The organism is Nocardioides sp. Kera G14, assembly GCF_020715565.1.
GTDB lineage: Bacteria > Actinomycetota > Actinomycetes > Propionibacteriales > Nocardioidaceae > Nocardioides.
Genome location: NZ_CP085839.1, coordinates 1,128,369 through 1,580,944, shown reverse-complemented (window position 1 = coordinate 1,580,944; position 452,576 = coordinate 1,128,369). Strand labels below are relative to the sequence as shown.

At 69.5% G+C, this 452,576-nt stretch carries 421 protein-coding genes, 4 tRNA genes, 3 rRNA genes, 1 other RNA gene, 5 pseudogenes and 5 riboswitches (2 of these 439 cut by a window edge); of the genes and pseudogenes, 185 read left to right on the top strand and 249 right to left on the bottom strand.

Features of this window, described 5'->3' with window-relative positions:
- Window positions 1-209, top strand: the 3' end of a protein-coding gene (locus tag LH076_RS07805; RefSeq protein WP_227783416.1) for a PucR family transcriptional regulator. Its footprint begins 985 nt before the window's first position; 209 of the gene's 1,194 nt are visible here — the last part of the coding sequence; its start codon lies beyond the left edge, outside the window; the stop codon is at window positions 207-209.
- Here the strand turns inward: LH076_RS07805 and LH076_RS07800 are convergent.
- The 4 genes from LH076_RS07800 to metH all read right to left on the bottom strand — a co-directional run bounded on the left by LH076_RS07800 (window position 196) and on the right by metH (window position 7,803).
- Window positions 196-2,004 carry an N-acyl-D-amino-acid deacylase family protein gene (locus LH076_RS07800; protein WP_227783415.1) on the bottom strand — a complete coding sequence of 603 codons (1,809 nt, stop codon included), beginning with the start codon at window positions 2,002-2,004 and terminating at the stop codon, window positions 196-198. The genes LH076_RS07805 and LH076_RS07800 overlap by 14 nt on opposite strands.
- A gap of 15 nt (window positions 2,005-2,019) precedes the next feature.
- On the bottom strand, window positions 2,020-3,801 hold the full coding sequence (locus LH076_RS07795) for a DUF3556 domain-containing protein (protein WP_227783414.1): 1,782 nt from the start codon (window positions 3,799-3,801) through the stop codon (window positions 2,020-2,022).
- A 94-nt stretch (window positions 3,802-3,895) separates the two neighbouring features.
- On the bottom strand, window positions 3,896-4,123 hold the full coding sequence (locus LH076_RS07790; RefSeq protein WP_227783413.1) for a hypothetical protein: 228 nt from the start codon (window positions 4,121-4,123) through the stop codon (window positions 3,896-3,898).
- The gene (gene metH / locus LH076_RS07785; protein ID WP_415753331.1) at window positions 4,123-7,803 is read right to left on the bottom strand and encodes a methionine synthase; all 3,681 of its coding nucleotides are present in this window, start codon (window positions 7,801-7,803) and stop codon (window positions 4,123-4,125) included. The genes LH076_RS07790 and metH overlap by 1 nt, the downstream gene beginning before the upstream one ends.
- Window positions 7,804-7,882: 79 nt before the next feature.
- Between metH and LH076_RS07780 the strand changes: the two genes are divergently transcribed.
- Window positions 7,883-8,731 (top strand): PAC2 family protein, encoded by an 849-nt coding sequence (locus LH076_RS07780; protein WP_227783411.1) that lies wholly within the window; start codon window positions 7,883-7,885, stop codon window positions 8,729-8,731.
- On the opposite strand, the gene mshC is transcribed toward LH076_RS07780, so the two are convergent.
- The 4 genes from mshC to LH076_RS07760 are packed head-to-tail and all read right to left on the bottom strand — an operon-like array spanning window position 8,728 to window position 12,023.
- Window positions 8,728-9,966: a cysteine--1-D-myo-inosityl 2-amino-2-deoxy-alpha-D-glucopyranoside ligase gene (gene mshC / locus LH076_RS07775; protein ID WP_227783410.1), complete on the bottom strand. Its 1,239-nt coding sequence runs from the start codon at window positions 9,964-9,966 to the stop codon at window positions 8,728-8,730. The genes LH076_RS07780 and mshC overlap by 4 nt on opposite strands.
- Window positions 9,967-9,996: 30 nt before the next feature.
- The gene (locus tag LH076_RS07770; RefSeq protein ID WP_227783409.1) at window positions 9,997-10,770 is read right to left on the bottom strand and encodes an SCO1664 family protein; all 774 of its coding nucleotides are present in this window, start codon (window positions 10,768-10,770) and stop codon (window positions 9,997-9,999) included.
- A complete protein-coding gene (locus LH076_RS07765; RefSeq protein WP_227783408.1) occupies window positions 10,760-11,344 on the bottom strand; it encodes a DUF3090 domain-containing protein in 585 nt (194 codons plus the stop codon). The genes LH076_RS07770 and LH076_RS07765 overlap by 11 nt, the downstream gene beginning before the upstream one ends.
- A 1-nt stretch (window position 11,345) precedes the next feature.
- Window positions 11,346-12,023: a histidine phosphatase family protein gene (locus tag LH076_RS07760; RefSeq protein ID WP_227783407.1), complete on the bottom strand. Its 678-nt coding sequence runs from the start codon at window positions 12,021-12,023 to the stop codon at window positions 11,346-11,348.
- A gap of 45 nt (window positions 12,024-12,068) precedes the next feature.
- Between LH076_RS07760 and corA the strand changes: the two genes are divergently transcribed.
- Window positions 12,069-13,046, top strand: coding sequence for a magnesium/cobalt transporter CorA (gene corA, locus LH076_RS07755; RefSeq protein WP_227783406.1), 978 nt, complete (start codon window positions 12,069-12,071; stop codon window positions 13,044-13,046).
- Window positions 13,047-13,091: 45 nt separating this feature from the next.
- Here the strand turns inward: corA and LH076_RS07750 are convergent, their stop codons facing one another.
- A complete protein-coding gene (locus LH076_RS07750) occupies window positions 13,092-13,919 on the bottom strand; it encodes an undecaprenyl-diphosphate phosphatase (RefSeq protein WP_227783405.1) in 828 nt (275 codons plus the stop codon).
- A gap of 64 nt (window positions 13,920-13,983) precedes the next feature.
- On the opposite strand from LH076_RS07750, the gene LH076_RS07745 reads away from it, so the two are divergent.
- On the top strand, window positions 13,984-14,925 hold the full coding sequence (locus tag LH076_RS07745; RefSeq protein ID WP_227783404.1) for an aldo/keto reductase: 942 nt from the start codon (window positions 13,984-13,986) through the stop codon (window positions 14,923-14,925).
- Window positions 14,926-14,947: 22 nt separating this feature from the next.
- Window positions 14,948-15,166, top strand: a complete 219-nt coding sequence (locus tag LH076_RS07740; RefSeq protein WP_227783403.1) for a DUF5703 family protein — start codon at window positions 14,948-14,950, stop codon at window positions 15,164-15,166.
- 11 nt (window positions 15,167-15,177) lie between these two features.
- On the opposite strand, the gene LH076_RS07735 is transcribed toward LH076_RS07740, so the two are convergent.
- Entirely contained in the window at window positions 15,178-16,497 is a 1,320-nt protein-coding gene (locus LH076_RS07735) for a M20/M25/M40 family metallo-hydrolase (protein ID WP_227783402.1), read from the bottom strand.
- Between the two features lie 65 nt (window positions 16,498-16,562).
- Between LH076_RS07735 and LH076_RS07730 the strand changes: the two genes are divergently transcribed.
- Both LH076_RS07730 and LH076_RS07725 read left to right on the top strand, forming a co-directional pair.
- Window positions 16,563-16,647 (top strand) — tRNA-Leu (locus LH076_RS07730).
- 82 nt (window positions 16,648-16,729) lie between these two features.
- On the top strand, window positions 16,730-17,284 hold the full coding sequence (locus LH076_RS07725; RefSeq protein ID WP_227783401.1) for an HAD family acid phosphatase: 555 nt from the start codon (window positions 16,730-16,732) through the stop codon (window positions 17,282-17,284).
- On the opposite strand, the gene LH076_RS07720 is transcribed toward LH076_RS07725, so the two are convergent.
- Window positions 17,277-18,182, bottom strand: coding sequence for a hypothetical protein (locus tag LH076_RS07720; protein ID WP_227783400.1), 906 nt, complete (start codon window positions 18,180-18,182; stop codon window positions 17,277-17,279). The two genes, LH076_RS07725 and LH076_RS07720, sit on opposite strands and share 8 nt — an antisense overlap.
- Window positions 18,183-18,490: 308 nt before the next feature.
- Between LH076_RS07720 and LH076_RS07715 the strand changes: the two genes are divergently transcribed.
- Window positions 18,491-19,378, top strand: a complete 888-nt coding sequence (locus tag LH076_RS07715) for a glycoside hydrolase family 6 protein (RefSeq protein WP_227783399.1) — start codon at window positions 18,491-18,493, stop codon at window positions 19,376-19,378.
- An 11-nt stretch (window positions 19,379-19,389) separates the two neighbouring features.
- Window positions 19,390-20,382, top strand: a complete 993-nt coding sequence (locus LH076_RS07710; RefSeq protein WP_227783398.1) for a response regulator transcription factor — start codon at window positions 19,390-19,392, stop codon at window positions 20,380-20,382.
- A 9-nt stretch (window positions 20,383-20,391) separates the two neighbouring features.
- Here LH076_RS07710 and LH076_RS07705 read toward each other — a convergent pair whose 3' ends face one another.
- The 7 genes from LH076_RS07705 to LH076_RS07675 are packed head-to-tail and all read right to left on the bottom strand — an operon-like array spanning window position 20,392 to window position 27,476.
- The gene (locus LH076_RS07705; protein ID WP_227783397.1) at window positions 20,392-21,120 is read right to left on the bottom strand and encodes a hypothetical protein; all 729 of its coding nucleotides are present in this window, start codon (window positions 21,118-21,120) and stop codon (window positions 20,392-20,394) included.
- A complete protein-coding gene (locus LH076_RS07700) occupies window positions 21,117-22,511 on the bottom strand; it encodes a glycosyltransferase (protein ID WP_227783396.1) in 1,395 nt (464 codons plus the stop codon). The genes LH076_RS07705 and LH076_RS07700 overlap by 4 nt, the downstream gene beginning before the upstream one ends.
- Window positions 22,501-23,571, bottom strand: a complete 1,071-nt coding sequence (locus LH076_RS07695) for a diguanylate cyclase domain-containing protein (protein ID WP_227783395.1) — start codon at window positions 23,569-23,571, stop codon at window positions 22,501-22,503. The genes LH076_RS07700 and LH076_RS07695 overlap by 11 nt, the downstream gene beginning before the upstream one ends.
- A gap of 35 nt (window positions 23,572-23,606) precedes the next feature.
- Complete coding sequence (locus LH076_RS07690) at window positions 23,607-25,268, bottom strand: sensor histidine kinase (RefSeq protein WP_227783394.1); 1,662 nt, start codon at window positions 25,266-25,268, stop codon at window positions 23,607-23,609.
- An 11-nt stretch (window positions 25,269-25,279) separates the two neighbouring features.
- The gene (locus LH076_RS07685) at window positions 25,280-26,197 is read right to left on the bottom strand and encodes a transporter substrate-binding domain-containing protein (RefSeq protein ID WP_227783393.1); all 918 of its coding nucleotides are present in this window, start codon (window positions 26,195-26,197) and stop codon (window positions 25,280-25,282) included.
- 47 nt (window positions 26,198-26,244) lie between these two features.
- Window positions 26,245-27,138, bottom strand: a complete 894-nt coding sequence (locus tag LH076_RS07680) for a hypothetical protein (protein ID WP_227783392.1) — start codon at window positions 27,136-27,138, stop codon at window positions 26,245-26,247.
- A 41-nt stretch (window positions 27,139-27,179) separates the two neighbouring features.
- Window positions 27,180-27,476, bottom strand: a complete 297-nt coding sequence (locus tag LH076_RS07675; protein ID WP_227783391.1) for a hypothetical protein — start codon at window positions 27,474-27,476, stop codon at window positions 27,180-27,182.
- Between the two features lie 42 nt (window positions 27,477-27,518).
- Between LH076_RS07675 and LH076_RS07670 the strand changes: the two genes are divergently transcribed.
- Window positions 27,519-28,094 (top strand): LysR family substrate-binding domain-containing protein, encoded by a 576-nt coding sequence (locus LH076_RS07670; RefSeq protein WP_227783390.1) that lies wholly within the window; start codon window positions 27,519-27,521, stop codon window positions 28,092-28,094.
- Here LH076_RS07670 and LH076_RS07665 read toward each other — a convergent pair.
- Genes LH076_RS07665 through LH076_RS07655 form a run of 3 tightly spaced genes read right to left on the bottom strand, consistent with a single transcriptional unit; the run spans window position 28,091 to window position 31,240 of the window.
- Window positions 28,091-28,642, bottom strand: a complete 552-nt coding sequence (locus LH076_RS07665; protein WP_227783389.1) for a nucleosidase — start codon at window positions 28,640-28,642, stop codon at window positions 28,091-28,093. The two genes, LH076_RS07670 and LH076_RS07665, sit on opposite strands and share 4 nt — an antisense overlap.
- Before the next feature lie 19 nt (window positions 28,643-28,661).
- The gene (locus LH076_RS07660; protein WP_227783388.1) at window positions 28,662-29,876 is read right to left on the bottom strand and encodes an acyl-CoA dehydrogenase family protein; all 1,215 of its coding nucleotides are present in this window, start codon (window positions 29,874-29,876) and stop codon (window positions 28,662-28,664) included.
- Complete coding sequence (locus LH076_RS07655; protein WP_227783387.1) at window positions 29,876-31,240, bottom strand: acyl-CoA dehydrogenase family protein; 1,365 nt, start codon at window positions 31,238-31,240, stop codon at window positions 29,876-29,878. The genes LH076_RS07660 and LH076_RS07655 overlap by 1 nt, the downstream gene beginning before the upstream one ends.
- A gap of 78 nt (window positions 31,241-31,318) precedes the next feature.
- Between LH076_RS07655 and def the strand changes: the two genes are divergently transcribed.
- The gene (def, locus tag LH076_RS07650) at window positions 31,319-31,927 is read left to right on the top strand and encodes a peptide deformylase (protein ID WP_227783386.1); all 609 of its coding nucleotides are present in this window, start codon (window positions 31,319-31,321) and stop codon (window positions 31,925-31,927) included.
- Here the strand turns inward: def and LH076_RS07645 are convergent.
- Together LH076_RS07645 and cobA (LH076_RS07640) are read right to left on the bottom strand one after the other, a co-directional pair.
- Entirely contained in the window at window positions 31,908-32,726 is an 819-nt protein-coding gene (locus tag LH076_RS07645) for a TrmH family RNA methyltransferase (protein ID WP_227783385.1), read from the bottom strand. The genes def and LH076_RS07645 overlap by 20 nt on opposite strands.
- The gene (cobA, locus tag LH076_RS07640; protein ID WP_227783384.1) at window positions 32,726-33,940 is read right to left on the bottom strand and encodes a uroporphyrinogen-III C-methyltransferase; all 1,215 of its coding nucleotides are present in this window, start codon (window positions 33,938-33,940) and stop codon (window positions 32,726-32,728) included. The genes LH076_RS07645 and cobA (LH076_RS07640) overlap by 1 nt, the downstream gene beginning before the upstream one ends.
- A 39-nt stretch (window positions 33,941-33,979) precedes the next feature.
- On the opposite strand from cobA (LH076_RS07640), the gene LH076_RS07635 reads away from it, so the two are divergent.
- Window positions 33,980-34,507, top strand: coding sequence for a YbhB/YbcL family Raf kinase inhibitor-like protein (locus tag LH076_RS07635; protein WP_227783383.1), 528 nt, complete (start codon window positions 33,980-33,982; stop codon window positions 34,505-34,507).
- 27 nt (window positions 34,508-34,534) lie between these two features.
- Window positions 34,535-36,814, top strand: a complete 2,280-nt coding sequence (locus LH076_RS07630) for a bifunctional diguanylate cyclase/phosphodiesterase (protein ID WP_227783382.1) — start codon at window positions 34,535-34,537, stop codon at window positions 36,812-36,814.
- Here the strand turns inward: LH076_RS07630 and LH076_RS07625 are convergent.
- The 5 genes from LH076_RS07625 to LH076_RS07605 all read right to left on the bottom strand — a co-directional run bounded on the left by LH076_RS07625 (window position 36,789) and on the right by LH076_RS07605 (window position 42,487).
- Window positions 36,789-37,436 carry an FMN reductase gene (locus tag LH076_RS07625; protein ID WP_227783381.1) on the bottom strand — a complete coding sequence of 216 codons (648 nt, stop codon included), beginning with the start codon at window positions 37,434-37,436 and terminating at the stop codon, window positions 36,789-36,791. The genes LH076_RS07630 and LH076_RS07625 overlap by 26 nt on opposite strands.
- Window positions 37,433-38,581, bottom strand: a complete 1,149-nt coding sequence (locus LH076_RS07620) for an LLM class flavin-dependent oxidoreductase (protein ID WP_227783599.1) — start codon at window positions 38,579-38,581, stop codon at window positions 37,433-37,435. The genes LH076_RS07625 and LH076_RS07620 overlap by 4 nt, the downstream gene beginning before the upstream one ends.
- Before the next feature lie 93 nt (window positions 38,582-38,674).
- Complete coding sequence (locus LH076_RS07615) at window positions 38,675-40,291, bottom strand: amino acid permease (RefSeq protein ID WP_227783380.1); 1,617 nt, start codon at window positions 40,289-40,291, stop codon at window positions 38,675-38,677.
- Window positions 40,292-40,328: 37 nt separating this feature from the next.
- Window positions 40,329-41,081, bottom strand: coding sequence for an ethanolamine ammonia-lyase subunit EutC (gene eutC / locus LH076_RS07610; RefSeq protein WP_227783379.1), 753 nt, complete (start codon window positions 41,079-41,081; stop codon window positions 40,329-40,331).
- Window positions 41,078-42,487, bottom strand: coding sequence for an ethanolamine ammonia-lyase subunit EutB (locus tag LH076_RS07605; protein WP_227783378.1), 1,410 nt, complete (start codon window positions 42,485-42,487; stop codon window positions 41,078-41,080). Before LH076_RS07605 ends, eutC begins: the two co-directional genes overlap by 4 nt.
- Before the next feature lie 48 nt (window positions 42,488-42,535).
- On the opposite strand from LH076_RS07605, the gene LH076_RS07600 reads away from it, so the two are divergent.
- Complete coding sequence (locus tag LH076_RS07600; RefSeq protein ID WP_227783377.1) at window positions 42,536-43,501, top strand: alpha/beta fold hydrolase; 966 nt, start codon at window positions 42,536-42,538, stop codon at window positions 43,499-43,501.
- On the opposite strand, the pseudogene LH076_RS07595 reads toward LH076_RS07600, so the two are convergent.
- The 3 genes and pseudogenes from LH076_RS07595 to LH076_RS07585 all read right to left on the bottom strand — a co-directional run.
- Window positions 43,497-44,411 (bottom strand): annotated as a pseudogene (locus LH076_RS07595) (SPFH domain-containing protein); the annotation flags it as partial. The gene LH076_RS07600 and the pseudogene LH076_RS07595 overlap by 5 nt on opposite strands.
- 30 nt (window positions 44,412-44,441) lie before the next feature.
- Complete coding sequence (locus tag LH076_RS07590) at window positions 44,442-44,891, bottom strand: NfeD family protein (RefSeq protein ID WP_227783376.1); 450 nt, start codon at window positions 44,889-44,891, stop codon at window positions 44,442-44,444.
- Between the two features lie 21 nt (window positions 44,892-44,912).
- The gene (locus LH076_RS07585) at window positions 44,913-45,710 is read right to left on the bottom strand and encodes an ABC transporter ATP-binding protein (RefSeq protein ID WP_227783598.1); all 798 of its coding nucleotides are present in this window, start codon (window positions 45,708-45,710) and stop codon (window positions 44,913-44,915) included.
- 25 nt (window positions 45,711-45,735) lie between these two features.
- On the opposite strand from LH076_RS07585, the gene LH076_RS07580 reads away from it, so the two are divergent.
- Together LH076_RS07580 and serB are read left to right on the top strand one after the other, a co-directional pair.
- Window positions 45,736-46,449, top strand: a complete 714-nt coding sequence (locus tag LH076_RS07580) for a hypothetical protein (RefSeq protein WP_227783375.1) — start codon at window positions 45,736-45,738, stop codon at window positions 46,447-46,449.
- 38 nt (window positions 46,450-46,487) lie between these two features.
- The gene (serB, locus tag LH076_RS07575) at window positions 46,488-47,696 is read left to right on the top strand and encodes a phosphoserine phosphatase SerB (RefSeq protein WP_227783374.1); all 1,209 of its coding nucleotides are present in this window, start codon (window positions 46,488-46,490) and stop codon (window positions 47,694-47,696) included.
- Between the two features lie 141 nt (window positions 47,697-47,837).
- On the opposite strand, the gene LH076_RS07570 is transcribed toward serB, so the two are convergent.
- Genes LH076_RS07570 through LH076_RS07560 form a run of 3 tightly spaced genes read right to left on the bottom strand, consistent with a single transcriptional unit; the run spans window position 47,838 to window position 49,838 of the window.
- Entirely contained in the window at window positions 47,838-48,326 is a 489-nt protein-coding gene (locus tag LH076_RS07570) for a SixA phosphatase family protein (RefSeq protein WP_227783373.1), read from the bottom strand.
- A 32-nt stretch (window positions 48,327-48,358) separates the two neighbouring features.
- Window positions 48,359-49,138 carry an enoyl-ACP reductase FabI gene (gene fabI, locus LH076_RS07565; RefSeq protein WP_227783372.1) on the bottom strand — a complete coding sequence of 260 codons (780 nt, stop codon included), beginning with the start codon at window positions 49,136-49,138 and terminating at the stop codon, window positions 48,359-48,361.
- A 1-nt stretch (window position 49,139) separates the two neighbouring features.
- A complete protein-coding gene (locus LH076_RS07560; RefSeq protein ID WP_227783371.1) occupies window positions 49,140-49,838 on the bottom strand; it encodes a beta-ketoacyl-ACP reductase in 699 nt (232 codons plus the stop codon).
- Between the two features lie 83 nt (window positions 49,839-49,921).
- On the opposite strand from LH076_RS07560, the gene LH076_RS07555 reads away from it, so the two are divergent.
- The 3 genes from LH076_RS07555 (at window position 49,922) to LH076_RS07545 (ending at window position 51,342) form a co-directional block, all read left to right on the top strand.
- Window positions 49,922-50,251: a DUF3099 domain-containing protein gene (locus tag LH076_RS07555; RefSeq protein WP_227783370.1), complete on the top strand. Its 330-nt coding sequence runs from the start codon at window positions 49,922-49,924 to the stop codon at window positions 50,249-50,251.
- A 61-nt stretch (window positions 50,252-50,312) separates the two neighbouring features.
- Window positions 50,313-50,468 (top strand): acetone carboxylase, encoded by a 156-nt coding sequence (locus LH076_RS07550; protein WP_227783597.1) that lies wholly within the window; start codon window positions 50,313-50,315, stop codon window positions 50,466-50,468.
- Window positions 50,458-51,342: an SURF1 family protein gene (locus tag LH076_RS07545; protein WP_227783369.1), complete on the top strand. Its 885-nt coding sequence runs from the start codon at window positions 50,458-50,460 to the stop codon at window positions 51,340-51,342. Before LH076_RS07550 ends, LH076_RS07545 begins: the two co-directional genes overlap by 11 nt.
- 12 nt (window positions 51,343-51,354) lie before the next feature.
- On the opposite strand, the gene LH076_RS07540 is transcribed toward LH076_RS07545, so the two are convergent.
- On the bottom strand, window positions 51,355-52,323 hold the full coding sequence (locus LH076_RS07540; RefSeq protein ID WP_227783368.1) for a neutral zinc metallopeptidase: 969 nt from the start codon (window positions 52,321-52,323) through the stop codon (window positions 51,355-51,357).
- A gap of 61 nt (window positions 52,324-52,384) precedes the next feature.
- On the opposite strand from LH076_RS07540, the gene LH076_RS07535 reads away from it, so the two are divergent.
- Entirely contained in the window at window positions 52,385-53,983 is a 1,599-nt protein-coding gene (locus LH076_RS07535) for an ABC-F family ATP-binding cassette domain-containing protein (protein WP_227783367.1), read from the top strand.
- A 21-nt stretch (window positions 53,984-54,004) separates the two neighbouring features.
- On the opposite strand, the gene LH076_RS07530 is transcribed toward LH076_RS07535, so the two are convergent.
- The 4 genes and pseudogenes from LH076_RS07530 to LH076_RS07515 all read right to left on the bottom strand — a co-directional run.
- Entirely contained in the window at window positions 54,005-54,706 is a 702-nt protein-coding gene (locus LH076_RS07530) for an SDR family oxidoreductase (RefSeq protein WP_227783366.1), read from the bottom strand.
- A gap of 25 nt (window positions 54,707-54,731) precedes the next feature.
- Window positions 54,732-55,637, bottom strand: coding sequence for a phosphotransferase (locus LH076_RS07525; RefSeq protein ID WP_227783365.1), 906 nt, complete (start codon window positions 55,635-55,637; stop codon window positions 54,732-54,734).
- Between the two features lie 10 nt (window positions 55,638-55,647).
- The gene (locus LH076_RS07520; RefSeq protein ID WP_227783364.1) at window positions 55,648-57,231 is read right to left on the bottom strand and encodes an ABC transporter permease; all 1,584 of its coding nucleotides are present in this window, start codon (window positions 57,229-57,231) and stop codon (window positions 55,648-55,650) included.
- Window positions 57,232-57,287: 56 nt separating this feature from the next.
- A pseudogene (locus LH076_RS07515) lies at window positions 57,288-57,974 on the bottom strand (ABC transporter ATP-binding protein); the annotation flags it as partial.
- Between the two features lie 86 nt (window positions 57,975-58,060).
- Between LH076_RS07515 and LH076_RS07510 the strand changes: the two are divergent.
- The 3 genes from LH076_RS07510 to LH076_RS07500 are packed head-to-tail and all read left to right on the top strand — an operon-like array spanning window position 58,061 to window position 60,200.
- Complete coding sequence (locus LH076_RS07510; RefSeq protein WP_227783363.1) at window positions 58,061-58,546, top strand: RNA polymerase sigma factor; 486 nt, start codon at window positions 58,061-58,063, stop codon at window positions 58,544-58,546.
- Complete coding sequence (locus LH076_RS07505; protein WP_227783362.1) at window positions 58,543-59,229, top strand: hypothetical protein; 687 nt, start codon at window positions 58,543-58,545, stop codon at window positions 59,227-59,229. The genes LH076_RS07510 and LH076_RS07505 overlap by 4 nt, the downstream gene beginning before the upstream one ends.
- Window positions 59,226-60,200, top strand: coding sequence for a hypothetical protein (locus tag LH076_RS07500; RefSeq protein WP_227783361.1), 975 nt, complete (start codon window positions 59,226-59,228; stop codon window positions 60,198-60,200). Before LH076_RS07505 ends, LH076_RS07500 begins: the two co-directional genes overlap by 4 nt.
- Window positions 60,201-60,212: 12 nt before the next feature.
- Here the strand turns inward: LH076_RS07500 and LH076_RS07495 are convergent, their stop codons facing one another.
- Genes LH076_RS07495 through LH076_RS07465 form a run of 7 tightly spaced genes read right to left on the bottom strand, consistent with a single transcriptional unit; the run spans window position 60,213 to window position 66,235 of the window.
- Complete coding sequence (locus LH076_RS07495; RefSeq protein WP_321573735.1) at window positions 60,213-60,521, bottom strand: metal-sulfur cluster assembly factor; 309 nt, start codon at window positions 60,519-60,521, stop codon at window positions 60,213-60,215.
- A complete protein-coding gene (sufU, locus tag LH076_RS07490; RefSeq protein WP_227783596.1) occupies window positions 60,518-60,949 on the bottom strand; it encodes a Fe-S cluster assembly sulfur transfer protein SufU in 432 nt (143 codons plus the stop codon). Before sufU ends, LH076_RS07495 begins: the two co-directional genes overlap by 4 nt.
- 20 nt (window positions 60,950-60,969) lie before the next feature.
- Entirely contained in the window at window positions 60,970-62,232 is a 1,263-nt protein-coding gene (locus tag LH076_RS07485) for a SufS family cysteine desulfurase (protein WP_227783359.1), read from the bottom strand.
- Window positions 62,232-63,008: a Fe-S cluster assembly ATPase SufC gene (sufC, locus tag LH076_RS07480; protein ID WP_227783358.1), complete on the bottom strand. Its 777-nt coding sequence runs from the start codon at window positions 63,006-63,008 to the stop codon at window positions 62,232-62,234. The genes LH076_RS07485 and sufC overlap by 1 nt, the downstream gene beginning before the upstream one ends.
- Window positions 63,005-64,186, bottom strand: a complete 1,182-nt coding sequence (gene sufD / locus LH076_RS07475; RefSeq protein ID WP_227783357.1) for a Fe-S cluster assembly protein SufD — start codon at window positions 64,184-64,186, stop codon at window positions 63,005-63,007. The genes sufC and sufD overlap by 4 nt, the downstream gene beginning before the upstream one ends.
- A 1-nt stretch (window position 64,187) precedes the next feature.
- Complete coding sequence (gene sufB / locus LH076_RS07470; protein ID WP_227783356.1) at window positions 64,188-65,618, bottom strand: Fe-S cluster assembly protein SufB; 1,431 nt, start codon at window positions 65,616-65,618, stop codon at window positions 64,188-64,190.
- Entirely contained in the window at window positions 65,615-66,235 is a 621-nt protein-coding gene (locus LH076_RS07465; protein WP_265333841.1) for a helix-turn-helix transcriptional regulator, read from the bottom strand. Before LH076_RS07465 ends, sufB begins: the two co-directional genes overlap by 4 nt.
- A 180-nt stretch (window positions 66,236-66,415) precedes the next feature.
- Between LH076_RS07465 and LH076_RS07460 the strand changes: the two genes are divergently transcribed.
- The 3 genes from LH076_RS07460 to LH076_RS07450 are packed head-to-tail and all read left to right on the top strand — an operon-like array spanning window position 66,416 to window position 68,882.
- A complete protein-coding gene (locus LH076_RS07460) occupies window positions 66,416-67,237 on the top strand; it encodes an ABC transporter ATP-binding protein (protein WP_321573740.1) in 822 nt (273 codons plus the stop codon).
- Entirely contained in the window at window positions 67,234-68,001 is a 768-nt protein-coding gene (locus LH076_RS07455) for an ABC transporter permease (RefSeq protein WP_227783353.1), read from the top strand. Before LH076_RS07460 ends, LH076_RS07455 begins: the two co-directional genes overlap by 4 nt.
- Window positions 68,001-68,882, top strand: a complete 882-nt coding sequence (locus LH076_RS07450) for a COX15/CtaA family protein (RefSeq protein ID WP_227783352.1) — start codon at window positions 68,001-68,003, stop codon at window positions 68,880-68,882. Before LH076_RS07455 ends, LH076_RS07450 begins: the two co-directional genes overlap by 1 nt.
- A 125-nt stretch (window positions 68,883-69,007) precedes the next feature.
- Here the strand turns inward: LH076_RS07450 and LH076_RS07445 are convergent, their stop codons facing one another.
- Window positions 69,008-69,934, bottom strand: a complete 927-nt coding sequence (locus tag LH076_RS07445; protein ID WP_227783351.1) for a heme o synthase — start codon at window positions 69,932-69,934, stop codon at window positions 69,008-69,010.
- A 114-nt stretch (window positions 69,935-70,048) separates the two neighbouring features.
- Here LH076_RS07445 and tkt point away from each other — a divergent pair, with 114 nt between their 5' ends.
- The 5 genes from tkt to LH076_RS07420 all read left to right on the top strand — a co-directional run bounded on the left by tkt (window position 70,049) and on the right by LH076_RS07420 (window position 77,474).
- The gene (tkt, locus tag LH076_RS07440) at window positions 70,049-72,091 is read left to right on the top strand and encodes a transketolase (protein WP_415753329.1); all 2,043 of its coding nucleotides are present in this window, start codon (window positions 70,049-70,051) and stop codon (window positions 72,089-72,091) included.
- 47 nt (window positions 72,092-72,138) lie between these two features.
- A complete protein-coding gene (gene tal, locus LH076_RS07435; protein WP_227783349.1) occupies window positions 72,139-73,239 on the top strand; it encodes a transaldolase in 1,101 nt (366 codons plus the stop codon).
- 2 nt (window positions 73,240-73,241) lie between these two features.
- Complete coding sequence (gene pgi, locus LH076_RS07430; RefSeq protein WP_227783348.1) at window positions 73,242-74,921, top strand: glucose-6-phosphate isomerase; 1,680 nt, start codon at window positions 73,242-73,244, stop codon at window positions 74,919-74,921.
- A complete protein-coding gene (gene pgl, locus LH076_RS07425; protein WP_227783347.1) occupies window positions 74,918-75,640 on the top strand; it encodes a 6-phosphogluconolactonase in 723 nt (240 codons plus the stop codon). Before pgi ends, pgl begins: the two co-directional genes overlap by 4 nt.
- 118 nt (window positions 75,641-75,758) lie before the next feature.
- Window positions 75,759-77,474 carry a class F sortase gene (locus tag LH076_RS07420; protein WP_227783346.1) on the top strand — a complete coding sequence of 572 codons (1,716 nt, stop codon included), beginning with the start codon at window positions 75,759-75,761 and terminating at the stop codon, window positions 77,472-77,474.
- A gap of 3 nt (window positions 77,475-77,477) precedes the next feature.
- Here the strand turns inward: LH076_RS07420 and LH076_RS07415 are convergent, their stop codons facing one another.
- Genes LH076_RS07415 through uvrC form a run of 9 tightly spaced genes read right to left on the bottom strand, consistent with a single transcriptional unit; the run spans window position 77,478 to window position 85,932 of the window.
- Window positions 77,478-77,837: an RNA polymerase-binding protein RbpA gene (locus LH076_RS07415; protein ID WP_227783345.1), complete on the bottom strand. Its 360-nt coding sequence runs from the start codon at window positions 77,835-77,837 to the stop codon at window positions 77,478-77,480.
- Window positions 77,837-78,070: a preprotein translocase subunit SecG gene (gene secG, locus LH076_RS07410; protein ID WP_227783344.1), complete on the bottom strand. Its 234-nt coding sequence runs from the start codon at window positions 78,068-78,070 to the stop codon at window positions 77,837-77,839. Before secG ends, LH076_RS07415 begins: the two co-directional genes overlap by 1 nt.
- A 30-nt stretch (window positions 78,071-78,100) precedes the next feature.
- Window positions 78,101-78,895, bottom strand: a complete 795-nt coding sequence (gene tpiA / locus LH076_RS07405) for a triose-phosphate isomerase (RefSeq protein ID WP_227783343.1) — start codon at window positions 78,893-78,895, stop codon at window positions 78,101-78,103.
- Window positions 78,896-78,898: 3 nt separating this feature from the next.
- On the bottom strand, window positions 78,899-80,089 hold the full coding sequence (locus LH076_RS07400; protein ID WP_227783342.1) for a phosphoglycerate kinase: 1,191 nt from the start codon (window positions 80,087-80,089) through the stop codon (window positions 78,899-78,901).
- Between the two features lie 3 nt (window positions 80,090-80,092).
- Window positions 80,093-81,091, bottom strand: a complete 999-nt coding sequence (gap, locus tag LH076_RS07395) for a type I glyceraldehyde-3-phosphate dehydrogenase (protein ID WP_227783341.1) — start codon at window positions 81,089-81,091, stop codon at window positions 80,093-80,095.
- A gap of 29 nt (window positions 81,092-81,120) precedes the next feature.
- Window positions 81,121-82,104: a DNA-binding protein WhiA gene (gene whiA, locus LH076_RS07390; RefSeq protein WP_227783340.1), complete on the bottom strand. Its 984-nt coding sequence runs from the start codon at window positions 82,102-82,104 to the stop codon at window positions 81,121-81,123.
- Complete coding sequence (locus LH076_RS07385) at window positions 82,095-83,111, bottom strand: gluconeogenesis factor YvcK family protein (protein WP_227783339.1); 1,017 nt, start codon at window positions 83,109-83,111, stop codon at window positions 82,095-82,097. The genes whiA and LH076_RS07385 overlap by 10 nt, the downstream gene beginning before the upstream one ends.
- Window positions 83,108-83,998 (bottom strand): RNase adapter RapZ, encoded by an 891-nt coding sequence (rapZ, locus tag LH076_RS07380; RefSeq protein ID WP_227783338.1) that lies wholly within the window; start codon window positions 83,996-83,998, stop codon window positions 83,108-83,110. Before rapZ ends, LH076_RS07385 begins: the two co-directional genes overlap by 4 nt.
- Window positions 83,995-85,932 carry an excinuclease ABC subunit UvrC gene (uvrC, locus tag LH076_RS07375; protein ID WP_227783337.1) on the bottom strand — a complete coding sequence of 646 codons (1,938 nt, stop codon included), beginning with the start codon at window positions 85,930-85,932 and terminating at the stop codon, window positions 83,995-83,997. Before uvrC ends, rapZ begins: the two co-directional genes overlap by 4 nt.
- Window positions 85,933-85,991: 59 nt before the next feature.
- Here uvrC and LH076_RS07370 point away from each other — a divergent pair, with 59 nt between their 5' ends.
- Window positions 85,992-87,272 carry a pyridine nucleotide-disulfide oxidoreductase gene (locus LH076_RS07370; RefSeq protein WP_227783336.1) on the top strand — a complete coding sequence of 427 codons (1,281 nt, stop codon included), beginning with the start codon at window positions 85,992-85,994 and terminating at the stop codon, window positions 87,270-87,272.
- On the opposite strand, the gene LH076_RS07365 is transcribed toward LH076_RS07370, so the two are convergent.
- Entirely contained in the window at window positions 87,260-87,730 is a 471-nt protein-coding gene (locus LH076_RS07365) for a Rieske (2Fe-2S) protein (RefSeq protein WP_227783335.1), read from the bottom strand. The genes LH076_RS07370 and LH076_RS07365 overlap by 13 nt on opposite strands.
- A 17-nt stretch (window positions 87,731-87,747) precedes the next feature.
- Entirely contained in the window at window positions 87,748-90,600 is a 2,853-nt protein-coding gene (gene uvrA, locus LH076_RS07360) for an excinuclease ABC subunit UvrA (protein WP_227783334.1), read from the bottom strand.
- 83 nt (window positions 90,601-90,683) lie between these two features.
- Between uvrA and LH076_RS07355 the strand changes: the two genes are divergently transcribed.
- Entirely contained in the window at window positions 90,684-91,271 is a 588-nt protein-coding gene (locus LH076_RS07355) for an MBL fold metallo-hydrolase (protein WP_227783333.1), read from the top strand.
- Window positions 91,272-91,278: 7 nt separating this feature from the next.
- Here the strand turns inward: LH076_RS07355 and LH076_RS07350 are convergent, their stop codons facing one another.
- Entirely contained in the window at window positions 91,279-92,208 is a 930-nt protein-coding gene (locus LH076_RS07350) for a glycoside hydrolase family 6 protein (RefSeq protein ID WP_227783332.1), read from the bottom strand.
- A 29-nt stretch (window positions 92,209-92,237) separates the two neighbouring features.
- Between LH076_RS07350 and map the strand changes: the two genes are divergently transcribed.
- From map to LH076_RS07325, 5 genes are all read left to right on the top strand, one after another.
- The gene (map, locus tag LH076_RS07345; protein ID WP_227783331.1) at window positions 92,238-93,002 is read left to right on the top strand and encodes a type I methionyl aminopeptidase; all 765 of its coding nucleotides are present in this window, start codon (window positions 92,238-92,240) and stop codon (window positions 93,000-93,002) included.
- 112 nt (window positions 93,003-93,114) lie between these two features.
- Window positions 93,115-94,242 carry an ABC transporter substrate-binding protein gene (locus LH076_RS07340; protein ID WP_227783330.1) on the top strand — a complete coding sequence of 376 codons (1,128 nt, stop codon included), beginning with the start codon at window positions 93,115-93,117 and terminating at the stop codon, window positions 94,240-94,242.
- Window positions 94,242-95,042 carry an ABC transporter ATP-binding protein gene (locus LH076_RS07335; protein ID WP_227783329.1) on the top strand — a complete coding sequence of 267 codons (801 nt, stop codon included), beginning with the start codon at window positions 94,242-94,244 and terminating at the stop codon, window positions 95,040-95,042. The genes LH076_RS07340 and LH076_RS07335 overlap by 1 nt, the downstream gene beginning before the upstream one ends.
- Window positions 95,035-95,838 carry an ABC transporter permease gene (locus LH076_RS07330; RefSeq protein ID WP_227783328.1) on the top strand — a complete coding sequence of 268 codons (804 nt, stop codon included), beginning with the start codon at window positions 95,035-95,037 and terminating at the stop codon, window positions 95,836-95,838. Before LH076_RS07335 ends, LH076_RS07330 begins: the two co-directional genes overlap by 8 nt.
- A complete protein-coding gene (locus LH076_RS07325; RefSeq protein ID WP_227783327.1) occupies window positions 95,838-96,662 on the top strand; it encodes an ABC transporter permease in 825 nt (274 codons plus the stop codon). Before LH076_RS07330 ends, LH076_RS07325 begins: the two co-directional genes overlap by 1 nt.
- Before the next feature lie 9 nt (window positions 96,663-96,671).
- On the opposite strand, the gene LH076_RS07320 is transcribed toward LH076_RS07325, so the two are convergent.
- Window positions 96,672-98,495, bottom strand: coding sequence for an MFS transporter (locus LH076_RS07320; protein WP_227783326.1), 1,824 nt, complete (start codon window positions 98,493-98,495; stop codon window positions 96,672-96,674).
- Window positions 98,496-98,570: 75 nt separating this feature from the next.
- Between LH076_RS07320 and LH076_RS07315 the strand changes: the two genes are divergently transcribed.
- The gene (locus LH076_RS07315) at window positions 98,571-99,944 is read left to right on the top strand and encodes a pyridoxal phosphate-dependent decarboxylase family protein (RefSeq protein ID WP_227783325.1); all 1,374 of its coding nucleotides are present in this window, start codon (window positions 98,571-98,573) and stop codon (window positions 99,942-99,944) included.
- 142 nt (window positions 99,945-100,086) lie between these two features.
- Here the strand turns inward: LH076_RS07315 and LH076_RS07310 are convergent, their stop codons facing one another.
- Window positions 100,087-101,217 (bottom strand): potassium channel family protein, encoded by a 1,131-nt coding sequence (locus LH076_RS07310; RefSeq protein ID WP_415753228.1) that lies wholly within the window; start codon window positions 101,215-101,217, stop codon window positions 100,087-100,089.
- Here LH076_RS07310 and LH076_RS07305 point away from each other — a divergent pair.
- From LH076_RS07305 to LH076_RS07295, 3 genes are read left to right on the top strand one after another with little or no spacing between them, the layout of a single operon-like run.
- Complete coding sequence (locus tag LH076_RS07305) at window positions 101,196-102,866, top strand: acyl-CoA dehydrogenase family protein (protein ID WP_227783323.1); 1,671 nt, start codon at window positions 101,196-101,198, stop codon at window positions 102,864-102,866. The genes LH076_RS07310 and LH076_RS07305 overlap by 22 nt on opposite strands.
- Window positions 102,863-103,582 carry a DUF2804 domain-containing protein gene (locus LH076_RS07300; RefSeq protein WP_227783322.1) on the top strand — a complete coding sequence of 240 codons (720 nt, stop codon included), beginning with the start codon at window positions 102,863-102,865 and terminating at the stop codon, window positions 103,580-103,582. The genes LH076_RS07305 and LH076_RS07300 overlap by 4 nt, the downstream gene beginning before the upstream one ends.
- The gene (locus LH076_RS07295) at window positions 103,582-106,188 is read left to right on the top strand and encodes an aminotransferase class III-fold pyridoxal phosphate-dependent enzyme (RefSeq protein WP_227783321.1); all 2,607 of its coding nucleotides are present in this window, start codon (window positions 103,582-103,584) and stop codon (window positions 106,186-106,188) included. Before LH076_RS07300 ends, LH076_RS07295 begins: the two co-directional genes overlap by 1 nt.
- On the opposite strand, the gene LH076_RS07290 is transcribed toward LH076_RS07295, so the two are convergent.
- The 4 genes from LH076_RS07290 to LH076_RS07275 are packed head-to-tail and all read right to left on the bottom strand — an operon-like array spanning window position 106,181 to window position 109,547.
- Window positions 106,181-107,374 (bottom strand): PP2C family protein-serine/threonine phosphatase, encoded by a 1,194-nt coding sequence (locus LH076_RS07290; protein ID WP_227783320.1) that lies wholly within the window; start codon window positions 107,372-107,374, stop codon window positions 106,181-106,183. The two genes, LH076_RS07295 and LH076_RS07290, sit on opposite strands and share 8 nt — an antisense overlap.
- Window positions 107,355-107,648, bottom strand: a complete 294-nt coding sequence (locus LH076_RS07285; RefSeq protein WP_227783319.1) for an STAS domain-containing protein — start codon at window positions 107,646-107,648, stop codon at window positions 107,355-107,357. The genes LH076_RS07290 and LH076_RS07285 overlap by 20 nt, the downstream gene beginning before the upstream one ends.
- Window positions 107,639-108,070 (bottom strand): ATP-binding protein, encoded by a 432-nt coding sequence (locus LH076_RS07280; protein WP_227783318.1) that lies wholly within the window; start codon window positions 108,068-108,070, stop codon window positions 107,639-107,641. The genes LH076_RS07285 and LH076_RS07280 overlap by 10 nt, the downstream gene beginning before the upstream one ends.
- Before the next feature lie 19 nt (window positions 108,071-108,089).
- Entirely contained in the window at window positions 108,090-109,547 is a 1,458-nt protein-coding gene (locus LH076_RS07275) for a glycine hydroxymethyltransferase (protein ID WP_227783317.1), read from the bottom strand.
- Between the two features lie 68 nt (window positions 109,548-109,615).
- Between LH076_RS07275 and LH076_RS07270 the strand changes: the two genes are divergently transcribed.
- Genes LH076_RS07270 through LH076_RS07260 form a run of 3 tightly spaced genes read left to right on the top strand, consistent with a single transcriptional unit; the run spans window position 109,616 to window position 112,802 of the window.
- Entirely contained in the window at window positions 109,616-111,319 is a 1,704-nt protein-coding gene (locus tag LH076_RS07270; protein ID WP_227783316.1) for a nitrite/sulfite reductase, read from the top strand.
- Window positions 111,316-112,062, top strand: coding sequence for a phosphoadenylyl-sulfate reductase (locus tag LH076_RS07265; RefSeq protein ID WP_227783315.1), 747 nt, complete (start codon window positions 111,316-111,318; stop codon window positions 112,060-112,062). Before LH076_RS07270 ends, LH076_RS07265 begins: the two co-directional genes overlap by 4 nt.
- Window positions 112,059-112,802: a sirohydrochlorin chelatase gene (locus LH076_RS07260; RefSeq protein ID WP_227783314.1), complete on the top strand. Its 744-nt coding sequence runs from the start codon at window positions 112,059-112,061 to the stop codon at window positions 112,800-112,802. Before LH076_RS07265 ends, LH076_RS07260 begins: the two co-directional genes overlap by 4 nt.
- Here the strand turns inward: LH076_RS07260 and LH076_RS07255 are convergent.
- The 18 genes from LH076_RS07255 to LH076_RS07170 all read right to left on the bottom strand — a co-directional run bounded on the left by LH076_RS07255 (window position 112,799) and on the right by LH076_RS07170 (window position 129,472).
- Window positions 112,799-113,209, bottom strand: a complete 411-nt coding sequence (locus LH076_RS07255; protein ID WP_227783313.1) for a DUF3037 domain-containing protein — start codon at window positions 113,207-113,209, stop codon at window positions 112,799-112,801. The two genes, LH076_RS07260 and LH076_RS07255, sit on opposite strands and share 4 nt — an antisense overlap.
- The gene (locus LH076_RS07250; RefSeq protein ID WP_227783312.1) at window positions 113,206-113,979 is read right to left on the bottom strand and encodes a HipA family kinase; all 774 of its coding nucleotides are present in this window, start codon (window positions 113,977-113,979) and stop codon (window positions 113,206-113,208) included. Before LH076_RS07250 ends, LH076_RS07255 begins: the two co-directional genes overlap by 4 nt.
- Window positions 113,976-114,836 (bottom strand): PPK2 family polyphosphate kinase, encoded by an 861-nt coding sequence (locus LH076_RS07245; RefSeq protein ID WP_227783595.1) that lies wholly within the window; start codon window positions 114,834-114,836, stop codon window positions 113,976-113,978. The genes LH076_RS07250 and LH076_RS07245 overlap by 4 nt, the downstream gene beginning before the upstream one ends.
- Complete coding sequence (locus LH076_RS07240) at window positions 114,836-115,348, bottom strand: phosphoribosyltransferase (RefSeq protein ID WP_227783311.1); 513 nt, start codon at window positions 115,346-115,348, stop codon at window positions 114,836-114,838. The genes LH076_RS07245 and LH076_RS07240 overlap by 1 nt, the downstream gene beginning before the upstream one ends.
- Window positions 115,345-115,923: a regulatory protein RecX gene (locus tag LH076_RS07235; protein ID WP_227783310.1), complete on the bottom strand. Its 579-nt coding sequence runs from the start codon at window positions 115,921-115,923 to the stop codon at window positions 115,345-115,347. The genes LH076_RS07240 and LH076_RS07235 overlap by 4 nt, the downstream gene beginning before the upstream one ends.
- On the bottom strand, window positions 115,907-116,965 hold the full coding sequence (recA, locus tag LH076_RS07230) for a recombinase RecA (protein ID WP_227783594.1): 1,059 nt from the start codon (window positions 116,963-116,965) through the stop codon (window positions 115,907-115,909). Before recA ends, LH076_RS07235 begins: the two co-directional genes overlap by 17 nt.
- Before the next feature lie 124 nt (window positions 116,966-117,089).
- A complete protein-coding gene (locus LH076_RS07225) occupies window positions 117,090-117,284 on the bottom strand; it encodes a DUF3046 domain-containing protein (protein ID WP_227783309.1) in 195 nt (64 codons plus the stop codon).
- A 3-nt stretch (window positions 117,285-117,287) separates the two neighbouring features.
- Window positions 117,288-117,560, bottom strand: a complete 273-nt coding sequence (locus tag LH076_RS07220) for a helix-turn-helix domain-containing protein (RefSeq protein WP_227783308.1) — start codon at window positions 117,558-117,560, stop codon at window positions 117,288-117,290.
- Between the two features lie 87 nt (window positions 117,561-117,647).
- On the bottom strand, window positions 117,648-118,121 hold the full coding sequence (locus tag LH076_RS07215) for a CinA family protein (protein ID WP_227783307.1): 474 nt from the start codon (window positions 118,119-118,121) through the stop codon (window positions 117,648-117,650).
- 24 nt (window positions 118,122-118,145) lie between these two features.
- Window positions 118,146-118,730 (bottom strand): CDP-diacylglycerol--glycerol-3-phosphate 3-phosphatidyltransferase, encoded by a 585-nt coding sequence (gene pgsA, locus LH076_RS07210; protein ID WP_227783306.1) that lies wholly within the window; start codon window positions 118,728-118,730, stop codon window positions 118,146-118,148.
- Window positions 118,727-120,133, bottom strand: a complete 1,407-nt coding sequence (gene rimO / locus LH076_RS07205; protein ID WP_415753326.1) for a 30S ribosomal protein S12 methylthiotransferase RimO — start codon at window positions 120,131-120,133, stop codon at window positions 118,727-118,729. Before rimO ends, pgsA begins: the two co-directional genes overlap by 4 nt.
- 16 nt (window positions 120,134-120,149) lie before the next feature.
- On the bottom strand, window positions 120,150-121,688 hold the full coding sequence (locus tag LH076_RS07200) for a helix-turn-helix domain-containing protein (protein ID WP_227783304.1): 1,539 nt from the start codon (window positions 121,686-121,688) through the stop codon (window positions 120,150-120,152).
- Window positions 121,688-124,315 (bottom strand): FtsK/SpoIIIE family DNA translocase, encoded by a 2,628-nt coding sequence (locus LH076_RS07195; RefSeq protein WP_227783303.1) that lies wholly within the window; start codon window positions 124,313-124,315, stop codon window positions 121,688-121,690. The genes LH076_RS07200 and LH076_RS07195 overlap by 1 nt, the downstream gene beginning before the upstream one ends.
- A 67-nt stretch (window positions 124,316-124,382) precedes the next feature.
- Window positions 124,383-126,062, bottom strand: a complete 1,680-nt coding sequence (locus LH076_RS07190) for a ribonuclease J (protein ID WP_227783302.1) — start codon at window positions 126,060-126,062, stop codon at window positions 124,383-124,385.
- Window positions 126,062-126,955: a 4-hydroxy-tetrahydrodipicolinate synthase gene (gene dapA / locus LH076_RS07185; RefSeq protein WP_227783301.1), complete on the bottom strand. Its 894-nt coding sequence runs from the start codon at window positions 126,953-126,955 to the stop codon at window positions 126,062-126,064. Before dapA ends, LH076_RS07190 begins: the two co-directional genes overlap by 1 nt.
- Window positions 126,956-126,973: 18 nt before the next feature.
- Window positions 126,974-127,897, bottom strand: a complete 924-nt coding sequence (locus tag LH076_RS07180) for an LLM class F420-dependent oxidoreductase (RefSeq protein ID WP_227783300.1) — start codon at window positions 127,895-127,897, stop codon at window positions 126,974-126,976.
- A gap of 10 nt (window positions 127,898-127,907) precedes the next feature.
- Window positions 127,908-128,909: a DUF4349 domain-containing protein gene (locus tag LH076_RS07175; protein WP_227783299.1), complete on the bottom strand. Its 1,002-nt coding sequence runs from the start codon at window positions 128,907-128,909 to the stop codon at window positions 127,908-127,910.
- Window positions 128,909-129,472, bottom strand: a complete 564-nt coding sequence (locus tag LH076_RS07170) for an RNA polymerase sigma factor (RefSeq protein ID WP_227783298.1) — start codon at window positions 129,470-129,472, stop codon at window positions 128,909-128,911. The genes LH076_RS07175 and LH076_RS07170 overlap by 1 nt, the downstream gene beginning before the upstream one ends.
- Before the next feature lie 78 nt (window positions 129,473-129,550).
- Here LH076_RS07170 and LH076_RS07165 point away from each other — a divergent pair, with 78 nt between their 5' ends.
- A complete protein-coding gene (locus LH076_RS07165) occupies window positions 129,551-129,997 on the top strand; it encodes a hypothetical protein (RefSeq protein WP_227783297.1) in 447 nt (148 codons plus the stop codon).
- The gene (locus LH076_RS07160; RefSeq protein WP_227783296.1) at window positions 129,994-130,446 is read left to right on the top strand and encodes a hypothetical protein; all 453 of its coding nucleotides are present in this window, start codon (window positions 129,994-129,996) and stop codon (window positions 130,444-130,446) included. Before LH076_RS07165 ends, LH076_RS07160 begins: the two co-directional genes overlap by 4 nt.
- A 60-nt stretch (window positions 130,447-130,506) precedes the next feature.
- Here the strand turns inward: LH076_RS07160 and LH076_RS07155 are convergent.
- A pseudogene (locus tag LH076_RS07155) lies at window positions 130,507-131,786 on the bottom strand (integrase core domain-containing protein).
- A gap of 190 nt (window positions 131,787-131,976) precedes the next feature.
- Here LH076_RS07155 and LH076_RS07150 point away from each other — a divergent pair.
- Window positions 131,977-133,239, top strand: a complete 1,263-nt coding sequence (locus tag LH076_RS07150; protein ID WP_227783295.1) for an HNH endonuclease signature motif containing protein — start codon at window positions 131,977-131,979, stop codon at window positions 133,237-133,239.
- On the opposite strand, the gene LH076_RS07145 is transcribed toward LH076_RS07150, so the two are convergent.
- Genes LH076_RS07145 through gcvT form a run of 6 tightly spaced genes read right to left on the bottom strand, consistent with a single transcriptional unit; the run spans window position 133,226 to window position 138,050 of the window.
- Window positions 133,226-133,714 (bottom strand): dihydrofolate reductase, encoded by a 489-nt coding sequence (locus LH076_RS07145; RefSeq protein ID WP_227783294.1) that lies wholly within the window; start codon window positions 133,712-133,714, stop codon window positions 133,226-133,228. The two genes, LH076_RS07150 and LH076_RS07145, sit on opposite strands and share 14 nt — an antisense overlap.
- On the bottom strand, window positions 133,707-134,501 hold the full coding sequence (locus tag LH076_RS07140) for a thymidylate synthase (protein ID WP_227783293.1): 795 nt from the start codon (window positions 134,499-134,501) through the stop codon (window positions 133,707-133,709). Before LH076_RS07140 ends, LH076_RS07145 begins: the two co-directional genes overlap by 8 nt.
- A 15-nt stretch (window positions 134,502-134,516) precedes the next feature.
- Window positions 134,517-135,350 (bottom strand): PhzF family phenazine biosynthesis protein, encoded by an 834-nt coding sequence (locus tag LH076_RS07135; RefSeq protein WP_227783292.1) that lies wholly within the window; start codon window positions 135,348-135,350, stop codon window positions 134,517-134,519.
- A gap of 8 nt (window positions 135,351-135,358) precedes the next feature.
- A complete protein-coding gene (locus LH076_RS07130; RefSeq protein ID WP_227783291.1) occupies window positions 135,359-136,711 on the bottom strand; it encodes an NCS2 family permease in 1,353 nt (450 codons plus the stop codon).
- A gap of 2 nt (window positions 136,712-136,713) precedes the next feature.
- Window positions 136,714-136,938 carry a hypothetical protein gene (locus tag LH076_RS07125; protein WP_227783290.1) on the bottom strand — a complete coding sequence of 75 codons (225 nt, stop codon included), beginning with the start codon at window positions 136,936-136,938 and terminating at the stop codon, window positions 136,714-136,716.
- Window positions 136,938-138,050 (bottom strand): glycine cleavage system aminomethyltransferase GcvT, encoded by a 1,113-nt coding sequence (gene gcvT / locus LH076_RS07120; protein ID WP_227783289.1) that lies wholly within the window; start codon window positions 138,048-138,050, stop codon window positions 136,938-136,940. The genes LH076_RS07125 and gcvT overlap by 1 nt, the downstream gene beginning before the upstream one ends.
- Before the next feature lie 42 nt (window positions 138,051-138,092).
- Here gcvT and LH076_RS07115 point away from each other — a divergent pair, with 42 nt between their 5' ends.
- On the top strand, window positions 138,093-139,580 hold the full coding sequence (locus LH076_RS07115) for a leucyl aminopeptidase (protein WP_227783288.1): 1,488 nt from the start codon (window positions 138,093-138,095) through the stop codon (window positions 139,578-139,580).
- A gap of 86 nt (window positions 139,581-139,666) precedes the next feature.
- Entirely contained in the window at window positions 139,667-141,397 is a 1,731-nt protein-coding gene (sucB, locus tag LH076_RS07110) for a 2-oxoglutarate dehydrogenase, E2 component, dihydrolipoamide succinyltransferase (RefSeq protein ID WP_227783287.1), read from the top strand.
- A gap of 9 nt (window positions 141,398-141,406) precedes the next feature.
- Here the strand turns inward: sucB and LH076_RS07105 are convergent, their stop codons facing one another.
- Complete coding sequence (locus tag LH076_RS07105) at window positions 141,407-141,910, bottom strand: hypothetical protein (RefSeq protein ID WP_227783286.1); 504 nt, start codon at window positions 141,908-141,910, stop codon at window positions 141,407-141,409.
- A gap of 64 nt (window positions 141,911-141,974) precedes the next feature.
- On the opposite strand from LH076_RS07105, the gene lipB reads away from it, so the two are divergent.
- From lipB to LH076_RS07070, 7 genes are all read left to right on the top strand, one after another.
- Window positions 141,975-142,700, top strand: a complete 726-nt coding sequence (gene lipB / locus LH076_RS07100; protein WP_227783285.1) for a lipoyl(octanoyl) transferase LipB — start codon at window positions 141,975-141,977, stop codon at window positions 142,698-142,700.
- 32 nt (window positions 142,701-142,732) lie between these two features.
- Window positions 142,733-143,632 (top strand): lipoyl synthase, encoded by a 900-nt coding sequence (gene lipA, locus LH076_RS07095; protein WP_227783592.1) that lies wholly within the window; start codon window positions 142,733-142,735, stop codon window positions 143,630-143,632.
- Window positions 143,633-143,661: 29 nt separating this feature from the next.
- Entirely contained in the window at window positions 143,662-144,369 is a 708-nt protein-coding gene (locus tag LH076_RS07090) for a DUF4191 domain-containing protein (RefSeq protein WP_227783284.1), read from the top strand.
- Window positions 144,366-144,797, top strand: a complete 432-nt coding sequence (locus LH076_RS07085) for an RDD family protein (RefSeq protein WP_227783283.1) — start codon at window positions 144,366-144,368, stop codon at window positions 144,795-144,797. Before LH076_RS07090 ends, LH076_RS07085 begins: the two co-directional genes overlap by 4 nt.
- Before the next feature lie 72 nt (window positions 144,798-144,869).
- Entirely contained in the window at window positions 144,870-146,291 is a 1,422-nt protein-coding gene (glnA, locus tag LH076_RS07080; RefSeq protein WP_227783282.1) for a type I glutamate--ammonia ligase, read from the top strand.
- Window positions 146,292-146,458: 167 nt separating this feature from the next.
- Window positions 146,459-146,686 carry a hypothetical protein gene (locus LH076_RS07075; protein WP_227783281.1) on the top strand — a complete coding sequence of 76 codons (228 nt, stop codon included), beginning with the start codon at window positions 146,459-146,461 and terminating at the stop codon, window positions 146,684-146,686.
- Complete coding sequence (locus LH076_RS07070; RefSeq protein WP_227783280.1) at window positions 146,683-147,111, top strand: type II toxin-antitoxin system VapC family toxin; 429 nt, start codon at window positions 146,683-146,685, stop codon at window positions 147,109-147,111. The genes LH076_RS07075 and LH076_RS07070 overlap by 4 nt, the downstream gene beginning before the upstream one ends.
- Here the strand turns inward: LH076_RS07070 and LH076_RS07065 are convergent.
- The 5 genes from LH076_RS07065 to LH076_RS07045 all read right to left on the bottom strand — a co-directional run bounded on the left by LH076_RS07065 (window position 147,072) and on the right by LH076_RS07045 (window position 154,332).
- Window positions 147,072-148,160, bottom strand: coding sequence for a tyrosine-type recombinase/integrase (locus LH076_RS07065; protein ID WP_227783279.1), 1,089 nt, complete (start codon window positions 148,158-148,160; stop codon window positions 147,072-147,074). The genes LH076_RS07070 and LH076_RS07065 overlap by 40 nt on opposite strands.
- A 4-nt stretch (window positions 148,161-148,164) precedes the next feature.
- Window positions 148,165-148,533 (bottom strand): hypothetical protein, encoded by a 369-nt coding sequence (locus LH076_RS07060; RefSeq protein ID WP_227783278.1) that lies wholly within the window; start codon window positions 148,531-148,533, stop codon window positions 148,165-148,167.
- Between the two features lie 550 nt (window positions 148,534-149,083).
- Entirely contained in the window at window positions 149,084-152,728 is a 3,645-nt protein-coding gene (gene mobF, locus LH076_RS07055; protein WP_227783277.1) for a MobF family relaxase, read from the bottom strand.
- A 262-nt stretch (window positions 152,729-152,990) separates the two neighbouring features.
- Window positions 152,991-153,749, bottom strand: coding sequence for a uroporphyrinogen-III C-methyltransferase (cobA, locus tag LH076_RS07050; protein WP_227783276.1), 759 nt, complete (start codon window positions 153,747-153,749; stop codon window positions 152,991-152,993).
- A 4-nt stretch (window positions 153,750-153,753) separates the two neighbouring features.
- A complete protein-coding gene (locus tag LH076_RS07045) occupies window positions 153,754-154,332 on the bottom strand; it encodes a histidine phosphatase family protein (protein ID WP_227783275.1) in 579 nt (192 codons plus the stop codon).
- A riboswitch (cobalamin riboswitch) is annotated at window positions 154,329-154,474 on the top strand. It overlaps the preceding gene by 4 nt.
- Window positions 154,475-154,508: 34 nt before the next feature.
- Between LH076_RS07045 and cobN the strand changes: the two genes are divergently transcribed.
- From cobN to LH076_RS07015, 6 genes are read left to right on the top strand one after another with little or no spacing between them, the layout of a single operon-like run.
- Complete coding sequence (cobN, locus tag LH076_RS07040) at window positions 154,509-158,129, top strand: cobaltochelatase subunit CobN (protein WP_227783274.1); 3,621 nt, start codon at window positions 154,509-154,511, stop codon at window positions 158,127-158,129.
- A gap of 7 nt (window positions 158,130-158,136) precedes the next feature.
- On the top strand, window positions 158,137-158,853 hold the full coding sequence (cobF, locus tag LH076_RS07035) for a precorrin-6A synthase (deacetylating) (protein ID WP_227783273.1): 717 nt from the start codon (window positions 158,137-158,139) through the stop codon (window positions 158,851-158,853).
- The gene (locus tag LH076_RS07030) at window positions 158,853-160,331 is read left to right on the top strand and encodes a cobyric acid synthase (protein ID WP_227783272.1); all 1,479 of its coding nucleotides are present in this window, start codon (window positions 158,853-158,855) and stop codon (window positions 160,329-160,331) included. The genes cobF and LH076_RS07030 overlap by 1 nt, the downstream gene beginning before the upstream one ends.
- Entirely contained in the window at window positions 160,328-161,053 is a 726-nt protein-coding gene (locus LH076_RS07025; RefSeq protein ID WP_227783271.1) for a cobalt-precorrin-6A reductase, read from the top strand. The genes LH076_RS07030 and LH076_RS07025 overlap by 4 nt, the downstream gene beginning before the upstream one ends.
- Window positions 161,050-161,571: a bifunctional adenosylcobinamide kinase/adenosylcobinamide-phosphate guanylyltransferase gene (locus tag LH076_RS07020; protein WP_227783270.1), complete on the top strand. Its 522-nt coding sequence runs from the start codon at window positions 161,050-161,052 to the stop codon at window positions 161,569-161,571. Before LH076_RS07025 ends, LH076_RS07020 begins: the two co-directional genes overlap by 4 nt.
- Window positions 161,572-161,628: 57 nt before the next feature.
- Window positions 161,629-162,159: a hypothetical protein gene (locus LH076_RS07015; RefSeq protein WP_227783269.1), complete on the top strand. Its 531-nt coding sequence runs from the start codon at window positions 161,629-161,631 to the stop codon at window positions 162,157-162,159.
- A gap of 266 nt (window positions 162,160-162,425) precedes the next feature.
- On the opposite strand, the gene LH076_RS07010 is transcribed toward LH076_RS07015, so the two are convergent.
- The 9 genes from LH076_RS07010 to LH076_RS06970 all read right to left on the bottom strand — a co-directional run bounded on the left by LH076_RS07010 (window position 162,426) and on the right by LH076_RS06970 (window position 172,258).
- Entirely contained in the window at window positions 162,426-163,301 is an 876-nt protein-coding gene (locus tag LH076_RS07010) for a CbtA family protein (RefSeq protein WP_227783268.1), read from the bottom strand.
- A 28-nt stretch (window positions 163,302-163,329) separates the two neighbouring features.
- A complete protein-coding gene (locus tag LH076_RS07005; RefSeq protein ID WP_227783267.1) occupies window positions 163,330-163,548 on the bottom strand; it encodes a CbtB domain-containing protein in 219 nt (72 codons plus the stop codon).
- A 2-nt stretch (window positions 163,549-163,550) separates the two neighbouring features.
- A riboswitch (adenosylcobalamin (AdoCbl) riboswitch) is annotated at window positions 163,551-163,702 on the bottom strand.
- Entirely contained in the window at window positions 163,700-164,377 is a 678-nt protein-coding gene (locus LH076_RS07000) for a (2Fe-2S) ferredoxin domain-containing protein (RefSeq protein WP_227783266.1), read from the bottom strand. Its footprint overlaps the riboswitch before it by 3 nt.
- A complete protein-coding gene (locus LH076_RS06995) occupies window positions 164,374-165,315 on the bottom strand; it encodes a cobalamin biosynthesis protein (RefSeq protein WP_227783265.1) in 942 nt (313 codons plus the stop codon). Before LH076_RS06995 ends, LH076_RS07000 begins: the two co-directional genes overlap by 4 nt.
- Complete coding sequence (cobS, locus tag LH076_RS06990) at window positions 165,312-166,079, bottom strand: adenosylcobinamide-GDP ribazoletransferase (RefSeq protein WP_227783264.1); 768 nt, start codon at window positions 166,077-166,079, stop codon at window positions 165,312-165,314. Before cobS ends, LH076_RS06995 begins: the two co-directional genes overlap by 4 nt.
- Entirely contained in the window at window positions 166,079-167,119 is a 1,041-nt protein-coding gene (cobT, locus tag LH076_RS06985) for a nicotinate-nucleotide--dimethylbenzimidazole phosphoribosyltransferase (protein WP_227783263.1), read from the bottom strand. The genes cobS and cobT (LH076_RS06985) overlap by 1 nt, the downstream gene beginning before the upstream one ends.
- Before the next feature lie 20 nt (window positions 167,120-167,139).
- The gene (locus LH076_RS06980; protein WP_415753208.1) at window positions 167,140-169,593 is read right to left on the bottom strand and encodes a cobyrinate a,c-diamide synthase; all 2,454 of its coding nucleotides are present in this window, start codon (window positions 169,591-169,593) and stop codon (window positions 167,140-167,142) included.
- Window positions 169,587-170,201 carry a cob(I)yrinic acid a,c-diamide adenosyltransferase gene (gene cobO / locus LH076_RS06975; RefSeq protein WP_227783261.1) on the bottom strand — a complete coding sequence of 205 codons (615 nt, stop codon included), beginning with the start codon at window positions 170,199-170,201 and terminating at the stop codon, window positions 169,587-169,589. Before cobO ends, LH076_RS06980 begins: the two co-directional genes overlap by 7 nt.
- Window positions 170,201-172,258 (bottom strand): VWA domain-containing protein, encoded by a 2,058-nt coding sequence (locus LH076_RS06970; RefSeq protein WP_415753206.1) that lies wholly within the window; start codon window positions 172,256-172,258, stop codon window positions 170,201-170,203. Before LH076_RS06970 ends, cobO begins: the two co-directional genes overlap by 1 nt.
- Window positions 172,259-172,296: 38 nt before the next feature.
- Window positions 172,297-172,439: riboswitch (cobalamin riboswitch) on the bottom strand.
- A 53-nt stretch (window positions 172,440-172,492) separates the two neighbouring features.
- On the opposite strand from LH076_RS06970, the gene cbiE reads away from it, so the two are divergent.
- Window positions 172,493-173,692 (top strand): precorrin-6y C5,15-methyltransferase (decarboxylating) subunit CbiE, encoded by a 1,200-nt coding sequence (cbiE, locus tag LH076_RS06965; protein WP_227783259.1) that lies wholly within the window; start codon window positions 172,493-172,495, stop codon window positions 173,690-173,692.
- Here the strand turns inward: cbiE and bluB are convergent.
- The 5 genes from bluB to LH076_RS06940 are packed head-to-tail and all read right to left on the bottom strand — an operon-like array spanning window position 173,680 to window position 178,154.
- Window positions 173,680-174,330: a 5,6-dimethylbenzimidazole synthase gene (bluB, locus tag LH076_RS06960; RefSeq protein WP_227783258.1), complete on the bottom strand. Its 651-nt coding sequence runs from the start codon at window positions 174,328-174,330 to the stop codon at window positions 173,680-173,682. The two genes, cbiE and bluB, sit on opposite strands and share 13 nt — an antisense overlap.
- Window positions 174,327-175,079, bottom strand: coding sequence for a precorrin-4 C(11)-methyltransferase (gene cobM / locus LH076_RS06955; RefSeq protein ID WP_227783257.1), 753 nt, complete (start codon window positions 175,077-175,079; stop codon window positions 174,327-174,329). The genes bluB and cobM overlap by 4 nt, the downstream gene beginning before the upstream one ends.
- Window positions 175,076-176,647: a precorrin-3B C(17)-methyltransferase gene (gene cobJ, locus LH076_RS06950; protein WP_227783256.1), complete on the bottom strand. Its 1,572-nt coding sequence runs from the start codon at window positions 176,645-176,647 to the stop codon at window positions 175,076-175,078. Before cobJ ends, cobM begins: the two co-directional genes overlap by 4 nt.
- A complete protein-coding gene (locus LH076_RS06945; protein WP_227783255.1) occupies window positions 176,644-177,303 on the bottom strand; it encodes a precorrin-8X methylmutase in 660 nt (219 codons plus the stop codon). Before LH076_RS06945 ends, cobJ begins: the two co-directional genes overlap by 4 nt.
- The gene (locus LH076_RS06940) at window positions 177,300-178,154 is read right to left on the bottom strand and encodes a nitrite reductase (RefSeq protein WP_227783254.1); all 855 of its coding nucleotides are present in this window, start codon (window positions 178,152-178,154) and stop codon (window positions 177,300-177,302) included. Before LH076_RS06940 ends, LH076_RS06945 begins: the two co-directional genes overlap by 4 nt.
- A gap of 55 nt (window positions 178,155-178,209) precedes the next feature.
- Window positions 178,210-178,403: riboswitch (cobalamin riboswitch) on the bottom strand.
- 708 nt (window positions 178,404-179,111) lie between these two features.
- Between LH076_RS06940 and LH076_RS06935 the strand changes: the two genes are divergently transcribed.
- Genes LH076_RS06935 through LH076_RS06910 form a run of 6 tightly spaced genes read left to right on the top strand, consistent with a single transcriptional unit; the run spans window position 179,112 to window position 187,630 of the window.
- A complete protein-coding gene (locus LH076_RS06935; RefSeq protein ID WP_227783253.1) occupies window positions 179,112-180,695 on the top strand; it encodes a TIGR02677 family protein in 1,584 nt (527 codons plus the stop codon).
- Window positions 180,692-182,044, top strand: a complete 1,353-nt coding sequence (locus LH076_RS06930) for a TIGR02678 family protein (RefSeq protein ID WP_227783252.1) — start codon at window positions 180,692-180,694, stop codon at window positions 182,042-182,044. Before LH076_RS06935 ends, LH076_RS06930 begins: the two co-directional genes overlap by 4 nt.
- Window positions 182,041-184,059, top strand: coding sequence for a hypothetical protein (locus LH076_RS06925; RefSeq protein ID WP_227783251.1), 2,019 nt, complete (start codon window positions 182,041-182,043; stop codon window positions 184,057-184,059). The genes LH076_RS06930 and LH076_RS06925 overlap by 4 nt, the downstream gene beginning before the upstream one ends.
- Window positions 184,060-186,297, top strand: a complete 2,238-nt coding sequence (locus tag LH076_RS06920; protein WP_227783250.1) for an SbcC/MukB-like Walker B domain-containing protein — start codon at window positions 184,060-184,062, stop codon at window positions 186,295-186,297. It begins immediately after the preceding gene.
- Complete coding sequence (locus LH076_RS06915) at window positions 186,294-187,055, top strand: TIGR02679 domain-containing protein (protein ID WP_265333840.1); 762 nt, start codon at window positions 186,294-186,296, stop codon at window positions 187,053-187,055. The genes LH076_RS06920 and LH076_RS06915 overlap by 4 nt, the downstream gene beginning before the upstream one ends.
- Window positions 186,968-187,630, top strand: coding sequence for a DUF2399 domain-containing protein (locus tag LH076_RS06910; protein ID WP_415753201.1), 663 nt, complete (start codon window positions 186,968-186,970; stop codon window positions 187,628-187,630). Before LH076_RS06915 ends, LH076_RS06910 begins: the two co-directional genes overlap by 88 nt.
- 156 nt (window positions 187,631-187,786) lie before the next feature.
- Here LH076_RS06910 and LH076_RS06905 read toward each other — a convergent pair whose 3' ends face one another.
- From LH076_RS06905 to LH076_RS06895, 3 genes are all read right to left on the bottom strand, one after another.
- Complete coding sequence (locus tag LH076_RS06905; protein WP_227783249.1) at window positions 187,787-188,560, bottom strand: hypothetical protein; 774 nt, start codon at window positions 188,558-188,560, stop codon at window positions 187,787-187,789.
- Window positions 188,553-189,215 carry a hypothetical protein gene (locus LH076_RS06900; protein ID WP_227783248.1) on the bottom strand — a complete coding sequence of 221 codons (663 nt, stop codon included), beginning with the start codon at window positions 189,213-189,215 and terminating at the stop codon, window positions 188,553-188,555. Before LH076_RS06900 ends, LH076_RS06905 begins: the two co-directional genes overlap by 8 nt.
- 261 nt (window positions 189,216-189,476) lie before the next feature.
- The gene (locus LH076_RS06895; RefSeq protein ID WP_227783247.1) at window positions 189,477-191,390 is read right to left on the bottom strand and encodes a flavin-containing monooxygenase; all 1,914 of its coding nucleotides are present in this window, start codon (window positions 191,388-191,390) and stop codon (window positions 189,477-189,479) included.
- Window positions 191,391-191,483: 93 nt separating this feature from the next.
- Between LH076_RS06895 and LH076_RS06890 the strand changes: the two genes are divergently transcribed.
- The 7 genes from LH076_RS06890 to LH076_RS06855 all read left to right on the top strand — a co-directional run bounded on the left by LH076_RS06890 (window position 191,484) and on the right by LH076_RS06855 (window position 197,625).
- Window positions 191,484-192,530, top strand: a complete 1,047-nt coding sequence (locus LH076_RS06890) for an alcohol dehydrogenase catalytic domain-containing protein (RefSeq protein ID WP_227783246.1) — start codon at window positions 191,484-191,486, stop codon at window positions 192,528-192,530.
- Between the two features lie 5 nt (window positions 192,531-192,535).
- Window positions 192,536-193,438, top strand: coding sequence for an alpha/beta hydrolase (locus LH076_RS06885; protein ID WP_227783590.1), 903 nt, complete (start codon window positions 192,536-192,538; stop codon window positions 193,436-193,438).
- A complete protein-coding gene (locus LH076_RS06880) occupies window positions 193,435-194,010 on the top strand; it encodes a TetR/AcrR family transcriptional regulator (RefSeq protein ID WP_227783245.1) in 576 nt (191 codons plus the stop codon). The genes LH076_RS06885 and LH076_RS06880 overlap by 4 nt, the downstream gene beginning before the upstream one ends.
- Before the next feature lie 42 nt (window positions 194,011-194,052).
- Window positions 194,053-194,559, top strand: a complete 507-nt coding sequence (locus LH076_RS06875; RefSeq protein ID WP_227783244.1) for an SRPBCC family protein — start codon at window positions 194,053-194,055, stop codon at window positions 194,557-194,559.
- A 96-nt stretch (window positions 194,560-194,655) separates the two neighbouring features.
- Window positions 194,656-195,405, top strand: coding sequence for a ZIP family metal transporter (locus tag LH076_RS06870; protein ID WP_227783243.1), 750 nt, complete (start codon window positions 194,656-194,658; stop codon window positions 195,403-195,405).
- Between the two features lie 316 nt (window positions 195,406-195,721).
- Entirely contained in the window at window positions 195,722-196,789 is a 1,068-nt protein-coding gene (locus LH076_RS06860; RefSeq protein WP_227783242.1) for an NAD-dependent epimerase/dehydratase family protein, read from the top strand.
- Between the two features lie 230 nt (window positions 196,790-197,019).
- Complete coding sequence (locus LH076_RS06855; RefSeq protein WP_227783241.1) at window positions 197,020-197,625, top strand: flavodoxin family protein; 606 nt, start codon at window positions 197,020-197,022, stop codon at window positions 197,623-197,625.
- Here the strand turns inward: LH076_RS06855 and LH076_RS06850 are convergent.
- Window positions 197,610-198,179 carry a TetR/AcrR family transcriptional regulator gene (locus tag LH076_RS06850; RefSeq protein WP_227783240.1) on the bottom strand — a complete coding sequence of 190 codons (570 nt, stop codon included), beginning with the start codon at window positions 198,177-198,179 and terminating at the stop codon, window positions 197,610-197,612. The two genes, LH076_RS06855 and LH076_RS06850, sit on opposite strands and share 16 nt — an antisense overlap.
- A gap of 87 nt (window positions 198,180-198,266) precedes the next feature.
- Between LH076_RS06850 and LH076_RS06845 the strand changes: the two genes are divergently transcribed.
- From LH076_RS06845 to LH076_RS06830, 4 genes are read left to right on the top strand one after another with little or no spacing between them, the layout of a single operon-like run.
- On the top strand, window positions 198,267-198,623 hold the full coding sequence (locus LH076_RS06845) for a hypothetical protein (protein WP_227783239.1): 357 nt from the start codon (window positions 198,267-198,269) through the stop codon (window positions 198,621-198,623).
- Entirely contained in the window at window positions 198,620-200,140 is a 1,521-nt protein-coding gene (locus LH076_RS06840; protein ID WP_227783238.1) for an MDR family MFS transporter, read from the top strand. The genes LH076_RS06845 and LH076_RS06840 overlap by 4 nt, the downstream gene beginning before the upstream one ends.
- A 25-nt stretch (window positions 200,141-200,165) precedes the next feature.
- Entirely contained in the window at window positions 200,166-200,432 is a 267-nt protein-coding gene (locus LH076_RS06835) for a hypothetical protein (RefSeq protein ID WP_227783237.1), read from the top strand.
- Window positions 200,433-200,475: 43 nt separating this feature from the next.
- Entirely contained in the window at window positions 200,476-202,146 is a 1,671-nt protein-coding gene (locus tag LH076_RS06830) for an APC family permease (protein WP_227783236.1), read from the top strand.
- A gap of 13 nt (window positions 202,147-202,159) precedes the next feature.
- Here the strand turns inward: LH076_RS06830 and LH076_RS06825 are convergent, their stop codons facing one another.
- Window positions 202,160-202,927, bottom strand: a complete 768-nt coding sequence (locus tag LH076_RS06825; protein ID WP_227783235.1) for an SDR family NAD(P)-dependent oxidoreductase — start codon at window positions 202,925-202,927, stop codon at window positions 202,160-202,162.
- Window positions 202,928-202,979: 52 nt separating this feature from the next.
- On the opposite strand from LH076_RS06825, the pseudogene LH076_RS06820 reads away from it, so the two are divergent.
- Window positions 202,980-203,153, top strand: a pseudogene (locus LH076_RS06820) (trehalase-like domain-containing protein); the annotation flags it as partial.
- A gap of 53 nt (window positions 203,154-203,206) precedes the next feature.
- A complete protein-coding gene (locus LH076_RS06815; protein ID WP_227783234.1) occupies window positions 203,207-204,781 on the top strand; it encodes a glycoside hydrolase family 15 protein in 1,575 nt (524 codons plus the stop codon).
- Here the strand turns inward: LH076_RS06815 and LH076_RS06810 are convergent.
- Entirely contained in the window at window positions 204,765-205,169 is a 405-nt protein-coding gene (locus tag LH076_RS06810; RefSeq protein ID WP_227783233.1) for a four-helix bundle copper-binding protein, read from the bottom strand. The genes LH076_RS06815 and LH076_RS06810 overlap by 17 nt on opposite strands.
- 60 nt (window positions 205,170-205,229) lie before the next feature.
- On the opposite strand from LH076_RS06810, the gene LH076_RS06805 reads away from it, so the two are divergent.
- Window positions 205,230-206,093, top strand: coding sequence for a TIGR03619 family F420-dependent LLM class oxidoreductase (locus tag LH076_RS06805; protein WP_227783232.1), 864 nt, complete (start codon window positions 205,230-205,232; stop codon window positions 206,091-206,093).
- 1 nt (window position 206,094) lies between these two features.
- Here the strand turns inward: LH076_RS06805 and LH076_RS06800 are convergent, their stop codons facing one another.
- Complete coding sequence (locus LH076_RS06800; protein ID WP_227783231.1) at window positions 206,095-207,126, bottom strand: ecdysteroid 22-kinase family protein; 1,032 nt, start codon at window positions 207,124-207,126, stop codon at window positions 206,095-206,097.
- A gap of 30 nt (window positions 207,127-207,156) precedes the next feature.
- On the opposite strand from LH076_RS06800, the gene LH076_RS06795 reads away from it, so the two are divergent.
- Window positions 207,157-208,239, top strand: coding sequence for a TIGR03857 family LLM class F420-dependent oxidoreductase (locus LH076_RS06795; RefSeq protein WP_227783230.1), 1,083 nt, complete (start codon window positions 207,157-207,159; stop codon window positions 208,237-208,239).
- A 3-nt stretch (window positions 208,240-208,242) separates the two neighbouring features.
- Here the strand turns inward: LH076_RS06795 and LH076_RS06790 are convergent, their stop codons facing one another.
- Entirely contained in the window at window positions 208,243-208,776 is a 534-nt protein-coding gene (locus tag LH076_RS06790; RefSeq protein ID WP_227783229.1) for a TetR family transcriptional regulator, read from the bottom strand.
- A gap of 172 nt (window positions 208,777-208,948) precedes the next feature.
- Between LH076_RS06790 and LH076_RS06785 the strand changes: the two genes are divergently transcribed.
- Both LH076_RS06785 and LH076_RS06780 read left to right on the top strand, forming a co-directional pair.
- A complete protein-coding gene (locus tag LH076_RS06785) occupies window positions 208,949-209,872 on the top strand; it encodes an SDR family NAD(P)-dependent oxidoreductase (RefSeq protein WP_227783228.1) in 924 nt (307 codons plus the stop codon).
- 44 nt (window positions 209,873-209,916) lie between these two features.
- Window positions 209,917-211,689, top strand: a complete 1,773-nt coding sequence (locus LH076_RS06780; protein WP_227783227.1) for a thiamine pyrophosphate-requiring protein — start codon at window positions 209,917-209,919, stop codon at window positions 211,687-211,689.
- Here the strand turns inward: LH076_RS06780 and LH076_RS06775 are convergent.
- On the bottom strand, window positions 211,686-212,156 hold the full coding sequence (locus tag LH076_RS06775) for an Lrp/AsnC family transcriptional regulator (RefSeq protein ID WP_227783226.1): 471 nt from the start codon (window positions 212,154-212,156) through the stop codon (window positions 211,686-211,688). The two genes, LH076_RS06780 and LH076_RS06775, sit on opposite strands and share 4 nt — an antisense overlap.
- 100 nt (window positions 212,157-212,256) lie before the next feature.
- On the opposite strand from LH076_RS06775, the gene hisC reads away from it, so the two are divergent.
- Genes hisC through LH076_RS06740 form a run of 7 tightly spaced genes read left to right on the top strand, consistent with a single transcriptional unit; the run spans window position 212,257 to window position 218,526 of the window.
- Complete coding sequence (gene hisC, locus LH076_RS06770) at window positions 212,257-213,330, top strand: histidinol-phosphate transaminase (protein WP_227783225.1); 1,074 nt, start codon at window positions 212,257-212,259, stop codon at window positions 213,328-213,330.
- Window positions 213,327-213,962 carry a YitT family protein gene (locus LH076_RS06765; RefSeq protein ID WP_227783224.1) on the top strand — a complete coding sequence of 212 codons (636 nt, stop codon included), beginning with the start codon at window positions 213,327-213,329 and terminating at the stop codon, window positions 213,960-213,962. The genes hisC and LH076_RS06765 overlap by 4 nt, the downstream gene beginning before the upstream one ends.
- 10 nt (window positions 213,963-213,972) lie before the next feature.
- Window positions 213,973-214,302 carry a TraR/DksA family transcriptional regulator gene (locus LH076_RS06760; protein ID WP_227783223.1) on the top strand — a complete coding sequence of 110 codons (330 nt, stop codon included), beginning with the start codon at window positions 213,973-213,975 and terminating at the stop codon, window positions 214,300-214,302.
- Between the two features lie 16 nt (window positions 214,303-214,318).
- On the top strand, window positions 214,319-214,915 hold the full coding sequence (locus LH076_RS06755; protein WP_227783222.1) for a methyltransferase domain-containing protein: 597 nt from the start codon (window positions 214,319-214,321) through the stop codon (window positions 214,913-214,915).
- A gap of 28 nt (window positions 214,916-214,943) precedes the next feature.
- Window positions 214,944-217,424, top strand: coding sequence for a molybdopterin oxidoreductase family protein (locus LH076_RS06750; RefSeq protein ID WP_227783221.1), 2,481 nt, complete (start codon window positions 214,944-214,946; stop codon window positions 217,422-217,424).
- Entirely contained in the window at window positions 217,421-217,909 is a 489-nt protein-coding gene (locus LH076_RS06745) for a hypothetical protein (RefSeq protein WP_227783220.1), read from the top strand. The genes LH076_RS06750 and LH076_RS06745 overlap by 4 nt, the downstream gene beginning before the upstream one ends.
- Entirely contained in the window at window positions 217,906-218,526 is a 621-nt protein-coding gene (locus tag LH076_RS06740; RefSeq protein WP_227783219.1) for a hypothetical protein, read from the top strand. Before LH076_RS06745 ends, LH076_RS06740 begins: the two co-directional genes overlap by 4 nt.
- Here the strand turns inward: LH076_RS06740 and LH076_RS06735 are convergent.
- Window positions 218,492-220,018 carry an FAD-dependent oxidoreductase gene (locus tag LH076_RS06735; RefSeq protein WP_227783218.1) on the bottom strand — a complete coding sequence of 509 codons (1,527 nt, stop codon included), beginning with the start codon at window positions 220,016-220,018 and terminating at the stop codon, window positions 218,492-218,494. The two genes, LH076_RS06740 and LH076_RS06735, sit on opposite strands and share 35 nt — an antisense overlap.
- A complete protein-coding gene (locus tag LH076_RS06730; protein WP_227783217.1) occupies window positions 220,015-220,965 on the bottom strand; it encodes a glycosyltransferase in 951 nt (316 codons plus the stop codon). Before LH076_RS06730 ends, LH076_RS06735 begins: the two co-directional genes overlap by 4 nt.
- A 62-nt stretch (window positions 220,966-221,027) precedes the next feature.
- Between LH076_RS06730 and LH076_RS06725 the strand changes: the two genes are divergently transcribed.
- The 7 genes from LH076_RS06725 to LH076_RS06695 are packed head-to-tail and all read left to right on the top strand — an operon-like array spanning window position 221,028 to window position 229,373.
- Window positions 221,028-222,674 carry a carbamoyltransferase gene (locus LH076_RS06725; protein ID WP_227783216.1) on the top strand — a complete coding sequence of 549 codons (1,647 nt, stop codon included), beginning with the start codon at window positions 221,028-221,030 and terminating at the stop codon, window positions 222,672-222,674.
- Complete coding sequence (locus tag LH076_RS06720; RefSeq protein WP_227783215.1) at window positions 222,671-224,170, top strand: HAD-IIIA family hydrolase; 1,500 nt, start codon at window positions 222,671-222,673, stop codon at window positions 224,168-224,170. The genes LH076_RS06725 and LH076_RS06720 overlap by 4 nt, the downstream gene beginning before the upstream one ends.
- Window positions 224,167-225,207, top strand: a complete 1,041-nt coding sequence (locus LH076_RS06715) for a glycosyltransferase family 9 protein (RefSeq protein ID WP_227783214.1) — start codon at window positions 224,167-224,169, stop codon at window positions 225,205-225,207. Before LH076_RS06720 ends, LH076_RS06715 begins: the two co-directional genes overlap by 4 nt.
- Window positions 225,204-226,427, top strand: coding sequence for a glycosyltransferase (locus LH076_RS06710; protein ID WP_227783213.1), 1,224 nt, complete (start codon window positions 225,204-225,206; stop codon window positions 226,425-226,427). The genes LH076_RS06715 and LH076_RS06710 overlap by 4 nt, the downstream gene beginning before the upstream one ends.
- Window positions 226,424-227,053, top strand: coding sequence for an SIS domain-containing protein (locus LH076_RS06705; protein WP_227783212.1), 630 nt, complete (start codon window positions 226,424-226,426; stop codon window positions 227,051-227,053). The genes LH076_RS06710 and LH076_RS06705 overlap by 4 nt, the downstream gene beginning before the upstream one ends.
- Window positions 227,050-228,435: a D-glycero-beta-D-manno-heptose 1-phosphate adenylyltransferase gene (rfaE2, locus tag LH076_RS06700; RefSeq protein ID WP_227783211.1), complete on the top strand. Its 1,386-nt coding sequence runs from the start codon at window positions 227,050-227,052 to the stop codon at window positions 228,433-228,435. Before LH076_RS06705 ends, rfaE2 begins: the two co-directional genes overlap by 4 nt.
- Window positions 228,432-229,373 carry a glycosyltransferase family 9 protein gene (locus LH076_RS06695; RefSeq protein WP_227783210.1) on the top strand — a complete coding sequence of 314 codons (942 nt, stop codon included), beginning with the start codon at window positions 228,432-228,434 and terminating at the stop codon, window positions 229,371-229,373. Before rfaE2 ends, LH076_RS06695 begins: the two co-directional genes overlap by 4 nt.
- On the opposite strand, the gene LH076_RS06690 is transcribed toward LH076_RS06695, so the two are convergent.
- From LH076_RS06690 to LH076_RS06680, 3 genes are read right to left on the bottom strand one after another with little or no spacing between them, the layout of a single operon-like run.
- Window positions 229,330-230,286: a UDP-glucuronic acid decarboxylase family protein gene (locus LH076_RS06690; RefSeq protein WP_227783209.1), complete on the bottom strand. Its 957-nt coding sequence runs from the start codon at window positions 230,284-230,286 to the stop codon at window positions 229,330-229,332. The genes LH076_RS06695 and LH076_RS06690 overlap by 44 nt on opposite strands.
- Window positions 230,283-231,041 (bottom strand): SDR family oxidoreductase, encoded by a 759-nt coding sequence (locus LH076_RS06685; RefSeq protein WP_227783208.1) that lies wholly within the window; start codon window positions 231,039-231,041, stop codon window positions 230,283-230,285. Before LH076_RS06685 ends, LH076_RS06690 begins: the two co-directional genes overlap by 4 nt.
- 1 nt (window position 231,042) lies before the next feature.
- Window positions 231,043-231,408 (bottom strand): hypothetical protein, encoded by a 366-nt coding sequence (locus LH076_RS06680; RefSeq protein WP_227783207.1) that lies wholly within the window; start codon window positions 231,406-231,408, stop codon window positions 231,043-231,045.
- 30 nt (window positions 231,409-231,438) lie between these two features.
- Here LH076_RS06680 and LH076_RS06675 point away from each other — a divergent pair, with 30 nt between their 5' ends.
- From LH076_RS06675 to LH076_RS06640, 8 genes are all read left to right on the top strand, one after another.
- Window positions 231,439-231,885 carry an MOSC domain-containing protein gene (locus LH076_RS06675; RefSeq protein WP_227783206.1) on the top strand — a complete coding sequence of 149 codons (447 nt, stop codon included), beginning with the start codon at window positions 231,439-231,441 and terminating at the stop codon, window positions 231,883-231,885.
- Between the two features lie 49 nt (window positions 231,886-231,934).
- Complete coding sequence (locus LH076_RS06670) at window positions 231,935-233,299, top strand: hypothetical protein (protein ID WP_227783205.1); 1,365 nt, start codon at window positions 231,935-231,937, stop codon at window positions 233,297-233,299.
- Window positions 233,300-233,329: 30 nt separating this feature from the next.
- On the top strand, window positions 233,330-233,782 hold the full coding sequence (locus LH076_RS06665) for an SRPBCC family protein (protein ID WP_227783204.1): 453 nt from the start codon (window positions 233,330-233,332) through the stop codon (window positions 233,780-233,782).
- 33 nt (window positions 233,783-233,815) lie between these two features.
- Window positions 233,816-235,018, top strand: a complete 1,203-nt coding sequence (locus LH076_RS06660) for a DUF2786 domain-containing protein (protein WP_227783203.1) — start codon at window positions 233,816-233,818, stop codon at window positions 235,016-235,018.
- Window positions 235,019-235,105: 87 nt separating this feature from the next.
- Window positions 235,106-236,875: a DUF1800 domain-containing protein gene (locus LH076_RS06655; protein WP_227783202.1), complete on the top strand. Its 1,770-nt coding sequence runs from the start codon at window positions 235,106-235,108 to the stop codon at window positions 236,873-236,875.
- 7 nt (window positions 236,876-236,882) lie between these two features.
- Window positions 236,883-238,214 (top strand): DUF1501 domain-containing protein, encoded by a 1,332-nt coding sequence (locus LH076_RS06650; protein ID WP_227783201.1) that lies wholly within the window; start codon window positions 236,883-236,885, stop codon window positions 238,212-238,214.
- Between the two features lie 38 nt (window positions 238,215-238,252).
- Complete coding sequence (locus tag LH076_RS06645; protein WP_227783200.1) at window positions 238,253-242,761, top strand: ATP-dependent helicase; 4,509 nt, start codon at window positions 238,253-238,255, stop codon at window positions 242,759-242,761.
- A gap of 18 nt (window positions 242,762-242,779) precedes the next feature.
- Window positions 242,780-243,562: a DNA-formamidopyrimidine glycosylase family protein gene (locus LH076_RS06640; RefSeq protein ID WP_227783199.1), complete on the top strand. Its 783-nt coding sequence runs from the start codon at window positions 242,780-242,782 to the stop codon at window positions 243,560-243,562.
- On the opposite strand, the gene LH076_RS06635 is transcribed toward LH076_RS06640, so the two are convergent.
- The 5 genes from LH076_RS06635 to LH076_RS06615 are packed head-to-tail and all read right to left on the bottom strand — an operon-like array spanning window position 243,553 to window position 248,087.
- Window positions 243,553-244,209, bottom strand: coding sequence for a histidine phosphatase family protein (locus tag LH076_RS06635; RefSeq protein WP_227783198.1), 657 nt, complete (start codon window positions 244,207-244,209; stop codon window positions 243,553-243,555). The genes LH076_RS06640 and LH076_RS06635 overlap by 10 nt on opposite strands.
- The gene (locus LH076_RS06630) at window positions 244,209-245,306 is read right to left on the bottom strand and encodes a phosphotransferase family protein (RefSeq protein WP_227783197.1); all 1,098 of its coding nucleotides are present in this window, start codon (window positions 245,304-245,306) and stop codon (window positions 244,209-244,211) included. Before LH076_RS06630 ends, LH076_RS06635 begins: the two co-directional genes overlap by 1 nt.
- A complete protein-coding gene (locus tag LH076_RS06625) occupies window positions 245,306-246,061 on the bottom strand; it encodes an SDR family oxidoreductase (protein WP_227783196.1) in 756 nt (251 codons plus the stop codon). Before LH076_RS06625 ends, LH076_RS06630 begins: the two co-directional genes overlap by 1 nt.
- Entirely contained in the window at window positions 246,058-246,867 is an 810-nt protein-coding gene (locus LH076_RS06620; RefSeq protein WP_227783195.1) for an SDR family NAD(P)-dependent oxidoreductase, read from the bottom strand. Before LH076_RS06620 ends, LH076_RS06625 begins: the two co-directional genes overlap by 4 nt.
- Entirely contained in the window at window positions 246,864-248,087 is a 1,224-nt protein-coding gene (locus LH076_RS06615) for an acyl-CoA dehydrogenase family protein (RefSeq protein WP_227783194.1), read from the bottom strand. The genes LH076_RS06620 and LH076_RS06615 overlap by 4 nt, the downstream gene beginning before the upstream one ends.
- A 68-nt stretch (window positions 248,088-248,155) precedes the next feature.
- Here LH076_RS06615 and LH076_RS06610 point away from each other — a divergent pair, with 68 nt between their 5' ends.
- Window positions 248,156-249,385: a serine/threonine-protein kinase gene (locus LH076_RS06610; protein ID WP_227783193.1), complete on the top strand. Its 1,230-nt coding sequence runs from the start codon at window positions 248,156-248,158 to the stop codon at window positions 249,383-249,385.
- Window positions 249,386-249,407: 22 nt separating this feature from the next.
- On the opposite strand, the gene LH076_RS06605 is transcribed toward LH076_RS06610, so the two are convergent.
- Window positions 249,408-250,841, bottom strand: coding sequence for a glyceraldehyde-3-phosphate dehydrogenase (locus tag LH076_RS06605; RefSeq protein ID WP_227783192.1), 1,434 nt, complete (start codon window positions 250,839-250,841; stop codon window positions 249,408-249,410).
- Between the two features lie 85 nt (window positions 250,842-250,926).
- On the opposite strand from LH076_RS06605, the gene LH076_RS06600 reads away from it, so the two are divergent.
- The gene (locus tag LH076_RS06600; protein ID WP_227783191.1) at window positions 250,927-251,592 is read left to right on the top strand and encodes a potassium channel family protein; all 666 of its coding nucleotides are present in this window, start codon (window positions 250,927-250,929) and stop codon (window positions 251,590-251,592) included.
- Here LH076_RS06600 and LH076_RS06595 read toward each other — a convergent pair.
- The 3 genes from LH076_RS06595 to xylA are packed head-to-tail and all read right to left on the bottom strand — an operon-like array spanning window position 251,571 to window position 255,363.
- The gene (locus LH076_RS06595; RefSeq protein ID WP_227783190.1) at window positions 251,571-252,821 is read right to left on the bottom strand and encodes a D-arabinono-1,4-lactone oxidase; all 1,251 of its coding nucleotides are present in this window, start codon (window positions 252,819-252,821) and stop codon (window positions 251,571-251,573) included. The genes LH076_RS06600 and LH076_RS06595 overlap by 22 nt on opposite strands.
- Complete coding sequence (gene xylB, locus LH076_RS06590; protein ID WP_227783189.1) at window positions 252,818-254,206, bottom strand: xylulokinase; 1,389 nt, start codon at window positions 254,204-254,206, stop codon at window positions 252,818-252,820. Before xylB ends, LH076_RS06595 begins: the two co-directional genes overlap by 4 nt.
- Entirely contained in the window at window positions 254,203-255,363 is a 1,161-nt protein-coding gene (gene xylA, locus LH076_RS06585; protein WP_227783188.1) for a xylose isomerase, read from the bottom strand. The genes xylB and xylA overlap by 4 nt, the downstream gene beginning before the upstream one ends.
- A gap of 67 nt (window positions 255,364-255,430) precedes the next feature.
- Here xylA and LH076_RS06580 point away from each other — a divergent pair, with 67 nt between their 5' ends.
- Both LH076_RS06580 and LH076_RS06575 read left to right on the top strand, forming a co-directional pair.
- A complete protein-coding gene (locus tag LH076_RS06580) occupies window positions 255,431-256,600 on the top strand; it encodes an ROK family transcriptional regulator (protein ID WP_227783187.1) in 1,170 nt (389 codons plus the stop codon).
- The gene (locus tag LH076_RS06575) at window positions 256,597-257,562 is read left to right on the top strand and encodes an aldose epimerase family protein (protein ID WP_227783186.1); all 966 of its coding nucleotides are present in this window, start codon (window positions 256,597-256,599) and stop codon (window positions 257,560-257,562) included. Before LH076_RS06580 ends, LH076_RS06575 begins: the two co-directional genes overlap by 4 nt.
- Here LH076_RS06575 and LH076_RS06570 read toward each other — a convergent pair.
- From LH076_RS06570 to LH076_RS06555, 4 genes are read right to left on the bottom strand one after another with little or no spacing between them, the layout of a single operon-like run.
- A complete protein-coding gene (locus LH076_RS06570) occupies window positions 257,528-259,936 on the bottom strand; it encodes a glycoside hydrolase family 3 N-terminal domain-containing protein (protein WP_227783185.1) in 2,409 nt (802 codons plus the stop codon). The genes LH076_RS06575 and LH076_RS06570 overlap by 35 nt on opposite strands.
- Window positions 259,933-260,829 (bottom strand): carbohydrate ABC transporter permease, encoded by an 897-nt coding sequence (locus LH076_RS06565; protein ID WP_227783184.1) that lies wholly within the window; start codon window positions 260,827-260,829, stop codon window positions 259,933-259,935. Before LH076_RS06565 ends, LH076_RS06570 begins: the two co-directional genes overlap by 4 nt.
- Window positions 260,826-261,785 (bottom strand): carbohydrate ABC transporter permease, encoded by a 960-nt coding sequence (locus LH076_RS06560; protein ID WP_227783183.1) that lies wholly within the window; start codon window positions 261,783-261,785, stop codon window positions 260,826-260,828. Before LH076_RS06560 ends, LH076_RS06565 begins: the two co-directional genes overlap by 4 nt.
- A gap of 7 nt (window positions 261,786-261,792) precedes the next feature.
- Complete coding sequence (locus tag LH076_RS06555) at window positions 261,793-263,091, bottom strand: ABC transporter substrate-binding protein (protein WP_227783182.1); 1,299 nt, start codon at window positions 263,089-263,091, stop codon at window positions 261,793-261,795.
- A gap of 173 nt (window positions 263,092-263,264) precedes the next feature.
- Between LH076_RS06555 and LH076_RS06550 the strand changes: the two genes are divergently transcribed.
- Together LH076_RS06550 and LH076_RS06545 are read left to right on the top strand one after the other, a co-directional pair.
- Window positions 263,265-264,290, top strand: coding sequence for a LacI family DNA-binding transcriptional regulator (locus tag LH076_RS06550; protein ID WP_227783181.1), 1,026 nt, complete (start codon window positions 263,265-263,267; stop codon window positions 264,288-264,290).
- 87 nt (window positions 264,291-264,377) lie between these two features.
- Window positions 264,378-264,620 carry a DUF6458 family protein gene (locus LH076_RS06545; protein ID WP_227783180.1) on the top strand — a complete coding sequence of 81 codons (243 nt, stop codon included), beginning with the start codon at window positions 264,378-264,380 and terminating at the stop codon, window positions 264,618-264,620.
- Window positions 264,621-264,689: 69 nt separating this feature from the next.
- On the opposite strand, the gene LH076_RS06540 is transcribed toward LH076_RS06545, so the two are convergent.
- The 3 genes from LH076_RS06540 to LH076_RS06530 form a co-directional block, all read right to left on the bottom strand.
- Window positions 264,690-265,079, bottom strand: a complete 390-nt coding sequence (locus tag LH076_RS06540; RefSeq protein ID WP_227783179.1) for a hypothetical protein — start codon at window positions 265,077-265,079, stop codon at window positions 264,690-264,692.
- Window positions 265,080-265,117: 38 nt separating this feature from the next.
- Complete coding sequence (locus LH076_RS06535; RefSeq protein WP_227783178.1) at window positions 265,118-266,569, bottom strand: DEAD/DEAH box helicase; 1,452 nt, start codon at window positions 266,567-266,569, stop codon at window positions 265,118-265,120.
- 115 nt (window positions 266,570-266,684) lie between these two features.
- Complete coding sequence (locus tag LH076_RS06530) at window positions 266,685-267,152, bottom strand: peroxiredoxin (RefSeq protein ID WP_227783177.1); 468 nt, start codon at window positions 267,150-267,152, stop codon at window positions 266,685-266,687.
- 58 nt (window positions 267,153-267,210) lie between these two features.
- Here LH076_RS06530 and LH076_RS06525 point away from each other — a divergent pair, with 58 nt between their 5' ends.
- The 7 genes from LH076_RS06525 (at window position 267,211) to LH076_RS06495 (ending at window position 272,775) form a co-directional block, all read left to right on the top strand.
- A complete protein-coding gene (locus LH076_RS06525; protein WP_227783176.1) occupies window positions 267,211-268,206 on the top strand; it encodes a glycosyltransferase family 9 protein in 996 nt (331 codons plus the stop codon).
- The gene (locus tag LH076_RS06520) at window positions 268,203-269,033 is read left to right on the top strand and encodes a glycosyltransferase family 9 protein (protein WP_227783175.1); all 831 of its coding nucleotides are present in this window, start codon (window positions 268,203-268,205) and stop codon (window positions 269,031-269,033) included. The genes LH076_RS06525 and LH076_RS06520 overlap by 4 nt, the downstream gene beginning before the upstream one ends.
- A gap of 93 nt (window positions 269,034-269,126) precedes the next feature.
- The gene (locus LH076_RS06515) at window positions 269,127-269,942 is read left to right on the top strand and encodes a sigma-70 family RNA polymerase sigma factor (protein WP_227783174.1); all 816 of its coding nucleotides are present in this window, start codon (window positions 269,127-269,129) and stop codon (window positions 269,940-269,942) included.
- A 33-nt stretch (window positions 269,943-269,975) separates the two neighbouring features.
- Window positions 269,976-270,590, top strand: a complete 615-nt coding sequence (locus LH076_RS06510; RefSeq protein WP_227783173.1) for a PAS and ANTAR domain-containing protein — start codon at window positions 269,976-269,978, stop codon at window positions 270,588-270,590.
- A gap of 3 nt (window positions 270,591-270,593) precedes the next feature.
- A complete protein-coding gene (locus tag LH076_RS06505) occupies window positions 270,594-271,817 on the top strand; it encodes an NRAMP family divalent metal transporter (RefSeq protein ID WP_227783172.1) in 1,224 nt (407 codons plus the stop codon).
- Window positions 271,814-272,443 (top strand): hypothetical protein, encoded by a 630-nt coding sequence (locus LH076_RS06500; protein WP_227783171.1) that lies wholly within the window; start codon window positions 271,814-271,816, stop codon window positions 272,441-272,443. Before LH076_RS06505 ends, LH076_RS06500 begins: the two co-directional genes overlap by 4 nt.
- 2 nt (window positions 272,444-272,445) lie before the next feature.
- Window positions 272,446-272,775 (top strand): plasmid stabilization protein, encoded by a 330-nt coding sequence (locus LH076_RS06495; RefSeq protein WP_227783170.1) that lies wholly within the window; start codon window positions 272,446-272,448, stop codon window positions 272,773-272,775.
- Here LH076_RS06495 and LH076_RS06490 read toward each other — a convergent pair.
- From LH076_RS06490 to LH076_RS06460, 7 genes are all read right to left on the bottom strand, one after another.
- Window positions 272,772-273,491 (bottom strand): spermidine synthase, encoded by a 720-nt coding sequence (locus tag LH076_RS06490; RefSeq protein WP_227783169.1) that lies wholly within the window; start codon window positions 273,489-273,491, stop codon window positions 272,772-272,774. The genes LH076_RS06495 and LH076_RS06490 overlap by 4 nt on opposite strands.
- Window positions 273,491-276,406 (bottom strand): bifunctional [glutamine synthetase] adenylyltransferase/[glutamine synthetase]-adenylyl-L-tyrosine phosphorylase, encoded by a 2,916-nt coding sequence (locus tag LH076_RS06485; protein ID WP_227783168.1) that lies wholly within the window; start codon window positions 276,404-276,406, stop codon window positions 273,491-273,493. Before LH076_RS06485 ends, LH076_RS06490 begins: the two co-directional genes overlap by 1 nt.
- Before the next feature lie 15 nt (window positions 276,407-276,421).
- Entirely contained in the window at window positions 276,422-277,765 is a 1,344-nt protein-coding gene (locus LH076_RS06480; protein WP_227783167.1) for a glutamine synthetase family protein, read from the bottom strand.
- Between the two features lie 10 nt (window positions 277,766-277,775).
- Entirely contained in the window at window positions 277,776-278,519 is a 744-nt protein-coding gene (locus tag LH076_RS06475; protein ID WP_227783166.1) for a hypothetical protein, read from the bottom strand.
- Window positions 278,516-279,121, bottom strand: coding sequence for a SatD family protein (locus LH076_RS06470; RefSeq protein ID WP_227783165.1), 606 nt, complete (start codon window positions 279,119-279,121; stop codon window positions 278,516-278,518). Before LH076_RS06470 ends, LH076_RS06475 begins: the two co-directional genes overlap by 4 nt.
- Window positions 279,122-279,188: 67 nt before the next feature.
- Entirely contained in the window at window positions 279,189-281,237 is a 2,049-nt protein-coding gene (locus tag LH076_RS06465; protein ID WP_227783164.1) for an NAD(+) synthase, read from the bottom strand.
- Window positions 281,238-281,247: 10 nt separating this feature from the next.
- The gene (locus LH076_RS06460) at window positions 281,248-282,081 is read right to left on the bottom strand and encodes a hypothetical protein (RefSeq protein ID WP_227783163.1); all 834 of its coding nucleotides are present in this window, start codon (window positions 282,079-282,081) and stop codon (window positions 281,248-281,250) included.
- 33 nt (window positions 282,082-282,114) lie between these two features.
- On the opposite strand from LH076_RS06460, the gene panB reads away from it, so the two are divergent.
- Window positions 282,115-282,990, top strand: coding sequence for a 3-methyl-2-oxobutanoate hydroxymethyltransferase (gene panB / locus LH076_RS06455; protein ID WP_227783162.1), 876 nt, complete (start codon window positions 282,115-282,117; stop codon window positions 282,988-282,990).
- Window positions 282,991-283,000: 10 nt separating this feature from the next.
- Here the strand turns inward: panB and LH076_RS06450 are convergent, their stop codons facing one another.
- From LH076_RS06450 to LH076_RS06435, 4 genes are read right to left on the bottom strand one after another with little or no spacing between them, the layout of a single operon-like run.
- Complete coding sequence (locus LH076_RS06450) at window positions 283,001-284,089, bottom strand: acyltransferase family protein (RefSeq protein ID WP_227783161.1); 1,089 nt, start codon at window positions 284,087-284,089, stop codon at window positions 283,001-283,003.
- Entirely contained in the window at window positions 284,086-285,054 is a 969-nt protein-coding gene (locus tag LH076_RS06445) for a response regulator transcription factor (protein WP_227783160.1), read from the bottom strand. The genes LH076_RS06450 and LH076_RS06445 overlap by 4 nt, the downstream gene beginning before the upstream one ends.
- A gap of 10 nt (window positions 285,055-285,064) precedes the next feature.
- Window positions 285,065-286,096 carry a glycoside hydrolase family 6 protein gene (locus LH076_RS06440; RefSeq protein WP_227783159.1) on the bottom strand — a complete coding sequence of 344 codons (1,032 nt, stop codon included), beginning with the start codon at window positions 286,094-286,096 and terminating at the stop codon, window positions 285,065-285,067.
- Window positions 286,093-287,502, bottom strand: coding sequence for an O-antigen ligase family protein (locus LH076_RS06435; RefSeq protein ID WP_227783665.1), 1,410 nt, complete (start codon window positions 287,500-287,502; stop codon window positions 286,093-286,095). Before LH076_RS06435 ends, LH076_RS06440 begins: the two co-directional genes overlap by 4 nt.
- On the opposite strand from LH076_RS06435, the gene LH076_RS06430 reads away from it, so the two are divergent.
- Window positions 287,455-288,843, top strand: a complete 1,389-nt coding sequence (locus LH076_RS06430; RefSeq protein WP_265333838.1) for a lipopolysaccharide biosynthesis protein — start codon at window positions 287,455-287,457, stop codon at window positions 288,841-288,843. The genes LH076_RS06435 and LH076_RS06430 overlap by 48 nt on opposite strands.
- Here LH076_RS06430 and LH076_RS06425 read toward each other — a convergent pair.
- Both LH076_RS06425 and LH076_RS06420 read right to left on the bottom strand, forming a co-directional pair.
- Window positions 288,831-289,751: a glycosyltransferase family 2 protein gene (locus LH076_RS06425; RefSeq protein ID WP_227783157.1), complete on the bottom strand. Its 921-nt coding sequence runs from the start codon at window positions 289,749-289,751 to the stop codon at window positions 288,831-288,833. The genes LH076_RS06430 and LH076_RS06425 overlap by 13 nt on opposite strands.
- The gene (locus LH076_RS06420; protein WP_227783156.1) at window positions 289,751-290,503 is read right to left on the bottom strand and encodes a polysaccharide deacetylase family protein; all 753 of its coding nucleotides are present in this window, start codon (window positions 290,501-290,503) and stop codon (window positions 289,751-289,753) included. Before LH076_RS06420 ends, LH076_RS06425 begins: the two co-directional genes overlap by 1 nt.
- Window positions 290,504-290,593: 90 nt before the next feature.
- Here LH076_RS06420 and LH076_RS06415 point away from each other — a divergent pair, with 90 nt between their 5' ends.
- Window positions 290,594-291,679, top strand: coding sequence for a hypothetical protein (locus LH076_RS06415; RefSeq protein ID WP_227783155.1), 1,086 nt, complete (start codon window positions 290,594-290,596; stop codon window positions 291,677-291,679).
- Here the strand turns inward: LH076_RS06415 and LH076_RS06410 are convergent.
- Genes LH076_RS06410 through LH076_RS06395 form a run of 4 tightly spaced genes read right to left on the bottom strand, consistent with a single transcriptional unit; the run spans window position 291,667 to window position 297,711 of the window.
- Window positions 291,667-292,494 carry a glycosyltransferase family 2 protein gene (locus tag LH076_RS06410; protein WP_227783154.1) on the bottom strand — a complete coding sequence of 276 codons (828 nt, stop codon included), beginning with the start codon at window positions 292,492-292,494 and terminating at the stop codon, window positions 291,667-291,669. The two genes, LH076_RS06415 and LH076_RS06410, sit on opposite strands and share 13 nt — an antisense overlap.
- Window positions 292,495-292,514: 20 nt before the next feature.
- Entirely contained in the window at window positions 292,515-293,909 is a 1,395-nt protein-coding gene (locus tag LH076_RS06405; protein ID WP_227783153.1) for a polysaccharide biosynthesis tyrosine autokinase, read from the bottom strand.
- A gap of 15 nt (window positions 293,910-293,924) precedes the next feature.
- Window positions 293,925-295,433, bottom strand: a complete 1,509-nt coding sequence (locus LH076_RS06400) for a sugar transferase (protein WP_227783152.1) — start codon at window positions 295,431-295,433, stop codon at window positions 293,925-293,927.
- Window positions 295,426-297,711, bottom strand: a complete 2,286-nt coding sequence (locus LH076_RS06395) for an exopolysaccharide biosynthesis polyprenyl glycosylphosphotransferase (protein ID WP_227783151.1) — start codon at window positions 297,709-297,711, stop codon at window positions 295,426-295,428. Before LH076_RS06395 ends, LH076_RS06400 begins: the two co-directional genes overlap by 8 nt.
- A gap of 108 nt (window positions 297,712-297,819) precedes the next feature.
- On the opposite strand from LH076_RS06395, the gene LH076_RS06390 reads away from it, so the two are divergent.
- The 5 genes from LH076_RS06390 (at window position 297,820) to LH076_RS06370 (ending at window position 302,401) form a co-directional block, all read left to right on the top strand.
- The gene (locus tag LH076_RS06390; RefSeq protein ID WP_227783150.1) at window positions 297,820-298,944 is read left to right on the top strand and encodes a PQQ-dependent sugar dehydrogenase; all 1,125 of its coding nucleotides are present in this window, start codon (window positions 297,820-297,822) and stop codon (window positions 298,942-298,944) included.
- A gap of 68 nt (window positions 298,945-299,012) precedes the next feature.
- Window positions 299,013-299,918 (top strand): ABC transporter ATP-binding protein, encoded by a 906-nt coding sequence (locus tag LH076_RS06385; RefSeq protein ID WP_227783149.1) that lies wholly within the window; start codon window positions 299,013-299,015, stop codon window positions 299,916-299,918.
- On the top strand, window positions 299,918-300,694 hold the full coding sequence (locus LH076_RS06380; protein ID WP_227783148.1) for an ABC transporter permease: 777 nt from the start codon (window positions 299,918-299,920) through the stop codon (window positions 300,692-300,694). The genes LH076_RS06385 and LH076_RS06380 overlap by 1 nt, the downstream gene beginning before the upstream one ends.
- Window positions 300,687-301,790 (top strand): sensor histidine kinase, encoded by a 1,104-nt coding sequence (locus LH076_RS06375; RefSeq protein WP_227783147.1) that lies wholly within the window; start codon window positions 300,687-300,689, stop codon window positions 301,788-301,790. The genes LH076_RS06380 and LH076_RS06375 overlap by 8 nt, the downstream gene beginning before the upstream one ends.
- On the top strand, window positions 301,787-302,401 hold the full coding sequence (locus tag LH076_RS06370; protein WP_227783146.1) for a response regulator transcription factor: 615 nt from the start codon (window positions 301,787-301,789) through the stop codon (window positions 302,399-302,401). Before LH076_RS06375 ends, LH076_RS06370 begins: the two co-directional genes overlap by 4 nt.
- A gap of 3 nt (window positions 302,402-302,404) precedes the next feature.
- Here LH076_RS06370 and LH076_RS06365 read toward each other — a convergent pair whose 3' ends face one another.
- A complete protein-coding gene (locus LH076_RS06365; protein ID WP_227783145.1) occupies window positions 302,405-302,611 on the bottom strand; it encodes a hypothetical protein in 207 nt (68 codons plus the stop codon).
- A 91-nt stretch (window positions 302,612-302,702) separates the two neighbouring features.
- On the opposite strand from LH076_RS06365, the gene LH076_RS06360 reads away from it, so the two are divergent.
- From LH076_RS06360 to LH076_RS06345, 4 genes are read left to right on the top strand one after another with little or no spacing between them, the layout of a single operon-like run.
- Complete coding sequence (locus LH076_RS06360; protein ID WP_227783144.1) at window positions 302,703-304,229, top strand: circularly permuted type 2 ATP-grasp protein; 1,527 nt, start codon at window positions 302,703-302,705, stop codon at window positions 304,227-304,229.
- Window positions 304,229-305,158, top strand: a complete 930-nt coding sequence (locus tag LH076_RS06355; RefSeq protein ID WP_227783589.1) for an alpha-E domain-containing protein — start codon at window positions 304,229-304,231, stop codon at window positions 305,156-305,158. The genes LH076_RS06360 and LH076_RS06355 overlap by 1 nt, the downstream gene beginning before the upstream one ends.
- On the top strand, window positions 305,155-306,000 hold the full coding sequence (locus LH076_RS06350; protein ID WP_227783143.1) for a transglutaminase family protein: 846 nt from the start codon (window positions 305,155-305,157) through the stop codon (window positions 305,998-306,000). Before LH076_RS06355 ends, LH076_RS06350 begins: the two co-directional genes overlap by 4 nt.
- A 34-nt stretch (window positions 306,001-306,034) precedes the next feature.
- Window positions 306,035-307,312 (top strand): S1 family peptidase, encoded by a 1,278-nt coding sequence (locus LH076_RS06345; protein ID WP_227783142.1) that lies wholly within the window; start codon window positions 306,035-306,037, stop codon window positions 307,310-307,312.
- Here LH076_RS06345 and LH076_RS06340 read toward each other — a convergent pair.
- Both LH076_RS06340 and LH076_RS06335 read right to left on the bottom strand, forming a co-directional pair.
- Window positions 307,302-307,700 carry a tetratricopeptide repeat protein gene (locus tag LH076_RS06340; RefSeq protein ID WP_227783588.1) on the bottom strand — a complete coding sequence of 133 codons (399 nt, stop codon included), beginning with the start codon at window positions 307,698-307,700 and terminating at the stop codon, window positions 307,302-307,304. The two genes, LH076_RS06345 and LH076_RS06340, sit on opposite strands and share 11 nt — an antisense overlap.
- A gap of 42 nt (window positions 307,701-307,742) precedes the next feature.
- Window positions 307,743-308,708 (bottom strand): sensor domain-containing diguanylate cyclase, encoded by a 966-nt coding sequence (locus LH076_RS06335; protein WP_227783141.1) that lies wholly within the window; start codon window positions 308,706-308,708, stop codon window positions 307,743-307,745.
- 96 nt (window positions 308,709-308,804) lie between these two features.
- Here LH076_RS06335 and rnpB point away from each other — a divergent pair.
- Window positions 308,805-309,162: RNase P RNA component class A (rnpB, locus tag LH076_RS06330), an RNA gene on the top strand.
- Between the two features lie 8 nt (window positions 309,163-309,170).
- Here the strand turns inward: rnpB and LH076_RS06325 are convergent.
- Window positions 309,171-310,790: a class I adenylate-forming enzyme family protein gene (locus LH076_RS06325; protein WP_227783140.1), complete on the bottom strand. Its 1,620-nt coding sequence runs from the start codon at window positions 310,788-310,790 to the stop codon at window positions 309,171-309,173.
- Window positions 310,791-310,827: 37 nt separating this feature from the next.
- Here LH076_RS06325 and LH076_RS06320 point away from each other — a divergent pair, with 37 nt between their 5' ends.
- Both LH076_RS06320 and LH076_RS06315 read left to right on the top strand, forming a co-directional pair.
- On the top strand, window positions 310,828-311,985 hold the full coding sequence (locus tag LH076_RS06320; RefSeq protein WP_227783139.1) for a serine hydrolase domain-containing protein: 1,158 nt from the start codon (window positions 310,828-310,830) through the stop codon (window positions 311,983-311,985).
- Window positions 311,982-313,313: a flavin-containing monooxygenase gene (locus LH076_RS06315; RefSeq protein WP_227783138.1), complete on the top strand. Its 1,332-nt coding sequence runs from the start codon at window positions 311,982-311,984 to the stop codon at window positions 313,311-313,313. Before LH076_RS06320 ends, LH076_RS06315 begins: the two co-directional genes overlap by 4 nt.
- Here LH076_RS06315 and LH076_RS06310 read toward each other — a convergent pair.
- Window positions 313,299-314,627 (bottom strand): HNH endonuclease signature motif containing protein, encoded by a 1,329-nt coding sequence (locus LH076_RS06310; RefSeq protein ID WP_227783137.1) that lies wholly within the window; start codon window positions 314,625-314,627, stop codon window positions 313,299-313,301. The two genes, LH076_RS06315 and LH076_RS06310, sit on opposite strands and share 15 nt — an antisense overlap.
- 165 nt (window positions 314,628-314,792) lie before the next feature.
- On the opposite strand from LH076_RS06310, the gene LH076_RS06305 reads away from it, so the two are divergent.
- Window positions 314,793-315,632 carry a nuclease-related domain-containing protein gene (locus tag LH076_RS06305; protein ID WP_227783136.1) on the top strand — a complete coding sequence of 280 codons (840 nt, stop codon included), beginning with the start codon at window positions 314,793-314,795 and terminating at the stop codon, window positions 315,630-315,632.
- A 3-nt stretch (window positions 315,633-315,635) separates the two neighbouring features.
- On the opposite strand, the gene LH076_RS06300 is transcribed toward LH076_RS06305, so the two are convergent.
- Together LH076_RS06300 and LH076_RS06295 are read right to left on the bottom strand one after the other, a co-directional pair.
- Window positions 315,636-316,334 carry a L,D-transpeptidase family protein gene (locus LH076_RS06300; RefSeq protein WP_227783135.1) on the bottom strand — a complete coding sequence of 233 codons (699 nt, stop codon included), beginning with the start codon at window positions 316,332-316,334 and terminating at the stop codon, window positions 315,636-315,638.
- Complete coding sequence (locus LH076_RS06295) at window positions 316,331-316,474, bottom strand: hypothetical protein (protein ID WP_227783134.1); 144 nt, start codon at window positions 316,472-316,474, stop codon at window positions 316,331-316,333. Before LH076_RS06295 ends, LH076_RS06300 begins: the two co-directional genes overlap by 4 nt.
- A gap of 74 nt (window positions 316,475-316,548) precedes the next feature.
- Between LH076_RS06295 and LH076_RS06290 the strand changes: the two genes are divergently transcribed.
- Window positions 316,549-317,217, top strand: coding sequence for a DoxX family protein (locus LH076_RS06290; RefSeq protein WP_227783133.1), 669 nt, complete (start codon window positions 316,549-316,551; stop codon window positions 317,215-317,217).
- On the opposite strand, the gene LH076_RS06285 is transcribed toward LH076_RS06290, so the two are convergent.
- Genes LH076_RS06285 through LH076_RS06275 form a run of 3 tightly spaced genes read right to left on the bottom strand, consistent with a single transcriptional unit; the run spans window position 317,214 to window position 319,008 of the window.
- Entirely contained in the window at window positions 317,214-318,002 is a 789-nt protein-coding gene (locus tag LH076_RS06285) for an SDR family oxidoreductase (protein WP_227783132.1), read from the bottom strand. The two genes, LH076_RS06290 and LH076_RS06285, sit on opposite strands and share 4 nt — an antisense overlap.
- A 54-nt stretch (window positions 318,003-318,056) precedes the next feature.
- Window positions 318,057-318,206: a hypothetical protein gene (locus tag LH076_RS06280; RefSeq protein ID WP_227783131.1), complete on the bottom strand. Its 150-nt coding sequence runs from the start codon at window positions 318,204-318,206 to the stop codon at window positions 318,057-318,059.
- 1 nt (window position 318,207) lies between these two features.
- Window positions 318,208-319,008, bottom strand: a complete 801-nt coding sequence (locus tag LH076_RS06275) for an SDR family NAD(P)-dependent oxidoreductase (RefSeq protein ID WP_227783130.1) — start codon at window positions 319,006-319,008, stop codon at window positions 318,208-318,210.
- Window positions 319,009-319,063: 55 nt separating this feature from the next.
- Here LH076_RS06275 and LH076_RS06270 point away from each other — a divergent pair, with 55 nt between their 5' ends.
- The 5 genes and pseudogenes from LH076_RS06270 (at window position 319,064) to LH076_RS06250 (ending at window position 323,421) form a co-directional block, all read left to right on the top strand.
- The gene (locus tag LH076_RS06270) at window positions 319,064-319,600 is read left to right on the top strand and encodes a 2'-5' RNA ligase family protein (protein ID WP_227783129.1); all 537 of its coding nucleotides are present in this window, start codon (window positions 319,064-319,066) and stop codon (window positions 319,598-319,600) included.
- Window positions 319,597-319,755 (top strand): annotated as a pseudogene (locus LH076_RS06265) (cobyric acid synthase CobQ); the annotation flags it as partial. The gene LH076_RS06270 and the pseudogene LH076_RS06265, both read left to right, overlap by 4 nt.
- A 50-nt stretch (window positions 319,756-319,805) precedes the next feature.
- Complete coding sequence (locus LH076_RS06260) at window positions 319,806-320,342, top strand: bifunctional adenosylcobinamide kinase/adenosylcobinamide-phosphate guanylyltransferase (protein WP_227783128.1); 537 nt, start codon at window positions 319,806-319,808, stop codon at window positions 320,340-320,342.
- Window positions 320,343-320,391: 49 nt separating this feature from the next.
- Window positions 320,392-320,531: riboswitch (cobalamin riboswitch) on the top strand.
- A 53-nt stretch (window positions 320,532-320,584) separates the two neighbouring features.
- A complete protein-coding gene (locus tag LH076_RS06255; RefSeq protein WP_227783127.1) occupies window positions 320,585-322,426 on the top strand; it encodes a ribonucleoside-diphosphate reductase subunit alpha in 1,842 nt (613 codons plus the stop codon).
- Entirely contained in the window at window positions 322,423-323,421 is a 999-nt protein-coding gene (locus tag LH076_RS06250; protein ID WP_227783126.1) for a ribonucleotide-diphosphate reductase subunit beta, read from the top strand. The genes LH076_RS06255 and LH076_RS06250 overlap by 4 nt, the downstream gene beginning before the upstream one ends.
- A gap of 38 nt (window positions 323,422-323,459) precedes the next feature.
- On the opposite strand, the gene LH076_RS06245 is transcribed toward LH076_RS06250, so the two are convergent.
- Window positions 323,460-324,296, bottom strand: coding sequence for an adenosylcobinamide-GDP ribazoletransferase (locus LH076_RS06245; RefSeq protein ID WP_227783587.1), 837 nt, complete (start codon window positions 324,294-324,296; stop codon window positions 323,460-323,462).
- 73 nt (window positions 324,297-324,369) lie between these two features.
- Window positions 324,370-325,422 carry a nicotinate-nucleotide--dimethylbenzimidazole phosphoribosyltransferase gene (cobT, locus tag LH076_RS06240; protein WP_227783125.1) on the bottom strand — a complete coding sequence of 351 codons (1,053 nt, stop codon included), beginning with the start codon at window positions 325,420-325,422 and terminating at the stop codon, window positions 324,370-324,372.
- Window positions 325,423-325,445: 23 nt separating this feature from the next.
- On the opposite strand from cobT (LH076_RS06240), the gene LH076_RS06235 reads away from it, so the two are divergent.
- Window positions 325,446-326,264, top strand: a complete 819-nt coding sequence (locus tag LH076_RS06235) for a sulfurtransferase (RefSeq protein ID WP_227783124.1) — start codon at window positions 325,446-325,448, stop codon at window positions 326,262-326,264.
- A gap of 5 nt (window positions 326,265-326,269) precedes the next feature.
- On the opposite strand, the gene LH076_RS06230 is transcribed toward LH076_RS06235, so the two are convergent.
- Window positions 326,270-328,516, bottom strand: coding sequence for a copper resistance protein CopC (locus LH076_RS06230; RefSeq protein ID WP_227783123.1), 2,247 nt, complete (start codon window positions 328,514-328,516; stop codon window positions 326,270-326,272).
- A gap of 75 nt (window positions 328,517-328,591) precedes the next feature.
- Between LH076_RS06230 and LH076_RS06225 the strand changes: the two genes are divergently transcribed.
- Window positions 328,592-329,302: a YcnI family protein gene (locus LH076_RS06225; RefSeq protein ID WP_227783122.1), complete on the top strand. Its 711-nt coding sequence runs from the start codon at window positions 328,592-328,594 to the stop codon at window positions 329,300-329,302.
- Between the two features lie 11 nt (window positions 329,303-329,313).
- Here LH076_RS06225 and LH076_RS06220 read toward each other — a convergent pair whose 3' ends face one another.
- Window positions 329,314-329,784: a sigma-70 family RNA polymerase sigma factor gene (locus LH076_RS06220; protein ID WP_227783586.1), complete on the bottom strand. Its 471-nt coding sequence runs from the start codon at window positions 329,782-329,784 to the stop codon at window positions 329,314-329,316.
- Between LH076_RS06220 and LH076_RS06215 the strand changes: the two genes are divergently transcribed.
- A complete protein-coding gene (locus tag LH076_RS06215; protein ID WP_227783664.1) occupies window positions 329,671-330,510 on the top strand; it encodes a hypothetical protein in 840 nt (279 codons plus the stop codon). The two genes, LH076_RS06220 and LH076_RS06215, sit on opposite strands and share 114 nt — an antisense overlap.
- On the opposite strand, the gene LH076_RS06210 is transcribed toward LH076_RS06215, so the two are convergent.
- A complete protein-coding gene (locus tag LH076_RS06210) occupies window positions 330,497-331,951 on the bottom strand; it encodes an RNB domain-containing ribonuclease (protein WP_227783121.1) in 1,455 nt (484 codons plus the stop codon). The genes LH076_RS06215 and LH076_RS06210 overlap by 14 nt on opposite strands.
- 24 nt (window positions 331,952-331,975) lie before the next feature.
- On the opposite strand from LH076_RS06210, the gene yaaA reads away from it, so the two are divergent.
- The gene (gene yaaA / locus LH076_RS06205) at window positions 331,976-332,746 is read left to right on the top strand and encodes a peroxide stress protein YaaA (protein WP_227783585.1); all 771 of its coding nucleotides are present in this window, start codon (window positions 331,976-331,978) and stop codon (window positions 332,744-332,746) included.
- 3 nt (window positions 332,747-332,749) lie between these two features.
- Here yaaA and LH076_RS06200 read toward each other — a convergent pair whose 3' ends face one another.
- From LH076_RS06200 to LH076_RS06190, 3 genes are read right to left on the bottom strand one after another with little or no spacing between them, the layout of a single operon-like run.
- Window positions 332,750-333,484, bottom strand: coding sequence for a histidine phosphatase family protein (locus LH076_RS06200; protein WP_227783120.1), 735 nt, complete (start codon window positions 333,482-333,484; stop codon window positions 332,750-332,752).
- On the bottom strand, window positions 333,481-334,221 hold the full coding sequence (locus tag LH076_RS06195) for a zinc ribbon domain-containing protein (RefSeq protein WP_227783119.1): 741 nt from the start codon (window positions 334,219-334,221) through the stop codon (window positions 333,481-333,483). Before LH076_RS06195 ends, LH076_RS06200 begins: the two co-directional genes overlap by 4 nt.
- Before the next feature lie 22 nt (window positions 334,222-334,243).
- Window positions 334,244-335,038 carry a Nif3-like dinuclear metal center hexameric protein gene (locus LH076_RS06190; protein WP_227783118.1) on the bottom strand — a complete coding sequence of 265 codons (795 nt, stop codon included), beginning with the start codon at window positions 335,036-335,038 and terminating at the stop codon, window positions 334,244-334,246.
- 129 nt (window positions 335,039-335,167) lie between these two features.
- Between LH076_RS06190 and LH076_RS06185 the strand changes: the two genes are divergently transcribed.
- Window positions 335,168-336,310 (top strand): HNH endonuclease signature motif containing protein, encoded by a 1,143-nt coding sequence (locus LH076_RS06185; protein WP_227783117.1) that lies wholly within the window; start codon window positions 335,168-335,170, stop codon window positions 336,308-336,310.
- On the opposite strand, the gene LH076_RS06180 is transcribed toward LH076_RS06185, so the two are convergent.
- Genes LH076_RS06180 through LH076_RS06165 form a run of 4 tightly spaced genes read right to left on the bottom strand, consistent with a single transcriptional unit; the run spans window position 336,303 to window position 341,099 of the window.
- Window positions 336,303-337,841, bottom strand: coding sequence for an AMP-binding protein (locus LH076_RS06180; protein WP_227783116.1), 1,539 nt, complete (start codon window positions 337,839-337,841; stop codon window positions 336,303-336,305). The two genes, LH076_RS06185 and LH076_RS06180, sit on opposite strands and share 8 nt — an antisense overlap.
- Window positions 337,842-337,888: 47 nt before the next feature.
- A complete protein-coding gene (locus tag LH076_RS06175) occupies window positions 337,889-338,374 on the bottom strand; it encodes a GNAT family N-acetyltransferase (protein WP_227783115.1) in 486 nt (161 codons plus the stop codon).
- An 8-nt stretch (window positions 338,375-338,382) separates the two neighbouring features.
- Window positions 338,383-340,644 (bottom strand): catalase/peroxidase HPI, encoded by a 2,262-nt coding sequence (gene katG / locus LH076_RS06170; RefSeq protein ID WP_227783114.1) that lies wholly within the window; start codon window positions 340,642-340,644, stop codon window positions 338,383-338,385.
- A 23-nt stretch (window positions 340,645-340,667) separates the two neighbouring features.
- Window positions 340,668-341,099, bottom strand: a complete 432-nt coding sequence (locus LH076_RS06165) for a Fur family transcriptional regulator (RefSeq protein ID WP_227783113.1) — start codon at window positions 341,097-341,099, stop codon at window positions 340,668-340,670.
- A 70-nt stretch (window positions 341,100-341,169) separates the two neighbouring features.
- Between LH076_RS06165 and LH076_RS06160 the strand changes: the two genes are divergently transcribed.
- From LH076_RS06160 to LH076_RS06150, 3 genes are read left to right on the top strand one after another with little or no spacing between them, the layout of a single operon-like run.
- Entirely contained in the window at window positions 341,170-341,634 is a 465-nt protein-coding gene (locus LH076_RS06160) for a pyrimidine dimer DNA glycosylase/endonuclease V (protein ID WP_227783112.1), read from the top strand.
- On the top strand, window positions 341,631-342,620 hold the full coding sequence (locus LH076_RS06155; protein WP_227783111.1) for an LLM class F420-dependent oxidoreductase: 990 nt from the start codon (window positions 341,631-341,633) through the stop codon (window positions 342,618-342,620). The genes LH076_RS06160 and LH076_RS06155 overlap by 4 nt, the downstream gene beginning before the upstream one ends.
- Window positions 342,617-343,288 (top strand): HAD family hydrolase, encoded by a 672-nt coding sequence (locus LH076_RS06150; RefSeq protein WP_227783110.1) that lies wholly within the window; start codon window positions 342,617-342,619, stop codon window positions 343,286-343,288. The genes LH076_RS06155 and LH076_RS06150 overlap by 4 nt, the downstream gene beginning before the upstream one ends.
- On the opposite strand, the gene LH076_RS06145 is transcribed toward LH076_RS06150, so the two are convergent.
- From LH076_RS06145 to LH076_RS06130, 4 genes are all read right to left on the bottom strand, one after another.
- Window positions 343,280-343,353, bottom strand: a tRNA-Val gene (locus tag LH076_RS06145). The genes LH076_RS06150 and LH076_RS06145 overlap by 9 nt on opposite strands.
- 163 nt (window positions 343,354-343,516) lie before the next feature.
- Window positions 343,517-343,984 (bottom strand): peroxiredoxin, encoded by a 468-nt coding sequence (locus tag LH076_RS06140; protein WP_227783109.1) that lies wholly within the window; start codon window positions 343,982-343,984, stop codon window positions 343,517-343,519.
- Entirely contained in the window at window positions 343,981-345,564 is a 1,584-nt protein-coding gene (locus LH076_RS06135; protein WP_227783108.1) for an AMP-binding protein, read from the bottom strand. The genes LH076_RS06140 and LH076_RS06135 overlap by 4 nt, the downstream gene beginning before the upstream one ends.
- A complete protein-coding gene (locus LH076_RS06130) occupies window positions 345,561-345,971 on the bottom strand; it encodes a DUF3052 domain-containing protein (RefSeq protein ID WP_227783107.1) in 411 nt (136 codons plus the stop codon). The genes LH076_RS06135 and LH076_RS06130 overlap by 4 nt, the downstream gene beginning before the upstream one ends.
- A gap of 150 nt (window positions 345,972-346,121) precedes the next feature.
- On the opposite strand from LH076_RS06130, the gene aceE reads away from it, so the two are divergent.
- Window positions 346,122-348,917 (top strand): pyruvate dehydrogenase (acetyl-transferring), homodimeric type, encoded by a 2,796-nt coding sequence (aceE, locus tag LH076_RS06125; RefSeq protein ID WP_227783106.1) that lies wholly within the window; start codon window positions 346,122-346,124, stop codon window positions 348,915-348,917.
- A 3-nt stretch (window positions 348,918-348,920) separates the two neighbouring features.
- Here aceE and LH076_RS06120 read toward each other — a convergent pair whose 3' ends face one another.
- Window positions 348,921-349,886, bottom strand: a complete 966-nt coding sequence (locus LH076_RS06120; RefSeq protein WP_227783105.1) for an alpha/beta fold hydrolase — start codon at window positions 349,884-349,886, stop codon at window positions 348,921-348,923.
- A 47-nt stretch (window positions 349,887-349,933) separates the two neighbouring features.
- Here LH076_RS06120 and LH076_RS06115 point away from each other — a divergent pair, with 47 nt between their 5' ends.
- The 7 genes from LH076_RS06115 to LH076_RS06085 all read left to right on the top strand — a co-directional run bounded on the left by LH076_RS06115 (window position 349,934) and on the right by LH076_RS06085 (window position 356,875).
- The gene (locus LH076_RS06115; RefSeq protein ID WP_227783104.1) at window positions 349,934-351,103 is read left to right on the top strand and encodes a PucR family transcriptional regulator; all 1,170 of its coding nucleotides are present in this window, start codon (window positions 349,934-349,936) and stop codon (window positions 351,101-351,103) included.
- A 79-nt stretch (window positions 351,104-351,182) separates the two neighbouring features.
- Window positions 351,183-352,382, top strand: a complete 1,200-nt coding sequence (locus tag LH076_RS06110) for an acyltransferase domain-containing protein (RefSeq protein ID WP_227783103.1) — start codon at window positions 351,183-351,185, stop codon at window positions 352,380-352,382.
- Window positions 352,379-353,374: a beta-ketoacyl-ACP synthase III gene (locus tag LH076_RS06105; RefSeq protein WP_227783102.1), complete on the top strand. Its 996-nt coding sequence runs from the start codon at window positions 352,379-352,381 to the stop codon at window positions 353,372-353,374. Before LH076_RS06110 ends, LH076_RS06105 begins: the two co-directional genes overlap by 4 nt.
- A 43-nt stretch (window positions 353,375-353,417) precedes the next feature.
- Window positions 353,418-353,669 carry an acyl carrier protein gene (locus tag LH076_RS06100; protein WP_227783101.1) on the top strand — a complete coding sequence of 84 codons (252 nt, stop codon included), beginning with the start codon at window positions 353,418-353,420 and terminating at the stop codon, window positions 353,667-353,669.
- Window positions 353,666-354,931 (top strand): beta-ketoacyl-[acyl-carrier-protein] synthase family protein, encoded by a 1,266-nt coding sequence (locus LH076_RS06095; protein WP_227783100.1) that lies wholly within the window; start codon window positions 353,666-353,668, stop codon window positions 354,929-354,931. The genes LH076_RS06100 and LH076_RS06095 overlap by 4 nt, the downstream gene beginning before the upstream one ends.
- Complete coding sequence (locus LH076_RS06090; protein WP_227783099.1) at window positions 354,928-356,346, top strand: acyl-CoA carboxylase subunit beta; 1,419 nt, start codon at window positions 354,928-354,930, stop codon at window positions 356,344-356,346. Before LH076_RS06095 ends, LH076_RS06090 begins: the two co-directional genes overlap by 4 nt.
- Window positions 356,347-356,383: 37 nt before the next feature.
- On the top strand, window positions 356,384-356,875 hold the full coding sequence (locus LH076_RS06085; protein WP_227783098.1) for a hypothetical protein: 492 nt from the start codon (window positions 356,384-356,386) through the stop codon (window positions 356,873-356,875).
- Window position 356,876: 1 nt separating this feature from the next.
- Here LH076_RS06085 and LH076_RS06080 read toward each other — a convergent pair whose 3' ends face one another.
- The 19 genes from LH076_RS06080 to recO all read right to left on the bottom strand — a co-directional run bounded on the left by LH076_RS06080 (window position 356,877) and on the right by recO (window position 377,399).
- Window positions 356,877-357,404, bottom strand: a complete 528-nt coding sequence (locus LH076_RS06080; protein WP_227783097.1) for a DUF3145 domain-containing protein — start codon at window positions 357,402-357,404, stop codon at window positions 356,877-356,879.
- Window positions 357,405-357,529: 125 nt separating this feature from the next.
- Window positions 357,530-358,513 carry a tetratricopeptide repeat protein gene (locus LH076_RS06075; RefSeq protein WP_227783096.1) on the bottom strand — a complete coding sequence of 328 codons (984 nt, stop codon included), beginning with the start codon at window positions 358,511-358,513 and terminating at the stop codon, window positions 357,530-357,532.
- A gap of 91 nt (window positions 358,514-358,604) precedes the next feature.
- Window positions 358,605-358,721, bottom strand: a 5S ribosomal RNA gene (gene rrf / locus LH076_RS06070).
- 150 nt (window positions 358,722-358,871) lie between these two features.
- Window positions 358,872-361,979: ribosomal RNA gene (locus LH076_RS06065) — 23S ribosomal RNA — on the bottom strand.
- A gap of 454 nt (window positions 361,980-362,433) precedes the next feature.
- Window positions 362,434-363,954: ribosomal RNA gene (locus tag LH076_RS06060) — 16S ribosomal RNA — on the bottom strand.
- Together the 16S, 23S and 5S rRNA genes form the textbook arrangement of a ribosomal RNA operon.
- A 552-nt stretch (window positions 363,955-364,506) precedes the next feature.
- Window positions 364,507-365,772: a tyrosine--tRNA ligase gene (tyrS, locus tag LH076_RS06055; protein ID WP_227783095.1), complete on the bottom strand. Its 1,266-nt coding sequence runs from the start codon at window positions 365,770-365,772 to the stop codon at window positions 364,507-364,509.
- A gap of 29 nt (window positions 365,773-365,801) precedes the next feature.
- Window positions 365,802-365,875, bottom strand: a tRNA-Ile gene (locus tag LH076_RS06050).
- A gap of 25 nt (window positions 365,876-365,900) precedes the next feature.
- On the bottom strand, window positions 365,901-366,104 hold the full coding sequence (locus tag LH076_RS06045; protein WP_227783094.1) for a CDGSH iron-sulfur domain-containing protein: 204 nt from the start codon (window positions 366,102-366,104) through the stop codon (window positions 365,901-365,903).
- Window positions 366,101-367,090: an iron-containing redox enzyme family protein gene (locus LH076_RS06040; RefSeq protein ID WP_227783093.1), complete on the bottom strand. Its 990-nt coding sequence runs from the start codon at window positions 367,088-367,090 to the stop codon at window positions 366,101-366,103. Before LH076_RS06040 ends, LH076_RS06045 begins: the two co-directional genes overlap by 4 nt.
- Window positions 367,091-367,131: 41 nt before the next feature.
- Window positions 367,132-367,204 (bottom strand) — tRNA-Asn (locus tag LH076_RS06035).
- A gap of 76 nt (window positions 367,205-367,280) precedes the next feature.
- Window positions 367,281-369,137, bottom strand: coding sequence for a DNA primase (dnaG, locus tag LH076_RS06030; protein ID WP_227783092.1), 1,857 nt, complete (start codon window positions 369,135-369,137; stop codon window positions 367,281-367,283).
- Window positions 369,138-369,147: 10 nt separating this feature from the next.
- On the bottom strand, window positions 369,148-370,383 hold the full coding sequence (locus LH076_RS06025; protein WP_227783091.1) for a deoxyguanosinetriphosphate triphosphohydrolase: 1,236 nt from the start codon (window positions 370,381-370,383) through the stop codon (window positions 369,148-369,150).
- Between the two features lie 131 nt (window positions 370,384-370,514).
- Window positions 370,515-371,375, bottom strand: coding sequence for a mucin-2 protein (locus LH076_RS06020; protein ID WP_227783090.1), 861 nt, complete (start codon window positions 371,373-371,375; stop codon window positions 370,515-370,517).
- A gap of 11 nt (window positions 371,376-371,386) precedes the next feature.
- A complete protein-coding gene (gene dusB / locus LH076_RS06015; RefSeq protein ID WP_227783089.1) occupies window positions 371,387-372,517 on the bottom strand; it encodes a tRNA dihydrouridine synthase DusB in 1,131 nt (376 codons plus the stop codon).
- A complete protein-coding gene (locus tag LH076_RS06010; protein WP_227783088.1) occupies window positions 372,514-373,194 on the bottom strand; it encodes a hypothetical protein in 681 nt (226 codons plus the stop codon). Before LH076_RS06010 ends, dusB begins: the two co-directional genes overlap by 4 nt.
- A 3-nt stretch (window positions 373,195-373,197) precedes the next feature.
- Window positions 373,198-374,604 (bottom strand): glycine--tRNA ligase, encoded by a 1,407-nt coding sequence (locus LH076_RS06005; RefSeq protein WP_227783087.1) that lies wholly within the window; start codon window positions 374,602-374,604, stop codon window positions 373,198-373,200.
- Window positions 374,605-374,641: 37 nt separating this feature from the next.
- Window positions 374,642-375,406: an isoprenyl transferase gene (locus tag LH076_RS06000; protein WP_227783086.1), complete on the bottom strand. Its 765-nt coding sequence runs from the start codon at window positions 375,404-375,406 to the stop codon at window positions 374,642-374,644.
- A gap of 30 nt (window positions 375,407-375,436) precedes the next feature.
- Window positions 375,437-376,609, bottom strand: a complete 1,173-nt coding sequence (locus LH076_RS05995) for a YibE/F family protein (protein WP_227783085.1) — start codon at window positions 376,607-376,609, stop codon at window positions 375,437-375,439.
- Between the two features lie 61 nt (window positions 376,610-376,670).
- Window positions 376,671-377,399 (bottom strand): DNA repair protein RecO, encoded by a 729-nt coding sequence (gene recO, locus LH076_RS05990; protein ID WP_227783084.1) that lies wholly within the window; start codon window positions 377,397-377,399, stop codon window positions 376,671-376,673.
- Window positions 377,400-377,417: 18 nt separating this feature from the next.
- Here recO and LH076_RS05985 point away from each other — a divergent pair, with 18 nt between their 5' ends.
- Window positions 377,418-378,179: an ion transporter gene (locus tag LH076_RS05985; protein WP_227783083.1), complete on the top strand. Its 762-nt coding sequence runs from the start codon at window positions 377,418-377,420 to the stop codon at window positions 378,177-378,179.
- Window positions 378,180-378,239: 60 nt separating this feature from the next.
- On the opposite strand, the gene leuA is transcribed toward LH076_RS05985, so the two are convergent.
- Together leuA and LH076_RS05975 are read right to left on the bottom strand one after the other, a co-directional pair.
- Window positions 378,240-379,994, bottom strand: a complete 1,755-nt coding sequence (leuA, locus tag LH076_RS05980) for a 2-isopropylmalate synthase (protein ID WP_227783082.1) — start codon at window positions 379,992-379,994, stop codon at window positions 378,240-378,242.
- A gap of 90 nt (window positions 379,995-380,084) precedes the next feature.
- A complete protein-coding gene (locus LH076_RS05975) occupies window positions 380,085-381,023 on the bottom strand; it encodes a LysR family transcriptional regulator (protein WP_227783081.1) in 939 nt (312 codons plus the stop codon).
- 94 nt (window positions 381,024-381,117) lie between these two features.
- Between LH076_RS05975 and LH076_RS05970 the strand changes: the two genes are divergently transcribed.
- Together LH076_RS05970 and LH076_RS05965 are read left to right on the top strand one after the other, a co-directional pair.
- Complete coding sequence (locus LH076_RS05970) at window positions 381,118-382,176, top strand: TDT family transporter (protein ID WP_227783080.1); 1,059 nt, start codon at window positions 381,118-381,120, stop codon at window positions 382,174-382,176.
- Window positions 382,177-382,184: 8 nt separating this feature from the next.
- Window positions 382,185-382,580, top strand: coding sequence for a pyridoxamine 5'-phosphate oxidase family protein (locus LH076_RS05965; protein WP_227783079.1), 396 nt, complete (start codon window positions 382,185-382,187; stop codon window positions 382,578-382,580).
- Here the strand turns inward: LH076_RS05965 and LH076_RS05960 are convergent, their stop codons facing one another.
- From LH076_RS05960 to LH076_RS05905, 12 genes are all read right to left on the bottom strand, one after another.
- A complete protein-coding gene (locus tag LH076_RS05960; RefSeq protein ID WP_227783078.1) occupies window positions 382,581-383,381 on the bottom strand; it encodes a septum formation family protein in 801 nt (266 codons plus the stop codon). It lies immediately after the preceding gene.
- Complete coding sequence (locus LH076_RS05955; RefSeq protein WP_227783077.1) at window positions 383,378-384,175, bottom strand: septum formation family protein; 798 nt, start codon at window positions 384,173-384,175, stop codon at window positions 383,378-383,380. The genes LH076_RS05960 and LH076_RS05955 overlap by 4 nt, the downstream gene beginning before the upstream one ends.
- A gap of 24 nt (window positions 384,176-384,199) precedes the next feature.
- Window positions 384,200-384,679 (bottom strand): flavodoxin family protein, encoded by a 480-nt coding sequence (locus tag LH076_RS05950; RefSeq protein ID WP_227783076.1) that lies wholly within the window; start codon window positions 384,677-384,679, stop codon window positions 384,200-384,202.
- Window positions 384,679-385,620, bottom strand: a complete 942-nt coding sequence (gene era, locus LH076_RS05945) for a GTPase Era (RefSeq protein WP_227783075.1) — start codon at window positions 385,618-385,620, stop codon at window positions 384,679-384,681. Before era ends, LH076_RS05950 begins: the two co-directional genes overlap by 1 nt.
- Complete coding sequence (locus LH076_RS05940) at window positions 385,617-386,411, bottom strand: siderophore-interacting protein (protein WP_227783074.1); 795 nt, start codon at window positions 386,409-386,411, stop codon at window positions 385,617-385,619. Before LH076_RS05940 ends, era begins: the two co-directional genes overlap by 4 nt.
- Window positions 386,412-386,436: 25 nt before the next feature.
- A complete protein-coding gene (locus tag LH076_RS05935) occupies window positions 386,437-387,756 on the bottom strand; it encodes a class I SAM-dependent methyltransferase (RefSeq protein WP_227783073.1) in 1,320 nt (439 codons plus the stop codon).
- 8 nt (window positions 387,757-387,764) lie between these two features.
- Window positions 387,765-389,174 carry an FAD-binding oxidoreductase gene (locus tag LH076_RS05930; RefSeq protein ID WP_227783072.1) on the bottom strand — a complete coding sequence of 470 codons (1,410 nt, stop codon included), beginning with the start codon at window positions 389,172-389,174 and terminating at the stop codon, window positions 387,765-387,767.
- Window positions 389,175-389,247: 73 nt separating this feature from the next.
- Entirely contained in the window at window positions 389,248-389,556 is a 309-nt protein-coding gene (locus LH076_RS05925; protein ID WP_227783071.1) for a cytidine deaminase, read from the bottom strand.
- Window positions 389,553-390,836 (bottom strand): hemolysin family protein, encoded by a 1,284-nt coding sequence (locus LH076_RS05920; RefSeq protein ID WP_227783070.1) that lies wholly within the window; start codon window positions 390,834-390,836, stop codon window positions 389,553-389,555. The genes LH076_RS05925 and LH076_RS05920 overlap by 4 nt, the downstream gene beginning before the upstream one ends.
- A 16-nt stretch (window positions 390,837-390,852) precedes the next feature.
- Window positions 390,853-391,341, bottom strand: a complete 489-nt coding sequence (ybeY, locus tag LH076_RS05915) for an rRNA maturation RNase YbeY (RefSeq protein ID WP_227783069.1) — start codon at window positions 391,339-391,341, stop codon at window positions 390,853-390,855.
- Window positions 391,338-392,261, bottom strand: a complete 924-nt coding sequence (locus LH076_RS05910) for a PhoH family protein (RefSeq protein ID WP_415753323.1) — start codon at window positions 392,259-392,261, stop codon at window positions 391,338-391,340. The genes ybeY and LH076_RS05910 overlap by 4 nt, the downstream gene beginning before the upstream one ends.
- 196 nt (window positions 392,262-392,457) lie before the next feature.
- Window positions 392,458-392,817, bottom strand: a complete 360-nt coding sequence (locus LH076_RS05905; protein WP_227783067.1) for an HIT domain-containing protein — start codon at window positions 392,815-392,817, stop codon at window positions 392,458-392,460.
- A 26-nt stretch (window positions 392,818-392,843) separates the two neighbouring features.
- Here LH076_RS05905 and LH076_RS05900 point away from each other — a divergent pair, with 26 nt between their 5' ends.
- Both LH076_RS05900 and LH076_RS05895 read left to right on the top strand, forming a co-directional pair.
- Entirely contained in the window at window positions 392,844-393,365 is a 522-nt protein-coding gene (locus LH076_RS05900) for a Gmad2 immunoglobulin-like domain-containing protein (RefSeq protein WP_227783066.1), read from the top strand.
- A 9-nt stretch (window positions 393,366-393,374) separates the two neighbouring features.
- Complete coding sequence (locus LH076_RS05895) at window positions 393,375-394,118, top strand: 16S rRNA (uracil(1498)-N(3))-methyltransferase (RefSeq protein ID WP_227783065.1); 744 nt, start codon at window positions 393,375-393,377, stop codon at window positions 394,116-394,118.
- 7 nt (window positions 394,119-394,125) lie between these two features.
- Here the strand turns inward: LH076_RS05895 and dnaJ are convergent, their stop codons facing one another.
- Both dnaJ and hrcA read right to left on the bottom strand, forming a co-directional pair.
- Window positions 394,126-395,301 carry a molecular chaperone DnaJ gene (gene dnaJ / locus LH076_RS05890; RefSeq protein WP_227783064.1) on the bottom strand — a complete coding sequence of 392 codons (1,176 nt, stop codon included), beginning with the start codon at window positions 395,299-395,301 and terminating at the stop codon, window positions 394,126-394,128.
- 13 nt (window positions 395,302-395,314) lie between these two features.
- On the bottom strand, window positions 395,315-396,337 hold the full coding sequence (gene hrcA / locus LH076_RS05885) for a heat-inducible transcriptional repressor HrcA (protein ID WP_227783063.1): 1,023 nt from the start codon (window positions 396,335-396,337) through the stop codon (window positions 395,315-395,317).
- 106 nt (window positions 396,338-396,443) lie between these two features.
- Between hrcA and LH076_RS05880 the strand changes: the two genes are divergently transcribed.
- On the top strand, window positions 396,444-397,307 hold the full coding sequence (locus tag LH076_RS05880; protein ID WP_227783062.1) for a DUF3097 domain-containing protein: 864 nt from the start codon (window positions 396,444-396,446) through the stop codon (window positions 397,305-397,307).
- Window positions 397,308-397,326: 19 nt separating this feature from the next.
- On the opposite strand, the gene hemW is transcribed toward LH076_RS05880, so the two are convergent.
- Window positions 397,327-398,568: a radical SAM family heme chaperone HemW gene (hemW, locus tag LH076_RS05875; protein ID WP_227783061.1), complete on the bottom strand. Its 1,242-nt coding sequence runs from the start codon at window positions 398,566-398,568 to the stop codon at window positions 397,327-397,329.
- A gap of 62 nt (window positions 398,569-398,630) precedes the next feature.
- On the opposite strand from hemW, the gene LH076_RS05870 reads away from it, so the two are divergent.
- Entirely contained in the window at window positions 398,631-400,103 is a 1,473-nt protein-coding gene (locus LH076_RS05870) for a serine hydrolase domain-containing protein (RefSeq protein WP_227783060.1), read from the top strand.
- Here the strand turns inward: LH076_RS05870 and LH076_RS05865 are convergent.
- The 3 genes from LH076_RS05865 to LH076_RS05855 are packed head-to-tail and all read right to left on the bottom strand — an operon-like array spanning window position 400,056 to window position 405,678.
- A complete protein-coding gene (locus LH076_RS05865) occupies window positions 400,056-403,427 on the bottom strand; it encodes an error-prone DNA polymerase (protein WP_227783059.1) in 3,372 nt (1,123 codons plus the stop codon). The two genes, LH076_RS05870 and LH076_RS05865, sit on opposite strands and share 48 nt — an antisense overlap.
- Window positions 403,428-403,439: 12 nt before the next feature.
- Window positions 403,440-405,008, bottom strand: a complete 1,569-nt coding sequence (locus tag LH076_RS05860) for a DNA polymerase Y family protein (RefSeq protein WP_227783058.1) — start codon at window positions 405,006-405,008, stop codon at window positions 403,440-403,442.
- Window positions 404,980-405,678 (bottom strand): hypothetical protein, encoded by a 699-nt coding sequence (locus tag LH076_RS05855; protein ID WP_227783057.1) that lies wholly within the window; start codon window positions 405,676-405,678, stop codon window positions 404,980-404,982. Before LH076_RS05855 ends, LH076_RS05860 begins: the two co-directional genes overlap by 29 nt.
- 64 nt (window positions 405,679-405,742) lie before the next feature.
- Here LH076_RS05855 and LH076_RS05850 point away from each other — a divergent pair, with 64 nt between their 5' ends.
- Window positions 405,743-406,522 (top strand): endonuclease/exonuclease/phosphatase family protein, encoded by a 780-nt coding sequence (locus LH076_RS05850; protein ID WP_227783056.1) that lies wholly within the window; start codon window positions 405,743-405,745, stop codon window positions 406,520-406,522.
- Here the strand turns inward: LH076_RS05850 and LH076_RS05845 are convergent.
- From LH076_RS05845 to LH076_RS05815, 7 genes are all read right to left on the bottom strand, one after another.
- Window positions 406,519-408,390 carry an AMP-dependent synthetase/ligase gene (locus LH076_RS05845; RefSeq protein WP_227783055.1) on the bottom strand — a complete coding sequence of 624 codons (1,872 nt, stop codon included), beginning with the start codon at window positions 408,388-408,390 and terminating at the stop codon, window positions 406,519-406,521. The two genes, LH076_RS05850 and LH076_RS05845, sit on opposite strands and share 4 nt — an antisense overlap.
- Before the next feature lie 24 nt (window positions 408,391-408,414).
- Window positions 408,415-409,215: an aminoglycoside phosphotransferase family protein gene (locus LH076_RS05840; RefSeq protein WP_227783054.1), complete on the bottom strand. Its 801-nt coding sequence runs from the start codon at window positions 409,213-409,215 to the stop codon at window positions 408,415-408,417.
- A 7-nt stretch (window positions 409,216-409,222) separates the two neighbouring features.
- The gene (locus LH076_RS05835; RefSeq protein ID WP_227783053.1) at window positions 409,223-410,362 is read right to left on the bottom strand and encodes an NAD(P)/FAD-dependent oxidoreductase; all 1,140 of its coding nucleotides are present in this window, start codon (window positions 410,360-410,362) and stop codon (window positions 409,223-409,225) included.
- Window positions 410,363-410,416: 54 nt separating this feature from the next.
- A complete protein-coding gene (locus tag LH076_RS05830) occupies window positions 410,417-411,793 on the bottom strand; it encodes a hypothetical protein (RefSeq protein ID WP_227783052.1) in 1,377 nt (458 codons plus the stop codon).
- Between the two features lie 48 nt (window positions 411,794-411,841).
- Window positions 411,842-412,189, bottom strand: coding sequence for a hypothetical protein (locus LH076_RS05825; RefSeq protein WP_227783051.1), 348 nt, complete (start codon window positions 412,187-412,189; stop codon window positions 411,842-411,844).
- A gap of 335 nt (window positions 412,190-412,524) precedes the next feature.
- The gene (lepA, locus tag LH076_RS05820) at window positions 412,525-414,399 is read right to left on the bottom strand and encodes a translation elongation factor 4 (protein ID WP_227783050.1); all 1,875 of its coding nucleotides are present in this window, start codon (window positions 414,397-414,399) and stop codon (window positions 412,525-412,527) included.
- A gap of 33 nt (window positions 414,400-414,432) precedes the next feature.
- On the bottom strand, window positions 414,433-415,317 hold the full coding sequence (locus LH076_RS05815; protein ID WP_227783049.1) for a hypothetical protein: 885 nt from the start codon (window positions 415,315-415,317) through the stop codon (window positions 414,433-414,435).
- Window positions 415,318-415,412: 95 nt separating this feature from the next.
- Here LH076_RS05815 and LH076_RS05810 point away from each other — a divergent pair, with 95 nt between their 5' ends.
- From LH076_RS05810 to rpsT, 3 genes are all read left to right on the top strand, one after another.
- Window positions 415,413-416,984, top strand: coding sequence for an alkaline phosphatase D family protein (locus tag LH076_RS05810; RefSeq protein WP_227783048.1), 1,572 nt, complete (start codon window positions 415,413-415,415; stop codon window positions 416,982-416,984).
- A gap of 33 nt (window positions 416,985-417,017) precedes the next feature.
- Window positions 417,018-417,980: a phosphotransferase family protein gene (locus LH076_RS05805; protein ID WP_227783047.1), complete on the top strand. Its 963-nt coding sequence runs from the start codon at window positions 417,018-417,020 to the stop codon at window positions 417,978-417,980.
- Between the two features lie 112 nt (window positions 417,981-418,092).
- Complete coding sequence (rpsT, locus tag LH076_RS05800; protein WP_227783046.1) at window positions 418,093-418,353, top strand: 30S ribosomal protein S20; 261 nt, start codon at window positions 418,093-418,095, stop codon at window positions 418,351-418,353.
- A gap of 163 nt (window positions 418,354-418,516) precedes the next feature.
- Here rpsT and holA read toward each other — a convergent pair whose 3' ends face one another.
- The 4 genes from holA to LH076_RS05780 form a co-directional block, all read right to left on the bottom strand.
- On the bottom strand, window positions 418,517-419,494 hold the full coding sequence (gene holA, locus LH076_RS05795; protein WP_227783045.1) for a DNA polymerase III subunit delta: 978 nt from the start codon (window positions 419,492-419,494) through the stop codon (window positions 418,517-418,519).
- Window positions 419,495-419,505: 11 nt separating this feature from the next.
- A complete protein-coding gene (locus LH076_RS05790) occupies window positions 419,506-421,803 on the bottom strand; it encodes a ComEC/Rec2 family competence protein (protein WP_227783044.1) in 2,298 nt (765 codons plus the stop codon).
- Between the two features lie 15 nt (window positions 421,804-421,818).
- Window positions 421,819-422,703, bottom strand: coding sequence for a helix-hairpin-helix domain-containing protein (locus LH076_RS05785; protein WP_227783043.1), 885 nt, complete (start codon window positions 422,701-422,703; stop codon window positions 421,819-421,821).
- A 129-nt stretch (window positions 422,704-422,832) separates the two neighbouring features.
- The gene (locus LH076_RS05780; RefSeq protein WP_227783042.1) at window positions 422,833-423,693 is read right to left on the bottom strand and encodes a DegV family protein; all 861 of its coding nucleotides are present in this window, start codon (window positions 423,691-423,693) and stop codon (window positions 422,833-422,835) included.
- 82 nt (window positions 423,694-423,775) lie between these two features.
- Here LH076_RS05780 and LH076_RS16935 point away from each other — a divergent pair, with 82 nt between their 5' ends.
- On the top strand, window positions 423,776-423,898 hold the full coding sequence (locus LH076_RS16935) for a hypothetical protein (RefSeq protein ID WP_265333836.1): 123 nt from the start codon (window positions 423,776-423,778) through the stop codon (window positions 423,896-423,898).
- Between the two features lies 1 nt (window position 423,899).
- On the opposite strand, the gene leuS is transcribed toward LH076_RS16935, so the two are convergent.
- The 7 genes from leuS to LH076_RS05745 form a co-directional block, all read right to left on the bottom strand.
- Window positions 423,900-426,392 carry a leucine--tRNA ligase gene (leuS, locus tag LH076_RS05775; protein ID WP_227783041.1) on the bottom strand — a complete coding sequence of 831 codons (2,493 nt, stop codon included), beginning with the start codon at window positions 426,390-426,392 and terminating at the stop codon, window positions 423,900-423,902.
- A 34-nt stretch (window positions 426,393-426,426) separates the two neighbouring features.
- Complete coding sequence (locus LH076_RS05770) at window positions 426,427-426,969, bottom strand: DUF5134 domain-containing protein (protein ID WP_227783040.1); 543 nt, start codon at window positions 426,967-426,969, stop codon at window positions 426,427-426,429.
- Complete coding sequence (locus LH076_RS05765; RefSeq protein ID WP_227783039.1) at window positions 426,966-428,969, bottom strand: primary-amine oxidase; 2,004 nt, start codon at window positions 428,967-428,969, stop codon at window positions 426,966-426,968. The genes LH076_RS05770 and LH076_RS05765 overlap by 4 nt, the downstream gene beginning before the upstream one ends.
- 114 nt (window positions 428,970-429,083) lie before the next feature.
- The gene (locus LH076_RS05760) at window positions 429,084-430,586 is read right to left on the bottom strand and encodes an APC family permease (protein WP_227783038.1); all 1,503 of its coding nucleotides are present in this window, start codon (window positions 430,584-430,586) and stop codon (window positions 429,084-429,086) included.
- Window positions 430,583-431,311 carry an ABC transporter ATP-binding protein gene (locus LH076_RS05755; protein ID WP_227783037.1) on the bottom strand — a complete coding sequence of 243 codons (729 nt, stop codon included), beginning with the start codon at window positions 431,309-431,311 and terminating at the stop codon, window positions 430,583-430,585. The genes LH076_RS05760 and LH076_RS05755 overlap by 4 nt, the downstream gene beginning before the upstream one ends.
- Before the next feature lie 67 nt (window positions 431,312-431,378).
- Window positions 431,379-431,936 (bottom strand): FtsX-like permease family protein, encoded by a 558-nt coding sequence (locus LH076_RS05750; RefSeq protein WP_227783036.1) that lies wholly within the window; start codon window positions 431,934-431,936, stop codon window positions 431,379-431,381.
- 19 nt (window positions 431,937-431,955) lie between these two features.
- Window positions 431,956-433,140: an ABC transporter permease gene (locus LH076_RS05745; protein ID WP_227783035.1), complete on the bottom strand. Its 1,185-nt coding sequence runs from the start codon at window positions 433,138-433,140 to the stop codon at window positions 431,956-431,958.
- 166 nt (window positions 433,141-433,306) lie between these two features.
- Between LH076_RS05745 and LH076_RS05740 the strand changes: the two genes are divergently transcribed.
- Window positions 433,307-435,208, top strand: a complete 1,902-nt coding sequence (locus tag LH076_RS05740) for a hypothetical protein (protein WP_227783034.1) — start codon at window positions 433,307-433,309, stop codon at window positions 435,206-435,208.
- A 167-nt stretch (window positions 435,209-435,375) separates the two neighbouring features.
- Here LH076_RS05740 and LH076_RS05735 read toward each other — a convergent pair whose 3' ends face one another.
- The gene (locus LH076_RS05735) at window positions 435,376-436,704 is read right to left on the bottom strand and encodes an aminotransferase class V-fold PLP-dependent enzyme (protein WP_227783033.1); all 1,329 of its coding nucleotides are present in this window, start codon (window positions 436,702-436,704) and stop codon (window positions 435,376-435,378) included.
- A gap of 23 nt (window positions 436,705-436,727) precedes the next feature.
- Here LH076_RS05735 and trxA point away from each other — a divergent pair, with 23 nt between their 5' ends.
- The 5 genes from trxA to LH076_RS05710 are packed head-to-tail and all read left to right on the top strand — an operon-like array spanning window position 436,728 to window position 441,516.
- A complete protein-coding gene (gene trxA / locus LH076_RS05730; protein ID WP_227783032.1) occupies window positions 436,728-437,084 on the top strand; it encodes a thioredoxin in 357 nt (118 codons plus the stop codon).
- The gene (locus LH076_RS05725; protein ID WP_321573734.1) at window positions 437,081-438,136 is read left to right on the top strand and encodes an NAD(P)-dependent alcohol dehydrogenase; all 1,056 of its coding nucleotides are present in this window, start codon (window positions 437,081-437,083) and stop codon (window positions 438,134-438,136) included. The genes trxA and LH076_RS05725 overlap by 4 nt, the downstream gene beginning before the upstream one ends.
- Before the next feature lie 9 nt (window positions 438,137-438,145).
- Window positions 438,146-438,745 (top strand): TMEM165/GDT1 family protein, encoded by a 600-nt coding sequence (locus tag LH076_RS05720; protein WP_227783031.1) that lies wholly within the window; start codon window positions 438,146-438,148, stop codon window positions 438,743-438,745.
- Complete coding sequence (locus LH076_RS05715) at window positions 438,738-440,279, top strand: SDR family NAD(P)-dependent oxidoreductase (RefSeq protein ID WP_227783030.1); 1,542 nt, start codon at window positions 438,738-438,740, stop codon at window positions 440,277-440,279. Before LH076_RS05720 ends, LH076_RS05715 begins: the two co-directional genes overlap by 8 nt.
- A gap of 28 nt (window positions 440,280-440,307) precedes the next feature.
- Complete coding sequence (locus LH076_RS05710; protein WP_321573733.1) at window positions 440,308-441,516, top strand: HNH endonuclease signature motif containing protein; 1,209 nt, start codon at window positions 440,308-440,310, stop codon at window positions 441,514-441,516.
- A 185-nt stretch (window positions 441,517-441,701) separates the two neighbouring features.
- Here the strand turns inward: LH076_RS05710 and LH076_RS05705 are convergent, their stop codons facing one another.
- Window positions 441,702-442,526, bottom strand: coding sequence for a MerR family transcriptional regulator (locus LH076_RS05705; RefSeq protein WP_227783028.1), 825 nt, complete (start codon window positions 442,524-442,526; stop codon window positions 441,702-441,704).
- 48 nt (window positions 442,527-442,574) lie between these two features.
- On the opposite strand from LH076_RS05705, the gene LH076_RS05700 reads away from it, so the two are divergent.
- Window positions 442,575-442,910 carry a nuclear transport factor 2 family protein gene (locus tag LH076_RS05700; RefSeq protein ID WP_227783027.1) on the top strand — a complete coding sequence of 112 codons (336 nt, stop codon included), beginning with the start codon at window positions 442,575-442,577 and terminating at the stop codon, window positions 442,908-442,910.
- Window position 442,911: 1 nt separating this feature from the next.
- On the opposite strand, the gene LH076_RS05695 is transcribed toward LH076_RS05700, so the two are convergent.
- On the bottom strand, window positions 442,912-443,688 hold the full coding sequence (locus LH076_RS05695) for an SDR family NAD(P)-dependent oxidoreductase (RefSeq protein WP_227783026.1): 777 nt from the start codon (window positions 443,686-443,688) through the stop codon (window positions 442,912-442,914).
- 53 nt (window positions 443,689-443,741) lie between these two features.
- Here LH076_RS05695 and LH076_RS05690 point away from each other — a divergent pair, with 53 nt between their 5' ends.
- Window positions 443,742-444,203: a GNAT family N-acetyltransferase gene (locus tag LH076_RS05690; RefSeq protein WP_227783025.1), complete on the top strand. Its 462-nt coding sequence runs from the start codon at window positions 443,742-443,744 to the stop codon at window positions 444,201-444,203.
- A 154-nt stretch (window positions 444,204-444,357) separates the two neighbouring features.
- On the opposite strand, the gene LH076_RS05685 is transcribed toward LH076_RS05690, so the two are convergent.
- Entirely contained in the window at window positions 444,358-444,996 is a 639-nt protein-coding gene (locus LH076_RS05685) for a YczE/YyaS/YitT family protein (protein WP_227783024.1), read from the bottom strand.
- A gap of 62 nt (window positions 444,997-445,058) precedes the next feature.
- Here LH076_RS05685 and LH076_RS05680 point away from each other — a divergent pair, with 62 nt between their 5' ends.
- Window positions 445,059-446,501, top strand: coding sequence for a PLP-dependent aminotransferase family protein (locus LH076_RS05680; protein WP_227783023.1), 1,443 nt, complete (start codon window positions 445,059-445,061; stop codon window positions 446,499-446,501).
- Between the two features lie 35 nt (window positions 446,502-446,536).
- Window positions 446,537-447,298, top strand: a complete 762-nt coding sequence (locus LH076_RS05675; RefSeq protein ID WP_227783022.1) for an SDR family oxidoreductase — start codon at window positions 446,537-446,539, stop codon at window positions 447,296-447,298.
- Here the strand turns inward: LH076_RS05675 and ybaK are convergent.
- Together ybaK and LH076_RS05665 are read right to left on the bottom strand one after the other, a co-directional pair.
- On the bottom strand, window positions 447,270-447,773 hold the full coding sequence (gene ybaK / locus LH076_RS05670) for a Cys-tRNA(Pro) deacylase (protein WP_227783021.1): 504 nt from the start codon (window positions 447,771-447,773) through the stop codon (window positions 447,270-447,272). The two genes, LH076_RS05675 and ybaK, sit on opposite strands and share 29 nt — an antisense overlap.
- Before the next feature lie 11 nt (window positions 447,774-447,784).
- The gene (locus LH076_RS05665) at window positions 447,785-449,023 is read right to left on the bottom strand and encodes a low temperature requirement protein A (RefSeq protein ID WP_227783020.1); all 1,239 of its coding nucleotides are present in this window, start codon (window positions 449,021-449,023) and stop codon (window positions 447,785-447,787) included.
- 53 nt (window positions 449,024-449,076) lie between these two features.
- Between LH076_RS05665 and LH076_RS05660 the strand changes: the two genes are divergently transcribed.
- Genes LH076_RS05660 through LH076_RS05655 form a run of 3 tightly spaced genes read left to right on the top strand, consistent with a single transcriptional unit; the run spans window position 449,077 to window position 451,382 of the window.
- Entirely contained in the window at window positions 449,077-450,531 is a 1,455-nt protein-coding gene (locus LH076_RS05660; RefSeq protein ID WP_321573732.1) for an AMP-binding protein, read from the top strand.
- Entirely contained in the window at window positions 450,507-450,695 is a 189-nt protein-coding gene (locus tag LH076_RS16970; RefSeq protein ID WP_321573731.1) for an AMP-binding enzyme, read from the top strand. The genes LH076_RS05660 and LH076_RS16970 overlap by 25 nt, the downstream gene beginning before the upstream one ends.
- Before the next feature lie 36 nt (window positions 450,696-450,731).
- Window positions 450,732-451,382, top strand: a complete 651-nt coding sequence (locus LH076_RS05655; RefSeq protein ID WP_227783019.1) for a class I SAM-dependent methyltransferase — start codon at window positions 450,732-450,734, stop codon at window positions 451,380-451,382.
- A 16-nt stretch (window positions 451,383-451,398) separates the two neighbouring features.
- Here LH076_RS05655 and LH076_RS05650 read toward each other — a convergent pair whose 3' ends face one another.
- Window positions 451,399-452,277: an amidohydrolase family protein gene (locus LH076_RS05650; protein WP_227783018.1), complete on the bottom strand. Its 879-nt coding sequence runs from the start codon at window positions 452,275-452,277 to the stop codon at window positions 451,399-451,401.
- 22 nt (window positions 452,278-452,299) lie between these two features.
- On the bottom strand, window positions 452,300-452,576 hold the 3' end of the coding sequence (locus LH076_RS05645; protein WP_227783017.1) for a catalase. 1,862 nt of this gene lie beyond the right edge of the window; the window shows 277 of its 2,139 coding nt (coding positions 1,863-2,139); its start codon lies beyond the right edge, outside the window; its stop codon occupies window positions 452,300-452,302.

Genomic DNA, 452,576 nt, shown 5'->3' with positions numbered 1-452,576 from the left:
TCCGGGACACGCTGCGGGCCTTCCTCGAGGCGGGCGGAAGCTACGCCACGGCAGCTGACCGGCTGGGAGTGCACCGCAATACGGTCCTCTACCGCGTCCGGCGTGCCGAGGAGATCCTGGGTCGGAGCCTGCGGGAGGACCGGCTCGAGGTCGAGACGGCCCTCCGCGTGGCCTACTGGCTCGGTCGCTCCGTCCTCACGACACCGTAGCCGCGCGGGCCGGGACAGGCTCACGCTGGACGTCGCCCGCCCGGAGGAAGCGGCCGGTGCGCTCACTGCCGAGGACCTCCGTCGGCGCTCCGTCAGACCACACCGTCCGGCCGCCGACCATCACCACCGGGACCGTCGCGTCGTTGCGGTTGACCATGCGCGGCAGGTCGTCGAACTGGGGGATGGCCGCCTCGTGGTACGCGTCGAGCGAGTCGTCGAGGAACTCGGGGTCGAGCAGGAACAGGTCGGCCCGGTCCCCGACCCGGAGATGCCCGGCGTCGAGCTCGTACCAGTCGGCGAGCTCGCCGGTCAGTCGGTGGACCGCGTGCTCCATCGTCATGAAGGGCGTGCCGGCACGCTCCGCCTGGTGGACGTGGCGCAACAGCCGCAGGCCACTGTTGTAGAAGGCCATGTTGCGCAGGTGGGCGCCCGCGTCCGAGAAGCCGATCTGGAGGCCCGGGTCCACCGCCAACTGCTTGAGCAGCTCGGGGCGGTGGTTGGAGATCGTGGTGCGCCAGCGGAGGGCGGTGCCGTGCTCGAGCACGAGGTCGAGGAACGCGTCGACCGGGTGGATGCCACCGCGGTCGACGCCGACCTGGCCGAACGACTTACCGACCACCGAGGGGTCGGGACAGGCGACGATGTCGGCGTCGAAGAAGTCGCGGTGCCATACCCGGATGCCGAACTTCTTGTCATAGTCCTTGCGGAACCAGCGCCGGTACTCCTCGTCGCGCAGCATCTCCTCCCGCGCGACCAGCTCCTCGGCGAGGTGCATCGCTGCGGCACCGGAGCCGAACTCCTCGAAGATGACGAAGTCGATGCCGTCGGCGTAGACCTCGAACGGGACCGGCAGGTGCTGCCAGCGGAAGTCGCCGCCGAGGCTGTTGATGAATCGGGCGAGCGGAGCGAACATCCTCATCGCCTGCGGGTTCGACTTCACGTCGGCCGCCGAGAGCAGGCTGGTCTTGAGCTTGGGCCGACCGATACCCAGCGAGGTCAGCGCCTGGGAGAAGATGTTGAAGGGGTTCTGGATGTCCGGGCCGGACTGCAGGGCCCGGTGGCGCTTGCGCAGGATCGACTTGAGCCGGCGCAGCTCGCTCGCCTTGGCGTACGTCGACGGCAGGGTGCGCGAGCGACAGCGATCACCGTCGATCTTGTCGAAGAGGAGCTGCTGGGACGAGAGCCCGACGAAGCCGGCGTCCATCGCCTCGGTGAGCATCTCCTCCATCCGCGCCATCTCTGCGCGGGTCGGCTTCTGCTCCTTGCGGGTCGCCCGGTCGAGGCCCATCACCGCGGTCCGCATGTCGGAGTGCCCGATGAACGCCGCCAGGTTGGGGCCCAGCGCGAGCTCCTCGAGTGCCGCCACGTACTCATCAGCGGTCGTCCACGTCTTCGCCTTGTCGACCGCCCGGATGGCGTGCAGCCGCGGGATCGCCTCCACCCGGCCGAAGAGGTCCCCTGCGTCGATGCCGCCCACGTGGATCGTCGACAGCGAGCACGAGCCCATCAGGACCGTCGTGACCCCGTGGCGGAGCGACTCGGCGAGAGCCGGTCCCTCGAGCACCTCGATGTCGTAGTGGGTGTGGATGTCGACCAGGCCGGGCAGGACCCACTTCCCGGTGGCATCGATGACCTGAGGACAGCCCGTGGCATCGAGCGGAGCGTCGGAGACCGCGGTGACCCTGCCGTCACGGATGCCGAGGTCGCGGACGACGGCGGGTGAGCCGTCACCGTCGAAGTAGAGACCGCTGCGGATGATGACCTCGAAGGGGGCCGTGGAGTTGGTCGCTGACATGGGTGTCCCTCTTTCTCACGGGTGATGCAGGGCGGTGCGCTGCTCGGGTGCAGGCCGCGGCGATGGAACAAGGTCGGCAGGAGACTCGACCTGGATCGGGATGTCGGTGTCCCAGGGCTGGCGTTCGGCGAGATCCGCCACCCGGACGCGGCCGCGCTCACGACAGCCGGACGCTGCGTCGACGATGCGATAGCGCTGCGTCTGGCGGTGCATGGGTTGGGCCTCGAGGATGATCACCCGCAGCTCCCCGGGGGCGAGGTGGCATCGGTCCTGGACGGCCCGGATCAGCTGCTCGTCGTGCAGGTGCCCGTCGCCGAAGTTCCAGCCCAGCGTCGCCCCGCCGACGGTCTCCCCGTCGAGCAGCACGTAGTCGCTCTCGGGTCGGCCCGCGACCGCGCGCGGCACCAGGCCGAAGAGCGCGCGGCCGTGGGTGTGCATGGCCCGGAACGCCCAGCCGGTGACGAGCGTGATCTCGGCGTCCTCCTTGCCGTGGATCTTCTCCAGCTGCAGGTGCGGGAGGGCTGCGGCCTTGATGATGCCGGCCTCGAACTTCTCCACGGCGGATTCGGTGAAGCACCACAGGGAGGTGTCCCAGTTGCCCGCGTAGTAGCGCATCGCCGGCAGGAAGGAGACCTTGTCGGGTCGCAGGTTGCCGAGGATGACCGTCCCCACGACCACGAGCATCCCCAGGATGACCGGGATCGGGTGGACGAGGTCGCCGACGCCGTACGACGCCTTGTCGACGAACAGGGTGCCGATGCCGAAGATCATGTAGACGTTCCACTCCAGCGGCACACCCATCGGGAACGACACGATGATGTTGAGGTGGAAGGCGATCATCACGATCGCCGCCACCGTGGTCACGAGGCCGCCGTGCGACAGGATCAGCACCAGCGGGACGCCGAACTCCACCGCGGTGCCGCCGTGGGCCAGTGCGGCCGACAGCCGCGACGGACGGAGGTCGTCGGAGAAGCGCCGGTGGAACCGACGCCGAATCGCCGGCAGTCGCCACACCGGGCTGTTGCTCATCATCATGGCGACGACGTACGGGAAGTGGCGGTTGAGCTTCGAGGTCGCGGCGCCCCACCAGATCGCCAGCATGACCAGCTTGGCGGCCACGATCATGTCGACGCCCTGGAGGAGGGTGCAGGCCGCGAGCGTGCCGTAGACCTCCGACCGGGCGGCGAGGAAGATCGTCTTGTCCCGCAGGCCGAGGATCACGAGCACCACCAGCGGCGCAGCGACGACCGAGCGCGCGAGGACGCCGAGACTGCTGCCCGCGATCTCCGTGCCGGGCACGGCGTCGGAGAGCAGGGCGCGGACCAACAGCACCAGGAGCGCTGCGTAGAGCGCGATGTCGAGGACGCCCCGCCGGTCGCCACGGGTCAACGGCACCCGGTCCGGCCACGGTGGCAGGCGGATCGTGCCTGGGCGCAGCCAGTAGAGGAAGGAGCCCAGCGGCGGCAGGAACCTCAGGTTGAGCGGGCCGAAGCCGCAGCCGAGGCCGAGCACCTCGAAGAGCATCGAGAAGAGCACGACCTTCTCGAACACCACCGGCTCATGCCACCACTGCCCGACCGAGCTCCAGCCGTCGATGCCGCTGGTGGAGAGCGCGAAGAGCATGCCCCCGGCGACGTACAGGAGGATCTTCATCAGGTAGCCGACGATCACCACGTCCGGCGTGCCGAAGCCGGCCTCGGCGAGGTGGTGCAGTAACGGACGCATCCGCTCCGGGCGCGACCCTGCGCGCCACATGGCGTAGTCAACCTTCGGCGAGTTCGGCTGGAGAAACCCCATGGCCGCACGCTATGTGACGCGGCTCACATCTTCCACGGGCGCCGCGCACAGCGATCCGGCCACGCTCCTGTGCGCACAGCACAGGCCAGAACGGCTAGCGCCGACTCCGGATCAGGCCACGGAGGATGACGTAACCCAACGCGACGCCGAGCCCGGCGACGATCGGCCCGATGCTCTGCCCCGCGCTGTTCTTCGTCTCGGCGCCCCACTGGAAGGTCCAGAGGGCGCCGGCGACCGTCATCGCCACGGCGATCAGGAGGCCCATGATCACCAGGGCGATCGGCGGACGGGGCTGGCCGTAGCGGGACTGGTCCCGGTCCATCAGTCCTCCGGATCGTAGCCGAGGTTGGGCGAGAGCCAGCGCTCGGCCTCAGCGACGGTCCAGCCCTTGCGCTCGGCGTAGTCCGCGATCTGGTCGCGACCGAGGCGACCGACCACGAAGTACTGCGATTCCGGGTGGCCGTAGTAGACGCCGGACACGGACGCGCCGGGCCACATCGCCATCGACTCGGTGAGCTCGATGCCCGTGTTCTTCTCGACGTCGAGCAGCTCCCAGATGGTCTGCTTCTCGGTGTGGTCGGGGCAGGCCGGGTAGCCCGGAGCGGGCCGGATGCCGGCGTACTTCTCGGCGATCAGCTCGTCGTTGGAGAGGTGCTCCTCGACGCCGGCGGCGTAGCCCCAGAACTCCGTGCGGACGCGCTGGTGCAGGCGCTCGGCGAAGGCCTCCGCGAGGCGGTCGGCGAGAGACTCGAGCAGGATCGCGTTGTAGTCGTCGAGGTCGGCCTTGAACGCCGTGATCCGCTCGGGCAGCTCGAGGCCGGCCGTGACGGCGAAGGCACCGATGTGGTCGGCCGCGACACCCACCGGCGCGACGAAGTCGGCGAAGGACTTGTTGGAGACGCCCTCACGGTGCTCGCCCTGCTGGCGCAGCGCGTGCAGCACGGCGCGCTGCTCGGTGCGGGAGTCGTCGGCCCAGACAGCGATGTCCTCTCCGGTCGAGTTGGCCGGGAAGAGGCCGTAGACACCCTGCGGTCTCAGCCAGCCCTCCTTCTCGATCCGGTCGAGCATCGCTTGGGCGTCGTTGTAGAGCCTCGTGGCCGCCTCACCCGTCACGGGGCTGTGCAGGATCTCGGGAAACTTGCCCTTCATCTCCCACGCGTTGAAGAACGGCTGCCAGTCGATGTACTCCCGCAGTTCCCCGACCGGGTAGTCCGTGAGGACGTGGACGCCGGGGCGGGCGGGCTCCACCGGGACATGGCTCCAGTCCAGCTGGGCGCGGTGCGCCTTCGCGTCCTCGAAGGGCAGGAGCTTCCGCTCGGACTTCTGCGAGTGCCGCTCGCGCAGCGAGTCGTAGTCGGCCTTGAGGTCGGCGAGCAGCTCGACCCGCTTCTCCGGGTGGAGCAGTGCAGCGGCCGTCGGCACGGAGCGCGAGGCGTCCTTCACCCAGACGACGGGGCCGTCGTAGGCGCGGTCGATCTTCACCGCCGTGTGGGCGCGCGACGTCGTGGCACCACCGATGAGCAGCGGCGTGGTCGAGCCCAGTCGCTGCAGCTCGGTCGCGAAGCTGACCATCTCGTCGAGGCTCGGCGTGATCAGGCCGGAGAGACCGATGATGTCGGCGTTGTGCTCGACGGCGGCGTCGAGGATCTTCTGCGCGGGCACCATCACACCGAGGTCGATCACCTCGTAGTTGTTGCACTGCAGCACGACGCCGACGATGTTCTTGCCGATGTCGTGGACGTCGCCCTTCACGGTCGCCATGATCACCGTGCCGTTGGTCTCCTTGGCGGTGGCGAACTCGGGGTTGGTGAGCTTCTCGGCCTCGATGAACGGAATGAGGTAGGCGACGGCCTTCTTCATCACGCGGGCGCTCTTGACCACCTGCGGGAGGAACATCTTGCCGGCGCCGAAGAGATCTCCGACGACGTTCATGCCGTCCATCAGCGGGCCCTCGATGACCTCGATCGGGCGGCCGCCGCGGGCCTCGATCTCGGCGCGGAGCTCCTCGGTGTCGGCCTCGACGAACTGGTCGATGCCCTTGACCAGGGCGTGCGTGATCCGCTCGCCGACGGGCAGCTCGCGCCACTCCCCTTGAACGCCGTCGGCAGCCGCATCAGACCCGCCGGTGCCGCGGAACCTCTCGGCGAGGCCGAGCAGGCGCTCGGTCGCGGCGATCGAGTCGTCGGTGCGGTTGAGCACGACGTCCTCGATCGCATCGCGCAACTCGGGATCGATCTCGGTGTAGGGCACCAGCGCACCGGCGTTGACGATGCCCATGTCGAGGCCGGCCTCGATCGCGTGGAAGAGGAAGACGGCGTGGATCGCCTCACGCACCGGGTTGTTGCCCCGGAACGAGAAGCTGACGTTGGAGATGCCGCCGCTCACCTTGGCGCCGGGCAGGTTCTGCTTGATCCACCGTGTCGCCTCGATGAAGTCGACGCCGTACGTCGCGTGCTCCTCGATCCCCGTGGCGACCGCGAAGACGTTGGGGTCGAAGATGATGTCCTCGGCGGGGAAGCCGACCTGCTTCACGAGGATGTCGTAGGCGCGCTGGCAGATCTGCTTGCGACGCTCGAGGCTGTCGGCCTGGCCGTCCTCGTCGAAGGCCATGACGACCGCGGCGGCGCCGTACTTCTGGCAGAGTCGGGCGTGGGCGATGAACTTCTCCTCGCCCTCCTTGAGCGAGATCGAGTTCACGATCGGCTTGCCCTGCACGTTGCGCAGGCCGGCCTCGATGACCTCCCACTTGGAGGAGTCGATCATCACCGGGACCCGGCTGATGTCAGGCTCCGAGGCGACCAGCTTGAGGAAGCGGTCCATCGCCGCCACGCCGTCGATCATGCCCTCGTCCATGTTGACGTCGATGACCTGCGCACCGGCCTCGACCTGCTGCGCGGCGACCTGGAGGGCGGTGTCGTAGTCGCCGTCCTTGATCAGGTTGCGGAACTTGGCGGAGCCGGTGATGTTGGTGCGCTCGCCGACGTTGACGAAGAGCGAGTCGTCCTTGATCGTGAAGGGCTCGAGGCCGGACAGTCGCGTGGCGGGCTCGGTCTGGCCCGGCGTACGCGGGCTGAGGCCCTCGACCTGGCGGGCGATCTCGGCGATGTGGGCGGGCGTGGTGCCGCAGCAGCCACCGACCAGGTTGACGAAGCCGGACTCGGCGAAGTCGTGGATGTGTGCGGCGGTGTCGGTGGGGACCTCGTCGTACTCACCGAAGGCGTTGGGCAGACCGGCGTTCGGGTAGCAGGAGACGAAGGTGTCGGCGACGCGGGCCATCTCCGCGATGTAGGGCCTCATCTCCTTGGCACCCAGCGCGCAGTTGAGGCCTGCGGCGATCGGGCGGATGTGGCGGATCGAGTCCCAGAAGGCCTCCGTCACCTGGCCGGAGAGCGTGCGGCCCGAGGCGTCGGTGATCGTGCCGGAGATGATGACCGGCCAGCGGCGGCCGGTCTCCTCGAAGAGGGTCTCCACGGCGAAGATGGCCGCCTTGGCGTTGAGGGTGTCGAAGATGGTCTCGATCATCAGGAGGTCGGCTCCGCCCTCGACGAGGCCGCGGGCAGCGACGAGGTAGGCGTCCACGAGCTGCTCGTAGGAGACGTTGCGGGCCGCCGGGTCGTTGACGTCGGGGCTGATGCTCGCGGTCCGGGTGGTCGGGCCGAGCGCACCCGCGACGTACCGCGGCTTCTCCGGCGTGGAGAACTCGTCGGCGCACTCGCGCGCGAGCTTGGCGGACTCGAAATTGAGCTCGTAGGCGAGGTCCGCGAGGTCGTAGTCGGCGAGCGAGACCGCGTTCGCGTTGAACGTGTTGGTCTCGATGATGTCCGCACCGGCGTCGAGATACTCGCGGTGGATGCCGGCGATGATCTGCGGCTGCGTGAGCGTCAGGAGGTCGTTGTTGCCGATCAGGTCGCTCGGGTGGTCCTTGAACCGCTCACCCCGGTAGCCGGCCTCGTCAGGACGATCCCGCTGGATCGCCGTACCCATTGCGCCGTCGATCACCATGATGCGCTCGCGGAGTGTCGAGGTCAGCGCGTCCGTGGAATCAGGCCGATAGGTCACCGGGCAAGGCTACCCTTGTGGAGTGATCGAGCTGGCATCCATTCACGCGTTGAACAACCCCGTCGTGATCGCGGCCTTCGAAGGGTGGAACGACGCCGCCGATGCCTCCTCCAACGCGGTCGACCACCTGATGAGCGTCTGGAGCGCGCGGATCATCGGCGAGGTCGACCCCGAGGACTTCTACGACTTCCAGGTCAACCGGCCGCACGTCGGCACCGACGCCGAGGGCATGCGCTCGATCACCTGGCCGACCACCCGGATCGCCATCGCCTCTCCCCCGGAGCTCGACCGCGACGTGATCCTCATCCGCGGCCTGGAGCCGTCGATGCGCTGGCGCCAGTTCTGCGACGAGCTCCTCGACGTCGTCGACCACCTCGGCGGCTCGATGGTCGTCACGCTCGGTGCGCTTCTCGCCGACACGCCGCACACCCGCCCCATCCCCGTCTCAGGTACGTCGACAGAGCCGGAGCTCATCGACCGGTTGAAGCTCGAGGTCTCGACGTACGAGGGGCCGACGGGGATCGTCGGCGTCTTCCAGGACGCGTGTGTGCAGGAGGACATCGCGGCCGTCTCGTTCTGGGCCGCCGTGCCGCACTACGTCGCCCAGCCGCCGTGTCCCAAGGCCACCCTCGCGCTGATCAACCGGCTCGAGGAGCTCCTCGAGATCCCGATCGCCCTCGGCGACCTGCCCGACGACGCCAAGGCGTGGGAGCGCGGTGTCGACGAGCTCGCCGAGGAGGACGAGGACGTCGCCGACTACGTCCGGGCGCTCGAGGAGACGCGCGACACCGCCGATCTTCCCGAGGCCTCCGGCGAGGCGATCGCGCGGGAGTTCGAGAAGTACCTCAAGCGCCGCAACGACGAGAGTTAGAGCTTCAGCCCGAGCGCTGCGTCGAGCAGGTCACTGATCGTCGCGGCGGCGGTGGCCTCGCTGGCGTCGGCGAGGCCGTCGACGCCGAGGGTGGCGTCGACCCAGTCCTGGATGACCTCGAGGGCGGCGGGCGAGTCGAGATCGGCGGCCAACACGTCGAGGACGTCCTCGACGACGAGGCCGGTGGGAGCACCGGCACCCAGGGCAAGTGCCTTGCGCCACTGGTCGAGGATGTTGAACGACTCGTTGAGCTCGGCGTTGGTCCACTCCCAGTCCGAGCGGTAGTGGTGACGCAGCAGCGTGAGCCGGATCGCCATCGGGTCGATGTCGCTGTTGCGCAGCGAGGAGACGAAGACCAGATTGCCCTTCGACTTCGACATCTTCTCGCCGTCGTACGCGACCATGCCGGCGTGCGCGTAGACCTTCGCGAACGGCGTGCCGGGGACGGCGACCTGGGCGTGACCGGCGCACATCTCGTGGTGTGGGAAGACGAGGTCGGAGCCACCGCCCTGCACGTCGAAGGAGCCACCGAGGTGCTCCATCGCGATCGCCGCGCACTCGATGTGCCAGCCGGGGCGCCCCCTGCCCCACGGCGACTCCCACGAGGGCTCACCGGGGCGCTCGGCCAGCCAGAGGATCGGGTCGAGCGGGTCCTTCTTGCCCGGGCGGTCGGGGTCGCCGCCGCGCTGCGGGAAGATCCGCAGCATCTCCTCGCGGGAGAGGTGGGACTCCTCCCCGAACGCCGGGTCGGCGGTGACGGAGAAGTAGAGGTCGCCCTCGACCTCGTAGGCGGCACCGGCCGCCTCGAGCCGCTCGATGAGCGCGATGACGAGCGGGATCGACTCGACCGCGCCGGTGTAGAAGGCCGGCGGGAGGACGCGCAGGGCGGTCATGTCCTGGCGGAAGAGCTCGGTCTCGCGCTCGGCGATCTCCTGCCACGGGATGCCGACCTTCGTGGCCCGCTCGAGCAGCGGGTCGTCGACGTCGGTGACGTTCTGTGCGTAGACGACCTCATGGCCGGCGTTGCGCCAGGCCCGGTTGAGCAGGTCGAAGCCGACGTACGTGGCGGCGTGGCCCATGTGGGTGGCGTCATACGGCGTGATGCCGCAGACGTAGAGCCGGGCCGGGCCCTCAGGCGCGACGGGAACGAGGCCGCCCGTCGCGGTGTCGTGGAGGGCGACCTCGGGTGCCGTGACCGGCAGGGCGGGGACGTCGGGGGCACTCCACGGCTGCATGGCACCGGATTCTACGGGCGAGCGGCCTGCCTAGAACGGCGGCCATGGGATCGACGGCCAACCCACTCCCGGCACCGGCATCGTGCCGGTGCCGAGAAGCCGGTCGGCGCGTGCGACGAGGGCCTCGAGATCCCACGCCGAGAGCCAGAAGCACAGTTCGGCGCCGAGCTCCCCGTCGAGCGCGGCCCGCACCCGCCGTACGACGACGAGCTCGTCCTCCGTCAGCGGCTCCCCCGCCCAGCCCCACAGGACCGTGCGCAGCTTGGGCTCGGAGTGGAAGCAGATGCCGTGGTCGATCCCGAAGCGATGCCCGTCGGGCATCTCCAGGACGTGGCCGCCCTTGCGGTCGGCGTTGTTGGCGAGCACGTCGAAGATCGCCATCCGCCTGAGGGGTTGGCTGTCCTCGTGGATGAGGGACACCGGGCGGTCGTCGTACCCGACGCCGTCGAAGACGTGGCGGAAGCCGTCCCGGTGCTGGCCGGCCGGGACGATCGTGACGGCGTCCTGCGCCGGGTCGGGCTCGCACCAGAGCTGCACCATCCCCTCGCCACGGGGGCCGTCGCGCAGGACCGTCGGCGGCACGACGTTCCAACCGGTCGCTTCGGAGAGGAGTCGTGCGGCGACCTCGCGGTAGGCCAGCCGGCCGTCGGGGAAGTCCCACAGCGGCTTCTCGCCACTGATCGGTTTGTAGGCGACCTGGAGCTCGCCGAGGGTGGCGACGTAGGTGTGGTTGGAGGCCGACGTGACGCGCCCGACGAGCTCGAGCTCGCCGGAGACCAGGTCGAGGGTGGGCTCAGGGATCACGCCGCTTGAACCCGTTGGCCCGTGGACAGAGGTGACCCTCGGGGTCGATCGGACCGCCGCAGAACGGGCAGGTGGGCCGGCCGGCACCGACGACCTGCAACGCCCGCTTGGCGAAGGCCCGCGCGCGGCCGGAGTCGAGCCGGACGACGAGGAGCTCCTCGGGAGGCGTCTCCTCGGCCTCCTGCAGCAGGCCTGCCACGTCGGTGAGGTCCTCGGTCGCGGCGAGCGTCTCGTCGAAGGGGTAGACCTCGATCACGATCCGCTCGTCCGTCGAGTCCCACGAGAGCGTCATCGTGCCGGCGCGGAACTCCTCCTCGATCGGCTGGTCGAGCGGGTCGTTGTCGACCAGGCCGAGCGGCGCCATCGCGGGGATCAGCGTCGGTGTCGCCGTCGTGACCTCGTCGAGCAGCTCGTCGACGCGCTCGGCCAGCAGCGCGACCTGCTCCTTCTCGAGCGAGACGCTGACGAGACGCCGGCCCTCACGGGCCTGGAGGAAGAACGTGCGGGCGCCGGGCTCGCCGACGGTACCGGCGACGAAGCGGTCCGGCGGATCGAAGCGGTGGACGACGGACATGTCAGGCTCCCCCTCCGACCGGTGCGTCCTTCGTGACGGGCTTGGTGGCGACCCAGCCGAGGTCGCCGGCATTGGTGTTGGTGGCGAGCACGAAGGGCCGGTCCTCGCCGTAGCGGATGACGGAGACCGACGCCGGCTCGACGTGCAGGCGCTGGAAGAGGTCGAGGTGCATGCCGAGCGCGTCGGCGAGCACCGCCTTGATCAGGTCGCCGTGGCTGACGGCCACCCACACCGCCTCGTTGCCGTGCTCCGCGGTCACGGCAGCGTCATGTCGACGTACGGCGGCCACGACTCTCGCCTGCATGGCGGCCATCGACTCACCGCCAGGGAAGACGGCCGCGGAAGGCTGGGTCTGCACGACCTTCCACAGCGGCTCCTTGGCGAGCTCCTTCAGGGTGCGGCCCTGCCACTCGCCGTAGTCGCACTCCGAGAGGCCCTTCTCGCTGCGCAGCGGCGGCTTCACGGGCAGCGCCTTGCGGATGGCCTGGGCGGTCTGGCGGCAGCGCTCGAGCGGGCTGGTGACGATCTCGGCCACCGGGACGGCGGCGATCCGCTCCCCCGCGGTCGCGGCCTGCTTCAGACCGACCTCGTCGAGCTCGACGCCCGGCGTCCGGCCGGCGAGCACGCCGGAGGCGTTCGCCGTGGTGCGTCCGTGCCGGACGAGGATGACGGTCGCCATGCGCGCCAGCCTAGTGAGTGGCCGTTCGTGTCCTAGCGTGTGGTTGTGATCGTCGACATCGCCCTCTACCGGGACGGCCGCCGGGTGGAGACGGACTGCCACCCGCACGAGTACACCGCCCTGCAGGAGCGTGCGGAGCCCGGCGACTTCATCTGGCTCGGTCTCTATGCCCCGAGCCACACCGAGCTGTCCGAGGTGGCCGAAGCCTTCGACCTCCACCCACTCGCCGTCGAGGACGCCGTCACCGCCCACCAGCGGCCCAAGCTCGAGCGCTTCGGTGAGAGCCTCTTCATGGTCCTCAAGACGCTTTGGTACGTCGACGCCGACGACCAGGTCGAGACCGGAGAGATCAACCTCTTCGTCGGCGCGAACTTCGTGATCACCGTCCGTCACGGCCGGGGCGTCCGCCTCGATGACACCCGGCATTCGCTCGAGGCTGACCCGGATCGTCTGTCCGAGGGCCCTTCCGCCGTGATCTGGCGCGTCGCCGACACCGTGGTCGACGGCTATCTCTCGGTCCTGGCCGAGCTGCAGATCGATGTGGACGAGGTGGAGTCGTCGGTCTTCTCCTCATCGCGGACCAGCGACGCCGCGCGGATCTATACGCTCAAGCGCGAGCTGGCCGAGGTGCGCCGTGCGGTGCATCCGCTGCGCGAGCCGATCCGTGCCCTCGCGACCGGTGCTGTTCCCCACGTCGACCCCGACATCCAGCCGTTCTTCCGCGACGTCCTCGACCACATCGGCCAGGCCGCCGAAACCGCCGAGCAGCTGGAGGCCATGCTCTCGAGTGCCTTCGAGGCCCACCTCGCGCAGATCTCCGTCCAGCAGAACGACGACATGCGCAAGATCTCCGCCGGTGCCGCCCTCGTCGTCGTTCCCACCTTCATCGCCGGGGTCTATGGCATGAATTTCGAGCACATGCCCGAGCTCGACTGGAGTCTCGGCTATCCCATGGCGCTACTGATCATGGCCGCTTCCGTCAGTGGACTCTGGTGGTTCTTCAAGCGCTCCGGCTGGCTGTAGGACTCCCAGAGGACCGTCGGCCGCCGGCATGCACAGAAGCGTGCGTCAGGTCGCGCTGATCGCGCTGGTGGCGAGCAGGGCCACCAGAACCGCGCCGAGCACGACGCGGTAGGGCACGAAGGCGACGATCGTGTGACCCGCCACGAACCTGAGGAGCCAGGCGACGGCGGCGTACGCGACGACGAAGGCGACGAGGGTGCCGACGATGGTCTGGCCGGCGCTGATGCCGGTGCCGGAGACGTCCTTGAGCTCGTAGAGGCCGGCGGCCAGCAGGGCGGGGATGGAGAGGAAGAACGACAGGCGGGTCGCGGTGACGCGGTCGAGGCCGAGCAGCAAGCCGGTCGAGATCGTCGCTCCGGAGCGGGAGACGCCGGGGATGAGGGCGATGCACTGGGCGAGGCCGATGACGATGGCGTCGCGCATGGTGAGGCGCTTCTCGCCGCGGTCCTGGCGGCCGACGCGCTCGGCGACGACCATCACGACGCTCCAGAGGATGAGTGCGCCTGCAACCCACCACAGGGAGCGCAGCGGGCCGGAGATGACGTCCTTCGCCGCAAGACCGATGATGCCGATCGGGATGGACCCGACGATGACGTACCACCCCATCCGGTGCTCGATGGAGCCACGCTTCTCCGGCTTGACGAGCCCCGTGAACCAACCGACCACGATGTCGCGGATGTCCCGCGCGAAGTAGACGAGGACCGCGACGATCGCACCCATCTGGATGACCGCGGTGTACGCCGTCACGCCGTCGTCGTCGATCGGGAGGCCGAGGATCTTCTCGGCGATCGTCAGGTGACCGGTGCTGGAGACAGGCAGGAACTCGGTGAGTCCCTCCACGACGCCGAGGATCACGGACTCGAGGTAGTTCACGGGTGGTGAGCCTAAGGGCGTGGCGTGACAGTTTCATGAACGCCGCGCACTAGGGTCTGAGTCCATGCAGCAGCGCCCGGTCGGAGTCAGCGGGCTCCAGGTCTCCTCCCTCGGACTCGGCACGATGACCTGGGGCCGGACCACGGACGAGCACGAGGCGCGCGAGCAGCTCACCCGGTTCCTCGACGCCGGCGGCACCCTCGTCGACACGGCGCACGTCTACAACGAGGGCGCCTCCGAGACCATGCTCGGCGCCCTGATCGCCGACCTCGGCGCGCGCGACGACGTCGTGCTCGCCACCAAGGCCGGCATCACGTCGCGCACGGGCGAGCGCCGGCTGGACACCAGCCGTCGGACGCTGCTCGACGACCTCGACACGTCGCTGCGTCGTCTCCGCACCGAGCGGATCGACCTGTGGCAGGTGCACGTCTGGACCGATCAGACGCCGCTCGAGGAGACGCTCGCCGCACTCGAGCAGGCGGTGACGTCGGGCAAGGTGCACTACGTCGGCATCTCCAACTACAACGGTTGGCAGACCGCTCGCGCGGCGACGCTGCTCGAGGGCTCGGCAGCCCCGATCGTCTCCACGCAGGTGCAGTACAGCCTGCTGGCGCGCGACTCCGAGGATGAGGTCCTGCCCGCTGCTGCGGCATTGGGTGTCGGCGTACTGCCGTGGTCGCCGCTGGCCAGCGGAGTGCTCACGGGCAAGTACCGCACCGGCACGCCCTCGGACTCCCGGGCCGCCGACTCCACCTACGGCCAGCACGTGCACACCTATCTCGACGACCGCAGCCAGGGCATCGTCGGCGCCGTCGCACGTGCCGCCGAGGGCCTCGGGTGGACCCCTGCAGAGGTCGCCCTCGCCTGGGTCCGCGACCGTCCCGGGGTCACGGCGCCTATCCTCGGCGCCCGTACGTCGGCACAGCTGAAGGCCCTGCTTGGAGTGGCCGACAAGAATCTTCCTCCCGAGATCACCGCCGCCCTGGACGACGTCTCGGACATCTAGTCACCCGACCGGAAGGATCCGCATGGCCGCCATCAACCGTCGCCCACCAGCTCCCGGCGTGGAATGGGAGTTCGACTCGGTCGTGCTGGAACGCGCGCTGTCCCGCAACGCCGTCACCCGCTTCCTCGTGGAGCGCGCGGAGCAGGGTGGCTGGGTGCTCGACCGCGTCCGGATCGGCAACGACGGCAAGCGCCGGATCATCCTGCGCCGCAAGATCATCCGCGCCGTCCGCACGGCCTGACCCCTCAGCGTTCAGCAGAGGTCGAGGAACCGGTCGAAGACCCGTGCCCCGAACTCGAGTGCGTCGACCGGGACGCGCTCGTCCACGCCGTGGAAGAGGCCGGTGAAGTCCAGGTCCTCGGGCAGTCGCAGCGGCGCGAAGCCGTAGGTCCGGATGCCGAGGGTGCTGAAGTGCTTGGCATCGGTCCCGGCGCTCATGAGGTACGGCGCCACGAGGGCCTCCGGGTCCTCGGCGAGGAGCGACTGCGCGATGGCGTCGGAGATCGCCGTGCCGGCGTACGGCATCTCCCAGCTCTTCTGGTTGGAGACGAAGTCGATGTCGATGCCGTCACCGACGAGCTTCGAGATCGTCTCGAAGAATCCGTCGTCCGAGCCGGGCAGGAAACGGCCATCGACGTGTGCCGTCGCCTCGGTGGGGATGACGTTGACCTTGTAGCCGGCGCCGAACATCGTCGGGTTGCTGACGTTGCGCAGCGTCGCGCCGATCATGCGCGCGGCAGGGCCGAACTCCTCAACGAGCGACTCGGCGTTGTCCGGTGTCGCCTCCACGCCGGCGATCTCACCGACGGCGGCCAGCAGCGTCTCCATCGTCGGCGTCAGCGTCACTGGCCACTCGTGCGCACCGATCCGTGCCACCGCGCCCGCCAGGCGGCTGACGGCGTTGTCGCGGTTGATCATCGAGCCGTGGCCCGCTGTGCCGCGAGCGGTGAGGCGCATCCACGCCATCCCCTTCTCCGCGGCCTCGATCAGGTAGAGCCGCTTCCCTCGGATCGTCGTGCTGAAGCCACCGACCTCACCCACAGCCTCCGTCACACCGTCGAAGTGCTCACGCAGGTCCTTCACCAAGGGCTCGGCGCCGTGGTGGCCGCCCGCCTCCTCGTCCGCGGTGAAGGCCAGCACCACAGGACGCTTCGGACGTACGCCGGCCCGCTGGCGTGCCCGCACGATGCTGAGGACCATCGCGTCGAAGTCCTTCATGTCCACCGCGCCGCGGCCCCACACGTAGCCGTCCTTGATCTCGCCGGAGAACGGATCGACCTGCCAGTCGCTCGCCTCCGCCGGTACGACGTCGAGGTGGCCGTGGATGAGGAGCGCGTCGTCGCGAGAGCCGTCGCCGCCCCAGTGCGCGATCATGTTGGTGCGACCGGGCGTCGACTCGTGGAGAGTCGCCTCGATCCCGACCTCGTCGAGCAGGCTGGCGACGTACTCCGCCGCAGGCCTCTCCCCCGGTCCGGGCTCGTTGCCGTAGTTGCTCGTGTCGATGCGGATGAGCTCCCGGCACAGGTCGACGACCTCGCCAGCCGGGTCGTAGGTACGGTCGTCAAAGGCCATGACTCCACCGTATCGATCCCGATTAGTGCCACAGCGGCCACACTGCTAACGTTCTGTCCGCACTCGCGCGGGTGGCGGAATAGGCAGACGCGCTAGCTTGAGGTGCTAGTCCACGTATAGTGGGTGGGGGTTCAAGTCCCCCCTCGCGCACGCGATTGCAAGGCCCCGGATCAGTGATCCGGGGCCTTTCGCATTCCTGTCGGCTGGGGTGCCAACCATTAGTGTCGAAGCCATGCGTGCCTCTCGGATGCTCCTCGGACTCGCTCTCCTGCTCCTCCTGCCCTTCCTGTCGGCGTCCCCGGCCAACGCGGCCGGGTTGGCCAGCAAGAAGGTGTGGCTGCACGACGTGGCGGTCGCGATGAAGCCCGCGATCCCCTACCTGGACAGGCGCGTCGCGCGCGGCGGTGACCACCTTGCGATCGTGCTCGACATCGACAACACGTCGCTGGCGACGCACTACGCCTGGCCGCGACCGGTGCGAAAGACGCTGGCCTTCGCGCAGCGCGCGCACGAGCTCGGGGTGAAGGTCTTCTTCGTGACCGGGCGCCATCAGGCCGACGCCAAGGCGCAGCGCCCGAAGCTCCGTCGGGCCGGCTACACGGTCAACGGCATCTGCGGCCGTGGGGACGGTGAGGGCCTCGTGCACAGCAAGGTCCGCTGCCGGACTGCGATCGTCGCCAAGGGGTTCACGATCATCGCGTCCGTGGGCAATCTCCCGAGCGACTTCCGCGGTGGTCTTTACGAGCGGAAGTTCGACCTGCCCGACTACGGGCGCCGACTCAGCTGATCGGAGACCCTTCCGCAGTTGCACTCGCCGTCGCGCTCGCGCTGGCCGACGGCGATACGGAGGGCGACACAGAGGGCGACGCTGACGGCGATGCTGAGGGCGACACGGAAGGAGCGCGCGCGGGACGCGCGTCCACCCGGGCGAGCGTCGTCCGCCCGGAGCGCACGACGGGCAACGCAAGATCCTGCGCAGGCATCTGGCTGGTCCGCGGAAGCTTGAGCACATAGGCGCCCGGATAGAGCCCGCGGAAGCGGGACAGGTCGCCGTTCACGATGGGCGCCGTCCACCACTGGCCGTTGGCTCGGCTCACCACCGTTGCCCAGATCGTGCCGTTCGCCGGTGTGCCGCCCACTCGCAGGATCCCCGCGTAGGAGCCGGACGCTGTCTTGAGTCTCACGTGGAGGTTTCGCCCTTTGCCCGCCTTGAGGCGCCCGAGCCAGATGCTGCGGCCGGTCCAGCGTGCACGCTTGTCCCACGTGAAGACCGAGTAGCTCTGTCCGCCAGGAAGGCCAGCCACTGCGAAACGCCCACGCTTGTCTGCGACGGTCGTGTACGACGCGCCGTACTCACTGGCGACCGCGATCGTGGCGCGCCTGCCCGCCGTACCGTGGCCCCTGCCGACGCGCACGGTCCCGGTGACGAAGGCGCCCTTTCCCATCACGATGTCCCGTTCGACCGCCGCCCCGCTCCCCACGGCGACCGTTGCATCGGTGCGTGCCAGCTTCTTCACGTTCCATGCCGGGCGGACGTCGGTCGCCTGGAGGCGATAGGTGCCTGCGGGAAGATGGTTGAAGCGGAAGACCCCGCCCCGCGTGGACATGCGCGTTCCGAGATACGTCCAGTCGACGGTGAAGAGGGCGACGCTGACCCGCACGGGAACGTGCGTGTGTGTCGTCACGACCCCGAAGACGGTGGAGCTGGTTGCTGCCTGCGCTGCAGGCTGGGGCAAGCGAGGAAACAGCCCGAACGCCAGCGCGAGAATCGCGACCGCGCAGCAGGCAGGCCTCCTCCATCCCATGGGCGTCACTCTACGTGTGGCAGGCCCGCTCAACGGCGTCTTCCGTACTATGGCCCCGTGGGAGAACTATGCGCGCGCTGAGCCCATTGGTCGTGGCAGCATCGGCAGCACTGCTCCTCGCGGCGTGCGGGGCATCCGAGAAGGTGCCCCCCTCGGCCACCCAGACAGAATCCACCTCCTTGCCTCCGATGGTCACGGTCACGCCCTCCTCCGGCGACAATCCGTTCGCGTCGCGACCGCTCTACGTGTGGCCGGAACAGAAGGCCGGGGCGGCGGCATCAGCCCTGACCGGCGAAGAACAGGCGCTGGTGCAACGCATCGCCCTGACACCCACGGCGATCTGGTTGACACCGGAGGAGCATCCCACCGACGAGGTCGCGACGTTCGTACGGTCGGTCATCGCCGCGGCGGGCACGCAGCTACCGGTCTTCGTGATCTACGGGATTCCGGCGCGGGACTGTTCAGGCGGACATTCCTCCGGCGGGCTCGATCCGTCGGGATACTCCGCATGGGTTCAGGCGATCGGCGGCGCGCTCTCCGGCGACCCGGTTGTCATCCTGGAACCCGACGCCCTCGCCTCGGCGCTGGCGTGCAACCTCGTCGAACAGCGTGAAGAACTGCTCGATGGTGCCATCGGTGCCCTGTCGAGCGCAGCGACGATCTATGTCGACGCCGGGCATGCCGACTGGGTTCCGGCCGAGCAGATGGCCCAGATGCTTTCCACCATCGGCATCGAACGGACGCGTGGCTTCTCCGTCAACGTCTCGGGTTATGACGGCGACGCGGGCGAGCGCGCCTATGCAGAGACACTTCGGACTGCGCTGCCCGGCGCCCACTACGTGATCGACTCCAGTCGCAACGGTCACGGTGCCACGGGTGGCGACTGGTGTAACCCCGCCGATCAGGCCCTGGGCGAGTCGCCTGCGGCAGTCCAGGACGGCACCGGGCTCGACGCCCACCTATGGATCAAGCCCCCCGGCGAGAGCGACGGTACGTGCAACGGCGGACCAGCCGCCGGCACTTTCTGGCCCGCACGAGCCGTGGCGCTCGCTCGGGCAGCAGGATGGTCCGGCTAGGCTTCAGCCCTATGGAGACCGGACGGAAAATCGCCGTGATCGTCGAGGACGACCCCGACGTTCGCAACCTCCTTCGCACCGTCCTCACGCAGAGTGGCTTCGAGCCCGTCTTGACCTCGAACGGCGAGGACGGTGTCGCTGCGGTCAAGTACCACAACCCCGTTCTCACCACGCTCGATGTCTCGATGCCAGGCATGGACGGGGTCGCAGCAGCTGCAGCGATCCGCGAGTTCAGCGACACCTACATCATCATGATCACCGCGCAGGACGATGAGATCGATGTGGTCTCCGGCCTCAACGCCGGTGCGGACGAGTACATCTCGAAGCCCTTCCGGCCCCGCGAGCTGCGAGCGCGAATCAGCAGCCTGCTTCGCCGCTCCCGCGGCGTTTCACGGGAAGACGTGCCGGAGCCGGTCGATGACGGGCTCTGGCGGCGAGAGACAGCGCTTCAGCAGCCGCACCCTGAGCCCGTCCAGCCACCACCGGCGGTCCCACCCGTGGCTGAGCCCGGCTGGCAGCCGGTCGCCCACCCTGCACCCCAGCCCGCGCCTTACCCAGCGCCTCAGCCCGCACCCGAGGTGCATCAGACGGTGCCGGCCTGGACGGAGTCGCCCTCGCCGGAACCGATGCCCTACACCCCTGCGGTAGCGCCGGCAGCCGGTCATCCCTTGGCTACCGACCAGGGTCTCTACTCACACAGGGGACTGCTGCTGCACACGGCGAGCGGCCAGGTCACTGTGGACGGCGCCGGCGTCTCCCTCTCCCCCGAAGAGTTCGGCCTCCTGAAGGCCCTGATGTCCAGCGGTCGGCGGGTGCGGAGCAAGGCCGACCTCGTGCTGTCCGCGCGCGGCGAGTCCTACGTGACCTCGTACTTCGTCACCGAGCACGACAAGCGCGTCATCGACCAGCAGGTGGCCTCGTTGCGCAGGAAGCTTCGAGACGAGGGCACGCCCTCACGCTGGATCGAGACGGTCGACAACGTCGGCTATCGCATGACTCCATGAGGCCGGCGGTCAGTTGGCGTCGATGGCGATGGGGAGCACTCGCGTCGGCAGGTCACTCTTGTAGATGAAGATCGGCATCTTCTCCTCAATCGTGTCCTGAACGTACTGGCCGCTTCCGGCCGCCTTCTCGATCCAGACCTTGAACTTGAAGTCCAGGGTCACCTCGGTCGTATCGTCGGGCAGCTCCCCGATCACCTGGTTCCGCACCTCCAGCGACCCCTTGGGCGAGGTGATGAGCTGGCCGTACTTGGCGGACTTGAGGGGATCGGGGTCGAGTGTGACGTCGAGCGGGTCGGCGTCGAGCGTGTACGGCGTGGTCGCGAGCCCGCTGGCGGAGTTGGACGACGACGTGACCTCGACGTGAGAGAGGTAGACCTTGCGCTTGTTCTTGAACGGGTCGCGCATCGCGACGTCGAGGTCGTAGGCCTGGAAGGTGAAGGTGAAGTACTTGTTCCCGCCGGGGTACCACTCGTGGGTGCGGGGCGTTGCCTTGGTGGGGTAGACCGTCATCACGAGGTCGATCCCCGTCGAGGCGGTATGGGTTTCGAACGTCCCGTCACGGGTGAACGCCGACTCGGCCTCGTCGATCTTCGAGTGGGTCTGATACGGATCGGCGGCCGTGGTGACCTCGTCGGTCCCCGTTGTCTCCGGGCGTGACGAGCCGAACGCCTGGCAACCGGTCAGTGCGGGCAGCACCAGGGCAACGAGTGCAGCGGCGGCCCGTGTGGAGATTGTCATGCCTTGTAACCCTTATATGGACGCAGGAGCTGGAACGCCATCCAGAAGGTCTGGAAGACGGTGATGGCGCCGAGTACGCGCCATGACACCCAGAGGACGTCCGACTTGGCCTGGACCGAGAGCAGTTGATCGAATGCGACCACACCTGCGACGTAGGTGAGACAGGCGACCATGAACGGCACCAGGTAAGTGCTGCGGGCGCTGCCCGATTCCGCCTGAGCCTGCAGTTCCCAGTTGTTCGCGGCTCGGGCGAAGAAGAACTTCGACCAGGCGCGCACGAAGTGGCCCAGGCGCACCCATGTATAGAGCTCGGCCGGCAGGAAGAGGCCCGCGAAGAGGTAGTCGGACAGGTGTGGCCGGCCCATGGTGTGGGCGATGCGGATGTTCAGAAGCCAGCCAGCGACCGGCGGGATCGCCCACCACACAGTGAACACGAAGGCGTGGAACAGGAGTGAGCAGGTGAGCAGTGTGAAGAAACCCAACCGCGTCAGGCCGTTGAACAGCATGGAGAAGTTGTCGAGCCACCGGATGCGGAGATTCGGGTGGAAGGGCTGGCCGCGGTGCCCGTTCCGTACGCCGGGCCACATCAGATCGATGCAGCCGTAGTTCCACTTCACCTGCTGTGCGTCCAGGGACTTCATGGTGAGCATTCCGCCCACGTTGGCGCGGGAATCCTTGCTGATCATCGTCTTGTAGCCCGCGCTCTGGATCTGCAGCGACAGCAGCGAGTCCTCGACCTCGCTCACCGTGAGCCACGGCTGGATCTGATGCCCCTCGGCCACCACGGCGTGGAGCGCCTCCATGGAGAAGATGGACAGCTGGCCCCCGAGTACCGCCATCTGGCGGTCGTTGAGCAGGTTGCGCATGTTGAAGGCCGAGAACTGGGCCCGCTGGCCACAGATCAGGAACTTGGCCATCAGGCCGTCGATCGCGGTGTCATCGATGCTGTAGATCGCCGAGATGCCACCGATGCTCGGATCGGTCTCCATCTCTTGGACGAGGTACTCGACCGCGCGTGGGTCGGCCGAGGTGTCGCCGTCGATACCCAGGAGGTAGTCCATGCCGTCGACCAGGCGGAAGCCGTAGTTCAAGGCGCCGACCTTCTTGTCATCCATCGTGCCCAGGTCGTGGACGTGGATCTCGGTGAACATCCGCTCGCCGTTCACGACCATCTCGTGGACGCCGGCGTACCACGCGGCGATTCTCGCTGTGTCGTCCGTGGTGTTGTTGACGATGACATGGATGGCATCAGGCCGGCAGGTCTGCGACAGCATGGAGTCGAGGACGCCAGCGATCGACATCGCCTCGTTGTAGGCCGGCACCACGCAGCCGATCGTCGGACGACGTCGTTCGAGGAGCGCCGGGGCCTCGGGTTGAGGTTCAAGAGACATTGGCCAACCTCTCCTCCGCGGTCACGCGCATGACATCCAGGTCATAGCCTGCCTCATCACTCGACGCCCAGGAGAACACGGGCGTGAGGCGAACCGGAAGGGATGCGGGCGGAGGGACCCGCATCATGCCCGTCTGCACCGCGTTGGCGATGAGTTCGGGGTCGCGGGACGTGACGATGGCGAACCTTCCAGCGCCCAGGTGTCCCAGCACGGCCGACGGCGGCGCCTGGCGACGGAGGATCTCTGCCACCCATCGCAGCGCCGCATCACCGGCGAGATGGCCATACGCCGTGTTCAACTCCACCAGCCCCGGGAGGCTTGCGGTCATGAAATGGACCGGCTGGCCTGCCGTCTGGCACCTCTCCAGCCGGTCGGCGGCCTCCTCGACGAAGACGTTCGCCTCGTGGACGCCGAGCTCGATTCGGTCCTGTTCGTCGCCCAGCGTCCACCAGTTGCCGTAGCGCTCCACGCGTAGTGCCGTCAGTGCGAGCGCCGCGCTCAGTGAGCCGGCGGCGATCACGGTCAGGAAGGCGGCCCATGCCGCATCGTGTCCGATTCGATCGGCCCCGCTCAGGACCGCCAGCACCACACCGGCCCCCGAGTCGGCCCACATCACCGTCTCGAGAAGGATCGAGTTGAGATTGGAGGCCGAGGGACTTCGCCGGAGCTCGACCGCTGCGAACGCATGAACGAGCCCTGCGACCACCGCCGCCGGAAGAAGATCCCATCGCGGAGCCGTGAGTGAGACTACGAGCGCGACCGCGGATGCCAACGTCGCGGCCATGGCGGTGAAGCCAAGGAGAGGGGGCCGCGTGGCGAAGCACTGGCTTGCGTTCCACAGCAGCGCCGCGCCGGCAGTCACGCCCATCGTCATGAGAACCGTCGAGACGGTGCCTGCGTCGCTTCTCGACGCCAGAGAGCCGAGTGTGCCGATCGTCGGAGCCACACCAGCGCCGACAAAAGTCGCGAGGAAGGACGCGGCAGCCAGCCGGTTGGGACGGTCGTCGTGGCGCTGCGTCGTGGTGAGACCGTAGACGACCGCGACCACGCCGACGGCCACGGAGGTAGACAGCGCGATGGTGAGAGGATCGAAGCTCATGCCGCCGCCACCTCCAGTGCGGGCAGGGTGACCGTCATGGTGGTGCCCACGTTGGGGACGCTTGCCACACGGATGGTGCCACGGTGGAGATCCACGAGTTGGCGGGAGATGTTCAGACCGAGGCCGGAGCCGCGTATCGCCGTATGGCGGACCGACGGGGCGCGATAGAAGCGCTCGAAGAGGCGCCGGGTCTCTTCGGGCGTCATGCCGCGGCCGGTGTCGCTCACGGCGATCTCGACCAGGTCGCCCTTCACCTCGTCGTGGCGCTGCGTACCGAGCACCTCGACCTGCCCGCCTTCGCGGTTGTACTTGATGGCATTGGAGAGCAGGTTGTCGATGACCTGGCGCAGTCGAAGGGCATCGCCCAGGACCCGAAGCTCGTTCGGCATGTCGACCGTGATGGCGATGAGTCGGTCACGGGCCATCGGCAGCACGGCCGACACCGAATCGCGGACCACGGGGACCAGGTCCATCGGGACCTTCGAGACGGTGAGACTGCCGGAGGCCTCGCGTTCACGATGAGCAAGGAGGTCGTTCACCAGGATCAGCATGCGGTCGGCGTTCTTGGCCACGACCTCGAGATGCGCCTGGACCTGCTCGCTGAGCCCGGGCTCGTCGAGCGCCAGGTCGACATAACCGATGATCGAGCTCAGAGGAGTTCTGAGCTCGTGTGAGATCGATGCGGCGAGGTCGTCACGCGCCTGGGTGGCCTCGAACTCACCGGTGACGTCACTCGCGACGAGCACGACGCTGGTCGTCGCTCCGCCACGGTCCCTCAGGATCCGCGTCGAGACCGAAAGCGCTGCGCGCGCCTCCCCCGGGTGGCCGAGCCAGTAGTGCTCGTCGTCGACGTCGTCGCCCTGAATGGCGCGCGCCACAGGCGACTGCTCCGGCGCGACGGGCTCGAACCCGTCCGCGCGATAGAAGGGCAGTGTCATCAGGTCGGTGGTCGGTGGAAGCCCCAGTGCGCGCACCAACTGAACGCTCGCGCGGTTCGCCGTGACGAGCCGACCGGCGCCGTCGAAGGCGAGGACGGCGAACGCCACCGCATCCAGCACTTGGCGTACCGTCTCCTCACCCGCGCTGGACCTGTCGAAGGCGCCCTCCAGAATGGCTGTCTGCCGTTGCAGCAGCACGTGCTGAGCGTCGGAGCGCCGGCGCATCCACCACGTCATCGTCGCAGCGAGCGCAAGAGCGCATGAGGCGCTCAGCGCCTGGAGCAGGGAACGGACCGTGACCGGCTCCACCGACACTCCGGGAAGGCGGACCAGCCAGACCAGGACGACCGCGAGGAGGCAGCCGGCGAGGAGCACCCGGCCTGGGTAGGAGGTCGCCAGCCAGATGAGAGGAAAGACCAACAGGGTCTCCAGGCCGCCGTAAGGCGCCTCGCGCATGATGACCGCGAGGCCGACCATGTCGAGTGCGGGCACCAGAAGGAGCGTGGTCTGAGCACTCGGGGACCGGGAGACGGCGAACGCGAGGAGCCCGGCGACGGCGATCAGTGTGATGCCCTCGGCGATCGCGATCCGCTGGGAGAGGCCGGTTCCTCCGAAGACCAGCAGGGCCGTGACCGCCAAGGCCGTCGCGAGCGTGAACTGGAGCTGGAGCTGGGCGACCGGGAACGCCTCGATCCGATCACGGCTCGTCGGGGTGGCCATCGCCAGGCGCCTCAACACGGATCGAAGGCGGGCGGTTCGGGTGAGGACGCCTCCTCGGACTTCCCGAGGGTGTCGGCAAAGGCTTGGCTCCAGCTGCCGTCCTTGTAGGCCCGGAGCAAGGTCCTCTGGATGTAGTCGCACATCCCGGTCATGCCCTTCTGGTAGCCGACGCCGTACTTCTCCTCGGTGAACGGGTCGCCCACGACGGCGAGGGCCCCCCCGGCCTCATGTGCGTAGCCCGTCTCGACAGCGCCGTCGGCGACGACGGCGCTCACGCCACCCTGCTGGAGCAGGCCGACGCAGTCCGCGAAGCTGGCCTTGACCACCGGCCGTTGCCTGAACTCGTGCGCGATGACGTCCTGCGCGGTGGAGCCACTCGTCGTGCAGGTCTTGGCGTCGAGGGTCTGCGGAAGCGCGCGGACCCGGGGATTGCCGTTGGGGCCCGGGAGCATGGCGCTGAACTGGGCCCGATCGGCCGCGCGCACCAGGAGTTGGGCGCCCGTGACGTAGTACGGTCCCGCCATCCCGACCTGCGCTTCGCGACCGCTGGACATCGAGTAGGACGCGACCACGAGGTCCACGGCATTGCTGGTCAGGGCCTGCTCACGAGTGGAGTTCAACATCTGCACCCACTCGATCTTGTCCGCCGGGATGCCGAGCCCGCCGGCAAGAATCTTGGCGATCTCCACGTCGAAGCCTGCTGGGGTGGTCTTCCCCGGGGCGAGGTAACCGATGCCTGGTGCGTCGTACTTCACGCCGATCCGGAGCCGCCCGCTCTGCGCAAGCTGCTTGGCATAGCCGGTCAGACCGCTCACCGGCGCCACCTTGGCGCCCGACGTCGTCTCACCCTTGCCACCGGACGTAGAACAACCGCCCATCGCCAGCACCATCGGCACGACCAGCAACGGAATCCACCGTTGTCGTCGCACGTACCCTCCTTGAGTCGGTCCATCCCCGAGAAGGTCCCGATACTAGGCTAGAGGCTCCGCTCCGGTTTGTCAGACGCTCCGTCAGATGCCGACGTGTCGGCGCGTCGTGGGGCCGGGATGTCGACCGCGAGCATCTCGACCAAGTCCGCCAACGTCGCGAACGGTGTGACGTCATCGAGCGAGGGAGCAACACTCTCCGGGTCCGCCCGCCGGTCCCGGCGACGGACCGATCTCCGGCCAAGGCGCTCCTCGGCCATATCGGTGAGGACGGTGACTTCGGCGCCCATGCGGATCAACTCCTCGTAGGCGGGGTGTCCCTTCGCCGTGCCGCCTCGCGCCTCGTGCGCGAGGAGGAAGTCCAGGAGAAGTTCTGACCGTGGCACGAGGTCGGCGATCCGGCCGAGCGCACCCGGCAGCACTCCCAGTTCCAGGAAGACCGCCACGCCCTCGCGCACTGTCTCGTAGGCGTCGGCCAGGTCGGTGCGCACCGAGCGACCTGGCGGCCGTTGAGAGTCAAACCACGCCTGCGAGCGGCTCAAGGTACCGAAACCGGCGCCGAGCAGGCCCAAGGTGAGGAGCACGACCACCACGTCGGAGAGTCGGCCGTGGACCGGGTCGTCCGCGACTCGTGTGGCTACAAGGACGACGCCGACGGCGCAGACCGCTGTCACGGCGAAGGTGATGATGGGGATCCAGACCGCGGCCTGCTGGTCGATCGCCTTGATGGTGTTCAGCTCGCGCGCGGAGTAAGTCAGCCGACGCAGCGAGTGCGGGTAGCGCGCTGCCTTCGTCCGCTCTTCCAGGCGCCATTCGAACTCGGCGCGGATCTGATTCGTTTCGTCGGGCTCGGGGTCTGCGGCAGGCACCGTCGTCTGGCCCCGCCATGGCTCCTGTGCTTCCTGCGTCAGAGCCGCGCCCTCATCCATGAGGTGATCGGTCACGCCTCACCATCGGCCGCCAGGCCCCGGTTCTGAGCGGGACGTCAGGCGGAGCGGCGGCCGAACTGCGTGGCGCGCTCGGCGGCCAGCGCACGCTCGGCCGGTGTGGCGGCCGGATCGGCGGCGAGCCGACGGAGCGCCTCGGCGGCTCGCGCACGCCGAGCAGCCTTGAGCACGACCACGGACGCGACCGTCGAGGCCGGCGTCGACGGTGCAGGCGCGGGTGCTGCGGGCGCGGCTGGCGGGCGCCCCATCGCCCACGCCAGCCGCTGTACCGCACCGAGCGAGGCCGCGTCACGCAGGCTGACCTGCGGAACGTCGATGCCTACGGTTGCGATCATGCCCCTTCAACGTGGTGGGCCGGGCGCCGTTACGGTGGCGGCATGACCTTCCGTCTCGGCTACGTCACCGGCGCGACCCCGGACAAGTGGGCCCGCGCCTGGCGCGACCGGTCCCGGGAGTCACTGGAGCTGGTTCCGCTTGACGAGGCCGATCAGCTCAGCGCGATCCGCGAGGGGAAGGTCGACATGGCCCTGGTCCGTCTCCCCCTCGACACCGACGGCCTCCACCTCATCCGCCTGTACGACGAGGTGCCGGTCGTCGTCGCCGGCGTCGAGCACTTCGTCGCGGCCGCCGATGAGGTCTCGCTCTCGGACCTCGACGGTGAGCAACTCGTCGCCCCCCACGCCTCGGGCTGGCAGCCGTCGACCGAGCAGCTTCCCTGGCCGCCGATGGGCCCGAAGGATGCGATCGAGACCGTCGCCGCGGGAACCGGCGTCGTGCTGGTGCCGATGTCCGTGGGCCGGCTCTTCCGCCGCAAGGACACCGTCCAGCGCCCGGTGACCGACTTGGACCCCACGACGGTCGGTCTCGCGTGGTTGAAGGAGCGCGACGACGAGCGCACCCAGGCGTTCGTCGGGATCGTCCGCGGGAGGACGGCCAACTCCTCGCGCGGTTAGCTCTCGTCCACCGGACGGTGGGTGACGAGCCAGTCCGCGAGGTCGCGCGCCGACCGCTCCACCACTTCGGCCCACGCCAAGGCGCCCTCATCCGCCTGGTCGGACACGTGCTTGACCAGTGTCACGGGCACTGCGGCCTGGCGGGCGGCCCAGGCGACGGCGTACCCCTCCATGTCGGCGAGGTCGGCGAGGTCGGCCAGGCGTGCACGGACCACCGGGTCGGAGACGAACAGGTCTCCGGTCGCCAGCCGGATGGGCTCGGGCGACAGGGTCAGCCACTCCTGCGGGTCGTAGCCGAAGTTGCGTAGTGCGTCGGCGGAGAGGTCGTGGTTGTGCACCGACCCGACGACGTGCAGGCCCTCGAGGTGGTCGTGCAGCGCTCCCGCCGAGCCGATGTTGACCACCTCGGTGATCGACGGGTCGGCGGCCAGGGTCGCGGCGACCGCCGCGGCGGCCGGCACCTTCCCGACGCCGGTGATCAGGACGCGATAGGCGGAGGGGACGTGCGCCGCCTCCTCGGGCGTCGCACTCACCACAAGGAGAGTCACGACGCCCGAGGCTAGTGGACTACTTGAGCTCGGCGCTGGAGAGGCCCAGTACGCGGCGGGCCACGATCAGCTGCTGGATCTGCTGGGTGCCCTCGAAGATGTCGAGGATCTTGGAGTCGCGGGCCCACTTCTCGAGCAGCTCGTTCTCGTCGTACCCGACCGAGCCGCACAACTCGACGCACGACAGCGTGATGTCGGAGCCGACGCGACCCGCCTTCGCCTTGGCCATCGAGGCCTCGAGCGAGTTGGGCTTGCGGTTGTCGGCCATCCACGCAGCCTGCAGGGTGAGGAGGTAGGCGCCCTCCCAGTCGGCCTCCATCTGGAGGAACTTCGAGGCGGCAGCCGTCTGTACGGCGGCGGGTCGGTCGTAGTCGACCTCGACGCCGGCCTTCGCCAGCAGTTCGCGGGTGAGGTCGAGGGAGGCGCGGGCGCAGCCCACGGCCATCGCCGCGACCAGCGGGCGGGTGTTGTCGAAGGTCGCCATGGCGCCCGCGAAGCCCTCGGCCGTGTTGATCTCGGGCGAGCCGAGGAGGTTGGCCGCAGGCACGCGTGCGTCGGTGAAGGTGATGACAGCGGTGTCGGAGGCGCGTATGCCGAGCTTGTGCTCCAGCCGCTCGACCTTCACGCCGGGCGTCGACTTGGGCACGAGGAACGACTTGATCGCCGCGCGGCCGAGACTCTTGTCGAGCGTCGCCCAGACGACGATCGAGTCCGAGCGGTCACCGGAGGTGACGAAGATCTTCTCGCCGTTGATGACGTACTCGTCGCCGTCCTTGACGGCGGTCGTCGACACCTGCGCCGAGTCGGAGCCGAAGCTCGGCTCGGTGATCGCCATCGAGGCCCACGTGCCTTCGAATCGCTTGAGCTGCTCGTCGTTGGCGACTGACGCGATGGCGGAGTTGCCCAGCCCCTGGCGCGGCATACCGAGCGTCAGGCCGGTATCGCCCCAGCACATCTCGGCCACGGTCATGACCGAGGCCATGTTGGAGCCGTTCTTGACGCTCTTGTCGTCGGCGTCGGCAGAGCGGCGTACGCCCGTGGCGCCCGCGCCCTCCCCCGCGCCGGACTCGGCCAGCCCGTCGGCCATGGCCGCGAGCATGTCGAGCTCCTTGGGGTACTCGTGCTCGGCGAGGTCGTACTTGCGCGAGATCGGCCGCAGCATGTTCATCGCGACCTGGTGCACCTGGTCGCGGATGCCCCGGAGCTTCTTCGGGTCCTCCAGATTGATCGCCATCAGACGAGCACCGTCCCTTCCATGATCCCGATGGCGCGCAGGTCGCGGTACCACCGCTCGACGGGGTGTTCCTTGACGAAGCCGTGACCACCGAGCAGCTGGACGCCGTCGAGGCCGATCTGCATGCCCTTGTCGGCGCAGAGTTTGCGGGCCAGCGCGATCTCACGGGTGGCGTCGATTCCCTGGGCCACGCGGGAGGCGGCCTTCCAGGTGACAAGCCGCATCGCCTGCAGCTCGATGGCGATGTTGGCGACCATGAAGGCGACGGCCTGGCGGTGGGCGATCGGCTCACCGAACGCCTCGCGCTCCTTGACGTACGGCGTCACGTAGTCGAGTACGGCCTGGGCCGTTCCGATCGCGAGTGCACACCAGGCCAGGCGCGAGAGCCGCACGCACTCCACGTACGTCGACCCGTCGGTCTCACCGAGGATGTTCTCGGCCGGGACGATCACGTCGGTCAGCGACAGCGTGGTGAGGCCGGCGGCCCGGACACCCATGGCGGGGTCGCCCTCGACCGTGAGGCCCTCGGTGCCGGACTCGACGAGGACCAGCACGGGCTTGCCGTCGAGCGAGGCGCCGACGATGAAGAGTTCGGCGTCGGCACCGCGGGCGACGAGCGACTTGGCCCCGTTGAGCACGAGGTTGGCGCCACTGCGGCTGGCCGTGGTCGCGGGCGCCAGCACGTCGAAGAGGACAGTGGGCTCGTTGAGCGCCAGCGAGGCGGCCGGCACGTCCGTGCCCGTGAAGGCGGGCAGGTAGGTCTGCTGCTGCTCGTCGGTGCCCCACAGGCTCAGGGCGGTGGCCACGGCACCGGGCGCGAGGGTGGCGACGGCAAGGCCCATATCGCCCTTGGCGAGTGCTTCGGCGACCAGCACGCCGGCGGTCGCGGAGCGCTCCTCGTACACACCGCCGAGCTCCTCAGGGACGCCGAGGATCGGCAGGCCGATCTCGAGGGAGGACTTGAGGAGCGGGTCCGGCGCGGCGCACGCCTCGTTGGCCTCGTTGGCAGCGGGACGCAGCACCTCCTCGGCGAACTCGGCGACGACGTCGACGAGCATCTGCTCGTCCTCGGTCGGGGTGAGGTCGAAGACGCCGGGGCGGGAGGCGGTCGCGGCACGCGTGCCGGGCTTGCCCTTGCTGCCCTTCTTGGCGAAGGTGCGGCCCGCGACGGTCATGGCCTTGAAGCCGCTGCGCGTCGCGGTGAAGACCGTCTGCTCGGCCTGCTTCCGGACGCCCAGACGGTCGAGGAGCGGGCTCTGTGCCAGCTGGTTGAGCGCCGCGACGGCGTACCCGATGGGATCGCGCGACTCGGTGGACGCCAGGCCGAAGCGGCCACCGCCCTTGAGGCTGTTCAGGAGGGACATGCGAGAAACTGTAACTCGGAGTTACACATTGCGCTACAGATTGGCTCCCGGTCTCCCCGAGGACCTAGTCTCGACGCCGTGAACGCCCCGGAGACGCCCGCCGAGCATGCGCCGTACGGCGCCCTTCCCGAGGGCGGGACGGTTCGCCCGGTCGTCCGCTGGGGCACTCCCGTGATGCACCGCCGCCTCGCCGAGGTGACCGTCTTCGACGCCGATCTCCGCACCCTCGCTGCGGACATGGTCGCCACGATGTACGCCGCCGACGGCGTCGGCCTCGCCGCGTGCCAGATCGGCGAGGACCTCTCCCTGTTCGTGTTCGACTGCCCCGACGACACCGGTGAACGCTGGGTCGGCGTGGTGTGCAATCCCGTCCTGACGCTGCCCGAGGGCCGCGAGCGGACGATCGACAACGACGACGAGGGCTGTCTCTCCTTCCCCGGTGCCTTCGTCGACCGCGCCCGCCCCGACTGGGCACGGGTCGATGGCGTCGGACTCGACGGTCACCCGGTGACCTTCGAGGGCGGCGGGCTCTTGGCCCGCTGCCTGCAGCACGAGACCGACCATCTCTACGGCACCGTCTTCGCCGACGCGCTCTCGGACCGTGCCCGCAAGAAGCTCGCCAAGCAGCACGACAAGGCCGCCGCCGAGTTCCCCGAGGACTGGCCCGTCACGCCCCGGCGCGACTGACGCGGGTCGCGTAGAAAGCGACGGCCGTGGCGGCGGCGACGTTGAGCGAGTCGACGCCCGGCTCCATCGGGATCGTCACGCAGAGGTCGACCTGCTTCTCCGTGCGGGGATCGACCCCTGCCCCCTCGGTGCCGAAGACCAGTGCAAGGCGCTCATCCCGCCGGGCGGCGAGCGCATCGAGGCTGATCGAGCCGTCGGCCAGGGTAAGGGCAGCCGTCGTGAAGCCGCCGTCCCGCAGCGCGGAGAGGATGTCCTCCATCCCCCGAGCACGCGTCCAGGAGACGTTGAAGACGTTGCCCATCGACGTCTTGATCGCCCGGCGGTAGTAGGGATCGGCGCACGCCTCGGTGATGAGCACGGCGTCCACGCCGAGCCCGGCCGCGTTGCGGAAGGCCGCCCCGACGTTGGCGTGATCGATCAGGTTCTCCAGCACGGCCACGCGTCTCGCTCCGGCCACCACGTCGGCGAGGGCAGGCAGTGGCTTCCGCACCAGAGAGGCAAGCGCACCACGATGGACATGGAAGCCGGTCACGTCCTCGATGGTCCGTTCCGGCATCACGTAACAGGGCGCATCGGTCGTCGCCAGTGCGTCGGCAAGGCCGGCGAGCCACTTCGGAGCCATCAGGAACGAGCGCGGGGTGAAGCCGCCCTCGACGGCACGACGTACGACCTTCTCCCCCTCGGCGAGGAAGAGGCCGTGCTCGACCTCGAGCGTGGTGCGCAGCTGCACGTCGCGCAGATCGCGATAGTCGGACAGCCGCGCGTCGGCCGGATCCGAGATCTCGATGAAGGTCGCCATCACAGATCGGGGTGGGCGACGCGGACGACGTCCCCGATGACGATGATCGCGGGAGGCTTCACGGACTCCTCCTCGAGCCGCGAAGTGAGGGTGTCGAGCGTCGCGAGCACCGTGCGCTCGGTGGGCATCGAGCCGTCGCAGATGACCGCCACCGGAGTCGCCAGGTCCCGACCGCCCGCCAGGAGTGCGGAGGCGATGGCCGGAGCGTTCTCGACGGCCATCATCAGGACTACCGTCCCGCGGAGTCGTGCCACGGCCGACCAGTTCACGAGCGAGTCAGGGTGCCCGGGCGGGAGGTGCCCGGAGATGACCGTGAACTCGTGCGTCACACCGCGGTGCGTGACAGGGATCCCGGCCAGGCCAGGGACGGAGACCGGTGACGTCAGGCCCGGGATCACCCGCACCGGCACGCCGGCCTCGCGGCACGCCTCGATCTCCTCGAAGCCACGGCCGAAGACGAAGTTGTCCCCGCCCTTGTAGCGCGCGACGACCTTCCCCTCCAGCGCCCGGGCCACGATGACCTCGTTGATGAACTCCTGCGTCGCCGAGCGCCCCCGCGGCAGCTTGGCGACGTCGATGAGTTCGACGTCGGCCGGGAGCTGGGCGAGCAGCTCACGAGGCGCGAGCCGGTCGGCGACCACCACGTCCGCCTCCATCAGCGCCTTGCGGCCAGCGACGGTGATCAGATCGGGATCGCCCGGTCCGCCGCCGACGAGCGTCACTCCCGCGACCCGCTCACGCTCGTGCCGCGCCCCCAGAGTCCCCTCGCGCAGGCCCTCGACGATCCGGTCGCGGAGCGCGGCGGAGCGGCGCGGGTCCCTGTTGCCGAGCACCGCCACCGTGACGCCGTCGTCATGACCGACGGCAGGGGTCCACGCGCTGGCCGCGAGGGCGTCGTCCGACCGGACGCAGAAGATCCGCCGCTCCTCTGCCGCCTCGGAAACGGCGGTGTTCACCGCCGCGTCGCGGGTTGCGGCGACGACGTACCACGCGCCCTCCAGATCCGACGCCGAGAAGCCCCGCGCGACCCAGGTGACCTCTCCGGACCCGACCAGACCCTCGATCGCGGGCGTGATGTGGGGTGAGACGACCACGACGACGGCACCTGCAGCGATCAGGGCAGGGATCCGGCGCTGGGCGACGTGGCCACCGCCGACCACGACGACGCGTCGGCCGGCCAGCCGCAGGCCCGAGGGATAGACAGGAAGATCCATGATGGCCCCATCATTCCCGACCGCGTTACTGTCGAGGACATGAGTCTCGAACGCCCGGTCCACCCCGACCCTTACGAGCTTCTTCCCACCGTCCCCACCTTCTCCGTGACCAGCTCCGACGTCACCGACGGCCAGCCGCTGAATGACGCGCAGGTCAACGAGGGCGGCAACACGTCACCCCAGCTCAGCTGGGAGCCCGGCCCCGAGGGCACGAAGTCGTACGTCGTCACCTGCTACGACCCCGACGCCCCGATCGTGAGCGGCTTCTGGCACTGGGTCGTCGTCGACATCCCGGCGGACGTCACCTCGCTCGACACAGGCGCCGGCGCAAGCGACGACACCTTGCCCGGCGGTGCCTTCCACGTCCGCAACGACCTGGGGACGCGAGAGTTCACCGGCGCGGCCCCGCCCGCGGGTGACCAGGTGCACCGCTACTACTTCGTCGTGCATGCCGTGACCGACGAGAAGCTCGGCGTCGACTCGGACGCGACCCCGGCGGTCGTCGGATTCAACCTGGCGTTCAAGACCGCCGGACGCGCAGTCTTGGTCGGGACCTACCAACACTGAGGCCTCAGCAGCACTAGCCTTGCGGGCATGTCTGTCAGCCGGCGCTCGCTCTACGACGCGCTGGTCTCGGTCGGCGCGCTGGCTGCGGTGGCCGTCGGCGCTGCTGCGTGGTCCCAGGACGGCGTCCCGCACGTCTCCACCTATGCGCTGATCACCCTCGGCGGCGCCGCGGTGCTGGCGCTCATCGCTGGTGCGTTCGTCCGCGAATCGACGGCACGCGACGCGACCCCGGTGATCGCCGGCGTGTGTCTGGCCATCCTGGGGATCGACCATTCCGCCGACCTGCTGCGGGTACTCCCGCCCTGGGCGATCGCGGTCGTCGTGGGCTACCGGGTCCTGGTCGGCCCGTTCATCTCCAGCCTTCCGCGTGCCGCGGTCGTCGTCCTTGCCGGCGTGGTGCTGACGGTCATCGTGCCCCTGGCCGACTGGGGCCACGCGCCGTACGACCGCGTGGTCGCCGGCCTGGTGGCCTTCGCGCTCGCCCACGCCCTCCTCGAGTGGCTCAGGCCGGGTGACCGCGCCAGTGCATTCGGGCGCCGCGCCTTCGTCCTCGCCTGCGCCGGGGTGGTCTACGCAGCGGGCCTGGTCCTGGTCGTGGAGCAGATCAAGGACTTCTCCGACGACCCGTGGCCCGCCGTGGCCGTCTCGGCGATCATCGGCCTCGGTGGCGTGGCTGTCGCGCAGTTCGGGCGGATCGCCATGCTGGCCCGCGTCACGGAGGCGCTCACCGAAGCCTCCATTACGACGCCGTGGCCTGCGGACCTCATCGACGACACACTGATCCGCCTCGTCAGCGACCACGTCCGCGCCGCCGACATCTCCGTCGAGGCCCGGTCGGGCGGCCCCGACACGCTCAGTGAGCAGATCCACTCCGGCTCAGTGCTCGTCATCCGGCGCGAACCCGGCGACGTCAGCTTCAGCCGGTACGACGCCCGCCTGGTCGCAGGGCTCGCCGCCATGGCCCGCGCCTCCCACGCACAGGCCGCGCGCGAGAGCCAGCTCAGGGTCGCGACCGTCACGGACGAACTGACCGGGCTGTGGGAGTACGAGCACTGGCGCGACGAGCTGCGTGACGTCTCTCGCACCCGGGGTGGCCGGGAGCGCATCGGGGTCGTCTTCCTCGACCTCGACCACTTCAAGCAGGTGAACACCGAATTCGGCCACCTGCGCGCCGACCAGCTGCTCACCGCGATCGGCGGCCGGCTCCAGGACCAGTCACCGCAGTGGCGCTTCGGGCGTTTCGGCGGTGACGAGTTCGTGGGTCTCGCCCGCAACGTCCGTGACGAGGCGCACCTCGACGATCTGTGCCGAGGACTGGCGGCGATCGTCCGACAGCCGGTCGAGACCGACGGCTTGACGATCTCCGTCACCGCGTCGATCGGCCGGGTGCTCTCCGCCGTCCGCACCGAGACCGCCGATGTCATCCTGGCCCGTGCGGAGAAGGACCTCCGTGAGCGGAAGGCGGCCCGCCACTTCCCCATGGCTCCCATCGTCGAGGTCAACGAGGAGGAGATCATCCGTCGGCTCATCGACCACGGCGTCGACGTCGCCTACCAGCCCATCATCGACGTGAAGAGCCTCGAGCTCGTCGGTTGGGAGGCGCTCCTGCGCGGCAGCCTGCCGCTGCTGGGCACGCTCAACCCCGAGGAGCTCGTGGGCTCAGCGGTGCGTGCCGGCGTGATGGACATCGTGACCCGTCAGCTCGCGAAGCAGGCGATCTCCACCTCGGCCGAGGCGGCGCGGCGGGTCAATCGCCGCCTGTCACTGAGCATCAACCTGGAGCAGGAGCAGTTCCGGCCGGACAGCCCGCTGATCGCCTGGGTCATCGAGCAGGCCGGCATCGCTCCCGTGGACCTCGTGCTCGAGTTGACCGAGCGCGGCAGCATCGACCACTGGGACACGGCCGAGGACGGCCTCGCCACGCTCCTCGAGGAGCACGGCATCGGCCTCGCGCTGGATGACTTCGGCGCCGGCGGTAACCGGATCCCGCTCCTCGTCCGCCGGGACTGGCACACCGTGAAGCTCGACCGTTCCTTCCTGTTGGGCGGAGCGCGAGCGCTCACCCTCCTGGGCCACACGGTCAGGATGCTCCGCAGCCTCGATCTCACCGTGGTCATGGAGGGTGTGGAGACGGCTGAACAGCTTGCGCTCGTCGAAGGGCTGGGTGTCGACCACGTGCAGGGGCACTACTTCGCCCCGGCGGGCACGGCCGAGGAGGTGCTCGCCTTCATCGACCGCTACGGCGTCGACTTCTCGCAGGCGAGGACCCGAGAGGGAGATGTCATGACCCCTCGCTCGCCCGCCTGAGCAGGGTCTCGAAGTCGGTGATCGAGCTCGGGTCCTCGAAGGCCTGCTCGACGAGGTCGCGCTTGGGTCCCGACGTACGACGGCCGCCGGCTCCGACGAGGGCGGCGAGCTCCTCGGCCGCGCGGTCGACGCGCTTGGCCAGCTCCGGTCCGGCGAAGTCCTCCGACGCGGCGAACACCCCGGTCGGTACGACGACCGCGCGGAGATACGAGAAGAGCGGCCGCATCGCGTGGTCGAGCACGAGGCTGTGCCGCGGGGAGCCCGCCGTCGCACCGATGAGCACCGGCTTCGCGTCCATCACGCCGAGCTCGAGCACGTCGAAGAACGTCTTGAAGAGCCCGGAGTAGGACGCCGAGAAGACGGGCGTGACGGCGATGACGGCGTCTGCCCGGCGGACGCGGTCGATCGCAGCCTTGAGCTCGGCGGTCGGGAATCCGGTCAGGAGGTGGTCGGTGAGCGCGTGGGCGAGACCGCGGAGCTCGACGTGCTCGAGCACCGCCTCCGCTCCGCGGCCCTCAACCGCGGCCACCGAGGCGTCGCCGAGCATGTCGGCGAGGAGCTTGGTCGACGACGGGTTGGAGAGCCCCGCCGAGACGACGACGATCCTGACGGGTCCCGTCACAGCTCGTCCACCAGGTCTCGGTCGGAGGTGCCGGTGGCGTCATCGGCCGGCGCGTAGACGGTGGCGTCGTGCGCCCCGCCCGCCGCCTCGACGAGAGAGGCGTGTGTGGGCGCGTCCGGCACGCCGGGCTTGCGAACCTTGGCGAACTCCTCGCGCAGGGTGGGCAGGATCTCGCCGTAGAGGTCGAGCTGCTCGAGCACGGTCTTGAGCGGCAGGCCGGCGTGGTCGATGAGGAAGAGCTGGCGCTGGTAGTCGCCGACGTTCTCACGGAAGGTCAGCGTCCGCTCGATCACCTGCTGGGGCGAGCCCACCGTCAGAGGAGTGCCGGCCATGAAGTCCTCGAGCGACGGGCCGTGGCCGTAGACCGGGGCGTTGTCGAAGTAGGGCCGGAACTCGTTGATCGCGTCCTGGCTGTTCTTCCGCATGAAGAACTGACCACCGAGGCCGACGATCGCCTGGTCGGCGGTGCCGTGGCCGTAGTGCTCGAAGCGCTGGCGGTAGAGCTTGACCATCTGCGCGGCGTGGCTCTCGGGCCAGAAGATGTGGTTGTGGAAGAAGCCGTCGCCGTAGTAGGCGGCCTGCTCGGCGATCTCGGGGCTCCGGATCGAGCCGTGCCATACGAACGGCGCGACACCGTCGAGCGGGCGCGGGGTCGAGGTGTAACCCTGCAGCGGCGTGCGGAACCGGCCCTGCCAGTCCACGACGTCCTCACTCCACAGCCGGCGGAGGAGCGCGTAGTTCTCGACCGCGAGGTTGATGCCCTGGCGGATGTCCTTGCCGAACCACGGGTAGACCGGGCCGGTGTTGCCGCGGCCCATCATCAGGTCGACGCGGCCGTCGGTGAGGTGCTGCAGCTTGGCGTAGTCCTCCGCGATCAGCACCGGGTCAGTGGTGGTGATCAGCGTCGTGGCCGTCGACAGGATGATCGTGGAGGTCTGCGCGCCGATGTAGGCCAGCGTCGCCGTCGGGTTCGAGGCGATGAACGGCGGGTTGTGGTGCTCACCCGTCGCGAAGACGTCGAGCCCGACCTCCTCCGCATGCTTGGCGATCTCGACGGTCGCCTTGATCCGCTCGTACTCGGTCGGGGTCTTCCCCGTCGTGGGGTCGGTGGTCACGTCCCCGACCGAGAAGATTCCGAACTGCATGCCCATCATTGCCTCCGAGGTGCCCATAGTCATCACTTGAAGATTCAAGTAATGGGTACAAGCGTCGTTTCCGACAATCTATTCCGGAGCGGGTCAGGCGGGCTCGGGCAGCAGATCGTCCGGAGCTGAGGAGGGCGGAGTGTCGAGGTTGCTGATCGGCCCGGTGAACCAGTGCCGCACTGAGGCGAACCAGTAGACGGTCAGCAGGATCAGCGCTGCCGGCAGGACGATGATCGCGTAGTTCACGAACTTCATCGAGAAGCCGTCCATCCCCGGCATGCCGACGCTGGCGGTCGGCAGCAGGCCCACGATCGACATGACGACGATCTCGGCGACTGCGACCAGGCACATCCACCTGTACTTGCCACCGAGGTTCCAGGCGCCCGCTTCGAAGGCGTCGCCCTTCTTCCAGCGCAGGAAGATCGGGATGGCGAAGGCGAGGTAGAGGCCGATCACCCCGATCGAGACGACGGCGTAGAAGGCGATCGGGCTCGGTGCGCCGTTGATGTCGACCTTGATCAGCGCGGGCAGCGTGATGACCAGCGCGATCACGACCGAGGCGATGACGCCGTAGACCGGCACCTTGTGCGCGTTCAGCTTCGACCAGATCCTCGAACCCGGCACGGCGCCGTCACGGGAGAAGGCGAAGAACATCCGGCTCGTCGACGTCATGCAGGCGCAGGTGCAGAAGAACTGTGCGCACGCGGAGATGAAGACGATGATCGCCTCGGTGTGCGGCGTGAACGCCTGTCCGAGCAGGACGAAGATCCCGCCACCGCCGGCGGTCAGGTCGTCCTTGGACTGGACGGCGAAGAGCAGGCTGAGCAGCAGGATCCAGCCGCCGATCGCGGAGAAGAGGATCGACTGCCAGATTCCCTTGGCTGCGCTGTTCGCGGCACCCTGCGTCTCCTCGGACAGGTGCACGGAGGCGTCGTACCCGGTGATCGTGTACTGCGTGAGGATGCCCGCCATCGGTAGGACGTAGAGCAGGAAGCCGATGCCGCCCGTGTGGCCGTGGAAGAAGCCGGTGTTGTTCACGCCGCTGGCGAAGACGTCGCCGACGGAGGCGTGCGAGGTGCCGTCAGCCGTGAAGAACCACAGCATGATCACGATGATCGCCGCGCCCGCCACGTGCCACCACACGGAGACGTTGTTGATCAGGGCGAGCAGATGGCTCGAGAAGACGTTGATCAGGCCCGCGAGGACCAGGATGATTGCGAACTCGATGAAGACCCGCGTCAACGAGTAGTTCGCCGCCCAGGAGTCGCTGAAGAGGCCGACGAAGGTGTCGAAGAAGCCTGCGCAGCCGTAGGCCACGGACGCGTCGATGGCGAGCAGTCCGATCAGGTTGAGCCAGCCGGTGTAGAAACCGGCCATGGGTCCGCCGAGCTTGCTCGCCCACCAGTAGATCCCGCCCGAGGTGGGGTACGCCGACACCAGCTCGGCCATGCAGAAGCCGACGATCAGGATGAAGACCGAGACGATCGGCCACCCCCAGGCGATCGCGGCCGGGCCACCGTTGTTCCAACCGACGTAGAACGTCGTCAGACAGCCGGCGAGGATCGAGATGATCGAGAAGGAGATCGCGAAGTTCGAGAAGCCGGACCACGTCCGGGCGAGCTCCTGCTTGTAGCCGAGCTTGGCGAGGTGCAGTTCGTCGGCCGACTGCGTGTCGAGGTGGGGGTCGACGGTCTCATGTCCTTCTGGCATGGCGGCAACCTAGTGTTTTCGTTGTCCTGGCTCTCTTTCACGACGGTGTCGGTAGCGTAAAACCTTCCTTGAGCCCGATCCCGGTAGCACCGAGCTCGCGCGCGCCCACCACGAGGCTCGCGATCGTCCGTGCGGCCGTGCCGTAGTCCAGCCCGTGCGGCGGCCTGATGTTCGAGACACAGTTCCGCGCCGAGTCCTGGATACCGGGTCGGGGCTGCCAGGTGAGGTAGGCGCCGAGTGAGTCGCTGCTCGACAGGCCGGGTCGTTCGCCGATCAGGACGAGCACCAACTGCGCGCCCATCGCCTGGCCGATCGGGTCGCCGAGGGCGACGCGCGCCTGGGTCGCGACGACCGGTGCCGCCACCGAGATCGCGTTGCCCAGCAGGGGAAGGAGCTCCGCGAGCAGGTTCACCGCATGCCGGTCGACCGCCTCGGCCGAGAGCCCGTCGGCGACCACCACCGCGACATCCGGGTTCTGGCCCTCCGAGATCCGGGTTCTGACGAGCGCGTCGAGCGCACCCGCTGCGGGCGTACGGCCGAGATCCGGCCTGGTCAGGTAGGTGGCGCGATCGGGTGCCGCCGACGGCACCGTGGCCGTCTCCCCCAGCCCCAGTCCGTCCAGTCCCATGACCAGCGTCTCGACGTCGAGCGGCAAATGGATCGCGTCGCGTGCCGCCGCATGGGCCGCGCCGAAGGCCAGCACCTCGGCGGTCGGCACGCCGTTGCCTGCGCGACCGAGGCCGATCCTGGCCGGCGTCGATGCGCGGACCTCGGACCAGAAGTCGCTCACACCAGCTCCCGGAGGGGCGAGGTGGCCGGGTCGACCGCTCGGATGCTCCCGTCTACGCCGAGCAGTCCGAGCCCGTCGAGCCACGCCTCGAACTCCGGCGCAGGCCGCTTGCCCAGCACCTTCCGGACGTAGAGCGCGTCGTGGAAGGACGTCGACTGATATCCCAGCATGACGTCATCCGCCCCCGGGATCCCCATCACGTAGTTGAGGCCGGCTACGCCCAGCAGGGTGAGGAGCGTGTCCATGTCGTCCTGGTCGGCCTCGGTGTGGTTCGTGTAGCAGACGTCGGCGCCCATCGGGACGCCGAGCAGCTTGCCGCAGAAGTGGTCCTCCAGCCCGGCGCGGATGACCTGCTTGCCGTCGTAGAGGTACTCCGGACCGATGAAGCCCACCACCGTGTTGACCAGGAAGGGCTCATAGGCGCGCGCGACGCCGTACGCCCTGGCCTCGAGGGTCTGCTGGTCGACGGGGAGGCCGTCGGTGCCGCGGTGGGCGTCGGCGGAGAGGGCCGAGCCCTGGCCGGTCTCGAAGTACATGACGTTGGCCGTGGCCGGATCTCCGACGGTCGCGCGACGAAGCTCACGAGCGGCGGTGTTGGCCTCCGCCAGCATCGACAGCGAGACGCCGAAGCCCGCGTTGGCGCCCTCGGTACCGGCGATCGATTGGAACGGCAGGTCCACGGGCGCGCCGGCGGTGATCAGGTCGATCGTGGTGGTCACGTGGGTGAGCACGCACGACTGCGTCGGAACGTCATAGCGCTGGCGCAGGTCGTCGATCAGCGCCAGCAGCGCCGCCACCTGGCGCGGGTTGTCCGACGCCGGATTGATCCCGATGACGGCATCGCCGCTGCCCAGGAGCAGGCCGTCCAGGATCGAGGCGGCGATGCCGGTCGCGTCGTCGGTGGGGTGGTTGGGCTGGAGGCGGGTCGACAGCCGACCGGCCAGTCCCACGGTCGTGCGGAAGCGGGACGTCACGACGCAGGCCGCGGCGATCGCGATGAGGTCCTGGTTGCGGCAGAGCTTGGAGACGGCGGCGACCATCTCCGGCGTGAGGCCGGGCGCGACCCGCGCCAGGGCTGCCGCGTCATCACGGGCCGCGGCCTCGAGAAGCCACTCCCGGAAGCCGCCGACCGTCAGCATCGACACCTCCGCGAACGCGGTAGCCGAGTGGGAGTCGATGATCTGCCGCGTCACCTCATCGGTCTCATACGGCACGAGCTGCTCGGCGAGGAAGGTGGACAGCGGCAGGTCTGCGAGCACATAACGAGCCGCCGCGCGCTCGGCGTCGCTCTCCGCAGCGCAGCCGGCGAGGACGTCGCCCGACTTCGGCGCCGACGCCTTGGCCATGACCTCGACCAGCCCCGAGAACGTGAAGGTCCTGCCCAGGACCGTCGTTGTGTAGCGCACCCGGAGACGCTATCGGGAGCCCATCACGTGCACGTTACATTGACGGCCGTGGAGACCGATCGCCTTGGGCCGCCGTACACCGCTGAGACGCTGACGCTGACTCCGGACGACGAGGGGGACGTGATCGCGACGCTCGTGAAGCGTCCGGCGAAGACCACGAAGACCACGAAGGCGGCCGGCGCCAGCACCAAGGCGGTGCTGCACATCCACGGTTTCTCCGACTACTTCTTCCAGAAGGAGTTCGCGGAGTGGTGGACGAACAAGGGTTACGACTTCTACGCCCTCGACCTGCGCAAGTACGGCCGCTCCCTGCTGCCCCACCAGACGCCCGCCTACGTCACCGATCTGCAGACGTACTACGAGGAGATCGACCAGGCGTGGGAGCGGATCGTCGACCGCGACGGACACACCGAGGTGGTCGTCACCGCCCACTCCACCGGCGGCCTCACGATGCCGCTGTGGGCGCACGACCGCCGACCTGAGCAGCTCGTCGGCATGGTGCTCAACTCGCCGTGGTTCGACCTGCAGGGCTCGACATTGATGCGCGTCTTCGGCACGCCCGTGATCAAGCAGCTCGGTGCCCGCCGGCCGAAGTTCCACATCCGGCGCCATGTCAGCGGCGTCTACGCACGCAGCCTGCACCGCGACCATGAGGGCGAGTGGGACTTCGAGCTCGATCTCAAGCCCCTGACGTCGTTCCCGGTGTACGCCGGCTGGCTCAAGGCGATCCGGGATGGGCACGCCCGCCTGCACGCGGTCCTCGACGTCCCCGTCCCGGTGCTGGTCCTCTCCTCGGACCAGTCGCACTGGACGGTGCACATGACCGAGCGCGCACACAACGCCGACCTCGTGCTCGACGTCCAGCAGATCCGGCGCTGGGCGACCGCGGTCGGCTCCGACGTCACCTACAAGGCGATCGTCGGAGCCCGTCACGACGTCGTGCTGTCCCTCCCGGAGGTGCGGGGATGCGCGTACGACGTCATCAACCGCTGGCTCACGGCATGGGTGTCGTAGACCCCTGCTCACCGAGCCCGCCGACGACGGAGCCGAGCCCCTTGAGGGCGTCGCCGATCTCCGAGGGCACGATCCAGAGCTTGTTGGCGTCGCCCTGCGCGATCTGCGGCAGCATCTGGAGGTACTGGTAGGCCAGCAGGGCCTGGTCGGGGTTGCCGCTGTGGATGGCGTTGAAGACGGTGCCGATGGCCTGCCCCTCACCCTCGGCGCGCAGGATCTGCGCCTGCTTGTCGGCCTCGGCCGAGAGGATCTGCGCCTCCTTGGCGCCCTCGGCGTTGAGGATCGCGGACTGCTTGTTGCCCTCCGCCGTGAGGATCGCCGACTGACGCTGGCCCTCGGCGGTGAGGATGAGGGCGCGCTTGTCACGGTCGGCGCGCATCTGCTTCTCCATCGCGTCCTTGATGGACGCCGGCGGGTCGATGCTCTTCACCTCGACACGCTTGACCTTGATCCCCCAGCGACCGGTCGCCTCGTCGAGGACGAGGGAGAGCCCGGTGTTGATCCGCTCGCGGCTGGTGAGGGTCTGCTCGAGGTCCATCGAGCCGGCGATGTTGCGCAGTGTGGTCATGGTGAGCTGCTCGACGGCCTGGATGTAGTTGGCGATCTCGTAGGTCGCGGCGACGGCGTCGGTGATCTGGAAGTAGACGACGGTGTCGATGGAGACCGTGAGGTTGTCCTCGGTGATCACCGGCTGCGGCGGGAAGGTCACGACCTGCTCGCGCATGTCGAGGTAGTACCGGACCTTGTCGATGAACGGCACGATGATGTTGAGGCCGGGCGTCAGCGTGCGGTGGTACTTCCCGAAGCGCTCGACCACGCCGGCCCGGGCCTGCGGGATGATCTTGACCGTCTTGGCCAGGAACGTGATCGCCAGCAGGACGACCAGGATCAGGATGATGAGAGCGGCCATGTGCTTGTCCTTGTCTGTCCTTCGTCGGACCTACGCGACGGGCGCCACGATGGCGGTGGCGCCGTTGATGGCCGTGACCACGACGGTCTGGCCGGGCTTGATGGGAGCGGCGCCGTCCGCGGGGCGAGCGGTCCACAGCTCCCCGTCGATCTTCACCTGACCGGGCTCCTCGGCGCTGAGGGCGACGAACGTCTGGGCCTGCACCCCGATCATCCGCTCAGGACCGATCAGCAGGTCGGGCCCGGTCTGCAGGCGACGTACGATTCCCGGCCGTACGACGGCCAGCAGCCCCACCGCGATGACGACCGCGACGACGATCTGGATCTCCCAGGCGTCGGTCAACACAGCCGTGACGGCACCGCCGAAGGCACCGATCGCGAGCATGAGGAGGACGAGGTCCAGGCTGGCCAGCTCACTGATCAGCAGGACTGCGGCGATCCCGAGCCATGCGGCCCACAGATGGTCCCCCAGCCACTCCATGACTGGAACCTATCCCAGTTCTCAACGCGCCGCGCGGGTTCTCCGTCGGGCCCAGTAGCGGCCGTCGTTCTGCTCGAGAGTGAGCGGCATGCCGAAGGTCGCGGAGAGGTTCGCCTCGTTGAGCTCGTCGTCGATCAGGCCCGCGGTGACGACCCGGCCTGCGCGAAGCATGAGCACGTGGCTGAAGCCCGGCGGGATCTCCTCGACATGGTGACTGACCAGGACGGTCGCGGGCGCCTCGGGCGCGAACGCCAGCATCGAGAGCGTGGAGACGAGGTCCTCACGACCGCCCAGATCCAGACCGGCGGCTGGCTCGTCGAGGAGCAGCAGTTCCGGGTCGACCATGAGGGAGCGGGCGATCTGGACGCGCTTCTTCTCGCCCTCGGACAGCGTGCCGAAGATCCGGTCGGCGAGACCCGTGATGCCCACCTCGACGAGGAGGTCCTCGGCGCGGTCGTGGTCGACCTGGTCGTAGACCTCCTTCCACCGGCCCAGCACGCCGTACGCCGCCGAGACGACGACGTCGCGGACGGTCTCGTTCCACGGGATCCGGTCGGCGAGGGCCGCGCTGGTGAGGCCGATGCGCGGGCGCAGCTCGAAGACGTCGGACTTGCCGAGCTGCTGGCCGAGGATCCTGACCGTGCCGGACGAGGGGTGCATCTGGGTCGAGGCGAGCTGCATGAGCGTCGTCTTGCCCGCTCCGTTGGGCCCGAGGATCACCCAGCGCTCGTCCTCCTCGACCGTCCACGTGACACGGTCGAGCAGGGTCGAGGGGTGGCGTCGGACCGAGACTTCGTCGAACTCCAGCACCGCAGCCATGCCGTGGATCGTATCGTCAGTCACTGTGCACGATTCACTCAGGCTGGCGTGGTGGGGCACCTCGTGGCTGCGCGGCTCAACGTCACCGGACGAGCTGCTGGATGCCGTGCGCGGGGACGATGCGCAGCACCTCGTCGGCGGCATCGACGGCGCCCCGGACGGTCTTCTCGTCGGCCTCGGCCGCCTGCGTACGTCGGGTGCCGTCTCCTTCGGCCTGGCGCTGCCCATCGAGGGCGATCCGGTGGGTCTCGGCGGGCCGCCGCCCTTCAACCACGCCGCTCTGGCCGTCGGTGAGGCGGTGGTCGTGGCGGGTGCTGGCGTCGGGTTGGTGCCGTCGCGGACTGGCGCTGCGGTGGTGTGGGACGTGCATCAGGCGAGCCGACGGCAGTTGCCCGATGTCGGTGAGGCCGAGCGCTCCTTGCGGGCGGCGTTGCCTTCCGTGGCCGATGCGCTCGCCCGCCTCGAGGTGGCGCGCTGGCGCCCCGAGGTGGCCGACGAGCTGATGAACCTGCGCCACCTGCACGTGCCTGCTGCGCCTGCAGGCGTGCCCGGTCGAGTCGTCGAGCTCGCCGGCCGTGCATTCCAAGCGCTGGCGATCGTCGACCTCGCCCTCGTCGACGACGGCGGGGCCGTCTCCGCCACCGAGATCGCCGCCCGCCGCGACGCGTTGTTGCCGTTGGGGCGGGCGGCGCGGCGCGCCGTCGTCGCCGCCGGCTCGCCCGAGGTCTGGCCGGGCTGAGCGGCACGGGCGCGGCGACCGATAGAGTTCAGCACGCCATGGAACGCCCTGACACGCTGTTGTTCACGCTCACCGGACGGGACCGGCCGGGCGTCAGCTCGCAGGTCTTCTCGACACTCGCAGGATTCGGGGTCGACGTACTCGACCTCGAGCAGATCGTGCTTCGCGGTCGGCTGATCCTGGGCGTACTCACCTCCGTGCCCGACAACCTCCCCGCGCTGCAGGGGGCGATCGCGACGGCGGCCGCCGAGCTCGGGATGAACATCGAGATCGAGCGCGGCACCGGCGACACCAAGATCGAACGCACCGGCCGTTGTCACGTCACGGTCATCGGTGTGCCGCTGACGGCCGCTGCTCTCGCGGGCGTGACGCAGCGGATCCGTGAGGCCGGGGCGAACATCGACCGGATCGAGCGGATGGCCCGCTACCCGGTGACCGCGTTCGAGCTGGCGCTGTCGGGCGCGGATGTCGACCAGCTCCGTGCGCAGCTCGCCGTGTTGGCCGCGGAGCAGTCGGTCGACATCGCGGTCCAGCCGGCGAGCCTGCTGCGCCACGGGGCGCGGCTGATCGTCATGGACGTCGACTCGACCCTCATCCACGGCGAGGTGATCGAGATGATCGCCGCCCACGCCGGCTTCGAGGCCGAGGTCGCCGAGGTGACGGAGCGGGCGATGCGCGGCGAGATCGACTTCGAGGAGTCGCTGCGCGCACGCGTGGCCCTGCTCAAGGGTGTGCCGGCCTCCGCGCTGGATGAGGTCTACAACGCCATCGAGCTCAACCCCGGGGCGCGCACGCTCGTCCGGACACTGCGCCGGCTCGGTTACCGATTCGCGATCGTGTCCGGTGGCTTCAGCCAGATCACCGACCGGCTCGCACAGGACCTCGGCATCCACTACGCCCGGGCCAACGAGCTCGAGATCGTCGACGGCGTGCTCACCGGCGGCATCGTCGGCGAGGTCGTCGACCGCGCCGGCAAGGCCCGCGCACTGCGGGAGATCGCCGCCGAGATCGGGATCCCTGAGGAGGCGACAGTCGCGATCGGCGATGGCGCCAACGATCTCGACATGCTCTCGGCGGCCGGGCTGGGTATCGCCTACAACGCCAAGCCACTCGTACGCTCCCAGGCCGGCACGGCCATCAACGTGCCCTACCTCGACACGATCCTCTACCTCCTCGGCATCAAGCGTGAGGAGATCGAGGCCGCCGACGCTGCAGCCGGCGTCGTCACTCCCGCCCCGCCGATCTGAGCCAACGGGTCGTCCGGGATGAGATCACCCGGCCGTGCGGAATCAACCGGGCGACGTCGTCCCGGACAGTGCGTGGTCCGGGACGACCTGACCCGGTTCCCGGTCCCAGAGTGGGCGACGTCGTCCCGGACGTGGGCGGGCTCAGCTGCGCGGGACCTCGAAGGCCCGCAACCGGGCGGAGCCCACGTCAAGAGACGCCCAGTCGCCGTCGCACTCGAAGACCGCGATCGCGGAGGTGGCGAACTCCCCCAGCGGCACGCCGGACCCGTTGTGGAGAAGCTGCGCGACCATCCCCATCGCGGGGTTGTGACCGACGATGACGGCAGTCTGCGTGTCGTCCTCCAACGCGTGCACGAGCTCGAGCACCGTGTCGACGCCGGCCTCGTAGAGCGTCGCGTCGACCCACGGCTCCTCGACCCACCCGGCCGCCTCGGCGATGGCGGCGTAGGTCTCGCGGGTCCGCAGCGCGGTCGAGACCAGTGCCTGTTCGGGCACGATCCCTTCTGCATAGAGCCAGCGCCCGGCCGCTGCAGCGTCAGACTCGCCGCGAGCGGTGAGGGGCCGCTCGTGGTCGGAGGAGCCGAACTGCTCGGCCTTGGCGTGTCGGATGATCACGAGCGTCCGCGTCATGGCTTCACCCTAGGCGGCCGCCGGTGCGACTCTCAGGCACCCATGGCGTGGTAGCCGCCGTCGACATGGATGATCTCGCCCGTCGTGGCGGGGAAGAAGTCCGACAACAGCGCGCAGACGGCCTTGGCGGTCGGCTCCTGGTCGGTGTTGTCCCAGCCGAGCGGGGCGCGGTCCTTCCAGACGCCATCGATCTCGTCGAAGCCGGGGATCGCCTTCGCAGCCAACGTCTTCAGCGGACCTGCGCTGACCAGGTTGACCCGGATGCCGTCGCCGCCGAGGTCGCGCGCGAGGTAACGGGCACAGGACTCCAGGCCCGCCTTGGCGACGCCCATCCAGTCGTACGCCGGCCACGCGACCGTCGCGTCGAAGGTCAGTCCCACGATGCCGGCGCCGGGCGTGAGGATCGGCCGCACTGCGTGGGCCAGGCTCATCAGCGAGTACGCCGACACCTGCACGGCCTGCGCCACGTCCTCCCACGGAGCCCCGACGAACTTGCCGCCGAGCACCGTCTCTGGATTGCCGAAGGCGATCGAGTGCACGACACCGTCCAAGGTGGCATCGGCACCGAGGTGCTCACGCACCTGCTCGACGAGGCCCGCAAGATGCGCAGGATCGGTGACGTCGAGCTCGAGCACCGGTGCAGGCGCGGGCAGCCGGCCGGCGATGCGCCGCGTGATGCCCAGCGCCCGGCCGAAGTTGGAGATCAGCACGGTCGCGCCCTGCTCCTGCGCGACACGGGCGGTAGCGAAGCCGATGGAGGTGTCCATCGTGACGCCGGCGACGAGGATGGTCTTGCCGTCGAGGAGGCCCATCTCAGTGTCCCATCCCGAGTCCGCCGTCGACCGGGATCACCGCACCGGACACGTACCCGGCGGAGGCCAGCCACAGCGCCGCCTCGGCGATCTCTGCCGGGTCGCCGTAGCGGCCCAGCGGCACCTGCGCGCGGATCGCTTCCCTCTGCTCCTCCGACAGCTCGGCGGTCATGTCGGTGTCGATGAACCCGGGAGCGATCACGTTCGACGTGATGCCGCGCGGCCCGAGCTCACGGGCGAGCGAGCGGGAGAAGCCGATCAGGCCGGACTTGGAGGCGGCGTAGTTGGCCTGCCCCGCCGAGCCGAGCAGCCCGACGACCGACGAGATGAAGATCAGTCGGCCCGACCGCGCGCGGAGCATGCCCTTCGACGCGCGCTTGGCCAGCCGGAAGGCCGAGGTGAGGTTGGTGTCGATCACGTCCGCCCAGTCGTCGTCGCCCATCCGCAGCAGGAGCGTGTCGCGGGTGATGCCGGCGTTGGCGACCAGCACCTCGACCGGACCGTGCGCCTCCTCGACCGCCGCGAAGGCGTCCTCGACCTGGCGGGCATCGGTGACGTCGCACTTGATCTCGAGCGTGCCCTCAGGTGCGCCACCGCTGCGCGTCGTGACCGCGACCTTGTCGCCGGCCGCGACGAAGGCCTCCGCGATCGCGCGGCCGAGGCCCCTGTTTCCGCCCGTGATGAGGACTGATCTGCTCATGACCTCGACGCTAGGGACTACCGCTCAGTAGGCCGGGGACAGCCACTGACAAGGATTGCGGGAGCGGTTCGTAGGATGTCTACATGGCACGCGGCAGGAAGGGCGCCCCCGAGGCGATCCGGATCACGGACGCGCCGGCACCCCTGTCCGATGACATCAAGAAGCGTCAGCGGCGCTACCTCGCCGCGATGCTCGCCCGCACCGCCTTCTTCATCGCCGCCGGCGTCACCGGAATCATGGGGATCCTCTGGCTCGCGATGATCTGTGTCCTGCTCGCGATCCTGCTGCCGTACGTCGCCGTGGTGATGGCCAACGCCTCGACCCCGAAGGGCGCAGAGACCTCGCCCTTCGGCGCCGCGATGACCCAGCAGGACCGGCTCCGCCAGCTCCCGTCGCGGCACGATCCGCGGTGACCACCCTGTGACGCTGGACGACAAGAGCGAGCTCGACCTCTGCTCGGCCAAGGGCTGCCACATGCCCGGCTCCTGGGGGCTGCGCTGGAACAACCCGAAGATCCACACCCCCGACCGCCGCAAGATCTGGCTCGCGTGCGAGGACCACAAGGAGTCTCTGAGCTCCTTCCTCAGCGCTCGCGGCTTCCTCAAGGAGGTCGAGCCGCATGGCGGGTAGATCGCGGATCAGTTTCGTCGCAAGTCGCCGGTGGGCGCTCTTCTTCCTCGCCGTCATTGTCGTCGCGATCGGCACGTACTACCTGGGTCGATGGCAGTTCCACCGCCTCGCGGACCGCAAGGCCGATAACAACATCGTCCGTGCCAACGAGCAGCGCACCCCGGTTCCGATCGACCAGGTCCTCTCCCCCGGGCAGCACGCGCCGAAGAAGGACGAGTGGCTGCTCGTCACCGCCACCGGCACCTACGACACCGCGCACACGGTCACGTGGCGCTACCGCAACAGCGACCAGTACGACGAGGCCGGCATCGACGTCGTCGTTCCGCTGGTGACCGCTGACGGCACCGCCGTCGTCGTCGACCGCGGCTTCGTGCCGACCGACGGCAACAACGCGCTGGCGAAGGCGCCCGCGCCGCCGTCGGGCACCGTCACGGTGACGGGCTACGTCCGCCTCGACGGCACCGGTGACTCGACCGCCGTCGACGAGAGCCTCGGCACCCGCAGTCTCTCCTCATCCACCGTGGCGAAGGCGACCGGCCACACGACGTACGGCGGGTGGCTGCAGCTCAAGCACGAGGACCCGACGCCGGCGACGGCACCGGCCCTCTATGAGCTGCCGGACCTCGGCAACGGACCGCACTTCTTCTACGGCATCCAGTGGTGGTTCTTCGGCCTGTTGGCGATCTTCGGCTTCGGCTACCTGATGTGGGACGAGTACCGCACGCAGGAGGACGACGACTCCGAGGAGGCGGTACGCCGACGGGAGGCCCGCACGGATGCCGAGCGTGAGAAGGCGGCCAAGATCGAGAAGAAGCGCGCGCTCAAGGCCGCGTACCAGCAGGCCTACGAGCGCGAGAAGAGCGACCGGACCTGACGCTGAGGTTGGTCAGCCGACACCCAGGCCGGTGTCACAGGCGGAAATGTCGTTGTTCGAGGCCATGCCCTTCTTGAACTCCGACTCACGTTGGGCCGATGAACCGTGCGTCCAGGACTCGGGGTTCGTGCCGCCCTGCATCTTGTTCTGGATGTAGTCGTCGCCGACGTCATGGGCGGCACCGATCGCGTCGCTGATGTCGGTGTCGGTGAGGTCGGAGATGAGCGGCTCGTTGTCGTCACCCGAGGCGGTGGTCGCAGCCTGCGCCCACATGCCCGCGAAGCAGTCAGCCTGGAGCTCGAGCTTGACCGAGTCGGAGTTCTGGCCCTGCTGCGTCTTCACCTTGTTCATGATGCCGAGCAGGTTCTGGATGTGGTGGCCGTACTCGTGCGCGATGACGTAGGCCCGGACGAACGGCGCGTCCTGACCACCGAGCTGGCCCTCGAGCATGTCCTGGTAGAAGGCGGTGTCGAGGTAGATCGTCTGGTCCGTCGGGCAGTAGAACGGCCCGACGTCCTCGGTGGCGGTGCCGCAGCCCTGCGTGCTGACCTGGCCCTCGAAGACGTGCACACCGTTCTCGTACTGGAACTGGCTGCCGAGCTCCTTGCTCCAGTAGTCCCCGAGCGAGTTCTCGACGGCCACGAGGGCGCAGTCCTCGCTGTTGTTGGCGTCGTCACCGGTCTGGCAGCTGGAGAAGTCGTGGGTACCGCTGCCCGTGCCGGCCACGCTCGCGCCGGAGAACCTGCTGGCGTCCAGGCTGGTGGTGCTGCCGCTCAGGACACCGCCCGTGAGGTCCACACCGGTGCACTGGCTGATGATGACGAGCGCAATGATCAGGATGATCCCGCCGATGCCGCCGCCCATCTTCCCGGTGGGGATGGGAAGGCCACTCAGACCGCCGCCCCCGAGGCCACCGCCTCCGCCGCTGCCCACGTCCTGCACGCGGCTGTTGTCGAGACGTGCCTTCGGGTTGAACCGCATCCGAGCCCCCTCAGTGAGAATGCGGGGCTTCCGCCCCGCGCCCATAGACTAGTGACCCGTCATGATCACTGCCCAGAACGTCGAGATCCGCGTCGGACCCCGCAAGCTGATGGGCGATGTGACCTTCCGCGTCGGTCCCGGCGACAAGGTCGGCCTCGTCGGCCGCAACGGCGCCGGAAAGACGACGCTGACGAAGGTGCTCGCCGGTGACCTCGAGCCCGATGCGGGTTCGGTCAGCCGTGTGGGCGACCTCGGCTACCTGCCCCAGGACCCGCGCGTGGGTGACCCCGAGATCCCCGTGTCGCAGCGGATCCTCTCCGCGCGAGGGCTTGATGACGCCGTACGGCGGCTGCGGGCCTCCGAGGTCGAGCTGGCCTCCGAGGACCCGGCCGTGGCCGAGAAGGGCATGCGCCGCTTCCAGCGGGCGCTCGACGAGTTCGAGGCCGGTGGCGGGTACGCCGCCGAGTCGGAGGCCAAGACCATCGCGAACGCCCTCGGGCTGCCCGAGCGGCTCTGGGAGCAGCCGCTCAAGACCCTGTCGGGTGGTCAGCGTCGCCGCGTCGAACTGGTCCGCATCCTCTTCTCCGACGCCGAGGTGCTGATCCTCGACGAGCCGACCAACCACCTCGACGCCGACTCGATCATCTGGCTGCGTGAGTGGATGAAGACGTTCAAGGGCGGCTTCATCGTGATCTCCCACGACAACGACCTGCTCGAGCAGACGGTCAACAAGGTCTTCCACCTCGACGCCAACCGCGAGGTCATCGACGTCTACAACATGGGCTGGAAGCCGTACCTCCAGCAGCGTGAGGACGACGAGGCGCGCCGCAAGCGCGAGTCGATGAACGCGATGAACAAGGCGAAGACCCTCACCGACCAGGCCAACAAGATGAAGGCCCGCGCCTCCGGCGCCTCGGCCGCGCAGTCGATGCTGAAGCGCGCCGAGCGGCTCAAGCAGGGCATCGAGGCCGAGCGCCAGGCCGACAAGGTCGCGGCGATCAAGTTCCCGACCCCGCAGGCCACCGGCAAGACACCGCTCATGGCCGAGGGGCTGTCGCGCAACTACGGCGCGCTCGAGGTCTTCACGGCCGTCGACCTCGCGATCGACAAGGGCAGCCGCGTCGTCATCCTGGGTTTCAACGGCGCCGGCAAGACCACACTGCTGCGGATCCTCGCCGGGGTGGACCAACCCGACACCGGCGAGGTCATCCATGGCCACGGCGCCAAGCTCGGCTACTACGCCCAGGAGCACGAGACCCTCGACGTCTCCCGCACCGTCCTGCAGAACATGCAGGCCGCTGCTCCCTCGCTGGACGACACCGAGGCCCGCACCGTGCTCGGCGCGTTCCTCTTCCAGGGCGACGACGTGCACAAGCCGGCCGCCGTCCTCTCCGGTGGTGAGAAGACCCGCCTCGCGCTCGCCTCGCTGGTCGTCTCGAAGGCCAACGTGCTGTTGCTCGACGAGCCCACCAACAACCTCGACCCGGCCTCGCGCGAAGAGGTCCTCAACGCGATCCGCTCCTACGAGGGCGCGATCGTCCTGGTCACCCACGATGAGGGCGCCGTCCGGGCCCTCGACCCGGACCGGGTACTCCTGCTCCCCGACGGCGCCGAGGATCTCTGGAACGAGTCGTACGCCGAGCTCGTCTCGCTCGCCTGAGTCTCCCCATCGCAACCGTGGTCAGTCCGGAGTCTCGACCGTCGGCCTGATCGTCAGGCTCTCGACCATCGCCTCCGGTGGCGCGTCCACCGCCATCCGTACGCCGGCGGCGATCGTCTCGGGCTGGACGTAGGTGTCCTCCGGTCCCTCGGAGCCGTTCGCGATGCGGGTCTGGTGCGCCATGTCGGTCGAGGTCCAGCCCGGGTGGACAGAGACCACCCGCACGCCGTGCTCCCGCTCCTCGCTGCGGAGGCAGTCGGCGAGTGCCCGGAGGGCGAACTTTGTGCCGCAGTAGACCGAGCCGCCGGCGTACGTCATGAAGCCGGAGTCGGAGTTGAGCAGCACGACCGTCCCACGAGCTGCTCTGAGCGCCGGCAGCAGGCGCGCGACGAGGTCGGCGGCGGCGAAGACGTTGACCTCGAAGGAGCGGCGCCAGTCGGCGCGCGTCGTGGTGCCGAGCGGCTGCATCTCGCCCAGCCCCGCGGAGTGGACGAAGACGTCGAGTCGGTCGAGGCCGAGTCCGTCGACCGCTGCGGCGAGGGCCTCCTCATCCCCGAGGTCCGCGATCAGGCCGAGGGCGTCGGGGATGTCGCGCCGGGTCGCCTCGAGCGCTTCCACGCTCCTGACACCCGCGATCACCTGATGTGTGCGGGCCAGGTCGAGGGCGATCGCGCGGCCGATGCCGCGCGAGGCTCCGGTGACGAGGGCGAGAGGACGGGTCATGGGACGTCACCGTGCCAGAGCCGTGTTACAGATCGAGCAGGGCCTCGACCGCGGTATGTTGCCGCTGCAGCGCACGCAGGTGGGGCGCGACCGACGGGTGCCGGAACTTCCCGGCCAGGGCGCCCTCTCCTCCGGCGACGCGGGCCAGGGCCCACTCGGCGCGGTTGAAGGCGGTGAGGACCACGGTCACCTGGGCACCGAGCGTCACCTGCTCGCGCGTCGCGACGCCGGCGGGAAGGCCGACGAGGTAGGCGTCGAGCAGCGGCTCGAACTCCTCGCGCGCACCGAGCGCGTAGTACCCGAGGTCGGACCCGACCGGCCCGATGCCCAGCGTGCCCCAGTCGACGGCGACCAGGTCGTCGCCCTCCCGTCCCCGCATGTTCCGCAACGTCGGGTCGCCGTGCTGCGCGACCTGGGGCAGGTCATCGAGAAGTGCGAGGAGTCGCTCCCGCTTGGTCCACAGGACGTGTGCGATGTCGCTGGCCGTCGTACGGGAGAGGGTCTGCCACCCGCCGCGACGCTCGATCCGTGCCAACCGGCTGCGAAGCTGCCCGCGGGCGAGCCAGCGGATCGAACCCAGCTCGGCGGCGGCGAAGCGGCCCATCGAGAGCGCCGCGAAGAGCCCCGAGTTGGCGCCGTCCTCGACCCAGTCCTGGACGAGGGTGATGCCGTCCTCGTCGGCCTCGACCGCCGTCACCGGAGCGCGCAGACCGGGCGTGGAGTCCAGCAGGCCGTACGTCGCCACGTCGGCCTCGCGCCGCCACCAGGCGAAGTGGTGCGGGTCGGAGAGCTCCGGCGGGTCCTCCTCGGTCGGCGCGGAGAGCCGTTTGATCACCACCGCACGGCCGGCGATGTCGGTGCGCCAGACGCCGAGCGTGGACGTGGCGGTGCCACCGCTCAGGGGATGCCACCCCGGCTCGGGCTGCCACATGGATCGCACGTTAACCGATGTCGCGCTCCCGGAAGCGGAACCAGGCCCCCACGGTCGCCAGCGTGGCGAGCACCGCGAGAACGATCAGGGGCATCCATCGCCACGCCTCGGCGGGGTACTGCGGCACGGCCGAGTACGGCGAGAGGTCGATGACCCACTCCGGCAGCTCGAGCAGCTCACCGACCACGGTCAGGAGCAGGAACAGCACCAGAGCGAACCAGCCGACGATCGACCAGCTCGGCCGGAAGGACCACGCCAGAAGACCGAAGGCCGCCACCAGAGTCACGGCGGGGATCCAGGCGAGCGAGGCCCCGAGCGCCGCGTAGGGGTCGTTGCCGCCGGCCAGGCCGTAGCCGAGCCAGAGCCCGAGACCCAGGACGAACACGAGCCAGCCAGCTCCCGCGAAAGCCACGACTACTGTGCCGGCGTACCAGCCGCGCCGGGAGGCGCCGGTGGAGAGGACCATCTCGAGACGGCCGTCGGTCTCGTCCGCCGAGGAGTGGTTGATGACCGTGACGGCGAAGCAGGTGATGATCATCGCGCCGATCGACAGCACCGCCGCGATCATCACCCCTCCGAGCCGGTCGATCAGCTCCTGCCCACTGCCGACCGACTCCACCATGTCGTCGAGGCCGGGCGCCATGGCGCCGAACGCGACGCCCATGAAGGCGATGGCGACGGTCCAGAGGATCAAGGACGTGCGCTGGAGCCGCAGGATGAGCGCGATCGGACTCCGCACCCAGGCCGGTCCGACGACGCGGCCGGGCCGGGCGGCGATCAGACCGCCGCCGAGGTCGCGGTGGGCCCGAAGCTCGCGGGCGAGCACGAGCAGCACGGCCGTGATCGCCGGATAGAGCAGCACCGCCCAGCCGCGCGGGTCCGACCATGCGCGGAGTTGGGTGTTCCAACCGAGTGGCGAGAGCCAGGAGAGCCAGGTCCACCGGCCTCCGTCGCCGAGGGCGCGTAGGAGGAAGATGCCTCCGAGCATCCCGGCGATGAAGCCGCCGCAGGTGCGCGCGCTGGCTGACAGTTGGACGGCCACGGCCGCGACCGCTGTGCCCACGAGAGCCGTGCCGGCCCATGTGAGGCCGAACCACACCGAGCCGGAGACCGGTAGTCCGCCGGCGATCGCCGAGCCGCCCACGGCGAGGCCCAGCACCGCTGCAAGCCCGGCACACTCGACCAGCACCGCTGCCATGGGCGCGTCCCGCCCGACGACCGTCGCCCCGATGAGCTCTGAGCGCCCGCTCTCCTCCTCGACCCGCGTGTGGCGACGGACGAGGATGACGAAGAGGACCGCCGCGAAGAGGGCGTAGAGCTCGGTCATCTTGCTCATGGCCAACTCGCCGACCGAGCCCGGGTCGAGGATGGGACCGTAGAGCGCCCGCAGTGCCGGCTGCTCGTTGATCGAGGTCGCGAGTCTGAGCCGGTCGGCCGTGGTCTTGAAGAGGGTGGTGGTGGACGCCGCGGAGGCGTAGGTCATGACCACCATGACCGCGATCCAGACGGGCGCGATGATCCGGTCGCGGCGAAGGTTCTGTCGAAGGAGCAGCGCCGTCCCTGTGAACGGTCCGGCGTACGCCGTCGTCCTCATCGATCGCCCGGTCATGACTCGTAGGCGCTGAGGAAGAGCTCCTCGAGGCTCTTGCCCTCGGCGCTCCCGTCGGCCTTGGTGAGGCGCAGCTCGTCGAGCGTCCCGCTCTCGACGGTCCGGCCGTCGCGGATGATCGTCACGCGGTCGGCCAGCCGCTCCACCTCCGAGAGGATGTGGCTGGAGAGCAGCACGGTGGCGCCACGGGAGGTGTGCTCGGCGACCAGCTCGTTGAAGACCTTCTCCATCAGCGGATCGAGGCCGCTGGTCGGCTCGTCGCAGATCAGCAGGTCGGTGTCGGCCGCGAAGGCGGCGACCAGTGCGACCTTCTGGCGGTTGCCCTTGGAGTAGGCGCGGCCCTTCTTGGTGAGGTCGAGCTTGAACCGCTCGACCATCTCCGCCTTGCGTGTCTTCGCCGGGTCGAGGCCCCGCATCCGGAGCAGCAGGTCGACGGACTCGCCGCCCGACAGGTTGGGCCACAGGCTGACATCACCGGGGACGTAGGCGAGCCGCTTGTGCAGCTCCGGAGCCTTGCGCCACGGGTCGTCACCGAACAACGTCACAGAACCGCCCGACGCACGCATCAGCCCCAAGACGATCCGGATCGTCGTCGACTTCCCAGCCCCGTTGGGCCCGAGGAAGCCGTGCACCTCACCGGGAGCGACCGAGAGGTCTAACCCCTTGAGGGCGCGGAACTTCCCGAATGTCTTGACGAGGCCTCGCGTCTCGATCACAGCACCGCTCACCGTGGCAGCCTAGGGTCAGCTCATGCCGTGCGGCGAGCAGTCAGTCTGAGATGGAACCGGAGGGCGGGGCTCCGCGTGTACGTAGTGTGAGCACCACGGCGCCCAGCGACCTCGCGGACTTCTACGTGCTCGCCTGCCCACCACTCATCGGCTACCTGACGGTGCTCACCGGCAATGCGGCCGATGCAGAGGAGGTTGCGCAGGAGGCGTTCGTACGGCTCTGGCAACGCTGGTCCACCGTCCAGCACTACGACAACCCGTCAGCCTGGCTTCGCCAGGTCGCCACCCGGCTCGCCATCAACCGGTTCCGACGGAGCAAAGTCGCTGTCCTCGCGCTTCCTCGCCTGCGCACGGTCGACCACTATGAGATCGACGATCCTGACGTGGACCTCACCCGAGCGCTGGGCACGCTGCCGATCGAACAACGCGCGGTCGTGCTGCTCCACCACCTCCACGACCTGCCGCTCACCGAGGTGGCCAGCCTCCTCGACATCCCGTCGGGCACCGCGAAGTCACGTCTCGCCCGCGCCCGGACCGCATTGGCCCCACTGCTCGACAGGAGCGAGGCATGAACGAACTCCAGCAGCGCCTGACCGGACTCCTTGAACGGACCACTCCCGCGTTGGCGCCGCCGTACGCCGACCTCGTGCGCCGGGCACATCGGCGTTCTCGCATCCGTCGCACGATGGCGGCTGTCACAGCGGCCACCGCGGTCGCAGCAACCGGGGGTGTGATGCTCTGGAGCTACGGCCCGGGACCCGAGCGGCGCGACTCCGCAGCGTCCGATTCGAGCAGCAGCGACGGCTCCTCCGCCTCCGGTCCGTTCGCTGCCATCGGAATCCTTTCCACTGTCACCAACACAGGACTCGGCATCGACCTTGCGGTCGAGGGCGCCGACGGAAGGACAATGACGTACGCCGTCTGTGATCTGCCCGCCACCACGCCCTGCGGCGGGACCCGCTGGGTGCCCGCCGGGCCTGCCCTCACGTTCGGATCGACCCCCGTCACTTCCGTGACCGTGCCGACCGCTCTTCGAGGGGATCCGAAATCGGTCGAGGTCGAGAAGCACGGCGGTGGATACCGGTTGGTCTCGACCGACGAGAACGGGGTCTACGTCGTACGCATCGTGCTCCCGAAGAGCGCGACCTCGGACCTCGCCGCGGCGTCGAGCAGAGTGGTGACCCTCACCGTCGTGTGGGGCAACGCGCTCGGTGCCGGCATCCCTGCGGCTCCCGCCGAGGAGGAGACACAGTGACCCGCCGGCGGCGGTGGAGCATCGGCACCGCGCTCGTGTCCCTCTGCGGAGCCGTGATCCTCGTCTCGATGTTCCTGGGCCGCACGGCGGACGGCGGCATGGCAAGGGATGTGCCCGCAGCCAGTCAGACGCCCAGCCCCACGGCGGTTCCGACCGCGTGGCCGATGAAGGTGCCTAGCGGTCCTGACGACCACGTCCCGGCGCTCGTCGTGCACCTTCCCGATCACGACGTCGCCCTCAGGCCATGGACGATCTGCGGATTCGGCTTCGGTGGCTGCGCCGACGGTGCTCCGGGCCTCGCCGGCACGCTGCCTCGGCTGGACGGCGGCGCCACGGCAGACTTCCGATTCCTGCCCGAGGTTGACAGCATCACCGCGACCGCCGTCCAGGTGGACCGCGACTGCCCGCGGTGGCTCTCCGCGTCGGTGGACGACCTCGGCAGCGGTGAATACGGCGTCCATCCGGTCGGACCCGCCGGGCTCTGGAGGATCGACGTCACCGCTGCGCGCAAGGGCGAGGACGCCCACTACAGCTTCGAGTGGCGCACCGATACGACGACCGCTGTGACCACACCCGTCGACAGCACACTCGCGGTGCTCGCCGACCACGATGGGCAGCTCGACTCCTACGGTGTCGAACTGGGCGTCAACGGTCTCGCATTCGATCTCGCGGAGGTGAGTGCCCGCGTGACCGTCACAGCAGAGGACGGCCGTTCCGTGGGCATCAGGCCGACCACGAAGCAGCGCGATACGTGCTACCAGGCCGGATCGGTCTCTCTGACTGCGTCCGAGGCCGATGGCCGCCGCGCGGCAGCCCTCGGCGGCCGGAGCTTCCGCTACGACGTCGACCTGACGCTGGACGGCCGCACGTTCCACGGCGTCGGCCAGTGGCCAGAGGGCGAGCTGTCGGACGACGAGCCGAGCGTCTCCCTCAGGTGGACGCCCGCCCTGCCGGCGTACAGCGTCCCCTGACCGTCGGCGGACTCAGACGTTGAAGCCGAGCGCCCTGAGCTGCTCGCGTCCGTCGGGGGTGATCTTGTCCGGGCCCCACGGCGGCATCCAGACCCAGTTGATGGTGACGTTGGTCGCCATCTCCTCCAGGGCTTGGTTGGTCTGGTCCTGGATCAGGTCGGTGAGCGGGCAGGCGGCCGAGGTGAGGGTCATGTCGATCGTCACCTCGTTGCCGTCGAGGTGGAGGCCGTAGATCAGGCCGAGGTCGACGACGTTGATCCCGAGCTCGGGGTCGACGACGTCCTTCATCGCCTCTTCGACGTCTTCAACGGTCAGGCTCATGCGTTCTCCTTCGACAGCGACTGGGCCGTCGCGTCCTTCCATGCCATCCAGCTCAGCAGCGCGCACTTCACGCGTGCCGGGAACTTCGCCACGCCGGCGAAGGCGATGCCGTCCTCGAGCAGCTCCTCATCGGGCTCCACCTCACCCTTGCCCTGCATCAGGTGGAGGAACTCCTCCTGGATCGCGAAGGCGTCGTCGATGGGCTTCCCGACCACAAGGTCGTGCAGCACCGAGGCCGAGGCCTGCGAGATCGAGCAGCCGAGGCTGTCGTACGACACGTCGGCCACCTTGCCGTCGGCGAGGTGGACGCGCAGCGTGATCTCGTCACCGCAGGTCGGGTTGACGTGGTGCACCTCGGCTTCGAAGTCCTCACGGAGCCCCTTGCCGTGTGGGTGCTTGTAGTGGTCCAGGATGATCTCCTGGTACATCGCGTCCAGCGCTGCGTTGCTCACTGTGAGTCCAACTTGAAGTAGTCGCGGGTGTATTCCAGCGCGTCCACGAGCGCGTCGATCTCGGCCGGCGTCGTGTAGAGGTACGACGACATCCGGCATGACGCCTGCACGTTGAACCGCTGGTGGGCGGGCTTGGCGCAGTGGTGGCCGGCACGGATCGCGACGCCCCTGGAGTCGAGCACCTGCGCGACGTCGTGCGGGTGCACGCCCTCGAGCTCGAAGGAGATCGCTCCGCCGCGCTTGGCGGCGTCGAGCGGCCCCATCACCGTCAGGCCCTTGACCGACTGCAAGCGCTCGAGCGCGTACGTCGTGATCGCGAGCTCGTGCGCGTGCACGTTCTCCATGCCGAGGTGCATGAGGTACTCCAGTGCCGCCCCGAGACCCACTGCCTCGACGATCGGCGGCGTACCCGCCTCGAACTTGTGCGGGATCGGCGCGTACGTCGACCTCTCCATCGTCACGGTCGCGATCATCTCGCCGCCTCCGAGGAACGGAGGTAGCGCCTCGAGCTGCTTCCGCGCGCCCCAGAGCACGCCGATGCCGGTCGGGCCGACGGTCTTGTGCCCGGTGAACGCGAGGAAGTCCGGACGCTCCAGATGAGGCATCGCGGCCAGGTCGATCGGCAGCACCGGCGCGGCCTGCGAGGCGTCCACGACGACGAACGCGCCGATCTCGTGAGCCTTCCGTGCAATCTCCGCGATCGGGTTGATCGTGCCGAGCATGTTGGAGACCCACGTCAGCGCGACGACCTTCGTCGCCGGCGTGATGAGCTCGTCGATGTTCGTCAGGTCCAGTTGACCGTCGTCCGTGAGGCCGAACCAGCGGAGGTCGGCGCCGGAGCGCTGCGTCGCGAGCTGCCACGGGACGATGTTGGAGTGGTGCTCCATCTCGGTGGTGACGACGACGTCCCCGGCTGACAGCGGGACGGTCTGCGCGACGAGGTTGAGTGCCTCGGAGGCGTTCTTGGTGAAGATCACCTCGTCGCGCTCAGGCGCCCCGATGAAGCGCGCCACGATGTCGCGGGCGTTCTCGAACGCCTCGGTCGCCTCGGCGCCGAGGTGGTGCATCGCGCGGGCGATGTTGGCGTTGTGCCGCTCGAGATGGTCGACCATCGTGTCGATCACGATCTGCGGCTTCTGCGACGTGTTGGCGCTGTCGAGGTAGACCAGCGGCACCGCGTCGTCGCCCGCACCAAACTCCCGGTCCAGGATCGGGAAGTCCTTGCGGACCAGATCGAGGTCCGGGAGCAGGCCGTCCATCAGGCGCCCAGCGAAACAGACTTGAGGAACCTGTCATACCCGTTGGCCTCGAGCTCCTCGCCGAGCTCCTCGCCACCGGTCTCGGCGACGTGACCGTCGACGAAGACGTGGATGAAGTCCGGCTTCACGTAGCGCAGGATGCGGGTGTAGTGCGTGATCAGCAGGACGCCCTTGCCGTCGCGCCCGCGGAAGCGGTTGATGCCGGCCGAGACGACCTTGAGCGCGTCGATGTCGAGACCGGAGTCGATCTCGTCGAGGATCGCGACCTTGGGGTCGAGCAGGTCGAGCTGGGCGATCTCGGCGCGCTTCTTCTCACCGCCGGAGAAGCCCTCGTTGACCGAGCGCTGCGAGAACGCCGGGTCGAGGTTCATGTCGGAGAGCGCGGTGTTGACGTCCTTGACCCACGTGCGGAGCTTGGGCGCCTCACCGTCGAGGGCCGTCTTCGCCGTACGCAGGAAGTTCGACATCGAGACGCCGGGGACCTCGACGGGGTACTGCATGGCGAGGAAGAGGCCTGCCTTGGCCCGCTCGTCGACGGACATCTCGAGGAGGTTCTCACCGTCGAGGAGCACCTCACCGCCAGTGATCGTGTACTTCGGGTGGCCGGCGATGGAGTAGGCCGTCGTGGACTTGCCGGAGCCGTTGGGGCCCATGATCGCGTGGGTCTCGCCCTCGTTGATCGTCAGCGTGACGCCCTTGAGGATCTCCTTGATGCCGCCCTCGGCGTTCTCGTCCTCGACCGTGACGTGCAGGTCCTTGATCTCAAGCTTGCTCATGCGGTGATTCCATTCAGTTCGTTCTCGACGGTGGCGAGGAGCTGCGACTCCAGGTCAGGCACACCGATCTGGCGGATGAGGTCGTTGAAGAAGCCGTGCACGACCAGGCGGCGTGCCTCGGACTCCGAGATCCCGCGCGAGCGCAGGTAGAAGAGCTGCTCGTCGTCGAAGCGGCCCGTCGCGGACGCGTGGCCCGCGCCCTCGATCTCGCCGGTCTCGATCTCGAGGTTGGGGACCGAGTCGGCCTGGGCGCCATCGGTGAGGACGAGGTTGCGGTTCTCCTCGTAGGTCTCGATGCCTTCGGCGACCTTGCGGATCAGGACGTTGCCGATCCAGACCGTGTGGGCACCGTCGCCCTGCAGCGCGCCCTTGTAGACCACGTGGGACTTGGTCTTCGGGGCGGTGTGGTCGACGAAGAGGCGGTGCTCGATGTGCTGGCCCGCATCGGCGAAGTAGAGACCGAGGAGCTCGGCAGAGCCGCCCGAACCGCTGTACTGCACGGTCGTGTCGTTGCGGACGACGTCGCCGCCGAAGGTCACGTCGATGTGCTTGAACTCCGCGTCGCGGCCGACGGCCACGTGGCGGTGTCCGGCACGGACGGCATCGTCGGCCCAGTCGTCGATGGAGACGACGGTGAGCTGGGCACCGTCCTCGACGACGATCTCGACGTTGTCGGCCAGCGTCGCGCTGCCCTCGAAGCGGAAGACGATCGTGGCCTTGGAGAACTTCCCGGCACGCAGCACCACGTGCTCCGCAACAGCGTCCGTCGACGTACCGGTGATCGTAACGACGTACGGCGTCGCCAGCTCGGCCTCGGCGGGGACCGTGACGACGGTCGACTCACCGGCGGCCGCGAGCGCACGCGCCGCGATCCGATCGGTGGGCACGAAGCCGCTGACGCCGGCGATGCTCGACGTGGGCACCGTCTCGACGGTGACGCCCTCGCCGGTGCTGCTCAGCTTCAGCTCGCCGGTGAAGGCAGCGTCCTTGTGCAGGTTGCGGAGCCGCTTGAGCGGGGTGAAGCGCCAGATCTCCTCGCGACCCGTCGGCACCGGGTGCGTGTCGACGTCGAAGGAGCCGGCCGGGTGGAGGTGTGACTCCACGGGCTCGAGCTCGAGGGAGGAGAGGACCGAGTCGAGCGCCTGCCCGAGCTGGACCTTTTCGTGCGTGGCGGTCATATCAGCCGACCGCTCCTTCCATCTGCAGTTCGATCAGGCGGTTGAGCTCGAGGGCGTACTCCATCGGGAGCTCCTTCGCGATGGGCTCGACGAAGCCACGGACGATCATCGCCATCGCCTCGTCCTGCTCCATGCCGCGGCTCATCAGGTAGAAGAGCTGGTCGTCGGAGACCTTGGAGACGGAGGCCTCGTGGCCCATGGAGACGTCGTCCTCGCGGATGTCGACGTACGGGTAGGTGTCCGAGCGCGAGATCTGGTCGACCAGCAGGGCGTCACACAGCACATTGCTCTTCGAACCGTAGGCACCCTCGTTGACCTGGATCAGCCCCCGGTACGACGTCCGGCCGCCGCCACGCGCCACCGACTTGCTCAGGATCGAGCTCGAGGTGTGCGGCGCGGCGTGGACCATCTTGGCGCCGGCGTCCTGGTGCTGGCCCTCACCGGCGAACGCGATGGAGAGCGTCTCGCCCTTGGCGTGCTCGCCCATCAGGTAGACGGCGGGGTACTTCATCGTGACCTTGGAGCCGATGTTGCCGTCGACCCACTCCATCGTCGCGCCGGCCTCGCAGAAGGCACGCTTCGTGACGAGGTTGTAGACGTTGTTCGACCAGTTCTGGATGGTCGTGTAGCGGACGCGCGCGTTCTTCTTCACGATGATCTCGACGACGGCCGAGTGCAGCGAGTCGCTGCTGTAGATCGGGGCCGTGCAGCCCTCGACGTAGTGCACGTAGGAGCCCTCGTCGGCGATGATCAGCGTCCGCTCGAACTGGCCCATGTTCTCGGTGTTGATCCGGAAGTAGGCCTGCAGCGGGATCTCGACGTGGACGCCCTTGGGGACGTAGATGAACGAGCCACCGGACCACACGGCCGTGTTGAGCGCGGCGAACTTGTTGTCGCCGACCGGGATGACGGTGCCGAAGTACTCCTTGAAGATGTCCTCGTGCTCGCGCAGGGCGGTGTCGGTGTCGACGAAGATGACGCCCTGCTCCTCGAGGTCCTCGCGGATGGAGTGGTAGACGACCTCCGACTCGTACTGCGCGGCGACGCCGGCGACGAGGCGCTGCTTCTCCGCCTCCGGGATGCCGAGCTTGTCGTAGGTGTTCTTGATGTCCTCGGGGAGGTCGTCCCAGCTCGCCGCCTGCTTCTCGGAGGAGCGGACGAAGTACTTGATGTTGTCGAAGTCGATGCCGCTGAGGTCCGAACCCCACGTGGGCATGGGCTTGCGGTCGAAGAGCGAGAGGCCCTTGAGGCGCAGGTCGAGCATCCACTGCGGCTCAGACTTCTTCTCGGAGATGTCGCGCACCACGAGGTCGGAGAGACCGCGCTTGGCGTTGGCGCCGACGTCGTTCTTGTCCGACCAGCCGAACGCGTACTTGCCGATCCCCTGGAGCTCGGGGTTGAGCTCCTCGATGCGGTTGTCAACTGAGGTCATGAGACCTTCTCCTTCTTCTGAGGGATGCACGTGGTGCAGACGCCGTCGCCGTGGGCGATGGTCGCGAGTCGTTGGACATGGGTGCCGAGGACGGCGCTGATCGCCTCGGTCTCGGCCTCACACAGTTGCGGGAACTCGTGCGCGACGTGGGAGACAGGGCAGTGCTGTTGACACAACTGCTCACCCACGATGGGCAATTCCCGCACCGACGCGGCATAACCCTCGTCGGTGAAGACCCGGGCGAGGACCTGGGCCGGGCTGAGCATCGGGTTGTCGAGCGCCACCGCGGAGAATCGTGTGGAGATGAAGGACGCCCGCTGGGCTGCGAACGCCTTCACCGCGTCCTCGCCCGCGGTGTCGCGGAGGAAGCGCAGCGCTTGGGCGGCGAGGTCGTCGTAGGTCTGCTCGAAGCCCTCCCGACCGGCGTCGGTCAGTACGAACTCCTTGGCAGGCCTGCCGCGACCGCGGTCGCGCGCGAGACGTGGCTCACGCGCCTCCGCAGCACCGTCGGCGACCAGTTGGTCCAGGTGTCGGCGTACGGCTGCGGGGGTGAGGTCGAGGCGCTCGGCCAGCGCCGCCGCGGTGGACGGGCCGTCGACGAGCAGAGACCGCGCCACGCGTCGCCGCGTCGCCCCGCTCTCCTGACGCTCATCGATTTTCACAACACAAGTGTGCTCTTATTCATCGGGCGCGTTCAAGCAAGGGTCCCCTAACCACTTCCCGATGCGGGAGGACATGGCGAAGATCCCTATATTGTCCGGGTGCCGGGCCCCGCAGTCGTCATCGAGTCGCTCCGGATGGCGTACGGCGACAAGCAGGCGGTCGACGGGCTCTCGCTCACTGTCGAGGCTGGCACCATCACCGCTGTGCTCGGCCCGAACGGTGCCGGCAAGACGACGACGCTCGAGACCTGCGAGGGCTACCGCAAGCCGCAGGGCGGCACCGTCCGTGTCCTCGGACTCGACCCCGTCGCGCAACGCCGCGACCTGCTCCCCCGGATCGGCGTGATGCTCCAGGGACAGGGCGCGTGGAGCGGTGTCAGCGCGATGGAGATGCTGCGCCACATCGCCCGGCTGCACGCCCACCCGCTGGACGTCCAGATGCTCTCGGACCGGCTCGGGCTGCATGAGTGCGGGCGGACGCCGTACCGACGACTCTCCGGCGGCCAGCAGCAGCGCCTCGGCCTGGCGATGGCGATCGTCGGCCGGCCCGAGCTCGTCTTCGTCGACGAGCCGACCGCAGGCATGGACCCGGGCGCCCGCCGCGCGACGTGGGAGCTGCTCCGCGAGCTCCGCACGGACGGCGTGACCGTCGTGCTCACGACGCACTACCTGGAGGAGGCCGAGCAGCTCGCCGACCAGGTCCACATCATCGACCACGGCCGCCTCGTCGCCTCGGGGACGCCCGAGGAGCTCACCCGTGGCTCCTCGGCCACCGTCCGTCTCGTCGTGGACCGGGAGCTCGCCAGCGTCGCTGAGCAGGACCTCCGCGACTCGGTCACCGCCTGGGGCCAGCGCCACGGCGTCGGCGTGGAGTCGATGACGTTCGGCTCCCGCACCCTGGAGGACGTCTTCCTCGAGCTCACGGGCCACGATCTTGCACAGGAGCACACGGCATGACCACCGCGACCTTCACCCCGCGTCCGGGTGGTGCCCCGCTGCTCCGCCAGATCCCCGCGCAGGCCTCGATGGAGGCGCGGCTGATGCTGCGCAACGGCGAGCAGCTCCTCATCGCTGTCGTCATCCCCGTGATCGTCCTGATCGGCGGAGTCCGCGGGGGTCAGCACCTCAACCTGCACGAGGATCACCCCCTCGTCGACATCTTCACCCCGGGTGTGCTCGCGCTGGCGATCATGTCGACCTCCTTCACCTCACTGGCCATCGCCACCGGCTTCGAGCGCCGGTACGGCGTCATCAAGCGTCTCGGCGCCTCTCCCCTACCGCGCTTCGGGCTCCTGGCCGGCAAGGTGCTCGCCCTGCTGGCGGTCGAGGTGCTGCAGCTCATCGTGATCGGCGGCGTGGGCCAGCTGCTCGGATGGACGCCGCGGCCCGGCGTACTCGGATTCCTGCTCGCCATCGTCCTCGGCACCGCCGCGTTCGCCTCACTCGGCCTCTTCGTCGCAGGCGTGCTCCGCGCCGAGGCCACCCTGGCCGCGGCCAACCTGATCTACCTGCTCCTGATGGCCGGCGGCGCCGTCGTGCTGCCCGCCCATGCGTATGGCGGCTTCGGCGACCTCACCCGCTTCCTGCCGTCGGGTGCCCTGGGCGAGGCGGTCCGTGACGCCTTCCTCGACAACACCGTCGCCTGGCGCGACCTCGGCGTGCTGCTCGTGTGGGCCGTGCTCGGGAGCGCCCTCACGGCAAGGACCTTCAAGTGGGAGTGATGTCGACCCTGAGGCGCGCGTACGTCGACTGGTGCCGCGCCCACGTCCCGGCCCTCGCGGTCGCGAACGTCATCGCCAACGTCCTGATCGTCGTCAGTGGTGGGATCGTGCGGCTCACCGGCTCCGGCCTTGGTTGCCCGACCTGGCCGGAGTGCCAGAGCGGGTCGCTGGTCCCCCACGGCGCGGTCGACCACCACAAGCTGATCGAATTCGGGAACCGGACGCTCACCTATGTGCTGGCGGCCGTTGCGATCTCGTGTCTGGTCTCCGTGTGGCACCGCGACGGCGTCGTCCGCCGGCTCGCGCTCATCATCGCCCTCGGCATCCCAGCCCAGGCCGTGCTGGGCGGCGTCACCGTCCTCACCGACCTCAACCCGTGGATCGTCGCCTGTCACCTCCTGCTGTCGATGGTCATGGTCGGCCTGTGCGTCTGGCTCCTCGACGACCTCACCGGTCCAGCCCATCCGGCCGCGAGCCGGGTCACCCGCGCGCTGTCGTGGGCCGTGGTCGTCGTCGGCGCCGTCGTCATCTGGCTCGGCACGGTCGTCACCGGCTCCGGTCCCCACGCCGGCGACCAGGACGCCAAGCGCAACGGCCTCGACCCGGCGGAGGTGTCCCACATCCACGGCTACTCGGTATGGCTGCTGGTGCTCCTGACGGTGGCACTCCTGGTCCTTGCCGCCCAGCGCCAGGAGGGATGGCTGGCGATCTTCACGGCCGTGCTCCTCGGCATCGAGCTCCTCCAGGGCGTCCTCGGCTACGTCCAGTACGCACTCGACGTCCCGATAGCCCTCGTCATGCTGCACATGCTGGGCGCCGGCCTGATCGCCGCGGGTCTCGCGCGCGTGGCGCTCACCACGCGCGACCACAGCCCCGTCTGAGCCCGCCTCACCAAAGGGTCACCGTGACCCTCTGCGGCGTGCGTGACCTTGCGAACGGTCACTCACAGCCCGAAAGGTCACGGTGACGTTTTGCGGACAAGCGCCGCGGGCCGAGCGTGCGAGGCTCAGCGCGAGATCAGCGGGTCGAGCGCGACGGCCACGAAGAGCAACGACAGGTAGAGGTTGCTGCTGTGGAAGAGCCGCATCGGCTTGATCAGACTCAGGTCCTCGGTGTTGCGGGCGCGGCGGGCAAGCTTGTGCGCCTCCACGAGGAAGACCGCGCCCAGCACCACGGCGACGATCGAGTAGAAGGCACCCGTGCCGGCCACAGGCCACAGCAGGAGTGACGTCGCCACCATCACCCACGAGTAGGCGACGATCTGGCGGGCGACGACCGCGGCAGGCTTCACGACGGGCAGCATCGGCACGTCGACGTTCGCGTAGTCCTCGCGGTAGCGCAGCGCCAGCGCCCAGGTGTGCGGCGGCGTCCAGAAGAAGACGACCGCGAAGAGCACGATCGGCTCCCAGCCGAGCTGGTCGGTCACGGCGGTCCAGCCGATGAGCGCCGGGAAGCAGCCGGCGATCCCGCCCCACACGATGTTCTGCGTGGTGCGTCGCTTCAGCAGCATCGTGTACACGAAGACGTAGAAGGCGTTCGCCGCGACGGACAGCACCGCCGAGAGCGGGTTGACCCAGAGCCAGAGCACCACCGTCGAGAGCACGGCGAGCACCGAGCCGAAGACGAGGGCGGAGACCGGCGTCACGATGTGACGCGGCAGCGCACGCCGACGCGTGCGGCGCATCTGCTCGTCGATGTCGCGGTCGTAGACACAGTTGAACACCGAGGCCGAACCGGCCGACAACGTGCCGCCGATGACGGTGGCGACGACGAGCCAGAGGCCGGGCACGCCGCGGGCCGCGAAGAACATCACGGGCACGGTGGTGAGCAGGAGGAGCTCGATCACGCGGGGCTTCGTCAGACCGACGTACGCCGCGACGACGTCCTTCCAGGTGGCGGACTCGACCTGCTCCGTCACGAGGGTGGTAGTCACGGGGTGAGTCTAGACCCGGGCATGGGTAGGCTCGGAAACGTGACTGACTCCCTCCCCGACCTTGAGTGGACCGACCTCGACAAGAAGGCCGTCGACACGAGCCGAGTTCTCGCGATGGACGCCGTGCAGAAGGTCGGCAACGGCCACCCCGGCACCGCGATGAGCCTCGCGCCGGCGGCGTACCTCCTCTTCCAGAAGGTGATGCGTCACGACCCCGCCGACCCCGACTGGATCGCACGCGACCGGTTCGTGCTCAGCGCGGGACACAGCTCCATCACGCTCTACACGCAGCTCTACCTCGGCGGCTTCGGCCTCGAGCTCGACGACCTGAAGAGCCTCCGCACCTGGGGTTCCAAGACCCCCGGCCACCCGGAGTACGGCCACACCGCGGGCGTCGAGGTCACGACCGGTCCGCTCGGACAGGGCATCTCCAACGCCGTCGGCATGGCCATGGCCGCCCGGCGCGAGAAGGGCCTGCTCGACCCCGACGCCGGTGACGGGCCCTCGCTCTTCGACCACCACGTCTACGTGATCGCCTCCGACGGTGACCTGGAGGAGGGCGTGAGCAGCGAGGCCTCCTCGATCGCCGGCACCCAGGAGCTCGGCAACCTCACGGTCATCTACGACGCGAACCGGATCTCCATCGAGGGCGACACTCACATCGCCTTCAACGAGGACGTCGCCAAGCGCTACGAGGCCTACGGCTGGCACGTGCAGACCGTCGACTGGACGGGCACCGACCACAACGACCTCAAGAACTACAAGGAGGACGTGCCGGCTCTCTACGAGGCGATCGGCGCGGCGCGTGCCGTGACCGACAAGCCGTCGATCATCGTGCTCAAGACCGTGATCGCGTGGCCGGCCCCCAACGCGCAGAACACCGAGGCCGCCCACGGCTCCGCCCTCGGCGCCGAGGAGGTCGCCGAGACCAAGCGGGTCCTCGGCTTCGACCCCGAGCAGGACTTCGAGGTGCCCGATGACGTCCTCGCCCACACCCGCTCGCTGCTCGAGCGCGGCAAGGCGTGGGGCGCCGAGTGGGACAAGCAGTACGAGGAGTGGGCCGCCGCCCACCCGGAGGGTGCCGCCACCCTCCACCGGATCAAGGAGCGCGCGCTGCCCGAGGGGCTCGAGGCGGCACTGCCGGTCTTCGAGGCGTCGGAGAAGGGCCTCGCGACCCGTGCGGCCTCCGGCCAGGTGATCAACGCGATCGCGGAGATCATGCCGGAGCTGTGGGGCGGCTCGGCCGATCTCGCCGGCTCCAACAACACGACGATCAAGGGCGCGAAGTCCTTCCTTCCGAAGGACCGCTCGGTCGAGGAGTGGGAGGGCGACCCCTACCAAGGTCGCGTCCTGCACTTCGGCATCCGTGAGCACGGCATGGGCGCCATCATCAACGGCATCGCCGTCCACGGAGGCACCCGCGTCTTCGGCGGCACGTTCCTGCAGTTCTCCGACTACATGCGCGGCGCCGTCCGCGTCGGGGCCCTGCAGAAGGCCCCCGCGATCTGGATCTGGACCCACGACTCCATCGGCCTCGGCGAGGACGGCCCGACCCACCAGCCGGTCGAGCACCTGTGGGCGCTGCGCGCCATCCCCGGCCTCGACATCGTCCGCCCCGCCGACGCCAACGAGACCGCCGCCGCCTGGCTCCAGGTGCTGAAGAACAGCGACCGCCCCGCCGGCCTGGTCCTCAGCCGCCAGAACCTGCCCACCTTCCCGCGCGGCGAGCAGGGCTTCGCGACCACCGAGAACGTCGGCAAGGGCGGTTACGTCCTGGTCGAGGCCGACGGCGGCCAGCCCGACGTCATCCTGATCGGCACCGGTTCGGAGGTGCAGCTCGCCGTCACGGCACGCGAGCAGCTCAAGTCCGACGGCATCAACGCCCGCGTGATCTCGATGCCCTCCATCGAGTGGTTCGAGCAGCAGACCCAGGCGTACCGCGACCAGGTCCTGCCGCCGACGGTCAAGGCGCGCGTGAGCGTCGAGGCCGGCGTACGGCTCGGGTGGCGGGAGTACGTCGGCGACGCGGGCCGCATGGTCAGCCTCGAGCACTACGGCGCCTCGGCCGACGCTGCGCGCATCTTCAAGGAGTTCGGCTTCACCCCCGACGCCGTCGCCCAGGCGGCCAAGGACAGCATCGCCGCCGTCATGCACTGACGCTCCGACCACCTACCCCTCGCTTCCCCGCGATATCAGGAGGAACCATGAACGACCGTCTCAAGGCACTGGCCGACGCCGGTGTCTCCATCTGGCTCGACGACCTCTCCCGTGAGCGCATCGACTCCGGCAACCTGAAGACGCTGATCGACGAGAACTCCGTCACGGGCGTCACGACGAACCCGTCGATCTTCCAGGCGGCGATCGGCGCCGGCGGCGCCTACAACGAGCTGATCAGCAAGCTCGCGGCCGACGGCCAGGGCGTCGACGAGGTCATCTTCGCCCTCACGACCGACGACGTCCGCGACGCCTGCGACATCTTCGCCCCCGTCGCGGCCGCGACCAAGGACGACGGCCGGGTCTCCATCGAGGTCGAGCCGACGCTGGCCAACGACACCGAGGCCACCATCGCCTCGGCCAAGGCCCTGTGGGCCGCTGTCGACCGTCCAAACGCACTGATCAAGATTCCCGGCACGGTCGAGGGCCTCCCGGCCATCACCGAGGTCATCGGTGCCGGCATCAGCGTCAACGTCACCCTGATCTTCTCCACCCCGCGCTATCGCGAGGTCATGGACGCCTACCTGGCCGGCCTGGAGAAGGCGAAGGAGGCGGGCATCGACCTGTCGACGATCCGCTCGGTCGCCTCGTTCTTCGTCTCCCGCGTCGACACGGAGATCGACGCACGCCTCGAGAAGATCGGCACCGACGAGGCGCTCGGCCTGCGTGGCAAGGCGGCCATCGCCAACGCCCGCCTGGCCTACGCGGCCTTCGAGGAGGTGCACGCCAGCCCGCGCTGGAAGGCGCTCGCCGACGCCGGTGCCAACGCTCAGCGTCCGCTCTGGGCCTCCACCGGCGTGAAGAACCCGGACTACCCCGACACCCTGTACGTCGCCGACCTGGTCGTCGCCGACACGGTCAACACCATGCCGGAGAAGACCCTGCTGGCCTTCGGCGACCACGGTGAGGTCAAGGGCGACCAGGTGAGCGGCAAGGGCGAGGAGGCGCAGGCCGTCTTCGACCAGCTCGCGGCCGTCGGTGTCGACCTCGACGACGTCTTCACCGTCCTCGAGACCGAGGGCGTCGACAAGTTCAAGGCGTCCTGGACCGACCTGCAGAAGACGGTCGCCGACGCGCTCGCCCAGGCCTGAGCATGGCCGACGCCGCGAAGACACCGATCGACGCCACCTCCACCGCCGCCTGGAAGCAGCTGAGCTCGCTCGCCGAGACGTTCCAGCCGGACCTGCGCGGCTGGTTCGCCGCCGACTCCACGCGTACGGAGCGGCTGACCTTCGATGCGGCCGACCTCCACGTCGACCTCTCCAAGGGTCTCGTCACCGACGAGGTGCTCAACGCACTGCTCGATCTCGCCGACGAGACCGGTGTGGCGGCCCGGCGCGACGCGATGTTCGCCGGTGAGCACATCAACGTCACCGAGGACCGGGCCGTGCTCCACACGGCGTTGCGCCAGCCGAAGGGCGCGTCCGTGTCGGTCGACGGCAAGGACGTCGTACCGGACGTGCACGAGGTCCTGGACCGGGTCTACGCCTTCGCCGACAAGGTCCGCTCGGGTGAGTGGACCGGCGTCACGGGCAAGCGGATCCACACGGTGGTCAACATCGGGATCGGCGGCTCCGACCTCGGCCCCGTGATGGCGTACGAGGCGCTCGCGCCCTACCGTGCTCTGCCGGACGGCAGCGGCGAGCTCGAGTGCCGGTTCATCTCCAACATCGACCCCACCGACGCGGCGCTCAAGCTCCAAGGGCTCGACCCCGAGACGACGCTCTTCATCGTCTCGTCCAAGACCTTCGGCACGCTCGAGACCCTCACGAACGCCCGACTCTGCAAGGCGTGGCTCCTCGATCAGCTGGGTGAGGGTGTGGACGAGAAGGCCGCGATCGAGAAGCACTTCGTCGCCGTCTCGACCGCGCTCGACAAGGTGGCTGCGTTCGGGATCGACCCGGCCAACGCCTTCGGCTTCTGGGACTGGGTCGGCGGTCGCTACTCGGTGGACTCGGCCATCGGCACCTCGCTCGCTGTGGCCATCGGCCCCGAGGCGTTCGCGGACTTCCTCGCCGGCTTCCATGCCCTCGACGAGCACTTCCGCACCGCGGACCTCGCCGACAACGTGCCGGTCCTGATGGGCCTGCTCAACGTCTGGTACTCCAACTTCCTGGGCAGTGAGACGCATGCGGTCCTGCCGTACGCGCAGCTGTTGCACCGGTTCCCGGCGTACCTCCAGCAGCTGACCATGGAGTCCAACGGCAAGGGCGTCCGCTGGGACGGTTCCCCCGTCACGACCTCCACGGGCGAGGTGTTCTGGGGCGAGCCCGGCACCAACGGACAGCACGCGTTCTACCAGCTGATCCACCAGGGCACGCGGCTGATTCCTGCCGACTTCATCGCCTTCGCCAACCCGCCGTACGCGCTCAAGGACGGCGACGTGGACGTGCACGAGCTCTTTCTCGCGAACTTCTTCGCCCAGACGCGCGCACTGGCGTTCGGCAAGACCGCGGACGAGGTGCGGGTCGAGGGCACGGCCGAGGCGATCGTGCCGGCCCGTGTCTTCACCGGCAACCGACCGACCACGTCGATCATGGCGCCGGCACTGACGCCGTCGGTCCTCGGCCAGCTGATCGCCCTGTATGAGCACCTGACCTTCGTGCAGGGCGTCATCTGGGGCATCGACAGCTTCGACCAGTGGGGCGTCGAGCTCGGCAAGCAGTTGGCCCTCCAGGTCGCCCCCGCCGTCGGCGGTGACGAGGAGGCGGCCGCCACGCAGGACAGCTCGACGCAGGCCCTCATCCGCTACTACCGGGAGAAGCGCGCATGACGACCCAGTCCGACGCGCGGGTCGAGGTCCACGAGGACGCGGCCGAGCTCTCGGCGGCCATCGCCGGTGAGCTGCTCAGCCGGATCGCCGACCTCCAGGCCGCCGGCGACGTTCCACAGATCTGCCTGACCGGTGGCACCATCGCCGAGGCGATCCACCGTGACGTCGCGCGCCTCGCCGACGACTCCGGCGTGGACTGGGGCGCCGTCGACTTCTGGTTCGGCGACGAGCGGTACGTCGATCCCGACTCCCCCGACCGCAACGTGGGTCAGGCCAAGGCTGCGTTCCTCGACGAACTCGGTGTCCCGGCCCACCGGATCCACGAGATGGCCTCGACGTCGGCAGCCGGCTCGGTCGACGAGGGAGCCGAGGCCTACGCCGCCGAGGTTCCCGAGCGCTTCGACGTGATGATGCTCGGCGTCGGTCCCGACGGTCACATCGCCTCGCTCTTCCCGGGCTTCGCCCAGCTCGACGTCGAGGACACGCTCGCGGTTGGCGTCACCGGCTCGCCCAAGCCGCCTCCCCACCGGATCTCGCTCACCTACCCCGCGCTGCGACGCGGCGCGTCGGTGTGGTTCCTGGTCTCCGGCGAGGGCAAGGCCGGCGCGGTGGCGAGCGCCCTCGGCGGCGCGGACCTCCACGAGACACCCGCGGCCGGCGTGACCGGACGTGACGAGACGATCTGGTTCCTCGACCGGGCGGCCGCCTCACAACTCTGAACCCAGCGCTCACTCTGCGGGCCACCGTTCCTCCACAGGGCGGCGGCCCGCAGCCGTTTCCCACCGTCGTACTCCGACCCCGTCGCCTCCACACCGACGCGCGCTGAGGATCTGGCGCATGACCCGCCTGCGCCTCCTCGCCCTGCTCGCCGTCGTCGCTCTCGCCGCGATCTGTCTCGACCCTGTCCGTGCTGCCACCCTCGGCCACGGTCGCGCGCCGTCGAAGGGCTTCTCGGGCTACGTCTCCCGTGACGGCGCCGAGCTCGGCGTCGGCCGCCTGCCCAACGGCGTCCGAGGGATCTGCCTCGACACCGGCACCTCGTGGACGTGGCCCGACAAGGTGCCCGCGTCCCATCTCGTCAACGACCCCGTCGTCGGTTACCTGACCTCGACCTACCTTCCTCGCGCAGCCAAGGACCCTGTGCTGGCAGCGGCACTCTGGTGGGCCGTCGGCGAGAGGCTCAACAGCCACCCGCTCAAGGTCAGTGGTCATGTGGCGCTCATGCGGAACGAGACGCCGAAGCTCGCCCACCGCATCGTGGCGGCGCACGCCACGCTGGTGAACGCGGCACTCAGATGGGCGCCTACGGTCGCAGGGTATGCCGCCATGAAGCTGGCGCTCACGCGCGGCGATGTCTCCGGGATCGGCGTACGCTCTGCCACCGGCCACTGGGTGCCCGGCCTGCCCGTCGTCGTCACCGTGCAGGGCGCCCAGTTCGCCAACGGCGGCACGACGTGGCGTGGCACGACGGATGAGTCACCGCTGCGGCTCCCACTGAGCCCTGACGGTGCCGAACCCGTGAGCGTCGCCGTTCACGTCAGCCGGCTGCCGGCGGCCCGGTTCCGACTTTACGACCCCATGAGGGACCACCGCCAGCGCGTCGCCGCCTCGGCCGGACCGGGGACGATGGCAGCTTCTGCTGAGCTCGCCTTCGTACCGGCACAGCCTCGCCTCGCCACGACCATCAACACCCGGCAGGCCACCGAAGGCGCCACCCTCGTCGACCGCGTCGCCGTCTCCGGCCTCTCCGACGTCCCGGGCTCCGGCCCGGTGACCGGGGAATGGCAGCTCGTGGGTCCGACTCGCCCCGATCGCAACGCGACCTGTCGCGGAGCCGCCTGGGCAGGCGCTCCCTTGGCCGGTCACGGCACCTTCACCGTGACCCGGAGCGGCACCGTAGCGGTCGGCGCGACGCGCATCCAACGCGGCGGCTGCTACACCTACCGCGAACGCCTGATCCCGACGGCGTACAACCTCGGCGTGCCATGGACACCGCTCGGCATCGTCGCTGAGACCGCGGTCGTCGGCCCCGCCCAGCCGCGCGTGCCCGGGCATCCCCTCGTGAACTCCGGTGGCGAGTCCGACGGCACCCCGGAGACCTCAGACCGCCGTACGCCGGCCCGTATCCGCCTCGGCGCCGTCGGACTCAACACGACGCTCTCCGGCGTCACGTTCCACGGCAGCACGATCACTCCGCCCCACGCCATCAGCACCGGAGGCATCTGGCGTGAGGGCGCTCCGGTCGACGCCCTTGTCGGCACCACCGTCGTGGTCGGCCACGTCTCGGACAACCACGACCGCCCCGGCGCCTTCAAGCGCCTGCAGAAGGCGAAGCGCGGTCAGGTCATCGAACTCACGTCGCCCGCCGGCGTCCGCACGGCGTGGAGGATCACCAACATCAAGGCGGTGGACCGGGCCCGGCTACCGCGCTCGATCTTCGGCCAGGGCGTGCAGCGCCGGCTCGTCCTGGTCACGTGCACCGACAAAGTCACATACGCCAACGGCGGGTTCCATTACCGCAAGAACCTCATCGTCACCGCCGAGCCGGCGTGAGGATCAGAAGACGATGTCTCCGGACTTGCGGCGGCTGCGGAGGAGCTGGACGGCCTCGTCGAGGATGTCCGCGGCCTCAGCGTCCGAGCGACGCTCCTTCACGTACGCGAGGTGCGTCTTGTACGGCTCGATCTTCGGAGCCGGCGGCGCGTTCTCGATGTCGAGACCGGCCGGGAGACCGCACTTGGGGCAGTCCCACGACTCGGGCGTCGTGGCCTCGACCGCGAAGGTCACGACCGAGCGGTGCTCGTTGGTGCAGAAGTAGGTGACCGCCTTGCGAGGAGCCGCGTCGCCGCGCTCCGCCTCGCCCATCGGACCTGCGCCGACCCGGCTACCCCGGATCGCGCTACCGCCGCCGGCCATCAGTAGGCCTTCAGGAGGCCGAGGGCGATGACGCAGGCGAACCAGATCGCGCCAATGCCGATGGTGAGACGGTCGAGGTTGCGCTCGGCCACCGAGGAACCGCCCAGGCCACTGGACACGCCGCCGCCGAACATGTCGGACATGCCGCCGCCACGGCCCTTGTGGAGCAGGACCAACAGGATCATCAGCACACTGCTGAGGACGAGGACGATGGTGAAGAGGGTTTCGAGCACGATCAGGAATCCTACGTCACGATTCGCCGGTCAGATGACAGGCATGGCGTAGTAACGGCAGATCGCCGCGAACTCGTCCGCCTGCAGGCTCGCTCCGCCGACGAGCGCACCGTCGACGTCGGGCTGCGCCATGATCGAGGCCACGTTGTTGGCCTTGACCGAACCGCCGTAGAGGACCCGGACACCGTCGGCCGCCGAGTCGCCGAACGACTCGCGCACCTGGTCGCGGATCGCCTTCGCGACCTCCTGGGCGTCCTCAGGCGTGGCCACCTCGCCGGTGCCGATCGCCCACACGGGCTCGTAGGCGATGACGAGGCCGGCGACCTGCTCCGCGGTCAGGCCGGCGAGCGCGCCCTGGGTCTGGGCGGTGCAGTGTGGCACCTGCTCACCACCCTGGCGCACGTCGAGGGACTCCCCGACACAGACGATGGGCGTCATCCCGGCCGCCAGCGCGGCCTTTGCCTTGGCGTTGACGAGCTCGTCGGTCTCGGCGTGGTACTCGCGCCGCTCGGAGTGGCCGACGACGACGTACGAGCAGTTGAGCTTCGCCAGCATGCCGGCGGAGATCTCACCGGTGTAGGCGCCGGACTCGTGCACCGAGACGTCCTGGGCGCCGTACCTGATCGCGAGCCGGTCGCCGTCGACGAGTGTCTGCACCGAGCGCAGGTCCGTGAACGGCGGTACCACGACCACCTCGGCCTGGCTGTAGTCGTGCTTCTTGTCCGCGAGCGTCCAGGCGAGCTTCTGGACCAGCACCACGGCCTCGGCGTGGTTGAGGTTCATCTTCCAGTTCCCCGCCATCAGCGGGGTGCGCGTGGTTCCCATGGGTCAGCTCTCCAGCGCCGTGATGCCGGGGAGTTCCTTGCCCTCGAGGTACTCGAGGGAGGCACCACCGCCGGTGGAGATGTGACCGAACTGGTCGTCGCTGAAGCCGAGCGCGCGTACGGCGGCTGCGGAGTCGCCGCCGCCGACGACCGACAGTCCGTCGACCTTCGTCAGGGCCTCCGCGACCGCGCGTGTGCCCTCGGCGAAGGCGGGCTGCTCGAAGACACCCATCGGGCCGTTCCAGAAGACCGTCTTGGCGCCGGCGATCGCGGCGGCGAAGGCCTTGCCGGACTCCGGGCCGATGTCCAGGCCGAGCGACTCGGCCGGGATGGCGTCAGCCGCCACCACACGCGCCGACGCCTCGTCACCGAAGGAGTCGGCGACGACGATGTCGGTCGGCAGCACGATCTCGACACCCGAGGCCTTGGCCCGCTCGAGGTACTCGAGCACGGTCGGGATCTGGTCCTCCTCGAGGAGGCTCTTGCCGACCTCGTGGCCCTGCGCCTTGAGGAAGGTGAAGAGCATCCCACCGCCGATGAGCAGGGTGTCGGCCTTCTCCAGGAGGTTGTCGATCACGCCCAGCTTGTCCGACACCTTCGAACCGCCCAGCACGACGGCGTACGGCCGCTCGGGGGTGTCGGTGAGGCGACGGAGCACGTCGATCTCCGCAGCGACCAGCCCGCCCATGGCGTGCGGCAGGCGCAGCGCGATGTCATAGACCGAGGCCTGCTTGCGGTGGACGACACCGAAGCCGTCGGACACGAACGCGTCACCGAGCGAGGCAAGCTCGTCGGCGAAGGCGCCGCGCACGGCGTCGTCCTTCGACGTCTCGCCCGCGTTGAAGCGCACGTTCTCGAGCAACGCCACCTGGCCGTCGGACAGGCCGGCGACCGTCTCCTGGGCTGACGAACCGACCGTGTCGGACGCGAAGGCGACCGGCGAGCCGAGCAGCTCGCCCAGACGCGCCGCCACCGGCGCCAGGGAGTACGACGGGTCCGGCGCGCCGTCGGGACGGCCGAGGTGCGCCATGACGACGACCCGGGCTCCGGCGTCCGCGAGAGCCTTGATCGTCGGGACGGAGGCGCGGATACGCCCGTCGTCGCCGATGACTCCCTCCTTCAGAGGGACGTTGAGGTCCGACCGGACCAGGACACGCTTGCCGGCGACCTCGCCGAGGCCGCTGTAGTCACCCACGGATCAGAGAGTCTTTCCGATGTAGTCGATCAGGTCCGCGAGGCGGTTGGAGTAGCCCCACTCGTTGTCGTACCACGACGCGACCTTGACCTGGTTGCCGATCACCTTCGTCAGCGGGGCGTCGAAGATCGACGAGGCCGGGTTGGTGACGATGTCGGAGGAGACGATCGGGTCGGTCGAGTAGACGAGGTACTTGCCGTCGGCGGCCTTCTTGACGATCTCGTTGATCTCGTCGACCGACGTCTCGCGGGAGGCCTCGAAGGAGAGGTCTGTCAGCGAGCCGGTCGGCGTCGGCACGCGGAGCGCGTAGCCGTCGAGCTTGCCCTTGAGCTCAGGCAGGACGAGACCGATCGCCTTGGCCGCACCGGTGGACGTGGGGACGATGTTGAGCGCGGCGGCGCGGGCGCGGCGCAGGTCCTTGTGGATGTTGTCCTGGAGGTTCTGGTCGGCGGTGTAGGCGTGGACCGTCGTCATCAGGCCCTTGTTGATGCCGATGCCCTCGTGCAGCGCCTTCGCGAGCGGGGCGAGGCAGTTGGTCGTGCAGGACGCGTTGGAGATGACGGTGTGCGACGACGGGTCGTAGATGCCCTCGTTGACGCCCATCACGATGGTGGCGTCCTCGTTGGAGGCCGGCGCGGAGATGATGACCTTCTTCGCTCCGCCGTTGTCGACGTGCGCCCGGGCCTTCGTCGCGTCGGTGAAGAAGCCGGTGGACTCGACGACGACGTCGACGCCGGCGTCGCCCCACGGCAGCTTGGCGGGATCGCGCTCGGCGAACGCCGTGATCACCTGGTCGCCGACCTTGATCTCGTCACCCGTGGCCGTGACGTCGGCATCGAGGGCGCCGAGGATCGTGTCGTACTTGAGCAGGTGGGCCAGCACCGCGTTGTCGGAGAGGTCGTTGACGGCAACGATCTCGATGTCGAGGCCGGACTGGCGAACGGCCCGGAAGAAGTTGCGGCCGATACGGCCGAATCCGTTGATTCCTACGCGAACGGTCATGCGGCCGACCCTAGCGCAGGGGCACAGCCCTAGTCGTCGGCGAGCATGTCGGGGGTGAGGGAGGCCTCGGTGTCGGGGATGCCGAGGTCCTCGGCCCGCTTGTCGGCCATCGCGAGCAGGCGCCGGATGCGCCCGGCGATCGCGTCCTTGGTCAGCGCGGGGTCGTGCAGCTGGCCGAGCTCCTCGAGGGAGGCCTGCTTGTGCTCCAGGCGCAGCGAGCCGGCCTGGCGGAGGTGGTCGGGGATCTCCTCGCCGAGGATCTCCAGGGCCCGCTCGACGCGGGCACCGGCGGCGACCGCGGCACGGGCCGAGCGGCGCAGGTTGGCGTCGTCGAAGTTGGCCAGCCGGTTGGCGGTCGCGCGGACCTCGCGGCGCATCCGCCGCTCCTCCCAGGCCATCAGGGACTCGTGGGCCCCCAGCCGGGTGAGCAGCTCGCCGATGGCGTCACCGTCGCGGATGACGACCCGGTCGACGCCGCGGACCTCGCGCGCCTTGGCCTGGATACCGAGTCTGCGGGCGACGCCGACCAGGGCGAGCGCGGCCTCGGAGCCGGGGCAGGTCACCTCGAGCGAGGAGGATCGGCCGGGCTCGGTCAGCGACCCGTGGGCGAGGAAGGCTCCACGCCATGCGGCCTCGGAGTCGCAGACGCCTCCGGAGACGACGGCAGGGGGCAGTCCACGGACGGGACGGTTGCGCTGGTCGAGCAGGCCGGTCTGGCGGGCGAAGGCCTCGCCGTCGCGCGTCACACGCACGATGTAGCGGCTGCCCTTGCGCAGGCCGTTGGCCTGGACGACGGTCACCTCGGCCTGGTGGCCGAAGACGTCGGCGATGTTGGCCTTGAGGCGTCGCGCCGCCGCGCCGGTGTCGACCTCGGCCTCCACGACGATGCGTCCGTTGACGATGTGCAGACCGCCTGCGAAACGCAGGATCGAGGCGACTTCGGCCTTGCGGCAACAGGTCTTGGTGACCGGGGTGGCGGCAAGTTCCGCCTTCACCTGTGCCGTCATCGCCATGGCGCAGATCCTCCCATGGGAGTCAACAACCCTCGAAAAGCTGAGGCCAGTTTGACCGGGTCATGACGGGGCGTTCCGTCCCCGACCGAGACATCGGTGAGGATCAGTGTGGCGCCGGCGGCCTCGACCGCTTCGGTCAGCTCCGGCAGGGCGTCGCCGACCGACGTGGTGTCGGCCAGGACGGTGTCCACGTTGAGCTGTGGCGCGTGCTGGAGCAGCACCGCGAGGTGGTCGGCCGGCCCGAAGCCGGGCGTCTCCCCCGCCTGCTCCTCCAGGTTGAGTACGACGACGACCCGGGCCGACGTCGACACGAGGGCGTCATGGAGGGCAGGCACGAGGAGATGCGGGATGACGGAGGTGAACCACGAGCCGGGCCCGAGCACCACCCAGTCGGCGTCGTGGATCGCGGCGACCGTCTCCGCCGAGGTCGGAGGGTCGCTCGGGTCGAGCGCGATCGAGTCGATCACCCCGTCGGTGGTCGCGACCTCGACCTGCCCACGGACCGAGGTCAGTCGATCGGGATCGGACGGCTCGAGACCGCGGACCTCAGCGGTGATGTCCATCGGGGTGAGCGCCATCGGCAGCACCCGGCCCTTCGCGCCCAACAGTCGGCCGACCCAGTCCAACGCGGCGACGTGGTCTCCGAGGAGCTCCCACAGCCCGACGATCAGCAGGTTGCCGAGGTTGTGGCCGTTCATCTCGCCCTCGCCCGCGAAGCGGTGCTGCATCACGCGCGCCCAGGTCTCGCCCCACTCGTCGGAGCCGCAGAGGGCCGCCAGCGCCATCCGGAGGTCGCCCGGCGGCAGCACGTCGAACTCGCGGCGCAGCCGACCCGAGGAGCCGCCGTTGTCCGCGACGGTGACGACGGCGGTGAGCGAGTCGACCGTCACGTCGTCGACCAGGAGCCGCAGCGCCGAGAGGGTCGCGTGCAGGCCGTGGCCGCCGCCGAAGGCGACGACCGCCTGGGCGCGGTCGTCGATGTCCAGGACGTCGATCGGCCCGGTCATTCGCGCCCCAGGTCACGGTGGATGGCACGCGCGTCGAGCCCCCGGGCGCGCAGGCGGCGTGCGATCTCCTCGGACATGGCGACCGAGCGGTGCTTGCCGCCGGTGCACCCGATCGCCACGCGCATGAAGCGTTTGCCCTCACGGAGGTAGCCGTCGGCGACGCCGGCGAGCACGGGCACGTAGCCGTCGAGGAACTCCCGGGCGCCCGGAGCGGAGTAGACGTAGTCGGCGACCTCGGGGTTGTCCCGGCCGTTGCCGGCCTTGAGCTCGGGCACCCAGTGCGGGTTGGGCAGGAAGCGCATGTCGGCGACGTAGTCCGCGTCGACCGGGAGGCCGTACTTGAAGCCGAAGCTCACCACCGAGACGTTGAGCTTCGTCGTGTCCGGCGTGCCGAACATCGCGGCCATCCGGGCCGTCAACTGGTGGACGTTGAGCGCAGAGGTGTCGATCACGAGATCGGCCATCGCCCGCAGGTCACCGAGCACCTTCCGCTCCCGCACGAGGGCGTCGAGCAGGCGGTCCTGCCCCTGGAGGGGGTGCGGGCGCCGGGCGGCCTCCTGTCGACGTACGAGCACCTCGTCGGTGGCGTCGAGGAAGACGAGCGTCGTGCGGCGGCCGAGGAGGCCGCGGCCGAGCTCCTCGCGGAGCTCCTCGAAGAAGGCGCCCGAACGCACGTCGATCACGACGGCCACGCGTTGGCTCGTTCCGCGGCTCTCGTCGACCAGGGTGAGGACCTGGGGCAGCAGCGAGGGTGGCAGGTTGTCGACGACGAAGTAGCCGAGGTCCTCGAGCTCCTTCGCGGCGGTGCTCCGGCCGGCGCCCGTCATGCCGGTGACGACGACGAGCTCGCCGGCGTCCTTACCCCCGGCCGCGTCACTCTCCGTCATTCGATGATCTCCCCCGTCGTCGTGTTGACCGCCACCCCGGCCTCGTCGAGATCGACGGCCCGCTTGATCGCCGCCGCCGTCACCGGTCCGATGCCCGGCACCGCCGCGATCTCCTCCATCGTGGCCGACCGGAGCTTCTTGAGCGAGCCGAAATGCTTCATCAGTGTGCGACGTCGCACCTCGCCCATGCCGGCGACGTTGTCGAGGATCGACTCGACCATCGACTTCGAGCGCCGGTTGCGGTGGTGCGTGATCGCGAAGCGGTGGGCCTCGTCGCGCAGCCGCTGCAACAGGTAGAGCCCCTCCGACGTGCGCGGAAGGATCACGGGGTCCTCGTCACCGGGGACCCAGACCTCCTCCAGCCGCTTGGCCAGTCCACATACAGGGATGTCGTCGATGCCGAGCTCCTCGAGTGCCCGTACGGCGGCGGCCACCTGGGGCGCGCCACCGTCGACGACCACGAGGCCGGGCGAGTAGGCGAACTTGCCGGGCCGCCCTGTCTCGGGATCGATCTCCGTGGCGTTCGCCTGGTCGTCCAGGAGCCGGCGGAAGCGCCGGGTGATGACCTCGTGCATCGCCCGGACGTCGTCGGAGCCGTCCTGGCCCTTGATGATGAAGCGGCGGTACTCCGACTTCCGGGCCAGGCCGTCCTCGAAGACCACCATCGAGGCGACGATCTCGGTGCCCTGCAGGTGGGAGATGTCGAAGCACTCCATCCGCAGCGGCGCCTCGGGAAGGTCCAGCGCCTCCTCGATCTCCTCGAGCGCCTTGGAGCGGGTGGTCAGGTCGGAGGCGCGGCGGGTCTTGTGCAATGCGAGCGTCTGGCCGGCGTTGCGCGCGACCGTCTCCATCAGGACCCGCTTGTCGCCGCGCTGCGGGACCCGGATCCCGACGCGTGCTCCCCGGATCTCCGAGAGCAGCTCCTCCAGGGCCTCGAGGTCGGGCGGCAGCGTGGGCACGAGGATCTCGCGCGGGATGGACTCGCGGTCGTCGGGGTCGGTGCCGGCGTACAACTGGAGGACGAAGTCCTCGACCAGCTTGTCGGTCTCGCCCTCGTCGGCCCGGTCGGCGACCCAGCCGCGCTGGCCGCGGATGCGGCCGCCGCGGACGTGGAAGATCTGCACGGCGACCTCGAGCGGGTCCTCGGCCAGCGCAATCACGTCGGCGTCGGCACCGTCGCCGAGGACGACCGCCTGCTTCTCCAGCGCCCGGTCGATGGCGGCGAGGTCGTCGCGCAGGCGGGCGGCCCGCTCGAACTCGAGCTCGTCGCTGGCGTGCAGCATCTCCCGCTGCAGGCGCCGCTGGATGTGGGTGGTGCGACCGGCGACGAAGTCGCAGAAGTCGTCCACGATCGCACGGTGGTCCTCGGGCGAGATGTTGCCGACACAGGGTGCGGCGCACTTGTCGATGTAGCCGAGCAGGCAGGGACGCCCGACCTGCTGGCTCCGCTTGAAGACACCGTTGCTGCAGGAACGCATCGGGAAGACACGGAGCAGTGCGTCGACGGTCTCCCGGATGGCCCACGCGTGGGAGTACGGGCCGAAGTACTTCGTGCCCTTCCGCTTCGCGCCGCGGCCGACCATGACGCGCGGGAACTCGTCGGAGACCGTGACGGCGAGCCAGGGGTAGGACTTGTCGTCGCGGAACATCACGTTGAACCGCGGGTCGAACTCCTTGATCCAGGTCCACTCGAGCTGGAGCGCCTCGACCTCGGTGTTGACCACCGTCCACTCGACGCTGGCGGCCGTCGTCACCATGGTCGCGGTGCGCGGGTGCAGGTTGGCGAGGTCCTGGAAGTAGTTCGAGAGCCGGGCGCGGAGGTTCTTGGCCTTGCCGACGTAGATCACGCGGCCCTTGGGATCCCGGAACCGGTAGACCCCCGCACTCGTCGGGATCTCCCCCGCCTTGGGTCGATACGTCCGGGGGTCACTCACAGGTAAACATTAGGCCGCGGGTCCGACGCTTCCTTAGTCGCGTGAGTTAGTTTACTTACATGCGTATGCCCGACGTGTACGGCCTGTGCCTGACCACCTCCGCGTCCGCAGCCGCCGCCTACAACGCCGGACTGCGTGAGGTGCTGCGCCTGCGCACCGGAGCGACCCGTCACTTCGCCGAGGCCATCGCCTACGACCCGACCTTCGCCCTGGGCCACGCGGCCCTTGCCCTGCTGGGTCAGGAGCTCGGTGCGTCGGTCGACCTGCACGCCCGGATGGCGGCCGCGACCCTGCACGCGGCCCGCGGCACCGAGCGGGAGCAGAGCCACGTCGCGGCCGTGGCCGCGCACCTCCGCGGCGACTCGCAGCCGCTGTTGCGCCATCTCGAGGCCCACCCGCGTGATGCCCTCCTGCTCTCCGCGGCCGTCCCGACGATCGCCTTCACCGGCGCCACCGAAGTACCCCAGGAGGCGTGGTCCCTCGTGGAGCGATGTCGGCCGGCGTACGGCGACGACTGGTGGTTCCGCGGCCTGCTGGCGTTCATCCGCACCGAGCAACTGCGCTTCGACGAGGCGATGGACCTGGCCACGGCGTCCCTCGACCTCGAGCCGAGCGCCGGGCACTCCGCCCACGCCCGGGCGCACGCGCACTACGAGACCGGCGACCACGAGGCCGGACTCGCCTGGATGGACGCCTGGGTCGTCGGGGACGGCGCGACCGCGGAGTCCCTGACCCACTTCGCCTGGCACGCCGCGCTCCACGAGCTCACCCTCGGTGACCTTGATGCCGTGCGCCGCCGCTTCGAGACGCAACTGGACCCCCGGCATGCCATCGGCTGCCGGGCCCTCGTCGACTCCGGCTCGCTCCTCTTCCGCTGGGCCCTGACCCCGGGGGCGACCGACGTGCCGTCGATGGACGAGGTCATCGCGGCCACCAGCACCACGACCCTGACGCGGCCGACCACGCCGTTCCTCGCGATGCACACCCTCGTCGCCCACCTGGCCATGGGCGACGTATCCGCGCTCCAGGAGGTCGGTGCCGCTGCCCGGCGCCAGCGGCACGCCACCCAGCGTGAGGTCATCGCGCCGATGGCCGACGCCTTCGCGCTGATGGCGTCGGGCCGCGCGTCGGAGGCGGCCGATTCCCTGTGCCGGCTGCAGCCCCACGTCTGGCGGGTCGGCGGCTCCGACGCCCAGCGCGAGATCGTCGAGGAGGCCCGGATCGCTGCGCTGCTCCGCGCCGACCGGTGGGACGAGGCGCGCGAGGTGCTCGACCGGCGCCTGGACCGACGTCGCTCGCCGCGCGACTCCGCCTGGCGTCAGCAGGCTCAGGCGAGGTAGATCTCGCCGTCCGTCACCGTCAGCGCGACCGGCGAGAGCGGCGCAGGCGCGGGGCCGCCCTCGACCGAGCCGTCGGTGATCGAGTACTTGCTGAAATGGCAGGTGCAGACGATCTGGTCGTCATCGACCTTGGACACGAGGCACTGCTGGTGCGTGCAGGTCGCGTCGAAGCCCTTGAACTCCCCCGCCGTCGGCTGGGTGACGACGACACGCTCGTCCTTGAAGATCTTCCCGCTGCCGACCTCGATGTCGCTCGCGGCGGCGAGCGGCGGGACGGCGGGACGACCCGAAGTGCTGGCCGAGGGAGCCTCCGTCGAGGACGTCGCCGTCGACGGGGCGGCCGAGGTGGCCGGCGCGGTGGGGGTGTCCGAGGCGGAGTCGTCGGAGGTGCCGCACGCGGCAAGGAGAGGAACAGCGATACCCGCGCCGACGGCGCCGCGACGTGTGAGTCCGGTCATGGCGCCATGATCGCCGCTCAACCCAAGAGTGGCTTGAGAAAGCGACCCGTGTGGCTGTCGGGATGCGCGGCGATGTCCTCGGGCGTGCCCTCGGCGACGACCACGCCACCGCGGTTGCCGCCCTCCGGACCCATGTCGATGATCCAGTCGGCGGTCTTGATCACGTCGAGGTTGTGCTCGATGACGAGCACCGTGTTGCCCTTGTCGACGAGGCTCCCGAGGACACCGAGGAGCTTGCGGATGTCCTCGAAGTGCAGGCCCGTCGTGGGCTCGTCGAGCACGTAGATCGTCCGGCCGGTCGAGCGCTTCTGCAGCTCGCTGGAGAGCTTGACGCGCTGGGCCTCACCGCCACTGAGCGTGGTCGCGGGCTGGCCGAGGCGGACGTAGCCGAGGCCGACCTCGACGAGCGTCTTGAGGTGGCGGGCGATCGCGGGCACGGCGGCGAAGAAGTCGACCGCCTCCTCGATCGGCATGTCGAGCACCTCGCCGATGTTCTTGCCCTTGTAGTGCACCTCGAGCGTCTCGCGGTTGTAGCGCATGCCGTGGCAGACCTCGCACGGCACGTAGACGTCGGGCAGGAAGTTCATCTCGATCTTGATCGTGCCGTCGCCGGCGCAGGCCTCGCAGCGACCGCCCTTGACGTTGAAGGAGAAACGGCCCTGTTGGTAACCCCGCACCTTCGCCTCCGGCGTGGAGGCGAAGAGCTTGCGGACGTGGTCGAAGACGCCCGTGTACGTCGCCGGGTTGGAGCGCGGCGTACGCCCGATCGGACTCTGGTCGACGTGGATGACCTTGTCGATGTGCTCCAGGCCGGTGATGGTCCTGTGCCGGCCCGGGATGGTGCGGGCGCCGTAGAGCTGCTTGGCCAGCGAGGTGTAGAGGATGTCGTTGACCAGCGTGGACTTGCCCGAGCCGGAGACGCCCGTGACCGCGAGGAAGACTCCGAGCGGGAAGCTGACGTCGATGTTGCGGAGGTTGTTCTCCTTGGCCCCGAGGACCTTCAGCTCCTTGCCCTTGGTCAGGGGTCGGCGTACCTCGGGGAGGGCGATCTGGCGCTTTCCGGAGAGGTACTGGCCGGTCATCGACTTCTTGTTCTTGTACAGCGCCGGCACCGTCCCGGAGTGCACGACGTGGCCGCCGTGCTCTCCGGCACCGGGGCCGATGTCGACGACCCAGTCGGCGACCCGGATGGTGTCCTCGTCGTGCTCGACGACGATCAGCGTGTTGCCGAGCTCCTTGAGCCGGACGAGGGTCTCGATCAGGCGGGCGTTGTCGCGCTGGTGCAGGCCGATGCTCGGCTCGTCCAGCACGTAGAGGACGCCGACGAGACCGGCGCCGATCTGCGTTGCGAGCCGGATGCGCTGGGCCTCACCGCCACTCAGGGAGCCGGAGGGACGGTCGAGCGAGAGGTAGTCGAGGCCGACGTCGAGCAGGAACTGCAACCGCTCCTGGATCTCCTTGAGCACCCGTTCGGCGATCTGCTTCTCGCGCTCGTTGAGCTCGACCCTGTTGAGCCAGGCACTTGCCTCGTTGATCGGCAGCGCACAGATCTCGGCGATGTTCAGGCCACCGTGGCCGCCGTCCGCGTCCTTCTCACCGAGCGTGACGGCCATCGAGACCGGCTTGAGCCGGCTCCCGCCACACGCCGGACACGGGACCTCGCGCATGAAGCCCTCGAAGCGCTCGCGACTGGTGTCGGACTCGGCCTCACGGTGGCGGCGCTCGACGTAGCCGCGGACGCCCTCGAACTCGGCGTCGTACGCGCGGCGGCGGCCGTAGCGGTTGACGGTGACGACGTGGACCTTGCGCGAGTGCCCGTCGAGGATCACCTTCTGGGCGGCCTTGGGCAGCTTCTCCCACGGGGTGTCGATGTCGAAGCCGAGCTCGTCACCGAGCGCACCGAGGAGGCGCAGGAAGTAGTCGGAGATGTGCGCGTGGCTCCACGGCTGGATCGCGCCCTCGGCCAGGCTCGCCTCGGGGTTGGGAATGACCAGCTCGGGGTCGACCTCCATCCGGGTGCCGAGGCCGTGGCACTCCGGGCAGGCGCCGAACGGGCTGTTGAAGGAGAACGAGCGCGGCTCGAGGTCGTCGGTGTCGATCGGGTGGTCGTTCGGGCACGACATCTTCTCGGAGAACTTCATCTCCGAGCCGTCGTCGACGAAGTCGATGAGGACGAGGCCGCCGGTGAGGACGAGGGCGGTCTCGACGGAGTCGGTCAGCCGCTGCTTGCTGGACGCCTTCACCTGGAGGCGGTCGATGACGACCTCGACGGTGTGCTTCTGCTGCTTGTTGAGATTGGGGGGCTCCGCGAGCTGGATCGTCTCCCCGTCGACGCGGGCGCGGCTGTAGCCCTGCGCCTGCAGTTGGGCGAAGAGGTCGACGAACTCGCCCTTGCGGCCACGGACGACGGGCGCGAGCACCTGGAAGCGCTTGCCCTCCTCCAGGGTGAGGATGCGGTCGACGATCTGCTGCGGCGTCTGCCGCTCGATCGGCGCACCACACGTCGGGCAGTGCGCGCGACCCGCGCGCGCGAAGAGCAGGCGGAGGTAGTCGTAGACCTCGGTGATCGTGCCGACGGTCGACCGCGGGTTCTTCGAGGTCGACTTCTGGTCGATGGAGACCGCCGGCGAGAGGCCCTCGATGAAGTCGACGTCCGGCTTGTCCATCTGCCCGAGGAACTGCCGGGCGTACGCCGACAGCGACTCGACATAGCGGCGCTGGCCCTCGGCGAAGATCGTGTCGAACGCGAGACTGGACTTGCCCGAGCCGGAGAGGCCGGTGAAGACGATCAGCGCGTCGCGCGGCAGGTCGAGCGAGACATCCTTGAGGTTGTGCTCACGGGCACCTCGGATGACGATCTGGTCTGCCACATTTCCTCCGTTCGAACAGATGTTCGTCACCCTATCATCGGGACATGAGCCTCCGGTCATCGCGCTTGGTCGTGGATCCACGCATGGCGAACAACTGCTACCTGCTCGAGTGCACCGCCTCCGGCGAGCGCCTGCTGGTCGACGCGGCCGACGAGGCGGAGGGCCTGCTCGCGTGGCTCAAGGCGCAGCCGGGCACCGGCCTGGCGTCGGTCCTGACCACGCATCAGCACTGGGACCACCACCGTGCACTCGCCGCCGTCGTCGAGGCGACCGGGGCGTCGACGTACGCGGGGGCGGCGGATGCCGACGCGATCACCGAGGCGACGGGAGTCCCCATCGCCACGACGCTCGAGCACGGGGACACGGTCACGGTCGGCGAGGTCGTGCTCGAGGTGATCGCCCTGCGCGGCCACACCCCCGGCTCGATCGCCCTGCTCCACACTCCGCAGTCCGGTCCGCCGCAGCTCTGGACCGGGGACAGCCTCTTCCCCGGCGGCGTCGGCAACACGTTCGGTGACGCGGAGGCGTTCACCCAGCTCTATGACGACGTCGTGGCACGGGTGTTCGACCGACTGCCGGACGAGACCGGGTTCTTCCCCGGCCACGGCGACCCGTCCACGCTCGGCGCCGAGCGCCCGCATCTGGCGGAGTGGCGCGACCGGGGTTGGTAGCCCGCCCTCAGGCGCGGCCGAGGAGGCGGCCAGCGAGGAGGTCGCTCCAGCCCGAGGCCGGACCGCCGTTGCAGGGGCCGTCACTCTCGCCGGGGTGCTTCAACCACAGCAGCCCGTCGAGGCTTCCGGTGCGGAGCATGGCCGGGCGCTGGCCCACCCGTGCCCACGGCGGGTTGCACCACTGGGTGTCCAGGGGCGCGGCGCCGTTGCGTGAGGTGTCGATGACGAAGTGCTTGCCGGGTATCCCCTGAGCACCGAGGGCGGCGGCCACCGCATCGCCATACGCCTGGGCCTCCGGGGTGGGGCGGAAGTTGGCGACGTTGAGGCTGAATCCGCGGACGTAGCTGATCCCGGCCTGCCGCAGCCTCGCAGCAGCCGTCTCGGCCGTGAGCCAGTTGCTGTGCCCGGCGTCCAGGTAGACCCAGGTGCGGCTCGCGGCGAGGATCCTCGTCGCCGCGCGGAGCGTCGCCAGCCGGGCGGCCCCTCCGCACCGGTCCTCCATGGCCAGTGCATCCGGCTCGACGACGGCGATCGCATGACGGCCCCGGAGGACGGAGGCGATCGCCCGGACCCACCGGAGGTACGCCCTGGGGCTGGCCCAGCCTCCACCCGAGCAGTCCCGGTCCGGGATCGCGTAGAGGACCACCTGTGGCGTCCGGTGCCTGGCCGCCGCTCTACGGACGTAGGCGCGCAGCTGACCCCGCACCGTCCGCACCGGCGCCGCCCCCAGCCAGAGCGCCTGTGGCACCGACCCGAGCGAGGCGTAGGGGCCTCCGCGGACCGCTGCAGAGCTGTGTGTGTCGGCGTAGCCGGGCTGCGTCAGCCGGGGGTCGAGCCTCTTTCCCTGCTTCGCCACCGCGGATGTCCCGCCCAGCAGGGTCACGACAAGACAGACGACGGCCACGGCCACGAGGGTGGCCCTCCCTGATCCCCGCACCGGAGCAGCCTAGACGTAGGCTCGACTCCGTGATCGAGCTCCGCACCCCGACCCAGATCGAGCAGATGAAGCCCGCCGGGCGATTCGTCGCCGACGTACTCCTCGCCCTGCAGGAGAAGGCAGCGGTCGGAGTGAACCTGCTGGAGCTCGACGCCCTCGCGCACCGGATGATCAAGGACGCCGGTGCGGAGTCCTGCTACATCGACTACCACCCCAGCTTCGGGGCGATGCCCTTCGGCTACGTGCTCTGCACCAGCGTCAACGACGCCGTTCTGCACGGCCTCCCCCACGACTACGTCCTCCAGGACGGGGACCTGCTCAGCGTGGACTTCGCGGCGAGCCTCGGCGGCTGGGTCTCCGACAGCGCCCTCAGCGTCGTGGTCGGCAACGCCGACCCCAAGGACCTCAAGCTCATCGAGGCCACGACCCAGGCCCTCGACGCCGGGATCGCCGCAGCCCAGGCCGGCAACCGGATCGGCGACATCAGCCACGCGATCGAGGTCGTCGCCAAACGCAACGGACTCAAGGTCAACACCCAGTTCGGCGGTCACGGCGTCGGTCGCACCATGCACGGCGACCCGCACATCCCGAACGCGGGTAAGGCCGGTCGTGGCTACAAGCTCGAGCCCGGCCTCGTCATCGCGATCGAGCCGTGGTTCCTGCACACGACCGACCAGATCTACATCGACCCGGACGGCTGGACGATCAAGTCGCAGGACGGCTCCCGCGGCGCCCACATGGAGCACACCGTCGCCATCACCGCCGACGGACCGCTCGTCCTCACGGCTCGTTGAAACCTCAGTTTCGACCGGCGTTCGATCGTTTCATGACGCGCCGCGTGCTGTAACACGCGCGTAACCGCTCCTCATTAGCGTCGCCGCAACATCCCGAGATTTGAGGAGCATCATGGGCAACCCCGAGGCCTTCCAGAGCGGCATGAGCCGCCGACAGATCATCCGAGCCGGCGGTGTCGGCGTCGTCGCCATCGGCGCTGTGGGCGTCCTCGCCGCCTGCGGCAGCGACAGCGACAGCACGTCCGGCGACAGCCCGTCCAGCAGCGGCAGCACGGGAAGCAAGGACCTCGGGGCCCTCGCGATCAAGCTTTCCTGGATCAAGAACATCGAGTTCGCCGGTGAGTACTTCGCCGACCAGAACGGCTACTACAAGGACGCCGGCTTCTCGAGCGTCAACCTGATCGCCGGTGGCGACCAGACCACCGCGGAGGACGCGCTCATCTCGGGTCAGGCACTCATCGGCCTCTCGTCCCCCGCGATCACGGCGCCGACCATCGCCAAGGGCGCGCCGCTGAAGATCATCGGCTCGACCTACCAGAAGAACCCCTTCTGCCTGATGTCACTCCAGGAGAAGACGCCGATCACCACGATCGACGACCTCAAGGGCAAGAAGATCGGCGTCCAGTCGGGCGGCAACCAGGCGATCTTCGAGGGGTTCCTCAAGGCGAACAGCCTCACGACCGACGACGTCGAGGTCGTCACCACGCAGTACGACATCGCCCCGCTCGAGCAGGGCAAGTACGACGCCCACTTCTCCTACACGACCAACGAGCCGATCCTCGCCAAGGCCGACGGCTTCACCCCGGTCGTCTTCGCCCTGGCCGACAACGGCCTGCCGTTCGTGGCGGAGACCTTCACGGTCACCAACGACACGCTCTCGAGCAAGCGGGACGTGCTCAAGGCCTTCCTCATCGCCGAGATCAAGGGCTGGACCGACGCCGTCAAGGACCCGGCGAAGTCGGCCGAGCTCGCCGTCAACACCTACGGCAAGGACCAGAAGCTCGACGTCACCGAGCAGACCGGTGAGGCCACCGCACAGATCAGTCTGATCCTCACCGACGACGTCAACGCCAACGGGCTCTTCATGATCACCGACGAGCTCGTCCAGGAGAACATCAAGTCGATGGCGGCCATGGGCACCGACATCGCCGCCGACGACCTCTTCGACCTCTCCCTCATCAAGGAGATCTACGAGGAGAACCCCGACCTCAAGACGCAGTTCACGATCCCGTCTGCCTGATGTCGTTCGCAACCCTTGAGCCCCGTGGCGAGGGCACCCTCGCCACGGGGATCAACATCCATGGCCTCACCAAGACCTTCCGGACCGGCTCCAAGACGGTCCAGGCCCTGAGCGAGGTCGACCTCGGCACGACCGAGAACTCCTTCCTCTCGCTCCTCGGACCCTCGGGGTGCGGCAAGTCGACGATTCTGCGGATCCTCGCCGGGCTGGAGAGCCCGACCACAGGTGAGATCGCGATCAACGGCAAGTCGGCGATGGAGACGCAGCGCTCACATGAGGTCGGCATCGCCTTCCAGGACTCGGCGCTGCTGCCCTGGCGCTCGGTGGAGAAGAACATCCGGCTCCCCCTCGAGGTCGCCGGCCTCAAGCCCGACAAGGGCCTGATCGCCGACCTGATCGCGCTCGTGGGGCTCAAGGGTTTCGAGGACGCCAAGCCGGCACACCTCTCGGGCGGCATGCGCCAGCGCGTCTCGATCGCCCGCGCGCTCGTGGTCCAGCCGACCGTCATGCTGCTCGACGAGCCCTTCGGCGCGCTCGATGACATGACCCGGCAGCGGATGAACGACGAGCTCCAGCGGATCTGGACCGAGAAGCCCGCCACCACGCTGATGGTGACCCACGGCATCGCGGAGGCGGTCTACCTCTCCGACGTCGTCGCCGTCATGTCGCCGCGGCCCGGCCGCATCCTCGAGATCGTCGAGATCGACCTCCCGCGTCCACGCACTCCGGACATCCTGCGGGCCCCGGAGTTCCACGCCTACGCCGACCAGCTCTCCGAGATCCTCTTCGGACATGCGTAGCCTCAGTCTCCGCACCCCGTGGGTAGGCGGGCTCACCGGCATCGTCGTCATCGTCGTGGCCTGGTGGTTGGCCTCGATCCCCTATGTGACGCCCTCGGGCAACCCGGGGGCCATCCCGTCGCCGTGGCTCGTCGCCAAGGAGTTCCTCGGTGCCTTCGGCGACTCGGTCTACTGGCGCGCCGTCGGCCACTCCTCGGGTGAGGCGCTGCGCGGCTACCTGTGGGGCGACGTGATCGCCTTCGCCATGGCCCTGCTCGTCCTGGTGGTGCCGCGGTTGGACAGCTTCGTGATGCAGCTGGCCGTGGTCACCTCCTGCATCCCCATCACGGCGGTGGGCCCGATCGTGGCCCTCATGGGCCAGGCCGGCAGCCGCGCTGCGGCGGTCTTCCTCGCTGCCCTGCTCTGCATCTTCCCCACCGTTGTGGGCTGCCTGCTCGGGCTGCGCAGCGCCAGCTCGACACAGCTCGACGTCATCACGGCGTACGGCGGCGGGAGGATCACCCAACTGCGGAAGGTCCAGCTCATCGCCGCCGTACCGAACATCATCGCGGCGCTCAAGGTGGGCGCTCCCATGGCGGTCCTCGGAGCCGTCCTCGGCGAGTACTTCCTCTCCGGTGTCGACTCCGGCATCGGCGTCCTGCTCGTCTCCTCGCAGGCGACGGGCAACTCCGTGCGGGTCTGGGCGATCGCCCTGATCTGTGCCGCGATCGCCGGCGTGGCCTACGGGCTGATCGCCCTGCTCGGCAGGCTTCTCACGCCCTGGGCCGCGGGCGACGACCGAGTGGGAGCACTGTGATGAAGGGCCGTCTTGCCGTCCGGATCGGCTCCACCATCGGCCTGGTCGCGCTCTCCATGGGAGTCCTGGCCCTGGCCTGGCAGGTGGCCGTCTCCTGGCTGATCAGCAGCGGCCACACCAACTCCTACATCGCCAAGAAGCCCGCGGATGTCTGGGACTACTTCTTCGCCACCGGCATGGACAAGGTCCCGCCGAGCGAGCACCGCCACGACATGCTCCAGCTGCTCTGGGTGACGCTCGGCCACACCGCGCTCGGGTTCGCGGCGGGCGTGATCGGCTCGGTCGTGCTCGCGCTGCTCTTCGCTCTGGTCCGGCCGCTGGAGTTCATGTTCCTGCCGGTCGCGATGGTGCTGCGCACAGTGCCGCTGCTCGCGATGGCTCCGGCGATCTACCTGATCTTCGGCAACGGCCTGGTCGCTGCCGCGCTGATCAGCTCGATCGTGGTCTTCTTCCCGATCCTGCTCAACCTCGCGGTCGGCTTCCGCTCGGTCTCCCCCACGGCGGTGGACTTCGTCCGGGTCCACGGCGGCAGCCGGTGGACGATCCTGCGCAAGGTCGCGATGCCGACCGCGCTGCCGCAGCTCTTCGCCTCGATGCGGATCGCGATCCCGGGTGCCATCACCGGCGCGATGCTCTACGAGTGGCTGCTGACGTCCAAGGGCCTCGGTGGCTCGATCACGCTGGCCAAGGCGCATGCGGACTACCAGGAGATCTGGGCGATCGTGGTCGTGGTGACGGTGACGTCGATCCTGCTGTACACGATCGCCAGCCTGGTCGAGGATGCCGTTCTTGCCCGCTGGGGCTTCACGACCACCCGGCGCTGAGCGCTGGCCTCACTCGTCCTCGGGGAGCGCCAGCCCGGAGGCGGTCTCGGCCAGCACCGGCTCGGACGGCCCTTCGGGCCGTTGGTCGCTCGCTCGGCCGCCGTGCTCGAGCAAGCTCGGCACGCCGCCTCCCTCGCTCGCATCCTCGTGGACGTACTTGCCACCGGCGAAGAGCGAGGCGACACCGGCGAGGAGGCTCATCACGGCCGCGGCACCGAAGACGACGACGAGCCCGTGGTGGAACGGGTCGCTCATCAGTTGCGGGAAGAACTCCTTGCCCGTGAGCACCTTGTCGGGAGAGCCGAGGTCGATGCCCGCGCCCTTGATCTGGTCGAGGATCGTGCCGATCGGGTTGAAGCCGAGGAACGACGCGAAGAGCGAGCCCACGGGCGGGATCTCCGCGGCGGCCTGGGCGGCCTGGGTGGAGACGCCGTGGGCGGTCAGACCGGTGCGCATGGCGTCGGGGAGCGTGTTGGCCAGGCCGGCGATCATCAGCGAGAAGAAGACGCCGATGGAGAGTGACGAGCCGGAGTTGAAGAACGTGCCGCGCATCCCGGACGCCGCTCCCCGACGGTTCGCGGGCACCGCGTTCATGATCGACGACACGTTGGGCGCGGCGAAGAGGCCCGAGGCGAGGCCGTTGATCAGCAGGATCAGCGCGAAGAGCCAGTAGGGGAAGTCCACCGGGATCAGCAGGAAGCCGATGAAGGTCAGCGCGACGAGCACCATGCCGACGGCCGCGAAGAGCCGCGCGCCGTACCGATCGGAGAGCCGCCCGGAGAGCGGCCCGGCGACGAGGAAGCCGACGGTGAGGGGCAGCAGGTAGATGCCGGCCCACAGCGGGGTCGACTCGTACGAGTAGCCGTGGCGCGGGAGCCAGATGCCCTGGAGCCAGATGATCAGCATGAACTGCATGCCGCCCCGGGAGACGGAGGAGAGCAGGCCGGCGAGGTTCCCGGCCCAGAACGGCCGGATCCGGAAGAGACTCATCTCGAACATCGGTGAGGCGACCCTGGTCTCGATCACGCAGAAGATGACGAGGAGGACGACGCCTCCGACGATGCCGGCGATCACCCAGGGGTTGCCCCAGCCCATCGCCGAGTCGCCGTACGGCTGGATGCCGTAGGTGATCGCCACCAGCAGGGCGGTCAGGCCGACGGCGAAGGTGAGGTTGCCGGGAAGGTCGAGGCCGCCCTTGCGCCGCACGCCGGTCTCGTGGAGCGACATGTACGACCAGATCGTGCCGACGATGCCGATCGGCACCGACACCCAGAAGACCGCACGCCAGTCCCACTCGCTGAGCACGCCACCGAGGACGAGTCCGATGAAGGAGCCGGCCACGGCGGCGACGTTGTTGATGCCGAGAGCCATGCCGCGCTCGTGAGCCGGGAAGGCGTCGGTGAGGATCGCGGTGGAGTTGGCGAAGAGCATGGCGCCGCCGACGCCCTGGATCACGCGTCCCGCGATCAGCCAGAGCGCGCCCTGCCCGCCGGTCAGCGGGTCGAGCGAGAGGAAGATCGACGCGATCGCGAAGACGACGAACCCGAGGTTGTAGATCTTCACCCGCCCGAACATGTCGCCGAGCCGTCCGAGGACCACGACCAGGACGGCAGAGACCACCAGGAAGCCCATGATCATCCAGAGCAGGTAGCTCACGTTGCCCGCTCCGAGCGGGTCGACGTGGATGCCCTTGAAGATCGCGGGCAGCGAGATGATGACGATCGAGCTGTTGACGGTGGCGATCAGGATGCCGAGCGTCGTGTTCGACAAGGCCACCCACTTGTAGTGGGGATGATCCACGGCGACGCGCTGGCGGGCTGCAGTCTCGGTCACGAATGCACTTTAGTTTGTTGCCCTATGCAACAACATGGTGGGCCATGGAAACAGATGCGCCCTACGCTCATCCGCATGCATGAGTACGACGACGCTGCCGCGTCCCTCGCCGCGCGAATGGCCGAGCTCTCGATCGACCGGCTCCAGATGCAGGCACCGCTCGACCGGACGCTCAGCCCCGCCGAACTGGAGGAGCTCGCGGGGCAGACCGTGACGCCCGGAGGCATCGGAGGCGAGGCGGCGGCGCAGCTCTGGGAGGACGTGCTCGCCCCGGCCTGCCTCTCGATCGACCACCCTCGCTATCTCGCGTTCATCCCGGGCGCGCCCTCCAAGGCAGCGGCGGCGTTCGACATGCTCATCGGCGCCTCCTCCATCTACGGCGGCTCGTGGCTCGAGGCGAGCGGTGCGGTCTACGCCGAGAACCAGGCGCTGCGCTGGATCGCCGACCTCGCCGGCCTGCCCGAGTCAGCGGGTGGCGTCTTCGTCCAGGGCGGCACCAACGGCAACCTGTCCGCGCTGGTCGCCGCTCGGGCGGCCGCACTCCATGCCCGCGGCGGCACCCGTCCGGCACGGTGGGCGGTGATGCTCACCCACGAGACACACTCCTCGGTGAAGCACGCCCTCGAGTCGGTCATGGACGTCGACGTCGTCGAGATCCCCGGCGATGACCGCGGGCGCCTCACCGGCTCCGCCATCCGCTCCTGGCTGGAGATCGCCACCGACGAGCAGCGTCACAGCGTCTTCGCCGTCGTCGCCACCGCCGGCACGACCAACCTCGGCGTGATCGACGACTTGGCCGGCATCGGCGAGGTCGCACGCGAGCAGGGCTGGTGGTTCCACGTCGACGGCGCCTACGGCGGTGCCGGCCTCGCGGCACCCAGCGTCCGTGCCCTCTTCGACGGCATCGAGCAGGCCGACTCGTTCATCGTCGATCCGCACAAGTGGCTCTTCTCGCCGTTCGACGCCTGCGCGCTGCTCTACCGCGACCCCGTCCTGGCCCGCGCCGCCCACACCCAGAAGGCGTCGTACCTCGACGTCCTCACCGACGACCCGACCCGCTCGGTGTGGAACCCCTCGGATTACGCCATCCACCTGACGCGCCGCCCGCGCGGCCTTCCGCTGTGGTTCTCCCTCGCCGTCAACGGCACCGACGCCTACCGCGACGCCATCGAGACCACGCTCGCCGTCACACGCGCCGCGCGGGAGCTCATCGACGCAGCCGACCACGTCAACCTCCTGGTCGACCCCGACCTCTCGGTGCTGATCTTCGAGCGGGTCGGCTGGAGCGATGCCGACTACAACGCGTGGAGCGACCGACTCCTCAAGGACGAGATCGCCTTCGTGACGCCGACCAAGCACCGCGGACGGGTCTGCACCCGCTTCGCCATCGTCAACCCGCGCACGACCGTGGCGGACCTCCAGCTGGTGCTGGACTCGATGCGGGACTAAGGCCCCCTTGGCATGGCCCATCTGGGTCATTTGTGTCGAAATGCCTTGGATCCCGAACGGCTGACGAGTAGCTTTCTCTTCGAGCCGCTGGGGACCCGAGACCCCAGCGGCTCACTCCATTTCCGCAGGGGTTTCTCGAGGATCAGTCCTCCGAGGCGAAGTCCTCGTCATGAGTGCCGGGGCGTGGTGCCCACGGCAGCTCCTTCGCCGGTCGTACGACGACCAGCCGGTCACCCCGCGCAAGCTGCGTCACGACCGGGTCGAAGTAGCGGAAGACGCGCTCGTCCCGCACGACGGCGATCACCTGGTCGGGCAGCTGCTGGGGCTGCTTGCCGACCTCGGTGACGAGCAGCTCGCGCTCGGCGACCTCCAGCCCCTCGCCGTACGTCAGCAGGTCCTCCATCACGGTGCCCAGCGTCGGCGAGAGCGACGAGAGGCCCAGCAGGCGGCCGACCGCGTCCGCCGACGTGATCACGGAGTTCGCTCCGGACTGCTTCATCAGCGCCACGTTCTCCTCCTCGCGCACGGCGGCGACGATCCAGGAGTCGGGGTTGAGCTGGCGGACCGTCAGGGCAGTGAGGACGTTGGTGTCGTCACGGTTGGTGGTGATGATGACGTGGTCGGCCTCCGCGACGCCGGCACGGCGGAGCACCTCACGCCGGGTCGCGTCACCGGTGACGACGGCGAGGCCGTCGGAGTGGGCGTCCTGCAGCGCGGCGGCCGACGGGTCGACGACGACGATGTGCTCGCGGTCCTTGCCGTTGTTGAGAAGCGTCTCGACCGCACTGCGGCCCTTCGTGCCGTAGCCGATGATGACGACGTGGTGGGACATGTTCTTCCTCCAACGGGCGGTGCGGATCTGCTCGCGCCCGCGGGTGGCGAGCACCTCGAGGGTCGTGCCGATCAAGAGGACAAGGAACCCGATGCGGGCCGGCGTCACGACCAGCGCGTTGACCAGTCGCGCGAAGTCACTGGCCGGCGCGATGTCGCCGTACCCGGTCGTGCTGAGCGTGACGGTCGTGTAGTAGATGGCATCGACGAGGCTGATGCCGTCGCCGTTGCTGTCGCGATAGCCCTTGCGGTCGAGGTAGACGATCAGGACGGTGCCGACGAGGATCCCCAACGCCATCAACAGGCGTCGCGTGAGCTCCCACCAGGGCGACCGCACATGCTCCGGCAGCGACAGGCGCCCGCGACGGAACCTGATGTCATCTGCGAGCTGATCCTCCGGCACGGCACTACCGTAGTGGCATGACTGGCGCCTCCCCCGCATCGAACCGGCTCGTGCTCAACCAGGCACCGCTGCTCGCCGGGCACAACGTCGTGACCAGCGATCACGCACTCACCGAGGCCGTCCTGCGGCACGCCGACCAGGCCACGCTGGACTCCCTGGTCGGACTCGGTTTCGAGGCCGGCTCGGAGGAGGCACGCGAGCACGGTCTGCTGGCCAACAAGCACACGCCGACCCTCAAGCCGGTCGACCGCTACGGCAACCGGATCGACGAGGTCGAGTTCCACCCGTCCTGGCACTGGCTGATGGAGCGCGGCATCGGGCACGGCCTCGCCGCGACGCCGTGGGAGAGTGACGACCCGCACGCGCACCTGCGTCGTGCGGCCGGTTACATCGCCTGGTACCAGACCGAGCCGGGCCACGGCTGCCCCATCACCATGACGTACGCCGCCGTGCCGGCGTTGCGCGCCGACGACGCCCTCGCGAAGGAGTGGACGCCGCTGCTCGCGTCGACGACGTACGACTTCGGCCTGCGGCCGCATGAGCAGAAGCTCGGAGCCCTTGCGGGGATGGGGATGACGGAGCGTCAGGGTGGTTCCGACGTCCGTACCAATGTCACCGTCGCGACGCCGCTCTCGGGCGACGCCGACTCGGGCGTCTACACGCTGCGCGGCCACAAGTGGTTCACCTCGGCGCCGATGAACGACATGTTCCTCGTGCTGGCACAGACCGAGGGTGGCGTGACCTGCTTCGTGCTGCCGCGCGTCCTCCCTGACGGCACTCGCAACACCCTCGACGTCGTTCGACTCAAGGAGAAGCTCGGCAACCGCTCCAACGCCTCCTCGGAGCTGGAGTTCAACGACACGGTCGCATGGCGGCTGGGTGACGAGGGCCGCGGCGTCCGCACGATCATCGAGATGGTCGCCGCGACGCGGCTCGACTGTGTGCTCGGCTCGGCGTCGCTCATGCGCCGGGCGGTGGCCGAGGCGAGCTGGCACGTCGCGCACCGCTCGGCGTTCGGGTCGCGCCTGGCCGACAAGCCGCTGATGCAGAACGTCATCGCCGATCTCGCCGTCGAGTCCGAGGCGGCCACCGTGCTGGGCATGCGGCTCGCGGCGGCCGTGGACGACCGCAATGACGAGCACGAGAAGGCGTTCCGCCGGATCGCACTGCCGCTGGCGAAGTTCTGGGTGTGCAAGCGGACCATCGCCGTCACGGGCGAGGCGCTGGAGTGCCTCGGCGGCAACGGCTATGTCGAGGATTCCGCGATGCCGCTGCTCTACCGGGAGGCGCCGGTCAACTCGGTGTGGGAGGGCTCGGGCAACGTCAACGCGCTCGACGTGCTGCGCGCCCTGTCGCGTGAGCCGGAGGTGCTCGACGCCTACCTCACCGAGGTCGGCAGGGCCCGTGGCGCAGACGCGCGACTCGATGCGGCCATCGCCGACGTACTGCAGCTGCTCGGGTCACTCACGCCGGAGACGATGGAGGTCAACGCGCGGCGCCTCACCGGCCGGATGGCCGCGGTCCTCCAGGCCTCGCTCCTGGTCCGCTTCGCGCCGGCCGAGGTGGCCGACATCTTCTGCGCCTCCCGCCTCTCGGCCGCCGGCGGTGGACATGACGGGACCTTCGGCATGCTCGCCGGCGGCGATCTCGCGGCCGTGGTCGAGCGGACCACCCCCGTGATCGCGTGAAGCGCCTCGTCTCCGACGGCGTCCGCACCTACGGCCGCCTCGACGCTCGCCCGCTCGACGTCAACCCGCTCGACGAGTTCCACGGGCTCACGCGACGGCTCAAGTGGCTGCGGCTCAAGGAGTGGCAGGGCTGGACGCTCGTCCACCCGGAGGTCTACTCGTCGATGATCCTGCAGGACGCGCACTACCTCGCTTCCTCCGAGATCTACGTCCGTGACAAGGCTTCCGGTGTCCTGCACGAGCACGCCTCCAACGCCCGCGGCAGCTCCCTCGGCATCGCCGGCGAGATCTGGGGGTCGCGACCGGCCATGCGCGCCAAGGGCTACCGGACCTCGTGGCTCTGGGGCACCTTCGGCACGCGGGCCGCGGACGGCACACCCGTCGGCGCCAACTTCGTCGACCGTCCCGAGGTCGACGGTGAGCCCGAGGAGTCCTGCCTCTGGCTGCCCGGCGTCTACGAGGAGCTCTCCGACGTGGTCTTCGAGCACCACCCGGCGCAGAACGGTGAGTACTGGACCGTCTCGTCCTTCGACGGCCGGCTCGACGTCACCTTCACACCGGACGGCCGCAAGGACGTCAAGCACCAGCTGGTGCTGGCCTCGATCGACTACTTCCAGCTCTACGGCCGCTACGCCGGCACGATCCGCAGCCTCGACGGGACGACGTACGACGTCGACGTGACCGGCGTGCTCGAGTCCATGACGATGCGGTCCTGATGGCCGGACTCGGCGGGCTGCCGCGCCCGTTGGTGACGGAGGACGATGCCGCACGGATCGCCGTGGCGCACTGGGGCCTCACCGGCGCAATCAGGGAGCTCGGCTCCAACCAGGACCGCAACTTCCGCATCGACGACTCGTCGGGGCGCGTGGTGCTCAAGATCGCCAACCCTGCCTGGGAGCGGGCCGAACTCGAGGCGCAGCGGGCGGCGCTCTCGACGATCGAGGCAGCCGCGCTTCGCGGTCCGCTGCCGGTCGATGACCTGCAGCAGGTCGAGGTCGACGGCCAGCACCTCCTCGCCCACGTCCTCACGTACGTCGACGGCACGCCGCTCCTCGACCGTGCCCGCTTCGGTCTCGACGAGTGCCGCCTCCTCGGCGAGACGGCCGGCCGCGTGGTGGCAGCACTCGCCGACTTCAGGCATCCCGGCACCGAGCGGCGCAGCCAGTGGGACCTGCGCGCGGCTGCCGAGGTCCTCGATTCCCTCGACCCCTCGCTGGCGGAGCGCGTCTCCGACGCCGCGGCCCGGATCGCGGATGTCGCGGACGAGCTGCCGCTCCAGGTCATTCACGGCGACCTGACCGACGACAACGTGGTCCTCACCGACAGCGGCGCGGCGGGCGTGATCGACTTCGGAGACCTCGCCGTCAGCTGGCGCTGCGCCGAGCTCGCCGTCGCCGCCGCAAGTGTGCTCGGCAAGACAGCTGACGACGTACGAGCGGTGCTGGCCGTCGTCGAGGGGTTCGCCGCGCACACGCAGCTGAGCGACACCGAGCTCGGTGCGGTCTGGCCCCTCGTCGTCGTGCGCGGCGCCGTGCTGGTGGCGAGCGCCGCCGACCAGACCGTCCTCGACGGCGACAACGGCTACGCCGAGGCGCGAGCCTCTGCGGAGGTCGACGGCTTCGAGGCGAGCCTTGCGCTCGACCTCGAGGAGATGACCTGGCTCGTCCGCGGCGTCGGCCAGCCCCTCGGAGCGCCGCGGCTGGTGGGGCCCGTGCCCGGCATGCGCTTCCGCACCGCCGACCTCTCGGTGACGGCCGAGGTCTGGGACCGGGGCGCCTGGCTGACCGGCTCCCCCGCACTCCCTCCCGTCCTCGCCACCCGGTACGGCGAGTACCGGCTCGACCGAGCCCAGCCGCTCTCCCGGCGGCACTCCCAGCCCACACTCTCGCTCGCAGGCGAGATCGACGGCCAGGTCATCCAGGCCTGCACCCTGCCCGGCATGCCCCCGCGCTTCGTCAGGCCGCACGCGGTCGACGTCTGGCAGCGGATCTGTCCCGACCCCTCACCGTTCCTGTCGACGGACATCGCGGCGCCGACTGCGGATCCCCGCGGACTGCTGGAGCGACGCGACGCCCACTTCGCCGGCGTCCAGGAGCACTACTACGCCGACCCACCGCAGATCGAGCGCGGCTGGCGGGAGTTCCTGATCGACACGCAGGCCAACGTCTACGTCGATGTGGTCAACAACGTCGCCACCACAGGCCACGCCCACCCGGTGCTCACCCGCGCCGCGACCCGTCAGTGGAACCTGCTCAACACCAACAGCCGCTTCCACTACGCAGCCTCCGTCGAGCTCTCCGAGCGCCTCGCGGCCCTGGCGCCCGACGGACTCGACCAGGTCTTCCTCGTCAACAGCGGCTCGGAGGCGGTCGACCTCGCGCTGCGCCTGGCGATGACCGCCACGGGCCGTGATCGGATCCTGGCCGCCCGCGAGGCCTACCACGGCTGGACGATCGGCTCGGACGCCGTGACCTCCTCCCTCGGCGACAACCCGCGTGCCCTCGAGACGCGGCCGGCGTGGGTCGAGCTGATCGACGCGCCCAACCAGATCCGCGGCACCCACCGCGGTCCCGGCGCCGCGGCCGGCTATCTGCGCGACCTCGACGCCCAGCTCGCCGGCCTCGACCGCGATCGGATCGCTGGTGTGATCCTCGAACCGATCTTCGGCAACGGCGGCGGCGTGCTGCTCCCCGACGGCTACCTCGCCGGCGTCTTCGACCGCGTCCGCGGGCTCGGCGGCGTCTGCATCAGCGATGAGGTGCAGATGGGCTACGGCCGCCTCGGCCACCACTTCTGGGGCTTCGAACAGCAGGACGCGGTGCCGGACATCATCACGGTGGCCAAGGCGATGGGCAACGGCCAGCCGCTCGGCGCCGTCCTCACCACGCGCCCGATCGCGGAGGCCTTCGCCGCCGAGGGCTCGTTCTTCTCCTCCGCGGGCGGGTCGCCGGTGTCGGCCGCCCTCGGCCTCGCGGTGCTCGACGTGATGGAGGCGGAGCGGCTGCAGGAGAACGCCCGTGTGGTCGGCGATCACCTCAAGGCCGCGTTGGAGCAGTTGGGGACGACGTACGACGTCATCGGCGCCGTCCACGGGATGGGCCTCTATCTCGGGGTGGAGCTCGTGCTGGACCGCGCGACGTTCGAGCCGGCGACCGAGCTGACCGCGCAGATCTGCGACGCCCTCCTCGAGGAGGGCTGCATCGTGCAGCCCACCGGTGATCACAAGAACGTGCTCAAGATCAAGCCGCCCCTGGTCATCACGCGAGAGTCGGTCGACTACGTCGTCGGCGCCCTCGACAGGGTGTTGGGCCGGCTCAGTTGAGGCGTTGCGCCACGAGGACGGCCACGTCGTCCTCGGCGACCTGCTCGCCGACCACCTCGCCGAGGATGCGGATGCAACCGAGCTCCGGGTCCTCAGCCGCAGCCAAGGCCTTGGCGGCACGGGCGATGCCGTCGGCGATCAGGTCAGCGTCGCCGTCCTCGGGCGCAGGCCGGCGCTCGACGAGCCCGTCGGTGAAGAGGCAGAACTTCGCGCCGAGAGGCAGCGGGATCCGGGTGGTCGTGCGCACCGCGTCAGGACTCATGCCGAGCAGCCGGTCGATCGTCATCGTCACCGTGCCGGCCCACTCGCCCGGCACGGCCAGGATCGGGGCGAAGTGGCCCGCCGAACTGAAGTCCCAGTACTCGTAGGGCGGCTCGGAGACGCCGTAGAGGACGGTTGCGAGCGCATCGGGCTCGAAGTGGCAGATCTTGCGATCGAGCCGCGCGAGGACCTCGGAGGGGTCGTCGTGGTCGAGGGCGTAGGCACGCAGCGCACTGCGCAGGCGCCCCATCACGATCGCGCTGTCGAGGCCATGCCCGACCACGTCGCCCATGACGAGGCCGACCCGGCCGTCGGGCAGCTCGAAGACGTCGTACCAGTCGCCCCCCAGATCACCGTCCGCCGGCACGTACCGCGCCGCCATCGCCAGCCCGGCGGGCACACGGAGCGCCGTGGGCAGCAGGCTGCGCTGCAGCGTGAGTGCCGCGGTGTGCTGGGCGTCGTGGAACCGGTCGTTGAGCAGCCGACCCATCTCGCCGGCGTACTCGGTGAGCCGGAGCTTCTCGCCGTCGGTGAAGTCGTGGTGGTCGAGGAAACCGACGTGCAGGACGCCGAGCAGCGCGCTGCCGTCGATGATCGGCACACCCAACAGCGAACTCACGCCATGCTGCAGGAGGACCGGGTTCAGGACGGTGGAGTCGTTGACCTCACCGAGCACGACCGGCTGGCGCGTCTGTGCGACCCGGCCCGCGAAGCCCTGTCCGATGGGCACGACCCGCGCACCCCACAGGGTGCGATCGAGACCGACCGTCGCGGCCGGCTCCAGCAACGTGCGTGTGGAGTCGACCAGCAGGACCGACGCCGTGTCGGACCGCATCCCGGACCGAACACCCCGAAGGGCCGAGACCAGCTCCCGATACGCGGCATGGTGCGCCGCAGAGGCTGATTCAGGGCGTTCGCCACGCATCGCCGAGACCCGTCACCTCGAGCACTCGGCTCACACGCGGCGACACTGCCGAGATGGTGAACGAAGCATCCTGCTTCTCAGCGTGGCGTGCGATCTCGACCAGGGCCCCGATGCCCATCGAATCCATGAAGTCCACACCCGACATGTCCAACGCCAGGGCGTTGTCACGATCGAGCACCGCGAGACCCGCCTTGAGGAAGTCCTCCCGGCTCACCAGGTCGATCGACCCGACCAGCGCCAGCGTCCCCGTGTCCTGCGTGATCGTCAGATCCATCCTGCCTCGTCCTTTCGTGGCTCTGTCTTCTCGCCGCCGGAGCGGTCAGCGAGCCTGAACCAGACAGTCTTGCCGTCTTTTCCTGAGTGTGTCGTGACTCCCCATGCGGCGGCAACCTGGTCGACCAGGAGGAGTCCGCGGCCCGACGCCTTCGTCGCGGCCACCGCCGTGCCTGTCATCGGCATCACATTGCTTCCGTCCGTGACGCCGATCGTGACCGAACCGCCCTCCACCTCGACCGTGAGGCTGATGTCCGGGCCACCATGCCGAACGGCATTGGTGACGACCTCAGAGACGAGCAGTTCAGCGTCGGCCATCGTGTCGTCGGCGAGTTCAGCGCCGAAGGTCCTCACGATCGCGCGCGCTGCCCGCACCGACTCCGGGCGGAACGGCAGGTCGACCTGCCGGGAGAGCGTATGCACGGGTTGGAGGATATCCAGTTCAGGACAGGTCCAAACCCGGGTACAGCGGGAACTTGTCCATCAGCTCGGCGGCCGCGGCCTTGGTCTTCTCCGCGACGCCGTCGGCGAGGGCGTACGACGCCTTGGAGGCCGCCCCCGCCGCCGTGGTGCCCGGCGTCGTGTTCTTGAGGACGTTCGTGATCAGCTCGGCCACGTAGTCGAAGTCGTCCTCACCGAGGCCGCGGGTGGTCAGCGCCGGCGTGCCGAGGCGGACGCCGGAGGTGTACCAGGCGCCGTTCGGGTCGGACGGGACCGAGTTGCGGTTGGTGACGACCCCGGAGTCGAGCAGCGCCGACTCGGCCTGGCGGCCGGTGATGCCGAGGCCGGAGACGTCGAGCAGCACGATGTGGTTGTCGGTGCCGTCGGTGACGAGCTTGATGCCACGCTTCTTGAAGCCCTCGGCCAGCGCCTGGGCGTTGTCGGCGATGTTCTGGGCGTAGGTCCTGAAGGAGTCCTGCTTCGCCTCGGCGAAGGCGACGGCCTTGGCCGCCATCACGTGCGAGAGCGGGCCGCCGAGGACCATCGGGCAGCCGCGGTCGACCGACGGGGCGTACTCCTCGGTGGCGAGGATGAAGCCGCCGCGCGGGCCCCGCAGGCTCTTGTGGCTCGTCGAGGTGACGACGTGCGCATGCGGGACCGGGTCCTCGTCGCCCTGGAACACCTTGCCGGCCACGAGCCCTGCGAAGTGGGCCATGTCGACCATGAGGGTGGCGCCGACCTCGTCGGCGATCTCGCGCATCGTCGCGAAGTTCACCCGTCGCGGGTAGGCCGAGTAGCCGGCGACGAGGATGAGCGGCTTGAACTCGCGCGCCTTCGCGCGGAGTGCGTCGTAGTCGAGGAGACCGGTCTCGGGGTCGGTGCCGTACTGGTTCTGGTGGAACATCTTGCCGGAGATGTTCGGCCGGAAGCCGTGGGTCAGGTGACCGCCGGCGTCCAGGCTCATGCCGAGGAGGCGCTGGTTGCCGAGCTCGTGGCGGAGCTTCTCCCAGTCGGCCTCGGTGAGCTCGTTCATGTTCTTCACGCCGGCGTTCTCGAGCCAAGGACCCTCGACGCGGTGGGCGAGGATCGCCCAGTAGGCCGTGAGGTTGGCGTCGATGCCCGAGTGCGGCTGGACGTAGGCGTACTCGGCGCCGAAGAGCTCCTTCGCGTGCTCGGCGGCGAGCGACTCCACCGTGTCGACGTTCTGGCAACCGGCGTAGAAGCGGTGTCCGACCGTGCCCTCGGCGTACTTGTCGGAGAACCAGGTGCCCATGGTGAGCAGGACGGCCGGCGAGGCGTAGTTCTCCGACGCGATCAGCTTGAGCGAGGCACGCTGGTCGGCGAGCTCCTGGCGGGTGGCTTCGGCCACTCGGGGCTCGACCGAGGCGATGACCTCGAGAGCCTGCTGGTACGCGGAGGAAACGAGAGAAGTCACGGCGCAACCGTAGTGCATCCACATTATGGACGCACGTCCACGATGTGGGATGCGAAGTTGAAGCGTCCAGTGAGCGCGGGTGAGACTGCGGTGTGCCCGACCTGCGTTTCAAGCCCGCCGCCCCTCAGAAGACGGATGTCCCGCGCCCCAAGCGCGGCGAGGGGCAATGGGCCTTCGGATACACCGAGCCACTCAACAAGAACGAGCAGTCCAAGAAGGACGACGACCCGCTCAACGTGCGGGACCGGATCCTCTACACGTACTCCAAGCGCGGCTTCGACTCCATCGACCCTGCCGACCTCCGCGGCCGCTTCCGCTGGATGGGCCTCTACACCCAGCGCAAGCCCGGCATCGACGGCGGCAAGACGGCCACGCTGGAGGAGGAGGAGCTGGACGACCGCTACTTCATGATGCGCGTCCGGACCGACGGCCAACTCCTGAGCCACCGTGCCGTCCGCGCCCTCGGCACGATCGGCCAGGACTTCGGCCGCGACACCGCCGACGTCACCGACCGCGAGAACATCCAGTACCACTGGATCGAGATCGAGAACGTCCCGGAGATCTGGTCGCGCCTCGAGGACGCCGGCCTCTCGACCCTCGAGGCCTGCGGCGACAGCCCCCGCCCGTTCCTCGGCTCCCCCGTCGCCGGCGTCGCCGTCGACGAGATCATCGACGGCACCTGGGCGCTCGACGAGATCAAGCGGCGCTACATCGGGGACCCGAAGTTCTCGAACTTCCCCCGCAAGTTCAAGACGGCGCTCACCGGCCACCCGTCGCACGACGTCTCGCCGGAGACCAACGACGTCGCCTTCGTCGGCACGATCCACCCCGAGTTCGGCCCCGGCTTCGACGTCTGGGTCGGCGGCGGCCTCTCGACCAACCCGCACCTCACCGAGAAGCTCGGCGTCTGGATCCCGCTCGAGGCCGTCCCCGACGTCTGGGAGGGCGTCGCGGGCATCTTCCGCGACTACGGCTACCGCCGGCTGCGCTCCAAGGCGCGCCTGAAGTTTCTCGTCGCCGACTGGGGCGGCCCGAAGTTCCGCGAGGTCTTGGAGAACGAGTACCTCGGCTACCTGCTCGAGGACAACCCCTCGCCCGTCAGCCCGATCGGTCACCGCGACCACATCGGCGTCCACCCGCAGAAGGACGGCAACGTGTACGTCGGCGTCGCGCCGACCGTCGGCCGGGTCTCGGGCACGCTGCTGGTCCAGCTGGCCGACCTGATCGAGAAGTACGGCGCGTCGGGCGCCCGCCTGACGCCGTACCAGAAGATCGTGATCCTCGGTGTCGACCCGCTCCGCGCGCCCGACCTCGTCGACGAGCTCGACGTCATCGGCCTCTCGGCCCGGCCCTCGACCTGGCGACGCAACACGATGGCCTGCACGGGCATCGAGTTCTGCAAGCTCGCGATCGTCGACACCAAGCAGCGCAGCCACGACCTGATCGACGAATTGGAACGGCGCTTCCCCGACCTCGACCTGGGCGATCAGGGGATCACCGTCAACGTCAACGGTTGCCCCAATGCCTGCGCCCGCACTCAGGTCGCCGACATCGGCCTCAAGGGTCAGCTCGTCACCGACGAGAACGGCGAGCAGGTCGAGGGCTTCCAGGTGCACCTCGGCGGCGCCACCGGCCTTCAGGCCAACTTCGGCCGCAAGCTGCGCCAGCACAAGGTGACGAGTGCCGGCCTGGACGACTACATCAGCTCGCTTGTCTCGAACTACCTCGAGGACCGCGAGCAGGGCGAGAGCTTCACGACGTGGGTCGCCCGAGCAGATGAGGAGTTGGTCAGATGAGCACGGTGGCCACTGCGGCTGCCCGCGCCTTCAAGGGATCCCACACCGAGGGCCGCAGCTCCGAGGAGCTCCGCGAGATCGTCTCGCACTGGGGTGCCGAGCTGGAGCTCGCGCCCGCCGAGACGATCATCGAGTGGGCCGCGGCGACGTTCGGTGAGCGCTTCTGCCTCACGTCCTCGATGGGCGACGGGCTGCTGGCCCACCTCGCGGCCAAGGTCGTGCCGGGGATCGACGTCGTCTTCCTCGACACCGGCTACCACTTCGTCGAGACGATCGGGACGCGTGACGCGGTCGCGGCGACCTCCGACGTCAACCTGATCACCATCACGCCGGTCCAGAGCGTGGCCGAGCAGGACGCGACGTACGGCAAGGACCTCTTCCGCACGGACCCCGACCTGTGCTGCAAGCTGCGCAAGGTGGAGCCGCTGGCGAACTCGCTGGACGGGTACGACGCCTGGGCGACCGGCCTGCGTCGCGCGGAGACCCGCAACCGGGTGATCGCGCCCGTCATCGGCTGGGACGCCAAGCGGGGCAAGGTCAAGGTCTCCCCCATCGCGCGGTGGTCCGACGAGCAGGTCGAGCGTTACATGGCGGAGAACGGTGTGCTCGTGAACCCGCTCGTCTACGACGGCTACCCCTCCATCGGATGCGCCCCGTGCACCCGCCGCGTCGCTCCGGGCGATGACCCGCGCAGCGGCCGCTGGGCCGGCACCGGCAAGACAGAATGCGGGATCCACTCATGAGTGCGCCGGCACTGATCACCCTCGCCCACGGTTCGCGCGATCCGCGACACGCGGCCACCATCACCGCCCTGACCGACGAGGTGCGTCGGATGCGGCCCGACCTGCGGATCGCCGAGGCGTTCCTGGAGCTGTCGTCGCCGTCCTTCGACTCGGTCGTCGACGCGCTGGTCGCCGAGGGGCACCGCGAGATCGTGGTCGTCCCGCTGCTGCTCAGCGAGGCCTATCACGCGAAGGTCGACGTACCGTCGGTCGTCGCCGCCGCCGCGGAGCGTCATGACGACGTCGCCATCCGGGCGGCCGGGATCCTCGGCCTCGAGTCCACCCTGCTCGGGATCCTCGACGAGCGGCTCCGCGAGGCGCTGCGCGCGGCGCGGGTGCGGGAGCTCGACGCGCTCGTGCTTGCCGCGGCCGGCTCGTCAGACTTCCTCGCCAACCAGGCGGTCGCCCGCCTCGCCCGTCTCTGGGGCACGCACCACCGACTCCCGGTCGTCGCGGCCTACGCGTCCTCGACTCCCCCGGCCACCGGTGAGGCCGTCCGGGCGTTCCGCGCCGAGGGACGTCGCCACATCGCCGTGGCGTCGCTCTTCCTCGCCCCCGGCTGGCTGCCGGACCGGGCCGCGGAGCTCGCGCTCGAGGCCGGCGCCGTGGCGGTGTCCGATCCGCTCGGTGCCCACCCGGAGCTCGCCCGCACGATCCTTGCGCGCTACGCCGTGGGCTCGCTCGAGCTCGTCCCCGTCTAACCGACCAGCGCGTCCAGCAGCCGCTGCAGTTCGGCGGCGGCGGAGGAGGTCATGCCTCCGTGGACCGGGCCGGGCTGCAGGACGGTGCTGCGGGGCGCCTTGAGCAGGCCGAAGCGGGCGCTCTGGTTGTCGTTGAGTGCCCGCTCGCCGTACGCCGTCGCCCGCATGCCGGCGCCGAACTGCGCATGGGCCGTCCCGGCGCAGATCAACGCGATCGACTCCAGTGCCGCCTCGACCCGGTCGAGGTCCAGGCCGGGGGCCAGCGTCTGGATCCGACCGGCGTTCAGCCGCGAGGCGGAGGCGAGGAACTCCTCCTCGGGGCAGTAGAGGACGACCCCGACGTTGACGAACTCCTCGCGCTCGACGCGGGGAACGCAGCGGAGGACGACGTACTGATAGGGGTTCACAGCGTCGGCACCCAGGGGCGGGACCCGTCGACGCCGTCGAGCCGCGCCCGGAGGAAGGCGACGTAGCGGGCCTTCACCTCAGCCGGGCCGGTGGCCCACTCGTAGTCGTCCACCCATTCATCCGGTACGTCGCCGACGACCGCGGCCAGCACGTCGTCGGTGAGCCGCGCCGCGAGCTCCGCGTCCTGCGCCTGCGCGAGATCGGCCGAGCCCTGCAGGATGTGCTCGGAGGTGTCGTAGGCCTGACGGGCGAAGCGCTGTGGGTCTCCGGCGCCGCCCGGCCAGGAGTGGTGGAAGTAGAGGCTGGCACCGTGGTCGATCACGTGGACGGCACCGTTCCAGACGAGCATGTTCGGGTTGCGCCAACTGCGGTCGACGTTGGCCGTGAGGGCGTCGAGCCACAGGATCCGGCCGGCGAGCTCGGCCTCGACCTCGGTGCTGGCGTCGAAACCGAAGGAGCCCGGTAGGAAGTCGATGCCGAGGTTGTGGCCGGCGCTGACGTTGAGCAGATCCTGAACCTCCTCGTCGGCCTCGTAGCGCGCGATCGCGGGGTCGAGGTCGAGGACGCACTGGTCAGGCGTCGCGATGTCGAGCGCTCGGGCCAGTCCGGCCACGATCACCTCGGCGACCAGCACCCGCAGACCCTGACCGGCGCCGCGGAACTTGCAGACCCACGTGCCGAGGTCGTCACCCTCGACGATGCCGGGGAGGCTGCCGCCCTCGCGCAGCGGCGTGACGTAGCGCGTCACGCGGACGACCGGCAGCGTCACTGCACCGACTCTGAGGTGATGGTGTCGGCGGCGAGACGCGCCTTCTCCGCGGCGATGTCCAGCCCCGACGGCGTGGTCCAGTCGAGGTCGAGGGCCGCCAGGTGATCACGCAACAGCTTGGCGATGGCGAGGTTCCGGTACCACTTCTTGTCGCTCGGCACGATGAACCACGGCGCAGGCTCGGTGTTGCAGCGCTCGAGGGCGATCTCGTACGCCTTGGTGTATTCGGCCCAGAGCTGGCGCTCGTCGACGTCGCCGGGGTTGTACTTCCAGTGCTTCGTGGGGTCCTCGAGCCGCTCGAGCAGCCGCTCCTTCTGTGCCTCCGGCGAGATGTGCAACATGCACTTGAGCACGACGATCCCTTGGTCGACGAGGCGCTTCTCGAAGTCGTTGATCGCGCCGTAGCGGCGCTCGATCTCCTCAGCCGGGGCGAACGAGCGGACCTTCTGGATCAGCACGTCCTCATAGTGGGAGCGGTCGAAGAAGCCCACGAACCCCGCAGGCGGGACTGCGCTCTCGACGCGCCAGAGGAAGTCGTGGCTGCGTTCCTCCTCGGTGGGCGCCTTGAACGAGGTGACCTTGAGGCCGACGGGGTCCATCAGCCCGACGCTGTGCTTGAGCACGCCTCCCTTGCCCGAGGTGTCCATGCCCTGCAGGACCAGGAGGAGGCCCCGCGGCGAGTCACCCTCCTTGCTGGCGAGCAGCTTCGTCTGGAGCTCGAGCAGCTCGTCGGCCATGCTGAAGAGCTCACCCTCGGCCTCCTTGCGACCGCCCTTGACGGCCGGTGTCGCGGCGGGATCCCACTCCGAGAGGTCCACGGGCCCTGGCGGTACCCGGAGTGCGTCGGCGAGGCCCATCAGTGCGCCAGTCCACCGTGGCGGTTGACGAGCGGCGGCGTCGAGGACCACGGGAAGTCGATCCACGCCTCGGTCCGCTTCCAGACGTAGTCCGGGTGGATCACCGTCCACGGCTTCTCATAGACGACCGCCGTGCGCACCTCCGCGACGTGGTCCTCGAGGAACGCGTGCACGACCTCGAGCGTCTTGCCGGTGTCGGCGACGTCGTCGGTGATGAGCACCTTCATGCCGGTGAGGTCGACCGCCTGCGGCGTCGGCGGGAGCATGATCGGGACGTCGAGCGTCTCGCCCACACCGGTGTAGAACTCGACGTTGACCGCGGAGAGGTTCTTCACATCGAGCGCGTAGCCCAGGCCCATCCCGAGACCGAGCCCGCCCCGGGCGATGGCGAGGACGATTTCGGCCTCGTACCCGGAGTCGACGACCTGCTGCGCGATCTCGCGCACCGCGGTGCCGAAGAGCTCGTAGGTCAGGACTTCGCGCTCCGGGGTGCGCTCGGGTGTCTCGCTCACGCGTCGGAGTCTAGTGACCCGCCCAGTGCCTCGCGGATCACCGACATGGCGAGCCCGGAGGGGTATCCCTTGCGGGCGAGCATCCCCAGCAGACGCCGGGTCTTCACCACGTCGTCGAGCCGCGACATCGACCGCAGCTTCCGCTGCACGAGGTCGCGGGCGGCCTGTTCCTCGGCGTCGGGGTCGAGCTCGTCGAGCGCCTCCTTGGCGACCTCGTCGTCCACGCCCTTGCGTCGCAGCTCTTGGGCGATCGCCCGCCGAGCCAGCTTCTTGCCCGACTGCCGGCCCTCGGCCCACATCCGGGCGAAGGAGGCATCGTCGACCAGCCCGACCTCCTCGAACCGGTCGAGCAGCCGCACCGCGATCTCCCCCGGCACGTTCTTGGAGGCGAGCTTGTCGGCCAGCTCCTTGCGGCTGCGAGCCCGCCCGGTCAACTGGTCCAGCAGGATGGTCCGAGCGACGGACTCGGGATCCGCCTCGGCGGGAAGCTGCGGGTCTGGAGGTGTGGACCCCACCCACGCTTCCCGCCCGAGGCGGACGTCACCCGACCAGGGCGACTCAGAAGTCGTCGACACCGATCGGCTCATCGCTCAATTCGGAGAGGTCGTCGGGGACGTCGACGTCGCCGGTGACACCGAGCTTCTCGAGGATCTTCCGCTCGATCTCGGCAGCGAGGTCGGGGTTGTCCTTGAGGAAGTTGCGGGCGTTCTCCTTGCCCTGGCCGAGCTGGTCGCCCTCATAGGTGAACCAGGCACCGGCCTTGCGGATCAGGCCGGCCTCGACGCCGACGTCGATCAGCGAGCCCTCCTTGGAGATGCCCTTGCCGTACATGATGTCGAACTCGGCCTGCTTGAACGGCGGGGCCACCTTGTTCTTGACGACCTTGACCCGGGTGCGGTTGCCGACCATGTCGGTGCCGTCCTTGAGGGTCTCGATGCGGCGGACGTCGAGACGGACCGAGGAGTAGAACTTCAGCGCGCGGCCACCGGTGGTGGTCTCGGGCGAGCCGAACATGACGCCGATCTTCTCGCGGAGCTGGTTGATGAAGATCGCGGTGGTGCCGGAGTTGTTGAGCGCACCGGTCATCTTGCGCAGCGCCTGGCTCATGAGACGGGCCTGGAGGCCGACGTGGGAGTCACCCATCTCGCCCTCGATCTCGGCGCGGGGCACGAGCGCGGCGACGGAGTCGATGACGATGAGGGAGAGTGCGCCGGAGCGGATCAGCATGTCGGCGATCTCGAGGGCCTGCTCACCGGAGTCGGGCTGGCTGACGAGGAGGGCGTCGGTGTCGACACCCAGCGCCTTCGCGTACTCCGGGTCGAGCGCGTGCTCGGCGTCGATGAAGGCGACGAGACCGCCGGCCTTCTGCGCGCTGGCGACGGAGTGCAGCGCGACCGTGGTCTTACCGCTGGACTCGGGGCCGTAGATCTCGACAACGCGACCGCGCGGGAGTCCACCGATGCCGAGCGCCACGTCCAGCGCGATCGAGCCGGTGGGGATGACCTCGAGCGGCGCGCGGGTGTCGTCACCCAGCCGCATGATCGAGCCCTTGCCGAACTGCTTCTCAATGTTGGCGAGCGCGGCGTCCAGCGCCTTCTCGCGGTCTCCACCAGCCATGTTGGTGCCTCCGTTGGTCTTGGGTGTCTTGGCCATCTGCTTCTTCGTCGTCATCGGGTTGGACGCTAGCTGCGGCCACGGACAAAAGCAGATTAGTCCGAACAGATGTTCGAGCCAAGCATCCTCATCGGAGTGTCGCGGGCAGGTCGAGGGCACGCCAGACGGCGGCCCACACCTCCTTCGGCGTGTACCCCGCCTCGAGCGCCTGCCGGGCGGTGAGGCCGCCGAGCTCGGACATCACGTACTGGTCGGCCCAGACCTCGTAGTAGCCCGCACCGACAGCGGACTCGAGCCGTGCCCAGAACTCCGTATGACGCACGGGTCAGGCGGCGGAGGCGACCACGTCGGACGTGGTGGCGATCTCTTCGACGGCGACGGCCTCGGAGACCTCACGCAGCACCGCGGAGAGCGGCAGGTCGAGGGCCGTGCAGAGTGAGGCGAGCAGCTCGGAGGAGGCCTCCTTCTGGCCGCGCTCGATCTCGGAGATGTAACCGAGGGAGACCCTCGCCTCTCCGGACAGCTCGCGGAGCGTCATGCCTCGCTGCATCCTCTGGGCCCGGAGGACGTCACCCAGCATGCGGCGGAACAGCACCATGCGGGCACCTCCCCAACTTCCATCGTTCGCGACCCTTGTGCGCAAACCTACCCGAGACACCCACACAACGTCGGGCACCCCACCCGGTTATTCCCTCACCGACACCTCGTCGGCGAGCAGCTCGAGCGCGGCTGCACACGTCTGTGCCTGGATATCGGCACGCTCCCCGTCCAGGTTGAGCTGGATCGACCGGGCACCTGAGGGCCCCGCGACGCCGACGAACACGGTGCCGACCGGCTTGCCCTCCTGCTCGTCGGGCCCGGCCACGCCCGTCGTCGCCAGTCCGTACGTCGTCCCGGCCACGTCCCGGACCCCCGTGGCCATCGACTCGGCACACTCGGCGGAGACGACGCCGTACTCCTGCACCAGCGCCTCGGGCACGCCGAGCAGCGCGATCTTGAGCGAGGTCCAGTAGGTCACCGCCCCGCCGCCGTACGTCTGCGAGGAGCCGGGGACGTTGGTCAGCTGCGAGGCGAGCTGGCCGCCGGTGAGGGACTCCGCGGTGGCCACGGTGGCCTCCGCGTCCTTCAACACCTGGTGGACATGGTCTGCGGAGGTCATGTCGCCGATCCTACGAACGGCTCCTCAGGCGGCGCGGAGGTCGGCCCGTTTGCGCCAGAGATCGGCGAAGAACTGGAAGCCGGAGATGAAGGTGAGGACGACGGCCACGACGAGGAAGGCCTCGAAGAAGTAGAAGAAGAGCTCGCCCACGCCGTGCCAGAAGGAGGTGGCGTCGGGATCACGCAGCGGCAGCGTGAGGCCACCGAGGGCGAAGCCCTGCGCGGTGGTCTTCCACTTGCCGAGCTGGTCGGCGGCAAGCACGATCTTGGACACGACGGCCATGCGGACGAAGGTGATGAGCCATTCGCGCACGAGGACCACGATGGTCACCCACCACCAGATGTCGCCGAGGATCGACAGGCCGATGAAGGCCATGCCGGTGAGGAGCTTGTCGGCGATCGGGTCGGCGATCTTGCCGAAGCTGCTGATCACGTTGTACTTGCGGGCCAGGTCGCCGTCGACCTTGTCGGTCACCATGGCCACGAAGAAGATGCCCCAGGCGAGGAACCGCAGCCACCCGTTGTCGCCGCCCTCGGCGAGCAGTGCCCAGCCGTAGAACGGGACGAGGACGATCCGGAGTGCCGTCAGCAGGTTGGGCAGGTGCTTCACGCGTGCACCCTAGCGACGGCCCGAGCGACCAGGTCGACTCCCTCGGTCGCGACGACCAGGGCGCGGACCGTGTCGCCGACGGAGGCGTCGGTGTCGTGCAGGGTCGTGATGCCGTCGACCTCGGGGCCCTGGTGGGCCGCGCGACCGGTCACTTCGACCACGCCGTCCTCGAGCGACTCTGCGCTTTCGACCAGCACGTCGACGTACTCCCCGATCCGTTCCTCCGCCCGCTGGGCGTTGAGCTCCTCGACGAGGCCCTGTACGCGCTCGTAGCGCTCGCGGATGACGTCCTCGTCGAGCTTGAGCTCCTCGGCGAAGTCGGCGGCCTCGGTGCCGTCCTCGTCGGAGTAGCCGAAGACACCGGTGAAGTCGAGGCGGGCCTCGGTGAGGAAGTCGCACAGGATCTGCACGTCCTCCTCCGTCTCGCCGGGAAAGCCGACAATGAAGTTGGAGCGGACGCCCGCATCGGGGGCCAGCGCGCGGACGTCGGCGAGCAGCTTGAGGAACGACTCCGGGTCGCCGAAGCGCTTCATCCGGCGGAGCACCGCGTTCGAGGCGTGCTGGAAGGAGAGGTCGAAGTAGGGCACGACGCCGGGCGTCTGGGCGATCGCCCTGATCAGGCCGGGACGCGTCTCCGCAGGCTGGAGGTAGGAGACCCGGACGCGCTCGATGCCCTCGACGGCTGCCAGCTCGGGCAGCAGCGTCTCCAGGAGACGGAGGTCGCCGAGGTCCTTGCCGTACGACGTCGAGTTCTCGCTCACGAGGAAGAGCTCCTTCACGCCCTGGCCGGCGAGCCACTGCGCTTCGTGCAGCACGTCGCTGGGGCGGCGCGAGACGAAGGAGCCACGGAAGGTCGGGATCGCGCAGAAGGTGCAGCGGCGGTCACAGCCGCTCGCGAGCTTGAGGGGAGCCCACGGCTCGCTGCTCAGCCGTGCGCGCACCTCGTCGACGTCGAAGCCCGGCGTCGAGACGGTGCTGGCGTCGCGCTCCACCGGGGAGATCGGGAGCAGGAGCCGGCGGTCCTGGGGAGTGTGCGGATGGTGCGCCTCACCGTTGACGATCGCGCGCAGCTTCGAGGCGATGTCCGGGTAGTCGTCGAAGCCGAGCACGGCGTCGGCCTCGGGCAGGGAGTCGGCGAGCTCCTTGCCGTAGCGCTCGGCCATGCACCCGACGGCGACGACGGCCTGCGCCCTCCCCGTCTCCTTGAGGTCGGCGGCCTCGAGCAGCGTGTCGACGGAGTCCTTCTTGGCCTGCTCGACGAAGCCGCAGGTGTTGACCACGACGGTGTCGGCCTCGGCCGGGTCAGCCACGAGGCGGAAGCCGCCGGCGGAGAGACGCCCGGCGAGCTCCTCGGAGTCGACCTCGTTCCTGGTGCACCCGAGGGTCACCATCGCCACGCTCAGTTCGACAGCAGGAGCCTCAGTCATGCGTGCCAGCGTAGATGCGCTGGCCTGCAACTCCCGTTTCCCCGACGGCCTTGGCCTTCGCCCCGTCGACCGCCACGGTGAGCGAGCCGTCGGAGGACTGGATCCGCACCGGCGGCGAGACGCGGAGGGTCTTGGACTCCCCGAAGGCGAGGTCGCCGCTGAAGACGACGTTGCCACCGGCGTCGCGCACGACCACCGACGCACCTCCGCTGGCCGCGTTCAGGACGACCGGGACCGCGGGGGCGAGCTTGCCGTAGGGGTTGCTGGTGCCGGCGGATCCGGACGACAGGCCGATGGTCCCCGTCGGCTCCGGGGAGGCGCCGTCGAAGACGAGTCGGGCGATCGACCACAGCAGGACGACCGACATGACCGCAGCGACGAGCACCGACCAGTTCGGGCCCTTGCGGGTCTGGCGCAGCGCGCCGCCGGTGGTGCCGGCGAGGGTGTCGGTCTCGAAGACACGGCGCGGGTCCACCGGGGCGTCGGCGTACAGCTCGTCGTACTTCTCGAGCAGCGGGGTGACGTCGGTGCCGAGGACGCGGGCGAGCGTGCGGAGGTGGCCCCGGGCGTAGAAGTCGCCACCGCAGGCGGCGAAGTCGTCACGCTCGATGCGCTCGAGGATGCGGACCCGGATGCGGCTGCGCTCGGAGACCTGCTCCAGCGAGAGGCCGAGGCGCTCACGTGCGGTGACGAGCACCGGACCGATGACCGGGTCGATCTCGACCTCGGGCTCGTGGAAGCCGTCCTCCTCCAACCCGAACGGCGGGAAGCTGTGCTGCAGCTCCTCGGCCTCGGGGAGGTGGTGGTTCGCGTCGTCGTTGGCGTCGGTGTCGGCGGCGAGCGCGTTGGCACCCATCGTCGTGAACTCACGCGTCAGGTCGCGACTGCCGTCGGCAGTGACAGCCGCCACGGGAGCGCTGCGCAGCGGCGAGGTCGCCCGCGAGGCGAAGAGGGCGGGGCGCTCGGCGGTGGACTCCATCTCGGTGTCGTCCGCGTCCGAATCCGTCGCCGGTACGTCGGCCGACGGGTCGATCTCGACGATGCTGGTGACCCCGCTCGAGAGGTCGGCGAGCCGCGAGGAGAGCGCCGCTCCCCCGTCGCTCACCCGCGTGGTCAGCCCGAGCGGCAGCACGAAGGGGGCGCCGTACAGACGCTCACCGAGGGCGGCCTGACGGCGACCGGCCGGTGAGAGGCCGGCGAGGATGGAGTCCTCGTCGCGCGGGAGCAGCACGAGCTTGCCGTCACGGAGCCAGCTCGCGCGCGGGAGGTGCTCGATCTCGTCGAGCTCGGCCCACGGCAGTCCTGCCCAGACGCGACCCAGGCGCATCCGGACGCCCTGGGCGTCGGCGATGAGAAGCGGCAGGCGGGCGTCCCACGCCGACCACAGCTGGGCAGCCGCGATCAGGAGGAGCACCGCGCCCAGGGTGAGGTCGATGGCACCCTGGGCGCGGACGAGGAAGGCCAGGGCGAGGAGCCCGGCGACGGTACCGACGGCGGCGCTGAGGCGCCCGTTGCGGGTGATCTCGATCATCACTCCCCCTGGATCGTGAAGAGAACGGCGTCGAGCTCGTCGGGCTTGACGAGCACGTCTCGTGCCTTGGAGCCCTCGGAGGGTCCGACGACCCCGCGCGACTCCATGATGTCCATCAGGCGACCGGCCTTGGCGAAGCCGACGCGGAGCTTGCGCTGCAGCATCGAGGTCGAGCCGAACTGCGTGGAGACGACCAGCTCGATCGCCTGGACGACCAGGTCGAGGTCGTCGCCGATGTCGTCGTCGAGCTCCTTCTTGCCGCCCTGCGGGGCGGTGACGTCCTCGCGGTACTCCGGCTCGGCCTGGGTCTTGCAGGCCTTCACGACGGCCTTGATCTCGGCCTCGGAGACCCACGAGCCCTGCACACGGATCGGCTTGGACTGGCCCATCGGCAGGAAGAGCGCGTCACCCTGGCCGACGAGCTTCTCCGCGCCGGGCTGGTCGAGAATGACCCGGCTGTCCGCGAGGCTCGACGTGGCGAACGCGAGACGGGACGGCACGTTGGCCTTGATCAGGCCTGTGACGACGTCCACGGACGGGCGCTGCGTGGCCAGGACGAGATGGATGCCGGCGGCGCGGGCGAGCTGGGTGATGCGGACGACCGAGTCCTCGACGTCGCGCGGGGCGACCATCATCAGGTCGGCGAGCTCGTCGACGATGACCAGCAGGTAGGGGTAGGGCTCGAGCTTGCGCTCACTGCCCAGCGGCACCTCGACCTTGCCGGCGCGGACGGCCTTGTTGAAGTCGTCGATGTGCTTGAAGCCGAAGTTCGCGAGGTCGTCGTACCGCAGGTCCATCTCGCGGCAGACCCACTGCAGCGCCTCCGCGGCCTTCTTCGGGTTCGTGATGATGGGCGTGATCAGGTGCGGAATGCCCTCGTACGCCGTCAGCTCGACCCGCTTCGGGTCGACCATGACCATCCGGACCTCGTCAGGCGTCGAGCGCATCAGGATCGACGTGATCAGGCTGTTGACGAAGGACGACTTACCGGCGCCGGTGGCACCGGCGACGAGGAGGTGCGGCATCTTCGCCATGTTGGCGACGACGAAACCGCCCTCGACGTCCTTGCCGAGGCCCGCGACCATCGGGTGGTGGTCGTTGCGGGCCGTGGTGGACCGGAGCACGTCACCGAGGGTCACGATCTCCTTGTCGGTGTTGGGGATCTCGACACCGACCGCGCTCTTGCCCGGGATCGGGCTGAGGATGCGGACGTCCTCGGAGGCCACCGCGTAGGCGATGTTCTTCTGGACGCCGAGGATCTTCTCGACCTTCACGCCCTGACCGAGCTCGACCTCGTAGCGCGTGACCGTCGGGCCGCGGGTGTAGCCGGTGACCCGTGCGTCGATGTTGAAGTCGTCGAGGACGGTCTGGAGGCGGCCCACGACCGCGTCAGAGGCTGCGGAGCGAGCCTTGTGCGGGCTGCCCTCCTTGAGCATCGTGTCGGCGGGCAGCGTGTAGACGACGTCGCCCGACAGGGGCAGCTGCTCGGACCGGACCGGTGCACCCATCGGGGGCGGCGGCGGGGTGACGAGGTCCGCCCTGCGGCGCTCGACCGTCGGGTCGGGGTCGACGAACGCCGCCGGCTCGACCTCGGTCGGCTCGTCGTCGCCGAAGCCCTCCGGCGCCGGCTCTTCCACGAAGGGGTCGTCGGCGAAGAGATCGTCGATGGTGAGCTTCGGCTCGCGCTTGCGACGCTTCTTCACCTCGCGGTCCTCGAGGACCGGAGTCTCGTAGGCCTCGGGCCCCATGTCCGGGTCGATGAAGGAGTCGCCCATGTCGCCACGCGCGTCGTCCGAAGATCCGTCGTCGCTGTGGTCCTCGCGCGGGCCGAGGATCCGGTCGCGCAGGTGGGCCAGCTTCGCCGGCACCTCGTAGACGGGCGTCGCGGTGATCACGAGGATCCCGAAGAACGCGGCGAGGAGGAGCACCGGGATGACGACGTACGTCGACCGGAGGAGGTCCAGCAGGAGGGCCGAGACGACGTAGCCGATGGCGCCGCCTGCGTCCTGGAGTGCGGCGGCGTTGCCGTTCTGCGGCTGCGGGTTGCCGTTGGCGATGTGCACGATGCCGAGCACGCCGAGGCCGAGCGCGGACCAGCCGACGACCTGGCGCCCGGCAGGACCGGCGCCGATGGGGTCACGCATGGTGCGGGCGCCGACGTAGACGAGGGCGAGCGGGACGAGCCAGCCGACCTTGCCGACCGAGCCGGTCACGAGGGTGCGGACGAAGCCGAGGATGCCGCCCTCGATGCCGAACCAGACGCTCGCCGCGACGACGAGTGCGGCAGCGAGCACCGTCAGACCCAGGCCGTCGCGACGGTGCTCGGGCTCGAGGTCGCGAGCGGTGTGGCCGATCGAGCGTGCGACCGTGCCGATCCCGTGGGCGACCGCCAGCCAGACGGCTGCGAGGCCGCGCGCGACGGCGACGAAGAGGGAGGCGACGGGGCCGCGTCCGGTGCGGACTGCACGCGGCGCCGGCCGCTGGGCGGAGGCCGGACGTCGAGCCGGGGCCTTCTTGGCTGCCGGCTTACGGGCTGGTGTCGGAGTACTGCGGGAACGCGAGGACGCGGGCTTCTTCTTGACAGCCGTGCTTCGCGAGCCCGCCGGGGAAGACGTACGGGTCGCCATACGGCCACCCTATTTCACCAGTCACAACTTTCACATGAGTCACAGGCGCGTGTCGCACCCGACCCCGCTACGCCTCCAGGACCACCGGGACGATCATCGGACGACGGCGGTGAGTGTCGGAGACCCAGCGACCGATCGTGCGCCGGATGATCTGCTGCAGCGCGTAGGTGTCGGTGGTGCCGTCAGCGAGTGCCTCGTTGACCGCCGCGAGGATCTTCGGGCCGATCTCGTCGAACGCGTCCGGCTCCCAGGCGTTGCCCCGGGCCTGGATCTCCGGCCCTGCGGAGACCTTGGAACTGACCGAGTCGACGACCACGATCACGGAGACGAAGCCCTCCTCGCCGAGGATGCGCCGGTCCTTGAGCTCGGTCTCGGTCACGTCGCCGACGGACTGGCCGTCGACGTACACGTAGCCGACCTCGACCTTGCCGACGACCTTCGCCACGCCGTCGACCATGTCGACCACGACGCCGTCGTCGGCGATGACGACGTGCTCGATGCCGACCTGCCGGGCGAGTTCGCCGTTGGCGAGCAGGTGGCGGACCTCGCCGTGGACGGGCATGACGTTCTTCGGTTGGACGATGTTGTAGCAGTAGAGCAGCTCGCCAGCGCTGGCGTGGCCGGAGACGTGAACGAGGGCGTTGCCCTTGTGCACGACCTTGGCGCCGAGGCGGGCCAAGCCGTTGATCACGCGGTAGACGGCGTTCTCGTTGCCGGGGATCAGGCTGCTGGCGAGCAGGACCGTGTCGCCGGGCTCGATGAAGACGAAGTTGTGCGTCTTCTGCGCGATCCGGGACAGGGCGCTCATCGGCTCGCCCTGCGAGCCGGTCGAGATGAGGACCTGCTTCTCGGGCGGGTAGTCGGGCAGGGTCTTGGCTTCGACGAGGACGCCCTCGGGAACGTGGAGGTAGCCCAGCTCGCTGGCGATCTGCATGTTGCGGACCATCGAGCGGCCGACGTACCCGACCTTGCGGCCGTGCTCGGCGGCGGCGTCGAGGATCTGCTGGACGCGGTGGATGTGGGAGGCGAAGCAGGCGACGATGATGCGCTGCTTGGACTCACGGAAGACGGTCTCGATCGCGGGCGTGATCCTCCGCTCGCTGACCGTGAAGCCGGGGACCTCGGCGTTGGTCGAGTCGGTGAGGAAGAGGTCGACCCCCTCGTCGGCCAGCCGCGCGAAGTGGCGGAGGTCGGTGATCCGGCCGTCGAGCGGGAGCTGGTCCATCTTGAAGTCGCCCGTGTGCAGGGCGAGGCCCGCCGGCGTGCGGATGGCGACGGCGAGCGCATCGGGGATGGAGTGGTTGACCGCGATGAACTCGAGCTCGAAGGGGCCGAACGTGATCGTGTCGCCCTCCTTGACCTCGTGCTGGACGGTCTCGCGGAGGCGGTGCTCGCGCAGCTTGCTCGCGGTGAGGGCGAGGGTCAGCTTGGAGCCGACGATCGGGATGTCCTGGCGCTCGCGGAGGAGGTACGGCGTCGCGCCGATGTGGTCCTCGTGACCGTGGGTCAGCACGAGGGCCTCGATGTCGTCCAGGCGGCCGCGGAAGTGCGTCCAGTCCGGGAGGATCAGGTCGACGCCGGGCTGGTGGTCCTCGGGGAAGAGGACGCCGCAGTCCACGGCCAGCAGCCGGCCGTCGTACTCGAAGACGGTCATGTTGCGACCGACCTCGCCGAGACCGCCGAGCGGGATGACGCGCAGGCCACCCTTCGGGAGCGCGGGCGGGTCGCTGAGCTCGGGGTGGAACATCAGAGCAGCCCCGCCGCCGTCAGGCCGGTGCGGAGGGCGGCGTACTCGTCGTCGTCGAGTGGCACGAGCGGGCTTCGGACGTTGCGGTTCTCCAGGACGCCGAGGAGCTGGAGTGCCGCCTTGGCGGTGGTGGCGCCGTAGTTCGGCGCGCCCATGATGGCCGCGAAGGCAGGCTGCAGCTGGGCGTTGATCTTCTGCGCGGTCGCGACGTCGCCGCTGCGGAAGGCCTGGATCATCGCGCGGATCTCATTGCCGGCCGCGTGGCCCACGACGCTCACGACGCCGACGGCGCCGTAGGCGAGGAAGCCGAGCGTGAGCGGGTCGTCACCGGAGTAGACGGTGTAACCGAGCTCGGTCAGGAACACCGCCTGCGTCGGGTCGCCGGCGGCGTCCTTGACGGCCACGATCCGGCCCCAGGTCGCCATCTCGCGATAGACGTCGGGGCCGACCTTGGTCCCGGTGCGGCCGGGGATGTCGTAGAGCATGATCGGCGCCGTCGTGGCGTCGGCGACCTGCTTGAAGTGGTGCAGCAGGCCGGCCTGACCGGGCTTGGAGTAGTACGGCGTCACGAGCAGGAGCCCGTCGGCGCCGTTCGCCTCGGCCTGGGCGGCGAGCTCGAGGGTGGTCTTGGTGTCGTTGGTGCCGATACCGGCGATGAGCTTGACGTCCGGACCGACCGCCTCACGGACGGCCTGGAAGATCTGGCCGTCCTCCTCGATCGTGGTGGTCGGGCTCTCCCCCGTCGTGCCGGAGACGACCAGGCCGTCGTGGCCGTGGTCGATCAGGTGGCGGGCGATCCGCTTGGTCGCCTCGAGGTCGAGCGAGCCGTCGTCATGGAACGCGGTCGCCATCGCCGTCAGGACGGTGCCGAAGGGACCAGTGGTGCTCGTCATGACGGGCAGCCTATCGGCTCAGACCTGCGGCATGACCTCCGCCGCGACGAGTCGGAGGTGGTCGAGATCATGCAGGTCGAGGACCTGGAGATAGAGCCGCTCTGCGCCGATCTCCGCGAACTGCTTGATCTTCGCGATCGCCTCGTCGACCGTGCCGGCGACGCCGTTCTCGCGGAGCTCGTCCTTGTCCCGACCGATCGCGGCGGCGCGGCGCTCGAGCTCGGCCTCGTCGCTGCCGACGCAGAGGACCTGGGCTGCACTGAGGGTGAGCGGCTTCTCGCGGCCGGCCTCCGTGGCCGCTGCCGTGACGCGCTCGAAGAGCGCCTTGGACTGCTCGACGGAGTCGAAGGCGGCGTTGAACTCGGCGGCATACTTCACCGCGAGCGCAGGCGTCCGCTTCTTTCCGGAGCCGCCGATGATGATCGGCAGTTCGGACTGGGCCGGCTTGGTCAGGCCGGGGTTGTCCGCGAGCTGGTAGTGCTCGCCGTCGTGGCTGAAGCCCTCTCCGCTCTTGGTGTTCCACAGTCCGGTGATGATCGCGAGCTGCTCCTCGAGCCGGTCGAAGCGCTCCTTCACGCTGGGGAACGGGATGCCGAAGGCCTCGTGCTCGGCGTCGAACCAGCCGGCCCCCAGGCCGAACTCGACCCGCCCGTTGCTCATCTGGTCGACACCCGCCACCTGGAGCGCGAGGACGGCCGGGTGGCGGAAGGTCGCGCTGGTGACGAGAGTGCCCAGCCGGATCGTGCTCGTGTCGCGGGCCAGTCCGGCCAGCGCCGTCCACGCATCGCTCGGCCCGGGGTCGCCCGTGACATCCCCCATCTTGAGGTAGTGGTCGGAGCGGAAGAAGGCGCCGAAGCCCAGCTTCTCCGCCTCGAGGGCGACCGCGAGGAGGTCGTCGTACGTCGCGCCCTGCTGGGGTTCGGTGAAGATGCGCAGCTCCATGATCAGCAGGCTATCGGGCGGCTCCCCATCGCCGGCCGAGGGACCGCGCTCCGCGGAGCACAGCGTAGAGGAGCGCGAGCAGGGCGAGCCACGGCAGGAGTACGCCGGCCAGCGCGACCGTGTGGTTGACGACCGTGACGAGTGCGTTCCAGCCGTCGCGCAGGCCCCCGTGGAATCCGCCCGGCTGGACGCTCTCGGCACGCTCGCGGGGCGAGATGGTGACGTCGATGGTGGCCAGTGCGACCTGCTCGGAGATCCGGGCCCGCTGCGTCACGAGCTGCTCGAGCTGAGCCTGGCGGTCGGTCAGGGCGCTCTCCGTCCTGATCACGTCGCTCATGACCGCGGCCCGGTCGAGGATCCCCTCGAGGCGGCTGATCGAGATCCGCAGTGCCTTGATCCGCGCGTCGAGGTCGCGCGCCGAGCCGGTGACGTCCTCCTTGTCGATCTCGGTCTCGGACACCGCACCGTAGGTCTCCAACTGGTCGAGCGTCGCAGTCACCTGACTCGCAGGGACCCGCAGGGTGAGGGAGGCGTGGGCATGGGTGTTGCCGGCGTCGTACTGCCTCGAGTCGACCCGGCCGCCCTTGGCCTCGACCCAGGCGGCCAACGAGTCGGAGGTCGCGCGGACGTCGGACACCGTCACGGAGGCCGAGCCGGTCACCACCACGTCGCGGTCGGCGTCCGCGCCGGAGGCGGAGCGCGATGCTTGAGCGGAGGCTTGGGCGGGGACCTGAGCGGGAGCCAGAGCGACCGCACCGCCGGCGGAGTCTGCAGAGGACGAGTCGGCGCTGGACTGGGCGGCCGAGCTGTCCGAGCTCGTGGTCTGCCCACCGGGGAAGCCACCGTTCAGTGCGGCGCCGATCCCGCCCACCATCACGAGGGCGGCAACGCCCCCGGCGAGGACGAGTCGGCTCCGTGTCGTGCGAGCGCGGCGCCGCCTGTCCTCAGCGACGGTGGTCATCACCGCAGAGCGCATCCGGGCGATGCGCTCGTCGTCGAGCAGTTGCGTCATCAGGACTCCCTCAGTGCGTGCAGGTCGGACCGCAGACGGATCCGGACCCGGGAGAGGCGGTTGCGGACCGAGGCGTGGCTGAGGCCGAGCATCTGGGCCGCCGACTCATAGGAGTGGTCGCCTTCGAGACACAGCTCGTAGATCCGGCGATCCGTGGTGGAGAGCCCGGCGACCGCTGCATCGATCCCCTCCTGGATCTCGCGCTGGACCAGAGCGTCGTCAGCTCCCTCACGTGCCCAGCCGCCCTGCTCCACTCCGTCGAGCGTGGTCGAGCGACGCCGCTCGCGCTGCATCCGTCGACCCGCGTTGAGGGCGTGGAAGCGGGCCGTCACCATCAGCCACGGCAGCACCGAGCTGTCGACGACGTGGACGGAGCGCACCTTCTGCCAGAAGGTGAGGAACACCTCCTGGGTCACGTCCTCGGCCAGCATGGCGTCCCGCGTCACGGCGAGCGCCTGCCAGTAGACGGCGCGGACGTGGCGGTCATAGAGCGCACCGAGGGCTGCCTGGTCGCCGCCCGCGGCACGTGACAGCAGGTCGCGATCGTCGGCGGGCGTGGTCATCGCGCCTCCTCTCACCCCTCTATGTCGGGTCCGCTGGGATCGTCTCACCGACGGCCGCCCCTCCCCTAGGTTGTCGACATGACAGGCGCTCCCGAGGACCACCGCTGGCATGCCGTCGAGGCGAACAACCTCGCGTGGTCGCTGATCGAGTCATTCACTCCCGGCGAGGATGAGGAGCCGATGCTGCGGGCCGCGTACGCCGCCGCCTTCCACTGGTCGCGTGCCGCCGGGGCCTCTCCGGTGAATGAGGCGCGTGCACTGCTCCTGCTCGGCCGCGCCCACCTCACCGGCGGCCGCGCGGACGTGGGGCTCTACTACGGCAATCGCTCCTTCGACCTGCTTGCCGAGATCGGGCGGGCAGACTTCGACCTCGCCTATGTCCACGACCTCCGGGCCCGCTGCCTGATGGGGCTCGGGCGTGCGAAGGACGCGGCCGCTGAGCACGAGCTCGCGTACGCCGTCCCCGTCGCTGACGATGCCGACCGCGACATCCTGCTGGCCGACCTGGCGGTTCCGCTTCAGTGACGTACGCGAAGCTCGAGTGTGAGCGGAAGTTCCTCGTCCGTGCCGTTCCGCCGGGCGCGACGCACACGTCGAGGATCGTCGATCGCTATGTCGCCGGCACCCGTCTGCGTCTGCGCGAGATGACGTCGAGCGACGGCACAGTCGTCCGGAAGCTGGGACAGAAGATCCGCCCCGACGGCGACGCGAGCCGTATCGCGCACACGACGATCTACCTCGACGAGGATGAGTGGGCGACTCTGGCGTCGTTGCCCGGGGTGGAGCTGCGCAAGACGCGGCACCACTTCCCTGACGGCCTCGCTGTCGACGAGTTGGCCGACGGCACGTTGCTGGCCGAGGTCGATGGCGGAGATGCGCTGCCGACCAAGGTTCCACCGTCTCTTGACGTCATCCGCGAGGTGACCGGTGACGAGGCCTGGACCGGCGCGGCCATCGCCGCTCGTCTCGCTTGAGATTCACCCGTTTTGCTCCGCCGAGCTGTGATGTCTCAGGACATCGGTGACAGTTCCGCATCAGGACATCAGTAACGGTTGATGTGTCAGGACATCGGTGACTTTCAGCGGTCCCGGCGTGGGCCGCGGGGATGGCCGTTGCCGACGTAGCGGACACCGGGAGCGGGTCGGGTGTGCTCGATGAGGATCTCGCCCTCGAGGTCGGACACGATGATCTTGTCGCCGGGCTGGTCGCCCTCGACGATGATGAGGACACGCTGGCCCGCGCGCCGGAGGTCGACTTTGTAGTTGACCTGGTTGATGGCGAACGTGCCTGCGGTCGTGAGCTTCTTGACCTTTGTGTCGGCGGGAAGATCGGTCGGCACCGGGACCGGCACGCGTGGCGTGCGCGGCACTGGTGTGGGTCGCTGCAGCACGGGCCTTGGGGCTGTCGGACGGGGTGCTTCGGCCTTGGGCGTCGCGTCCCACGCCGTCTGCGGGGTGACGCGGCCGGGCAGGCCTTGGTCGGGCCGCTGGGTGTTGTAGATGTTGTCGAACGCGTCGACCAGGACTTGGAGTTCGGCCAGCGTGGCGGCGAGTGGCTGCTTGTCGAGGTAGCGGAACAGGGTCTGGTGGAAGCGCTCGTTCTTGCCCTGGGTGGTCGGCTTGTAGGGCTTGCCCGTGATCGGCTCGACGCCCAACCGTGAGGCGCGTGCCACGAGTTGGCCGAGAATTCCTCGACGTGACGGGTTGAGCGCGAGCCCGTTGTCCGACAGCAGCCGTTGGGGAACGCCGTGGGCGGCCACGGCCTTGTCGAAGACAGCCACGGCGGCTTGGGCTGTCTCGCTGCCTGCGACATGGGATGCGACCGCGTAGCGGGAGTGGTCGTCGATGAGCTGGAAGATCACACACGTTCGGCCGCCGGTCAGGACGTACTCGGTGGCGTCGAGCTGCCCGCAGGCGTTCGGTGCCGGATAGACGAACCGTCGCCACGCCGAGCGGGGCTTCTTCCGTGGCTCCAGCCGGGCCACGCCTGCCTCGCGGAAGATCCGCGCCAGCGACGCCGTCGACGGCACGACGTCCAGGCCCCTCGCCTTCATCTTGTCGTGCACGCTGATCGGACCATGGTCCAGCCCGGAGGCTTCCAACGCTGCCCGCACAGCGACTGCCTGGGCCTTGACCTCTTCGGTCAGCTTCGATGGGCTCGAGGCCGGCCGCCGCGACCGGGGTTCAAGGACAGCGGCCGGCCCATCGACGACGGCTCGCTCTCGGAGCTCGTAGAACGACTTGCGTGAGAGGCCGTGCTCGGCACAGAACGTCGAGACCGCGCCACGTGGCGCATCATCGGGCCACTGCGCGATCGCGAGACGGACACGGGGATCGATGGGTTCATTGACTGCCACCGCCGCAGCCTCACCGCAGAACTGTCACCACCAAGACCGCCCGAAGTGTCACCGATGTCCTGATGCAGTTCCGTCACCGAAGTCCTGAGACAAGACATTCCCGCACCAAACCCTTGCGTTCGATTGCTCGAACAGATAAGATCGGCGCATGTCGCTAGCTGTAGACGCCGGATCCACCGAGAACATCCTCGGCCCCAGCGTCGGCATGCCCATCGACAACCCCCTCGCCATGATCGCCCTCACCAAACACTCCGCGAACATGGCTGAGATCGCCTCGCTGTTGCACACCATCGACTGGGCCCAGCAGCACACCACCAACGACCAGGCACACGCAGCCTCCGGTGACCGTGTCCACGACATCCCCCTGGCCGGCGAGGGCACACCTTGGATCGACGAATCCGCCCTCATGGAACTCGCCGCCGAGACCGGGATGAGCGAACACCAGGCACGCTCCTGGGTCGGTGACGCCCTCGAACTCCACCACCGGTTGCCGAAGCTCTTCTTCCGGCTCTACGACGAACAACTCCCCGTCTGGAAGGCACGCCTCGTCGCGCAGGCCTCCCGCGTCCTCACGGTTGAGGGTGCCGCGTGGCTCGACAAAGAACTGCACATGCGCTTCGAGAAGATCGGCCCCACCGCACTCAAGCGGTTCATCGCCCACGCCATCGACAGGTTCGACCCCGACGAAGCAGCACGCCGAGCCGAAGCAGCAGCCGACGCACGCAAGATCGACCTCTGCCCCCAGGACGACGGCACCGACGACCTCTACGGCAAGACCGACCACGCCGACGGCCTCGACCTCGAAGCAGCAATCCAGAAGGCCGCCGCCGACCTCAAGGAGCAAGGCTCCGACGAGTCGTTAGACGTCCGCCGCTCGAAGGCACTCGGTGTGATCGCCCGCCACTACCTCGCAGGCACGACGGCCGGTGCCGTCACGCGCGTGGTGAACCTCTACGTCCACGCCGACAGCGAGGGGCAGTTCACCACCGAAGGCGGCACCGGCCTCACCACCCTCACCCAGCTCCGCGAGTGGTCCCAGACCTCGAACACCAAGTTCATCCTCCGCCCGGTCATCGACCTCAACCAGCGGCTCCACCGCACCGGCTACGTCCCCTCAGTCGAGATGCGGGAACAAGCCATCCTGACCGACAAGACCTGCGTAGCCCCCAACTGCGAACGCAACGCCCGAACCGCCGACCTCGACCACATCGAGCCCTACGACAAAGACCATCCCGACCGCGGCGGACCCACCAGCAGCGACAACCTCGCCTGCCTGTGCAGGTACCACCACCGGATGAAGACCTTCACCCACTGGACCTACACCAAACTCGAACCCGGCTACTACCTCTGGCGAAGCCCAGCCGGCAAGCACCACCTCCGCACGCCCAGCGGCACCATCAAGCTCGGGTGAGCCAGATGCGGGTCCAGCGTTCGGCGGGCTCGCGGAGCGTCTCGAGCCACTCGCTCTCGTCGTACGGCGGGTAGAGGACGTCGCCCTCGGGGGCGACGTCGACCATCGTCAGCACCTGCTCGGTGGCGTAAGGAAACGCGGAGGCGAAGACCTGCGCGCCCCCGATGACCATGGTGTCGCCGGGCAGTCCCGCAGAGGTCGAGAGCGCAGACTCGATCGAGTGCGCGACCTCGACACCGTCGAACGACCACGACGGGTCCCGCGTCACGACCACGGTGGTCCGGCCCGGCAGGGGGCGGCCGATCGACTCGAAGGTCGTGCGGCCCATGACGAGGGTGTGACCCATCGTCAGCTCCTTGAACTGAGCCTGCTCACCGGGGATCTTCCACGGGATGTCGGGGCCGTTGCCGATCACGCCGTTCTGCGCGATGGCGCAGACGAAGACGACACGCCCGTAGTCCGGAGCCTCAGACACTGATCGGCGCCTTGATCGCCGGCCACGGGTCGTAGGCCTCGACGGCGATGTCCTCGAGCTCGAAGGCGTCGATCTCGGTGATGGCGGGGTTGAGCACGAGGGTGGGCAGCTGCCGCGGCTCACGCTGGAGCTGCTCGTGCGCCTGGTCGAGGTGGTTGAGGTAGAGGTGCGCGTCGCCGAGCGTATGCACGAAGTCACCGACACCGAGCCCACAGACCTGGGCGATCATGTGCGTGAGCAGGGCGTACGACGCGATGTTGAACGGCACACCGAGGAAGACGTCCGCCGAGCGCTGGTAGAGCTGGCACGAGAGCCGGCCATTGGCGACGTAGAACTGGAAGAGCGAGTGACACGGCGGCAGCGCCATGTTGTCGACCTCGGCAGGGTTCCATGCCGTGACGATGTGGCGCCGCGAGTCGGGGTTCGTGCGGATCTGCTCGATGACCGCGGCGAGCTGGTCGATCTGCTCGCCCGAGGGCGCCGGCCACGTACGCCACTGCGCGCCGTAGACGGGACCGAGGTCGCCGTTCTCATCGGCCCACTCGTCCCAGATCGAGATGCCGCGCTCCTGCAGCCACTTCACGTTTGTCTCGCCGCGGAGGAACCACAGCAGTTCACCGAAGACCGAGCGGGTGTGCACCTTCTTCGTCGTCACGAGCGGAAAGCCCTCGTTGAGGTCGAAGCGCATCTGGTGCCCGAAGACCGACAGGGTCCCGGTCCCGGTGCGGTCGGACTTCTCGACGCCTTCATCGAGAATCCGCTGGACGAGGTCGAGGTATTGCCGCACCGGCCCAGCGTACGGCTACAGCGTCACGGTCCCGACGATCGTGGTGAACGTGTCGCCGCCGACCCAGATGACACCCTCGTCGTCGGTGTCGATCCGAACCCGGCCGAGTCGGTTGAGGAGCGTGCCCTGCGAGGCGACGTACGACGACGGCAACCGCCCCGTGCCGGTGAGCCAGGTCGCGACGCCGGCGTTGAAGGATCCGGTGACCGGATCCTCGGTCAGGCCCTTGTTGTGGAAGAAGACGCGGACCTCGACGGCGGTGTCCGATCCCTCCGGCCACGGCCCGACGATGCCGATGCCGTAGAGGTCGCCGAAGGCGATCGGGTCCGGGTCGACGGCGAGGACGGACTCGGCGGAGTCCAGCAGGACGGCGATGAAACTCGGCCCGTTGGAGACCCAGTTGCTGTCGACGATGCGCTCGGCGGGCACGCGCAGTGCGAGCGCCGCCTTGGCCCGCTCGAAGCTGCTCAGCGGCCCGGAGCGGATCAGGGGCGGCGCGGCGAACGCGAGCCCGTCACGGTGGTGCAGCTCCACCAGCCCCACGCCGCACTCCTGGATGAGCAGGTCGCCGGCCGGGCGGCCGCCGCTCTCGAGCCACGCATGCGCGCTGCCGAGCGTCGGGTGGCCCGCGAACGGCAGCTCCTCCGAGCCCGTGAAGATCCGGACCCGGTAGTCGGCACGAGGGTCGCTCGGCTGCAGCAGGAACGTCGTCTCCGAGAGGTTCGTCCAGGCGGCGAACGTCTGCATCTGCTCAGTCGTCAGCTCGTCCGCGTCATGGACCACCGCGACCGGGTTGCCGCACAACGGAGTCGAGGAGAAGACGTCGACCTGGCGGAAGGGGAGGTCCATGAGCCGGCTCAGATCGGCCCGCGGACGAAGTACCAGACGAAGACCGCAGCGACGAGGGCGAGCAGCGGGTGGATCGTGCGCCAGCGACCGCGGGCGAGGGCAATGAGAACGTAGAGGATCATGCCCGCTCCGACGCCGTTCGCGATCGAGTAGGTGAACGGCATCAGGGCGAGCGTGGCGAAGGCCGGGACGCCGACACCGACGTCCTGCCAGTCGATGGCGGCCACTTGGGCGATCATCAGTGAGCCGACGACAACGAGCGCCGGGCCGGTCGCGGCCGACGGGATCATCGTGGCCAGCGGGGCGAAGAACATCGCCAGCAGGAAGAGCACACCGGTGACGATGTTCGCCAGGCCGGTGCGACCGCCCTGGGCCGCGCCTGCCGTGCTCTCGACGAAGATCGTGTTCGAGGACGCCGAGGCGCCACCACCGGCGATCGCACCGGCCGACTCGACCAGCAGGACGCGGCGCATCTGCGGCAGCTGGCCGGCCTCGTCGGTCAGCCGAGCCTCACGGCCGATGGCCAGCGCTGTGCCCATCGCGTCGAAGAAGTTGGCCATCAGCACCGTGACGATCAGGGCCAGCGCAGCGCCCACGCCGACGACGTCGAAGACGTTGAAGTTGATGTCGCCCACGAGGGAGAAGTCCGGCGCCGCGGCCGGAGCGTCCGGCAGTACGGCGCCCGCGACCGGAGTGCCGTCAGCGGCCGCGTTCACGACCAGTCCGACGACTGTCGCGGCCACGATGCCGATGAGCAGCGCACCCGGAACCCGCCACGCCATCAGGACCGCCATCACCGCGAGGGCGACGATGAAGACGACGGTGTTCCAGGACGAGAAGCCAGAGGAGAGAGCGACGATCGTGCCGCCGTCCTTGGGGTGCTCGACGATGCCGCCGTCGACGAGACCGATCAGCGCGATGAAGAGGCCGATGCCGCCGGCGATGGCCCGCTTGAGCGCATCCGGGATCGCGTCCATGATCGCCTCGCGCAGTCCGACGAGGACCAGCACGAGCATCACGACGCCCTCGATGACGATGACGCCCATCGCCTCGGGCCAGGTCAGGCCCCGGCCGCCGACGAGCGTGTAGGCCACGAAGGCGTTGACACCGAGCCCCGCGGCCAGTGCCATCGGGACGTTCGCGATCAGGCCCATCGCGATCGTCAGCACACCGGCGACGAGCGCGGTGACCGTGACGAGCTGGGTGTGGTCGAGCGTGGTGCCGGCCGAGTCGGGCAGGGCGCCGAGGATGCTCGGGTTGACCACGAGGATGTAGGCCATCGTGGCGAACGTGACGACGCCCGCGATGACCTCCGTCCCGATGGTGCTGCCTCGGTCTGTAACGCGGAAGAAACGATCCATGCTCAGTTGGTATCCAGCCGCATGGGGCCGTAGACCTGCCGGTCGAGCTCGAAGAGCGTGACGGCGACGACGCCCTGCTCGGCGAGCTCGCGCCAGAACTCCCCGACCCAGGACTCGGCATCGCCCTGCGAGGCGAAGTGCTGGTCGGCGTACTCCTCGGAAACGGGGACGACCGTTCCGGAGGTGTCTTCGAGGCGCCATGTCCAGGCGCCGTTGGTCTCGCTCATCATGCCTCCCGCACGTGGGACTCGACGAAGGGCGGCTTCGTCACCTGGAAGATCTCGCGTCGACCGCGGACGTCCACGGTGATCTGGGCCTCGGGGTTCACCACGGTCGAGACGAGCGCCATGCCGATCCCCTTCTTGAGTGTGGGCGAGAAGGTGCCGGAGGTGACCTCGCCGACGGCGACGTGCTCGGAGAGGAAGGCCTGCTGGTGGGACCGCGGGATGCCGCGGCCGACCGCGACGATGCCTCGCAGGACGCGCTTAGGGCCGGCCTCCTTCTCCGTGACGACGACCGAGCGGCCCCAGAAGGCCGGCTTCTTCCAGCCGACCGCCCAGCCGATGCCGCCCTCGTTGGGCGTGGTGTCCAGCGAGATGTCCTGGCCGTGCAGCGGGTAGCCCATCTCGGTGCGCAGCGTGTCGCGCGAGCCGAGCCCGCAGGCCAGCAGGCCGAACTCCGCGCCCGCAGCCACGATCCTGTCCCACAGTTCAGCGGCGATCTCGTTCTTCGCGATGAGCTCGTAGCCGCGCTCGCCGGTGTAGCCGGTCCGGCATACGACGACCTCGAGCTCGCCGGCGGCTCCCTCGAAGGGCGCCTCCACGAACGACATGTAGTCGTGACCGACCGGAAAGCCGATCGCCGCGAGCGTCTCGTCGGACTTCGGTCCCTGGACCGCGATGACGGCGTAGTCCTGGTGGAGGTTCCTGACCGTGATGCCCTCATGCGCAGCCTCGGCGAGGCGGCGTACGACCTCGGTCGTGTTGGCGGCGTTGGGGACGAGGAGGATGTGCTCCTCGTCGTGGAAGTAGACGATCAGGTCGTCCACGATGCCGCCGGTCGCGTCGTCCAGGCAGAGCGTGTACTGCGCCTGGCCGGGACTGATCCGACGCAGGTCGTTGGAGAGCGTGCTGTTGACGAAGTCAGCGGCGCCGGGGCCGGTCACCATCGCCTTGCCGAGGTGGCTGACGTCGAAGATCCCGACCGCCTCGCGGACGGCCGTGTGCTCCTTGATCACGCCGGCGCCGGCGTACTCGATGGGCATCTCCCAGCCACCGAACTCGGCGAACTTCGCCCCCAGGGCGACATGGCGATCGTGGAGCGGCGACTGCAGCAGCATGGCGCGAACCTATCCGAATCCGCGGCCAGTAGCCTTGCCCGGGTGACCTACGCATTGCGCAATGCCAGTCCCGCCAAGACCCGCGCCGAGGCCGTGGTCGTCGGAGTGCTCCAGGGCAAGAAGGGTCCCGAACTCGCGCCCGGCGCCGAGGACGTCACCGCGGCCTTCGGCCGCAAACTGCGCCCGCTCCTGGCCACCCTCGGCGTCAGCGGCAAGGCCGGCGAGGTCACCCGCATCCCGGTCGGCGATGAGCTCTCGACGTCCCTGCTGGTCGTGGTCGGTCTCGGCAAGGAGGCCGACGCCGCCTCCGTACGTCGTGCTGCCGGTGCCGCGGCCCGCGCAGTCCCCAACGCCACCTCCGTCGCCCTCGCACTGCCGGCCGACTCGGCCCAGCTCGTGAGCGCGATCGTCGAGGGTCACCTTCTGGGCGGCTACTCCTTCACGACGTACAAGAAGGGCAACGAGAGCGAGGGCGGCCCCGCCACCGTGACCCTTCTGTCCAGCGCCGCACGCAGGCCCGAGGTGCAGCAGGCGTTCGACGACGCCCAGGTCATCGCGGCCGCCGTCGCCACCGTGCGCGACTGGGTCAACACGCCTCCTGCCGACCTCACACCGCCGGTCTTCGCCGAGAAGGTCGTCGCGGCCGCGCGTGGAATCAGACGAGTGAAGGTCACCGTCCACGACGAGAACGCCTTGGCCGAGATCGGCTGCGGCGGCATCCTCGGCGTCGGCAACGGCTCGGACGCGCCACCGCGCCTGGTCGAGCTCGTCTACTCCCCCGCCAAGCCGGTGGCCCACCTCGCGCTCGTCGGGAAGGGCATCACCTTCGACACCGGCGGTTACACGATCAAGCCCGGCAGTGGCATGAGCACGATGAAGTCCGACATGGCCGGTGCCGCCACCGTCGTGCAGGCCCTGCTCGTCATCGCCCAGCTCGAACTCCCGGTCAAGGTCAGCGTCTTCGCGCCGATGGCCGAGAACATGGTCTCCGGTCAGGCGATGCGCCCCGGTGACATCCTGCGGATCTACGGCGGCACCACCGTCGAGGTCTCCAACACCGACGCCGAGGGCCGGCTCATCCTCGCCGACGCACTCGTCCGGGCCACGGAGGTGCAGCCCGACGTCATCCTCGACGTGGCCACGCTGACCGGCGCGATGGTCGTCGCGCTCGGCGATCGGATCACCGGCGTGATGGGCGTCGAGGAGGTCGTCGCCGAGGTGCTTTCGGCCGCCGAGGGGGCCGGCGAGGACATGTGGCCGATGCCGATCCCAGAGGCGATCGTCGAGCGCGTGCACTCCAGCAAGGTCGCCGATCTCGCGCAGCACGACTGGATCCGCTGGGGCGGCGGGCTCTACGCCGCCGCCTTCCTGCAGGAGTTCACGGCCGGCATGCCGTGGGCCCATCTGGACATCGCCGGACCTTCCTGGCATGGCGGCGCTCCGTCGGGGCACCTCCTTCCCGGAGGCACCGGAGCAGCGCTGGCGACACTCGTCGAGTTCGCCCGAAATTCCGCTCTCCGGAACGCCTGACAACACCCAGAACCCGCATCGCTACTGATAGAGCAGTGGTGCAAAGATTGACCCGGACGCACCACCCCGCGAACTGAAGGAACTCCATGGCCACCGAAGTCACCCTCCCGGCACTCGGCGAATCTGTCACCGAAGGCACCGTCACCCGATGGCTCAAGCAGGTGGGCGACACCGTTGCAGTCGATGAGGCTCTGCTCGAGGTCTCGACCGACAAGGTCGACACCGAGATCCCCTCGCCCGTGGCCGGTGTGATCCTGGAGATCCGCGCCGCCGAGGACGACACCGTCGAGGTCGGTGCCGTCCTCGCCGTCATCGGCGCCGACGACGAGGCTTCCGCTGCTCCGGCCGAGGCGCCCGCCGCCCCCGCTCAGGAGGAGGCTGCCCCGGCCGCCGAGGCCGAGCCGACGCCGTCCGCTCCCGAGGAGCCGTCCGCTCCGGCGGCTCCCGCCACCTCCGGAGGTACGTCGGGCACCGACGTCACGCTCCCCGCGCTCGGCGAGTCCGTCACCGAGGGCACCGTCACCCGCTGGCTCAAGCAGGTCGGTGACTCCGTCGCCGTCGACGAGGCGCTCCTCGAGGTCTCGACCGACAAGGTCGACACCGAGATCCCCTCGCCGGTCGCCGGCACGCTGCTCGAGATCAAGGTCGCCGAGGACGAGACCGTCGAGGTCGGCGCCGTCCTCGCCGTCGTCGGTGACTCGTCCGCCGCCGCGGCTCCTGCCGCTCCTGCGGCCCCCGCTGCCCCTGAGGCTCCGGCCGCTCCCGCTGCCCCTGAACCGACTGCCGCGCCCGCCACTCCCGAGCCGGCTGCGCCCGAGGCTCCTGCTGCTCCGACGGCCGCTCCCACGCCGGCTCCAGCGGCTCCCGCCTCCTCGGGCGGCGACGCCCCGGGCTACGTCACCCCGCTCGTCCGCAAGCTCGCCGCCGAGCACGGCGTCGACCTCGCGTCGGTGAAGGGCACCGGCGTCGGTGGCCGGATCCGCAAGGAGGACGTCCTCGAGGCCGCCAAGCCCGCCCCGGCTCCCGAGGCTCCTGCCGCCGCGCCCGTGGCCGCTGCTCCGTCCTCGCCGTCCGACAAGGCCGCGCCGGCTGTCACGCCGTCGCCGCTGCGTGGCACGACGGAGCCGCTCTCCCGCCTGCGCAAGGTCATCGCCGAGCGCATGGTCGGCTCTCTGCAGACGTCGGCCCAGCTCACGCAGGTGATGGAGGTGGACGTCACCAACATCGCCCGTCTCCGCGACGCGAAGAAGGGTGCCTTCCAGGCCGCCGAGGGCGTCAAGCTCACCTACCTGCCGTTCTTCGCCAAGGCCGCGATCGACACCCTCAAGGCCCACCCGAAGCTCAACGCCAACATCGACACCGAGGCGGGCACGGTCACCTACTTCGACCGCGAGAACATCGCCTTCGCCGTGGACACCGAGCGCGGCCTGCTCACGCCGGTCGTCAAGGACGCCGGTGACCTCTCGATCGCCGGTCTCGCCAAGAAGATCGCCGACGTCGCCGAGCGCACCCGCACCAACAAGATCAAGCCCGACGAGCTCTCCGGCGGCACCTTCACGATCACCAACCTCGGCTCGTTCGGCGCGCTCTTCGACACGCCGATCATCAACCAGCCGCAGGTCGCCATCCTCGGTCCGGGTGCCGTCGTGAAGCGCCCGGTCGTCATCGACGACGCCGAGCTCGGCGAGACGATCGCGATCCGCTACATGGTCAACATCGCGCTCACCTACGACCACCGGCTGGTGGACGGCGCCGACGCCGGTCGCTTCCTCCAGGACGTGAAGAAGCGCCTCGAGGCCGGAGTCTTCGACGTCTGAGTCGATGGCCTAGGCCGGCCTGACCGACTGCATCCGCCAGGTGCCGTCCTGCTCGCGCAGCTCCAACACGCGAGTCCGGACGGCACCTGGCGGCATTTCGGTCTCGTCCCCCGGACCGACGACGTCGGCCCCCGAGACCCGGTCGGTGACCTTCAGTCGCCACCAACCCGCTCCGTGATCGAGCACCGCGAGCGAGAGCACCTGCATCGAGAGACCCTCGACCCTGAGCCCGCGCGCGGCCCATCGAGCGAGCATCGTGACATCGGCCCGGCCGGCCGAGACGCCGTCGGCGTACAGGTTCCGGAGGGCGGCGGCGTCGCCCATCGCCCAGGCCTCGGAACGCTCGCGGTCCCACAGCCGCAGGATCTGCGCCGCCGCCCTCTCCGGTCGTACGACGGCCGGCGGCTGCCCGACCTCGGCCGGGCGTGAGGACGGCGACGGCCAGAGCAGCACCACGCCCAGTCCGATCACCGCTCCCAGCGCCAGCATCGGCCACATCCGAACCCGAGTCATGCGCCAGTTCTACGCTGCGGAAGCTGATCGCCGCCTGCGTTATCCACAGGCGTAGATTGAGCACGTGACGAAGCTGCGGTTCGACGAGATCGGGACGATCGACTATCTCGAGGCGTGGGAACTGCAGAAGCAGGTGCATGAGCGCGTCGTCGCCCTCGAGCAGGACGACACCGTGCTGCTGCTCGAGCACCCGCCGGTCTACACCGCAGGAAAGCGCACCGACCCGCACGAGCGACCGCTCGACTCCGGCGGCGCGCCGGTCATCGACGTCGACCGCGGCGGCAAGATCACCTTCCACGGCCCGGGACAGCTCGTGGCCTACCCGATCGTGCACCTGCCCGAGCACGTGAAGGTCGTCGACTTCGTGCGTCGCCTCGAGGAGGCGATGATCCGCACCTGTGCCCGCTTCGGCGTGACCACCGCGCGGGTCCCCGGCCGCTCCGGCGTCTGGCTCCGCGAGGACGAGAAGGGCCCCGAGCGCAAGGTCGCCGCGATCGGCCTGCGCGTCAGCCAGGGCGTGACGATGCACGGCATCGCCCTCAACTGCGACGTGGATCTGGCGTGGTACGACCGCTTCGTGCCGTGCGGCATCGCCGATGCCGGCGTCACCACGCTGAGCGCCGAGGCCGGGCGCGACCTCACCGTCGCCGACGTACAGCCGGTGCTCGTCGAGGAGTTCCAGCGCTACCTGGCGTGGGAGCCGTACGAGGCGACGCCGGACTACGCCCCGAAGCCCGAGCCCAAGCACGCTCCCCGAATCCAGCTCCTCACTCCGGCGAACGTAGGCTGATCCCTGTGACGATTGCTCCTGAGGGCCGCAAGATGCTCCGACTCGAGGTCCGCAATGCCGAGACCCCGATCGAGAAGAAGCCCGAGTGGATCAAGACCCGGGCGAAGATGGGTCCGGAGTACACCGCGCTGCAGAAGCTGGTGAAGTCCGAGGGGCTCCACACGGTCTGCCAGGAGGCGGGCTGCCCCAACATCTTCGAGTGCTGGGAGGACAAGGAGGCCACCTTCCTCATCGGTGGCGACCAGTGCACCCGGCGCTGTGACTTCTGCCAGATCGACACGGGCAAGCCGTCGCCGCTGGACCGCGATGAGCCGCGCCGCGTGGCCGAGTCCGTCCAGACCATGGGCCTGAAGTACGCCACCATCACCGGCGTCGCCCGCGACGACCTCCCCGACGAGGGTGCCTGGCTGTACGCCGAGACCGTCCGTGCCATCCACGAGCTCAACCCCGGCACGGGCGTCGAGAACCTCATCCCCGACTTCCACGCCAACCCGACGCTGCTCGCCGAGGTCTTCGAGGCCCGGCCCGAGGTGCTCGCGCACAACCTCGAGACCGTCCCGCGGATCTTCAAGCGGATCCGCCCGGCGTTCCGCTACGAGCGCTCGCTCGACGTGATCACGCAGGCCCGTGCCTTCGGCCTGGTCACGAAGTCCAACCTCATCCTCGGCATGGGCGAGACCCGCGAGGAGGTCTCGTCCGCGCTGCAGGACCTGTACGACGCCGGCTGCGAGATCGTCACGATCACGCAGTACCTCCGCCCGAGCGTCCGCCACCACCCGATCGAGCGCTGGGTGAAGCCCGAGGAGTTCGTCGAGCTCCAGGCCGAGGCCGAGGAGATCGGCTTCGCCGGCGTGCTGTCGGGGCCGTTGGTCCGTTCGTCCTACCGCGCCGGCCGCCTGTATCGTCAGGCGCTCGACGCCCGCGTCTCCTGATCAATCCTGACTGTTAGAAGAGTGTGAGCATGTCCCAGCTTGACCCGACCCAGATGTCGCGGCGCCAGCAGATCGTCGAGTCCTACCGGATCACGAAGTCCGCCGACCCGAAGATCGCGCTCTGGCTGCTGCTCTCCTTCGTCGTGGGTGCCGTCATCGGCGGTGGCCTCTTCTGGCTCCTGCCCGGCCGGGGCATCATCGGCACCGTCTTCACGGTCGTCGGCGCACTGCTCGGCGGCATCCTGCTCGCGCTCATCGTCTTCGGCCGTCGTGCGCAGGCCGCCGCCTACTCGCGGATCGAGGGCCAGCCCGGTGCCGCCGCAGGTGCACTCAACATGCTGCGCCGCGGTTGGAAGACCGAGCCCGCCGTCGCGTTCAACAAGAACCAGGACCTCGTCCACCGCGTCGTGGGCCCTCCGGGCATCGTCCTGATCGGTGAGGGCACCAGCCCGGCACGGATCAAGCAGCTCCTCGCGGACCAGCGCCGCAAGCACGAGCGGGTCGTGGTCGACGTACCGGTGCACGAGCTGATCGTCGGCAACGGCGAGGGCCAGGTCCCGCTGCCCAAGCTCACCAAGACCGTGATGAAGCTCGGCCGCAACGTCCGTGGTGCCGACATCACCGACATCCTCAACCGGGTCAAGGCCCTCGACGCGGTGCAGGGCAAGGTGCCGCTTCCCAAGGGCCCGGTCCCGACGTCGATGAAGGGTCAGCGCTCCAACCTCCGCGGCCGGTGAACCCCGCCTTCGCGACGGCCGGTTGGGCGCGGCGGATCCTCGCGCTCTTCGTCGACTGGATCGCTTCGACCCTGGTGGTCGTCCTCTTCGTCGGATGGAGTGCGTACGCCGACCAGGGCGGCCCCGAGCAGTTCTACGTGCTGATCGTCTTCGTGCTGGAGACGGCGCTCTTCTCCGCGCTCGCCGGGGGCAGCTTCGGGAAGATCGCGACCCGGTTGCGGACCGTCCGGGTCAGTGGTGATCCGCGTCCGATCAACCTCGTGGGCGCACTCGCGCGGCAGATCCTGGTCGCCGTCGTCGTACCGCCGCTGATCTTCAAGCCGGACGGGCGCGGCCTGCACGACCTGGCCGTCGGCTCGGCGACCGTGACGCTGGAGACGTGGCGGCAGCTCGCGGGAACTTCTCAGGCATCACGTAGTCGTTCGTAGAGACCCTGTTACCTCCCTGAAACACGCCCCGAGTAGCGTGCGGAACGATTTCCGACCCAGCATGGAGGACGCATGTTCAGCACTGGCGATGAGCTTCTCAAGTTCATCAAGGACGAGGGCGTCGAGTTCGTCGACGTGCGCTTCGTCGACCTTCCCGGCATCCAGCAGCACCTGACGGTGCCGGTGTCGTCGTTCAACCTCGACCCGATGGCCTTCGACGGCTCCTCGATCCGTGGCTTCCAGTCGATCCACGAGTCCGACATGGCGCTCTACCCGGACGTCTCGACGGCGTACGTCGACCCGTTCCGCAAGTCGAAGACCCTCGCGCTCCTCTACTTCGTCCACGACCCGATCACGGGCGAGGCCTACTCCCGCGACCCGCGCAACATCGCGCGCAAGGCGCTGGCCTACCTCGAGAGCACCGGCATCGGCGACACCGCGTTCTTCGCCCCCGAGGCCGAGTTCTTCATCTTCGACAAGGTGAAGTTCTCCACCGGCATGAACCACTCGTTCTACGAGATCGACTCGGCCGAGGGCGTCTGGAACACCGGCGCCGACACCAACCCGGACGGCACCGCCAACCGCGGCTACCAGGTCCGCACCAAGGGCGGTTACTTCCCGGTGACGCCGACCGACGGCACGCAGGACCTGCGTGACGACATGGTCAAGGCCCTCGAGGAGTCGGGTCTGCTCGTCGAGCGCGCCCACCACGAGGTCGGCACCGCTGCCCAAGCAGAGATCAACTACAAGTTCGACACGCTGCTCAAGGCGGCGGACGACATCATGAAGTTCAAGTACATCGTCCGCAACGTCGCGTGGGAGGCCGGGAAGTCGGTCACCTTCATGCCGAAGCCGCTCTTCGGCGACAACGGCTCGGGCATGCACGTCCACCAGTCCATCTGGAACGAGGGCGAGCCGCTCTTCTACGACGAGGCCGGCTACGGCGGTCTCTCGGACATGGCGCGCTGGTACATCGGCGGCATCCTGAAGCACGCCGCCTCGGTGCTCGCGTTCACCAACCCGACGGTGAACTCCTACCACCGCCTGGTGCCGGGCTTCGAGGCCCCGATCTCGCTGGTCTACTCCTCGCGCAACCGCTCCGCGGCCGTTCGTATCCCGATCACGGGCACGAACCCGAAGGCGAAGCGCATCGAGACCCGCTTCCCGGACCCGTCGTCCAACCCGTACCTCGCGTTCTCCGCCCTGCTGCTCGCCGGCATCGACGGCATCAAGAACAAGATCGAGCCGCCCGCGCCGATCGACAAGGACATCTACGAGCTCCCGCCGGACGAGAAGGCCGAGATCGCCCAGGTCCCGACCTCGCTCAACGCCGTGCTCGACGCGCTCGAGGCCGACCACGACTTCCTCACCGTCGGTGACGTGTTCACCGAGGACCTGATCGAGATGTGGATCGACTACAAGCGCAACAACGAGATCCTCCCCGTGCAGCTGCGCCCGCACCCGCACGAGTTCGAGCTCTACTACGACATCTAGGCCATACCGCCTAGCAAACCGGCCCCTGGCCTGCGGAAACGCAGAATCAGGGGTCGGTTTGTTCGCCTCAGTCCGCAACGAGTCCGCACGACGTTCGTTGCCGACCAATGACGGCACGCGACAACCGGCTCCGTTCGACGATCGGTGCAATCGCCTAGACTGGCGCCATGTCCGAGAGCCGCGACGAGCTGCACCACCTGATCGACTCCCTCCCCGAGGACGAGGTCGAGCAGGTGGTCGCTGAGTTGCGCGGCCGGCTCGCGGTTGTCGACCCGGCGAGCCAGTGGCCGCCGGAGTTCTTCAACATCATCGACGGTTCCGACACGCCGACTGACGCCGCTCAAAACGTCGACCTCTACCTGGCGGCGTACGGCTTCGGCCGCGATTCCCTGTGATCCTTGTCGACAGCGGACCGTTGATCGCTGCAGCCATCCGGAAGCAACCAGCGAATCATCCGTGCGTCGAGATGTTCACCGGTCTCCGGCTCGCACGCCGCAGGCTCCTCGTGCCAGCAACAGTCGCCGCCGAAGTCGGCTTCATGCTGGAGAAGCTCGGCGGCACCCGAGCAGAGACGGCATTCCTACGCGCGCTTGGACAGCGGGACTTCACGGCCGTGGACCTGACGCCAACCGACTACTCTCGAATGGCGGAGTTGGTCGGGCAGTACGACGACCTCCCACTCGGCACCACAGACGCCTCCGTGATCGCGCTCGCCGAGCGACTCGGCATCACCGAGATCGCCACGCTCGACCGACGACACTTCACGGCCGTACGTCCTCGTCACGTCGAGGCGTTCTCGTTGTTCCCTGAGCGGCTCTGAGCGCGCGCCTGCATCACTGCGGCGATGGCGGTGCGGGTCGACTCGTCGGAGTCGGGCCACAGGTGGGCGTAGGTATCGAGTGTGGTCTTCGCCGATGCGTGCCGCAGGCGGGCTTGGACGACCTTCACGTCGGCGCCGCTGGCGATGAGCATGCTGGCGAGGTAGTGCCGGAGATCGTGGAAGCGGAACCCGGGCGGGAGCCCGGGCACCTTGGCTCGGGCGGTCCGCATGGCTCGCTGCAAGGTCCAGGGTGCAAGTTGGTCGCCCCACTCGTTCACGAGGATGAAGCCTCCGGCAGACCACTCCGCGACGTGTGCTGAAAGGGCGAGCGCGAGGCTCTGCGGGATCGGCAACGCCGTTCGCGCCGCCTCGGTCTTCAAGGGCGCCGCCGGGTGTTGCACGGCAGGGTTGATGATCCCGCGCATGAAGTCGATGTCGTCGACGCGCAGGCCGCAGACCTCGGCGTCACGCAGGCCGGCGAACGCGCCAAGGAGCACCGCTGCCCGCAGCCGCTCCGGCAGCGCATCGTGCAACGCCCACATCTGCTCGGTGGTGCAGACGTAGGGTCGCTGCTTGCCCGCCGCAGGCGACGTACGCCGCGAGCACGGGGACTTCGCCACCAGGCCGTCGTGGACGGCGTCGGCGAAGACCTGCGCGAGACGCGAGTGGAGGGCGTAGACGTAGGAACTCTCCAATCCCTCGGCCGCCAACTGGGCACACCAGGTCCGGACATGCGACGGTCGGACCGAGCCGAGCAACATCACGCCGAAGCCGTCCTTGATCCGCTTGATGTGTGTCTCAGCCTGCCGGACGGTGGAGTCACGGTTGCCGCGGTAGCCCTCCAGCCACGTGTCGCACCACTCCCCCACTGTCAGTCGCGCGTGACGAGGGGCGACGTGGGTGCCCGTGAGGAGCCGGGAGGTCTGCTCGTCGATCCACTGCTGGGCATCGACCTTCCGCTCAAAGTGGCGCGCATGCTCGTTGCCCGCGTCGTCGCGGTAGCGCGCCCGCCACTTCCCATTCGGTCGCTTCGCGATGTTTCCGGCCATAGCCTCATCCTCCCTCGCGGGTCCGACGATTCTGGGCCTGCGACCGGCCGGCCTGTGGACGGGCGTGCGCGTGGGCACCGTTGTCGCGTCCCCGCGGACTCGTCGACTCCGAGGTGAGCCAGAGGATGAGGTCGGTCTTCCAGTACGCGACACGGCGGCCGTGGCGGAAGCTGCGGGGACCGATCCCGAGGTGGCGGTAGTAGCGCATGGTGCCTTCGGGCTTGCGGACGAAGGCAGCGGCTTCGTCGAGGTAGAGGATCTGGTCCCCGACTGTGAGGCGGCGGACGCACTCCGCCGGGTCGAGGCTTTCGGTGTCGCGGTCGTTGCGGTCGTTGCGGTCGGCGCGGTCGGCTTGGTCGGCGTGATTGCTCATAGCGTTCTCCTGGTGGTGTGTTGAGATGGGTGGCTACTTCTGCCTGCAACCGCCTGGACGGCGGCGAGTGGACCTTGCTGGTCGTGGTGGTTTCTCACTGTCCTCAGAGAGAGCACCAAAAATTGCCCGTCCCGGGCGCGCCGCCCTGCGCCCGTCCCGATGTGCTCTGGGACAGGTGCAAGGCGTCAGTGCAGGTCAGCCGCGTGACGGCCCCGCCCGTCCTCAAGGTGAAGAATTTGATGGTCGACGACATCGGATTCGCCCTCTCTGCGGCCCTCGGACACCAACGAGGTGCGCCGGGCATCCCAGCATGTGGCGGCAGCGTTACCGGATTCGTACCCCCAGCGCCCGTACGGCAGGGGGAACGTTGGGGGTACGCCGCGACGGGCGGGATGTTTGCGCAGGTCAGCGGGCGTTCCCCCGAAAGTTCGAAGATTTCTCCGCAGACCGCGCCTGCCAACGCCCCGTAAGGTCTGTGAGGCGTGTCGGTGCTCAAGCTGGGAGTTGCAACGTGCCGGCCTGCGGATCGGACCTCGATGCGGTCAGGTTCTTAGAACCCGAGACCGGGGCCGGGCTTGCGCTCGGACGCGCGTGCGGGATCGGGGCCCACGAGTCGGCGCCGCGCCGCCTCCTCGACCGTGCGCGCCTGGGCAGCTGCCCGGCGCCGTGCGGCGGCCTCTGCTGCCTGCTCCTGCTGGGCCGTGGTGCGGTCGGCCTGCCATTGCTCGTGTACGGCATCGAGGTGGCCGATCGGGAGGCTTCGGATCTCCGGGGCGCGGGTGAGTCGCTGGACCTGCTCGGTGGCCCCGCCGAGTTGGCGGGTGGTGGTGTCGAGGTCGCGCTGGGTCTCCGCGAGCAGGCCGGCTGGATCGCGGACGTGCGCGAGGCGCCGGTGGGGCTCGAGGGCGGCCGCATAGCGGCCCGCGAGATCTGCGCGATGCTGCTCGGCGGCCTTGATGCTCGCTTCTGCTTCGTGGACCTCGCGAGCCACGGCGTCATGTTCAGGATGCGCGGCTGCGACGGCATCGGCTGCGTACCTGATGATCGCATCGCGGACGCGGCTCTCGTCGAGATGACGCAGGACGTGGGCGCCTTGGCCGGCGTCGAGGCTATGTAGGTCGAGGTCGGGAAGGAGTGGCTGCCAGCGGCTCGCCCATGTCGCCAGTTCGTCGCGTGCTTGACGGACTCGGCCGCTTCGCTTCCCCAGCGGCCCCCATGGACCGCTGCCCTCGCTGACGACCGCCGCGGCACGGTAGGCCGCCGAAAGTTCGTTACGCCAGCTTCGGGAAAGGCTGGTGGTGACGTCGCGCTGCTCGACGTCGATCGTGCTCTCCAGGTCGCGGGCACGCATATGCGCGGCCTCCCATCGCTCGTGGGCGCGGCGCTCGACGTGGCGGGACTCGTCGAGTTGCGGCCGATACCTGTCGTGGATCGCGGTGACGGCCTCGATCTGCTCCCGCATGCGGTCGAGCCGAGCGTGCTTCTCGGTCAGGTCGGCCTCCTTCGTCCACGCCGCCGACAGTCGGTTGAGCATGACCCGCAGTGGCCGTTGGGGTGCGTAACGGTCCAGTTCCTCAGCCGCGGCCCGGGCGGCGTGCGCGGGTCCCAGGTCGGCACGATCGCGATCCATCACGCTGTTCCAGATCGCCCGTGCGTCGTCAAGGTCCTCGGCCACGAGGTGCGCGATGTTCTGGTCGCGTCCACGGGTCATGCCGACGTACGCCGCCGACCCGCTGGTGGTGTCGCCGACGAGCATGTGCCCCGTGCTGGTCGTCTCTCCCTGCGCGCCATAGACGGTGGTCGCGTAGGCCAGCTCAACCTGAGCGCGGACATAGGCCCCCGGCACTACTCGCGTCTGCCCCGAGCCCCTGCCGGTGGCACGGCGGTCCGAGGCGGGAGCCAGGGTCAGGGAGCCGTCCTTGCCGATGTCGGTGACGGTCCAGGTGTCGCGGTTAGCGACACCGAGGTCGGTGTCGTTGCGGCGGGTCGCGACCCGGTCACCGACGCCGATCCGCTCTCCGCTGTCGGTGACGACGGTGCGGCTGTTGTCGATGTGTCCGAGCGCGACGAGCCGGTCGCGGATCGCGCCGTTGAGGGCCGCGACTTGGGCGAGGCTGTCGGCCATCACCACCCCGCTCTCACGCAACGCCCCGTTGCCGCCAGCGATCAGGTCGGCTGTCTCGGCCGCGATCGCCTGCACGCGCTCGACCTCGGTGGCGTGGAGCCGGATCTGCCCACGCCGCCACAAAGCGTCGAATACCTCACCACCGGCCTCACCAGACTGCTCACCAAGTCGCTCACCGGTGCGCATCGCGAGCGAGATCGCGGCGTACTCCGGATCGGCGAACCGGTGGATCACATCCAGATCGACCACGGCCTTCGGTGCTGCCCAGCGTGCAGCGAGATCGAGGACACCCCCGCGGCCGACCGCGGGGAGCTGGTGCCGGTCCCCGATGAGAGCCACACGTGCACCGGCCTGGTCTGCGACGGCGAGGAGGGCGCGGGCTGTGTCCTGGTCGAGCATCCCGGCCTCGTCGACCAACAACAGATCCCCATGCCCCAGTCCAGATGTGGCCCGCGCCGCCGGAGCGTGGGACCAGTGCCCGTCCTCGTCCCACGTCCAGCCATGTTCACGTACGAACGCCGCCGCCGAACCCGCCCGTGCGCCGGTCTCGCGCTCGGCGACCTGGGCCGCCTTCAACGTCGGCGTCACGACCACCATCCGCTGTCCTTGCCGTGCCAGCTCTCCACCGACTGCCGCGAGTGCCGTGGTCTTGCCCGCACCAGCGGCGCCTTCGATCACGACGAGCCGAGCGTTGCCGGCGAGCATGGCGACCGCCTCCCGCTGCGTCTCGTCCAGACTCGCGCGCAAGGTCGTGAGCAGGGCCGGCTCCGACGGGCCGGCGGCGCGGTCGACCAATGCGGCCACGATCTCGGCCTCGACCGCCAGCACGTGCGGCGAGGTGAGTGTCCGGATGTGCTCGGGCACACCCGACGTCCTCAGCAGCGGGACGCACAAGGAGACCGCGCGGGCGGTGACGTCCTCAGCCAGCTCGATCCGCACCGCCCCGTCAACGACTAGCCCGGTGGCGGCGATCCATTCCTCGACACCCCCGCGGATGTCGGCCGGATTCCATGCCGACCGTGCCGCACCGAGCCGGGAGATCACCAGCTCCGCCGCACCATCGCGGTCCAGCGCCGCAACCGACGGACCGGCGGGTGCCAGCGGGAGACCGATCTGAGCGGGGTCGCGGTATCCCAGGTCGTGGAGCACGTGGTTCCAGGCCGACACCATGGCCGCACCATCGACCGGAAGGTCCTGTTCGGAGGTCCGTGGCTTGTCGGGGCGGGCGTCCGCCCAGGCGTGACGGTCCCAGGTCTGACGCAGCCTCGGGCCGGGCTCCTCGCCCGGATGAGCGGCCCGCCACTCGGCCTCGTAGCGGGCGATGTTGCGGCCGATCTGCGCCGCACGCGCGGAGAATCTGCCAACGTACGGCGTCAACTCGGTCAACTCGCCATCAGCCGAGTCCATCGTGAAGCCGTGCGCCGCGAGTGCGGCCCGGAACTCGGGATCGGTGGCGACCGCGGCGTGCCCGATGCCGTTGATCGCCGCGACCATGTCGCGGAACCCGACCGAGTGCAGGCCGCGCCACTTCCCCTCGGCGAACACCCGCGCATTGATCTGAAGATGGAGGTGCCGGTGCGGATCACCCGCACGCGAGGTGTAGTGCCGGATCACCGCCGCCTCGACCTGCGTCACCGGGACCTGCACCTGCCCGCCCCGGGGGCCAACGCGGGTCGTCGCATGCTCGGCCGTCCACGCGATGATCTGCTCCGCCGCCCGGCCCTGCGCCGCATCCAGCGCCGCCGAGATCTCCGGATGCAACGCCGCGGCCAGCGACCACGTCTTCGGGCCGTTGACGGTGACCTCGACGAACCGCAACGCGTTCGCGTCCTCCCGCACCCGCCCCTTCGGCAGCCCGGACTCGACGTCGATCCCGGCGACCCACCGCTCATAGCCACCGGCGTCGAGGTCGCCGGCGTTCCGGGGCGCTGAGCCGGGCTCGGCGACGTAGCGGATCGCCAGCCCGCTGCCCTCGGCCAGGTAGTAGTCATCAGCACGGGAATGGTCGGACTCGACGTAGGCGCGCGCTGCCTTCGCTGAGCCCCGATAGAACTTGACCCCGCCATGCATCCCGACCACCCCGAGCGGTCCCCTTGGCGCCGTCGCAGAAGCTGACTACGAGAGCCAACAACAATCAACGACTGTCCCGAAAATGACTCGTGGGCCGCCCCGTCGGGCGACCCATCTACGAACCTTCGTAGCATGCGTGCCGAGCTCTGAACAAGGGTGTGAGCTGCGTGTCGCAGGATGTCTGACCTGCGGAAACAGGGATGTCGACGGCAGTGGTTGGTTGCCGTTGAACAGTCGGGAAGCGGGCGGTCGAGGTGGGTCGTCAGTGGCCGAGGCTGGCGACCACGCCGATCACGATGATCGCCGGCGGGCGGATCCCCTCCGCCTCGATCGCCTTGCCGAGGTGACCGAGGGTTGTGCGGACGACGCGCTCGGTCGGAAGCGATCCGTCCGCGACGACCGCGGCGGGCAGATCGGTCGAGCGGCCGCCGGCGACGAGGGCCTCGGCGATCGCGACGGCATTCTCCACCGCCATCAGGAGGACGACGGTGCCGCGCATCCGCGCGACGGCGGACCAGTCGACGAGGCTGTCTGGATGGCCGGGTGGGATGTGGCCGGAGATGACGGTGAACTCGTGGACGACACCACGATGGGTGACGGGGATGCCGGCGAGCGCTGGCACGGCGATCGACGAGGACAGGCCGGGGATCACGCGGACGGGAACGCCGGCCTCCTGGAGTGCGAGGACTTCTTCGAAGCCGCGGCCGAAGACGTAGTTGTCGCCGCCCTTGAGCCGCACCACACGTTTGCCCTGATGCGCACGGTCGATCAGGAGACCGTTGATGTCCTCCTGGGCGGTGAACCGGCTACGGGGCACCTTCGCAACGTCGATCAGCTCGACGGTCGGCGGCAGGTCCGCCAGCAGCTCTCGCGGCGCGAGCCGGTCGGTGATGACGACGTCCGCGGCGAGGAGCGCTTTGAGACCCGCAACCGTGATGAGGTCGGCGTCTCCGGGGCCGCCGCCGACGAGCGTCACGCCGACGAAGTCGGCAGGTTCGAGAGTGAAGGTGGCGCCGGGCATGGCTTCATTGTCCAAGCCAGGCGACCCCTCCGTCGATTCGGGCCACCGCACCGTTGGGCACCTCGACCCAGTCGGCCTCGTGTGGCTTGACTCCGTTCAGGTGAGCGATCGCAGCGCGGATCGCGTCCCCATGCGAGACCACAACCGTGACGCCGTGGGAGCCGAGGTCAGCGAGAGCAGCGGCCATCCGGTCGTAGACATCCATCAGCGATTCCCCGCCCGCGATCGGCAGCGTCGGGTCGCTCCAGTCGAACGCCTCGGCCGCAGACCAGGTCTCGTCGTACCCGCGTCCCTCCAGATCGCCGAGTCCCTGCTCGCGGAGGCGTACGTCGTGGGCGATAACGCCTCCGAGCTGTGCAGCGACGATCTCGGCCGTCTCCACGGCACGGACCAGGTCGCTAGTCACGATGAGCTTCACCGACCCGCCTTCGGCTACAAGATCGTCGGCGATCAGCCGGGCCGCCGACTCGGCCTGCTCCCTGCCGAGTTCGGTGAGCCTCGGGTGGGGCGTCTGTCCCTGCGTCAGGCGCAGGACGTTCCACTCCGACTGCCCGTGGCGGACGAGGTAGACCGGGTGCGTCATGGCGCGCATTCTCCCGTACGCTGGCCCCATTCCCGCGAGGCAGGAACCCGGTTCGACTCCGGGGCGGTTCCGCCACTGTGATGTCTCCCCTCAGTCCGAGGGAGACGAAGCCAGACACTCCGCGTGGGTCTATCCGACCGATCGACGGGGCGAGAACCCCGGAGGAGGAGCGCGCCGTGCGCATCGCCCTGTTGTCCACGTCCGACACCGACCTGCTGTCCGCACGCGCGAGCGAGGCCGACTTTGTCTGGGCCAACCCGAGCCGGGCCAGCGACGCGGACCTGGCCGCCGCCACCGCGAACGCCGACCTGGTCGTCGTACGTCTCCTCGGGTCGCCGCACGACCTCTGGTCCGGTCTTTCAGCGGTGCGTGAGGACGGGACACCACTGGTGATCCTCGGCGGCGAGCAGCAGCCGAGCGCGGAGCTGATGGAGCTGTCGACCGTGCCGATGGGCGTGGCGGCCGAGGCGCATCGCTACCTCGCCGAGGGCGGCCCCGCCAACCTGACCCAGCTCCACGCCTTCCTTTCCGACACGGTCCTGCTCACCGGTGAGGGCTTCGAGCCCCCGGCCACGATCCCGACATGGGGGTACGCCGACCGCCCGACCGCCAGCGACGCGGCCCTCCCGCGAGTCGGCGTCCTCTATTACCGCGCACATCAGGCCAGCGGGAACACCGACTTCGCCCACGCCCTCGCCGATGCGATCGACGCGACAGGTCATGCCGTCGGCGTACCGATCTTCGCTGGGTCTCTCCGGTCGGCGCCCGACGACCTCTACGAGGCACTCGGCGCTCTCGACGCACTCGTCGTCACCGTGCTGGCCGCCGGCGGCTCGGTGCCGGCCACGGCGAGCGCCGGCGGGGACGACGAGGCGTGGGACGTCGAGCGCATGGCTGCCCTCGACATCCCCGTGCTTCAGGGGCTGTGCCTGACGAACAGCCGCGCCGAGTGGGAGGCCTCCGACGACGGGGTCAGCCCGTTGGACTACGCCAGCCAGATCGCGATCCCCGAGTTCGACGGCCGGATCAGCGCAGGCCCGTTCTCGTTCAAGGAGATCGACGACCAGGGTCTGCCGCACTACGTCGCCGACCCCGAGCGGGCGGGCCGCGTCGCGCGCCTGGCGGCCAACCACGCCCGGCTCCGGCGTACCGCCAACGCCGAGAAGCGACTCGCGCTCGTCCTCTCGGCCTACCCCACCAAGCACGCCCGGATCGGCAACGCGGTCGGTCTCGACACGCCCGTCTCCGCGATCCGGCTGCTGCGCCGACTGCGCGACGCCGGCTACGACCTCGGCACCGACACTGCGTCCACTCCCAGCGTGGTGCTGCCGCTGCTCGATCTCGACGACGACACCGAGGCCGGCGATGCCCTCATCCACGCCCTGATCGCCGCCGGCGGGCAGGACGAGGAGTGGCTGACCTCGGCACAGCTCACCGACGCCCACGTCCGCATCTCGAAGGCGGAGTACGACGCGTGGAGGGCCGACCTTCCCGAAGACCTGCGCGAGACGATGGTCGAGAAGTGGGGTGCCTCGCCCGGGTCCCTCTTCGTCAACGACGACGGCGAGCTGGTGCTCGCCACGCTCCGTGCCGGCAACGTGGTCATCCTGATCCAGCCGCCACGGGGGTTCGGCGAGAACCCGGTCGCGATCTACCACGACCCCGACCTGCCGCCGTCCCATCACTACCTCGGTGCCTACCGCTGGCTGGAAGCCCCGAAGGACAAGGGTGGTTTCGAGGCTCATGCAGTCATCCACCTCGGCAAGCACGGCTCGATGGAATGGCTGCCCGGCAAGACCGCCGCGCTCTCGGCGTCGTGCGGCCCGGACGCCGCGATCGGCTCGATGCCGCTGATCTATCCCTTCCTCGTGAACGACCCTGGCGAGGGCGCACAGGCCAAGCGCCGCGCGCATGCCACGATCGTCGACCACCTCGTTCCACCGATGGCCCGGGCGGAGTCCTACGGCGACATCGCCCGACTGGAAGGTCTCCTGGAGGAGTACGACAAGATCTCGGCGATGGACCCGGCCAAGCTGCCGGCCATCCGGGGCGAGATCTGGCAGCTGATGCACGCGGCCGAGCTGCACCGCGACCTCGGACTGGACGAGCGTCCGGAGGACGAGGAGTTCGACGACTTCCTGCTCCACGTCGACGGCTGGCTGTGCGAGATCAAGGATGCGCAGATCCGCGACGGCCTTCATGTGCTCGGCGCAGCGCCGAGCGGCGAGGCGCGGGTCAACCTCGTGCTCTCGATCCTGCGCGCCGCGCAGGTCTGGGGCGGCGTGGGCAACGCCGTGCCCGGCCTCCGTGCCGCACTGGGCCTCAAGGACGGCGCCGATCTCAGCGCCGTCGACGAGGCCGAGACCCGCGCACGTGAGCTGATCGAGCGGATGGAGGCCGCCGGCTGGGACGCCTCCATCGCGCCGGATCTCCACGACGACCCCGCCGTCCAGCAGGTCCTGACCTTCGCCGCCGAGCAGGTGGTGCCGCGACTCGCTCGCACGACCGACGAGCTCGACGCCGTACTGCACGCGCTCGACGGCGGCTTCGTTCCCGCCGGACCGAGCGGATCGCCGCTGCGCGGCCTGGTCAACGTGCTGCCCACCGGCCGCAACTTCTACACCGTCGACCCGCGCGCGGTGCCGTCCCGTCTCGCATGGGAGACCGGTCAGGCGATGGCCGACTCGCTCGTCGAGAAGTACGTCGAGGAGACCGGCGACTACCCGACCTCGGTGGGCCTCTCGGTGTGGGGCACGTCGGCCATGCGCACGAGCGGCGACGACGTGGCCGAGGTGCTCGCACTGCTCGGCGTCCGTCCCGAGTGGGACGAGGCGTCCCGTCGAGTGAGCCGACTGCACGTCGTGCCGCTGGACGAGCTGGCGCGACCGCGGATCGATGTCACCGTGCGCATCTCCGGCTTCTTCCGCGACGCCTTCCCGCACGTCGTCGCGATGCTCGACGACGCCGTGAAGATGGTCGCCGGGCTGGACGAGCCCGCCGAGCAGAACTTCGTCAGGGTGAACTATCAGGCCGACCTCGCCGAGCACGGCGACGCCCGACGCGCGTCCACCCGGATCTTCGGTTCCAAGCCCGGCTCCTACGGTGCCGGCATCCTCCAGGTCATCGAGTCGGGCACGTGGCGCTCCGACGAGGATCTCGCCGAGGTCTACACGGCCTGGGGCGGATTCGCCTACGGCCGCGAGCTCGACGGCGTACCCGCCGCGGACGACATGCGCTCCAACTACCGCCGGATCAAGGTCGCGGCCAAGAACGTCGACTCCGCCGAGCACGACATCGCCGACTCCGACGACTACTTCCAGTACCACGGCGGCATGGTCGCCACGGTGCGCGCACTCACCGGGTCCGACCCGAAGGCGTACGTCGGTGACTCGACCAGCCCCGATGCGATCCGCACCCGGACCCTGTCCGAGGAGACCGCCCGCGTGTTCCGCGCCCGCGTGGTGAACCCACGTTGGATCGCGGCCATGCAGCGGCACGGCTACAAGGGCGCCTTCGAGCTGGCCGCGACCGTCGACTATCTCTTCGGCTTCGACGCCACGGCGGGCGTCGTGCACGACTGGATGTACGAGAAGCTCGCGAGTGAGTACGTCCTGGACGAGACCAACCAGGAGTTCCTGAAGAAGTCGAACCCGTGGGCGCTGCGCGGCATCGTCGAGCGGCTCCACGAGGCCGCCGACCGCGGACTGTGGGCCGAGCCGGACGCCGAGACCCTCGCCGCCATGCAGCAGGTCTACCTCGACGTCGAGGGCGACCTGGAAGACGGCATCGAGGCGTGATCGGTCGGTGAAGGTCTGGATCCTAGGCGTCGGAATGGGGCCGCAGCACGTGACGCCTGAGGTGGCGAACGCGCTGCGGTCGTGTGACTACGTGATCGCCGCCGAGAAGTCCGGCGACGACGGGCTGCTCGCGGCCCGACGGGCGATCGCCGAGGCGTACGGCGTCGAGGTGATTTCGGTGCCGGATCCCGAGCGTGACCGGGCCGATCCCACCGACTACGGCAAGGCGGTCAGGGACTGGCACGAGGCGAGGGTGTCTGCGTACGAGAGCGTCCTGCGCGAGCGGGAGGGCACGGCCGCCTTCCTGGTGTGGGGCGACCCGTCGCTCTACGACTCCACGATCCGCGTCGTCGAGCAGCTCGCCGGACGGTTGCCGATGGAGTACGACGTCCTGCCGGGCATCAGCGCGCCGCAGATCCTCGCCGCTCGGCACCGGATCGTGCTGCACCCCGTCGGGCAGCCGGTGCACGTCACCACCGCGCGACGGCTTCGAGACGACATCGCGACCGGTCAGACGAACCTTTGCGTGATGCTCACCGGCACCCTCGATCTGGACGGGCTCGACGACTGGTCGATCTGGTGGGGCGCCAACCTCGGCACCGACTCCGAAGAGCTGGTCTCAGGCCGCGTCGGCGCGGTTGCAGGCGACGTCGAGAAGGCTCGGCAGCGAGCCAAGGAGTCGGCCGGCTGGGTGATGGACGTCTACCTGTTGCGGGCGCCCTGATGGCGGGACTGTTGGTGGCAGGCACGACCTCGGACGCGGGCAAGTCGGTCGTCACGACGGGCCTGTGCCGCGCGCTCGCGCGGCGCGGCATCCGGGTGGCGCCATACAAGGCGCAGAACATGTCAAACAACTCGATGGTCTGCGCCGCGCCTGACGGCACGACAGCCGAGATCGGCCGCGCCCAGTGGGTGCAAGCACTCGCCGCCGGTGTCACGCCGGAGCCGGCGATGAACCCTGTCCTGCTCAAGCCGGGCAGCGACCGGCGCAGCCACGTCGTCCTGATGGGCCACCCTGCCGGTGAGGTCTCCTCCGCCGACTGGCAGGACGGTCGACGGCACCTCGCCAAGGCCGCCCACGCGGCGTACGACGACCTCGCCTCGCGGTTCGACGTAATCGTCGCGGAGGGCGCAGGGAGCCCGACCGAGATCAATCTCCGCGCGGGCGACTACGTCAACATGGGCCTGGCTCGCCATGCCTCATTGCCAACGGTGGTGGTGGGAGACATCGACCGTGGCGGAGTCTTCGCGGCGATGTACGGCACGGTCGCGCTACTCGCACCTGAGGACCAGCGGCTCATCGCAGGCTTCGTGGTCAACAAGTTCCGCGGTGACTCCTCGCTTCTCGCGCCGGGCCTGGACTCGTTGGAGCGCCTGACCGGACGGCGCGTCTACGGCGTACTGCCGTGGGACCCGAGCCTGTGGCTCGACTCCGAGGACGCGCTCGACCTCGACGGCCGGCGCGCGCAGTCCGACGGCGCGCGGAAGGTCGCGGTCATCCGACTCCCGCGGATCAGCAACTTCACCGATGCCGACGCCCTGGGACTCGAGCCCGACCTCGATGTCGTGTTCGCCGCCGACGCGCGCGAGCTCGCCGATGCCGACCTGATCGTCATGCCCGGCACCCGCTCGACGATCTCCGACCTGGCCTGGCTTCGCTCCCGCGGCCTCGATGCCGCGATCCTCGACCACGCCCGCCGCGAACGCCCGCTGCTGGGGATCTGCGGAGGCTTCCAGATGCTCGGCCACGTGATTGCCGACCCCGAAGGCGTCGAAGGCGCGAGCGGCGTCACGGTCGACGGGCTCGGGCTGCTCGACGTCCGCACCGACTTCGAGTCCGAGAAGAACCTGCGACTGCCGTCCGGTGACGCGTTCGGCGTCGCTGCCCACGGCTACGAGATCCACCATGGACGCATCACCGTCGGCTCCGGCGAGCCGTTCCTTGGCGGTGCACGCAACGGCAATGTCTTCGGCACCATGTGGCACGGCAGCCTGGAGGGCGACGAGCTGCGCCGCGCGTTTCTAGCCGAGGCCCTCGGCCTCACGCCGTCGACTATCTCGTTCCCCGACGCGCGGGAGCGACGTCTCGACCTGCTCGGCGACCTGGTCGAGAAGCACCTCGACGTCGACGCCCTGCTTGCCCTCGCCCGCACGGGTGCCTCAGACGACCCGCCGATCCTGCCGCCCGGAGGTGCGGGATGAGGCTTCTGCTGCTCGGTGGCACCAGCGAGGCCCGCGATCTCGCCGGCTACCTGGTTGACGAGAGCATCGACGTCACCAGCTCGCTGGCAGGACGCGTGGCCCGACCTCGACTTCCCGTCGGCCCGGTACGCATCGGCGGCTTCGGCGGTGTCGAGGGTCTGCGCGCCGCACTGAGCGAGTACGACGCGGTGGTCGACGCGACCCACCCCTTCGCGATGGGAATGAGCGCGAACGCCGTGGCCGCGTGCTCTGCCGAGGGCCGCCCGCTCCTCCGCCTGGAGAGGCCCGGCTGGGCACCTGATCCGACCTGGCACTACACCGCCACCCACGAAGAGGCCGCCGCGCTGGCGGCGGACCTTGGCGAGCGCCCCTTCCTCACCGTCGGCCGCCAGGAGCTGGCTCGCTTCATCCCGGCTCTGGGCGCCCGCGCCGCGACGGCGCGCGTCGTCGACGTCCCCGACCTCGACCTTCCACCGTCCTGGGAGCTGATCACCAGCCGTGGCCCCTACACCCTCGACGGCGAGCTGGAGCTGATGCGTCGCCACGGGAGTGACGTCGTCGTCACCAAGGACTCCGGCGGCACCTTCACGTGGCCCAAGATGCAGGCCGCCGCCGAGCTCGGCGCCGCCGTCGTCGTCGTACGTCGCCCGGCAGCGCCCGCGGGCGTCCCGACCGTGCACTCGGTCGACGAGGCACTCGCCTGGGTGAGGGGTCTGTCGTGAGGGTCCTGGTCACCGGAGGCGTGCGGTCGGGCAAGTCCCGGCACGCCGAGTCGCTCCTGCCGGGGCCGGCCACCTACCTCGCTCCCGGGCCGACGTACGACGATGCGGACTGGGCAGAGCGCGTCGCCGTCCATCAAGCCCGGCGCTCGGCGAACTGGACAACGATCGAGTCGCACGATCTCGTCGGCGTCCTGGCGAGGACCGACGGCGACCTCATCGTCGACTGCCTCGGCACCTGGCTCACGGCCGTACTCGACGAGCGCGATCTGTGGGAGGTGTCCTCGGCCGAGGCGACCCGCGTGATCGAGCGAGAGGTCCGCGACGCCGCCGACGTCCTTCGCGTACGCGATCAGGGCGAACGGACGGTCCTCGTCACCAACGAGGTCGGCCTCGGAGTCGTGCCGTCCCACCGGTCCGGCCGGCTCTTCCGCGACCTGCTCGGCATGGTCAACCAGGAGGTGGCCGCAGCCTGCGACGAGGTCCATCTGGTCGTCGCAGGCCGCGTCGTCCTCCTCTAGATGTCCCTCTGCGACGTCGTAGCGGAGCCATGTGTGGCACATGGGCTTGAATGAGGCGTGCCCTTGCTCCCGGAACGAGCCTCCCGCTCCAGTGCAGCTCACGTAGAGGTCTTCGACTACAACTCCTATGTAATCGACGATTGCCTGTACAGGGAGTGGCGGCTTTGGGCGACCGGGATCTCCGGCGACGCGCCGTTAGAGGGCTGGTATCCGAAATCGGCGAACGGAGAGCACGTAATCGGACGGATCCGGGTCAAGCGGTGCGAGGAGGGACAAGACCATCACGATGGCCTGTCCGAACTCTTCACAGACGGCAGGAATATCCCTTGGGCGACCGAGATCCTGAACCTTGAGCTTGAGCCGGCGTTCCTTGGCCAACGGCTCGGAATGCTCCTTGTTCGCGCCGCGATCGCCCATCTGCCACCACATGAGATAGTGCTGTGCGAGCCAAAGGCGAACGAGTTTGACAATGTCCCGGCGGCGCGCCGTACGGCGGCGGTCGACGCCTTCTATAGGGGAATCGGCTTGGCCCCGGATGTGCGCTTGCCAGGCTATCTTCTCGCCCAACGCGCGGATCTGATTCTGTGACGGCTCGGCCTGCCGAAACCTCAAGGGACGTCAACCCTAGACGAACCCTAGGACCGAATCCGGACACGCGGCGTCACGCTTCGCTGCACCATGAGCGCCGGCCGACGGCCGCGCTCGAACTCGAAGAGGAGTGAAGGACACACCGCATCGGTCGAGCGCCAGCGGAAGAGGCTGCGAGCCGTCCGGCGTAACTCCTCGTCTGATCAACCGCGGCCTGCGGCCGGACCGATGTCCGTCGCAGGCCGCGGGCTGATCCGGCGGTGATCTCAGACAGCGACCGGCGTGTGGTCCTCGGCGAAGCGGCTCTCCTTGCCCGCCTTGGCACCTGCCGGGTCCAGCAGCTTCTGGGCCTGCGGTGCGAAGAGCAGAGCGATGCCGCCCCACAGGATCACCTGGTTGATGATCGAGTACACCCGGAACTTGGCCAGAAGGTCAGCCGGGAAGCCCGGGAACACGAGGTTTCCATCGGCATCCTTGAGCGGAAGCGGCGTCTCGGTGTCCTGCTTCCCGTACTCAACGACGTTGGCGTGCAGGTGACCCAGCGGCGGCAGGACCAGGAAGAGGATCGCCATGACGACCACGTATCCAGCACCCACGATCAGCACGGTCTTGTAGAGGCTCATCCGCGCGTGCAGTCGTTGGCCGATGTAGACGGCCAGGAACAGAGCGATGCACGAGACCAGGACGGTGACGAGGTAGAGCGTCCCGCGCGTGCGGATCGTCTCCTCGTGACCGATGGCCGGCGGGTTGGCCGGGTACTTCAGGAACGGCACCGCGAAGACGCCGAGGAAGTAGAAGACCGGCACGAGAAGGGCAAGCTGGAACGGGCGCACCCTGCCGACACGACCGATGGCCACGACGTACCCGACCGCGACCAGCGCGCCCATGGCGGCGCCGAAGAGGATCAGGCCGGCGCCGATGCCAACGTCCATCTGGATCGTCCGGCTGAAGATGTCGGGTCCAGCGGCGGGGACGGCGATCCCGGCTGCCTTGTCGAGCGCGTCCTGAGCGGCGTCACGCGCCGACTCGTAGTCGATCGCCTTGGAGATCACCGGCTCCGCGAAGATGCGCGCGAAAATGAAGGCGACGAGGCCCGCGACGGCTCCTGAGAGCGCGCCACGACCAATGAGTTGCTTCACCATGTTCTGTTGTTCTCCTGCTCGCCGAGGCTCAGTGGCAGGGGAAGCCGAGGAAGTGTCGGCCGTCGTGGAAGAACTCGTGGACGACCATGCTCTTGCCGAACACAGACATGGCGCCCTCGTCGACGCCGATGAAGTAGTAGACCAGCAGCGCGAGAAGCGCGACGCCGGCGAGGAGCGCGATCGTCGCCGCCTTGGCGGTGACGAGCGGCTGGGTGATGGGGCTGGAGATAGCAGACGTGTTGCTCACGTGATACTCCTTCTGGAATACAACGTTCCATGGATGGGCGGAGAACACGGCGTCGGAAGATCTGACTTCGGCCTCCTCGCGGAGACACTCACAGTGGCGTGACCGTGCCGGATTCTCACCGGCTTCCTCACGTACGACGTGTGAGGGAACCCTATCGCGGCAGCCGATGGGTGTCGACCGGAACGCCGTCGCGGAAGTGCGATTCCACGATCCTGCTGGAGGTCTCGGCGTCGACGTGGCCGTACCAGACGTCGTCGGGCTGGACGCTGATGACCGGCGCTTGGTTGCACGGGAACTGGCATCCGGTGTGGACGAGGAGCACGTCCGCGTCGCCGAGCTGGTGCTCCATCATCGAGAGGATCATGGCGCGCAGGTTGTCCTCGGCTCCCTTGGCCGTGCAGCGAGGACCACGGCAGATCATCACCTGATGGCGATGCCCCGTGACGTCCTCCCAAGCCGCGGAGGTGAGGCCGGGCTCGTCGCCGCCGATCGGCTTCGTCTCCGTGAGTACGTCGTCGAGCTGGTCGAGCTGCGAGGCGAGGCGCGTGGCCACGTAGACGGTCGGCTTGAGTCCGGCCCTCTCGCGCCACCAGTGGGCTGCGATCCGGCGAAGCCACGAGTGGGCCGGACCGATCGGCCCCGTGTTGACACCGACGAGCGTGATCGTGGTGGCGCCGTCATCGGCGATCTCCGTCAGTTCGCGCGAGAGTGAGGGGTCACCCATCTGAAGGAACGCCACGCTCCCGCCGCGCCGAGCCGCCTCGGCGGTCAGGAGGTCGCGGCGGTCGACGTCACTGACCGACATGCCGACGAGGACAAGGGCGTTCATCGGCTGCTGTCTCTCAGCGTGACCAGGGCCGCCAGAGCGGCTACGCAGGCGGCGCTGGCCCCCACGCGCCGGGCTATCCGGTTGGCGCCGACGATGTCATGGGGTTGAGCGGGGCGGCCGTCACCCATGATCGCGCGGTGCTCGATCCGACGTCCGCCGTAGTAGTGGTTGGTGCCGCCTAAGCGGATGCCCAGCGCGCCGGCGAAGGCTGACTCAGCGACTCCCGCGTTGGGACTTGGGTGGCCGGACGCGTCGCGCCGCCAGGTCGTCCAGGCCGCGCGGGCGCGACGCGGGTCGGCGGCCATCGTCAGCAGTCCGACAAGTCGTGCGGCGGGCCACGTGGCCAGGTCGTCGAGTCGGGCCGAGGCCCAGCCGTAGTTCTCATAGCGGGCGTTGTGGTGCCCGACCATCGCGTCGAGGGTGTTGGCCGCCCGGTAGCCGAGCAGCCCCGGCACACCGAGCACGGCTCCCCACATCAGCGGCCCGGTGATCGCGTCGGCGGTGTTCTCGGCGACCGACTCGATAACGCCGCGGGAGATCTCCGACGCATCTAGCTCGTCGGTGTCGCGTCCGATCAGACGCTTGACCTGCATCCGGGCGGCAGGCAGGTCGCCTGCGGTAAGGACAGCGTGGACGTTGTCGGCCTCGCGCTCCAAGGAGCGGCCACCGAGCACCGTCCACGTCGCAGCGGCGATGACGAGGGTGCGCGCAATCGGGCGCTCGTGCGTAAGGCTCTCGGAGACGGCTCCAGCCGCCACAGCTCCGCCGACGAGAACCGCATTGTGGACGGCTCCGCGAGCGCGCGAGTCGGCGTAGATCCGCGACTCCAGCAGGTTGGCGAGGCGGCCGAAGCCGGCCACCGGGTGGTATCGCTGCGGGTCGCCGAGCACACGATCAGCGGCGTACCCGAGCAGGAGCCCCATGGTGCGCGCCCTCATGCGAGGGTCACCAAGATCGTGGCGAAGGCGAGCTCGATGGCCGCTCCGAAGACGTCTCCGGTCACGCCGCCGAAGCGGCGGACGGCACGGGCGATGACGATCACGACCACGAGGAGCGCCAAGGCGACGGCCACGACGCCGCGCCACCAGTCGAGCCCCACCCATGCAGCGGCACCTGCAAGAGCGGCGGCGCCAACAATCCAGCCGACGGCTGCGACGACGCGCGGCACGGTCTCGGTGTAGAGCTTGCCGAGGCCGTCAGCACGAGCCGGCCTGATCCCCCGCGCACAGCAAGCAACCAGCGCGAGGCGCGAGGCGCAGAGCGCGACCACGAGCAGAGCTGCCACGCGGCCGGCGTCGGACATCTCGACCAGCGCGGCAAGGGCCGCAACTTGGAGGCCCAGGACGAGGACGATTGCCACGACGCCGGCTGGACCCGACGTACCCGTCTTCATCACGGCAAGAGACCGCTCGCGGTCGTAGGAGGCCGACATCCCGTCCGTGATGTCGGAAAGGCCATCCAAGTGGAAGCCACGGTTCCCCAGCACGGCCACCCCGATCGCCAGGAGGGCGGTGACGAGTGGGGGCAGGTTCCACCATCCGCCGAGGAGGACGACCAGTCCGGCGGCGATCCCGAGAGGAAGTGCCGCGAGTGGAGCGATCACCATCGCGAGCGCCGCCCGGCGTCGATCGACGACCGCGGGCGGCTTCACCGGCACCGCGGTGAGCGTCCCGAGGGCGAGACGCCAGGCGTCGACGAGCATCAGGCTCCGAGCTCGCTCAGCAGGGCGACATCCCGCAACAGTGCGGCGGCCGATCGCACCACGGGAACCGCTGCGACAGCACCCGACCCCTCGCCGAGGCGCATACCGAGGTCGAGCAGCGGCTCAAGACCCATCTTGGCCAGGGCGAGCGCCTGCGCGGGCTCGGTGGAGCGGTGACCGGCTGCGTACCACGCGGCGGCGCCGGGCTCGATCCGGTCCGCGGTCAGGGCGCAGGCAACGCTCATCAGCCCGTCGAGCAGCACCGGCACGCCTTCCTGGGCGGCCGCGAGCAGGAAGCCGGTGCTCGCGGCGAGGTCGGCCGAGCCAAGGGCCGCCAGGGTCTCGATCGGGTCGTCGGCACGCGCGCCGGCTCGCGCCAGTGCGGCGTCCACCACGGAGACCTTGTGGAGCAGGGCGGCGCCGTCGATCCCGGTGCCGCGGCCCACGACCTCCGCGCCGGGCAGCCCGAGGGCCGCGGCGATCATCGCGGCGGCGGGTGTGGTGTTGCCGATGCCCATGTCGCCGCTGATGAGGAGCTGGCCGCCGGCCTTGATCTCCTCGCGCGCCACCGCGGCTCCGGCGGCGAGTGCCGCCTGGGTCTGCTCGCCCGTGAGCGCGTCTTCGATGTGGATGGCGCCACTGGCCCGTCGCACCTTGTGGGCCGTGAGCGCGGCCCTGGTGTCGGGGTCGAGGTCGTCGAAGTCCTCATCCACGCCCAGGTCGAGCACGCGTACGGCGACACCGTGAGCGTTCGCGAGAGCGCTGACGCCCGCCTTCCCGAGCAGGAACGTGCGGACCATCGCACCGGTGATCGCGGGCGGGAAGGCGGAGACGCCGTGCGCCGCGACACCGTGGTCCCCGGCGAAGATCACGAGACGGACGTTGTCGACCGCGGCGGGAGGCACTTGGCCCTGGCAGGCGGAGACCCAGACAGCGAGGTCGCCGAGCCGCCCGAGAGCCCCAGGCGGTGTCGCGAGCGCGCCAAGACGCTTGGCTGCGTGGTCGCGTGCGATGTCGGAGGGTGCGGAGACTCGGGGCATGAGGTGGTCCTGACTGATGGTTAGGCGGGCTGGCGGGCGGGCAGGCGGTCGATGCCGGCGAAGAGCTGGACGGTCGTCGATTGCGGCCGGACGGCGATGCGGACCCAACTGGAGTCGAGACCGGGGAAGGTGTCGGCCCGGCGTACGGCGATGCCGTCCTCGCGCAGGGCGGCGTGTGCGCTGTCCCCGAGACGTGCCAGGACGTACGGCGCCGAGGACGGGACGAAGTCGATGCCGCGTCCGCGGAGGCCACCTTGGAGGAAGTCGCCCCAGTGCTGAAGCTCGTGGGCGCGCCGACGGGTCTCCGCGGTGGCGTTTCTCTTGCTGCACTCGATGAGCGCGGCGAGAGCCGGAGTCGAGACCGACCACGGAGTCTGGAGGTCGGCGAGCTGGCGCACGACGAGGTTGTCGCCGACGACGTACCCGGCTCGGATGCCGGGGATGGACCAGTGCTTGGTGAGGCTGCGCAGCACGACGAGTCCTCGGAGGCGCTCGCGGACCAGCGACTCGCTCTCTCCCGGGACGGCATCCATGAATGCCTCGTCGACGACGACGAGTCGGCCCTTGCGCCGCAGCTTCTTGATGACGGCTGCCGGGTGCAGGACGCCGGTGGGGTTCGTCGGGTTTCCCACGATGACCAGATCGGCGTCCTCCGGCACGTCGTCCGGGTCGAGCGCGAAGCCGCGCTCGGGGCGGCACAGGACGCTGGTGACCTTGTGGCCAGCCTGCTCCAGGGCCGCGTGGGGCTCGGTGAACTGGGGATGGACGACGACGGGGTTGCGCCACGGGCGCAGCCGCGCGATCAGAGTGAAGGCTTCCGCGGCCCCCGCGGTGGGGAGCACCTCGTCGCCTCTGCGGCTGTGTCGCTGCGCGACCGCCGACCGGGCGGCCGAGGCGTCGGGGTAGGACACGGCTTCAGCCAAGGAAGCGCGTAGGGCGCGTTCGAGCCACTCGGGGCGAGGGCCTTCGTAGACGTTGACGGCGAAGTCGAGCAGGCCGCGGCCGGTCTCGGCGTCCCCGTGGTGACGCAGCGGACGCCGGGGTGTCGGTGTCGGGGGCGCCGTCGTGGGCTCAGTGAGGGACGCGCTCTCCTCGGCGAGCGACGGATCAAGGTGGCTTCGGTGCCGTGGTGCGTTACGCGCGGCGTCAGCGAATCGCTGGGCGAGGTGAGGATGACCTGCCCAGTGAACGTGGAGGTAGGAGGCGTGGAGGGTCGGGGTGGCGAATCCGGTCGCGTCGCCGTCGATCTCCCAGGCCGGCGCGTCACCCGTGACAGGGGTGGTCCGCGTCTTGTGGAACTCGTGGCCGGTGACCTGCTCCCCGGCGCGGGTGAGCAGTGAGTCGGTCACCGCGGTCGCCACGGGATAGCGCAGCGTGAGCCGTTCATTCATCGCCGCGGTGGCCGGGAGTACGCCGGCCATCGGCGAGCCGTCGAGCGTCTCGGCGAGATAGAGCAGCCCAGCGCACTCGGCGACGGTCGGGACGCCGGACGCAACGGCGTCACGCAGGTCGTGGAGCAGCGCACGGTTGGCCGCGAGCTCTGCGGCGTACACCTCAGGAAAGCCGCCGCCGAGGTAGATCCCCTGCGTGCCCTCGGGAAGTGCGGTGGCGGCGATGGGGTCGAAGGTGACGACCTCGCAGCCGGCCGCGCGGAGCAGCTCTTCGGTCTCGGCGTAGCGGAAAGTGAACGCGCGGCCACCCGCCACGGCGATCACCGGGCGCTCGCCCCCGGCGACCGGCTGCACCTCGTCGGCAGGAGTCCACGGCGCTGCGTCGAGGTCGGGCGCGCTTCGGGCGACGGCGAGGATCGCGTCGAGGTCGAGATGCGCGGCCACCTGCTCGCCGAGCCGGTGCAGGAGCGCCACGGAGCCGTCACGCTCGGCCGCGGGTACGAGCCCGAGATGGCGCGAGGGGGTGGCGAGTTCCTCGTCGCGCGGCAGCAGGCCGAGGACAGGCAGCCCGGTCCGTTCCATCGCCGCGACGATCTCGGCGTCGTTGCGAGGCGAGCCGGTCCGGTTGAGGACGACGCCGGCGATGTTCACTGTGTCGTCGTACGCCGCCATGCCCGCGGCGATCGCGGCGGCGGTCCGTGACATCCGGGCGACGTCGACGACGAGGATCACCGGAGAGCCGGTCAGCTTGGCGAGGTGTGCTGTCGAGGAGTAGCCGTCGGTGCCCAACCGACCGTCGTACAGGCCCATCACGCCCTCGATGACCGCCACGTCGGCACCTCGCGCACCGTGCAACAGAAGCGGCACGATGCGTTCTTCACCGACCAGATGGGGGTCGACGTTGCGGCCCGGACGACCGGTCGCGAGCGCGTGATAGCCGGGGTCGATGTAGTCGGGTCCGACCTTGTGTCCGCTGACCTTGTGACCGGCGATGCGCAGTGCGGCCATCAGGCCGGTGGCGACGGTGGTCTTGCCCTGTCCCGTCGAGGGGGCAGCGACGACGAGGCGGGGCAGGCTCACCATTCGATGCCCGCCTGGCCCTTCTGCCCACGGTCCATCTGGTGCTTGACCTTCGCCATCTCGGTGACCAGATCAGCCGCCTCGACCAGCGCCGGGTTGGCGCGGCGCCCGGTCACGACGACGAACTGGCGGCCGGGGCGGTCGCGAAGCGTCGAGACCACGTCGTCGACGTCGACCCAGCCCCACTCCATCGGATAGGTGAACTCGTCCAGGACGTAGAGGTCGTGTCGCTCCTCAGCGATCCGGCGCTTCACCTCCGCCCAGCCCTCCGCAGCATCGCGAGCGTGGTCCTCGGCATCCCCGGCCTTGCGCGACCACGACCAGCCCGAGCCCATCTTGTGCCACTCGACCGGGCCGCCCTCGCCGGTCTCCTCGTGGAGCTGACCCAGCCGCTCCAGAACCGCCTGCTCACCGATCCGCCACTTGGCCGACTTCACGAACTGGAAGACCCCGATGTCCCATCCCTGGTTCCAGGCACGGATCGCCATCCCGAAGGCGGCACTCGACTTTCCCTTGCCATCACCGGTGTTGACCATCAGTAGTGGGAGTCTGCGGCGCTGCGCGGTGGTGAGTCCGTCCTCGGGTACGACGATGGGCTGTCCCTGCGGCATCAGGCGGCTCCCTTCACGGCGACGGTGAGCGCCTGTGCGCTGACCTCGGAGACGGGCAGGTGCTCGGCTCGCAGATGCACAGCGAGCCTGCGGGCGAGGCCGAGACGCAGCGGCCCACGCTCGCCGTCGACCACGATCGTCGTGACGCCGAGCCCGGCGAGGTGGTCGGCCGCCTGAAGTGAGCGCGTGACCGCGTCCTTCCCGCCGGTGGCCCGGCCGTCGGTGACGACGACGAGCAAGGGCCGGAGCCGGGAGTCGCGGAGGCGCTCCCGCTGGAGCACGCGGGCAGCCTCCAGCAGGCCTTCCGCCAGGGGTGTCCGGCCGCCGGCGGGAAGTTCCTCGAGTCTCGTCGCCGCGACCTCGACGCTGTGGGTCGGTGGCAGCGCGAGAATGGCGTCGTGGCCTCGGAAGGTGATCAGCCCGACCTTGTCGCGCCGACGGTAGGCGTCGAGCAGCAGCGAGAGCACGGCGGTCTTGACCTGGGTCATCCGCTTGCGTGCGGCCATCGACCCGGACGCGTCGACGCAGAAGAGCACGAGGTTCGCTTCGCGGCCCTCGCGCACGGCGACGCGCAGGTCCTCCCCACGAACATCCACCCGCCCGCCGTCGCCGCGACGCCCGCGGGTGGGCTGCTTGCCTGCGGCGGCCTTGAGCGTCTCCACGAGGTCGAGCGAGCCGGAGTCGCCGGGCGTAGCACCGACGCGGCGGCCGGTCGTCGACAGCGCGCGGCTGCGCCGGCCGGCGACGCCCGCGCCGATGCCCTTCACCGCGAGCAGCTTGGGACGGTACGGCGTCGCCGCTGCGACCACAGACTCACTCCCGCCGGGTCCACTGGGTTCGCTGGAGCCGGCACTGGGACTCGGGGCCTGTGCGGGAGCATCCTGGCTGGGGCTGTCGGGGGCCGGCTCGGATTGCGACGGCCCGTCGTCTGGCTCGCCCGCACCCGTGTCATCGGCTCCGCTTGGCGGAGTCGGAAGCTCGTCGGGAGCGGGTCCCTCGGGCGGCTCGGGCGGCAGGTCCTCATCGCCGAGGATCTGGTCGAGCAGCTCCTCGTCCAGGCCGGGGGCGTCGAACGGGTTGCGGCGTCGGCGGTGCGGGAGCGCCAGCAGTGCTGCCTGACGGATGTCGGCCTTGGTCACCTCGTCGTGTCCGGCCCACGCGGCGTGTGCGACGGCGGTGCGGGCGGTGACGATGTCGGCCCGCAGTCCGTCGACCTCGAAGGCAGCGCAGACCTCGGCGATCTTGAGCAGCGCCGGCTCGGTGAGTTGGACCTTGCCGATCCGCTCCCGCGCTGACTCGATCCGCTCGGTGAGGGCGCGGTCCGCCCCGGCGTAGCGCGCGACGAAGGCCGCCGGGTCGGCGTCGTAGGCCATCCGTCGGCGTACGACCTCGGCGCGCAAGGCGGGTTCGCGCGGCGCCGCGACCTCCACCGTGAGACCGAAGCGGTCGAGGAGCTGCGGGCGGAGCTCGCCCTCCTCGGGATTCATCGTGCCGATCAGTACGAAGCGTGCGGCGTGCTCGACCGAGACCCCATCGCGCTCGACGCTCGCGCGGCCCATCGCCGCGGCGTCGAGAAGCAGGTCGACCAGGTGGTCGTGCAGAAGATTGACCTCGTCGACGTAGAGGATGCCGCGGTGGGCGCGGGCCAGCAGCCCGGGCTCGTACTCGACCTTGCCGTGCGAGAGCGCGCGCTCCAGGTGAAGAGATCCCAGGACGCGGTCCTCCGTCGCGCCGACAGGGAGTTCGACCAGGCGCACGGAACGGGTCGTGGTCTCCGCGCCTTCGCCGAACGGGCCGTCCGGCGAGGTCGCCGAGGCGTCGGCGGGGTCGATGGCGAAGCGATCCTGGGCGTAGACCTCGATCGGGGGCAACACTGCGGCGAGGGCGCGGACGGTAGTGGACTTCGCCGTGCCCTTCTCGCCCCGGACGAGCACGCCGCCGATCTCGGGCGCGATCGTGGTCAGGACCAGCGCCAGGCCCATGTCGTCGAGACCCGAGCCGTCGGGGGCGTCGGTCGCGCATCCGAGGACGGCTGAAAAGGGATAGTTCACCGGCATTGAGGCTCCCGCTCGATTCGACGGTCCGACGGGCCTGCCGGACTGTTCGGGCGCGAGGCCGGTCTTCGGACTTACCAGGTCCCCTCGCATGAAGGGCCTGGCTCACCGCAGCGGGCCTGTGCCGGAGTCTCACCGGCTTCCCAGATTCTCCCCGCCGACCGTCCCGACCGTTTCCGATCGTTGGGGCGTTGGGGCACCTCGCACCTGTTGGCGCTCACGATAGCGTCTGCTGCCATGGCCCCGGTTGTCGTGGTCGGCATCAGCGCCGACGATGCGCTCGCAGACCCGCGCATCCTGGAGGGTCCGGAGTCCGTCGTCGTCGGCGCCCCTCGACATCTTGAGCTGCTGCCGGACGTGCCCGGACAACGACGGCTGCCCCTTCCGTCGCCGCTGCGCGAGGGCCTGGTCGATCTGGTCACCGAGTACGCCGACCGCACGCTGATCGTCCTCGCCTCAGGCGACCCGCTCGTATCGGGGATTGGGTCCACCCTCATCGAGCTGCTCGGCCGCGACCGGGTGGTGGTCGTTCCGGCGGTCTCGTCTGTGGCGCTGGCGCGGGCTGCCGTGGGCTGGGCTGCGGAGTCGCACGCTGTGGTGAGCGTTGTCGGCCGGGATGTCTCCCTCGTACGCCGTGAGCTGGCGCCCGGTCGCCGGATCCTGGTCCTGTCCTCGGACGAACACACGCCCCGCGCTCTCGCTGACCTGCTCGGCGAGGCCGGCTACGACGACAGCGAGTTCGTCGTTCTCGGCGACCTTGGGAACCCCACGAAGGGCAGCAGCCACTACTTCGACAAGGCAGCGATCGTGAGCGCGAAGGACTTCGACTTCGCCCGGCTCAACATCGTCGCGATCACCTGCGCCGGACCGCCCCTCGGTGGTTGGGTGGCCGGCTTGCCCGATGACCTCTTCGAGAACGACGGACAGCTCACCAAGCGCGACCTGCGGGCCTCGGCGCTCGCGCGCCTCGCGCCGGTGCCGGGCGAGCGCCTCTGGGACGTCGGCGCCGGTGCCGGGTCGGTCGGGATCGAATGGATGCGCGCCCACCCGACCTGCCTGGCGATCGCGATCGAGGCGAACACCGAGCGGGCCGAGCGCATCGCGCGCAACGCCCGATCCCTCGGCGTCCCCGGCCTTGAGATCGTCCACGCACCTGCGCCCGAAGCACTGAAGGACCTGCCGACGCCCGATGCGATCTTCGTCGGGGGCGGTGCCACCGTCCCGGGCGTCATCGAGTACTGCCTCGACGTACTCCCTCGCGGCGGTCGGATCGTCGTCCACGGTGTCACCTTGGAGACCGAGCATCTGCTGGCCGATGTCTACCGGCAGCACGGCGGCGAACTGACCCGGCTCAGCGTCGAGACGGCCGCGCCGATCGGGTCCTTCACCGGCTGGACACCGGCGCGCACCGTGACCCAGTGGGCCTATTGGCGGTAGCGCTCCTCGTGCACGACGCCGTCCAGTGGTGAGCGGTGGCGCCAGCCGTACCGCTCCAGGTCCGGCTCGTCGGGCAACTCGGAGATCGGCCCGATGCACAGCCAGGCCACCGGCCGAATGTGCTCGGGGAAGCCGACGAGGTCACGGAGGAACTCCTCGCGGTAGAAGCTCACCCAGCCCACACCCAAGCCCTCGGCGGTGGCCGCGAGCCACAGGTTCTGGATCGCGCAGACGACCGAGTACAGCCCGGCGTCCGCGATGGCGTGGCGACCGAGGACGTTCGGTCCGCCGCGGCTGGGGTCGTAGCCGACCGCGATCCCGAGCCCTGACTCGCGAATCCCCTCGATCTTGATGCGGGCGAAGGTCTCGGCGCGCTCACCGGCCAACGACGCCGCGAAGGCGTCCCGTTCGTCGGCGACATGCTGTCCGAACGCGTCGAGCGTCTCGGGGTCCCGCACGAGGACGAAGTCCCACGGCTGGCTCATCCCGACGCTCGGGGCCGCGTGCGCCGCGGAGAGCAGCCGGTCCAGCACGTCGGGTTTGACCGGCTCGCCGGTGAACTCGCGACGGGTGTCGCGGCGACGGTTGATGACGTCGTACAAGCCGGCGTCCCAGCCGAGTGCGGTCGCCTCGGTCATCGCTTGGTGCTCCGGTCTCGGGCGGCGTCGTAGAGATAGGACTCGCCGCCGGGGCGCGGGTCGAGTGCGCGGCCGACGAGGATGACGGCTGCCTGCTTCAGCTCCGCGGACTCGACCGCGTCGGCGATGGACGCGACCGTGCCTCGCAGGACCTGCTGGTCAGGCTGGCTGGCTCGGTAGACGACGACGGCGGGACAGTCGCCGCCGTACTCGGGCTCGATCTCGGCCATCAGGTTCCGCACCCTGGTGATCGCCAGGTGCAGCACCAGCGTCGCCTTGGTCGAGGCGAACGCGGCGAGCGACTCGGTGACGGGCATCGCGGTGGAGCGTGCCTGGGTGCGGGTCAGCACGACCGACTGACTGATCAGCGGGACGGTCAGCTCGCGGCCGACGACCGCGGCGGCTGCGGCGTACGCCGGGACGCCGGGTGTGACGTCCCATGGGACTCCTGCTCCGTCCAAGCGACGGGTCTGCTCGGCGAGGGCGGAGTAGATGGAGAGGTCGCCGGAGGCGAGTCGGACGACGTCCTTGCCCTCGTGGTGGGCGGTCGCGAGGCGCTCGGTGATCTGGTCGAGGTCGAGGTCTTGGGTGTCGACCAGCTCCGCGCTCGGGCTGACGTGGGTGAGCACGTCGGGGTCGAGATAGGTGCCCGGATAGAGCACCACGTCGGCCGCGGCGAGCAGCCGGGTGGCGCGCACGGTGAGGAGGTCGGCCGCACCCGGACCGGCACCGACGAAGTGGACGGTCACTCGCCGGCTCCGTCAACGCTGTGCTCGTTCACGAAGCGTGGCGTCCAGACACCCGCGCGACTCACGCGGGTCGACAAGGCGCCGACGATGAGCAGGCACTTCATGTCGATGCTGCTCGGATCGAGTTCTCCAAGTGTGGTGACGGTCAGCGACTCCTCGGTCCGGCCGATGTCGCGTCCGACGATCACCACGGCGTCGGGCTTGCGGTGTTCCATCAGTACGTCGCGGGCGGTCGCGATCTGTTTGGTCCGCGAGCGAGACGCGGGGTTGTAGATCGCCAGCACCAGGTCCGCTTCGGCGATCGCTCGCAGGCGTCGCTCGACGACCGACCAGGGTTTGAGCCGGTCGGAGAGGGAGACGACCGCGAAGTCGGCTCCGATGGGCGCGCCCGCTTTGGCCGCCACCGCCTGGACGGCACTGACTCCGGGAAGTACGTGGATAGCCACGGCGTCGTACGTCGGGTCCTCGGCCGCCTCGAAGACCGCTGCCGCCATCCCGAAGACGCCCGCGTCGCCGCCGGAGACGACCGCGACCCGCTCGCCCGCGCGTGCGAGGTCGAGGGCGTCGCGGGCTCGGTCGACCTCGACGGTGTTGCCCGAGGCATGTCGCGTGAGCCCCGCGCGCTGGGGCACGCGCGCGACGTAGGGCGCATAGCCGACCACGTGGTCGACCTCAGCGAGCGCGGCCGTCGCCTCCGGGGTGAGCCAGGCGTCTGGGCCTGGCCCGAGGCCGACCACGATCAGCTCCGCCGCCTGGCCTTCGCGCGACGCCCGTGGGGGTGCGATCGAAGTGAGCCTCGAAACCCCTGTGTCCCGCATGCGGTCCGAGGTGCGGCCCGGGGCCGTGTCGCCGGGGACCACGATGAGAGAGAAGTAGGGCACGGAGTCGGCGTCGACCTCGGTCGCGGGCAGCCATCGCTCCTCGCTCTGGGAGGCGCGCTCGACGTACCACGCACCGTCGAGCCGTCCGGCCTGTTCCAAGGCGGACCGGACGGCCGGGAAGGTGCGGCCGAGCTTCATGATGATCGCCCCGTCGGTGTCGGCCAGCCGCCGGGCCAGCTCGGGCTCGGGCAGCGTGCCCGGCAGGACCGTGAGCACATCGGTCTGGCGGACCAGCGCCTCCCCGATGGTCGCGGTCGCGGCGGCGAATGCCGGGACGCCGGGCACGACCGACGTCTCGTAGGTCTCCTTGAAGCGATCGTGCAGATACATCGAGGATCCGTAGAAGAGCGGGTCACCCTCGGCCAGCAGGACGACGTCCCGGCCCTCGTCGAGATGCACCGAGAGTCGCTGCGCGCAGTCTTCGTAGAAGTCCGCCATCGCGCCGACGTAGCCGCCGGGGTGATCGGTCGATCCGGTCGTGACCGGATAGCGCAGCTCCTCCTCGATCGTCCCCTCGGCGACGACGGCGTCGGCGATCCTGCGGGCATGGGACTGCTTCTTCACGCCAGCGTGGTAGGCGACGACTGCGGCGTCTCCGATGATGCGGGCGGCCTTCAGGGTCAGCAGCTCCGGGTCGCCGGGACCCACCCCGACGACAGTAAAGCGTCCTGTCTGCGGCGTGCTCATTCCTTCTCCTGGGCCAGAGCGTTGAGCGCCGAGGAGGTCATTGCGGAGCCCCCGCGGCGACCGCGCACCGTGACGAAGGGGATCTCGATCCCGTGTTCGCCGTGGAAGTCGATGAGCGCCTGCTTGGACTCGGCAGCCCCGATGAAGCCCACCGGGCAGCCGACGATCGCGGCCGGGCGGGGCGCGCCGTCGAGGATCATCTCCAGCAGATGGAACAGCGCAGTGGGCGCGTTGCCGATGGCAACCACGGCACCGTCAAGGCACGGCTCCCAGAGCGAGACCGCCGCAGCAGTCCGGGTCGTGGACCACGTGCGAGCCAACTCGGGCACGCGCTCGTCGTTGAGCAGACAGAGCACGTCGTTGTCCTGCGGCAGCCGACTGCGGGTGACTCCGGTCGCGACCATCGTGGCGTCGCAGAGGATCGGCGCACCCGCCTCCAGCGCCGCACGCGCGGACGAGACCAGCCCAGAGTGAATGACGAGGTCGGCGGCGAGATCGACCTGACCGCTGCCATGGATCATGCGGACCGCCAGCTTCTCGGCATCGGTCGGCACTCCGCTCAGGTCCGCCTCGCGGCGGATGGTGGCGAAGGAGTCGACATAGATGTCGGGGCCGGCGTCGACGTACTCATAGCGGCGCGTGGGTCGCTGGGTCATGGCGTTTCCTTCGAAGGGTTCGGGATGAGTACGCCGCGCCACGGCGTAACGATGAGATGGCCGGCGCGCGTGGCGATCTCGTCGATCGCTGCTCTGTCGAGCCCGGACTCGGTGACCTCGACGTGGCGTCCGCCCGGCACGTCGCCGTACGGCAGCGGACCTGCCGCCGACGGGACTCGGAGATCGGCTGGGGCCACGTCGCTCAGTGGCTCATCGAGCTCAGCCACGTGCCACGGTGCCGCCGGACCACTGCCACGGCGGACGACGAACTCGTGGGCGAGCGCCGCGAGCCGCTCAGGCGCGTGGGCGACAGGAACGATGTCTCCCCAACCGACGCCGACGCGGAGTTGCACGGTGCTCTCATCGAGGGCGACCAGTCCGAGGTCGCATTCGCGGTCGATCAGATCACCGCGACCATCGTCGAGCACGAACAGGAAGCGACCCGGCAGCGTGGCGAGCGACGCGTCGGCGCAGAGGAGTCGATCCAGCTCGGCAGAACTCGACCGAAGGTCGACACGCCCGCCGGCGAGGCCAGTCTGGGGCGAGACCATCACGTTGCGCACCAGCTCATGGGTGCGAGCGGGCAGCAGGCCGGTCCCTTCCAGCGCCATCAGGGCCTCGTCCGTGAGGGAACCGTCGATGCCGGGGAAGGCACGCACCTGGAGGTTGGTCCGCGACGTGACATGCACGCGGCCATCGCCGTACGCCTCCGCGACTGCGACCAGTGCACGCATCTGCTCGGACGCGACTCGACCTCCGATGAGGCGCAGGCGCACGAGCATCCCGTCGGCTGCCTGCCACGGCCGCAGCGCACCGGGGCAGCGATCGCTGCGAGTGCGAGTTGTCGGCATCGGGCGGACCTGTCTGGCCAGGGATCCTGTCGCGGGATCCATCTATGACCTCGCGACGATTGCCGCCAGGGCCAGCAGGTCTTCGGACTCGGGATCAATCGGAACGGAACGCCTTCCCGGACCTCGCGGCCCAGTGGCTGCCTTGCGGCGTGCCCCGCCCGTCACCCTCACCGCTGCGCGTCAGTCCCGGACTCTCACCGGGTTCCCTGACCCCACGAGTGGAGTACAACTGGCCCGCACAGCGTACCTATCGCGGCCCTCAACGCGCTCCCCGCCTCGCACCCGGACCGCTGGTGTCGACGGCCCGGGACGGTCATCCGCTGCCGACACCACCACGCCAGCCAGTCCGCAAACAGTCCGCAAGATTCTCGGTTCTTGCCGATCTCCGCCAACGAGTGCCAACACCGAGTACGTCACGTTTCCCCAGGTCAGAGCCCTCTTTCGTCCCCAACCATCGCCAGCCAACGACTGTCGAAACGGCCGTTCTGTGTTCGAGCTCTACTACGACATCTGATCCCGCGTGGCTGATGGCCACTGACTAGGTGCCCGAAACGGCCTCTGACCTGTGAAGACACCTTCCAACGTCTTCTAGCGTCAGGGGTCGTTTTTCGTTGGTCTGCTCCAGTGCGGCCACGCGGCCCACGGAGACGATCCTGCGGAGCGACGAGCGATGGGCGCGACCGCAATGCGGCCGACGAGGCATCGCATCTGCTGTCACGGTGCCGGGGCAGTCCTGCCGCCAGCGAGACGTTCCCTGCCGGCGCTTCCTAAGGCGCCCAATGCTGGCGACTGATTTCCCGTCGTCAGAGGGCAGCGAACGGTGATTAGCTGACGCTGCCGATGGACCGGCCATCCCCCGGGCCCGTTCTCCCGCGGGGGCTGGCAAGCCTCTCGAAAGTCGCCCGAACTGTCGGATGGTCGGCGTACTGTCCAATCCGGCAGCGGGCCCCCGACCGGATGAGCTCCGCCCAGACGGGAGGCGGTGAGATGGCACCGGACGCCACCGGCACAGACGCATTCCTCGACGTGCCCACCGACCGGCAGCGACTTGACCTGTACCGGTACGTGACCGCGGACAACGCGCGGGAGTACATGGCTCTGATGCGCCTGTTCACCGAGACCCTCCTGACCGACCTGTCCGCCGCCGAAGCCCACGAGCTGCTCGACCGGGACGGCATCATCCTCGACGTCGACGAAGTCGAGACGCGCTGCCGTCAGCTGGTCGCCTGGGGCAACCTCGTCCCCTCCATGCGAGACGCCCGCGTCGCCACCGTCACCGAATGGCTCCGCTCCCGCTCGCGCTACCAGGTCACCAAGCTCGGCGGACGAGTCCAACGGGACGTAGACGCGATCCTGCGCGCCAGCGACGGCGCCCGCGAAGTAGCCCGCGAGCTCCTCGGCGGCACCGTACAGACCCTCCAGAGGATCCTCGACAACCTCACCGGAGCCGGTGACGTCGACGCGCTCGCCGCCGACGTCACCACAGTGTTCAGCAACCAGCGGCTCTTCTCCGACTCCGCGGCCGACTTCTACGCCTACGTCCAAGGACGCCTCTCCCGTTACGACCTCGGCCTTCCCGAGTATCGGGCGTTCAAGGAGATGCTGCTCGACTACGTCGACCTTCTCACCGCCGACGTCACCCGCCACGCCCCCGCCATTGCTTCGCTCCTGGAGCACGTCGAACCGCACCTGCCCGACCTCATCGCCACCCTCGACGCCCTGCCCCGGCTCATCGATCCCGAGGGGAACCCAGCCGAACGATCGCCCGGCCGCAGTCGCTCCGACTGGGACGACCTGACCGCCTGGTACACCGGCCGACGCGGACGCTCCGGCCCCGACCAGCTGCGCAACGCAGCCGAACAGGCCCTCGGGCAGCTCATCGCGAACGCGAAGCGGATGCTGTCCGCACCTGGCACCGGTGTGTCTCGCCGCGCCGACCTGCTCCGCCTAGCCGGCTGGTTCGACGGCACCGACACCGCTGGCTGCAAGCGGCTGTTCGACGCAGCGTTCGGCGCCTACCCGTCACGGCACCTCCTCCTCGGACCTGAGGAGGATGACGGCCGTGCTGGACCGACCACCTCATGGTGGGACACCGAACCGGTCGACGTGCCCCTGTCGCTGCGCGAACGAGGAGACCGGTCCGCCCGCGGCCGTTCCTCCCGTGTCCCCGACCCGGCCATGGACCGCGAGGCCCTGCTCGCCGAAGCCGCCGCCGAAGCTGCACGGAAGAAGGCCGCCGCCGCCGAGCTCGCCGCCACCGGCAACCTCCACGGCGCCCGCCTCACGCCCGTGGCCCGCGACCTGCTTCTGGAGCGGCTCGGCGACCTCCTCGCGATTCACCAGGACCTTGAGGAGACGATGACGTCGACCGACACCGACATCGACCTGGTGATCGTCGCGGCACCCGCTGACACCCCGACCGTCATCCGCTGCGACGACGGGCTCCTGATCATCCACGACCTCACTGTCCAGGCCACCACGACCGGGCTGCGCGCAAGCCGCGATCAGGAGCCGGCCGACGTCACCGAGGGCGCGTCATGACGACTGACGCCGTTCCGCTGACGAACGCCGGCACCGCGACCCGAACGCAGGCCGAGGCAGAACGCCGCGCCGCGGCCCGCGCCCTCCTGGCGCATCCGGTCCTCACCGCAGCCGAGCATCCCGAAGAGATGGCGCTGGTCCGCCGACACGCGACCGCCCTGAAGCAGACGTTTTCCACCCAGCTCGGCTACCCACTCGTCATCGAGTCCAGCTTCGCGCGGCTCGCCAAAACCCCGCTGCCCGCCGACGCACCTACCCGCGGCGCCCGACGCAGCAACGGCGTCGACTTCACCCCACGCGCTTACACCCACCTCGCCCTGGTGTGCGCCGGGCTGCTCGCACCCGGCATCGGTGAACAGGTCCTGCTGTCCACCCTCGTGGGCCAGCTGCGCGCCGACGCAGCATCCGCAGGCATCGCCGTCGACGACTCCATCACCGACCGCCGCGCCCTCGTCGCCGCCGTCGACCTCCTTGTCGGCTGGGGCGTCCTGGTCGAGACCGACGGGTCCGTCGCCGCGTGGGGAGAACGCCGCGAAGAGGCCCTCCTGACCGTCAACCGGTCATTGCTGCCGCACCTTCTGTCTCGCCCCCTGTACACACTGGGCAGCCCGGACGAGCTGTGGCAAGCGGACCCGGACGCCCGCGAGAAGCCTCGCCTCGAACTTCGGCGCCGGCTCGCCGAGAACCCGCTCACCCGTCGCGAGGACCTGACCGAAGCCGAAGCCGACGTCCTGTCCCGCGAACGTCGCGACGTCGCCCGAGCCTTGGAGGACCATTTCGGACTCATCCTCGAGGTGCGGGCCGAAGGCGCCTTGGCCTACGACCCCGACGAAGAGCTCACCGACGTCGGCTTCCCCGGGAACGGCACCATCCGTCAAGCGGCGCTCCTGCTCCTCGACGCGCTCACCGACAACCTCCGCCCCACTGCCGGCACCGCCATCAACGTTCCCTCCAGCCGAGCCCCCGTGAGCGACGACAGTGAGGACGGCGAGGACGGCGAGGCGAACGGCAGCCGCACCCGGCACGTGCCCGGTGTCCTCGCCCCGTGGGAGATGGTCGCCGAAGAACTCGAGGACCTGACCGGCCGCAACGCCAGGTCGTGGCGTGCCGACGTCTCCGGCGACCTTGACCGGCTGCGAACCGAAGTCGTCGACCTTCTCGAAGCGGTCTCTCTGGTCACCGCCACCAGCGACGGTCTCGCGCTGCACCCCGCCTGCTTCCGGTACCGGCCCCAACCGGTCCGCTCCCCCGCCCGATCGCGGCGCGCCACCGGCGGCGAACCCACAGACGCACTCGACTCGAGCAGCATCGAGCCTTCGCTCTTCGACACCGACTCGGAGGTCCCATGACCATCACCGATCTCAACCCGCCCCCACCCTCGCCCTCGCCGGCTGACACGGTCGAGGACCAGACTCCCGCTCAGCACCACCCGTACCGGTGGCGGATGCGGCGCGCGGGCATCGTCAACGTCTGGTACTACTACGACACCGAGTTCGACCTGTCCGGCGGCCGGCTCGTGCTCCGCGGCACCAACGGCTCCGGGAAGAGCCGCGCTCTGGAGATGCTGCTCCCGTTCCTCCTCGACGGCGACCGCCGCAAGATGGACGCGACCGGGGCGAACAAGGTCCGCCTTCAGGACCTCATGAAGGCCGGAGGCGACGGGCAGGGGAACCGGCCCGGGTACCTGTGGCTCGAACTCGCCCGAGACCTCGACCCGGACGATGAGGAGGACGCCGAAGCGATCGCCAGCGGCCGTGACGTGGCGTACCTGGCGATCGGCGCGTTCCTTCGGTACTCCTCGGCCACCACCGACATGAAAGCCTGGTACTTCATCACCGACCTCCGGGTCGGGCACGATCTGCACCTGCTGTCCCCGACTCGCGACGCGCTCAGCCGCGAACAGCTCACCGTGCTCATCGGCCCGGCGCAGATCACCGACTCGCCGACCGCCCACAGAGACCGGGTCCGTACCGCAGTGTTCGGACTCACCGGCGAAACCGGCAGGGAACGGTACGACGGGTTCCTCCAGCTCCTCCACACGCTCCGCTCGCCCGACGTCGGAAACCGCATCGAAGAAGGGAAGCTGCCCCAGATCCTGTCCGAAGCGCTCCCGCCACTGAGCGAAGCAGCACTGAGCGCCGCCGGGGAACAGCTAGACGGACTCTCCGAGACCCGGAACGCCCAGGAGCGGCTCGAGTCCGCCCGCAACCACGTCCGCAACTTCCTCGACACGTACCGCCGCTACGCCGCCGGCGCCCTCACCGTCACCGCCGAAGAAGCATTCGCCGCAGCCACCGCGGCATCACGGGCCGTAAAGGACGCGACTGCCAAGAAGACCCGCCACGAGACCCTCGTCGACGAGCTCGCCGAAGCGAAGGCCACCGTTGGGGAGTTGACCGACGCGGTCATCGAGCTCGAACGGACCATCGCCGGCATCAAGGCCTCGAAGGCGTACGCCGACCAGCGTGACCTCGACGAACGAGGCAAGCGAGTCGACGCGCAAGGAGCCTCCGCTGAGGTCTCCCTGCGCGCCGCCGAACGAGCCCGCCACGCCGAAACTGCCGCGGCTGACGCCACCAGGGCCCTCGCCCAAGACGTCCTCGCCCAAGCTCGCGCCGTTGTCGCCGAACTCGAGCACGTGCACGAGGCGCTGACAGCAACCGGTCTGGCCATCGCGCTGCCCGAACCTGTCGACGCGCACACCACGACCTCCCTTGCCGAAGCCGACACGGTTCGCGTGGCCCGCTACCAGGACCCGCAACCGGTGACCCGGCCGGTCGCGACACAGGTGAGCGTCGGCTCCGCTACCCCCGCCGACCTTGCCGCCCACCTGGGCCGCACCCGCACCGCAGCAGGAGAGCGGCAGCGTCACGCCGCCAGCCGGCTGGCCACCGCCCGTGCCCTCGACACCCAGCACGGCGAAGTCACGAAAGCGGAGTCCGCCGCCGCGGCCGCAGCCCAGCGGGCCGAGGTAGCAGCAGCCAGCGCCGGCAACCGCGCCGCCGCTCTCGACGCAGCGGTCTACGAGTTGCACCAGGCGTGGAACGCGTGGCTCGATGACCCCGACACCACCGAAGCGTTCGGCACCGGTATCGCCTGGGCGACCTTCGACGCCCTTCAGGACTTCCTCGCCGACCCTGGACAGCTGACCGTTGTCGAGGCGAGCCCCGAGATCACCGCGCACCTCGACTCCCTCGACCGTGTTCCGCAACTGGCAGCCAGCAACGCCCGCAGCCGCCACAACGTCCTGCTGGCCCGGCTCGACGACGCCGACGAGCGCGACCAAGAGACCCGCGCCGAGCTCGGCGCCGAGAAGGCGCGGCTCGAGTCCGCCATCGACCCGGCGCCGGACGCTCCACCGTAGGTGCAGCCCACACCCGAAGGCGAGGTGCCGCTGTGGCGGGCCGTCAACTTCGACGACGACGTCCCCACCGTCGACCGCGCCGGCATCGAAGGCGCCTTGCTCGCCTCGGGGCTCCTGCTCGCTACCGTCACCGCCGACGCGAACCTCCGTGCCCCCGACGGGCAGGTTCTCATCCGTCCCCACGGCAAGCTTGCGTCGGCTCCCGTCACAGGCGTCCTGGTGCCCGACGACGCATCCGGGCTTCCCGCCGCCACGGTCACCGCGATCCTCGAGCGGATCGGGTACGGCGCCGAGGCCGGAACGATGTGGGTCGACGCCGACGGGTCCTGGGGAACCGACGTGCTGGCCGGACGCCACCAGCCGAACGCCGCTGAGCACATCGGTGCCGCCGCCCGCGCCGCCGCCCGCGCGCGCCGGCTGGCCGAGATCGCCGAGCAGCTGACGGCTCTCGACGAGGCAGCACAGGCCCGGCAGGGCGCACGAGAGGAGGCGCAAACCGCACTGGAACGGATCGACGACCGGGCCCGGAAGGCACCCGTCACCCGCGACGTCTCCAGCGCACGAACGAGCGCCATCGAGGCCGCAGGCCGCGCCGAGTCCGCGCGAGAAGATGCCGACAAGGCCGCCCGCACCGCCGAGGACCACCGGTCGCAGTGGGCCGCAGCGAACGCCCGGCACATCGACATCTGCAGCCATTTCAACCTCCCGACCGGCAGTAACGAACTGGCCGAGGCGTTGAACGCTCTCGCCGAAGTGGACCGGGCCTGCGCAGCGGCGGTCCGGACTACCCAGGAGCTCGACCGGAGGCTGAGCCTGCACGCCGGTGCGGTCGAACGGCTCGCAGGCGAACGTCAGTCCCGGCACCAGCTCGAGAAGGCGGCGGAGGACGCCTGGACGCTGTGGCACGGGGAGGCGACCGAGCTCGAGTCGATCCGCGAAACGCTCGGCGGCGACGCGGCGGAAGCGCTCGCAAACCTCAAGGAAGCGGAAGCGGCGTTGAAAGACCGCAGCAGCGAGCTCAGCACCGCTCAGGGGTTCTTGGCGCCCCTTCAGCACGACTGCGGAGTCGCCGAGAGTCAAGCAGCCACCACCGCCGACAACGCGGAGATTGCCCGCACCGATCTCGCCGCAGCAGCAGGACGGCTGGTCCGCCGTTACGCGCTCGCGGGCCTGGTGGCAGCAGCCACCGGCAGCAGCCCGGAGCCACTCGAGCTCCCGGACGTGGGCGTCGCCACCGTGCAGGCGGCCGCGAACCGGGTCCGTGCGGCAGTCGGCGCAGGCGCTGCAGCGGTGAGCGACACCGCGGTTACCCGTGCCGAGCAGGTCTTGGACCATAATCTGACCGGCACCTTCGACGTGACAGTCGACGTCGAGGACGGCGTGCACCTGGTCGAAGTGTCCGACGCGTCCGGCACCCGGACGGTCGCCGAGGCAGCCGACGAGCTCGACCGGTTGTGCCAGCAGGGGCGGGACGCGCTGTCGGACCGTGAACGGCGCGTGTTCACCGAGTTCGTCCTCGGTGGAGTCGCCGAAGAGCTGCGCCGTCGCATCGCACAGGCCGAGCACCTCATCGACGACATGACCCGCCGGCTGGGCACCATCCGCACCAGTCACGGGATCGGCGTGAAGCTGCGGTGGCGCCTGGCCGAGTCCGCCGACGGCGACATCGCCCGCATCAAAGAGCTCGTCGCCACCGACGCCCGAGTCAGGTCACCGGAGAGCACCGCCGAGCTCACCGAGCTCCTCAAGGCACGCGTTGACGAGTCGTTCGCCCTCGACGCATCCGCCGGGTTCGCCGCCCACCTGCGCAAGGCACTGGACTACCGCGAATGGCACTACGTCGAGGTCTTCATCCTGGGCCCGACACCCGGCCTGGAACGCCGCATCGCGCGGCGGGCGAAGCTGTCCCAGGGCGAGATCCGGTTCGTCTCCTACGTGACGCTGTTCGCCGCCATCGACGCCTACCTGTCCGGCCTGCCTGACGCGACGCGGGCGCTGCGGCTGATACTTCTCGATGACGCGTTCGCGAAGGTCGACGACCGTACGATCGGTGAACTCATGGGCCTCCTGGTTCGTCTGGACCTCGACTTCGCGATGACCGGTCACGCCCTGTGGGGCACCTACCCGCAGGTCCCGAAGCTCGACTGCTACGAGATCCGTCGTGTCGAAGGCAGCGCCGCAGTCACCACGCACGTCCACTGGGACGGCCACAACAAGCACCTGCGAGCCGCCCGGTGACGAGACCGGCGACCGGCACACCGCAGGAGCGGCCGCGTCTGGGACCAGACCTGTGGGCGTTCCTGACCGACCCGTGCCTTGCCCCGCTGTGGGAGGAGGTGCGCAAGCGTCTGGAACGCAACCGGCTCCGGGCCGCCGGCGTGGTGAGCGTCGACCTGGACGATGCAGGTGCTGACCGGTTGTCGGGGCTCTTGGGCCGCAACACGCGCCCGGGACGAGTCCGAGTCCGCCTCGCTGACCTGGACCGCGCTCTGCGCGGCTCGGCCGCAGCCGCGGGCCTCGTGGCGGTGGTGAGCGACCTGGTTGGTCGGCCGCTCGTGGACCGGACGGCTGCACGGGAGGATGCCGCCCGGGTCCGCGGGGACACGATCGGGCTGCTCGATGCGACGCTCGCTGACGCGGGCCTGGCCGATGCCGCGTGGGTGCCCGGCTTCGTCGAGGCCGTCCGCCGGGCAGGACTCCTGACCCGCGCCGGCGACGGTGCAGCAGCCGCCATCATTGGTGCGGGAGCGGTGCTGGCGGAGATGCGTGCCGCCGGCGTCCTGAGCTCCGCGCCGCCAACCGGTGATGGCCCCGTGTCCGGATGGGAGCTTGCCGAGCTCGCGAGCTCGCGAGCCGCTGCACCGGCGACGCGCACGGCCTCGACGACGGTCGTGTCGCCGCGGCGCTGGTGCTGCGCGCCGCCGCGTCAGTGTTCGAGGTTGCGGTTCCAGAAACCGCGGCCAGACGCCGAGACCTGTGGGGACGGCTCGGCGTAACGACCGACCACGTGTCCGGCACCGTGCTCGTATGGGCGCTGCGACCACCCGGGAACGACGCGTGGTCGGTGATGATGCGGTCCCGCGCCGACCTGGGCGTCGTCACTCACCTGACGTTGCAGGAGCTCCGCGGGCCGGCCGCCACCGTGCCCTCCTTGTGCTCGGAGGGCACGGCCGTGTCGATGGTGGAGAACCCGCAGGTGCTGCAGGCGGCCGCGAAGACCGGCGTTCCCGGCGTGCTGTTGTGCACGTCGGGGAACCCGTCGACCGCGGGGTGGCTGTTGTTGCGCCGCCTGATCGCCGACGGGATGCCGGTCCGCTATCACGGCGACTTCGACTGGCCAGGTGTTGCGATTGCGGGCCGGGTGCTCGCGGCGGGCGCCGCGCCGTGGCGGATGGCGGCGGAGGACTACAGCGCCGCGGTTTCCGGCTTGCCGTCGGACGCGAGGCTGGCGCTGTCCGGCACGCCGGTTGGGACAGCTTGGGACACGAGACTGGCCGTCGAGATGGAGCGCCGTGGTGTCGCGGTCCACGAGGAGCTGATCCTGGCGACTCTTCTCGACGACCTCCACTGACCGTCGCTCTGGACCGACCGCGCGGTCGCTCCTATTGTTCGTCAAGCCGCTGCGGGGTCCCCCTGCACGCGATTTGAAGAACCCGCGGCGGGCGCGAGCGATCTTCGATCCGCCGCCCAGCGTCGTACAGCGAACGATGCTCTGGGTGCGCGCAGGTCAGGTCGTGAGGATTCGGAGGGCGACTTGCCCGTCGGCCCGTCTGTCTGCGGGCAGCGCCCGCCAAGCCTGGGCGCCATCATGCAATGCCCCGGCGAGCGCCGTCAGTCGTGACCTGTCTGACCCGGCGAACTGCGTACGCAACGCGTAGGGGTCCTCGATGACCGCCAGCAGCAGCACTGCGTCGTGCAGATGACGTTCCTTGTCGCGGGAGTCGGTTTGATGGGCAGCCGCCTTGAGGATCAGGGCGCCGAATACTGACGGCACGCTCACCGTCGTGGTGCGATCAAGAGTGATCTGCAGGCGTGCGTTGATGGTTCGCCGCAGCGCCTGAGTCCCACCTTCGATCGCCATCATGTTCTTCCCGCGCAGCTTCTCGACTACCCGCGGCGCCACGTGGTCTGCGACGAGCACGTCGACGACGTCGGTGGCGCTGGTGACGAGGTCGACGTGCGACTCAGCGCGAGTGAAGCGATGGGCGATGTTGTTCCGCTCGTTGATCGACGGACTGAACTCGTAGCCGATCGATTCCAGTGCGCGGGCGGCCTCCGACGCGACGCCGCGAGTCGTCTCCACGTGCAGCACGATGTCGACGTCGTTGGTCGGCCGCAGAGCGTCGATTCCGCCATGGATGCCGTGGAGTTGTGTCATGAGGCCACCGACCAGAGTCCACTTGTCATGCGGGAGCACGGCTTCGATCTCGGCGACGTTCGGCCATGGGTCGGCCCAACCTCCAGGAGGGCTAGCGACTTCGATGGTCGGGCGGTCACTCACGGAAGTCCTCCAACGCCCGATCGAGCGCAACCAGTCCAGCCCGCCGCTCGCGCACATCCAAGGACTCCGCCAGGTCCAGTGCCGCCAGAACCGCCCCACGTTCAGCTAGGTCGCGCGCCACGTCCAGGTCCATCGTTGTTGCGCGCAGCGTGACGCGACCTTCGTCGTCCCGAATCAGTCCGTGACGCGACACGACACCGTCGACATCGACATTCCGGAGGTACCCGTCGATGTCGTTCGTCTCCGCGAGTCCGAGCCGACTCGCCACATTGGCGGGTTGCACCAGCTCCGTCAGCAGGTACCGGCCAGCACTTGAATGAGCTCGATAGCGGGTAACGACGGCTCTGTCACGGGCGCGTTCGACCAGCTCCGTGCTCGAAAGTTCACGGAGCCGTGCCTTCAACCTCGTCCGCTGTCTCTGTCCGAGCCACTGCGCCTCAGCGCCGGCGAGCAGCGCGACTGCTCCCCATGCCGTGCGCTCTGACCACGCCCGCCGGCGTGAGTCGCCACGCACAGCCAGGAATCGATCGACAGAGGACTCGTCGATCACGCCGCGGGCGACCTGGCGCAGGTCTCCCTTGGCGACGAGGTGCTGCACCTGTCGCGTCGAGACGCCCAGCCGCTCGGCGACTGTCGACACACCCACGAGACTCACGACAAATAGTTTCGCATATGCGAAGTTGTCTGACCACGGCCGCCGGGCGAAGTGGTTGAACTCGTAAGTCTTTATCAGCTGGGGCGTGGGCCGCGAGCCGCCCAGATGCCGACCTGCGGCCCCAATGCGGCCCAAGCGGACGATTTCCTCGCGTTTTCGCAGGTCCGAGGCACGTTCGAGCTCTGCTACGGCGTCTGAGTTCCAGTGGTACGACGGCCCGTCCTGCTTCGGCAGGGCGGGTCGTTTCGTTTGCCGAGCAGGTTACGTCCCGACGACGTACTCCGCCGGGCTGACGTCCTTGGTCCAACCCCAGTAGTCGACGAGGCGGAAGGGGTTCAGCGAGACGACCTCACCGGCGTCGTTGCGGTAGTAGTTGTGCCGGATGTGCGGGGAGGCCCAGACCTTCCGGCCCATCTCTTCTCGCAGGCGGGCGTCGTACTCGTCGACCACCTCCGGACGGACCTCGATGCTGCGCCCGGACGCCTCGGCCAGGATCTGCAGGCAGCCCATCATCATGCGCACCTCGCACTCCGAGGCGAAGATGATGCTGCCCCCGCTCGCGAGGTTGGTGCCCGGGCCGTAGAGCAGGAAGAGGTTCGGGAAACCGGGCACGGTCACGCCCAGGTGGGCGCGCGGCCTCCTCCCCCAGAACTCGTGGAGGTCGACGCCGTCGCGGCCGGTGACCCGCATCGGCATCAGGAAGTCGTTGGGACGGAAGCCGGTCGCCCAGATGAGGACGTCGGCCCGGTGGTGGACGCCGTCGGTGTCGACGACGCCGTCCGCCTCCAGCCGCGCCACCCCGGCGCGGACCAGCTCGACGTTGTCGCGCTTCAGGGCACCCAGCCAGCTGCCGTTGTCCTGCAGCGTTCGCTTCCCGGTGGGCGGGTAGTCGGGGACCACCTTGGCGACGAGGTCGTCGCGGCCCTCGAGCTGACCGACGATCCAGTCGGTGAACATGGTGCGGACGATCTCGTTGACCTCGCTGACGGAGCGTTCCTGGGCCTCCCACGCGGGGTCGACCTCCGCCGCGGCGATCCCTGCGTCGCAGCCGCCCCAGAAGATGAGGAACCGGAACCAGCGGCCGTAAAACGGCAGGTGACGGATGGCCCAGCCGACGCCCGGACCGACCGCGTCGTGGTAGCCCGGATTCGGGAACATCCACTGCGCCGTGCGCTGGATGACGGTGAGTGAACCGACGGTGTCGGCGATCGCGGGCGCGGCCTGGAAACCGGTCGCACCTGCGCCGACCATGACGACGTCCTTCCCGGCCAGGTCGACGTCGTGGCGCCACCGCGAGGTGTGGAACGCAGGGCCGTCGAAGTGCCCGGGTACGTCGGGGACGTTCGGTCGGTTCAACTGCCCCACGGCGCTGACGAGGACGGCCCCCTCGACCTCCGAGCCGTCGTCGAGCCGGACGCGCCACCGGTTCGCCTCCTCGTCCCACGTGGCCTCGAGCGCCTCGCGGCCGAAGCGGACGTGCTCGTCGATGCCGTGCTTGTGCATCACCTGCTCGAAGTACGCCCGGAGCTCGGGCTGGCGGGCGAAGTACTCCGTCCAGTGGTCCGCCGGCTCGAAGCTGTAGCAGTAGAAGTGGTTGGCGACGTCGACGCGTGCGCCGGGATAGGTGTTCTCCCACCAGGTGCCGCCCGGCCCCTCGTTCTTCTCGATCACGACGATGGGGAAGCCGGCCTCCTTCAGCCGGATAGCAGCGAGCAGGCCGGACATGCCGCAGCCGATCACGATCGCCGGCAGCCCGGAGGCTCCGGGCAGCAGGCCGGTCGCACGCTGATCCAGGCCGTCGAGCTCGAGCTCCTCTGCCATCATCGGCACGTACTCGGGCCCGACCGCACCGCCGACCGCGAAGTTCATCATCTCCTGGAGCATCGCGGCGTCGACCGGCTCCGGCTCGGGAAAGCCGCGGCGCTGCCAGTCGAGGACCAGCTGGAGCGCGAGCGCACGCGCCGCCTCCTGGTCCTCCTCGGGCATGAAGCCCTGGAACTCGTTGAGCATCGCCCCGGCCGGCCGCAGCTTTCCGCGCAGGAGCTCGGAGCGTGCCGAGGGCTCGGCCATGTGCACGCACGAGAGCAGCAGCGCGGGGACGGACAGGTCGGCCAGGTAGGCGGCCACCTCGCGCTCGGTCTCGCCGAACGGAGCGCCGCTGTGAGGATTGCGCACGAGCGCCAGTAGACACTTTCCAACTGATGTCTACAAGGTCTAGGGTCCGAGTCGGTCCGACGTGGCGCGGACCCTCGAGACGAGGAGACAGCGATGCGCTCACTCATCGTGACCGGCCAGGGCCAGATCACCGTCGAGACCGCCCCGGACCCCGTCCTGACCGGACCCGACGGTGTGATCGTCGCCGTGTCGACGGCCGCCGTCTGTGGCTCGGACATGCACTTCTACGACGGCGACCTGCCCTACTTCCCCGTCGCCCTAGGCCACGAGGCCGTCGGAACGGTGGTCGAGGCAGGTGCGGACGTGCGCTCGGTGGCCGTCGGTGACCGGGTGCTGGTCTCCTCGGTGGCCGGCTGCGGCGCGTGCAGCGGCTGCGCCACGGGCGACCCGGTCCGGTGCGTCGCCGGACCGCAGGTCTTCGGGTCCGGGATGCTCGGCGGGGCGCAGAGCGAACTGCTGGCGGTGCCCGCCGCGGACTTCAACGTGCTCGCGGTGCCGGACGGCCTCGACGACGATGCGGCCCTCCTCCTGACCGACAACCTGAACACCGGATGGGCCGCCGCACAGCGTGCCGATTTCGACCCGGGCGCGGACGTGGTCGTCCTCGGGCTGGGCGCGGTCGGCCTCTGCGCGGTGAAGTCGGCACTCATGCTGGGCGCAGGGCGCGTGTTCGTGGCCGACCCGCAGGCCGGTCGGGTCGACCGCGCCGTCGGGTTCGGTGCCACCGCACTCACGCGCCCGACTGTCGAGGCCGTGCTCGAGGCCACTGGAGGTCGCGGGGCCGACGCGGTCATCGACGCGGTCGCGGTCGACGGCTCCGTGAATGACGCCTTCGGTTCGGTGCGGTCCGGCGGGACCGTCTCGGTGGTCGGCGTACACGGCATGGAGCCCTACCCGCTCGACCTCCTGATGGGCGTCTTCCGCAGCATCACGCTGCGGATGACCACCGCACCGGTCCAGGCGACCTGGCCGCAGCTCGTCCCCCTGCTCCAGGCCGGACGCCTCGACCCGTCGGGCATCTTCACCCACTCCTTCGACCTCGAGGACGGCGCGGCGGCGTACGCCGCGGTTGCGGACCGGAGCGCGGAGACGGTCAAGGTGCGGCTGCACCCCGGCTCCTCGGGAACCAGCACACCGTGAGCCGCATGGCGTGCCGCGGCGACATCCTTGCGACGCTGGATCCTGAGCTGCGCAGCATCGCTCGGTTCCTCCCGCTGGGCCTGGGCCTGCAGCGGGGCCTCCGGTTGCCTCGCGCGGCCAGTCGGGTGGTCGCCGTCATCGGCGCCGTGCGCGGGGTCGAGACCGCCGAGGTCATCCCCGGCGTCACGGTCCGTGTGCACCGACCGACGGCAAGCGGCCCGGCGCCGACCGTCCTGTGGCTCCACGGCGGCGGCACGATCGTCGGCTCGGCAGCCCAGGACGACAAGTGGTGCCGGCGTATCGCCGCCGAGCTCGGCGTGGTGGTCGTCGCGGTGGACTACCGACTGGCACCGGAGCACCCCTACCCGGTGCCGGTCGAGGACTGCTACGCCGCTCTCCAGTGGGTGGCCCGCCAATCCTGGGTCGACGCGACGCGCCTCGCCGTCGCGGGCGCCAGCGCAGGCGGGCTCCTGACGGCGAGCGTCGCCCGGCTCGCGCGCGACCGCGGCGGCCCCCGCCTCGCCGCGATGGCCCTCGCCTACCCCATGCTCGACGACCGGACTGGCTCCGTACGCTCGGGGCGCCGGTGGCTGATGTGGTCGGAGCAGGACAACGTCATCGCCTGGCGTTGGTACGTCGGCAGCGGCGACACCAATCCAGCCTCGCCCGCCCGCTGGACCGATCTCGCTGGGTTGCCGCCTGCCTGGGTCGGCGTCGGGACCTCGGACATGCTCCACGACGAGGCGGTCGCGTTCGCGCCGAGCCTGGTGGGTGCCGGCGTACCGACGACGCTCGAGGTCGCCGACGGCGGTTACCACGGCTTCGACCAGATTTCGCCGGGCGCCGCCGTCTCCCAGCGGTTCATCACCAGCTTGTTCGACCACCTGCGCACCCATCTCGCGCCATGAGTCAGGAGCAGCCGGCGCGGGAGCGGATCCTCGACGCGGCAGAGTCCTGCCTGCGCGAGCTCGGCATACGGCGTACGACGATGGCGACCGTTGCGGAGACGGCCGGCATCAGTCGGGCATGGCTCTACCGGCACTTCCCCGGCAAGGCGACACTGGTGGCCGCCGCCCTGATCCGTCGCGACGAGGAGTTTTGGCGCGAGGCTCAAGAGGCAGTGGATGCTGCGCCCGGCTTCGCGGCCAAGATCGCCGCCGCCCTCGTCATGACGGTGCCCGATCCCCTCGGCCCCCTCGCCGTCGAGCTGCGACAGCGCGAGCCGGAGGCCTTCGCGGCCGTGATCGGCAACTACGTCGAAGACGTCATGCCGGGGCTCTCGTGGTTCTGGCGCCGGCAGATCGAGGCCGGCATCGAGGCAGGCGAGCTGCGAGCGGACCTCGACGTGGCCGGGGCGACGGAGTGGGTCCTGCGGATCGTCGTGTCGCTCGTCCACCTGCCCGGAGCCGCCGTGGACGTCACCGACGCCGCCTCCCTGACGCGCTACCTCGACACCTACCTCATGCCGGCGCTCGTATGAGCGTCGTCCTTGCCACAGCCCACCAGTGAAAGGAGGCCCCTGATGGGTTCCACCATGCATCCCTGCAGTCGCGTCGAGCTGGACTTCCTTGAGACCGCTCCGAGCCGGTACTCCAACAGCGTCGAGCTCGCCATCACGCCGGAGCAGCTCTTCCAGGTCCTCGCCGACGCCGAGGCGTGGCCACGCTGGGCGAAGGTCATCACCAAGGTCACGTGGACGACACCGCTCCCCCGCGAGGTCGGCTCGACGCGCACGGTCCACATGTGGGGCGGGCTCGTCGGCGACGAGGAGTTCCTCGTCTGGGAGCCCTACCGGCGTATGGCCTTCCGATTCAACGAGGCGTCGGAGAAGTCGATCGTCGCCTTCGCCGAGGACTACGTCGTCACGCCGACCGCGCGCGGCTGCCGGCTCACGTGGACGCTCGCGCTCGAGGTGCGCGGCCCGGCGCGCTTCACGCTCGCGCCGACCCGTCCGCTGCTTGGCCTCACGTTCCGCTGGTTCCTGCGGAACCTGCGCTCCTACACAGACCGGCGGTTCGCCGTCCACTGAGCTGGCCGTGCATGTGGGTCGCTTGTCCGGGGTACCGCGGAACCACCATGGTCGGCCGATGGCGTCGACTGGTGATGAGCGACCGAAGGAGTTCGTGTGCCGACCTGGATCGAGGCGGGGCTGTGGGGACTTCTTGCTGGTGGGGCGTTGGTGGTCGGCGCGGCGGTCGCATGGTTCGTCCGCGTGCCGAAGCCGGTGGTTGCCGGGGTGATGGCGTTCGGCGCTGGGGTGCTGATATCCGCGCTCGCCTTCGACCTAGTCGACGAGGCCGAGAAGACCGGCGGCCTCACGGCTACGGCCGTGGGGTTCCTCATCGGTGCCGGCTCCTACGTGACCGCCAACGTGGTGCTCGCCCGCCACGGTGCCCGTCACCGGAAGCGAAGCGGGGAGCAGCAGCCTTCGGAGGATGAACAGGACGGTAGCGGCGCGGCGATCGCGATCGGCGCACTGCTCGACGGCGTGCCCGAGTCCGTGGTGCTCGGGCTGTCACTCCTCGGTGGAACCGGCGTCGGCGTACCGGTGCTTGCCGCCATCTTCATCTCGAACCTCCCCGAAGGGCTGTCAAGCTCGGCCGGGATGAAGGCCAACCGCCGCAGCGCTGCTTACGTGTTCGGTGTCTGGATCGGCATCGCGGTAGCCAGCGGCCTGGCCGGCGCGATCGGCGTCCTTGCGCTGGACGGCGCCTCCGGCGGGACCATCGCCTTCATCACCGCGCTCGCGGCCGGCGCGATCCTGGCGATGATCTCCGACACGATGATCCCCGAGGCGTTCGAGCGGGCCCACATCCTCACCGGCTTGATCGCCACCCTCGGCTTCCTCGCCGCGTTCGCGCTCGAGAGGGCCTGAGAGGCGTACCGCATCCCCGGTCTGGGACGCCCGGAGCGTCGTACGGACCGATGATCCCGACTATGAGCGGCTCTTCGCGCTGTGCAACCAGGCCAACCGCGGCACGTTCGCGCAGTACCGGAAGCGGACGACGCGGCCGCTGCCGATCGTCGTCCTGGCGTGAGCGACTAGAGGAACGCGGCCGCGGCCTTCGTCGGGTGTGTAACCACCCGAGGCTGGGTACGGCACAACTCCACTCCGGCCGCGGGTCCGATTCACCCGTGACCGGGATGGGCCTTCGACAGGCTGTGCCGAAACACTGACAAGTGAGGACCCCATGCGGATCGCAGTGACAGGTGCCAGCGGGAACGTTGGCTCAGCGCTTCTGCGCCGTCTTGTCGGTGAGGGCCATCATGCGGTGGGGGTGGTTCGGCGACCGCCCCTCGGTAGTGGTCATCCGTTCGACCGAGTTCAGTGGGTATCCGCCGACCTGTCGGACGACTCCGCCCTGACACCGCTGCGTACAGCTTTCGGGGGCGCGGACGCGGTCGTCCACCTCGCGTGGGGGTTCCAACCCTCACACGAGCAGGCATACCTGGAAGAACTCGGGCTGGGCGGCACCAGGCGCGTCGTCGAGGCGGTTCGAGCGACCGGCGTTCCACACCTCATTCACTTGTCCTCGCTCGGCGCCTACGCACCCAAGCGCGACGACGACCCGGTTGACGAGACGTGGCCGACCAACGGCATCCCGACGTCGTGGTACAGCCGAACCAAAGCCGCAGCCGAGCGCCTCCTGGACACCTACGAGAAGGAGGACGGTGCGGCGCTGGTGACCCGCATGCGACCCGGCATCATCGGCCAACGAACCGCCGGCAGTTCACTCCTGCGCTACGGGGTGCCCGGCATCGTCCCCGCACGAACCCTGAGATGGCTCCCCGTCCTGCCACTCGATTCGAGGTTACGCGTGTCGATGGTTCACAGTGACGACGTCGCCGCCGCTATCGATCTGGCCCTGCAGCGCCAGGCGGCCGGCCCATTCAACCTCGCCGCAGACGACCCTGTCACCGCAGCCACCATGGCGGAGGTGATGGACGCGAGACTTCTCAGTGTCCCCTCTGCTGCCCTTCGGGGGCTGGCGTCGGCGTCGTGGCGCGTGGGAGTGCAGCCGGTGGACCCCGGATGGTTGGACATGGCGTTCTCGATACCACTGCTGGACGCATCGCGAGCGAAGGCCGTACTCGGGTGGCGCCCGACAAAGGAGGCCCGGGAGGTGTTCGCGGAGACGATCTCCGGGATGCTCGACGGCTCGTCCGATGACACGCCTGTGCTGCGCCCTCGCAGTGTCCCTGCCTCGCTGCGCACCGCGATGCGGCGCGGCCCGGTGGCACACAGGCGTCGCCCCTGAGAGGCTGGGCACGTGAATCTGCCGTCCCAGCGTGACGTCTTCCTGAAGACCCTCGAGTTGCACGCAGGCGATCTATAAGCGAACGCATGACTGCTGGGGCGGACTCATGGTCGACGCCGCCGAACTCATTGAGATCCTCGGTGCGGTGACGACGGACGTCACCGAGCCGAGCTGACCGGCCCAAGGACCGGTGAGATCATGCGGGCGGGCACCTCGGGTACTGCCACGCCATGCCCCTCACCGCGCTCGTCCTGTCCTGCACCCTGAAGAAGTCGCCAGCCGAGTCGAGCGCGACGTTGATCGGTCACGAGTTCCTCGACGCCCTCGGCGACCACGACGTGACCGGCGAGGTCGTCCGGGTCGTCGACCATGACGTGAAGTTTGGCGTCACCACTGATGAGGGCGACGGCGACGCGTGGCCCGAGATCCGGGAGAAGATGCTCCACGCCGACATCTTCGCGATCGCGACGCCGATCTGGCTCGGCCAGCCGGCCTCAGTCGCCAAGATGGTGCTCGAGCGCCTCGACGCCGAGCTCAGCGAGACCGATGACGCAGGCCGGATGTCGACGTACAACAAGGTCGCCGCCGTCGCCGTGGTCGGCAACGAAGACGGCGCCCACCACGTGACGGCCGAGGTGCTGCAGGCGCTCAACGACGTCGGCTTCAGCATCGCCGCGAACGGGTCGACGTACTGGGTCGGCGAGGCGATGCACACCACCGACTACCAGGACCTCGACCCCAAGCCGGAGAAGACGACGTCCACGACAAAGACCGCGGCCGCGAACACCGCGCATCTGGCTCGGCTGCTGGCCAGCGACGCCTACCCGCCGGCGTAGGTCGCCTCGATCGCCGGCACCACGACCTCCAGGGCGTCCTCGAGCGAGAGGCTGGCGAGCGGCTCGACCTGGATGACGTAGCGGGCGACGGCGAACCCGAAGAGCTGGCCCATCGCCGCTTGGAGGCCGACGACGGTCGACATCGACTCCAGGGTCTGGCGAACGATCGCTGCTGCGGTGGCACTCTCTCCGGCCGCACGCGCCAGCGCACGCAGGGCCCGGCCCGTGGCGGGGTGCTCCCACGCGCCGAGGTAGGTGGTGGCCAGGAGCCGACCGCGCTCGCCGACGGGAGCGCCATGCAGGCGGCTCAGCAACTCCTCCGGCAGCGTCTCGAGCACGGTGAAGGCCGCCGCGAAGAGGCCCTCCTTCGAGCCGAAGAAGTGCGTCACGAGAGAGGGGTCGACCGCGGCGGCCAAGGCCACGGAGCGCAGGCTGGTCTGGGTGTAACCGTGCGATGCGAACTGGTCGCGCGCCGCGTCGAGGATCGCCTCGCGGGTGTGCGACTCGCCAGCCCTTCGGCCGCGTGCTCGTCCTGAGCGCAGCTCTCGCACCACGCTCCTATCCTAGACGGACAATTCATCACCGTTCTAAATTGTTCGAACGTTCTGGTCATCACGAGCACCGGAGGACATATGAGCACCATGTTCGACACGTACCGCAGAAACTGGCCGAGGGTCGGCGCCGTAGAGGCGATGGCCCTCGGCGGCGCCGGCGTTCTGGGCTTCACGCGGAAGAAGCCGGGGAACCTGCGCGCCCTGGCCGTCATGAACTCGATGACGATGTCCGCCCACCAGTACAAGGAGTACGTCGACCCCGGCTATTTCCCCGGCCCGATCAGCCGCGCAGACTGGGCGAAGTCGGCAGGCGTGCTCGCGGCCTTCTTCGCCGCCGGCGTCATCGCGCCGAACGCCGCGTTCGCGCGTCGCGACTCGCCGTACGCCGTCTCTGATGTCCAACTCGGCAAATACGGCCTCGACCGATCAAGGAGCCACTCATGAGCACCACCAAACCTGCGGCGTCGGACAAGCTCGACCGTAGCGTCATCATCACGGGCCTGGTGATCGTGTCCGGCCTGATCATGGTGGTGCTCGACACCACGATCGTGAACGTCGCACTCGACTCCCTGAGTGACGACCTCGGCGCAGGGCTCTCCACCACGCAGTGGGTCGTCACCGGCTACCTGATCGCGGTCGCGCTGGTCATCCCGATCACGGGGTGGGCGATGGACCGGTTCGGCTCGAAGCCCACGTGGATCATGGCCGTGACGTGCTTCGTGCTCGGCTCGGCGCTGTGTGCGACGGCATGGTCGATCGAGTCCCTGATCGCGTTCCGCATCCTCCAGGGTCTCGGCGGCGGCATGCTGATGCCCGCCGGGCAGGCGATGATCGCCCGCGCCGCCGGACCCAACCGGATGGGCCGCGCCATGGCAATCCTGGGCGTTCCGATGCTGCTGGGACCCGTGTTCGGCCCGGTCATCGGTGGCCTCCTCGTCGAGTACACGACCTGGCACTGGATCTTCCTGGTCAACGTTCCCGTCGGCCTCCTCGCCATCGCGCTCGCCGTCTGGAAGCTGCCGTCGGGCGACCACGTCGATGATGTTGGCCGACTGGACTGGCTGGGCCTCGTCCTTCTCTCGGGCAGCCTTGTCTGCCTGCTCTACGGGCTCTCCGAAGCCTCCACCAAGGGCGGGTTCGGCGACAGCGGAGTCCTCGCATGGCTGATCGGCGGAGCCGTCGGCCTCGGCCTCTACACCTGGCACAGTCTGCGCAAGGGCGCTGACTCGATCATCGACGTCCGACTGCTCACCAACCGCGTCTTCGCCGGCGGCACGGTGGCGATCTTCCTCGTCGCGATCGGCCTCTTCGGCGGCATGCTCCTGCTCCCGCTCTACTACCAGACCGTCCGCCAGCAGGGCGCCCTCGACGCCGGCCTGCTCCTCGCTCCCCAGGGACTCGGCGCGATCGTGGCGATGGTCCTCGCTGGACGGCTCACCGACCGCATCGGCGCCGGCTGGGTCGTGCCCGTGGGGGTCGTGGTCGCGCTCATCGGCACGTATCCCTTCACCCAAGTCGGTGTCGACACGTCGTACACGTGGCTGAGCCTCATCCTGTTCGTCCGCGGCATCGGGCTCGGCTCCGTGATGATGCCGGTGATCTCGTCGGCCTATCAGGACCTGAACCACGACCAGGTGTCCCGCGCCGCGCCCACGCTCTCCGCGATCCAGCAGGTCGGCGCGTCCCTGGGCAGCGCTCTGCTCGTCACCGCGCTGACCCAGCGGCTCACCAACCAGCTCGCCGACCACGGCGTCCAACTGTCCGGAGGAGGCGGGTCCGACCAGCTGAGCTCGATCCCGGAGAAGGTCATGCCCGTGGTCGGTCCGATCATGGCCGGTGCCTTCGGTTTCGCCTTCTCGGTCGCGTTCGGCCTGACGGCGTTGATCTTCCTCCCCGCCCTGTTCCTCCCACGCCACGGTTCGAGCGGCGACGACGAGCCGGCGGCGCCCTTCGCGGCCTGAGCGCTCCTGGGGCTAGCCTCCTCGTGTGAGGTCGCTTCTCCTCAAGGCCCTCGCCCGCCAGCTCGGCGGGCCGACGGGTCGTGTCGGGAGTGTCGTGATGAGCGGGCTCAACAAGGGCAACGCCTTTGCGATCCGCGGGGCGGTCGAGGCGCTCGGGCTCACCGGCGACGAGACGGTCGCCGAGCTGGTCACCGCGTGCGCGGCCGCAGGGTTCACGGTGGAGCGCCGGCAGCTGGGCGGCGGAGACGTGACGAAGCCGGCGTACAACCTCCTGGTCGCCACGAGGTACTAGTACCGACGTGGTGGGTACATGAGCCTCGACCAAGGAGGCACATGTGAACACACGCACCGAGCTGGATCGCCAAGGGGCGGCCGAGCACGAGGACCACAAGCTCCGGCGGGAGCTGGGATTCTGGTCCCTCACTGCAGCCGGCGTCGGCAGCGTGATCGGCTCGGGATGGCTCTTCTCCGCGATGTACGCCTCCCAGGTCGCTGGGCCCGCGGCCCTGATCGCGTGGGTGATCGCCGGCGCGCTGATGCTGATGATCGCGTTGGTCTTCGCGGAGCTCGGCATGGTGCGCCCGGAGTCGGGCGGGCTCGTCCGCTACCCGCTCTACTCCAACGGACGGCTGGCCGCGAGCATCATCGGCTGGGCGATGTGGCTGGCCTACGTCACCAACCCGCCCAGTGAGGCCTCCGCCGTCGTGCAGTACGCCTCGACCTGGTGGGACGGCGTCTACGACTCCTCGAGCGGGGACCTCACCACACTCGGCACCGTGGTCGCGGTGCTCCTGATGGCGGCCTTCGTCGTGATCAACTACTTCGGTGTGAAGTGGTTCGCGAGGGCGAACGACGCCGTGACGACGGTGAAGCTCGCGATCCCCGTCATCACCGTCCTGCTGCTGCTCGCCAGCGGCTTCGGGGCCAACGAGAAGGCCGGCGGGATCTCGCACAACATCAGTGCGCAAGGCTTCGCGCCGTACGGCATCTCCGCCGCCTTCTCGGCGATCGCCTCCGGCGGACTGATCTTCGCCTACACGGGCTTCCGCAACGTGATCGAACTCTCCGGCGAGGCCCGCAACCCGCACCGCGACATCCCCCGCGCGATGATCGTGACGATCGGGTTCAGCATCGTGCTCTACCTCGGCCTGCAGGTCGGCTACCTCGCGGGCCTGCCGGCCGCCGAGCTCGCCAAGACCGGCTGGCACGGGATCAACCTCGACTCGCCCTTCGCCGACCTCGCCAAGCTGCTCGGCTTCACCTGGCTCTCCTGGTTGCTGATCGCCGACTCGTCGATCTCCCCGTCGGGCGCGGGCATCGTCTACACCGCGGCCAATGCCCGCAACGTCTTCGGCCTGGCCAAGAACGGCTTCTTCCCCGGGATCGTGATGCGCGTGAGCGACCGCACCGGCGTGCCCGTGGCCGCGCTGTTCGTGAACTTCGTCCTCGGCGCCGGCACGATCGTCCTGCTGCCCAGCTGGCACAGCATCGTCGAGGTGCTCAGCGCACTCACGGCGCTCACCTTCTCGATCGGCTCCGTCTCACTGCTGGTCTTCCGCCGCGTCGGGCTCGGGGATGCGGCGAGCAGGCTGCGCGGCATGGAGCTCGTCGCGCCCGCAGCCTTCGTCGTGTCCTCGCTGGTGATCCTCTGGCAGGACTGGGACACCCTCTGGAAGACGATCATCCCCCTGCTGGTCGGCCTGGTCTGGTTCTCGATCAGCTTCGTCCGCGGCGAGCGGAACCCCGGCGACCTGGCAGGCGGCATCTGGCTCGTCGTCTACATCGCTTTCATCTACGTCGTCGCCGCGGTCGGCAACTTCGGTGGAACAGGCTGGCTCCCCCAGCCCTGGGACTCGGTCGTGGTCGCGGTCGGCTCCCTGGGCAGCTACCTCTGGGGCGTGCGCGCCGGGACGCAGTACCTCACCGGTCACCCTCGCCTCCTCGAGCGCTTGCGCACGAACTCGGGCGAGATGATCGACGACGGCCCGACCCCGGTGGGCCTCTAACCCGAGGGCACGCCTAGAGGCCGACGCTCCCTTGCATGATCCCGCCGTCGACGACGACCGTCGTCGAGGTCATGTACGCCGCCTTGCCCGAGGCGAGGAAGACGACCACGTCGGCGATCTCGTCGGCCTCGGCCATCCGGCCCAGCGGGATGGAGGCGTTGAGCGCCTTCATCTTCTCGGGGTCGGCCTCGGTCGACGCGTTGATCGGGGTGCTGACCGCGCCGGGCGCGATGTTGACCATCCGGATGCCGTGCCCGCCCAGCTCGACACCGGCGGTGCGGGTGAGCATGCGCATGCCGCCCTTGGAGACGCAGTAGGCGATGTTGCCCGGCATCGGCCAGTCCTCGTGGACCGAGGAGATGTTGAGGATCAGCCCGCCGTCACCTTGGGCGATGAACTGCTTGGCCGCCGCCTGGCTGCCGAAGAAGGCGCTCTTCATGTTCACCGCCATGACCTTCTCGAACTCCTCCTCCCCGGTCTCGAGCAGGCTGTGCCTGGTCTCGATGCCGGCGTTGTTGACGAGCACGTCGAGCCGGCCGAAGGTGTCGACCGCCTTCTGCACCATCGCGTGCAGGTCATCCGACTTCGACACGTCGGCCTGGATGCCGACGGCGTGGCCACCGGCACTCTCGATCCGCTCGATGAGCGAGGCGGTCTCCTCCGGATGCGCGACGTAGTCGATCACCACGTTCGCGCCCTCGGCGGCTGCGGCGAGCACGATCGCCTCGCCGATGCCGCTGTTGCCCCCGGTGACCACGATCGTCTTCTCCTTCAACAACATGCAGCCCACGCTACGACGCCCCCGGTAGGCCCCCGGTGGCACGATCGAGGACATGGCGCGGATCGAGGACTACGCACTGCTCGGCGACCTCCACACGGCAGCACTGGTCAGCACCGAGGGCTCGGTCGACTGGCTGTGCCTCCCGCGCTTCGACTCCCCGGCCTGCTTCGCGGCTCTCCTCGGCGGCCCGGAGGCAGGTCACTGGACGCTCGCCCCGGCAGGTGCCGGCAGCTGCACCCGCCGGCAGTACGTCGACGACACGCTCGTCCTCGAGACCGAATGGGAGACCGAGACGGCTCCGTACGCGTCTCCGACTTCATGCCACCGCGCGGCGAAGCCCCCGACATCGTGCGGATCGTGGAGGGCCTCAGCGGCAGCGTGGAGATGCACGGGGAGCTCGCCCTCCGTCTGGACTACGGCCGGATCCGTCCGTGGGTGCACCACGACGGTGAGCAGATGGTCGCCGTCGCCGGTCCCGACTCCCTGCGCCTGCGCACACCGGCCCCCACACGCGGTCACGAATGGACCACCGTCTCCGACTTCACCGTCCGGCGCGGTGACCGGGTCCCGTTCGTCCTCACGTGGTCACCGAGCTTCGAGGCCGCACCGACACCGGTCGATCCCGAGCAGGCACTGGCGGACACCCTCGACTACTGGCGGACATGGGCCGGCCAGGGCCACGCGATCGAGGGCCCGTACCGCGACGCGATCAGGCGCTCGCTGATCACCCTCAAGGCACTCACCTATGCACCCACGGGCGGCATCGTGGCTGCGGCGACCACCTCGCTGCCTGAGCAGATCGGCGGCCCCCGCAACTGGGACTACCGCTACTGCTGGCTGCGTGATTCGACCTATGCGCTCCAGGCCCTGCAGGCGGCCGGTTACACCGATGAGGCGAAGGCGTGGCGCGACTGGCTGCTGCGTGCCGTCGCGGGCGACCCGTCGGAGCTGCAGATCATGTACTCCCTCGACGGCAGCCGGCGGCTCCCTGAGTTCGAGCTGCCGTGGCTGCGCGGCTACGAGGGGTCGGCACCTGTACGGATCGGCAACGCCGCCTCCGACCAGCTGCAGCTCGACGTCTGGGGCGAGACGCTCGACGGCCTCGCCCTCGCCCGTGAGGCCGGCATCGGCAGCGACGCCGATGCCTGGGATCTGCAGGTCGCCCTGATGGAGCACCTCGAGGGCGCGTGGGACAAGCCGGACAACGGCCTGTGGGAGATGCGCGGGGACCGCCGCCACTTCACCCATTCCAAGGTGATGGCCTGGGTCGCCGCCGATCGGATGGCCACCGCAGTACGGAACCATGATGAGCTGCATGGGCCGGCCGATCGGTGGGAGCAGCTGCGCGACACGATCCATGCCGACGTACTCGCGCACGGTTTCGATGCCGAGCGCAACACCTTCGTCCAGTCCTATGGCGCCACGGGGCTGGATGCGAGCCTGCTGCTCATCCCCCGCGTCGGCTTCCTGCCCGGCGACGACCCGCGGGTCCTCGGCACCATCGACGCCATCCGCGCTGACCTCAGCGAGGACGGGATGCTCAAGCGCTACCAGACCAGCTCCTCCGACGACGGTCTGCCTGGCAGCGAGGGGCTCTTCATCGCGTGCTCGTTCTGGCTCGTCGACGCCCTCCATCTCGCGGGGCGGGAGCGCGAGGCTGTGGAGGTCTATGAGCGGCTACTCGGCCTGCGCAACGACGTCGGCCTGCTCAGCGAGGAGTGGGACCCCGTCGCGCGTCGCCAGTTGGGCAACACGCCCCAGGCGTTCAGTCACTTCCCCTTGGTCACGTGCGGGCTCCAGCTCCACTCCGGTGGGCCGCGCCGCAGCCACGAGCCGATCAATCCAAGCTGCTGAGCAGGTCGCGACACGCCTTCTCACAGCGACGGCATGCCTCGGCGCAGATCCTGCAGTGCTCGTGCATGTCGGCATGGCTCTCGCACTCGTCACCGCAGGCCTTGCAGGCGGCGGCGCACGCTTCGAGGAACGCCCGGGTGAGGTTGGCGTCGTAACCGGTGTGCCGGGACAGCGCATTGCCCGTCGTCGCACAGATGTCCGCGCAATCGAGGTTCGTGCGAATGCACTTCGTCAACTGGGCGACCATGTCCTCCGAAAGACAGGCGTCCGCGCAGGCCGTACAGGTCTGCGAACACTCGAAGCAGGCCTCGATGCACTCGGCCAGCTTCTCGCGATCGATTCCGCCGAGGTCCTTGGGGTAGGCCTCGAGCATCTTGGTGTGAGTCATGTGAGTCGCGTACCCGCGTTCCTCGCGCACATAGGGGTCGTGGCGCCATAGTCTCCGACCGTGGAGTTCGCCTTCGTCGCCGCCTTCCAGCCGTGGGAACAGATCGTGCCGCTTGCGCAGGCCTGCGAGGAGGCAGGGTTCCGCGCACTGTCGCTCGCGGACCATGTCGTGGACCACGAGAACCTCTCGGCGGCGTACCCCTACACGGAGGATCAGCGGCGTCGCTGGCAGCCGGGAACGGACTGGCCTGACCCGTGGGTCCTCATCGGTGCTCTCGGGCAGGCGACGACACGACTGGAGTTCTTCACGTCGGTCTACGTCGCCGCCCTGCGGAGTCCGTTCGTCGTCGCCAAGGCGGTCGGGACGGCCGCAGCCCTGACCGGCGGGCGCGTCCGACTCGGTGTCGGAGTCGGGTGGAACGCCGAGGAGTTCGACCTGCTCGAGGCCGACTTCCGCACACGCGGTCGACGGACGGACGAGGCGCTCGCGCTGATGGCCGAGCTCTGGTCCCCGGGGTGGACGACGTTCGAGGGCGAGTTCTACTCCTGCGAATCCCTCGTGATGAAGCCCCAGCCGCCGGGCCCCGTGCCGATCTGGGTCGGCGGACTCTCGGACGTCGCCCTGCGTCGCGCCGCGCGGCACGACGGTTGGGTCGGGGACATGGCGACGGTCGACGAGGGGATCGCTCTCGCCGGACAACTGCGCTCGCTGCGGGAGGAGGCTGGTCGCGGTGACAAGCCGTTCGAGGTGGTGCCTGCCCTGATCGACGCGATCACCCCGGGTGACTTCGAGCGTGCGGCCGCGGGCGGCGTCACCATGACCATGACGGTGCCGTGGATGTACTACCACCCCGCCGACGCGAGCCTGGAGCAGAAGCTCGACGGCATCGGCCGCTTCGGCGAGGACGTCATCGCCAAGCTGTAGCTCAGAACGGACGCTCGAGGGTGCCGAGGTCGCGTACGGCGGCGCAGGAGCCGGAGATGATCCGCGCCATCACCTGGTCCCCGCGGTCGGTGCGCGTGCTGTAGGCGAAGGCGAACTGGGCGATGATCGCACCTTGGAGCGCTCCGTAGACGTAGTCGTCCCAGGCCCGCTCGAGCGGGTAGTCGGACACCCAGTCGGTCAGGGCCTCGTGCCAGGCACCGACAAGCTCGCGCTCGTGCGCGCGCCGGTCGTCGACGGACAGGCTGCTCGAGAGGAAGTACGCCAAGTCCCGCGCCGGATGGCCGAGGGAGAGTGTCTGCCAGTCGATGGCGACCGACTCCGGTGTGTCCAGGTCGAAGAGCAGGTTGTCGACGCGGTAGTCACCGTGGACGAGGCTGAACCGATCACCACGCGCGAGCGTCCAGTCGGCCAGCACCGACGGGATGCGGTCCAACACGGCGTGGTCATCCGGTGACAGCAGGTCGCCGATCCCCGCGAGGAAGAGCTCGTGCGTGGGCGGGTAGAACTCGCCCATCATCGTCGCGTCGTCGGGACCGAAGAGTGCCAGGCCCTCGACCTCCAGGAGGGCCCGGTCGCACCAGCGCGGGCCGTGCAGCCCGGCGAGATTGACCACCGCCGCCCGGGCACGGTCGACGGAGCAGCCGGCGAGCTGATCCCCCGGCTCGGCCGAGGACAGGTCCTCGAGCAGGAGGACGAACGCACCGCCCTCGCCCAGAGCGGCGTGGTAGCAGCGCGGCGTCCGGACCGCGACGGTGTCGACCAGCTCTCGGTAGAACCGCACCTCGGCGGCGTACGGGCCGGCGAGCATCGCGCGCGAAGCCTCATCCAGCGTGGGCAGCTTGGCCACCATCTGCGCCGGGAGCTCGGCCGAGCCCTCGAGCTTGAGCCGGTAGACCGCGCCGATCTGGCCGGTGCCGATCGGCTCGGCGACGAAGGAGGCGACGGGGGCACCCAACACCCCGGTCAGCCAGGGCGCGGTGAGGTCGTCGATCCAAACTGGAACCTGTTCCATTCTGGCAACCTAGTCCGTTACGGTCCGGATGTGGAGCAACTCAATGAGCTCGGCTACTACTGCGTGACCCGTCACCCCGCCGATGCGAGAGTGCTCTTTCCCGAGGCGAGGAAGGCCGAGGAGCTCGGCCTCGGCGCCGTGCACATCGGTGAGCGGTTCACGGTGAAGGAGGCGGCGGTCCTCTCCGGGGCGCTGGCCGGCCACACCACGAACCTCGGCATCGCCACTGCGGCCACGAACCAGAACACGCGGCACCCGATGATCACCGCGGCGATCGGCTCGACCATGCATGCCCTCACCGAGGGACGGTTCGCGCTCGGCTTTGCACGCGGCGTCGCGGCGCACTGGGAGATCATCGGCCTGCCCACCCTCACGGAGGCACGGATGCGTGACTTCACCGACCTGCTGCGACGGCTCTGGGCCGGCGAGCGGATCTGGAACCACGACGGTCCTGCCGGGAAGTGGCCGTTGCTGTACCACGACAACAACCTCGAGGACGCGCCGCCGATCGGGTTCGTCGGCGTCGGGCCGAAGACCCTCCAGATGGCCGGGGAGATCGGCGACTTCGTCGTCCTTCACACGTTCTTCTCCGACGAGGCGACCACCGCGTCCGTGGAGGCCGTGCGCCGCGGCGCCGCGAAGGCGGGCAGGGATCCTGACAGCGTCCGGATCTGGGCCGTGGTCGCGACCATCCCCGATGACCTGCCCGACGAGGACCGGCTCCGCCGCCGCGTCGGCCGGCTCTCCTCCTACCTCCAGGGGTACGGCGACATCCTGGTGAAGACCAACGGCTGGGATCCCGGCGTCTGGGAGCGCATCCGTACGAGTGAGGCCTACAACCGCACGGAGGGCGCCATCGATGCCAACGCGACGATCGAGACGTTGGAGGAGCTCGACGCGATGTTCCCCGAGGACTGGCTCGCCTCAGCCGCCACCGGCACTGCCGCCGAGTGCGCCGACTTCGTCTCCCACCAGTTCGACCTCGGCGTGCACTCGGTGATCATGCACGGCGCGACGCCGGACGAGATCGCCCCGGTCGTCGAGGCCTACCGAGACAACCGTCCCGTCCTGAAGCGTGCGGTGGCAGCGAACCCGGGACGCTTCGCCGACTGATCCTCAGCCCAGTAACCCGGCCAGTGCCTCACCGACCGCCTCCATCGAAGCGGTCATCCGGTCAAGCAGCTGCTCGGGATCGCCGGGTCGTCCCTCCCAAGTGCGCAAGGTCGCGATGTACACCCCCTGATGCGCTGAGGCGATCGCCATCGGATAAGGGTGCAGGGAGTCGACGCCCATTCGTCCCGCGACGAACGCGGCCACGATCGTGACCCATCGTTCCCACCGGTCCGCTGCCTCGGCACGGAGCGCCGGAACGCTGTCGAAGAGGACGAACCGCTCCCACCACACGCCGCGGTCATCCGTCCCGGCGTACACCGCCTGCCCCACCGCGGCCCGAATGGCAGCCATCGTGTCCTCGGCCGCGGTCGCCGCCAGCGACGAGCTCAGCTGCTCCAGGGCACGGTCGAATCCGGCCCACACGATCGCAGCCTTGGTGCGGAAGTAGCGGAACACGGTCGAGCGGCTGATCCCCATCTCGGCGGCGATCTGGTCCACAGAGACCGCCTCGTAGCCGTCGCGGAGCCACAGCCGCATCGCCACCTCCTCAACGGCGTCCGGGGTCGAGACCGGAGGGCGACCGGCATTACCTCTGGAGCGTGGTGCCGTCATGGCGTCCTCCTGGAGAACGAGGTTGTGAGACGGAGTATCATAATAGCAGGGAGCGGGCGCCAGTGCCCGTCCAAGGACAGCAGAGGAGCTGGGGCAAATGTTGGACTTCGAAGGCCGCGTAGCGATCGTCACTGGTGCGGGCCAAGGCATGGGCGAGGCCCACGCGAAGACGCTCGCCGCCCGCGGCGCGCGCGTGATCGTCAACGATGTCGTGCAGGCGAACGCCGAAGCGGTGGTCAAGGCCATCACCGACGCCGGGGGTACGGCAGTGGTTGACACCCACGACGTCTCCACCGGTGGTTCCGAGATCGTCGGTACCGCACTGGACAACTTCGGGCGACTCGACATCGTCGTCGCGAACGCAGGCATCCTGCGCGTCGGCCTCTTCGGCGAGCAGCCGCTCGAGGAGTTCTGGAAGGTGTTCGACGTCTCCTTCAAGGGAACCGTCGAGATGCTGCACGCGGCCTGGCCGCATCTGGTGGACTCCGGGAGCGGTCGGGTCATCCTCGTCTCGTCCTCCGGCCTCTTGGCCAACCCCGGCGCCAGCGCCTACGGCGCCGCCAAGGCGGCACTCTTCGGCTTGGGCAACACCCTGGCGATGGAGGGCGACCGGGTCGGCGTCCAGGTGACGACCATCATGCCGACGGCCTGGACCCCGATGACCGAGAACGCCTACACCGATCCGACCATCCTCTCGACACTGCGCGACACCATGGGTCCTGAGTACGTCTCGGGCTTCATCACCTGGCTGGCCCATCAGGAGACCACGGTGCACGGAGACTTCTTCGAGATCGGCGGCAACCACGCCGGGCGCCTCGTCCTCGCCGGACTGCCGAGGGTGTTCAGCGACGACGCATCGGCCGAGAGTTGGACCGAGCACGCCGCCGCCCTGACGTCCGACTCCGACGACCTCGAGCAGTTCCGGATCACCGGTGACCAGTTCGCCTCGGAGATGATCGCCTCGAATCCGGCCGTCAAGGACGCGCTCGCCGGCATGAACGCCGCGGACCTGGGCGCCTGAAGGCCGAATCGGTTGCGATCACCACGGCGGGGTACAGGCCGTGTATGACTGAGCGACTCGTGGCGGACCTGGTCGTCGAACGACTGCGGGCGTGGGGCGTGCACCGCGTCTTCGGCTATTCGGGCGACGGCATCAACGGCCTGATGGGCGCGCTGCGACGCGCGGAGGGCGACCCGGCGTTCGTCCAGGCGCGGCACGAGGAGAACGCCGCGCTGATGGCGGTCGGCCATGCGAAGTACACCGGCGGCGTCGGCGTGGTCACCAGCACGCAGGGCCCCGGCGCAGTCCACCTGCTCAACGGCCTCTACGACGCCAAGCTCGACCACCAGCCGGTCGTCGCGATCGTCGGCCAGCAGGCGACCACCGCGTTGGGCTCGGAGTACCAGCAGGAGATCGACCTGCCCGCGCTGTTCAAGGACGTCGCGGCCCAGTACTGCCAGACCGTGCTGGCTCCCGAGCAGGCCGGGATGGTCGTCGACAGAGCGTTCCGGACCGCCCTCGCGACGCGGTCGCCCTGCGTCGTCGTGCTCCCCCACGACGTACAGGTCGAGCCGGCACCGGAGGTGCCGCCGCACGAGCACGGCGTCGTCCCGACCGCACCCCAGTGGCGCGCACCGCGCGTCCTCCCTGCCGACGACGACCTCGCCGAGGCTGCCGCAGTCCTGAACGCCGGCGACCGGGTCGCGATCATGCTCGGCCAAGGTGCGCGAGACGTCGGGCCGCTCGTGCAGGAGGTGGCCGATCGGCTCGGAGCGGGGGTGGTGACGAGCCTGCTCGGCAAGCCGTGGTGGGACGAGACGCTGCCCTACAGTTGCGGTGTCATGGGCCACCTCGGCACCACCGCCTCCGGGTGGTTGATGGAGCACTGCGACACCCTCCTCATGATCGGCACCAACGACCCGTGGACCGAGTTCTACCCCGAGCCGGGGCAGGCCCGGGCCGTCCAGATCGACCTCGACGGCCGACACCTCGGCAACCGCTATCCGGTCGAGGTCGGCCTCGTGGGTGACGCCTCCGAGACCCTGACTGCGCTCCTCCCCCTACTCGAGGAGAAGACCGACCCGACGTGGCGGGCGAACGTCGTCGACCAGGTCGAACGGTGGCACCGCATCGCCTCGGAGCGGGCGGTCGCAGCCACGCCGCTCAGTCCGGAGCACGTCGTCCGGACGCTGACTCCACGTCTGCCGGCCGACGCGCAGCTGAGCATCGATGTCGGCTCGGTCGTCTACTGGTACGCCCGGCACCTGACCCTCCCGCAAGGAGTGCAGGCGCATCTCTCCTCCACGCTCGCCTCGATGGGCTCCGGGCTCCCCTACGGCTTGGCCGCCAAGCTGGCGTCGCCGGACCGCCCGGTCGTCGCCCTCGTCGGCGACGGCGGCATGCAGATGAACGGCGTCGCCGAGCTGATCACCGTCTCCTCGCGCTGGAAGGACTGGGCCGACCCGCGGTTCGTCGTGCTCGTGCTCAACAACCGTGACCTCGCCGAGGTGACGTGGGAGCAGCGGGAGACCGAGGGCGACCCGCGGTACGACGTCAGCCAGTCGCTCCCCGACTTCCCCTATGCGGGGTACGCCGAGCTCCTGGGCATGACCGGCATCCGTGTGGAGGCCGGCGACGATGTCGAGGCGGCGTGGGACCGGGCGCTCAGCGCTGTTCGTCCGGTCGTCCTCGAGGCCGTCGTCGATCCCGACGTGCCCCTGTTGCCGCCGTTTCCGGCGGGCGAGCAGAAGCTCGACAGCTTCCACCGCGCGCTGGATCAGGAGGGCAACGAGCACGCGCGCTCGTTGCTCGAGGACCAGGCTGGACAGGAGAGCTAAGGGGTGGCCAGGCGCGCGATGAGCGACCTCGTCCGCCGTGGCAGCGGCTGTGACAGTGAGACGGCGGTGCTCGAGCGGGCGACGCCCGGCGTGCGGACGATCGCGTTGGTGATCCGGTAGAGGTCGTCGGCGTCCTGTGCCGCCACGGTCACGAGCAGGTCGGCATCGCCGGTCGTCGCGTGGATCTCGACGACCTCGGGGATCTCCACCAGCGCCGCCTCCGCGCTCTCGCTGAGCGCCTGGTCGATCTGCAGGGAGATGAACGCGATCAGCGGATGGCCCAGCGTCGTCAGCGACACCCGCTGACTGAAGCCGAGGAAGAGACCCTCGGCCTCCATGCGGCGCAGGCGCGCATGGACGGTGTTGCGCGAGACCCCGAGGCGTTTGGCGACGGCGAGGAGTGCGGCGTCCGGCTCGTCATCGAGCGCCAGCAGGATCTGGGCGTCGAGCGGGTCAAGGCGGATCATGCTTGGCATTCTGCCCCTGTCCCCGCGCATGTGGCGACGATCTGCCAAGCGAAAGGTGTCTTGGTTGTGCAGACCGGTCCCGGGTCCTCAGCATGGAGGCATGACCCCGACTCTCCCCGGCCCGGTCCCCCGCTCCCTCCTCAGCCAGCTTCCCGCGTACGTCGCCGGGCGCCGTGCCGCGGGCGCCGAGGTGGCCGCGCTGGCCTCCAACGAGAGCCACTTCGCGCCGCTCCCCGCCGTGGTCGACGCGATCTCCCAGGGCGCGGCGCGGGTCAACCGCTACCCCGACCCGCAGGGCCTCGAGCTGCGTGCCGCGATCGCGAAGCACGTCGGAGCGGGCACGGACGAGGTCGCGATCGGGCCGGGCAGCAGCGGCGTGCTGCAACAGCTCCTCACCGCACTGTGCGAGCCGGGCGACGAGGTGATCCACGCGTGGCGCTCCTTCGAGGCCTACCCGATCCTGGTGCGCCTCGCCGGAGCAGTCGCCGTCGGCGTACCGCTGGCGGGTGAGCGGCACGACCTGGCTGCGATGGCCGCGGCGGTCACGGACCGCACCCGACTCATCCTGCTCTGCACCCCGAACAACCCGACCGGCGTGGCACTGACGACGGCTGAGGTCGACGACCTCCTCGCCCGGGTCCCACAGCACGTGCTCGTCGCGATCGACGAGGCGTATGTCGAATACGACGACTCCGGCTTCGACGGGCTCGAACTCCTCCGCCGGCATCCCAACGTCTGCCTCGTCCGCACCTTCTCCAAGGCACACGGTCTCGCCGGACTCCGGGTGGGCTATGCGGTGGCACGCCCTGAGATCGCCGAGGCGGTCCGACGCACGATGCTGACCTTCGCCGTGACGGACCTCGCCCAGAGCGCGGCGCTCGCCTCACTCGCCGCGGTCGACGAGATGGAGCGGCGCGTGCGCGAGGTGAGGGCGGAGCGCGAGCGCATGATCGCGCGCCTCCGGGAGTTGGGATGGGAGACGCCCGACTCGCAGGCCAACTTCGTCTGGCTCCGCTGCTCCGACGAGCGACGGGAGCACCTGATGGAGTCGTTCGACCACGCCGACGTCCTGGTACGCGGCTATGCCGGCGATGGGATCCGGATCACCATCGCCGACCGGGTCGCCAACGATCGCGCGCTCGCCGTCCTCGCACCGGTCGGGGCGCTGGCATGACCACCGTCGTGACTCCGCTGCGCCCGGTGACGCCGGCGCCGCTGCGGCACACGCCCGCCGAGGACGCCCTCGGCCTGCTGACCGGCCCGTTCGTCAGCGCGCTGGGCCTCGCGCTGCTCCATGGCAGCGGCATCGTCACCGGCGGGACCGCCGGCCTCTCACTGTTGCTGAGCTACCTGCTGCCGGTGCCGTTCGCGGTCATCTTCAGTGCCGTCAACCTGCCCTTCATCGCGCTCGCGATCCACACCTTGGGCTGGAACTTCGCGCTGCGGACCGTCGGATGCGTCGCGCTCGTGTCGGTCTTCTCGCTCGTGCACACCGCGCTGCTGCCCGACATGCACCTCGCCACCTGGTACTCCGCGCTCGTCGGCAACCTGCTCTGCGGCATCGCCATCCTGATCCTCTTCCGGCACCGCTCGAGCCTCGGTGGCTTCAACATCGTCTGCCTGCTGCTGCAGGAGCGCCTCGGGCTGCGGGCCGGTTATGTGCAGATGGGTCTCGATGTCGCCGTGGTGCTCTGCTCGCTGGCGACGGCCTCGCCGGTCGACGTACTCATCTCGGCGGGCGGCGCCGTCGTGCTCAACCTGGTGCTCGCCTTCAACCACCGGCCGGGGCGCTACACCGCCGCGTAAGACTGGTCGGATGGACCCGACCCGCGACCGTCTCCTCGCCGAGCGCGCTCGGACCGTACGTCGGCTCGCGGAGCTGACCGGCGACTTCCGCGAGATCGTCGACGCCTCGCGCGACACCAACGCCGACGACGAGCATGATCCGGAGGGCGCGACGATCGCCTTCGAGCGCTCGCACGTGGCGACGCTGGTGGCCCAGGCGCGCACCCAGATCGAGGAGCTCGACGCGGCCCTCTCACGGGTCGATGCCGGGACCTATGGGGTCTGCGAGCGGTGCGGCCGGCCGATCGACCCGGCGAGGCTGGAGGTTCGTCCGACGGCGCGGACATGTGTGGCGTGCTGACGGGTATCACTCGGCCATGCCCACGACGTCGTACGGCCCGTTGACCATCGCGTACGACGGATCCGTCCTCGCGCCGCGCGCGTGGACGATCGAGCAGTCGGAGTGGGGCGCCTCGCTCTGGGACCGCACTCCGCGCGGACCGGTGCTCGAGCTGTGCAGCGGCGTCGGGCACATCGGCCTGGCGCTGGCCCTGCGGACCTCGGCGGAGCTCGTGATGGTCGACTCCTCGGCCGACGCGTGCGACTACGCGCGGAAGAACGCAGCGGACGCCGGGCTCTCGGAGCGCGTCGAGGTCAGGTGCGGGGACCTGGAGACGTCCCTTGCGCCGGACGAGCGCTTCGACGTGATCCTCGCCGATCCGCCGTGGGTGCCCAGCGACTCCGTCGCCGGGTTCGCGGAAGACCCCGAGCACGCGATCGACGGCGGGCCCGACGGGCTCGCCCTCGTGCGCACGTGTCTCGACCTGATCGCCGCGCATCTCTCGCCCGAGGGGCACGCGGTCCTGCAGGTGGGTCCCGGCCAGTCCGATGACCTCGCCCATCCGGGCCTGGTCGTCCTCGAGACCCGCTGGTTCGGGGACCGGGGCGAGCTGGTCCACATTCAGCGAGAATGAATCCTCCCGTGTGAGGTACCCCACCTCCATGGCCACGACCGACCGCATCGCCGCGCCCTGGGGAACCCGCACTCCGTACGCCGCCGGCGAGGCGTGGCCGATCCGGGTGGACTCCCATCTCGCCGACGGGGTCGACCCGGACGACGTCGACCGGTGGGTGCAGTCCGCCTCGCTGCTGCACTCCAACGGCGACGCGCTCGACATCGCGGTGAAGGACGAGCGCATCGTCGGCGTACGCGGCCGTGGGGTCGACCGGGTCAACCACGGGCGACTGGGCCCCAAGGACCTCTACGGCTGGCAGGCCAACAACTCCCCCGACCGGCTCACCACGCCACTGATCCGCCGCGACGGCCAGCTGGTCGAGACCGACTGGGAGACCGCGATGGCGGCCGTCGCAGGCCGGACCAAGGAGCTGCTCGCCGAGCGCGGTCCGAGCTCGGTCGGCTTCTACACGACTGGCCAGCTCTTCCTCGAGGAGTACTACACGCTCGGCCTGATCGCCCACGGCGGCATCGGCACCAACCACGTCGACGGCAACACCCGGCTCTGCACCGCGACGGCCGCCGCCGCGCTCAAGGAGTCCTTCGCCAGCGACGGCCAGCCGGGCAGCTACACCGACATCGACCATGCCGACACGATCTGCCTCTACGGCCACAACGTGGCCGAGACCCAGACGGTCCTGTGGACCCGCATCCTCGACCGGCTCGCCGGTCCCAACCCTCCGCGCATCGTGTGCGTGGACCCACGCGAGACGATGGTCGCCCGGCACGCCGACGTCCACCTCGCACCCCGACCGGGCACCAACGTCATGCTGATGAATGCGCTCCTGCGGGAGCTCCTCGACCACGGCCGGGTTGATCACGACTACGTCGAGGCGCACGCGGTGGGCTTCGCCGAGCTGCAGAAGATGCTCGACGGCCACACGGTCGAGCGGGCCGCCGACGTCTGCGACGTCCCGGCCGACGACATCCGGCGCGCTGCCGAGGTCATCGGCTCCGCCGAGCGACTCATGTCGACCGTGCTGCAGGGCTTCTACCAGTCCCACCAGGCCACCGCGGCCGCCGTCCAGGTCAACAACATCCACATCCTGCGCGGCATGCTCGGCCGTCCCGGGTGCGGCATCCTGCAGATGAACGGCCAGCCCACGGCGCAGAACACCCGCGAGTGCGGCGCCGACGGCGACCTGCCGGCCTTCCGCAACTGGGCCAACGAGGAGCACGTCAAGGAGCTCGCGAAGGTCTGGAACATCGACCCGATGCAGATCCCCCACTACAGCTCGCCAACCCACCTCATGCAGATCCTGCGGTACGTCGAGGACGGCTCGATCCGCTTCCTCTACGTGACGGGGACCAATCCGGCGGTGTCCCTCCCGGAGCTGCGACGGATCCGCTCGATCCTCGGGCAGGAGCGACTCTTCCTGGTCGTGCAGGACCTCTTCCTCACCGAGACCGCACAGCTCGCCGACGTCGTCCTGCCGGCGGCCACGTGGGGCGAGAAGACCGGCACCTTCACCAACGCCGACCGGACCGTGCACCTGTCGGAGAAGGCGGTCGAGCCGCCCGGGCAGGCGCGGGCCGACCTCGACATCCTGATCGACTACGCCCACCGACTCGACCTCCGCGACAAGGACGGCGCCCCGCTGGTGAAGTGGAGCGACGCCGAGGGCGCCTTCGAGGGCTGGAAGGAGTGCAGTCGCGGCAGACCGTGCGACTACAGCGGCCTGAGCTACGACAAGCTGCGCGGTGGCAGCGGCATCCAGTGGCCGTGCAACGACGAGCATCCCGACGGCACCGAGCACATCTATGTCGACGGCGCCTTCTGGTCGCACCCTGACCAGTGCGAGAGCTACGGTCGCGACCTCGTCACCGGCGCGCCGGTCGAGCCGACCGAGTACAAGGCGCTCAACCCGCAGGGCAAAGCCGTCATCAAGGCCGCGGAGTACCTGCCGCCGCACGAGCCGCCGTCCGAGGAGTTCCCGTTCCGGCTGATCACCGGCCGCACGCTCTACCACTTCCACACCCGCACGAAGACGGGCCGCGCACCCCAGCTCCAGGCCGCCGCGCCGGAGGTGTGGGTCGAGGCATCGACCGCCGACGCCGCCGCCCACGGCTGGGCGGAGGGCGACCTGCTGGAGGTCACCACCCCGCGGGGCGCGGTCCGCGCCAGGCTGCGAGTCAGCGGCATCCGCGACGGCGTGCTCTTCCTGCCGTTCCACTACGGCTACTGGGATCTCGACATTCCCGCTGACGACCCCGAGCGGCACGACCGTGCCGCCAACGAGCTCACGCTGACCGACTGGGATCCGGCGTCGAAGCAGCCGATCTTCAAGACCGCCGCGGCCGCCGCCGTCCGCGTGGAGGCCGGCGAGGGCACCCCGTCCGCCGCCCCGACCACGACCGCCTCGAAGCCGGTCGACACCTCCGTCCCGGCGACACACGGCGCCGCGAGCGCCCTGGCCGATGAGCAGATCGCCGATGCGGAGCTCACCGCGGCAGGAGGCACACGATGACCAAGGTCGCCGCAGCCATCGAGGAGCTGCACCGCGCCGAGAACGACCTGGCCGGCGCTCTGCTGAGCCTGAGCGCCCAGCAGAAGGCCGACCACGAGATCTTCCACGTCGCTCGGGACATCGCGCGCTGGTCGCAGAAGCACGTACAGGAGCTGGCGCGGGTCGGTCGGGACCACGGCCTCGAGCTCGACGGCGAGTCGGAGGACGAGTCCACCGTCCTCGCCCGGATCAAGCAGAAGGGCGCCGAGATGCTGGGGCGGTTCCACGAGCCGGCCGTGCTGCTCCTCGTCGACCTGCGCCACATCCACAAGACCGCCGCCGGTGTCTCCCTCGACTGGGAGGTGCTGGCCCAGACCGCACAGGCCCTGCAGGACCGCGAACTGCTCGCGGTCTGCAAGGGCTGCCATCCCGAGACGCTGCGCCAGATGCGCTGGGCCAACGCCAAGGTCAAGGAGACCGCGGCCCAGGCGATGGTGACGCCATGAGCGCCACCACACACGTGGTCCTGCGCCCGCTCGCCACCTCGCTGCCCCTGGGCTTCCTCGCTCTCACCGTCGCGACCACCGCCTTCGCCGCGCTGCAGCTGACGTGGATCCCCGCCACCGACGGCCGCACCATCGCGCTCGGCGTGCTGGTGCTGACCGTCCCTCTCCAGCTGGTCGCCTGCCTCATGGGATTCCTCTCCCGCGATCCGGTCGCCGCGACCGGGATGGGCCTCCTCTCCGGCACGTGGGGCGGAGTCTGCCTGGCGACGCTCACGTCGGCGCCCGGTGCCCTCAGCGACGGGCTCGGGGTGCTCGTCATCTGTGCCGGCATCGCCCTGCTGGTGCCCGCTGCGGCCGCCACCGCCAAGCTGGTGCCCGCTGCCGTGATCACGCTCAGCGCCGTCCGGTTCATCCTCACCGGCATCGCCGAGATCGACGGTGGCCGCGGCTGGATGCAGACCGCAGCCTGGGTCGGTCTCGTGCTCGCCATCGTCAGTCTGTACGCCGCCCTGGCACTCGAACTGGAAGGCAGCCGGTCGCGCACCGTCCTGCCGCTCGGCCGCTCCGGGGCCGCACTGGACGTCAGTGAGGAGCCGGGGGTGCGCTCACAGCTCTGAGCGGCTTCGTCGCCGGACCGTGCAGCACGGAACCGTCGGTGGCGAAGCGCGAGCCGTGGCACGGACAGACCCAGCTGCGCTCGGCGTCGTCGAAGTTGACCAGGCACCCGAGGTGGGTGCATGTCGCTGAGACGGCGTGGCACTGGCCCGCGTCGTCGCGGTAGACGGCACAGCGCTCGCCGTCGACCCGCACGACGGCACCCTGGCCGGGCGCGATGTCGTCCACGGAGCCGACGTACGAACGGAGGCGGTCGCCGACCATGTGGCCCGCGACCTTGGCCTGCGCCTTGAGCATCGGCACGGCCTCCTTGAGCGGGTGGATCCGTCGCGGGTCGTAGAGGCCCGCGTGCGACGGGCTCTCGCCGTTGATCAGCGCGGTGAGGAGCTGGCCGGCGAGGACACCGTTGGTCATCCCCCACCCACCGAAGCCGGTTGCGACCCAGGTATGGCGGGCGCCGAGATGGAAGGGGCCGATGTAGGAGATGCCGTCCGGCGTGCTCGTGTCCTGCGCCGACCAGCGGTAGGTCAGCCGGGCGCCCGGGAAGCGCTCACTCGTCCAGTCGGCCAGTGCCTGGTAGCGCGGCTCGACCTCGCCCTCGCCGGGCGTGAAGCCCTCACCGGTCACGATGAGGAGCCGCTCGCCCTCGCCGTACGGCGCAGTGCGGACGGAGCGGATGCCCTGCTCCGGAGTGATGTACATGCCCTTCGGGTCCTGGACCTCGGGGATCACCGCGGCGATGACGAGGTCGCGATGTGGCACGAGCCGCGCGAAGAGCATCGCCCGATCGAAGACGGGATAGTGCGTGGCGACGACGACGTCGGCCGCGGTCACGGTGTGGCCCGACTCGCTGACAACCCGGCACGGCTCGCCCTCCTCCAGCCCATGGATCCGGGTGTGCTCGAAGACCTGCCCACCGTGCTTCCGGAGGTCGTCGAGGAGCGCCAGAAGGTAGGCGCGCGGATGGAACTGTGCCTGGTCCTCGACCCGGATCGCACCGGCGATGGGGAACGGCAGGTCGGACTCGGTGACGAAGCTCGCCGGCAGGCCCGCCTCCGTGGCCGCCTCCACCTCGCTGTGGATCTTCGCGAGCTGGCCCTCGGACTCGACCCACGTGTACGCCGGCACCCGCTCGAACTGGCAGTCGATCCCCAGCTCCGCCACCACCTCGGCGACACGCTCGATCGCTCCCTGCTGCGTTGTCGCATAGGTCGCTGCTCCCTCGGCACCGAAGGCCCTGCGGATCTCCGCATACCGGAGCGTGTGCAGGGCGCTCACCTTGGCGGTCGTGTAACCGGTGGTGCCCGTCAGCACCTCGTCCGCCTCGAGGAGCGCGACCCGCTTACCGGTGCGCGCGAGCTCCCACGCCGTGCAGACGCCCGCGATGCCGGCGCCGATTACCGCCACGTCGACCGTGAGGTCCTCCGCCAGCGGTGGGTGCGACGGCGAAGGTGCCGAATCCACCCAGTAGGACTCCTTGATCAACTCGCTCATCGTGCTGCCTCCTCCAGGACCGCGTCCCAGTCGTCGAGGAAGCGCTTGAGTCCGTAGCGCTCGAGCACGTGCTGTCGCGCGGCCCGCCCGGTCTCGGTGGCCCTCTCCGGATCATCGACAAGTCGACGTACGGCCTCGACCAGGGCGGCTGGGCTGGTGACCAGCTCACCCGTGCCTGGCACGACGGCCCGCGGCGCCTCGGTCGCCGCCATCGCCACGACGGGCATGCCGAGGTGCATCGCCTCCAGCAGGGAGAGGCCGAGTGAGGTCCAGCGGCTGAGGTGGGCGTAGACCCGTCGTCGGGCCAGCTCGGAGTGCATCTGCTCCTGCGGCAGATCCTCGTACGTCGTCAGGCCGGCCTGCTGCGGCATCTGGTCGACCCGCATCCCGAAGAGGTCCACCGGCACAGCGTCGGCGAGGACCGGCACGAGGTCCGCACCGACGGAGCGTCCGCGCCGGACCGGGTCGTTGACGACGACCGCGGCATGGTCCAACTCGCCGGTGTAGCGGAGGCCGGGATCGACGATGCCGTGGTCGATCACGACCGTCCGTGCCTCCCCGGCGTCCCACATCAGGTCGTTGAAGCCGGTCACGTGGGCGATCGGGATCGCACGCTGGTCGGCCAGGGGGTGCCGGGTGTCGGGCACGTCACCCATGGGCGTGTTGTGCTCGACGTACACCGCCGGCACGTCCTCACCGGGACGCCGCCCCAGCCACCGGGCGGCGAGCTCGAGCTCGTGCGGCCGCTGCAGGACGACGAGGTCGACCGGCTCGCTCGCGAGCTCCTCCGAAGGCACCTCGCGCACGCTCGTCGGCCAGTCCCACGTCCGCGCGCGGCCCAGGCCGTCGGGGCCCCGATCGGGGGTCACAGGAAGGAGATAGTCATGGCGTCCCTGGACGAACGACGTGGTCCAGGAACCGTGCACGTGCCACAGCAGGATCCGCATGATCGCCCTGTGCCCATTCGGGCGATGTTTAGAAGCGCTTCTCACCGGGCACGGCTCTACCCATGAAGATCCTCGGCGTCAACGCGCTCTTCCACGACCCCAGCGCCGCCCTCGTGGTGGACGGGAGGACCGTCGCTGCCGCCGAGGAGGAGCGCTTCTCGCGCCGCAAGCACGGGCACCGGCCCGTGCCGTTCGCCGCCTGGGAGCTTCCCGAGCTCTCTGCGCGCTGGTGCCTGGCGGAGGCGGGTCTCGACGTCGGACAGCTCGACGCCGTCACCTACTCCTTCGACGTGGGCCTCGCGCGGCCGGCCGAGGAGCTCGGCCTCTTCGACCCGTGGGACCACCTGCGCCAGACCTATGCCCGCGAGGCGCCCGGCTTCCTCGCGACCGCACTGCCCGGGCTCGACCCCGAGCAGGTCCGCTTCGTGCCGCACCACGTCGCGCACGCCGCCTCGAGCGCGCTCGCGGCGCCGTGGGTGGGCTCTGGCGAGGCCACGGATGTGCTCGTCCTGGACGGCCGCGGTGAGTGCGCCAGCCACCTGTCGGGCACCTATTCCGGGGACGGTCGGCTGACCACCCACTACACCCAGGAGCTGCCGCACTCCCTCGGCCTGCTCTACGAGGACCTCACCGAGCACCTCGGGTTCCTGCGGTCGAGCGACGAGTACAAGGTCATGGCGATGGCGTCGTACGGCGAGCCACGCTTCCTCGACCAGCTTCGTGAGCGGATCCGAGCCACCGACGAGGGCGGTTTCGTGACCGAGCGCATCGACTGGCAGTCCTTCGCGAAGCGTCTGGACTCCGGCGAGGAGTGGACCGAGGACCACGCCGCCCTCGCGGCGAGCGTGCAGAAGCGGCTCGAGGAGGTGCTGGTCGACCTCGCCCGTGGACTCCGCGCCCGCACCGGGAGCCGGCACCTGACCCTCGCGGGCGGCGTCGCCCTCAACTGCGTGGCCAACTCCGTGATTCTGGAACAGAGCGGGTACGACGACGTGTGGGTGCAGCCCGCCGCCGGCGACTCCGGCACCTCACTCGGCAGCGCTCTCCACGTGGCCGCCGAGGCCGGTGACGCCCTCACGCCGATGACCGGCGCCGACCTCGGACGCGGCTGGAGCGACGACGAGATCGAGAGCTGGCTCCGGACCGCCCAGGTGGCCTACGAGCGACCGGACGACGTCGCGGTCGAGGTCGCCGAGTGCCTGGCTGCCGACGGTGTCGTCGCGTGGTTCCAGGGGCGCAGCGAGTTCGGTCCGCGGGCCCTGGGCCACCGCTCCCTGCTCGCACACCCGGGCCGCCGGGAGAACCTCGAACGACTCAACGACGTCAAGGGACGCGAGCAGTTCCGGCCGGTGGCGCCGATGGTGTTGCTCGACCGAGCCCGCGACATCTTCTCCCGCGGACCGATCCCGTCGCCGTACATGCTCTTCGTCCACGACGTGCACCCCGACTGGCGCGACCGCATCCCGGCCGTCGTGCACGTCGACGGGACCGCGCGCGTGCAGACCGTGGACCCGGAGCAGGAGCCGCTGGTCGCGCGGATGCTCACCGAGTTCGAGGCGCGCAGCGGGATCCCGGTCGTCGTCAACACCAGCCTGAACACCGCCGGCCGCCCCATGGTGGACGACCCGCGCGACGCGCTCGAGTGCTTCGGCTCCGCGCCCGTCTCACTGCTCGCCATCGGCCCCTTCGTCGTGCGGAGGAGTCGATGAGCACGCCGCACACGACCATCGTCGTGCCCACGATGGGCCGCGCGAGCCTGCACGTCCTCCTCGACTCCCTCGCCCGCCAGACGCGGCCCGTCGACGCTCCGGTCATCCTCGTCGACGACCGACCGGATCCGGGCGCGACGCCGATCGAGGTGACGCCGTACGACCTCGACGTCACCGTCGTGCGCAGCGGTGGTGGCGGCCCCGCGCGTGCGCGCAACATCGGCTGGCGTCACAGCCGCACGCCGTGGGTCTCGTTCCTCGACGACGACGTGCTGCCCGACGACGACTGGTACGAGCGGCTGGCGGAGGACCTCGCAGCCGTCGAGGGCCATGACGTCTCCGGGTCCGAGGGTCTCCTCACGGTTCCGCTCCCGACCGACCGACGGCCGACCGACTGGGAGCGCGGCACCGCCGGGCTCGAGACGTCGCAGTGGATCACGGCGGACATGAGCTTCCGGCGTGAGGAGCTGTCCCGCGTCGGCGGTTTCGACGAGCGCTTCCCGCGTGCCTTCCGCGAGGACGCCGACTTGGCGATGCGGCTGGGCGCCGAGCAGGGTCGCGTGGTCACCGGACGCCGTCACGTCACCCATCCCGTGCGCCCGGCCGATGACCTCGCCAGCCTCCGGCAGCAGAAGGGCAACGCCGACGACTACCTCATGCGGGCCGTGCACGGACCGGGCTGGCAGCGGCGGGCGGCCGCACCGGTCGGGCGCCGGTGGACGCACGTCGCCCTCACCGGTGCCGCGGCCGTGGCCGTGGCCGGTCTCGTCACCCGCCGTCCGGCGGTCGCGGCAGTCGGAGCACTCGGCTGGCTGGGCGGCACCGGCGAGTTCGCCTGGCGCCGGATCGCACCCGGTCCTCGCGATCGCGCCGAGGTACGCCGGATGCTGCTGACCAGCGCCGCGATCCCCTTCGCCGCCACGTGGCATTCGGCGCTCGGCGCGCTGCGTCACCGCGGCGCCGGGCCGTGGCACGGACTTCCCGAGCTCGTCCTCCTCGACCGCGACGGGACACTCGTCGAGGACGTCCCCTACAACGGCGACCCGGCCGAGGTGCGGCCCATGCCGGGCGCCCGCGAGGCGCTCGACCGGCTCCGCCGCGAGGGCATCCGGCTGGCCGTCGTGAGCAACCAGTCCGGCGTCGCCCGGGGCCTCATCACGCCGGATCAGGTGGACGCGGTCAACGCCCGCGTCGCCGAACTCCTTGGGCCGTTCGAGGCGGTCTACACGTGTCCGCACGGGCCGGACGACGGCTGCGAGTGCCGCAAGCCGGCGCCCGGCATGATCAAGCAGGCGCTCGCCGACGCCGGGGTCGCGCCCGACCGGGCCCTCATGATCGGTGACATCGGTGCCGACCTCGAGGCTGCTGAAGCCGCCGGGGTCGACGCCGTCCTCGTGCCGACCCCGGTCACGCGCCCCGAGGAGATCGCCGGCGCGCCCCGTGCCGCCGCCTCACTCGCCGACGTCGTGGAGGACGTCCTGAGAGGCGCGCGGTGAGGACGCTCGCCGTACGCCTCGACAGCATGGGTGACGTCCTCCTCGCGGGGCCGGCCCTCCGTGCGCTGGCCGCGACCAGCGACCACGTCACCCTGCTCTGCGGTCCGCTAGGCCGGACCGCGGCCGCGCTGCTGCCCGGCGTCGACGACGTCCTCTGCTGGTCGGCGCCATGGGTGCTGGCCGATCCCCCGCCCGTCGACCCCTCCTCCGTGGAGGGGCTTCGGGCCACGATCGCCGACGGCGGCTACGACCGCGCGGTGATCTTCACCAGCTTCCACCAGTCGCCCCTGCCGACCGCGCTCGTGCTGCGCCTCGCCGGCGTGTCGTGGATCGGTGCGATCAGCGTCGACTACCCGGGCTCCCTCCTCGACCTCCGGCACCGCATCGACGATGACCTCCCGGAACCCGAGCGGGCGCTCTCGCTCGCGACCGCCTGCGGCGGAGCGCTGCCCGCGGGCGACGACGGCCGACTCGCGGTGCGGCCCGAGCGGATCCGACCGCCCGAATCCCTCCCCCGCCCCTATGTAGTCCTCCACCCCGGTACGTCGGCACCGGCCCGCGCCTGGCCGGCCGGGCACTTCCGCGCGGCCTGCTCAGGCCTGGTCGAGGCCGGCTTCGGTGTGGTCGTGACCGGTGGTCGCTCGGAGCAGGAGCTGACGGCGTACGTCGCCGGCGAGGAGGGCCGTGACCTCGGTGGGCTGCTCGACCTCGAGGAGCTCGCCGGGGTGCTCGACCGCGCAGAAGCGGTGGTCGTCGGCAACACCGGCCCGGCCCACCTCACTGCCGCGGTCGGCACTCCCGTGGTCTCCCTCTACTCACCGACGGTGCCGGCCGTCCGGTGGGCGCCGTACGGCGTCGACCGGGTGCTCCTCGGCGACCAGGCCGCGCCCTGCCGGGACACGCGCGCGCTCACCTGCCCCGTGCCCGGCCACCCCTGTCTCAGCTCGGTCCAACCGCGCGACGTCATCGATGCCGTCGTCCATCTCTGCGGGCTCCCGGACCGACTGATCACCCTGAGCACCAGGAGCGCCTCATGAGAATCTCGCTCGTCTCCGAGCACGCCAACCCTCTCGCCGCACTGGGCGGGGCGGACGCCGGCGGGCAGAACGTGCATGTCGCGGCCCTCGCCGGTGGCCTGGCCGCGCGCGGCCACGAGGTCGTGGTGCACACCCGGCGCGACTCGGTGACCCTTCCCGACCGGGTGCGCGCACCGGAGGGGTACGTCGTCCACCACGTCCCCGCCGGCCCACCGACCGACGTGCCGAAGGACGAGCTCCTGCCGCACATGACGGAGTTCGGGATGCGGCTGCGGGAGGAGTGGACGAGGGAGCGCCCCGACATCGTGCACGCCCACTTCTGGATGAGCGGCCTCGCCTCCCGCCTCGGCGTGCGCGGGACGGACATCCCACTCCTCCAGACCTTCCATGCACTCGGCTCGGTCAAGCGACGCCACCAGGGCCGCCTCGACACCAGCCCGCCCTCGCGGATCAGGCTGGAGGAGCGGCTGTGCCGGGAGGTCGACCGGGTGATCGCGACCTGCAGCGACGAGGTCGCGGAACTGCGGGCGCTCGGCCTGCCGCCCTGCCGAGCCGACATCGTCCCCTGTGGCGTGGACACCGAGCTCTTCCGACCGGGCCCCCGGCTCGACCCGGAGGGGCGCCAGCGGCTCGTCTCCGTCGGCCGGCTCGTGACCCGGAAGGGCGTCGGCAACGTCATCGAGGCACTGGCCCGGCTGGTGCGGCGCGGCTGCGACGTCGAGCTCGTCGTGGCCGGCGGCTCCTCGGGTGTCACCGCGGTCGCCGACCCCGAGGCCAAGCGCCTGCAGTCCCTCGCGGAGCGGCTCGGCGTCGGCGACCGCGTGCGCTTCGTGGGCAGCGTGGCGCGGGACGACGTGCCTGCCCTGATGCGCAGTGGGGACGTCGTCGTCACCGTGCCCTGGTACGAGCCGTTCGGGATCGTGCCGCTCGAGGCGATGGCCTGCGGCCGGCCGGTCGTCGGCTCCGCCGTCGGCGGCCTCCTCGACACCGTCGTCCCCGGAACCACCGGTGAACTGGTGCCGCCGCGCGAGCCGGAGGAGCTCGCCGAGGTCTTGGGCAGCCTCCTGGCCGACCCGGAGCGGTGCCGCCGCTACGGCGAGGCGGGTCGTGAGCGTGCCATCGCGCTCTACGACTGGAGGAACGTCGTGGCCCGCACCGAAGAGATCTACGAGGACGTGGTCGCAAGCCGCGTCGCCCCGACGAAGGAGGCAGTCCGATGACCCGCCCGCTGCACACACCGTGCGACCACGAGCACCTCGCCGAGCTCTCCCGAGCCTTGGACAGGTTCGGCCGGTGTGTCGACGTACTCGACGACTGGGGGGTACGGCTGACCTCCGTCCTCGAGGGCGGGGGCCGCCTGCTCGCGGCCGGCAACGGCGGGAGTGCCGCGCAGGCCCAGCACCTGACCGCCGAGCTGGTGGGCCGCTATCGCGAGGACCGGGCGCCCTACTCGGCCATCTGCCTGACCTCGGAGACGTCGAGTCTCACGGCGATCATCAACGACTACCCGCCAACAGAGCTCTTCGCCCGGCAGGTCGAGGCGCACGGGCGTCCGGGTGATGTCCTGGTTCTGATGTCCACGAGCGGCCGGTCGGAGAACATGGTCGCGGCCGCGGCCCGGGGCAGGAAGGCCGGCCTCGAGGTGTGGGCGATGACCGGCCCGCTGCCCAACCCGCTCGCCGAGCACGCGACCGAGTACTGCGCGGTCGATGCCCCCTACACCGCCACGGTGCAGGAGCTGCACCTCGTCGGTCTCCACATCCTCTGTGCCGCCGTGGACCGCACGCTGGGTGTCGGCGTGTCGCGGACCCGCCGCTCGGCCGAGGACATCGAGGCGGCGTCGTGACCCCTCAGCGCCTCGTGGTGGTCGGGGACTCGCTGCTCGACATCGACCTCATCGGTCGCGCCGGACGCCTGATGCCGGACGCCCCCGCACCCGTCCTGGATGAGCTCGAGGAGCGGCCGCGCCCCGGCGGGGCGGGCCTCGCCGCCGCACTCCTCGCCGCCGACGGGCACGACGTCACCCTGGTGACCGCGGTCGCCGGGGACGAGGGCAGCGGCCGGTTGACCGCGCTGCTCGAGCAGGCCGGCGTCCGCGTCGTGGCGTTGCACCACAGCGGAAGTACCCCGATCAAACGTCGCGTCCGCGCTGCCGCCCAGTCGCTGCTGCGCCTCGACGAGGGCAGGCCGGGCGTCATCGGCCCGGTGACCCACGCCGCCCTGGAGGCGATCGCCGAGGCGGACGGTGTGCTCGTGGCCGACTACGGCAACGGTGTGACGTCGGTGCCTGAGCTGCGCGACGCGCTCGGCGCTGTGCGCGCGCCGGTCGTATGGGACCCGCATCCGCGCGGCGCCGAACCCGTCGAGGGAGTCCGACTGGTGACGCCCAACCGGGACGAGGCGACCGGCTTCGCGGCCGGTGTCGCTCGCGCTCCTGAGCCCACCGGCCCGTCACGGCGGCCACGGACGGAGCTCGCCGTCGCGAGCGAGCAGGCCGCCACCCTCGTCGAGCACTGGCAGGCCCACGCGGTCTGCGTGACACTCGGCGCGAAGGGCGCGCTACTCAGCCGCGGTGAGCCCTCGCCGTCGATCATCCCGGCACCCGTCGTGGATGCGGTAGACACGTGCGGGGCCGGTGACCGGTTCGCGACCGCCGTGCTCGCCGCCATGGCCGGTGGCGCCGTCACGCTCGAGGCCGTGCACCAGGCGGTGACGGCCGCCGCGGCCTTCGTCGCAGCAGGCGGCGCGGCGGCGTACGGCTTGGCGAGACCGGACGCCGGGGGGCCGGGCGTGGTCGAGCGGGTGCGCGCCGCCGGCGGGACCGTGGTCGCGACCGGCGGTTGCTTCGACCTTGTCCATGCCGGCCACATCGCCACCCTGGAGGCGGCCCGGGCACTCGGCGACTGCCTCGTCGTCTGCCTCAACTCCGACGACTCCGTGCGCCGGCTCAAGGGATCGGCCCGGCCGCTGGTGACCCAGGACGATCGTGCCCGCGTGCTGGCCGCGCTCGAGTGTGTCGACGAGGTCGTGGTCTTCGATGAGGACACTCCCGTCGAGGCGATCCGCGAGCTGCGGCCCGACGTGTGGGCGAAGGGCGGTGACTATGCCGGCGCCGAGCTGCCGGAGGCCGCGCTGCTGCGCGAATGGGGCGGGCAGGCCGTCGTGCTGCCGTACCTCAGTGGCCGCTCGACGACACGGCTCGTCGAGTCGGCGCGCACCCAGGCATGACCCGACCGAGAGCGCTGGTCTACCGCGCGATCGGGCTCGGTGACCTCCTCACCGGCGTCCCCGCCCTGCGGGCGCTCCGTCGTGCCCTGCCCGACCACGAGATCGTGCTTGCTGCGCCGGCGGCTCAGCGACCGTTGGTCGAGCTGATCGATGCGGTCGACCGCCTGATCCCCACGGCTGAGCTTGAGCCGGTCGCCTGGGACGGGCCGCCGCCGGACGTCGGGATCGACCTGCACGGCAACGGCCCCGCGAGCCGCACGCTGGTCGAGGCGCTGTTGCCGCGTCTGTTGCTGCGCTATGACCTGTCCACGTGGGACCCGGAGGAGCACGAACGCGTCCGCTGGTGCCGCCTGATCGGCTCCGCCTTCGAGGTCGAGGCCGATGCCGACGACGTCGCGCTCGACCCACCGGCGGTCGGCTCCCCTGCGCCCGACACCGTCGTCGTGCACCCGGGGGCCGCCTCCGGCAGCCGTCGCTGGCCGGCGGAGCGCTTCGCCACCGTCGCCACTGCGCTCGCGTCTCGCGGCGAACAGGTGGTGATCACCGGCTCCCCCGACGAGGCTCCCCTCGCCGAGGAGGTACGCCGACAGGCCGGCCTTCCGGCCGAGGCGGTGCTGGCCGGACGGACCGACCTGGCCGAGCTCGCGGCGCTGACCGCCGAGGCCCGACTCGTGGTCGCAGGCGACACCGGCATGGCGCATCTGGCGTCGGCGTACGGCATCCCGTCGGTCCTGCTCTTCGGTCCGACGCCGCCCTCACGCTGGGGACCGCCGCCGGGGCCGCACACGGTGCTGTGGCACGGGACCGGCGTCGGAGACCCGCACGCGACGGACCCCGATCCGGCCCTGCTGGAGATCACGGTCGACGAGGTACTGGCCGCCGCGACCCGGCAGCTCAGCCGGCGAGCAGCTCCTCCATCCATCGCACCGTCCGCTTGAGGCCCTCCTCGGCGGTCATGGTCGGCACCCAGCCGAGCGTGCGGCGGGCGTGCGAGATGTCGGGCCGCCGCACCTTGGGGTCGTCCTGGGGTAGCGCGACGTGCTCGATCGACGACCGCGAACCGGTGAGGTGCACGACCGTCTCGGCCAGCTCGAGCATGGTGGTCTCGGCGTCGTTGCCGAGGTTGACCGGTCCGACCTCGTTCGAGCAGGCCAGCCGGACGAGCCCGTCGACGGTGTCCTCGACCCAGCACAGCGACCTGGTCTGCGAGCCGTCGCCGGCCACCGTGAGTGGCTTGCCCTGCAGTGCCTGGTGGAGGAAGGTCGGCACGACCCGGCCGTCATCGACGCTCATCCTGGGTCCGTAGGTGTTGAAGATCCGCGCGATGCCGACGTCGACGCCACGCTCGCGGTGGAAGGCCATGGTCGTGGCCTCGGCGAACCGCTTCCCCTCGTCGTAGACGCTGCGCGGCCCGATCGGATTGACGTTGCCCCAGTAGCTCTCCCGCTGCGGGTGCTCCAGCGGGTCGCCGTACACCTCCGAGGTGGAGGCGAGCACGAGCCGGGCGCCGTGCCGCTCAGCGAGCTCGAGTGCATTCACGGTGCCGTTGCTCGCGACGCGCAGCGTCTCGAGAGGGAGCCGGAGGTAGTGCACCGGCGAGGCCGGACACGCGAGGTGCATGACATGGGTGACGCCCCCGGGGTCCGGGATCGTCTCGCTCACATCGGCCTCCACCAGCGTGAAGCCGGGGCGTCGGACGAGATGGGCGACCTTGTCCGGCGATCCGGTCATGAAGGAGTCGACCGCCCAGACGGTGGCGCCCTCGTCGAGCAGCCGCTCGCAGAGCCACGACCCGACGAATCCGGCGCCACCGGTGACGAGCACCCGCGCGCCGGCGAGGTCGACGCTCATCGGGGATAGCTCTCGTTGCGCAGCGTGATGACTGCGCTCTGGAGCACGCCCTCCGGGGGCAGCGTGATCGCGAACCGGATCAGGCTGGCGACGACGGTCGGGTCCATCATCCGCTCCTCGGGCAGGCCCCATTGGTCCATCATCGGAGTGGCCATGGCGGCCGGGTTGATCGCACTGACCCGTACCGGCCACTCCCGCTCGCGCGCCTCGGTCTGCATGACCTCGACCAGCTTGAGCAGCGCGGCCTTGGAGGCGTTGTAGGCACCCGCGCCTGCGCCGACGGTGAGGGCGCTGATCGAGACGACACAGGCGATGTCCGCCAGGCCGTCCGGCGCGGCCTCCTTGCGGTGGCGCACGAACGCGCGGCTGAGGTACATCGGGCCGTCGACGTTGACGCCGAAGACGCCGTGCCACTGGTCGTCGTCGATGTCGACCAGGTCGGCACCACGGTCCGTGCCCGCGTTGTTGATGAGCAGGTCGAAGGCGGCTCCGTGCCGGTCCGCCGCCTCGCCGATCACACGGTCGACCGCCGCACGGTCGGTGATGTCCAGCTCCACCGCCTCTGCGGTGCCGCTTTTGTCGGGGAGGTCGCCGATGAGCTTCACCGTCTGCTCCGCTCCCGAGGCGTCGATGTCGGCGACGATCACGTGCGCGCCGGACTCGGCGAAGAGCTGGCTGATCGCACGGCCCAGGCCGCTGCCTCCGCCGGTGACGAGGGCTACGCGACCCTGGAGCTCTGCTGTGGTGCTGCTCATCTCATTCCTTCCACGGTGCCTGGCGGTCGAACTTCTCGTAGTACTTGGCGAGGTGGGACTTCACCCGCTCGATGTCCTCCTTGGGCAGGTCGACACCGCCCCGGGCGCCGTCCATGACGTTGCCTGCGGCCATGACGCCGCGTGGGACGACGCGGAGCTCGCCGTCGATGACGTCGGCGATGAGGAGCTTGTACGCCGTGAAGCGGTCCTTCCGGTCGCCGTCGTACCAGACGTGCGCCTTGCGGTAGTCGGCGTTCGGGCCGTCCTCCGCCTTAGCCCATTTCCGGACGCGCTTCTCCGCGGCGTCGCCGTCCCATTGACGGTCGAGGCCGGCGACGGGGAGGTCGGCGAATCTCGAGACGGTCATGTCGTCGGCTTACCCGACTAGGGTCAGAACATGAGGGTGACCGCCATCCACATCGCTCCTGGGCGTCGCCTTCCCGTGAAGTACGTCGACGCCGTGACCGCCGAAGCGGGCAAAGGACTGGTCGGCGATCGCTATCACGGCGCCCGTCATCGGCACGTCACGTTACAGGCGCAGGACGACCTCGACCTCGCCGCGGCCGACCTCGGCCTGGACTTCCAGCCCGGCCAGACGCGCCGCAACATCACCGTCGACGTCGGGCCGGTGCCGACCAAGCCCGGCGAGCGGCTTCGGATCGGCGACGTCGAGCTGGAGGTGGTCCGGATCGCCGCGCCCTGCCGGATCCTCGACGACACCATCGCCCCCGGCGCCGCCGCGGCCCTGCGCCGCCGGGCCGGCACGTGCTTCCGACTGCTCACCGGCGGCGAGATCCGGGTCGGCGACGAGGTCGTTCCAACCTCCGTGGAAAAGGCGGTTTGACCTGCGGCAACACCTTGTGATTCGAATGTTTGTTCGATAGAATGGCGACATGTCGCTCGCCCTCTCGGAACTCACCGCAGCCGACGTGCTGTCGCGCGCCGAATGGGCCGTCCAGGACCGACGCTCAGTGGCCGTGGAGGAGTTCGACCTCGCCCTGCGATGGGCCGACCTCCACTCCATCGAGCCCGAGATCTCGGTACCGGGCGGGGACCGCATGATCACCCTCGGTGGCGATGGGACGCCCCCGGTGCGGGACCTGTGCCTGGAGGAGCTCGCCGTCGCGCGGGGTGAACACGTCTACGCCACCCGGTCGCTGATGGCTGATGTGTTGGACCTGCGGCACCGGCTCCCCGGACTCTGGTTGGCGACGAAACTCCTCCAGGTTGAACCTTGGGTGGCCCGGAAGATCGCGTCGATGTCCCGCAAGCTCGGGGTCATCTCGGTCGCCTACCTCGACGTCGTCCTCGCCCAGGCCGTCGACCTCCCGAACGGGAAGCTGCTGCAGCTCGCCGAAGCCGAGATCATCAAGGCCGACCAAGCACTCCGCGTGGCAGAGCTCGAGGCCGTGAAGCAGCAGAAGGGTGTGTGGCTCGCACGTCGTGACGAGGAGGCCGGTGCCGGGTTGCGGGAGATCTTCGCCCGCACTGAGGCCGCCGACGCGATCTGGTTCGACGCCACCTGCCAACGCGTCGCCGACATCCTCAAAGCCGACCCCGACCTCCGGAAGCAGCATCACCCCGAACTCGGTGACGACCCGTCGATGGACGAACTCCGCGCTGCCGCGTTCGGATGGCTCGCACGCCCCTACGACCTCGCCGCGCTCCTCGGACTCCTCGACGAAGACGCCGCGGCAGAAGAGCCCGACACCAAGAAGGCCGCCCGCCGACACAAGGCTGTCCTCTTCCTCCACCTCCACCAGGCCGCGTTGGAAGGGGCAGGCGGTGTCGCCCGCAGCAGCGACCTCGGACCACTGCTCCTCCAGCAGGTCACCCAGCTCCTCGGACACTCCGACGTGACCGTGAAACCGGTCATCGACCTCAACACCGGCACCCACATCAGCGCCTACGAACACCCCGCCACGGTGAAGGAGCGGACCATGCTCCGCACCACCGGCCCCGTCTTCCCCCACAACAGCGGGAGCGAGGCCAGCCGGGTCGACCACGACCACGCCACCCCCTACGTCCCACCTGATGCGGGTGGACCGCCCGGGCAGACCGGCGACCACAACGACGCACCCTTGAGTCGACATTCACACCGAGCCAAAACCCACCTCAACTATCAAGTGGAACAGCTCGGCCCTGATGCCTACCTCTGGACCACACCCCACGGCCTGATCCGCCTGGTCAACAACCGAGGCACCCACAAGATCACCGAAGAACACCTCGACCTCATCCGCCGCATCTACGGCGCCTGAGCACGCCGTCGCGCCACTAATCTCAGGCCCATGCCTGCCTTCGCCACGAGCCGCTCGACGACGATCGATGCGGACATCGCCGCCGTACACGCGCTGATCAACGACTTCCGCCAGTGGCCGCAGTGGTCGCCGTGGGAGAAGATCGACCCCGCCCTGACCCGCAGCTACGACGGCCCAGACGCCGGCACCGGCGCCCACTACGCCTGGGAGGGCAAGAAGGCCGGCTCCGGCACGATGACCATCACGCTGTCGACCGCGGACGCGATCGCCATCGACCTGGAGTTCGTCAAGCCCTTCAAGGCCAGCAACAAGGTGATCTTCACGCTCCGGCCGACAGGTCCCGCGACCGAGGTGACCTGGACGATGTCGGGCGAGCGCAACCTCGCCTTCACGGTCTTGGGCAAGCTCTTCTTCGACCGGGCGATCGGGAAGGACTTCGACAAGGGACTCGCCGACCTCAAGGCCGCCGCGGAGCGCGGCTGAGGTTCTGTCCGTGGTGACTGGCATGCTCGCCGCGTGAGTTCGCAGACCGAGTTGGTGTACGCCGCCGAGGATGCCTGGATCGCGGCGTGGGCCGCTGACCCGTCGGCCGAGTCGGCCAACCTGCGCTTCGGTGAGTGGCGCGATGCGGTGCCCTTCGTCGAGGCGGCGATGGCCCGTGTGAACGCCGCCCGTCGGGCCCGGGGCGAGGAGCCGCTGAGCACGCCGCGGGTGCGGGCGCGCAAGGGTGCGCTCAAGGCGGAGTACGACGCCGCCACCCGCACTATCGCGCTTCCGACATTCGAGTCCGGCGGGGTATGGGCGCTCAACCAGGCCACCGTGCTTCACGAGCTCGCTCACCACCTTGCGCCGGAGGCGGGGCACGGTCCGCTCTTCCGGAGCACCTTCGTCGAGCTGCTGGAGACCCTCGGCTGGGAGCGTGTGGCCGACCACCTCCAGGCCGCATTCGCCCAGCGCGTGGACAGCGGGCGGTGCGAGGAGTCCCTGCTCGACAAGATCAGCAAGCTGCTCGCACATGCGGAGAAGGCCGGCACGACGGCGGAGCGCGACACCTATCTCGCCAAGGCCGAGACCCTCGCGACCGAGCACAGCATCGACCTGGCACGCGCTCGGGCGAAGCAGGCTGACCGCTCCCAGGCCGTCACGCCGACGACGCGGGAGGTCGACCTCCGGCTCGCCGGCGGTTCACGGCTGCGCAACCTGCTCGTCGTCCTCGCCTTCCAGATCGCCCACGGCCAAGGAGTCGAGGCGACGGTGCGCGGCAACTACCTCGTGACCTTCTACGGCTTCGCCGAGGACCTCGACGTCGCCGACGCGCTCTTCGCCCATCTCGCACCCATGATGATGCGCGACTCCGACGCGTACCTCGCGAGCCCGCAGCACAAGCGTTCCGGCTTCCATGGTGCCAGCGCCCGGATCTCCTACTGCCGGTCCTGGGCGCAGGAGGTGGGACGCCGGCTGGTCGAGGCGCGCGAGGCCGCACAGGACGCGGCCTTCGTCGCCGAGCTCGAAGGCGCCTCGGGCGCGGGCACGGCCCTCGCACTTCGGGAGAAGCAGCTCCAGCTCGACGACTACGTCGCCTATGAGTTCAAGCAGCGCGGCGTCCGGGGCAGCTGGACCGGGCCGCAGACCTCGGACTGGTCCGCCCCCGCAGCCAACGCCGGCAAGCGTGACGGCGCCCGTGCCTCGCTCTCGGACCGGAAGGCCCTGCCTGCCTGAGACCGGTCGGCCAGAACGCGTGGGACTTTGGTCCCAAAGCGCCGGTGACGATTCAGAATCGCTCCCGAGCTCGCCGACAGTAGACACATGGTGGACACACCGATCTCGGGAGGCCTCGCACGCGTGCTGTCGCGCGCGGGCGTACCGACGCTTGCCGGCGCAGCCGCATGGCTGGGACTTGCCGAGCCGGCCTCCGCCACGAAGGCGAAGAAGAAGCGCAAGAAGGCACGCAAGAAGGCCCGCGCCGCAGCGAAGCGAGCAAAGGCGAGGGCGAAGGCCAAGGCGAAGGCCCAGGCGAAGGCCGCAGCCACGAAGGCCGCCCAGGCAACGCCCCCGGCGCCGGCAACTCCGACGCCGGTCCCGGCCACCCCCACTCCCGCCCCCACGACGACCGACATGGCGACCGACACCGCGACCACAAGCGTCGACGTCGCGCACATGTGCGCTCGTTTCACCGGCGGCTGGACGGCCGCGCAGGCCGCCGAGATGACCGCCGCCGGAGGGTCACTGGCGTGGTTCGACCAGCAGCTCACACCGGCCGCGATCGCCGAGTCGAGCGCCGCAACCGCCGCCGCGTCGTGGTACACCCTCCTCTCCGACACGCCGGCCGAGCGGAAGGCCAGCGAGCAGGCCCAGTCGGCCGGCAGCTGGGAGTACGGCCTCGCCCTGGGCAACCTGGCCCTGATGCGCCGCCTGACCAGCAAGCGCCAGGTCTTCGAGGCGATGGTGGAGTTCCTCTCCGACCACCTGCATGTCCCGGTCACCGCCGACGGCTGGTACTGGCGGCAGGACTACGACGCGATCATCCGCGCAGGCGCCCTCGGCTCGTTCAGCGACCTCCTCACCAAGGCCAGCCTGAGCGGGGCGATGCTCACCTATCTCGGCACCGCCACCTCGACCGCCACTGCGGTCAACGAGAACCAGGCCCGTGAGCTGCTCGAGCTCCACACCGTCGGCGTGGGCTTCTACAGCGAGGCCGACGTCAAGGCCACGGCCAAGCTGCTCTCGGGCTGGACCTGCAACGCCTGGTCCAACCCGCCGGTCTGGGACCCGACGTACGTCGACAGCAGGCACAACAAGACCGCGGTCTCCGTCCAGGGCTTCACCTCCGACGGTTCGGGGCAGGGTGGTCAGACCGCGAAGGACTTCCTCGCCCACCTCGCGCGCCACCCCAACACCGCCCGTCGGTTGATGACCAAGCTCGCCACACGGTTCGTCTCCGACTCCCCCAGCGCCGCCCTCATCGCGGACCTGACCGCCGTCTACCAGGCCAACGACACCGACCTGTCGGCGGTGCTTCGGGCTCTGGTGCGCCACCCCGAGTTCAGCGCCTCGATGCACGCCAAGGTCCGCACCCCGATGGGTGACTTCGTCGCCACCATGCGCGCGCTCGGCATCACCGTGCAGGCACCGGCCGCATCCGACGACGCCGCCCACACCCTCGCCTACGGATACGCCGGCGGCATCCCGTACAGCTGGCCCCGGCCGGACGGGCGCCCCGACACGGCCGACGCCTACACCTCCGGCGGCCGGATGATCGCCACCTTCCGCACCCACGCCTGCCTGCTCGGCGGCTGGTGGCCCACCGGGAGGATCACCTACCGCGATCCCGGCGACTTCGTGCCCGACCTCAGCAACGGCACGACCACCGTGGCCGGCTACGCCCACTTCGCCGCCCAGAAGCTGCTCGGCCGCGACGTCGACGCCACCACGGTGTCCGCCTTCGCCGAGGCCCTCGGCATGACCCCCACCACCGTCCTCAAGCCCGGCAGCTGGCAGGTCACCGCACTCAGCGACTGGCTCGGCATCCGTGCGCTGTCCATCCTGTTGGACCACCCCCTCCACCTGACCTACTGAGGCCCCGATGACGAACCCCGACTCCTGCTGCGACGAGGCGACCCTCGTACTGAGCCGTCGCCGTCTCCTCGCGGCGGCCGGCCTCACCGCCGGTGCCGCCGCGGTCACGTCCGTCTTCGGCGACACCCTGCGCAACGTCGCCTACGCCGGCGCGCCCTCAGCCACCGGCAACGTGCTCGTCGTCCTCTCGCTGCGCGGCGCGATCGACGGCATGGGCGTCGTCGTGCCGCACGGCGACCCGGCGTACTACGCCAAACGCCCGGTCATCGCGATCCCCAAGGCCAACCTGATCTGCGCCGACTCGATGTTCGGCCTGCACCCCGCGCTCGCGCCCTTGGCCAAGTACTGGACCAGCGGCGAGTTCGCGGCCGTGACCGCCACCGGCATGATCCGACCCAACCGCAGCCACTTCTCCGCGATGGAGGCGATCGAGGACGCCGACCCGACCTCGACCCTGCGCCAGGGCTGGGTCAACCGTCTCGTCGAGCTCGGCAGCAGCGCCGACGACCCGCTCTCGGCCACCTTCCTCGGCTCGACCACGGCACCCACCCTGACGAGCGGATCGGTCGACACGCTCGCGGCTGACAGGCTCGCCGACCTCACCCTCACCGGTGCCGTGCCAGGGTCCGACGACGCCACCTGGCAGGCCCATCGCCGCAGCTCCCTCGGGAGCGTCTGGAACACGATCCCCAGCAGCGTGCCGGCCCGCACGGCCACCATGCTCCGCGCCGGTGCGACGAGCGCCCTCTCGATCACCAGCCGCCTCACCTCGACCGCGACGGCGACGTACGCCCCGGCCAACGGCGCCGTCTATCCGACCGCCTGGCCCGCGACCGACCTGGGTGCGGCACTCAAGGACACCGCCCAGCTGATCAAGTCCGGCGTCGGAGTCGAGACCGTCGCACTCGACTACGGTTCCTGGGACTTCCACACCGACTACGGCACCCTCACCTCAGGTGGGATGGCCCGCAACCTCACCGCCCTCGCGAGCGCGCTCGACGCGTTCCTCACCGACCTCGGCACCGAGCGCAAGCGCGTCACGGTGGTGACGATCAGCGAGTTCGGCCGCCGCCTCACCGAGAACTCCGCGCACGGCCTCGACCACGGCTGGGGAAACATGATGCTCCTCTTCGGCGCCGGCGTCCGCGGCGGCCGGTACTACGGCACGTGGCCCACGCTCAGCACCCCGAGCTCCAGCCTGGTGGACGACGACCTCCAGGTCACCACCGACTACCGCGACGTCCTCGCCGACGTCATCTCCTCGCGATTCCCCGGGCGCTCCCCCTCGGCCCTCTTCGGCTCCGACTACACCCGCACCACCCTCGGCCTCATGTCCTGATCCCTCCACCTGTCGGTGGCGTGAGCAAGGATGGGCCTGTGCCACTCAGCAGGTTCAGCGAGCCCACGCGGGCGTGGTTCGAGGCTGCCTTCGAAGCCCCGACACCGGCGCAGGCCGGAGCCTGGGAGGCCATCGGCCACGGGAGGCATGCGCTGGTCGTCGCGCCGACCGGATCCGGCAAGACGCTGTCGGCGTTCCTCTGGGCGCTTGACCGGCTGCTGACGACGCCCACCCCCGAGAAGACCGAGCGCACCCGCGTCCTCTACCTCAGCCCGCTCAAGGCGCTCGGCACCGACGTGGAGCGCAACCTCCGCGCGCCACTCGCCGGGATCCGACATACGGCCGACCGGCTCGGCACCACCGTCAGTGACGTGCGCGTCGGGATCCGCTCCGGAGACACGCCGGCCAACGACCGACGCAAGCTCATCGCGACGCCGCCCGACATCCTCATCACGACGCCGGAGTCGCTCTTCCTGATGCTCACCAGCCAGGCCCGGGAGACGCTGCGGCACGTCGAGACCGTCATCGTCGATGAGATCCACGCGGTCGCCGGCACGAAGCGCGGCGCCCATCTCGCCCTCACCCTCGAGCGGCTCGACGTGCTCCTCCCCCAGCCGGCACAGCGGATCGGCCTCTCCGCCACGGTCCGGCCGCTCGACGAGGTGGCACGCTTCCTCGGCGGCGCCGCGCCCGTCGAGATCGTCGCGCCGCCCGCCACCAAGAGCTGGGACCTCAAGGTCGTGGTGCCGATCGAGGACATGACGGCCCCCGAGGAGTACGACGGCGAGGGCGACGATCCGAGCCGGTCGAGCTCGATCTGGCCGCACGTCGAGGAGCAGGTCGCGGCGCTCATCGCGGAGCACCGCTCCACGATCGTCTTCGCGAACTCCCGCCGACTGGCCGAGCGCCTGACGGCACGGCTCAACGAGATCGCGTCCAACGGTGAGATCCCAGGGCCGCCTGCTGCTGTGATGGCACAGTCCGGGGTTTCGAGGCTCGCTTCGCTCGCACCTCAACCAGCGGCGGCGGAGCTCCCCCCGCTGATCGCGCGCGCCCACCACGGCTCGGTGTCGAAGGAGGAGCGCGCCCAGATCGAGGACGACCTCAAGTCCGGTCGGCTCCCGGCCGTCGTGGCGACGAGCAGCCTCGAGCTCGGCATCGACATGGGTGCGGTGGATCTGGTCATCCAGATCGAGGCACCGCCGAGCATCGCGTCTGCCCTGCAGCGGATCGGCCGCGCAGGTCACCAGGTCGGAGAGACCAGCCACGGCGTGCTCTTCCCCAAGCACCGTGGCGATCTCGTGCCGACGGCCGTCACCGTGCAGCGCATGCGTGAGGGCGCGATCGAGTCGCTCAGTGTGCCGGCCAACCCGCTCGACGTCCTCGCCCAGCAGATCGTCGCCATGACAGCGCTCGACCCGTGGCCGGTCGACGAGCTCTTCGACGCGGTGCGGCGGGCGGCGCCGTACACCCAACTGCCGCGCAGCGCGTTCGAGGCGACCCTCGACCTGCTGGCCGGGCGCTACCCGAGTGAGGAGTTCGCCGAGCTGCGGCCGCGCGTCGTCTGGGACCGAGCAAGCAACACACTCACCGGCAGGCCGGGCTCACAGCGGCTCGCCGTCACCAGCGGGGGCACCATCCCCGACCGCGGCCTCTTCGCGGTCTACCTCGTCGGTGAGGGCACCGGCCGACGCGTCGGGGAGCTCGACGAGGAGATGGTCTACGAGTCGCGGGTCGGCGACGTCTTCGCACTCGGCGCCACCAGCTGGCGGATCCAGGAGATCACGCACGACCGGGTGATCGTCACGCCCGCACCGGGAGTGCCCGGGCGGCTGCCGTTCTGGAAGGGCGACAGCCTCGGCCGCCCCGTCGAGCTCGGCGAGGCGATCGGTTCCTTCACCCGCACCCTCGCCGCGCTGCCGAGGGAGAAGGCCGTCGCGCAGGCACGCGAGGGTGGACTCGACGAGTACGCCGCCACCAACTTGGTCAACTACCTCGCCGAGCAGTCCGAGGCGACGCGGGTCGTGCCCAGCGACACCACGATCCTGATCGAACGCTTCCGCGACGAGCTCGGCGACTGGCGCCTCGTACTGCACTCCCCCTACGGCACGCCCGTCCACGAGCCGTGGGCCCTGGCGATCGAGGCCCGGCTGCGCGAGCGCTACGGCCTGGGTGCCGGCGGCGGACTCGCGGTCGCCTCCGACGACGGCATCGTGATCCGCATCCCCGACACCGAGACCGACCAGCCGCCCGGTGCCGAGCTGGTCCTCTTCGAGCCCGACGAGATCGAGGCGCTCGTCACCGAGGAGGTGACGGGGTCGGCCCTCTTCGCGTCGCGCTTCCGCGAGTGTGCCGCGCGGGCCCTGCTGCTCCCCCGCCGCGACCCCGGCCGGCGCAGTCCGCTGTGGCAGCAGCGCCAGCGCTCGGCCGCGCTCCTCGCCGTCGCCGGCCGTTACCCGACCTTCCCGATCGTGCTCGAGGCGGTGCGCGAGTGCCTGCGCGCCGTCTACGACCTGCCCGCGCTCATCCAGCTCCTGAAGCGCGTGCAGCGCCGCGAGATCACCGTCGCCGAGGTCGCCACCTCCGCGCCGTCGCCGTACGCGCGTGCCCTCCTCTTCCGGTACGTCGGCCAGTTCATGTACGAGGGTGACGCCCCTGTGGCCGAGCGCCGGGCCGCGGCCCTCACGCTCGACCAGGGCCTGCTCGCCGAGCTGCTCGGGCGGGCCGAGCTGCGCGAGCTCCTCGACCCGACGGTGCTCGACGAGCTGGAGCTCGAACTGCAGCGGCTGGCGCCGGAACGGCGGGCCCGCAACGCCGAGCAGCTCATCGACATGATCCGCCTGATCGGCCCGCTGTCCGGCCACGAGATCGAGGCCCGGAGTGACGGCGACGCGAGCGCCTGGCTCACGGAGCTGGAGGCGACCCGGCGGATCGTCGAGGTCCGGGTCGCCGGCGAAGCACGGTGGGCGGTCGTCGAGGACACCGGCCGGCTTCGCGATGCACTCGGAACCCCAGTCCCTGCTGGCGTTCCTGCGGTCTTCGCCGAGCCGGTGGAGGAGCCGCTCGGCGACCTGGTCGCCCGCTACGCCCGCTGCCACGGCCCCTTCACCGCCGACGACGTGGCGACCCGCTTCAGGCTGGGTGTCGCTGTGGTCCGACACACCCTGACGCGGCTCAGCGCCACCGGGCGCCTGCTCGAGGGCGAGTTCCGCCCTGCTGGGACCGCAACCGAATGGTGCGACCCCGAGGTCCTACGGATCCTTCGCCGACGCAGCCTTGCCCGCCTGCGACATGAGGTCGAGCCGGTCGAGCCCGCCGCACTCGGCCGCTTCCTGCCGAGCTGGCAGCACGTCGGGAGCAGTCGACTCCGTGGCGTCGACGGAGTCCTCCAGGCCGTCGAGCAGCTCGCCGGCTGCCCCCTGCCCGCCAGCGCACTGGAGACCCTCGTGCTTCCCGGCCGGGTCAGCGACTACGAGCCCAGCATGCTCGACGAGCTCACCACGGCCGGTGAGGTCCTCTGGGCCGGGCATGGCCCGCTCGGCTCGGGTGACGGCTGGGTCTCACTCCATCTCGCCGACACCGCGGCCCTGACCCTGCCGCAGCCCACCGAGCCCGAGAGCGAGCTGGCCACAGCGCTCCTGGAGGCGCTCACGCCCGGCGGCGCCTGGTTCTTCCGTGACCTCGCCTCCTCGCTCGGCCGCTCCGACGACCATGCCCTGGCCGAGGCGCTGTGGGAGCTCGTCTGGGCCGGTCGGATCGGCAACGACAGCCTCGCGCCGCTCCGTGCCCTCACGAAGACGGGCAAGGCGACGCACCGGCCACGCCGGACTCCGCCCCGCGCACGAGCCATGGGGAGGATGGCCAGGCCGAGCCCACGCTTCAGCGTTCCGCAGGCCGCCGGTCGCTGGGCCCTCCTGCCCGCCACCGACACCGACCCGACGAGGCGGGCGCACTACCTGACCGATCAGCTCCTCGAGCGCCACGGCATCCTGACCCGCGGCGCGGTCGCGGCGGAGAACGCACCCGGCGGTTTCGCCGGGCTCTACACGGTCCTCACCGCCTTCGAGGACTCCGGCCGCTGCCGTCGGGGTTACTTCGTCGAGGGTCTCGGGGCCGCGCAGTTCGCCCTGCCCGGCGCGGTCGACAGGCTCCGTGCGACCAGCCCCACCGGCACGGCCCAAGCGCTCGCCGCGACCGATCCGGCCAACCCCTACGGCGCCGCGCTCGCCTGGCCGCCGCCTCGGGACGGCACCGGCCACCGCCCCGGCCGCAAGGCCGGCGCCGTCGTCGTGCTGGTCGACGGCGAGCTCGTCCTCTACGTCGAGAAGGGCGGTCGCACCCTGCTCTCCTGGACCGAGGACCCCGAGCAGCTCAAGGCCGCCACCACCGAGCTCGCGGCCGTCGCCCACCGCGGCGCGCTCGGACGGGTCACCCTCGAGAAGGCCGACGGCGAGCAGCTCCTGGGCGCGAAGACCCCACTGAGAGAGGCGCTCGGAGAGGCCGGTTTCTCCAGCACGCCCAGGGGCCTGAGGCTGCGCGATGGGTGACGGCGATGGGTGACAGCGATGCCTGAGGGGGACATGGTCTGGAAGACGGCCCGGACACTCGACCGCGCCCTCGCCGGGCATGCCCTCACCCGCACCGACTTCCGTGTCCCCCGATTCGCGACGGTCGACCTCAGCGGCGAGATCGTGACCGGCACGACGACGTACGGCAAGAACCTGCTCACCCACATCGGCGACGACTGGACGCTCCACACCCACCTCAAGATGGACGGCGTCTGGCGCGCGATCCCAGTGGGGCAACGCTGGCCGAGCCCCGCACACACGGTGCGAGTCGTCCTCGAAACCGCCGCCACGCAGGCGCTCGGCATCCTGCTCGGCGTCGTCGAGCTGCTGCCCCGGGCCCAAGAGCCCAGCGTCTACAGGGATCTGGGCCCTGACCTGCTCTCGCCGGAGTGGACCGCCGACAACGAGGCCGAGGCCGTACGTCGGCTGCGACTCCTCGACGACATGGCCATCTTCGACGCGCTCCGCGACCAGCGTGCCGTCGCTGGGCTCGGCACGATCTGGGCGGCCGAGACGCTCTACGCCATGGGCGTCCATCCGCAGACGACGGTCCGCGCAGTCGACGAGCGGCTCCCCCGGATGATGCAGATCGGCCGGCTCAAGCTGAAGGAGTCGATCCGCACGCGCCGGCCACCGGAGAACGCTGTCTACGGTCGCGACCGTCGGCCCTGCCACCGCTGCGGCACGATGGTCGTGCGGATCAGCATGGGCGAGCCCGAAGGAAGGCCGCGGCCGGCGTACTTCTGCCCGCACTGCCAGCCCGACCCGGCTCAGCGGTAGGTGACCAGCGCCCGCTCGTGCTCCAGGTGCGGATAGGCGTTGTACGTCGACAGCGTCAGTCCTGCACGGCCGCTGATCACCTTGGTCACCGCGGTGTTGACCGCGACGCGGTTGAGCCGCATCCAGAGCGACGGATCGCCCGTGAGCAGCGACGAGGCCGCCAGTGCGATCGGGCCGCCCGACGTCACGACCAGCACGTTCTCGCCCGCTGCGGCGCTGCGCTCGGCCGCTGCTCCGACCCGCGCGACGAAGGCGGAGAAGCTCTCGTCGTACTCGTGGTCTGCGGCCCCGCCTGACCAGCGGCTCGTCGCCTGCTCGAAGAAGGCCTGCACATCACCACCGGTGTCGAGGGCCTCACCGCTGGCGTGGTGGACGTCGATGACGTGGCCGAAGTCGAACTCGTCCCAGCCGGCGTCCACCTCGACCGGCACCCCGTCTGCCGCACCACCGAGACCCTCGAGGATCCCCTCGAGGGTCTCCCGGTGGCGCCGCATCTCGCCGCGGACGATCCGCTCGGGGACGAGCCCGCGAGCGGCGAGGCTGCGCCCGAGGAGCCGGGACTGCTCGTGTCCCAGCGTCGAGAGCACGTCGTAGTCATCGGCGCCGAACGAGGCCTGCCCGTGCCGGACGAGGTGCAGCACACCCATCAGAAGTGCCCGGCCGGCTCGGCGCCGATCAGGGCGCGTGACCGCTCCTCGAGCAGGTTGACCATCATCCAGAACGGCTCGAACCGCTTGTTGGTCGTCTGCCCGTGGTGGAAGCGGTAGTAGATCTGCTGGGCGATGCCCGCGAGCCGGAAGAGCCCGAAGACCTCGTAGAAGGTCCACTGCTCGGGCGTCACGCTGAGGCCTGCCCGCTCGCAGTAGTAGGCGACGACCTCAGCACGGGTGAGCATGCCCGGCGTGGTGGTCGGCTGCATCCGCAGCAGCTGCATCGCGTCGTCGTCACCGGCCTCGATCCAGTAGGCCAGCGAGCTGCCGAGGTCCATCAGCGGGTCGCCGACGGTCGCGAGCTCCCAGTCCAGCAGGGCGATCGGGCGCGTCGGATCGGCGTCGTCGTACACGACGTTGTCGAAGCGGAAGTCGTTGTGGATGAGGCACTCCGCGACGTCGGCAGGCTGGTTGGCCTCGAGCCAGGCGATGACGGGCGCCCAGTCCCCGACGTTCGGCGTGATCGCCTTCCGATAGCGCTCGGTCCACCCGGAGACCTGACGGGCGACATAGCCGTCGCCCTTGCCGAGGCTGCCGAGGCCGGCCGCCGCCGGGTCGACGGCGTGCAGCGCGACGAGGAGGTCGAGGGTGTTCGTGCAGACATCGCGCACCTGGGACTCGGTCAGGGGCCGGGTGAAGTCCATCCGCGGGATCGAGCCCACGACCCGCTCCATCACGTAGAACTCCGAACCGATGACGCTCTCGTCCGAGCAGTGGCCGACCATCGGAGCGACGTACGGGAAGACGGGCGCGAGCGCGGACTGGATCCGGAACTCGCGACCCATGTCGTGGGCGCCCTTGGCCTTCGTGCCCGCCGGCGGGCGGCGGAGGATCAGGTCGCGGGCGGGATAGCGGAGCAGGTAGGTCAGGTTGGAGGCGCCACCGGAGAACTGGCGCACGTCGGGCACGCCCGTGCCCCATGCCTCACCGTCGGCATGGGCACGAAGCCACGCGTCGACCGCCACGACGTCGAAGGCGTCCTCGTCCCTCACCGGCCGTGCGCCGGCGACCTCACCGGGCTTGTCGTCAGCCATCAGAAGAGCTTGCGGACGACGGACATGGGCGCGTTCTTCAACGCGAAGCCGATCGGCACCCACGGCCACGACGGCACGTAGGCCTTCTGCTTGCGCTTCTCGATCGCCTCCACCATGGCCGCGACTCCCGTCTTGGTGTCGACCATGAACTTGGTCTGCTGCGCGACCTTCTCGTTCATCTCCGAGCGGATGTAGCCCGGGTAGATGATCGAGACGTCGATGCCCTTGGCCTTCACGTTCTCGTTGATCAGGCCCTCGGCGAGTGCGGCGACACCGGCCTTGGTGGCGGCGTACGTCGTGATCGTCTTGCGCATGCCACGCAGGGCCGAGATCGAGCTGATCATCACCAGGTGACCGGCGCCCTGGGCGCGGAAGATCTCCATCGCGGCCTCGGTCTGGGCCAGCGCAGCGACGAAGTTCGTCATCGCGGTCTGCTTGTTGGCGTCGTACCGCCCGGTGCCGAGCGGCGCACCCTTGCCCAGCCCGGCATTGATCACGACGCGGTCGAGGGTCCCGAAGTCGGCCGCGAACTCGCGGAAGACGCGGAAGACGGCCTCGTCGTCGTTGACGTCGAGCGCCTTCACCTCGACGCGCAGGCCCGGGTGAGCACCGGTGAGCTCCGCGGCGAGCGCCTCGAGCCGCTCGGTGCGCCGCGCGCACAGGCCGAGGTCGTAGCCGAGGTCGGCGAACTGGCGCGCCATCTCCTCACCCAGCCCCGAGCTCGCGCCGGTGATGAGGATCGTTCCCTTGCTCATGACGTCTCCTTCTGGTTGCGCGTCGTGATGGCCTGCAGGCGTGCGCCGAACTTCCGCTGCGCCCGGTCGTAGAGGGGGCGCGCGAAGCGCTTGGTCATCACGGCCCTGCGCGCCGCCTTGTCGGGAAGGATGACCATCCGCTTCGCATCGATCCCCTTCATCACCTCGGCGGCGACCTGCGTCGCGTCGAGCGGCGCCCGCTCGATCAGGCGGGCGGCCACCTTGTCGAGGGCCGTGTCCGAGCCGTGCAGCGAGGAGGCGAGGTTGGTGCGGAAGAAACCGGGGCACACCGCCGAGACCGCAATGCCGAACGGCGCCAGCTCGTACGAGAGCGACTCGCTCAGCGCCACGACACCGGCCTTGACCGCCGTGTAGGAGGCCATCGCCGGCGGGTGGACGAGCCCGGCGAGGCTTGCGGTGTTGACGATCTGGCCACTCCCCGCGGCCTTCATCATCGGCGTGAAGGTGCGACATCCACGCACCACGCCCAGCAGATTGATGTCGATGACGCCCTGCCACTCCTCGAGCGTCACGACGTCGATCCTGCCGCCGGTCGCGATGCCCGCGTTGTTCACCAGGACGTCGAGCCCGCCCCACTGCTGCTCGACCCAGGCGCGCGCAGACTCCCAGTCCTCGTCCGACGTCACGTCGAGCTTGAGGTAGGAAGCACCGGTGCCGTCGTACGTCGACACCCGGTCGGTCACGAGGACTCGGTCACCCCGGGCGAGGAACTCGGCGGCGAGGGCTGCGCCGAGCCCGGAGGCGCCGCCGGTGATCAGGACCGTCCGGCCTGCGCGGGCGCTCATCGCGAGGCCCCGTGCTTCATCAGCTCGAGCCTCGCGACCATGCCGAGATGCACCTCATCGGGGCCGTCCGCGAAACGCAGCGACCGCGCACCCGTCCATGCGGCGGCGAGCGGGAAGTCGTCGGTGAGCCCGGCGCCGCCGTGGATCTGCATCGCGAAGTCGATCACGTCGAGTGCCATCCGAGGCGCGGCGACCTTGATCTGCGAGACCTCGCTGATCGCGTTCATCGGACCACCGACGTCGAGCTTCCAGGCGGCGTTGAGCACCAGGAGTCGGGTCGACTCGATCGCGATCCGCGCCTCGGCGAGGCGCTCGCGGTTGCCGCCGAGGTTCATCAACGGCTTGCCGAAGGCCTGCCGCGACGTGCCGCGCACGACCGCAAGCTCGAGCGCCTTCTCGGCCAGCCCGATCAGGCGCATGCAGTGGTGGACGCGGCCGGGGCCGAGCCGTCCCTGCGCGATCGCGAAGGCCTCGCCGAGCCCCGAGATCACGTTGCCCTGCGGCACGCGCACGTCGGTGAGCGAGACCTCTCCGTGCCCGTGCGGCTCGTCGAAGTACCCCATCGTCGTGAGCATCCGCTCGACCGTCACGCCGGGGGTTGAGCGGGGCACGAGGATCATCGAGTGCCGGTGGTGGCGATCGGCCTCGGGGGCCGAGAGCGCCATCACGATGAGGATCTCGCAGTCGGGATGGCCGACGCCGGTGGAGAACCACTTGGTGCCGTTGAGCACGACCTCGTCACCGTCCAGGACCGCGGTGAGCTCCATGTTGGTCGCGTCGGAGGAGGCGACCGCAGGCTCGGTCATGAGGAAGGCGCTGCGGATCCGGCCGTCGAGCAGCGGCTCGAGCCACTCCTCCTTCTGCAAGTCCGATCCGTAGCGCAGCAGCACCTCCATGTTGCCGGTGTCGGGCGCGTTGCAGTTGAAGACGTACGGCGCGATGAACGAACGTCCGGTCTGCTCGGCGATGGGCGTATAGTCCACGTTCGAGAGCCCGCCATGGTCCTCAGGGAGGAAGAGGTTCCACAGGCCCTGGGCCCGTGCCTTGGCCTGGAGCTCGCGCATCACGGGGAGCTCCAGCCAGTTCTCGCCCTGCCCCGCCGCCCGGCGCTGCGCGATCTCCCGGTGATAGTCGGCCTCGACCGGCTCGATCTCGGTGGCGATGAACTCCGTGACCTGGCCGAGCAGCTCTTGGGCGCGGGCGGAGAGGGTGACGTCCATGCCCTGACGATCCCACAACTGATTCGGTGGGGATCGTCATGGGTCGGCGGGGTATCTCCCGTTGCGATATGGACGACGGACGCGTGGTCGGGCGGCGCTACCTGCTCGGTGAGGCCCTCGGTCGTGGCGGGACGGCAGATGTCTACCGCGCCACGGACCGGTTGCTGGAGCGCCCGGTGGCCGTCAAGGTGCTCCGCGAGAGCCCCGACGACCGCCGCGACCGCGCCCGCTTCGAGCTCGAGGCCCGCACGCTGGCCGGGCTCTCGCACCCACACCTCGTCCCCGTCCTCGACGCCGGCATGGTCAACCTCGGGGCGGACGAGCGCCCGTACCTCGTGATGGAGCTGGTCGAGGGACCGACGCTGCGCGAGCTCATCCAGCGTGGTCCGATGGCGCCTGACCGCGTGCGTCTGATCGGCAGTCAGGTCGCCGACGCCCTGGCCTACGCCCACGCGCGCGGCATCGTGCACCGCGACGTGAAGCCCGGCAACGTGCTCATCGGCCGCGACGACCAGTCCAAGCTCGTCGACTTCGGCATCGCGAGGCTCATGGGCGACACCGCCCGCCACACCCAGACCGGCATCGCGATCGGCACCGCGGCCTACGTCTCACCCGAGCAGGTCCGCGCCCAGGCGATCACCGAGGCCACCGACATCTACTCCCTCGGCCTGGTGCTGCTCGAGGCGCTCACCGGTGTCCGGGCCTTCCCCGGTCCCGCGGCCGAGGCCGCGATCGCCCGCCTTACCCGGCACCCGCATATCCCGTCCGAGCTGCCGGTGGAGTGGCGCACGCTGTTGACCTACATGACGGCGTACCGACCCGTCGAGCGGCCCTCGGCCGAGGAGGTGGCGGCGCGCCTGCGCGGCGCTCCCGGCCAGACCGGTCGGTACGCCGTCGTGCCGGCCGCCCCCGCGGCCCCACCGCCCCAGCTCGAGCCTGTCCGAGGTCGGCGGCGGCTGCGTTCGTTCTTCGTGACCGGGACCGCGATCGCCGGGCTGGCCGCCGCAGCGGCGGTCGCCTTCGGCGCGGTCCAGCCCTCAGGCGATGCCGACGACGTCAGCCCGACGACCCCGGACCAGGTGATCGCGCCGGCGCCGACCGCACCCGCGGTCAGCCCGGCAGCCGAGGTCGTCCCCGCCACCACCTCCACGCAGTCCCACCGCGCGTCGCGCCCGGCGCCGCAGGCCAAGGCGAAGGCCAAGGCCAAGGGCCACGGCCACGCGAAGGCGAAGACCAAGGTGGTGGAGGCCAAGCACGGCAAGGCCAAGGGCAAGGGGAAGGGTCACAAGAAGCACTGACCCCGGCGCCGGCCGCCCGGCCTCAGGACTTCGGCAGCTCCGGGTACTCAACACCCGAGATCTGCTGGATGACCCGCAGCACCTGGGTCGAGTAGCCGAACTCGTTGTCGTACCAGAGGTAGAGGATCGCGTTGTCGTCGTTGACGATCAGCGCGTTGCCGTCCACGACCGTCGCCGCCCGGGAGCCGATGAAGTCCGTCGACACGGCGTCGGCGGCCGAGGTGAAGTCGATCGCGCGCTTGAGCGGCCCCTCGAGCGAGGCCTGGCGCAGGGTCGCGAAGACCTCGTCGCGGGTCGTCGCCTGCTTCAGGTTGAGGTTGAGCACCGCCATCGACACGTCCGGCGTGGGCACGCGGATCGCGTTGCCGGAGATGGTGGCCTCGAGGTTGGGCAGCGCCTTCTTGATCGCGGAGGCGGCACCGGTCTCGACGATGACGAGGTTGAGCGGCGCGGACCGGCCGCGACGGTCGGCCTTGTGGTAGTTGTCCAGCAGGTTCTGGTCGTTGGTGAAGGAGTGCACAGTCTCGACGTGACCGGACCGGATGCCGAACGCGTCCTCCATCGCCTTGATCGCCGGCACGACGGCGTTCGTCGTGCATGAGGCGCAGGAGAGGATCCGCTCGGCGGGGTCGATGCCCTCGTGGTTGACGCCGTGGACGATGTTGGGGATGTCGCCCTTGCCCGGCGCGGTCAGGACGACCTTGTCGACCCCGGGGCGGAGGTGCTGGCTGAGCCCTTCACGGTCACGCCAGCGGCCGGTGTTGTCGATCAGGATCGCGTCGTTGATGCCGTACGCCGTGTAGTCGACGTCGGACGGGTCGGAGGCGTAGATGAACCGGATCGCGTTGCCGTTGGCGATGATCGTCGAGTTCTCCTCGTCGATCGTGATCGAGCCGTTGAAGTGGCCGTGGATCGAGTCGCGGCGGAAGAGCGAGGCGCGCTTCACGAGGTCGTTCTCGCCGCCCTTGCGCACCACGACGGCGCGCAGGCGCAGGCCGTTGCCGGAGCCGGCCTTCTCGACGAGGAGCCGCGCGACCAGGCGGCCGATGCGGCCGAAGCCGTAGAGCACGACGTCCTTGCCGCCGACGTCGGCGAGCTTGTTCTCCCCGGTGGCGTCGGCGAGCTCGCGGGCGACGTACTCCTCGACGGAGAGGCCCTCGTCGCTTGCGGCGTAGGCGACGGCGAGACGGCCGATGTCGATCGTCGCGGCGCCGAGGTCGAGGGCGGCGACCGCCTGCAGGATAGCAGACGTGTCGTCGATCGAGAGCTCATAGCCCTCGATGTGGCGGACGAAGCGGTGCGTGCGCAGGACGTCGATGGCCGACTTGTTGACCAGCGAGCGGCTGTGGATGCGGATGGTCACGTCGCGCTCGCGGTAGAGCCGTCCCACGATCGGGATCATCGCCTCAGCGAGCTCCTGCGCGTGCTGCCAGTCAGAGAAGTGGTCCTGAGTCACGTGCGCAAACGGTAGGGCTTGGCACCGAGATCACGAATTGGCGCGGTCCAATTTTCCGATGGGTGGGTTTGGGATGATGCGTGGCATGAGACCTGTCGAGGCCGTCCGCCAGCACCCCTCGGCCGTCCTTCTCATCGGCCAGCTCGCGGCGATCCTGCTGTGGCCGTTCCTCCAGGGCTCGACGGCCGGGCGCGTCGGGCTCGGCGTGCTGCAGTTGCTCCTCGTCTTCACGGCCGTGGCCGCTGTACGCCGGACGCCGGCGCTCAACTGGATCGCAGTCCTCTTCGGTGTGCCCGCGATGGTCTTCGCGGTCTGGGAGGCCGTCTCCCCGGGGGCCGACTGGGTGGTGCTGGTCTCGGCCACGCTGCACGTGCCGTTCTACCTCTTCGTCTCCTACGCACTGCTTCGCTACCTCTTCCACGACGACGAGGTCACGCGCGACGAACTCTTCGCCACCGCGGCCGCGTTCACCGTCGTGGCATGGGCGTTCGCGTACCTCTACGCGGCGGTCCAGGTCGTCTGGCCGGGGTCGTACGGCGACGACCAGAGTTGGTTCAACCTGCTCTTCCTCTCCTTCACCACGATGACCTCGGTGGGGCTCTCCGACATCGTGCCGGTGCTTCCCCATGCCCGGTCGGTGACGATGATCGAGCAGACCGCCGGGGTGTTCTACGTGGCCCTCGTCGTCGCACGGCTCGTCGCGCTGGCCCGGCCCAGGCGCGATGAACGTCAGGCGCCGCCGTCTGACTGACCGCCGAACACGCGCGCGGTCCACGCGTTGACGAAGCGGCCGGACGGGTCGAACCGCGCGGCCAGCTGGAGGAAGTCGGTCATGCGCGGGTAGAGCGGCCCAAGCTGTGGTGCCGTGGCGTCGAAGACCTTGCCCCAGTGGGGGCGTGCGCCGAGCGGGAGCAACCGCACCTCGAGGCGCGGCAACAGCGCGGCCACCTGGGCCGGACGCTTGAGCCACGTGAAGTGGATCGCCAGCGCGTCGGTGTCGTAGGCGCCACTCAGCCAGAGCTGGTCGGCTGCGATCGTGCGGAGCTCCGTCACGTGCAGAAGCGGCTCGATCTCGTCGGCGAGTTGGCGCACGCCCGCCAGCGCCCGGGCGGCCTGGGCCCTGGGCACGAGGTACTCGGTCTGGAGCTCGTCGCCGCTGCTCGGCAGGAACCCATGGCGGAAGTGCGGGATCCGCTCGTGCCACGGCCCGGGCTCGCCGAGCTGGGGCGTGGTCAGGGAGGCGTCCATGCCGGGAATCATGTGGCGCTGCTCGGCCGCCGGGGTCAGTCCGTCGATGATCGCGGGCACCGAGCCGCGCTCCTTCGTCCAGACCTGGCCGACCTCCTCGCCCGTCCAGCGCGTGAAGACGGAGACCGAGTAGGCCGAGGCGAGGAGGCGCCACGGGTCCTCGAGCAGCCGCTGCCACGTCAGCCCCTCGTGGACGGCCTGGGAGACGTCGTATGCCTCGACGGTGTCGAGCTCGACGACCGTCACGATCCCGAGCGCTCCGACGGCGACCACGGCACCGTCGAAGTCGGCATCTCCCCTGGCGATCCGGACGACCTGGCCCCGGCCGTCGACGAGCTCCACCGCGCTGACCGCAGCGGCCAGCGAGCCGTTCCTGACGCCGGAGCCGTGGGTGCCGGTGGCGACCGCGCCGGCCACGGAGATGTGCGGAAGGGACGCCATCGAGGCGAGCGCACGACCGCGCTCGTGCAGCCAGAGCGCGAGGTCGCCGTAGAGCATGCCGCCGGGGACACGGACGGTGTCTCCGACCAGCTCCGGCGCTGTGTCGAGTGCGGCGAGGGAGACCAGCACCCCCGCCGAGTCGGCCACGTCGGTGAACGAGTGCCGCGATCCGAGCGCGCGCACCTGCGGCTCGCGGGCGACGATCTCGGCGACCTCGTCGACGGTCGTGGGGCTCAGCACTTCACGCGCGAGGTAGTCGTGGCTGCCCGCCCAGGTCGATCCGGCACTCATCGGATCGTCATATCACGCACGGCGGCGTACTGCGCGCGGACCGACGGGTCGGCAGGAGCGGTGATGGTCTCCGTGCCGGATGCTTCCCAGACTGGGGCCTCGTCGGCTCCGGAGAGGACCCAGGCCGCCTGGCGGGCGGCTCCGTCGGCGACGTACTCCCCCGGTTCTGGCACGACGACGGGGTGTCCGAGGACGACGGGCGCGAGCCGGCGCACCGCCTCGGACTTCGCGCCTCCCCCGATCAGGATCACGCGCTCGACCGCGACGCCTTGGCCGACCATCGCCTCGATGCCGTCGGCGAGCCCGCAGAGGAGCCCCTCGACCGCAGCGCGCGCGAGGTGCGCCGGTGAGGAGGTCGTGAGGGTGAGGCCGTGGACCGCGCCCTTGGCGTGCGGCAGGTTCGGCGTCCGCTCCCCCTCGAGGTAGGGCACCATGACGAGACCGCCGGCGCCGGACGGCGCGCTGAGTGCGAGCTCGGAGAACGACTCGAGGTCCACGCCGAGCAGCTGCGCGGTCGAGGCCAGGACACGCGCGGCGTTGAGCGTCGCGATGAGGGGCAGGTGGTGACCGGTCGCATCCGCGAAGCCGGCCACGGTGCCGCTGGGGTCGTGGGCAGGCGTGGTGGAGACTGCCGAGACGACGCCTGAGGTGCCGATCGAGACGATCACGTCACCGGGGACGGCGCTCAAGCCCAGGGCGGCACCCGCGTTGTCGCCCGCACCGGGACCGAGCAGAGCCCCACCCGGGGTCCGGAGCGCCGACTCGGCCGGGCCGAGAACGCGCGGCAGGATCACGCCGGCACGGCCGAAGGCCCGCTCGACGAGGTCGCGCCGGTAACCGTCCGTGGCCGACCAGTAGCCGGTGCCACTGGCATCGGAGCGATCCGTCACCAGGTCCTCGAGCGAGGTGGAGCCGGAGAGCTTCCACGTCAGCCAGTCGTGGGGCAGGCAGACCGCAGCGACGCGCGCCGCAGCCTCGGGCTCGTGGTCACGAAGCCAACGGAGCTTGGTGATCGTGAAGCTGGCGACCAGCACGGAGCCGACCGCCTCTGCCCACACCTCCGGCCCAAGCTCGGCGTTGAGGTCGGCGGCGGCCTCGGCCGAGCGGGTGTCGTTCCACAGCAGCGCCGGGCGTACGACGTCACCGGCCGCGTCGAGGCAGACCATGCCGTGCTGCTGGCCGCCGACGGCGATGGCCTCGACGTCGTCCAGGCCTCCGGCGGCGGCGATGGCGTTCTGCAGGGCCTCCCACCAGTGGTCGGGGTGGACCTCGGTGCCGTCAGGGTGCGGCGCCGAGCCGGACCGCACGAGGCGGCCCGACTCGGCGTCGCGGATGACGACCTTGCAGGACTGGGTCGAGGAGTCGACCCCGGCGACCAGCGTCACCGGACGCCGAGGAGGTGGTCCATGGCGAGCTGGTCGAGCTGCTCGAACGCGAAGCCGTGCTTGGCCATCGCGTCGATGTCGAAGCTCTCCTCGCGCACGGACGCGAGCGACTCACCCTCGGCGAGCGTCGGGGTCGCGAGCTCATCCAGGCCGGAGCGCTCCATGGCCGCCTTGACCTCGGGGTCGGCGCGGAAGGCCGCAGCACGCTCCTTGAAGATCAGGTAGTTCCGGATGCAACCGGCGGCCGAGGCGAAGACGCCCTCCTCGTCCTCGGTCCGCGGCGGCTTGAAGTCGAAGTGACGAGGGCCGGTGTAGCCGCTGGACTCGAGCAGGTCGACGAGGTTGAACGCACCGCGCAGGTTGCCCGCGCCGAAGCGGAGGTCCTGGTCGAAACGCGGGCCGTGCTGGCCGTTGAGGTCGATGTGGAAGAGCTTGCCGTGCCACAGCGCCTGCGCGACGCCGGCCGCGAAGTTGAGACCGGCCATCTCCTCATGGCCCACCTCCGGGTTGAGACCGACCATCTCGGAGTCCTCGAGGGACTCGATGAAGGCGAGGGCGTGACCGATCGTCGGGAGCAGGATGTCCCCGCGGGGCTCGTTGGGCTTCGGCTCGATCGCGAAGCGAAGGTCGTAGCCCTGCTCCTTGACGTACGCCGTCAGGGTGTTGAAGCCCTCGCGGAACCGGTCCAGCGCGTCGCCGATGTTCTTCGCAAAGTTGCTCTCGGCGCCCTCACGGCCGCCCCAGAAGACGTAGGTCTCGGCGCCCAGCTCGGCCGCGAGGTCGATGTTCTTGGCGATCTTGCCGAGGGCGAAACGACGCACGCGACGGTCGTTGCTGGTGAAGCCACCGTCCTTGAAGATCGGGTGGCTGAAGGTGTTGGTCGTGACCATCGGGACCTTGAGGCCGTGGGCGTCCACCGCATCGCGGAAGCTCTTGATCGCAGCCTCGCGGGCGCCCTGGTCGGCGTCGAACGCGAAGACGTCGTTGTCGTGGAAGGTGACACCGTAGGCGCCGATCTCGGCCAGCCTGCCGACCGCGTGGGCCGGGTCCATCGCGGGGCGGGTGGCGCCGCCGAAGACGTCGACCCCCTCCCAGCCGACGGTCCAGAGACCGAAGGTGAACTTGTCCTCGGGGGTGGCCTTGTACTCCGTCGCCATGACGATTCCTTTCGGTCGACGGCGTCACTGCCGTCCTTTAGGTCAGGTTTTGGACTAATATACCCACATGGTGACCCGGAGCACACCCCTGTTGCCCGTCCAGCATGCCGGGATGCGCGCGAGCAACCTCGCCCTCGTGCTCGGCGCGATCGCCGACCACACCCCGGCCACACGGGCCCAGGTCGCCGTGCTGACCGGCCTCACGAAGTCGTCCGTGTCCGGACTCGTGGCAGACCTCCTCGCTGCGCGTCTCGTCGCTGAGACGTCGACGGTGTCCGCGGGTGACCGCGGGCGCCCCGGCACGGCGCTCGCACTCAGCCCGCAGGGCCTTGCTGGCCTGGGCCTCGAGATCAACGTGGACTACCTGGCTGCGATGCTGATCGACCTCACCGGCACGGTCCGCTACCGCCACGTCGTCACCGTCGACAACCGCAGGCGCAGCGCGGAGGAGGTCCAGGCGGCGGTGGCGGAGCTCGCGACCGCGGCGGCCGAATCGGCCCGCGAGCAGGGCCTCCCGTTGGCCGGCGCGTCGCTCGCGGTCCCCGGCGTGGTGGAGCCCGCGGGCGTCGTACGGGCACCGAACCTGGGGTGGTCGGACGTGACCCTTGTGCCCGCCGTCCCGGACACTCCGCTGGGCACCACGGTGCACAACGAGGCAGACCTCGCAGCGCTCGGTGAGCTCTGGACCGGCGAGGCCGGACGCGATTTCGTCCACGTCTCGGCCGAAATCGGCATCGGTTCCGGCATCGTGCTCGGTGGTGAGCTCTTCCGCGGCTCCCACGGGCGCGCCGGCGAGCTCGGCCACCTCGTCCTCGACGCGCAGGGCCCGGAGTGCTCGTGCGGCGGCCGTGGCTGCCTCGAACGCCTCGCCGGGCAGGAGGCGATCCTGGCCGCGGCCGGCGTCGACACCCCCGAGGAGCTGTACGCCCGCTGCGTCTCCGGCGACACCGTCGCCCTCGAGGCCGTCGCGGCGGCGGGTGAGCACCTCGGTGTCGCGATCGCGTCGGTGACCAACCTGCTCGACCCCGGCGCCATCGTCCTCGGCGGCCTCTTCGCCGAGCTCTCGACGTGGCTGCTCCCCTCGGTCGGCACCACCCTGCGCCGCCACGGCACCGCGCCTCGTATCGTCGTCTCCCGCCTCGGCACGGAGGCCGCCGTCCGCGGTGCCGCCGGCAGCGTCGTACGCCGGGTGGTCGCTGACCCTGCCTCCTACCTCGCCCTCAGGAGCCCCGCATGACCCGCCTCCAGCTGTCCACCGATGAGCTGCGCCTCGGCCTGCTGAGCCACGGAGCCACGGTGCAGAGCCTCGAGTGCCCGGACCGCGACGGCACCTGGGCCGACGTGATGCTCGGCTTCGACGACCCGTCCGACTACGAGGATGACCACCCGTTCCTGGGTGCGACGGTCGGCCGATACGCCAACAGGATCGCCGCCGGTCGCTTCACCCTCGACGGCGTGCGCCACCAGGTGCCTGTCAACGACGGGCCGAACGCGCTGCACGGCGGCCCCGAGCACTTCGGCCGCCGCGAGTGGGAGGTTCTCGAGCACACCGCGACGAGTGCCACCCTGCGACTGGTCTCGGATGACGGTGACATGGGCTTTCCCGGCCGGCTGGAGGTCACGACGACGTGGAGCGTCGAGGGTGCCGTCGTACGAGAGCACCTGGCCGCGGTGACGGACGCGCCCACCGTGGTCAACCTGACCAACCATGCGTACGTCAACCTGCACGGCGACGCCCGGCGCACTATCGCCGACCACGTGATCACGATCCCGGCCGACGAGTGGATCCCCGTCGACGACACCGCGATCCCCCTCGCCGACTCCCCGGTACCGGTCGCAGGCTCCTATGACCTCCGGGACGGCGTCGTGATCGGCGACGACATCGAGTTCGACCACACCTGGGTGCTCGGCATCCCGGGCGAGCTGAAGACCGCTGCGATCGTCGACGACCCCTGCAGCGGCCGTCGCCTGACGGTGCGCACCACCGAGCCCGGCGTGCAGTTCTACTCCGGCAACGTCCTCGACGGCTCGTTCCTCGGCAAGGCCGGCGCACCGTTGGTGAAGCGCGCCGGCCTGTGCCTGGAGACCCAGCACTTCCCCGACTCACCGAACCGCCCGGACTTCCCGTCCACGGTCCTGCGACCCGGCGAGCGGTTCGAGTCGGTCACCGAGTGGGAGCTGACTCCACCACGGCAGTGACGACGCGCGGGTCGGACTGGGTGACCCGGTGGACGTCGCCGGTCAGTCGCACCCGCACCCGGTCGACGCGGGCCGTCGGGGGGTCGATGTCGTCGGTCGTCGTCGACGTGTCGGCGATGCCCTCGGCGACGACGCGGTCGACCTTCTCACCGGCGGAGGCGGCGACCCAGATCTCCACGTCGCCCGGCTCCACCACACGCTCCAGAGCCCTGTCGGTGAAGGAGAAACGCCGCGTCGGCACGGTGAACCGCACGACCTTGGACTCCCCCGCCTCGAGCGTCACCCGGGTGTAGCCGAGCAGCTCGACCACGGGCCGGACGACTGAGGCGAGCAGGTCACGTCCGTAGAGCTGTACGACGTCGGTGCCGGCGACCGAGCCGTGGTTGGTGACCCGCACCGAGATCTCGACGCTGCCGTCGGTCGGAGCCTCGGGCGCCGCCGTGAGCTCGCTGTACCCGAAGGACGTGTAGGACAGGCCGAAGCCGAAGGAGCGCACCGGCGTGGGATCCGTGCTCGTCACCTCCGACGGTCCACCGAGGAGCGGCTGGGCGTAGGAGTAGGGCTGGGCGCCCGACGCCCGCGGCAGGCTGACGGGGAGCCTGCCCGACGGGTTGACCGCACCCGAGAGCACGCGGGCGATCGCCGGACCACCCTCCTCGCCGGGGAAGAACGACTGGACGACCGCGGCCGGAACGTCGGCTCCGTCGAGCGCCCACCCGACGACGTACGGGCGGCCGGTGACGAGCACGAGGACGACCGGGGTGCCGGTGGCGACCACGGCCTCGACCAGCTCACGCTGCACGCCCGGGAGGTCGAGCGACTCCGCGTCGTTGCCCTCGCCCACGGTGCCGCGGCCGAAGAGACCGGCCTGGTCGCCCATCACGAGGATCGCCACGTCGGACGAGCTCGCCGCAGCCACCGCGGCCGAGAAGCCGGAGCGGTCCTCGCTCTCCACGTCACACCCGCGTTCCACGACGATCTCGGCGTCGAGCTGGGCGCCGAGCTCTGTGCGCAGCGCCTCGGCGATCGTCGGCACCTCGATGCCGAGCGGGACGTCGGGCGTGTGCACGAGCACGTGGTTGGCGAAGGAGTAGCAGCCCATCAGGGCCTCGGCCCGGTCGGCGTTCGGGCCGATCACGGCGACGCGTGAGGGCGCGTCGCCGTGGCCGGTCCGTAGCGGCAGGACGCCGTTGTTGGAGAGCAGCACCACGGACTCCTCGGCGAGGCGCCGGGCGAGCTCGCGGTGCGTCGGGCTGTCGAGGTCGATCGACTCCGGCGCCTCGAAGTCGACGCCGTCGAGCAGCCCGAGCTCCTCCTTCTGGCTGAGCGCCCGCGACACCGCCCGGTCGATGAGCGACTCGTCGACCGTGCCGGCCCGGACCAGAGCGGCGAGCGGCGCGAGGTACGCGTCACCCGTGGGCAGCTCGATATCGATGCCGGCCTCCAGCGCGAGGGCCGCCGCCTCGCCGCGGTCGGCGGCGATGGCGTGCATGACGGCGAGGAACGCCACGGCGAAGTAGTCCGCGACGACGACGCCGTCGAAGCCCCACTTCTCCCTCAGCAGGCCGGTGAGGAGCTCGGTGTGCGAGGCGACGGGGATGCCGTCGATGTCGGTGTAGGAGTTCATCACCGAGCGCGCGCCACCGTCGAGGAGTGCCATCTCGAACGGCGGCAGGAAGACGTCGGCGAGCTCCCGCGGGCCGGCGGAGACCGGGGCGTGGTTGCGCCCGGCGCGCGAGCCGGAGTAGCCGACGAAGTGCTTCAGCGTGGCGTGCACCCCGCCCGCCTGCAGCCCGCGGACGTACGCCGTCCCGATCGTGCCGACGACGTACGGGTCCTCCGCGATGGCCTCCTCGGTTCGACCCCACCGCGGGTCCCGGATCACGTCGAGCACCGGGGCGAGCCCCTGGTGGATGCCGAGCGCGCGCATGTCGGAGCCGATGAGGTGGGCCATCTCCTCGACCGCGTCGGGGTCGAAGGTCGCACCCCAGGCCAGTGGCGTCGGGAAGGCGGCCGCCTTCCACGCGGCAAGGCCGGTCAGGCACTCCTCGTGCACCAGCGCGGGGATGCCGAGCCGGGTCGACGTACGGAGGCGGCGCTGCTCCGCGGCGAGCCAGGCAGCACGCTCGGCCGGGTCGACCGGGCGGGTGCCATAGACACGGGTGTAGTGGCCGAGTCCGTTCACGGTGGCGTCGGTGAGCTTCGTCGGCAGGCCCGATGTCATCTCGTCTGCCATCGGTGCGACGACCTCGCCACCGTGGTCGACCCAGAAGCCGACGATCTGTGCGAGCTTCTCCTCGAGCGTCATCCGCGCGAGCAGGTCGGCGACTCGGTCCGAGACCTGCGGCATCGCCCGGAGTGGTGTCGACGTCATCCCTTCACCGCTCCCTGGAGACCACCGACGATGCGACGCTCGAAGAGGGTGAAGAAGAGCAGCGCCGGCAGCATCGAGAGCGACGTGAAGGCGAGCACCTTGGCGGTGTCCTGCGAGTACTGGGAGCTGAACTGCTGGACGCCGAGCGGCAGGGTGAAGTTGCCCGGGTCGGCCAGCACGAAGAGCGGCAGCATGTAGCTGTTCCAGCTGGCGACGAAGGTCAGGATGCCCGTCGTCAACAGGCCGGGCAGCGACAGTGGCAGCACCATCCGGGCGAAGAAGGAGAGCCGGCTGCAGCCGTCCACGGCCGCCGCCTCCTCGATCTCCTGCGGGATGGCCTTGAGGAACGGCACCAGGATGATGATGGTCGTCGGCAGCGCGAAGCCGACCTGCGGAAGGATCACGCCGAGCCGGGAGTCGAGCAGGCCCAGGTCCTTGAGCAGCAGGAACAGCGGCGTGATGGCGACGGTGATCGGGAACATCAGGCCCGAGGCGAAGAGCGCGAACATCGCACCTCGACCGCGGAACCGATAGCGGGCGAGCACGTAGCTCGCCGAGATTCCGAAGCCCGCGACCAGGACCGTCGTCGCCGCCGCCACGATCGTCGAGTTCACGAACTCGGTCCAGAACGTCGAGCTGCTCAGGACGTCGCCGTAGTTGGAGAGCCGCCACGGACTCGGTAGGCCGGCCGGACGGACCGTGATCTGCGAGTTGTCCCGGAAGCCGCCGAGGACGATGTAGACCACGGGCGCCAATGTGAGCGCCACGACGACGAGGGCGACGAAGTACGTCGTGGGGCTTCCCCACGCGAGCCTCTCCCCCTTCCTGCGGCGTCGGTTCGGACCGCCGTGGGCGGGGACGTCGGCAGGCGTGTCGAGGACGAGCGTGCTCATCGCGCCTTCCTTCCTTCTGTGGTGCCGTCGGACATGTCGCGACGGAGGATGAGGCGCTGGTAGGCGACCGCGACGATGAGGGAGATGACGAAGAGCGTCACCGCGACCGCGTTGCCGTAGCCGTAGTTACCGGCGAGCTTGCCGTTCTGGTACATGTACGTCGCCATGGTCGAGACGCCCGCGACGCTGGTGTTGTACTGGCCCCAGATGATGTAGACGAGGTCGAAGAGCTGCAGGGCGCCGATGATCGAGAGGAACATCCAGATCCGGATGGTCGGTCCGAGCAGCGGCAGGGTGATCCGCCGCTGCTGCTGCCAGTAGGTGGCACCGTCGATCGAGGCGGCCTCGTAGAGCTCCTCGGGGATGTTCTGCAGGCCCGCCATCAACAGGATGACCGCGAAGCCGATGTACTTCCACGTCAGGATGCCCATCAGCGTCCAGATCGCGAGGTGCGTGTTGCCCATCCAGTCGATGTGCACATGGCCGAAGACATGCAGGCCCGTGAGCAGGTGGTTGATCGCGCCCTGCACGGGGAGCATCAGGCTCCACCCGGTGCCGGCGATCACCTCGGAGACGACCCACGGGACGAAGACCAGGACGCGGATGAGTGAGCGGCCGCGGATCTTCCGGTTGAGCAGCAGCGCGAGCAGGATCGCGATCGGCCCCTGGATGAGCAGTGACAGGATCACGATCTCGGCGTTGTGCCATACGGCGCTGCGGAAGTCGGGGTCGGTCAGGATGACCTTGTAGTTCTGGAACCAGACGAAGTCTGTCGGCGGGCCGTAGCCCTGCCACCGGTAGAAGCCGTAATAGACGGCCATGATCACCGGAAGGATCACGAACGTCAGGAACACGAGGATGGCGGGCCCGGAGAGCAGCGCGATCTCTGCGCGCTGGCCCCACCCGAGCCCACGGCGGCGCGGGAGGGTTCTCGCGCCGCCCTGGGTGGCACTCATGGATCGATTACCCCTTGGCCGCGGCCTGGTCCACGGTCTTGATGATGTCCTCCGGGGAGCCCTTGCCGGCGAGGAGGTCGACGACTGCGCCGTTGAGCGCGTTGCCGACGTTCTGCCCGTAGAGGGTGTCAAGCCACAGGGAGACGTACGGGGCGTTGTTCGCGGCGTCCATCGCCGCCTTGAGGGACGGGTCCGTGACGGCCGTCTGGGCATCCTGGTTGACCGGGATCGCGTTGAAGGCTTCTGCGTAGGCCTTCTGCTGGTCCGCGGTGGCGAGGAAGTTCAGGAAGTCGGTGCACTCCGCCTTCGGGGCCCACGCCGAGCAGGAGTAACCGTCAGCGCCACCCATGATCGCGGCCGGGTCACCCTCGCCACCGTCGGTGGCCGGGAACGGGAAGAAGCCGAGGTCCGCAAGCGGCTTCTGGTCCGGCGTCAGGGACGCGATCACGCCGGGGTCCCAGGCGCCCATGAGCTCCGAGCCCGCCTTGTGGTTGGCGACGAGACCGGCCGAGGAGCTGGCGCCCTGCTGGGCGGGCGTGTTGAGGAAGCCCTCCTGGAACGGCTTGGTCGCGGCGAAGGCCTCGAGATCCTCACCTGCCTTGGTCCAGCAGTCGTCATCGAACTTCAGGCTCTTGGCGGTGTCGTTGAGGGTCTGCTGGCTGCAGTCGCGCAGCGCGAACCAGAAGTACCAGTGCGCGGCCGGCCAGGCGTCCTTGCCACCGAGGGCGATCGGCGCGACACCGGAGGCGGAGAGCTTCTTGTCGGCGTCCTGCATCTCGGCGATCGTGGTGGGCGGCGTGGTGATGCCGGCCTTCTGGAAGACGTCCTTGCTGTACCAGAAGCCGCCCGGCGTGATGGACACCGGCATGGCGTATGTCTTGTCGTCGACGTTCTCGGTGTTCCACGTGCCCTCGGCGATCTTCGCCTTGGCGTCGTCGGAGATGGAGTCGGTGATGTCGAGCACCTGGTGGGCGTTGACCATGGCCTGGAGCTTGCCGCCGCCGCGCTGCAGGAAGAGGTCAGGGGCGGTGCCCTTGCCCGCCTGGAGAGCGCTCTGCAGCTTGCCGTCGAGGTCCTCGTTCTGGACGCTCTGGACCTTGATCGTGACGTCGGGGTGAGCCGTGTGGTACGCCGCAGCGGCGTCCTTGAAGTACTGCACGCCGGGACCGGTCGTCGAGTTGGTCCACAGCGTCAGGGTGGTCTTGCCACCCTCGGCGGAGGAATCGTCGCTGCTGCCACACGCTGACGCGGTGAACAAGGCACCGACGCACATCGCAGCAAGCGCCGCAGTGCGGAACTTCTTCATTGAAATTACCTCTCGTTGGTGGGTCGGACCCGGGATTCGCACGCTGTGACGTAGGCCACAAGCTCGGTCAGAGAGTGGTCCATCCCGCATTCGATGTCAATCGTTATCGATAACGTTTTCCATTGGCGCGATCCAACGCGCCATGGGGTGGCGGGATCCGCTACGGTCCCCCCATGACGAGCACGTCGGGCGAGCGCAGTCGCTCCGGAAGGGTGACCATCTCCGACGTCGCGCGCGCCGCCGGGGTCTCCGTCGCGACCGTGTCGAAGGTGATCAACGAGCGGTACGGCGTGAGCCCGGCGACCAACGAGCGCGTGCTCGCCGTCATCGACGAGCTCGGCTACGAGTCCTCGCTCATCGCCTCGAGCCTGCGTCGCAAGCGCACCGGCGTCATCGGCGTCCTGGTCGCCGAGTTCGAGCCCTACTCCGCCGAACTGCTCAAGGGCATCTCCTCAGGTCTCGAGGGCACGGGCTACGAGCTGATGGCCCATGCCGGCAGCACCGATGTGCACAGCCGCAGCGGCTGGGAGCGGCGCTCCCTCTCCCGGCTCGGCCACACCCTCATCGACGGCGCGATAGTCGTCACCCCCTCGATGCTCATCACCGACCAGGGCGGTATCCCCGTCGTGGCGATCGACCCGCACACCGGCCCCGACGGCCCCGCGACCGTCGACGCCGACAACGCCCACGGCGCCAGGCTCGCGACCGAGCACCTGCTCTCCCTCGGCCACCGCCGGATCGGTTTCCTCGGCGGTCGCCCGGACCTGAGGTCGGCGAGCCTGCGTGAGGACGGTTACCGGGCCGCCCTGACCGAGGCGGGCCTGGCCGCCGATCCCGACCTGATGCGGGTCGGTGGTTATCGCCCCGATACGGCTGAGGCGCCGGCGCACGAGCTGCTCCGCCTGCCGGCCGACCAGCGACCCACGGCGATCTTCGCCGCCAACGACCTCTCGGCGCTCAAGGTGATCGAGGTCGCCCACTCCCTCGGGCTCGACGTGCCGGGTGACCTCTCCGTGATCGGCTTCGACAACATCCCCGAGGCCGCCAACGGCGTTCCGCCGCTCACCACGATCTCGCAGCCGCTCCACGAGATGGGACGCGCCGCCCTCCAGCTGCTGCTCGCCCAGCTGGCCGGCGAGCGGGTCGAGCGACACCTGCGGATGCCGACGGAGCTCGTGGTGCGGGCCAGCACCGCCTGAACCTTTGCCGGCCAGTAGGTATCAATCGCATGCGGCCGGAAACTTCCCTTTGCGTCGTCACCGACGACCTGAGCAAAGGAGCACATCATGGGTTACGGATTCGGTGGATTCCTGATCGCTGTGGGGCTGATCCTCGCCCTGGCGGTCCAGGACAACATCAACGGCATCGAGCTGACCACCGTGGGCTGGATCCTTGCGGCCGTCGGAGTCGTCCTCCTGCTGCTGCAGGCGCTTACCCTCAACCGCGGCCGCCGCGGCCGCACGACGGAGACCGTCACCCACCGTGACGGCACGCAGAGCGTCGCCGAGCGCGACCACTACGACGTCTGACTCGTCGCAGACCGGAACGCCCGGGTCACGAACCTCTCGTGACCCGGGCGTCGTCGTGTCCGGAGTCCCTCAGCTGAGCAGCGCGAGCAGTTCGGCCTTCGACTTCCGGCTGTAGCCGGTGACACCGCGCTCCTTCGCCTCGGCGCGCAGAGCGGCGAGGGTCCAGGTCTCGTCCGGTCCGCCGGCGGAGATCCCGACCTCGGCGAGGTCAGGCGTGGCGGCCTGTTCGACCGAACCCTCCGGGCTGTCGAGGACGACCTCGGCACCGGCCTCGGCGATCGCGTCGCCGACGGCCTCAGCAGCCGTCGACGTACCGGCGGAGAGCTTCTTCGTCAGCTTCCTGAGCTGCTTGGAGGCCTTGCGGGTCTCCGTCTCGAGACTCTTGGCCCGGTCCTTCCACCTGGCGGCCTTCTCCTCGGCCTGCTTCACCTGCGACTTGAGCTTCTTCTTGCTGGCCATGGGACCAGCAAACCAGACGCGGGTGAAGAGCCGACGGATCAGCGGCGGCCGCTGAACGACGCGGCGCTGTGTGAGCTGCCACCGCTGCTGCCGGAGGCGGATCGGGAGCGGCCCCGCGAGCGGTTGCCACCCTGGCCGCCCTGGCCGCTGGCGCTCTTACCGCCACCCTGACCGGTGGGCCTGCCGCCGCTCTTGGCAGCCGGCTTGCCGGACTTGGCCGCCGGCTTCGCGCCGCCGTTCGAGGCGCGGTCGGCAGCAACGCGGGCACGACGACGCGCCGAGGAGCCGGTCGTGCGCTGCTGCTGGACCTCCTCGAAGACGAGTGCGCCGGGACGCGTGCGCTCCCCCGGGGCGAGCTCGGCCAGGATCGGGTGACGCAGACCGTCCACGCGGGTGGTGGTGGGCTTGATCCCAGCGGCCTTCGTGAGGTCGCGTACGTCATTGCGCTGGTCCGACGTCATCAGCGTGACGACGGTCCCCGCCTTGCCCGCGCGGGCGGTTCGGCCCGAGCGGTGCAGGTACGCCTTGTGCTCCGACGGCGGGTCGGCGTGGATGACGAGGGTGACGTCGTCGACGTGGATGCCACGGGCCGCGATGTCAGTGGCCACGAGGACGGTCGCGCGACCGGAGTGGAAGGCCTCGAGGTTGCGGGTGCGGGCCCCCTGACCGAGGTTGCCGTGCAGTTCGACGGCGGGGACGTCGTTGCGGTTGAGTTGCTTGGCCAAGCCCTTGGCGCCGTGCTTCGTGCGGGTGAAGACGACCGTGCGGCCGGGCGCGCTGACGAGGTCGGTGAGGATCGCCAGCCGGTGGTCACGCTCGATGTGCAGCACGTGGTGGTCCATCGTCCCGACCGGGGACTGGGCCGAGTCGGCCTCGTGCGTCACCGGGTTGGAGAGGAACTGCTTGACGAGCACGTTGATGCCGTTGTCCAGCGTCGCGGAGAAGAAGAGGCGCTGCGAGTCGGTCGGGGTCTTCGCGAGGATGCGCTTGACCGCCGGCAGGAAGCCGAGGTCGGCCATGTGGTCGGCCTCGTCGAGGACGGTGATCTCGACGCCGGAGAGGGTCACGTGGCCCTGCTGGAGCAGGTCCTCGAGGCGACCGGGGGTGGCGACGACGATGTCGACGCCCTTGCGCAGCGCGTCCACCTGCGGTCCCTGGCCCACGCCGCCGAAGATCGTGCGGGTCGAGAGGCCGGCAGCGGCGGCCAGCGGGGCGAGCGCGGCGTCGATCTGGCCGACGAGCTCACGCGTCGGGGCCATGATCAGCGCGCGCGGGGCCTTGGGCTTGGCGCGGCCGCCCTCGAGGCGGGCGACCACGGGGAGGAGGAAGGCGTAGGTCTTGCCGGAGCCGGTGCGGCCACGGCCGAGGACGTCACGACCGGCGAGCGAATCGGGCAGCGTCGCGGCCTGGATCGGCGTGGGCTCGGTGATGCCGAGCCCGGAGAGGATGGTCAGGAGGCGTGCGGGCACGCCGAGGGTGTCGAAGGACAAGGGGAAACCAGGTTTCTGTGCGTTTCACCCACCGAAGGAACCGTGTGGTTCACCCATGGACTGAGTCGACATGGGTCCAACTCGCGGTGGGACGGGGCGAGCCGATGCCTCCACCCTAGTGGCGGAGGGCCGCCAGAGCCTCATCGGCGTGGATCTCGGCCTTGAGCATCCCCTGCACCACGGCCTTGATCACGCCGTCCGCGCCGATCGCGAAGGTCGTCCGCTGCAACGGACCGATCCTGCCGAAGAGCGCCGGCCTGACGCCGTACGACGCCGCCACAGCGCCCGACGGGTCGGAGAGCACCGGGTAGTCCAGCTCGTGGTGCGCCGCGAAGCCCGCCTGCTTCTGGACGGAGTCCTTGCTGATCCCGAGACGCTGGACTCCGGCGGCGGTGAAGTCAGCGGCCAGGTCCCGGAAGTGGCAGGCCTCCTTGGTGCACACCGGAGTCTCGGCGGCCGGGTAGAAGAAGAGCACGACAGGCCCGGAGGCGAGGAGCGTCGCGAGCGACAACGGGTGTCCGTCCTGCGCCGGCAGCGTGAAGCCCGGGGCCGGAGTACCGACCGGAAGGGGGCGCGTCGTCATGTTCGCCACGGTAGCGCTCCCCGTATGACAGCGGGGCCGATCGGGCACGACACGGGCCATGACTACACGCCGCGTGGCCGTGCGCCTCGACAGCATGGGGGACCTGCTGTTGACCTCGCGTGCCCTCCATGCGCTGCGCGCCACCTGTGATCACCTCGCCCTGGTCTGCAGCCCGTCGGCGCGGGCCGCGGCCGAGTTGCTGCCGTCGGTCGACGAGGTCATCACGTGGGAGGCGCCCTGGATCGCACCCACGCCACCGATCACCCGTGCCTACCCCCAGATCGCCTTCCCGGAGGTCGGCTCACTGCCCGCAGAGCTCCGCCTCCGTCATTTCGACGAGGCGGTCATCTTCACGTCGCTCCACCAGTCGTCACTGCCGACGACCCTGGTGCTCAGCCAGGCCGACATCCCGTGGGTCGGCGGCATCAGCTCCGATGACGCCGCGGGGCTGCTCGACCTCTGCCTCACGCACGACACGGACCTCCACGAGGTCCAGGACTCGTTGCGTCTGGCACTCGCCTGTGGCGGTGAGCTCACCGACGACCTGCCCGAGCTCACGCTCCCGCCGCGACGGCCCGAGCTGTTGCCGCCGGGCAACTTCGTCGTGCTGCATCCCGGCGTGGACTCCGACGCGCAGGGCTGGCCGGTGGCACGGTTCCGGCAACTGCGCGAGGAGCTCTCCGAGGCGGGGCACCAGGTCGTCGTCACGGGTGGTCCCGACGAGGCGCGCAGCACGGCCCGGATCGCCGACGGCTCCGCACGCGATCTCGGTGGCCACACCGACGTCGCCGATCTCGCGCGCGTGATGGCGGAGGCGGACGTCGTGCTCGCGGGCGACACCGCAGCCGGACACCTGGCGGCCGCCGTCGGCACGCCGGTCGTCTCGCTGGTCGCACCGACCGTGCCGCCCCGCCGCTGGACGCCGTACGGCGTGCCGTCGGCCCTCCTCGGAGACCCCCGCCTCACCGGTGTCACGACGGACGACGTCCTCGGTGCAGTCGACCACCTCACGCACACGCGTCTGAACGCCGGAGCCCTCAGCGAGGTCCGATGAGTGCTGCGGGGCCGCGGCTCCGGGCACTCGTGCTCTGCGCCCGGGGCGTCGGTGACCTGATCGTGGCCGTACCGGCGATGCGTGCGATGCGTCGCGCCCTGCCCCATCACGAGATCGTGCTCGCGGCACCGGAGGAGGTCGACGCCCTCGTCGAGCTCTCCGGCGTCGCGGACCGACTGATCCCCACCGCTGGCCTCGGTCCGATCGACTGGACGGGCGCACCGCCCGACGTCGCCGTCGACCTGCACGGGATGACCTGGCGCAGCAAGGAACCGCTGCAGGCGCTCTCACCCGAGCGCATCGTCGGCTACGACGCGCAGCAACTCCCCCGCGGCCACGACGCCCAGCGCTGGTGCCGGCTGGTCGAGGAGGCCTTCGGCGTCCCGACCGACCCGTCCGACGGTGCGCTGGCCCAGCCGTGGCCGCCGCGGCCCCGCTCCGGCGGACGACCGGTCGTCGTGCACGTCGGCGCCACGACACCTGAGGCGCGCTGGCCCGCGACCCGCTTCGCGACCGTGGCCTGGGCCGTCGGGCGCCACCGCGACGTGGTGCTCACGGGCGGTGAGACCGAGCGCGCCAGGGCCATGGCGGTCGGGGCGCTCGCCGGCCTTCCCGGCAGCGCCGTCCTGGCCGGCCGGACGGACCTTCGCGACCTCGCGAGTCTCGTTGCAGGAGCGGAGCTGGTGGTCACCGGGGATCCCGACGTGGCGCAGTTGGCGTCGGCGTACCGAACTCCGGCGATCGTCGTGTCAGGAGGCCCGACACCACGCGAGGTCGACGACGTCCTGGTCGACGCCTCCAAACAGCTCGATGTCTGGCTGAGTTGAACGAGCAGGTTTGGGCTTGAGCAAACTGGATAAGCTTCAACGACGTGGCCCAACCCCCCGCCACACAGAGCGAAGACCTCTCGGGAGGCTCACATGCTCACCTCTGTATCCACGTCCAACAGTTCCAAGTCCACCAGCACCACGAACGACGATGTCACCCACGATCTCCTCCTGAAGGCGGCCGCAACCGATGGCGCCGAGCGACTGGAGATCCTCAACGAGGTGGTGCGGATCCACCTGCCGCTGGCTCGCCGACTCTCCCGCCGCTACTCGCACCGCGGCGAGGCGCCGGAGGACCTCGAGCAGGTCGCCTACCTCGCACTCACGAAGGCTGCACACGGCTTCGACCCAGAAGTGGGCTCCAACTTCCTCGCCTTCGCCATTCCGACGGTGCTCGGCGAGCTGAAGCGTCACTTCCGCGGCGTCGCCTGGACCGTGCGGCCCCCGCGCCGACTGCAAGAGCTGCAGGCGGAGATCTTCCCCGCCCACGATGAGCTCACCCAGTTGCTGGGGCGCACCCCGACGCCCGCAGAGATCGCCGGCCATATCGGCAGCACCGAGGACGAGGTCCGTCAGGCCCTCGACTGCGGCGGCTGCTATGCGCCGGTCTCCCTCGATGACGGGGGCTCGGAGCCCGATCACCCGACGCCGGCTGACACCCTCGCCGACGACGACGACGGGTTCCGTCAGGCGGAGACCGTGGCCCTGCTGGCGGCAGCCTGCCGCGAGCTGAAGCCGCGTGACCGCCGAATCCTGGCGCTCCGGTTCTACCGCGGGTGCTCGCAGCAGGAGATCGCGGACGACCTGGGCGTCACGCAGGTTCAGGTCTGCCGCCTGCTGCAGCGGATCATGGCAACGCTGCGCACCGCGCTCGGAGACGACGTCTCGGTGCTGGCCGACGCCGCATGATTCAACTTGTCGAGAAGTGGGTAGGCAGCCTCCATGAGTCTCCCCACTTCTCGACAAGTCGGCCGTTTCGTCTATGACCATGCGGCCGAGCGCTGGACGTGGGACGCCGGGGTCTACGCGATCCACGGCTACGAGGACGGCGAGGTCAGCCCGACCACCGATCTGGTGCTCTCGCACAAGCACGAGTCGGATCGCGAGCGCGTCCAAGCGACACTGATCTCCGCGCTCTCCACCGGTGAGCCGTTCACGCTCTACTACCGGATCATCACCCACGGCTCGACAGAGGAGCGGACCGTGATGATGGTCGGCGAGGCGATCAACGGCGACAAGGACGCTCGCAAGCTGCAGGGCTACTACTTGGACCTGACGCCCGACCTCTCCGCCGGCGCGATCGCCTCGGGAGTGATCGAGTCGCGTGCCGTGATCGAGCAGGCCAAGGGAGCGCTCATGCTCTCCTACGGGCTCGACGCCAACGCCGCGTTCGCGATGCTGCGCTGGTGGTCCCGCAACCGCAACATCCGGGTCCGGGAGCTCGCGGAGCGGGTCGTGCAGGTCGCGACCGAGGGCCATGTCACACACCCGGGGCTGCGCAAGCTCCTCGACGCCGTACTCGACGACCTCACCGCGCCAGAGCCGTCCCTGGTCTGAGGGATGAAGCGTTACCTCTCGGTCGCGCTGGGAATCCTCACTGCGATCGGCGGGTTCGTCGACATCGGCGACCTCGTCACCAACGCCGAGGTGGGTGCGCGCTTCGGCACCTCGCTCATCTGGTCCACCGCCCTCGGCGTCCTGGGCATCTGCCTCTTCGCGGAGATGTCGGGGCGCATCGCGGCCGTCAGCGGACGCGCCGTCTTCGACCTCATCCGTGAGCGTCTCGGCCCGCGGATCGGGCTGCTCAACCTCGTCGCCTCGACGGCCATCACGCTGTTGACCTTCATCGCGGAGATCGGCGGCGTCGCCCTCTCCATCGAGCTCGCGGCGTCGGTGAACTACCTCTTCGTCATCCCGCTGGTGGCACTGCTGGTCTGGCTGCTGCTCCTGAAGGCGAAGTTCAGCGTGATCGAGAACGGCCTCGGCCTGCTGGGACTCGCACTGGTCGTCTTCGGCGTCGCGCTCTGGCAGCTCCACCCGGACTGGGCCGGCCTGGGCCACCAGGCCGTCACGCTCGACAAGCCGGAGGGTGAGCAGTGGATGCCGTGGGCGTACTACGCGGTGGCGCTGCTGGGCGCGGCGATGACGCCGTACGAGGTCTTCTTCTTCTCCTCCGGCGGCGTGGAGGAGAAGTGGAGCGCCAAAGACCTCGGAGTGATGCGGGCCAACGTGCTGATCGGCTTCCCCTTGGGCGGGCTGCTGTCCGTTGCGATCGCGGCCACGACCTGGCTGGTGCTGCCGGGCATGCAGATCGACTCCCTCGACCAGGTGAGTCAGCCGGTCGAGCACGCGCTCGGCTCGCTCGGCCTCGCCGTCGTGATCGTCGGCTTCGTGGCCGCCACCTTCGGTGCCGCGTGCGAGACGGGGCTGAGCGTCGGCTACAGCATCGGGCAGTACGTCGGGGCCCAGTGGGGCAAGTACGTCAAGCCGCGCGAGGCCGCGCTGTTCCACTGGGTCATCCTCGGCTCGACCCTCCTCGCGGTCGCCGTCCTGATGACCGCCGTCGACCCGATCATGGTCACGGAGATCTCGGTGATCTTCTCGGCGATCGCGCTGCCGCTGACCTACTTCCCGATCCTCGTCGTCGCCAACGACAAGGACTACGTCGGTGAGCACGTCAACAAGCCGTGGGTGAACGTGCTCGGCACATTCTTCCTCGTCGTGACGGTCGTCGTCGCCGTCGCGGCGATCCCACTCATGATCCTGACGAGGATGGGCTCATGACCGCCGTGCACGGGCCGATCGACGCGGCGCTGCGGTTGATGGATCGCCAGATCATCGACAGCGAGGGACGTCTCGTCGGCAAGGTCGACGACGTCGAGCTGGCCTTCTCCGGCGAGCGGCTCCGGGTGGCCGCCTTCCTCGTCGGCGGTGCGGTCTGGCTGCCGCGGATCTCCGACCGGCTCGCCACGCAGTGGCACCTCCTGGCCCCGGCCCAGCCGGACCGGGACGAGCCGTGGGGCATCCCACTCGACCTCGTCGCCGAGATCGACAGCGCGGTCCACCTCCGGGTGCCGCGCGAGGAGGTGCTGCAGAAGCTGCCCGCGCCTCACCGGCTCTCGCACCTGCTCCAGATGGAGGCCGTCGACGCCGACGGCACATCGTTGGGCACGGTCACGGACGTCCGGCTCGAGCACGACGACCTGGAGGCGACGGCGTACGTCATCGGGCGGCGGCATCCCGGAGCACTGCTCGGCTACCGACGACATCCCGACCAAGGGCCGTGGCTGGTCAACCGGGCGATGCGGTGGCTCGGGCGGCACACGTTCGAGGTCGACGCGGCCCACGTCCATCTGGACTGGTCGGAGGGGGTCGCCCGTATCTCCACCGACCCGCGGGGTACCCCCTGACCATGCCGCAGCGTAGTTGGAGCGCAAAGCGCGAACGTCAGTACGACCACATCAAGGAGGGTCTCGAGAAGCGTGGCCACTCCGAGGACGAGTCCGAGGAGATCGCCGCCCGGACCGTCAACAAGGAGCGTGCCCGCCACGGCGAGAGCCGTACCGCGAGCCGCACCTCGACGAAGGACATCTCGAGCGGGCGCCGTGGAGGCCTGCGCTCGCACAAGGGCGAGGGCGGGCGGACGAAGGCACAGCTGTACGAAGAGGCCAAGCGCCGCAACATCCACGGTCGTTCGAGCATGAGCAAGAGCGAGCTGGAGAAGGCGCTGGGCGGCCGCTAGTCGGGCAGATGCCGGGCGGTGCCGCCACCGAAGGAGTCGCTCGCCGCGGCCCCCTCGAACACGCGGTACGACGACGGGGCAGGCGCCCCGAACGGCCGGTCCGGCACCAGGCCCGCGAGGACGACCAGGTTGCCTGGTCGCTTCGCCTTGAGCGTCGCCGGCTCGGCCCCGACGGTGAGAGCGCGCTGGGTTGGGAGACTCACGCGAATCGCGGCGATCGCATCGCGCGCCCGCCGGAACGGGGCCGAGTCGGTGACATTGGCGATCAGGAGTCCGTCGTCGGCGAGCACCCGGGTCGCCTGCGTGAAGAAGTCGGCCGTGATGAGCTCGTCCGGCACGAGACCGTCGCGGAAGGCATCGAGGATGACGACATCCTGACTGTCGTCGCGGACGGCGACGATTCCGGAGAGACCGTCGACGACGCGGACCCTGATCCCGCTCCGCCGTGGCAGTGGCGCCTCGATCCGCACCTGGTCGATCACGGCCTGGTCCGGCTCGAGCACGATCTGGGCCGATCGTGGGCGGGTCGTCGCGACGTAGCGGGGCAGCGTCATCGCCGCTCCCCCGACGTGCAGGATCCGCAGCGGCCCGGCAGGGAGCCGGTCGAGCACGTCACCGATGCGGCGCATGTAGTCGAAGTGCAGCCGGGTCGGGTCCTCGAGGTCGACCGCCGACTGCGCCATGCCGTCGAGCATCAGCACGTAGGGCTCGGCCATCAGCCGGCCTCCCAGAACACCTCGTCGACAACGGCGCTGGCGAGGCGGGTCAGGCGCAGATGGTCGTTGAGCAGCTCGCTGCTGGTGCCGTCCGGGTAGCCGAGCAGCGTCGAGACTGCGGTGCGCTCACGCGGGTCGGTGGGCAGCTGGTCGCTGGGCTTGCCCCGCACCAGGGTGACGGCGTTGCGGATCCGGCTCACCATCCGCCACGCGTCGGCGAGGATCTCCGCGCCGTCGGCGCTGATCAGGCCGGCGTCCCGGGCAGCCAGGAGTGCCTCGAGGGTGCGGGGCGTGCGCAGGCCCTCGACCTCGTGGGCGTGCCGGAGCTGGAGCAGCTGAACGGTCCACTCGATGTCCGCGAGTGCGCCCCGACCGAGCTTGAGGTGCGTCATCGGGTCCGCGCCGCGCGGCATCCGCTCGGTGTCGACGCGCCCCTTGATCCGGCGGATCTCGCGGACCTGGTCGTCGGTCAGCCCGTCGGGTGGGTACCGGATCGGATCGATCATGGCGGTGAAGGCCCGGCGCAGCGCCTCGTCGCCGACCGCGGCGTCGGCGCGGAGCAGCGCCTGCGCCTCCCACGGCTCGGTCCAGCGCGCGTAGTAGGCCCGATAGGACTCCAGGCTCCGCACGAGCGCGCCGCTGCGGCCCTCGGGGCGGAGGTCCGCGTCGAGCTCGAGGGCGGGGTCCGGACCGGCCGCACCGAGCAGTCGCCGCATCTCGCTCGCCACCTTCAGCGCGTACGCCGACGCATCGGCGCTCTGCGCCCCCTCGACGGCCTGGAAGACGAACAGCACATCGGCGTCGGAGGCATAGGAGAGCTCGAAGCCGCCGTACCGGCCCATGGCGATGATCGCGAGCCGGGCGGGCGCCCCCTCAGCAGCCGTCTCCCCGCGCTCGGCGAGGACCGCTGCGGACACGATGGCGAGCGAGGCCTCCAGTGTCGCGTCGGTCAGTCGGGAGAGGCCCTCCCCGACGTCCGTGACCTGGTCGCCGCCCTCGATGTCACCGACGGCGATGCGGAGCAGCTCCCGTCGGCGTACGGCGCGGATGGAGCGGATCGCCTTGTCCAGGCTGGAGCGGCGCCCGGCGGCGGCCAGCATCTCCTCGCGCAGCGGCTCGGCCGGGCGGGGCGCGAGGTCCTCGGCGAGGACGCGGACGCCCTCGGGTTCGCGCTCGAGCAGGTTGGTGGCGTAGCGGCTCGTGGACAGGAGCCGGGCGAGGCGCTCCGCGACCAGGCCCTCGTCGCGCAGCATGCGGAGATACCAGGAGGAGCCGCCCAGCGCCTCGGAGATCCGCCGGAAGCCGAAGAGCCCCGCGTCCGGATCGGGCCCGTCGGCAAACCACTGCAGCAGGACGGGGAGCAGATGTCGCTGGATGCCGGACTTCCGTGAGACCCCCGAGGTCAGGGCGGCGAGGTGGCGCAGTGCAGCATCCGGGTCGGCGTACCCGAGGGCACGGAGGCGGCTGCCGGCCGCCTCCGGCGTGAGGTGCGCCTCGGCGCCCGGGATCGCGGCCACAGCGGTGAGCAGCGGGCGGTAGAAGAGCTTCTCGTGCAGGCGGCGGACCTCGCGGCGCTGGGCCGCGAGCTCCTGCTCCAGGCGGGCGACCGGGTCGCGGAGGTAGCCGAGCGAGCGTCCCAGCCTGCGCAGGGAGGGCTCGTCGGTCGGCAGCAGGTGGGTCCGCCGCAGGCCGTAGAGCTGGATGCGGTGCTCCAGGGTGCGCAGGAAGCAGTAGGCGTCGTGCAGCGTCTCGCCGTCGGCGAGTCCGACGTAGCCGCCACGGGTGAGGGCGGCCAGGGCGCTGAGCGTGGTGGGCTCGCGGAGTGCCTCGTCGCCACGGCCGTGCACGAGCTGCAGCAGTTGGACCGCGAACTCCACGTCACGCAGCCCGCCGCGGCCGAGCTTGAGCTCACGGTCGGCGTCGCGGGTCGGGATGTGCTCGATCACGCGCCGCCGCATCGCCTGCGTGGCCTCGACGAAGCCGTCGCGTTCGGCGGCGGTCCACACCAGCGGTGCGACGCTGTCGACGAACGCCCGGCCCAGCTCGAGGTCCCCTGCAGCCGGACGGGCCTTGAGCAGCGCCTGGAACTCCCACGTGCTCGCCCAGCGCTCGTAGTAGGCCTGCATCGAGCTCAGCGTCCGGGACAGCGCGCCGGCCTTGCCCTCCGGGCGCAGCGCGGCGTCGACCTCCCAGATCGTTCCCTCGGCGGTGTGCTGGCCGCAGACGCGGATCACCTCCGCGGCCAGTGCGAAGGCCACCTCGGCCGGCCCTTCGTGGACGAAGACGACGTCCACATCCGAGATGTAGTTGAGCTCGTGGCCGCCGGTCTTGCCCATCGCGATGATGGCCAGCCGGACCTGGTCCGAGTCCGGCACCGTCGTACGCGCGATGGCGAGGGCGGCGTCGAGGACTCCGCAGGCGAGGTCGGAGAGCTCGGCGCCGGCGTCGTCGAAGGGGACGCCGTGCGCCAGGTCCCGGGCAGCGAGCCTCAGCAGGAGACGGCGGTACTCCACGCGCAGTGCGTCGAGCGCGTCGGCGCGCTCCTTGCCGGCGACGGCGGCCAGCAGCTGCGCCCTCAGGTGGTACGCCGGCGGCCTGGTGGATCCCAGCGTCGGATCCTCGAGCTCACGCCACTGACCGGGGTGTCGGCTCAGGTGCTCTCCCAGCGCCTGGCTCGCCCCGAGGACGAGGAGCAGCCGCATCGCCGAGCCTTCGTCGGCGTCGAGGATGTCCGGTTCCGCCTCGGCCAGGCGGGCGAGCGTGGCGAGGGCCAGGTCGGGGTCCGCCGTGCGGCCGAGCATCGCCAGCAGCGGCTCAGCGGAGGGTCCGAGGGTCGCAAGCGTCGCCTCGGCGGCCTCCAGGTCGTCGAACCCCAGCCGGAGGAGGGTTGTCCTGCTGGTCGCGCGCCGGATCATGCCGTGGTGCGCGGGTCAGAGCACCGGGAGCATCTGGTCGCGCTCGAAGGCGGAGACCTGGAGGCGGTAGTCCTCCCACTCGGCACGCTTGTTACGCAGCACGAAGTCGAAGACGTGCTCGCCCAGCGTCTCGGCGAGCAGCTCGGAGTCCTCGGCCACGGAGATCGCCTCGTCCAGACCACGCGGCAGCGCGTTGATTCCCAGGCTGCGACGCTCGCGGTCCGAGAGCGACCAGACGTCGTCCTCGGCCTCGGGCGGGAGCTCGTAGCCCTCCTCGATGCCCTTCATGCCTGCCGCCAGGACCGCCGCGAACGCCAGGTAGGGGTTGCACGCCGCGTCGAGCGTGCGGAGCTCGACCCGGGTCGAGTTGCCCTTGAGCGGCTTGTACATGGGCACCCGGACCATGGCGGAGCGGTTGTTGTGCCCCCAGCTGATGTACGACGGCGCCTCGCCGGTCGCCACGAGACGCTTGTAGGAGTTGACCCACTGGTTGGTGACGATGCTGATCTCCGGCGCATGCCGCAGAAGGCCGGCGATGAACTGGCGGCCGGTCTGGGAAAGGCCGTACTCGGCACCGGCCTCGTGGAAGGCGTTCTGGTCGCCCTCGAAGAGGCTGACATGGGTGTGCATGCCGGAGCCGGGGTGCTGGGTGAAGGGCTTGGGCATGAAGGAGGCCCACACACCCTCGCTCAGCGCCACCTCACGGACGACGGTGCGGAAGGTCATGACGTTGTCGGCCGTCGAGAGCGCGTCCGCGTAGCGCAGGTCGATCTCCTGCTGGCCGGGACCGCCCTCGTGGTGGCTGAACTCGACGCTGATACCCATCGCCTCGAGGTTGGTGATCGCCTCGCGGCGGAAGTCAGCGCCCTCGCCCTGCGCGGTGTGGTCGAAGTAGCCGCTCGAGTCGACCGGCTCGGGCAGCTGGCCCGGTATCTGCTGGCCCTTGAAGAGGTAGAACTCGATCTCGGGGTGCGTGTAGAAGGTGAAACCCTTCTCGGCCGCCTTCGACAGCGTCCGCTTGAGGACGAAGCGGGGGTCGGCGTACGACGGGGAGCCGTCCGGCATCACGATGTCGCAGAACATGCGGGCCGTCGACGGGCCGGGCCCCGTCTCGCGCCAGGGCAGGATCTGGAAGGTCTGCGGGTCGGGCTTGGCGAGCATGTCGGACTCGGAGATCCGGCTGAAGCCCTCGATCGCCGAGCCGTCGAAACCGATGCCCTCCGCGAACGCGCCCTCCAGCTCGGCCGGCGCCACCGCCACGGACTTGAGGAACCCGAGCACGTCGGTGAACCACAGCCGCACGAATCGGACCTCGCGCTCCTCGAGCGCCCTCAGGACGAAGTCCTCTTGCTTACCCATAGGGCTGACCCTATCGGTGCGCGATGACGGCCAGCGTGGTGAGTGCGAAGGTCCAGGAGACGAAGTTGCCGACGAGGAAGTACTCGGTCACCTCGGTGATGCTCGGGCCCTCGTGCGCGTCGCGCGCGGCCTGCAGTTCGGGGAAGCGGAGCAGGCCCTTGGCGGCGACGATGATGCCGATCGCCGTGAAGCTCCCGGACAGCCCGAGGCCGACGATGATGAGCCGCTCCATCGGGCCGAGCAGGCGGCCGCCCTTGAGTCTCGGACCGGCCTCGCGCTGCTCGGCGGGAGCGGGAGGAACGGTGTGCGTGGCCTGCAGGATGAGGCGTACGACGACATTGCCGGTGGAGCCCTGCACGACGAAGGCGCCGAGGAGCAGCACGGCACGTGTCACGTCGAGGCTGCGCAGCCATGGCACCTCGGTCTGCGACAACCAGTCGCCGAGCGGGCCGCCCGAGCTGTCGCCGAGCGGGCTGACGAGCACCGCGCCCACCACGGCGAGGGCGAGCACGGAGAGCGGCAGGCCGGGAAGTCTTCGCCCGAAACCCTGACGGACCGCGCTCCCCCAGGCCAGCACCACAAATGCGACGGCGACCTCGCCGAGCACCTCACTCGCGTCGCTATAACCCGCCAGGAGCCCGGCGCCGACAGTGACCAGCGCGGCGAGGATCTCAGGCATCCACCGGAGCGGCCGCCCCGAATGCAGCAGGTCGGCGATGCCGAGACCCAGCAGGAGCAGCCCGAGCCAGATCATGCGAGGCCGCCGAGCAGCTCGTCGGAGCGGAGCAGCACGCCCAGGCTGGCGCGACGCACGCGCTGCGAGACCGCGGACGGGCTCACCCCCAGGCGCGCGGCGATCTGCTCCTGACTCATTCCTGAGATCATGTCGGAGAGCACCGACATGTCGTGGTCACCCAGCTGGGCGAGGAGCTCGTCGCGGAGAAGAAGGGCCGCATTGACGGCCGGGTCGTCGAAGAGCGTGCGGACCGACCGCGTGGCCGCACGGCGCTGCAGGGTGGCGACCTCCTCGATGGCGGCCCGTGCAGCCCACCAACCGGGGCCGTCCTCCACGCGTGGCTCTTCACTGAGGACCGTGACCGTCCCGCGGCCGAGGCCGAAGCGGACGTCGTACGGAGCCATTGCCAGCCTCAGCCGAAGGGTGGCCTGCAATGCGGGACCCAAAGCCGCGAACGCGCCCTGGAACTCGTCGCCGACAGTGACACGAAGCGGAGTGAGCGGCCGAAAAGCCTCATTGACCCCCGCGATCGCGGCGCTCAGCGCCCGGTGGAGCGCGCGGCGATCAGGTGCGCCGCCGGAGTCGACGACGTCGCCGATGAGGGTGACCACCTCTGCCATAACTGAAGCTTATAGCCTTCATTACGAAGAACTGAAGCCAAGGGCCTTAAGGACACCGTTTTGAAGGTCAGAAGAACGGCACCTGCTCCAGGTCGGCCAACCACGCCGCCGCCGAGGCGTCAGACGGCATCCGCCAGTCACCGCGGGGGCTCATCGTGCCGCCGTTGGAGACCTTCGGGCCGTTGGGCAGCGCCGATCGCTTGAACTGCGAGGCGAAGAAGCGCTTGAGGAAGACCTCGAGCCAGTCCCGGATCTCGCCGAGGTCGTAGGAGCGTCGGCTCGCCTCCGGGAAGGCGGGGGGCCAGTCGCCGAGGTGCTCGTCGTGCCACGCATGCCAGGCCAGGAAGGCGATCTTGCTCGGCCGGTAGCCGAAGCGGATCAGGTGGAAGAGGTTGAAGTCCTGCAGGCTGTAGGGACCGACCTTGGCCTCGGTCGACTGCGGCTTCTCGCCCTCCTCGACCGGCACGAGCTCGGGGCTGATCTCCTGGTCGAGGATCGTCTGCAGGATCTGGTCGGTCTCGTCCTCGAACTGCTCGGTCGAGATCACCCAGCGGATGACGTGCTGGATGAGCGTCTTCGGGATGCCGGCGTTGACGTTGTAGTGGCTCATCTGGTCACCGACGCCGTACGTGCACCACCCGAGCGCCAGCTCGGAGAGGTCGCCCGTGCCGAGCACGATGCCTGCGCGCTGGTTGGCCGCGCGGAAGAGGTAGTCCGTGCGCAGCCCCGCCTGCACGTTCTCGAACGTCACGTCGTAGACGGGGTGGCCCTCGCTGAACGGGTGGCCGAGGTCCTTCAGCATCTGCGTCGCCGCCGGGGTGATGTCGATGGTCTCGTACGTCGTCCCCAACGCCTCCATGAGGGCGACGGCGTTCCCCTTCGTGGTCTCCGACGTCGCGAAGCCGGGAAGCGTGAACGCGAGGATGTCGGAGCGCGGCCGACCGAGCCGGTCCATCGCGCGGGCGGCGACGAGCAGGGCGTGCGTGGAGTCGAGCCCGCCGGAGACACCGATGATGATCTTGGGGTCGTGGCCGCCGGTGGCGCCGATCGCGCGGAGGCGCTGCTCGAGACCGGACACCTGGATGTTGAAGGTCTCGTAGGCGTCCAGTGCCAGCCGCTCAGGGTCATCGGGCACGAACGGGAAGCGATCGACCTTGCGGCGCAGGCCGAGGTCGTCCGTCGGCGGCTCGAGGGAGAACTCCACGAGCTGCCAGTCGTCGAACTCGATCAGCGACCGCCGGTTGTCGTCGAAGGTGCCCATCTGCAGGCGTTCATGGCGGATCCGGTCGAGGTCGACGTCCACGACGGTGGCGCGTGGGCCGTCGGGGAAGCGCTCGGACTCTCCCAGCAGGTCGCCGCACTCGTAGACCATCGTCTGGCCGTCCCAGCTCAGGTCGGTCGTGGACTCCCCCGGGCCGGCGGCGGTGTAGACGTAGGCCGCGGTGCACCGGTTGCTGGAGGTCTTGACCAGCTCGCGGCGACTCTCGCTGCGCCCGACCGTGACCGGTGACGCCGAGAGGTTGAGCAGCACGGTGGCGCCGGCCAGCGCAGCCCGGGCGCTCGGAGGCACGGGCACCCACATGTCCTCACAGACCTCCACGTGGAACGTGAGGCCACGGACGTCGGTGGCGGTGAAGAGCAGTGTGGGACTGATCGGCACATCCTCGCCGGCGACGTTGATGACGTCGTCGACGTCATCACCCGGTGCGAACCAGCGGCGCTCGTAGAACTCGCGGTAGGTCGGCAGGTAGGACTTCGGCGCGACGCCGAGCACCTCACCGCCCTTGATCACGACGGCGGTGTTGAGCACCCGGCTCTTGTAGACGAGCGGGGCACCCACGACGAGGACCGTCGTGAGATCCGTGGAGGCGACGACGATCGCCTCGATCGCCTCCTCGACCGCTGTGAGGAGCGTGTCCTGGAGGAACAGGTCGTCGACGGCGTACCCGGAGAGGCAGAGCTCGGGGAAGACCGCGACCGCCACACCCTCGGCATGGAGCTGCTGGGCCTGGTCGATCACCGACTGTGCATTGGTCGCAGGGTCTGCCACCGCGACGGGGATCGTGACCGCAGCGACGCGTGCGAAGCCCTGGGCGTAGGCCGAGTAGAAGTCCACGTCGCCGAGTCTAGGGATTGCCCCAGCGGGCCCACTCCACGCTGTTGGGGCCGGGACCGAAGCGGACCACGAGCTGGTCGACCGTCGTCGCCTCGGGCACGACCCAGCAGGCGACGCGGACGCCGCCCGCACCGTGGCCGGGCCGCGCCGACATGTCTCCCTCGATCACGTACTCGGGACACTCCTCGGTCGAACCGTCGGTCGGAGGCAGCTCAGCGGCGCCGTCGACGCTCAGGAAGGGTCCGATCACGTCGTACCAGGCGAAGGCGCCGCCGTTGCGTCCGGAGTCGTTGTGGAACGAGTACTCGAACCTGGCGACCTTCATGCCCTGGGGAAGCGGCCCTTCGAGCGGTGCGTCCAGGTCGGCCATGGGATCGATCGTGAGCGGCACGGTCGCGGGGTGGATGAAGGTCGGCTCCGCGAAGGCGAAGTGCGCATCACTCCATTCGACGTCGACACCCCAGGCGTGGATGCCCTTCTGGTTCTCCTCGATCTCATGGCTCACCAGGAACATGGCCAGGCCGACGAGAGCAACCACCCCGACGCACACGCTGGCGGTGGCGATTCCTCCGCGGCGCAGGGTCACGACGGCAGGCGGATGATCCCGGCGGGTCTCCAGCCATGTGATCCCGAAGGCGCACAGGGCGACCACCAGGCCGGCAACGATTCCGACGGGCCAGGCCACGCGTCCCGGAGGCGGGTCGTCGACATAGCTGACGGGGTTCCACACCATGAGGCCGAAGGTCAGCGCCGCAAGGATGCCCACCACGACGAGGAGTAGGACAAGAACCGGGTGCTCCGCCTCGCGCCTACGCCGATCCGGGTGTCTGCCCTGCTTCCCCATGGCCCGTTGCCTATCACGGAATAGTGTTGCCGCATGACTGAAGAGACGGCGCCGTACGGCGCAGGGGCTGCAGGCAATGCCGCCGCGGCACCCGGGAGTCCCACCATCCGTCGTGTGCGTACGCACCACCTCGCCGACATGAAGGCGCGTGGCGAGAAGGTCACGATGCTGACCTCCTACGACATGTACACCGCGCGGATCTTCGACGAGGCAGGGATCGACATCCTGCTCGTCGGTGACTCGGCGGCCAACAATGTCTACGGCTACGAGACGTCGCTGCCCGTGACCGTCGACGAGCTGATCCCGCTCACCCGTGCCGTCGCCCGGTCCGCACGGCGTGCGCTCGTCCTCGGCGACCTGCCGTTCGGGTCCTACCAGGGCTCCCCGGAGCGGGCCTACGAGACCGCGGTGCGCTTCATGAAGGACGGTCTCGCCCATGCCGTGAAGCTCGAGGGGGGCGCCGAGATGGCGCCGACGATCCGCAAGCTGGTCGACGGCGGCATCCCCGTCTGCGCCCACATCGGGTTCACCCCGCAGTCCGAGCACGCCCTGGGCGGCTACAGGGTGCAGGGCCGCGGCGACACGTCGGAGAAGGTCAAGGACGACGCGCGCGCCGTCGCCGACGCCGGAGCCTTCGCCGTCGTCATGGAGATGGTTCCGGGTGACGTCGCCGAGCAGATCAGCAAGGAGCTGTCGATCGTCACGATCGGCATCGGAGCCGGCGCCGGCTGCGACGGGCAGGTGCTCGTCTGGACCGACGCGATGGGCATCCGTGGACCCAACGACGGCAAGCTGCCCCGTTTCGTCAAGACCTTCGCCGACGTGCGCGGCCAGTTGCTCAGCGGTGCCCAGGCGTACGCCGCGGAGGTCAAGGCCGGCACGTTCCCGGGTCCCGACCACACGTTCTGACCACGCCCGCTCAGAGCGTGCGACCCGTACGGCGCGCGTTCCACGCAGCGACCGGCTTCTCGACGATCTCGAAGATGAGGACACCGACCGCTACGCCGACCAGGATCTTGGCCGGGATGCCGGCAGCGCGCGGGAGGTCGGGCCATAGCCAGCCGATGAGATAGTCCATCGAGTAGTGGGCCAGGTAGATCGAATAGCTCGCGCGACCGAGCAGTTGGACGATGCTCGCGCCCGCGAGCGTGCGGAACAACCGGCCGATGAGGTCGGCGCTCGACGTCGCGAAGCCGAAGGCGATCACCGCGCAGGCGGCAACGGACTGCAATGTGTAGCGCAGGGTGTCGCGGAAGAGCGGATCCCGATAGAGCAACGTGGTCAGAAAGAGCACCACAGCGGCGATCAGGATCCACGGGCGGCCGAGCCGCGTGCTCAGTCCGCGGTGGACCAGGAGCGCGGTCAGCGTACCGAGGGCAATGCCGTCGATGCGGGTGTCGGTGCCGTAGTAGATCCGGTTCTCCGGATCTGCGAGGCCCATGGCGAGGATCAGGCGCTCCACCGAGCTGATCACCAGGACCGCCGCGGCAGCCCATCCGAGGAGACGTACGGCGTTCGGTCGCCGTGCCACGAGCAGCCACAGCAGCGCAAAGATGATGTAGAACTGCTCCTCGATGGCGAGACTCCAGACGACCGCGGAGCCAGGCAGCACCGGACTGTCCGGGAAGGTGTCGATCCGCACCCAGTTGAAGAAGAAGAACACCTGGCTGAGGACTGCCACGAGTCCGAGCGGCTTCCAGAGAGTCCAGATGAGGCTCGGCACGACGACGACCAGCGCCAACGGGGGCCCGAGTTTGAGCAGGCGCCGCTCGTAGAAGCCGCGCAGGCCGAAGCCGCCGGTACGCACTCGCTCACGGATGGTGACCCACGTGATGACGAAGCCGGAGATGGAGAAGAAGATCGTGACTCCGCTGCCGCCGGGTACGACCTTGTCCAATCCGGCATGGGCGACGACGACCAGCATCACTGCGAAGGCCCGCATGGCATCGACGTGGGCGTAGCGGCCTGCGGTATTGACCGGGGCTGCGACATCGGCGGACGCGGTCACATCGCCGCCCTGCGCCAGCCGACGCCAGGTACATAATCGATCCAGCGTGGTTCGTCCGCGGACTCGTCCAGCGTGGACATCAGTGCCTCCATCACGGCGTCGACGCTTGCCCGCTCGGCGGCGGTCAGCGGGCCACCGCTCGGTCTGCCGAGGACCACAGCAGCCATGTCGGCATGGCTTCGAAGCCGCCGACCGGTCGTCATCAGCGCGGACAGTGCCGCGAGCTCGGTGCCGGTCATCGCCACCGGCACACCGTCGACGGTGACGGCTCCGGTCGACATGCTCCACACGAGGCCCCGGAACGCTTGACGATCCTCGCCCATCACCGCGCTGACGATCGGCTCCTGCTCGAGCTCCGGCTCCGGCTCCGGCTCCGGCTCGGGCATCGGCGCCGGCTCGGGAACCGGCTCGGGCTCGGGAACCAGCTCGGGCATCGTCTCCGGCTCGCGAATCGGCTCGCGAATCGGCTCGGGGAGTGGCTCGGGCTCCGGCGGAGACGGCGTAACGACCGGTTCGGCCCATACCGGCTCCGGCTGGGCAAGGCGCGGCGCTGTCAGTGGCCGTAGGGCGGGATTCTCGGTGAGCTGAGGCGAGCGTCGGAGCACGGCATTGAGTCGTGCCCGCAACTCGTGGGCCTTGAGGGGCCGGGGCATGAAGGCATCGGCGCCGACGCCCAGGCTCTGCACGACATCGATCTCGCTGGTGCTATCACTCAGCATGAGGATCGGAGCGGCGCTGACGGCGCGGATCCGCTGGGCGGTCTCCAATCCGTCCATTCCCAGCAGTTCAAGGTCGAGCACGATGGCTGTCGGCCTGCATGCGGCCACAAGCTCCACGCCGGTCGGGCCGTCACCTGCGAGGAGCACCTCGAACCCAGCCTGGGTCAGCGTCCGGTCGAGAGTCGCCTGTTCCCGAGGGTCGGCGTCGATGACCACGATCGTCCGAGGCCCACCCTTGTCTGCCACGCCCAAGACCCTAGTCCAGCCTGCTCGGCTGCCCGAGCAGCATTAGAGCGAGCTCATCCCAGAAACCTGACGGGGGCCCACCCCGGCAGGTGCCGTCCGTCTCGCCCGGATCCTTGATCCACAGGAAGCCGTCGTTGAGGCCATCGAAGACGAGCGCGGGTGCGCGGCCGATCCGGGCACCCTTGGGGTTGCACCATCCACCCTTGGCGACGGGCGCACCATTTCGTCCGGTATCGACGACGAAGCGCTTGTCCTTCACTCCCAACGTCGTAAGGGCGGTGGACACCTGCATGCCGTAGTCGAGCTCGTCTGCGGTCGGACGGTAATTCGCAACATTGGTGGCGAAGCCACGCGCTTCCGCAACATCGGCCTGCTTGAGTCGCTTGGCCATCACCTCGGGTGACTGCCAGTCGGAGTGACCGCCGTCGAGATAGACCCACACACCGGCTCTGGCCAACGCATGCACGGCATAGCCGAGGAGTGCCGCTTGGGCACCCGGATCAGAGCAGCGACCCAGCATCCCGATCGAGTCTGGCTCAAGCACCACGACCAAGGGGCGCCCTTGGACGGCCGAGGCGGCGCGGTCGACCCACGTCCGGTACTCGGAGTCGTCTCGCGCACCGCCCTCGGCATAACCGCCGCAGTCGCGAGAGGGAATGCGGTAGAACACGGCGACCGGGAGCTCATGGCGCGCGGTAGCTCCGGCCAGGTAGGTGCCGAGGTCGCTGGCGATCGTGTCTGTGGTGCTCCAGTCGGAGAACCACTTGGCCTGGGCGACGCGAGCGAGCGCATCAAAGCGAGAGTCCGCAGCGGCCGCAGCGACCGTCTGGGAGTGCGGGTCGACGTACAGCGGCAGTGTCGTGAATGGGTCGCCTGACGGCTCGACCACCGCGGGTTGCAAACGGAACGAGCCGTCACGAAGCAGGTTGGTTCTGAGGCCGGTGTAGGCCAGGAAACCCGCACCGACGAGAACGAGCGAGACGAAGATTCCCATCGCGATCATTCCGACGCGGTTGGCGGCAAGCCACTCACGAGCGCTCATCCTCGGCGCCATGCCGCGTCGGGGTGCGACGAACGTCGCTCCGGTGCGAAGAACAGGACAGCCATCGGCACCAGTGTCACAGTCCAGAACGCCCATCGATCGACGAAGGCAAGCGGGACTTCGAAGAAGCCGTTCACGACAACGGCGACGAGGGTCAACGCCGCCGTGATCTGGAATGGAGCATCGTCTCGGGTCGACACAACCTGAAGACACGCCAGCCACACGGCCATCACGAACACGAACACGACACCGCCCGTCACGCCGATCTGCACGAACTGGTTGTGGCCGTGATAAGCGGCGTCGATCAGAGAACTGGTGGTCGTCGTCGCCTGGTCGTCGTACCAGGTGCTGCCGAAGCCGAAAAGGTCTCCGCGCGTGAGCCAAGCGTGGACCGAGACACGCCAGATTCCCGCACGAGCGGTGAACGTATCGTCCTGCCATGGCTGGAGCGGGAGCCAGACGCAGACCGCGATTGAGACTGCTGTGAGTGCCAACGAGACGAGGGAGACGGCCCGCCGGCCGAGGGTCTGCAGCACCAACCACAGCAGACCGGCGGACGAGAGGACGGCGAGTGCCGTGATCAGCCCGCCGCGGCTCGATGACCATGCGAGAGCCGCGAGTACCGGGACGAGGCAGACGAAGGCAAGCCAGCGGGGCCGGATCATCAGTACCGTCGGAATGCCGAGTGCCATGTACTGCGCAAGATTGTTCTCTGCGGTGAAGATGCCTTCGAGCAACCCGAGCGACGGGAAGAGCGCCTTGCTGGCCTGGCGGACCGCGCCGTTCGCCTCGTGGAGGATTCCTGCCGCCGGCATCAGGAGTCCCAGCGCAAGACACATCACGGCCGTGATCACGACGAGGACACCGACGGTCTCTAACGCCACGCGGCCGGGCCGCAGCGCGGCCATCGCCAGGACGAGAAGCGCCATGGGAACGGCACTGCTGCCCAGATCGCCCGCATACGCATCTCGCGCGAGGAGGTACAACCACGGAGTGAGGAAAAGTGCCAGCCTCCAGAGTCCAACCTGAGGAATCTCGTTCATCCTGAAGATCACGGCAGCCGCCGCAATCGCCATGAAGAGCGCGAGAAACGCCCTGCTGGTGAGCTCCGCCGGCGCGGACACGGTCGCCTCACCGACATCGGCATAGCGCTTGTCCGTGGTGAGGGAGATGACCAGCAGGTTGCCGACGAGGCGCAGCCACAGCAGCACGATGAGAATCACCGCGACGCGGTCTGTCGTGAACTGCATCAGCCGGGCGGGATCGGACGTCACTGCAGATACACTCGCGCGGTGAGTGGTCATTCGGCCGGCAGACACGCTGTCGTAGCCCTCGCTGGTCAGTGGCTGAAATACGTCGTGCAGATCGTAGCCCTCGTCCTCTTCTCCCGGTTGCTCGATCCCCATGATTTCGGCATCGTGGCGATGGTGACCGCCGTCGTCGGCGTGGCGTACGTGCTCGGCGACTTCGGCCTCTCCCTCGCCGCACTCCAAGCGCGCGACCTCACTCAGGGGCAGCGCTCAAACCTGTTCTGGATCTCAACCGGTATCGGCGTCGCGATCGGTATCGCGATCCTTGGTGCGGCGCCGCTGCTGGCGGAGGCCTACGGCCAACCAGCGGTGCGCGACGTTGCCGTTGCGCTCTCCCTGGTCTTCGTCGCCAACGGGATCACAGGGCAGTTCCGCACAGAGCTCAACCGAGACCGCAGCTTCGGCGTACTCGCCTCGGTCGACGTCCTCGCGCAGGTGCTCGGCCTCGGCCTCGGGCTCGGAATCATCCTGCTCGGCGGTCGTTACTGGGGACTCGTCGGCCAACAGGTCGGCGCGGCGTGGTTCACCGCCTTTGCTCTCGCCGTGCGGTCGGGGTGGAGGCCGGACCTGCCCCGTAGGGGTGAATCGATGCGCGGGCTTCTGCGCTTCGGGCTTTTCACGCTCCTGGCCCAAGTCGTCAACTACATCAGCAGCAACGCCGATTCCGTGATCATCGGCCAGCGCTGGGGCGCCGCGACCTTAGGGGTGTACAACCGGGCATGGCAGGTCGCACGCTTGCCCGTGCAGCAGATCGCGTCACCGCTCACCCGCGTCGTCCTGCCACATCTCTCGTCCCGCCTGGAGGACCCCGAGGGTTTCGCCCTCGCCGTACGTCGCGGGCAGCTCGTCCTCACGACGCTTCTCCTCGGGACGCTCAGCCTGATCACCGCCGCAACGGGGCCACTCGTCGACGTCGTCCTCGGACACGGATGGGAGAGCGCGACCCCCTTCATCCGTGCGATGTGTCTCGGAAGCGCTTTCCATGCGGTGGGATACATCTACTACTGGATCCTCTTGGCGCACGGCCGCACCGGCATCCTGTTCGGCGCCGAACTCGGTGCACGGATCGGGATGGTCGTGCTCATGATCCTGGCGGCATCGCACGGCGCCGTCTGGGTCGCCCTCGCCTCGGCTGCTGGTGAGTTCGCGATCCTCATCATCGGCGCCGCCGTATCACTGCCCCGGGTTGGCGTCAGCGCGACACCACTGCTCCGTTCGGCGATCAGGAGCGTGGTCCTCTTCGCCTTCGCCGCAGCGGTGACCTGGGCAACGAGCACCACCATCGACGACTGGGCGGCACTTGCACAGCTCGCCGTGTTGATCCCTGCATGGTTGGCCACCTGCGTCGCCTCGCTCGGACTGCCGGCCTACCGGCGTGACCTCGACGAGCTGGTTCGCTACGGCCGCTCCGTACTGCGCCGCGGTCAGGTGGCGTAGAAGTTCGTCTGCTGTCCCACGACGGCACCGATCTTGCCGGCCTGCGCATAGGCGACACGGAGCCAGTGCACGGCTCGCGCCCGATCCTGCGGAAGAGCAACAAGGGCGAGGAGTGCGGCGACTGGAAGGCGCCACAGTCCTGAGCAGAGCAGACTCGCAGCGCGTCGCATCCGCTCGGTGCCACGCAGTCGCGCCAGCTCCACTCGCGCATAGGACTGGCCTCCACTGAAGCCACGCCTGAGCACGTAGGTGAGGCTACGGCGGGACGCTGGAACCTGCTCACTCACCTCGGCCTCGTCACACCAGACGAAGCAGGCACCCGAGCGAGCCAACTCCCAGAAGAGCATGGCGTCCTCGCCGCCCGTCACGCCGAACGCCGGGTCGAACGGGCCGTCGCGCCGAGCCAGTAGGGACGCCGAGACGAGCACGTTCCCCGCGCGCGCCTCGTTCACCGGCAGGGTGTCCCCGGTCCTGTGTCGGGGTCGCCCCCAGAATCGTCGTTCACCGTTCTCCAACCAAGCCGGAGGGGGGTCGTCGTACCGCGCGAGGACCGGGCCGAAGACAGCGTCGGCGCCGGATGTGGCTTGGGTGCGCAGCATCGCGACCACCCAGTCGGGGACCGGCAGTTCGTCGTCGTCGATGAAGAGCAACCATCGGCCGGATGCCGCCCGCACCGCCGCATTGCGGGCGACAGCGATGTTGGGGACCGTCACGTGACGGGTCACGACCGGAACTCGAAGTGTCGGGGCAAGCTCGTCAACGACGGCCAGTCCGGTGCCCTCGGTCTCGTTGTCGACAACCACGACCTCCACCTGGAACTCGCCGAGGTCGACCGTGCCGAGTCGCACGAGCAGTTCGCGGAGCTGGTCGGGGCGTCGGAAGGTGCAGATGCAGATGCTCAGGTCCATCAGGCGCGACGTCCCGAGAGTTCGCCGATGGCCACCCCGACAGGCAGCACCTGGCAGCCGAGTTCAAGCGCAAGCCCAACCATGGCGTCGAGGTTCTCGGGCGTCGTGCCGTACAGGCCGGGGTCGCCGTCGACGCCGTGGGTGTTGACGATTCCCCAGCCACCGTCGGTTGCGGCGAGCTCGCGCAGGAAGGGCTCCCACTCGATGCGTGTGTCAGTCCTGCCGTAGAGCCGGAAGCTGCCGAGCCGACCGAGGTCAGCGCGTCCCCGATGCATGCCGCCGCCGGTGACCCGCTGTGACCGCCGTTGCCGCGCGATCACTGCGCGAGTGCGGAGACCCTGATCGCCGAGCGGGTAGGCGAAATCGAGCGGCCCGTCCACCGGGTGGCCGACCACGGTGCTGAGCAGGTCACGGCTGCGCACCAGCTCGGACTCGAGCTCGTCGCTACTCAGCGCTGTGCAGCGCTGGTGCGACCAGCCGTGGCAGGCGAGCTCGTGTCCGTCGGCATGGAGAGCCCGCAACTGGTCCAGTGAATGGGTCGGCTTGCCCGCCTCGGCGCGGTCGGTCAGTCCGCCGGCGACGTACCACGTCGCCTTCACGCCATGTTTGGCCAGGACGGCGGCGCCGTTGACGCAAGCGGAGGCGATCACGTCATCGAAGGTGATCGAGAGGATCGGTCGCCCAGACCGCAGGGGGAGCCAGTCGTGACGGAGATGCTCGGCAGCCCAGCGGCTGGCACGTCTGCGGATCATTGGGGCCTCCTCTCTGCGGCAGACTCTAGTGTTCCGCAGGCGGGGCATCCTGCGGCCATGCTGTAATTCCTCGTGCGCTCATCCCGATCCTTGGTCCTGCTGTCGCACGGGTTGTTCAACGACCGGACGAACCCCTATATCGTCCAACTCGCCCGCGGAATGAGCGGTACCCACCGCGTCGAACCTCTTTCACCCTGGCGCGCACTCACTTCGACGCCTGACATCTTCCATCTGCACTGGCCCCACCAGCTGGTGCGGGGCTCCACGCCCCTCCGCACCGCCATCAAGATGGTCACCTCAGCGGTCCTGATCCGGCGGCTGCGCAGGCGCCGGGTACCGGTCGTCTGGACCGTGCACAACATCGAGGAGCACGAGACCGGTGGTCGGCTCGAACGCGCCCTTGTTCGCCGGCTTGAACGGCTCGTCTCACTCCGGATCTTTCTCAACGAGTCGCCAGCGAATGACCGTCGACTCGGTGTCGTCGTGCTGCACAGCTCCTACCGGCCATGGCTCGCGAATCGCCACATCGACCTCGGCGTGGTGCAGCGCACCCACGGCGAGGGCCTCCTCTTCTTCGGACTGCTGCGTCGCTACAAGGGGATCGAGCACCTGTTGGCTGTCGCCGGCGAAACTGGGCTCGCCCTCACCGTCGCTGGCCATTCATGGTCGGCCGACTATGCCTCGAAAGTTGCGGCCGCTGCCGCGACGTGGCCGCACATCACCTTCGAGGAACGCTTCCTGGACGACGCCGAACTCGTCGACGCTCTCGCCCGCCACCGTTGCGTCATGTTGCCCTACGAGCAGATGTACAACTCCGGAGCGGTCCTGATGGCGCTGAGTGCAGGCCGGCCGGTCATCGCCCCGGAGAGTCCGAGCAATGCCGCGCTCGCCGCGGAGGTGGGTCCCGAGTGGCTCCGCCTCTACGACGTGCCGCTGACAGCCCACAAACTGCTGGAGGCTGATCGCACGTCGCCAGCCGGCCTGCCCGACCTATCCAGGCGCGATTGGGAGACCGCGCTGGAACTGCACGCGGCGATCTACGACACGGTCAGCGCGTCCTCGTCCAGGCTGCGTACCGCCGATCCGCTCCGCGATCAGCGCCGAAACCGGATCGCGCTGGAGGAGGACCCGCGCTTTGCCTCGCACTCAGCCTTGAACGAGGCTCAGCGAGCGTAGGCCTGCCGCCAGAACTTGAGCGGGTTCCGGACAGCGTCGATGAGCTTGCCACGCTGCATCTTGGCATGACGGCGCTTGAGCGTCACGGGGTACGGGCCGGCGCCGGCACGCAGATAGCCCCAGATCATTGCGAGGGTGCCCACGAGATAGGGCTTCCGGCCGACGTACCGGGCGGCGTGAAGCAGGAAGTAGAAGGGGTCATACCCCGTCCAGCGGCACACCCGACCGTTGCGGAAGCGGCCGTGCACGCGTCCCTCGCTGGCGCCGATCGGACGAGCGAGCTCGAAGCGTGCCGCATCGTCGACCGCCGTACCGAGACCATGCTCGGCGACGATGACCTCGTCCATCACGTCGTTTCCGATCGCGGCCGGCAACGCCTCGGCTACGTGATAGGCCTCACGAGTGAAGAGTTTCACCGGGCCCGGAACGTGGAACTTCTGCTCGGCCATGCCGGCGGAGGCGATCACCCCACCGGCGATTCCGACGTCGGCACTGGCCAACGGCACGATGCGGGCGAGGTAGTCGGGAGCAAGACGGACGTCGGCGTCGAGCTTCATCACATGTGTGTAATCGTCACGGTCGGCGAGCGCCGCGCGGACACCGTGCCGCCACGATGTGTAGGCAGATCCGCCGATCAGCCCGCCATCGTTCGCCTTGGTGATCACCCTCCCGAGCCCCGCCGGGTCGGCGGCCTGCAGGGCCATCGCGGTGCCGTCCGTGCTGCCGTCGTCGACGATCCACCACACGAAGTCCTGAAAGTCCTGCCCCCGCAAGGTCTGGACCAGCCCGTCGACGTTCGCGGCCTCATTGTGCATCGGCGTCACTATCAAAAGCGTCACGAAGGCACCGATCGTCGTGGGGTGAACTCCGCGGCCGACGCGACCTGACCGCTGCGGCTCACCTGTGTCATGACGACACCGACGACCTCAGCGCCCGCCCGGTTGGCCGCGTCGAGTGCGTCGAGGAACTCTCCGCGCCTCGTGCGACGCGCCTGGGCGACGACGAGCACATGGTGGACGTGCTGCAGGAGCAGCCCGGCAGAGGGGTGTGAGGTGATGTCGGGAGTGTCAATCAGGATTACATCGAAGAGGTCGGTCAGGGTCGCGTGGACACGACCGAATGCGGAGCCAAGCATCTCGGTCTCACGCATGGCACCGGAACCGATCGGCATGATCGTGTACCCGCCGTCCTCCCAGTAGTGGAGGGCGGCGCCGAGTTCGACCCGTTCGGCGAGCACATCGGTGAGTCCATCGACGTCGGCGAGCCCGACGCGACCGGCCAGACCGTCGCCCTCATCGTCGGCATCGATATAGAGGACCCTGCTGCCTGAGGCTGCGAGGCTCGCCGCGACGCCGGCCCCGACCAGGGTCGTGCCGGCTCCAGGCCGGGGTGACGTGAGGATGATCGACGCCGGCGCGCCGCCAGCACCGAAGAGCACCTCCACCGAGACGCGGTCGAAGAGGTAGCGCACGGAGTCGGGCAATTCGGCCGGCCAGTATGCGCGGCGAGCCTCCGTGCGGCCCAGCGACGGCACAGCACCGAGGAACCGGACCCCCGCGGCCGCAACCTGTGAGCCGCGGCGGAGCCGGCTGTCGAACGTTTCAACCAGCACGGCGAGCCCGACACCGACGAATAGTCCGAGAAGGACCGCGATCGCCCCGTTGAGTTTCAGGTTGGGCGAGATCCGCGCCTTCGGCGGCAACGCCTGCTGCATCGGCTCGAACTGGATCTCCGACCTGTGCGAGTTGGTCCGGCCGTCGAGCGCCGCGGCCGCGTCGGGCAGCTCCTGAGCCAACGCGTTGGCCAGGTTCGCTGCCGAAGCTGCCGTGGTGTCAGTCGTCGTGATCTCGATGACGAAGGAGTCGCTGGGGACGTTCGTGGTGACGCGGGAGTTGACCGAGGAGAAGTCCTCGTCGAGACCGAGCGAGTCGATCACCGGGTCGATCACGGCCTCGGAGTTCACGGCGAGGGCATAGCTCTTCATCCGCGCAAGCAGCAGCAGGTCACCCGACTGCTGCGCTGAGACGGCAAGCTGCGGCGTCATCGGCTCGCTCGCGGACGCGCCGCTGGCGAGCGCCGGCACCGCATGGAGGTAGACCGAGGCTGTCGCCTGATACGTCGGCACCGCGAAGAACGACAGACTCAACAGCGCAGCCGTGACCACCACGAACGATCCGATGAAGATCGGCCACCGGCGCAGCAGGAGCAGCAGATATTCACGCAGGTCCACGACTGCATCCTTCCATCAGTAGGCGCCGTCGGAGGACAACACCGCGCGGACGGTGCGCCAGATGATCTGCAGGTCGCGGGTGATCGACCAGTTCTCGACGTAGTCCAGGTCGAGCCGCACCGCATCCTCCCAGTCGAGATCGGAGCGACCGCTCACCTGCCACAGGCCGGTCATGCCCTGCTTCACGAGGAGACGCCGCTCGACACCGCCCTCCCAGGTCTCGACCTCCTGGGGCAGCGGCGGTCTCGGGCCGACGACGCTCATCGTTCCGAGGAGCACATTGACCAGCTGCGGCAGCTCATCGAGGGAATAGCGGCGCAGGAAGCGGCCCACCCGTGTGATGCGCGGGTCCTCGCGCATCTTGAACAGCGGGCTGGCGTCGTCGGAGTCGGAGGTGAGCTCGGCCTTGATCCGCTCGGCATCGACCACCATCGTGCGGAACTTCAACATCCCGAAGACCTGGCCCCCGACGCCGACCCGTTGTGAGCGGTAAAAGACCGGGCCGCGGTCGTCGAGCTTGATGGCGACCGCGATCGCGAGCATGACCGGGCTGGCCAGCAGCAGGCCGAGGATGGCCAGCACCCGGTCGAGCAACGCCTTCCCGACACGGGAGGCACCTTCGTACTGCGGTTCGTCGAGATGGATGAGCGGCAGATTGGCCACGGGTCGCACGTGGATACGCGGGCCGGCCACGTCCACCACGTTCGGGGAGACCAGCAGGTCGATCCCGGTCCCCTCGAGCGCCCATCCGAGCGCCTTGAGGCCCTCGTTGCCCAGCAGTTCGGTGTCCGTGACGATCACCGCGTCCGCGCGGCAGCCAGTCACCGCCTGGGCGAGAGTGTGGCTCCGGTCGTACGACGCCACCGGACTGCCCAGGATGTCGAACTCCGGTCCGTAGTGCGCCTTCGGATCGGGCCACCAGACGCCCACCACGCGGTAGCCCTCACGGTCGTGGATCCGGAAGGCGCGCTCGAGCATGCGTGCCGAGCGCGCGCCACCGATGACCAGCACCCGGTTGAAGCCGCCGGCACTGGCATGGCGGATCCGTGCGAGCCGTCGTCGGGCGAGCTTACGAGAGCCCAGCAGCAGGGTCGCACCGATGCCGAAGAACAGCAGCAGGTAGAGCCGCGAGAGGCTGGAGGCGCTGGCAGCAGCAGCAACCGCGACGGTCGCGACGGTCGCGATGACCGCGCGGACGACCCGGTGGTACTCCTCGAACCCCTCGACGACGAGCTTTCGCTCGTAGACACCCACGACGCTCTGGATCAGGAGCCAGCTGGCGATCACCAAGGCCGACACGCCGACGTACGTGGTGGAGTGGCCGGGACCGACACTGTCCGGAAGCCGACGGACCACAGTCAGGGTGATCGCCGCGGTGGCCAGCAACAGCAGTGGGTCCATCACCTTCCGGGCGCTGACGTACGCGGCACGCCAGTCCTGCGCGGGCGCAAGCAGAGGGGGCCGGTCCATCAGCCGCGCGACCTCGTCGGGCGACATCCACGACGTCGGACTGTGGTCAGCCACGGCGCCTCATCCTCATCGAGCGCGCGATGACACGGACGTAGCGCGGGCCCTTGACGAGATAGCGTCCGAAGAGTCGGCGCGGCTCCTGGAAGAGTCGCCACAGCCACTCCCCACCAGCTCGCTGCACCCAACGCGGAGCCCGCGACACCGTCTTGGCCGCGAAGTCCACAGCCGCGCCGGCACCGACGTAGACCGCGGGCGGAAGCTCATGGCGCCATGCCAGGACCCACAGCTCCTGCTTGGGCGCACCGAGGCAGACGAAGACGACATCGGGCTGCTGCGCCCGCAGCTCCTCGATCACCGCGACCGAGGCCGGGTCGTCGACGCTGCTGAGCAGCGGGAACTCGACCGAGCGCACCTGCGCTCCCGGGTACGTCGTCGACAGCTGCTCGGCGGCGGCCCGCGAGACACCGTCGGCGCCGCCGAGGACACTGACCCGCCAGCCGCGCTCCGCCGACTCGGCGGCCATGAGCGGCAGCAGGTCGGCGCCCGTGTGGCGGTGCACCTCGCCGGCCCCGAGCATCCGAGCGAGCTGCACGACGGGCATTCCGTCCATGACCAGGAGGTCGGCGTTGTCATAGACCTCGAGGGTCTTCTGCTCCCGCTCGAGGTCGAGGATCTGGTCGACGTTGACCGTGACGACGAGGGCGGGCTCGCGACGCACGAGCAGGTTGTCGATCTCTGCAAGCAGCGTCGTGGTGTCACCGCCGAAGAGGGGATACGCGTTGAGGAAGACCTGACCTCGGCTGTCGACGCTGAGCCGCGCCTTCGACGTCGGAGCGAGCTCCTCGATCTCCGCCTGCAGGCGCGCGACACGGCGGACGAGGAGGCCCCGGGCGATCAGGGTGGTGAAGGTGCGCCAGAGGATCGAGAGGTCGCGGAGCATCGACCAGTTCTCGATGTACTCGAGGTCGAGTCGGGTGGCCTCCTCCCACGTCATGGTCGAGCTTCCGGAGATCTGCCAGAGCCCGGTGATCCCCTGCTTCACCAGCAGCCGGCGAGCCACCTCCTCGCCGTGCTCCTCGACGTGGCGCGGGAGGAGCGGGCGGGGCCCGACGATGCTCAGGTCGCCTCGCAGCACGTTGAAGAGCTGGGGCATCTCGTCGATGGCGTAGCGCCGCAGTACCGCACCCACGCGGGTCGGCTTCGGCGCACCGACGTCATCTCCGGCCACGATCCGCGCTGAGGCGAGCGCCTCCGGCTCGTCGGGCACCACACCGACAGGAAGGGTGCGGAAGCGGTACATCGCGAACGGACGGCCACCTTGTCCGATCCGCGTCTCGCGGGCGAGGATCGGCCCGCGGCCGCCGAGACGGATCGCCAGGGCGGCTGTGACCATCGCTGGCGCGACGAGCAGCAGCAGCAGGGAGGCGACCACGCGGTCGAAGACCGCCTTGGCCAGGCGGTTCGCGCCGGCGTACTGCGGCTTCTCGACGAGGACGAAGGGCACTCCGGAGACGTCGAGCAGGTGCAGTCGCGGCTGCGCGACACCGACGACGTTCGGGGACACCATCAGCGCGACGTTGCGGCCCTCGAGCTGCCAGGCCAGCTCGTTGAGGCCGTCGGGACCGAGCTGCTCGGAGTCGTTGACGATGACCGTGTCGGCACCGCTGCGCTCCAGCGCGTCCGCCAGCGTGTGGGTGGCGCCGAGTACCGGGATCGGATCCCACCGGTCCTCCGGTGTGCGCCACAGCAGCGACTCGTGGTCGGCGACGTCGTCCACCACATGGACGCCGGTCACGCGGTAGGCGCAGTTGGGGTCGCTGTAGAACCAACGGGCGATACGACGGGACGAGCGCAGGGTGCCCACGATCAGCACCAGCGACTGGTGCTCGCCACGGCCCCGCAGCTGCTGCACCCGGAGCCGCCACCAGCAGCGCCCGAGGAACACCAGTGCGAAGCCGAGGAGGAACGCCAGCAGCAGGTAGCTGCGCGAGACGTTGAGCACGAAGAGGACCGAGATGACGCCGAGCCCGCCGAAGGCGGCGAAGGATCCACGGATCAGCCGCCCGAACTCGGCCCCGATCGTGAGACCCGCGTCAGGATCACGGGTGCTGTAGGCACCGAGCAGGAGCCACCAGCCGAACGCGAGCACGAACGACACCAGCAGGTGACCGTGGTTGCCCGCACCGTTGAGTGCGTCCTGACCGTGAGGGCCGAAGCGGAGGAGCCAGGCGATGACGGTCGCAGTCATCAGCATCACCAGGTCCGTGACGACGACACTGCGCGCGAGGGTCACCTTCCAGCGGGCACGCACGCCACCGACCGGCTCTGTCATGCCTCACCCCCGCTGCTCTCCGGCCCTGACGACCACGTGCCGCAGATGCTAGCGAGAACCGACGCCCGGTCAGGGTTGGACGGACAGTGCGGCGGGTAGGCAATCCTCATGTGCCGCCTCCTCGCGCTGCTCCTTCTCGGTTCGTTGGTCGTCGTGCTCCCCGGTGGACCGGCTGACGCCTCGGCCCCCCGCCTCAGCGTGCGGGTCGTCGCCTCGGGGCTCGACCATCCGTGGGACGTCGCGACCCTGCCCGGCAGGCGAGGCCTCCTCGTCACCGAGCGGACCCGCGCACGTCTCGACCTCGTCCGCAGCGGTCACCGACACGCGGTCCGTCTCAGGGGCGCCCGGATCTGGACGAACGGCGAGACCGGTCTGCTCGGGCTCGAGGTCGACCCCGGCTTCCGGAAGAACCGTCGGATCTACACCTGCCAGGGCTGGAGGACCGCCGGCGGGCATGACGTCCGCGTCGTGGCGTGGAAGCTCAGCAAGCGACTCACCTCGGCCCGACCCGTCCGCACGCTGGTGGCGGGCCTGCCGTCCAGGAGTGGCCGCCACGGGGGCTGCCGGCTCCTCATCGCCCGCGACGGCTCTCTGCTCGTCGGCACCGGCGATGCCGCGACCGGTACCAACCCGCACAGCCTCACCTCACTGGGTGGCAAGGTGCTGCGGCTCAACCGCATGACGGGTGCTCCCGCCAAGGGCAACCCGTTCCTGTCCAGCTCCAACGCCCGGACCCGGCTCATCTACACCTGGGGCCACCGCAACGTGCAGGGCCTGGCCCAGCGCAGCAACGGGACGCTCTGGTCGGTCGAGCAGGGGACGTCGCGCGACGACGAGGTCAACCTGCTGACACCGGGCGGCGACTACGGCTACAACCCGGTGCCCGGTTACAACGAGTCGGTCCCCATGACCGACCAGTCGCTGCCGGGCACGCAGATCGCGGCCCGCTGGTCCTCGGGCAGGTCGACCATCGCCACCAGCGGGGCCACCTTCGTCCCGAACACGAAGAAGTGGGGTGCGTACGCCGGCGCACTGGCCGTCGGCGTACTCAAGGGCACCGAGCTGATGCTGTTGAGGTTCGACGCGCACGGCCGCCTCGTCGCGCGGAGCAACGTCCTGACGACGTACGGACGGATCCGCACCGCCGCCGTGGACCGCCAAGGGAATCTCCTGGTCACCACCGACAACGGGGACGGTCGCGACGTGCTGCTGCGGGTGACGCCACACCGCTGACAGATGTCACGGCCGGGTCGTGAGCCGTAACGGAGGCGGAGGCGACGTCGGTTCGCCATGCTGAATCCATGAGCCTCACGACACCGGCGGCGAAGCCGGCTGCAGTCCGCCTGAACGGCGTGACGAAGTCCTTCGGCACCGTCCAGGCCGTCAAGGGCATCGACCTCGAGCTCGGCCAGGGCGAGGTCGTCGCCTTCCTCGGCCCGAACGGTGCCGGCAAGACCACGACGATCGACATGATCCTGGGCCTCTCGAAGCCGACGAGCGGCACCGCCGAGGTCCTTGGCCTGACGCCTCGCGACGCGATCGCCCGCGGCCTGGTCTCGGCGGTGATGCAGACCGGTGGGCTGCTCAAGGACCTCACTGTCCGGGAGACGGTCGAGTACACCGCGTCGCTCTTCGCCGACACCATGCCCGTCGACCAGGCACTCGCGAGCGCGGGGATCTCCGGCATCGCCGGGCGCAGGGTCGGCAAGTGCTCGGGCGGTGAGCAGCAGCGGCTCCGCTTCGCGATGGCACTGCTTCCGGATCCCGCCCTGCTGCTGCTCGATGAGCCCACCACGGGGATGGACGTCGAGGGTCGGCGTACGTTCTGGAACTCGATCCGCACCGATGCCGGCCGCGGGCGGACCGTGCTCTTCGCGACGCACTACCTCGAGGAGGCCGACCAGTACGCCGACCGGATCGTGCTCATCTCCAAGGGCACCATCGTCGCCGACGGAACCGGAGCCGAGATCCGGGCTCTGGCCTCCGGCCGGACGGTGCGTGCGACGTGGGCGACACCCGACGTCGCCGCGCTGCAGTCGCTGGGTGGCGTGGACCAGGTCGAGATGAGAGGAGACCAGGTCCTCGTCCACACGAAGGACAGCGACGCCGACGCGCGCTACCTCCTCTCCCAGACACCCGCACGGGACCTGGAGATCACCAGCAAGAACCTCGAGGACGCGTTCCTCGCCCTGACGGGAGAGCACTGATGAGCATCGACGTCCGGGCCCGGCGGGTGCCGCCACTCGGCGGCTTCAACCTGCGGGTGCTGCGGATCGAGCTCTCCCGGATGCTCCGCAACCGCCGCACTATCGTCTTCACCCTCGTCCTGCCGGCCGCCCTCGCGTTGAGCTTCGGTGGCCAGAAGGGATGGGAGGAGCGAGCCGGTTCGGGCAACGTGGCGGCCTACATCCTGGTCAGCATGGCGCTCTACGGCGCCGCACTGACCTCGGCCGCCACCGGCTCGATGGTGGCCCTCGAGCGCTCCACCGGCTGGTCGCGACAGCTGAGGCTCACTCCGCTCAACCCGGTCGCCTACATCCTGATGAAGGCACTGATCGCGCTCTTCATGGGTGGGCTCGCGATCGCGGCGGTCAACGTGGTCGGCATCTGGATGGGCAAGGCCGAGATGCCGCTCCACATCTGGATCGTCAGCGCCTTCGTCGCCCTCGCGTGCACCCTCACCTTCGCCGCGCTCGGCGTCTTCGTCGGCTACATCGTCCCCGGCGAGAACGCCATGCAGATCCTCGGCCCGGGACTGGCGCTGCTCTCCTTCCTCGGCGGCCTCTTCATCCCGCTCGACACCTACGCCGACGTGGTCCGCCACATCGCCTACTGGACGCCGATGTACGGCGTCGCGCAGATCGTCCGGGCCCCACTGACGCACGACCTGCCGTGGTTCGCGATCGTCAACGCGGTGGCGTGGCTCGCGATCTTCATCGCCGGCGCTGCGTGGCGGATGAGCAAGGACACGGCTCGTGTCTGACGTCGTCGGCCAGAACAACCGGCTGCGCGTCGCCGGGCCGTGGATCGCCACGCTCTGGCTGCTCTTCCTGATCAGCCCCTTCGTCGAGGGCTGGAACCGCTGGGCCGACCACCACGACGGCCGCGGCATCGCCGGCATGGTGCTGGTCGTCGTCTTCACGATCGTCTACCTGCGGGTCTTCATGTCGGCTCGCGACTCGCTGCGCGGGCTCGGTCCGGCCATCCCGATGACGGCCGGCGTCTCGTACGTCCTCTCGCTCCTCCTGCTCGGCGCCCTCATCACGGCCTCGGTCGGTGACAGCGGCACGGCGACCGCGCCCTTCGTCGCGGTGTCGGCGATCCTGCTGCTCCCGCTGCGCTTCGGCCTGCCGCTGGTGGCGGTGGTCGTCGGGGCGGTCCTGGCCTGCGGCGCGGTGCCGGGCTGGCACGACCAGGTGGGGAGCGCCTTCGGCGTCATCGCAGGCTCGTTGGCGGTCTTCGGCTTCAAGACGGTGCTGCGACGCAACGTCGAGCTGATCCAGGCCGAGCAGGACAATGCCCAGCTGCTCGTCGACAACGAGCGCAACCGCTTCGCGCGGGATCTGCACGACATCCTCGGGCACTCCCTCACCGTGATCACCGTCAAGGCCGAGCTGGCCCAGCGCCTCTTCGACGTCGACCCGGAGCGCGCGCGGGCCGAGGTGGCCGACCTCGAGCGGCTCTCCCGGGATGCGCTCGCCGACGTGCGCCGCGCGGTAGAGGGCTACCGCGAGATGACCCTGCCCGGCGAGCTCGCCCGGGCGCGGACAGCCCTCGAGGCCGCGGAGATCACTCCCCGGCTGCCCCAGTCGACTGACGACGTACCGACGGAGCTGCGGGACCTCTTCGCCTGGACCGTGCGTGAGGGCGTGACGAACGTGATCCGCCACTCCCACGCCACCGCCTGCGAGATCGTGCTGACGCCGACCAGCGCCGAGGTGCGCGACGACGGACGTGCCGCCGCCTCGGAACCGGGCAACGGCCTCAGGGGCCTCCGCGAGCGGGCGAGCGCCGAGGGCGCGACGCTCGAGACGCGGACGCTCTCCCCCGGCTTCTCGCTCAGGGTTGCGGTCCGATGAGCGCCCCGATCCGCATCCTCCTCGCCGACGACCAGGCGCTCGTCCGTGGAGCGCTGGCAGCGCTGCTCAGTCTGGAGCCCGACCTCGAGGTCGTCGCGGAGGTCGGGGACGGTGCCGCCGTCCTGCCGGCGGTGCTCGCACAGAAGCCGGACGTCGCGCTCCTCGACGTCGAGATGCCGCAGATGGACGGCATCGCCGCCACGGCGGAGGTCCGCGCGGCCGCGCCCGACACCCGGGTCCTGATCGTCACGACCTTCGGCCGGCCCGGCTTCCTGCGCCGTGCGATGCAGGCCGGCGCGAGCGGGTTCGTCGTCAAGGACACGCCCGCGGCCCAGCTCGCCGAGGCCGTACGCCGGGTCCACGCCGGCCTGCGCGTCGTCGACCCCCAGCTCGCGACCGACAGCCTGATCGCCGGCGAGTCACCCCTCACCCAGCGCGAGACCGAGGTGCTGCAGGCCGCGCGCGACGGCTCGAGCGTCGCCGCGATCGCGGGGCGGCTCTTCCTGTCAGAGGGCACCGTGCGCAACCACCTGTCGTCGGCGATCGGCAAGACCGGGACCGGCAACCGCGCGGAGGCGGTGCTCATCGCCGAGGGGAACGGCTGGCTCTAGGAGTCAGCCGTCGTGGCCGGACTCGGTCGGGCCCGGGCCCTCGTTCCACTCCCGGTCCTCCTCGTCCCACTTCTCGTTGTTCTGCTCCACCTTCTCGAGCGCGTGGGACGCGGCCTCGGCAGAGGGATAGGGCCCGAGGCGATCGGCGTTCTTGCAACCCTCGCGCGGCTCGACGGTGTGGTGTTTGAGGCAGAACCAGTACTCGTCCACCACTCGAACCTAGCGCGTCGTTCCATGCAACAACGCTGTTACACGGTTCCCGCTAGTGTCCGAACATGGCGCACCTCAAGGCAGCGGCCGCATGAGCATGTTCGACGGCTACGTCATCCGTGATCCGGCGTATGACGAGATGTTCTCCACGGGCGAGCCGCGGCCGGCGTACCAGCAACTGGCGGCGACGCTCGAGAAGCTGACGCCCGCGGACCTGGCCAGCCGCGTGGAGACACTGTCGGCCAACTACTTGGACCAGGGCGTCACCTTCGACATCGGTGGCGAGGAGCGCGCGTTCCCGATCGACATCATCCCGCGCATCATCGAGGCCGACGCCTGGGCGACCATCGACGCGGGCGTCCAGCAGCGGGTGAAGGTCCTCGAGATGTTCCTGGCCGACGTGTACGACGCCGGCGCGGTCTTCGACGACGGCGTGATCCCACGCGAGGTGATCACGACGTCGACGCACTATCACCGTGCCGCAGCAGGGATCCGACCGCCGAACGGCGTGCGAGTGCACGTCTCCGGCATCGACCTGATCCGCGACAACGCCGGTGACTTCCGCGTGCTCGAGGACAACGTCCGCGTCCCCTCCGGCGTGAGCTACGTGATGACGAACCGTCGCGCGATCTCCGCCGCGCTGCCCGAGGCGATCGCCGAGCACCGGATCCGTCCGGTCGCCGGCTACCCGCAGAAGCTCCTCACCGCGCTGCGCGCCGCCGCGCCCGCCGGCATCCCCGACCCGACCGTCGTCGTGCTCACCCCGGGCCGTTACAACGGCGCCTACTTCGAGCACACCCTGCTCGCCCGCACGATGGGGGTGGAGCTGGTCGAGGGGCGCGACCTCATCTGCCGACAGGGCCGCGTGATGATGCGTACGACGAAGGGTCTGGCCCCCGTGCACGTCATCTACCGCCGGCTCGACGACGAGTTCCTCGACCCGGTGCACTTCCGGGCCGACTCGATGCTCGGCGTGCCCGGACTCATCGACGCGGCGCGGGCCGGCAACGTGACGCTGGCCAACGCGGTCGGCAACGGCGTGGCCGACGACAAGCTCGTCTACACCTACCTGCCCGACCTGATCCGCTACTACCTGTCCGAGGAGCCGCTGCTCCGCAACGTCGACACCTGGCGCATGGAGGACCGCGACTCCTTCACCGAGGTCATGGACCGGCTCGACGAGCTGGTGCTGAAACCCGTCGACGGCTCCGGCGGCAAGGGCATCGTGATCGGCCCGGTCGCCTCTCGCACTGAGCTGGACGAGCTGCGGGTGAAGCTCCACGAGGACCCACGCGGCTGGATCGCCCAGCCGGTCGTGCAGCTCTCCACCGTGCCGACGTACACGGACGGCAACGACTCCACGGGCGCGCTCTTCGGTGGGCGGCACGTCGACCTGCGGCCGTTCGCCGTCAACGACGGCTCGAAGGTCTCGGTCCTGCCCGGTGGGCTCACGCGTGTGGCCCTCGCCGAGGGCGAGCTGATCGTCAACAGCTCCCGTGGCGGCGGGTCGAAGGACACCTGGGTCCTCGCCGGGCCGTTGCCGACCGTCGAGGACCTACCACCGGTGCAGACCCAGACACAGTCGCAGTCGAGCCAGTCGCAGAGTCAGGGGGCGTGATGCTGAGCCGGATCGCCGAGTCGATCTTCTGGATCGGGCGGTATATCGAGCGGATGGAGGACACCGCCCGCATCCTCGACGTGCAGACCCAACTCGTGCTGGAGGACGCCGCCGTCGAGGAGGAGCCCGCCTGCCGCGCACTGCTCTCGATCATGGGCATTGAGGAGGCGCCCGAGGGACCGCTCAACCTCACGACCGTCCAGCACCTGCTGGCCTACGACACCGCGTCGACGGCGTCGATCGCCTTCTGCCTCAACGCCGCCCGCGAGTCCGCCCGCGGTGCGCGGGAGACGCTGTCGGTGCCGCTGTGGGAGGCGCTCAACACGGCCTACCGGGCGATCCCGACGGGGCAGCTCTCCCGGATGCGTCCGCCGGCGATCTTCCAGTGGGCCCGCGAGCGGGCCGCGCTCATCGACGGCACCGCGGCGGCCACGATGCTGCGTGACGAGGGCTACCACTTCCTCGTCCTCGGCCGCTGCCTCGAGCGGGCCGACATGACGTCACGACTGGTCGCGACAGCCGGTCTCTCGGCCGGCGCCTCCGGCGCGAGCTGGACGTCGGCGCTGCGCGCCTGCGGCGGCTATGAGTCCTTCCTCCGGACCAACAAGGGAGTCGAGAGTGAACGGGCCGCGGCGGAGTTCCTGCTCCTGGACCGCCTCTTTCCCAGATCCGTCATCTACTCCCTCACCCGCGCCGAGGAGTGCCTCGACAATCTGGAGCCGGCCGCCCGGCGCACCGGCTTCCAGAACGAGGCACAGCGGCTGATCGGCCGGATGAAGGCCGAGCTCGAGTTCCGCACGCTCAGCGACCTGATGGCCAACCTGCCCGACGAGATGGAGGCGCTCCAGCGAACCTGTGCCACCGCGACCGCAGCGATCGACAACCGCTACTTCGCCGGGCCTGCGGCCATGGCATGGCTGGGGGCATGACGATGAGCCAGATGACACTGAGGATCGTCCACACGACCGGCTTCGAGTACGACGGGCGGGCGGTGGCGTCGTACAACCAGGCGCGCCTGACTCCCCTGTCGACGCCCGAGCAGATCGTGGTCCACCACCGTGTGGAGGTCTCGCCGAAACCGTGGACTCATCTGTACCGGGACTACTTCGGCAATCAAGTGACGGCCTTCGAGGTGGTCGACCCGCACGAGTCGATGCGGGTGACCGCGACCTCGACCGTGCAGGTCAACCGTCCTGCCGCGGCCGGCCCCTCCCTCACTTGGGGGGACCTGACCGACCGTGCCGTCTCGGACAGGTGGGTGGAGTACCTCGTCATGCCCGAGTTGGTGAGCCCGCCCGAGGAGTTCGCACTCCGCGTCAAGGAGCTGAACTCCCTTCCCACTCCCGGCGAGGCGGCGAAGGCCATCTGTGAGCTGGTCCGCTCCGAGGTCACCTACCGCCCCGGCTCCACGGACGTCCAGGACTCGGCGGCCGTGGCGTGGGAGCAGCGCGCCGGGATCAGCCAGGACATGGTGCACCTCGCCATCGGAGGCCTGCGCACGTTGGGGATTCCGGCGCGCTATGTGTCGGGCTACTGCCACACGGGAGGTGAGGTCGGTTCGACAGTCTCGGGTGAGTCCCACGCGTGGGTCGAGTGGTGGGACGATGGGTGGAAGCCCTTCGACCCGACGAACGGCACCGAGCCGCAGGACTCCTACGTCGCCGTCGCCACCGGCCGCGACTACACCGATGCCAAGCCCCTGTCGGGCATCTACTCCGGCGCCGAGACCTCGTCGATGTTCGTCGAGGTCGAGATCACCCGGCTCGCCTGAGCGGGCTCTCAGGTTCGTGTCCTAGCTTGCGTGCGTGAGCATTCGCAGTACGCGTCGTATCGGCGCGATCGGCCTGCTTCTGGTCGCTCTCCTCTCACCCGCCGGGCAGGCGTCGGCGCGGGATGAGGCCCGGATCATCGGTGGCACCGAGGTCTCCGCCTCGAGCTACTCGAGCACGTGGCCGTGGGTCGTCATGGTGACGATCGACGTCGGCACGGAGACGTACGAGTGCACCGGCTCCCTGATCGCGCCGCAATGGGTCCTCACCGCCGCGCACTGCACCGCCGAGACCTCCGACCCGGCCGCCTACACCGTGAAGGGCGGGTCGCCGAACGAGGCCCAGATGGTGTCGTTCGGCACCGTCGACGCCGTACGGATGGATCCCGGCTACGACCCCGACGCCGTCGAGCTCACCGCCGCGGACGACGTGGGGCTCCTCCACCTCGCCGCACCCGCGTCCACGCGGACGCTGCCCACGCTCGCCGTGGCCTCTCCCACGGGCACGGTCACCGCGACCACGCTCGGTTGGGGCACCACGTCAGGCACCTCGTTCCTGAATCCCTCCCCGACCCCCTCCCCGACGCTTCGGGAGGTGCAGGTGCAGCTCACGGCCTCGAGTCGCGGCTCGCTCTACAGCCCCGGTCCGACCGGAACCTGCAGCGGTGACTCAGGCGGTCCGGCGGTCGACACGCGCGGGACCATCATCGGCACCACCTCATGGGGCGACGATGCCTGCCGCACCGACAACTACTACACCGACGTCGCCACCGTGACGCCCTGGATCCTGAAGACGACGAGGACACTGTCGGGCGCCCAGCCCGCCGTGGCCGCGCCGCCGACCTTCGCCGGCTCCCGCACCGTGCGCGTGCTCGCCGACTCCCGGTCGGTGGTCGTCACCGTTCCGACGCCGACGGCCTCCTCCGGGACGGTCTCGTGCGACCGCGCCGCACGGCGCCGGGTCACGGTTCCCTCGCGGGTGGTCACCCGGTGCAGCGCCAGGTCGGCGTTCGGGAGCAGCTCGACCACCTACACCGTGGTCGCCAGGCGCAGCGCCCGGGCCGTCGACGTCCGGCGACAGGGGCGCCGCGTCGCGTCCGTACGCCATGGCGCGCTCGTCACGCTGACAGCCTCCGGCTTCCCGCGCGGCTCGCTCGTCGTCGCGGCCTGGGGCACCCGGCGTACGACGGCCCGGGCGTCGAGCACGGGCGTCGTACGCCTGCGACTCCGGGCGCCCTCGTCAGCGGGACGTCGGGCGGTGACGCTCACCGGCGGTGCGCTTGTCCGCGTCCAGCTGGTCCGCGTCACCCGTTGAGTCGTGCGAGCTCACGGGTGACGCGGTAGACCGCGGCCTCGTGGTCGTAGTCGCCGCTCATGATCGCGGCGAGCTTGAGGTGCGGCAGCGCCTCGGCGGGGCGGCTCTGACGCTCGAGGACACGCCCGAGGGCATGCTGGGCCCAATCATCGCTGGGGTTCTCGGCCACGAGCTCACGCAGGAGCTCCTCCGCCTTGGCCAGCTGGACGCGCGTCATCAGCGCCCACGCCTTGAGCTGGCGCAGCCCGCGGTTGGTCGGGTCCTCGGCCAGGGCAGGCTCGAGCACCTCGAGCGCCTCACTCGGCGCTCGCCGACCCAGCAGGTCGTACGCCGTCCGGAAAGCCGTCTCCGGCCCCTGGCCGGGAAAGACCAGCGCCGGGATCTTCATGTCGTCCACATCGACACAACACGGGCGGACGCTGAGCGATTCCTACGCCGCCACGACGCGACTGCGGCCGGTGGCCTTGGCGCGGTAGAGCGCGGTGTCGACGCGCTCCATCATCGAGTCGAGTCCCTCGCCGGGCCTCCGGATGGCCGCGCCGATCGAGCAGCTCTGGCCCTGCGGCACGGTATCGACGATCCGCTGAGCGGCATGCAGCGCGTCGTCGGCGGAGCACGTCGGCAGCGCCACGGCGAACTCCTCACCGCCCCAGCGCGCGACGAAGTCCGTCGCTCTGAGCTCACCGGCCAGGCTCTGGGCGAACTCCGCCAGCAGACGGTCCCCGGCGAGGTGCCCGTGCTCGTCGTTGTAGAGCTTGAAGTGGTCGAGGTCGATCAGCAGCACCGCGACCGGGCCCTGCGCATCCAGCTCGGCGAGGCGAGCCTCCCAGGCCCGGCGGTTCGGCAGGCCGGTGAGTTCGTCCGTCATGGCCATCTCCGTCACCCTGCGCTGCGCTCGGTGCAGCCGGTCGGTGAGCCAGGCGGGTACCTCGGCGACGGCGGCCCAGGTCAGCACCGCGAGGGTGACCCGGATCCCCGTCTGTGGGTGCGGATAGGCACGGAGCACGACCCAGAAGGCGGCGGCCGAGGGCGCGAGAAACGGCAGTGACGTCCAGCGACGCTGTGTCAGGCCGATGAACAGGAAGGCTATGACCGGCGCCCCCGTCGCCAGCGTCGCGCTCTGCGGTGCCACCTGCGAAGCGGCCCAGAGGCCGAGGATGACCAAGGATGGCCAGCACAGGAGCCATATCCGGGCATCAGTCCGCTGCAGCACCAGCCAGAGGACCAGGACGACGACGAGGTGGCCGACGTAGAAGCCCCACGTCGCGTCCGCCTCACCCGTGAACGTGCTGGCGAGGTAGAGGACACTGACCATCAGGGCCGTGCCGACCGCTGCCGCGGCATGGAGCGACCGAGTGGAGGCGGGGTCGACGAGGTCGAGGCGCTCACCCCACATCTCCGCTCACCCCCCACGACTTCCGGTTTCCTGGAGAAAGGATCCCATGTCTGGCCGGATCACCAAACCCGCTGCGGTAACCTCGTCCCCGCGTGACGGGTTGGCCAGGCGATCGCGTCGTCCTCCCTCCGGGAAGACGTCGAGGAAAGTCCGGACTCCACAGGGCAAGGTGGTGGCTAACGACCACCCGGGGTGACCCGCGGGACAGTGCCACAGAGAAGAGACCGCCTCCCGGCGTACGTCGGAAGGTAAGGGTGAAACGGTGAGGTAAGAGCTCACCAGCGGATCGGGTGACCGGACCGGCTAGGTAAACCCCACCTGGAGCAAGACCAGACAGTGCTCACCGAGGCGGCCCGCTGAGAGCACGGGTAGGTTGCTGGAGCCTGCGAGCAATCGCAGGCCGAGATGGATGATCGTCCAACGACAGGATCCGGCTTATCGACCAGCCCGTCACGCAGACCCTCACACCACGATGTCGCGGCGACTCACCTTGCCCGTCGCGTTGCGCGGCAGCAGGGTGTGGCCGATCGCCCAGTGGTTCGGGAGTTTGTAGCGCGCGAGCCGCGGCCGCAGGTGGTCGAGCAGGTCGTCGGCGGTGAGCGAGCAGCCCTCCTGGAGGACGATGACGGCGGCGACCGCCTGCCCCAGATCCTCGTCCGGTACGCCGACCACCGCGCACTCGCGCACACCCGGATGTGACTCGAGCTGAGCCTCGACCTCCGCGGGGTAGACGTTCTCCCCGCCCCGCAGGATCAGGTCCGACCGGCGGCTGACGAGGTGCAGGTGGCCGGCCATCGGGCCCGTCTCCACGATCGCGCCGAGGTCGCCGGTGCGGAACCAGCCGTCGGGCGCGAAGGAGTCCGCGGTCGCGACGGGGTCGCCCCAGTAGCCGAGCATCATCTGCGCGCCGCGGAGCCAGACCTCGCCGTCGCGCACGTCGACCTCCATCGTGGGCACGGGCCTGCCGACGGTCTCGGCGTCGGCCTCGAGGTCGGCGGCCGAGGCGAGGGTCGCCGCCGTCGACGACTCGGTCAGTCCGTAGGACGTGCCGAGCGACCGGGCGGCGGTGGGCAGCACTGCGCGCAGCCGCTCCTTCAACGTCCCGGAGGAGGGTGCGCTGTTGACGGAGACGGTCCGCAGGGAGCTCAGGTCGACGTCGTCGAGGCCGCGCGACTCGGCCCGTTCGACCAGCCGGGTGAGCATCGTGGGCACCGCGCCCCAGTTGGTGACCCGCTCGCGCTCGATCAGGGCCAGCACCTCGTCGATGTCGAACCGCCCGAGGTGGACGACCGCGGTGTCACCGACGGCCAGCCGCACGACCGAGAGGTTGTGCAGGGCCGCGATGTGGAACAGCGGCGTCGCCAGGAGGAAGCGTCGGTCGCGGGGCGGGAAGCCCATCTCGGTCGCCACGGCGTCGTTGAGCAGGTGGAACCACAGCGCCGCGATCACATTGCGGTGCGAGTGCGTGGCGCCTTTCGGACGCCCGGAGGTGCCGCTGGTGAAGAGCACCACCGCCGGGTCGTCCTCGTCCACCTCCGGCACCTCCAGCGCGGCATCCCCATGGCGAGCGATCAGTGCCGGCACCTCGAGGTCGAGGTCGATGACCGGCACCCCGGGAACGCCGGCCTCCTCGAGCACCTCACGCCGTGCGGCGTCGGCGATCACCACCACAGGGGACGCGAGCTCGATGCCGTGACGCATCTCCTCGCTCGCCCACATCGAATTCATCCCGACCGCGACGCCGCCGACCGCGATGACAGCCCAGAACGCGACGACCCACCGCGGGCAGTTGGCGGCACAGATCGCGACGCGGTCGCCCGGGCCGACGGCGTACTCCTCGCGGAGGGCGGCAGCGAGCGCGGCCACCATCCGCTCATGGTCGGCGAAGGTGATCCGCTCCTCGGTGCTGACGAGGTAGTCGCGGTCACCGAACCGGGCCGAGGCGAGGAGGATCTCGCCGAGCGAGCGATGCCGTCGGACGAAGACCTCCAACTGCTGGCCCCGGACGTCCTCCCGGGCGATCTCGAACGGCTCCCCCGCGGCGGTCAGGCGTGCGACCACCTCGTCACGTGTCGGACTCACCTTGCAGAGAATAGAACGTGTTCCTATTCTCGGGAACGTGACAGCAGCGCCGCGTGTCGAAGGATTCGCCCATCCGAGCTTCGAGCCGTTGCGCGAGCTCCTCCAGTCGCGACTGGACGCGGGAGACGATGCCGGCGCCTCACTGGCCGTGATCCGCGACGGCGAGACGCTCGCCGACCTCTGGGGCGGCACGGCGCGGCCGGGGATGCCGTGGCAGGAGGACACGATCACCCAGGTCTGGTCGATCACCAAGACGATGGCCGCGCTGACCGTCCTCGTCCTGGCCGATCGGGGCGTGATCGACCTCGAGGCGCCAGCGTCGACGTACTGGAAGGCGCTAGCCGACGGCCCGAGCGGTGACCGCGTGCTGGTCCGCCACCTCCTCGCTCACACCTCGGGCCTCCCGGGCTGGACCGATCCGCTCGACGTCGAGGGGTTGCTGGACCTCGAGCGCTCGGAGGCGATGCTGGCGGCTCAGGAGCCCTGGTGGGAGCCGGGCACGGCGTCGGGTTACTGCATGATCAGCTACGGCCACCTGCTCGACGCGGTGGTCCGAGGTGCGACCGGGCGACCGCTGAGCGAGGTCTTCCGCGAGGAGATCGCCGTACCGCTCGGGGCCGACTTCCACCTGGGCGTTCCCGCCGACGCCCTCGAGCGCTGCGCCGACCTGATCGCCCCCACCGAGCGGCTGGACCTGCCGCCACTCGCCGAGGACAACCAGCTGATCCGGACGCTCACCAACCCCCTCCTGGACGTCGGTGGCTTCTGCAACAGCGCGCCCTGGCGGCAGGTCTCGGTGGCCGGCGCAAACGGGCACGGCAACGCCCGGTCCATCGCGCGGATCCAGTCGGTCATCTCCCACGGCGGCGAGGTGGACGGCGTACGCCTGCTGTCGCCCGCCATGATCGATCGGCTCCTCCAGCCCGAGGCCAGCGGCCTCGACCTCGTCATCCCCGCCGAGCTCACGTGGGGGCTCGGCTACGCACTCATCCCGCCGGTCGCGGCGCCCGACCTCCCGGCCGCAGAGCGCCGCTGCTGGTGGACGGGGTACGGCGGCGCCATCGTGATCAACGACCTCGACCGCCGCACGACCATCGCCTATGCGATGAACAAGCTGGGCGCCCACCTGATCTCGTCGCCCCGCACCGACGACTACGTCCTCACCGCCTACCGCTGCCTGGAGGAGACCTCATGAAGGTCTGCATCATCGGGGCCGGCTGCTCCGGTTTCACGACCGCGAAGCGGCTCAAGGACCACGGCATCGCCTACGACCAGTTCGAGCTCTCCGACGACGTCGGCGGGAACTGGTACTTCCGCAACCCCAACGGCCGCTCGTCGGTCTACGAGTCGCTGCACATCGACACCTCGACCACGCGCCTGGAGTTCGAGGAGTTTCCGGCGCCGCGGGAGTTCCCGCACTTCCCGCACCACACCCTGATCCACCAGTACTTCCGCGACTACGTCGACCACTTCGGGCTGCGCGACGCGATCACCTTCAACGCCGGCGTCGAGCACGCCCGCCGCCGCGACGACGGCACCTGGGACGTCACCCTCACCACCGGCGAGACACGGCACTACACCGATCTCGTCGTCGCCAACGGCCACCACTGGAAGCCACGGATGCCGCAGTGGCCGGGCACCTTCGACGGCACGATCCTGCACAGCCACAGCTATCTCTCGCCGTTCGAGCCGATCGAGATGCGCGGCAAGCGGGTCATCGTGGTCGGGCTCGGCAACTCGGCCGTCGACATCGCCAGCGAGCTCGCCTTCCCCTGGATGGCGTCGAAGGTCTACGTCTCAGCGCGCCGCGGCGTCTGGGTGCTGCCGAAGTACCGCGGCGGCCAGCCTGCCGACAAGGTGATGGCACCCCCGACGATCCCCAAGGAGGAGGCGCTCGTCGCCTCGCGCGCGCTGATCCGCGACCTTGTCGGGTCGATGAGCACCTACGGGCTGCCCGAGCCCGACCACGAGCCGCTGTCGGCGCATCCGACCGTGAGTGCCGACTTCCTCACCAAGGCCGGCTCCGGGGACCTCCACATGCTCCCCGAGATCACGCGGCTCGACGGCTCCACGGTCCATCTCGCCGACGGCTCGTCGGTCGAGGCCGACGTGATCGTCTGTGCCACCGGTTATGAGATGAGCTTCCCGTTCTTCGATCCCTCTGACACCGACCTGCATCCCGATGCCGAGCACCGCTTCTCACTCTTCAAGCGGATCGTCCGGCCCGGAGTCGACCATCTCTTCTTCGCCGGCCTCGCCCAGTCCTCCCCCACGATCGTGAATCTCGCGGAGCAGCAGTCGAAGCTGATCGCCGGCGTGATCGACGGCAGCTACCGGCTGCCCTCGGTCGAGGAGCAGGAGAAGATCATGTACGCCGACGAGGCAGCGCACCTCGAGCAGTACTACGACGCTCCCCGGCACACCATCCAGATCGACTTCGGCCGCTACTGCGTCGACCTCGAGAAGGAGCTTGCCGCAGGGCGGGATCGGGCCGGGTCACTGGCGGCGTCAGGCTGCGACTGACCTGCCGAGGTCGATGGTGCCTTGTGGAGTGACCTCGAAGAGGAAGCCCTGCGGGCTCGTCCACTCATAGATGCCGGGCCGGATCTCCCGATAACGCCAGGGCGTGAAGGTCTTGGTCCGGTGGTGGGTTCGACAGAGACAGGCGAGCTTCGAGCGTGAGGTCTGGCCGGGCGGCCCGCCGTCCTTGGGGTCGACCCACTCCTCGATGTGGTCCTGATCGCAGGCCTCGGCGGGGCGCTCGCAGAACGGGAAGACGCACTTCTGGTTGACCTCGATGACCTTCTCGCGGAGCGAGGGACCGCCGAAGCGTGCGTGGGAGACGGCCTCGTCGTTCAGGTCGAGGACCGGCCGGATGACAGGCTTCATCCGGCTGAACCAGGTCTCGAGCTGTGGGATCGAGAGCATCCCGATCCGCTGGCCGGTGAGCGTGTGCACGGTCGCGACTGTGTCGCCCTCGGCGACACGCACCGTGACCGGCAGCTGCGGCACGTCGACGGAAACCTTCGGTCCGTCGTCCGTTATGGACTGGTTGAGAAACATGACCTGGCCACGCGCCAGCATTCCGAGAGCCTTGGCCAGACGCACCGCCAGCGGCTCACCGGTGTCGGTGATCTGCTCGGCGACGTCGTGAAGGGTCTCCTTGAGCGCGATCGCATCGTCGGTGTCGAGCTCCGCCTCCAGAGGCGTCGTCGCAGCGCGGCCGCTCGGGTTCTGGCCGATGCGGATGTCGACATGGCGACCGTCGAGGTCGCCGACCTCGTCGTCGACCAGTTCCTCAGGGTTGAAGCGGGCCCGCGCCTCCTCGACCACACGGTCGAGGGTCCTGACGCCGACCTGCTGGGCACGGGGCGCGATCTGCTCGTCGATCCACGCGGCGGCCTCCTGCGAGACGGACATCGTGGCCTCGGCGATCCGACGGGCCCGCCAGCCGTCGACGCGGCCCGCCTGCACCTGACGCCATGTCTGCGGAAGCCGGTGGACCAGCGCGAGCGCTCCGCCGAGGTAGGCACGGGCGGACATCGTCGAGCGTCCCGTTGCCGCAGCGAACTCCATCACCGCGAACTCCTCAATCCACGGCGACCCGTCGCCGCCGAGCAGAAGCGCACGCTCAGCCCCCGGAGCCTCGTCGAGCTGCGAGGCTCCACGCCACCACTGGTCGACCTCGTGGAATGAGGCGAAGCGCGCAGCAGTGGCGATCTGCAGCACTTCCTCCTCGCGGATCCGCTGCTGCGATTCCCGCATCAAGGTCAATGCGCTCGCGTCGTCGTCCACAGCGTCGAGCGCCACGGCGAGGTCGAGGGCGTTGTGCGGCATGCCGCAATTCTATCGTGGACAGGCGTTCGAATCCAGAGTCGGTCGCCTCGACATCGGCCAATTTCTATAGGTTTCCTCAAGGCGCATGACGAGCGTCGAATCCCAATCAGAAGCCAACCGCTCAGAAGTGCAACCACATCGCTCGATTGGTGAGAAGGTCACTTCATGGACAAACCCACAGCGGATCAGAAGCGCATGAAGCTTCGGTACGCCGGCGCGTGCCGTCTCTGTGGGACGGTGCTGGAGGCTGGCGCCGAGGCCATCTACGAGCGAGCGACGAAGACAGTCCGCTGCCTCGAATGCTTGGCATCCACACCGGCTCAGGAGCCTGAGCCCGTCACGCCCGTGGCGCCTGTCGACGCCGGCGCCCCGGGCGGCTCAGCACGTCGCGAGTTCGAGCGCCGGCAGGCAAAGCGCACGGCGCGCATCCGGGAGAAGCACCCGAAGCTCGGCGGGTTCATCCTCGCCGTCAGCGACGACCCGCAGACCACGACCGCGTGGAACACCGGCGCCCTCGGCGAGGAGCGCCTCGGCAACCGACTCAACCAGCTCAGCTCCGATAGCATGCGAGTGCTGCACGACCGCCGCATCCCCGGAACCAAGGCCAACATTGATCACATCGCGGTGACTCCGTCCGGCATCTTCGTGATCGATGCCAAGAGGTACGTCGGCAAGCGGCCCACCCTGCAGATCGAGGGCGGCCTCTTTCGGCCGCGGGTCGAGAAGCTCCTTGTGGGGCCACGCGACCAGACCAAGCTCGTCGACGGCGTACAGAAGCAGGTGGATCTGGTGAAGGGGATCCTCGACGACGCCGAGGTCCCGGTCGTCGGCGTGCTCTGCTTCATCGAATCCGACTGGCCGCTCATCGGCGGGGCCTTCACGATCCGAGGCGTCGAGGTCCTGTGGCCGAAGAGACTCTATCCGCGTCTGACCGCCGACGGCCCGCACCGTGATGCGGTGGCCGATCAGCACCGCCGGCTCGCGGCGTGCTTCCCGTCGGCCTGACCTTCACCGCCCGATGGCGATGACCGGGTGAGCTGACGGCTCGAGCCGGTGGAAGAGCTTCCGCATCATCGAGCGCGGCAGGCTGACGCAGCCGGCGGTGGCGCCACGCCCGTTGACGTGCAGGAAGATCGCGAATCCTCGCCAGCGGACCTGCTCCACGTTGAACGACGTGACGAAGGCGTATTCGTACTGACGCCGGTAGTGCGCCAGGTGCTCCGACGCCTCGGGATCGCTCGCGGGCAGCAGACGGAAGCCGCCCTGGGCACGGGTGCGGAGCTGGTTGTAGTAGCGCGACGAGTTGTCGCCGACCCAGTAGTCCCCGGCACGCGTACGGCGGTAGGGCATCGACCAGGCGCTCCGCCGCGCATGCGTCCCGAACGTGGACATCAGGTCGAAGGTGCCGAGCGGTGTGGTGCCGTCACCCTGGTGTCGGCGCGTGGCGACCGAGAGGCCGCCGTACCCCACCCGAGCGTCGGTGGTGCGCAGGCCGCGCCGCCAGCCGGAGGCCGTGCGCACCCAGAGAGTGGCGCGGGCATGCCAGCCGTGCGTGCGGTTGACGGTGACGACCTGGGTCGTGGCGGAACGCAGGACGACCCGCACGCCGTCGAGCCTGACCGTGCCGGTGGCCGTCGTCGCGGCCGAGGCAGGTGGCGCCGCGAGGATCCCGATCGTGAGGACGAGCGCCCCGGCGAGCCGGATCACCGCTGGTCGTCGGGGAGGACCCGCAGGTCGCTCTCGACAGGCTGAGCCCGGTGCGGCTCCGCGATGACGACCACTGCCGCCACACCCGCGGCGACGAGGGCGAAGGTGATGAGGGTCCACCAGGCGAGGAAGGCAGTCACGCCACACCCTTACCCACCCACGGCCTCTTCATGCCTGACGTTTGGACCGCCACGGTTCTGGGCACGGTGGCGATATGAGTATCAGCCGACGCCTGGCACGACCGCTCCTGTCCTCCATCTTCTTCGTCGGGCCGATCAGGTCCCTGAAGAACGCCTCCGGCCCGGCCGAGCGGGCGAAGCCGGTCACCGACCCGCTCGTCACCGCCCTGCAGCGCGCGGGCCTGCCGGTGCCCGCCGATCCCGAGCTCCTGGTCAAGGTCAACGCCGGCGTCCAGCTGGCGGCCGCCACCGGACTCGTCCTCGGCCGCTTCCCCCGCCTGTCCGCGGCAGTTCTTGCGGGCACGCTTGTGCCCACCACCCTCGCCGGACACGCGTTCTGGCGCGAGAGCGACCCGGAGGCGCGGCGCGCCCAGCAGTTGCAGCTGGCCAAGAACGTCTCGATCCTCGGCGGCCTGGTCATCGCGGCCCTCGATACCGACGGCAAGCCGGGCAAGGCGTGGCTCGCCAAGGCCACGGCGCGCGAGCTGGCCCGCCAGGCCGAGCACGTCGCGAGCACGACGAAGCTCGAGGGTCGGATCGCCGCACTGCAGGCGGCGGGTGCCGGCGACGTCCTCACGGAGAAGGTGGGCAGCGCCGCCGCGACGGTCGTCGACCGCGGCCACGCCGTGGCCGGGACGGTGGCCGACGTCGTCGCGGACAAGCTCGACGCCACGGCGGAGAAGGTGGGCCAGCTCCGTCACTAGAGGGTCCGCCAGTCCTCCGACTCCTGGTCGTGGCCGTGCGCGGCCATGAGCATGAGGCCTCCGTCGACGATGTACGAGGCGCCGGTGACGTAGGACGCCCGCGGCGAGCAGAGGAAGCCGATCACCGAGGCGACCTCGTTGACGTGTCCCGGCCGCCCGATCGGATTGCCCGGTCGCTTGATGCTGTACGCCGACTCCTCGGCCTGTCCGGTCATCTCCGTGGCGATCTCGCCGGGAGCGACGCTGTTGACCGTGATGCCGTGCTGGCCGAGCTCGAGCGCCATGACCTTCGTCAGCGCACCGAGTCCTGCCTTGGCCGCGCAGTAGGCCGCCGAGCCGACACGCGGAACGTGCTCATGGACACTGGTGACATTGACGATCCGGCCGCCCTGACCCGCGTCGACCATCACCTGTGCGGCGCGCTGGGCGACGAGGAACGGTCCGTCGAGATCCGTCGCGATGACCTGCCGCCAACTGTCGTAGGAGACGTCGAGGACCGAGTCCGACTGACCGGTGCCGGCGACGTTGACGAGCACGCCGAGGCCACCGAGCTTCGTGGCGAGGCTGTCGACGATGTCGCCGGCTGTCGGGCTGGCGGCGTCGAAGCGCTCGACGAAGCAGCGTTGACCCCGCTTCTCGATCTCGCTGACGGTGTCGAGCACACCGTCCATGTCGTGGTGGACGGTCAGGCCGACGTCGTACCCCTCGGAGGCGAGCAGTTTGGCGGTGGCAGCGCCCATACCGGAGTCGCTGCCGGTGACGATGGCGAGCAGTGGATGCGTCATGTCTGGGCTGTTTCCAGATTCCCGCGGACTACACGGGGCGGCGCGGTCGCCTTGTCAGTGCCGGGGTGGGCGACGGGTACGGCCCTCGTCGGGCTCCCTGAGGTCGTGCTGGATCTGCCGCGCCCGCTTGCGCTCGAACAGGAGGATCAGGACCACCACGCCGGCTGCGACCACGAGGGAGGCGATCACGCTGAACAGGCTCATGTCACTCCTCAGGCTTCGTCATCCGGGCCATGAGCGGGCTCATCAGGGCGTCGGGCATATGGGTCCCGGCCTCGGCCTGGAAACGGTTCTTCAGCGAGCCGGCGACGACCGACGCCTTGCCCGCCATCAGCGCCTTGAAGCCGTCCTTGGCCACGTCGGCGGGGTCGTCCTTCGTGCCTTGGCCCACCGGCGTGTCCTCCATGTGGGCGCGGATGAAGAACTCCGTGTCCGTCGGGCCGGGCATCAGTGAGGTCACGGTGACACCGGTGTCCTTGAGCTCCTCGCGGATGCCCTCGGCGAAGGAGTGGACGAACGCCTTCGAGGCGGCGTACGTCGCGTAGTAGGGCCCCGGGGCCACCGCCGCGATCGAGGACGTGACCAGGATGCGTCCCTCACCGGCGGCGACCATGTCGTGGAGGACGAGCTTGGCGAGATGGACGGTCGAGCGGACGTTGAGGTCGATCAGCCTCAGGTCGTCGACGAGCTCGGTCTGGTCGAAGCGACCGCCGACACCGACGCCGACGTTGAGCATGGCCACCTTCGGCACACCGCGCTTCCGCACCGCCTCGTAGAGGCGGGTCACGCCTTCGGACTCGGCCAGGTCGACCTGGACCGGCAGCGCGGTCCCTGTCGAGCCTGCGTAGGTGGCGGAGAGCTCGGCCGCCACCGCGGTGATCTCCGGTTCATCGGCGGCGATGACCACCTCGTATCCGTGGGTCACCAGCTCCGCGGCCAGCGCCCGTCCGATACCGCTCGACGCTCCCGTGACGACGGCAACCTGCCCCTGCTCGATCGTGGTCATATTCGGGCTGTAGCCAGATTCCGGCGGACTACACGGTGCCGTAGCCTGCGCGATCATGACTGGTCACACGGTGCTCGCGGTGCCGGTGCCCGTCCTCGATGCGGTCGTGCGGGAGCGGACGGCGTTCTACGACGCCAGCTTCGTGTCGACGGACCCCGACTTCGTGCATGCGCACATCACGGTGCTCGCCCCGTGGGTCACGGAGCCGACGCAGCGGGACCTCGAGGTCGTCGGTGACCTCGCGGCGACGGTCGAACCCGTCGAGATCGTGCTCGAGGAGGTGGTCGAGTTCCGGGGCGGCGTCATTCATCTCCGGCCCGAGCCGGACGAGCCCTTCCGCAAGCTCACAGCTGCGCTGACGGCCGCGTTTCCCGACTTCCTGCCGTACGGCGGCGCCTTCCCGGATCCTGTGCCGCACCTGACCCTCGACCACCCCGCGGGCGGCGTCAGGCGTGCTGACGTCGAAGAACGGATGCGGGATCATCTGCCGGTGACCTTCCGCATGGACCGGCTCGACCTGCAGTGGTGGGCCAACGACGACTGCCGGTTGCTGCACCGGTGGCACCTCGGCTCGACCGGCTCCGGCGCGTGAGCGGGCTGCTCGTCGCCGGCACCACGTCGGACGCCGGCAAGTCGGTCGTCACGACCCGTCTCTGTCGCGCCTTCGCCCGTCGGGGCGTGCGGGTGGCGCCGTACAAGGCACAGAACATGTCCACCAACTCGGTGGTGTGCGCCGACCTGGTCGAGGCTCACCTCGACGTCGACGTCCTGCTCACGCTTGCCCGGGAGGGAGTCCGATGAAGGCTGCCCGTGTCTTGGTCACCGGCGGTGTCCGCTCGGGGAAGTCCCGCCATGCCGAATCCCTCCTGCCCGCTGACGCACCGGTGACCTATGTCGCCGCAGGCCCGTCACCCGAGGACGAGAGCGATGCCGACTGGGCCACGCGTGTCCGCGAGCACCGTGACGCACGCCCGGAGCACTGGACGACGCTCGAGACCCGCGACCTCGCAGGCTCGCTGTCGTCAGCCGGGCCCGTGATCGTCGACTGCCTCGGCACCTGGCTCACCGCGTTGCTCGACGAGGACGAGTTGTGGGACGCCCCGGCTGACGTCGCCACCTCCACCGTCCTGGCCGAGGTCTCGCGCGCTGTCGCCGCCCTGGACGCACGGTCGGAGATGACGGTGCTGGTGACCAACGAGGTGGGACTCGGCATCGTGCCGACGTACCGATCGGGACGGCTCTTCCGTGACCTGCTGGGACTGGTCAACCAGCGCGTCGCCGAGCACTGCGACGAGGTGCATCTCGTCGTTGCCGGTCGCGTGCTCGTGCTCTGAGCGCGACACGCCGACGACACGCGGGCCACAACATCTGGTCCCACGTCTGGGATCCGATCCCACATATGGTGCTCCTGCAGCTGAACCAGGGAATCCGGTGAGAGTCCGGGACTGCCCCGCAACGGTGAGCGCGCTCCCCCGCAAGGGAGGCGTGCGAGTCCGATACCTGACAGTGCACCGCGCCCGTCGGGCGTGGTGGTCCGAGGCCTCGAGGGTGGGCTGACGCCAGGCGCCACCTCGCGGTGGCCGTCCCGTCGTCTCCTCTCGAGCAACTCCGAGGGGAGCACCTGTGGAAATCCGCAAACGCAACGGCGACAGCGAGCCCGTTGACGTCACCAAGATCGCCGTCGTCGCCGACACTCTTCAACTCCGGGACGCGGCACTCACAGATGTCCTCGTGCTACCTCGTCGACTCCCCGCGCGACGAGCTCGACTCGATCTACAGCCGGTATGCGCAGATCGCCAAGCTGTCGAAGTTCGCCGGCGGCATCGGCATCTCGTTCTCCCGCGTCCGGGGCCGTGGTGCGCTGATCCGCGGCACCAACGGCGCCTCCAACGGCATCGTGCCGTTCCTCAACACGCTCGACGCATCGGTCGCGGCGGTCAACCAGGGCGGCCGACGCAAGGGGGCCGCGTGTGTGTACCTGGAGTCGTGGCACCCGGACATCGAGGAGTTCCTCGAGCTGCGGGAGAACACGGGTGAGGACGCCCGGCGTACGCACAACCTCAACCTCGCCAACTGGATCCCCGACGAGTTCATGCGCCGCGTGGAGGCGGACGGGGACTGGTCGCTGATCGACCCCGACGTCGCCCCGGAGCTCGTGGACCTGTGGGGGCCGGCGTTCGACGTCCGCTACCGCGCGGTGGAGGCCGCCGGGCAGGTGGTGCGTACGATGAGGGCGCGCGACCTCTACGCGAAGATGATGCGCACGCTCGCCCAGACGGGCAACGGGTGGATGACCTTCAAGGACGCGTCCAACCGCACCTGCAACCAGACGAGTGACGAGCATGTCGGGCCGGGCCATCCGACCGTCCACCTCTCCAACCTGTGCACCGAGATCATCGAGGTCTCGTCGGACTCGGAGACGGCCGTCTGCAACCTGGGGTCGATCAACCTTGCGCAGCATGTGACGAGCGGCGAGCTCGACTGGGAGAAGCTGCGCGACACCGTACGGACGGCGGTGCCGTTCCTCGACCGGGTGATCGACATCAACTACTACCCGTCGGCGGAGTCGGCTGCGTCCAACCCACGCTGGCGTCCCATCGGACTGGGGCTGATGGGCCTGCAGGACGTCTTCTTCGCCCTCGGGCTGTCGTTCGACTCGGCTGAGGCGCTCGAGCTCTCCACCAGGATCCAGGAGGAGATCTACCTGACGGCGCTGGAGGTCTCGGCGTCGCTGGCCGTCCAGCACGGTCCGCATCCCGCGTACGCCGACACCCGGGCGGCGAAGGGGCAGCTGCAGCCGGACCTCTGGGACACGACTCCGACGCAGACCGCCCGGTGGTCCGCTCTTCGCGACAAGGTGGCCGAGACGGGGCTGCGCAACTCGCTGCTGCTGGCGATCGCGCCCACCGCCACGATCGCCTCCATCGCCGGTTGCTACGAGTGCATCGAGCCGCAGGTCTCCAACCTGTTCAAGCGCGAGACGCTGTCGGGTGAGTTCCTCCAGATCAACACGACGCTGGTGCGCGAGCTCAAGACGCGCGGCCTCTGGACCGCGGACGTGCGCGAGCAGATCAAGCGTGCCGAGGGCTCCATCCAGGGCATCTCCGCCATTCCGGAGGACCTCCGGCTGCTCTACCGCACCGCCTGGGAGCTGCCGCAGAAGGCGCTGATCGATCTCGCGGCCGCGCGGTCGCCGTACCTCGACCAGAGCCAGTCGCTCAACCTCTTCATGGCCGGCCCGACCATCGGGAAGCTCTCCTCGATGTACCGCTACGCGTGGCAGCAGGGGCTCAAGACGACGTACTACCTGCGCTCGCGACCTGCGACGCGGATCCAGCAGGCGACCGTGTCGGTCACGGCGGCTGAGGCCGTGGCCTGCTCCCTGGAGAACCCCGAGCACTGTGAGGCCTGCGAATGAACCTTCTCGACCCCGGCATGGACCTCACGCTGCGTCCGATGCGCTACCCGCACTTCTTCGACCGCTTCAAGGACGCGATCAAGAACACCTGGACGGTCGAGGAGATCGACCTGCATACCGATCTCAAGGATCTCGCCAGGATGTCGCCGGCGGAGCGACATCTGATCTCCCGCCTCGTGGCCTTCTTCGCGACCGGCGACACGATCGTGGCGAACAACCTCGTGCTCAACCTCTACCAGCACGTCAACTCCCCCGAAGGCCGCCTCTACCTCTCCCGGCAGCTCTTCGAGGAGGCGGTGCACGTGCAGTTCTACCTGAACCTGCTCGACACCTACGTCCCGGACGAGACCGAGCGGTTCGAGGCCTTCGCCGCCGTGGAGAACATCCCGTCGATCAAGCACAAGGCGGACTTCTGCTTCAAGTGGATCGACTCCCTCGGCGACCTCCACCGGCTGGAGACCAGGGAGGACCGGCGGGCGTTCCTGCTCAACCTGATCTGCTTCGCCGCGGTCATCGAGGGGCTCTTCTTCTACGGAGCCTTCGCCTATGTCTACTTCCTACGATCGCGGGGGCTGCTCAACGGGCTTGCCTCGGGCACCAACTGGGTCTTCCGTGATGAGTCGATGCACATGGCGTTCGCCTTCGACGTGGTCGACACGGCTCGTGCGGAGGAGCCGGAGCTGTGGGATGACGAGCTGACCGCGCAGGTCCGGGAGATGCTGAGGGAGGGCGTCGACGCGGAGGCGCAGTTCGCCGAGGACCTGCTGGGTCGTGGCGTCGCCGGGCTGTCGACGGCCGACATGCGCTCCTACCTGGAGTTCGTCGCCGACCGTCGCATGGAGCGGCTCGGTCTGCCGATCATCTACGGCTCGGCCAACCCGCTGGCCTTCATGGAGCTGCAGGACGTGCAGGAGCTCTCGAACTTCTTCGAGCGCAAGGTCTCGGCCTACCAGGTCGGCGTGACCGGCACGGTGGGCTTCGACGAGGAGTTCTAGGCGTACGCCGGGCGGCCGCTGTTCCGTGGCCGCCCGGCTCACGCCAGGACGACGAGGATCGTGGCGAGCGCCAGTTCGACGGCCGCCCCGAAAACATCTCCCGTCACGCCGCCGAAGCGCCGCATGGCGCGGGCACAGAGGACGAGGACCACCACCAGGGCAAGGGCTGCGGCGAGGGCGCCGCGCCAGAACGCGATCCCGGCCCACTCGCTGGCGGTGGCGAGGGCGACTGCGCCGGCGAGCGACAGGAGGGCCACCGTCTCACGCGGCACCGTCTCGGTGAACGTGCGGCCGAGTCCGTCGGGACGAGCCGCCACGAAGCCTCGAGCGCAACAGGTCGCGAGCGCGAGCCGTGAGACACAGAGCGCCACACCGACGAGCACGGCGACGTGGAGAGCGGCCGCCCGCTCGAGGCGCGCGGCGAAGAGGGAGCACTGCTGGCCACCGCAGCCAATCACCGCGTCCCACGGCGCGCCTCGGACCAACCCGTCGATCGCTGCCACCTGGAGCCCCACCACGAGCACGATCGCGACGACCCCCGCAGGCCCGGACGTGCCAGTCTTCATCACGGCCAGCGATCGCTCTCGATCGAACGAGGCAGCCATCCCGTCGACGACATCGGAGAGCCCGTCGAGGTGGAAGGCGCGGTTGCCCAGCACGACCGCCCCGATCGCCAACAGAGCAATGACGAGCGACGGCAGGTCGAGCCAGATCCCGCCGAAGACGATCGCCCCCGCCGACGCCGCCAGGGGCAGGACCGCCAGCGGCGCAAGCATCATCGCCCACATGGCTCGCCGGCGGTCGACCGTCGCGGGCGGCCTCACAGGGAGGGCAGTCAGCGTCCCGACGGCCAGTCGCCACGCGTCCCGCAGCATGCTCACCGCCGAACTCGGTCACTGCGAGTCACCTGGTGGCGCTGAGCCACCGAGGTTCCGCTGGTCCCTGTGGTCACGCGTCCGGCATCAGGTCGGCGAGCAGCGCGACGTCCCGCAACAGGGCGGCGGCCGAGCGCACGACCGGCACGGCCGCGACCGCGCCGGAGCCTTCGCCGAGCCGCAGGCCGAGGTCGAGCAGCGGCTCAAGACCGAGCTTCGACAGCGCCAGCGACTGGGCGGGCTCGGTCGAACGGTGACCGGCGGCGAACCACGCGGCCGCACCCGGCGCGAAGCGGTCGGCGGTCAGCGCACACGCGACTGACATCAGGCCGTCCAGCAGCACGGGGACACCGTGGGAGGCGGCATACAGCAGGAAGCCGGTGGTGGCGGCCAGGTCCGCCGAGCCGACCGCCTGCAGGGTCTCCAGCGGGGAGTCCAGGCGATCGCCCGCGCGACGCAGCGCCGCATCGACCACGTCGATCTTGTGCAGGAGCCCGGCCTCGTCGATGCCGGTGCCGCGGCCGACGACCTCCGACGCCGGCAGGCCCAGAGCCGCAGCGACCATCGCCGCCGCGGGCGTGGTGTTGCCGATGCCCATGTCACCGCTGATCAGCAGCTGTGCGCCGGCGGCGATCTCCTCGGCGGCGACGGCAGCACCCGCGTCCAGCGCGGCCTGCGTCTGCTCGGCGGTGAGCGCGTCCTCGAGGTGGAGCGCACCCGACGAGCGCCGGACCTTGTGCGCCTGCAGGGGCTCGCGCACCTCGGCCGGCAGATCCTCGAAGTCCTCATCGACACCCAGGTCCAGCACGCGCACTGCGACGCCGTGCGCACCGGCCAGCGCCGTCACGCCGGACTTCGCGGCGAGGAAGGTCCGCACCATCGCGCCCGTGATCGCAGGCGGGAAGGCCGAGACGCCGTGCGCCGCGACACCGTGGTCGCCGGCGAAGATCACGAGGCGTACGTCGTCGACCGGCGCAGGCGGGCACACCCCCTGCGTCGCCGCGACCCACACGCCCAGCTCGCCGAGTCGGCCCAGCGCACCCGGCGGCGTGGCCAGCCCCGCGAGCCGCTCAGCGGCCGCGGCTCGGACGGTCTCGGACGGCGGTGTGATCTCTCGGGGAGTCATGCGGCGGAGTCTAGGGTGACGGGATGACCGTGCTCATCACCGCCGCCGAGCTCGCCGAGGCCCTCGCCTCCCCCACCCCGCCGGTCGTGCTCGACGTCCGCTGGAAGCTGGGCGGCCCGCCGGGACACGGCGACTACCTCACCGGCCACATCCCCGGTGCGGTGTACGTGCCGCTGGAGTGGGAGCTCGCGACACAGGGGAAGCCCGAGGATGGCCGTCACCCGCTGCCCAGCGTCGAGACCCTGCAGGAGGCAGCCCGCCGATGGGGCGTGGACGACGGCGATCTCGTGGTGGCCTACGACGCGAACGGTTGCCTGGCTGCCGCGCGCCTGTGGTGGCTGCTCCGTTGGGCCGGGGTCGCCGACGTACGACTCCTCGACGGCGGCCTCGACGCCTGGACCACCGAGGGCTACGAGCTCACGACCGACGACGTCACTCCCGCGGTCGGTGATGTCACGTTGACGCCGGGCCACCTTCCCGTGCTGCCCTTGGACGAGGTCGAGCGCTACGACGGCGTGCTGCTCGATGCCCGCGCGCCGGAGCGGTACCGCGGCGAGAGCGAGCCGATCGACCCCAAGGCCGGTCACATCCCCGGCGCGCTCAACGCCCCCACCGGTGCCAACCTCACGGCCGACGGCCACTTCCTCCCCGCCGACGTGCTCAAGGCCCACTTCGGGACACTGGGCGTCGACGGCCGGCGCCCCGTGGCTGCCTACTGCGGCTCGGGGGTCACGGCTGCCCACGAGGTCGCGGCGCTCGCGATCGCGGGGATCGAGGCGTCGCTCTACCCCGGCTCGTGGAGCCAGTGGAGCAACCTCGACCGCCCGGTCGCCACCGAGTGACGCAGTCAGTGGATCGGCAGTGTGACCGTCCTGGTCGCCTCGTCGAAGTCGTTGACCCGCACGGTCACCGCCAAGGTCCAGTCCCCCACCACCGGCACGCTGACCAGGCCGGTGCTGTGACCGACGTCAACGTGCTGCAGGGTGACCGGCAGCGGCCCGACGTCGCGGCTCGGCAGGGTGACCGTGGCGGTCAGCTCGACCGGGTCGGCCGGCTGGCCGTCCTTGTCGAAGACGTAGAGGTGCAGCTCCATCTGGCGTGAGGCCGCCGGCACGGCAGAGACCTGCACGGTGTCGCCCTCGATCGTCAGGTTCTTCGCCACGGTCGGGCGGTAGGCCGTCGCCGCCGGCTCGGTCGCGACCAGCCCCGATGTCACACCCAGCACGGCGACCAGCGCGACCACCTCGAGGAGCACCGTCCGGCCGAGTGCGGACCGGGTCGTCGACGTACGCAGGGAGCGGCGGGAGGCGTAGGCGATCGCCACGATGACGACGACGAGGCCGACCTTCACGGAGAGCAGGTGGCCGTACGTCGTGTCCGCCAGCGCTCCGAGCGAGCGGACCTGCCGCCAGGCCTGGAAGAGGCCGGTCACGACGAGCACGCCCACGGACACGAGGGCCACGAGCGAGAAGCGACGTAGGACCTCCCGGGCGTCGGGCTGGCGCCAGACGCGGTCGACCACCAGCTGGGCGAGGCCGCCGAGCCAGACCATCATCGAGAGGGCGTGCAGCGTCCAGCTCGGCACCGAGATCGGCCGCGCGTCACCTGCGGCGGCGTGGCCGGCCAGGGCGAAGGTCAGGGCCACCAGGACCGCGAAGATCCCACACACCGCGCCCCATTCGGCGATGCGAAGGCGGTCCTTCGCGAGGACCAGGACGGCCAGGATCACGGCGATGAGGACACGGGTCAGCTCCGCGCGGCCGTACGTCGTCCCGAGCACCTCCTGGAGCAGCGCCCCGTTCGAGATCGAGCTGAGACCGAGGCCTGCGTCGAGCGGTCCCTTGAGTGCGATGTCGACGATCCCGGCCACCAGCACACCGGCCGCTCCACCCAGCGCGAGTCGCCGTCCGGCCCGCGACGGGCCGCCACCGAGCAGCCAGAAGGCGATACCGCCGACGAGCAGCGCCCCGCCGGCATAGCCGACGAACCGCGAGACTCCGAGCGCCACCTTGAAGCCCCTGCTGCCGACCGCCTTCGGGGCGGTCGGGGCCGCCGAGGCGTGCCCGACGGAGTACGTGTACGCACCCGAGACCGGATGGGAGTCGGCCGACACGACCCGCCACGAGACGAGGTAGGTACCGCTCGCCGACGCGTCGAGCGAGACGCTGACGTGGGGGCCGTCGGCCTTGACGTCGCCGTTGTCGGCACGCGATCCGTCGGGCGCGAAGACCCGCAGCGCACCAGGCGGTGGCGTGACGGACTCGCTGAAGGTCAGCTCGACCGTCGTCGGCGCGGTCGTCAGCACCGCATTGGGTGCGGGAGTGCTGGAGTCGAGGATCGCATGCGCCGAGGCGGCGCTGGGGATCATCACCACGGCACCCGCGATGAGGGTCCCGAGGCCGATGCGGATCGGCCGTGCGGCGGGCCGTACAAGGGAGACACGCGCAAGGCCACCGCTGCGCGGCACGAGCCGGGGGACGCCGTACGTCGGCGGGCGCCAGCTCCGCGTCGTGCGGGCCGGGGGCTCGGGGCGCTCGCGGGCGATCAGCCAGAGCATCACCAGGCCGACGAGGAGGTCGACGTGGGGCAGCTCGTCGACCGCCGCGATCCGGCCCTTGACGACGTCGAAGGTGGCGGTCGCCATGAGCAGTGCAGCCGCGGTGCCGACGACCGGGACATAACCGCCTGCGAGGTGCGGCCGAAGCGCCGCGACCACCAGCGCGAGCGAGATGGCGATGGCGAAGGAGAGCGACTCGTGGGTCGCATGCGCCTCGGTCGTGCCGTGGAGGATCAGCTCGAGCAGCGCATTGCCGAGCTCGGCCCCACCCATGAGGCCGACGGCCCAACGGAGGATGTACAGGCGTGACTCACGGCGACGTCGAAGGCGAGTCACCACGGCCGGCGCCAGGTCCGGAACGGCCGACGGGGCGGCCGCCGGGGCGGCTGTCAGTGCCGTCAGCGCGGCCAGTCGTGCTTCGAACGCTCGGCAGTCCGCGCAGCCGCCGACATGCTCGTGGACCACCGCCGGATCGACGTCGACGGCCTCCCCATCGGCCCAGGCCGACAGGGCTTCACGCGCTACAGAACACTCCACGGTGAACAGGTCGGGCCGAGCACAATTTCAGTTCCCGCCGGGAACCAGAATCCTCGAGCGCCTGACTGTTGGGGCATGAAGCTCACCCGACCGCTGGCTGCTGCCGGCGTCCTCAGCACTGTCGGCTCGCTCCTCTTCCTGGGCGCGCCGGCCTTCGCCCACGTCACCGTCAACCCCGGCACCGCACCGCAGGGCGGCTACACCAAGCTCACCTTCCGCGCCCCCGACGAGTCCGACACCGCCTCGACCACGAAGATTGAGGTGCAGTTCCCGTCGGACCACCCGATCGCGTCGGTGCGTACAAGGCCCGTCCCCGGCTGGACCGCGAAGACGACGACGACCAAGCCCACCACTCCGCTCTCGGACGACGACGGCCCGATCACCGAGATCGTCTCCACCGTCACCTGGACGGCCGACTCCGCCAAGGACGCGATCCAGCCGGGTCAGTTCCAGGAGTTCGACGTCTCGGTCGGCCCGCTCCCCACGGACGCGGACCAGATCGAGTTCAAGGCGCTGCAGACCTACAGCGACGGCTCGATCGTCCGCTGGATCGAGGAAGCCGGCGCCGACGGCACCGAGCCGGAGCACCCCGCGCCGGTGCTGACCCTGACCCCGGCGAGCGCCGATGACGCGTCCGCTACAGCTCCTGCCACGGCGAGCGGTGCGAGCAGCGCTGATCACGCCGATGACAGTGACGACTCGAAGGCGCCCCTGATCCTCTCGATCATCGCGCTCGTCGTCGCCGCCGGAGCAGCCGGGGCGAGCGTGCTGCGACGTCGGGCATGACCCGTCGCCGCTCAGAGCGCGAGGTCGAGCCCGTCCTCCGGCGCCAGCCGGTCGATCAGGTCCTCGCGGGCGCGGGCGACGCGGGAACGGATCGTGCCGATCGGGCAGCCGACGACCGCGGCGGCGTCGACGTACGAGAAGCCGAGGACCTGCGTGAGGACGAACGCCTCGCGTCGGTCGACGTCGAGCCCCTCCAACAGCACCTGCAGGGTGACGGCGTCCTGATGGTCGGGTGCGACCTCGGCACGGGCGACGACCGGCTCACGGCGACGTCGCTGCCGGGCGGCGATGTCATCGGCCGCCACCCGTCGCACGATCGTGAACAACCAGGGGCGCACGGGAGCGTCCCCACGGAAGGACTTCAGCGAATGCAGCACCCTGAGGAAGCAGTCCTGCGCGAGATCGTCGGCGCGGTCGAGGTCACCGAGGTGGGCGCAGAGACGCCAGACGTCGGCCTGCGCGGCGCGGACGAACGCCTCCACGGCCCACGGATCACGGCCGTCGCGGGCGGCGAGCGCAAGGCGCGTCAGCTCATCCCCCGGGTCCGCCACGCCAGCGACCGTAGCAGGGTCGGCGCGCTCGTCCTCCTGGTGGCGACTGTGATGTGGGGCATCGCGCTGCCGGCGTACGGCGCCACCTTCACCGGCTATCAGACCAAGGTGACGGCCGTGACTCCCGACGTCCCGGGGGTGACGGTGAAGGCGACACTCAACGGCGAGGGCATCACCGTGACGAACACCAGCGACGAACCGGTGATCATCGAGGGCTACCAGAGCGAGCCCTACGCGAAGATCACCAAGGACGGGGTCTGGCAGAACGACCTCTCCCCCGCGGTGTACCTCAACAAGGAGCAGACCATCGGCTCGATTCCCTCGACCGCCAGTGCGACGGGAACCCCCACGTGGACCGAACTCTCGACCAACCACCGGTTCCAGTGGCATGACCACCGCATCCACTGGATGGGTTCGGTCGAGCCGCCAGTCGTGGCGAAGGACCCGAACAAGCCGCACATGATCAAGACGTGGACGATCCCGATCCAGGTCGGGACCACGAAGGGCGCGATCACGGGCACCCTCTCCTACGTGCCCGGCAGTCACTGGGGCAAGTACCTGCCCTACGCCGCGATCGGGCTGGGCGTCGTGATCGTGGTCGCCGTGCAGATCCTCGTGGTGCGGCGCCGGCGACCCGGCGCCGCTACGCCAGCGTGAAGCTGACGCGGCGCCGGAGGACGTCGGCCTCGGCCAGCCTGACGGTGACCGGGTCCCCCAACGGCAGCGCGGTCGTCCCCACGACCGCAGCCTCCACTGCGGGATCCTGGATCGACACCGTGCCGTGTGTCGGCTCCTTGTCACTGACCTCGACGACGACGCCGTCGAAACTCTCCCCCACGCGGGGCGCGAGCATGCCCGCCTCGACGAGGTCGAGGATGGCGCGCTCATAGCCGCTGCTGCGACGGGCCGCGGCCTGCATGATCGCGGGCAGCTCGTCCATCGTCGCGAGAACCCAGTCGGGAACAGGGGTTCCGGCGCAGAGCGCCACGCAGATCTCGCCCGCGTAGCGGTCGATCAACCGGCGCAGGGGCGCGGTCACGTGCGCGTAGGGCGAGGCGAGCGCCGCGTGCTCGGTGAGCTCCGGGAGCGTGCCGTTGAACGCGGCGTAGGCGCTGCCCCGCAGCAGTCGGGTGGAGGCGAGGATCATCGCCGCCTCGTGGCCGTCGCCGGGATCCAGACTGCGGATGAAGTCCGCCGGCGACTGGCTCTCGGGCCAATCCACGTTGAGCGCCTTGGCCGTTCGTCGGAGCCGGGCGACGTCGCGGGGATCGGCCGGCGGCAGGGTGCGGAGCAGCCCGACCTTGTGGTCGAGCATGATCCGTGCGGCACCGAAGCCGGTGAGGAGAGAGAGCTGGGCGTTCCAGTCCTCGACGGGCAGCAGGCTGCGGAAGCGGGTGCGCCACTGGTCGCCCTTGACCTCGATCTCCTGGTCGGGCAGCGGCAGGCTGATGCCGCCGCGCTTGACCTCGAGTGCCAGGCGGAGCTCGCCGATCTCCTTCAGCAGTCTCAGCGAGTCCCCGTATCTCTCGTCGAAGGCGGCAGGATCATCACTGTCGAACATCTGCTGCACACCGACGTAGTCGAGCTTCGCCACCGACTTCACGCGCACCCGCCGCACGCCGGTCGAGAGGATCTCACCGGTCTCGTCGAGCGTCGAGGTCCACAGCAGGGCCGGCCGGACCTGGCCGGGCAGCAGGCTCGCGGCGCCCTCCGAGAGCGCGGTCGGGTGCAGCGGGATCTTCGAGTCCGCGCCGTAGAGCGACTCACCGCGCTGGTGTGACTCGACGTCGATCGCCCCGTCCGGCGCGACGAACGCGTGCACGTCGGCGATGGCGTACTGGACGACGTACCCCGTGTCGCTCCTCTCCAGGTGGAGCGCTTGGTCGAGGTCCATCGAATCGGCGGGGTCGATCGTCACGAACGGGATCTGCGTCTGGTCCTCGTCCGGCAGCACGAGTACGTCGGCCGCCACCCGGACAGCCTCCGCCTCGACCTCGGGCGGGAAGTCAGGCGTCACGTGGAGCTCGCCCTGGATCTGCGCGATCCCCTCCCTCAGCGCCGAGGGTGGGCTGACCCGGATGACCTGTCCGCTGGGCATGCAGGCACCATATCCACCGTGTTGATGCTCCTCCCGCCCAGCGAGGGCAAGGCTGCTCCGAAGCGCGGCGCCGCCCTGGACCTGGCGACGTTGTCGCTCCCTGTGCTCACGCCGGCGCGCGAAGCGGTGATCGAGGCGCTGGTCGAGCTCTGCGCATACGACGAGCCGGCGGTGATGGAACTGCTCGCGGTGCCGAAGTCCCAACCGGAGCTGGTCTCCCTCAACGCGAAGCTCCGCACCTCGCCGGCCGCGCGAGCCTCGTCGATCTACACCGGCGTCGTCTACGACGCGCTCTCCTACGACTCCCTGTCGAGCGCGGCCAAGCGTCGTGCCACAGGCCGCGTGATGGTGACGTCGTCGGTCTTCGGCCTGGTGGGCCTGGCCGATCGGATCCCCTCCTACCGACTGTCGGGCGACGCCACGCTTCCCGGGCTCGGCGGGGTGCAGGCGCACTGGCGCAAGCACCTCGAGCCGGCCGTGCTCGAGGCACTCGGCGGCGGCCTGCTCATCGACCTCCGCTCCGGGACCTATGCCTCCTTCTGGAAGCCCACCGCCGTCGCCGCGAAGACCGCGACTGTCCGGGTGCTCCACGAGATCAACGGCCAGCGCAAGGTCGTGAGCCACTTCAACAAGGCCACCAAGGGCCGCCTCGTCCGCACCCTGCTCGAGGAGAACGCCACACCGCGCACGCCTGCAGCCCTGACCGAGGCGTTGCAGGACCTCGGCTGGACCGTTGAGCGGGGTGAGCCGGGCAAAGCCGGCACCCAGCTCGACGTGATCGTCAGCGAGCTCTGACCGTCACCAGAGTCCGGCTTCGCTCCCGAAGCGCTCGGGAGGCAACGCGTTGTAGAGCCGCAGCGACGCACGGTCATCAGCGTAGAAACTGACCACCGAGACGGCAGCCGGGGCGAGCTCCATCCGGAACACGGCCTCCAACGGCGCACCCAGAGCATGGGCGACGATCGTCTTGATCGGGGTGACATGGCTCGCGACGACCACCGTCCGCCCGGCGTACGCCGACCGCAACCGTTCCAGCGCAGCCAGGACCCGTGATTCGACGTCCCGGAAGGATTCGCCACCACGCGGCGCCCGCTCGAGCGCGCCGAGCCAGGCCTTCATCTCGTCGCCGTGCTGCGCCGAGACCTCGGCGAAGGTGAGACCGTCCCAGTGGCCGAACTCCATCTCCGCCAAGCCCGGCTCGAGCTCCAGCGGCAGGCCGAGGGTCGAGGCGAGGATCTCGCCCGTCTCGTGCGTGCGCTGGACCGGTGAGGCGATGACCGCAGCGGCCTCGCGCAGCAACGGCTTGATCCAGGCCGCGGTCAACGAGACCTGCTCACGGCCCTCCTCGGCCAGGGGCGGGTTGTCTCCGCCGAGCCCGCCGGAGAAGCGCTTGGCCTGGGTGTGCGGGGTGACGCCGTGGCGCACGAGCACCAGTGTCGTCGCATCGCCGGAGGACCAGGAGCCGCGGGCGATCGGAGGAGCAGGATCCTCGATCTCCTCGATCAGCGACTCGTCGCCGACGGGCTCGCTCACAGCCCCGACTCGGCCGTCCGCACCAGGATCCGGCCGCACTCCTCACACCGGACGACCTCATCGCTCGGCAGGCCGCGGATTCGGGAGAGCTCGGCCGCGTCGAGGGTGATGCCGCAGCCGGTGCACTGACGAGCGCGCAGCTCGGCGGCGCCGCCGCCCTTGGACTCGCGGATCCGCTCGTAGAGCGCCAGCAGGTCCTCAGGCATCCCGTCTGTCGCGAACGGCCGCTCGGCGAGCACGTCGGCCAACTGCTGGTGCAGCTCGGCCTCTCGTCCGTCACGGCTCGCGGCGAGGGCCGCCAGCCTGTCGTCGTACGTCGACAGCAGCTCCTCCAGGTCGGAGAGCACAGACTGCGCCGCCTCGAGCTGCTCCATGACCTCGAGCTCCTCGTCCTCGAGGACGCTGATCCGACGGTCGAGGTTCTGCAGCTCGTGGGTCATCGCCGAGAGCGCCTTCGGGTCGCCGATGCTGCCGGCATCCATCCGCTCCTGGTCGCGGCGGCGACGGGCGCGGACGGCCTCGACGTCGGCCTCGGCCTTCGTCTGCGCGGCGCTGAGGTCGGCGACCCGGATCCGCACGTCGCGGGCCTTCGTCTCCACCTCGAGCCGCTCCGCCTGCACCTCGGCGATCTCCGCGAGCTCTGGGATCCGCGCGGCGGCGGTCCGCAGCTGCAGTGCCTTGGAGTCGAGCTCCTGGAGGTCGAGCAGCTTGAGTTGGGCGAAGGGGTCGCTCTTCACAGATGGGTCCTCAGGATCGAGCTCAGATTCGGAATGTCCACGGGTCGGTCACCAGAGTGCTGACCCGGGTCTCCACCCTAATGGCCTCGGCGAGTCTGGCTGCTGTCGCCGGCAGCCACAGCCACTCCGCCGCGGAGTGGGCGACGTCGATCAGCGCCCCCGTCCCGCGCTCGAGGAACTCCTGCGCCGGGTGGTGCCGCAGGTCGGAGGTGACGTAGACGTCGGCCGCGTCCAGCACCGGGTCGCCGAGCAGGAAGTCGCCGGCGCCACCGCAGAGCGCCACAGTCTCGATCCTCCGTGACGGATCTCCGGCGACCCGCACACCATGAGCGGTCTGCGGCAGTACGCCCGCAACGGTCTCGGCGAACTCCTGCAGAGTCGTGGGGGCGACGGTGCCGATCCGGCCGATGCCCGTGACGCCGTCCTCCTTCACTGAGGCCAGCGGTCGCTGCTCGGCCAGCCCGAGAGCCGACGCCATCGCCGCACTCACCCCGTCCACCGCACGGTCGGCGTTGGTGTGCGCGGTCAGGAGAGCGCATCCGGCACGGTTGAGGGTGGTGAGGGTGCGGCCCTTCGGCGTCGTGGCAGCAATCGTCGTCGTACCGCGGAGGTAGAGCGGATGGTGCACGACCAGCAGGTCGGCATCCCACTCCGCCGCCTCCTGCGCGACCTCCAGGGTCGGGTCGACCGCGAACATGACGCGCTCGACGCGGTCCTCCGGTGCCCCGGACACGAGCCCGACCGCATCCCACTCCTCGGCCGTCTCCGGCGGGAACCACGAGTGGATCAGGTCGACGATCTCGGCGAGGGCGGGCACACGAACAGGTTAGTGGGGATCGACTTCGGTGAATCTGTTGCGTTCGATTGCTCGAACAGATAGGATCGGCGCATATCGCAAGCTGTAGACGCCGGATCCACCGAGAACATCCTCGGCCCCTCCGTCGGCATGCCCGTCGACAGCCCCCTCGAACTCATCGCCATCAACAAGAACATGGCGAACATGGCCGAGATCTCCGCCCTCCTCCACACCATCGACTGGGCGAAACAGCACCAGACCACCGACCCGGCGCAGGCAGCCCGCGGTGACCGGATCAACGACATCCCCCTCGCCGGCGACGGCACACCCCTCCTCCACGAAGACGCCGTCATGGAGTTCGCCACCACCACCGGCATGAGCGACCACCAAGCCCGCTCCTGGATCGGCGACGCGCTCGAACTCCACCACCGCCTCCCGAAGCTCTTCTTCCGCCTCTTCGACGAACAACTCCCCGTCTGGAAAGCCCGCCTGGTCGCCCAAGCCAGCCGCGTGCTCACCTCGGAAGGCGCGGCTTGGCTCAACAAAGAACTGCACATGCGGTTCGAGAAGATCGGCCCGACCGCACTGAAGCGGTTCATCGCCCACGCCATCGACCGCTACGACCCCGACGAAGCCGCCCGCCGAGCCGACGGCAACGACCTCGAAGCAGCACTCCAGAAGGGCGCCGCGGAACTGAAAGAGCAAGGCTCCGAAGAATCACTCGACGTCCGCAGGTCCCAAGCCCTCGGCCTCATCGCCCGCCACTACCTCACCGGCGGACAGGCAGACACGGCCCCGAACGGCACAGCGACCGCGTCACGGATCGTGAACCTCTACGTCCACGCCAACAACGAAGGACAGTTCACCACCGAAGGCGCCACCGGCCTCACCACCCTGACCCAGGTCCGCGAATGGTGCCAGGCCTCCAACACCAAAGTCATCACCCGGCCCGTCCTCGACCTCAACCGCAACCTCACCCGCAACGGCTACGTCCCCTCCGCCGACATGCGAGAACAAGCCGTCCTGATCGACAAGACCTGCGTCGCACCCCATTGCGAACGAGACGCCCGCGACACCGACCTCGACCACATCGACGAGTACGACCACGACCATCCCGGCCGTGGCGGACCCACCGCCAGCGACAACCTCGGCTGCCTGTGCCGGTACCACCACCGGATGAAGACCTTCACCGACTGGACCTACACCAAGCTCGAACCCGGCTACCCCCTCTGGCGCTCCCCAGACGGCCGGTACTACCTCCGCACCCCCAACGGCACGGTCAAGCTCAGTTGACCTGCCGCTCGCGACCCTCCCAGTAGGGCTGGCGCAGCTTGAACTTCTGCAGCTTGCCGGTGGCGGTACGGGCGAGCTCGTCGCGGAACTCGATGACGGTCGGGGTCTTGTAGCCCGCGAGCCGCTCCTTGCAGAACGCCTTCAGCTCGGCCTCGGTCGCGGTCGCCTCAGGCGCCAGCACCACGAGGGCGAGGATCGTCTCGCCCCACTTCTCATCGGGGACACCGATCACGGCGACCTCCTGCACGGCAGGGTGTGAGAAGAGGGCGTCCTCCACCTCGATCGAGGAGACGTTCTCACCGCCGGTGATGATGACGTCCTTCTTGCGGTCGCTGATCGCGAGGTAGCCGTCCTCGCCGATGCTGCCGCCGTCACCGGTGTGGAACCACCCGCCCTCCAAGGCCTTCTGGGTCTCCTCCGGCTTGTTCCAGTATCCCTTCAGCACCTGGTTGCCCTGCGCGAGCACCTCGCCCTCCGGGTCGAGCGAGAGCCGAACACCCAGTGCCGGCACGCCCTGGCGGGCCAGCCTGGAGGCGCGCTCCAGCACCGGAAGGTCGTCCCACTCCTCGCGGGTGCGGTTGACCGTGAGGACGGGTGAGGTCTCGGTGAGGCCGTAGATCTGGATGAACTCCCAGCCCAGTTCCTCCTCCAGCCGGGCGACGGTGCGCGTCGGCGGCGGAGCACCCGCGACCACCATCCGCACGCGATCACGCCCCGGGATCGGGCCGTCCCACTCCTTGGCAGCGTCGAGCACCGCCGCAACGACGGCGGGAGCGCCGCACAGATAGGTGACGCCGTACTCGTCGATGCGCCGGAGGATCTCGGCACCGTCGACCTTGCGCAGCACGATCTGCTTGACGCCCAGGCCGGCACCGATGAACGGCATGCCCCACCCGTTCGCGTGGAAGGTCGGAAGGGTGTGGAGGTAGACGTCGCGGTCAGTGACCCCGACGTGGAGGCCGAAGATGGTCGCGTTGATCCACAGGTTGCGATGGGTGAGCTCGACGCCCTTGGGGCGCGCGGTCGTGCCCGAGGTGTAGTTGATCGTCGCGGTGGCGTTCTCGTCCTCGTCCCACTCTCTCGGCACAGCGCCCGGTGCGGCGAAGATCGCGTCGTCGTCGCCGAGGACGTAGCGGTGCTCGGCGGTGATGTCGGCCAGGGAGACGTCCAGCTCGGGGTCGATGAGGAGCAGGCGCGCGCCCGAGTCCTCGACGATGTAGCGGACCTCGTCGGGTCGGAGCCGGAAGTTGATCGGCACCAGCACCCGGCCGGTCGCCGCCACGCCGAAGAAGGCGACGAGGAGTCGCGCGGAGTTGTGGCTGACGATCGCCACCCGCTCGCCTACGCCGATGCCGAGCTCGTCGAGCCGGGCCGCCATCCGTCGGGCGAGGTCGCCCACCTCGCGCCAGGTCAGGCCGTTGCCGCCGAGCGGCGCCGCCGGTTGGCTGGGCTCGTCCACGATGCCGACGCGGTCGCCGTACGCCGTCACGGCACGGTCCAGGAACGTCGAGAGTGTGAGCGGGACCTGCATGGACGACCTCCGTCGGCTGGGTGAGACGCGCGTCACCTCACAGTAGGTCAGCCGAGCCGCTTCTCGTAGAAGTGCGTCGGGTACGGGTTGTCGTTGTACCGCTCGATCCGCGTCCAGCCGGTCTTCTCGTACATCGCGATGGCCTCGGGCAGCGCCTCGTTCGTGTCCAGGCGCGCGGTCGCGAAGCCGAGCTCCGCGCAATTGCGCTCGAGCTCCGCCATCATCCGACGGCCGAGACCGAGCCCGCGTGCGTCGGGGCTCACCCAGACCCGCTTGATCTCGGCGTACGGCGGCGTCTCACCCGAGAACGTGCGCACTCCCCCGCCGGCCAGCAGCTCGCCGTCCCGCACGGCGATCAGCCACACCCCGTCGGGCGGCCGCAGCGTGGCGTCGTCCGCCTCGCTGTGCGGGCCGGGATCGAAGCCGTTCGGGAAGCGGGCGTCGATCTCCGCGTAGTAGCGGTCCATCGCCTCCCGCGCCCGGGGATCTGCCGGATCGACAGCAACGATCTCGGCAGCGGGCACGGGAGGCACGGATCAGCTCACTTGTGCAGGTCGAAGCGGTCGTTCTCCATGACCTTCACCCACGCGGCGACGAAGTCCTTGACGAACTTCTCCTTGGCATCCTCGGAGGCGTAGACCTCGGCGAGGGCGCGCAGGATGGAGTTCGAGCCGAAGATGAGGTCGGCCGGGGTGGCCGTCCACTTCAGTCCGCTGCCGTCGTGGATCTCGTAGACGTTCTCCTCGCTGGCCGAGGCCTTCCACGTCATGCCCGGCGTGAGCAGGTTGGCGAAGAAATCGTTGGTCAGCACGCCCGGCTTGTCGGTGAGGACACCGTGGCTGGTGCCGCCGACGTTGGTGCCCAGCGCCCGCATACCGCCGACGAGGACGGTCATCTCGGGGGCCGTGAGGCCGAGCATGTAGGAGCGCTCCACGAGCAGCGTCTCGACTGGCAGCTTCTCGCCCGGCCGGACGTAGCTGCGGAAGCCGTCGGCGCGCGGCTCGAGGTAGCCGAACGACTCGACGTCGGTCTCCTCCTGGCTGGCGTCGGTGCGGCCCGGGTGGAACGGGACAGCGACGTCGACGCCGGCGTCCTTGGCGGCCTTCTCGACCGCGGCGACGCCGCCGAGGACGATCAGGTCGGCCAGGGAGATCTTCTTCGTGTCGGTGTCGAAGCCGGCCTTGATCTCCTCCAGCTTGGCGATGACCTCACCGGCGCCCGCGTTGACCTCCCAGCTCTTCTGCGGCTCGAGGCGGAGGCGGGCGCCGTTGGCGCCGCCACGCTTGTCGGTGTGGCGGTAGCTCGCGGCGGAGGCCCACGCGGTGGTGGCCAGCTGGGCGACGGTGAGGCCGGAGCCGAGGAGGGTCTCCTTGAGGGATGCGACGTCGGCGTCGTTGACGAGCTCGTGGTCCACGGCCGGCACGGGGTCCTGCCACAGCTGCGGCTCGGGCACCCACGGGCCGAGGTAACGGTCGACCGGTCCCATGTCGCGGTGGAGCAGCTTGTACCAGGCCTTGGCGAAGGCCAGTGCGAATTCGTTGGGGTTCTCGAGGAAGCGCTTGGAGATCTCGCCGTAGATCGGGTCGAACCGCAGCGCGAGGTCGGAGGTCAGCATGGTCGGCTTGCGCTTGGGCGAGTCGGCGGTCGGGCCGGGGATGATGTCCTCGGCGTCCTTGGCGACCCACTGCTTCGCGCCGGCCGGGCTCTCGGTGAGCTCCCACTCGTAGCCGAAGAGGATCTTGAAGAAGTCGTTGCTCCAGCGGGTGGGCGTGGTGGTCCAGGTGACCTCGAGGCCGGACGTGATCGTGTCCGCGCCCTTGCCGGTGCCGAAGCTGTTGTTCCAACCCAGGCCCTGCATCTCGAGCGGGGCGGCCTCGGGCTCCGGGCCGACGGACTCGGCCGGGCCGGCACCGTGGGTCTTGCCGAACGTGTGACCACCGGCGATGAGGGCGACGGTCTCCTCGTCGTTCATCGCCATCCGCTTGAACGTCTCGCGGATGTCGCGGGCCGACGCGAGCGGGTCGGGGTTGCCGTTGGGGCCTTCGGGGTTGACGTAGATGAGACCCATCTGGACTGCGCCGAGCGGGTCGGCGAGCTGGCGGTCGTTCTCCTCGGAGCTGCTGTAGCGCTCGTCGCCGAGCCAGGTGTCCTCCGGACCCCAGAAGATCTCCTCGGGCTCCCAGACGTCCTCACGGCCGAAGCCGAAGCCGAAGGTCTGGAAGCCCATGTCCTCGAGCGCGACGTTGCCGGCGAAGACGAGCAGGTCGGCCCACGAGATCTTCTGGCCGTACTTCTGCTTGACCGGCCAGAGCAGGCGGCGCGCCTTGTCGAGGCTGACGTTGTCCGGCCAGCTGTTGAGCGGCGCGAAGCGCTGTGCGCCCTCGCCACCGCCGCCGCGGCCGTCGTGGACGCGGTAGGTGCCGGCGGAGTGCCAGCTCATCCGGATGAAGAGGCCGCCGTAGTGGCCGAAGTCGGCCGGCCACCAGTCCTTGGAGTCGGTCAGCACCGCGACGACGTCGCGACGGAGGGCCGCCAGGTCGAGCTTCTTGAACTCCTCGGCGTAGTCGAAGTCGGCGCCGAGCGGGTTCGCCTGCGGGCTGTGGGCGTGGAGGACCGAGAGGTCCAGCGAGTTGGGCCACCAGTCCTTCAACGTGTGCGGACGACCGCCGGTCTTGGGCTCCGGCGACGGGATGCCGGGGTTCTCGCTCTCGCTGCCGCCGCTGCCGGCCGCGCTGTCGTGCATGACGGGGCAGCCGCCCTCGGCCTTGCGGTCGATGCCCTGGGGGCTCTCGTTCTCGGACATGTGCTTCCTTCCAGAGGGGTTTTTCAGGAATGGGTGCTGCAGGCGGGGCAGGTGCCCCAGTAGATGACCTCGGCCTCGTCGATCACGAAGCCGTGATCGTTGGAGGCGGTCAGACAGGGGGTGTGGCCGCCACCGACGACGACAGCGCAGTCAACATCGCCGATCGCGCCGCAGGAGCGGCAGACGACGTGGTGGTGGTTGTCACCGACGCGCGACTCGTAACGGGCCACGTGGCCGAGTGGCTGGATCTTCCGGATCAGGCCGGCGTCGGTGAGCGCCCGCAGGACGTCGTACACGGCCTGGTGGGAGACGTCGGGGAGCTCCTCGCGGACCGCCGCGATGACGGTGTCGGTCTCCGCATGCGGATGGGCATGTACGGCGGCCAGGACCGCCACGCGCGGGCGGGTGACACGCAGGTCCACCCCACGCAGCAGCTCCTCACCGTTCGCGACCACGTCCGATACTCAACTCCCTTATCTGGAGTGAGTCAAGAAAACACGCGGGAGCCTGCCCTACGTTGTCCCGGTGAGGATCTGGTCGGTGCACCCCGCCCACCTCGACCGCCAGGCGCTGATCGCCTGCTGGCGCGAGACGCTCCTGGCGCAGGCGGTGCTCGCGGGACGCACGAAGGGTTACACGCGACACCCGCAGCTCCTCCGGTTCCGGGCGGCACCCCACGGCGAGGCACTCATCGGCGCCTATCTCACCGGGCTGGCCGACGAGGCCGATCGGCGTGGCTACCGCTTCGACCGGTCCCGGATCCTCATCCCGAGACCGCCCGAGCCCGTACTCTCCGTCACCGACGGCCAGATCGGCTACGAGTGGGAGCACCTACTCGCCAAGCTGGCGCGTCGCAGCCCTGAGGAGTGGCAGCGGTGGCACGGCACGCTCCCCCGCCCACATCCGCTCTTCCAGGTCGTCCCCGGTCCGATCGCCGACTGGGAGCGTCCTGAATGGCCCTCGGTCCGGCGGGGTACCGGGCCAGCATGACGAAGTTCGGATACACCCTCATGACCGAACAGTCGGGCCCGCGAGAGCTGGTGCGTTACGCCGTCGCCGCCGAGGAGGCGGGCTTCGACTTCGAGGTCTCCAGCGACCACTACTCCCCGTGGCTCACCGAGCAGGGCCACGCGCCCTACGCATGGACGGTGCTCGGGGCCGTCGCACAGGCGACCGAGCGCGTCGGGCTGATGACCTACGTGACCTGCCCGACGATCCGCTACCACCCTGCCGTCGTGGCGCAGAAGTCTGCGACGCTCCAGATCCTCGCCGAGGGCCGCTTCACCCTCGGACTGGGCAGCGGCGAGAGCCTGAACGAGCATGTCGTCGGCGAGGGCTGGCCTGCCATCCAGGACCGGCAGGAGATGCTGCGGGAGGCCGTGGACATCATCCGCTCGCTGCACACCGGTGAGCTGGTCGACTACCGCGGCGAGTACTTCCAGGTCGACTCCGCGCGCGTCTGGGATCTGCCCGACGAGGGCGTCGAGATCGGCCTCGCCGTCGCCGGCAACCGAGCCGTCGAGCAGTTCGCACCCCTCGGTGACCACCTCATCGGGGTCGAGCCCGACGCCGACCTCATCTCCGGGTGGAACAAGGTCGAGGGCGCCAAACAGGTCGGCAGCGAAGCCCGCGCGATCGGCCAGATCCCGATCTGCTGGGGTCCCGACAAGGAGGCAGCGGTCGCGAAGGCGCACGAGCAGTTCCGGTGGTTCGGTGGCGGCTGGGCGGTCAACGCCGACCTGCCCACGCCGGCCGGCTTCGCAGGAGCGACCCAATTCGTACGAGCGGAGGACGTCGCGGGCTCGATCCCGTGCGGACCGGATCTGGACGCGATCGTGGAGTCGGTGTCGGCGTACTGGAAGGCCGGGTTCACCGACATCGCCCTCGTGCAGATCGGTGACGAGGATCAGGACCGGTTCCTCGCCGAGGCCGCCGGCCCGCTGCTGGAGAAGCTCCGCGCGGCGGCCCCCGCATGACCGAAGCAAAGGGTGCCGTCCTCTTCGACGTCGACGGCACCCTCGTCGACTCGACGTACCACCACGCCGTTGCCTGGCACCGCGCCTTCACCCGCATCATCGAGGCTCCGCCGATGTGGCGGCTGCACCGCAGCATCGGGATGGGCGGCGACCGTCTCGTGGGTGAGGTGGCCGGCGAGGAGACCGAGACCCAGTACGGCGACGATCTCCGTGCCGCGTGGCGCGAGGAGTACACGCAGCTCCGCAAGGAGGTCCAGCCCCTGCGGGGTGCCGCGGACCTGGTCCGCGCTGTCCGCTCCCAAGGACTGAGGGTGGCGCTGGCCTCCTCCGGTGATCCCCAGTTCTCCCAGGAGGCTGTCGACCTGCTCGGCATCGGCGACGACATCGAGCTCCTGCTCACCAGCGACGACGTCGACAGCTCGAAGCCCGCGCCGGACCTGATCCAGGAGACCCTGAGCCGTCTCGACGGTGTCGACGCCGCGGTCTTCGTCGGCGACACCGTCTACGACGTGGAAGCTGCCGCGCGTGCCGGCCTGGGCTGCCTGACCCTCCGCTCCGGCGGCTTCAGCACCGCCGAGCTCCTCGACGCCGGCGCCCGCCGCGTCGACGACCTCCCGGCAGACCTGATCGACCTGGACTGGAGCAACGAGCTCACGCGGTGGGCGTAGAGGGACTCGAACCCCCGACATCTGCCTTGTAAGGGCAGCGCTCTAACCAACTGAGCTATACGCCCCGGAACGGCGGCGGACAGCCTAGCCGAAATTGAATGTTCCCCTGGAGTCTCGGGTCTCCAGGGGAACGAGTAGAACAGTAGAAGTCCGGACCTCGGTTCGTGCGAGAACCGCGAAAATTGCCCGTTCCGGTCCAGACCATCGGGCCGTTCGACCCACCCGGGCCTACTCGGCGGCGAGCTGCAGCTGGCGCAGGTGCTCGTCGAGATCGCGGCCGTCGGGGTTGGCGTTGTGCACCGACCACCGCACCGTGCCGGCCTTGTCGATGACGTACGACGACCGGCGGGCCATCCCCTTGCGCTCGTCGAACACGTCGTAGGCCTGAGCCACCTCCCCGTGCGGCCAGAAGTCGCTCAACAGAGGGAAGTTCAGCCCGTCGGAGTCGGCGAAGGCGCGCAGCGCGTAGACCGGGTCGGTCGAGACCGCGAGCACCTCGGTGTCGAAGCTCATGAACTCGTCGAGCCGGTCACGCAGGCCCGCCATCTCACCGGTGCAGACGCCGGAGAAGGCCGCCGGATAGAAGAGCACCGCGACCGCCTTGGTGCCGGCGTACGACGACAGCGTCACGTCCTGACCGAACTGGTCCCGCAACGTGAAGTCGGGAGCCGGTCCGCCGAGTGCAATGCCAGTCACGGGGTCCAGTCTCGCAGCTCGCGCTTGAGCACCTTGCCGGTGGCATTGCGCGGCAGCTCCTCGAGCACGTGGATCTCGCGCGGGATCTTGTAACGGGCGAGGTTGGCGCGGACCCAGTCCTTCAGCTCGTCCTCCTCGACCGGCGAGGTGACGACCACGAAGGCGCGCAGCCGCTGGCCGAAGTGCTCGTCGTCGACGCCGATGGCCGCAGCGTCCGTGACCGCGGGGTGGCGCGTGAGGCAGTCCTCGACCTCCTTGGGGAAGACGTTCTCCCCACCGGAGACGATCATCTCGTCGTCACGTCCCTCGACGTAGAGGCGTCCGTCGGAGTCGAAGCGACCGATGTCGCCGGTGGACATGAGTCCGTCCACGATCTCCTTGTGGCCGCCGCCGGTGTAGCCCTCGAAGAGGAAGCCGTTGGCGACGAAGATCCGGCCCGACTCCCCCGTCGGCAGCTCCTCGCCCACGGGCGACAGGATGCGGACGGTCGTGCCCCACGGCGGCTTGCCGGCCGAGGTCGGCGCGGTGCGCAGGTCCTCCGGTGTCGCGATCGAGGCGTAGGCGACCTCGGTCGAGCCGTAGACGTTGTAGAGGTTGTCGCCGCATGCGTCCATCCATGCGAGTGCCAGGTCGCCGGGCAGGGCCGAGCCGGACGAAGCCACGACCCGCAGCCACGACAGGTTGTACTTCCGCCGGGTCTCCTCGGGCAGCGCGAGGATGCGCTGGAGCATCACCGGGATCACCACGAAACCCTGACAGCGGTGGGAGGACAGTGCGACCAGCGCGTCCTCCGGCTCGAACCTCCTGCGCAGCACGAGCGTCGTGCCCAGCAGCATGGCCAACAGCAGGTGGGCCAGGCCCCAGGTGTGGAACATCGGCGCGGCGACGTACGTGCGCCACCCGGCGTGGAAGGGCATCCGCGAGAGCAGGGAGATCGCGGCGTCGAAGCCGGCCTCGTTGCGGGGCGCGCCCTTCGGCGTGCCGGTGGTACCGGAGGTCAGGATGATGATCCGCCCGTGCCGCCCCGGAGCCCGTACGTCGTCACCCGACGTTGCGGCGATGAGGGACTCGACCGTGTCGGCCTCGACGGCCGTGTCCGTCCACGCGACGACCCGGCGCTCGACGTCCGCGTCGGCCAACAGGCCGGTGAACTCCTCGTCGTGGATGACGACGCTCGGCTTCTCGCGACCGAGCACCTCGACGAGCTGCGGGCCGGCGAAGGCCGTGTTGAGCAGGAGCACGTCGGCGCCGAGCTTGCCGGCGGCGATCATGGCGTCGAGGAACCCGCGGTGGTTGCGGCACATGATCGCGACGCCGTCGCCCTCCTTCACGCCACGCTCGGCCAACGCCCGGGCGAGCGCGTTGGAGCGACGGTGGAGCTCGGACCACGTCAGTGACCCGAGCTCGTCGATCACGCCGACCTTGCCCGGGTGGCGGACCGCCAGCGTCGCGAAGCCACCGGCGGGGCCGGTGCCCCAGTCGTGCAGGACCTTGAGCAGCTTGGCGACGGCGACCGGCGAATAGGGTCGGACGATCCCCGAGCCGGCGATGACGCGCAGCGGGGTGACGAGGTCCTTCATGAAGACTTGGGTGTGACCAGGCGCGTCGCGGCCCAGTCCTTGCTCACCGTGGCCGAGGAGGTCTGTGCCAGACCGGCCAGGGGCGCGGCCTCGGCGATGTCGGCGGCGTCGACGGCGCCGGGGCGCCCGACCTTCGGCGTCATCAACCAGATGGCGCCGCCACCAATGAGGTCGGTGAGGGAGTCCACGAGACCGTCGACGAGATCGCCGTCGTCCTCGCGCCACCACAGCAGCACGGCGTCGACGTCGTTGCCGTAGTCGCCGTCGACGAGGTCGCCGTCGATGACGTCTTCGATGGAGCTGCGCAGCTCGTCGTCGGTGTCGTCATCCCAGCCCAGCTCCTGGACCACCATGCCTGACTTGAAGCCGAGGCGGTCTGCTGGCCTGGCGGCCGCGGTCGAGCCCACGTTGATCTACTCCCCTTTGATTCTGTGACTGTTGGGAGGACAGTCCACCGTGGATCGCACCTCGGGCGCAAGGCCCGGGCGTTTCCGCAAGTCAGAACCCGGGTGTGGCTACTGGTGGGTAAGTTTTTCGTGGGACCAGACAGTGACACCATGCAGGTTGTGACCGAATCCACCACTCCGGCGCAGCCGACGCCCACCGTCATCCACGAGGGGCTCCCCACCCAGCTTCCGGACATCGACCCCGATGAGACCCGGGACTGGCTCGCCTCGTTCGACTCCATGGTCGACGCCCGCGGTCGTGACCGCGCCCGCTACGTCATGCTCCGCCTGCTCGAGCGCTCCCGTGAGCGCGCGATCGGGGTGCCAGCACTGCGCAGCACGGATTTCATCAACACCATCCCGCCGGAGCGTGAGCCCTGGTTCCCCGGCGACGAGGACACCGAGCGCCGGATCCGGTCCTACATCCGCTGGAACGCGGCGATGCTCGTCTCCAGCGCGAACAGCAAGGGTCTCGAGGTGGGCGGCCACATCGCCACCTACCAGTCGTCGGCGTCGCTCTACGAGGTCGGCTTCAACCACTTCTTCCGCGGCAAGGACGCTCCGGGCGGCGGTGACCAGGTCTTCATCCAGGGTCACGCCTCCCCCGGCATCTACGCGCGTGCGTTCCTCGAGGGCCGGCTCTCCGAGGAGCTGCTCTACCGCTTCCGCCAGGAGGTCCAGCACGGCGTCGGACAGGGGTTGTCGTCGTACCCGCACCCGCGGCTGATGCCGGACTTCTGGGAGTTCCCGACGGTGTCGATGGGCCTGACCGGGATCAACTCGATCTACCAGGCGCGGTTCAACAAGTACCTGCAGAACCGGGGCATCAAGGACACCGGCGACCAGCGCGTGTGGGCCTTCCTCGGCGACGGCGAGATGGCCGAGCCCGAGTCGATGGGCGCGCTGCGCATCGCCGCCCGCGAGGAGCTCGACAACCTGACCTGGGTGATCAACTGCAACCTGCAGCAGCTCGACGGCCCGGTCACGGGCAACGGCAAGATCATCCAGGAGCTCGAGGCCAACTTCCGTGGCGCCGGCTGGAACGTCATCAAGGTCGTCTGGGGCCGCGAGTGGGACGACCTGCTCGCCCGCGACGTCGACGGCGTGCTCGTCAACAAGATGAACACCACCCCCGACGGTGCCTTCCAGACCTACTCGGTCGAGGACGGCGCCTACAACCGCGAGCACTTCTTCGGTCCCGACCCGCGCCTGCGCAAGATGGTCGAGCACCTCACCGACCGCGACATCGAGAAGCTGCCGCGCGGCGGGCACGACTACCGCAAGGTGTACGCCGCGTTCGACTCGGCCACGAAGCACGCCGGGCAGCCGACCGTCATCCTCGCCCACACGGTGAAGGGGTGGACGATCGACTCCCTGATGGGCAAGAACGCCACCCACCAGATGAAGAAGCTCACCGTCGAGGACGCCAAGAAGTTCCGCGACCGGCTCGACATCCCCGTCACCGACCAGGTGATCGAGGAGAAGTACGCCGCGACCGGCAAGTTCCCGCTCTTCCACCCCGGCGCGAACGCCCCCGAGATCGAATACATGATGGAGCGTCGCCGCTCGCTCGGCGGCTCGCTGCCCAACCGGATCAACCGCTCGGCTGCGCTGGAGCTGCCCGGCGACAAGGCGTACGCCGACCTGAAGAAGGGCGCCAACGGCAAGGTCGCCACGACCATGGCCACCGTCCGTCTGCTCAAGGACTGGATGCGCGACCCCAACATCGGCAAGCGTATCGTCCCGATCGCGCCCGACGAGTACCGCACGTTCGGCATGGACGCGATGTTCCCGAGCGCCAAGATCTACGACCCGGCGGGTCAGCAGTTCGAGGGCGTCGACCGCAACATGCTGCTCCAGTACAAGATGTCGACCGCCGGGCAGATGCTGCACGAGGGCATCTCCGAGGCCGGCGCCATGGCGTCGGCGATCGCGGCCGGGTCGTCGTACGCGACGCACGGCGAGCCGATGATCCCGTTCTACATCTTCTACTCGATGTTCGGCTTCCAGCGCACCGGTGACTCGATCTGGGCGATGGCCGACCAGATGGCGCGCGGCTTCCTGATCGGCGCCACCGCGGGCCGCACCACCCTGACCGGTGAGGGCCTGCAGCACGCCGACGGCCACAGCCCGCTGATCGCGGCCACCAACCCGGCGGTCGTGCACTACGACCCCGCGTTCGCCTACGAGGTCGGGCACATCATGCGCTCCGGCCTGGAGCGGATGTACGGCGACGGCGGCCGTGACGGCAAGGGCGAGGACGTCATCTTCTACCTCACCGTCTACAACGAGCCGGTCCCCCAGCCGGCGGAGCCCGAGGGTGTCGACACCGAGGGCATCCTCAAGGGCATCCACCGCGTGAGCCAGGCCGAGGGCGACGGGCCGACCGTCCGCCTCCTGGGCTCGGGCGTGGGCTTCCCGTGGGTCGCCGACGCGGCCCGGATCCTGCGTGAGGACTGGGGTGTGGCTGCCGAGACCTGGTCGGTCACCTCGTGGAACGAGCTCGCCCGCGACGCCATCGCGGCCGAGTCGTGGAACCTCAACCACCCCGGTGAGAGTGCCCGGACGGCGTACATCAGTGACAAGCTGGCCGGTCCTGAGGGCGGCGACGCCGCTCCTGTCATCGCCGTCTCCGACTACATGCGGGCCGTCCCGCTGCAGATCGCGCGCTGGGTGCCGGCCGACTACCGCGTGCTCGGTGCCGACGGCTTCGGCTTCGCCGACACCCGTCCGGCCGCTCGCCGGTTCTTCCAGATCGACGCCCACTCGGTCGTCGTGCAGGCGCTGCAGGCCCTCGCCGACGCCGGGAAGATCGACCGCGGTGTCGTGGAGAAGGCCTTCAGCACCTACCGCATCGACGACCCGACCACGATGGAGGGCGTCAAGCAGGAGGGCGGCGACGCGTAAGCGTCACGCCAGGTCTGCGGTGGCTTTGATGGTCTCGTCGCTGACCGAGCTGAGTGGTGCCGGCCTGCCCGTCTTGAGCAGCCGGCGCCACTTCGCCCGCGAGTACACGGCAGGCGAGGTGGTCGTCATGAAGTCGTCCACGAGCGCCACGAACTGCGCGGGGTGGTCCTTGTGCGGGAAGTGACCGGCGTCCGGGATGACGACGACGCGGGCGGCAGGCGCGAGCTCCGCGACGACGTCGGCGTGCTTGGCGGGGATGACCATGTCGTCCTCGCCCCACAGGACGCAGAGCGGCATCTCCTCGGTGAGGTAGGCGCGGTCGCGGATCGAGACGATCTGCCCGCGCCAGTCGATCGCGTTGGTGACGAGCTGGTGCACGGCGCGCCGCTTGCCGGGCTCCTTGAAGGACTCCATGATCTCGGCCACCTCGGCGAGGTCGCGGGTGTGAGGGGTCGGCACGAGCGCGTGCAGTGCGCGCATCATGCCGATGTTGAGGTGCAGGACGCCCGGCATCGTGAGGAACCGCAGCACGGCGTCGTACCCCGGCAGGGCGAGGGCGCGGATGAACGGCGTCACCTCACGGCCCAAGCCACCGGCGTCGACCAGGAAGATCCGCTCGGTGCGCTCGGGGAACTGGTAGCCGAACTGCATCGCGACACCGCCACCGAAGCTGTGGCCGATCACGGTCACCTTGTCGATGCCGAGCACCGTGAGCAGGTCCCGCATGCCGTTGGCGTAGCCACCGACGGAGTAGTCACCGCGCGGCTTGTCCGACTCGCCGTGGCCGAGCAGGTCCGGCGCGATCACCGTGTAGCGCTCGGCGAGGTCGTCCCAGACGGAGTCCCACGTGTGCCGGTCGCACGCCAGGCCGTGCAGGAGCAGCAGCACGGGCGCCTCTCCCACCGGCGGACCACCGATCGCGTAGGCACGGCGATGACCGTGGATCGTCACGAACTGTGTCTGCACCATGGTGATGGATTCAACCACCCGTTCACCAGCCCGTCAGGAGAAACCGCATGAGCCGTCGTCCCGCCCCCGCCGGCTCGGCCGTCCTGAGGCGCTCCACAGGGCGGCTCGCCACCGCCGCCACTGCGCGGATGGAGTCCGACCTCACGTGGTTCCGGGACCTCTCCGCCCAGGACCGCTCGTGGGTCGGCCTGATCGTCCAGGCGGGCATCCAGAGCTTCACCGAGTGGTACGCCGCCGGACAGGTCGAGCGCGTGGACGGAGCCTCCTTGGCGGCCAGCGTCTTCGGTGCTGCTCCCCGCGCCCTGACGGGTGTGATCACGCTGCAGCAGACCGTCGACCTCGTGCGCCTCTCGATCGACGTCATCGAGGCCAACCTCGACACGCTCCTGTCCGCCGAGGACCTGCCGATCGTCCATGAGGCCGTCGGGCGATACGCCCGCGAGGTCGCCTTCGCGACGGCCGAGGTCTATGCCCGTGCCGCCGAGCAGCGTGGCGCCTGGGACGCCCGCCTCGAGGCGCTCGTCGTCGACGCGGTCCTGCGCGGCGAGACCGATGAGGCCGTCCTCTCCCGCGCTGGTGCCCTGGGCTGGGCCGGGGCCGGTGCGCTCTCGGTCGTCGTGGGCAACGCACCGGAGGGCGGCACCGACCTCTTCGACGAGGTCCGGCGCCTCGTCCGCACAGCGGGCCTCGATGCGCTCTGCGCCCTCCACGGCGACCTGCTCGTCGTGCTGCTGGGCGGGGCGGACAAGCCGATCGAGGCGGCCTCGCTCCTCGACGGGCTCTACGCGCCCGGGCCTGTGGTGGCGGGGCCGATCGTGAGCTCGTTCGCCGAGGCGACCATCTCGGCCTCGGCCGCCTTGGCGGGCCACCGCGCCAGCGCGGGGTGGCCCGATGCGCCTCGGCCGGTCCTGGCCGACGACCTCCTCCCCGAGCGCGTGCTGGCCGGAGACGCCACCGCGGCCGACCAGCTGGTCTCCCAGATCTACCTCGCGCTCGACAACCCGGCGCTCGTCGAGACCCTCGCCGCCTATCTCGATGCGGGCGGTTCGCTCGAGGCCACGGCGCGGGCGCTCTTCGTGCATGCCAACACGGTCCGTTACCGGCTCCGTCAGGTCGCCGACGCCACCGGCCTCGCCCCGACCGACGCCCGCGATGCCTGGACCCTGCGGATCGCCCTGACGCTGGGCCGGCAGCGCGCGCTGACGCGGCCGTTGTAGGAAGCCTCCAAAGTCGTCTCGCGATGTTGGTGAACGCCGCGCAGAGGTGACTGGCGAGTAGCCCGTCAGGGTGGAACACGTGCTCGTCGTCGTCGCTCCCGGACAGGGATCCCAGACCCCCGGACTCCTCACGCCCTGGCTCGAGGACCCGGCTTTCGCCGCCCGCCTCGACTGGCTCAGCGCCGTGGCCGGTCTCGATCTCGCGCACTACGGGACCGAGGCCGATGAGGAGACCATCCGCGACACCGCCGTGGCACAGCCGCTGCTCGTCGCGACCGGCCTCCTGGCCGCCCTCCAGCTCTTCCCGCACCCCGCCGACGCGTTCGGACGGGTCGGCGCGGTGGCCGGGCACAGCGTCGGGGAGCTCACCGCCGCGGCAGGCGCCCGCGTGATCACGGCCGAGCAGGCGATGGTCCTGGTCCGCGAGCGGGGTGCCGCCATGGCGTCGGCCGCCTCGGCGACCGCGACCGGGATGACCGCCGTGCTGGGTGGGGAGCGTGGCGACGTACTGGCGACGCTGGCACGGCACGACCTCGTCCCCGCCAACGACAACGGCCCGGGGCAGATCGTCGCCGCCGGCACGCTGGACCAGCTCGCCGACCTCGCGAACGACCCGCCGGCCAAGGCGCGGCTCGCGCCGCTCAAGGTCGCCGGCGCCTTCCACACCATGCACATGGCGCCTGCCGTCGGCCGCCTCGACCACCTCGCGAAGTCGGTGTCCACACACGACCCGCGCACCCGCGTCATCTCCAACCGTGACGGCCAGGTCGTCCACTCCGGCACCGAGGTGCTGCGCCGGATCGTCGGGCAGATCTCGCAGCCGGTCCGCTGGGACCTCTGCATGGAGGCGATGGCCGACCTCGGCGTCACCGGGCTCCTCGAGATCCCGCCGGCCGGCACCCTGACCGGCATCGCCAAGCGGTTCTTCGGGAAGGACGTCGAGACCTTCGCCCTCAAGACTCCCGACCAGCTCGACGCGGCACGGGAGTTCTGCGACCGCCACGGTGAGCCGTCCCCGTTCGAGCTCAGCCCCACCTGGCGGATGGTCGTCGCGCCGTCGAAGGGCATGTTCGAGCTGAGCTCCGACGCACGCGATGCCGAGACCCTCAGCGCCGGTGCCCCCATCGGCGACGTGGTCGGCACGCGCGACCGGATCTCGGTGACCGCCGCCCACGGAGGCGACGTGGTCGAGTGGCTCGTGGAGGACGGCGACCTGGTCTCCCCGGGTCAGCCCCTCGTCCGCCTCCACCCCGCTGCTGCCCCGGCGGCCGCCCGATGACCGCCCTGCGCCCCAGCACCGGCGCGGCGCACAGCCGCATCCTCGGGTACGGCGGCTACCGACCGTCCCGCGTCGTGCCCAACAGCGAGCTGGTCGAGGCGATCGACTCCAGCGACGAGTGGATCCGGACCCGCACCGGCATCACCGAACGGCGCTGGGCCACCCCCGAGGAGACCGTCCAGCTGATGGCGACCTCGGCCGCCCGCGACGCCCTCGCCGATGCCGGCATCGACCCGCGCCAGATCGACTGCGTCATCGTCGCGACCGTCAGCCACATGCTCCAGACGCCCTCACTGGCTGCGGCCGTCGCCCACGAGCTCGGCGCCGAACAGCCGGCGGCCTTCGACATCTCCGCCGCATGCGCCGGCTTCTGCCACGGCATCGCGCTCGCCTCGGACCTCGTCCGCGGCGGGAGCGCCCGGCACGTGCTGGTCATCGGCGTCGAGCGGCTCTCCGAGCTCACGGACCAGACCGATCGCGGGACGGCCTTCATCTTCGCCGACGGTGCCGGCGCCGCCGTCGTCGGACCGAGCGACGAGCCCGGCATCGGGCCGGTCGTCTGGGGCTCCGACGGTGAGCGCTCCGACCTGATCACCCAGCGGGAGGGCTGGCCGGAAGCCCTTGCCACCGGGTCGTTCCCTCACCTGACCATGCAGGGCAACCCCGTCTTCCGCTGGGCCTCGTTCGCCATGGCGAAGAGTGCCCTCGAGGCACTCGACCGTGCCGGCCTCAGCGTCGACGACCTCGACTGCTTCGTCCCGCACCAGGCCAACCTGCGCATCATCGACGCGATGGCCAAGGCGATGAAGCTGCCCGACCACGTCCGGATCGCCCGCGACATCACCGACATGGGCAACACCTCGGCCGCCTCGATCCCCCTGGCCCTGGAGAGGATGAGACGTGAGGGTGACGCCCGCAGTGGTGACACCGCGCTCCTCATCGCCTTCGGCGCCGGCCTGACCTGGGCCGCACAGGTCGTCGTACTCCCCTGACCCTCCCCACGATCAGCACCACCCAACAAGAAGAGGAATCACCATGAGCAGCACTGAAGAGATCCGCGCCGCCCTCGCCGACATCGTCAACGAGGTCGTCGGCACCGACGCCGACGAGGTCCAGCTCGACAAGTCCTTCACCGACGACCTGGACGTCGACTCCCTGTCGATGGTCGAGATCGTCGTCGCCGCCGAGGAGAAGTTCGGCGTCTCGATCCCCGACGCCGAGTTCAAGAACCTCACCACGGTCGGCGACGCCGTCTCCTTCATCGAGAAGGCGGGCGCCACGGTATGAGCCGCGTCCGAGTCGTCGTCACCGGGTTGGGCACCACCAACCCGGTCGGAGGGGACGTCCCGTCCACGTGGGAGGCGCTGATCGCCGGCCGCTCCGGCGTACGCCCCCTCACTGCGCCCTGGGCCGAGGCCCTCCCCGTCCGGATCGCCGGACAGGTCGCCGTCGAGCCCTCCGAGGTGCTCGACCGGGTGCAGGCACGACGGCTCGACCGCTCCACCCAGTTCGCCGTCATCGCCGCCGCCGAGGCCTGGGCCGACGCCGGCTTCGTCGGTACGACGACCGAGGCCGGTCTGGACGCCGAGCGTGTCGGCGTCGCCCTGGCCTCGGGCATCGGCGGCGTGACCACCCTGCTCGACAACTACGACACGATGTTGGAGAAGGGCCCCCGCCGGGTCTCACCCCTCTCCGTGCCGATGCTGATGGGCAACGCGCCGGCGGCGAACGTCAGCCTGCAGCTCGTCGCACGGGCCTCGGTCCACGCGCCGGTCTCGGCCTGCGCCTCGGGCAATGAGGCGATCGCCGTCGCCGCCGACCAGATCCGTCTGGGCCGCGCCGACGTCATGGTCGCCGGCGGCACCGAGGCCGCCGTCCACGCGCTGCCGATCGCGGCGTTCGCCAACATGATGGCGCTCTCCAAGACCGGCACCGCCGATGAGACCGACCCCACCGCGGTCTCGCGACCGTGGGACGTGAAGCGGGACGGTTTCGTGCTCGGTGAGGGTGCCGGCGTACTCGTCCTCGAGCGGCTCGAGCACGCCGTCGCCCGCGGCGCGCGGATCTACGCCGAGCTGCTGGGTGCAGGCCTCTCGGCCGACGCCCATGACATCGCCCAGCCCGACCCGGCCGGTCGCGGAGGATCCCGGGCGATCCGCCTGGCCCTCGCCGACGGCGACATCGATCCCGCCGACATCGCGCACGTCAACGCCCACGCGACGTCGACCCCGCAGGGTGACATCGCCGAGGGCCTGATGCTGCACGCGACCCTCGGATCACACGTCGACCGCGTCGTCGTGACGAGCACCAAGTCGATGACGGGCCACCTGCTCGGCGGCGCCGGAGCACTCGAGGCCGTCGCGACGGTGCTCGCGCTCCACCACCGCCTCGCCCCGCCGACGATCAACCTCGACCAGCAGGACCCGGCCGTCGAGCTCGACATCGCCACCAAGCCGCGTGACCTGCCGCTCGGCGACATCGCGGCGCTCAACAACTCCTTCGGCTTCGGCGGCTCCAACGTGGCGGTCGCCTTCGGGAGCCACTCGTGACGGCCGTCCTGCCCGCGGACACGCGGCTCGACCCCCGTCACCCGCTGGTCCGCCTGACCGCCCTGGTCGATGAGGGCTCGCTCGAGCTGCTCTCCGAGCCGGACGACTCGGGCATGCTCGCGGCGATCGGCACGATCGACGGCGTCCGCGTGGTGGCGTTCTGCTCCGACCCGACGGTCATGGGCGGCGCGATGGGCGACGTCGGCTGCCGGGTCGTCGTCGACGCCTACCACCGTGCGATGACCGAGGGCATCCCGATCATCGGTCTCTGGCACTCCGGCGGTGCCAGGCTCGCCGAGGGTGTCCTCTCGCTCCACGCCGTGGGCCGGATCTTCCGCGTCATGACGCAGGCCTCGGGCGTGATCCCGCAGATCTCCGTGGTGCTCGGCCCGGCCGCCGGAGGTGCGGCCTACGGCCCCGCCCTGACGGACGTCGTGATCCTCGGCCCCGAGGGCCGCATCTTCGTCACCGGCCCCGACGTCGTCCGTTCGGTCACCGGTGAGGACGTGGACATGCTCCGCCTCGGCGGCCCCGAGCCGCACGGCCGGCGCTCGGGCGTGGTGCACCTCGTCGCCGAGACTGAGGCGGACGCGCTCCTGCGCGCCCGCGAGGTCACCGGACTCCTCGCCGACCAGCGCAGCCTCTCGGTCCCCGCGGTGAACGACGTCGACCTCGCCCACCTCCTCCCCGAGAACCCCAAGCGTGCCTACGACGTCCATCCGCTCGTCGACGGGCTGCTCGATCCGGACACGACTGTCGAGCTCCACGCCCGCTGGGCGCCCAACATGGTCACCGCCCTCGGCCGGCTCGGCGGACGGACGGTCGGCGTGATCGCCAACAACCCGCTGCGCCTGGGTGGCTGCCTCGACTCGCTCTCGGCCGAGAAGTCCGCCCGATTCGTCCGGATGTGTGACGCCTTCGGCGTCCCGCTCGTAGTCGTCGTGGACGTCCCCGGCTACCTGCCGGGCGTCGGCCAGGAATGGGACGGCGTGGTCCGCCGCGGTGCGAAGCTGCTGCACGCCTTCGCCGAGGCCACCGTCCCCCGCGTCACCCTGGTGACCCGGAAGACGTACGGCGGCGCCTACCTCGCCATGAACGCAGCCTCACTCGGAGCGACCCGCGTGTTCGCGTGGCCCTCGGCCGAAGTCGCCGTGATGGGTGCCGTGGCGGCGGTCCGGATCATCCACCGCCGCAAGCTGGCGGAGGTTCCGGCCGACCAGCGCGCCGACGTCGAAGCGGCACTCGCCGAGGAACACGCCCGCATCGCGGGCGGCGTCGACCGTGCCGTGGAGCTCGGCGTCGTCGACGAGATCGTCGAGCCTGCGCACACCCGATCGGTCATCGCGTCAGCGCTCGCCGAGGCCGTCCAGCGCGACGGCGTACACCGCGGGCGACACGGCAACATCCCACTCTGACCGTAACCGCACCGGGAGGCGTTCCGTTGAGCCTCTTGTGAGGCGGATCACTCTCGGAACACTGGCAGCGGCGCTGACCCTGGGGCTGGCGGGCATCACGCCCGCCGCCCCAGCGTCCGCCGCTGTTCCGGCGAGCGTCTCTGCGCCCGCACAACGTCTTGTGTCGGGCTGCTCCTGGTACACGTACCACTACCAGATCGACATCGATCCCTCGCAGTACGACTGGCTGCTGCAGGTGATGGTCACCGACGCCGGTGGCACCAACCAGGCGTTCCAGTTCTTCACCGACACCGATCCGCTACGCGGCACCGGACGTTTCCAACTCTGCTCGAAGAACGTGCACGCCCCCGGCCGCTTCAGCCTGACGGGGGAACTCGATCTCAGCGACGGGGTGAACCAGACGGCCACCACGCTCACGCCGTTCTACTTCCAGATCACACCGGCGTCGACGAAGAAGGCCGGCAAGTGCAGCAAGCCGAAGTACGCCAAGCACCACAAGAAGAAGTGCCGGAAGGCGAAGCGGCGGTAGCTCAGACCACCTGGTGGAGCCAGCGGACGGGCGCGCCTTCACCGGCGTGACGGAAGGTCTCCAACTCGTCGTCCCAGGGCTTGCCGAGGAGCTTGTCCACCTCGAGCAGGAGCGTGGTCTCGCCGAGCGCCGCCTTCACGACCGCGGCCTTGAGCCGGTCCTCCGGAATCATGATGTCACCGTAGAGGCCCGTGACCGCGTGGAAGACACCGAGTTCCGGAGTGTAGGAGAACCGAACACCCTCAGAGCCGCTGGTCGGCTCCTCGGTGATCTCGAAGCGCAGGTGCTGCCAGCCCTTGAGCGCGGAGGCCACGGCAGCGGCCGAGCCCACCGCGCCCGACCAGGAGAGTTCGGCACGATAGGTGCCGGCCTGGGCGGGCTGAGGGGTCCAGTCGAGGCTGACGGACGTGCCCAGCACGCCGCCGACGGCCCACTCCACGTGCGGGCACAACGCAGACGGCGCCGAGTGCACGTAGAGAACTCCTCTCGAGGCGGGACGAGAGGAAGCAGTGGAGCTGTATGTGGTCACTGATGGTTCTCCTTCGTTCCGGCGTGAGCTGCGCCTTCCCCAGCGATCTCATCTCGGAACGAACCGAACCACACGTGTGTTGTTATGCCGCCAATTGTGACGGAAGTTGCGTCTGAATGCCAGCGTTACGCGCGCTTGGACTCAAGAGCCGACGCACGCTCGCCCGCATCGGTCGCCTCTTCGGCGTCGATCGCCAGGGTCCGGTGGAACCAGGTGAGGGCGTCCTCCGTCTTGCCGGCCTTCTCGAGGATGTCGGCGTAGACGTAGCGCAGACGCACGACCCAGCCCTCGCGGCTCTTGCTCATCAGGGGCGCGAGTTCGAGCGTGCGGAGAGCAGCATCGATCTGCCCCATGTCCGCACGGGCCTCCGCCTCGATGATCGTCATCTCCGCCTTCTGGGAGGCGGCGAAGTTCTTCACCGACGGGCTCTGGGCCAGCTTGAGTGCCTGCTCCGGGTGCCCGAGCGCCCGGTGGCAGTCGGCCATCATCGGGAGGTACGCCGTCGCGCCGTTCATCCGCTTGGCGGCCCGCAGCTCGGCGAGGGCGACGTCGAAGTGGCCGGCGTAGTACGCAGCCTCACCGACAGCCTCCCGCACGATGGCCAGACGCTGAGCACGACTCTTCGCGGCGAGCGCGTGCTGATAGGCGATCTCGGCGTTGTCGACCTCGAGGAAGTGCTGCGCGGCAGCGAGGTGGCGACCGACGCGAGCAGCGAGCTTCTCGGGCAGACCCTTCAACTGGGCGGCGACGCCACGGTCGAGCTCCTTGCCGGTGATGAACTCGGGCAGGTCGGGGCCGTCGTAGGCCTTCTGGTCCGCGGTGCGCTCGGCCTCGGGCTCGCGCTCCGAGCGCTGCTTCCAGCCGGACTGGCCCCTCCGGTCGACGCCGTCGGCGTCGCGCCCGCGCGAGGCGTACGGCTTGGGGCCACGGCCGGGGGCGGCCTTCTTGGCGCCGGGCTTGTCGTCGCGGTCGCGGTACGACGGCTTGCCGTCGCGCGAGGCGGGCTTACGACCGCTCGGGGCGGCCTTCTTCGCGGCAGGACGACCCTTGCCGCCCTGCGCGGGACGTCCGGACTGGCCGGACCTGTTGTTACGACGCTCGTCTGCCATGACTCGATCTTCTCCTGAACTGCCCTGCGGGCAAACCATGGGGCAAATGCATCGAGGGGGCCACCTTGCGGTGGCCCCCTCGGGAAATATTGTCCGGCGGCGTCCTACTCTCCCACGACCTCGCGGTCGCAGTACCATCGGCGCTGAGAGGCTTAACTTCCGGGTTCGGGATGGGACCGGGTGTTTCCCTCTCGCTATGGCCGCCGTAACTCTTTCTCAACCACCCACGAAGCAGATGCTTCGAGTGGGCGTTGAAGCCAACTATTCAATTGACACACTCTCGTGGTGTCGTTGTTTCTCGTGGACGCGAGACATACGTGTAGCAAACGGATCGTTTGTTGGTTTTGTTGAGTGCTTGTGTGACAAGCCCTCGGCCTATTAGTACCGGTCGGCTGGGCATTACTGCTGTACACCTCCGGCCTATCAACCCCATGGTCTATAGGGGGCCTTAACCCATAACGGGTGGGAAACCTCATCTTGAGACGTGCTTCCCGCTTAGATGCGTTCAGCGGTTATCACTTCCGAACGTAGCCAACCAGCCATGCACCTGGCGGTACAACTGGCACACCAGAGGTTCGTCCATCCCGGTCCTCTCGTACTAGGGACAGCCTCTCTCAAGTTTCCTACGCGCGCGGCGGATAGGGACCGAACTGTCTCACGACGTTCTAAACCCAGCTCGCGTGCCGCTTTAATGGGCGAACAGCCCAACCCTTGGGACCTACTCCAGCCCCAGGATGCGACGAGCCGACATCGAGGTGCCAAACCATCCCGTCGATATGGACTCTTGGGGAAGATCAGCCTGTTATCCCCGGGGTACCTTTTATCCGTTGAGCGACGTCGCTTCCACTTGCCGACGCCGGATCACTAGTTCCGACTTTCGTCCCTGCTCGACATGTCTGTCTCACAGTCAAGCTCCCTTGTGCACTTACACTCAACACCTGATTGCCAACCAGGCTGAGGGAACCTTTGAGCGCCTCCGTTACATTTTAGGAGGCAACCGCCCCAGTTAAACTACCCATCAGGCACTGTCCCTGAACCGGATCACGGTCCTAGGTTAGACATCTAGTACGACCAGAGTGGTATTTCAACGATGACTCCACAACCACTGGCGTGGCCGCTTCACAGTCTCCCACCTATCCTACACAAGCCGAACCAAACACCAATACCAAACTATAGTAAAGGTCCCGGGGTCTTTCCGTCCTGCCGCGCGTAACGAGCATCTTTACTCGTAGTGCAATTTCGCCGAGTCCACGGTTGAGACAGCGCCCAAGTCGTTACTCCATTCGTGCAGGTCGGAACTTACCCGACAAGGAATTTCGCTACCTTAGGATGGTTATAGTTACCACCGCCGTTTACTGGGGCTTAAATTCTGAGCTTCGACTTGCGTCTAACCCGTCCTCTTAACCTTCCAGCACCGGGCAGGAGTCAGTCCGTATACATCGTCTTACGACTTAGCACGGACCTGTGTTTTTAGTAAACAGTCGCTTGGGCCTGGTCTCTGCGGCCCTTCACGCTCCCCGTGCAAGACGGTTCACGATCCGGGCCCCCCTTCTCCCGAAGTTACGGGGGCATTTTGCCGAGTTCCTTAACCATGGTTCACTCGATCGCCTCGGTATTCTCTACCTGATCACCTGAGTCGGTTTGGGGTACGGGCGGCGCATAGCTCGCTAGAGGTTTTTCTCGACAGCATAGGATCATCGACTTCCCCAAACGGGTCCCCATCAGATCTCAACCACGACATCAAAGTCAGAGACACGGATTTACCTATGCCTCGGCCTACATCCTTAGCCGGCGACTACCATCGCGCCGGATCGACTACCTTCCTGCGTCACCCCATCGCTTGCCTACTACCAGCTCGGGTCATGCGCTACGCACACACGCCTCTCCCGAAGGATCGGTCGCGGTGTTTCGGGCACTTAGCATCACTGGGGTCAGCATGGGCGCTATTTTGCCGGTACCGGAATATCAACCGGTTGTCCATCGACTACGCCTGTCGGCCTCGCCTTAGGTCCCGACTTACCCAGGGCAGATTAGCTTGACCCTGGAACCCTTGATCAATCGGCGGATGAGTTTCTCACTCATCATTCGCTACTCATGCCTGCATTCTCACTCGTGTGGCATCCACGACTGGATCACTCCGCCGCTTCACCCGCCACACGACGCTCCCCTACCCATCCACACACCTGACTCATACGAGTGGGCTTATGTGAATGCCATAGCTTCGGTGGATAACTTGAGCCCCGCTACATTGTCGGCGCGGAATCACTTGACCAGTGAGCTATTACGCACTCTTTCAAGGGTGGCTGCTTCCAAGCCAACCTCCTGGTTGTCACTGCGACTCCACATCCTTTTCCACTTAGTTATCGCTTAGGGACCTTAGCTGATGGTCTGGGCTGTTTCCCTCTCGACTACGGAGCTTATCCCCCGCAGTCTCACTGCTGCGCTCTCACTTACCGGCATTCGGAGTTTGGCTAACGTCAGTAACCTGGTAGGGCCCATCGGCTATCCAGTGCTCTACCTCCGGCAAGAAACACGCAACGCTGCACCTAAATGCATTTCGGGGAGAACCAGCTATCACGGAGTTTGATTGGCCTTTCACCCCTACCCACAGGTCATCCCCTCCATTTTCAACTGAAGTGGGTTCGGTCCTCCACGACGTCTTACCGTCGCTTCAACCTGCCCATGGGTAGATCACTCCGCTTCGGGTCTAGAGCGTGCGACTAATTCACCCTATTCGGATTCGCTTTCGCTACGGCTACCCCACACGGGTTAACCTCGCCACACACCGCTAACTCGCAGGCTCATTCTTCAAAAGGCACGCTATCACCTCGTCCGAAGACTCAGCTCTAACGGATTGTAGGCACACGGTTTCAGGTACTATTTCACTCCCCGCCAGGGGTACTTTTCACCTTTCCCTCACGGTACTGGTCCGCTATCGGTCATCAAGGAGTATTTAGGCTTAACAGGTGGTCCTGCCAGATTCACACACCATTCCAGGAGTGGCGTGTTACTTGGGATACCTCTCGACAGTGCACAACTTACGGCTACGGGACTATCACCCACTACGGTCCAGCTCTCCAACTGGTTCACCCTCATCATGCATTTCTTACTGTCTGAACCACCGGCAGATAGTTCTGAAAGGTCCCACGACCCCGCCTACGCAACCCCTGCCGGGTATCACACGCATACGGTTTAGCCTGATCCGATTTCGCTCGCCACTACTCTCGGAATCACTCTTGTTTTCTCTTCCTGTGGGTACTGAGATGTTTCACTTCCCCACGTTCCCTCCACACGCCCTATATATTCAGGCGCGGGTACCACGACATGACTCGTGGTGGGTTCCCCCATTCGGACACCCCCGGATCAACGCTTCGTTGCCAACTCCCCAGGGCTTATCGCAGGCTCGTACGTCCTTCATCGGCTCTTGATGCCAAGGCATCCACCATGTGCCCTTCATAGCTTGTCGCACAAACACTCAACAAAAACAACAAACCACACTCGGCCATCGTCTTCGTCGAGCAATGATCAAACAACTCAACTACAAAAGACCAGACACACGTACAGCACAACTGCACAGCGTGTCTTCAAAATTGCTTACAAGATGCTCGCGTCCACTATTCAAAACAACCAAACACCACACCCAGAACACCCCCTCACCCACCTCCGCGGGATCAAGCGCACTCAGGCACCGAGGCACACCAGCAACCGCTGGACGCGTGATTCCTCAGAACCCCAACAGTGTGTTACCGAAAACCCCACCTCATCACCACCACCCAGGTTCCACTCCAGCGCCCCCGAAGAGACACCGGTTGTACTGAGGATGACAGCAACCCAGAAGGGCACTTCGTCGACGATTCCACTAGTGAACACCACCGATGCACCGACGTTGTGCCGGATACCTGTGGGTGTGTGCTCCTTAGAAAGGAGGTGATCCAGCCGCACCTTCCGGTACGGCTACCTTGTTACGACTTCGTCCCAATCGCCAACCCCACCTTCGACGGCTCCCTCCCACAAGGGGTTAGGCCACCGGCTTCGGGTGTTGCCGACTTTCGTGACGTGACGGGCGGTGTGTACAAGGCCCGGGAACGTATTCACCGCAGCGTTGCTGATCTGCGATTACTAGCGACTCCGACTTCATGGGGTCGAGTTGCAGACCCCAATCCGAACTGAGACCGGCTTTTTCCGATTCGCTCCCCCTCACGGGATCGCAGCGGTTTGTACCGGCCATTGTAGCATGCGTGAAGCCCTGGACATAAGGGGCATGATGACTTGACGTCATCCCCACCTTCCTCCGAGTTGACCCCGGCAGTCTCCTATGAGTCCCCACCATCACGTGCTGGCAACATAGGACGAGGGTTGCGCTCGTTGCGGGACTTAACCCAACATCTCACGACACGAGCTGACGACAGCCATGCACCACCTGTATACGAGTATCAAAGAGACCCCCATCTCTGGGGGCTTCCCGTATATGTCAAACCCAGGTAAGGTTCTTCGCGTTGCATCGAATTAATCCGCATGCTCCGCCGCTTGTGCGGGCCCCCGTCAATTCCTTTGAGTTTTAGCCTTGCGGCCGTACTCCCCAGGCGGGGCGCTTAATGCGTTAGCTGCGGCACGGAACACGTGGAATGTGTCCCACACCTAGCGCCCAACGTTTACGGTGTGGACTACCAGGGTATCTAATCCTGTTCGCTCCCCACACTTTCGCTCCTCAGCGTCAGAACATTCCCAGAGAACCGCCTTCGCCACCGGTGTTCCTCCTGATATCTGCGCATTTCACCGCTACACCAGGAATTCCGTTCTCCCCTGAATGCCTCAAGTCTGCCCGTATCGAAAGCAAGCCCAGAGTTAAGCCCTGGGTTTTCACTCCCGACGCAACAAACCGCCTACGAGCCCTTTACGCCCAATAATTCCGGACAACGCTCGGACCCTACGTATTACCGCGGCTGCTGGCACGTAGTTGGCCGGTCCTTCTTCTGCACATACCGTCACTTGCGCTTCGTCTGTGCTGAAAGAGGTTTACAACCCGAAGGCCGTCATCCCTCACGCGGCGTTGCTGGATCAGGCTTCCGCCCATTGTCCAATATTCCCCACTGCTGCCTCCCGTAGGAGTCTGGGCCGTGTCTCAGTCCCAGTGTGGCCGGTCACCCTCTCAGGCCGGCTACCCGTCGAAGCCTTGGTAGGCCATTACCCCACCAACAAGCTGATAGGCCGCGAGCACATCCTGCACCGAAAAAACTTTCCACACACACCCATGCGAGCATGTGTCATATCCGGTATTAATCTCAGTTTCCCAAGGCTATCCCAGAGTGCAGGGCAGATTACTCACGTGTTACTCACCCGTTCGCCGCTCGAGTACCCCCGAAAGGGCCTTTCCGCTCGACTTGCATGTGTTAAGCACGCCGCCAGCGTTCGTCCTGAGCCAGGATCAAACTCTCCGTAGAAAACTTGACCTCTGACAGGAGATCACTGACGATCCACATCCAAAGACATGGAACATTGTCAGAATCATTGTCAAAGAAATTCGCCACCATAAAGGCGACGAGGTTACAAACTAATTCGTCGACTATTCAATAACACACTGTTGAGTTCTCAAGAATCACACGCGCTCTGCGGCTCCGAGCTTTTCGCTCTTCACCCTCAGGGCTTGTCTGAACTTTATCAGATTCGTTTCGCGCTTTCCAAATCCACGCTTTTCTCATCCGACCGGATCGAATTGCGTTCCTTAGAACCGCTTTTCCGCTTCCGTTCCCAGAACTTTAGCGGAGACTTTCTCGCGGACCTAATCGGCGCTTTTCTCTCCTTCACCTCCGCGCGCAGTTGTCCCAGGTTTTCATGGCCGCTTCAGCGCGCACACGTCAGCCTGGATCTTTTGGCTTGGGGGTGGTCGTCCCGGGGCCGGCAGCCCGACCCGAACCGGGTCTTGCTCCCCGCCGCTCCGTTGGCGACTCGGAGAACATTAGGCACGTCCTCCGCAGAACACAAATCGGCGCGAGCTACCTGATCTCGACGCCCGCGAACCGCTTCTTGCCGCGGCGCAGGACGAGCCACGAGCCCCCGAGGAGGTCGGCTTCCGAGACCGCCGCCTCGGCGTCCTCGACACGGATGTTGTTGACGTAGGCACCGCCCTCACCGATGGTGCGACGGGCCTCGCCCCGACTGGTGGCCAGTCCGCTCTCGACCAGGAGGTCGACCACGCTGGGCCACTTCTCCCCCTTGTCGATGCTCACCGCCCCGGCCTCCTGCAGCGCGGAGGCGAGCGTCGTGGGGCTGAGGACGGTGAGGTCTCCCCCGCCGAACAGGGCGCCGGCCGCTGCCTTCGCCTGCTCGGTCTCCTCGGCTCCGTGCACGAGCGTCGTCATGTGATCGGCCAGCGCCTTCTGACCCGCGCGGAGGAACGGCTTCTCCGCGGTGCTCGCCTCCAGCTCCTCGATCTCCCCGTGGGAGAGGAAGGTGAAGACACGCAGGAGTTCGCCGACCTTGGCGTCCTCGACGTTGAGCCAGAACTGATGGAACGCGTACGGCGACATCATCTGGGGGTCGAGCCACAGTGCGCCGCCCTCGGTCTTGCCGTACTTGGTGCCGTCGGCCTTGGTGATCAGCGGCGTGGTGAAGGCATGGGCGTGACCGCCGGCCGCGCGCCGGATCAGCTCCACGCCCCCCGTGATGTTGCCCCACTGGTCGGAGCCGCCGAACTGCAGCGTCACGCCGTGGTCGCGGAAGAGCTGGAGGTAGTCCATCGACTGCAGCAGCACGTAGGAGAACTCCGTGTAGGTGATGCCGTCGGCGGATTCGAGCCGACGCTTCACCGTCTCGCGGGCCAGCATCCGCGAGATCGGGAAGTGCTTCCCGATGTCGCGCAGGAAGTCGATGGTGGAGAGACCGGATGTCCAGTCATAGTTGTTGACCATCGTCGCCGCGTTGTCGCCCTCGAAGGAGACGAACGGCTCGATCTGTCGGCGTACCCGCTCCACCCACTCCTTGACGGTGTCGAGGGAGTTGAGGCTCCGCTCACCCGAGTCACGCGGATCGCCGATCATGCCGGTGGCGCCGCCGACGAGCATGTACGGCGAGTGGCCGGCCCTCTGGAGGCGCATCGCCGTGACGATCTGCAGCAGGTTGCCCATGTGCAGGCTGGGCGCCGTCGGGTCGAAGCCGATGTAGAACTTCACGCTCCCGGAGCCGAGCGCCTCACGCAGCGCGTCGCGGTCGGTGGAGTCGGCGATCAGGCCGCGCCATTCAAGATCGTCGAGGACATTCACGCGGGCAAGCCTAATGAGAGTGCCTTCCGTAGGGCGGGTGGGGCTCGAACCCACGACCCAAGGATTATGAGTCCTCTGCTCTAACCGACTGAGCTACCGCCCCTCAGGGCGATGACCCTACCGAGTGCTCAGGGCTTCTTGTCCGCCGGGACGAGCTTGTGGGTGCCGTCGCACCACGGCTTGAGGGCGGACTTGCCGCAACGGCAAACTGCACTGACCGGCCGGGTGGTGTGGTGCTCGCCGCCGTTCTCGTCGCGGACGACGTGGTCGCCGCGGAGCAGCACGGGGCCGCCGGGGCAGACGATCACGTCGGGGGCGCTGGCCTCGGTCATGCTGCCTCTCCTTCGTGCTGCTGCCACTGACCGAGGAGGAGCTCGGCCACCTGGTTCTCCTGGTCGAGGCAGGTGAAGGCACCGAACCAGATGTCGGCCTCGACGGAGGGCTGGTCGGCGATCATCGGTGCGCAGATGCTGCGGACCGCGAGCTGCTCGTGGACGGCGTCGGCCTCGACGTGCTCGGTGTAGTACTCGACCATCTCCGGCGGGAAGTCGAGGCGCTCCAGCCCGCGAGCGATGCGGCGGCAGGGGATCGAGCTGGTCGCCTCGAAGGCGGCGAGCAGACCCATGGCCGCACCACGGAGCCGGCGGTGAAGGGCGAAGAGGTTCATCGCGTTGTTCTGCTCGAGGATCAGCGCGGGGGTCTCGTCGACGTACGCACCCTCGTCCGGCCGCAGGCCCGAGGCTGCCATGCCGCGCGCGAAGAGGCCGGCGTGGAGACGGTCGGGCGAGCCGGCGCCGTACTCGTCGAACTGCAGCGCCATCAGGCCGGCCCGCGCCTCGAGGGGCAGCCGGGCGACCACGAAGCTGCTGGGGTCGGACTCCTTGAGGTGGTAGATCGACTTCAGCCGGAGGAAGTCGAGCGCCTGCTCGCGGGTCGCCTTGGTCTGGATGAAGCGCGCGAGCGACGGACCCTCGAACTCCTGGACGTAGTCGAAGAAAGCTTCTTCGAAAGCGGTGCCCGTGCTGCTCTCGTACGCCGGCACGCCGGTCCACCGGGCACGCAGTCGCTTCTCGAGGTCGGCCTCGAGACGGCCACGGACGCGGAGCAACTCGACATCCCACTCGGAGCCCTCGTCGGCGTCCTCGAAGCTGCGGTAGGAGAGTTCATACAGGGTCCAGAGGGCGATCGCGGCGTCGTCGTGTGAGTCGGGCTCGACGTCGATCGGCGTGCCCTGCGGCTCGCGGATCGCCTCGATGACCTGCTCGCTGAGCGTCCCGCGCGGCTTGGGCAGTCGCGCCCGGGCGGTAGTGGCTGGCATGTTCTGGAGATACCCGCGAACAGCCGTTCGTATTCTTCTTGCTCCCCCGGTTGGACTCGAACCAACAACCCTGCGATTAACAGTCGCATGCTCTGCCAGTTGAGCTACAGGGGATCGCTTGGCAGCGCCGAAACAGTAGCAACCCGGGCGGCGACAGATGAAATCGGGGTCACGCCCCTCAGCGCGGGTCCTAGGAGGCGATCTCGGCGCGGAGTGCGCGGCGCTCCTGCTCGAGCGCCTGGAGCTCGCCGGCGACGCGGAAATAGGTGTCGGTGTCGCCCGGGTCGGAGCGCTGGAGGCGGGAGTGGGCGTCGGCGATGCTGCGGGAGACCGTCGCCTCGCGCAGCCGGGAGACGACCTCGCGGACATAGCCCGCGTCGGCGGCCTTCGTGCGGATCGACTCCACGGCCAGGGCCGACAGCAGCGGGAGGAGACGCTCGTCGGTGCATCGGCTGCGGACGGTGGAGACCCACTGCGGATCGCTCGCGCCGGCCACGACTCCCCCGGCTTCCGCCATCAGCGCCCAGAGGGCCCGATACGCAGGGTGGGTGAAGTCGTCGGTGCCGATGCTGGCGGTGAGACTGCCGATCACGACCGGCTGCTGGAGCAGGACCTTGAGCACCTCGCGCTCCAGCGAGAGCCTCGGGTCGCGCGGGTCGGGCAGCGCCGGACCGGCCGGTGGCGCCGCGGGCATGGGGTGGGCCGCGGAGGTGGCCGGGCGCGTGCGGCGGTCGCCCGCCCGGCGTACCTCGGCGATCGCGCTCTCGGTGTCGACACCGACGAGGCCGGCGAGCTCGCGGGTGAACTCGCTGACCTTGGAGCGGTCGCGGACCGAGGAGACGAGACGCGCGCCCTCCCGGAGGGCATCGACCCGGCCGTCGGCGCGGTCGAGGTCGTAGCGCGCGACGACGTTGCGCAGCACGAACTGGTAGAGCGGCTTCCTGCTGTCGATCAGCGCACGGACGGCCTCGTCGCCCTGCCTGAGGCGCAGGTCGTTGGGGTCCATGCCGTCGGGGGCGACAGCGACGTACGTCGGCGAGTGGAAGTCCTCGTCGGCGGCGAAGACCTTCATGGCCGCTGCCTGGCCGGCAGCGTCGCCGTCGAAGGTGAAGACGATCTCGCCGGTCGAGCCGGCGAAGTCGCCCATCAGGCGGCGCAGCACCTTGCCGTGGTCGCCTGTGAAGGCGGTGCCGCAGGTGGCGACGGCGGTGGTGACGCCGGCGAGGTGGCAGGCCATGACGTCGGTGTAGCCCTCCACGATGACCGCGCGATGACTGGTCTGCAGACCCTTGCGGGCCAGATCGATGCCGTAGAGGACCTGGTTCTTCTTGTAGATCGGGGTCTCGGACGTGTTGATGTACTTGCCCTTGATGTAGTCGTTCTCGAAGAGCTTGCGCGCCCCGAACCCGATCACGTCGCCGCTGGACTCCCGGATCGGCCAGATCACCCGACCCTCGAAGCGCGACGAGCCCCTCGTGCCGACGATGCCCGCGGTGACGAGCTCCTCCTCGGAGAACCCGCGTGAGCGCAGGTGCTGGGCCAGCAGCTTGCCGTCGGTCGGCGCGAAGCCGACGCCGAACCGGGCGGCTGCCGCCTGGTCGAAGCCCTTCTCCATCAGGAACTGCCGCGCCGGCATAGCCGTGGGCGACAGGAGCTGCTCGACGAAGAACTCCGCCGCGATCCTGTGTGCCTCGATCAGCGTGCCGCGGCTGGGTCCGCGTTTCTCCTGCGGGCCGCCGAAGCCCTCTTCCCGTTGCAGCTGTACGCCGACCTTGTCCGCCAGGCGCTCGATGGTGTCGGCGAAGGAGAGACCGTCGATCTTCTGCACGAAGGCGATGACATCACCGCCCTCGCCGCAGCCGAAGCAGTGCCAGAATCCCCGCGAGGGGTTGACGTTGAAGCTCGGGGACTTCTCGTCGTGGAAGGGGCAGAGGCCCTGCATGTTGGAGCCAGACCGACGGAGCGTGACGTACTGGCCGACGATGTCCTCGATCTTGGCCTTCTCGCGCACCTCAGCGATGCTCTTCTCGAGAATCCGGCCGGCCACGAGCCGGAGTCTAGGTCCTGGGGCCGACCAGACGCTCATACCAGCTCACAGCCGTCACGTCGGTGAGGCTGGCGACCTGGTCGATCACGACGCGGAGCCGGGCGCTGTCGTCGGCGGCGGCACGCCAGTCGTCGGCGAACTGGCGGTCGAGGGCATCGGGGCCACGGTCGAGAAGGACCTGGACGAGCTCGGTGAGCAGCTCCCGCTGGCGCGCCTGCAGCTCGCGCCGGGTGTCGGTCAGCATCACGTAGTGGGTCGCGATTCCCTTGAGCACGGCGATCTCGACGCGGGTGCGTTCCGGGATGACGAGGTTGCCGCGGTGGCGCACCAGCCCTCCCTCGGTCGGAGTCGCTGCTTGCACGGCGCCGCAGAAACGCCCGATGAGGTCGCTGGTGAGGTTCTTGAGGGCGGCGAGGCTGCCCCGGCTCCCGTCGTACGTCGACGACGGCCAGCCATCGACAGCGCGGAGTCCTCCGAGCGCCTCGTCGAGCTCCGCGTCCTGCACCTCAGGGAGGTACCAGCCGCGGACGACCTCGCGCAGCGCCTCCACGTCGAGGCTGGTCAGGTCGATCCGACCGGCGACGACACCGTCCTCCACGTCATGCACCGAGTAGGCGACATCGTCCGCGAGGTCCATGATCTGCGCCTCGACACACTTCCCGTGGCCCTCGACGCCTGAGCGCATCCAGGTGAAGACCGGGAGGTCGTCGTCATACACACCGAACTTGCGGCCGTGCTCGCCGGCCCGCCACGGGTACTTGGTGCAGGCGTCGAGGGTGGCGCGGGTGAGGTTGAGCCCGACCGAGGCCCCTGAGGGTCGATGCGTCTTGGACTCCAGTCGGGTGAGGATGCGCAGCGTCTGGGCGTTGCCCTCGAATCCGCCCGCCTCTGCCGCCAGGGAGTGCAGGACGTCCTCGCCGTTGTGGCCGAACGGCGGGTGCCCGAGGTCATGGGCCAAGGCCGCCGTCTCGGCGAGGTCCGCCAGCTCGGCGGCCCCGTCGCCGAGGGCACGGGAGATGTCGCGCGCGATCTGGGCGACCTCGAGGCTGTGGGTCAGGCGGTTGCGGACGAAGTCGTCCGACTGCGGGCCGACCACCTGGGTCTTGGCGGCGAGCCGTCGCGACGACGCCGCGTGCACGAGTCGGGCGCGATCGCGCTCGAACGGCGTGCGCACCGGAGCATCGACCCGCTTCGGCGGCTCCTCGACGATCCGCTCCCGATCGGAGTCGGTGTAGAGGTCGGCCACGGTGTGAGGGTAGCGAGCCGGTGTCCGGCGTGTGCGGTCGCAAGGCGCCGCCGCGAAGGCGGCCCTAGAGCGAAGCGGCCGTCGAGCGGCGTGCAACGCCGCGAACGCTCCGCCGGGCGCCGGATCGACAGTTAGTTCGTGCCGATGTGGACATGATCCATATGGTTCGCCGTCGCGGAGCCGTGGTCGCCGTAGTCGCGCCAGCCCTCGGAGGCGCGGACGGGGGTCCAGATCCGGTCGTACCAGATGACGTCGTAGAGGTCGAGCTCGGCCGCGTGCTCGAGGGCCCAGGCGGCGATCTCGTCGCCGAGCGCCTTGTCGCTGGTCATCACGTCGAGGGCGTTGCCGGTGTCGTGCTCGCTGCGGGGCGCCCAGCCGCCGTACGAGGTGATCTGGGGGAAGGCGTGGCACACCGAGCGGTAGACCTTGATGGTCTGTGGCTTGAGGCCCTTCTCGACCGACGCGTCGGGGCACGGCTCCATGGAGATGCCCGCCGGCTCCGGCGGCGGCTTCTCGTCGGAGAGGTGACCCGAGGTGACCCAGCCGATGGTGTCGTCGACGACGACCTGCTCGCGGTCGTTGCGCGTGACCCCGGTCGCGAGCAGCTTCGTCGCCTCCTTGAGCTCACTGAGCTGCTTGGCGTCGTCGCCGGCGCCGGCCCAGAGGTTGAGCGCGGTGGTCGTCCACCGGGTCTGCTTCTTCTGCGACTTCTCGACCGCGCGCCGCGAGAGCGAGCGGGAGAGCGTGGCGGCGCGGAGGCGGTCGTCGGGCAGAGGCGCCGCGGTGCCGACCTGGGCCGCAGGGGCGACGGCAGCGACCGGAGCGGCCGCATTGGTGAAGGCACCCATCGTCATCGGCCCGGTCAGCGCCACTCCCCCGCCGACCACGGCGAGCGTCCCGACCACGGCGGCCCCAGCGGCCACCAGGAGGGGGCTCACGCGGCGGCGGCGCGGTGCGCGGCGACGGCCTGCGTGGCGGGGACTATCGGACATGGGGCGAGAGCCTAACCGCCGGAGACCATGTCCTCCGAAATGTCGAGACCCAGGCCGTCGGTGTCGTCGAGCCAGCCCTCGGGGCAGGCGACCCTGGCGCGCGGTGCGCCCTGTCGGCCGCGCGGGGCACCCAGCTCGCTCACGGGGAACGGCTCGTCGCGGTTGAGCTCGCCGAGCAGGCGGTCCAGGTCGGCCAGCGTCTTGACCAGGCCGAGCTGCCGGCGCATCTCGCCTCCGGTGCCGAAGCCCTTGAGGTACCACGCGACGTGCTTGCGGAACTCCTTGCAGCCGCGCTCCTCACCCATATGGACACAGAGCAGCTCCGCGTGGCGGCGCATCACGTCGGCGACCTCGCCGAGCGTGGGCAGCGCCGCAGCGCGACCCTGCGGATCGGCGAAGGCAGCGGCGAGGTCGCCGAAGAGCCACGGGCGGCCGAGGCAGCCGCGGCCGATGACCACTCCGTCGACACCCGTCTGAGCGACCATGCGCAGGGCGTCGGAGGCCTCCCAGATGTCGCCGTTGCCGAGGACCGGGATCGACGACACCGAGGCCTTCAGCTCGGCGATCGACTCCCAGTCGGCCTCGCCGGAGTAGGCCTGCGCGACGGTACGGCCGTGCAGCGCGATCGCGGCGATGCCGGTGTCCTCGGCGATCCGGCCGGCGTCGAGGTAGGTGAGGTGGTCCTCGTCGATGCCCTTGCGGGTCTTCATCGTGACCGGAACGCCATAGGGCTCGGTGGCCGCGACGGCCGAGGAGAGGATCGCGCCGAGGAGCTTGCGCTTGTAGGGCAGCACGCCCCCGCCGCCCTTGCGGGTGACCTTCGGGACGGGACAGCCGAAGTTGAGGTCGATGTGGGCGACGCCGTACTCCTCACAGAGGATCTGTGCGGCCTTGCCGACATAGACCGGGTCGGTGCCGTAGAGCTGGACCGAGCGGACCTTCTCGGACTCGTCGAAGACGAGCATGTCGCGGGTGTGCTGGTCGCCCTCGACCAGGCCGCGCGACGTGATCATCTCGCAGACGTAGAGGCCGGCGCCCTGCTCGGCGCAGAGCGCGCGGTAGGCCGCGTTCGTGACCCCGGCCATCGGCGCGAGGACCACGGGCGTGGCGATCTCGAGGGAGCCGAAGTGCAGAGTGGTCACTGGGTGATTGTCGCCGACGGGGTCGGCTCGGCCCCAATCGTCTGCGCGTCACCGCTCCAGGTGATCGGCGTGAAGCCCTCCGTCGGCCGGAAAGTCACGCCGGTGAGCTGGCCACCGTCGGGGACGAGGTAGACCATGCAGACGACAGCGACCTGTCCTGTCGTGAACTTCTGCGGGAAGGTGCTCGGGGTGCAGGGCTTGAACGTCGTCGCGAATGTGCTCGGCTCCAGCAGGGTGTCGGCCGACGTCTCGCCGTAGAGCGGGACGGTCTGCGCACCCAGGTTGGTCGGGCCGACGTTGGCGACGGAGGCCTGGACGAAGTACGGCGCATAGCCCTTCACCTCGTCGGCGACCTTCCAGTCCCGGAAGCTCTTGGCGAAGGTCGTGCGCTGGATCGCGCTGACGCTGATCCTCAGGGCGCCGACCGCCGTCGCCTTGGGCGGTTGCCACGCGACAGTGCCCGACTCTCCGAGCTGGAACGAGTCGCCGGGCTTGGCGTAGTCGAGGCCGACCGGCGACCCGGTCGGATAACCCTTGGGGGCCGCGGCCGGAGCGCTGGTGGTGGCCGCCGGTGTCGGCGTGGGCTTCTCGTCCGAGCCGCCACAGGCCGCAAGCGTGGACAGCCCGAGGACGACCACCGCCCCGGCTGCCGCGATCCGGGTGCCGCGCCAGCTCATGTGTCAGGCCCCGATGAGTCGCGTGGCGAGGTAGGCGGGCACCTGGTCGAGGGCGACGCGCTCCTGCGACATCGTGTCGCGCTCGCGGATCGTCACCGCCTGGTCGTCGAGGGTCTCGAAGTCGACGGTGATGCAGTATGGCGTGCCGATCTCGTCCTGGCGGCGGTAGCGCTTGCCGATCGACTGCGAGTCGTCGAAGTCGATGTTCCAGCTCTTGCGGAGCTCGGCGGCGAGCCCCTTGGCCTTCGGGCTCAGGTCCTCGTTGCGGCTCAGCGGCAGAACGGCGGCCTTGACCGGCGCGAGGCGCGGGTCGAGCTTGAGCACCGTGCGCTTGTCGACGCCTCCCTTGGCGTTGGGCGCCTCCTCCTCGACGTACCCGTCGACGAGGAAGGTCATCAGGGAACGCGAGAGTCCGGCGGCCGGCTCAATGACGTACGGCGTGTAGCGCTCGTTGTTCGCCTGGTCGAAGTAGGACAGGTCGGCGCCGGAGTGCTTCGCGTGGGTGGACAGGTCGAAGTCGGTGCGGTTGGCCACGCCCTCGAGCTCGCCCCACTCCGAGCCGGCGAAGTTGAAGCGGTACTCCACGTCGACGGTGCGCTTGGAGTAGTGCGAGAGCTTCTCCTTGGCGTGCTCGTAGAGGCGCAGGTTGTCGGGGTTGATGCCCAGGTCGACGTACCACTGGAGGCGGGTGTCGATCCAGTACTGGTGCCACTGCTCGTCCTCGCCGGGCTTGACGAAGAACTCCATCTCCATCTGCTCGAACTCGCGCGTGCGGAAGATGAAGTTGCCCGGCGTGATCTCGTTGCGGAAGGACTTGCCGATCTGCGCGATGCCGAACGGGGGCTTCATCCGCTGGCTGGTCACGACGTTGGCGAAGTTGAGGAAGATGCCCTGCGCGGTCTCGGGGCGCAGGTAGTGCAGCCCGGACTCGTCGTCGATGACACCGAGGTAGGTCTTGAGCAGGCCGGAGAAGGCCTTCGGCTCGGTCCACTGGCCGCGGGTGCCGCAGTCGGGGCAGACGACGTCGGACATGGGAACGTCATCGGGGTTAACCTCCGTCCCCTTCTTCGCGGCCTTCTCGGCGTACGCCTCCTGGAGGTGGTCCTGCCGGTGCCGCTTGTGGCAGTGGAGGCACTCGATGAGCGGGTCGGAGAAGGTCGCCACGTGGCCGGAGGCCTCCCACGTCTGGCGGGGGAGGATCACGCTGGAGTCGAGGCCGACCACGTCGTCGCGGGACGTGACCATCGAGCGCCACCACTGTTTCTTGATGTTCTCCTTGAGCTCGACGCCGAGGGGGCCGTAGTCCCAGGCCGACCGGGTTCCGCCGTAGATCTCGCCGCAGGGGTAGACGAAACCGCGCCGCTTGGCGAGGTTGACGACGGAATCGACAGCAGAGACGGGCTTGGCCATGGCGAAATCGTAGGGCACGGCGATGCACCGAGCGTCCTCAGGCCGAGCCGTACCGCCGGTCGCGGCGGGCATAGGTCTCGCACGCCGCCCACAGGTCGCGGCGATCGACGTCGGGCCAGAGCACGTCGGTGAAGACCATCTCGGAGTAGGCCGCCTGCCAGAGCATGAAGTTGGAGAGACGCTGCTCCCCCGACGTACGCCAGACCATGTCCGCCTCGGCGAGCTCAGGGACGTAGAGATAGCGGGCGAAGGTCTTCTCGTCGATCTTCCGGGGGTTCAGGCGACCCGCGGCGACGTCCTCGGCGATCCGGGTCGTGGCGTCCAGCAGCTCCGCCCGACCGCCGTAGTTGACGCACATCGTCAACGTGCAGACGTCGTTGTCCTTGGTCAGCTCCTCGGCGACCTGGAGCTCACGGATGACCGACTTCCACAGCCGGGGCGCCCGGCCGGCCCAGCGGACCCTGACGCCGAGCTCGTGCATCTCATCACGCCGGCGACGGATGACGTCGCGGTTGAAGCCCATCAGGAACTTCACCTCGTCGGCGCTGCGGCTCCAGTTCTCCGTCGAGAAGGCGTACGCCGACACGGCCTTGACCCCGAGCTCGATCGCGCCCTCGACCACATCGAAGAGGCTCGACTCCCCCTCCTCGTGACCGCGGGTCCGTGGCAGGCCGCGCTCCTTGGCCCAGCGCCCGTTGCCGTCCATGATCACGGCGACGTGCCGGGGCACGAGGTCGGCCGGGATCGGCGGCGCCGTCGCCCCGGAGGGATGCGGCGTGGGTCGACGGACTTCGCGCTTCACAGCGCGCCAGCCTAGTGCTGCCTCGCGGGGCTAGTGCGCCCGCCGGCGGCCGGCGGTCGACGTCAGCGACGACCCCCGGACCAGCCACACGCTGAGCGCCGTCGTGGCGGGCATCGCCAGCACCAGCCCGAGTCCTCCCACCAGCGAACGCACGATCTCCTCGGCCAGGTCCTCGGTGCCGAGGAGGCTCAGCAGCGGGCGGTCGTAGAGACCGAGGGCGAGCAGCACCGTGAGACCCGTGCCGACGTAGGCGAACGCGAGTGTGTAGATCGTCGAGGCGACGTGGTCACGGCCGATCCGCATCGCACGGTCGAAGAGCCGCCACGGCGACATCGCCGGGTCGGTCTCGTGCAGCTCCCAGACCGCGGAGGCCTGGGTGATGGTGACGTCGTTGAGGGCGCCGAGGCCGGCGATCACGATCGCTGCCATCAGCACGCCGTGCAGGCTGAGGCCGGCGACCGACGAGGACAGGATCGAGCCACCGTCATCGATGACGCCGCTCATCCGGGTGGCGTCGACCGCGAGCCAGGCGGTGACCGCCGTGACGAGGACACCGACGACGGTGCCCCCGAGGGCCGCGCCCGTGCGGGCATTGGGCCCGTGGGTCAGGGGCAGGATGAGAAGCATGATGGCCATCGACGCGGCGACGGTGGCCAGCAGCGGCGGGTGGCCGCTCAGCAGTGAGGGCAGCAGCCACCAGCCGATGATGGCTCCCGCGATCGCGAGGCTCACCAGTGCCATCAGGCCGCGCAGCCGCGCGACCGCGACGACGGCCACGGCGAAGAGCAGGGCGAGCACCCACAGCGGCGTGCCGCGGTGCACGTCCTGCCAGGCGTACGCCGCCTTCTGACCGGCCTGCGCGGGAGTCCGGATGAGCTTGACCGAGTCACCGGGCTTCAGTCCCGAGGCCGCGACCTCGGGAGCGATCCCCACCAGCTGCTTGCTGCCCTTCTCCGGGCCGTCCGTGAGCGTGACCTCGAGCTGCCCGCAGGTGGGCTGGGCATCGAGCGCCTGTGCGCATCGTGGCTGGACCCGCGTGACGTCGGCGTCGACGTAGGTGACGCCGGGGGCGGCGTACTGCATGGAGCCCTGGATCTTGGCGACCTCGGCGCGGTCGGGCCACCATCGCACCAGTCCGACCACCGTCGCGAGTGCGACGACGGTGAGTCCGATGAGCAACGCGATCAGTGCGACGGGCGCCACGCGCACCCCAGTCGAGTGACCGTGGGCGTGCGTGTGGGAGTGTCCGTGACTCACAGTCGACTCAGCGCTCGACGTACGCAAGGGAGCGGAGGCCGCGCTCGAGGTGCCAGGCGAGGTAGTTGGCTACGAGGCCACTGGCCTCACGCAGGTGGCGCGGCTCGGCCGCCTCGAGGACGGGCCAGTTTCCTGCGAGCAGGGCACCGAGCACGACGAGGGTCTCGAAGGCCGGGCTTGAGGAGCCGGGCACGCGACAGGTCGCGCAGAGCACCCCGCCGAGGCCGGCGTTGAACCAGCGGTGCGGTCCCTCGAGGCCGCAGCGGGCGCAAGCGTCGAAGCTGGGCGCGTAACCGGCGACCGCGAGGCTGCGCAGGAGGTAGGAGTCGAGGATCTGGCTCGGCGTGTGCGCGCCGTTGGCGAGGGCCCGGAGACCACCGACGAGCAGCAGGAACTGCTGCACGCTCGGCTCGCGCTCCTCGACGACCAGGCGCTCGGCCGTCTCCAGCATGGCGGTGCCGACGGTGTAGGTCTCGTAGTCGAGCGCGAGGCCGGCCTGGAAGGGGCTCAGCGTCTCGGCCTGGGTGATCGTGTCGAGGTTGCGCCCCTCGGCCAACTGGAGGTCGACGTGGGTGAACGGCTCGAGCCTGCTGCCGAAGCGCGAGTTCGTGCGACGCACGCCCTTCCCGACCGCACGGACCAGGCCGTGCTGGCGCGTGAGCAGGGTGATGATGCGGTCCGCCTCACCCAGCTTGTGGGTGCGCAGGACGATCGCTTCGTCACGGTAGAGCGCCACTCACCTATTGTGCCTGTCGTGAGTGTGACGACGAGGGAAGGCGCGGCCGACGCCCTCCATCGGATTGCCGGGAAGCAGCGCACGTTCACGTCCTGGTTCCTGGTCCTGCTCACCTGGCTGCTGTTGGCCTCCAACCTCTGGCTGCTCTTCTGGGAGCCCACGTCCCACGAGTGGCACGACGGTCTCCGGTACGCCGACTGCGGGCTGTCCGGCTTCCTGGCACTGTCGATCTGCTGGCGCTGGCTGAGGTTCCGGATCGGGCGGCGCTACCTGCGCTCGCGGCTCTGGGAGATCCCGGCCCTCGTGCCCCTCGCGGTGCCCGGCTTCTCCGAGGCGCACTGGGTGATGTGGCTGGTGCTCATCGCTCGAGTGGTGCGGGTCGTGGACCGGACCGACAACTACTTCGGCGACACGATCACCGCCGCGCTCGTCACCCACTTCAGTGACCCGATCGTCGAGGCGGTGCGCAAGCCGATCACGATCGCCGTCCTCGACGAGGTGATCGACGTGATCAAGGTCGGCGACTACGCCGGCAACGTCCGCGCCGCGCTGGACGAGAACCGGGCCGAACTCGAGGCGATGATCCTCGAGCTCGTGAAGAAGGACCAGACGACCGGCAAGCTCCGGCACCTGCCCTTCCACGACGACCTCGTCATGCTCATCTCCGACACCGTCCTCCGGATCGTCGAGGCAGCACTGGAGGACCCGCGGACCGCCGAGCTGATCAGCGACGCGATCCGCAACAGCGCCAGCCAGATCCGCGCCGCCATCCACGAGTGACGAGACGACGCCAACGGCCCTCCCGGGTGATCCGGAAGGGCCGTTGGCGTCGTGTCGCGATCAGCCCGGGATGGTGACGGCTGCCGCGCGGTTGGCCGCGCAGACGACGGCGCGGAGCGAGGCCGTGACGATGTTGGCGTGGATGCCGATCCCCCAGACGATCTCGCCGGCGATCTCGCACTCGACGTACGCCGCCGCCATCGCGTCGCCGCCCGAGGAGAGCGCGTGCTCGGCGTAGTCGAGGACGCGGATCTCCGCACCCGCCTGGGCCAGGCCGTCGACGAACGCGGCCACCGGACCGTTGCCCTCACCGACGATGGTGCGTTCCTCGCCGCGGACACGCAGCGTGATCTCCTGGCGGTCCCCCTCGGGGCCGGTGACGGAGTTCCACGACTCGAGGCTGTACGGCGCGTCCCGGTCGAGGTACTCGGCCGAGAAGACCTTCCAGATCTGCTCACCCGTGATCTCGCCACCCTCGGTGTCGGTGTGGGCCTGCACCACGCGGCTGAACTCGATCTGCGCCCGCCGCGGCAGGTCGAGCGAGTGCTCGTTCTTGAGCAGGTAGGCCACGCCGCCCTTGCCGGACTGGCTGTTGACCCGGATCACGGCCTCGTAGGTGCGGCCGACATCCTTGGGATCGATGGGCAGGTACGGCGCCTCCCAGGGCACCTCGGAAACCGGGACGCCCTGCTCGTGAGCGATCCGGTCGAGATCCTCGAGCCCCTTCTTGATCGCGTCCTGGTGGGAGCCGGAGAAGGCGGTGTAGACGAGGTCACCGGCGTACGGGTGGCGCGGGTGGACCGGGATGTTGGTGACGTACTCGACCGTGCGGCGGATCTCGTCGATGCCGCCGCCCACGGAGAAGTCGACCTGCGGGTCGATCCCCTGGCTGAAGAGGTTCATGCCCAGCGTGACGAGGTCGACGTTTCCGGTGCGCTCGCCGTGGCCGAAGAGGCAGCCCTCGACCCGGTCGGCACCCGCCATGAGGCCGAGCTCGGTCGCCGCGACCGCAGTGCCGCGGTCGTTGTGCGGGTGCAGGCTGATCGCGGAGTGCTCGCGGCGGGTCAGGCCACGGCCGAAGTACTCGATCTGGTCGGCGTACGTGTTGGGCGTCGACATCTCGACCGTTGCCGGCAGGTTGAGGATGATCTCGCGGCCGGCCTCGGGCTGCCACACGTCGGAGACGGCCTCGCAGACCTCGAGGGCGAAGTCGGTGTTGGTCTGGGTGAAGATCTCGGGGCTGTACTGGTAGCCGAAGTCTTGGGAGCCGACGAGGTCAGGAACGTACTGCTCGGCGAACTTCATCACCATCTCGGTGCCGCGCACCGCGATGCCGATGCACTCCTCCGGCGTCACCTTGAAGACGACGCGGCGGAAGAGCTCCGCGGTGGCGTTGTAGAGGTGGACGGTCGCGCGCGGCGCTCCGGCGAGCGACTCGGCGGTCCGCTCGATGAGGTCCTCACGCGCCTGGGTCAGCACCGAGATCTGTACGTCGTCGGGGATCCGGTCTTCCTCGATCAGGCTCCGGACGAAGTCGAAATCGGTCTGCGACGCCGACGGGAAGCCGACCTCGATCTCCTTGTAGCCCATCGCGACGAGCAGCTCGAACATGCGGAGCTTCCGCGCGGGGGTCATCGGGTCGATCAGCGCCTGGTTGCCGTCGCGCAGGTCGGTCGACAGCCACCGCGGTGCCTTCGTGATCTTCTGGTCGGGCCACGTGCGGTCGGGCACCGTGACGGGCTCGAAGGCGCGGTAGCGCTGCCACGGCATCGCCGACGGCTTCTGCTGGTTGCTGGTGTTGCTCAGGTTGGTCATGAATCTTTCCTCGGCTCAAAGGGGGCTTGTGCCGGGCGCGCAAAGCTCTCCGCGTGCGAGGGAGTCCGGCTTCAGACCTCGCCGCGGCAGCTAAGGAGGAGGCTGCTGCGCAACATGACGTGCACCACCATACCCCGGGCGGGGCAGCGCGATGGCGAGGAGGTCTCGGATCGGCCCCGCCGGAGGGCGCGGAGCGCCCAGCCAGACCGCCGTGAACCGTCGCGTGAGGTCCAGGCCGGTCGCTCGTACCTCCACGAGCGAGCCGACGTCGAGGTCGCGCTCGACGGCGCGACGGCTGAGGAAACCGGGCGCTCCCCCGGAACGGACCGCCGCGGCCACGGCCGCATTGGTGGTGAGCTCGACCTCTGGCGGGACCGGGGTGTGGCCAGCAGTCGAGAGCGCGCTCTCGAGGACGGCGCGGGTGCCCGAGCCCGGCTCACGGCTGGTCAGCGGCCGGGCGGCGATCACGGCCGGCGAGAGTGGTCGCGATCGTCGAGCCCACGGGTCGTCCGGCGACACGACGAGGGTCAGCTCGTCGGATCCGAGGTCAGTGTGCGCGAGGCCGTCGAGGCGAGCCGGTCCCTCGATGAAGCCGATGCCGGCATCCCCGCTGCGCACGGCGGCCAGGACACCGTCGGTGTTCGTCGCCTGCAACGAGATGGAGACCTCGCGCTGCCTCCGCAGTCGCACGAGCCAACCGGGCAGGAGGAACTCGGCGGTGGTCATCGAGGCGGCCACGTGCAGCTCCTCGGCGCGCTCCTGCCGGAGAGTCTGGAGCGACTGCTCGATCTCGTCGGCGACGGCGAGCAGCTCCGCCGACCAGTCGACGAGGAGCCGGCCCTGCTCGGTCAGGGTCGATCCCTGTGAGGCGCGACGCAGCAGGACGATGCCCGTCTGTACCTCCATCGCCCGAAGTCGCTCGGAGGCCGACTGCTGGCTGATGCCGAAGGCACGCGCCGCAGCACCGATGCTGCCGAGGCGCGCGACGTCGGCGAGCAGTCGCAGCGAGCTGAGGTCGGGAAGCAGCACGTGCGCGAGCATAGACGAGGGCACAGGACCTCCCTGTGGCCTCACAGCCACCTGTCAGCTACCGCGAGTGTCGCGCCCGGCGCAGCATGAAGTCATGACTCCCTACGGCCCCAACTGGTTCGCGATGGTGATGGGCACCGGCATCCTCGGAATCGCGATCGACGGCCTTCCGGTGGACGTGCCGGCCCGAGCGGACCTGGCGCTCGCTGTCTGGCTTCTGGCCGTCGTCCTCCTCGTCGTCGTAGCCGTGACGGCGGTACGCGCACGACTGGGCGATCCCGCGCTCCTCCGTCGGCACCTCGACGATCAGGTGATGGGCCACTTCTACGGCGCGCCCGCCATGGCGCTCATGACGGTCGGGACCGGCGCGCTGCTCTGCGGGCAGCAGTTGCTGGGAGGGTCCGGCGCGCTGGTTGCCGACGCCGTCCTCTGGACCAGCGGCACCCTGCTCGGGCTTTGGACCGCCGTGTGGCTGCCCGTCACCGCCATCGCACGCCACCAGTACGGCGACGCCGATGCCTCAGGTGGCTGGCTGATGCCCGTCGTGCCGCCGATGGTGAGTGCCGCCACCGGTGCCCTGCTGGTGCCCTATGTCGGCCAGGGGCAGCCGCAGGAGACTCTGCTCCTCGCCTGCTACGCCTGCTTCGGCCTCAGCCTGCTCGCGGCCCTGATGGTCTTCGGACAACTCTGGGCGCGTCTCGTCCGCCACGGGGCGGGGCCTGCAGCTGCAGTCCCGACACTCTGGATCCCCCTCGGATTCCTCGGTCAATCGGTGACGGCGGCACACCACCTCGGAGTGGTCGCTCCCGGCGTGCTGCCCGAGTACGGGCACGCCTTCCGGATGCTGACGCTCCTCTACGGCGTGCCGGTCTGGGGCTTCGCGCTGGCCTGGTTGACGATCGCGGTCGCGCTCACCCGCGAGGCCGTCACCGACGGCCTGCCGTTCTCGCTCACGTGGTGGTCGTTCACCTTCCCACTCGGCACGGTGGTCACCGGCACATCGGCCCTCGCAGCCTCGACGGGACTGGTGCTCTTCCAGGTGGTCGCGGCCTTCCTCCTCCTCGCGCTCGCCGGACTCTGGACGGTCGTGGCGGCGCTGACGTCACGATTGCTCCTCGGCGCCCCTCGCACGTGGCTGGCCCGGGCTGCTTGACTGGGGCCATGGCGCAACTGCACGAGATCGATGAGTCGGAGTGCTGGGACCTGCTGAAGTCCCATTCGGTGTCTCGCGTGGCATGGGCGGGCTCGGACGGGCCGGTCGTGCTGCCGCTCAACTACGTCGTGCACGACGGCGCACTCTGGTTGCGCACCTCGGCGCACTCGACGCTCTCCCAGGAGGTCGACGACGCACCGGTCGCGATCCTCGTGGACGAGTTCGACGCCGAGACGCAGGTCGGCTGGAGCGTGCAGGTCCGCGGCACCGCGCAGATGCACTACAAGGAGGAGAGCGTCCCCGACGAGGTGCAGAAGCTGCGCACCTGGGCCGCCGGCGCCCGTCCCCTGTGGATCAGCGTCACCCCCACGGCGCTCAACGGCCGTCGCCTGGCCGAGGACTGATCAGGCGGGGTCCGGCGCCCAGCACAGCCCGTAGGTCTGGCCGTTGTCCCACTGGGCCTGCGTCGGGAACTCGTAGCTCCAGCGGTACGTGAGCGGGTCCGAGGCGACGTCCTTGCCTGCCGCCTGGCACGGCCCCTGTCCGGCTGCCTTGACCGCCGTCTCGCCCGGGTAGTCGTCGCCGGGGAACGGCACGACCCGGATCGCCTTCCACGAGTGCTTCTGCGCACAGGGCACACGGTCGAAGCCGGCCTCGCCCGGTGCCGCGGTCCCGCACATCGCCTCACGTCCCGCGCCCTTGGCGAGTGAGTCCTTGAGCGAGCCAGTGATCGAGGCCAGGCGCTCGGCGCCCGCGACGGCGATGACGTCGCAGCGCAGCCAGTCCGCCCCGGTGTCCGACTCGTCGACCGTCGGCGTGAACCACACGGCCCGCACCATGGAGAGTCGCAGGTCGTCGGTGCTGCCGCCGACGTACGCCGACAACCTGGCCGGACACGTGCGCGCGCTCTGCCGCTGGATCCGTGCGGAGTCCACGGCGACGAGGTGTCCGCCGACGACGGAGGAGAGCGCACCGACATAGAAGGTCTCGGAGGTATGCGGCTTCGAGCAGGGCACCGGCGTCTTGGTGGCGTCCGCGGTGGGTGCGACGGCCTGGGCGTAGGTGAGGACGTAACAGGCTGAGGCCGGCGGAAGCGGCGCGGCCGTCGCCGTGGGCGGCGGTGTCGGCTTGGCGACGGGTGCCTCGCTGCTGCCACACGCAGCCAGCAACGACAGGACGAGGAGCGCCAGCGCAGCGCGGATCACTGGTCGGTCCTGGCCCAACACACAGAGCGGCGGTTGCCGGCCTTCCACTCGGGCTCGCCGAACCACGTGAAGCCGTAGTCGTAGTCGGTCGGGTAGCCGAGCCATGCCGCGACGCTGCTGGAGCAGAACTGCTTGGTCTTCGCCTGGACCGCCTTGGTGCCCGGCCACGGGTCGTCGACCTCTCCCACCTTGATGGTGGTGACCGCGCGCCACCCGTGGGACTGGTTGCACGCCACGCGGGTGCCGCTGGTGACGTCCTCGCCGCGGGCGCAGGCCATCCAGTGGTCGTCCTCGCTGCCGGAGAGGAGCCCGGCAGTGACGGTCGGCAGGTCGAGGTAGTGCTGGCCGTGGTCGCCGCCCGCGAGCACATCGCAGCGCCACCAGCGGGCGCCCTTGTCCCATGCCTTCTCCGAGGGCCGGAACCACACCCACGTGAAGAGGGAGCGCATCAGGCTGGAGTCACTGGCACCGAGGTGCTGCTTGAGGCTGGCGGTGCAGGTCGTGTAGGCCCACGTGTCGAGTGCCGGATCGCTGTAACTCGTGTCCTTGAACTGGCCGGGCAGCTCCCCTGCGGCGAAGGTCTCGGCGTTGTGCGGCTCGCTGCAGTCCACCAGCCGCGTGGCGTCCGTCGGCTTCGTCATCGCCACGCGGGTCAGGTTGCGGCACAGCCCGGTGGTCGGCGGGTTCATCGCATCGACCTGCTTCGGGTCGGCGCCCTTCGGCGCGCTGCTCCCGCAGGCCGCGAGGAGGACGAGGGCCGCCAGGAGGAGAGGCAGGACGAGGAGGCGACGCACGAAGGAGAAGACTATCCGGCCGGCTCAGGCGACCAGCGTCGCCGCGAGCGTCGCCCCGAGCTCGTACGCCGACGCCAACTGCTCGTCGGCGGGGTCGCCCAGGACCTCGAGCACCGGCGCGACCCGGCGCCAACCGAGCGCCTGCGTGATCGACTCCACCGAACGGACGGCTCCGGTGACGTCGTACCGGCCGTGGACCCAGAGGCCGAAGGGCCTGCCTGCAGTGCTGGGGCCGTCGGCGGCGAGCTCGTCCAGCGCCCCGCCGATCTGGAGGAAGGTGCGGTCGAAGAGGTGCTTGAGCGCACCGCTCATGTAACCGAAGTGCGCCGCGGTGCCGAGCAGGTAGCCGTCGGCCGCCAGGAGCTCCTCGGCCGTCGCCGTCAGCGGGTCGGCGACGACGACCTCCACACCCTCGATAGCATCGTCGTTCGCGCCCGCCTCCACCGCGCCCGTGATCGCGCCCAACGACGCGGACGGAGCATGGTGCAGGAGCAGCAGTCGCATCAGAACCCGAGGCGCCGCAGCTGGCGCGGGTCGCGCTGCCAGTCCTTGGCGATCTTGACGTGCAGGTCGAGGTAGATCGGGACGCCGAGGAGCTCGGTGATCTGCAACCTGGCCCGACGACCCACATCTGCCAGGCGGGAGCCCTTGTGACCGATGATGATGCCCTTCTGCGAGTCGCGCTCGAGGAAGAGGTTGGCGTGGATGTCCATCAACGGCTTGGCCTCGTCGCGGCCCTCGCGCAGGCCCATCTCCTCCACGACGACGGCGATCGAGTGCGGCAGCTCGTCGCGCACACCCTCGAGCGCGGCCTCGCGGATCAGCTCGGCGACGAGGATCTCGTCGGGCGCATCGGTGAGGTCGCCCTCGGGATAGAGCGGCGGGCCCTCGGGAAGCAGGTTCAGCAGGACGTCGCCCAGGAGCGTGATCTGGCCCTGCTCAGCGCCGAGCTTGGAGGAGACGGGGATGATCTCGGCCCAGTCGATGCCGAGCTCGGCGCCCAACGCGCTGATCTCCATCAAGTGCTCGGCGAGGCGGTCCGGGCTGGCCAGGTCGGTCTTGGTGGCGATCGCGACCCGCTTGATGCCCTTCTTCAGCTTGTGGGCGTTCTCGGCGATGCGGCGGTCGCCGGGGCCGATCTTCTCGTTGGCCGGCAGGCAGATCGCGACGACGTCGACCTCGGTCCAGGTGGCCTCGACGAGGTCGTTGAGCCGCTCACCGAGCAGGGTCCGCGGTCGGTGGATGCCGGGGGTGTCGACGAGGATCAGCTGGCCGTCGGGGCGGTGCACGATGCCCCTCACGACGGTCCGCGTGGTCTGCGGCTTGTCCGAGGTGATCGCGACCTTCTGGCCGACCAGCGCGTTGGTCAGGGTCGACTTGCCGGCGTTGGGCCGTCCGACGAAGGAGACGAATCCGGAACGAAAGGTGCTCGGGGAGTCGGTCATTGCTGTCCTGCCTGGGCTTGCGCCGCGTCGTAGTTGGCCCAGATCTGGTCGTCGCTGAGGCCTGCGGCCTTGCCGGCCCGGTAGATCGGCCCGGGGTCGACCGCGCGCGGCTGGCGCCCGGCGCTCACCCGCCAGTAGCCCATCACGTCGTAGGCGTGGCTGGGCAGTCCCCGCTCGCGCATCAGGTGCTTGCGGATCGCGCGCATCTGGGCGGACTCGCCCGCCATCCAGAAGTAGCCCTCACCCTCGGGCCAGTCGATGCCCTCGACGATCTCGGCGAGGTGCTCCCCGTGGCCGGGGATCCATTCGATCTCGGCGCTGGTCTCGGGCAAGTAGTCCGGGAGCTGGTCAGGTGTCTCCACCCAGACCCGCAGAGGCAGATCGCGATGTGTCGCCGTCCACACTTCGGCGATCCGCGCCATCGCCGGCAGGGCTGTCAGGTCGCCGACGAGGAGGAGCCACTGCGCTCCCTCGGGCAGCGCGAAGGAGCCCTTGGGGTCGGTGATGGTGACCGTCTCCCCCGTGACGTCGCGCTGCGCCCACTCGGTGACCAGGCCGGTCTCGTGCACCACGATGTCGAGGGTCAGCCGAGGATTCTGCGGAGCGTCGGCGACGTCTCGAACCGTGTAATAGCGCGACTGGAACTGGCCGGGGACGATCAGGCCGACCCACTCGTCGGGCACACCCGTGCTCTGGAACGTCGGGACGTCGAGGACGATCCGGACAAGGTGCTGCGACAACTGCTCGCGACGGAGCACCGTCGCGGTGTGGTGACTGGCCCTGACACTCATCAGGGCCAGTCTCTCAGCACTTGGCTCAGACGCCGAAGTCGTGCCGCATCGGGTAGGTGGTCTGCCCCGCGCCCGGCTGGCCGTTCTTGGGGGTCTTGGTGGCGAGCACGTGGTGGAGCTGGATCTCGTTGGTCTCGAAACCGACGCGCGAGCCTGCCATGTAGAGACCCCAGACCTTGGCGGTGCCGAGGTCGGTCTCTGCGATGCAGGCCTCCCAGTTGTCCACGAGGTTCTTGTTCCAACCGGTCAGCGTCTTGGCGTAGTGGCGGCGGAAGTTCTCGTGGTGCTGGACCTCGAAGCCCGCGTTCTCGGCGGCGACGACGATCGTGCCGGACCCGGTGAGCTCGCCGTCGGGGAACACGTAGCGGTCGATGAACGCGCCCGCTGTGGCCTTGCTGGCGTTGTCGTTGCGGGTGATGCAGTGGTTGAGCAGGCGGCCGTCGTCCTTCAACTTCGAGTGCAGGAACGAGAAGTACGACTCGTAGTTCTTCACACCGATGTGCTCGGTCATTCCGATCGAGCTGATCGCGTCGAACTCACCCTCGACCACGTCGCGGTAGTCGGAGAAGCGGACCTCCGCGACGTCGTCGAGACCATCCTCCTTGATCGCTTGGGCGGCCCAGCTGGCCTGCTCGCGGCTGAGCGTGACGCCGAGCGCCTTGACGCCGTAATGCTTCGCGGCGTGGCGGACCATGCCGCCCCAGCCGCAGCCGACGTCGAGCAGGCGGTCGCCCGGCTTCAGGCCGAGCTTGCGGCAGATCAGGTCGAACTTCTCGGCCTGCGCCTCCTCGAGCGTCGCGTCGGGGTGAGGGAAGACCGCGCAGGTGTAGGCCATCGACGGGCCGAGGACGTACTCATAGAAGGTGTTCGAGACGTCGTAGTGATGGTGGATCGCCTCGGCGTCCCGCTCCTGCGTGTGCCGCTTCAGCGCGTTGAGGCCAGCGGTGCGGATTCCCTCGACCGCGGTGCGCCAGGCGGGCAGGTGCTCGTGGGCCGGGGGCTTCGGCGGCACGAAGCTCGAGAGGCCCAGGTCCTTCACGATCCGGGCGATCTCGGAGACGCTCGGGCGGGCGAAGTCCGTGGACCCGACGATGAGGCGCAGCAGCGGGTAGGGGTCACCCGGGTGGGTGCCCTCGAGCTCGAGGTCACCGCTCACGTAGGCGCGGGCGAGGCCGAGGTCGCCGGGCGCCGTGAGGATGTAGGAGAGGCCGCGCTGGTTGAGGATCTTGAGGCCGTACGGCGACGACACGTCTCCGGCCACGGAGCCGTCGTACGCCGACAGCTTGATCGGGAGTCCACCGGAGAAGAATCCGTTGATGGTGCTGGCGATGGTGGATGTGGCCATCGGAGTGCTCACCTTCTCTTCACTGTCTTGTCGTAGAGGCTCGTCAGCCTGTTGTCGGGGTCGTACGTCGCCTTGACGGCGTCGAGGTTCGGGGTGTTGTAGAGCTCGGCGAAGGTCGGCTCGTCGTAGAAGGCCTCGGAGTAGAGGCTCTTGTGGCCGCCGAGCTCGTGGACACGTGCCTCGATCGCGCGGTTCTTCGGCGCGTTCTCGGCGTCGTCGCCGACGTGGACGGTGCCCCAGAAGCCGGCGTTGACGTAGAGCTCGCCCGGCTTGAGCGGGTAGGAGCGCCACTGCTCACCCGTCGCTGTGCCAGTCGAGACCAGGGGGCAGAGCCAGACCGGTCGCATGCCGATCTCGGCGTCGAACCACTCGAGGAAGGCGCCGAGGTTCTCGATCGGCACCTCGATGTCCTGGACGACCCGCTCGCGGCGCGGCCGGCCGGCGCGGTCGTCGAGCTTGTCGGCGATGCCGAAGCGGCGGTCCAGGCCGAGCAGCTTCATGTAGACGTCGCTGCGGCGGTAGCGGCGCGGCCAGAACCGTCTGATCTGCGGGTTCTGCGCGCCGAAGGCGCCGGAGCACCAGAACCAGTCGGTGTCCCAACGCCAGATGTAATCAAGAATGGTGAGCAGGTCCTGCCCCTGACCATGAGCAGCGCGCTCCTGGAGGGAGCGGTAATAGACGTGCTGGCCGGTGTAGTCGGAGGTGACCTCGTGGGGCCGGGCGATACCGGTCTCCTCGGCCGTCGCGAAGCGGGCCAGGGTCAGGTAGTACTCGCCGGGAGCGAAGGCGACGCCGTCGAGGCCGTCCACGCGCTGGCCGTCGTACTCGTGGGACTCCGTGATGGCGGTGATGGTCTTGGCGAGCAGCTCGGCGTCCTCGAAGCGGACGTGGCGGAGCGCGACGTAGGGCGGCACCTTCTCCAGCCTGATCTTGAGCCGGGTGGCGTAGCCGAGGGAGCCGTAGGAGTTGGGGAACGTCTCGAAGAGGTCGGCGTGCTCGTTGTCGGGCGTGGCCGTGATGACGTCGCCGGCGCCGGTGAAGACGTCCATCTCGAGGACCGACTCGTGCGGCAGGCCGTTACGGAAGCTGGTCGACTCGATGCCGAGACCCGTCACCGCACCACCGAGCGTGATCGTGCGCAGCTGCGGGACGACGTACGGCATCAGGCCGTGCGGGAGCGTGGCGGCGACGAGGTCCTCGTAGGTGCACATGCCCTGCACGTCGGCGGTCTGCGCGTGGGCGTCGACCTCGATCACACCGGCCAGGCCGCTGACGTCGAGGCCGGGAGCCGTGGACTCCGCGCGCACGCGGAAGAGGTTCGTGGTCCGCTTCGCCAGTCGGACCGGGGCCCCCGCAGGGATCGCGGCGTAGGACTCCTGGAGTCGCCGGACGGCCGCCTCGTGCTGCTCCCAACTCACGAGCCGCACGTTACTCCCGTCGGTTTGCCCAGATGTTTCGGGTGCCTATGCACACCGTGTATCACCGCTGAACTCAGGGATTGACGTGCACGACCGCGCCGCCGAAGTCGTCGAGGGCCGCCTGGTCGGCCTCGGCCAGGTCGCCGTTGGTGAGGAGTACGACGGCCTCGAGCCCCTTCGAGCCCGAGGCGACGGCCATGGCGACGCAGACGCCGATGGCGCTGACCTTGAGGTGCGGGAGATCGACGGTGGCGCCGGCATAGGTGCGGCCGTCGAGGTCGCGGACCGCCGCGCCCTCGCTTGCGCCGATGCGGGTGCGGGTGGCGCGGGCGAGGACGAGGAGCTTCTTGTCCTCGGGGCTGAGCGTCTGCGGGCTGGTCATCGGTCTCCCTCGTGGAGTCTCTCGATCAGCACCGTGCTGATCTGGTTGCGGCGGCCGGCGGTCGTCTCGGCCGTGAAGCGCAGGCCGTCGACCTCGACCACCGAGCCCGGGATCGGGACGAGGCCGAGGTGTTTGGCCATCAGGCCGCGGACGGAGTCGACGTCATCGTCCTCGATCCGCAGGTCGGCAAGGCCGTCGAGCTCGCGCAGGTCGGCGAGCTGGAAGCGCGCCGGCACGCGGACGCTCCCGTCCTCCAACGTCGTGGGCTCGTCGTCCCCGGTGTCGTACTCGTCGGTGATCTCGCCGACGATCTCCTCGAGGACGTCCTCGATGGTGATGAGCCCTGCGGTGCCGCCGTACTCGTCGACGACGATCGCGATGTGCTGGCGGCCGGCCTGCATGTCGCGGAGGAGGTCGTCGACCGGCTTCGACTCCGGCACCCAGACCGGCGGGCGCATCACCGAGTCGATCCGCTCGATGGTCTCCGCGTCGGGTGCCTCGAAGTCACGACGGACGACGTCCTTGAGATAGGCGATACCGACGATGTTGTCGAGCCCGTCGTCGACGACGGGGATGCGGGAGAAGCCGCTGCGCAGGAAGAGTGAGAGCGCTTGGCGGAGGTTCTTGTGCCGCTCGATGAAGATCACGTCGCCCCGAGGCACCATGACGGCACGCGCGGTGGTGTCGCCGAGCTCGAAGACGGAGTGGATCATCCGGCGCTCGTCGCCCTCGATCAGCGCCGAGGCCTCGGCCAGGTCGACGAACTCACGCAGCTCCGTCTCCGTGGTGAACGGTCCGTCACGGAAGCCCTTGCCGGGGGTCAGCGCGTTGCCGAGCAGGATCAGGAGCTTCGGGATCGGTCCGAGGACGGTGGTGATGAGGGTGATCGGGCCTGCGGCGAGAAGCGCGATGCGCTCGTGGTGCTGACGCCCGATCGTGCGCGGCGCGACGCCGATCGCGACGAAGGAGACGACGATCATCACACCCGACGACGAGAGCAGCGTCGGCCACCAGCGGCCCGCGAAGAGGTCGTGGAACTCGAGCGCCACCAGGATCGTCGCGCCGATCTCGCAGAGGAGCCGAAGCAGCAGCGTCGTGTTGAGCACGCCGGCCGGGTCCTCAGCGATGGCGACCAGCCGCCGTGCGCCGGGGCGACCGTCCGCGAGGAGTTCCTCGGCGCGCGCGCGGGAGAAGCTCGCGAGCGCCGCGTCAGCTGCGGAGAAGAGCCCCGCGAGGACGACGAGGATCGCCGCCGCGACGACGATCCAGAGATCGGTCAACGTCGGTCAGCCGGGATCAGACGGCCGGCGGCGGCGTCGCCGTCGAGCCGAACGCCTTGAGCAGGTCGGCCTGGAGGGTGAACATCTCCGCCTTCTCCGCCGGCTCCGCGTGGTCGTAGCCGAGCAGGTGCAGGATGCCGTGGGTCGTCAGCAGCTCGACCTCGGCCAGCGTGCCGTGGCCGGCGGTCTCCCCCTGCTTGGCGGCGATGCTCGGCGCGATCATCAGGTCCCCGAGGACGCCTTCCTCGGGCTCCTCGTCGAGCAGGCCCGGACGCAGCTCGTCCATCGGGAAGGCGAGCACGTCCGTCGGCCCCTCCTTGCCCATCCACTGCTCGTTGAGAGTCGCGATGGTCGGCGCGTCGACGAGCTTGATGCAGAGTTCCGCCTGAGGGTGGACCCGCAGCCGGTCCATCACGAAACGGGCCAAAGTGGCGAGGTGCTCCTCGTCGAGCTCGGCGGCGATCGCGGCGGACTCGTCGGCCTCGTTGAGGATCTCGATACTCACTGCTCGTCCTTCTTGGCGTCGTACTCGTCGTAGGCGGCGACGATCTTCCCGACCAGATGATGGCGTACGACGTCGTTGCTCGTGAGCCGGTTGAAGCTGATGTCCTTGACCTCGTCGAGGATCCCCTCGACCACGCGCAGCCCCGACTGGGTGCCGCGTGGCAGGTCGGTCTGGGAGACGTCACCGGTCACGACGATCTTGGAGCCGAAGCCGAGGCGGGTGAGGAACATCTTCATCTGCTCGGGCGTGGTGTTCTGCGCCTCGTCGAGGATGATGAACGCGTCGTTCAGCGTGCGACCACGCATGTAGGCCAAGGGCGCGATCTCGATCGTGCCGGCGGCCATGAGCTTGGGGATCAGGTCGGGGTCGAGCATGTCGTGCAGCGCGTCGTAGAGCGGCCGCATGTAGGGATCGATCTTCTCCGTGAGCGTGCCGGGCAGGAAGCCGAGCTTCTCGCCGGACTCGACCGCCGGGCGGGTGAGGATGATGCGGTTGACCTGCTTGCCCTGGAGCGCCTGCACGGCCTTCGCCATCGCGAGATAGGTCTTGCCGGTGCCCGCGGGGCCGATGCCGAAGGTCACCGTGTGCTCGTCGATGGCGTCGACGTACCGCTTCTGGTTCAGGGTCTTGGGCCGGATCGACCTGCCGCGGTTGGAGAGGATGTTCATCGACAGGACGTCGGCGGGTTTCTCCTCGGTGTCGGCCTGGAGCATCCCGATGATCCGCTCCACCGCCTCGCCGGTGAGGCCCTGGCCGGTGCGGACGAGGGTCACCATCTCCTCGAGGAGGCGCTCGATCAGCGCGAGGTCGCCGGGCTCACCGTGCAGGGTGATCCGGTTGCCGCGGACGTGGATGTCCGCCTCGAAGTGGTCCTCGATCGTCGCGAGGAACTCGTCGGCGGGGCCGAGGACACTCACCATGTCGACACTGTTGGGGACGACGACGGTGTGCTTGGCGACGTGGCGCTGCGGCTGCTGGACGCCTCCGTGGGCGCTGGACTGGTTCGACTCACTCATGCGGTCTCCCAGTCTACGCCGCCTTCGGCGGCGTGCTTGCTCGCTCCGGAGGCCCGACGCAAACGCCGGCCTCGCTCCGCTCGCGGCGCTGACGTGCCCGTCACACGGGAAGGTCAGTGAGTTTCCCGCCGGCGAGGAGATGGAGGTGGGTGTGGAAGATCGTCTGGCCGGCGGCCTCGCCCGTGTTGAAGAGCAGGTTGTACGCCTCGTGACCGTTCTCGCGCGCGATGGTGTCGGCGCATCCGATCAGCTCGCCGATCAGGGCCGGGTCCTCTGCCGCGGTGGCGGCGGCGTTGGGCAGGTGGTCGCGCGGCACGATCAGCACGTGCAGCGGCGCCTTCGGGGCGATGTCGCGGAAGGCGATCATGCGCTCGCCCTCATGGACACGATCGCTCGGGATCTCCCCTGCGATGATCCTGCAGAAGAGGCACGACTCATCGGTGCGGAACTGGCTGGCCACGGGGTCGATGGTGTCACACTGGTCTCATGCGCAACAGCACTCTTCGCCGCACGTCGTTCGCCGCGGTGGCCCTCATGGCCGGAGCCGGCCTCGCCGCCTGCGGCACCGACGACTCGACCGCCAGCGACCCGGAGACGACCGCCGCGGCGAGTACGTCGACCCCCGCTGCACCGGCGACCTCCGAGTCGGCCGCGGCGCCGTCCTCGAGCGCGCCGGTCGACGTCACGCCCGCCGACGCGCTGATCACGCTCACCGCCCCGACCTCGGGTGCGACCGTCAGCGGCTCCTTCGAGGCCGAGGGCAAGGCCAACTCGCCTGAGGCCAACGTGCCGTGGTCGCTCACGGACGGCTCCGGCAAGGTCGTCGCCAAGGGCGCGTTCACGGCCGAGGGCTGGATGGACAAGCTCTACCCGTACTCCGGCACCGTCGACCTGACCGGTGTCGCGCCCGGTGACTACACCTTCGAGGTGAAGGTCGACGACGACTCCGACGGCGAGGGTCCGACCTCGTCCGGATCAGCCGTCGGCGTGCCGATCACCGTGAAGTGACGCCCTGACGTGAGCCTTCCGGTCCACCTCGTCGACTCGCTCGCGGGCGTTGCTGTCGGCGATGTCGTGACCGTCGACGGCGATGAGGGACGCCATGCCGTCGCCGTACGACGACTCGCCGTCGACGAGCAGGTGGTGATCACCGACGGGCTCGGGACGAGTGCGACCGGGACGATCCGCTCGACCCAGGCGAAGAGGTCGATGGACGTCGTCGTCGACTCGGTCGACGTGGCGCCGCCGCTGGACCCCACCTTCACGGTCGCCCAAGCGCTGCCCAAGGGCGAGCGCGGCGAGCTCGCCGTCGAGATGATGACCGAGATCGGCGTCTCCACGGTCATGCCGTGGGCGGCGACGCGGTCGATCGTCTCGTGGCGCGGTGAGCGGGGCGTGAAGCCCCTCGCTCGCTGGCGCTCCACGGCACGGGAGGCGAGCAAGCAGGCTCGACGCTCGTGGTTCTCCCAGGTGTCTGAGCTTGCCTCGACGGCTGACGTCGTCGCACGGATCGAGGCGGCCTCGCTCGCCGTGGTCCTGTGGGAGTCGGCTACGCGTCCGATCGCCTCGGTCGACGTACCGACCTCGGGCGAGATCCTGCTCGTCATCGGCCCCGAGGGCAGCTTCACCCCCGAGGAGGTCGACGCCTTCGTCGCTGCGGGCGCGGTCAGCGTGAAGATGGGCGCCGAAGTGCTGCGTACGTCGACCGCCGGCGTCGCCGCGCTGGCGGCCGTGATGTCACGAACCTCCCGCTGGGCCTGAGCCAGGCTCAGTGCTCGCCGAAGACGTCGCGGATCCGGCCGAAGAGGCCCTGCTTGGTGGCCTTGATGCTGCCGGCGGGGTGCTCCTCGTCGCGGAGCTTCGCGAGCTGAGCCAGAAGCTCGGCCTGCTGCTCGTCGAGGCCGGTCGGGGTCTCGACCAGGACGGTGACGACGAGGTCGCCCCGGCCGCGGCCGTGCAGACCGGGGACACCGAGGCCACGTAGGACCTGCTCCGAGCCCGGTTGGGTGCCGGGCTTCACCTCGAGGTCGAAGCTGGTGGGCGTCTCCGGTGTGAAGTCCTCGCTCACGAGGTCGGCCTCGAGGGTCGGCATCGTGAGCACGGTACCGAGCGCTGCCGCCGTCATCGGGACGGTCACCGTGCAGTGCAGGTCGCCGCCCTGGCGGGTGAAGATCGGATGCCGCGCGACACGGAGCTCGACGTAGAGGTCGCCCGCCGGGCCCCCGCCCGGACCGACCTCGCCCTGCCCGGTGAGCTGAAGCCGGGTGCCGGAGTCGACACCGGCAGGGACCTTGATCGTGAGGGTGCGGCGGGTGCGGACCCGGCCGTCACCACCGCAGTCGCGGCAGGGGTCCGGGATGATCGTGCCGAAGCCACGGCAGGCCGCACACGGGCGCAGGGTACGGATCTCGCCGAGGAAGCTGCGCTGCACGTGCGCGACCTCACCGGCACCGTGGCAGGTCTCACAGGTGACCGGCTTGGAGCCGGGCGCGGCGCCGTCGCCGTGGCAGGTCTCGCAGACGACCGCGGTGTCGAGGGTCATCTCGTGGCTGGCACCGAAGGCCGCCTCCGCGAGGTCGATCTCGAGGCCGACCAGGGCGTCCTGGCCGCGACGGGTGCGGGTGCGCGGACCACGGCCCGACGACGTACCGCCACCGCCCTGGCCGCCGAAGAAGGCGTCCATGATGTCGGTGAACGAGAACCCAGCCCCGGCGCCCGCGCCCCCGCCGAAGCCGAAACCCATGTCGCCGCCACGGTCGTAGGCGGCGCGCTTCTGCGGGTCGCTCAGGATCTCGTAGGCGTGCGAGATCTCCTTGAACTTCTCCTGGGACGCCTCGTCCGGGTTGACGTCGGGATGGTACTTGCGCGCCAGCGACCGGTAGGCCTTCTTGATCGCGGCGTCGTCGGCGTCACGGGAGACGCCCAGCAGCTCGTAGGGATCCATGTGGTTCTCAGGGTCAGCTTTCGTCGAGGATGCGGGAGACGTAACGGGCGACGGCACGGACGGCCGCCATCGTTCCGGGGTAGTCCATGCGGGTGGGGCCCACGATGCCGAGCATCGCGAGCGCCTCGTCCTGGGGGCCGTAGCCGGTCGTGACGACGCTCGTCGACGACAGGTGCTCGACCGGCCCCTCGGCACCGATGCGGACGGTCACGGTGCCGCTGGCGGAGGCCTCGCCCATCAGCTTGAGCAGGACGACATGCTCCTCCAGCGCCTCCAGCAGAGGGCGTACGGCGGAGTCGAAGGAGTCACTGAAGCGGGCGAGGTTCGACGTACCGGCGATCGCGATCCGCTCCGCGGAGCGGTGGTCCGACATCGCCTCGACGAGAGCCTCGCCGATCGTGCTGACCGACTGGGCGAGGGTCGGGGGGACCTCGTCGGCGAGTGCCCGGAGCGAGGCCGCGGCGTCGGCGATGAGCGCGCCGGCGGCCGCGGTGTTGATGTGCGTGCGCAGCGTCGCGAGCGAGTCGTCGCTGAGCTCGGCCGGCAGCTCGACCACGCGCTGCTCGACGCGGCCGGTGCTGAGGATGAGGACCGCGAGGACCCGGGTCGGGCTGAGCGAGATCAGCTCAACGTGACGGACCGTGGAGCGGCTCAGCGTCGGGTACTGCACGATCGCGACCTGATGGGTGAGCTGGCTCAGCAGCCTCACACTTCGCTGGACGACGTCGTCGAGATCGACCGCGCCGCTCATGAAGTCGCCGATCGCCCGCTTCTCGGCCGGGCTGAGCGGCTTGACGCCGTCGAGCCGGTCGACGAAGAGGCGGTAGCCCTTGTCCGTCGGGACGCGCCCGGCGCTGGTGTGCGGCTGGGTGATGTAGCCCTCGTCCTCGAGGACGGCCATGTCGTTGCGGACGGTCGCCGGTGAGACGTTGAGCTGGTGGCGCTCGACCAGGGACTTCGAGCCGACCGGCACCTCGGTCGCGACGTAGTCCTCGACGATGGCGCGGAGCACGGCGAGCCTGCGCTCGTTCTGCATGCACTCACCTCCGTTGATCGCACTCGTTGGCACTCTGGGTTCCGGAGTGCCAAGACTACCGCGTCGCTACCCCGTGACGGGTGTGACTGCTGGGACAATCGGGCCCATGGCTGACCGTTACGGCTCCGACATCCTCAGCACCGACTGGCGTGCGCCGAAGAACGGCCGCGCGGTCGAAGCGCCAGCCACGCTCGGCGACGTGGTGGAGTCGGTCTCCCCCGAGTGGGTGGGCGAGATCGTGGCCGTCGATCGGGATCTGGGCACGGTCACACTCGAGGACCGCCGCAACAAGCGTCGCTCCTTCCCGCTCGGGCCCGGTTTCCTGTACGACGGCAGGCCGGTCATCCTCGTCGCTCCGCCCCGTTCGTCTGCGGCTGTGGCCACCGGGCCGAAGCGGACCGCCTCTGGATCGCTCGCTGTGGAAGGGGCCCAGGCGCGCGTGGCTCGCGCCTCGCGGGTCTTCGTCGAGGGGCGCCATGACGCCGAGCTGGTCGAGAAGGTCTGGGGCGACGATCTGCGGATCGAGGGCGTCGTCGTGGAGTACCTCGGCGGTGTGGACGACCTGGCCGACCACCTGAAGGACTTCCGTCCGGGGCCGCAGCGGCGGGTCGGCGTACTCGTCGACCACCTCGTCGCCGGCTCCAAGGAGTCCCGGATCGCCGACGCGATCCGACGATCGCCGGTCGGCAAGGACGTGCTGATCCTCGGTCACCCGTTCATCGACGTCTGGGCGGCCATCAAGCCCGACCGCGTCGGGCTCCAGGCGTGGCCCACGATTCCCCGCTCTATCGAGTGGAAGAAGGGCATCTGCCAGCACCTCGGCTGGCCGCACCGCGACCAGGCGGACATCGCCCGGGCCTGGCAGCACCTGCTGTCGAAGGTGAAGTCCTACGACGACCTCGACCCCGCACTCCTCGGGCGGGTCGAGGAGCTGATCGACTTCGTCACCGCCGAATCAGGGGTTTCCTGACCCCGAGTCGGGGCCCTGATCAGGGCAGGAGGTCGCGGACGACGCCGTCGGCGAGGAGGCGGCCGGGATCGGTGAGCTTGAGCCGCGTGCCGTCGGGGGTGTCGTCGACGTACGTCAGGCCGGCGGCGACCGGGCCGGCGACGAGGGCCTGATCGGGCAGGGCCGAGACCGGGAGGCCGGTGGCGAGGCGCAGCTCGAGGAGGATCCGCTCCACCTGTTGGTCCTCAGGCGTGAGCACCTCGCGAGCGGCTGCGGGTGAGAGCCCGGCGGCGATGCGGTCGGCGTAGGCGACGGGGTGCTTGACGTTCCACCAACGGGTGCCGCCGATGTGCGAATGCGCACCGGGGCCGACGCCCCACCAGTCGGCGCCGGTCCAGTAGAGGACGTTGTGCCGACACTGCGTCGCGACATCGGTCGACCAGTTCGACACCTCGTACCACTCGAGCCCGGCAGCCCGCATCGCCTCGTCGGCCATCACGTACTTGTCGGCGAAGTCGTCGTCATCGGGCATCGGCAGCTCGCCTCGACGGACGCGTCGGGCCAGGGCGGTCCCCTCCTCCACGATGAGGCTGTACGCCGACACATGATCCGGCTCGCAGGCGAGGGCGGCCTCGAGGGTCGTCGACCAGTCGGCCCGCGACTCCCCCGGCGTGCCGTAGATGAGGTCCACGGACACCTGCGCGATGCCGGCCTCCCGTGCGGCGGCGACGGCGAGCGGCACGTTGGCCGGGTTGTGCGTCCGGTCGAGCGTGGCGAGGACGTGCAGCACTGCGCTCTGCATGCCGAAGGAGATCCGGTTGAAACCGCCGTCGGCCAGGACAGCAAGGGCTTCCGGCGTCACCGAGTCGGGGTTGGCCTCAGTCGTCACCTCGGCGTCGTCGGCCAGGCCGAACTCCTCACGGATCGCCGCGACCACGGCCACCAGGTCTTCGGCTGGGAGCAGGGTCGGAGTGCCCCCGCCGAAGAAGATCGTCTCGACCTCAGGCGCCGCGGAGCCGAGCACGCGGCGGGCCTGCCGCACCTCGGCGATCGCGGCCTCGGCGTACGTCTGCCTGCTGGCACCGGGATGGCCACCGGCGACGACGGAGGGACCGAGCTCGAGGGCCGTGTAGGTGTTGAAGTCGCAGTAGCCGCAGCGGACCGTGCAGAACGGCACGTGCACGTAGAAGCCGAACGGCCGCGTTCCCAGACCGGCCAGCGCGGAGGCCGGGAGCGACCCGTCCGCGGGCGCGGGTTCGCCGTCGGGCAGGGCGCTGGGCATAAGGACATTGAATCCCGACGCCGGACAAAAGACCGAAACATGACTTCGGCAGACTCCCTCCCGTGAGCCACGAGAGCGCGTACGAGTCCGTCGATGCCGAGTTCCGCAAGGCACATCTGAGCGGGCGGTCGCCCGGCCTCGTCTACGGCGTCGTACTCGACGGTGAGCTGATCCACTCCGGGGCCTTCGGCACGACGGCCCTGGACGAGGAGCGGCCGCCGACGGTTACGACCGTGCAGCGGATCGCCTCCATGACGAAGTCCTTCACCGCCTCGGCGGTCCTCCTTCTCGTCGAGCGCGGCCAGCTCGCCCTGGACGCACCGGTCGCCAGCTATGTGCCGGAGTTCCAACCGATGCACTCGGCCGACTCCGCGCCCGTGACGATCCGCCACCTGCTCACGATGAGCGCCGGCCTCCTCACCGACGACCCGTGGGGCGACCGCAACGAGTCGCAGACGCCCGAGGAGCTCGACGCCTTCCTCGCGGGGGGCTTCCTCACCGGCGCCCGGCCGGGCGAGGCGTTCGAGTACGCGAACCTCGGTTACGCGGTCATGGGCCGGGTGATCGACCGCGTGCTCGGAGCCGATGGCGGTTTCCGCGCGTTCGTCCTCGACGAGCTCGTCACCCCGCTCGGCATGCCCGCGACGACGTACGACGTCAGCCTGGTCGGCTCTGAACTGGCGGTCGGCTTCCAACCACGCAGCAGTGGTTGGGTGGCTGAGCCTTCGACCTCGCCGGGGACCTTCTCGGCGATGGGCGGCCTGCACAGCAGCGCCACCGACCTTGCGCGCTGGGTCGGCGGTTTCACTGACGCCTTCCGCAATCCGAGCGCTCCGCACCCGCTGAGCCCGGCGAGCCGGCGCGATATGCAACAGGCGCATCGCTTCATCGATGTCGAGGCCAAGGAGGGCAAGGCTGCTGCGGCCTACGGCTACGGCTTCGGGCTCATCGCGGAGCATCACGCCGACCACGGCCATGTGGCCCAGCACAGCGGCGGCTATCCGGGCTACGGGTCACACATGCGCTGGCATCCCGAGACGGGACTGGGTGTCATCGCGCTGGCCAACGGCACCTATGCGGCTCCGGTCGCCGCGGCGACCGAGGCGCTGCGGGCCTTGGTGCTGGCCGCCGACCGGCCCCGCGCGCTGCCGGTCCCTACGACGCAGCAGCTGGTCGAGGAGGTCACCCGTCGTGTGGCCGCCACGATCGCGGACCACGCACCGTTCAATGACCACACCGTCTTCACCGCCAATGTCGCGATGGACGTGCCGGAGGAGGAGCGCCAGGTCCAGCTGGCGAAGCTGCGAGAGGAAGTCGGGCTGATGCGGCTCGCGGTGGAGGAGCTGACGCCGCGCGCCGACGGGCTGGGCCACATCGCGTGGAGCATCCCGGCGGCCAACGGGCGTTACGAGTTGGAGATCAAGATCGCTCCCACGCTCGAGCCGCGGGTGCAGCAGGTCGTGGTCAAGGCCACGGTTCCGGGCGACTCAGCGGAAGTCGCGGCTGCGGTGACCCCGGAGCTCGACGAAGGGTGAGAGCCGGTCGGCGACGAGGTTGAGCACGCCGTCCTGCTTCTCGACGATGCCGCGGATCAGCATCGTCGAACTGGAGGTGGCGACGCGGCGGAACTTCGCCCACACGCCCTGGGAGCAGACCACGTTGAGCATGCCGGTCTCGTCCTCGAGGTTGAGGAACGTGACGCCGCCGGCGGTCGAGGGTCGCTGCCGGTGCGTGACCATGCCACCGACGGTGACCCGGGTGCCGCCCTCGATGTCGCGCAGGCCGGCCACCGAGACCGCGCCGGAGCCCGACAGTTGGGCGCGCAGGTGGGCGAACGGATGCCCGTCGGGCGTGATGCCCGTGGCCCAGAGGTCGGCGAGTGTCTCCTCGGCCGGCTCCATCGCCGGCAGTTCGGGGGCTGCGACCACCGGGGCCGTCCCGGGCAGCTGGTCGGGTGACTCGGTCCAGCCCGCCGCCCACAGCGCCTCGCGCCGGCTCAGCCCCTCCCCCATCTGTCCCAGCGCCCCGGCGGTCGCCAGCGCCTCGAGCTGCCCGGTGTCGAGCCGGGCCCGTCGGGCGAGGTCGGGCATGTCCCGGAAGGGCGCCTCCTCACGTGCCGCCACGATCCGCTCCGCCGTCTCCCGGCTGATCCCCCGCACCTCCTCCAGGCCCAGGCGTACGGCGAACCGGCCGTCCCGACGATGGTGCGGTGTCGGATCCGGGGTTCCCGGGATCCATGGGGTTGTCCCCCTCACGTCGTGGAGGCAGACGTCGAAGCCGGTGGGACCAGCGGCGTCGGACAGCGGCTCGAGGTCGGCCGTCGCCCCTGACGACAGCAGGTCAGGTCGGCGTACCTCCACGCCGTGGCGGACGGCGTCCTGGGTGAGGGACTGCGGCGAGTAGAAACCCATCGGCTGGGCGCGCAACAGGCCGGCGAGGAACGCCCCGGGGTAGTGCAGCTTGAACCACGAGGAGGCATAGACCAGCTTGGCGAAGGAGAGCGCGTGCGACTCGGCGAAGCCGAAGTTCGCGAACGACAGGATCTGGAAGTAGACCGCCGTCGCGGCCGCCTCGGTCATCCCCTTGTCGATCATCCCGTCGAAGAGCCGCTCCTTGAGCGACTCGATCCGCTCGACGCCCCGCTTGGAGCCCATCGCCCGGCGCAGCAGGTCGGCATCGTCGGCGCTGAAGTCACCCAGGACACGGCCCATCTCCATCAGCTGCTCCTGGAAGAGGGGGACCCCTCGCGTCCGTGACAGCACCGGCTCCAGCAGCGGATGGGCGTACTCCACCTCCTCACGGCCGGTGGCACGACGTACGTAGGGATGGACTGCGCCACCCTGGATCGGGCCGGGCCGGATCAGGGCGATCTCGATCGCGAGGTCGTAGAAGCAGCGCGGCTGGAGCCGGGGCAGCGTGCCGATCTGGGCACGGCTCTCGACCTGGAAGACACCGATCGAGTCGGCCCGGCAGAGCATGTCGTAGACCGCCGGCTCCTCCTTGGGGATCGTCGCCAGCTCCCAGCTCTCCCCCAGATGTGTGCGCACGATCTGCATCAGGTGGTCGAGCGCGGAGAGCATGCCGAGCCCGAGCAGGTCGAACTTCACCAGCCCCATGAACTCGCAGCCGTCCTTGTCCCACTGCAGGACGGTGCGCTTCTCCATCCGCGCCCGCTCGATCGGCACCACCTCGCCGATCGGGCGCTCGGTGAGGATCATCCCGCCCGAGTGGATCCCGAGATGGCGAGGTGCTCCGAGGAACTCCTTCGCCAGCGCGAGTACGGCGTCAGGGACCTCGGCCTCAGGAGGTGCCTCGACCGAGCGCCAGCTCGAGACCTGCTTCGACCAGGCGTCCTGCTGGCCGGGGCTGTGCCCCAACGCCTTGGCGGCGTCACGGATCGCCATCTTCGGCCGGTAACCGACGATATTGGCGACCTGCGCGGCGTTGCGCCGGCCGTAGGTCTCATAGACCCACTGGATGACCTCCTCACGCCGGTTGGAGTCGAAGTCGACGTCGATGTCGGGCTCCTCCTCGCGGTGCGCGGAGATGAACCGCTCGAAGGGCAGTCCGTAGAAGACCGGGTCGATCGCGGTGATGCCGAGGGCGAAGCAGATCGCGCTCGCGGCAGCCGACCCCCTGCCCTGGCAGAGGATCCCCTCCGACCGGGCGAAGGCGACGATGTCGTGGACGATCACGAAGTAGCCCGGGAAGTTCTTGCCGATCACCACGTCGAGCTCGTGCTCGACGCGTGCTCGGGCGCGCGCCACGAAGTCGGGGTCGTGACGGTAGGCCTGGGCGTAGCGCAGCTCGAAGCCCTCCTCGGTGAGGTGCCGCAACCAGGTCGCCGCCGTGTGGCCCTCCGGGATCTGCCGGCTGGGCAGCTCCGGCTTGGCCCGGCGCAGGTCGAAGGCACACTCGTCGGCGAGCTCGACCGAGCGGGCGACGGTACCGGGATAGCGGGCGAAGCGTCGCAGCATCTCCTCACCGCTGCGCAGGTGGGCGGCGCCGTGCGGGGCGAGCCAGCCGGCCATCTCGGGCAGCGCCCGGCGTGCCCGCACCGCGGCCATCGCGTCGGCGAGGTGGTTGGCCTGCGGGGTGGCGTAGTGCACGTTGCCGGTCGCGACCGCGGGCAGTCGCAGCTCGTGGGCCAGGGCCCAGAGCCCATCGTTGGTGCGGGAGTCGGTGGGCATCTGGTGGTCGGTCAGCTCGACGACGACGTTGTCCTCGCCGAACGCGTCGATGAGAGTCGCGATGTCATCGCGGGCACGGAAACCCTTGCGACACCCGGTCAGCACGAGCCAGTGGTCCCGTCCGTTGTCTCGCGCGCGGTCGACCAGCTCGTCCCAGTCGTAGACCGGCCGGCCCTTCTCGTCGCCCCGGAGCTGTGCCTCGGTGATCGCACCGGCCAGCCGGTGGTAGCCCTCGACCCCTCGTGCCAGCACCAGCAGGTGCCGGCCCTTCGGGTCGGCCACGCCGTTCTGCGGGCCGCTCAGCCCGAGGGAGAGCTCGGCGCCGTACACGGTCCGCAGGGTGGTGTTGTCGAGGCCGAGCAGCTTCATCGTCTCCGCCAGCGCCGGTGCACCGTAGAACCCGTCGTGGTCGGTGAGCGCCAGCCCGTGCAGCCCGAGCCGGATCGCCTCGGCCACCAGGTCGCTCGGCGAGGACGCGCCGTCGAGGAAGCTGAAGTGCGAGTGGGCATGCAGCTCCGCATAGGGCACGACCGGCCCCTCCGGCGGCACGACCGTCGGTGCGATCGTGCGGCGGCGTCGCGACATCGGCACGTCGGAGGGGTCCACCGGCTTGGCCGAGAGCCGCTTCTCCAGCTCACGCCACGGGATCTCGGGATTCTCCCAGCCCATCAGTCAGCCCTGTCAGTCATAGGCCGCTTCCGTCACCCAGCGGTCGCCGTCGCAGGTGACCAGCCATGCCCGACCGTCGGCGGAGACGAGCTGGAAGCGTGCGACCTTGCGCGAGCCCGGCTCCCACCAGCAGTCGTCGACCGGCCACGGGCCGGCCCAGGCGGTGACCGGGAGCCAGCCCTCGCCGGCATGGGGCCGGAAGCGGGACGGATCGGAGCTGACCGAGCCGCGCGAGCCGATCACCACCGGACGGCCGCCGGAGTCCATCACGCCGGCCGGCACCGGCTCGGGCAGCACCCGCGAGGGGTACGGCGCGGGGATCGAGCCGGGCCACGGCAGCTCCCGCGGCCGCAGGCCGGTCGGACGGGTGCCCCACGGCACCATCGCCTGACGCTCGGCCGGGGTGCGGCCGCCCTGCAGCACGGGCGCGACGACGGCCTCGGGACCGAGCAGCCCCTGCACCCGGGCGACGCCACGCTCGACCCGGGCGTCGGTGCCGCCCCAGAGCCCGTCGGCATGCACTGCGTCGCTGACGACCGCTTCAGGCACGAGTCGCACCCGGGTCACCGGCGACCCGATCGAGCCGGCGCGCAGGGAGCCGACGAGCTGCCAGTGCAGCCGGTCGACGAGGTCGGTCGCCCCGAACCAGCGCGGATGCAGCCAGCGACGCGTGGAGGCCAGCTCGCCGCCGTACGAGCTCCCCGACGATTCGGCCTCGACCTCGATCCGGACGTCGGTGCAGACGAGCTGGTGGTGGGCGAGCCGGGTGACGAACTCCTCGCAGGTACGTCGACTGGAGAAGCAGATCGCCTCCGCATCGCTCAACGGAGGCTCGAAGCCGACCTCGACGGAGAGCTCCGGGGGCACCGACCGCATCGGCAGGCCGGCGCTCTCACCGCCGCCGGTGAGGACACGGTGGATCCACGCGGCCTGCTGCCCGAAGCGCGCGAGTACGCCGGCGGCCGGCACGCCGGCGAGGTCGCCGAGGGTCATCAGCCCGAGCCGCTGCAGCAGGCTGACCGTCTCACTGCCGCCCCCGGCACCGTAGGACACAGTGTCGATGACGTCGACCGGAAGCGGCCGGAGGAAGTCGGCGGTGCCGCCCTCGGGAATGATCCGCGCCTCCTGCACGCCGGCGACGCGGGCGGCCTGCTCGGCGGTGAAGAGGTCGTCGGCGACACCGAGCCGCACGTCGCGCACTCCCAGCCCGACGACAGCCTCGAGGAGCACCGCGCAGGCCTCCTCGTCGCCGCCGTAGAACCGTCCGGGCGAGCGCAGCGCCACCAGACCGGGCCGCAGCGGCGCCACCCCGGGACGGAGCTCCTCGAGCACACCGAGCACCTCCTCGAAGGCCACCGCGTCCCGGTCGGGGGTGGCGTCGAGGAGCTGCAGGTCGGGGCAGCGCGACTGCGCGTCGCGACGCCGCATGCCGCGACGTACGCCATGGTCACGGGCGCCGCCGTTGCAGGCGACCACCCGGTTGGCGTGGAAGACGGCGGCGGGGATGTGCCCGGGCAGGCCGCCGGCGCGCAGGCCGGCTGCGACCGGCCAGTCAGGAAGCCACAACACCAAGGTGCGCACGACCGGCCACCTCCTCCCGCGGAGCCTGGGCGACCAGCGTCAGGTCGGCGGCCGGGAACCAGAGGTCGACCCGGCGGGCGGGTGCCGTCCCGCGGCGCGCCTCGACGCTCAGCAGCCGCGCGCGCAGGTGCCCGTCGCCCTGCCCGGCACCACCCCAGCGCGGCGCGGAGGCGGTCAGGCGCACCTCGGCGCGTGGCCAGGGGCCGAGCGAGATCAATGCGGCCTCCCGGGTGCGGAGACGAGCGGCGAGCTTGCCGGCCACGGCCTCGGAGACCCGGCCCGCGCGACCGGTAGGCGGCCGGACCACGATGAGGGAGGCGACATCCACCAGCGCGGCGACGGCCTCGAGCCAGGCCTCGCCGGGCTCGGGCACGCAGATCACCCGCTCCAACCGGACGCCGAGTGCCGCAGCGGCCTCCGCCCCGAAGTCGGGTACGCCGACGACGGCTCCCCACTCCCCGGCGGCGGTCGGACCGGCGAGCAGTCCCCAGGTGAGGCTGGCTCCCCCTGCCCCCGGATCGACCTCGTAGACTCCTCCGGCCTGGAGCTGCACGAGATCGCGCAGCACCGGCAGCGTCTCCAGCGCCCGGCGCTGCGGCGCGGCACGCTCGAGTCGTCGCATCCGCTCACGCAACTGGTCGAGCTGCTCGAGCTGGGTCAGGGTGGCCACAGACCCATGTTCGAACATTTGTTCGAACAAATCAATCCATGGACCCTCCCGCTATCTTGTCCGCGTGCTCCGCCTCAGGACCTTCGCCTGCCTGGTCGCCCTCGTCGCTGGCAGCATCGTCACCGCCGCTCCCGCCGCCCATGCCGACGCGCATCCACCGTCGGATGACCACCGGCTCTTCTTCGCCAACGCCCAGCGCGAGTCGCTCACCGGATATGCCAACGCCCGCAGGCGGATGCAGAAGATGGTGAGGAGGATCGACCGCTCCCACGCTGACCTCGGCGTGCTGGTCGAGATCGAGGGCCGGCAGCCGCAGTCCTTCCGAACCGCCACCCAGGGGCAGTGGGAGATGGTCGGAACCGGCGGCGTGCGCAACACGGTGATCTACCGCACGAGCGCCTGGACGGTCGTCGACCGGTCCCGGATCCCGACGTACGGCACCCACAGCCGACACAAGAACACACCGATCCTCACCCTGGCCGACCACGACGGCTACCGGGTCGCGGTGATCCCGGTGCACAACCCGCACAACAGCGCCCGGCGCAGCCGGATCAACAACCGGCGCATCCTCGCCGCCGTCGCCCGTCTCCAGCATGCCGGCATCCCGGTCCTGGTCGCGGGCGACTTCAACGCCGGTCGGTCGGTGGTCTGCAGCTACACCAACCGCCGCCACGCCATGACGAGTGCGGCACACCCGGGTGCCCACGCCTGTCGCCGCGCCCGCAACACGAGCATCGACCAGGCCTTCGCGACCCGCGACCTCAAGCTCTTCGGCTACCGCCGCGCCCACACCCGCGCGACGGACCACCGCTACATCTACTCGGTCGGGTTCCGGATCCTCTAGCTGTAGAAGCCGGCGATCGTCGCATCGTTGTTCCGCTCGACGACGGCGCGCTTCACCTTCAGCGACGGGGTGAGCTCACCGGACTCGATCGACAGGTCGTGGTCGAGGATCTCCCACTTCTTGATCGTCTCCCAGCGGTTGAGCTGCTCGTTGAGCTGCGCCACATAGCCACCGACCATCTCGCGCGCCGCCGCAGAGGAGACGATGTCGGCGTACGACGCCCCGGCGAGGCCCTTCTCCGCGGCCCAGCCCTCGATGGCATCGGGATCGAGCGTCACCAGGGCGACGGCGAAGTTCCGCTCGGCACCGAAGACGACGAACTGACTGGCGTAGGGGCAGAGCGCCTTGAACTTCGCCTCGATCTGGTTGGGGGCGATGTACTTGCCGCCGGAGGTCTTGAAGATCTCCTTGAGCCGGCCAGTGATCGTCAGGTAGCCGTCGGCGTCGAGGGAGCCCTTGTCGCCGGTGCGGAGCCAGCCGTCGGCAGTGAAGGTGTCGGCCGTCGCGGCCTCGTTGTTGTGGTAGCCGGCCATCACGTGCGGGCCCTTGATCTGGACCTCGTCGTGCTCGCCGATCCGGATCTCGCTGCCGGGGATGGCCGGGCCGACAGTGCCGATCCGGTTGTCCTCGGGGCGGTTGACCGCGGCGCCGGCGGCGTTCTCGGTCATGCCGTAGCCCTCGAGGATCATCAGGCCGGCGGCGTGGAACCACGAGGCGATCTCGGGGTTGAGTGCGGCGGAGCCGGAGATCATGAAGCGGATCCGGCCACCGAAGCGCTCGCGCACCTTGCGCAGGACGAGGATGTCGAGGAGCGCGTGCTGGACCTGGAGCGTGAGCGGGATCGACTTCTCGGCGGCGATGAGCGCGTCGTACTTGCGGCCGACGGCGAAGGCACGGTCGAAGAGCTTCTTCTTCACGCCGCCCTCGGACTCGACCATGGTGACGATGCGGGCGTAGGCCTTCTCGAAGATGCGCGGCGCGGCGCCCATGAACGTCGGGCGGATGAGGGCGAGGTTGTCGATGATCCTGTCGACGCGGCCGTCGATCGCCGTCGGGAAGCCGATCGCCAGCTGTGTGGAGAGCAGCACCTTGCCGAAGACGTGGGACATCGGGAGCCAGAGGAACTGCAGGTCGTTGGTGCTGAGGATGTCCTGCGCCTGGATGGCCGCACCCTCGTAGACCCAGCTGCGGTGCAGCAGTCGGACGCCCTTGGAGCGACCGGTCGTGCCCGAGGTGTAGACGAGGGTGGCGAGCTGGTCGGGCTGGATCTGCTTGGCGATATCCGCGATGAGGTGCTCGCGGGTGGCGAGGTACTCCTCGCCCAGCGTCTCGAGGTGGTCGAGGCTGATCACCCGGTTGCCGTCCGCGGTGCCGTCGAACGTGACGATCTTGATCAGGGAGCCCAGCTCGGCGGCGTGCTTCTCGATCTTGCCGATCTGCTCGTCGTCCTCGGCGAAGACGACGCGGCACTCGGAGTCGCCGAGGATCCAGGCGACGTCGTCGTCCTTGCTGCTCGGGTAGACGGTCGTGGTGGCACCACCGGCGCACATCACCGCCAGGTCGGCGAGGATCCACTCGTAGCGGGTCGAGGCTGCGATGCCGACGCGGTCCTCGAGGTTGATGCCGAGGCTCACCAGGCCCGCGGCCAGCTTCTCCACGTGGTCACCGACCTCACGCCAGGTGACGGAGTGCCAGTGCTCGCCGTGCTCGTGCTGCCCCTCGTGGTCACCGTCGTGACCACCGGGGTGCGGGAAGAGGAAGGCCTCCCCGTCCGGGTCCGCCGCCACCCGGTCGAGGAACTGGATGGCCACGTTGGCCGGCATCGTGTCGAGGAAGCTGGTGTCGCTGGTGTGGCTGGTGTCACTCACGGCGGGAACCCTAGTCGGCTCGGCTCAGTCCTGCACGGCCTTGGCGATGGCGACACAGCGGGTGGCCCACTCCGGGTGGGCGATTCCCAGGTCCATCATCCGGACGACGACCCAGTCCTTGGCGCGCTGCTCGTCCAGCCCGGCGGCGTCGATCGCGGCGAAGAAGCGGTCCCTCGTGCCCTCGCGTACCCGGCCGGCCAGCTCGTCGAACCGGTTGAGGAGGAGCGGCGCGACCTCGTAGTGCGGATCGCCGCTGAGCGGCTTCGGATCGACGGCCTTCCACTCGTCCTCGCCTTCACCTGCTGCGACGGCCAGCACGGTGCCATAGTGCAGGTCGCCGTGGACGAGCCGACCGTCGGTGTCCGCGTCCCTGCCGAAACCGCGCGCGAGCGAGCGGGCCTGGTCGATCAGCCGGGGCGGTAGGGGCACCCCGCGCTCCAGTCCCTGGAAGCGGTCGGCCAGCGTGGCGACGTACGAGGAGAGGAGGCGGAGCTGGGGCGGTGCCTCGATGTGGAGCTGTCGGTAGAGGCCGCCGACGATCTCGCAGGCCTGCACGTCCCAGTGGTCGCTGAGGTCGGTCGACGTGAGGCGCTCCAGCAGGAGAACGTGCTGGCGGGGGTTGGCTCGGATCAGGCGTACGGCGCCGCGCCCGTGCCAGTGCTGGAGGGCGAGCGCCTCGTGCTCGGTCTCGGGGTCCGGCGTCGCGATCTTGAGCAGCGCCCGCTGTCGCTGGGCGGTCCGGACGGGGATGGTCAGCCCGGCGTCACCCTGAACGGGGTCACCGTCGGGGGTGAGCTCCCACTCGTCGAGGAACCGCTCGAGCACGGTGGACTCAGGCGAGGCGTGCCGGAAGCACCGAGGCGACGTCGAAGCCGGTTGCGGCGATGTCCTCGGGCACGTCGTGGCCGAGCAGCAGCGCGGCACCCAGGCGAGCCGCCGCCGGACCCATCTGGATGCCGAAGCCGCCCTGGCCGGCGTACCAGTAGAAGTTCTCGGCCACGGGGTCCGGCCCGATGACGGGAGAGCCGTCGGGGGCGAAGGTGCGCAGCCCGGCCCACGGGGTGCGGATGCCCTTGATGCCGATCGTCGTGGCCTCGTTGATCGCCTCGATCGCGCGGGCGATCTCGAGCTCGTCGTGCTTGGCGTCGTGGGGCTTCATCGGCGTGGTGTCGGCAGGGCTGCAGAGGTACTGGCCGGCGTCGGCCTTGAAGTAGAAGGGGTTCTCGGCGTCGATCGACATCACCATCGGGAGGTGCGGGTCGACGTCCGGCGCGCTGACCATGAAGACGGAACGAAGCCGCGGCTCGATGCCGACCGGCTTCGCGCCGAAGAGCTCGGCGACCTGATCCGCCCAGGCGCCGGCGGCATTGACGACGTACGTCGTCGTGAACTCCTGACCGACGCTCGCGCTGACCTTCCACCGGCCGTCGGCCGTGCGCTCGGCGCCGTCGACCTTGGCGAGCGTGCGGATCTCACCGCCATGGGCCTTGAGGCCACGCTTGTAGCCCTGGTGCAGTCCGGCGACGTCGACCTCGAGTGCGTAGGGCTCCAGCAGGGCCGCCTCGACCCATGCGGTGCGCAGGACGGGGACCATCGCGTGCGCCTCCTCGGCGGTGATGATCCTGGCGTCCGGGGTGAGGCCGACGACCTCGTCATGGAACGTCTTGAGCACATCGCCGAGACCGTCGGGTGCGATGTGGATGAGACTCAACGGCTTGCCCAGCGGGGCGCCGTCGGGGTGGAGGTCGGCCGGCGGCGCCGTGAAGTAGTCGTGGCTCGCCGCCGTCAGCGCACGCACCGGCCCGTTGCCGTACGTCGACAGCCAGGTCGCCGCCGAGCGGCCCGTCGTGTGGTACGCCAACGTCGCTTCGGCCTCGAGGAGAAGGACCCGCTGGCCCGCTTGGCTGAGCTCATAGCCGATCGAGATTCCTGCGATGCCGCCCCCGATGACGAGTACGTCGAAGTCCTCCATGACGCGAGACTAGTGGGCGGTCAGGACCAGTCGCTCCGCAGGATGGAGTACGGCTCAGGCGCCGTAGATGCGGCGGATGAGGTCGAGGTGTTCTTCGGTGATCTTGTGGGTGCCTCGGTTGTTGACCAGGCGGATCAGGCCGTGGGGTGTGGTCCAGAGGTAGGCATCAGGGCCGAGCTGTTCCACTTGATAGTTGAGGTGGGTTTTGGCTCGGTGTGAATGTCGACTCAACGGGGCGTCGTTATGGTCCCCGGTCTGCCCGGGCGGTCCACCCGCATCAGGCGGGACATACGGGGTGGCGTGGTCGTGGTCGACCCGGCTGGCCTCGCTCCCGCTGTTGTGGGGGAAGACGGGGCCGGTGGTGCGGAGCATGGTCCGCTCCTTCACCGTGGCGGGGTGTTCGTAGGCGCTGATGTGGGTGCCGGTGTTGAGGTCGATGACCGGTTTCACGATCACGTCGGAGTGGCCGAGGAGCTGGGCGACCTGCTGGAGGAGCAGTGGTCCGAGGTCGCTGCTGCGGGCGACACCGCCTGCCCCTTCCAACGCGGCCTGGTGGAGGTGGAGGAAGAGGACAGCCTTGTGTCGGCGGGCAGGCTTCGTGGCCTCAGCCTCGTCTGCGTCGTCGGTGTCTTGCTCGTGCTCGTCGAGGAGTCCGAGGAGCTCGGCCAGGTCATACGGGCGCGCGAGCCACCCGAAGGCTGCGGCGCGGAGTTCGTCCATCGACGGGTTCTCGCCGAGTTCGGGGTGATGCTGCTTCCGGAGGTCGGGGTCGGCTTTGAGGATGTCGGCGACGCGTTGGCAGGTGGCGTCGAACCAGATCGCATCAGCGGCCTCGAGGCGGGCGAAGATCTCCCGCAGCCCGGCACCGGCCTCGTCGTCACGACGTGCGAGCCAGACACCCTTCGTCTGCTTCGCGGCCTCGAGCTCTGCCACGCGGAGTGCTTGGTCGGCTTTGATGATCTCGGCTTCGGCGAGCTGCAGCAGCTTCCCGTTGGGGAGGTCGACGGCCTGGGCGAGCACGACGTCGAGGTACGCGACCGAGATGACCCCGAGTTTGCGGCTCATCGACGCGATCTTCCGGGCCACCCAAGGTTCAACCTGGAGGAGTTTGGTCGCCAGCCAGAGTCCGGGGAGCCGGTGCCGCAGGTCCAACACGTCAGCGAGCAGCGACCGGGTGGCGAAGACATGCTCACCCCGCGCGACGGCGAGCTCCTCCAGGCACAGGTCCCGCACCGGGGGCGTCCCATCGCCACCGAGTGTGATCATGCGGTCCCCGCCCGGTACCGAGATCTCGGGCTCGATGGAGTGCAGGTCGGCCCAGCGCAGGGCGAGGTCGAACTCCTCCACGGCCACGGAGCGTCGGTCCTGGACGGCCCATTCGGCGCGCGACAGCACGTCGGCTGCGGTGAGTTCCGAGAGGGCGAGCGGCATGTCTCCATCCTATCGAACAGGTGTTCGAAGCACAAGGTGTTCCGCAGGTCAGAGCCACTTTTCCAGAAAGTTTTCGAGGTCTTTTCGGTCTCTCAGCCGGTGCCACTTGAGGTGCGTCAAGCTCGCGTCCGCCAAGGCCGTCTCGTACATCCGCTTCACCCTCGGGTACGACGTCCACGCCCACCAGATCACCGACTCGTCCCTTCGCCACAGGGCGAAGCCGGCCCAACTCTCACGATTGCCGTTCCACAGCGCACGGCGGTCGAGCGCTCGGATGAGCGTCCGGGTCACGACCTGCCGCATCACCTGCCAGCGCGGGAGGTCCAGCCAGACCACCGCGTCGGCACGTTCCCACGCGAGCCTGCCGATCTTGCCCTGGTAGTTCCCGTCGATCACCCAGCTGTCGCCGGCCGTCGCGTGTCTGACCCGCTCAACGAGCTCCTCTGCCGAGGCCTCCGACCAGCTCGGTCACTGCATCGAGAAGCCATGACACGCTCCCGAGGAGCGCATCCATGAAGAACTCGCTTGCCGGACCATGCTCGCCGGATGATGCCTCGCAGATCCACGCCTCAGCCCACGCAGAAAGGGAGCCCCAAGACACTTCGGACTGACCGTCGTGTCCCAGGTGCGTAAGGCTCCCGTCCTCCTCACGCACGACCCGCTCGCCCATAGCCAGATCCTGCCCCAGCGGGGACGTTGACCGCCCGGCAATTCGCAACCCGGGGACGACGCTACTTCTTCTTGTCGCCCTTCTCGGCGGGCTGGGTGGTGGAGAGGGCGGCGACGAACGCCTCCTGGGGGACCTCGACGCGGCCGACCATCTTCATCCGCTTCTTGCCCTCCTTCTGCTTCTCGAGCAGCTTGCGCTTACGGGTGATGTCACCGCCGTAGCACTTGGCGAGCACGTCCTTGCGGATCGCGCGGATGGTCTCGCGGGCGATCACGCGGGCGCCGATGGCGGCCTGGATCGGGACCTCGAACTGCTGACGCGGGATGAGGTCCTTGAGCTTGCCGGCCAGCATGACGCCGTACGAGTAGGCGGCGTCGCGGTGCACGATCGCCGAGAAGGCGTCGACCGGCTCGCCCTGGAGCAGGATGTCGACCTTCACCAGGTCCGCGGCCTGCTCGCCGTCGAACTCGTAGTTCAGTGAGGCGTAGCCCTTGGTCTTGGACTTGAGCTGGTCGAAGAAGTCGAACGCGATCTCGCCCATCGGCAGGATGTAGCGCATCTCGACACGGTCCTCGGAGAGGTAGTCCATGCCGAGCAGCGTGCCGCGCTTCTGCTGGCAGAGCTCCATGATGGTGCCGATGTAGTCCGACGGCGACAGGATCGTCGCCTTCACGATCGGCTCACGGACCTCGGCGATCTTGCCGTCCGGATACTCGGACGGGTTCGTCACCTCGATCTCGCGACCGTCCTCGAGGACGACGTTGTAGACCACGTTGGGCGCGGTGGAGATCAGGTCGAGGTTGAACTCGCGCTCGAGCCGCTCGCGAGTGATCTCCATGTGCAGCAGGCCGAGGAAGCCGATGCGGAACCCGAAGCCCAGAGCACCCGAGGTCTCCGGCTCGAACGTCAGCGCGGCGTCGTTGAGCTGGAGCTTCTCCAGCGACTCACGCAGCGTTGGATAGTCGTCGCCGTCGATCGGGTAGAGGCCGGCGTACACCATCGGGTTGGGGTGCTCGTAGCCGCCGAGCGCCTCCGTGGCGGGGTGGCTGTTCGTCGTGACCGTGTCACCGACGCGGGACTGGCGGACGTCCTTCACGCCAGTGATGAGGTAGCCGGTCTCGCCGACGCCGAGCGAGTCGCACTTCATCGGCTCGGGGCTGATCACGCCGATCTCGAGCATCTCGTGGACGACGCCGTTGGACATCATCTTGATCTTGTCGCGGTGGGTGAGCTTGCCGTCGACGACACGGACGTAGGTGACGACGCCGCGGTAGGTGTCGTAGACCGAGTCGAAGATCAGGGCGCGGGCAGGAGCGTCCGCGACGCCGACCGGAGCCGGCACCTGCGCGACGATCTGGTTGAGCAGCGCCTCGACGCCCAGACCGGTCTTGGCCGACGTGAGCAGCACGTCCTCCGGCTCACAGCCGACGAGGTTGGCGAGCTCGAGCGCGTACTTCTCGACGTTCGCCGACGGCAGGTCGATCTTGTTGAGCACCGGGATGATCCGGAGGTCCGCGCCCATGGCCAGGTAGAGGTTGGCGAGGGTCTGCGCCTCGATGCCCTGGGCCGCGTCGACGAGGAGGATCGCGGCCTCGCAGGCCTGCAGGGACCGGGACACCTCGTAGGTGAAGTCGACGTGTCCGGGGGTGTCGATCATGTTGAGGATGTAGGTGCCGGCCTCGACGCCGACCTCCGTCGCCGCCTCGGGCGTGACGGTCCACGGCATCCGCACGGCCTGGCTCTTGATCGTGATGCCGCGCTCGCGCTCGATGTCCATCCGGTCGAGGTACTGCGCCTTGGCGTCGCGTTCCCCGAGCACGCCCGTGATGCCGAGCATGCGGTCAGCGAGCGTGGACTTGCCGTGGTCGATGTGCGCGATGATGCAGAAGTTGCGGATGATCGCGGGATCGGTCCGGCCGGGCAGAGGGGCAGTCATGATTCGCCAATCCTCCCAGTCAGACTCTGCTTTCTAAAACTGGTGGAACCACAACGGGAGGTACGCCGACTCCCCCGGGCATGTGACGTCGACGTCCCGACCGTCCTCGACCCACTGCGTCAGCACGGGCGTCCCGCCCTGGATCGAGCGCTCCGGTCCGCATCGGGCCAGCGCCTCCGCACGCGAGGTGTGCCCCGCCGCCCGCCACTCCCGGACGCCCAGCCGCAGGTCGCCGACGATGTTCCGCCACATCGCCGTCGTCGAGTACACCCCGACCTGGAAGGTGGCGTCGGCATACGCCTTGGCGGCGCCCTGCACCACCTCCGCATTCTTCTGTACGTCGACGGGCCAGCCGAAGTCCGGCACGGGCTCGACATCGAGCCAGACCGCAGGTGAGTCGAGCCCGGCGGCCTTCATGGTGGCGATGTTGAACTGCGCCTGCGCATAGCCGGCCTTGAAGGGACTGCCGTACTGCGCCAACTGCGCGGCGCTCGGCCAACTGATCACCGAATAGGCGGCGGCGAGCAGGTGCCGCTCCTTCGCCCACGCGACCTGCTGGGCCAGGCACGGGTTGGGCGTGAAACCCGGTCCGTTGGTGAGGCCGATGAGCACGAACGTCGCGCTCGACCGAGGCATCGGCGAACCCATCGTCCGGCGCTGTGGGATGCCCGTCCCCTTCGGACACTGCGGCCAACTGATGTCGGCACCCTCGACGAGACCCTCGTCGGTCAGGGTCGGGAGGGACGGCACGGTGATCGAGGGTGCGGGCGTCGCGCTCGGGGCGCTTCCCGACGGAGTCGGCGTCGCTGTGCTCGCCGAGGGAGTCGTGCTCGGCGGAGCAGTGGCGGTCGGCGTACGAGCGCCGCAGCCGGCAAGCACGACAAGCATCGCGACCGCCAGCCACCTCCCACCGCGCATGCCCGCGATCCTCGCACGCAAGCACCCCATGTCGTTGCCGAGTCGTTCGGCTGTCGCTCACCGAGTGTTGTCCGGTCCACAGCAGGGTGAGGCGCATGACAACCCTCAACCGCCGCACGTTGCTCGGGAGCACGGCCGCTGTCGGTACCTCCCTCGCATTCGGCTCCGCGCCCGCCCTCGCCTCTCCCTCACGACTCGCTCCGGGCCTGATCCGCTCGGGCCGTCCCGTCCTCACCCACGGCATCCAGGCCGGCGACGCCGTACACGGTGCCGCCACGCTCTGGTCCCGCGCCGACGGCCCTGCCCGCTTGGTCGCGGAGATCTCTCGCGACGACTCCTTCCGCCACGCCCGCACGGTCCTCGGACCGGTCGTCCGCGCCAACTCGGACTTCACCGGCCAGATCCGCGTACCCGGCCTGCCGTCCGGCACCGACCTCTTCTACCGGATCACGGCCGTCCCCGAACACGGCCACGGTGCCGTCAGCGAGCCGCTCACCGGCCGCTTCCGCACCGGCGCCACGGGCCGCAAGGACATCCGCTTCATCTGGTCCGGCGACATCGCCGGCCAGGGGTACGGCGTCAACCCGGACCTCGGCGGCTACCGCATCGCCGACGCCATGCGCGCGGCCGACGCGGACTTCTTCCTCAGCTCCGGTGACAACTGCTACTCCGACGGCCCTGTCGTGGAGAGCGTGACGCTCCCCGACGGCCGGATCTGGCGCAACCTCGTGACCGAGGAGAAGAGCCAGGTCGCGCAGACGCTCGACCAGTACCGCGGCCAGTTCAAGTACAACCTGCTCGCCGACAACTGGCGCGCCTTCCTCTCCGAGACCGCGATCGTCGCCCAGTGGGACGACCACGAGGTGCTCAACAACTGGTACCCCGGCGAGATCCTCGTGGGCCGGGCCGGCTTCGCCGACGGCACCGCGGTCGACCCCCTCGCCGCCCGCGCCCGCCGCGCCTTCCACGAGTACATCCCCGTCGGCGACGCCTCACCGGACAGCCTCGGCCGGGTCTACCGCAAGCTCTCCTACGGCCCGCTGATGGACCTCTTCATCCTCGACATGCGGACCTACAAGGACCCGAACACGACCGACGTCGAGACCGTCGACGACGGTGGCATCCTCGGGCGCGAGCAGACCGAGTGGTTCCTCCGGGAGATCAAGAGGTCCACAGCCACCTGGAAGGTCATCGCCAACGACCTGCCGCTCGGGCTGGTCGTGCCCGACGGCACCCACCAGGAGAGCATCTCCCAGGGCGACGGCGGTGCCCCGCTCGGACGCGAGATCGCCCTCGGCAAGCTCCTCACCGAGCTCAAGCGCGCCGGCATCAGGAACCACGTGTGGCTCACCGCGGACGTCCACTACACGGCGGCGCACCACTACTCACCCGATCGTGCGACCTACCAGGACTTCGACGAGTTCTGGGAGTTCGTCTCCGGGCCGCTCAACGCCGGTGCCTTCGGGCCGAACGCACTGGACGCGACCTTCGGCCCTGAGGCGGTCTTCGTCGCGGCGCCGCCGCGGGCCTCGGCATCACCACTGGAGGGTTACCAGTTCTTCGGGCAGGTCGACATCGACGCGCGGTCCCAGCAACTGACGGTCACGCTCAAGGACGTCGACGGCAAGGCGCTCTTCACCAAGACGCTCGATCCCGCCCGTCGCTGAGCGCACGGCTCACATCGCTGGGAGGATGGTCGGGTGACCCGATCCGCCAAGGTTCACCCGACCACCCTCCCCCACGGCGAGACCGCGATGCGGCTCGGCTGGGTCCACCTGCCGCCACACGTACGCCGCCAGGTCGAGCAGAGGCTCGGCACGACGGTCGTCGACTCCTTCTCCAAGGACGCCGGCTTCACCCCCGGCCTGGCCTCGGTGCTGCTCTGCGCCGACGGCACGCGCCACTTCATCAAAGCCGCGTCGATGAAGGCCCAGCGCTACGCCGCCGCCTCCTACAAGGAGGAGGCGCGCAAGGCCCGCACCCTTCCTCCGGGGCTCCCCGCGCCCCGCCTCAGGTGGACGCTCGGCGGGGGCGCAGGTGACGAGTGGATCGTGCTCGGTTTCGAGTACGTCGACGGCCGTCAGCCCGCGCGACCGTGGTCCCCCGACGACCTGGCCGCGGCGTCTGATCTCATGATCCGCATCGCCGAGCAGCTCACCCCTGCGCCCGGTCTCGGGATCGAGACCTTCGCCGAGGCGTTCAAGGACTGGCCGGCGTTGTGGGAGAAGGTCGCGGTCGACGACGCGGACTACGACTTCGCGGTCGAGCTCGAAGGGCTCGCCGCGCGCTTCGCCGAGGTGACCGAGGGCGACACACTCGTCCATGCCGACGTACGGGATGACAACCTGATCGTGCGGCCGGACGGCTCGATGGTGCTCTGCGACTGGAACTGGCCCGTCCGCGGCGCCGCGTGGGTGGATTCCCTGCTGCTGCTGATCGGCCCGCGCGGTGACGGCCTCGACGTCGAGGCGCACATCGCCGCCCACCCCCTGCTGTCGTCGGTGGACCCGGAGGCGATCGACATCGTCCTCGCGCTCATGACCGGGTACTACCTCTACTCAGCGGCGCAGCCGCCGGTGTCGAACTCGCCCTGGCTGCGCGAGGTCACCCGGTGGCAGGGCGAGGTCTGCTGGAATTGGCTTTACACGCGTCGACGCGACTAATCTTGACGCTTGCGTGTTCGCAGTTGGGCCTCTCCCCTCTGATTTCCCCGAGGGGCCAGGCGGATCGCACCGAAAACCTGACTGTCACCGCACCCCAGACTGAAAGAGACTCATGGCTAACATCAAGTCGCAGATCAAGCGCAACAAGCAGGCCCTCAAGGCCCAGGAGCGCAACAAGTCCGTCAAGAGCGAGCTCAAGTCGGCCGTCCGCCGCTTCCGCGAGGCCGCCGAGGCCGGCGACAAGGACGTCGCCCTGACCGCCGCCCGCGAGGCCGGCAAGAAGCTCGACAAGGCTGCCTCGAAGGGCGTCATCCACGCCAACCAGGCTGCCAACCGCAAGTCCAGCATCTTCAAGAAGGCCGCCTCGCTCTGACGCGAGATCCGGGTTCTCGCCCTGCGAGATCCGGCTTCTGGTCCTTCCAACGGCTCACCCCATGGGTGGGCCGTTGGTGCATTTCACGGAGCTCGCGGGGCGGGAACCCGGAGCTCGCATGGCAGGAACCCGGAGCTCGCAGGGCAGGAACCCGGAGCTCGCGCTAGCGGCGGAGCCCCGTGATGGTCAGGACGAGCCGCTCGAGGGTGTACGCCGGGTCGCTGGCGGCGCCCTTGATGTCGGCGTCGGCCTGGGCCACGGCGCGGATCGCCCCGGCGAGGGCGTCGGGGGTCCAGCCGCGGAGCTGCTCGCGGAGGCTGCGGAGCTTCCACGGCGGCACGCCGACGTCGCGGGCGAGGTCGGCGTCACGGGCGCCCCGCGGCGCACCAGAGAGACGCGCGAGCCCACGGGCGCTGCCGGCGAAGGCCGACGTCACGAGCACACCGGGCGTACCGCCGTCGATCGCCCAGCGGAGCTCCTCGAGCGCGACCTGACGCCGACCGGCGAAGGCCGCATCGGCGACGGCGAAGGACTTGGCCTCGGCCCGTCCGCCGAAGTACTGCCGGACCTGGGCCTCGCCGATCGCGTGGTCCGGGAAGTCGTTGACCAACTGGTGTGCCGCGGCCGAGAGCGAGCGCAGGTCGTGGCCGACGGCCTCGATCAGCGTGGCCGCGGCCTGCTGATCGATCCGGCCACCGAACGTGCGGACCTCATTGGCCACGAAGCCGGGCAGATCGGACGCCTTGAGCTCCTCCGACTTCACCTCGGTGAGCGCCTTGAGCTTGCGGAGCTTGGTCAGGACACCGCTGCCCTTCTGCCCGCCGCCGTGGACGAGGACGAGCGCGACCTCGTCGGCAGGGGCCCCGCAGTAGTCGAGCAGGCCGTCGACCGACTCGTCGGGCAGGTTCTCCAGCGATCTCACGACGATACAGCGGATCGAGGAGAAGAGGCTCGGCGCGGCCAGCTCACCCAGGGTGGCGAGGGTCAGCTCCGAGGCGGCAGCCTCGCTGAACTCCGACTCGGCGTCGTACGCCCTGACGGCGTCGCGCACCGCGCGGACCGTGCGCTCGGAGAGGAACTCCTCCTTGCCCGTCACCAGGGTGACGCGACCGAGGACCTGCGAGGCGGAGGGCGTGCTCATCGCGCCACACCCTACTGGTGGACGACGACAGGACCGTCGGCTCGCGCAACCACAGCAAGCGCGCCCTCCGTGTCGGTGCGGTGGACCTCGACCCCCTCGGCCGTCAGGGGGTCCAGCGTGCTGGCCGCGGGGTGGCCGTAGTCGTTGTCGGCGCCCACCGAGGTCAGCGCGATCCTCGGGTGGAGCGACAACAGCCACGGCTCGTCCTGGAAGCGGCTCCCGTGGTGCGGGACCTTGAGTACGTCGACCCGCAGCCCCGGCACCGCGGTGGCGATCCGTGCACCGCCGTCCGGGTCCAGGTCACCGGTGAGCAGGAAGCGGATCCCGTGGCTCTGGAGCAGCAGGGTGATCGAGCCGGCGTTGGAGTCGACCGCCTCCGAGAGATCAGGCGGCGGCCAGAGCACCTGCGCCGTGATCGGCCCGAGGCTGAACGTCGTGCCCTGCACCGCACTCACCGGCGTGACACCCGCGGCTGCCGTCGCGTCGTGGACGAGCCCGATCCCGTAGTCGGGTTTGTGCAGCACCGTCGTCCAGACCGCACCGACCGTCCGTCCCGAGAAGACCGCACTGACACCGCTCACGTGGTCGGCATCGAAGTGGGTGAGTACGAGGAGCGGCACCGTGGTGATGCCGAGGTCGTCGAGGCAACGCTCCATCGGGGCCGGTTCAGGGCCGGTGTCGACGACCATCGCGGCGTGCTCCCCGACAGACAGGACAAGGCCGTCTCCTTGGCCCACGTCGCACATCACCATCACCCAACCGGCCGGCGGCCAGCCCCGTCCGGGCAACCGCACCGCGACGATCACGATGAGCAGCACTGCGAGCGGCAGGCCGATCCACCGACGCTGCACCACCCTCGGCCCCCAGAGGGCGATCGTGACCGTCAGCAGCGTGAGGAGCACGAGCGCAACCGGTGTCGTAGCCCAGCCGATCTGGGCGACGGGCAGTGCGGCGCCGCGGTGGGCGATGGTGATGATCCACGCGACGCACCATGACGCGAGCCAGCCGCACGCCGCTCCGAGCGGTGGCGCCACGAGGCCGACGACCCCGCCGAGCAGGCCGAGCACCGTGGCCGGACCGACCGCGGGCTCCGCGACGAGGTTGGCACCGACCGCCGACAGGCTCACCTGCCCCGAGATCGCCGCGATCAGGGGTGTACAGGCGAGCTGCGCCGCCATCGGAACGGCGATCGCCTCGGCGAGCCACCGCGGCAGCCACCGCCGCAGCGCGTCGCGCCACGGCGGACCGAGCAGCAGGATGCCGGCCGTGGCCAGCACCGACAGGGCGAAGCCCAGCGAGGTGGAGATCGCCGGGTCGAGCAGGATCAGCCCGAGCACGGCCGCGCCGAGGCCCCGCAGGGCGCGATGGCGGCCGTTGCTCGACATCGCGACCAGACCGACGGCCCCCATCGCCGCGGCCCGGACGACGCTGGGCTCGGTGCGCGCCAGCAGGATGAACCCCACGATGCCTGTCGCTCCGACGACGAGCATCCAGCGACCCCGCACTCGGCACCACCGGGCGACCGTCAGCAAGGCACCGACCAGCAGGGTGAGGTTGGTGCCGCTCACGGCGAGCAGGTGCGTCAGGCCGGTCGCACGGAAGTCGTCGGCCAGTGCCTCGGAGACGTCAGCGTCGTCACCGTCGACCAATGCGGGAACGAGCGCCGCCTCCTCGTCGGGCCGGTGCGCCACCGCGCGCCGGATCGAGTGCCGTACGACCGACGCCGCGCGCCACCAGGCGTCCGGTGCGTCGACGACCCGGACGGCGGGATCGTCCGAGCTACGCCGCACTGTGACCTCGGCGCTGACGTCATGGTCGTCTGCGGGGTTGAGCCGGCCGGTGAAGCGCACCGTCGCACCGAGGGGAATCCGCTCCCACGCCGTGTCGCCCAGCACCACCACCGGAGTCCGTACGCCGACCTGCACCCGCCCCGCCTCCACGCGACGCACCGTGAGTCGGACCACGACCGTCGTGGAGAAGGTGCCCTGCGTGACGTGCGGATCCGAGGTGACCGTGCCGGTGATGGTCGCCAACTCACGATCGGCCGCCAGCTGGGCGACCGGGTCGTGCTCGAGCGCCGCAAGACGGAGCCCGGCGACACCCGCGGCGAGGACGCCGACCGCGACCGCAGCCAGGAGCAGCCTCCGTGCGGCCGGCGCGTGTCGGAGGGTGACCATCCCGGCCGCGAATGCCATGACCGTCGCCAGCGCCGTCCACCAGGCCAGCGCGCCATGACCGGCCACCAGCATGACCGCGAAGGCGCCGACCCACGCCGCCGTGCCGAGCAGCGGCAGCCGGAGATCGGGCACCCGATTCGCCGCGGATCAGACGGTGACGTGCGGCTCGAGCTTGGCCAGCGTGGCCTCACCGATGCCGTCGACGTCGAGGAGCTCCTGCACCGAGCCGAAGCCGCCGTGCTGCGTCCGGTAGTCGAGGATCGACTGTGCCGTCACCGGCCCGACGCCCGGCAGGGTGTCCAGTTGCTCGGCGGTCGCGGTGTTCAGGTTCACGAGGCCACCCGCGGCTGCCCCGTTGTCCGCGCCAGAGCCCGCCGGCGGGACGACGGTCGCCTTCTCATCGACGAGGATCTGCTCACCGTCGACCAGCACCCGCGCCTGGTTGAGGCCGGTCAGGTCGACGCCCTGTCTGACGCCGCCTGCGGCCTGCAGGGCATCGATCACGCGCGAGCCTGCCGGCAGCGTCCTCACGCCCGGCTTGCGCACCTTTCCGGCCACATCGACCGTCACCGACGTCGCAGCACTCGCCCCTCCCGCGGGCTGTGTCGAGGCACCGGCTGAACCGGCTGAACCGGCGGCGGAGACGCCTCCGGCGACCAAGGGTGAGGCCGAGGCGAGCGCAGGTGCCGTCGACGATGTGGAGGTCGCCACCGTCGGCGTGCGGTGAAGCATCCACCAGCACGTCACCGCGAGAGCGATGAGGAGGACCCCCGCGACGGCGCCGACGTGCCACGGCTCCAGCCCCGCCCGCCCCTGCAGCGTCACGGGCAACCAACGGCGCCGACTCGCGTGACGCCCCGGCACCGGAACCGGAGGCGCTGCCGGCAGCACCGCCGGAAGCACGGCCGGAAGCGCCGACGTGTCCTCGACCGGATCGACGAGGCGCAGGGGAGGCGCCCCGTCGGTCTCGGCACGCAGCCCGCTCAGCCGACGCTCGACGGTCTCGGCTCGGAGTCGTTGTTCGGGGCGCATGCGGGCACGCTAGGTCCACGTCTCCCCCGCTCCGGCCCATCCCAGCGACGTCCTGTGGACACCCGAGCCCGACGACCGCCCTGGGGAGAACCGATGGCCCCGCCAGTGACTGACGGGGCCAGCGAGGAATCAGGCCAGCGCAGGCGCCACGACCGCGGCGACCATGCCCGGCCCGACGTGCGCACCCAGCGCGGCACCGAGCTCCGCCACCCGGACCGGCACAGCAAGCTGCTCTCCGAGCCGCGTCGAGAGCGAGTCGGCCAGCGCCTCGGCGCGCTCCGGAGCCGCCAGATGGGCGACGACCACCTCGGCGGCGCCCTCGCCGGCCGCCTCGAGGGCGAGCTCCTCCAGGCGCGCAAGGGCGCGGGTCGACGTACGCACCTTCTCCTTCACCACCACGCGCCCGTCGTCGATGGCGAGGAGGGGCTTGACGGCGAGGGCGGACCCGAGGAGCGCCGACGCGGCACCGACCCGGCCGCCGCGGCGGAGGAACTCGAGGGTGTCGACATAGAAGTACGACGTCGTGGCGTTCGCCCGCGCCATCACCGCCTCCGCAGCCGCGTCCGCCGAGGCACCGGCAGCCAGGGCATGGACCCCGGCCAGGGCAGCGAGCCCGAGGCACGGGCCCACGGCCCGGGTGTCGACCGTGACGACCGGGATCGGTGACGTGCGAGCGGCGAGCCGCGCCGACTCGACGGTGCCGCTCATCTCGCCGGTGACGTGCACGGCCAGGACCGCCGAGGCGCCGTCGTCGGCCAGGCGACTGTAGAGCTCGAGCAGCGACGCCGGGGAGGGACGGGACGTACTGACGTCCTTCTTCCCCATCAACGCGGCCACGATGTCGGCCGGCGCCGTGCCCGGCTCGCCGTCGCAGTGCGTCTCGCCGGCGATGACGACCGGGAGGGCGACGACCTCGATCCCGGCGGCCGCGGCCAGCTCGGCAGGCAGCACGGCCGTCGAGTCCGTCACGACAACGACACGGGACGCCATGGGTGAAGACACTATCCGTCCCTATTCGTCACATCTGTCACACAACCGGATGGGGCCGCCGACCGGGGGTACCCGAGGACTCATGACCGTCGACCTCGAACCGTTCCAGAAGAGCAAACCCAGCCAGGACGCAGAGCTTCCCGGCCTCATCCTGGTGGTCAGTCTGGTGATGATCCTGATGACGCTCGCGCTCCTGATGAGCTGAATTACAGAACGATATTCACCAGCTTGGGCGCCCGCACGATGACCTTCTTCGGCGCAGCGCCACCAAGCGCGGCGACCACCGCGGGGTCGGCCAGCGCAGCAGCCTCGAGCTCCGCCTCCGAGATGGAGGGCGAGACCTCGAGCCGACCGCGGACCTTCCCGCCGATCTGCACCACGGCGGTGACGGCGTCCTCCACGAGCAGAGCCGGATCGACGGCCGGCCAGCCGGCGCGAGCGACCGTGGGCTCGTGGCCCAGCCGCTCCCACATCTCCTCGGCCGTGTAGGGCGCGACGAGCGACAGCAGGATCGCGACCGTCTCGACCGCCTCGCGCACCGCCGGGTCGGCACCGCCGGCACCGGAGTCGATCGCCTTGCGGGTGGCGTTCACCAGCTCCATCAGACGGGCGACCATCACGTTGAAGCGCTGTGACTCGATCAGCTGCTCGGCCTCGGCGATGGTGCGGTGCGTGAGGCGACGTACGGCAACATCACCGGTCGCCGGATCGGCGTCCACAGGCGAGGTGACGTCGCCGGAGAGGCGCCAGGCACGCTGCAGGAAGCGGAGCGAGCCGCCGGGCGAGACGTCCTGCCAGTCGATGTCGTCCTCGGGCGGGCCGGCGAAGACCATCGTGAGGCGGGTGGCGTCGACGCCGAACTCGTCGATCACGTCGCCGAGGTTGACGCCGTTGCCGAGCGACTTGCTCATCGCCTTGCCGCCGTTGATGACCTGGCCCTGGTTCATCAGCGCCTTGAACGGCTCTGTGAAGTCGAGCAGGCCCATGTCGTGCAGGACCTTGGTGAAGAAGCGTGAGTAGAGCAGGTGCAGGATCGCGTGCTCGACACCGCCGACGTACTGGTCGACGGGCATCCACTCGCGGGCCTTGGCCGGGTCGAACGCCTGGGTGTCATCGGCCGGGTCGAGGTAGCGCAGGAAGTACCACGACGAGTCGACGAAGGTGTCCATCGTGTCGGAGTCGCGCAACGCCTGCCCCCCGCACGACGGGCACTCCACGTTGACCCACGCCTCGGCCGCCGCGAGCGGCGAGACGCCCTTCGGCTTCAGGTCCTCACCCCGTACGTCGTCGGGCAGCCGCACCGGCAGGTCGGACTCCGGCACGGGGACCTCACCGCAGGCCTCGCAGTGGATGATCGGGATCGGCGCACCCCAGAACCGCTGTCGCGACAGGAGCCAGTCGCGCAGGCGGAAGTTGACCGTGCCGGTACCCGTGCCGTCAGCCGTGAGCTTGGAGATCATCGTGGCGATGCCGTCGGCCTTGCCGCTGACGCCGTCGAGCGCGGGCGAGTTGATGTAGGCGCCGTCGCCCGTGGTCGCGACGAACGAGACGGCCGGGTCCTCGGCCTCAGCGACGTCGATGACCGCGCGCACCGGCAGGTCGAAGACCTTCGCGAAGTCGAGGTCGCGCTGGTCGTGAGCCGGCACGGCCATGATCGCGCCGGTGCCGTAGTCGGCCAGCACATAGTCGGACGCCCACACCGGCACCTGCTCGCGGGTGACCGGGTTGGTCGCCGTGATGCCGAGGTCGACGCCGGACTTCGGGCGGTCGGTCGCGAGACGGTCGATGTCGGAGGCCTTGCGGACCTCGACCAGATAGTCATCGAGCGCCTGGCGCTGCTCGGGCGCGACGATCTCCGCGGCCAGCGCGGCGTCGGCGGCGACCACCATGAAAGTGGCACCGTAGAGCGTGTCGGGACGCGTGGTGAAGACCGTCACCGTGCGCGTTTCTCCCGAGGAGAGCGAGAGCGTGAAGTCGACGTGCGCACCCTCGGAGCGGCCGATCCAGTTGCGTTGCATGGCGAGCACGCGCTCGGGCCAGGTGCCGGCGAGGTCGTCCATGTCGTCGAGCAGCCGCTGGGCGTACTCGGTGACCTTGAAGTACCACTGGTTGAGCTCACGCTTGGTGACCTCGGCGCCGCAACGCTCACAGGTGCCGTCGGCGAGGACCTGCTCGTTGGCCAGCACGGTCTGGTCGTTGGGGCACCAGTTGACCGGCGAGTCCTTGCGGTAGGCCAGCCCGCGCTCGCGGAACTTCAGGAAGAGCCACTGGGTCCAGTGGTAGTACTCCGGGTCCGACGTGTGCAGCCGGCGCGACCAGTCGAAGGAGACGGCGTAGCGCTTGAACGACTCGGCCTGCGTCTCGATGTTGGCGTAGGTGAACTCGCTGGGGTGTTGGTTGCGCTTGATCGCGGCGTTCTCGGCGGGCAGGCCGAAGGAGTCCCAGCCGATCGGGTTGAGGACGTCGTACCCCTTCTGCCACCAGTAGCGCGCGATGACGTCGTGCAGTGCCATCACCTCGGCGTGACCCATGTGCAGGTCACCGCTCGGGTAGGGGAACATCGTGAGCGCGTAGCGCTTCTCGGCACCGTCACGGGCACCGGCCTTGAACGGGTCGAGCCGCTCCCACACCGGGCGCCACTTGGCCTGGAGGGCTTCCGGGTCGTACGTGATCTCGACGTCGCTGCTCTGCTCGCTCATAACGAGGCGCAAGCCTACCGAGCGTGAGCCGCGCTCAGACCATCGAGCCGAGCATGGCGACCATGCCGAGCCCCATCACCGCATCCCGCACCCGCCCACGGGAGAGCAGCGCGCCGACGAGTACCCCGGTGACGGTGAGGGAGAGCCACAACAGCGGCGTCTTCAGCACCGTGAGCCCGGACGTCGGTACGCCGACATGGTGCATGCCCGGCATCGCCTGCTCGACCGGCGCGGAGGCGCCCGTGCGCGGCGGCAGCATCACCCAGACCATCACCGCCATCGCGAGGGTGCTCACGCAGAGGCCGCCGGTGACCAGGCCGGGGCGGGCGAGGAACCGCAGCGCCGCCCAGCCGAGCCCTGCCAATGCGCCGAAGAGGAGGACCGCTCCGAACGGCCGGGACAGCGGCAGCAGGAACATCGCCGCCATGGCCACCGCCATCAGGAAGTGCACCGCCTCCTCGGCACGACTCCTGGCTCCGGCACAGGGCGTCCGGCTGAGCCGGACGAGTTGCAGCCCGCAGTGGGCGGCGACGGCCAGCATGGCCGCGCCACCCACTGCAGGAAGGAGACCGATCACGCGATCGGCGCCCCGTGACCGTGGTGCATGCTGCAGTGCCCGCCGGCAGGCGTCGACGGCGGAAGGTCGAGGGCCGGGTTGCCGTCGAAGAAACCGACCGGCTTGAGGTGGAAGCCGATGTAGGCCACCGGCATCACCGGCCAGTCCTCAGGCCTCACGATGTGGTGCGTACCGAGGGTGTACCAGAGCACCACGTCGGTGTTCTCCAACGGAGCGTCGTCCTCGAGGTAGACCGGCAGTCCCTGCATGTCGGCCGACTGCGCCATGTAGTCGCCGGCGGCGTACATCTCCTCGGGGTCGTACGCCGTCACCCACACCGGCTTCTGCACGAACCGTGCCCGGTCGTAGATGTAGGAGCCCTTCTGGACGAACGGTGCGACGACAGCGCGGGGCTCGAGCTTGTAGGCGGTCTTCTCCCCCAGCTCGTTGACCTTGTCCGAGGCGATCTTCCAGTAGCGGTTGGTCTCCCACTTCCAGTCACGCGCCCCGTCCCTCTCCGACGTGATGGGCGTCGCCTGCGTGTACCAGGCGTTGTTGTAGGGGTTCTCGTCCGCCGACTCCACCAGCGAATCGATCTCGTAGACGGTGTTGTTCGGACCGTCGATCGCCATGTCCATCCGGACGTTGAAGAAGTGCTGGTGGTGCGGGCCGTAGATCCCGGGCGCGACCAGGTTGCCGTACTTGGGCTTCTCCTCATCGGCCCACGAGCCGGTGGTCAGGACGCCGCTGAGCTTGACCTCGTACTCGATCGAGCCGTCGGTGTAGAGGTACCAGAAGAAGCCGTACTCATAGTTGCCGACCGTGCAGATCATCGAGATCACCAGTCGCCGCGAGCGACGCACCTCGACCTCCTCGGTGCGGAAGTCGGTGTGCTTCCAGGCGATGCCGAAGTCCTCCTCGTGCATGCAGACCGCGTTGGGGATCGTCACCGCCTCGCCGGCGGAGTTGTTGACGATGCCGTCGAAGTAGAAGATCTCGCCGAGGCAGTCACAGCCGAGGGTGAGCGGGTTGGCGCTCATGCCCATGCCGACCTCGCCCATGTCGAAGACGTTCTTGTTCCAGTGGGTCGGTGCGACGTCGCCGTACGGCACCACCATCTCCGAGAGCGCGGCGCGATACATGATGGGACGCTCGACGCCCTTGTCGTTGTAGGTGATCGTGTGCAGGACGAGGCCTTCGCGCGGGTTGAACGCGACGCGGAATGCCCACTTCTGCCAGGTCACGCCGTAGCCGTCGACGGTGTAGCTCGGGCCGTCGGGTTGGGTGATGACGATGTCCTTGACGTCGGTGCGGAAGCCCTCGAACGCAGGGCGGTTGTCCGGGTCGAACATGCCGTGGTGCTCGGAGTAGTTGCCGGACTTCGGCGGGAGCGGCACGACGCCGTGGTCCACCACGTCGATCACCTTCTCGGCGTCCATGTCGTAGGTGACGATGACGCCCTCGACGGGGCGGGCGTAGCCGTGCTCGCCGGGTGCCGAGCGGACGAAGGAGAGCGGACGGCAGATCGTCGGGCTGTTCTCGAACGCGTCCTGCGGGCCCATGTAGCCGGCCGGCCACGGGTCGACCATGACGAGGTCGAAGTCCTCCACACCCCGCTTGCGCATCGCCTCCTGCCAGCGCTCGTCCTCCTTGACCTTGAGCTCGACGCCCATCATCGCGTCGGAGAGGTACGACGGGAACCGGCCAGGCACGGGCGTCCACCCCTCCACCTCACCGGTCGCGAGATTGACGATCACCTCGGTGATGAGCTTGGCGGCGGCGTCGTACGCGACGACGAAGGCCTTGCGGTCGGGGTAGTCGGTGGGGTCGAACTCGAGCGTGGCCGGCTTCGCGGGCTCCTCGAGCGAGATCATCACGAACTTCAGGGTCTCGGTCGAGCGCGGGTCGGCCTTGGTGAGGGCGGCGGCGCGCTCGATCTCGGGGCCCGAGAGCGGGTCGAGCGGGTGGCTGGTCGCGGCGCCGGGGCTGTCGGTAGGGGCGATCGGGGTGTCGAGGGTCATGTCGTTTCCTCTCGTGCCGCGGTGTGCGCAGCAGGAATGTGGTGGTGATGAATCGATTCGTCAGGAGGGGGGACGCCGACCCGGGCGAGGGAGGTGCCCGGGCCGGCGCGTGTGTCAGGCGGTGCCGGGCTCCGTGAGGTCGAACTTCGCGAGGTGGGCCAGGGAGTCCTCCTCGTTGAGCTTCGAGGCGGCGCGACGCCCGAAGAAGTAGACGAGGCCCATGCCGACGAAGACGCCGGCGGTGATCGCGATGACCCAGGTGGCCCAGGTGCCGTTGCTGACGTCAGCGGTCCACGAGACGGCGATCGAGTAGTAGATGCCGACGGCGGTGCCGACCATGCCGACGAGGCAGGTGGCCCAGACGGCCGGCGTGCCGCCGGGGATGCGCCAGAAGTCCTCGGTCGCGTAGCGGTCGGCGTACTTCACCCGGGCGATGAGCGGCGGGATGAAGAAGAAGAAGCCGCTCAGGAGCCAGACCACGGACAGGCCGCCGGTGAGGTAGAGCGTCACGTGCTCCATCGACGCCTGCGAGAAGAGGCCGACGAGGATGAGGGACGAGATGACGCCCTGGACCAGCAGGGCCGTGACGGGGTTGCGGGTGCGCGGGTTGAGGTGCGTGAAGATGCGCGGCAGGTGCTTCTCCAGGCCGGAGACGAAGATGAGGCGCGAGTAGGCGATCTGGTACGTCGTCATGGCGATGAAGACGATGACCAGCATGCCGAGCGCGGCGATCTCCATGAGACCCGGGAAGCCGGCCTTGTCGAGGACACCGACCACGCCGGTGACCGAGTCGAACTTGCCCGGCTCCTCGATGAGGAACGTGGAGATCGTGGTGAGCAGGTAGATCACCATCAGCGAGATGGAGCCCCAGAAGATCATCTTGGTCGCCGAGCGCTTCACCGAGAGGAACTCCGCGCCCATGTTGAAGGGCGTCTCGACGCCGACCAGGTAGAGCAGCACGGTGCCGAAGAGGAAGCCGCCGGTGGCGAAGTTAGGGACGGTCACGTCCTTCCACGAGAAGTCGGTCGCCGAGCCGTGCTTGCCCGCCCACAGCACGCCGCAGACGAAGAGCACGACGGTGAGGACGCCGTAGAAGACGAAGACGCCGTTGATCACCTTCTGGTTGGCCGCGAGCTTGGCCAGCGACATGCCGACGATCGCCCACAGGATCACCAACTGGAGGATCACCGACACGGTCACGCCGAGCGTGCTGTGGAAGGCGAGGAGCGCCAGCTGCAGGATGATCGCCGGCGAGGAGGCGCCGTTGAGGATGACGGGGATCCAGGACAGGAAGCCGCCCACGAACGCGGCACCCTCCCCCATCGTGCGGTGGGCCCAGATGTAGACACCGCCCTGGCCCGGCCAGAGGTTGCCGAGCTCGGAGACGGCGAGACCTGCGGGGAGCAGGAAGAAGACCACGCCGAGCACCCAGAACGGGATGGCCTGCCAGCCGGCGCCCGCCATGATGGACGAGCCGGTCAGCCAGCAGATGATGAAGACGTACGTCGATGTGAGGCCGAAGGTGGTCATCACCTTGGGCAGGATCTGCTCAGGTACCAGCTCGGTCGTCAGCAGAGTGTCGCGGCCGGTCGGGGCGGCCTGGCTCTCCAGTGTCATGCGATTCCTTCCGTGGGAACGATCTGACCATCCTTCAAGCGCACGACCCGGCTGGCGTGTTCGGCCACGGTGGGGTCGTGCGTGCTGGCGACGACGGTGACGCCCAGCTTGAAACAGAGATCCTTGAGCGTCTCGACGACGATCTCGCCCGTCTTGTGGTCGAGGTTGGCGGTCGGCTCGTCGGCAAGGATCAGCTTGGGGTTGGAGATCAGCGAGCGCGCGATCGCGGTGCGCTGCTGCTCGCCGCCCGACATCTTGGTCGGGACGTGGTCGAGGCGGTGGCCGAGGTTGACCAGGTTGAGCAGGTCGACCGCGCGCTGGCGCAGCGCCTTGCGGTCGTAGGGCTCGAACATCAGCGGGAGCTCCACGTTCTCCGTCGCCGTGAGGAACGGGATCAGGTTGTAGCTCTGGAAGATGAAGCCGAGGGTGTCGTGTCGCAGCGAGGCGAACTGGCTCTCGGTGATCTTCGAGGTGTCCTGGCCGTCGATGACGATCGTGCCCTTCGTGGGCCGGTCCAGGCCGCCGATCATGTTGAGCAACGTGGACTTACCCGAGCCCGACGGGCCCATCAGGCAGACGAACTCGCCGGGATAGACGTCGAGCTGGATGTCGCTCAACGCCTTCACCACCTCGTCGCCGAGCTTGTGCAGCTTCCACACGTCGCGCACGGAGACGACCGGTGGGGCGCTGCCCGGCATCGGGGCGGCGGGACTGGTCTCGGTCACGGTCATGTCTTCTTCTCCTGGTCTCTGCTTCTCGTGCTGCTGCTCGTGCTGCTGTCCACGCTGTTGCTCAGGCGGTGAGGGACTTGATGGGCGGCTGGTTGACGGCCCGGTACGTCGGCACGATCGACGTGACGATGGCGGCCACGATCGAGACGCCGACGGCGATGAGGACGCCCTGCAGCGTTCCGCTCCAGGACACTCCCGAGGAGGCCATGCCGGCCGCATCGAGGGCGAAGCCGACGACGGCGGCGAGCACGGCGCCGCCGAGCGCGCCGGCGACGGCAGCGACGACCGGCTCGACGAGGAGGGCCGTGACGACGGGTCGGGCCGGGACGCCGTTGGCCCCGAGGACACCGATCTCTCGGGCGCGGTGGGCGATCGTCCGCGTGGTGGAGACTGCGACCTCAACGACGCCGACGAGGAGGACGGTGACGGCGATGAGCACGATCGCACGACCCATCTCGTCCGCATGGCCGAGCGAGGCCGACTGCTTCTTGATGCCGGCCGACATCGCGAAGACGATGACGACGAGGAAGGCTCCAGTGGCCGTCGTGACGGCGGGGAGCAGCATCTCCTTCGCGCGTCGGCGCGAGGAGAGGATCCCGTAGGCGAGTCCGAACTTCATGGCTGACTCCTTGGTCCGTTCAGTCCGAGAGCAGGTGGACGGGCCGCTGCTGCAGCAGCCGATGGACGGGGACGAGGGCACCGACGATCGCCATGGCCGGCACGAAGCCGAGCACCATGCCGGCCGCCTGGAGCCAGGCCATGGGGGTCGCGATGCTCGGGATGACCAGCCAGACCGCCACACCGGCGGCGCTGATGCCGAGGACCCAGGAGAAGAGGAAGACGATACCGGACTCCACGAGGAAGAAGTAGAGGACCTCGTCGGCCAGGCCGATCGAGCTCATGATCCCGAACTCACGCCGTCGCTCCTGCACGCTGGCGAGGAAGGAGGAGACCGCGATGACGAAGCCCAGGATGAGGCCGATGATCGAGATCAGGCCGAGGGTCGAGCTCGTCACCTGTCCGGAGAAGATGGCGGCGTACTTCTGGTTGAAGTCGAGGACACCCTGGCCGCCCACGGTGGCGTAGGCCAGCGGCTTGCCGCCGCTCGGCTCCACGGTGGGGTCGGTGGTGGTCGTGATCCCGCTGGCGCTCTGGAAGAACGGCCCGAGGTCGAGGCGGCCGCTGTCGGCGGCGGACTCGCTCACGGTGGTCCAGCCGACGTCCCCGACGACGGCCTGGGCCATCGCGTCCGACGTCGTGAGGATCGGGCCGTCACCCTTCACGTCCACGATCAACGCATGGCCGTCGACGTCGAGCGAGTCACCGCTCTTCAGGTCGAGCCGGTCGGCGAGGTCGGAGCCCACGGACGCCGTACCGTCGGCGACGGACTCCGAGCCGTAGACCGCGACATGGCCCTCCGGGGACTTCCAGATCCCGGCGATCGTCGGATGCGCGGTGTAGCCCTGGGGCACCTCGAAGGAGGCCGGAGCACCCTTGGCGACCAGTGCGCCGGCCTCGCTGTCGTAGACCACGCCGGCCGGCGGGACCACCCAGAGGTGGCTGCCGTTCACGGCCCGGGAGACGGCGTCGGCACCGGTGAAGGCGAAGCTGGTCGAGATCGTGCGGACCACGGTCACCGCCATGATGGCGAGGGCGATGCCCAACGCAGCGAGGATGAAGCGCTCGGGGCGGCGCCGGATGTTGGCGAACGCGAAGCGGAGCAGGCGTCCGAAGCTTCCGCCGGGCGAGGACGGGAGCGCGGTCGCAGTGGCGGAGCCGGCCCCACCGTCGGTCGTAGCGAGGATCGTCTCGGTGGCTGTCACGGAGTCGATCGTGAGCGCGAAGTGTTTCCGGCGAACCGTTTCGGCAAACCCCGTCAGGTAAAACCCATGGCCCTGTATGTAACGCGCGGGTAAGGCGTAGATCCGGCACGGCCGGTTCGCCCCCCGTTCATCGGGCCCTCATCCGCAGGGTGGACCATCGCCCCTCGTGCGTCTGCCCCGTCCGATCGTCCTGACCGCAGCAGTCGTCCTGGTGGCAGGGGCCACGATCTCGCTCCTGGGAGCATGGCGCACGGGCATCTCGTGGGACGAGAGCTACCACGTGATGCGGCTGCGGAACCTGCTCGAGCACGGGTGGTACCTCCTCGACCAGGACCTCGACGGTGACCGGCCCGGCGACTGGGAGAGCCAGAAGTACGTCTATGGCCCGGTCGCCGCACTCCTGCTGCACGCATGGACCGTCCTCTGGGGCGGAGAGTCCTGGGGCGCCGTGTCGGCGAGTTCGCACGCCTATGCGCTGCGGCATGTCGGGGTGGCGCTGATCGGTCTCGTCGGTGTCGGTGCGACCGCCGGAGTGACACGGGCCCTGACCCGGCGCTGGGACCAGGCGCTCCTCGCTGCCGCGGTCCTCGTGTCGGTGCCGACGTGGACCGGCCACTCGATGTTCAACGTCAAGGACGTACCGGTCGCGACGGGTTACACACTGGTCACCCTCGGCTGCGTGCTGCTCCTCTCCCCCCGTCTGCGCAACCGCCGCGGGCTCGCGGCGCTGCCCCTGCTCGCTGGCCTGGTGCTGGCCATCGGCACGAGGCCCGGCATCTGGCCCGGCGTCGGGCTGGCCTGCTTCGTCACCGTCCTCGTGCTGGTCATGCGGAGGGAGTGGTGGCCGGCTGCGCTGGCGCTGGTCACCGGGGTGGCGGCGTACGGACTGCTGGTGGTGGCGTATCCGAACGTCTTCGACAACCCGGTCGCGACGTTGCTGCACTCGGTGGGTGAGTCATCCGACTTCGGCGACAAGCCGGGGCAGTGGTGGTACCTCCCGGTCTTCCTCGCCGTGGAGCTTCCGACCCTCTGGTTGGTCGCGGGCGCAGTCGGGGCGGTGATCGCCGTACGCCGCTGGCGCTCCCCCGGGCTGGTGATCGTGCTCGCGCAGACGTTCGCGCTGCCGGTGCTGGCGATCGCGCACCGCTCCAACATCTACACGGGCATCCGGCAGTTCCTCTTCGCCGCTCCGGGACTGGCGGTGCTGGTGACGCTGGCCGTGGTGGCGCTGCTGGAGGGCCGTCGGCGACGGTGGGCGACGTGGCTGGTCGGCGCGGCGTTGGTCGCGCCGATGATCGGTGAGGGCATGCTCTTCCCCTACGTCTACGCCTTCGAGAGCGCACCGGCCAACCTGGCGGTGCCGGTGCTCGCCAAGCACGACAAAGCGCTCGAGGTGCAGACCGACTACTGGCGGACCTCCGTGCGCGAGTTGGCGCCCTCGGTGCCGAAGGACGCCTTCGTGACCTGCTCGCCAGAACTGCGTGACGACATCTTCTGGCGTCACTCGAGCGAGACCTCCGACGACTGCAGCCACGTCCTGATCAGTCCGCTGGCGGCGTACGACGACAGGCGGGTACTCACCTGGGGCGGCTCGGCCACGGAGTTCGTCGCCGTGCGTCAGGGCAATGGCACCATCGCCTCCAACTGCACGGAGCTCGACTCGATCTCGCGCCGCCTGTGGTGGCGGAAGCTGACCATGTCGACCGTCAGCCGCTGCGAGCTGCACCTGCCCGACTACGCCGGTCCCATCACGTTCACCGGGTCCGGGGCCGGCGCGGGCTACCTGCTCGGCGGGTGGTGGTTGCACCCGAAGAACGACTTCGACGGACTGGCACCGGGCGAATCGGGCGAGCTGGGCTTCATGGCCCCGCACCCCGGAGCGCTGACCCTGGCCGTCGACGCAACGGGATCGCCTTCCCTGACGGTCAACGGCACAGCGGTGGCGCTCGACGCCTCAGGTCACGCCGCTGTTCCTGCCGCCATCGCCGAAGCCTGGCAGGGGCGCGTGGTCGTGCGCGTCACAGCTGCGGCCGACGACGTGCGGTTCTTCCATCTCTCGGTCCGCTGAGCCCCCGGCCTGCGTCCGGGACGAGGTCGCCCGACCACCGGGGCGCGACCGGGTGAAATCGTCCCGGACACGCGCGCGTCCGGGACGAGGTCGCCCGATCGCCGGCGACTGACGGGGGCCGATCGTCCCGGACGATGCGAGGTGCCGCCCAGAACGGCCCAGCGGGATCAGTCGGGGGCGCAGATGCCTGCGGTATCAGCGAGGGCGAGGAGGCCGTCGATCTCGGGGAGCGGGCGGTTGTCGTTCTCGAGGTGCCAGAGTCCGTCGACGAGGCGGTAGTCACCCTTGATCTGCCCGTTGACGAAGGCGCGCAGGCCCTCGATCAGCCGGTCGACGTCCTCGCTCGTGGTGCCGAGGCCGACGCTGACCCGGACGGCGCCGAGCGGGAGGTCGAGACGGGCCAGCAGCGGATGGGCGCAGAAGCGGCCGTCGCGGACGCCGACACCGTGCTCGGCGGAGAGGTACGCCGCGACGTAACCAGGCTCGGCGTCCTCCATGGTGAAGGTCACGACGCCGACGGGCTCGTCGGAGTCTACCCAGAGACGCGCGATCCGCACGCCCTCGATCGAGGTGAGGCCGGAGACGAGGCGGTCGCGGAGCGCTGTCTCGTGCTCGTGCCAGGTCTTGGTGTCGAGTGCCTCGATCGCACGGCAGGCGGCAGCCAGCGCCACCGCGCCGACGAGGTTGGGCGTGCCTCCCTCGTGCCGCGCCGGGCCGTCGGTCCAGCTCGTGTCGCGGAGCTGCACCTGGCGCACGGCGCCACCGCCCGAGAGATAGGCGGGGCCGTCGTCGAGCCAGTCACGGCGGCCGACGAGCGCGCCGGCGCCGTACGGGGCATAGAGCTTGTGGGCGCTGAAGGCGACATAGTCGGCGTCGCTCTCCGCGAGCGAGAACCGGCGGTGGGCCAACAGTTGCGCCCCGTCGACGAGCACGCGGGCACCGTGCTCGTGGGCGACCGCGATCACCCGGTCGAGCGGCAGGGACTCCCCCGTCACGTTGGAGGCGCCGGTGACGGCGACGAGCGCGTAGGCCTCACCCTCGAGCTCGGCCTCGATCCGATCGAGGGTCGCGGTGACGGTGGGCGAGCCGACGACGATCGTGACGCCCTGCGGGTGGTTCTGCCACGGCAGGAAGTTGGCGTGGTGCTCGACGTCGATCACCAGGACCTTGCCGGGGACGACGCTCGCGAGCAGGTTGATGGAGTCGGTCGTGTTCCTCGTGATGATCGTCAGGTCGCCCTCACGGGCGCCGACGAAGGCACCGATCTCGGTGCGCGCCTCCTCGTAGAGCGCGGTCGAGACCTGCGAGAGATAGCCGGCGCCGCGGTGCACGCTCGCGTACCAGGGCATCACGTCGGCCACCCGGTCCGCGACGCTCTGCAGGGCCGGCGTACTGGCGGCTCCGTCGAGGTTGGCGTAGGTCACCCAGTCGCCGTCCAGCACCGGCACCTGCGTGTCGGCACCGACGAGAGGCAGCAGCGCGGGGATTTCCCTCATGGGTCGGATCCTAGAGTGGGGACATGGCCACCACCGATCTGACCGCTGCCTCCTTCGAGCAGACCGTCATCGACAACGAGATCGTCCTCGTGGACTTCTGGGCCTCCTGGTGCGGTCCCTGCCGCCAGTTCGCGCCCGTGTACGACGGCGCGTCGGAGCAGCACCCCGAGATCGTCTTCGGCAAGGTCGACACCGAGGCCGAGCAGGCGCTCGCCGGTGCTGCGAAGATCACCTCGATCCCGACCCTGATGGCCTTCAAGAAGGGCCACCTCGTCTTCTCCCAGCCCGGCGCGCTCCCGGCCGAGGCACTCAACGAAGTCATCAACGCCGTCATCGCCCTCGATGTCGACGCCGAACTCGCAAAGGAATCCGACCAGTGACCCTCACCGTCTCCGCCTACGGTGCCTCCGACCCGACGAAGCCGCTCCACCCGCTCACGATCGAGCGCCGCGACCTGGACCCGCACGACGTCCTGATCGAGGTGAAGTACGCCGGCATCTGCCACTCCGACATCCACACCGTCCGAGGCGAGTGGGGCAGGCAGCCGTGGCCGGTCGCACCCGGCCATGAGATCGCGGGCATCGTCACCGAGGTCGGTCCTGAGGTGACGAAGTTCAAGGTCGGCGACCGCGTCGGCGTGGGCTGCATGGTCGACTCCTGCGGCGAGTGTGCGCAGTGCCTCGACGGCGAGCAGCAGAACTGCGAGAAGGGCGTGGTCTTCACCTACGCCAGCACCGACAAGCACGGCCAGACGACCCACGGCGGCTACTCCACGCACATCGTCGTCACCGAGGGCTTCGTCCTGCGGATCCCCGACGGCCTCGAGCTGGATGTGGCCGCGCCGCTGCTGTGCGCCGGCATCACGACGTACTCCCCGCTCGCGAACTGGGGCGCCGGCCCCGGCAAGCAGGTCGCGGTCGTCGGCCTCGGCGGACTCGGCCACATGGCGGTCAAGATCGCCGCCGCGATGGGTGCCGAGGTGACGGTGCTCTCCCAGTCGCTGAAGAAGCAGGAGGACGGCCTGCGGCTCGGCGCGACGTCGTACTTCGCGACCTCTGACCCGACGACGTTCCGCAGCCAGCGCCGCCGCTTCGACCTGATCATCAACACGATCAGCGCGACGATGGACCTCGACGCCTACCTCGGCCTGCTCGCCCCCCGCGGTGCGATGGTCTGCGTCGGCATGCCGCCGGAGCCGATGAGCCTGCACATCGGCTCGGTGATCGGCGGCGGCAAGGCGCTCGCGGGCTCGAACATCGGAGGCATCCCGCAGACCCAGGAGATGCTCGTCTTCTGCGCCGAGCATGGTCTCGGGGCCGACATCGAGGTGATCAGCGCCGACCAGATCAACGAGGCCTACGAGCGCGTACTCGCCTCGGACGTGCGCTACCGCTTCGTCATCGATACGGCCACTCTGCCTGCTCTCAACTAACCTTCCGGGGTGCTTGATGTCGGCGTCCTCCTCACCACGTTCGTCCTGATCTTCGTCGCGGAACTGCCCGACAAGTCGGCGATCGCCTCGTTGGTGCTGGGCACGCGCTTCAAGCTCTCCTGGGTCTTCACCGGCGTCGCTGCGGCTTTCGCCGTGCACGTGGTGATCGCGGTCGCGGCGGGCCGCGTCCTGCGACTGCTTCCGCACACCGCGGTCGAGATCGTGGTCGCGATCCTCTTCCTCCTGGGTGCGGTGCTGATCTGGCGCGAGGGCTCCGACGACGACTCGGACGACGAGGCGGCCGAGCTCGCCGACGTACCAGCGACCGCGGGGTTCTGGAAGGTCGCCAGCCTCGGCTTCGGCGTCATCTTCATCGGCGAGTGGGGCGACCTCACGCAGATCATGACGGCCAACCTCGCCGCGAAGTACCACGACCCGCTGGCCGTCGGCATCGGCGCGGTCCTCGGCCTGTGGGCCGTGGCGCTGACCGCGATGCTCTTCGGCAAGACGCTGCTGCGGGTCGTGCCGATCAAGCTCATCACCCGCATCGCCGCGTTCGTCCTGGTGGTCCTGGCGATCGTGACGCTCATCGGAGTCATCAATGGCTGACAACGCGGCTCACCGCGACGAGTTCAAGACGCTCGAGCGGATCGACCCGGACGAGCTCGCCATCACGCTGAAGGTGCTCGGCGAGCTGCACATGCTCGACCCCGACCACGACGACGTGCGCACGGTGAAGCGGGCGACGTCCTACATGTGGAAGCTGATCAAGAAGGCGCGTCGCTCCGAGATCCGCCTCGAGAAGCAGCAGCACGACCAGTCCATCATCGAGAAGACGGCGACCGGCTCGCCGATGCGGATCGACGACGAGACCGCGGGCATCCCGCTGGTCTCGACCGCTCCGGGCGCCTTCGCCGGCGAGCTCATCACAGCGCGTGGCTGCTACATCTGCAAGCAGGACTTCACGCTCGTCGACGCCTTCTACCACTGGCTCTGCCCGTCGTGCGCGGCCAAGTCGCACGCCAAGCGCGACCAGCACGCCGACCTCACCGGCAAGCGGGCGCTGCTCACCGGTGGTCGCGCCAAGATCGGGATGTACATCGCACTGCGGCTGCTGCGCGACGGTGCCCATCTCACGATCACCACGCGGTTCCCGAAGGACGCGGTGCGTCGGTTCTCCGAGATGGAGGACTCGGCGGACTGGATCCACCGGCTCAAGATCATCGGCATCGACCTGCGCGATCCCACCCAGGTCGTCGCTCTCACGGACGAGGTCGCGGCGGACGGCCCGCTCGACATCATCATCAACAACGCGTGCCAGACCGTACGCCGCCTGCCCGGTGCCTACACGCACCTGATCGACGGCGAGAACGCTCCCCTGCTGCCGCGTGCCGACGGCCTCGACCTGCCGGAGATGCTGACCTTCGACCGCATCTCCGAGGCGCACCCCGCCTCGTTGGCCTCCGCCTTGGCCGGCGCCCAGATCGCCCACCACGAGGGCGAATCACCCGAGCACCACGCCGCCGTGCTGGCCGCGACCAATGCCGCCGGGCTCACGCAGCTGGCGCTCTCGGCCGGGTCGGCCTCGCTGGAGGCTCACCTGGCCGGCACGGCGATCGACGCCGGGGGTCTCATCCCGGACATCCAGGCCAACAACTCCTGGACCCAGGTGCTCGACGAGGTCAACCCGCTGGAGCTGCTCGAGGTGCAGTTCTGCAACTCGATCGCGCCGTTCCTGATCAACTCGCGGCTGCGGCCTGCGCTGCGCGCTGCCGTCGCCGCGGGCGCGCGTCGTGCGTACATCGTCAACGTCTCCGCCATGGAGGGCCAGTTCTCCCGGCGCTACAAGGGCCCGGGCCACCCGCACACCAACATGGCCAAAGCTGCGCTGAACATGATGACGCGCACGTCGGCCGGCGAGTACTTCGAGACCGATCGCATTCTCATGACTGCGGTGGACACCGGCTGGATCACCGACGAGCGCCCGCACGAGGAGAAGCTCCGCATCGCCGCCGAGGGCTGGCACGCGCCGCTCGACCTGGTCGACGGCGCCGCCCGCGTCTACGACCCGATCGTGCAGGGCGAGGCCGGCGTCGACCTCTACGGCTGCTTCATCAAGGACTACGAGCCTTCTCCCTGGTGACGCCACCGGAACAAGGCGCGCATGTTCGGTGTCATCGAAACCCCAGCAGAATAAGGGGATTCTCCCTCGTTGGCCGTTGGTTCTGTCGGTGGCTGGGAGTAGATCGCTGGTACGTGAGGACGTAGTCCGGGCGAGCATGGCCGCCGCACCTCAAGTCGCCGACCAAGCCGGGAAGGAAGACACCGCTGGCTGGCTCGCCCACGAAACCAACCTCGGGCCAAGGGAACCGCGTGCTCAGAAGGGGTTGGCTGAAGCCCTCGAGAAGTGGCCCGGCGTCGCTGTGGGGATGCGTGCCGGCGTCGTGGACCGGGAGCAGGCCGAGATCATCACCCGCGCGTTGGACGACCTCCCCGACGACACGACGGCGGAGTTGGTGGGAAAGGCGGAGGCCCACCTCGTGGATGAGGCCAGCCGTTGGAGCCCGAACCAGCTTCGGGTCCTGGCGCGTCAGATGTTGGACGTGATCGACCCTGATGCCGCCGAGTCCCGTGAGGCCAAGAAGCTTGACGAAGAAGAACGCAGTGCCTTCGAGAGGACGAGGCTTTCCTTCCGCAAGAAGCACGACGGCATCACCAGAATCACCGTCGACGCCCCCGACCTCACCGCGACCGCGACACGCCTCGCGCACCTGCTGCACGCGTTCACCAGCCCCCGGCACGACCCGGCCGACAAGCAGACGCTCGCTCAGGAGTCCGGTGAGCAGGTGTGGTGGAAGCTGCCCAACACCCGCAAGCTCGGTCACGCCTTCTGCGAGCTCCTGGAGAACATCGACCCCTCGACGATGCCGCAACACGGCACCACCGGCACCGAACTCATCGTCACCATCCCCCTGGCCGACCTGCAGCGCGACCTCGCCGCCGCCACCGTCCTGGGCCCCACCGATGTCGAACGCATCATCGCCCACGAAGCCCGACGCCTCGCCTGCGAGGCCGGGAACATCCCCGCCGTCCTCGACAGCAAAGGCCACGTCCTCGACCTCGGCAGGACGTCCCGCCTCGCCACCAACGCCCAGAAGAAGGCGTTGATGCTGCGGCACGCGACCTGTCAGGCCGAAGGATGCGACAAACCCGCCTCGATGGCCGAGGTCCACCACCTCGATCCTTGGGCCAACGGCGGCCGCACCGACCTCGACCGGATGGTCCTCCTCTGCCGACCCGACCACCGTCGGATCCACAACCCCGACTACACCAACCAGCACCTCCCCGACGGCACCGTGAGGTTCCACCGCCGGACGTGAGGCTCGGGGACTCATCTCCGACGGGCAGTGGTGAACCGATACTGAATCGACATGACGCGATCGCGCTCTTCGCCGTCCTCATGGTGGCCATCATCGTCGTGTCGGACGTGCTCGTCCTACGCGACTGATTCGGCGCCCGGCTCGGTTGCAACGTCGCCGTGGTCGCCGCCTTCGGGTTGCTCTACCTAGTCGTCGGGCGACGCTGAGAGACGGAAGATCGGCCAGCCGATCTCCGTCAGCCACTCGGCCTCGGGTGCGCCGTCGCGTGGACCGACGAGATAGCGCTCGTGCACCGGGCCGGCCACGGTGAGCGCGTGGGTGGTGACCCACTCGCCGAGCTGGCCGTAGGTGACCCCGATGTCGTCGTGGTTGCCGGAGTGCACGGTGACCGCGAGCTCCGCCGGAGGCAGTACGACGACCTCGACCCGTCCGCCGCCTCGAGCCGCGACAGCTGGTCCGAGGGGGTGGAACACGAGCATCTCGCCACGGCCCTCGCTGAACAGTTCGTTCGCATAGTGACCGCCGGCCGGACCCGAACGCTCCGCGGACGGTACGGCGGCATCGAGTTCGGCCATCGCGTCGTCGTACCAGCGTCCGGACTCGTCCAGCGTCACCTCGCCACGCACGGCGGCGACCTCGAGCGGCGGGTCCGCGCGCAGCACGACGTCGAGCGGTGCCGCCTCCGGCGACAGGAGACGCTGCAGCGAGACAACGGCCTGACGAGTGCGGTCCAACTGCGACTCGAGCCGGTCGAGGTGCGCCGCGACGAGCGAGGCGCGCCGCGACGGATCAGAGGTCGCCAACACAGCCTTCACCTCCGCCAGGGGAAGGTCGAGCTCGCGCAGCCGGTGGATCACCTGCGCTGCCGGGATCTGCGTGGCGTCGTACAGGCGATAGCCGGACGACGGGTCGACCGCGACAGGCTCGAGCAGGCCGGTCTCGTGGTAGCGACGCAGGGTTCGGACGCTGAGGTGGGTGAGCGCCGCGAACTCGCCGATGGTGAGACCCATGTGAACAGTCTTGACCCTCTCCCTGCGGGAGGGTCCACCGTGTCGGGCATGAGCACTGAACTGCCTCCCGTCATCGAGGGCTACCTCGCCGCACACGACATTCACGACGCCGACGGCGCGATCAGCTTCCTCACCGACGACGTCGTGGTCGTCGATGACGGCAGGATCTACCGGGGTGCCGACGAGGTGAGGGGCTGGCTGGCCAGGGCGGCCTCCGAGTTCGAGTACACCAGCACCCTCACGAGCGTCGAGAGGGTCGGCGAGAGTCAGTGGACCGCGATCCACCACCTCGAGGGCAACTTCCCCGGCAGCCCCGTCGACCTCGCCTACCGCTTCACCGTGACGGACGCCCTGATCAGCGCCCTGACGATCGAGGTCGCCTGAGTCACTTCGGAGGCATGCGGATGCCGCCGTCGACGCGGATGACCTCGGCGTTCATGTACGAGTTGGTGAGGCACTCGAGCACCATCGACGCCAGCTCCTCGCCGGTGCCGAGACGCTTGGGGAAGAGGACGTTCTGGCCGAGGTTGGCCTTGAACGCCTCGGCCGCCTCGCCCTCGCCGTAGATGGGGGTGTCGATCAGGCCGGGCGCCACGGTGTTGAGCCGGATCCCCGCGGCGGAGAGGTCGCGTGCGACCGGGAGCGTCATGCCGACGACGCCGCCCTTCGAGGCGGAGTAGGAGGCCTGGCCGATCTGGCCGTCAAAGGCCGCGACCGAGGCGAGGTTGACGATCGCGCCCCGGCAGCCATCGGCGTCGGGCTCGTTGGTCGACATCACCGTCGCGGCCTGCCGCACCATGTCGAAGGTGCCGATCAGGTTGATCGCGATCACCTTGGTGAAGGCCTCGAGCGAGTGGGCAGACTCCAGGCTGCCGTCACGGCCGATGGTGCGCTGCGCCCAGCCGATGCCGGCCGAGTTCACCACCGCGCGCAGCGGCGCGATCTCGGAGGCCACCCGTACGGCGTCCGCGATCGCGCCTGAGTCGGTGACATCGACCTGGGCGAAGACGCCGCCGATCTCGGAGGCGAGCGCCTCGCCCTTGTCGGCCTGCAGGTCGGCGACGACGACCTTGGCCCCGCGGGCGGCGAGCTGGCGGGCGACGGCGGCACCGATGCCGGAGGCACCCCCGGTGACGATGGCAGAGGATCCAGTGAGTTCCATGCGGGGCAGACTAGAACACGTCCTAGTGGGACAACGCCCTAGCCTTCGTGATCGTGCTGCGCTTCGAACTCGACGACCTGACCCATCCGGCTGTGATCCGGATGCTCGAGGAGCACCTCGAGGACATGCACGCCACCTCGCCCGCCGAGTCGGTGCACGCCCTCGATCTCGAGTCCCTGCGGGCTGCCGGCATCGCCTTCTGGTCGGCCTGGGACGAAGACGAGCTACGGGCGACCGGTGCGCTCAAGACGCTCTCCGGCGACCGCGTCGAGCTCAAGTCGATGCGCACGGCGCGGGACGCACGCGGCCAGGGAGTCGGTGCCGCGATGCTCGCGCATCTCCTCGGCGAGGCGCGTGGCGCCGGCGCTATCGCCGTACTGCTGGAGACGGGGAGCCAGGAGTTCTTCGCCCCGGCCCGCCGGCTCTATGAGCGCGCCGGCTTCGTCGTCCGCGGGCCGTTCGACGACTACGTCGAGGACCCCAACAGCGTCTTCATGGAGCTCGCGCTCAGCTGAGCGACCTGCGATCCGGTCAGGGTCCGGTGTTCCGCGCCGCACGAGCAGCGCCAGCGCACCAGGATCACACCGGGCTCGAGGTTGGTGACGTCACGCAGGTCGTGAGCGCTCACGAGGACCGGCCGATCGAGTCGGGCGCAGGTCCAGGACGCCATCATGACCCGCTCCCGACGAGGACCGGGCCGACGCCGTACGACGAGACGAAGCGGTCGCGGAACCACGGCACCGTGCGATGGACCAGTGGCCCGATCATCAACGCCTCCAGCGCCGTGCCGAAGCCCACCTGGCCACCGAGCAGGAAGCCTGCGATCAGCACCGAGACCTCGACGCACGTCCTGGCCCAGCCGAGGCGCCAGCCGAAGCGCGAGTGCAGGCCGGTCATCAACCCGTCGCGCGGGCCGGGGCCCAGACGCGGTGCGAGATAGAGGCCCGTGGCCACCGACAGCAGGCCGACCCCGGCGACGAAGAGCAGCAGCCGCGCGGCCACCGCCGACGGCGCCGGGATCAACCACAGACCGAGGTCAGCAGCCGGGCCGACCAGCAGCACGTTGAGCACCGTGCCGAGGCCGGGACGCTGGCTCAGCGGCCACCAGAGCAGCAGCACGCAGACGCCGACCAGGTCCGTCACGACGCCGAACGACATCCCCGTCGTCCGCGCGATCCCCTGGGCGAGGACCGACCAGGGGTCGAGGCCGATGTGGGCTCGCACGATCATCGAGATCGAGAGGCCGTAGAGGACAAGTCCGGCCAGGAGCCACGCCATCCGGCGCGTCATGTGCATGTCGGTGGTCACGGGACCAAGCCAATCCCAAGGCCACTTGTGCAGCAAGAGGCCAATCGGGGTAAAGTGGCCTCATGATCCGTGGACGACTGGCGGCGAGCACGCTCGGTGACCTCCTCGGCGACTGGCGCCGCGGGGGCAGCGGCCTTCATGCCTATGAGGCCCTGGCCGAGCGCATCCGTCTGCTGCTCATCGACGGACGGATCTCGGCCGACGTACGCCTGCCCTCCGAGCGCGAGCTCTCCGAGCGGCTCAACCTCTCCCGCACCACGATCACCGCCGCCTACCGCCAGCTCCGGGACACCGGATATGCCCGGGCGGTGCAGGGCTCCGGCACCACCACGACCCTGCCGCTCGTCACGCCGACCTCAGGCATGGCACGGGGCGAGGTGATCGACCTGACCATGGCCTCACTGCCCGCCACCGACCTCCTTCCCGAGGCGGCACGGCGGGCGACCGAGGAGCTCACCGCCTACTACGTCTCCCCCGGCTACCAACTCGTCGGCCTGCCCGTCCTGCGCGAGGCGATCGCTGCCCGCTACACCGCTCGCGGCCTGCCCACCGAGGCCGACCAGATCCTCGTGACCAACGGCGCCCAGGGAGCCATCGCGCTCCTCGCCCGCACCCTCGTCGCGAGGGGCGACCGGGTCTTCGCGGAGAGCCCCAGCTACCCCCATGCGTACGACGCCCTCGCCTCGGCCGGCGGCCGGATCGTCACTTCGCCGGTGACACCGGAGTCCGGCTGGGATGTCCCTGCCCTCACCACGACGATCGCGCGCACGACGCCGGTGGTCGCCTACACGATGCCCGACTTCCACAACCCCACCGGCCGCTGCATGAGCGAGGACGACCGGCACGAGCTGCTCCACGCCGCCGCGAAGGTCGACACACTCCTCATCGCCGACGAGACGACCGCGGAGCTCGACATCGACCGGGCCGAGCACCACGGACCACTGGCCGCCCTCGCCGGAGAGCACGGTGCCCGGGTCGTCCAGATCGGCTCGGCGAGCAAGCTGCTGTGGGGAGGGCTGCGGATCGGATGGATCCGGGCGTCGGCCGAGATCATCGGCCGCCTGATCGCACACCGTCCGGCGCACGATCTCGGCACCGCCATCTGGGAGCAGCTTGTCGTCGCCGAGCTCCTCGGTCGGACACCCGAGATCGTCGAAGAGCGCCGTGGCCAGCTCGGCGAGCGACGCACCGCCCTGGCGACGGCGTTGGCCACGCACCTGCCCGACTGGCAGATGCCCGCGCACCTCCGCGGCGGCCTGGCTGCCTGGCTCCAGCTCCCGTCGCCGGTGAGCTCGCAGCTGACCCTGGCCGCGAGGGCCCACGGTCTCCACGTCACCGCGGGTCCGCGCTTCGGGATCGACGGCGCCTACGAGCGCCGGCTGCGGTTGCCGCTCACAGCGGCGCCCGAGACCTTGGCCCGAGCGGTCGAGATCCTCGGCGAGCTCTGGCCCACCGTCGCCAACGCGGCGCCGGTCCACTTCTCGACGAGTGAGCCGCTCGTCTAGCGGGCTGCTCACCACCCACCGGGAAGGGTGGGGGCATGAACATCAGTGGCAACACCATCTTCATCCCCGGCGCGACCAGCGGCATCGGCCTCGCCCTCGCGATCGCGTTGAAGGAGCGCGGCAACACCGTCATCGTCGGCGGCCGTCGCACAGAGTTGCTCGAGCAGATCAGGACGGACCACGGCCTCGATACCGTCTCGATCGACACCGCTGACGCTGCCTCCATCGAGAGGGCGTCAGCCGCAGTGATCGCCGACCACCCCGAGGTCAACGTCCTCATCACGATGGCCGGCATCATGCGGGCCGAGGACTGGACGACGCCGTCCGGATTCGTCGAGAGCGCCGAGGCCATCGTCACCACCAACCTGCTGGGCCCGATCCGGCTCATCGGCGCCTTCATCGAGCACCTGCAGACCCGTCCGGCGGCGACGATCATGACGGTCTCCTCAGGCCTGGCCTTCACGCCGCTCAAGGTCACGCCGAGCTACAACGCGACCAAGGCCGCGATTCACATGCTCAGCGAGTCGATCCGCCTCCAGCTGGCCGGCACGAGCGTCGAGGTCGTCGAGCTCGAGCCCCCGGCCGTGCGCACTCAGTTGATGCCCGGCCAGGAGACGAGCGACTTCGCGATGCCGCTCGAGGACTTCGTGAGCGAGGTGATGGGACTCCTCGAGGCCCAGCCGGGCGCCACGGAGGTCCAGGTCGAGAACGTGAAGTTCCTGCGCTACGGCGAGGCCCGCGGCGACTACGACCAGGTCGTGGCCACCCTCAACCGGCTCGACCCACACGGGCACTGACCGCACCCGTCACCGCCATCAGGTCGGCAGGCGCGAGCTCGAGGTCGAGCCCGCGCCTGCCGCCGCTCACGAAGATCGTGTCGAACTCCAGCGCCGACTCGTCGAGCACCGTCGGGTGGGCACGCTTCTGCCCGACCGGCGAGATGCCACCGGCGACATAACCGGTCGCGCGCTCGGCAGCCGCGACCTCCGCCATCACAGCCTTCGATCCCCCGAGGGCTCGCGCCAGTGCCTTGAGGTCGAGCTGGCCGGAGACCGGCACGATGCCCACGCAGAGCCGTCCGTCGACGGACGCCATCAACGTCTTGAAGACCCGCTCGGGCGGCACGCCCAGTGCGGTGGCGGCCTCGAGGCCGTAGGAGGTCGAGCGGGGGTCGTGCTCGTAGGGATGCATGCCGAACGCGATTCCCGCGGCGGTCAGGGCCACCGTCGCCGGAGTACCCCCGGGTTGCTTCGACGCCTGCTTCTTCGCCACGGCGACGCAGACTACGCCGACCCCTCGAGCACCTCGGCGTTGTGCCGGTAGCCGACGGTCTCGTAGCCGAGCACGGTGATCCACGGCGTCACCGCCAGGACGGCGAGCGACCATGCCAGCTCGATGCCCGAGGCCGCGAGCACGAGGGAGAGAACGATGGTGACGGCCGAGCCGCCGATGAGGATCAGGTGGAAGGGGTCGATCGTCCGGGTGAAGACGGCGTAGAGCACGTAGAGGAAGAGCAGGTAGATCGCCGTCGGCACGGCGACCGCGGCGACGGTCGTCGTCAGCGAGGTCGCGCTCTCGTGCTCGAGGAAGTACGCCGCCACGTGCAGCCCCGCACCCATCGCGACGATCGACCCGAAGATCAGGATGTGCCCGTACCCCCAACCGAAGGAGCGCTCGCGCCAGGCAGCGAGGATCTCCCCGTGCGGGATGGCGTAGTAGGTCCACCACAGCCCGAAGATCAACGCCGTGCCGACGAAGGCGAGCAGGCCGACATCGAACGTGAGGCCGTCGCCCGAGAGCGCGACGAGGCTGGCCATCGTGCCGATCAGTCCCTCGCCGAGCGCGATGATCACCATCAGCCCGTAACGCTCGGCGATGTGGTGCGGATGCCACGGCGTCCCGTCGAAGCGGCGCTCGGCCACCGCCGGGCCGCCGAGCTCGATCACCATCGGCACGACCATCAGTGCGAAGGTGAGCGGGATGCTGAGGTTCGCGAACGCCAGCAGGCACCAGAGCACCTGCGCCACGACGATCGACACGATGTAGCACCCGTGCGCTCCGCGCCGCGAAGGATCGTGGCGGGTGGCGCGGAGCCACTGCAGGACCATGGCGACCCGCATGACGACGTACCCGATCACCATGACGTCGTTGTTGAGCGTCGCCGCATGCTCGGTCAATGAGGCGAACATCGCCGGGAGCCCCAGCGCGAAGAGGAGCACACCGGCCATCTGGAGCATGGTGGTGAGGCGATAGATCCAGTCGTCGGTGTCGTACGCCGAGGCGAACCAGGTGAAGTTGATCCATGCCCATGCGACGCCGAAGGTCGCGAAGCAGAAGCCGCCGATCGCGACACCCGTGTGGCGCTCGGCCAGGCCGTGGGCCAACGCATCGGCCGCCGTCCCGAACGCGACCACGAAGGTGAGGTCGAAGAGCAGCTCCAGCGGCGTCGCCGAGCGATGGGGCTCCCCCGGATCACGGCCGACCATCCGGACCGCCCGGTGCTGCAGAGTCGCGTCCGCCATGGCGACAGCTTCACGTCCTTGATCCCGCCGACGCAACATGTGACCCTGCTCACATGGAGTCGTACGCCGCGGGAGAGACGTCCACGCCACTGCTGGAGGAGACGATCGGGGCGAGCTTCGAACGCACCGTCGCGAGGTATCCGGAGCGGGAGGCACTCGTCGAGGTCGAGAGCGGCAGGCGTTGGACCTGGTCCGAGCTCAACGCCGACGTCGACCACCTCGCGCGCGGGCTCCTTGCCGAGGGCATAGGGCGCGGCGACCGCGTCGGCATCTGGGCGCCGAACTGCGCGGAGTGGACGGTCGTCCAGTTCGCGACGGCCAAGATCGGCGCCGTCCTGGTCAACGTCAACCCGTCGTACCGCACCCACGAGCTCGCGTACGTCGTCAACCAGTCGGGCATGCGGATGCTGCTCGCCGCGAGCGGGTTCAAGGGCAGCGACTACAGGGCGATGATCGACGAGATCCGCCCGACCAGCACGGCGCTCACGACCGTCGCCTACCTCGACACCGAGGACTGGACACACCTCATGAGCGAGGGCGAGGAGATGCCGCAGCACGCCCTCGAGGAGCGGATGTCCCACCTCGAACCGGACGACGCGATCAACATCCAATACACCTCCGGGACGACCGGCTTCCCCAAGGGTGCGACCCTCAGCCACCGCAACATCCTCAACAACGGCTTCTTCACGACCGAGACGATCAATCTCACCGAGGCCGACCGGCTCGTGATCCCCGTGCCCTTCTACCACTGCTTCGGCATGGTCATGGCGAACCTCGGCTGCATCACGCACGGCGCCACGATGATCATCCCGGGCCCGGCGTTCGACCCGGCCACGGCACTGCGGACGGTCGCCGCGGAGAAGGCGACGGCGCTGTACGGCGTCCCCACGATGTTCATCGCCGAGCAGGCGCTCCCCGACTTCGACAGCTATGACCTGTCCACGCTGCGGACCGGCATCATGGCCGGCTCGATCTGCCCGGTCGAGGTGATGAAGCGCTGCGTCAACGAGATGCACATGGACGAGGTCTCGATCGCCTACGGCATGACCGAGACCTCGCCGGTCTCCTGCCAGACCCGCACGGACGATGACCTGGACCGGCGTACGACCACCATCGGCCGCGCCGCTCCCCACGTCGAGATCAAGATCGTCTCGCCCACTGGGGAGACGCTGGAGCGGGGCGAGACCGGCGAGTTCTGCACCCGCGGCTACTCGGTGATGCTCGGCTACTGGGACGACCCGGAGAAGACCGCGGAGGCGATCGACGCCGACGGCTGGATGCACACCGGCGACCTCGCCGTGATGCGCGAGGACGGCTACGTCAGCATCGTCGGCCGGATCAAGGACCTCGTGATCCGCGGCGGTGAGAACATCTACCCGCGGGAGGTCGAGGAGTTCCTCTACACCCACCCCGACATCGAGGACGTGCAGGTGATCGGCGTTCCCGACGAGCGCTACGGCAGGAGATCTGCGCCTGGATCAGGATGCGTCCGGGCCGTCCTCCGCTGACGCCCGACACCGTCCGTGAGTACGCCGACGGCCGGCTGGCCCGCTACAAGATCCCGCGCTACGTCAGGATCGTCGACGAGTTCCCGATGACCGTGACCGGCAAGATCCGGAAGGTCGAGATGCGCGAGGTGAGCACGGCGGAGCTGGGGCTGGCCTCAAGCTGATGCACCTGGCCTGAGCCACCTGAGAGAGTGTGCGTCGTGGCACGGAACGTGAGCGACACCTGGCGGCTGGACCACCCGTGGGCGCACCTCTACTCCTTCGGCATGGCCCGCCGGTCGCTCGCGCGTGCCGCCGGCGTCATCGGCTTCGGCACCACGTTCCAGGGCCTCTACGACGCGATCGACTCCCTCGCCTATACGCCGCGAGGCGGCACCGTCCTCGACGTGCCCTGCGGCGCCGGGATCGCGCTCGCCGGGATCAACCGGCAGACGCGCGTGCGCTATCTCGCCTGCGACATCTCCCCCGCGATGCTCGTCCGCACCCGGGAGGCGGCCGCACGGCTCGGCGTCCCGATCGAGACCCTCGAGGCCGACGTCGCCTCGCTCCCGTTGGCGGACCGCTCCGTCGATGTGACGGTGAGTCTCACCGGACTGCACTGCTTTCCCGACCCGCACGCGGCGATCCGCGAGATCGCCCGCGTCACCGACGACCGGATCGAGCTCACGTGGCTGCGCGCCGACGCGGGCACGCGCTACCGCCCGGTCATCGCGGCCGGCCGCGCTGCGGGACTCATCGGCCCCTCGGCCACGCTGCTCGAGGTCACCGACTGGCTCAGTGCCGCCGGCTTCCTCGCCTACGGGGTGACCGAGGGAGCCTTCGCGTACGTCTCGGCCCGCCGCTGCAGCTGACCGCGCTCCCAAGGCGTCAGGCGAAGAGTCGGGCCGCGTTGTCGTGCAGGACGCCGCGCAGCCAGGCGTCGCCGAGCTCGAGCCGCTCCACCGCCTCGACCGCATGGAGGTAGGGATAGGGAATGTTCGGGAAGTCGCTGCCGAAGAGGATCCGCTCCCCCAGCTCGTCCAGCCGCGGGCGAAGCTCCGGAGGAAACGGGGCGAGCGCCTCGGTGAAGTCGGTGAAGACCATGGTCGTGTCGAGATGCACGCCCTCGTAGCGGTCGGCGAGGTCGAGGAAGTCCGCGTACTCCGGCAGTCCCATGTGCGCGATGACCAGCCGCAGCCGAGGATGGCGACGCATCAGCGTGCGCATCCGGTCCGGGCCGGTGAAGCGACCCGGCGCGGGACCTGAGCCGCAGTGGATCAGCACCGGCACCTGCGCGTCGGAGACCATGCCCCAGGTCGCGTCGAGCGCGGGATCGTCGGGCGCGAAGTCGCCGACCTGGATGTGGATCTTGAAGATCCGCGTCCCCGAGCCGAGTGCGAGGTCGACGTACTGCTCGACGGAGGGCTCGGGATAGAAGGTCGCGGTCTGCAGGACCTCCGGTGTACGGGCGGCGAAGTCACGAGCCCAGGCGTTGAGCCAGGCGGCCATGTCCGGGCGGTGGGCGTAGATCATCGACGTGAACCGCAGGACGCCGAAGTCACGCAGCAGTCCGATCCGCTGCTCCTCGGCGAACCGGTAGGTGATCGGCCACTCCATGCCCGTCATCGGCCCGACCGCGTCGAAGTAGTCCCACACCTTCGCCAGCACATTGTCGGGCATGAAGTGCGTGTGGACGTCGATGAGGCCGGGGAGGCCGAGCCGCTCGATGACGGCCCGGACCTCCCCGGCCTCCTCATGATGGCTCACGGCGCCATCCTGCCGTAGGGGCTCAGGCCGGGAGGGCGCGGTCCCACACGCGGTGCTTGGCGAGCAGAGGTGTCAGCGCCTCGAGGGCCGCGGCACCACTGTCCGCACTGATGATGCCCACCTCGTCGGCATGCCCCGACGCCTCGACGGCCGTGACGCCGGTGCCCCAGGCGGCGATGGCCTTGAGGTGCCGTGCGGCCTCGTCGATCAGCCGCACCGCACGCGGGTCGACCCCGCCGTCGCCGAGCGGCGGGGCGGCAGCGACCAGGAGGGCGTCGTACTCCACCGAACGGGCCGTG

Excerpts from the sequence above, each read along its gene's own strand:
- LH076_RS07800 (WP_227783415.1), bottom strand. The coding sequence starts at position 2,004 with ATGTCAGCGACCAACTCCACGGCCCCCTTCGAGGTCATCATCCGCAGC.
- LH076_RS07795 (WP_227783414.1), bottom strand. The coding sequence starts at position 3,801 with ATGGGGTTTCTCCAGCCGAACTCGCCGAAGGTTGACTACGCCATGTGG.
- LH076_RS07790 (WP_227783413.1), bottom strand. The coding sequence starts at position 4,123 with ATGGACCGGGACCAGTCCCGCTACGGCCAGCCCCGTCCGCCGATCGCC.
- metH (WP_415753331.1), bottom strand. The coding sequence starts at position 7,803 with ATGGTGATCGACGGCGCAATGGGTACGGCGATCCAGCGGGATCGTCCT.
- mshC (WP_227783410.1), bottom strand. The coding sequence starts at position 9,966 with ATGCAGCCGTGGAGTGCCCCCGACGTCCCCGCCCTGCCGGTCACGGCA.
- LH076_RS07765 (WP_227783408.1), bottom strand. The coding sequence starts at position 11,344 with ATGTCCGTCGTCCACCGCTTCGATCCGCCGGACCGCTTCGTCGCCGGT.
- LH076_RS07760 (WP_227783407.1), bottom strand. The coding sequence starts at position 12,023 with ATGGCGACCGTCATCCTCGTCCGGCACGGACGCACCACGGCGAACGCC.
- LH076_RS07745 (WP_227783404.1), top strand. The coding sequence starts at position 13,984 with ATGCAGCAGCGCCCGGTCGGAGTCAGCGGGCTCCAGGTCTCCTCCCTC.
- LH076_RS07740 (WP_227783403.1), top strand. The coding sequence starts at position 14,948 with ATGGCCGCCATCAACCGTCGCCCACCAGCTCCCGGCGTGGAATGGGAG.
- LH076_RS07735 (WP_227783402.1), bottom strand. The coding sequence starts at position 16,497 with ATGGCCTTTGACGACCGTACCTACGACCCGGCTGGCGAGGTCGTCGAC.
- LH076_RS07725 (WP_227783401.1), top strand. The coding sequence starts at position 16,730 with ATGCGTGCCTCTCGGATGCTCCTCGGACTCGCTCTCCTGCTCCTCCTG.
- LH076_RS07715 (WP_227783399.1), top strand. The coding sequence starts at position 18,491 with ATGGTCACGGTCACGCCCTCCTCCGGCGACAATCCGTTCGCGTCGCGA.
- LH076_RS07710 (WP_227783398.1), top strand. The coding sequence starts at position 19,390 with ATGGAGACCGGACGGAAAATCGCCGTGATCGTCGAGGACGACCCCGAC.
- LH076_RS07705 (WP_227783397.1), bottom strand. The coding sequence starts at position 21,120 with ATGACAATCTCCACACGGGCCGCCGCTGCACTCGTTGCCCTGGTGCTG.
- LH076_RS07700 (WP_227783396.1), bottom strand. The coding sequence starts at position 22,511 with ATGTCTCTTGAACCTCAACCCGAGGCCCCGGCGCTCCTCGAACGACGT.
- LH076_RS07690 (WP_227783394.1), bottom strand. The coding sequence starts at position 25,268 with ATGGCCACCCCGACGAGCCGTGATCGGATCGAGGCGTTCCCGGTCGCC.
- LH076_RS07675 (WP_227783391.1), bottom strand. The coding sequence starts at position 27,476 with ATGATCGCAACCGTAGGCATCGACGTTCCGCAGGTCAGCCTGCGTGAC.
- LH076_RS07670 (WP_227783390.1), top strand. The coding sequence starts at position 27,519 with ATGACCTTCCGTCTCGGCTACGTCACCGGCGCGACCCCGGACAAGTGG.
- LH076_RS07660 (WP_227783388.1), bottom strand. The coding sequence starts at position 29,876 with ATGGCGATCAATCTGGAGGACCCGAAGAAGCTCCGGGGCATCCGCGAC.
- LH076_RS07655 (WP_227783387.1), bottom strand. The coding sequence starts at position 31,240 with ATGTCCCTCCTGAACAGCCTCAAGGGCGGTGGCCGCTTCGGCCTGGCG.
- LH076_RS07645 (WP_227783385.1), bottom strand. The coding sequence starts at position 32,726 with ATGGCGACCTTCATCGAGATCTCGGATCCGGCCGACGCGCGGCTGTCC.
- cobA (WP_227783384.1), bottom strand. The coding sequence starts at position 33,940 with ATGGATCTTCCTGTCTATCCCTCGGGCCTGCGGCTGGCCGGCCGACGC.
- LH076_RS07635 (WP_227783383.1), top strand. The coding sequence starts at position 33,980 with ATGAGTCTCGAACGCCCGGTCCACCCCGACCCTTACGAGCTTCTTCCC.
- LH076_RS07630 (WP_227783382.1), top strand. The coding sequence starts at position 34,535 with ATGTCTGTCAGCCGGCGCTCGCTCTACGACGCGCTGGTCTCGGTCGGC.
- LH076_RS07620 (WP_227783599.1), bottom strand. The coding sequence starts at position 38,581 with ATGCAGTTCGGAATCTTCTCGGTCGGGGACGTGACCACCGACCCCACG.
- LH076_RS07615 (WP_227783380.1), bottom strand. The coding sequence starts at position 40,291 with ATGCCAGAAGGACATGAGACCGTCGACCCCCACCTCGACACGCAGTCG.
- LH076_RS07590 (WP_227783376.1), bottom strand. The coding sequence starts at position 44,891 with ATGGAGTGGCTGGGGGACCATCTGTGGGCCGCATGGCTCGGGATCGCC.
- LH076_RS07585 (WP_227783598.1), bottom strand. The coding sequence starts at position 45,710 with ATGGCTGCGGTGCTGGAGTTCGACGAAGTCTCGGTCCGACGCCACCCC.
- serB (WP_227783374.1), top strand. The coding sequence starts at position 46,488 with ATGGAACGCCCTGACACGCTGTTGTTCACGCTCACCGGACGGGACCGG.
- LH076_RS07570 (WP_227783373.1), bottom strand. The coding sequence starts at position 48,326 with ATGACGCGGACGCTCGTGATCATCCGACACGCCAAGGCCGAGCAGTTC.
- fabI (WP_227783372.1), bottom strand. The coding sequence starts at position 49,138 with ATGGGCCTCCTCGACGGCAAGACCATCCTCGTCGCCGGCGTCACGATG.
- LH076_RS07560 (WP_227783371.1), bottom strand. The coding sequence starts at position 49,838 with ATGAGCAGATCAGTCCTCATCACGGGCGGAAACAGGGGCCTCGGCCGC.
- LH076_RS07555 (WP_227783370.1), top strand. The coding sequence starts at position 49,922 with ATGGCACGCGGCAGGAAGGGCGCCCCCGAGGCGATCCGGATCACGGAC.
- LH076_RS07550 (WP_227783597.1), top strand. The coding sequence starts at position 50,313 with ATGCCCGGCTCCTGGGGGCTGCGCTGGAACAACCCGAAGATCCACACC.
- LH076_RS07545 (WP_227783369.1), top strand. The coding sequence starts at position 50,458 with ATGGCGGGTAGATCGCGGATCAGTTTCGTCGCAAGTCGCCGGTGGGCG.
- LH076_RS07540 (WP_227783368.1), bottom strand. The coding sequence starts at position 52,323 with ATGCGGTTCAACCCGAAGGCACGTCTCGACAACAGCCGCGTGCAGGAC.
- LH076_RS07535 (WP_227783367.1), top strand. The coding sequence starts at position 52,385 with ATGATCACTGCCCAGAACGTCGAGATCCGCGTCGGACCCCGCAAGCTG.
- LH076_RS07530 (WP_227783366.1), bottom strand. The coding sequence starts at position 54,706 with ATGACCCGTCCTCTCGCCCTCGTCACCGGAGCCTCGCGCGGCATCGGC.
- LH076_RS07525 (WP_227783365.1), bottom strand. The coding sequence starts at position 55,637 with ATGTGGCAGCCCGAGCCGGGGTGGCATCCCCTGAGCGGTGGCACCGCC.
- LH076_RS07520 (WP_227783364.1), bottom strand. The coding sequence starts at position 57,231 with ATGAGGACGACGGCGTACGCCGGACCGTTCACAGGGACGGCGCTGCTC.
- LH076_RS07505 (WP_227783362.1), top strand. The coding sequence starts at position 58,543 with ATGAACGAACTCCAGCAGCGCCTGACCGGACTCCTTGAACGGACCACT.
- LH076_RS07495 (WP_321573735.1), bottom strand. The coding sequence starts at position 60,521 with ATGAGCCTGACCGTTGAAGACGTCGAAGAGGCGATGAAGGACGTCGTC.
- sufU (WP_227783596.1), bottom strand. The coding sequence starts at position 60,949 with ATGTACCAGGAGATCATCCTGGACCACTACAAGCACCCACACGGCAAG.
- LH076_RS07485 (WP_227783359.1), bottom strand. The coding sequence starts at position 62,232 with ATGGACGGCCTGCTCCCGGACCTCGATCTGGTCCGCAAGGACTTCCCG.
- sufC (WP_227783358.1), bottom strand. The coding sequence starts at position 63,008 with ATGAGCAAGCTTGAGATCAAGGACCTGCACGTCACGGTCGAGGACGAG.
- sufD (WP_227783357.1), bottom strand. The coding sequence starts at position 64,186 with ATGACCGCCACGCACGAAAAGGTCCAGCTCGGGCAGGCGCTCGACTCG.
- sufB (WP_227783356.1), bottom strand. The coding sequence starts at position 65,618 with ATGACCTCAGTTGACAACCGCATCGAGGAGCTCAACCCCGAGCTCCAG.
- LH076_RS07460 (WP_321573740.1), top strand. The coding sequence starts at position 66,416 with ATGGCGTACGGCGACAAGCAGGCGGTCGACGGGCTCTCGCTCACTGTC.
- LH076_RS07455 (WP_227783353.1), top strand. The coding sequence starts at position 67,234 with ATGACCACCGCGACCTTCACCCCGCGTCCGGGTGGTGCCCCGCTGCTC.
- LH076_RS07450 (WP_227783352.1), top strand. The coding sequence starts at position 68,001 with ATGTCGACCCTGAGGCGCGCGTACGTCGACTGGTGCCGCGCCCACGTC.
- tkt (WP_415753329.1), top strand. The coding sequence starts at position 70,049 with ATGGACGCCGTGCAGAAGGTCGGCAACGGCCACCCCGGCACCGCGATG.
- tal (WP_227783349.1), top strand. The coding sequence starts at position 72,139 with ATGAACGACCGTCTCAAGGCACTGGCCGACGCCGGTGTCTCCATCTGG.
- pgi (WP_227783348.1), top strand. The coding sequence starts at position 73,242 with ATGGCCGACGCCGCGAAGACACCGATCGACGCCACCTCCACCGCCGCC.
- pgl (WP_227783347.1), top strand. The coding sequence starts at position 74,918 with ATGACGACCCAGTCCGACGCGCGGGTCGAGGTCCACGAGGACGCGGCC.
- LH076_RS07420 (WP_227783346.1), top strand. The coding sequence starts at position 75,759 with ATGACCCGCCTGCGCCTCCTCGCCCTGCTCGCCGTCGTCGCTCTCGCC.
- LH076_RS07415 (WP_227783345.1), bottom strand. The coding sequence starts at position 77,837 with ATGGCCGGCGGCGGTAGCGCGATCCGGGGTAGCCGGGTCGGCGCAGGT.
- tpiA (WP_227783343.1), bottom strand. The coding sequence starts at position 78,895 with ATGGGAACCACGCGCACCCCGCTGATGGCGGGGAACTGGAAGATGAAC.
- gap (WP_227783341.1), bottom strand. The coding sequence starts at position 81,091 with ATGACCGTTCGCGTAGGAATCAACGGATTCGGCCGTATCGGCCGCAAC.
- whiA (WP_227783340.1), bottom strand. The coding sequence starts at position 82,104 with ATGGCGATGACGGCACAGGTGAAGGCGGAACTTGCCGCCACCCCGGTC.
- LH076_RS07385 (WP_227783339.1), bottom strand. The coding sequence starts at position 83,111 with ATGACCGGGCCGATCGACGTCCTGGACATCGACGACCGCGCCCAGGCG.
- rapZ (WP_227783338.1), bottom strand. The coding sequence starts at position 83,998 with ATGACGGAGAGTGACGCGGCCGGGGGTAAGGACGCCGGCGAGCTCGTC.
- LH076_RS07370 (WP_227783336.1), top strand. The coding sequence starts at position 85,992 with ATGCGTATGCCCGACGTGTACGGCCTGTGCCTGACCACCTCCGCGTCC.
- LH076_RS07365 (WP_227783335.1), bottom strand. The coding sequence starts at position 87,730 with ATGACCGGACTCACACGTCGCGGCGCCGTCGGCGCGGGTATCGCTGTT.
- LH076_RS07355 (WP_227783333.1), top strand. The coding sequence starts at position 90,684 with ATGGCGAACAACTGCTACCTGCTCGAGTGCACCGCCTCCGGCGAGCGC.
- LH076_RS07340 (WP_227783330.1), top strand. The coding sequence starts at position 93,115 with ATGGGCAACCCCGAGGCCTTCCAGAGCGGCATGAGCCGCCGACAGATC.
- LH076_RS07335 (WP_227783329.1), top strand. The coding sequence starts at position 94,242 with ATGTCGTTCGCAACCCTTGAGCCCCGTGGCGAGGGCACCCTCGCCACG.
- LH076_RS07330 (WP_227783328.1), top strand. The coding sequence starts at position 95,035 with ATGCGTAGCCTCAGTCTCCGCACCCCGTGGGTAGGCGGGCTCACCGGC.
- LH076_RS07325 (WP_227783327.1), top strand. The coding sequence starts at position 95,838 with ATGAAGGGCCGTCTTGCCGTCCGGATCGGCTCCACCATCGGCCTGGTC.
- LH076_RS07315 (WP_227783325.1), top strand. The coding sequence starts at position 98,571 with ATGCATGAGTACGACGACGCTGCCGCGTCCCTCGCCGCGCGAATGGCC.
- LH076_RS07305 (WP_227783323.1), top strand. The coding sequence starts at position 101,196 with ATGACTGGCGCCTCCCCCGCATCGAACCGGCTCGTGCTCAACCAGGCA.
- LH076_RS07310 (WP_415753228.1), bottom strand. The coding sequence starts at position 101,217 with ATGCGGGGGAGGCGCCAGTCATGCCACTACGGTAGTGCCGTGCCGGAG.
- LH076_RS07295 (WP_227783321.1), top strand. The coding sequence starts at position 103,582 with ATGGCCGGACTCGGCGGGCTGCCGCGCCCGTTGGTGACGGAGGACGAT.
- LH076_RS07290 (WP_227783320.1), bottom strand. The coding sequence starts at position 107,374 with ATGCGTGGCGAACGCCCTGAATCAGCCTCTGCGGCGCACCATGCCGCG.
- LH076_RS07285 (WP_227783319.1), bottom strand. The coding sequence starts at position 107,648 with ATGGATCTGACGATCACGCAGGACACGGGGACGCTGGCGCTGGTCGGG.
- LH076_RS07275 (WP_227783317.1), bottom strand. The coding sequence starts at position 109,547 with ATGTGGATGCACTACGGTTGCGCCGTGACTTCTCTCGTTTCCTCCGCG.
- LH076_RS07265 (WP_227783315.1), top strand. The coding sequence starts at position 111,316 with ATGAGCACGGTGGCCACTGCGGCTGCCCGCGCCTTCAAGGGATCCCAC.
- LH076_RS07260 (WP_227783314.1), top strand. The coding sequence starts at position 112,059 with ATGAGTGCGCCGGCACTGATCACCCTCGCCCACGGTTCGCGCGATCCG.
- LH076_RS07245 (WP_227783595.1), bottom strand. The coding sequence starts at position 114,836 with ATGGGCCTCGCCGACGCACTCCGGGTACCGCCAGGGCCCGTGGACCTC.
- recA (WP_227783594.1), bottom strand. The coding sequence starts at position 116,965 with ATGGCTGGTGGAGACCGCGAGAAGGCGCTGGACGCCGCGCTCGCCAAC.
- LH076_RS07220 (WP_227783308.1), bottom strand. The coding sequence starts at position 117,560 with ATGGTGCTGTTCCGCCGCATGCTGGGTGACGTCCTCCGGGCCCAGAGG.
- LH076_RS07215 (WP_227783307.1), bottom strand. The coding sequence starts at position 118,121 with ATGACCTCCGCAGACCATGTCCACCAGGTGTTGAAGGACGCGGAGGCC.
- LH076_RS07200 (WP_227783304.1), bottom strand. The coding sequence starts at position 121,688 with ATGATCGAGATCACCCGCAACGGGCGCCTCAGCGCCGCCGTCGGTACC.
- LH076_RS07195 (WP_227783303.1), bottom strand. The coding sequence starts at position 124,315 with ATGGCGACCCGTACGTCTTCCCCGGCGGGCTCGCGAAGCACGGCTGTC.
- LH076_RS07190 (WP_227783302.1), bottom strand. The coding sequence starts at position 126,062 with ATGTTCCACCCCGAGCTCAGCGACCCGCCCGCGCTCCCGAAGGGTGGC.
- dapA (WP_227783301.1), bottom strand. The coding sequence starts at position 126,955 with ATGACGAGCACCACTGGTCCCTTCGGCACCGTCCTGACGGCGATGGCG.
- LH076_RS07180 (WP_227783300.1), bottom strand. The coding sequence starts at position 127,897 with ATGGAGCTGCGCATCTTCACCGAACCCCAGCAGGGCGCGACGTACGAC.
- LH076_RS07175 (WP_227783299.1), bottom strand. The coding sequence starts at position 128,909 with ATGACGCAACTGCTCGACGACGAGCGCATCGCCCGGATGCGCTCTGCG.
- LH076_RS07170 (WP_227783298.1), bottom strand. The coding sequence starts at position 129,472 with ATGACCACGCCCGCCGACGATCGCGACCTGCTGTCACGTGCCGCGGGC.
- LH076_RS07165 (WP_227783297.1), top strand. The coding sequence starts at position 129,551 with ATGACAGGCGCTCCCGAGGACCACCGCTGGCATGCCGTCGAGGCGAAC.
- LH076_RS07150 (WP_227783295.1), top strand. The coding sequence starts at position 131,977 with ATGTCGCTAGCTGTAGACGCCGGATCCACCGAGAACATCCTCGGCCCC.
- LH076_RS07135 (WP_227783292.1), bottom strand. The coding sequence starts at position 135,350 with ATGGACCTCCCCTTCCGCCAGGTCGACGTCTTCTCCTCGACTCCGTTG.
- LH076_RS07130 (WP_227783291.1), bottom strand. The coding sequence starts at position 136,711 with ATGGATCGTTTCTTCCGCGTTACAGACCGAGGCAGCACCATCGGGACG.
- LH076_RS07125 (WP_227783290.1), bottom strand. The coding sequence starts at position 136,938 with ATGAGCGAGACCAACGGCGCCTGGACATGGCGCCTCGAAGACACCTCC.
- gcvT (WP_227783289.1), bottom strand. The coding sequence starts at position 138,050 with ATGCTGCTGCAGTCGCCGCTCCACGATCGCCATGTCGCCCTGGGGGCG.
- sucB (WP_227783287.1), top strand. The coding sequence starts at position 139,667 with ATGGCCACCGAAGTCACCCTCCCGGCACTCGGCGAATCTGTCACCGAA.
- LH076_RS07105 (WP_227783286.1), bottom strand. The coding sequence starts at position 141,910 with ATGACTCGGGTTCGGATGTGGCCGATGCTGGCGCTGGGAGCGGTGATC.
- lipA (WP_227783592.1), top strand. The coding sequence starts at position 142,733 with ATGCTCCGACTCGAGGTCCGCAATGCCGAGACCCCGATCGAGAAGAAG.
- LH076_RS07090 (WP_227783284.1), top strand. The coding sequence starts at position 143,662 with ATGTCCCAGCTTGACCCGACCCAGATGTCGCGGCGCCAGCAGATCGTC.
- glnA (WP_227783282.1), top strand. The coding sequence starts at position 144,870 with ATGTTCAGCACTGGCGATGAGCTTCTCAAGTTCATCAAGGACGAGGGC.
- LH076_RS07075 (WP_227783281.1), top strand. The coding sequence starts at position 146,459 with ATGTCCGAGAGCCGCGACGAGCTGCACCACCTGATCGACTCCCTCCCC.
- LH076_RS07065 (WP_227783279.1), bottom strand. The coding sequence starts at position 148,160 with ATGGCCGGAAACATCGCGAAGCGACCGAATGGGAAGTGGCGGGCGCGC.
- LH076_RS07060 (WP_227783278.1), bottom strand. The coding sequence starts at position 148,533 with ATGAGCAATCACGCCGACCAAGCCGACCGCGCCGACCGCAACGACCGC.
- mobF (WP_227783277.1), bottom strand. The coding sequence starts at position 152,728 with ATGCATGGCGGGGTCAAGTTCTATCGGGGCTCAGCGAAGGCAGCGCGC.
- cobA (WP_227783276.1), bottom strand. The coding sequence starts at position 153,749 with ATGCCCGGCGCCACCTTCACTCTCGAACCTGCCGACTTCGTCGGCGTG.
- LH076_RS07045 (WP_227783275.1), bottom strand. The coding sequence starts at position 154,332 with ATGACGCACCCGGTCTACCTCGTCCGCCACGGGCAGTCGGAGTGGAAC.
- LH076_RS07030 (WP_227783272.1), top strand. The coding sequence starts at position 158,853 with ATGGCGGGACTGTTGGTGGCAGGCACGACCTCGGACGCGGGCAAGTCG.
- LH076_RS07025 (WP_227783271.1), top strand. The coding sequence starts at position 160,328 with ATGAGGCTTCTGCTGCTCGGTGGCACCAGCGAGGCCCGCGATCTCGCC.
- LH076_RS07010 (WP_227783268.1), bottom strand. The coding sequence starts at position 163,301 with ATGGTGAAGCAACTCATTGGTCGTGGCGCGCTCTCAGGAGCCGTCGCG.
- LH076_RS07000 (WP_227783266.1), bottom strand. The coding sequence starts at position 164,377 with ATGAACGCCCTTGTCCTCGTCGGCATGTCGGTCAGTGACGTCGACCGC.
- LH076_RS06995 (WP_227783265.1), bottom strand. The coding sequence starts at position 165,315 with ATGAGGGCGCGCACCATGGGGCTCCTGCTCGGGTACGCCGCTGATCGT.
- cobS (WP_227783264.1), bottom strand. The coding sequence starts at position 166,079 with ATGCTCGTCGACGCCTGGCGTCTCGCCCTCGGGACGCTCACCGCGGTG.
- cobT (WP_227783263.1), bottom strand. The coding sequence starts at position 167,119 with ATGCCCCGAGTCTCCGCACCCTCCGACATCGCACGCGACCACGCAGCC.
- LH076_RS06980 (WP_415753208.1), bottom strand. The coding sequence starts at position 169,593 with ATGGTGAGCCTGCCCCGCCTCGTCGTCGCTGCCCCCTCGACGGGACAG.
- cobO (WP_227783261.1), bottom strand. The coding sequence starts at position 170,201 with ATGCCGCAGGGACAGCCCATCGTCGTACCCGAGGACGGACTCACCACC.
- LH076_RS06970 (WP_415753206.1), bottom strand. The coding sequence starts at position 172,258 with ATGCCGGTGAACTATCCCTTTTCAGCCGTCCTCGGATGCGCGACCGAC.
- cbiE (WP_227783259.1), top strand. The coding sequence starts at position 172,493 with ATGGCCCCGGTTGTCGTGGTCGGCATCAGCGCCGACGATGCGCTCGCA.
- bluB (WP_227783258.1), bottom strand. The coding sequence starts at position 174,330 with ATGACCGAGGCGACCGCACTCGGCTGGGACGCCGGCTTGTACGACGTC.
- cobJ (WP_227783256.1), bottom strand. The coding sequence starts at position 176,647 with ATGAGCACGCCGCAGACAGGACGCTTTACTGTCGTCGGGGTGGGTCCC.
- LH076_RS06945 (WP_227783255.1), bottom strand. The coding sequence starts at position 177,303 with ATGACCCAGCGACCCACGCGCCGCTATGAGTACGTCGACGCCGGCCCC.
- LH076_RS06940 (WP_227783254.1), bottom strand. The coding sequence starts at position 178,154 with ATGCCGACAACTCGCACTCGCAGCGATCGCTGCCCCGGTGCGCTGCGG.
- LH076_RS06935 (WP_227783253.1), top strand. The coding sequence starts at position 179,112 with ATGAGCTCCGCCCAGACGGGAGGCGGTGAGATGGCACCGGACGCCACC.
- LH076_RS06930 (WP_227783252.1), top strand. The coding sequence starts at position 180,692 with ATGACGACTGACGCCGTTCCGCTGACGAACGCCGGCACCGCGACCCGA.
- LH076_RS06925 (WP_227783251.1), top strand. The coding sequence starts at position 182,041 with ATGACCATCACCGATCTCAACCCGCCCCCACCCTCGCCCTCGCCGGCT.
- LH076_RS06890 (WP_227783246.1), top strand. The coding sequence starts at position 191,484 with ATGCGCTCACTCATCGTGACCGGCCAGGGCCAGATCACCGTCGAGACC.
- LH076_RS06885 (WP_227783590.1), top strand. The coding sequence starts at position 192,536 with ATGGCGTGCCGCGGCGACATCCTTGCGACGCTGGATCCTGAGCTGCGC.
- LH076_RS06880 (WP_227783245.1), top strand. The coding sequence starts at position 193,435 with ATGAGTCAGGAGCAGCCGGCGCGGGAGCGGATCCTCGACGCGGCAGAG.
- LH076_RS06875 (WP_227783244.1), top strand. The coding sequence starts at position 194,053 with ATGGGTTCCACCATGCATCCCTGCAGTCGCGTCGAGCTGGACTTCCTT.
- LH076_RS06860 (WP_227783242.1), top strand. The coding sequence starts at position 195,722 with ATGCGGATCGCAGTGACAGGTGCCAGCGGGAACGTTGGCTCAGCGCTT.
- LH076_RS06855 (WP_227783241.1), top strand. The coding sequence starts at position 197,020 with ATGCCCCTCACCGCGCTCGTCCTGTCCTGCACCCTGAAGAAGTCGCCA.
- LH076_RS06845 (WP_227783239.1), top strand. The coding sequence starts at position 198,267 with ATGTTCGACACGTACCGCAGAAACTGGCCGAGGGTCGGCGCCGTAGAG.
- LH076_RS06840 (WP_227783238.1), top strand. The coding sequence starts at position 198,620 with ATGAGCACCACCAAACCTGCGGCGTCGGACAAGCTCGACCGTAGCGTC.
- LH076_RS06825 (WP_227783235.1), bottom strand. The coding sequence starts at position 202,927 with ATGTTGTTGAAGGAGAAGACGATCGTGGTCACCGGGGGCAACAGCGGC.
- LH076_RS06815 (WP_227783234.1), top strand. The coding sequence starts at position 203,207 with ATGGGAGACCGAGACGGCTCCGTACGCGTCTCCGACTTCATGCCACCG.
- LH076_RS06810 (WP_227783233.1), bottom strand. The coding sequence starts at position 205,169 with ATGACTCACACCAAGATGCTCGAGGCCTACCCCAAGGACCTCGGCGGA.
- LH076_RS06800 (WP_227783231.1), bottom strand. The coding sequence starts at position 207,126 with ATGGAACAGGTTCCAGTTTGGATCGACGACCTCACCGCGCCCTGGCTG.
- LH076_RS06790 (WP_227783229.1), bottom strand. The coding sequence starts at position 208,776 with ATGCGGCTGTGGCTCCGCGACGGCTACGAGGCGGTCTCTGTGGACCAG.
- LH076_RS06785 (WP_227783228.1), top strand. The coding sequence starts at position 208,949 with ATGTTGGACTTCGAAGGCCGCGTAGCGATCGTCACTGGTGCGGGCCAA.
- LH076_RS06780 (WP_227783227.1), top strand. The coding sequence starts at position 209,917 with ATGACTGAGCGACTCGTGGCGGACCTGGTCGTCGAACGACTGCGGGCG.
- LH076_RS06775 (WP_227783226.1), bottom strand. The coding sequence starts at position 212,156 with ATGATCCGCCTTGACCCGCTCGACGCCCAGATCCTGCTGGCGCTCGAT.
- hisC (WP_227783225.1), top strand. The coding sequence starts at position 212,257 with ATGACCCCGACTCTCCCCGGCCCGGTCCCCCGCTCCCTCCTCAGCCAG.
- LH076_RS06765 (WP_227783224.1), top strand. The coding sequence starts at position 213,327 with ATGACCACCGTCGTGACTCCGCTGCGCCCGGTGACGCCGGCGCCGCTG.
- LH076_RS06760 (WP_227783223.1), top strand. The coding sequence starts at position 213,973 with ATGGACCCGACCCGCGACCGTCTCCTCGCCGAGCGCGCTCGGACCGTA.
- LH076_RS06755 (WP_227783222.1), top strand. The coding sequence starts at position 214,319 with ATGCCCACGACGTCGTACGGCCCGTTGACCATCGCGTACGACGGATCC.
- LH076_RS06750 (WP_227783221.1), top strand. The coding sequence starts at position 214,944 with ATGGCCACGACCGACCGCATCGCCGCGCCCTGGGGAACCCGCACTCCG.
- LH076_RS06745 (WP_227783220.1), top strand. The coding sequence starts at position 217,421 with ATGACCAAGGTCGCCGCAGCCATCGAGGAGCTGCACCGCGCCGAGAAC.
- LH076_RS06740 (WP_227783219.1), top strand. The coding sequence starts at position 217,906 with ATGAGCGCCACCACACACGTGGTCCTGCGCCCGCTCGCCACCTCGCTG.
- LH076_RS06735 (WP_227783218.1), bottom strand. The coding sequence starts at position 220,018 with ATGAGCGAGTTGATCAAGGAGTCCTACTGGGTGGATTCGGCACCTTCG.
- LH076_RS06730 (WP_227783217.1), bottom strand. The coding sequence starts at position 220,965 with ATGCGGATCCTGCTGTGGCACGTGCACGGTTCCTGGACCACGTCGTTC.
- LH076_RS06725 (WP_227783216.1), top strand. The coding sequence starts at position 221,028 with ATGAAGATCCTCGGCGTCAACGCGCTCTTCCACGACCCCAGCGCCGCC.
- LH076_RS06720 (WP_227783215.1), top strand. The coding sequence starts at position 222,671 with ATGAGCACGCCGCACACGACCATCGTCGTGCCCACGATGGGCCGCGCG.
- LH076_RS06710 (WP_227783213.1), top strand. The coding sequence starts at position 225,204 with ATGAGAATCTCGCTCGTCTCCGAGCACGCCAACCCTCTCGCCGCACTG.
- LH076_RS06705 (WP_227783212.1), top strand. The coding sequence starts at position 226,424 with ATGACCCGCCCGCTGCACACACCGTGCGACCACGAGCACCTCGCCGAG.
- LH076_RS06695 (WP_227783210.1), top strand. The coding sequence starts at position 228,432 with ATGACCCGACCGAGAGCGCTGGTCTACCGCGCGATCGGGCTCGGTGAC.
- LH076_RS06690 (WP_227783209.1), bottom strand. The coding sequence starts at position 230,286 with ATGAGCGTCGACCTCGCCGGCGCGCGGGTGCTCGTCACCGGTGGCGCC.
- LH076_RS06685 (WP_227783208.1), bottom strand. The coding sequence starts at position 231,041 with ATGAGCAGCACCACAGCAGAGCTCCAGGGTCGCGTAGCCCTCGTCACC.
- LH076_RS06680 (WP_227783207.1), bottom strand. The coding sequence starts at position 231,408 with ATGACCGTCTCGAGATTCGCCGACCTCCCCGTCGCCGGCCTCGACCGT.
- LH076_RS06675 (WP_227783206.1), top strand. The coding sequence starts at position 231,439 with ATGAGGGTGACCGCCATCCACATCGCTCCTGGGCGTCGCCTTCCCGTG.
- LH076_RS06670 (WP_227783205.1), top strand. The coding sequence starts at position 231,935 with ATGTCGCTCGCCCTCTCGGAACTCACCGCAGCCGACGTGCTGTCGCGC.
- LH076_RS06665 (WP_227783204.1), top strand. The coding sequence starts at position 233,330 with ATGCCTGCCTTCGCCACGAGCCGCTCGACGACGATCGATGCGGACATC.
- LH076_RS06655 (WP_227783202.1), top strand. The coding sequence starts at position 235,106 with ATGGTGGACACACCGATCTCGGGAGGCCTCGCACGCGTGCTGTCGCGC.
- LH076_RS06650 (WP_227783201.1), top strand. The coding sequence starts at position 236,883 with ATGACGAACCCCGACTCCTGCTGCGACGAGGCGACCCTCGTACTGAGC.
- LH076_RS06640 (WP_227783199.1), top strand. The coding sequence starts at position 242,780 with ATGCCTGAGGGGGACATGGTCTGGAAGACGGCCCGGACACTCGACCGC.
- LH076_RS06635 (WP_227783198.1), bottom strand. The coding sequence starts at position 244,209 with ATGGGTGTGCTGCACCTCGTCCGGCACGGGCAGGCCTCGTTCGGCGCC.
- LH076_RS06630 (WP_227783197.1), bottom strand. The coding sequence starts at position 245,306 with ATGGCTGACGACAAGCCCGGTGAGGTCGCCGGCGCACGGCCGGTGAGG.
- LH076_RS06625 (WP_227783196.1), bottom strand. The coding sequence starts at position 246,061 with ATGAGCAAGGGAACGATCCTCATCACCGGCGCGAGCTCGGGGCTGGGT.
- LH076_RS06620 (WP_227783195.1), bottom strand. The coding sequence starts at position 246,867 with ATGAGCGCCCGCGCAGGCCGGACGGTCCTGATCACCGGCGGCGCCTCC.
- LH076_RS06615 (WP_227783194.1), bottom strand. The coding sequence starts at position 248,087 with ATGGACGTCACCCTCTCCGCCCGCGCCCAAGAGCTGCTCGGCCAGGTC.
- LH076_RS06610 (WP_227783193.1), top strand. The coding sequence starts at position 248,156 with ATGGACGACGGACGCGTGGTCGGGCGGCGCTACCTGCTCGGTGAGGCC.
- LH076_RS06600 (WP_227783191.1), top strand. The coding sequence starts at position 250,927 with ATGAGACCTGTCGAGGCCGTCCGCCAGCACCCCTCGGCCGTCCTTCTC.
- LH076_RS06595 (WP_227783190.1), bottom strand. The coding sequence starts at position 252,821 with ATGAGTGCCGGATCGACCTGGGCGGGCAGCCACGACTACCTCGCGCGT.
- xylA (WP_227783188.1), bottom strand. The coding sequence starts at position 255,363 with ATGGCGACGGAGTACAAGGCCACCCCCGAGGACAAGTTCACCTTCGGT.
- LH076_RS06580 (WP_227783187.1), top strand. The coding sequence starts at position 255,431 with ATGGTGACCCGGAGCACACCCCTGTTGCCCGTCCAGCATGCCGGGATG.
- LH076_RS06575 (WP_227783186.1), top strand. The coding sequence starts at position 256,597 with ATGACCCGCCTCCAGCTGTCCACCGATGAGCTGCGCCTCGGCCTGCTG.
- LH076_RS06570 (WP_227783185.1), bottom strand. The coding sequence starts at position 259,936 with ATGACGTCGACACCACTCCGGGCGATGCCGCAGGTCTCGGACCGAGTC.
- LH076_RS06565 (WP_227783184.1), bottom strand. The coding sequence starts at position 260,829 with ATGAGCACGCTCGTCCTCGACACGCCTGCCGACGTCCCCGCCCACGGC.
- LH076_RS06560 (WP_227783183.1), bottom strand. The coding sequence starts at position 261,785 with ATGAGTGCCACCCAGGGCGGCGCGAGAACCCTCCCGCGCCGCCGTGGG.
- LH076_RS06555 (WP_227783182.1), bottom strand. The coding sequence starts at position 263,091 with ATGAAGAAGTTCCGCACTGCGGCGCTTGCTGCGATGTGCGTCGGTGCC.
- LH076_RS06550 (WP_227783181.1), top strand. The coding sequence starts at position 263,265 with ATGACGAGCACGTCGGGCGAGCGCAGTCGCTCCGGAAGGGTGACCATC.
- LH076_RS06545 (WP_227783180.1), top strand. The coding sequence starts at position 264,378 with ATGGGTTACGGATTCGGTGGATTCCTGATCGCTGTGGGGCTGATCCTC.
- LH076_RS06540 (WP_227783179.1), bottom strand. The coding sequence starts at position 265,079 with ATGGCCAGCAAGAAGAAGCTCAAGTCGCAGGTGAAGCAGGCCGAGGAG.
- LH076_RS06530 (WP_227783177.1), bottom strand. The coding sequence starts at position 267,152 with ATGACGACGCGCCCCCTTCCGGTCGGTACTCCGGCCCCGGGCTTCACG.
- LH076_RS06525 (WP_227783176.1), top strand. The coding sequence starts at position 267,211 with ATGACTACACGCCGCGTGGCCGTGCGCCTCGACAGCATGGGGGACCTG.
- LH076_RS06520 (WP_227783175.1), top strand. The coding sequence starts at position 268,203 with ATGAGTGCTGCGGGGCCGCGGCTCCGGGCACTCGTGCTCTGCGCCCGG.
- LH076_RS06515 (WP_227783174.1), top strand. The coding sequence starts at position 269,127 with ATGCTCACCTCTGTATCCACGTCCAACAGTTCCAAGTCCACCAGCACC.
- LH076_RS06510 (WP_227783173.1), top strand. The coding sequence starts at position 269,976 with ATGAGTCTCCCCACTTCTCGACAAGTCGGCCGTTTCGTCTATGACCAT.
- LH076_RS06505 (WP_227783172.1), top strand. The coding sequence starts at position 270,594 with ATGAAGCGTTACCTCTCGGTCGCGCTGGGAATCCTCACTGCGATCGGC.
- LH076_RS06500 (WP_227783171.1), top strand. The coding sequence starts at position 271,814 with ATGACCGCCGTGCACGGGCCGATCGACGCGGCGCTGCGGTTGATGGAT.
- LH076_RS06495 (WP_227783170.1), top strand. The coding sequence starts at position 272,446 with ATGCCGCAGCGTAGTTGGAGCGCAAAGCGCGAACGTCAGTACGACCAC.
- LH076_RS06490 (WP_227783169.1), bottom strand. The coding sequence starts at position 273,491 with ATGGCCGAGCCCTACGTGCTGATGCTCGACGGCATGGCGCAGTCGGCG.
- LH076_RS06485 (WP_227783168.1), bottom strand. The coding sequence starts at position 276,406 with ATGATCCGGCGCGCGACCAGCAGGACAACCCTCCTCCGGCTGGGGTTC.
- LH076_RS06480 (WP_227783167.1), bottom strand. The coding sequence starts at position 277,765 with ATGGGTAAGCAAGAGGACTTCGTCCTGAGGGCGCTCGAGGAGCGCGAG.
- LH076_RS06475 (WP_227783166.1), bottom strand. The coding sequence starts at position 278,519 with ATGATCTGGCTCGGGCTGCTCCTGCTGGGTCTCGGCATCGCCGACCTG.
- LH076_RS06470 (WP_227783165.1), bottom strand. The coding sequence starts at position 279,121 with ATGGCAGAGGTGGTCACCCTCATCGGCGACGTCGTCGACTCCGGCGGC.
- LH076_RS06460 (WP_227783163.1), bottom strand. The coding sequence starts at position 282,081 with ATGGGGAAGCAGGGCAGACACCCGGATCGGCGTAGGCGCGAGGCGGAG.
- panB (WP_227783162.1), top strand. The coding sequence starts at position 282,115 with ATGACTGAAGAGACGGCGCCGTACGGCGCAGGGGCTGCAGGCAATGCC.
- LH076_RS06440 (WP_227783159.1), bottom strand. The coding sequence starts at position 286,096 with ATGAGCGCTCGTGAGTGGCTTGCCGCCAACCGCGTCGGAATGATCGCG.
- LH076_RS06435 (WP_227783665.1), bottom strand. The coding sequence starts at position 287,502 with ATGGGGATCGAGCAACCGGGAGAAGAGGACGAGGGCTACGATCTGCAC.
- LH076_RS06425 (WP_227783157.1), bottom strand. The coding sequence starts at position 289,751 with ATGGACCTGAGCATCTGCATCTGCACCTTCCGACGCCCCGACCAGCTC.
- LH076_RS06420 (WP_227783156.1), bottom strand. The coding sequence starts at position 290,503 with ATGATCCGCAGACGTGCCAGCCGCTGGGCTGCCGAGCATCTCCGTCAC.
- LH076_RS06410 (WP_227783154.1), bottom strand. The coding sequence starts at position 292,494 with ATGCACAATGAGGCCGCGAACGTCGACGGGCTGGTCCAGACCTTGCGG.
- LH076_RS06395 (WP_227783151.1), bottom strand. The coding sequence starts at position 297,711 with ATGACAGAGCCGGTCGGTGGCGTGCGTGCCCGCTGGAAGGTGACCCTC.
- LH076_RS06390 (WP_227783150.1), top strand. The coding sequence starts at position 297,820 with ATGTGCCGCCTCCTCGCGCTGCTCCTTCTCGGTTCGTTGGTCGTCGTG.
- LH076_RS06385 (WP_227783149.1), top strand. The coding sequence starts at position 299,013 with ATGAGCCTCACGACACCGGCGGCGAAGCCGGCTGCAGTCCGCCTGAAC.
- LH076_RS06380 (WP_227783148.1), top strand. The coding sequence starts at position 299,918 with ATGAGCATCGACGTCCGGGCCCGGCGGGTGCCGCCACTCGGCGGCTTC.
- LH076_RS06370 (WP_227783146.1), top strand. The coding sequence starts at position 301,787 with ATGAGCGCCCCGATCCGCATCCTCCTCGCCGACGACCAGGCGCTCGTC.
- LH076_RS06360 (WP_227783144.1), top strand. The coding sequence starts at position 302,703 with ATGAGCATGTTCGACGGCTACGTCATCCGTGATCCGGCGTATGACGAG.
- LH076_RS06355 (WP_227783589.1), top strand. The coding sequence starts at position 304,229 with ATGCTGAGCCGGATCGCCGAGTCGATCTTCTGGATCGGGCGGTATATC.
- LH076_RS06350 (WP_227783143.1), top strand. The coding sequence starts at position 305,155 with ATGACGATGAGCCAGATGACACTGAGGATCGTCCACACGACCGGCTTC.
- LH076_RS06340 (WP_227783588.1), bottom strand. The coding sequence starts at position 307,700 with ATGAAGATCCCGGCGCTGGTCTTTCCCGGCCAGGGGCCGGAGACGGCT.
- LH076_RS06335 (WP_227783141.1), bottom strand. The coding sequence starts at position 308,708 with ATGTGGGGTGAGCGCCTCGACCTCGTCGACCCCGCCTCCACTCGGTCG.
- LH076_RS06315 (WP_227783138.1), top strand. The coding sequence starts at position 311,982 with ATGAAGGTCTGCATCATCGGGGCCGGCTGCTCCGGTTTCACGACCGCG.
- LH076_RS06310 (WP_227783137.1), bottom strand. The coding sequence starts at position 314,627 with ATGCCGCACAACGCCCTCGACCTCGCCGTGGCGCTCGACGCTGTGGAC.
- LH076_RS06305 (WP_227783136.1), top strand. The coding sequence starts at position 314,793 with ATGGACAAACCCACAGCGGATCAGAAGCGCATGAAGCTTCGGTACGCC.
- LH076_RS06290 (WP_227783133.1), top strand. The coding sequence starts at position 316,549 with ATGAGTATCAGCCGACGCCTGGCACGACCGCTCCTGTCCTCCATCTTC.
- LH076_RS06285 (WP_227783132.1), bottom strand. The coding sequence starts at position 318,002 with ATGACGCATCCACTGCTCGCCATCGTCACCGGCAGCGACTCCGGTATG.
- LH076_RS06280 (WP_227783131.1), bottom strand. The coding sequence starts at position 318,206 with ATGAGCCTGTTCAGCGTGATCGCCTCCCTCGTGGTCGCAGCCGGCGTG.
- LH076_RS06275 (WP_227783130.1), bottom strand. The coding sequence starts at position 319,008 with ATGACCACGATCGAGCAGGGGCAGGTTGCCGTCGTCACGGGAGCGTCG.
- LH076_RS06270 (WP_227783129.1), top strand. The coding sequence starts at position 319,064 with ATGACTGGTCACACGGTGCTCGCGGTGCCGGTGCCCGTCCTCGATGCG.
- LH076_RS06260 (WP_227783128.1), top strand. The coding sequence starts at position 319,806 with ATGAAGGCTGCCCGTGTCTTGGTCACCGGCGGTGTCCGCTCGGGGAAG.
- LH076_RS06250 (WP_227783126.1), top strand. The coding sequence starts at position 322,423 with ATGAACCTTCTCGACCCCGGCATGGACCTCACGCTGCGTCCGATGCGC.
- LH076_RS06245 (WP_227783587.1), bottom strand. The coding sequence starts at position 324,296 with ATGCTGCGGGACGCGTGGCGACTGGCCGTCGGGACGCTGACTGCCCTC.
- cobT (WP_227783125.1), bottom strand. The coding sequence starts at position 325,422 with ATGACTCCCCGAGAGATCACACCGCCGTCCGAGACCGTCCGAGCCGCG.
- LH076_RS06235 (WP_227783124.1), top strand. The coding sequence starts at position 325,446 with ATGACCGTGCTCATCACCGCCGCCGAGCTCGCCGAGGCCCTCGCCTCC.
- LH076_RS06225 (WP_227783122.1), top strand. The coding sequence starts at position 328,592 with ATGAAGCTCACCCGACCGCTGGCTGCTGCCGGCGTCCTCAGCACTGTC.
- LH076_RS06215 (WP_227783664.1), top strand. The coding sequence starts at position 329,671 with ATGCAGCACCCTGAGGAAGCAGTCCTGCGCGAGATCGTCGGCGCGGTC.
- LH076_RS06210 (WP_227783121.1), bottom strand. The coding sequence starts at position 331,951 with ATGCCCAGCGGACAGGTCATCCGGGTCAGCCCACCCTCGGCGCTGAGG.
- yaaA (WP_227783585.1), top strand. The coding sequence starts at position 331,976 with ATGCTCCTCCCGCCCAGCGAGGGCAAGGCTGCTCCGAAGCGCGGCGCC.
- LH076_RS06185 (WP_227783117.1), top strand. The coding sequence starts at position 335,168 with ATGCCCGTCGACAGCCCCCTCGAACTCATCGCCATCAACAAGAACATG.
- LH076_RS06180 (WP_227783116.1), bottom strand. The coding sequence starts at position 337,841 with ATGCAGGTCCCGCTCACACTCTCGACGTTCCTGGACCGTGCCGTGACG.
- katG (WP_227783114.1), bottom strand. The coding sequence starts at position 340,644 with ATGTCCGAGAACGAGAGCCCCCAGGGCATCGACCGCAAGGCCGAGGGC.
- LH076_RS06155 (WP_227783111.1), top strand. The coding sequence starts at position 341,631 with ATGACGAAGTTCGGATACACCCTCATGACCGAACAGTCGGGCCCGCGA.
- LH076_RS06150 (WP_227783110.1), top strand. The coding sequence starts at position 342,617 with ATGACCGAAGCAAAGGGTGCCGTCCTCTTCGACGTCGACGGCACCCTC.
- LH076_RS06135 (WP_227783108.1), bottom strand. The coding sequence starts at position 345,564 with ATGAAGGACCTCGTCACCCCGCTGCGCGTCATCGCCGGCTCGGGGATC.
- aceE (WP_227783106.1), top strand. The coding sequence starts at position 346,122 with ATGCAGGTTGTGACCGAATCCACCACTCCGGCGCAGCCGACGCCCACC.
- LH076_RS06120 (WP_227783105.1), bottom strand. The coding sequence starts at position 349,886 with ATGGTGCAGACACAGTTCGTGACGATCCACGGTCATCGCCGTGCCTAC.
- LH076_RS06115 (WP_227783104.1), top strand. The coding sequence starts at position 349,934 with ATGAGCCGTCGTCCCGCCCCCGCCGGCTCGGCCGTCCTGAGGCGCTCC.
- LH076_RS06105 (WP_227783102.1), top strand. The coding sequence starts at position 352,379 with ATGACCGCCCTGCGCCCCAGCACCGGCGCGGCGCACAGCCGCATCCTC.
- LH076_RS06100 (WP_227783101.1), top strand. The coding sequence starts at position 353,418 with ATGAGCAGCACTGAAGAGATCCGCGCCGCCCTCGCCGACATCGTCAAC.
- LH076_RS06095 (WP_227783100.1), top strand. The coding sequence starts at position 353,666 with ATGAGCCGCGTCCGAGTCGTCGTCACCGGGTTGGGCACCACCAACCCG.
- LH076_RS06075 (WP_227783096.1), bottom strand. The coding sequence starts at position 358,513 with ATGGCAGACGAGCGTCGTAACAACAGGTCCGGCCAGTCCGGACGTCCC.
- LH076_RS06045 (WP_227783094.1), bottom strand. The coding sequence starts at position 366,104 with ATGACCGAGGCCAGCGCCCCCGACGTGATCGTCTGCCCCGGCGGCCCC.
- LH076_RS06040 (WP_227783093.1), bottom strand. The coding sequence starts at position 367,090 with ATGCCAGCCACTACCGCCCGGGCGCGACTGCCCAAGCCGCGCGGGACG.
- LH076_RS06020 (WP_227783090.1), bottom strand. The coding sequence starts at position 371,375 with ATGTCCGATAGTCCCCGCCACGCAGGCCGTCGCCGCGCACCGCGCCGC.
- LH076_RS06010 (WP_227783088.1), bottom strand. The coding sequence starts at position 373,194 with ATGAGCTGGCGCGGCACCCGGATCGCGGCAGCCGGGGCGGTGGTCGTC.
- LH076_RS06005 (WP_227783087.1), bottom strand. The coding sequence starts at position 374,604 with ATGGCCAAGCCCGTCTCTGCTGTCGATTCCGTCGTCAACCTCGCCAAG.
- leuA (WP_227783082.1), bottom strand. The coding sequence starts at position 379,994 with ATGACCAACCTGAGCAACACCAGCAACCAGCAGAAGCCGTCGGCGATG.
- LH076_RS05970 (WP_227783080.1), top strand. The coding sequence starts at position 381,118 with ATGACTCCCTACGGCCCCAACTGGTTCGCGATGGTGATGGGCACCGGC.
- LH076_RS05965 (WP_227783079.1), top strand. The coding sequence starts at position 382,185 with ATGGCGCAACTGCACGAGATCGATGAGTCGGAGTGCTGGGACCTGCTG.
- LH076_RS05950 (WP_227783076.1), bottom strand. The coding sequence starts at position 384,679 with ATGCGACTGCTGCTCCTGCACCATGCTCCGTCCGCGTCGTTGGGCGCG.
- era (WP_227783075.1), bottom strand. The coding sequence starts at position 385,620 with ATGACCGACTCCCCGAGCACCTTTCGTTCCGGATTCGTCTCCTTCGTC.
- LH076_RS05940 (WP_227783074.1), bottom strand. The coding sequence starts at position 386,411 with ATGAGTGTCAGGGCCAGTCACCACACCGCGACGGTGCTCCGTCGCGAG.
- LH076_RS05935 (WP_227783073.1), bottom strand. The coding sequence starts at position 387,756 with ATGGCCACATCCACCATCGCCAGCACCATCAACGGATTCTTCTCCGGT.
- LH076_RS05925 (WP_227783071.1), bottom strand. The coding sequence starts at position 389,556 with ATGACCAGCCCGCAGACGCTCAGCCCCGAGGACAAGAAGCTCCTCGTC.
- LH076_RS05910 (WP_415753323.1), bottom strand. The coding sequence starts at position 392,261 with ATGGTGAGTGTCCTCGGCCCCGCCGACGAGTTCCTCGCGACGATCGAG.
- LH076_RS05900 (WP_227783066.1), top strand. The coding sequence starts at position 392,844 with ATGCGCAACAGCACTCTTCGCCGCACGTCGTTCGCCGCGGTGGCCCTC.
- dnaJ (WP_227783064.1), bottom strand. The coding sequence starts at position 395,301 with ATGGATCCCTACGAGCTGCTGGGCGTCTCCCGTGACGCCGACGACGCC.
- hrcA (WP_227783063.1), bottom strand. The coding sequence starts at position 396,337 with ATGCAGAACGAGCGCAGGCTCGCCGTGCTCCGCGCCATCGTCGAGGAC.
- LH076_RS05880 (WP_227783062.1), top strand. The coding sequence starts at position 396,444 with ATGGCTGACCGTTACGGCTCCGACATCCTCAGCACCGACTGGCGTGCG.
- hemW (WP_227783061.1), bottom strand. The coding sequence starts at position 398,568 with ATGCCCAGCGCCCTGCCCGACGGCGAACCCGCGCCCGCGGACGGGTCG.
- LH076_RS05865 (WP_227783059.1), bottom strand. The coding sequence starts at position 403,427 with ATGGGCTGGGAGAATCCCGAGATCCCGTGGCGTGAGCTGGAGAAGCGG.
- LH076_RS05835 (WP_227783053.1), bottom strand. The coding sequence starts at position 410,362 with ATGGAGGACTTCGACGTACTCGTCATCGGGGGCGGCATCGCAGGAATC.
- LH076_RS05830 (WP_227783052.1), bottom strand. The coding sequence starts at position 411,793 with ATGCCGCTCGCCCTCTCGGAACTCACCGCAGCCGACGTGCTGTCGCGC.
- lepA (WP_227783050.1), bottom strand. The coding sequence starts at position 414,399 with ATGACTGCCCCTCTGCCCGGCCGGACCGATCCCGCGATCATCCGCAAC.
- LH076_RS05815 (WP_227783049.1), bottom strand. The coding sequence starts at position 415,317 with ATGCGCGGTGGGAGGTGGCTGGCGGTCGCGATGCTTGTCGTGCTTGCC.
- LH076_RS05810 (WP_227783048.1), top strand. The coding sequence starts at position 415,413 with ATGACAACCCTCAACCGCCGCACGTTGCTCGGGAGCACGGCCGCTGTC.
- rpsT (WP_227783046.1), top strand. The coding sequence starts at position 418,093 with ATGGCTAACATCAAGTCGCAGATCAAGCGCAACAAGCAGGCCCTCAAG.
- holA (WP_227783045.1), bottom strand. The coding sequence starts at position 419,494 with ATGAGCACGCCCTCCGCCTCGCAGGTCCTCGGTCGCGTCACCCTGGTG.
- LH076_RS05785 (WP_227783043.1), bottom strand. The coding sequence starts at position 422,703 with ATGCGCCCCGAACAACGACTCCGAGCCGAGACCGTCGAGCGTCGGCTG.
- LH076_RS05780 (WP_227783042.1), bottom strand. The coding sequence starts at position 423,693 with ATGGCGTCCCGTGTCGTTGTCGTGACGGACTCGACGGCCGTGCTGCCT.
- LH076_RS16935 (WP_265333836.1), top strand. The coding sequence starts at position 423,776 with ATGACCGTCGACCTCGAACCGTTCCAGAAGAGCAAACCCAGCCAGGAC.
- leuS (WP_227783041.1), bottom strand. The coding sequence starts at position 426,392 with ATGAGCGAGCAGAGCAGCGACGTCGAGATCACGTACGACCCGGAAGCC.
- LH076_RS05765 (WP_227783039.1), bottom strand. The coding sequence starts at position 428,969 with ATGACCCTCGACACCCCGATCGCCCCTACCGACAGCCCCGGCGCCGCG.
- LH076_RS05760 (WP_227783038.1), bottom strand. The coding sequence starts at position 430,586 with ATGACACTGGAGAGCCAGGCCGCCCCGACCGGCCGCGACACTCTGCTG.
- LH076_RS05750 (WP_227783036.1), bottom strand. The coding sequence starts at position 431,936 with ATGAAGTTCGGACTCGCCTACGGGATCCTCTCCTCGCGCCGACGCGCG.
- LH076_RS05735 (WP_227783033.1), bottom strand. The coding sequence starts at position 436,704 with ATGAGGGAAATCCCCGCGCTGCTGCCTCTCGTCGGTGCCGACACGCAG.
- trxA (WP_227783032.1), top strand. The coding sequence starts at position 436,728 with ATGGCCACCACCGATCTGACCGCTGCCTCCTTCGAGCAGACCGTCATC.
- LH076_RS05715 (WP_227783030.1), top strand. The coding sequence starts at position 438,738 with ATGGCTGACAACGCGGCTCACCGCGACGAGTTCAAGACGCTCGAGCGG.
- LH076_RS05705 (WP_227783028.1), bottom strand. The coding sequence starts at position 442,526 with ATGGGTCTCACCATCGGCGAGTTCGCGGCGCTCACCCACCTCAGCGTC.
- LH076_RS05700 (WP_227783027.1), top strand. The coding sequence starts at position 442,575 with ATGAGCACTGAACTGCCTCCCGTCATCGAGGGCTACCTCGCCGCACAC.
- LH076_RS05695 (WP_227783026.1), bottom strand. The coding sequence starts at position 443,688 with ATGGAACTCACTGGATCCTCTGCCATCGTCACCGGGGGTGCCTCCGGC.
- LH076_RS05680 (WP_227783023.1), top strand. The coding sequence starts at position 445,059 with ATGATCCGTGGACGACTGGCGGCGAGCACGCTCGGTGACCTCCTCGGC.
- LH076_RS05675 (WP_227783022.1), top strand. The coding sequence starts at position 446,537 with ATGAACATCAGTGGCAACACCATCTTCATCCCCGGCGCGACCAGCGGC.
- LH076_RS05665 (WP_227783020.1), bottom strand. The coding sequence starts at position 449,023 with ATGGCGGACGCGACTCTGCAGCACCGGGCGGTCCGGATGGTCGGCCGT.
- LH076_RS05660 (WP_321573732.1), top strand. The coding sequence starts at position 449,077 with ATGGAGTCGTACGCCGCGGGAGAGACGTCCACGCCACTGCTGGAGGAG.
- LH076_RS16970 (WP_321573731.1), top strand. The coding sequence starts at position 450,507 with ATGCGTCCGGGCCGTCCTCCGCTGACGCCCGACACCGTCCGTGAGTAC.